The following is a 457,269-nucleotide window of genomic DNA, read 5'->3' as shown; positions in this document are numbered from 1 at the left end:
AGAGCAAGGCATAGGAACAGCAATGCGCCGAATTTGTCGCGATTGATGGACATGGCGTGGTTTCCTTCGGAGGTCTTTTTACTTGTGTTCTAAAGGCTTACTTCAGGAAGCCGAGATCGCGCATCAGGTCGCCAACGACCTTTTCCTGATCTTCCATGAAGGCAGAGAACTCGGCGCGCGGCTTGTAGATTTTTTCCCAGCCGTTACGTTTGCGAACGGTTTCCCATTCTTCAGTGGCCTGAACGTCTTTGAGAACGGCAGCGTAAGCGTCTGCTTTTTCAGCCGACAGGGCCGGGGAACCGAAATACCCGCGCCAGTTAACGAATTCAGCATCAATGCCAATTTCGCCCAGTGCCGGAACGTCAGGAGCAGCTTCAACGCGTTCTTTCGACGTTACAGCAAGAATGCGGATCTGACCTGCTTTGGCCAGTTCAAGCAATTCGCCCAAGCCGGTTGACAGAACTTCGGTCTCACCCGACAGAAGGCCTGCAATTGCCTTGCCGCCAGCATCGTACGGAATGTATTTAACCTGTTTGGCGTCGCCGCCGCCTTTCTGGACAGCATAGGCCGCTACGATATGGTCCATGCCACCACGTACCGAGCCGCCACCGAATTTAACCGAGCTCGGATCGGCTTTGACGGCTTCGACAACATCGGTGAAAGACTGGAATTTGCTGTCTGCCGGAACGGCAAACGCTGCGTATTCAGCAACGACTGCTGCAATTGGGGTCAGATCACGGAACGACTGCGGAAACACACCGGTCAGCGAACGTACGATGATCGGGGTGGAGTTGACCATCAAGGTGTTATCAAGGCGATCAGCGGCCTCGATCATGTATGCAATGGCTTTACCGCCGCCGCCGCCAGACATGTTTTCGTAGGATGCGGTACCAACCAGACCGGATTTGGTCAGTGCTTCGCCGGTGCCACGTGCCGTGCCATCCCAGCCGCCGCCAGCGCCGCCCGGAATGACGAAGTGAATTTCTTTCATTTCTGCGGCTTTGGCATCCATTGCGCCAAATGCAGCAGTGGAAACAGCAACTGCGGTTGCTGCGGCAATAAATCCGCGACGTGAGAACATCGTCAGCTTATTCATCAGGGTCTCCTCCAGACACTAAAGCATTTTCCCAGACCACCCGTTTGGCGGTCGACCGATCATCAGGAACAAAACTTCAGCAAGGAAGAACGTTGAAACCCGCTTAGCGGATGCAACAATGCCATCTGCATGCAGGTATTAGGTTGTCCTCCCTTGCCGATATTCTTTTTGTTTGTTCCGGGTGCTTCGTTGAAACCCCCGGATCGGCAGTGGAAGGACGTTAACAGTCGAACCTGTCATCAACCTGTCATTGCGGATAATTCGGTGAAAAAATTTCACATGATTTATGCGATATTGGCAAAAATGAAGGAAAACCGGGATCAGGCAGACAACTTCTTGCCGCAATCATCTGCATGGGACTGCAATGAATTCAGCATCTTGAGGCGTTTTTCAGATGTAAAACGACTACCGGGACCAGAAAGGGTCAAAACACCCAAAAGGTGATACTGACGATCAAGGACCGGGACTGCGATCGCGGAAATATCCGGATCACGTTCCCCGTCGCTTTGCGCAAACCTGTCTCCAAGAACCTCGATAGCGCGATCATCAACACCGTTTCCCCAGGCACGAATGACATGCCCCGCGGCACCTCGATCACAGGGCAGGATTGCACCCTCTTCAAGATGGTGGCGCAAGCTGCTCGGTGAATTTTCCCGAAACAGACAAAGGCGGTTGGAGCCCTCAGGCACATAGAATGAGGCAGTTTCGCCACTTTGGGCGACCAGCGCCGACAGGTGCGGGCGCACGACATCATCCATTCGATAGGATCTTCGATAGATTGATCCCAGTCGCCACAATGCCGGGCCTAATCGATAACGTCCGCGACCGGAGGACATCAGAAACCCGTGTGACTCCAGCGTTCCTGCCAGTCGTGACAGGGTGCTTTTATACATTCCGGTACGCTCAGCGAGTTCCTTGAGCGAAAGATCCGGATCCTGATCCGTAAAGACATCAAGAATTTTCAGGGCCCGTTCCACGGCACTAACGTTTTGTTCTGACATGAAAAGTGATCTCTCTGTTGGGTTGCTGCGGTGTTCGGCGACCGGTTTGCATTTCGCACGGGTCATAAATTCTATATAATAGAACATAATTCTACCAGACAGAATTTAAGGAGGACCCATGAACGGAACAAAATCTTTGTCCGGCATCACAGTGCTTGATCTGACAAACGTGCTGGCCGGGCCGTTTTGCTGTCATCAGCTTGCTCATCTTGGTGCAGAAGTAATCAAGGTCGAGGCCCCAGGGCGTGGTGACCTTGCCCGACAGCTGGGTGCCGATATGGGGTTGAATGAAAAGCTGATGGGCGTCTCCTTCTTGGCGCAAAATGCCGGAAAGAAGTCGATTACCCTGAATCTTAAAGATCCACGTGGCAAAGATATCCTCAAGAAACTGGTCAAGAAGGCCGACGTTCTTGTCGAGAATTTCAGGCCCGGCGTTATGGACAGGCTCGATCTTGGCTATGACGTTCTGTCAAAGGTAAATCCCGCACTGGTTTACTGTGCGATTTCCGGATTTGGTCAGACTGGCCCGATGAAGAAACTTCCGGCCTATGATCAAATCGTGCAGGGCCTGTCCGGTATCATGACGATCACCGGGACAGAGGAGACGGGAACCTATCGCGTCGGCTATCCGATGGCCGATACGATTGGGGGCATGACAGCTGCATTTGCCATCAGTTCGGCCTTGGCTGGAAGAGCTCTTGGCAACAAGGATGGTAAAGGCTGTTTTATTGACATTTCGATGCTGGAATCTGTTATCGCGACCATGGGGTGGGTGGTTTCAAATTATCTCATTGCTGGCAAAGAACCGACCGCGAACGGCAATGATAACTTCACCTCATCCCCGTCAGGTGCGTTCAAAACAGCAGATGGTCAGATCAATATCGCCGCCAACAAACAGGAGCAGTTCGAAGCGCTGTGTGGTGTCCTTGGTCTTGAGGACCTGATCGGCGATGAGCGGTTTACATCACGTAAGGAACGACTGGAGAACCGTGACACACTGACCGGACTGCTTGAAGCCGTCCTGACGACACAGGAAACGGACCACTGGGTTGAGAAATTCAACGCAGTGGGTGTTCCTGCCGGTGCCGTTCTTACTGTGCCACAGGTTCTTGCACTTCCGCAGATTGCTGATCGCGGGATGCTGGCAGCCTTTGAAAATGTTCCCGGTGCGGATCGTGATATCCGAATTTTGAAGACCGGGATCAAGATGGACGGGGTTGCACCGTCGGTCGATATGCCGCCCCCCGAACTTGGTCAGGACAATACAGATATTCTCTCGTCGCTTGGCCTGTCTGCTGACGAGATCACAACCTTGTCCAAGGAGGGCGTACTATGAATGACAAGACCGCAAAGGACATTGAAAACGAAGTCAGTGACTGGTGGCAGACCGATATCATCGATATGGAACCTGGGAAAATCCACTATGCCGGTTACCCGATTGAGGATCTGATCGGCAATGTCAGTTTCCCGACCATGATCTGGTTGATGACACGCGGTGAATTGCCAACCGCGGATCAGGCAAAGCTTCTTGAGGCAGCGCTGGTTGCGGCCGTTGATCACGGGCCGCAAGCGCCCAGTATTGCAATTGCACGCATGGCGGCGACTTGCGGTGTTGGCCTTAACAACGCGATGGCAAGTGCTGTTAATGTGTTAGGCGATGTTCACGGTGGCGCGGGTGAGCAGGCGGTGACGCTTTATCACGATATCTCAAAGCGCATGGGCGCAGGTGCCACGTTGCGTGATGCCGTGGCATCGGGGCTTGATCATCAGATTGCAGAGCACGGCAAACATATTCCGGGCTTTGGACACCGTTTTCATCCGGTGGATCCGCGTGCGCCAAGACTGCTGGAACTGGTCAGACAGGCATCGAGCCACGGTTACGTAAGCGGACAGTTTGGACAAATTGCCAGTGCAATCGAGGATGAATTGCTTGCGCGTAAAGGAAAGCGCATTCCAATGAATATCGATGGTGCGACCGCCGTGATCTATGCCGAGCTTGGTTTTGCTCCGGAACTTGCACGCGGTTTGTTCTGCCTGTCGCGGTCGGTGGGCATTCTTGCCCATGCCTGGGAGCAAACACAACAGGGCGGACGCAATAAGGGGCCGATCCCGCGCCGACTGATCTGGAACTACAATGGTCCGGAACGTCGGGATGTCCCTGATACTGCCAAATCCGGTTTTGATAACCACTAAGGATGAATGGTGGGCAGGGTGCTTTAGCGGCGGTTTAGCAAGGCATCCTGCCAGCGACGGATAAATCGTTCGCGCTTGGCCTGATCAAGATAGACAAGTAATCCGGGTCCAACCGGGAATGAGCGCACCCGTTCGCCATAGCGATCAAAGATCAGTGACGAGAACGGGCTTTGCGGAACATCTGACCGTACCGGGTTGAAGTTGCCTTCATTTTGCAAAATGCTCTGACCCTTGACGGATAACATGAAGTCAAGGAAGCGCGCGCCAAGATCCGGGTTCCGGGCATCACGCGGGATGATGGCAATACGCGAATAAACAACAATGAAATCATCGGGCAGAATAACGCCGAGATTCGGGTTGCGATGGCTGAATGTCTCGGCATAGGAGCCAAGCAAGTTATATCCCAGAACAACCTGACCGTCGGCTATCTTTTCAAGCATCGGAGATGTGTTTGAGTAAAGCTTCACCTTCGATTGCCCCAGTGTGCGAACGAAATCCCAGATGCCAGGGAAAAATCGTTCGTCACGGGCCAGAAACAGGAAGCCGACACCACTGCGCTCAATATCATAGGTCGTGACCTTTTCGCTCAACAGGTCGTCATGTTTGGTCAGGAGTGCAATGAAATCATCGCGCGTGCGTGGCGGTTCAAGATCGTGTTCACGGAAAAATGCCCGGTTGTAGGCAATGACAGCAGGTTCCTGTGTGACGGCAAAGGCCTCGTTTCGCCATCGCGCCCAGTGCGGAAGTGCCTGGGTCTCGCTGCTTTGATGGGAAATTGCGTAACCGTCATTGGCAAGCTTCATTTGCAAGTCCATGGACGAACTTATGATCAGGTCGGCGTTCGGTTCACTATTGGCACGCTGGGACAGCGTCATGTCATACATTTCAAGTGTCTGAAGCTGATGATATTCAACGCCAATGAACGGATTATCTTGCTGGAAGGCCTCGATCACGGGACTGAACGCGCCAATGTCGGCTGACCCATAAATGACCGCCGATGGTGTGACATGCGCCAGTAGCGATTGTTCCGGGTCGGAAATCTGAGATGTCCGCATCGGAGGAAATGTAAACACCTCGGCCAATGCAGAAGATGCTTGCATCGTCGCGACGATGGCACATAAACGAATAATGGTTCGGCCCAGGGTCATTTTGGATACTCTATGTCACGTTCGGCCATTCACAGGTGGCTGTGGTATGAACAAAGTAATCTGCCATATCATGGTCCATTCAGGGAGCCGCAAGGCAGAACAAAGCCGTAGAACGGTTTAACAGGGAAGAGAATTACAAACAATGAGAGTCCTTGTCGTTGAAGATCATGCAGCACTTGCCGACGGGATTGCACGGTCTTTGCGTCATTCGGGCTATGCTGTTGATGTGATTGTAGATGGTGAGGAAGCCGATGATATCCTGCGCACACAGGAATACGGTCTTGTTGTTCTTGATCTGAACCTTCCGAAACTTGACGGGCTTGAAATTCTCAGGCGGTTGCGCCATCGCGGAGCTGAAAGTGCCGTTCTGATCCTGACCGCACGTGGCGATATCGAAGACCGGGTCAAGGGACTTGATCTTGGTGCAGATGATTATCTGGCGAAACCATTTGAACTGGTCGAGCTTGAAGCACGGGTCAGGGCACTGATGCGGCGTCATGCCGGTACGCACAATACCCAGATCAAATGTGGACAGCTGGCATTTGACACTGTTGCCCGGCGGGTAACGATTAAAGGCGAGGATGTCGACATTCCACGTCGTGAACTGAATATCCTTGAAATTCTGTTACTACGTGTCGGACATGTGCTGAGCAAGGAGCAGATTTCTGATCAGCTCGCCGGGTTCGAGGATGACATCAGCGCCAATGCGGTAGAGCTTTATATCAGTCGTTTGCGCAAGCGTGTGGAAATGGCCGATGTTAAAATTCAGACAGTGCGCGGCCTTGGGTATTTGTTGAAGAAAACATGAAATGGCGTAACGGGTCACTCAGACGCAGGCTTGTTATATGGTTGCTGATACCTCTTTTGGTGATCAGTTCCCTGATGTTGCTCGAAGTTAGGAGTAACGCAGTAAAGTCGACAAATCAGGCTTTTGACCGTGCTCTTTTGAGTTCAGCATTGGCAATTGCTGACCGTGTTGTCCTGATCGGCGGCAAGATCGAAGTCGATGTTCCCTATGTAGCACTTGAGATGCTGACCAGTGCCGCAGAAGATCGCGTCTTTTATCAGGTCAGTACAGGGCAGGGTGAATTCATCACCGGCTACGAAGACCTGCCACCGGTTCCGGAACGCCTTTTACCACTTCGTGAAGAACCGGTATTTTATGACGCTGTTTATAATGGTGAGCAGGTTCGCATCGGGGCCTTGTCCCGATATGTTGCAAGCGTTCGAAAAGCCACGCGTTTTCAGGTTCTTGTTGCGGAAACCATGGGGACACGCACAAGTCTTAGCGAGGATATTCTCGCCAGTGCCGCTGCGCGCCAGATCGTACTGATTATGCTTGCGGCCATCATTGTGTGGTTTGGTATTGGGCAGGGCCTTAAACCGCTGACCCGGCTTGAAGAAGCACTTAATCGGCGCTCGCCGACCGATTTGCGACCGATTTTGCATGACGTTCCGACCGAGGTACGTCATCTGGTTGGGGCAATCAACCAGCTGTTCGGGCGTCTGGAGAACAGTCTGAAAACGATGCAGCGATTTACTGCGGATGCTGCACATCAGTTGCGTACACCTTTGGCAGCACTTCGCACCCAAGCCGAGCTCGGACAGCGCGAGAGCGAACCCGAAAAACTGCATCAGATCATGGCAACGATTGCGTCTTCCACGCGGCAAACATCCCATCTTGCCAATCAGTTGCTCGCATCTGCGCGCGCAGCACCCGAAGGATTGGCTGGTCGACCGTTTGAAAAAATTGATCTTTGTGAAATTACGCGCGCTGTGACCAGCACCAAGGTCCCGGCTGCACTCGAAAGCGGTATTGATCTTGGATATGAAGGTCTGACAGAGCCGACATACATTATGGGTGATGCGACGCTTATCGAAGAGCTTCTCAAAAACCTTGTCCATAACGCACTGATATATTGCCCGGAAGGCAGTGCAGTGACTGTGCGGCTTGAAAATGATTTCAAGGATGATGTCGTGCGGCTTACGGTCGAGGATAACGGCCCGGGAATTCCTGTTGAACACCACAAGGACGTTTTCAAGAGGTTTTACCGGATGAATGATGCCGGGCAGGAAGAAGGGTGCGGACTTGGTCTGTCGATCGTCAAAGAGATTGCTGCACGTCACGAAACCAAAGTGAAGCTGTCACAGCCCCAAGGTCACGGCGGTTGCGTGTTCAGTGTCAAGTTCAAGCGATGTCAATGATGCGCAATGCGCAACGCAGGGATGTGGCGATGAAAGTCAAAGTTTCCGATTAATACATCTTTTCATCTATTTGATATTAAAGGATATATCCTGATCTAAATATGTCGGCGGGTTTTTGGAACGGCTTGCGTTAGTTTGAACTGCGTTTCGAATATGCGGGAACTGGTTGATGTTGCGTGATTGTCAATGACTTGAAGAGGCTATGGGTTTCCACCTATCTCAATCTTGAGAAACAGATGTGCGTGCAAGCCATGCACTAAGTTCCTTGTTCGCGGTGATAAGCCCCTCGCGATTGATCACCTTGCGCGCGATGGCACTGGAGACGGCGCGCGTCCGTTTGTTGAGTACGATACCCATGTCATTTTGGTCTTGGGATTCGACATCCAGTTTATCGTACAGCGACAGTAACCGGTTCTGGACAGTCCGAAGCGAGAGTTTCCGGCGTATTGCGATTGCCTTGTCAGGTAACCCCAGTGCGAGATCAAGCAAGATCAAATATTCGAATTCCGTTAATGCGCTGCGTGAACGCATGTGTTGGGCCTGTATCTGATGAATTTCGCGATCGACAACAATCTGTGCTTCAATAAGGACTGCGCGCAAAGCCAGGCGCATCTTGTCTTGTGAAGCAGTTTTAAGAACATATCCGTAAGCCGCCTGATCTGGAACGATCCGCGTAATGCCGCGTAAATACGCTTCATCAGAATAGTTTGACCAGAAAAGAATTCGGGTATCCGGGCGTTCAGCCCAAATGGTTCGGGCGGCTTCGATACCGTTGTGTTCCTTCATTCGCAGGTCCATCACAATTGCAGAAATCTGATGGCGACGTGCAAGTGTTTCGCCATCTTTGCCATTTGGAGCAAGCAGGATTTCATCAAATTCCGGCAACGTACTTTCCACGATCTCCATCAGAAAGTCGGTGTGCATTTTGTCATCTTCAACCAGCAATATTTTCATGGATCACGTCTCCTGCTTTTCCGGTCGTTTGATGCAACTGAATGGTAATTTGCGTACCTTGTGAAGTGGAAAGATCGTATTTCGCACCGATGAGGCGCGCGCGGGTTTTCATATGTTCCAATCCACTGGAAGGTTTTCTTGGATGTGGTTTGAACCGACCGTCGTCTGAAATCCGAATATTCAAACAACCTGCCGGGTTTTCGGTTACCGAAACTGAAACGAGATTGGCGTTGGAGTGCCGGACAGCGTTATTGATTGCTTCCTGACAAATCCGGAAAACGGCGATCCGTGTTGTCTCTGGCAAAGAATCAATTGCCCCGTCTGTATGATCGTCGACCCTGAATTGCATCGTGCTGTCATAGCTAACCGCACGTTCCAGATGTGTTTGAACCGCGTGGTGAAATCCAAACAAGTCAAGGATTGAGGGGATTGAGGTATCAATGATGTCGCGCAGTCCCTGAATCATGTTTTGGACCTGCTGCTGCAATCGAAGATACTGTGCTTCGCTCAGGCCGGGGCGGATATCTCTGGCGATGCGTGTCAAGTCGGCCAAAGTCTGATCGTGCAAGTCCATGCCAATACGCTGGCGTTCGGCTTCGAGAGCATCAGTGAGGCTAAGCGCCCCCAACCGCAGACCTTCTTCACGCGCAAGAATTTCGGCACGAATTATTGCTTCTTTATTGGCCTTTTCATTAGCCCGCAGGGCATAAAAATAGGGAGCCAGCATGTCTGCGAGAATGCGTATCTGCTCGACATGGCTTTGAGTATAAAAGTCCTCTTTATTTGAAGAACAATTCAAAGACCCGACGACTTCACCCAGGACCTTCATGCCGACACTCACACGACTGCGCAATTCGTGGTCGACTATGGGTGCACTTACTGCGCCGGGGAAAATGAAACGCGGATCCTGAAGTGCATTTCCTGTAAGGAGATGGTCTGTCTTGCCCAGAAGGATGTCGCGGATCGGAGCCTTGTGCACCCGGGACCGCATTTTGCTCCAGGCAGTTTCCACGCCAACTTCATATGCCGTCGCCCACCTTTTGTCTGTGTCGATAAGACACACATCAAGATGGTCAAACTCGATAATCTTATCGATCTCGGTTTTCACCGAGCTTAGCGCCGAGTGAATATCGAGATTGCCCGCAAGCAAATTGGATATGCGAAGGTAGTGAGCAAGATCCGACATGGTTGTTTCCTCCAGCTCTTAAATCATATTCACAGGTTTTTGCCTTGTCTTGCGGAAACCCGCAACTTGGATGCGTGACACCGTATGCGTTGTGCGGAGAGTGCTCTTTACGATTTATCAGCAGAGAATGAAACTTGCGCAATGGTTTCATGGCTGGAGTTGCAGTCGCGAACTCATCCTCACCCCTCCACGGTGATGGAATAAATAAAAACAATAAGTCACTTGCCGATGCTCAAGCGAATGCTGTGTGCACAACCAGATTTCGCAATGAAAATTGGCCTGACGACAAAAATGTTCATTTGCGATCGGTGATCAGGAGCGTCGATTCAGACATTTGACACCTAACTGACCAAGAAAATTACACAAAGCGGGCAGGGGCGCTGACCTGCTGAGGAAGACATAAAGAACAGCGCATCCAACGGGAGGAATACCATGAAAAAACTACTTTCGATGACGACAGCAACTGTCGCCCTGATGTTGAGTGCACAGGTTGCGATTGCTGGCCCGAATACCGTTGCTGGTCCTGGCGCTGATCCGTCATGCTTCACACCGGTATCGGACAACACGACATACTTCCAGTGGCCAGGACGTGAAGGCCCTTACAAGATTGCTCTGGTCAACGGCTTTATTGCCAATGACTGGCGCGTTCAAATGATTGCGGTGGCAAAGGCGTATGCTGCGCAGCCTGACGTGGCAGCTGATATCGAAGAGTTCAAGGTCGTTTCGGTCGGTGAGGATATCGCCGCTCAGATCGCGGCTGCGAACAACTTCATCGATCAGGGATTTGATGCAATCATCATCAATGCCAACAATACCGCAGCATTTGGTTCAGTGGTTCGTAAAGCCAACGAAGCCAATGTGGTAGTTCTGTCATTTGACAACGTTATTGATGATCCGAACCAGATTGCGATCAATGTTGATCAAAAAGGCCTTGGCAAGTCAGCCGGGGAATTTTTGCTTGAACAAAGCGGTGATGGTCCTGCCAAGTTCCTGCATGTACGTGGTCCTGCGGGGCAACCTGTGGATATCGCGCGAAACGAGGGTTTTCTTGAAGTTATCAAGGAATCCGGTCGTGACGTCGAAGTTGTTGATGTCGTTGGGAACTGGGCGCCCGGCGATGGCCAGAAAGTTACGGCAGATGCTATTGCCGCAGGCGGTGTATTTGACGGGATTTATGTGCAGGGCGGATCGCAAGGTGTTGCAACGGCTATGCTGGATGCGGGCGTTTTCAAAGCTCCGATTTCCGGAGAAACCGAAAATGCGTTTCGGCAGCTTTGCAATAAAGCTGGGCTGAGCTGTCAGTCTGGTGGCACTGGTCCTGCGCAGTCCTCAGTAACGATCAAAACAGCAATTGCGGCGTTGAAGGGTGAAGTCGTTCCCTCAGAAATTGCGCTGCCGACATCGATCTCCTATGCGCCTTTCAAGGAAGGTGTCGAAATGTTCCCGAAACTTCCGGGGAGCTTCTTTGCGGGCAACAATTTCGAAGCTTGCAATATTGGCTTCACGGCAGAGGAAATCGCGTCTCAGACAGGCGAGAATAACTAACAACAAACGTCCGGTTACCGTCGGCCCGGTTCGGGTCGACGGTATTCTATACTGGTTAGGAACACTGCCGTGTCAGAGCGCAAATCTCCTTATTTATTGTCAATGTCGGGCATTACCAAAAGTTATGGTGGTGTCCGTGCTCTAGAAGATGTCAGTTTTGAAACGCACCGTGGATCAATCCATGCATTGCTTGGTGAAAACGGGGCGGGAAAATCGACGTTGATCAAAGTTCTTTCGGGTGTTGTGCAGCCCGATAGCGGAAAGATCGAAATTGAAGGCAACATCGTAAATTTTGCAAATCCACAGGAAGCCAATGACCTGGGTGTGTCATGCATATTCCAGGAATTGTCGCTGTTGCCCGATCTTACCGTTGCCGACAATATCGGCATCACCCGTCCCCCACGTAATAAGTTTGGCCTGATTGACTATCGCGCCCAGCGACAGATAGCCGAAGAGGCGCTTGCGCGCGTTGGTGGCGAGAACATCGATCCGATGGAAACCGTCAGCAATCTGTCCTTGTCTCGACGCCAGATGGTGGAAATTGCCAAAGCATTGGCCCGAAACCCCAAAATTCTGATCATGGACGAGGCAACATCTGCGTTAACAGCCGCTGATGTGGAGAAGGTCTACGCGATGCTTCACCGGCTTCGCGATGAGGGAATGTCAATCATCTACATTTCTCACCGTATGCCAGAGATCGCCGAACTGGCTGACACCTGTACGGTTTATCGTAACGGCAGAAAGGTCGAGACATTCAAGAACGGTACGAAATCAGATAGCGCCGTTGTCGAGATGATGATCGGTCGCGAATATAGCAGTGTGTATCCTGCGAAAAGTAGCAGACCTGATGTTTCCGAGCCGATCCTGAAGGTGGAGAACTTTTCTTGGAACGATGAACTCAATGACATCAACCTTGAAATGCGTCCGGGTGAGATTGTCGGACTTGGAGGTTTGGACGGGCAGGGGCAGAAGCAGTTGCAACTGGGCCTGTTTGGAACGCTGATCGGGTCGACCGGGGGCGTTGAAGTCAACGGCGCGCCTGTAAAGTTGAACAGTCCAAAGATGGCGAAGTCCGATGACATAGGCATTGCGCTTGTACCAGAGGATCGCAAATACGAAGGCTTGATGTTGTCGATGACCGTTCGGGAGAACCTGTCATTTGCAGCTGTTGAAAAAATGAGCCGGTTAGGTGTCGTCGATACAGCTGCAGAAGAAATGGCCATCGATGAAATGGTGGAACTTCTCAAGATCAAGGCCGATGGCATCGATGGTCCGGTCGGGGCGCTGTCCGGGGGGAACCAGCAAAAGGTCGTGATCGGCAAGTGGCTTATGACCAAGCCACGCATCATTCTGTTGAACGATCCTACGCGTGGAATTGATGTCGGCACCAAGCAGGAAATCTATCATCTCCTGCAGAAACTGGCAGCTGAGGGATGTGCGATCCTTTTGTATTCAACGGACTATGACGAACTGATTGGTTGCTGTGACCGCGTTCTTGTTATGTATGACGGCCGGATTGTTAGAACCCTTGCTGGGGATGATCTTAACGAAACCAATCTGGTTTCGGCTGCACTTAACCTGCCGGAACAAGCTGTGACCGAGCCAGAATTGAAAAAGAAACAAGGGATGTCGTTATGAATGTGGGGTCTGAACCAGCAGATCTGGTTTCTCGACAAAAACATTTCGCCTGGGTTCGCCGGTTATCCGCTGCCCAGAGAGGTATTCTCATCGCAATGCTGATCTTTACAGCGATGTTCATTGTCTATGGTTGGAAGCAGGCAGCAGGTCTGACGCCAAACATGATAAATACAGCTGCGAACAAGGGCGCATTGCTGGCACTTGTGGCCATGGCGCAAACCTTGCCGGTGATTACGCGGGGACTGGATCTTTCGGTGGGGGCGACATTTGTATTATCGAACTGCCTTGCATCAACAATCGTTGTAGGCGGTCCGGTCGCTACCACGTTCGGGATTTTCGGGGTGCTGCTGGTTGGTTTGGCATGCGGTGCCATAAATGGTGTCATTATTGTTTATGGTCGTCTTCAGCCGCTGATTGCCACGCTGGCGACCAGCGCTGTCTATTTCGGTGTCGCTCTTGCCATTCGTCCCCAGCCGGGCGGGTCGGTAAATTTTGAACTCGCCGATTTTATGACCCGTTCTTCCTTCGCCATTCCACATAGCGTTTTGCTGTTACTGGCTGTGGTTGTGTTTATCTGGATACCGTATCGCAGATCGGTATTGGGAAGAGCAACATTCGCCATCGGCTCATCAGAGCAAGCGGCATATATGTCCGGAATCCCGATTAATCGCGCCAAACTGTTGGCATATGCATTGAGCGGACTGCTGTCGGCGATTGGCGGCATTCTTCTTACGGCACTTACCTATTCCGGTGCGGCCAAGATGTCCATTGCCAATGAGTACACCCTTAATTCAATCGGGGCTGTCGTTATCGGAGGCACGTCCCTGTTTGGTGGTGTCGGGAGCGCAGTCGGTTCGATTTTCGGTGCCTTTGTCATGCGGACGGTCGGTGATCTGTTGATCGTGTTTGACATCAATCCGGTCTTGCAGCCGCTTTTCGTCGGCGTCGTGTTGCTTGTTGCGGTCAGTCTCGGGTCGTTACGCGTTCTTAGAATCAAGAACAGACTAGATATTTATCGGTAAGGCAGAAAAATGAGTGTTTCAGTCGTAATCGCAAGGCAATTTGATCGGGCAACTGTGATTGCATTTGCATGTGTAATTGTTTTGCTTCTGATCGGGGCGATGGTTGAGCCTGCCTTTCTGTCACCGAAATATTTAATTCAGCAGTTGCATACCGCGTCCTTCCTCGGGGTGGTTGCAAGTGGCGTGATGTTGGTCATTCTGTTGGGACATATTGATCTGTCCATTCCCTGGACCATATGTGTCGGCGGCATGATGGCTACTGGTGCTACCGGTTTTCTGGGGCCTGAATGGGGGATTACACTTGCTGTCCCGTTTGGCGTTTTGTGTGGAGCTTTGATCGGGCTCGTCAACGGACTGGGTGTTGCATATCTGCGTGCACCGGCCATGATCTTCACGCTTGGCATGAATGCGGTCGCACAAGGCCTTATGGTTTACCACACGGGCGGATTTGCTCCGCAAGATCGTGCAACCGAGTTCATGCGTGAACTGGCTGTCGGGCATCTCATCCCCGGTATTCCGAACCCGCTTCTTATCTGGATCATTCTTGGGGCGGCGATTATCTTCATGCTAAATCGTTCAGTCCTTGGTCGACGGATTTATGCGGTAGGGAATCAGGAGCGTTCGGTGTTCCTGAGCGGCGTGGATACGCGCAAGGTTATCCTGGCCTGCTTTGTCTTCTCGGGTGCATGTGCCGCCATGACGGGCGTTTTGCTGGCCGGATGGGCAAACCGTTCCTATCAGGCAATGGGGGATCCCTACCTGTTGCCAACAATTGCGGCAATCGTTCTGGGCGGGACTAATGTTCTGGGCGGTCGAGGCAAGTATGTTGGAACGATCGCAGGCGTCATCTTGATCACAATCTTGCAGTCAATGCTGTCTGTGGTTCAGCCGCAGAGATATTTTGCCCAGCTTGGCGTCGATATTCCTGCTGACACCTTCCGACAGGTGGTGTTCGGAGTTGTAATCATTGGAATGTTGTTGATTTATGGGCGGCAACAGCTGGTGCGCTGAAGGTATCGGTGGTGCTTGTCGCCACCGAATCTTTTTGTCACAACCTGAATTTGGTAAAGGATTATCACTTGGCTTACTGTGCCGCAGATAAACTTGAAGATGCATCCGGTATGTTCGAACCATATCAGATTCTGGACTGTCGGTTTCGTGATCTGATACTGGCGAATGTTCGGCTGAGGAAAATTTCCGGCGGGCATTTGTGGACGGAGGGGCCGGTATGGTTTCCAGCTCATCAATGCCTTTTGTTTTCGGATATTCCGAACCAGAAGATTTTTCGCTGGATGTGTGACGGTTCAGTGAACGTCTTTCGCACCCAATCTGAGTTTGCCAACGGTAATACTGTCGATATGAACGGTCGGTTGATCACATGTCAGCACGGCACAAGATCGGTTACCCGTACGGAACATAACGGCACAATCACGACGCTTGTGGATGAATTTCAAGGCAGTCGTCTTAACTCGCCAAATGATGTCATAGTCAAGACTGACGGATCGATCTGGTTTACTGATCCCACCTACGGAATTTTATCGAATTACGAGGGTTACAAAGCGGTACCGGATCAAGAATATAACAATGTGTTCCGTCTTGACCCTGAAACCGGAATTGTCACGAGCGTGACGTGGAGCTTCACCCAGCCGAACGGACTTGCATTTTCCAATGATGAAAAGCTGCTTTATATCGCAGAATCAGGAAGCAGCCATGATGACAAGGTTCTTCCCGTCATCCGTGTTTATGACGTGGTCGACGGAGAAAGGCTTGAGAACGGCCGTGATTTTGCCCAGATCGATAAAGGTTTGCCTGACGGACTGAGAGTCGATTGCTATGGCAATGTCTGGTGCTCGGCCAAGGATGGGGTGCACTGTTTTGATCCTGCTGGAACCTTGCTTGGCAAGATACTGGTTCCTGAAACTGTCTCGAATTTGACTTTTGGTGGCGCGCGCGGGAACGAGTTGCTGATAACAGCAACGACGAGCGTCTACGCAATTCATGTCAACTGCCATTCTGCTCAACAGCCGGTCTGCACTCCGTTAGCCTGATCAGACGGCCGACTGACTGTTGAGCGGGTGAAGACTATGCGTCCTTTGACGGTTTCTCTACGGAATCACGTTCGACCAGCAGGCATTCGACCTTGATCTGGTTGGGAGTGGCCAGCAGACCTCCCACGCTATCTATAAGCAATTCAGCACTAATTTCGCCCATTTCGTAGTGGGGGAGAATAAGCGTGGTAAGGGGGGGGTGTGTGTGTTGCGCAATTTCGCGGTCGTCAAAACCAATCACGGCAACATCATCAGGTATGCTTAATCCAAGATCACGCAGGGCGTCAAAACATCCCAGTGCCATCAAATCATTGGCGCAGAAGATCGCATCCGGTGGATTGTCGAGGGCCATGAGTTCGTGAGTCATGGAATAACCGGTCGATGGCTCCCAATTCCCCGGTCGCACCAGAGCCGGATCAAACGGAATATCGTTACTGGTGAGTGCCTGCCTGTACCCTTTGAGGCGGTCTCGTGATGCGTCAACACCTTTCTGGCCGTTAATGATGGCTATGCGTTTGCGCCCGGCACTTATCAATCGTTCAGTCGCAGCCCGTCCCCCCAGGAGATCCCCGGGCAAAACCGATGGAAGTGTGCGGGTGCTATCGTAGCAATTAACCAGAACGGTGGTTTTTTTTGACAATACGGGTGGTAACTCAACCAGTCTTGTAAGAATGGTCCCGTAAATAATGCCGATAACGTTCGAGTCCGCCATCTGGTTGACGATGTTTGCCTCGATATTGGCGTTCCCGTGGCTTACGGCAAGGATAACATTTATGCCGTATTCGAGTGCCTTGTTATGGGCTCCTTCGAAAGCAAGTGCCATCCAGGGATCGGTACTGATCTCGTCAGCAATAAATATAATGGTCGAACGTGTTTTGCTGTTTGGTGGTACCTGGCTTTCACGCCGCACCAGTTGGTAGCCGAGTTTGTTGGCGGAATCTATGACGCGTTGCCGTGTCGCTTCGGTCAGTTTGGCAGGGCTGCCATTTAGCACCAGCGATACCGTCGCTTGCGAGACGCCCGCCATCGTTGCGACATCCATCATCGTGGGACGGCTTTTGCCACCATAAAGTTTTTTTTGCGACATAAACTCGTTCTGCCTCTGGTCTTTTAGCCAAGCAATGTTTTGCAGTGATTGCGTAAGATATTCCGGAATTACGCACAAGCGATGGGTTTAGTTCTGCGAATTGAATGGCTTGGCGAATTCATAACTCTCCAGACCGACATTGGTAATACCTTTTCAGCTTCTTCAAAACAACCCGTCAGACTGGTCGGGAAGCAGAATTATTAATTATCCGCCACTCAATTTATCTCAACCATCTTCCAGAACGTTGCTTGACTAAATATTATTAATTAATATTATTAATTCAATAGGGAGGAAAATTAATGAAGATTTTGGTCACCGGTGCGGCGGGAAAAGTCGGCAAGGCTTTTCTGGCAACTTTTCTTGGTGAGGAACTCTACTCGTCAGCGAAGGTAGTGGCGCTTTGCCACAACAGGAAGATTGATGCAGGCGAGAGGGTGGAGATCGTCGCGGGATCGCTCGCTGACCCGGAAGCTGTTGCGCAGGCAATGGATGGCGTAACTCACGTCCTTCATATGGCCGCGGTGAAAGAAAGCCCGGATCTCGTCATCGATGTCGCGATCAAAGGGATGTTCCTGCTTTTGGAAGTGGCACGTCAGTCGCCAACTTTGAAGCAATTTATCTTGATCAGCGGTGACTGCGCTGTCGGGCACATTTTCAAAGAGTATCCGGAGCCAATCACTGAGGTGTCTCCAAGGAAGGCATATAGCGGGTGCTATGCTCTGACCAAGGTGCTCGAAGAGGTCATGATCGAGCAATATCAGATCCAGTACGGCCTGAATGGCACTGTTCTGCGTGCACCCTGGATCATGGAAAAAGACGATTTCAAGTATGTGCTCTCGTTTGGGGCGGATCAGTTCGGTGGTCCGGTCTGGGGTGACTTGATGAGTTTTGACAAGGCCATGCGTCTTGGGCAGGGGGATTTTGTGCCCCTTATGCGCGACAAAACCGGGGCACCACTTAAGCGCAATTTCGTTCATGTCGATGATTTGGTCGCAGCACTGATGGCGGCTTTGGACCATCCTGATGCAATGGGGGAACTTTTCAATATCGCCATGGATGAACCGGTCGATTACGCGCAGGTGGCGGCTTACCTTACGCGCACGCGTGGTCTTGAGGCGGTCGAGGTAGCCACACCGTTTCATAGCAATTGGCTGGATAACACAAAGGCGCGCCACCTGCTTGGGTGGCGGCCACAAGTAGATTTCGAGGGGTTGATCGAGCGGGCCTGGTCATATGTGAGAAGCCCGAACGATCCTCGGAAAATCTGGTATCCGGGGTAGTCAGCTCCGGGCCAGACCAACTAGGGAGAGCGAAACGTGAAACATAAAATGTTACTAACTCTCACATCTGCGTTCATTCTTGCGACAGGTGTTGGTGCCGCAAATGCCGATGGCAAAAAGACACTGGCCATTGTGGTTAAGGGTTTGGATAACCCGTTTTTCGAACAGATCAATCTGGGTTGTCAGAAATGGATGTCGGAGAACGTGAACTCTGAATATGAGTGCATTTATACCGGACCGGCTTCCAGTGCTGATGAGGCAGGTGAAGTGCAGATCGTGGACGATCTTCTGACTCGCGGGGTCGCGGCAATTGCGATTTCGCCCTCAAATGCTCCGGCCATGGCGAACCGTATTCGCCAGATCAGCCCAAATGTCCCGGTGATGACGATTGATGCCGATTTCCTTGAAAAAGATCGAGATTTGCGGGCGACCTATTTGGGAACAGATAACTATCTCATGGGCGTCAAGATGGCGGAAGAGGCAATGGCGCTAAAGCCGAAGGGTGGGTCGGTTTGTCTGCAGTTGGGGAATGTCGCGGCGGACAATATTAACGCACGTGCTGCCGGCTTCCGCGATACGATTTCAGGGACAAAAGGGACGGAGCGCCTTGATGGCAATAACGGCTGGACTGAAGTTGACGGGTGCCCGGTCTTTACCAATGACCAGGTCGATCTTGCCAACCAGCAGATGGCCGATACCTTTACGGCAAATCCAGATCTTGATGCCTTTATCCTGATTGGTGGCTGGGCGCAGTTTGCGCCGCAGGCATATGCGCAGGTTACCGATCAGGTCATGGATCGGCTGAAGTCCAAAGAACTGATCCTGATTGCGGGCGATACATTGCCCCCGCAGACTCAGGCGTTCCGCGACGGGCGCAGTCATGCCCAGGTCGGTCAGCGTCCATTTGAAATGGGGTATCGCGCACCGGATGTCATGATTGAATTGATCAGCGGCAAAAAGGTCGAGGATCCGCTCTATACGGGGCTTGATGTTTGCAATCAGTCCAGCCCCGGTTTCTGTGCGGATAACTGATTTCCAAGCGCCATGAATTGGGCCGGATCCCGAGGTCGGATCTGGCCCAATTTTTATCAAACTCAAGGCGGGCTAAGGGTGTGACAAAAAGACAAATTAACTGGGGTATTCTTTCGACAGCTCAAATCGGGCTGGAGAAAGTTATTCCTGCGATTCAGAAATCAAAATCCTCAAACGTTCTGGGCATTGCCTCGCGCAGTGCTGCGCGCTCTGCAAGGGCGGCAAATGACCTCGGAATTCAAAAATCATATGCCTCCTATGAAGCGTTGATCGCGGATCCGGACATTGATGCGATTTATAATCCGCTGCCCAATCATATGCATGTGGACTGGACACTTGCAGCGACGCGGGCGGGTAAGCACGTGCTGTGCGAGAAGCCAGTTGGATTGAACGCGCGAGATGCTGAGCGGCTTCGGGAATGTCCGAAGAATGTATTGGTCGCAGAGGCGTTCATGGTGCGCTATCACCCGCAATGGCTTCGGGTGCGGGAAATGGTCAGAAGCGGGGAGCTTGGTGAGGTGAGGGCGATCCAGGCCGCCTTTAGCTATTTCAATAATGATGGGAAGAACATCCGAAACAGCCCGGAAGCCGGAGGTGGCGCGATCATGGATATTGGATGTTATCCAATCACTGCCGGTCGGTTCCTGTTCGAAGACGAGCCTCTGCGGGTGGTAGCGCTGATTGATCGCGATCCGCAATTCAAGACCGACCGAATGGCGAGTGTGGTTGCTGATTTCGGGCGCGGGCGGCAATTGTCATTTATTGTGTCGACGCAGCTATGCCCATACCAGACCCTGAACGTTTTCGGCACAAAGGCACGTGCGGAAATCATGATCCCGTATAACGCACCTGCAGATGAAGAAACCGCTTTGATTGTTGATAGGGGCGAGAGCCTTGATGGCAGTCTGGCCGGCTGTGAGATGCTGCCCGCGTGCGACCAGTATACAGAGCAGGCCGAAAAATTTGCACAAGCAGTCCTGGGGCGAACAGCTTTGCCCTACGGCATAGAGGATTCCATCGCTTCCATGCGGGTTCTGGACGCAGTCTTCGCCAGCGAGGAGCAGAATAAATGGGTCAATGTCTAATCAAAATCATTCACTTAACAGTAGCTGGGTGAAAAATGCTTGATCCAGAATTATTAATTATATTATTAATTATAAAGCACGCAGATAATTTATAAATACAGTTGTGCTTGTGATTAATCGGGAGGACTAAAAACATGAAAATTGCATCAACAATTGCAACGCTTGGTCTGTCTATGGTTTTGGCTGGCGGGGCGCTGGCTCAGGAAAAACAGCAGCTTGCATTCGTGGTTAACGCAGCGTCGGATTTCTGGAAACTTGCAGAAGCAGGCGTTCAAGCCGCGCAGGCGGAGCTGCCGCAGTACGAGCTTCAATTCCGCTATCCGGCGCAGGGCACAGCGGCGCTTCAGAATGCACTGATGGACGATCTGGTCGCGGGGGGAACCGACGCGATCATGATTTCTTCAGCCGATCCTAAAAACTCTATTGATGCGTTCAATCGCATTGCCGCCCAGGTGCCGCTCTTCACGACCGACAGCGATGCGCCACAAAGTGACCGGATTGCCTATCTTGGTTCGTCGAATGTTGCTGCCGGCGTTCAGGCAGGTGAAATTGCCGTAAAGGCAATGCCAAAAGGTGGCAAGTGCATGGGGTTTGTCGGTTTCCTGGGGGCTGACAACGCAATTGAACGTATTGCGGGTTTCCGTCAGGCTGTTGAAGGAAGTGGCATCGAGCTGGTCGATGTGCGTGGTGATGATGTCGACTTTGCCCGTGCGCGTTCAAATGTCGATGATGTCCTTGCCGCAAGCCCGGATATCAATTGCATGGTCGGGTTCTATTCCTACAATCCGCCCAAAATTTATGAAGCACTGCAGGCAGCAGGAAAACTGGGTCAGATAACCGTTATTGCCTTTGATGAGGACCCTGTGACACTTGGGGCGGTCCGCGAGGGCAGTTTTGCCGGAACGGTTGTACAGGATCCGTATCAGTGGGGCTATCAGGGCATGCATCTGATGGCGGATTACCTTGAAGGTGATGCTTCGAAGGTTCCGAACGATGGTCTTATCATCGTGTCTACCAAGGTGATCGACAAATCCAATGTCGACGAGTTTGAGGCGGTCGTTAAGGAAAGAATAGGCGGGTAATTTCTTCCCCCTGCCTAGCGAGCGGGTACGCGTGTGGTTTTTTGTGCACCCGCTCGCACCTTTCCGATGATGTCAATGGACATTGGGAGCCGTTTGGAATGAGTGCAGTGCATGGGCTTGATCTGAAGCTTGAGAATGTCACCAAGGTATATCCGGGTGTGGTTGCCCTTAATGATGTTTCACTACAGATCAAAGCAGGAGAAGTGGTCGGACTTCTTGGTGAGAACGGTGCCGGAAAGTCGACCTTGATGAAGATACTGGGTGGGCTGATTGCCCCGACATCAGGACATATTACCCTGGATGGTCAGCAATTTGACCGGTTCGATGTTAAGGAATCTCAGCAGGCGGGCATCGCCTTTGTGCATCAGGAACTGAATGTTTTTGATAACATGGATGTTGCCGCAAACATATTTCTTGGTCGCGAGAAAGTTCGCGGGTTGTTTCGGCTGGCCGATCACAAGGCGATGAAAGAATTGGCTCAGCCTCTTCTTGATCGTATCGGTGCGCGCTTCAGGCCAGATACTCCTGTTTCGACATTGTCACTGGCAGAACGTCAGTTGCTTGAAATTGCAAAGGCGTTATCGATGAATGCGCGGCTTGTCATCATGGATGAGCCAACATCGAGCCTGACCCTGTCAGAAACAAACATGCTGTTGAAGGTGATTGCCGACCTGAAGGCACAAGGAATTGCCGTTGTCTATATATCGCATCGGCTAAGCGAAGTTGAGGAATGTGCAGATCGCGCAGTGGTGCTTCGGGATGGCGTCAAGGTTGGTGTGCTTGAACGTGATGAGCTCACGCATGACGCCATGATCCACATGATGATCGGGCGGGATCTTAAGGCTCTTTACACACCACCTGCGCGTCCGGCGACCAAACCCGTGCTCGCGGTCAGAAACCTGTCCATCAAAAGCAAGCCGGATCGACCAGCCAGTTTCGAGCTGATGGGGGGCGAAATTCTTGGCGTTGCCGGACTGATCGGTGCAGGGCGAACAGCCTTGGCAGAAGCTATATTCGGTGTTGGTGAAAAGCTTGATGGCGAGATCCTGGTTGATGGTGTGGAGGTAAAGGTTAACACCCCCGCAGATGCAATTGCTGCGGGGCTTTATTTGGTTCCGGAAGATCGCAAGCGGTCCGGCCTTATATTGGATTTCCCGACGCTGGAAAACGTCACAATGGCTAATCTTTCGGCCTTCACATCTCGCGGTCTTGTTTCACAGAAGCGACAGATCGAAGTTGCTGAAATTCAACGTGATGCTTTGGCAATCAAGACCCGCGATGTGCGCCGCGCTGCAAATGAAATGTCGGGTGGAAACCAGCAGAAAGTTGTTCTGGCCAAGTGGCTGTCCATGGATCCGAAAGTTATTATTTTCGATGAGCCGACGCGTGGCATCGATGTTGGAGCAAAAGCCGAGATCTATGGGTTGATGCGCTCATTGGCCGATCATGGAGTAGGGGTGATGATGATATCGAGTGACATGGAAGAAGTGATCGGGGTGTCGGATCGAATTTTTGTCATGAAAGATGGCGCTATCACGGGGGAATTGCCCCGCCTTAAGTTTTCGGAGAGCAACGTGCTTAATCTGGCTGTCGGCAAAATTCTGGAAGAGGCCTGAGCAATGCAAAAAAAAGATATTGGGCTTGGCATTCTGATTATTGTGGTTGGTGCGATTGTTTACATGCGCAACCCGTTGTTCCTGTCTCCAATCAACCTTGGAAATACAGCCAATCTGATCGGTTTGTTCGGATTGTTCGCCATCGGGCAGGGCTTTGTTATTATGACCGGTGGTATTGATCTTTCTGTCGGGTCGGTAATTGCCCTGTTGGGGGTTCTGTTTGTCGATATGGTGGGGAAATTTGGTGTCCCCTGGCCAATTGCAGTGGCTATTACGGTCGGGCTGGGTGTTCTGATCGGGCTCGCCCATGGAATACTGATTACACGATTTAAGCTCCAACCATTTGTTGTCACCCTGTGCGGTCTGTTGATTTATCGCGGGATAGCACGTGGATATACTGCTGAATCCACTGCCGGTTTCCCATTTGGATCAAGTTACCCGCAACTGGAATGGTTGACCATCGGGCGCAGCTTTGGTGTTCCGCACTCGTTTCTTGCCATGCTGATTGTTGCAGCCATCATGTGGGTTGTATTGCATCATACTGTCTTCGGGCGGCATCTGTGTGCCGTCGGCAAGAATGAGGAAGCCGCGCGATTTTCAGGGATTAATACGCGGTTTGTCACCATTACGGCATATGTCATTTGCGCGGTCCTTGCTTCCATCGCAGCGATCTATTTCGCAATGTTTACAAAGTCTGTGCAGCCGTCGTCGCACGGGAACTTCTACGAGTTATATGCGATTGCCGCGGCAGTGTTGGGAGGATGCTCTCTTCGCGGAGGAGAAGGTTCTGTCATCGGCATCGTTCTTGGGGCGGTATTGCTGCAGGAACTGCAGAACCTTGTAAATCTGCTAGGTATTCCATCTTCACTGAACTTCGCCGTGATGGGGACAGTAATCCTGCTTGGTGTGTTGGCTGATCAGCAGTTTGCGACTTATCGCAATCGCAAGAATACCGAAAGAGCTTTGGGCTTGCTGCAAAAACAATAATCAGGAGCAGCACAACTGTTTGCTGGCCGTACTTTTGATCTGCTGGGCAGAGTAGGGGGAAATCGTGAGCGTGCTTGAGCTGAAGAATATATCAAAGCGTTATGGCGCCATTCAGGCACTTGATAATGTATCACTTGCCATTCAGCCGGGCGAAGTGGTCGGGCTTATGGGGGATAACGGGGCTGGAAAATCTACGCTGGTTAAGGTCATTGCGGGAAATTTTGCTCCAACGTCGGGCGATATATTTATCTCTGATCAGAAAATGGTGTTTCACAAGCCACGGGATGCGCAAAAAGCAGGTATAGAGGTCGTTTATCAGGATCTTGCGATTTGCAACAACATGAGTGCGGCTTCAAACGTTTTTCTTGGCCGGGAGCCCACCCGTAAAATCGGGCCGCTCAGGATTGTCGATTACGCCTTTATGCGCAGCAGATCAGCGGAACTGTTCGCGCGCCTGAAATCGGAAACCCGGCCCCGTGATCTGGTCCATAAAATGTCCGGCGGGCAACGTCAGGCCGTGGCAATTGCAAGAACACTTCTTAGCGATGCAAAGATCGTGCTTATGGACGAACCAACGGCAGCAATTTCCGTTCGTCAGGTGGCAGAAGTGCTCAGTCTAATTCGTCAGCTGAGTGATCACGGGATTGCAGTGGTTCTGATCAGTCATCGTATGCCTGACGTCTTTGAGGTTGCAGACAAAGTTGTTGTTTTGCGACGCGGAGAACTTGTTGCCGACAAGATGGCATCAGACTCATCGCCAGAAGAAGTCACAGGCCTGATTACCGGGGCGATTGAAAAAGCATGAGTGGAATTGAAAAAGGACCAATGAACATGGCAAATCCAACTCTTGCTGATGTTATCAACCGTTCACAACATCACGGGTTGATCGCACGGATTACCAATCAGCAGATTTTCTGGGTATTTCTGGCAGCTGTGTTTGCCTGTTTGGCATTGACCATACTTACCGACAGTTTTGCGACAGAGCGCAACCTTTTTAATGTTACGCGCAACTTTGCCTTTGTCGGGATTGTTGCACTTGGGATGACGGCAGTTATCGCGTCAGGCGGGATTGATCTGTCTGTGGGTTCCACATTGGTAATTTCCGCGATGACCGTCAGTGTTCTTATGTCGGCCGGAATGCCTTTCTGGGTGGGATGTCTCGCTGCTCTATCAGTTTCATTGCTGGTGGGCGCGGTGAATGGTGTGTTGATTGCTTATGCCAAGATGCCATCATTTGTCGTCACGCTCGGCATGCTCTCTATTGCACGCAGCTTGGCGATGGTGCTGTCTGACAATAAAATGATCTATGAGTTCGGCCCTGATCACGACTTTTTACTTTGGCTTGGAGGTGGCGCGACTTTCGGGCTTCCGCATCCGCTCATTATCATGATTATCCTGGCGTGCCTGACGGCATTTGCGTTCCGCCATTTGCGCTGGGGGCAGCATTTGTTTGCGATTGGCGGTAACGAGAATGCGGCAGTTCTGACCGGCATTCCGGTGGCACGTGTCAAGGTCAGCGTCTATATGTTTTCGGCTTTGATGGCTGGTATTGCAGGCGTTCTTGAAGTTGGCTGGCTTGGTGGTGTGACAACCAATCTGGGTCAGGCAATGGAGTTGACGGTTATTGCAGCTGCTGTGATTGGCGGCGCGAACCTTGCCGGGGGTGGTGGAACTGCATTTGGCGCCGTTGTTGGTGCGCTTCTGATTGAAGTGATCCGGAACAGCCTCATTTTGTTGGGGATCAGCACATTCTGGCAGGGAACATTTGTCGGGTCTTTCATTGTGGTGGCCGTGGCATTTGATCGGTTCAGACAGCGGAAAACATAACAATATCAGTTTGTAACTCTTGATAGTTAACCAAAAAACTCAAGAGAAGAAGATAGCTTGGATACACATATGCAATTATTTGTCATAATACATACTGGCTGGCTCCCCATGCAACAATATCGGCGGTTTCATAGCCGGGGAGCGCGGCAACTGAAAGTGCAATAAAAGTCATTGCAATACAGAGCATTGCGGCCACTTTCAATTTATCCAGTATTCGGGAATACAGAGGGGCGGCGGCTCCATCCATGTTGCGCCAAATGTTAAGGCTTAACAGTGCTTCGGAAGCATCTTCGCCAGCCAATTCAGCAATTTTGATCATGGTGGTGTCAGAAGGCCAAGCCTTCTTCATACGGAAGTGATTAACGGACCCCGGCGATAGCCCAAGCTTAACGCTTAAGGCGCGGTCTGATCGCAACTGTAAATTGTCTACGGCGGCGTCAAGGTATTCGTCGATAGTGCGCATAGCGTCCTCCATTTCCCTAAAAAGCAATATGTCATGCGATATTAGACATTGACAATCTTTTCCGGGTTCGTTTGTCTAATGTCATGCGACGTTGATGCGTTGCGTAATGCAGTCCGTACCTCAGGGGCCACCCCGTTTCCCGACATGGTGGCCCCGTCTGGTACAGGATCGCCAGACAAAGAGGAAATCAGATGACGCAATCAAGCCAAATTCAGGGCATTGCAGCCCATCACAATCAGCTTTTAGCCAAAATTGACGAAGCCAAGGCGCTCGCCCGTGAATGCGGGGTTGATGCCATGGAAGCCGGAAACACCGGCCTATACGGTATGTATGCGGACCTTGGCACGGCGCTGGATGTTTCATCGCGCCGGGCCGCACAAATCCGCCACTGAGTTTCGCCCGGTTGAGGCTGGGGAGCCAAAATTACCGGGGGTTTGGAAGGGGCTTGAGCCTCTCCACAAGTGGGGAAGGTGGTTTTGTCAAAATTCTGCCTTCCCCTTCTAAACCTCAAGAAAACCCTCTGCGCGAAGCGCCAATTTCCACCCCTACAAGGATGATGAACGATGAACCAACTCAAGTTTTCCGATGATCGCCAGTTTGCTACTGGCACATTTGTTTCGCTGACCGTTCGGTTGGATGTCGAGTTGCATGCCATCAAAGAAAATTGGGACAAGGGCAAGCCTCCTGTTGCCGGTCCAGATGGCGCGGGGCGTCCAGCTTATAGCGTCTATGCAAAGGGCATTGCGGGCGTGGTCGATATCGGCGCGGTCTGGGTCAAAACGGTCAAGAAACAGGGGCCGAACTTTGGCAAGCAGTTCTTCACCATGACGCTTGATGACATGAGCTTCCCGGAAAAGATCAACCTTGCGGCGTATGAAGCGGGTGAGCCGGGCGTCTATGATCTGAAATGGGAACGCCCACGCGGCGCAATGCAAAATGCCGCATAAGGGCAACGAGCAAGCCGGGGTGAAAGCCCCGGCCTTTCGTATTCCAGACGGTTTTTCGCATGAGACAATGCCGATTTTTGGCGGCGCGTTGTCTCATGCGAAACATTGTTTTGTGGAGTGGTCGGAAGATGGCGAGGAATACGCGGCTTTTCTGCCGACTGACCGGGCTTTCGACTGTCTGGCGGCATGCGAGGTCATGATTGCCGAAGGCATCCTAGAGAGCGCGGAAATCTGGCCTATGTGCCGGTCTGTCACCAAAGGCAACCTTGACCGCCTATGGAAGCAGGTGCGGCGACTGCGTGAGCCGGGAAATCAGAAAACATGGTCAATCGAATTTGCCCGGTTCGGGTATGGCGGAGGGTTTGAGCGATGAGCGGCGTGACGATAGTGGCCTTTGTGGTCGGTGTGGTGATCGGTATTGCGGTGTCGGTATCGGTGTTCCTTGGGATCATTGATGGCTGGTTTAACAACTGAGGGCGGGGCGATGGCATTGAAGGCGCTTGATCTGTTTTGTCGTGCTGGTGGCGCTTCCATGGGGCTTAAACAGGCCGGTTTCGATGTTATTGGCGTGGATAAGATTTACTCGAAGAATTATCCGTTTCAGAAAATCGTTGGCGATGCTTTCGAGGTTCTCACCTGGCTTGATCTTGGCATGTTCGATTTCATTTGGGCGTCACCGCCCTGCCAGCAATTTTCAAAGGCAACCCCGTCTGCACGGCGGGCAATGCATGACGATCTGATAGAGCCGACGCGGGCGGCGCTGGAAGCATCCGGCAAGCCGTATTGCATGGAAAATGTGGAATGTGCGCCATTGCGCCCCGACGTGGTTCTGACCGGCGATATGTTCGGCCTGAACACTTATCGCAAGCGAATTTTCGAGGTGAATTTTCCGGTTCTGGCACCCGCGCCCGGGCCAAGATTTGGTCCGGAGACGCGCCCCGGATCGGTAACGGTGGCCGGTGGGGGTGGCGGTTCGGCCGGCACGTTTTCGGCATGGTGTGACGCGATGGAAATTCACTGGATGAACCGGCGCGAGATTGTGCAGGCCGTTCCGCCTGCATATGCGCGGTTCATTGCTGGCTGGGCCAAAAAGGCGATCGATGACAGGGCCAAAATGCTCCTGGCTCACGGCCATGCCGAAAAGGTGGCCGGCCAGGCCGAAAACGTGCCCGATCCGGCCAATAGCTGGCCTGGTCAAACGGTATTAGCTGAATGAAGACCGAAGGGGGCATTTTTGTATCACGCCCCCTTCTGATTACAGACGACTACAGGGGTAGGGAAAATGGACTTGATTTATGCAGGGTTTGACGGTCTGGACGTAACGTTTCAGGGCTTCATTTCGTCGCAAGCGGTTGAACGGTTCGAAGCAGCGAAGCAGACCGCACAGGAAACCAAACAGGAAACCTTTGCACAGGTCGGCAAATTCAAGGGCCATGTTGCGGAAACCGGGGCGCGGGGTGGTTATACCTATCGCGTGGATACTGGCAATCTGGGCTTTACGTGGTTCTTTTCCAAATCGCGCAAGCGCGAGGGCTGGAATATCCGGGTTTCGTGCAAGTCTGCAACCCTTGCGGCCTATGGCTTTGATGAAACCATTAACCGTATGTATGCCGATCTTGACGCGGTTGGCGCGACCGTCTTGCAGGAAGCGATTGCGAGGGTCGATTTTGCAATGGATTGGCGTATGCCGGAATCATTCCGGCTTGATCCGCACCGCTTCGCGCTCCATGGGACAACAAAGGCCGATATGCACGGCGAGGAAATCGGGCAGCACTGGCAGAAGCGCCAATGCACCGGCATGACCATCGGCAAAATGCCGGGGCGGCAAATCTGCATTTATGACAAGCGCCGCGATATCGTGGCGAAGCGCAAAGATGAATGGTGGAAAATCTGGGGCATTGATCGCGATGAATTTGAGGCGTCTGGCGATCAGATGTGGCGCATCGAATTGCGCGCCGGGAAAAAGCATCTCAAGGAACAATGGGGCGTTACGTCATGGGCCGATTTACGGGCCAAGTTGGGCGATATCTATGCCCATGCGCTCCTACGTATACGTTACAAGGCCGAACTGTGGGAAGAGGACGATAACGTAACGCGGATTGAGGATGACCAGATATGGCACCGGTGCCGCGATGTGATTGCCGAAAACCTGTTTGAATATACCTCCGGTGCGCTGCCCGGTGTGGTCAAGCAGGTCATGCAGGATCAGCAACGCCAGACCATTAGCGCGATGATGGTTGGCCTATCAGCAAATCTAGCCGTTCTGTGCGGGGTGGACAAAGATCAGTTATGGGAACTGCCCCGCGTGATTTCCGAAATGATTGCCGCCAATGTCAAAGGGGAGAATGCCAAGGACTTCAAATTGAAAATGAAGAAAATCTACCGTCGTTACGAAATCATTGATGAAGATGGAGTGATCCTAGATGAAGCAACAATTACAGCGGCTGGAAAGCCGTTTGGATGGGGTGAAGCAAGCCCCGCTGCTTGCTAAGGCCCAAGCCGCCGAACTGGCCTTGCAGGATGCCTTGGCGCTGATGCGCGTCATGGTTGACCGGATCGAAGCGTTGGAACATGGCAACGGTTGATCCGGGAACGGTGATTGCTGTTCGTTCTTGTTCCGGGTGTGGGAACCCGGTCCACGTCAAGGCGAACAAAAATCAGATAGCATATTACTTTTGCACACCTAATGACGACAATTGCGGTCAAGGGTGTTCGCATCACGAAAAATGGGGACGGGTTGCATCAAATCAAATGTTAAGGGCGTATTGGGAAGCCAAACGCGCCCATGAGCGTAAGGAATTTGGTGATGACCGAAACAGACAATTGGTTGCCGGGGGCAAACCAGACGAAGCCGAAACAGTCGAGCAACGGCCCGACGAAATCCAGCCTGAGCGAGACGACAAGCCTAAACCAATCCTCGCAGGGCTTCGAGAATACATCACATCATGAAGCCGATACCGGGGCCGAACATCTGGCCTCGTTCACGGTCGATCCGCTGGAAGGTGAGGGCGATGATCTGGGCGGCATTGACGGGCTGTCAAATCTTGCCGACGAAAGCGGCGAGTTCATAAGCCAGGACGCTTTCTTTTTGGCATTCTGTCAGGCCTTCAATATCGCGGCCTGCATTCCGCCATACTTCACAAGCCTGAAAATCGAAGATGAAGAAACCGCACAGGCGCGGGGCGCGTCCGATGCACTGTATGACATTTGCCTTGAAACACCGGCAATGCAGTTCCTGATCAAGCCGGGCGGCGTGTGGTTCCAGCGCGTGGCGGCGATTTCGGCATTTGCCTTGCCAAAGGCGATGGGTATCAAGGCCGAGATGAAAGCCAAACGGGCAAAGCCTGTGCGGTCGCCAGCGCGGCAAATGACCGATGACGAAGAGCTTGCCGAACAAAAAAAACATGATCGTGATGTTGATGAAGCCTTGAAGCCGGAAAAGGCACATCATGGCGGTCAATACGACTGGGCACCGGCATAATGGCGGCGTTTTCTGATGCGGGCCGTGTCGGTATCTGGGGCCGATCCGGTTCGGGCAAATCAACGCTGGCAAAGCGGCTGGTTGCAAAGCGCAAAAGGGTGGTGGCGTTCGATCCGCAAGACGAATACCAGCATGAGCGCGGATTCTTCCGGGTCGATACGATTGATCAGGTTCGGGCCTATATGGCGCGAAACTGGCGGCGCAATTTCAAGGTTGCCTATGTACCGCCTGCCGGTCAGGAAATGGCGGCATTGGATCGGCTGTCAAAGCTGCTCAAGATCGCTCAGAAGCCGTTTTTTGATGGCGAAGACGAACGGCAAATCACGTTGCTGGCGGAAGAACTGAACGAGCCTTTCCCGGTAACAAGCATCCCGAAAGCCTATGGCGGTTTCGGGGATTTGTGTTCTCGCGGTCGGCATTACGGGATTGAACTGATCGGCGTTTCCCAGCGCGTCGCGGAAGTCAATACCCGGTTTCGCGGCAATTGCACGGAAACATATGTTTTTCGGCAAAAGGGGCCGCGTGATCTGACAGCGGCGGCAAACGAACTTGGCGACGTGAAACCCGCAGATATCCAAGCCTTGAAGCCACACCATTACATTCACGAAAAGGACGGAACGATAACGTACGGAAAAAATTGAAAATCGTGAATTTTCCTACGTAACGTAAGGTAACGTTACCTAGATTTGCCGCCCCCGAAATTGCGGCGTAACCCGGTTGTCAGACAGGCGACCGGGTTTTGTTTTGCCGGTCCTGCAAGGTGGAAAAGGGGTTTTCCGTGAGCATGAAAAGTTTCGCTGTCGGGGTCGCAACGGCAATCGCTGCCATGGCGATCTATGACAAGTTCATCAAGCCGAACATGGCTTAGGGGGTAAAATGAAGGGTGATATCAAAACGGTCGTATTGACCGCGCTGGGGGTCATGGTCGCCGGTTACGTCATGAACATGATGTACGACGTCGCGATTGTAAAACAGGCCTCTGACGGCTTCGACAAGTAAGGGGGCAGCGCGTTGACCAATCGCATTTCCAAAAAGATGCCGAACGGTTCGGGTATTGGTGCGGGACAGACCGCAACTTTCAACCTGCCGCTTGGCGTAACCTATCATCAGCTTTTGTTCCGTATCCGGGCCGATCTCGGCGCGGGCGTCGTTGATGTACCCAAGGCCAGTCTTGGCACGGTTCTGGGCGAAATCCGCCTGTATATCGACGGGCAGGAAACCATCCGCGTTGATGCTGCCGATCTGGCTGCAATCCTGACCTACAAAGGGCAGGTTGTGAAAGATGGTGCATTGCCGCTGATGTTCTCCGATCCGGCACAGCGCACCCCGCTGGGCGAAGATGCCCCGGCAATCGGGACTGCTGATATTCAGTCGCTTTCCCTTGAAGTCGATATCAAGGCCGGTGTCACTTCACCGTCGCTGACGGTTTATGGTGTTCTTGCGCAGAATGCGCCGCTTGGTCAGTTCTACGCGATCAAGAAATATCCGTTCAACGTTGGCAATACCGGCATTCGTGAATTGCAGGACTTGCCGCGCCACGAATATCACATCACCAAAATGCACATCAGTACTGATGCGATTTCCAGCGTCCAGGTCGAAGCAAATCAGCGCATTTTGCGTGACTTTGATCGGGTGGTTGGCGAGGCGTCGGCAATCCAGACCGGCAAGGCTTGGCAAGCCGGATGGACACACATTGATTTCACGATCAGTGATCGTCTGTCTGATTTCCTTCCGATGCTGCTTGAAGATTTCCGCGTTCGTCTGGATATGACCAGCACGGGCAACTTCAATCTGTATACCGAAGAAATTCGCGGCAAAGTCGCCGCCTGACGGGCGGGTAAACACCGGGGCGCTAACGCGTCCCGGCTGGCCTTGAAGGGGGAATAAATGGCTGATCAAACGCAAAGTGCTGGCGGTCTGGAAATTCTGGACAGCATTTTCGGGTACTTGAGCAAAACCAAGGATGCAGTCTTTGAGACATACTCTCAGTGGCAGGCAACCTTTGGCAGTGAAAACGCCATGTCAGGGGGTGGTGATTATGCGGCTGAGGAAAACGCCAGTTCCGGCTGGAGCAATCCAACGGCGGGCACGTTGTCCTCTGGTTCGGCAAACACCGGGCTCTATATCGGTGTCGGTGTGGCCTTGCTGGCTGGCATGATCCTGATCACGCGCCGGAAATAGGGGGCGCTTATGTTGCCTGCAATGACCGGTCTTTCAAGTCTGACAGGAATGGGCGGCGGCGGTAGCTGGTTGGAAACATCCAGTGAAGCGAGTGCCATGTCCGGCGCTCGCGCTACGTCCGGTCAGATTTATGCGTACAACACCGCGCCTTTCATCGTCGGGGGTGAAGATGAAAGTGCAATGTCTGTCGTGCAATACGCAATTCCGTTTGCGCTTCTGGGGGCTGTAGCATGGCTGATGTTCAAAAAGTAACGCTTGGTGTTGTGGGGTGGGATGGCGTGGCGGCAGGGCACTTTGCCCCTGTCGTCATGCCAGACAGCCCAACGGGCCTTGATGGCCTGCAAAACGACGTGGAAACCGGCAAGGCGTCGGTGCTGGCTGTCATGGCAGATGAAAAGCGGATCGGGTCGGTTCTGGTTCGTATTCTGTCGGGCGGTGATGGTTTGCATTTTGTCATTGAATGCGCCAATGCCGATCTGCCGGGCTTCGATCTGGTGGAAACCTGCATGCCGGCCCTTGAAGGATGGGCAAAAAAGCTTGGTTGCGTTGCCGTGGATGTGCCGACGCACCGCGCCGGGCTGGTTTTCAAGATGAAGCGCCGAAACTATCAGGTGGTGCAAACCGTGTTGCGAAAGGCGATTTCATGAGTTCAGCACTAAGCAATTCAAGTAGCAAATCAAGCAGCACAACGACCAGTAACAACTATGACCAGCGGGCAGGGGCCGAAGATGGTTCTATCGCGGTGTCAGGTGGTGGTCAGGTCAACATTGATGCAACCACGCCCGAAGCATGGGATTTTGCCGCTGATGTAAGCGCCGATGCAATCGACCTTGCTGTTGTGACGGTCGGATCAGCTTTCAGCGCACTGGAAAAATCAAACCAGACGGTGGGCACTGCTTTGACGGAAATTCGCAAAGCAAACACGTCTGAAACTGCAAACACGCTGGAAATGTTGATCAAGATCGGGGTGCCGGTTCTTGGTGCCGCCTTCATCCTTCCAGCCATTTTCAAGAAATAGGGGCAATATGGCCGATAGTTCATTTTTCCAGACTTGGGCCGGAACGGTAGCGGCGGGCGATACGCTTACAATTCATCGTCGGGGCCGGTCGATTGCCTGCATTGCGGCAACGCAAGGCTTGGAGCTTGTTATCAATGATGGGTCGCGTTCGAAATTCTTCGCGGGTGCGTCTCTCACCTTTGATCGCGAGTTTGAGAAAATCCAGATTTACAACCCGAACGGAACGGCTGTTGATTTCGAAATCTGGACCGCCATGGGCCGCGTTGACGATAACCGCCTGACTGCTTCCGGGAACCTGAATGTTCTTGATCCGGTAACGGGTGACAGCTTCGCGGAGGTCATCGCCTGTCAAGCTGATATTTTGGCGATGATGCAGAACAAGAATGACCAGCGGGAACCCGTTTCAGTCGTTGGTGAAAGCTTTCTGGTTGCAACGGGATTTACTACGGCTTTGGAAGTGATTTCGCCAGCTTCGAACGTAGCGGGTGTGATTGTCCGAACCTGTTATCTCTATCCGGCAACTGGCGAAGCGGCGCTGTTTGCCGATACGGCGGCTCCATCAACCTATAATGACGCGACCAAGCGCAAATTCCATGCAGGTGGGGGAGCTGTGGGGAGTGGCGATATCAAATTGCCGATATTCATAAAGCCGGGCGACGGTCTGTATTTGATTGGCACGGACGCAAGCGGACGTGCTGCCCTCACTTGGGACGTATTATCATGAGTGATTTTAATGTTTTAAGTCTTGCCTATCAGCGTCAAGCCGCCGGTGATGTTCGTGATCTTGCTGAGATCGTTTCTGAAGTTCGGGCTGATCTGGCAGCGATGCAGCCGCCCGCGCCCGCACCAACGGATGAAATCGGCTTAAAGTCCGAAGTCATCGGCGGTGTTCGTAAGAATTTCAAAATCATGGGCGATGGCTCCATGGTGGAGGTTGCGCAATGATGAAAGACGCACTTCTTTTGGTCAGTGCCGGTGGGCTGGCGTTCGCGGCCTATCAGGTCGCCAAGGGCAAGCCGGTCACGTCCATTGATTTCACCAATGCCGGGCAGATCAGTCAGGAAGTTGACGTTATTGCCAGGACGATTTGGGGCGAAGCTCGGGGCGAAGGCGAACGTGGTATGCAGGCCGTTGCAAACGTCATCATGAACCGTGCGAAAAAGGGCGGTTGGTGGGGCAACAGCCCGGTCGAGGTCTGTCTGAAACCTGCCCAGTTCTCGGCATGGAACCGCAATGATCCGAATTTTGATCTTGCCCGCAAGGTGACTACGCAGGATCCGCAATTCCGTATTGCGCTGACAATCGCTGGCAAGGCGGTTGCCGGAACGCTGCCCGATATCACGGGCGGGGCAACGCACTATTTCAACCCGAATGTGGTTCTCCCTTCGTGGGCAAGTGCGCTGACCTCGCTCGGTGATATCGGCAATCATCGCTTTTACGTTTAGGTGAAGCATGGCGACCTATGACGCTGATTTGCATGCTGTTGAATATCTGCCGGGGCGCTGGATGGCGTGTGGCACGATGGATCAGCACATGTGCATGAACATGGCGCTTGAGGCCGCAGAAACCGAAGGTGAAGGCGATCCGGTGGGCGATCCGTTCGAAGATGATACCGGGTTGGAAATCAACATCCCCCTGACCTATGAAACGGTCAATTGGGGGCTGATTGCCGCAATGTGCGGCGCGGTGCTGTTCATGGCAGCTTTGAGTAGGGGGTAATCGTGCGTTTGGGTTTGCGATTGCAGATGATCAACAAACAGGAAGGAACTGACGATATGGCAAAAGGTGTCAAGGCCAATGGTCGGCTGAAAAAGGGCTATCGCTACGCCAAGGGCGGGCGCGTGGTCAAAGCGAAAGGCCGTAAATAATGCCTGCTTTTGTGCTGCCGTTCGTGCTGGGGGGCATTGTGGGTGTCGGTGGTGGCTTTGTCGCTGCTGATGGCCTCACGGCGGCGCAGAAGCTGTTGCGGCTTGGGGTGATCGGCGCGGGCGTTTACGTCGCTGGCAAATATGCAAAGGCGTGGTGAATGGTTGCAACCGATCTTTTCACGCTTTTGCAAGGGGGCGGCGATCTCGCGACCATCGCCCTTTTGATTGTTTTCTGGAAACTGGATCGCCGCTTGTTGGCGGTCGAACTGAAACTTAAGGGGGATGCATCCCATGTGGGGTAAAATCAAAGACCGTTTTCGCGAGCCGTCAACTTATGCAGGCCTTGCGGTCGCAACGGTCGGTATTGGTCAGATTGCCAAGATTGACGAAGCGCCTCAGGTCGCAGAGCTGATCGGACAGGCCGGACAGGCGGCTGTCACAGGTGATTACGTGACAGCGGGCGTTGTCGGCCTTATGGGCCTGCTTTCTATCATCATGAAGGAAAAAGGCAGCAAGTGAGCCAGGTACATTTTGGCCTGGTCGGTTCATCGATCATGATTTTGGACTGGCCGGCCTGATTATTGGCATGGGCTCAGCTGGCCAAATTCGGGCCAGGTCAAACGCTTTCAATCTTTCTGATTATTCGGCCTATCTGACTTTTGGATAGGCCGATTTTTTGTGCGATTTCCGCATTTGTGTGCCCGCGTCGTTTCAGTCGCATGATCTTTTCGTTGCGGAATTTGTCATAACTTCTGAGGTTTCGCTTCTTGTGCAACCGCCATCGGGCAGAAATTGTTGCCTCTGGAAGGCGGGTTTCTGATGCAACTTTTGCGATAGCTTCTTGTTCTGAAAGGCCATTGTCTATTTTTAACCGGATGGTGTTTACGGTGGCCTCAATCGCCTTGCGATAGTCGCGGGTGTATTCTCTGTGATGCTGTCTTTTGGCTGCATCACGCGCAAATGCTTCGCAAGCATCGGCTAAGTATTGGAAATGTCGGGAAAGTCTGCGAAGTTCGGCGGGAGGTAGCGTTTTGAGTGAGGATAACGGGAAATCAATCATGTCAACCAGTGAAGCAAAGGTTAAACATAAACCCTTGAATTCCAAGACAGATTAGTAAACCCGCCTACAAGGATAGCACACACCAAAATTTTACATAATATATATTATAGAACGTCAGTCTAATTTCAGGTGTGTTGCGTTGAGTCTTGTCTGCAGACGTTTTTTTTGTGGTCTCTCAACAAAAATTATCTTACTCGCAGACTGTTATAGCAGTTCAGCACAGCCGTTCTCCAAGCTTACCTCAGATTTCACTTCTATCGTGTCGTCACAGATAAGCGCTGTCTCCCGCGTTGCAGGCCGATCGTATGGAAGGCATTGCATGGAAACGCATTGACTATCAGAGGCATATTTATGACTAGCCGGATGAGCTTTAGATTTGATTGGATATTGCTTTAAAAGTTTCACGGTAGATCCCTACCCTAAACAATTAAAGTGTTTCAATGGTTGCAGTCATTTGTTGGTGGCACGCAACAAATGACACCGTGAGAACGTGGAAAAGACCAAGCAAAACATGCTATCTGCAATTCAAGAAATCTCAGGCAGGCCCGAAAGTGTTGGAGACCAAATAGCGGGTCTGCATGCAGGAGCCTGATAAATTGGTGCGATGCGAAGCGCGTGAATTACATCGTCGGTTTGGCCTACAACACCGGTCTGTTGCATAAGGCCCACAAGATCAAGAGCTGCGGCCGTGGCGATGGCAGGTCAATACCTTTTTACACTGCGTCCCGACGTGCAGGATTTTGTGGCAAAGCGATACGTGCCTCAAAGCCGTTCTCGGCGCCCGGTCTTGGCGACGTAAGTGTCAAAAAACTTCCGGTTCGCTTGGCAATTGCTGCCACGATAAACAGACCCAAGCCGCTACCATCGCGCCAAGGCTCGCCGCGCTGAAACCGCTCTGTCAACCGAGCAAGATGATCCTGCGGGACGACCGGCCCGTCATTGGCCACGATCAATTGGCCGTCGGGCGTCAGTATTACGTCGACAGGGCAATTGTCGCTCCCATGACGGATGGCATTCTCGATCAGATTGCGGCAAAGGATGCCAAGGGCGTCAGGGTCGAGAGACGACAGGACCGGCGCGCCGGGCAGATCAAGCACTATGTCTGGAGCATGTTCTCCCCGCTGCATGTCTTCGATTACGATGCGCACCGCGAGGCGCAGGTCCGACTCATGATCCGAGTGCAACCGACCTCCCTCGGCACGGGCGAGTTGCATCAGCCGTTCGGTCCGACGTGTCAGCCGTTTTAGCGTCTCTTCGATTTCGGTCGCCCGCGTGGCTGCTGCCGCATCTGTGGTTTCAGTTCTGAGGCGTTGCGCTTGGGCGATGGCACCTGCGAGCGGTGTTCGTAATTCGTGCGCGGCATTCGCGGCAAAACTTCGTTCCGCCTCAAATGCCTCCCGCAGCCGCTCCAAAAGGGTATTTAGAGTGACCGCAAGCGGACCAATTTCCGAAGGCAAGTCATCGGCTGATACTTGCGAGAGATCCTGTGCATTGCGGGTATCCAGACTATTGCGGAAACGACGCAAGGATTTGAAACCTGCCCGAACCGCAAACATGATCGCCAGAAGTGCCACTGGAATGACAATCAGAAGAGGCAGCCCAAGACCGAGCAAAATCTCGCGAGTAACATTCGCACGCTGGTCCAGAGGTTCTGCCACCGTGATCCGGATCGTTCCCTGCAGGGCGTCATCGTTGAATAGCCGGTGCGTCGGGGTTTGACGGAAGCCAGGCCCGTCATAGTCGGGGAACACTGCAAGGTCTGCGGCGTGCGACTGCAGCAATATACGCCCATTTATGTCTCGAACGATATAGGTGAAGAACTCGTCATGGGCGCGGATAACGCCAAGCTGTTGGGTAACCCCAGTGTCCTCACGCCCAACAATCTCGACAACAGCCAGCGGCAGCAGGCGTTGTGCAGTTTCCTCCAGAGCCGAGTCAAAGACCCTGTCCATATTGTGGCGCAAGGTCACGGTTGTCACCGAGGCAGCGGCTATCCAGAGCAAGGTCAGGAGAATGCCAAGGGACAATCCCAACCGCGCTTGCAGGCTACGTGGTAGTCTCATGGCTTGCCAAGCCGATAGCCAAGGCCGCGTTCGGTCTCGATAATCTTGCTGCCGAGCTTCTTGCGCAGACGGCTGACATGGACCTCGATGGTGTTGCTCTCCACTTCTGCACCAAAGGCGTATAGTTTTTCTTCCAGCTGCGCCTTGGACAGAAGCTGTCCGGGACGGGATAGGAATGCCTCAAATAGCGCCCATTCGCGTGCAGTCAATGAAACCGGTTTTCCGGCAAGACGGATGCTGCGCAGGGTAAGGTCGACCTCAACCTGCCCGTGGGTGATGATCGGATTTGGGTTGCCGGTATAGCGCCTTGCGACCGAGCCAATACGCGCTATCAGTTCAGAAAGATCGAATGGCTTGACAAGATAGTCGTCCGCGCCGGCGTTCAACCCTTCGATCCGGTCGGTCACCTGGTCGAGTGCGGTAAGGATGATCACCGGCGTCACGTCACCCCTCGCCCGCAAGCTATTCAGGAAGTTGATACCGCGACCATCAGGCAACATCAGGTCAAGCAACAACAGATCGTAGGTCGCACCTGCAAGGGCATCGTCGGCCGCGTCGAGACGCATGACCCAATCCACCGACTGGCCTGCCCCGGCGATTTCATCTCGCACGGCAGCCCCCAGAACAGTGTCGTCCTCGACAAGCAGGATGCGCATTTCAGTTCCCCTCACTTTCCCGATCACCTTTCATGACAGGCTAAGCTGACGTAAAACTGAAGCCATCAAAGCCAAGGCTTCAGGCTCCCGTAAGGTTGGTCGCGTATCAGTTAGTTCAAAATGGCCGTAGCGAGGAGTTTGGCGCATGAAGAAGGTATTGACAATTCTCAGTTTTCTCGCGGCCTTTCCGGTCGGTGTCGGATCGGCTGACGATGACTGCTTTGTCCCGATGACGGACTGGCAACCCCGCGAAGCTGTTGCCCGGCTGGCTGAAGAAAACGGCTGGACGGTTCGTCGCATCAAAATCGATGACGGCTGCTACGAGATTGACGGCAGGAATGCCGCAGGTCGCCAGATTGAGGTCAAGGTTCACCCGGCCACACTGCAAGTGATCGAGATCGAATACGAAGACGATGATCATGCGCACCGCAACCGAAAAGCCAGTGATCATGAATGACGTGGCAAGAGAATCTGACGTTGCTGGCGTGACGTCAGATCATCGTTTTTTCTGGGGGTTTCCAACGTTTGCCTGGATCGTCAGTTTAATTGGACCCTTACTGGTCGCACTGGCTTGCTGTATCGTGGGCGGTCTTGGCATTGTCATCTATGCACCATTTGGTCCCTCGGCGGCCATTGGCGTAGCGCTTGGTGCCATGGCTGTTGTCGCGATGAGCCAAACCCTGATTCTTGCGACGCGCTCCAGCCTGCTGGAGCCTCTGTTCGGGGGACTGGATCGGATGTATCAAGTTCATAAATGGCTGGGTATCTCGGCGCTTGTGCTGATGATCCTGCATGACCAGTTCGAGCCCGATTTCGACCGTACAGTGCGGGAGACGAACCTCGGCGACTTTGCCAGCGACTTGGGCGAGTTTGCCTTCAACGCCTTTCTGGCGCTGATCGTGATCAGCTGGTTTCGACGTTTACCGTTCATCGGGCTTGAAATTCCCTATCAGCTCTGGCGTTTCAGCCATCGCTTCATGGGCGTTTTTTTCGCCATTGTGGTGTTTCACCAGTTCTTTGTCGACATGCCGACCGTTGCGGATCAATCCCTGTCGTGGCTTCTCAATATCTTTGGCATCTCCGGACTGGTCGCCTGGCTCCATATCGAATTCATTGCCCCGCGCCTGCGACGTCGGACATTTAAGGTCAGTGCAATCAGCCGGCACGCAGATACCACTTCGCTAACACTGGCGCCAGATGGGCGGGCCATGCGCTGGCGACCGGGGCAGTTTGCCTTTATCAGCGCCCCAGACGCCGGATTATCCGAGCCACATCCCTTTACGATTTCCAGCGCCCCGCGCTCCGACGGTACGCTGCACCTTTCTATCCGCGCACTCGGCGGCTGGACGCGGCGCCTGCCCAACGCCCTGCACGAGGGCATGCTTGTAGACGTCGAAGGTCCTTACGGGCGGTTCGACTTTCGTACGGGTGGCAGGCAGCAGATCTGGCTGGCTGGCGGCGTCGGGATTACGCCATTTATCGCCTGGGCTGAAAGCCTGACCGAGGCGGAGCACCGCAAAATCCACCTAGTCTATTGTGTTCGAACACTGGAAGACGCGATTGAGCTTGAGACTCTTCGCGCAGCAGCGCTGCGCACTGCGACGTTCAGCTTCGAGGTTATCGCAACTGCGCAGGATGGTCGTTTGACTGCAGAGCGGTTGAGCGGATCGGCACCGTTCCCCGTTCGAGAAGCTGACCTCTGGTTCTGTGGACCATCAGGACTGAAAAACGCAATCCTCAAAGACCTGAAAGCGTCAGGCCAGACGCCACGCCGGGTGCGCTACGAACATTTCACTTTTGCGTGACCGACATCTGACAAGATTGCCATGCAGCAAGGGCGTGTTTACGACACTCAACCTTCGCGATGAGTCCTCTTTCTTCCTGACGGCAAGCTGAAGCAGAAATCGCTTCGCTGTCAGGAAGCCATCAGGTCGGGTCTGCATAGTGACCTTAGCAGACAAAAAAAAAGGAGACCCTGCCATGCGAAAGACCCTCATACTTCTTGCCACTTCCACCGCGCTGACGGCCGCCATCGGGGTGCCGGCCTGGAGTGCTCTGCGAGCTCCCACCGACGCGAATTCTCAATCCTTTGGCGTTTTCGACGAAGACGCGGCACAGATACTGCCGCTCATTCTGGCCAGTAACGATGACAGTCACAGCTTTTTCAAAGGTTCCCGGAGTCGTCATGATCACGATGATGACGACGATCACGATCATGATGATGATGATGATGATGATGATGATGATGATTGTGACGACGGCTGTCGAGGTGGCGTTTCCAATCCTGCCCCCGCGGGCACTGTTGCGCCGCCGCAGAACGGGCTCTTTGGCAGTGGGGCGTCACCAAAGGTTCAGGTGAACTGAACCTTTAAGACATATTTCAATCCAGAAGGACTGCCACGATGAAATCACTTCTCGCAACCCTTGTTGTCACCACGGCACTGACGTTTCCCGGCGCCGCAATGGCGCGCCAGGTCACTCTCTCGACAACACTCAACAATTATGGGGGCGACGGCGCCTATCTTGCGCTTTACGTCACGGATACGTCCGGTGCTTATGTCGGCAGCCTGTGGATGGCTGGTAGCAAGTCGAAATATTATGAACATCTGACAGACTGGTATCGCGCCACCGGTGGTGACACCGCCCAGATAAATGGTATCACCGGTGCCAGTCTGGGCGCTGGCCGCACGCTTGAAATCACACTAGACCTTGCCGATACGCTGTTTGATGCGGGGTACACGCTTCACATCGACGCTGCCGTTGAGGATATGCGCGACAGCCCGAACGAAGTCTCTGTGCCGCTAACGACAAGCGGTGCAGGTACGCCGGTCAAAGGCCGTCGCTATATCGCCAGCTTCATCTACGACATTTAAAGGAGAGAAGCAGCATGATCCGCGGTCTTCATCGCTGGCCGGGCCTTCTGGCGCTGGGCATCATCATGGTTCTTGCGCTCAGTGGTGCCGCGCTATCCGTGTTTCCTGCGATCGAACACCTGTCTGCCCCTCAGGCCGAGATGGATATGAGCGTCGGCGTGTTGGCTGAGCGCATCCAGAGCGCCTATCCGGGCGTCGATCAGATCCGCCGCGCCCCGTCAGGACGGATCACCGCCTACTGGTTCGACCAAGGGGTCCCCGATGCAGCCGTGATCGACCCCGCGACAGGTAAGGGCGTGGCGTCGGCCGACCCAAATCAGGTGGAACGCTGGCTTACGAACCTGCACCGGTCGCTGTTCCTTGGTGACGCAGGGCGCATCGGGATGGCAACGGGTGCGGCGGCCATGCTGGTGCTGGCACTGTCGGGCGCGATATTGGTTGCGAGGCGCGCTGGCGGCTGGCGGCAATGGTTTGCACCCCTGCGCGGACCGTTTTCAAGCCGCTTGCACGTCGAGGTCGCAAGGGTCGCGGTGTTCGGCCTTGCAATTTCCTCAGTAACAGCCTTGTGGATGACGTCCTCGACCTTTGATCTTCTGCCTGACGGTGGTACCCCACCCCGCTTCCCCACAAGTGTCAGCGGAGATAGCGGCATCGAACTTGCCAAACTTGCAATGATCGGCGACGTCCCGGTAGCCAAGATGCGCTCTTTGAACTTCCCCTATCCCGGGGATGCAACCGATGTATTCACGTTAAAGACAGACGAGGGCATCGGCTATCTCGATCAGGGCACCGGAGAGCTATTAAGTTGGACTAACCTGTCTTGGTGGGAGCGCGTCTCGGACACTGTTTACATGCTCCATACCGGCCAAGGCGCGGCCACTTTTGGGCTGGTACTGGGGCTGATGGTGCTTGGTATACCTGTGATGGGTGTGACGGGGATTTTGATCTGGCTTTCGGGGCGGCGCAGACGTCCGGGAATTCGCGGCAACCAACCGGCTGGGCGGGCGCATACGATCCTTCTTGTCGGTAGCGAAAGCGGCAGCACCTGGGGTTTCGCCGCCACGCTGCACGCAGCACTTACAGAAGCGGGGCAGCGTGTCCATGTCGCATCAATGTCCACTTTTACACCTGACCGCTATGCCCGCGCCGAACGCATCATTTTCCTTGCCGCGACCTATGGCAACGGAGATGCACCGGCATCTGCCAAGGGTTTCCTTGATCGCCTCAAAACGCTTGACCACGCGCCAGAGATTCCAATGGCAGTGCTTGGCTTTGGTGACCGCAGCTTTCCGGCATATTGCGCCTTCGCCAAAGCCGTCGCCGAACTGGCGGAGACAAAGAAGTGGCCGGAACTGATGCCCTATGACACCGTTAACCGCCAGTCACCGCAGGATTTCGCACGCTGGGGCCAAGCACTTGGGGACGTGCTGGGGATCAAGTTGGAACTCACCCATCAGCCGGTCCTGCCGCAGACGGATATGCTTACCCTTGTTTCGCGCCGCGACTACGGGGCCGAGGTACAAGCACCGGCAGCGATCCTTCGCTTCGCGCTGCCGCGGTCGACGCTTTGGCAACGGCTGACCGGAGCAGGATTTTCACGCTTTCAGGCCGGTGACCTGATTGGTATTCTTCCCGAAGGATCCACCATGCCACGCCTCTATTCACTTGCCTCTTCGCACCGCGACGGCTTTATCGAGATCGTGGTGAAAAAGCACCCGGGCGGCCTTTGTTCAGGTCAGTTGACCGCGCTGAAGACCGGCGAGACAATTTCCGCTTTCCTGCATCGCAATCCCGGATTCCAGCCCGGCAAAGGCCACGGGCCCCTCCTCTTGATCGGTGCGGGAACAGGCATCGGTCCTCTGGCAGGTTTTATCCGCGGCAACGTGGGGCACCGGCCCATTTATCTCTTTTTCGGGATGCGTAACCCCGACAGCGATTTCTTTTACAGCGACGAAATGCAGAACTGGCAGGCTGACGGTCGTCTTTCCCGGCTCGTTCTTGCCGTCTCGCGCGGAACATCACCATGTTATGTACAAGACGCGCTGCGTAAAGACGCCGCAAACGTCACCCGGCTCATTCACGATGGCGCACGCGTCATGGTGTGTGGCGGGCGTGAAATGTCTGCGGGTGTCGCCGATGCCCTGACAGATATCCTGGCAGCTAGTGTGGAAACTCCTGCCACACTAAAAGCGGAGGGACGGTATGTCGAAGATATCTACTAAAGCGATACGTAATGCGCTTAATGGCCCCACCATGGGCACGCGCTGGTCGGCGTTGTTCTTCACCCCACAAGAATACGATGTTGCCCCCGTGCAATCCGCCTTACAGACAGCTGTAGATGAGGTGGACTCGCAAATGTCGACCTGGAAGCCAGACAGCGATCTGATGCGCTTGAATGCGGTGCCAGTCAATCAATGGGTGGATGTTCCGGCACAGCTTCTCTATGTCCTGCGTCTTGGGCTTGAAATAGGACATACTTCGGACGGTGCGTTTGACATTGGCATGGGAGATGCTGTGACAGCTTGGGGGTTCGGACCTGAGAACGCAGAACCCGAGCAGATCCGTGCCGCAATAACCGCGTCGCGCATACCGGCCCATATCGCTCTTGAAACAGGCGATGGTTGCATCCGCAAGACCGCCCCGCTCACGTTGGACCTCAACGGCATCGCCAAAGGCCACGGTGTTGACCGACTTGCCCAAATACTCACCGATTTTGGCATCACAGCGGGCCTTGTCGGTATCGACGGCGAAATGCGCGCAATCGGGCTTAGATCGGACGGGGCACCGTGGAGCATTGCCGTAGAGGCACCCGATCCAGCGCGTCGCGCCCCCCGTTCGATCCTCGCCTTAACAGATGCCGCCGTTGCGACCTCCGGGGACTACCGTCACTGGGTCGAGATCCAAGGACGCCGCTTTTCGCACACTATGGATCCAAGCAGCGGCGCGCCGATCCTCCGTTCCCCGGCATCAGTCACCGTTGTTGCACAAAGCTGTGCTGAGGCTGACGCTTGGGCGACCGCACTGATGGTGCTTGGACCAGATCGGGGTGCTGAACTTGCACGAAAACGCGGGCTCAACGCGCTTTTCCTCATGCGTGATGATGACCAGGCTATAAGAAGTCTTAAAGTCGGCGCGCTTTTTTCCACCGAAACCTCAACCATAGAGACCGCGACTATGACGAAGTGATTATGTTCGCAAGGGACACCAATTCTCCTGAGCCGCGTCAATGCCGAGGGTCGGCAACGATTCTGACGAAATCCTCCAAAAAGCGCATTAACCATCTGTTTTACAAGCCTTAAATTAACTATTTCATCACGTGCAGACGATGCGTTACCTGCTGTATTCCCACACCCAGTAGCCAAAAGCCGTGGCACATAAAAGCCATGTGCCAATAACGACTGCGGCCGCAACGTGGCTGATCGGCTTGATTGCCACTTTAGCTGCTTTCGAGCGACTTGCTTCTATCACATTCGATGGCGTCAGCTTGATGACAAGGACGATGCCCAGCGGGACCAAGATAATGTCGTCAAGATAGCCCAGGATCGGCATGAAGTCCGGAATGAGATCAATTGGACTCATGGCGTACGCTGCGATTGCGAGCAGCCGAACGACTATGGGGGGTATTCGGGTCTCGCGCCACAAAATAACCGTCAGCGCATCATGCTGAATGCGTTTTGCCGCAGCTCGCAGCCTGCCAAAGATCACGGTAGACATCTAACTACTCCTTGCGCGATTGGCATCACTCGCAACTCTCAGGGATGATCAGGCCGAGACAATAGCGGGCTATTTAGCCAGGCTTGTTTGTAGTTGTTTCAACTGACCCTGGAGGACAGCTTTTTCCTGCAGTAATTCGCGATTCTGATCGTTGAGGAACTGGTTTCGGTCGTCAGCCGCTGCCACGCGCTCTCTGAGGTCGGAGATCCGCTGCTGGCAGGCCGCGAGATGTTTTTCAGAATCCGTTAGGGCCGCACCAAGCTTCTCCCTGTGTTCGGCGTCGCTATCTCGCTCCAGCTGGAGGCGGTCGACTGTCGCTTCCAGCGTTTCTGTTCGCGTTGCCCATTGTGTTATGACGGCCTGGCTCGCGTGCAATTTTTCTTTCAAGTTTTCAGCGTGATCCTGACTGGCCTCATAGCGCTGGTTTATTTGGTCGCGATGTTGTCTCAGCGTGTCGCGGTCCTGTTCGCTGGAACGGAGCTGCTGCGTCAGCTGATCCACCTGACCCTCCAGCCCTGACTGGGTCCTGTGGAACTGGTCCCGTTCATGACGGCGATCCTCGGCAATCTCCTGCTGGTAGTGCTCGAAATGGCTGCGGATATCGCGGTTTTCCTGCTTCATCTCTTGGACGGTTGCAGTGGTCTCACTGAGTTTCTCCTGACTTGCCTCCAGTTTGGACGTGAGTGAGGCCGCCCGGAGCTGTTCCTGTTGAAGAGCGTGGGCCTGGGCATCGCTTTCGTTGCGAAGCGCTTCATTGGCCTTCTCCAGCCCGCAGCGTTGCTCTTCCAGTGACTCGCACCGCTGCCGCACCTCTTCCAGCTCGGTGCGCCATTGCTGTTCCAGCGTCTGGTGCGCTTCGCGCTCCTGCGTAATACGTTCATCGGCCGCGTATTGAGCTCGCTCATGCAGGGCTTTCACGGCGGCCACCAAGTCAGCCGGGAGTCCGTTCAGATCCGCTGCGGCTTCGCTGCCTGATTTCCAACGTTTCAGCATTGGCCCGAGAGTGCTGCGACTGCCGGTACCGAGTTCCGATCGCACCCGGTCGACAGTGGGCTCGTCACCGCGTTGGCGGACGCGTTGCGCAGCGTTGGCGACATCCTGGTAAGTAATTCCGGCGCGGGCCATGACATGCCTCATTTTATCATATAACGTGATATGTAATATTACATTATTTATTCGATAATTAACAAAATTTATTTAAGATGCCTAACGCACGTTAAAGCGCGTTAACGTGCGTTAGTGTGTGGTCTGTTCTATCCTGCTCCTGTAACGCCGGTACATCAGCGGCTCTTGAAAGCACGCCTCGAATTGGAGCGGTCATGGATCCAAAACCCACCGTCAAGTCCACATTACGTAACGCGGAAAAGACCGTATTAGCCGATACGGCTAATCGGTACATCCACATGGCCACCACCGACAACACGCGGCGGACCTACCGTGCGGCCATTCGCAGCTTTGAGCGCTGGGGTGGACGTCTCCCGACACAGCCGGCGACCCTTGCGGCCTATCTGTCCGATCAGGCAGACGCGCTTAATCCTCGCACGCTGGATGTTTACCTGACGGCCCTGGGGCGCTGGCACCAGACTCAGGGATTGCGTGATCCCGCTCGAGACCCCGGCGTGCGCAAAACGTTGGAAGGGATTCGTCGCGCCCATGGTCGGCCGAAACGGCAAGCCCGGGCGCTGCGCCTCGAACACATTGCGGCCTTCCTGGAAACACTCCAGCAACAGCCTGACTCGCTCAAGAAGCATCGTGACTGGGCCCTGCTGCAGGTCGGTTTTTTTGGGGCGTTTCGCCGCAGTGAATTGGTAGCGATTGAGGTGAAGCACTTGTCGTGGGAGCCGGAAGGGCTGGTGGTGACCCTGCCGCGCTCTAAAACAGACCCTCACGGTGAAGGCCTGAAGCGGGCCCTGCCTCGGGGCAACGAGCTGGTCTGCCCGGTCAGCGCCCTCGAAACCTGGCTAGAGCATGCCGGCATTCACGAAGGCCCCGTCTTCCGCGCCGTCAACCGCTGGGATCGGTTGCAATCCCAGGCCCTTTCAGGCGGGTCGGTGAACCGAATCCTGAAAGCGCTTGGGGAAACCTGCGGCCTGGACTTCGTGCCGACCCTGAGCAGTCACAGCTTCCGGCGCGGTCTATCCACCGCCGCCGCGCGGGAAAAGGTCGACTTTGCGCAGATCAAGCGCCAGGGTGGCTGGAAGCATGACGGGACGGTGCGGGGCTACATCGAGGAAGGACAGCAATTTACGGACAACGCCGCAAACACCTTACTGACCAAAGTCGCCAGGTTGATCCGGGACACCGACTAATGGTGAGTGTGGTCGCGGCTGGCTACGCTGCCCGGAAGCACTCAGAATACGATGAACAGGTATCTGTAGTGGCTCACAAAGCTAATCTGTTGGGCCCGCAATTATCCTGAGCAGTGGGACCACATTGGGTGAGAAAGGGCGCCCGGTTGGGCCCAGATTAGCTACGAACCGACCAACCCCTGACCGTCATACTCGACGGTTCCGCAAGGCAGCTGTTCCCGCACCTGCACCACCTGGTCCGTCGTCCAGTTGAGCGACGCTGCAAGCCGCTTAAGAGTGACAGGACGACCCTGGACCAGCTCACGCAATAGCGCCACATGAAGCGTGGCCTCCGCTTCTCCGGTCAGGCCCAGCCGATTCACGATTTCTCGCATATCATTCACGGGGCCTTGCCTTATCCCGCGCAGCAGGATAGTTGTTTGACATCCTTTATAGTCGCCGGTCAGGTTGATGTGCTCCCAGCCCAAGGGAGAAAGATGCCGCAGAAGCGTCTCGTCGATATCCCGGCCGTCTTCGCGCAGTGCTTGAACCGCCCGCTCCATATAAACCGTATTCCAAAGGATAATAGCGCTGACGACGAGATTGAGTCCGCTTGCACGGTAGCGTTGATTCTCGTAACTGCGATCGCGGAGTTCACCGAGCCGGTTCAGGAAGACGGCACGAGCCAGCGCGTTCTTAGCCTCGCCCTTATTCAAACCAACCTGCACGCGGCGACGCAGTTCGACGTTTTGCATCCAGTCGAGTGCGAATAATGTTCGCTCAATGCGGCCCAGCTCGCGCAATGCGATCGCGAGGCCATTCTGACGCGGATAGCTCCCGAGCTTGCGCAGCATCAGTGATGCGGTGACAGTGCCCTGCTTACTTTATTTCGAATTAGTAAGTGCAAGGCTGTCCTTGCCCACCCTTAAGGCCACACCTTGAATTGCTGCCCGTTTCCAGATCCACCCCACCATAGTCAGCACCTGGAAGCGCGACCTATTGGAGAGCGCGTCCGACCTCCTCGAAGGCAAGAGTATAGTCGGTAAGCAATTCGATGAACTCAGCACGGACGAACTGTACCGTGAGATTCGCCGACTGACGGTGGAACGCAATTTTTGTTGCTTAAGCTCCTGGGTGGCTCGTTCCACTTTGGCTGAGCTCCATGTATTTCACAGAGCCCTTCGGAAAATCCTTGCGAACCAAAAGCAATTCATCAACCTGTCACGTCAGTGACACGACAGTGTCATCTCTCAGCTTTACCGTTCAATTGTAACTCGCAATACGGCGAGCTTATTTATTGCAAAAGGTGATCCTATGGCGCCAACTCAATCAACCAATGTGATGCTTCGAGTCGAGAGTATGGGCGTAACCTACCCGGGAAACGTCCTCGCGCTCAAACCCACCAACGTTCACTTTCACAAGGGCGAATTCACCGTGCTACTGGGACTTTCAGGCGCGGGTAAATCCACTCTGCTTCGTTCACTGAATCACCTGGTTAAGCCCACAACCGGGAAGGTTGTGTCTGGCGAGTTTGGTGAACTGACCAACCGTAGAATCCTGCGACAGCACCGCAGCCGCACCGCCATGGTGTTCCAGCATCACCAGCTGATCGAACGATACACCGCGTTACAGAATGTGCTGACAGGCAGACTTGCGTATCACGGTACTTGGCGAAGCCTGCTTCCCCTGCCCCGGCAGGACCTGGAGTTGGCTCTGCAATGCCTCGACCGCGTAGGTCTGGCTGACAAAGCGCTTTCCCGAGTAGATCAGTTGTCCGGCGGCCAGCAGCAGCGGGTTGGAATCGCCAGAGCATTGGTGCAGCAACCATCCATGATTCTTGCCGATGAGCCCGTTGCCAGCCTGGATCCGGCCACTTCTGAAAAGGTACTCGGCCTACTGCGCGATATTTGTCAGGAAGATGGAATCACCGCGGTTATTTCCTTGCACCAATTGGAATACGCCCAGCGTTTTGCAGACCGGATCATCGGCCTTTCGAACGCTCATATCGTTTTTGACGATGCTCCTGAAAACCTGAAATCGAAACACCTGGACGAGATTTACCACCGTTCACCCAGCGTGGTAGCTGCGGAAGGCAAACCAGCCATCCATAAACCTAAGACCACCCCGATAACGACAGACGTACTGGAGATAGCACAATGAAGACAATGATTCACTCTTTGCTGGCTCTGATAATGATGCTCGGCATCCATTGGTCAGCCCATGCCGCAGATACAGACCCTGATCTTTTGAAAGTTGCCTTGCTGCCGGATGAGAACGCGTCAGAACTGATCAAGCGAAACCAACCTTTGAAGGATTACCTGGAAACCACTCTTGGTAAGGAAGTAGAACTGATTGTTACCACCGATTACTCCTCCATGATCGAAGCCATGCGTTTTGGCCGAATTGACCTGGCTTACTTTGGTCCGTTGTCCTATGTGATGGCCAAGAGTAAGAGTGACATTGAACCCTTTGCCGCCATGGTGGTAGACGGGAAGCCGACTTATCGCTCCATCATTATTGCCAATGCGGACTCTGGCGTTGGCTCCTTCGCGGATATCAAAGGCAAGAAAATGGCCTACGGTGACCGCGCATCCACTTCCAGCCACCTGATCCCCAAGACCGTACTCCTTGAGAAGGCAGGGCTCGAAGCCGGAAAGGACTATGAGGCTCATTTCGTCGGTAGCCATGACGCTGTTGCGGTTAACGTCGCCAATGGCAATGCCGACGCCGGAGGGTTGTCCGAAGTTATCTTCGAGCATGTGATGGACCGCGGTTTGATTGATCGGAGCAAGGTCAAAGTGCTGGGCTACAGCGGTGACTTTCCTCAATACCCCTGGGCCATGCGTTCGAACCTGGCCCCTGAGCTGAAGAGCAACATTCAGAAAGCCTTTCTGCAGATCGATGACCCGGAGATTCTCGACAACCTGAAGGCTGAGGGATTCGCGGCAATTACCGACGAAGATTACGATGTCATCCGCGCTATGGGTGGCCTGCTCAATCTTGATTTCGCAAAAATGTGAGGAGTGCCCCATGAACTATACAACGACGGAACCGGCGACTCTGTCGCCGGCCCCGTCGGCCTCCGTGCTGGATGAGCACGCGAAAGGCTGGCGGAAAAAACTCGGACAGTCGCTGTTAGTGCTGCTCATCATTTTTGTCGCAAGTTGGTACGTAGGGCTGCTCAATTTCAATACACTTGCCAATGGCGTGCCAGCCATAGGCACACTCATTGGCGAATCTCTTCCACCTGACTTCACCAATGTGGCCAGCTGGGTGTCGCCGTTAATCGACACGCTTGCGATGAGCATTGCCGGTACTGCCATTGCAGTAACCTTGTCTGTGCCACTGGCATTCCTGGCTGCGCGCAACACCTCTCCACATCCGGTGGTGTTCCAAGTAACTCGAACCCTTTTAAACGGTTTGCGTTCAGTCCCGGAACTGATCATGGGCATCATCTTCGTGGCTGCTGTTGGTTTTGGGGCGTTGCCTGGCGTACTGGCGCTCGGTCTTCACTCCATTGGCATGGTTGGAAAGTTTTTTGCCGAAGCGATTGAGCATGTAGATGAGGCGCCAGTGGAAGCGGCCGATGCTGCCGGCGCTACTCGCTTGCAGGTGCTCTATCACGCCGTGCTGCCACAAGCACTTCCTCAATTCGCGGACGTGTCCATTTATCGCTGGGAATACAATTTCCGTGCCTCGACCGTAATGGGCATGGTGGGTGCCGGTGGTATTGGCTTCGAATTGATGGGCTCGCTGAGAATCATGCAGTATCAGGAAGTCAGCGCCATTCTCATTGTCATCTTGTTGATGGTCACCGTCGTGGACAGTCTCAGTGGCCGCCTTCGTAAGAAATTCAAATAAGGAACGTCGATGAAACCCAAGGTTGTGATAACCCATAAGATCCATGACAGTGTTCTGGATGAACTTGCCCAAGATTGCGAGCTGGTCACCAACCAATCCGGCGCCACGTTGCCCCAGGAGGAAGTGGCTGCGCGCGTTGCAGACGCTGATGCGATGATGGCGTTCATGCCAGACCGAGTTGGAGTGGAGTTCCTACAGGGGTGTCCGCGCTTGAAGGTGATTGGTGCAGCCCTGAAAGGCTATGACAACTTTGATGTGGATGCCTGCACGCGTCATGGGGTTTGGCTGACATTTGTACCGGATTTGCTAACCGTGCCTACTGCAGAGCTAACGGTCGGGCTGACGATCAGTCTCACCCGACAAGTCAAGGCGGCGGACCACTTCGTTCGATCCGGTGAATTTACTGGCTGGACACCACGCTTCTATGGGCAGGGGATCGAAGGCTCACGGATTGGTATTGTGGGTATGGGGGCCATCGGCCAAGCGGTGGCGCAGCGCCTGAACGGATGGGGAGCGGATTTAATCTATTCCCAGCCGGAACGTTTACCCGTGCAGCATGAGCAGGCACTGGGTTTGTCCCATACTCCCCTCAAGATGCTGCTGGCCCAGTCAGATATTGTGATCCTGGCACTGGCGCTCAATGAGCAAACCCTCCACACCATTAATCGCGAAACGCTAACAGGAATGAAACCGGGCGCATTCCTTATCAATCCCTGCCGTGGATCTGTGGTGGATGAGGGTAGTGTTCTGCAAGCGCTTCAATCCGGTCAGTTGGGGGGGTACGCCGCTGATGTGTTTGAGATGGAAGATTGGGCGAGAGAAGATCGTCCGAGGGAGATCGCCCAGGGGCTCAGGGCCCACCCCAACACGCTGTTTACTGCTCACATCGGATCGGCAGTCAGCCAGGTGCGTCTGGCTATCGAGCAACGCGCTGCTCGGAACATTCTGCAAGTGCTTCGGGGTGAGCGGCCGGGTGATGCGATCAATGATCCCAGTGGCCGCGAGAGCGGCCCATGCTGAATCTTGTCTGGCTGAAGAGTTTCGTGGCGGTGCTGGACCACAACGGGTTTCAGGCCGCAGCCCGCCAGTTGGACATCGCACAACCCACACTGTCCCAGCACCTTCAAAAACTCGAAAACCAACTTGGCGTTTTATTGGTCCACAGGGGGCGCTCTGGCTGTGAGCCAACCCGGGCTGCCTTAACCTTGTTGCCTTTTGCCCGAAGTCTGCTCCGGCTGGAGGAGCAGGCGAGATCTTCCATTATGGAGGCTCGACTTCGCGTTGGGGCGAGCTCCAATATTGGGATTTATATGCTCCAGCCCTACATCCGTCGTTACAAGGAGCTGGGCGTAGGGCCCGAGGTGGATGTGGTAATAGATTCCAATCCGACTATTGCACGGCATTTATCGGACGGTGAGCTGGACGTGGCGATTATGGAGTGGTGGCATGATCTACCCGGATTCCATGCTCAGGCGTGGCGTAACGAGCCCGTTGTTCTAATCGTTCCGCCTGGTCACCCGTTAGCCCGTCGAACCGATATCGACCGCGATACGCTGTCTAACATGGCTCTGATCGGCGGCGAACCCGGCACCGGCACTGGCCGGCTTTTGGCGACCTACTTCGGTGAGCATGGGCCATTTCCGACGGTATCTATGCAGCTGGGTAGCACCGAAGCCGTCAAGCAAGCGGTTAAGGTCGGACTTGGCGCATCGTTGGTGCTTGAAAGTTCTGTACGGGAGGAGGTCCAAAATGGAAGTCTGGTGGCTATTCCCGTGAGTGAGCCTGGCCTTAGCAAGGAGCTGATGGTGATTTATCCGAGCAGCCTGGACAAACACAGGCCAGTATACTCGTTTGTTGGGCATCTCTGTGAATAGCTATTGGGTCCACCTCACGCATATCTAGCTGGGAATGCAGATACTGAGCCTCACGCTCACTTCGACAACGCAGTATTCCGTCATCTGCATATCGGCAGAATGGGATATCCGGATGACGAACGGTCAGCCAACGATCCAATGCATAATGCAGAAACAGGTTTGCCAGAACTGGCGATAACGGATATTCATTCGCGTACCCGCTATTGGAATTAACGGCGGATTTCTCGCTCTGTTCGCCCAATGAGTGTAGTTGCAGAATTGAATTTTTAAAGCACAACTCATGCTGAAATGAAAATTATTTAGCAAGGGCCAGTCGTCGACTAATTACTGCGCAACTTTATGAATTGTGGAAAAAATGGTGTCGATATCATTGATGCCAAAGGCTTAGCGTACAATTTTTTCCGTTTCGTGAACTGACCCCTGCTTGGTGGTGTAGAGCATCCGGGCCCGCATCACCTCGAATGAGTAGCCCCGGCCATCGCGGTTCTTGTCCTTGGCCAGCCGGTTGATCGACTCCGTGAAGGCATTGGTGACTGGGATGTCGTCAATCCAGGCAGCCAGCGCCTGCTCAGCATCTCGCCGGCTGGCACAGTCCCAGATGTGGTAGAACCGCTCCTTGTGCTCGTAGGCTGCCAGGAGCTGGGGGAAGGCCCCCATTCAGGTTTCCATGATGAGACGTTCGCGGTCGGAGACGTCGTGAGCCCGCTTCAGCAAGGTCTTCCGGTCACCCTTGAGGGTTCGGCGTTGGTTGGCCTTCAGCTCCTTCCTGAGCCCCTTGCGGACCTTCTCCAGGGCTTCGTTGGCCATACGCACAACATGGAACTTATCGACCACGATGCGGGCCTGTGGCAGCGCCGCCTGGACGGCACGGCGATATGGCTTCCACATGTCCATGCTGACGATCTCGATCTTGTCGCGCTCGGTCATGCTCATGAGCCGCTTCGTCACTGCCTCCTGCTGACGACCGGGCAGCAGGTCTAACAAGGTACGCTCCTCCAGGTTGGTCAGGATGCAGAGGTAGCGGCGGTTCAGGTACAGCTCGTCGATACCTAGGTAGCGGGGTGTCTCGAAGCGGTGCGCACTTGCGGTACCTCGCAGACTTCGCCAGGTTGCCGATCCAGGCACCGGAACCCCCCAGGGCGATCAGGGCCAAGGTGCCCAGACAGCAGGCCGACGCGAGCAGGCTGCAACCCCGCCTGCGATTAACGACTCGCGACCGGATTGTGACTCGGAATTCAACTCTGATATTGCAATTACACCTTCTACGGCCTTGTTCGATAGGTTAAGCTTGAGGCCGTAGTCAACTACGGAGTCAAGGCAAATGCCGGATGAAATGAACTCATTGACCATCGGGGGGCTGGCTAAGGCGGCGAACGTCTCAGTTGAGACCATCCGCTACTACCAGCGACGTGGGTTAATACCTGAGCCCCAGCGTCCTCTCGGGGGTATTCGACGCTACGGTCCCAGCGATATCGGCAGGTTGAGCTTTGTGAAAACATCGCAGCAGTTAGGCTTCAGTCTCGATGAGGTCAGCGACCTGCTCCGACTCGAAGACGGCACCCACTGCCAGGAAGCCAGCACTCTCGCGGAGCGCAAGTTGCACGACGTACGTGGGAAGATCGAAAAGCTACAGCAAATTGAGGTTTTACTGAGCGCCATGGTTGATCGGTGCTGCGCCCAAGAGGGCAATATCTCGTGCCCCTTAATTGCGTCATTACATGAAGGGGTTGGGCGAAAATTTTGTACCTACCCTAGCCAGAGTGGGCCCCCTGCCAAACCTCAGTGACAAAGGGCAACCCCGCAGGCCCTCAGAATGTCCAGTGTGACCAGCAGAGTACGGCGGGGAAGTTTTTGGGCAACAGCCCCAAACAGAGGTGCTATTAGGGCGTAGGCAATCATCTTCAGGGCCAGCGCAATGCCGAGCACCTGGCCCGCACTGCCGCCCGTCAGTCATGGGCCAGCGGCGCCAGCGCCACCGTCGTTAGCCCGGTCCCTGCCAGAGCGATTAGCTGGGCACTAGAAAGGCGTTGGTAGGTGTGAATGATCAGTGGGGGGGGAAAGATGCTCAATGGCCATAGCTCGAATCAGTCTGCGGTGTGGTGTAACGATTCAATAAATCGGGGAACCGGCGATCGATGACCGAATAATCCCGTAACGTAAAGCGAGCGTGGCGTTCACAAAATAACGGGCGGTTCCTTTGGTCTTGACGAATTGCTGCCTACTATAAGCAATGCCCCCCTCAAGAGCGAAAGTACTGTGGGCTAATGCCTTTCACTGGAACCCCATAGCGAAGAACTGCGTATGAGTAGCCTCCATGAAACCGCCTATCCGCGATTGAAGGCGGTGGTCTCGGATCAAGAACTGGCAGAAATTTATACACCCTCTACCCAGGAACGATCCTTTGCCCGAAAGCACGGTCGAACTCCGGCTGCTCGTGGCGCCCTACTCATTCTCCTGAAAACAGTGCAGCGTCTGGGCTACTTTGTCCATCTCAAAGCCGTTCCCCAATCCATTACAACGCACATTCTGGCGTGCGACGACCTTTCACATCTCGCATTGAGCCAGCTCAGGGTCTACGACCGCAATGGCGGCGCCCGTCAGCGGATGCTGGAGACGGTTCGTCAACAGGTGGGCATCAAGGCGTTCACCGTTGAAGGCAAGGCAATTGTACGGGAACTAGCGCGTGAAGCGGCCACCACCAAGCAGGACCTGGCGGACATCATCAATGTGGTGATTGAAGAGCTGGTGCGCCAGCGTTTTGAGTTACCGGGTTTTTCAACGTTGCAACGGACCGCGCGTCAGGCTCGCAGCACGGTCAATACCGGTTACTTTCGGACGCTCAATGTGGGTTTGACAGCGCATCAAAAAAACGAATTTGACCAGTTGCTGCAAGTGCCGGATGATTCCCCTCATACCAGTTGGCATAAGTTGAAACAGGAACCCAAAAAGCCGACCAATACGGAAGTGAAGAAGTATCTTCAGCACCTGGAATGGCTTCAGGGTTGGTGTCAACAATTGCCCGCTGTTGATCACATTCCCGCCGCCAAATATCACCACTTCATACTGGAAGCACGAGCGCTGGGCGCGGCCAACATCAAGGCCATGCAAAGCACCAAACGCTACGCTTTGATGGTTCTGCTGGTCCATGCCCAATTGCGTCGCGCGATGGACGATGCGGTCGACATCTTTGTTCGCAAGATGCGCAACATCAAAACCAAGGCAGAAGCCAACCTGAACCAGTATCACCTGGATCACATGAAACGCATGGACAGGCTGGTGGCTCAACTGCGTGACGTACTGACCGCCGTCCAGGAAGCGCCAACGGACTCCGAGCGAGGTGCCCGAGTGGCGGCTGCCATCCAGAGCGATCCTGATGAATTACTGGCAGAGTGTGAGGAACACATGGCCTATGCTGGCAATAACTTCATCCCGTTCATGCTGCAACCCTACCGCCCGTTACGCCCCCTGTTATTCAATTGCCTTGAACTACTGGATCTGGCGGCAACCAGCCACGATCAATCTTTGATTGAGGCGATTGCGACTCTGAAAAAGCACCGGCACAGCCGTAAGGAATGCCTTGTCCTCAGTAGTCAACCCGTCGACGTGTCCTGGCTACCGGAGCGTTGGCGCCGTTTGGTATTGGGGACCGGGCCAAGCCAGCTGCCCCCCGGGATGGTCTACCGGAAGTATTTCGAGCTGGGCGTACTGACACAGGTGAAGCGTGAACTGATTTCCGGCGATCTCGCGGTCGCGAATAGCGACCAGTACAGTGACTACCGCGATCAGCTGGTGGATTGGAGTGTCTATGATGCCCAGATAGCGGACTACAGTGCGATGATTGATATCGAATCCGACCCAGCCGCTTTTGTGGTACAAGCCCACTCCCGGTTGAGCGAAACGGCCGACCGCATTGACCGTGGCTTCCCGGAGAATGAATACGCCGTCTTCCATGGTGAAGATCTGGTGATCCGGAAGCACCGCCGTAGAGCGCCTCCGGATGGGTTAGCTGAGATTGATAAGCAGTTATCCCAAAATATGCCCGAAAAGAACATTCTCGACATCCTGGTGGAAGCCGAAAAATGGCTGGGCCTCCACAAACGCTTTGGGCCACTTTCCGGATTTGAGGGCAAGCTGGACGACCCCCGTACCCGCTTTGTTTCGACCTTATTTTGCTATGGCTGCAATCTCGGGCCAACTCAGACCGCGCGATCCATCACGACGCTTAATCGCCGGCAGGTGTCCTGGCTCAACCTGCGGCACGTCACCGAAGAGCGCCTGGAGCAGGCGATTGTACAGGTTATCAATGCCTACAACCGCTACCGGCTGCCGCGACACTGGGGAACTGGCCAGCGGGCCGCCGCCGATGGCACAAAATGGAACCTGTACGAACAGAATCTGCTATCGGAATACCACATACGGTACGGTGGCTATGGCGGGGTGGGCTACTACCACGTCTCGGACAAATACATCGCGCTGTTCAGCCACTTCATTCCTTGCGGCGTTTATGAGGCCATTTACATCCTTGATGGACTGATCAAAAACGACTCCGATATCCAGCCTGACACCTTGCATGGCGATACTCAGGCGCAAAGTGCGCCCGTCTTCGGGTTGGCTTACCTGCTGGGTATCAACCTGATGCCCCGCATCCGGAATCTGAAGCAGCTGGTGTTCTACAAGTCTGACAAACGCCAACGGTATGAGCACATCAATGCTTTGTTCAGCGAGACTATCAACTGGAAACTGATTGAAACCCATGTGCCGGACATGCTCCGGGTGGCGCTATCGATTAAGGCTGGAAAAATCGCACCGTCTACGGTACTGCGACGTTTAGGTACCGCAAGCCTCAAGAACAAACTCTACTTTGCTTTCCGGGAACTGGGGAGGGTCGTTCGGACAACCTTTCTTCTGGACTACATTGGCAGCGTGGAGTTGCGGCGAACCATTCATGCGGAGACGAACAAAACGGAAGAGTTCAACCAGTTCGTGAAATGGCTGTTCTTCGGCGGCGAGGGGGTGATCGCCGAGAATATCCGTCACGAGCAACGGAAGGTGATCAAATATAACCACTTGGTGGCCAACCTGGTCATTCTTCACAATGTGGAGTCGATGACGTTAACCCTTAAAGATCTCAAAGAGCGCGGTCATCATATTGATCACGATATTCTCAAAGGGCTGGCCCCATACCGCACGGACCATATCAACCGATTTGGCGATTATACGCTTGATTTTGATCGGCAGGTTTCACCCATGAGCTACAACGCCAAAATAATTTAAATACAATAGGTTAAGGCAAATTTTGGAGGATTGCGTCAGAATCGTTGCCGACCCTCAAACTGCGATGCATACGGATTTAAGTTGCAGTCGCTTGTCTTCCGACCGGTTCAGTGTTTGCATTGGTGCTCCGGCGGATTTTACCCAAGCTGACGTGAACTGGGCATTCTCGTAAACATCAAACTCAATCGCTGTGGATTGCTCAAACAAACAGAATCCGAATGAATTGGCCACGCACAACGTTTGGGGCAATCGTGTATATAATTCATGGTCGCTCGGCATCGTCCAGGGAACAGAACCTGTGCACCCTGCCCGTGATCGCAGTTACGAGGACCCAGACTGACTACTCGGCCAGAAGAACGCGGGCGAACTTTCTTACGTCTGGTCCGGTTTTTCCTGAGAAGACCAATGTGCGCCCGCTCCGAGACGACGGGAAATGTCGGTGGTCACTTCGATCAGGCGTTCCCTGCATTCCTCTACCGTGGCAACTGACGTTCCCGAAAGACGTTGAATGAATGGGACTGTTAGTGCAGCGACGACCTTACCTGAAAAATCGAAAATCGGTGCGGAAAGGTTAAGAACACCCGCAATGGTCAGGGATTGTGATTCACAATAGCCAGCAGCCCTGACGTTCGGAAGATCATCCAAGAAGGCCTGATATTTGTCTGAGGGTTCCTTGCCGACCTCATTCATCAGGTTATCAAGTGCCTCCTGCTCCATCCAGGCCGCGAGAACACGACCGGATGCCGTATCAAAAATATTGATCTGCGCGCCCAACCGGACTGCCGTGATGTTGTTGTCCTGACAGTCGACCTGTGCAATGACCAGAACATGGCCCGAATGAATGATCGCCAGATGCATTGACTGGTTCACTTCATTGGCAAGCCGCTGCATTGCATCGCCAGCGATAGATGTCAGGCGGCGAATGGGTGGATGGCGATGAGCCACCTCGAACATCTTGGTTGTCAGTTGGTAACGATCATCCTCCTCGCGTTGTTCGATATAGCCGCGCTGACACAGAACCATCAGCATCCGGAAGATTTCCGAGGTGTTTCGATCGAGCTGTTTCGCGATGGCGATCTGCGAAAGACCATCCACTTCGGAGGCAAGCAGTTCGAGAATATCAAGCCCTTTTGACAAGGCCGGAGCACGGTATTTTTCCTGATCAATCTGTTCTTCGGTCTTGCCGTTCATGTGTCCTCGCAGGGAGATGAAAACCGCTTGGTTTCGGTCGACTGAGTATATGCGGGTCAGCCATATCGTGGCAACTGACCCTGTGATATAGAAAACATCGTATCAAATATAAAACATACTTTCATTTATAAACTTCCAGCATTAAACTGATGATGGGAGGAAGAAAAACAATGACCAAACAAAAGAAAATCAGGGGCATGACCTGGTCGGATCCGCGCGGCTATGACCCGCTGGTGGCAGCCAGTGCAACCTTTCGTGAACGTCATCCTGATGTCGATATCGTCTGGGACAAACGGTCCCTTCAAGGTTTTGAAAGCACCCCGGTCGAGGAACTGGCACGGACCTATGATCTGATTATTATCGATCATCCTCATGTTGGCGCTGTTGTGGAAAAGAACTGTTTGTTGCCGGTTGATCGTGTGGCAGATGCAGGCACCCTCGCCCGGCTTTCGGCCGAAACCGTTGGTAAAAGCTATCAGAGCTATTTCTTCAATGGGCATCAGTGGGCTTTGCCTGTCGATGCCGCTTGTCAGGTGCAGGCAATTCGACCCGATCTCATCAATGCTCCGGTCAAGACTTTCTCCGACGTGATTGCCGAGGCCAAAGACGGTCGTGTTGTCTGGCCGCTTCTGTCCCCTCATGTTCTGATGTCATTCTTTAGCTTGCTGGCAAACTCCGGCGCACCCTTCCCGGTCACCAAGGGGACCGAAATCGATCAAAAAGCAGCCCTTGATGTAATTAAAGCAATGGCAACCCTTGCCGATCTGGTTGATCCCGCCTGCCTCAGGATGGATCCGATTTCGGCCCTTGATGCCCTTTGTGACGGCAACAAATTTACCCTGTGTCCTTATGTCTACTTGTATGCGCCTTACGCACGGATCAATTACCGCGCTCATCGCATCGCCTTCCACGATATGCCCTCCCTTGGTGTGTCCGGCCCACTTGGCTCGGCCCTTGGTGGAACCGGGATTGCGGTTTCATCGCAAACGAAACATCCCGACCTTTGCGTTGAATTCGCTCTGTGGGTTGCTTCGGCCGATATTCAGCGTGGCCTTTATGCCAGCCATAACGGTCAACCGGGCAATGCGGTTGCCTGGGGTGATGCCGCAGTCAATGCGCCGGTCGGGTCTTGTTACAGTAATACCCGCATGACCCACGAAGCCGCGTGGCTGCGCCCGCGCCATGACGGATATATGGCGTTTCAGGAAGATGCATCACACATCCTTCTTGATGCGCTGACCGGAAAAATTACTCCGCAAACAGCCCTTTCTGCCCTTCAGACACGTTTTGACGAAAGCTTCGACCATGACTGATATACTGCCCCTTAAAGGACTGAAGGTTCTGGATTTCTCGCAGTTTCTTGCAGGCCCCTATTGCGCCCTGAAACTTGCAGACCTTGGCGCAGATGTGGTCAAGGTCGAACGATCCGGGCTTGGCGATCTGTCGCGTTATCTTTATCTGACCGATACCAAGATTGCCGGTGAAAGCACCATCTTTCACGCGATCAACCGCAACAAACGTTCTGTTGCGGTTGATCTTAAATCCGATGAAGAAAAGGCCCGTCTGACCCAGCTTGTGAAAGAAGCCGACGTCATCTTGCAGAACTTCCGCCCCGGTGTGATGGAACGTCTTGGCTTTGGCTACGAGGCTGTCAAAAAGATCAACCCTGCTGTCGTTTATGGCACCGTGACCGGATATGGATCGGACGGCCCGTGGGTGGATTTGCCCGGTCAGGACTTGCTGGCACAGGCCCGGTCAGGCGTGATGTGGCTTTCGGGCGGCCGAGACCATGGTCCGGTTGCGATGGGGCTTCCGATTGCCGATGTGCTGGCAGGATCAGCCCTGACGCACGGGGTATTGGCCCTTTTGTATCGCAAGGCTACGCAAAATATCGGTGGCTATGTTGAAACCTCGTTGATCGAGGTTCTGGCAGACCTGCAATTTGAATTGCTGACCACCTGGTTTAACGACGGCAACCGTACCCCGGAACGCTCTAAAAACAATCCGGCACATGCCTATCTGGCAGCACCGTACGGGGTTTATGAAACAGCCGATGGTCACGTTGCCATTGCGATGGGCAAACTTGATCTTCTGGCGAATATCACCGGACTTTCACCGGAAATTGCCGCACTGGATGCCTTTAAACAGCGCGATGAAATCAAGGCTGGCCTTGCCGCACAACTAAAAACCCGAACCAGTGCAAGCTGGATGGATGAATTCGTCGCCAACGATATCTGGGCCGCACCAGTCATGAATTGGGATGGCGTCGTCGCAAGCGGTGTCTTGCAGACACTTGATATGGTTCAGAATATTGAACGCGGCGATTTAGCGATGCAAACGACCAAACTGCCGCTGCGTATTGATGGTGCCCGTCCGTCATCGTCACGCGCCGCACCGGAACTTGGTGATGCAAACGATTTGCTTGAAACCGGCTGGTAAGCCCAAACAACCTGAACGAAAAAAGCGCGGCATCCTTGCGGGCCGCGCTTTTTTTATTTGTCATACAATTAGGATCAGTCGTCGTTCACACAGACCTGACGCTGTGTCCCCAGACCATCAATGCCCAGTTCAACCACGTCACCGGCCTTCAGATAGCGCGGCGGGGTGAAGCCAAGACCAACACCCGGGGGCGTACCGGTCGAAATGATATCGCCCGGATGCAGGGTGAAGAACTGTGACAGATAGGAAATCAGGTGTGGCACACGATAGACCATGGTCGCGGTCGAGCCATCCTGAACGCGTTCGCCATTCACTTCCAGCCACATGCCAAGATTGTCGAAATCGCCCACTTCATCCGGCGTCACGAGCCACGGACCGGTCGGACCGAAATTGTCTGATGATTTGCCCTTGGACCACTGACCGGCACGCTCGATCTGATAGGCGCGTTCGGAAACATCGTTGATTAGGCAGAAACCGGCAACGTGATCAAGTGCGTCTGCTTCGGAAACATACTTGGCCTTTTTGCCGATCACGAAGCCAAGTTCGACTTCCCAGTCGGTTTTTTCCGAGCCACGCGGAATGATGATCGGATCGTTCGGGCCGCAAATTGCCGAGGTATATTTGGCAAAGATGACCGGCTCTGGCGGCACTTCCATACCCGATTCTGCGGCGTGGTCGGCATAATTCAGACCGATGCAGATGAATTTGCCGGTCTGGCCAACACAGGCACCAAGGCGCTGTTCGCCTTCGACCAGCGGCAGACTTTCCGGATCGATTGATTTCAGGTCATCAAGGCGGGTCAGAACGTCGCCTGCGATATCATCGACATGGGCCGAAAGGTCGCGCAGATTGCCGTTGGCATCAACCAAAGCGGGCTTCTCTGCACCGCGTTCTCCGTAACGTGCGAATTTCATACTAAATCCTATCCTTTATTCAAAATCTGATCAGGCGGTCCAGCCACCATCAACAACATGCACAACCCCGGTGGTAAAGCCGCTCTCGTCTGAGGCGAGATACGCAACCAGTGCCGCTATTTCTTCAGGCTTGCCAATACGTCCCATCGGCTGGCGGGCGATAAATGCCTTGAGCGCGCCGTCATAGTCCCCTGTCGCCCGCAAACGTTCATGCAAACTTGGACTGTCAACCGTTCCGGGGGCAATTGCGTTGCAGCGAATGCCTTGGGTCACATGATCATTGGCGATCGCCTTGGTCATGCCAGCAACCGCCGCCTTTGACGCGGAATAAATCAAACGGTTAACCGGGCCGGTCACCGGACCTGCAACTGAAGACATATTGATGATCGAGCCAGCACCTCTTTCCAGCATCCCCGGAAGGACGGCACGGATCATCCGAAATTGCGATTTGACGTTCAAATCAAAGGCAAAATCCCATTCTTCCTCGGTTGCTTCAAGAATGGTCCCGTTGTGAACAATACCGGCACAGTTAAACAGAACATCAACCGGACCGATTTTGTTGACCAATGTGGTGATCGCATCCCTGTCTGTGACGTCCAGTTTGCGGGCGTCGATACCATCAATGGCATCGAGTTCGGCGAGGGCTGCGTCATTGACGTCGGTTGCGATGACACGACCACCTTCTGCAGCAAGACGTTCGGCGGATGCCCGACCAATGCCCTGCCCGGCAGCTGTTACCAAACAGAGTTTTCCTTCAAGTCTTTTCATGTTTCCTCCTCAAACCGCAGGCAGGCACGACGGCCCGATTGGATCGAATGATTTGTAAGTCAGAATGAATTCCCGATGACCAAGGGCCTCGGATTTGGTTTGCGCACCCTTGGCGACATTGACGACCAGATCACGGATTTCCTGACCAACCTCGGCAATGGATCGTTTGCCTTCGATGATGTCACCGGCATTCACATCCATGTCGCCTTCAAGAGCACGATAGGTATCTGGGTTCGCACAAATCTTGATGACCGGTGAAATAGCTGATCCGACAACCGATCCGCGCCCGGTAACAAACAGGGTCATATGTGCCCCGCTTGCGATCATTTCGACGATTTCGGCATTGTCGGAAATATTGGGGAAGCCAAACCGGACTTCGCCATCGGGAACCACATCCATCAGATAGAGCCCGCCCCTTGGCGGCACATCACCCGGCTTGATCAGGCCCGAAATCTGGCTGTCGCCGGATTTGACATAGGCACCCAGACTTTTTTCCTCGATTGTGGAAAGACCGCCTGCGGCATTGCCCGCCGCAAACGAGCCATAGCCAAGCGTTGCATAATAGCGTTCGGCCTTTTGAACAGCTGCGCGCAGCTCTTCGCCCAGTTCCGGCGTCTTGGCGCGTTCTGCCATGATGTCCTCGCAGCTGATCAGCTCGCCGGTTTCTTCAAAGATGCAGGCAGCCCCCTCGCCGATCAGAAGATCAAACGCCTTGCCAGCAGCAGGGTTTCCGGAAATGCCCGATGTCCCATCCGAGCCCCCGCAAATCGTACCAATGATCAACTCGTCGACCCCCATTGGGGCACGCTCGACCTTGGCCACTTCATCAAGGGCAGACCGCACCCAGGCACGACCGGTTTCAACCGTTTTGGCTGTTCCGCCGGATCGCTGAATCACAAGGGTTTCGACCGGGCGTCCGGTGCTTGCAACCGTTCCCTTTGCGCGCACCTTGTCAAAGCTTTCGCAACCAAGTGACACAAACAGGACAGCACCAACATTGGGATGGGTACAAAGCTGTCCCATCACACGCGCCGCATATTCATTGGGGAAGCATCCGGGAAATCCGATCAGTTGCACGTCTTCATCGTCAAAACCGGCAACGATCTTTGACGCGACAAAATGCGCACACTCGACCAGATAAGCGACCACAACTGTATTGCGGATGCCTTTACGTCCGTCCGAACGCAGATAACCTTGGAATTTTTCTGTCATTTTGACGTCTCCGGGCTCTGACCATTCGCATCCTGAAGGGCATGGGTCGGCGTATAGGCAGAACGGATATTGTGAATGTGAACATGTGCGCCGGCTGCGATAGCCTCGGTCGCAATACCAATCGGCATCCCGTATTTCAGAATGCGTTCACCTGCTACGATATCGCGATAGGCGATCTTGTGGGCAAGCGGGATGGTCTGGGTGAGCGTTGCCGTGCTGCTTGCCAATTTGACCTCTGTCCCGACCGGGGCCGATGCCCGGGCCACAAGCACATTATCATCGGGATGCAGATGCAGGAACGGCCCCGTCATGGCTTCATCTCCACCATATAGATGTGATCAGCCACAAGGGCGGTTTCGCCATTCTGCTTGGTCACGGTCAGACGTTCGGTCACACGCCCGTATCCGGGACGTTTTTCCATCACTTCCTTGGCGATAATTTCAACCCGTGATTTGATCGTATCACCGATAAAGACCGGCTTAACGAACCGCATACGATCATAACCATATGAAAACGCCACCGGATTGATGATGGTCGCGGTCAAGCCCACACCGATGGTAAAGACCATCGTGCCATGGGCAATTCGCTGACCGAACGGCAAGGTTTTGCAGAATTCTTCATCAAGGTGATGGGGGAAGAAATCCCCGGAATGACCGGCATGAACCACGAAATCCGTTTCCGTGATCGTGCGGCCAACCGTGTCACGCCCTTCACCAATTTCGTAATCTTCGTAGTATTTGGTTTGCTCAAGCATCAGGTGCCCCCTTGATCGGATGCATCGGCAGGGCAGAGCTTTCATAGGCTGCCTCGACCAGTGCCATCGTGTGCCATGCGTCTTCGGCCGAACCTTCAAGCCCGTCGTCGACCCCGGCTGCAAAGCGCTGCACCTGGGCAAAGCGCCCGTGGAAGGCTTCGATGAACCAGTTGCCGGCAAGATCAATCTGACGCCATTCGCCGTCAGTGTTCAGCCACAACTCGTCAGGTTCGCCTTTGGGGTAATCAAGGTTGACGCCCATTTTCATATAGGCTGCCCCCTTGGTGCCGCAGATCCGGAATTCGCAGGCCTGGAATTTGCGACCAAAGGCATGATTGTGATTGATCGACAGGTTGCAGCGAACGTCGCTTCCGTAATCAAGCATGATCGCACTGCGGGTATTGGAAACCGTTGATGACGGATGCCCAATGGTGCGCGCATGAACGCCTGCCGGGTTGCCCAGCAAGTCACGGACGAAATCCAGATAATGGATCGAGTGCAGCAGTATCTCGACACGCGGCAAATCGGCAAGAAACGCCCAAAGATGCCACGGCGTATCAAGTGCCAGCCAGGCATCAAAATCAACGATATCGCCAAGCAGGCCCTTGGCTATTGCATCCTTGATCGCAAGCGAGTTCGGCGCAAAGCGAAGCTGGAAATTAACCGCGGCCTTGATGTTCTTGCGGCGCAAGACCGAGATAATCCTATCCGCCTCGCCCAGATCGGAACCAAGCGGCTTCTGGATCACTGCAATCGCGCCATCGGGCAATGCTTCGAGCAATTCCGGAATGGCCGCGGGCGGTACGGCAAGGTCAAAGACAACACCGTCCTGACTGGCTGCCTGATCAAGCGTTTCAAAGGCAATAGTCCCCCACTCGCTTGCAACTTTCTGGGCCTTGGCCAGATCGGGATCAAAAATCCCGGCAACCGGAACCTTTAAATCACGATAGGCCGGAAGATGGGCATCAGTCACGATGGACCCTGATCCAAAGATCACAACCGGTGTAACCTTCTCAGGCATCTCAACGGTTTGGCGTAAATCAGTCATGATGGAATACCTCCGGCATTTCTGCCCACCATTCGCCTTCAGCCCGACTATCAAGCGGGCGCTGAAGCGGCATGCACTTGGACCACCAGCGCTGGGTTTCCGGGTCGGCGGCCATCTTCACCATGTCGGCTTCGAAATCGGTGCCGACATATTCGAAATAGGCAAACAGCAGGTTTTCCGGTTCCTTTAGGAAAATCGAATAATTGCGGATATTGCAGTCGGTTATCTTGGCAAGCACACCGGGCCATGCATCCGCATGCAGCCGTTTATATTCGGCGATGGCGTCAGCCCCGATACCGATCAATTGTCCATGACGGGTCATTGATGTGCCTCCTTGATGTCAAATGCGCTTCCCGCAACGGTCAGTGCGGCAAGTTTGTCGTGATCCCATTCAATCCCCAAGCCCGGCGACATCGGCGCAAGGGCATTGCCACCATCGCGTGCCATCGGGGCTGCTATGTCTTCAAGCTGGGGAATGTATTCAAGCCAGGGGGCATTGGGCACTGCGCAAACCAGGCTTACATGCAGTTCCATCAGGAAATGCGGGCAGATCGCTATGTTATGGGCCTCGGCCATGTGCGCAACCTTAAGCCATGGGGTGATCCCGCCAATCCGGGCGACATCGGCCTGCACGATTTCACAGGCATCCTGTGCGATGTAATCGGCAAACTGCCCGGGGCTATACATGCTTTCACCGACGGCAACCGGTACACGTGACTGGGATTGGAGCCGGGCGTGACCGGCAATGTCATCGGCTGGAAGCGGTTCTTCGAACCATGCAATATTAAGGCGTTCAAGCATCGGCAAGCGACGCTTGGCCTCACCCGATGTCATTGACTGGTTGGCATCGGTCATGATTTCATAATCGTCACCAAGCACTTTGCGCACGGCTTCCAGACGCTCACAATCCTGAGCGACTGTCGGCTTGCCGATTTTCACCTTGGAACCAAGGAAACCGGCCTCTTTTGACGCAACCGCATCTTCGACCAGCGCATCGGGTGACAGATGAAGCCACCCGCCTTCCGTCGTATACATCGGTACCGATGATTTTGCCCCACCTGCAAGGATATGAAGTGGCAAACCGGTCTTGTGCCCGCGCATATCCCAAAGGGCCGTATCAATTGCCGCAAGGGCAAGCGACATGATTGGCCCAACCGCTGTTGCGTGCGAACAGAACAACAGATCCCGCCAGACGGCTTCGATCCGGTCGGCATCCTGTTCCATTAGACGCGGCAGAAGTGTCTCTTTCAAAAGCGACAGGATCGCAGGTCCGCCATCACCGATGGTGTAGCTATATCCCATGCCCTTGGCACCATCCACATCACGCAAAACGACAAAAATCGTTTCCTGTGAATTGAATGACTGGATCGCATCCGTGCGCACGACCTTGGGTTCAAGATCGACCATAAAGGCATTAGCAGATGTAATGCGTGCCATCACTTACCTCACTTCCGAAGCGTGGCGCCGGTCTCGGCGTCAAACAGGTGGCACTTGTCGAGCATGATCTGGAATGTCATGCGCTCACCGCTTTGAACCGGACGCGGGTTCAGCATTTTTGCCTGTACCTCGGTCCCGGCAAGGGTCGCAAACAGCAGGGTTTCGGTCCCGAGCGGTTCGGTCAGATCAACAGCCATTTCAACTTCGGCCATATGTTCGCCGCGTGGCAAGGCGTGACCGACCGGCATGATATTGTCTGCGCGGACCCCGAACGTAACGGCCTGGCCATCCGCGATCTCATAACCGGGCGGCACCGGCAGCAGAGTTCCATCCTCAAACTCGATGGAACTGCCTTTTACCGTACCGCTCAAAAGGTTCATCGGCGGCGAGCCAATGAAAGTCCCGACAAAGGTATTTACAGGATTTTCAAAGACATCAAGCGGGGTGCCGACCTGTTCGATATGGCCATCGCGCATGATCACAATCCGGTCTGCAAGCGTCATGGCTTCGATCTGATCATGGGTGACATAGATGATTGTTGATTTCAGTTTCTGATGAAGCTTTTTGATCTCGACGCGCATCTGGGTACGCAGTTTGGCATCAAGGTTTGAAAGCGGTTCATCAAACAGGAAGACTTCCGGGTGACGCACAATTGCACGTCCCATGGCAACACGTTGGCGTTGACCACCGGACAAGGCACCCGGCTTGCGATCCATCAGCGGCGTCAATGACAGAATTTCGGCCGCTTCATCAACGGCCTTGTCAATGTCGGCCTGCGACTGTTTGGCGATCTTAAGCGAGAAACCAAGGTTTTCACGCACGGTCATATGCGGATAAAGCGCGTAGTTCTGGAACACCATCGAGATGTTCCGTTCACGCGGCGGCAGATCGTTTACGACACGTCCGCCGATTTTCACTTCACCGCCAGAAATGCCTTCAAGACCGGCGACCATGCGAAGTGTTGTCGATTTGCCGCAGCCCGAAGGACCGACCAGAACAACAAACTCGCCATCTGCGATATCGAGATTGATGGAATGAACAACTTCAAGCGGGCCGTATTTCTTGACGACATCGCGAAGGTGGACCTGAGCCATTTTATTATCCTTTCACGCCGCCAAAGGTAAGGCCGGCAATGAGATGTTTCTGCACGAGGAATGTCAGGATCAGTGCGGGGATAATCATCAACACCGCAAGCGCACACATCCCCCCCCAGTTCAGGGTAAATTCAGAGGTAAAATCGAGAAGACCGACAGGCATCGTCTTTGACGTCGTCGAACGGGTCAGCTGGGACGCCAGCGCGTATTCGTTCCATGATGTCAGGAAGGCAAAGATACCCGCCGACGCAATGCCTGCACGTGCAACCGGGAATTCGACACGCCAGAATGCCTGCCAGCGGGTGCAACCATCTATCTCGGCAGCCTCGGCAAGTTCTGGCGGCACCTGACGGAAGAACCCGTCAATAAGCCAGATCGTAAACGGCACATTCAGCGCGACATAGGCCAGGATCAAACCGAAATGGGTGTCGATGATGCCAATCCGTGCAAACAGGATAAACAGCGGCAAGGACAGGGCAACGCCAGGCACTGCACGCGTCACCATCAAGCCGACAAACATGCCGCCCTTGAAGTTGAACTTATAACGTGCAAAAGCGTAACCACCTGCCATCCCGATCAGAAGCGCAATGACCGTCGAAGTCACTGAAATAACCAGCGAGTTGGCGAAATAGGTCAGAACCGGAACACCGCCCTCACCGATACCGCTGAACATGGCGCGGTAATGATCAAGATTAAGGTCGTTGGGGATCCAGACCGGCGGTTTGGCCATGATTTCCACCGTCGGGCGGAAAGAGTTCAGAACAATCCACAAGCCCGGCACACACAGCACCATCATGGCCGTGAAAAGCCCGAAGAAATGCAGTCCTTTAAGGGTATAGCGGCGGACGCGATGATTAAGATTACTCGCCATGACTTACGCCCCCATCCCGAGTTCTTTGCGCGATTGCGTCAGTTTCTTGAAGAAATAGATGGTGAAGAAAATCGCCAGGAAGATCGAGATATAGCCCATGGCATTGGCATACCCCATTCGGGCATCGACATAGCCGGTTCGACCAATCAGGGTCCAAAGCAATTCGGTACGACGCGCCGGGCCACCATTGGTCATGATCTGCACGATGTCATAGGCACGTGCGACATCAAGTGAACGGATCGCCATCGCGATATAGATAAAGGGCATCAGGAACGGCAGGGTCACATACCGGAACGACTGCCATGCGGTGCAACCATCTACCTTTGCCGCTTCGAGCGGATCACGCGGGATTGCATAAAGACCGGCAAGAATAAGAATTCCAAAGACCGAAGTCGCCGTCCAGATTTCGGCAAAGATGATCGAGAACATCGCAAGATGCCCGTCCACCAGCCAGGGGATCGCCTGATCTGTGATACCAAGCGACTGAAGCGCGTTATTCACCAGACCAACATTGTCATTAAAGATGAACTTGAACTGGAAGCCGACAAGGATTGGCGAAAACATCATCGGAAACATCATCATGGTGCGCAAAAGACGTTGTCCCTGTGTCACCTTGGACACCATCAAGGCCAGTCCCAGACCAAACAGCATCTCAAGATTAAGCGCCACCGTCAGCAACAGAACTGTCCGACCGAAAGCCGCCCAGAACTTCACATCCGTCAGTGCCTTTTCATAGTTGAAAAAGCCCACCCAGTTAAAAATGCTGTCAGGCCGTGTCAGCCGATACGAGGTGAAACTCGAATATAGTGACAGTACGAGCGGAAACAGCACGACGGCCGATAGAATAATGATGGCTGGCAACAAAAGAACCAACCACGGGGGAAGTTTCAAGCGATTCATCGGGATGTCCCATTAATCGGCACAGGCCTTTGCCCATGCATTTGGGTCAGGGAATGGTCAGGCGGCGCAGTTACCAATTGCGAACTGCGCCGCCATATATCTGGCTTAGTAGACGCCTTCTTCCTGCATCAGGCTGTCAACCGCGTCTGATGCATCCTCAAGGGCTTCATCAACGGTTTTGTCACCAAGAATGGCGGCCTGCAGTTCAGGATAGATCAGGTTGGTTGCCTCGATCCAAAGCGGGGTCGGCGGAACAGCAAAGGCAGTTGCAGCCGTTTCCTTGAACGCAGCCAGAACTTCACTGCGATACGGATCGTCTTTTGCCTGCTCAGAGACATATTCCCAAACCGCGGTGCGGCTCGGAAGCGGACCGGCAGAGCTTTCAAGCTTCTGACTGTCTTCGTTGGTCAGGAATTCAACCAGCGACGCAGCCGCTTCCTTGTTGTCGCAATCTTTGGTCACGGAGAAGCCATGGAAGCCCGACCAGCCGGTACGCACGCCTGCCGATCCTTTCGGTGCCGGTGCAACACCGACATTACCGGCAACTTTCGACGATGACGGATCATTAAAGAAACCAGCCCAGCCCGGCCAATCAAGGTTCAGCCCAATGGTGCCCGACGCGAAGCCGTTACCAAGGTCATCCCAAAGATAGTTGGTCGTACCGGCCGGAACGGCTTTGGCATTGTAAAGATCGACAAACCACTGCAGGGCACGTTTGCCTTCTTCGGAATTGAAGGCTGGCGAGAAATCATCGTTAAACAGCTTTCCGCCTTCGGCAACGACCATTTCATAGTAACGACCGACAATCGCTTCGTCCTTGCCCGCATACTGGGTGCCATAGAAATTCGGCGGATCGGCAAAGAAGGTTGCCTGATCTTTTACCTGCGCCCAGGTTTCCGGCACCGCAAGCGGATAGCCGAACTTGGCTTCAAATGCCTTGGCCTTGTCGGCATCGTCATAAAGGTCTTTCTGGTAATACAGTGCCGACACATCGAACTGCGCACGCGGCAGCATCACAAGGTTGCCATCAAAGGTAGCAGCCTTGATGTTGGCCTGCACGAACTCGGCAACCACGTCCTTGCTTATCAGACCGGTCAGGTCGGTATAAAGGGTCGGATACTGGGATGCGAAAGATGAATGGTTTGAACCCACGCACCAGCTGGTTGTGCCAGCCGCGATGTCGGATTTGAATTCTTTATCCAGTTCGAAGTGGTTCTTCTTCGAAATGATGTTCACTTTGGCGCCGGTGGCGGCTTCCCATTCCGGGATGCGGGCATAAAGCGCTTCATATTGCTGACCGCCGATAAGCTTTGCCTCAATGGTCACACCATCAAACTCGCCCGCCTGTGCGGTGCCAAATGAAGAGATTGCAGCAGTCAAAGCAGCAGTCGCTAGCACGGCACGGGATGCACCGCTCAATAACGTTTTCATTCTATCCTCCCTGAAGGAACGGTCTTTCCTGACCGAATATCACTTCCGAGGCCATTCTTGTTGTGACTTTCATATTCGGAAGCATCTTTTATATTTAAACTTGACTTGATTGATGAGTCAAGTTGAACTCCACAAGAAATCACCTTAATCCTGAAAAAAACATAAGACTGCCGGGACATAACCCGACATATGCATCCGGGAAACGCACAGATAATAAGGAGACGCCATGTTCATCGACACTCATCTGCACCTCGTCGCCCGCGACCGGATCACCTACCCCTGGCTTAAAGATGTGCCTGCCCTGAACCGTGACTGGACATTTAAGGACTATGAAGCCACGGCAAAACGCATCGGCATAGAAGGCGTGCTTCACATGGAGGTGGACTGTGCACCAGATGACATTCCAAACGAAAACGCATTCATTGGCGAACTGATGACCAAGCCGCAAAGCATGCTGCGCGGAGCCATATCCTCGGCCAGACCGGAATCAAAAGACTGCGAGGTATTTCTAGAAAGCCTTGATCCTAAGGTTGTTAAAGGCATTCGCCGCGTATTGCATGTTGTGCCAGATGATGTTTCGCAAAGTGATCTGTTCCGGGAAAATGTGCGCAAGATTGGCAAAATGGGCCTGCCATTCGACATCTGCGTTCTCCAACGTCAGCTTTCCTTGGCGTGTGACTTGGTTGATGCCTGCCCGGATACTGTTTTTGTCCTGGATCATTGTGGCGTTCCAGACTTTACTGACGACGGTTTTGGTGACTGGGCGCATTCAATTGCAACCCTGTCGGAACGTCTGAACGTGAATGCAAAGATTTCAGGCATTTCTGCCTATGCAAAGCCGGACTGGACGATTGAGACCCTGCGCCCTTATGTCGAGCATGTTATAGGGTGCTTTGGCTGGAACCGGGTTGTCTGGGGCTCTGACAGTCCGGTATGCACCCTGAATTCATCTCTTGATCAATGGATGGCAACAACACACACCCTAATCGCGGACGCATCAGAATCCGAGAAAGCGGCGTTCGCCTCAAAAAACGCCAAACGGATTTGGTCCTTATAGTTCCCGGGTATCGAGATGTGAGCTTTCAAGGGGACCTCTGTTGATAGTCTCCTTCTCGAAATCCACATGCTTTGTCAACTTTGGACAGTCAGTTCACGTTGATGATCAATCCGTCATATGCCGGTTCAACATTGTCCGGCGTATCGGACATTGCCTGCGCATAGTCAAACTGAATTCCCATATGGGTCATATAGACCTGTCTGGGTTTGAATTCTTCGACCCAGCCAAGCACCTTTTCAAGATGGGCATGCGTGTTGTGCGGTCGATGACGCAGGCAATCGACCACCCAGACGTCTAGATCATAGAGATGTTGTCTGGACTCTTCCGGGAAATCGACGACATCGGTTGAATAGGCAAACTTGCCAATCTTGAAGCCCAGAGTTTCCCCGTAACCATGATCCTGGGAGAAAACCGTAATTGGGACCCCTGCTGCGTTTAGCGGTCCTGTGATGACATGCGGTATCAAAACGGGCTTGAAATAAAACTCGACGCCGTCTGGCAGCGGTGTGAACACGTAGTTAAAGCGCTGATCGATGTCTGAAATCGTTTGCGCGTTGGCATAGATATCAATCGGACTGTTCATCGCAACATTCATCCAGCGCAGATCATCAATTCCGTGGACGTGATCAGCATGGGAATGTGTAAACAGGATCGCATCAAGATGATCGATATTATGGCCAAGTGCCTGCTCGCGAAAATCCGGCGTAACATCAACAAGGATCTTTTTGCCAGATTCTTCAATCAGGATCGAGCTGCGTAAACGCCGGTTTTTCGGGTTGGTCGGGTCACACTTGCCCCATCCAAGGCCAACAGATGGCACACCATTTGATGATCCGCAGCCAAGGATGGTTATTTTTGTCACTGTGCGGCCTCGCCCGGAAGCAACAAATGTTTGCGATCAGCCTTGGTGAACAGTCTGAAGAAATTGTCCGTTGTGATACGGGTAATTTCCTCGAGGCTGACCCCCTTGATTTCGGCAAGCTTGGAGGCCGTATGCGCGACGTAACTTGGTTCGTTCGGCTTCCCGCGCTTTGGCACCGGCGCCAGATACGGCGCATCGGTTTCAACGAGCAAACGATCCAGCGGCACATCTTCAAGGGCCGCCCGGATTTCCTTTGCCGAGTTGAAGGTTATGATACCCGAACAGGATATGTAGAACCCGATCTTCAGCGCACGCTGTGCAAGTTCTGCAGAACTTGAAAAGCAGTGAATTACACCGGTAAATGGCCCCTTTTGATATTCTTCTTCAAGAATATCCATCGTGTCGTCATCGGCATCACGGGTATGAACGATCAACGGCAGTCCGGTTTCGCGACATGCCGAAATATGCGCGCGAAAGCTTTGTTGCTGTGCTTCTCGCGGGGCATTGTCATAGAAATAATCCAGCCCGCTTTCCCCGATCCCGATAATTTTGGGATCGGAAGTCCTGGCAAGCAGCGGTTCGGGGCTTGAAAGCCCCTCCTCGCCCGCTTCATGCGGATGAACGCCAATCGTGCAGTAAATATGGTCGGATTTCTCGGCAATGGCGCGCACCTGATCGAAAGTCGTCAGTTTCACACCAATGCTGACCATCATACCAACACCGGCATTTTGGGCGCGCGCAATGGTTCCCGCGAAGTCTTCGGAAAACTGCGGATAGTCCAGATGGCAGTGGCTGTCGACAAGGGCGACATTCATGCCTTCGCTCCTTCGTCTTCTTCTACATATCGCGGGAACACACCTGCCGGTTTCGGAATTGCCGAGCCCGGGGTGAGCGCATGATCCGGCCCAAGCATCTCGAAACCGCGCTTGTCATTGGAAAGTACCAACAGATCAAGGATTTTGGATGCGGCCTCCGGCATGATTGGCTGAACCAGAATGCCAACGTGACGAATGACTTCGGCCAGAACGTAAAGAACCGTTTCCATGCGTGCCGGATCGGTCTTTTTCAGCCCCCATGGCGCCATTTCGTCAACATAGCGGTTCGCATCGCCGACAAGGCTCCAGATTGCTTCAAGCCCCTTGTGGAAGGCCTGTTCTTCAAAGAGCGGACGGACGGTATCAAGCATTCCGTGTGCCTTGGTCAGAATAACCTGATCGGCATCGGTAAATGCGCCCGGCGTCGGGATCACTTCGTTGCAGTTTTTATGGATCATCGACAGAACGCGCTGACACATATTGCCAAGATCGTTGGCAAGTTCGCTGTTCATCCGGTTGACCATGGAACGATGGGAAAAATCACCATCATTGCCGAACGGAACTTCACGCATCAGGAAGTATCGGGTCTGATCGAGACCGTATTTTTCTGTCAGGTCATAGGGGTCAATGACATTGCCGATTGATTTTGAAATCTTTTGGCCCTCATTGGTCCACCAGCCATGGGCAAAGACGCGCTTGGGCGGCTGAATACCCGCTGCCAGCAGGAAAGCAGGCCAGTAAACAGCATGGAAGCGCAGAATATCTTTCCCGACCATGTGAAGGTCTGCAGGCCAGTATTTTTCAAGCTTGGCCGGATCTGAATCCGGATAGCCGATGGCTGTCAGATAGTTGGTCAGCGCATCAAGCCAGACATACATGACATGGTCTTCATCACCCGGAACCGGAACGCCCCATTTGAAGCTGGTGCGCGAAACCGAAAGATCGTGCATGCCGCCTTTGACAAAGCTGATGACTTCGTTACGGCGGGATTGCGGTGCGATGAAATCAGGGTTCTGCTCATAGAACTCCAGCAGGCGGTCGCCCCAGGCGGAAAGCTTGAAGAAATAGCTGGGCTCGGACACCCATTCGACCGGCGCACCGGTTGGGGCAAGCTTTTCACCATCTTTGGTGATCAGTTCTTTTTCAGCATAGAACGCCTCGTCGCGAACCGAATACCAGCCATCATAGGAACCAAGATAAATCTCGCCCTTTTCCAGCAGTGTATTCCAAAGCGCCTGACAGGCCTTCTTGTGGCGTTCTTCGGTCGTGCGAATGAAATCATCATTCGAATAGTTCATATGCACGGCCAGATCGCGGAAGTTCTGCGAAACCTGATCGGTAAAGGTTTGCGGATCAATTCCTTTGGCCGCAGCCGACTTATCGACCTTTTGACCATGTTCGTCGGTACCCGTCAGGAACATCACGTCATACCCGTCCAGGCGCTTGAAGCGGGCCAGAACATCACAGGCAAGCGTCGTATAGGCATGGCCAATATGGGGCTTGTCGTTGACGTAATAGATCGGGGTTGTGATGTAATAGGGCTGTTTGTGCCCGGTCATGGTCGCAAATCCTTCGCGCAAGTCGTGAAACAAAACGGCCCGAAATGGGCCGTGATGGTCAATATTTCGGTTACTGGGCAGTGATGTCAGGTTCGCATGCATTCTTCAAGCATGAAGAATGCATTCAGCAAGGCCTGCTTGCGATCAAGATGCAAACCGCGGGTCGCGCCCATCAATTCGTTGATCTTTTCCCATACCTCCAGCCATTGATCAAGCGGTTGCGCAGCAGCCATGCGTTGCATGGCAGGCAACTCGCCTTCGACCACTTCACGTGGCGGCTGTCCGGTGGCGGCAAAACGGATCATGCGGGCCAGCCACCAATGCAAAAGTTCGGTCACGGTTGCAAAGGCCGCATCCTTGTCCGCCGCAGAAAAACGTTCGGCGAACTTGTGCTGGGCTGCGACATCGGCATTGGGCAAGCTGGCAATCAGATTGACCAGTTCGGTGTAAAGCTCAAGCCCGCCGACTTCATGGAGTTGAAGGGCACGGCCAATGCTTCCTTCGGCAAGCCCCGAAAGCGCATCACGATCACCAAGATCCATATCCGGGCAATAACGTCCCAACAGATCAACAACCTGATGATCTTCAAGTGCACTCAGGTTCAGACGACGACAGCGTGATCGAATGGTTGGCAACAAGCGCCCCGGATGATGTGCAACCAGGATCATCATTGCATTCGCAGGCGGTTCTTCAAGAACCTTCAGGATTGCGTTGGCGGCGTTGCGGTTTAACTCATCGGCGGCATCAACAATGACGATCCGCCAGCCACCTTCGGCAGCAGTTTTGGACATGAAGTTGCCAACCGTGCGAACGCTGGCAACGGTGATTTCGCCCTGCAGGCGCTTTTTCTTGTCATCATACTGGCGCTCGATGACCTTGAGGTCACCGTGACCGCCGCCGGCAATACGCCGTGCAACCGGGTCTTCCGGATCGACATAAAGACCATCAGACTGATCGCCAAACAGACCTGCCCCGCCATTCTCGCCGCCGCCAGACAAAATGAACCGCGCCATTCGATAGGCAAGCGTTGCCTTCCCGATGCCGCGCGGGCCGCACAAAAGCCATGCGTGATGCATGCGTTTGCTGTTCCAGGCATCAAGAACCGTTTTTTCGGCTTCTTCATGACCAAGAAGTGCGTCGTTACGACGGGGTGCAAACGGATTTTCGTCTTCGGAAAGATCGCTATTTCCTGCCATCGGGGATTACACCCCCTGCCCGGCAAGGCATTCCTGAACTGTCGCAATGACGCGTTCGGTCACAGCTTTGACGTCGCCTTGCGCATCAATTATGCGGCAACGTTCAGGTTCCGATGCGGCAATTTCACGGAAACCGTCACGCAAACGTTGGTGAAATTCAATCCCCATCCGTTCAAACCGGTCTTCAGCAGCGCTGACATTGGCAAAACGTGCCCCGGCACGTTCAAGTCCCACTTCAAGGGGAAGATCAAACATCAAGGTCAGGTCCGGTTTGAAGCCATCAATCGCCAGTGCCCAGAGATTACGGATATAATCCGCACCAAGACCATGACCATAGCCCTGATAGGCAACCGATGAGTCGGCAAAGCGATCACACAAAACGACCTTTCCGTCTGCAAGTGCCGGACGAATGGTGCGTTCAACGTGATCACGGCGAGATGCAAACATCAAAAGAGCTTCGGTAACGGCATCCCAGCGACCGGGATCCCCGGTCAGCAGCAAGGTACGAATTTCCTCGGCCCCCGGTGAACCACCGGGTTCACGGGTTACAACGACATCGCGACCATTCTCGCGGAACCAGTTTTCTAGGCAGCGGATCTGGGTCGATTTTCCGCTGCCCTCACCGCCTTCAAAGCTGATGAACAAGCCGGGCTTGTCGATCACCCGTTTGCCCCCCACAGAAGGTATTTGATCGCAGCACCGATACGTCCGACGAAGCCGAGACGACCGACATCATGCGCGGCATAAAGCGGAAATTCCCTGGTTTCCTGATCGGGCACGTCAACCTTAAGGGTTGCGATCTGGTCACCTTTGCTGATCGGTGCCGGAATCGGACCGTCATAGACAACAGATACCTTCATATCGCGGCTTGCACTGCGCGGGAGGGTCAAAAGGATTTTCTGATCGGCAACAAGATCGACCTTTGTTTCCGCACCCAGCCAAACGTTGGCAGAACTGATGGTTTCGCCTTCGGCAAACAGGTCATAATTGTCAAATTCACGGAAGCCCCAGTCAAGAAGCTTCTGGGATTCCGTCCGGCGTTCACGAACAGAGTTCAGACCATTTACGACAATAATCAGACGTCGACCATCACGCTCGGCAGATGCGGTCAGACCGTAACCGGCCGACTCAGTATGGCCGGTCTTAAGGCCATCGACACCGGCACTGGTCCCCAGCAACGGATTGCGGTTTGGTTGGCGAATGCCGTTATATGTGAATTCCTTGACCGAATAGAGTGAATAAAGGTCCGGGAAATTGCGAATGGTATCGCGGGCCAGCGTTGCAAGGTCATGAACGGTAACAAGATGTCCTTCTGCGGGCCAACCGGTTGAATTCTTGAAAACCGATTTGGTCATGCCAATATTGCGGGCTTCTTCGGTCATTTCCTCTGCAAAGGCTTCTTCGGTACCCGCCAGGCCCTCGGCAACCACGATAGCTGCATCGTTACCGGACTGGACAATAATTCCGTGCAAAAGGTCAGAAACAGAAACGTCTGAGTTTACCTCGACGAACATCTTCGACCCACCTTTACGCCAAGCTTTTTCACTGACGTGGAAGGTGTCATCCATTGATACACTGCCATCCTTGATATGCTTGAACAACATATGGACAGTCATCATTTTGGTCATGGAAGCAGGTTCGGTGAGTGTATCGCCGTTCTTGTTCAAAAGAACCGTGCCGGTGTCGAAATCCATGATATAGGCTTCGCGCGCATTGGTTTCGATTGCCTGCGCGCTGGTCATAGACATCGCCATGACAGAGCCTAATATCGTGGCTCCGGCCACTACCCGGTTCAGACAGTTTTTGAACGGAATTGGCGCCATCAAAGTCATTACGTCCTAACCTTGTGTAATAAAATCTGTTCCACCAGTCCCCCGGCGGCTTTGTTCTGTTGCTTATGTCGCAAATCCGGCAAAATTGTGCAACACGCTCATGCGACATTTATCAGTATGCGAAATCCACTCAAATAGCTGACAGCAAAGCGGTAGCACAGCATAAGGTGGCAATCAACATCCCGACTTGGCAGCACCGCCATCGGCACATTCGACCACGACTTTTGCACCGTTCTGCCCGGTGGCAATCACGCGCTCAAGAAGGATATCTGCTTCCGGAACCGTATTTAACGGCCCAAGACGAACCCGGTAAAAGGTCGTCCCTTTTACCTCGATGGGTTCGATCTTGCTTGGTGCCAGATCATAAAGCCGATTACGCAAGTTCAGGGCGTTATCATAGATTGAGAAGGCCCCTGCCTGAACGTAAATGGCTGAATTCGTTACGGGCTCGATATTGATAATAGCAGCTTCTTCTACGGTACCCTCAAGTGGGGCACTGGTGAGGATCGGCTCTGATGCCGGAGGCGTCAATTTTATCTGCGAAGTCGTTGGTTGGCCGGTTTCGGTGATCGGGCCATCGTCAAGGCGAACGGTTTCGACCACATCACGCGGTGCGGCAGTAACTGTATTCTGTTCGGCGACAGTAACTTGCGGTGCCGCCTTTCCCTGCGCGATAGCTGCAATCTGACGGCTTTCTGCCTCGATCACTTCGACCATGACCTTGGCCGTGCCCTTCTTCTCGAACCCCAGCAACTGGGCTGCACGGCGTGACATGTCAATGATACGCCCATGCGCAAACGGTCCCCGGTCATTGACGCGGACCTTGAGTGATTTGCCGTTTTCAAGATTGGTGACACGCACAATACTCGGTAGCGGCAATGTGCGGTGTGCGGCAGAGATCTCGTACTGGTCAAACACTTCGCCATTGGCGGTTTTTTTGCCATGGAATTTGGGCCCGTACCAGGACGCGATACCGGTTTCGCTATATTCATAATCGACAGCCGGATAGTACCACTGACCAGCAATTTCATAGGGATTGCCGATCTTGTAGTTACCAATCTGTGTCGGTTGGGACTGAACGCCGCCAAGTCGTTTGACACCGTGAACGGCAAGCTGGGTTTCTGCGCAGCCAGCCAAAAGCATACCAAGTGCAACCACGGACAGTCCGAGGCGGCTATTTGTCCGCAGTCGCCCAAAAGCACTTTTTCTTGGTTTTGGCATCAAGGTGTCCCCGCTTAAAGATGCTCTGTATTTGATGGCAACGAATGATCTTCGTTACCTGGACATTAAAACTTTATTGCCCGGCTATCGCGTCAGCCAGTGTTCCCACGGCGATTGCGAAATAGGTCGATCGGTTCCAATGCATTATGGTGTGGAAATTGTTATAAACCATATATGCCGGTCCTTCACCGTCATTTACGGTAACAATTGATGCATCCATATCTGCCGTTGGCAGATTGGCCCCACCGGGCATGCGAACGCCAAGTTCCTGCCATTCCGAGATTGGTTTGCGAATATCGCGACCGATCAGGGATTTATCCAGATCCTTGGGAATGCTGACCTTGCGCCCCCAGCGTTCATCCCCTTTCCAGCCGACGGTCGAAAGATAGTTGGCAGCCGACGCAAAAACGTCTTCCTTGGCGCCCCAAAGATCAATCTTGCCGTCGCCATTCCCGTCGCGTGCGTAATTCAGGAAGGTTGAAGGCATGAACTGCGCCTGCCCCATGGCGCCCGCCCAGGAGCCGGACATGTTTTCAGGCGCAATGTGGCCAGCATCAATGATGGTTAGGGCATTCATCAGTTCCTTGCGGAAATATTCCGCCCGACGACCTTCAAAGGCAAGAGTTGCCAGTGAGTCGACGACGGAATAGCCGCCAGTATGCCGTCCAAAACCGGTCTCGATCCCCCAAAAGGCCGTCAGATAGTGACCCGGCACGCCATATTTTTTTGCCGCGGCATCAATGATCGCGCGATTTTCGGCATATTTCCTGCGGCCCTCGTTGATCCGTGATTGCGGGACAACGCGTTGAATATACTGCTCAAAGGTCAGTTTGAATTCAGGCTGGCTGCGATCATACTCGATCACCTTGGGGATCGGTTTGGTATTGGCGAAGGCAACATCGAGGGTTGGCTGGGAAATGCCTTTGGCGGCGGCTTCTTTTTTGAAGTCAACCAACCATTCTTCAAATCCTTCGGTGGTGAATTCTGGAAGTTTTTCATCGGTCTGTGCAAAGGCCGGCGCATTGGCGGTCAAAACAGTAAGCACAGAGGCGGCGGTCAGCAATTTCCAGAATTTCATCAAAGGCCTCATCCAGGATGTTCAGTTGCCGGTTTCCAACGGCTTGGGCCCCGGAAACCACTCATTTGTTCGCCCGGTCCAGTAATAAGCGGTCAAACCAACCCATTCCCGCAAACCACGGCTTAGGGATTTGATAGCGCCTGAGACGTTAAGACTTGCTAAATGGATCTCATCTGATGTGAATCTGCCGACCGAATACGGAATAATGTTCCAACCCGCCTGCCGAAAAACGCCTGCTGCGCGCGGCATATGATCTGCGGAAGTGACTAATACCCAAGGCTTTTGTGCCAGTTCCGGCCAACTTCCATAAATGAGATCATATGAATTTAGGGCATTCTCATATGTGTTCCGTGCGTTGATTTCGAAATACATATTGGGTCTTAACAGGTTCGAATCGTCTAGCCAGTCACGCAGTACAACCGCCTCAGTGAAACCGCGATCATTTAGCACTCCGTCTTTGCCCGTGAAGATCACAGGTTTATCAGGATATTTGTTCGCCATTCGGAGCATTGTAAATATTCGATCCGGGGCACTTAGGAACTGAACATCCCCGCGCTGAAGATAGCTGTTTGGGTCAATCGAGCCCGATAGGGTAATCACCCCTGCAAATTCTGATCCATTGAGGTCCGCTTTTTCAAAGCGCGCTTCGAGGGTTATGGGCAACAGTGCTCCTACGGGAATGATGGTGATCAGCAATGATGCAATAGTGGCGAATAACAATCCGGCAAAAGCAAAACGACGTGTCCTGCGCAAACAGATCAGGCCAACAAGGATCAACAACAATATCCCGTGCATGAGCCCGATATTGATCAGGTAGCTAAGGGTTCTGAGAGAAAATAAAAAAAATGATACTGGCCCGAAAGATGGTTCGCCTTATGGTTGCCGGTACCTTGCTGAAATCACATTATTTCGCCAGCATTTGATGCAATGTTTGATTGGCCTATTGACAGGGCAGCGCGCCCAATTTATTGAAAGCGCCCAGAGCAATAAGCTCCGACCATTTTTGCGGAGAGGTGGCAGAGTGGTTGAATGCAACGGTCTTGAAAACCGTCGTGCCTTTACGGGTACCGTGGGTTCGAATCCCACCCTCTCCGCCATTTACTCAAGATCGCACAAAATCTCTGATTTTTTAGCGCAGAACACGACGTTACTGCGAAACGCTGTGTTGTATCTGTGGTCGCACCAAACACGATTATTGTTAAAAGGTCCGAGCAATGAGCGAACTACCGTCCTGCCCGAAATGTGAGTCACCTTACACCTATGAAGATGGCGAACTGTTGATCTGCCCGGAATGTGCGCATGAATGGTCTGCTTCAGGTGACGCAGCTGGCGCGACGGTTGTACGTGACTCAAACGGTACCCCGCTTGTTGATGGGGATACGGTAACTGTCATCAAGGATTTGAAGGTCAAGGGATCATCGGCGGTCGTCAAGGTCGGGACCAAGGTCAAAGGCATTCGTCTTGTCGATGGCGACCACGATATTGATTGTAAAATCCCGGGTATCGGTCAGATGGGCTTGAAATCCGAATTCGTGAAAAAAGTATCAGATTGATTTTCTGACAACCTTGATTTTCAGAAAAAGAAAAAGCGCACCGGTCTGGTGCGCTTTTGTTGTTTTATGGCCGAGGCGTGTTGTTAATCTGCCCCACCAGTACGGAATGTGCTGCCTGGTTTCGGGTTTATCACACGCTGGATCAGCAGGATTGCGATAGCCAGTCCAATGCCGATCAGATCGGTAACCAGTCCGCCAGCAATCATGAACAATGCTGAAATGACCAGTGCAATGCGCAGGAACCACACTGCACTGCGCCCGAGGAACCATCCCTGAACACCGGCAGACAGCAGGAACACCCCGGCCACGGCCGTAATGAACGCCTGGCCGATCTGAAGGTAAGTCCCATCCATCAAAATAGCCGCGTTATAGAAGAACATGAACGGCACAATGAAGGCCGCAATGCCAATCTTGAACGAAGCCACTGACGTTTCCATCGGGTTTGCACCCGATATCCCGGCAGCAGCATAGGAAGCCAGTGCGACGGGTGGCGTGATGGCTGAAACGACTGCAAAGTAGAACACGAAGAAATGTGCAGTAAGTGGTTCAATTCCAAGCTCAATCAATCCCGGAGCAACCACCGATGCAGCAACCGCATAGGCCGCCGTTGTTGGCATGCCCATTCCCAGAAGGATGGCGATCAGCATGGCAAAGATCAGGGCCAGTAACTGTGACGCTTCTGCAAGACCCAGTAACAGGTTCGAGAACCGTGCGCCGACACCTGTCAGCGCGATCACGCCAACGATGATCCCGGCACAGGCACAAACTGCAATGATCTGGATCGACATCCCGCCTGCCAGTTCAAATGCCTTGGCAACGGATTTGATCCCTACGCGGTTTGGTGTAAGCCAACTGACAACCACAGCTGCAACAGTTGCCAATGTTCCAGCCCGGATAACCGAATAGCCAAGGAACAGGGCTACGATCAGGATGATGATGGGCAGGAACAGATAGACCTGCTTTACCATGGTATGGAAGCGCGGCAGTTCTTCTTCGCGCATGCCACGCATACCAAGTTTGGCTGCTTCGAAGTCGACCATGAAATAGATCGACACAAAGTAAAGGATCGCCGGGATCACAGCCGCGATGGCAATGTCGGTATATGGGATACCGGTGATTTCGGCCATGATGAAGGCCCCTGCCCCCATAATTGGCGGCATGATCTGGCCACCGGTCGAAGCTGCAGCTTCAATCGCACCGGCCGTTTTCTTGTGGTAACCGACCTTTTTCATCAAAGGGATGGTCAGCGAGCCGGTTGCCACAACGTTACCCGCAGACGTGCCGTTGATCATTCCCATCAGGCCAGAAGCAAAGATTGCAACCTTTGCAGGACCACCACGGGCACGTCCGGCCACCGAGAAGGCAAAGTTCACAAAATAGTCGCCAACCTTTGATGCCTGCAGGAACGCGGCAAAGATGATGAACAAAATGATATAGGTCGATGAAACGGCAGTCGTCGGGCCAAGAATACCGGCATCAGTATAGACCTGGCTAAAGAAGCGCTGCCAGGTGATGGCTGGCGATTGCAGGAAGCCCGGCAGGAATTCGCCGACAAAAACATAGACCAGAAAAATGGTCGCAATGATCACAAGCGCCAGACCGGCAACGCGGCGTGTCAGCTCCATGATAAGCAACGTGCCCGAGATTGCAGCAATCGAAATACCGATCGGCGCAAAAGGCGTTCCGGTGGAGTTGCGCATAAGCGTGCCGTAAATTGTGATCAGATAGATCGCAACGGCAAGGCCACAAATAGTCAGCACAAAATCAGGTGGTGAATAACGATTACGGGGTGTCTTGTTAAACCAGGATAAAACAATACCACCGACTGTTGCTGCCATCAGTGGTGCACCAAAGACCCATGTCTCGTTGAACTTGATGGTAGCATCAATGCCGTTCCACATTGCGCCATTTTTGATTTCGAAAGCAAAGCTGATTGCGGTTCCGACCGCGACAAAGGCTGGTACCAGGAGAACATATGACAAGTAGCCCAGAAGCGGTGTCTGCCCTGTAGGCTCATCAGCGAACTTGTTGGCAGAGTACCAAAGAAAACCAAGTGCAAGGGCACCCGAAACGTGAACAATACGGAAGTTCCATGTTTCCAACGGAAAATCAGGCAAGAATTCAAGATTAACCAAACCGCCCGTCATTCCAGAAAGCGATACACCATTTAGCGCGAGCATATGAAACGCAGCATAAATGGCGGCAGAAATTGTTATGAAACTGAGGTTCCGTCCCTCGAAAAGGCGACGATTATGTTCAATCGGCTCTTCATCCACGCCATCGGCAATGAGGTGTTCGTCATCCGGTTTATTTGGTTCGGTCATCAGGTTTCCCCACACTCTCTGGTCATTTGTTATTCGCAGGCTTCTTTGCGGCGATTGAGCAAAGGCGGGTCACCTTCCGGATGACCCGCCTTGTGTGATCAGATTTTGCTGACTTAGTGGATCATGTCAGCCGGGATGGATGCGCCATGTTCGTTGAACCACTTGGCAGCACCCGGATGCCATTTCATGACCTTGTTCTTGTTCCAGTTTTCCGGAACTGTGGAACGTGCTGCACGGTGAATGGATACCATGCGGGCATTATCCGACATCACAACGTCAGTTGCGGCATAAACAAAGCTTTCCGGAAGATCGCAATTGGCAATCGCAAAGTTCCACATTGACACTGAACGCGCCGGAGCGGTCAGCGTGGTGTATGTGTCTGCAGCAATGTCAAATTCGGACACCGGGAAGGCATCCATAATCTGTTTCTGTTCTGTTTCAGTGAACTCGATGATGTTTACTTTGGTTTGAACTTCAAGCTGGCTAACAGCCGGGACCGGAACACCGGCAGCGAATGCGATCACGTCAAGCAAGCCGTCCTGAAGCTGGCCACCCAGATCGGCCCAGCCACCATTGCGGCGTTCAAACTTTACACCAAGTTCTTCGAGCATCTTCGGAAAATAGGTGTCCGAGGTCGAGCCCGCAGGACCGAAACCGATTTTTGCGCCCTCTGGGATGTCCGAAACAGATGCAATGCCCGATGATGCCAGTGCAGTGATCGAGAACGGTGTCTGATACATCGGGAACATCGCACAAGCACTCGTCATCTGGACGCCCGGTGCAATCGGGTTTGTTCCAGCAAGAGATTCTGCTGCCGGACCCATCGTGGTCATGCCAAATGCTGCTTCGCCGGTGTGAACGAGCGCCATGTTCTGCATTGGTCCGCCGGTAACTTCACCACCACCGGAAATGCCAAGTTCTTCTGCTACAAGGTTCGCCCAACCGGAACCATAGGCAAAATAAGTGCCGCCCTGTGATGCGGTGCCGACCGTAAAGCTGTCTGGCCAACCGGCACGATCCTGCGCCGAGGCTGCTGTGCTCCCAAACGCAAACGCGACCGCCATCCCTGCAATTAATGCGCGTTTCATCTATTTCCTCCGTTTATCGGTGCTTATGTGACGTTGCCTCCCTAGGCAGTTCCACATATGGGGAAACCAAGGGTTGAAGACAACGCGTTCCATAATCAATAACTAAAACAAGGATTTTGGAAAGTGATGTTGGTCTCAGAGGTCATGCGACTTTGGTTGAATGAAATCATTCCAGATATCAAATGACCATAAAACAAAATTATTGCATGTAACTTGATTTACCTTGCTTCAACCGCTTGTAATCGCGAAGGAACGTCCCAACCTCACAAAGGGGATTATTCTTTTGGAGGATGTGCGGAATGTCGTTAAATATCGGCAGTAGAATCCTGCTGGCAGCGGCCATGATTGTTGTTGCGACATTTGTCGCCTTTATTCTGTATTTTGATTATCAGCAGCGCACATCCATACAGACAGCTCTGCAGTCGAAGCTGACCGAAAGCGGATCGCTTGCGACCGCTGGTATTTCGAACTGGCTGGATGGCAGAAGGCTTTTGGTCGAAAGCCTTGCCAATAATATTGCACGAGACAGCTCCCCTGCTACGGTCAGTGAAATCGCCAGCGGTCAGGCGCTGGCTGAGTCATTTATCTTTTCCTATTTCGGCAGCGCGGACGGTGTGATGACGATGTATCCACCAGATGAATTGCCTGCTGATTACGATCCACGCAAACGCCCTTGGTACAGTGACGCAGTCGCCATCGGTGACAGCACCCTTACCGAACCCTACACTGACGCATCCACCGGGCAGTTGATCGTTACCGCAACGACACCGGTATTTGATGGTTCCAAACTGCTTGGTGTGGTCGGTGGCGATATTAACATCACCATTCTGGGTGATCTGGTTCGCGGCATTGATCTGGGCGGCATTGGTTACGGATTTCTGGTCAATGACCAGGGCACGGTGATCATTCACCCGAATGCAGATTTCACACTGAAGTCGATTAGCGAGGTATTTCCTGAAAACACTCCGGCCGTTACCGAAGGCATGCAGAATGTAATCGAGGGAAATGGCGATCTGCTATTCACATTCTTCAAAGTGAAAGGTTTGCCATCTGTAAACTGGTACCTTGGCTTTGCGCTTGATCGGGATGCTGCATACGCATCCCTGACAGAGTTCCGTTACACGGCAATCATTACTGCCGTCATTGCCGTGCTTGCGATTATGGGGCTTATGGGAGTTCTTGTGCGCGGATGGGTTTCTCGACCGGTTCTCAGCATGACCTCGGCAATGACCCGTCTGGCCAGGGGCGAAAAAGACGTTGATGTCCCCGGCACGGAGCTTAAGGATGAAATCGGGGCCATGGCGGCCGCGGTGTTGGTTTTCAAGAACAATGCTGCCGAAGTAGACCGGCTGGCACATGAGAATGAACAGGCCACCCAGCGAGCAGCCCTTGAGCGCAAACGTGCGCTTGATCAGATGGCAGACAATTTTGAAAAAAGCGTCCTTTCCATCGTTGAAACCGTGGCCGACGCCGCTGAACGAACCCAATCGGTCGCAACCCAGCTTTCTGCCAATGCCGAGGAATCCACAAACCGCGCGGCGGCCGTTTCCAATGCGGCCAATATCACGACGGAAAACGTGCAGGCTGTCGCATCGGCCACCGAGGAACTTTCTGCCGCCATTCGTGAAATCGGTGCCCAGGTTACCCAGTCAATTGACGTAGCAACAGAAGCAGTGGATGGCATTAACAACACCACTGCAACAGTGACCGAACTTGCCGAGGCGGCTGAGCGGATCGGTCAGGTAGTGGGATTAATTCAGGATATCGCGGGACAAACGAACCTGCTGGCCCTGAATGCAACCATCGAAGCTGCCCGAGCTGGTGACGCAGGCAAAGGATTTGCCGTCGTCGCCGGAGAGGTCAAATCCCTTGCCAACCAGACGGACAAGGCGACCGGTGATATCCAGACACAGATTGATGGTATTCAAGGGTCGTCAAATCGTTCTGTCTCCGAGATCGGATCAATCTCGTCCACCATTGAACGTATCAACGAATTCTGCAATGCGATTGCCGCAGCCGTCGAGCAGCAAGGTGCTGCAACCCGCGAAATTGCAGATAGTGTTCAACGCGCAGCATCGGGAACACAGGAAGTCTCGCAAAACGTATCTGCTGTATCGCAGGCATCAAGCATGGTGAGCGAAGAGGCCAACTCTCTGCTGACCTCATCCCGGGAGATGCGGCAATTGGCTCAAAGGCTGCGAGAGGAAGTTCTTGGTTTCCTGAAATCGGTGCGCGAAAACGACTAGGGCTGAAACTGACACCCTGTCCGCACCCGAATACAAACACCATCGATCCGCTACGAGGTCGATGGTGTTGTGTATTTCAGGAAAATTTACGGGCAACAATAAGCAAGAGTCTGTGGCTAAGGGCATTTATCCAAAAATATGCGTGGTTTTTTATTGCGTAAAACCACGTAGTGCTGCACGATTTTTGCGGTGCGATCACGTCCGCTGTTAATTAAGCGATTGAAACAACAGCTTTATTCATAAAACTGCAAAAAATCAGTGGAAATACGCATCATCCATGGGCAATTATTGATGCCATGAGAGGCGCATAAAAAGCGTGTCTTGTGGGGGAGCATCTTTGTCAGATGCTAAGACGAATAAATTTTAGACTCTCAACAGGGAAACTTTTCACTCGCTATGAGCAAAAACATACCCGCCCTGCAGGTCGAAGGGATGATCAAAAGCTTTGGGGATCATGAAGTCCTTAAAGGCATTGACCTTACGGCGCATACCGGGGACGTGATTTCGATTATTGGTTCCTCTGGCTCGGGCAAAAGTACGTTCCTGCGGTGCATCAATCTGCTTGAAACCCCGAATGCGGGTAAAGTCCACGTCCACGGCGAACTTATTCGCATGAAGACGCTTAAGGACGGTTCGCAGGAAGCTGCAGACAAAAAACAACTCCAGCGTATTCGCACCAAGCTTGCGATGGTGTTCCAGAGCTTCAACCTTTGGAGCCATCTGACCATTCTGGAAAATGTCATCGAAGCGCCTGTGCATGTTCTTGGTGTTCCCAAAAAGGAAGCCATCGAACGCGCCGATGCGCTTCTGCACAAGGTCGGCATGTATGAACGTCGCGATTACTATCCGGGTCATGTTTCCGGTGGTCAGCAACAGCGCGCCGCAATTGCCCGTGCGCTAGCGATAGAGCCAGAAGTTCTTCTGTTCGATGAGCCGACTTCGGCACTTGACCCGGAGCTTGTTGGTGAAGTGTTGAAGGTTATGACGGATTTGGCCGAAGAAGGCCGCACGATGCTGGTTGTGACCCATGAAATGGGCTTCGCAAAGGGGGTGTCCAGCCACGTGATGTATTTGCATCAGGGTCGGGTTGAAGAATACGGCAATCCGACGGATGTATTCGAGAACCCCAAATCGGAACGTATGAAGCAATTTCTTCAGCGCGATTTCTGATCTGGGCAGGCCGTTTCCGATACAGGTTGCGGTCGCGTGAATGGGTGCAAGAGGTTGTGCGCCATTCCAATTTACAAGGGAGAATTTGAATGAAAAACTGGATCAAGGTTGCTTCGGCTGCCGCTATTGGTATCGCACTGAGCGCATCAGCAGCAAATGCGGCGTGGGAAAAGGTTGTTGTCGCAACCGAGGGTGCCTATCCTCCGTTCAACATGGTTGACGAGAATGGCAAACTTATCGGTTTTGATGTAGACTTCGCCAACAAGCTTTGCGAAACCGCTAAAATTGAATGCGAAATCGTTGCTCAGGATTGGGACGGTATGATCCCGGGACTTCTGGCAAAGAAATATGATGCGATCATCGCACAGATGTCGATCACCGAAGAGCGTAAGCGTTCTATTGACTTCACCAACTATTACAGCAACACCCCTGCTGTTTTCGTTGGTAAAGACACCATGAAAATTGAAGCTTACAAAGACGGCGAAGTCATGGAAGACGCGCTTGATGGTATGGTCATCGGCGTACAGCGTTCGACCACCCATGCAAACTTCCTTGAAGACAACTTCCCAAACATTGAAATTCGTATGTACGGCACCCAGGACGAGGCACTTCTTGACCTGACCGCTGGCCGTGTTGACGCGACCCTCGCAGATTCAGGTACGCTTGATGATTGGCTGAAATCTGATGCAGCCAAAGGCTATGGCTTTGTTTCCAACCAGTTCGCTCCGAGCAAGTGGTTCGGTGATGGTGCTGGCATCGGCATCCGTCAGGAAGACCAGGACCTCAAAGAGATCCTTAACAAGGCGCTGGCTGAAATGCTTGCAAACGGCTCCTATGACGAGCTGAACAAAAAGTACTTCCCGGCGATCAACCTGCACCCGAATTGATCTGCTGAAATTTCCGGGGCGGCATTGATCTGCCGCCCCGCCCTTATTGTTGTTTCGCGTTTCATATCAGGGGCTTGAAACGCATTCGGCATCAAGGAAAGCTGGAGAAACCATGCTCGATTTATACGGCCGCGGATGGCAAATGCTTGAAGGGGGACTGGTTACAGTTCAGCTTTGCCTTACCGTTCTGCCTTTCATGATTATTATCGGTTTGCTGGGCGCATCGGCGAAACTGTCGCCATATCGTTCGCTTCGTATTATCGGGGAAAGCTACACCGTCCTTATTCGCGGTATCCCTGAACTTCTTGTTATTTTATTGATCTATTTCGGCGGCACAATCGCCGTTCAGAATATCGCCGAGATGATTTCCGGCGAAGAGACACGTGTTGACATCCCTGCTTTCTGGTCTGGTGTGGCTGCACTGGCACTGGTTCAGGGCGCGTTTGCTTCAGAAGTCTTCCGCGCGGCCATGCAGTCCATTCCGATCGGCCAGATAGAGGCCGCAACAGCATGCGGCATGACGCCTTCGCAAATTTTCATTCGCATTAAATTGCCGCAGCTTTGGCGCTTTGCTTTGCCGGGGCTCAACAACCTGTTTCAGGTCCTGATCAAGGATACCGCACTTATTTCAGTCGTCGGTGTTGAAGAGATCATGCGCAAGGCTGCGATTGGCGCCGGGACAGACAAGGCACCCTTTACCTTCTACCTTGTGGCGATGCTGATGTTTCTTTCATTTACAACAGTTTCGCTTATTGCCTTCAACTATCTTGAAAAGCGGGCTGCCCGCGGTATTGCGAGGGCATAGAAGATGTTTGAAGATCTGATATATGTTCTTGGCAAATACGATACCTGGCTTTGGCGCGGTTTTCTGCTGACGATTGAGCTTCTGGTTATTTCCGTAACATTCGGAACGCTTTTGGCCATCCCGCTTGCCGTTGCACGTGTTTCCAAGAAACTCTGGATTCAGGCCGTACCATTTGCCTTTATTTATGTGTTTCGCGGCACCCCCCTGATCGGGCAGCTGTTCATGATGTATTACGGGGTCGGGCAGCTGATCTCGAACATCGACGGCATTCAGGATCACTGGAGCTGGGCCTATCTTCGCAACCCCTATTGGTATTGCCTACTGACATTTGTCCTCAATACGTCGGCCTATGTTGCAGAAATCATGCGCGGTGGTATCCAGAATGTCCCAAGTGGCGAACTTGAAGCCGCCCGTGCCTGCGGCATGACGCCATGGACCACCTATCGCCGGATCATTTTCCCGCGCATGTGGCAGATGATTTGGCCTGCCTATACCAACGATGTGATTTTCACGCTGAAGGCAACGTCGCTGGCTTCTACGGTGACGATGATGGAACTTACCGGTGCCGCGCGTAAAATCGTGGCCCGTACTGCCCTTCCCTATGAAGCGTTCATTTCAGCCGGTGTGATATATTTGATCATCGTCTATACGCTGACCTTCGGGTTCAAGGGGGTTGAGCGATATCTGCGCCGCAACGAACGTCGCAAGGATAAACAGCCAGGCACCGCAAAAGCTGCATCCGCCTGATAACCAGAAACACGAACAGCCCGGTGGTCAAAGAAAGGTTATTTCCATCTGTTTAATGGGAAACCTAGAGATCACCGGGCTGTTTTGCCCCACGCCACCACATTCAGGAAATCAGAATGCAAGAAGAACGCATTGAGCTCGTGCGCCCGCAGATGGGAACTTCCCGTGCCCTTACCGTGCGCCGCTATGGCAAAGCCGGACAAGGCCCCAAAGCCTATTTTCAGGCCGCCCTTCACGCAGATGAGCTGCCCGGTGTCATCACCCTGCATCATCTTGAAACCCTTCTGGAAGAGGCCGACGCCAAAGGCGAAATCACTGGCGAGATCGTTGTTGTTCCCTTTGCCAATCCAATCGGGTTTACCCAGTACGTAGATATGAAACCGCTTGGCCGGTTCGAGCTGCGCAGCGGTCAGAATTTTAATCGCCATTATCCCGACCTTAGCGCTGCACTGATTGATGCCGTTGATGGCAAGCTTGGTCAGGATGCCGATGAAAACGTCAAACTGATCCGTGCAGAGCTGCGCAAACTGATTGCCCAGCACCGCAAGGATGTCAGTCCTTTGACTGATTTGCAGGATCTTCGTCTTACGCTGGCCGAACTTGCCATTGATGCGGATTATGTGATGGATCTGCATTGTGACTGGGAAGCGCCGATGCATCTCTATATCAGCGATCATAACTGGCCAGATGCAGCTGATCTTTCAGCTCAGATCGGGTCTGAATGTTCACTGATTGCCGAGATCAGCGGTGACAACCCGTTTGACGAAGCATTTAGCCGTCCGTGGGTCGAACTACGCCGGGCCTATGGTAACAAGTTCCCGATCCCGATGGCGACTTTGGCGACAACGATCGAACTCCGCGGTGATCGCGATGTGTATGACGAATTTGCCATCCCGGATGCGGAAAATCTGTTCAAGTTCCTGCAGCGCCGTGGTCTGATTGCCGGCGATCCCGGTCCCCTGCCCGAGGCCAAATGTGATGCGACACCGCTTTCGGGTGTCGATCGCGTTTCAGCAGCACATGGCGGTATGGTCGTGTTTGGTGTCGAAGCCGGGGAAAAGGTCAAGGCTGGTCAGGAGCTTGGCTATATTCTGGACTGCGAAACGGGGAATAAAACACCGTTCTCAAGCAAAACCGACGGTGTTTTGTATTCCCGTCTGGGTATTCGTCTGGTCGTGCCGGGTGGTTATCTGTGTTCGGTAGCTGGTGACAAGCCGCTTCCGGGCCGAGAAGGCCAGCTTTTGCTGTCAAAATAAGAGGCGGCGGACCAGATCAGGGCCGTTTCCATCGTTCTGATTGAAACTGTGTTTCGGGACGGATTGATTGATTGTCAAGGCAAGGTTGAGTACTTTCTTGGCGATTGATTGATCCGTCTTTATCTTTATGCTGGACCAGTTTGCTGATCCGGTTATTGCCATCATTTGATGTCAGTTTAAATGCTGGTGACGCTTGACAGAATAACCGCGCCCGGCGCGTTGCAAGGATGTTTTGATGTTCGACCCGAAAACTGTTTCTGACGTAATTGCCGCTGCCCGCAAAAAGGCAGTCGCGGACGCTGATACTGCACGTCGTGCCATTTCCGTTCTCGACCTTACCAGTCTGAATGATGATGATACGACCGAGGTCATCGAGGCACTGTGCAAGCGCGCCCAGACACCTGAGGGCAACACCGCCGCCGTTTGTGTTTATGCGCCGTTTATCGAAACGTCCTGGCGGGCACTTGGAAAATCAGGTGTTAAAACGGCAACAGTCGTCAATTTCCCTGCCGGTGGCACCAATGCACAGCGCATCGGCGATGAAACAGCTGATTGTGTCTCCAAGGGGGCTGACGAAGTAGATCTGGTTTTCCCCTATAAGGCATTCCTTGATGGTGATAGCGCCATTGCCGCAGATGTGGTTGATGCAACCCGAATGGCATGTGGTCCGATGACCACCATGAAGGTTATTCTTGAGAGTGGCGAGTTCGAGGACCTGAACAAGGTTTATGAAGCAGCCCGTCTTGCCATCAGGCACGGCGCAAACTTTGTTAAAACCTCGACAGGGAAAGTGCCGGTCGGTGCTACGCCCGAGGCCGCAGTTGCCATGTTGACCGCAATTCGTGATGCCAGGGAAGAAGACAGTCTTGATGCCGGTTTCAAGGCGTCAGGCGGGGTTAAAACCACCGATGATGCCGCCCTTTATATCGCCATTGCCGATCACATCATGGGAGATGGCTGGGCAAAACCCGATACATTCCGGTTCGGCGCCAGCGGCGTATTGACCGCCCTGCTTGAGACATGTGGCTCAAAACCCTCTGATGCGCCTGCTGCAACGGGCAACTATTGAGAACTGGCAACTACAGAAACAAGTGACTATCTGCGAGACAATGGTCTTGTATGATTTGCGTTGAAGGAAGATATCAATGGCACGTGCCATCATTATCGTTGCAGACAGCTTTGGAATTGGTTCCGCGCCGGATGCGTCGAAATTCGGTGATCAGGGATCGGATACTCTTGGTCATATTGCCGAACATTGCGCCAAGGGGCTGGCTAATAATGATCAGCGTAGCGGGCCGCTCAATATTCCCAATATGGTTGCGCTTGGCCTTGGTGAAGCGGCCAAGGACGCTACCGGTCGTGTACCGCCCGGACTTGATCATGGCGGTGCGATGATTGGTGCCTTTGGCCATGCCAAGGAACTTTCGCGCGGGAAGGATACGCCAAGCGGGCATTGGGAAATCGCCGGTGTGCCGGTTGATTTCGATTGGGGTTATTTCCCGATGACGGTGCCGACCTTTCCACAAGAACTGACCGATGCTCTGATCCAGCAGGCCAATCTTCCGGGAATTCTTGGCAACTGTCATGCATCCGGTACAACAATCATTGCCGAACTTGGCGAAGAACATATCAAAACCGGCAAGCCGATTTGTTATACCTCCGCCGACAGCGTGTTTCAGATTGCCGCACATGAAGAACATTTCGGGCTCGACCGCCTGTATGAAATGTGTGAAATCGCCTTCAAACTTGTTGAGCCCTACAATATCGGCCGTGTGATTGCCCGTCCGTTCGTTGGCGAAAGTCCGGAAACTTTCAAACGGACGTCGAACCGTCGTGATCTTGCCGTCCCGCCGCCCAAGCCCACCTTGCTTGACCAGTTCAGTGCCGCCGGTGGTAATGTGGTTTCTGTTGGCAAGATTGCTGATATCTATGCCCATCGGGGCATTGCCAAAAAGGTCAAGGCGTCCGGAAATATGGCGCTTTTTGATGCGATGATGGGTGAAATCAGCGAAGCCCCCGATAACAGCATCGTGTTCACCAACCTGGTAGACTTCGACATGGAATTCGGTCACCGTCGGGATGTGCCGGGTTATGCCAACGCGCTTGAAGAGTTCGATAAACGTATTCCGGAATTGCGTGCTGTTTTGAAACCCGGTGATCTGGTGATTATTACCGCCGATCATGGCTGTGACCCGACATGGCGCGGCAATGACCATACGCGTGAATTTGTGCCGATCCTTGCTTTTGGACCGGCCATTGCCCCTGGACCGTTCGGAATGCGCGAAACCTTTGCCGATATCGGTCAAACCGTTGCCGATCACCTTGGCATCGCACCACTTCCGGTAGGCACTTCATTTTTGAATGGATGATCTTATGAACTGGCAGGCCGGACAAATTGAACCATCAATGTCGCCGATCAGGATCGAGGCGATCGTCGATACCATTTGTCCGTGGTGCTATATCGGCAAAAAACGTCTTGAAAAGGCATTGGCGCGGGAAAAGCTTGATAACCTGATCATCAATTGGCGTCCTTTCCTGCTCAACCCGGACATGCCAAGTGGTGGCATTGACCGGAAGCTTTATCTGTCAGCAAAGTTCGGTGGTTCGGAAAGTGCTGCACGGGTCTATAAGGCAATCGAAGATGCCGGTGCGGCGGTCGGAATTGATTTCAAATTTGATCAAATCAGGGTTACGCCGGATTCTACAGACTCACATCGTCTGATCTACAAGGTTTGCGCTGAACGGCCCGCTGTCGGCAATGCATTGGTCGAAGATCTGTTTGTTGCCTATTTCCTGAAAGGTCAGGATATCGGCGATATTGATCTGCTTGCCGAAATTGCGGTGAAGCACGGCGAAGATCGCACTGAAATCCTTGAGTATCTTGTTGGTGATATGGATCGCGAGTTTGTCGGTCAGGAAAACCGTGTGGCCCATCAGATGGGCGTAACCGGTGTGCCGTGCTTCCTTTTTAACGGTCGTCATGCGCTGTCTGGTGCACAGGAACCCGACATCTTGCAACGGATGATCCGGTTGGCCCGACAGGAAGAAATACCGGTCTAAGACAATCATGAACATTATTAAAAAAAGGCGGGATAACATCACGTTACCCGCCTTTTCTTTATGTTGATACTGCGATGTCGGACAATCGCTTCATCAGACGTTTCAAGCCTTCAAGGCGATCCGTTGGTCCATCCCAGCCCGCTGCATAAACAATCTTGTGATCCGGGCGCAGACGCGCCTGTCCGACCTGTTGCTGAATGAAGCCGATCAGGCCTGCCGGGTTCGGGAACTCGTTATTTCGCAACGTGATCAGCGCACCTTTTGGCCCTGCATCAAGCTTCTCGATATTGGCGACACGGCACCATTGTTTGATCGTCACAACATCCAGAAGGTTTTCAACTTCCTTGGGCAGTTTGCCAAACCGGTCAATCATCTCGGCGGCGAACTGATCCACCTCTTCGCGTGATCTCAGTTCCGAAATACGGCGATAAAGTCCCAGTCGGACACCCAGATCCGGAACATAACGGTCCGGTATCAGGACGGGCATGCCGATATTGATCTGGGGGACAAAGCTTGCTTCTTCGGATGCATCAATTTCGCCTTTGGCCTCGGCCACAGCTTCTTCGATCATCTGCTGATAAAGCTCGATCCCCACTTCCTTGATATGCCCTGATTGTTCTTCGCCAAGCAGGTTCCCTGCCCCGCGAATATCAAGATCGTGGCTGGCAAGGTTGAAGCCAGCGCCGAGGCTATCAAGCGTCTGCATCACTTCAAGGCGCTTCAACGCCGTTGCTGTAAGCTTTTTCCCATTCGGAAGTGTCAGATAGGCATATGCGCGCTGTTTTGAACGTCCAATGCGCCCGCGTAACTGATAAAGCTGCGCCAGACCAAACATGTCCGCCCGGTGAATGATCATGGTGTTGGCGTTCGGAACATCAATCCCGGATTCAATAATGTTCGTTGCAAGCAACAGATCAAACTTTCGATCGGTAAAGTCAGTCATGACCTGTTCGAGATCGCGCGCGCCCATCTGGCCATGTGCAACGTCAAACTTGATCTCCGGTACAAGGTTTTCAAGTTCCTTGGCGACCCGGCCAAGCTCATTTACACGCGGGCAGACATAGAAAATCTGCCCTCCGCGATGGCGTTCACGCAAAATGGCTTCGCGGACCACAACCGGATCGTATGGCGTGATATAGGTCCGCACCGCCAGACGATCGACAGGCGGGGTCGCAATAATCGACAGCTCCTTGACCCCGGTAAGCGCCAGTTGCAGCGTTCTGGGGATCGGGGTTGCGGTCAGGGTCAGAACGTGAACATCGGACTTCAGTTCTTTCAGGCGTTCCTTATGCTTGACGCCGAAATGCTGTTCTTCGTCGATGATAAGAAGTCCCAGATCCTTGAAATGCACACCATTGCCCAAAAGGGCATGCGTGCCACAGACAATATCGACATGGCCGCTTTCAAGGTTTTCCTTGACCAGTTTGGCATTCTTGCCGGTCACCAGACGTGAAAGTTGCTCTACCCGCACCGGAAGCCCGTCAAAGCGCTGCTTGAAGTTCAGATAATGCTGACGACACAGCAAGGTCGTCGGGGCAACAATTGCCACCTGTTTACCGGACATGACAGCGGCAAAGGCCGCCCGCATTGCGACCTCGGTCTTTCCAAAGCCGACATCCCCACAGACAAGTCGATCCATCGGTTTGCCCGCGGCAAGATCATCAAGGGTATCACGGATGGCGCGCGCCTGGTCTTCTGTCTCGGCAAACGGGAAACTTGCACAAAACTCGTCATAGCTGCCTTCGGGCGCTTGCAATTGTGCCCCTTTGCGCAGATGGCGTTCGGCGGCGACCTTGATCAGCTTGCCTGCCATGTCACGGATACGTTCACGTAGCTTGGCCTTGCGGGCCTGCCAGGCAACACCGCCGAGCTTATCAAGGATAGAAATCCCCTCGTCCGAGCCATATCGTGACAGGACCTCGATATTCTCGACCGGGACAAACAGCTTGTCGCCGCCATCATATTCAAGCTCAAGACAATCATGCGGCGCACCGCCAGCCGTCACTGTTTTCAGGCCAAGATACCGTCCGATACCGTGTTCAAGGTGAACGACAAGATCGCCTTCGGAAATTTCGGATGCTTCGCGCAGGAAGTTATCGGCCTTGCGGCGGCGTCCGCCCGGGCGGCTCATGCGGTCGCCAAGGATATCCTGTTCTGTAACAAACCAAAGACCCTGACGACGGAAACCGCGTTCGATATCAAGGATAACAACCGCGACATGCTCATGGGTCAGGTCATCAGTGATATCTTCCCAGCACTCACAATTAACGACCTTGCCTACGCCATGTTCGCGCAAAAGCGAAACCATACGATCGCGTGAACCGTCGGAATATGCTGCGATGACAACCTGATTTTCCTTGCCACGCTGGGCCGTGATAAAATCACGCAACTCGTCATAAAGGTTGGTATCTGCGCGCGCCCGGACATCCCCGAAATCGCGCCCTGCCCGCGCACCCAGATCGAAAATGCCACGTTCGGGATTTTCATCATCGTAATATGGCGAATATTCCAGAACCACGCGATCGGCGAGCATGCGGTCAAATTCCGCCTGATCCAGATACAGCCGTTCGGTTGGCACCGGTTTATAGACATTATCGCCCGAAAGGCCGCCGCCCTTGATGTTCAGTCGCGCCTGATAGTAATCGTCAATCATCTCCAGACGATTTTCGATCACTTCCGCATACTGATAATCAAGGGTTACGATCACATCAGGCAAATAGGCAAAGATCGTATCCAGACCGTCATGGAACAATGGCAACCAATGTTCCATACCACCGTATTTCAGGCCGTTTGAAATCGATTCATAAAGGGGATCTGTTTGCGACACAGCCCCGAACAGTTCGCGATATCCGCTTCGGAAACGTGAAATGCTGTCCGGATCCAGAAACACTTCGCCAACCGGCAGCAGTGCAATTTCCTTGACCTTGCCAATCGTTCGCTGGCTTTCAACATCAAAGCGCCGAATGCTTTCAATCTCGTCACCAAAGAAATCAAGGCGTACCGGATCTTTCATTCCAGGCGCAAAGATATCGACAATGTCGCCGCGTACGGCATAGTCGCCCGGTTCCATGACCTGTTCGGCGCGGTTATAGCCCATACGCTCAAAATATGCGGTAAGATCGGCCCGGTCATATTCAGTGCCTGCCTTGAAGGCGAGCTTGCCATTCCGCATCACATCAACGCGCGGAACCCGCTGCATGGCAGCGGCCGCAGTGGTCAGAACGATGCGTCCCTGCCCGGCCTGTGGTGCTGCCCCTTCGGCCAGAACCGTCAGCGTCTCGATACGCCGTGCTGTCACTTCGGCAATCGGCGAAACCCTGTCATACGGCAAACAGTCCCAAGCCGGAAGTGTAAGCACTTCGACTTCCCCGGCAAAGAAACGCAAGGCTTCTGCCAGTTGAGACATGCGTTTGTCATCGCGTGCGACATGCAGAACCGTTTTGTTGGTTCCGGCCGCGTCGAGCAATTCACGCAAAATCAGCGCGTCTGATCCCTCCGGGACGCCGCCGACACGTTTGCGACCTTTGGTCGATATGATTTCTTTTATTTTGTTCAATGCTTTATCAGGCGTTGCTCAGATCCCTAATCATGCGCAGTACATCAGTATCATACTGCGCCGGGGCTTGTTCCTTGCCAGTGGCCCACTTGAAGAAGTCCGCATCGGGCACTTCATTGATCAGGGCCTCGAACGTATCAAGCTGTTCCTCGGTCAGGGTGCTCAGGTGTTTGTCCATGAAGCGGCCCATCAGGATATCGTTTTCCTTGGTGCCGCGATGGCCCCCGCGGAACAACAGCTTTTTACGACGCATTTCGAGTTCCGAAATGTTGTCAGTCATGGTCGATCTCCTGATTTAACTCGTTGCAGCACCCGGTGGGCGGGCGTCTGCAGGCAATTCTGTGGCTTGGTTTGTACGGCAAAATACGGTCGGGGTCCATGCTGCGATCAGTTGATTTTGCATCAATTCGTGACTTGCCGGTTGTCCCGCGATAATTTTGTTGTATACCCGTGCCATAAACATAATTGTTCTATTAACGTTCTCATCGAAAGTTGCAACGAAAACCGACATGCGCCCGGAAATTCTGTTCCCTCTTTTTGCTGAAATAGACACGCTGGCAGGCATTGGTCCGCGGCTGAAACCGCTGGTCGAGCGGCTGATTGGCGGGGAACATGTGGCAGATTTGCTGTGGCATTTACCATCCGGGATCATTGACCGTCGTTTTTCGCCGCCCCTTGCTGAAACCATTGACGGGTCGATTGTGACTCTTGATGTCTGGGTCGAGCGGCACGATCCGTCGCCAAATCGTCGGCGTCCCTATCGGGTGATCTGTAAAACGCTGAGCGGCCCTGTTGTGCTGGCATTTTTCAATGCGCGGGCAAAATATCTGAACGATGTCCTGCCGGTTGGCGAAAAGCGCATCGTGTCAGGCAAGATCGATCATTATCGCGGCGAATATCAAATCACCCACCCTGACCGTATCGGTACCGAGGCCGAGCGAGACGACATCCAGACGGTTGAGCCGGTTTATCCGATGTCGGCCGGTGTAACAGGCAAGACTTTGACCAAGGCCGCGCGCGCAGCCCTTGCCATGGTTCCGGATTTGCCAGAATGGCATGATCCGGCACTGGTGGCGCGACACAAATGGCCAGATTTGAAGACCGCCCTTCATACTGCTCATAATCCGCAAGATGAAGCTGATCTGTCACCGGATCATCCTGCGCGCAAACGGCTTGCCTATGATGAATTGCTGGCCAATCAACTGGCACTGGCGCTGATACGGGCAAAGATGCGCAAATTGGGTGGGCGGGTCACACAAGGTGACGGCAAATTGCGTGATGCCTTGTCAGGCAACCTGCCCTTTGCCATGACGGGCGCACAGCAACGTGCGCTTAAGGATATCTATGCCGATATGGCGAGTGAAGGACGCATGTTGCGCCTTTTGCAAGGGGATGTCGGATCGGGGAAAACCGTTGTTGCACTGATGGCGATGCTCAATGCTGTTGAATGCGGACGTCAGGCCGCCCTGATGGCCCCGACTGAAATTCTTGCCCGACAGCATTTTGAAACCATTTCCCCCTTGCTTGAACAGATCGGTGTGACTTGTGCCATTCTGACCGGGCGCGATAAGGGAAAGTCCCGCAAGGCATCGCTAGAGGGATTTGCCAGCGGGGATATTCAGATCGCAGTCGGCACCCATGCCCTGTTCCAGGAAGACGTCATTTTCAGAGACCTTGCATTTGCAGTTGTCGACGAACAGCATCGCTTTGGTGTCCATCAGCGCCTGATGCTGGCGGGCAAAGGACAAGCCGTCGATGTACTGGTCATGACAGCAACGCCGATCCCGCGCACCCTTACCCTTACGGCATTCGGGGATATGGAAGTATCGCGTCTGGATGAAAAGCCGCCCGGAAGAAAGCCGGTTGATACCCGTGTTCTTCCCATCGACAAGGTTGATGATGTGATTTCGGGCATCGGACGCGCCATGCGCACAGGCACCAAAATCTATTGGGTCTGTCCGTTGGTGGAAGATTCCGAAATCCTTGACCTTCAGGCCGCAGAAGAACGTTATCGAGTTCTCGTAGAGCTGTTCGGTGAAAGCCGGGTTGGTCTTGTTCACGGCAAGATGAAGGGCAAGGAAAAAGACGAGGTGATGGAACGTTTTGCCCATGGGGATACGTCCATTCTTGTTGCAACGACCGTGATTGAGGTCGGCGTTAATGTGCCTGAAGCCACCATTATGGTCATCGAGCATTCTGAACGGTTTGGTCTGGCCCAACTCCATCAGTTGCGGGGACGCATTGGTCGTGGTGATGCGGCATCGACCTGTTTGCTTTTGTATGGCAGCCCGCTGGGCCAAGTTTCCAAGGCGCGCCTGAAGATCATGCGCGAGACAGAGGACGGGTTCATCATTGCCGAGGAAGACCTGAAATTACGTGGCGCGGGCGAAGTTCTTGGTACCCGCCAAAGCGGGCTTCAGGAATACCGGTTGGCCAATCTGGAGCTGCATGGTGATTTGCTGGCGATTGCGCGCGACGATGCGCGCCTGATTGTGGACCGGGATCCTGATCTTCATAAAGCCCGCGGTGAAGCCCTACGATTGTTGCTTTATCTGTTTGAACGTGATGAGGCTGTACGATATTTCAGATCGGGCTAGATCGAAACTGGTCAGCTACAGCAAGGGCGCTTGTGAAAAGCGCCCTTGTTTTTTTATTCTGTCATTTGTGGCAGTTAATCAGGCATCTTCGCGTGTTTTTCCGTCTTTCGATGATGCACTTTCATCGGTGTCGATCCGGGCCGAAATATCGCGCGAAACCAGAATGGGGACATTCTCCTTTTCGCGGAGAACATCGACATCCTCATATGTCTTGGCAGCAACTTTTGGCTGCTTCTGTTCTTCAATCGGACGGCGATCCGGCGGGGTCACAATACCGCCCGACATCACCATCTTGATGGCTTCTTCGACGGTCATATCAAGGATCACAATATCTCCACGCGGGACGAACAACAAGAATCCCGACGTTGGGTTTGGCGTTGTTGGCAAGAAGATATTGATCACCGTATCTTCGGTAAGGTGCTGGACCTCGCCCTTGGTTTCACCGGTAATAAAGCCGATTGCCCACATGCCACGACGCGGATATTCAAGTAACACCGCCTGACGAAACGCATTGGACTGGTTGGCCAGAACAGTTTCAAGGATCTGTTTGACAGCACTATAGATGCTGCGTACTGCCGGAATGCGGCCAAGAATGCGCTCGTAAAGCTTGATCAGCGCCCGTCCGGCAAAGTTCGTGGTGAACCAGCCAACAACGGTAATGAAGACCAGAATAACCAGCAATCCAAGTCCCGGAATACCATAATCCTGATAACCATCCGGCAAATAGGTTTCCGGATTGTAATGTGCCGGGATCAGCGGGATAACCTTGCTGTCGACGAATTCGATAAACCACCAGGCCAAGCCGAAGGTAATTGCAAGCGGCGCGCTTACGAGAATGCCGGTCAGGAAATATGCCCGCATACGGGCAAAAAGGCCCGGGCTTGGAAGTGTATGACCGGAACCCTGATTTTCCGTATCATTGGTATCATCGCGCTTGGCGTTCATTGATCACCTGTGCTGAAGTGCCGCAACCAAATGTTCTTTTACAAGAATAGCCTTTGGCATTTGGTATTTGTAAGTAAGAATATGGCAATGCTGCGACATTGGATCGGTTTACCCGTTTCCTGAAGTGATAGCAGTAATCAAGTTTGCGGCGCAACCAAACAAACCGCAAATGGTTAAACAGAACCGGTATGGAGACGTTTTGCAGGTCTGGATTATCGAATATATTTACGATGAAGATGGTTCGGTCGGGGTGAAAACTGCCAAGGTGCGCGCCCCTGATTACGAAACGGCGCGTCAGTTTGCGATTGGCGATGCGCCGGCCAAGGATTTCGTGATGTCCCTGCATCCGGAATCGGAAGATCAGTTTCTTGGTACACCGGGTATCCGCGCCCGCGAGATGACCGGAAAAGTAGTTCACGAAGTCCCTGATCCGGACGATGATTTGGAAGATGATGATGATGACGATTTCCGAGCTTGATGAGCGAACCTTTTTACCACGCCCGATCATCGGCGTTGGGGCTGTTGTCTGGCATCAGGATCATGTTCTGCTGATCCAGCGCGGGAAGGACCCCAATATCGGCAGTTGGAGCATCCCTGGCGGCGCGCAGGAACTGGGCGAAACGGTGCGCGAGGCTGTTTGTCGTGAAGTCATGGAAGAAACCGGCGTCAAGATTTCCAGTCCGATCCTGGTCGATACAGTCGATCTGATTGCGCATACCGAAGAAGACAAGGTTGAATATCACTATACCCTGATTGATTTTGTGGCCGTTGCGCTTAATCCCGATATCAGCCTTGGCGGTGATGCCGCAGATGCCAAATGGGTGAAGGTGAACGAGGTCACAAATTACAATCTCTGGAACAAGACCATCGACATCATTGCCAAATCACGCACCATTCTTGAAGGCCGCTAAGCGCCCTTCCCGGTCGTTACGTTACTTGGGCTGATATTCATACAAAAAAGGCGACATCTCCATGATGCCGCCTTTTGTTGTTTCCGAGGAACGTCAGGATCATGCTGCGGCATGTTGCAGCAGAACGCTTTCCTGAAGTTTCTTGAATGCACGTGCTTCAAGCTGGCGGACACGTTCGCGGCTGACACCGAAGCGTTCACCCAGTTTCTCAAGGGTGATCGGGTCGTCGCTCAGGAAACGGGCCTTGATGATTTCCTGTTCACGTTCAGGCAACTCGCCAAGTGCGTTTTTCAGCATGCCGTTATGAAGAACACGTTCTTCGGCATCGGCAACGATGGCTTCCGGGCTCGGCGCATCCGAAGACAGGGTATCAAGATATTCCATCCCCTCGTCTTTTGGCATCGGCGTGTTGAGCGAGAAATCACGTGCCGCAAGACGGCGGTTCATTTCAAGCGCTTCACGACCGGTTACACCAAGCTTTTCGGCAACCTGATCAGCTTCTTCGGGCGACAATTCACCATTGTCATAGATGTTAAGCTGACGTTTTGCCTTGCGCAGACTGAAGAACAGCTTCTTCTGGGCTGCCATGGTGCCAAGTTTGACCATCGACCAGCTTTGCAGGATGTATTCCGTAACCGCAGCACGGATCCACCACATCGCATAGGTCGACAGACGGAAGCCGCGTTCCGGATCGAATTTCTGAACCGCACGCATCAGGCCGGTATTGCCTTCGGCAACAAGGTCTGCCATCGGCAGGCCATAGCCGCGGTAACCGAATGCGATCTTGGCGACCAGACGCAAGTGACTGGTGACAAGTTTATGTGCAGCCGCGGTGTCATCATGGTCCTGATAACGGTGGGCCAGCATGTATTCTTCATCCGCAGTAAGCATTGGAAACTTCCAGACTTCACGGAGATAGCCCGAGAAACCGTCTTCCAGAGATACTGCAGGTAATTTAATGGCGCTCATTATATGTCCTCCTGAGAGGTTCACGCGTCGACATCTGTATTGAATACGGAGTCCGTCATAGGTTAGATGACGCGCGAACACTGTCGGTTGTGAATTTATTCACTTGGACGACCGGATTTTTTGGGAAAGCTGATTGGTCCGGTCGCATATTCATTCCATAGAGACCTATGGAAGAGGACAGCAGACGCTAATAAGAAGTTCATTCATGGTGTCTCATCCTTACATGAAGCAAATCGACAATTTACATGTCCGCCAATAGGCCGGACGTTGATCCGGCGGTGCCTTTGGGCCCCCACCCGCATTGCTTAATATATCTAATCCCGACCAAATCAGTCAAGAACTTCTGACCAGAGTTTCAGTTATATTAATCAACCGTTATCAGCATTTTAGAAAAGATAACTGACAAGCGCTGTCAGGTACTCAAAACGCCAACAATTCACGGTAAAATCGATATAAGGCGAAACAAAGGCAAGCTGTCCAAATTCGATGGAACTGGTGACCTATGGTCAAATACACCGGTATCGGGTGACCGAAAGGTAAACACCAGACTTCCTGATCTGGCATCAAAGGGACACTTATTGTAGTGTCGCGAACATTCCTGTTTTGCTGGTAACCGGGACACATCATGCCAGACCATTTACCCACGTCGTCCTGCCCGTGCGGAAGCTCCAGACCTTATGATCACTGCTGTGGTCTGTATCATTCGGGGCGCAGTTTTGCCGAAACTGCCGAGAAGCTGATGCGATCGCGTTACACAGCGTTTGTTCTTCGCAATGGGGATTACCTGACTTCGACACTGGCTAAAGAAAATCGCAGGGGTTTTGATGGGGGTAGCATTGGCCGGGATCAAACACACTGGACCGGACTGGAGATTATCGACCGGGTTGCCGGTGGAATGCTTGATCAAACCGGCATTGTCGAATTCATCGCAAGCTTTGTTGAAAATGGTCAGACATACCAGCTTCATGAACGTTCGAACTTCGAACGCCGTGATGGAAAATGGTTTTATGTCGATGGTATTTTTCCCGGAGACACAAAACAACATAGCGAAGGTGCGTCTTTACAGGACGGTAAAACCACTTTGGAAAAGGTGGGCCGAAACGACCCCTGCCCGTGTGGTTCCGGCAAGAAATTCAAGAAGTGTTGCGGCTGACTAGCGCATGAATTCGATGGCCCATTTATGAAATGGGCGGATCAAACTTGCGTGGGCATCTTCGTAGGAAAGCCAGATTAGTTCATGATCGTCATCAACAGGCGGACCAAGCTTTTCGCGGAGTTCACATTCAAAAAAGGTCCCGCGTTTTAGCCGATAGCGTCCTTTGGCCGGATTATTGACATATTGGGATGCAAAACCAAGGCGCGAAACAATGTTGATCCGATATCCGGATTCCTCATAGGCCTCGCGATAAAGTGCATCCTGTTCGCTTTCGCCAGGCTCAACGCCCCCACCCAGAAGAACAATACCCTTTGGTGTGCGCGCCACGGCAAACTTTCCCTCGCCATTTCGGATCACGGCATAGGAACAATCCTGAACGTTATAGCTTTGCCCCATGCGCGGGGTTCCAAAAACAGGTCCAACCAACTTGGATATACCAGCCTTCCACAACTGAATGCCGTTTCCCGAGAACAAGAGTTTTTCTAATTATTTTGTAACGCGATAGCACGATCAGGCATAACTTTGCAACGTGTCGTGTCTCGATACAGTTCTCCTTGTCTTTCTGATGCAAACCGCCGTCTTCCAGTGGACGCAATCTGGCGGTTCTTGCTGTGCACGATTTTCTTCGATCAGCTTCGATAGATATGGTTATGCCGACAAGTCTCGCAAAGTAAAACACCCCAAAACAGTCACTGTTTTGGGGTGTTTTGAAACCGTAGTTCCAGAGAAAATCCTAGAACGGAATTTCGTCATCAAGGTCAGGTGCACCGGCCGGGGCAGAACCACCACCGGAAGATCCGCCATTACCCCAACCTGCGTCAGAGCCACCACCGTAACCGCTGTCAGAACCGCCATAGTTGCCACCGGATGATGCGCCACCACCCATGCCGCCGCCTTCGCCGCGGTTATCAAGCATGGTCAGGTTCGAGTTGAAACCTTCGAGAACAACTTCAGTGGTATAGTTGTCTTTGCCATCCTGCCCCTGCCACTTGCGAGTGCGGAGCTGGCCTTCGATATAAAGCTTGCTGCCTTTTTTCACGAAACGCTCGACAACATCTGCAAGGCCTTCGTTGAAGACAACAATGCGGTGCCATTCAGTACGCTCGCGACGTTCACCAGACTGACGGTCGCGCCACTGTTCGGAGGTCGCAATGCTGAAATTGGCGATTTTCTTACCGGCCTGAGTGAACCGGATTTCAGGATCGCGCCCGAGGTTCCCGACGAGAATGACTTTATTGACACTACCAGCCATGGGTTATCTTCCAAGTTTGTGTTGTCCGCTGTCCCGAATAATCGGGACTTGTGAATTATCATTACGCAAAAATGCGCTGCATTAAAGATTCAAGTGAAACGCGATCCGTTTCATCAAAGGAGCCATATTCGACACTATCGACGTCAAGCACAGCAATCAACTGCCCATCACGATTGATGACCGGAACCACGATTTCAGAGTTTGACCGGCTGTCACAGGCGATATGCCCGGGAAATGCATGAACATCAGCAACCAGCTGTGTTTCGCGCGAAGCCGCCGCTGTGCCGCAAACGCCGCGCCCGAACGGGATGCGCAGGCAACCAAGTGTACCTTGATACGGCCCAACGACCAGCTCGTTTTCCTTCTGTGGATCAGCCACATAAAAACCGGTCCAGAAGTAATAATCGAACTTTTCCGACAGGACGCAGGACACTGTGGCCATCAAAGCGGTGATGTTGGTTTCCCCTTCGGTGATGCTGAGAAGCTCTTTTTCGGCTTCTGCATACAGGGATTTTTTCAGGTCTGGCTGCACAGTGTTCTCCATAAACTTTGACGATACGAACTACCCCGTTCGGACCATTCGAGACAAGGGTAAAGTGCCCCATTTCTGAAACAAAAAACACCCCCGACAGGTCATCCCCGCCGGAGGTGCCATATTCAACTGATTGGTAGCGTTCAGATACGCTTGCCAGTCTCGATATCAAACAGATGAATTTTGTCTGCCTGAACAGTCAAGCTCAAGGCATCGTTTTTGGCAAACTGGTGCGTTCCCTGCAGGCGCAGCGTCACATTGTCCGCCCCGGAACCGAAATCTAGGTATACCAGCGTTTCAGCGCCAAGAGATTCCACCATACGAACAACCGCATTGATGTGCCCATCGCCATTGTTGGCAAGGCTAAGATGTTCGGGACGAATACCGGCGGTCACCGCCTGCCCGCCGGCAACATCATGATCAATATCAAGCATCACGCCATCTCCGACGATCACATGTTTACAATCATCAGATACTTTAGCCGTCAGGAAATTCATCGCCGGAGACCCGATAAAACCAGCAACAAATTTGGTGGCAGGCTTTTCGTAGATATCAATCGGAGTACCGATCTGCTCAGCGACGCCGCCATTCATGACGATCAGTCGATCTGCCAAAGTCATGGCTTCCACCTGATCATGGGTGACATAAACAGATGTAATGCCAAGACGTTGCTGCAAGTTCTTGATTTCAAGACGCATGTCCACACGAAGCTTCGCGTCCAAGTTCGACAGCGGTTCGTCAAACAGGAAGACTTTTGGTTGACGGACAATTGCCCGGCCCATGGCAACACGCTGACGCTGGCCACCAGAAAGCTGACGGGGTTTGCGTTCCAGATGATCTTCAAGTTGCAGAATGCGGGCGGCTTCGCGCACCTTGCTTTCGATGTCAGTCTTGCTATAGCCACGGTTACGCAAGCCATAAGCCATATTGTCGAAATTGTTCATATGCGGATAAAGCGCGTAGTTCTGGAACACCATTGCGATATCACGATCAGCCGGCGCAACCTTGTTGACGACCTTGTCATCAATGCTGATCTCACCAGCTGAAATGCTTTCTAGACCTGCTATCATGCGCAGCAAGGTGGATTTTCCGCAGCCCGATGGGCCGACCAGAACTGTAAATTCGCCATCCTTAATGGCAAGATCAATGCCATGGATCGCCTTATACCCGTTCGGGTAGGTTTTTTCAGCCTGATTAAGGGTAACTGTTGCCATCTTTGTATCCTGTATCCGGATCAGTTGGTTTCCATTCAGCAGAAATCGGGAGACAGAGATTATTTCTCTGTCTCGACCAGTCCCTTGATGAACATGCGTTGGAAGATCACCACCACCAGCACCGGTGGAATGGTCGCCATGATTGTCAGAGCGAATGCCTTGGGAAATTGCGGTATCTGTCCGCCTTCATAAAGCGAGTTATAGACCTGTTTGATGCCGATCACGATCGTGTAAAGCTGATCATCGGTGGTCATCAGAAGCGGCCAAAGATACTGGTTCCAGCCAACAACAAACATGATGATAAAGATTGCCGCGATCATCGTGACCGAAAGCGGAACCAGAATATCGATAAAGAACCGGACAGGACCGGCACCGTCAAGACGGGCTGCCTCAAGCAGCTCATCGGGTACCGACCGATAAAACTGCCGGAAGAAGAAAGTCCCGGTTGCCGAGGCAATCAGCGGCAGGATCAGACCGGTATAGCTGTTTAGCAGCCCAAGATTTGCAACGACCTCATAAGACGGAACAATACGCACTTCGAGCGGCAGCAAAAGGGTCGAAAAAATCACCCAGAACAGCGGCACGGCAAGTTTGAACCGAAAATAGACAATCGCATAGGCCGCCATCATGGAAATGATCACCTTGCCGATTGCAAAGCCAAGGCCCAGTACCATGCTGTTAAACAGCATTTCAAGAGCGGTCACCCTGCCCTTTGTTGCCGCCGGATCAAACAGGATCGCGCCGTAGTTTTCAATCATATGTCCACCCGGCCAGAATTGCAGACCGTTCTGGAAAATGAATTCACGCGTATGGGTGGATGATGCAAATGCAATCCAGACCGGCATGATCATGAAAAGCGCGCCAAGGATCAGGATTGTGTGATTGGTGAATATTCGCCATTTCGACTGATACATCGCGGCCCCCTAGTAATGCACTTTGCGTTCAATGAAGCGGAACTGGAACACGGTCAAAATACTGACCATGATCATCAGCAAAACCGATTGCGCGGAACTGCCGCCCAAATCCGCCCCGATGAAACCATCCACATAAACCTTGTAGACAAGCGTTGCTGTTGCCCCGCCCGGAGACCCCTTGGTCGACACATCAATGATGCCAAAGGTTTCAAAGAAGGCGTACGTCAGGTTGATCACCAGCAGGAAGAAGGTCGTCGGAGCAAGCAACGGGAAGGTAATCGTCCAGAAACGACGTTCTGCACTTTTACAATCAAGTGTCGCTGCTTCCTGAACGGACTTCGGAATGCCCTGAAGGCCGGACAGGAAGAAGATGAAATTCACACTGACCTGTTTCCAGACCGCAATCAGAATGACAACAAAGGCCGCATCATTGGCGTTTTGAATATGATTGAATTCAAACCCGAAGCTGTTGAACGCTTTGTAAAGGTCACCCATCAGCGGGTTGAACATCATATTACCAAGCAGACCAGCCACGGGCGGCGCAACCGCGTACCCCCACATCAGAAGCGTCCGATAGGATTTGGCGCCACGGATAACTTCGTCGGCACGTACCGCTAGAAAAAGCGATATGGTGATCGAAATAACGGCAACTGCCACCGAGAAGATCACTGTAAAGATCGCCGAACGGCTCCAGGATGCGCTCGATAGAACATCCTCGAAATTGCGGAACCAGACAAATTGCGAAGACATGCCAAAGGCATCTTCAAGAAGGAATGACTGGTAAACCGCCTGTGCCGCTGGCCACAGGAAGAATATGGAAATAATCAAAATCTGGGGTGCAACAAAAAGATAGGGCACCGCGCTATGTTCAAATTGTACGCGCTTCATCGCCTATGCCACCATTACTCAAGTCCAAAAAATGCAAAACAGGGCGACCAGCTTGGGCCGCCCCGTATTTGCGAAAAGCAGATTAGTTCGAATAGGTATCGTTGAAGCGATCCAGAAGGCCGTTTGCTTCTTCTTCAATCGTGTTGAAGGCTGCATCAATGGTTTCTTCGCCATTCATCATCTTGTCGACTTCGCGATAGATGACTTCACGGATCTGGACGTAGAAACCAAGGCGGTAACCTTTGGTCCACTCACCACCTTCCTCGGAAAGCTGCTGAATGCCAACTTCGGCATCCGGGCTTTCTTTGTAGTAGCCGTCTTTTTTCGCCAGCTCGTATGCTGCCGTGGTGATCGGCACATAACCGGTTTCTTTGTGCCAGTAATACTGGGTTTCCGGCTTGGTCAGGAATTTGAAGAATGCGGCAACGCCAGCATCCTGTTCTGCGCTATGACCAGAGAAGGCAAACAGCGAAGCACCGCCGATAAAGGTCGATTTCGGTGCGTCACCAACGCCTTTCCAGTAAGGAAGGGTCGAAGTGCCAAAATCAAACTGGGCGGATTTGCGAAGGCCACCGAACGAACCGGAGGAACCGATCCACATGGCGACCTGTTGCTGAACGAAAGCATCTTGGTTTGCGCCCCATGCACGACCGTAATAGCCGTAGTAACCCTCGTCTTTCCAGGCTTTGACGCGCTTCCAGTGATCTTTCAAGGCATCGTTGTTATAAAGGATCTTAACATCGGTGCTGTCATAGCCGTTGTTGCCGGTCGCCATCTGCAGATTGTGGCGCGACATGAAGTTTTCAAAGAAGATCCACGGGCTGTGCGACTGGGCAAGAGCGGTGTAACCGGCAGCTTTGAGCTTCGGAGCGGCTTCTTCGAATTCCTGCCAGGTTTTCGGAACGTCTACACCGGCTTTGGCAAGGGCTTCTTTGTTGTAATACAGAAGCGGGGTCGAGCTGTTGAACGGCATGCCGATCATCTTGCCATCAGAGTCCGCATAGAAGTAGCGAACACCCGGAATGTATTCATTGATGTCGAATTTGACGTTGTTTTCTTCGAGCAGGTCCTGAACCGGCTTAACAGCACCTTTGGCATTGATGATGGTTGCAGCGCCAGCATCGAAGATCTGAATGATGTTCGGCTGGTTTTTCGCGCGGAACGCAGCGATACCTGCCGTCATGGTGTCTTCGTAGCCACCCTTGTTAACTGCAACAAGGTGATAATCGGACTGGCTTGCGTTAAAATCTGCGGTGATCTGATCAACCACACCACCAAGCGCGCCGTCCATAGCGTGCCACCAGGTGATCTCGGTTGCGGCTTCTGCAGTGTTGCCGATGGCAAACACGGCAGCGGCTGCCATTAGTGTCTTGCGAAACATGATCTGTTAGCTCCCAAATAAAAAACATCTGTTTCAAACCGCCTGTTGTCCGGTTCGTCACAACGCATTCGTTTTCTGTCGGGAGCCCTGTTTCCTCAAGTGACAGTTTTCGGAAATTTACTTTTCGAACGTATAAATGATCAATATTGCACTGTTATTTGGGTTTAAAACTCACAATTTGATTGATCTAAACGTTCACATGAACAGCAATGAATTTGCAAAACCCCGCAAAATTATTGCTTCTGATAGTATGGAGTCATCTCAATGTTGCTATCAATACATTGTATAATATGAATTTTTTGTTTCCATATTATGAATCTGTCACGTTTTTTTTTGCGCATTTATGCGGCTTGCCGGTTTATCAAAGATAAAAAGAAAGGGTGGCATTGATGCCACCCTTTAACATTCAGAAATGAACATTTTGATCGGATATCAGTTCTTGGTGTCACGCTGCACGAAGACCGAGAGCAAAGCCAAACCGCCTGACACCACCATCAACAGCAACGACAACGCATTGAGAACTGGTGTTGATCCCTGCTTGAGGCGATCAAACATCGCAATGGTCAGCGGCGCATCAGACCCGACCAGCATCAATGTCGTATTGAAGTTCTCAAATGACATCAGGAATGCCACAATCCCTGCCCCGATCAATGCCGGTTTGAGGAATGGGATCGTTATGGTCCAGAGTGCTGCACGCCGTGTCGCGCCAAGATTAAGCGCAGCTTCTTCAAGACTGACATCAAATTTACGCAAACGAGCCGAGATCACCAGTGTCGTGATCGTCGTGATAAAGGCGAACTGGCCAATGATCACAAGAAACAGGCCCGGCCGCAGGAACTCAAGATCCCAGCCAATACTATCTTCGATACCGTTTGCAATGGCATTCGAGAAGACAAGAATTGAAATACCAAGGATCACACCGGGAATAACCAGTGGCGAAAGCGAGATAATATAAAGCAGGTTCTTGCCGGGAAACTTGCTGCGTTCAAACAGAAATGCATTACAGGTTCCGACCGTCACTGACAGGATGGTGACCCAAAACGCTACAAATGCCGAAACGCCGACACTTTCAAGAAGCTTGGTGTCATTGAATATCCCGATATAGGGATCCTCATTTCCAAAGAACCAGGCAAGAGTCCCTCCCTCCCAGGGCATGGACGGGAACAGGCTATCGTTGAAGGCAAAGACACCCACGACAATCAGCGGCGCGCTCAGATAGACAAAGAACAGCGCGATATAGCTTGAATAGAGGCCCTTGTAGAATTTGGGCTGCGGAATACTTGGAATCATGTTCTTTCCCCTAGCCCACAGTTTCTGAAAGCGTCTGTTTGCTGAGTTTCAACCCGATCCAGACAATCGCAGATGACAAAATCAGCAGCAGGAAGCCAAACGCAGACCCTGACTCCCAGTTAAATCTGGTAATGAACTGGGTGTAAATCTGTTCGGTAAACCAGAGGCTGTCCTTACCCCCCAACAGATTGGGTGTCAGGTAATTGCCAAGTGTCAGCATGAAGACAACGATGCATCCTGAGGCAATACCGGGCATAGCATGGGGAATAACGATGTCACGTGTTACGGTGAATGCGTTGCCACCAAGGTCATATCCCGCCTCGATCAGACTGTCATCAAGGCTGTCGAGAACCGAAACCAGAGGCACAACCATGAACAACATCGATGTGTAAACCAGACCGACCATAATGGCCGCGTCGTTATAAAGCATTTCCACAGGACCATCCGCGATCCCGGCCCATTGCAAGAAATTGCTTATAACGCCACTTTCGCGCAGCAGGATCATCCAGCCAAAGGTCCGAACCAGTTCCGAAACCCAGAACGGGATCAGGCACATCAGAAACAGCGCATTCTTGCCCTTTCCGCGCATCACCTTGGCGATGTAGTACGACACCGGAAAGCCGATCACGAGCGTCAGAACCGTGGCAAAGATCGACATCACCGCCGTCCGGACATAGGTGTTCCAGTAAAGGGGTTCTGCAAAAAATTCGATATAGTTGATCAGGCTGAATTCATATTTTCCATATGAGATGCGTTCGCGCATCGAGACCAGGAAAAGGTCCATGTGCGGCAAAATAACCAACAGAAACAGCCACAATAGCAACGGCATTGCCAGCAACAGCAAGCCAAAGCGAAATGCACTGCCTCCGGTTATGGAAGCTGTCTTGCTCATGCTCCTGCTCCGCCTTCGGTCGATGCGAAGCAACGGGTTTGCTCGACGCTCCATGAAAGCCTGATTTCGTCCCCTGCCTTGACGGAGGCAAATGCACCGGTCTGGGGCAAGGCAACGGTCATTTCATGACCGGTCACAAGTTCACGCACCTGAAGGCTGCTTGCGGCACCATTAAACAGGACATTATCAACCTTGGCGGAAAGACTGTTGTCGCCACCTTCCGTGCCATCAATGGCAATGGCTTCGGGACGGACAAAAACGTCGACCCCCTGACCAATGACCAGATTGTTCTGGCCGTCGCGTTTAGCGATGACTTTACCGCCGCTGGCAAGATTGATTTCGATCTTGTGATCATCGCCACCTTCTACAGTGCCGTGCCAGCGATTGCTCTCACCGACAAAGCCTGCAACAAAGGCCGTTTTGGGATTGTAATAGAGGTCCTGTGGCGCACCGACCTGCTCAAATCGTCCGGCATTCATTACCGCAACCTGATCGGACATCACAAGTGCCTCGGACTGGTCATGGGTGATGTAAACAAACGTGGTGCCGATCTCATGTTGCAGCTGTTTGAGTTCAACCTTCATATGTTCGCGCAATTTAAGGTCTAGCGCCCCTAAGGGTTCGTCCAAAAGCAGAACAGCGGGGTCAAGAACAAGACAGCGCGCAATCGCGATGCGCTGCTTCTGGCCACCTGAGAGCTGACTAATCTGTTTGGGTCCTGCATCTGGAAGTCCGACCCGTGCAAGGGTTTCATTGACCTTTTGCGTGATCGTTGCCTTGTCAACACCACGGCGTTTAAGGCCGTAGGCAACGTTTTCGGCAACATTCATCATCGGGAACAAGGCAAGATGCTGAAATACCATATTGACCGGCCGACGGTTGGGTGGAACACCCAGCACCGATGCGCCCTTGATCAGGATATCGCCCGATGTGGGGGCCTGAAACCCGGCCAGCATCCGAAGCAGCGTCGTCTTGCCGCATCCACTTGGACCAAGGATGGAGAAAAACGACCCTTTGGGGATTGCCAGTGAGATGTCATTGACGGCGGTAAAGTCGTCAAAAGTTTTGACCACATTGCGGCATTCAAGGTCAAATTGGTCAGCCATAGGAGCCCTGTTCACGTTATTTTTGTTGGTGGAGCCAATCGAATGGTGATTGCCATTCCAGAAAGCACGATATCCCCGGCACAAAAATATGCCGGGGACGAAAGTTCTCAGGAAATAAGTTTCCTTAGTTCGACTGAGCAGCCTTCACGCGATCCAGGGTTTTACCCTCAAGCACTTCAAGACCGGCCGGAACGGTCGGATACCATTTGATGTTGTCGAGGTCAGCCGGCGGGAAACTGCCCTGGAACTGAGCTTTGAGTTTTGCATCTGCAAACTCATCCGCACCCTTGGAGGCGGTAAAGTTGCCTGCACTTGCAGTGATTTTAGCAGCGATTTCCGGCTGCATGACAAAGTTGATCCACTTATAGGCAGCATCTTCGTTCTTTGTCTTGCGCGGCAGTGCAAAGGTATCAATCCAGCCAAGTGCGCCGGATTTCGGTGCGACAAAGGTGATGTCGGCATTGTCGTTATTGAGCTTCCAGCCGCCAGTATCCCAAGCCATTGCTGCAACGACTTCACCCGAACGTACGAGGTTCAGCAGCGCATCGCCACCTTCCCAATAGGTTTTAACGTTGGATTTGCAGTCAATCAGCTTGGCTTCGACCGCATCAAGGATTTCCTGATACTTGGCTTCATCACCATATGCCGCAAACGGATCAAGTCCCATCGCGTAAGCGAAACCGATCAGGGTAGGACGCTTCAGGCGATAGGAAACCTTGCCTGCAACTTCCGGTGCACAAAGGTCGGTATAGTCTGCGACGTTTGCGGCTTTGGATTTGTCAACGATCAGGCCGCTGGTGCCCCAGACATGCGGCACGCCGTAAACGTCGCCTTCAACGGTGGTGTTGGTTTTGGTCGCATCAAGCATCGACGGAATGAATTTGGCCGCGTCGACTTTCGAAAGGTCGATCGGTTTGTAGATACCGTATTCAAGCTGAGCACCGGCGATGCGGTCCTGGGACGGCTGGGCAAGGTCAAAACCACCGCCGCCCGTCGCACGCAGTTTTGAAATCATGTCTTCGTTGTTGGACAACGTCACTTCGACATCGATGCCGGTTTCTTTTTCGAACAGCTCGACAACTTCGTCCGGGGCATAGCCCCCCCAGGTCAGCAGACGAAGCTCTTCAGACTGAGCCGCTGAAGTGAAGGCAACCATTCCAGCAATCGCTGTGAGGCCAAGCAAAGAACCGCGCAATGCGCCGTGTTTTTTAGACATTTTGAACCCTCGTTATAAACGTGATGGCATTTCCCTGTGGCCGGATCGTTCATAGAATTTGGTTATCTCGCTCCGGCACGGAGCAATATCGCAAACATTCGTGTTGATACGAAAGAAAAAACGAAACTTTTTCTTTCTTTTGAACACGCAGGGTTCATTTTTGCGCCTGTCTAGAGCAAGGGCAAGTTAAAGTTCTGCAACAGTTTTTCAGCTGTGAAGCAGACCGGCTGACTGAAAAGCAAAAAGGCGCCATGAACGGGCGCCTTTTCTCAAGATGTTCCGTTTTCAGTGCGACGGATATGGTCAGTCTTCTGCACTGAACTCGGCCGGGCAATCTACTTTCGTAAAGGCTTTGCCTTGCCCGTTAAACAGATGCGCGGCTCCGGCGGGCGCCGATGCCGTAACGGCTTCACCGATTTTTACCCGGCTATGTCCGGGGGCGCGAACCGTGACGCGATCACCATTGGCAAGTTTCAGATACAAATAGGTAGAATCGCCAAGCTTCTCGACGACATCGACCTCACCATTGACCGTCAATTCGCCCTGATCGCCAAGGGACAGATGTTCCGGGCGAATTCCCAGTTCGACCTGCGATCCGATTTCGGAAGCCGGAACGTCAAATGGCAGAACCGATTTGACACCGCCTGGAACCGATACGGTCACTTTGCCCTGCTCAACCCCGTCGATCGTGACGCTGGTGAAATTCATGGCTGGTGATCCGATAAAGCCCGCAACAAAACGGGTTTCCGGATGATGGTAAAGCTGCATCGGTGATCCGACCTGTTCGACATTGCCACCATTCATCACCACGATCTTGTCTGCCAACGTCATGGCTTCAACCTGATCGTGGGTAACATAAATGATCGTCGATTTCAGATCCTGATGCAGTTTTGCAATTTCGATGCGGGTTTGAACGCGCAACGCGGCATCAAGGTTTGAAAGCGGTTCATCAAACAGGAACACCTTTGGCTGGCGCACGATCGCACGACCAATGGCAACACGTTGGCGCTGACCGCCTGAAAGCTCCGAAGGTCTGCGATCAAGGAGTTGATCAAGCTGCAGGATGCGCGCGGCTTCACGCACACGAGCGTCAATTGCAGCCTTGTCCTGTTTATCGAGCTTAAGCCCGAACGCCATGTTCTTGTAGACTGTCATATGCGGATAAAGCGCATAGGACTGGAAAACCATGGCAATTCCGCGATCACGCGGACTTTTGGTATTCACCAGTTCGCCATCAATCATCAGATCGCCACCAGTGATGTCTTCCAGACCGGCAATGATGCGCAACAAGGTGGATTTTCCGCAACCTGACGGCCCGACAAACACCACGAATTCACCGTCTTTTACATCCAGATCAATGCCATGCAGGACATCAACCGCGCCATAGCTTTTACGGATCTGGTCAAGTTTCAAGTCAGCCATTTATTCAAAGCTCCTATCAGCCAACAATTACTTCACCGCGCCGGATGTCAGGCCGCGAATGAGTTGTCGGGAGAAAATCAGGTAAAGGATCAGGATCGGGATAATCGCAAGGCTCAGTGATGCCAGAACTGCGTTCCAGTCAGTCACATACTGGCCAATGAATTGCTGCACACCCAGGGTAATGGTCTGCTTGCCATCGCCCGGTGCAAGAATCAGCGGGAACCAAAGATCATTCCAGATCGGGATCATCGTAAAAACTGCGACAGTTGCCACGGCCGGGCGGATTAGCGGAAGAATGATCGCAAAGAAGATTTTGAACTCCCCGACCCCGTCACACCGTGCGGCTTCTTTTAAATCCTTGGGAATTTGATGCATGAATTCCGTCAGGATAAAGATCGCCAGTGGCAATCCCTGCGCCACATAAACCAGAACCAGTGCAGCCAACGTGTTCACCAGCCCCATATCGACCACAAGGTTCAGGATCGACACAGAACCAAGCCGGATCGGCACCATGATACCGATGGCAAGATACAGGGCGAGCACCGTATTGCCCGGGAATTTGTATTCCGACAATGCCCATGCAGCCATCGCCGCCAGCAACAGAACAATCACGATGGTAACGATGGTCACTGTAAAACTGTTATAGAAAAACAGCTCAAAATTCGATTTTGCCAGAACCTTGGTGAACCCTTCCAGACTGAAGGTATCGGCATTTGGCAGACCCATCGGATCCTTGAAGATACCCTTACGGGTCTTGAAGGCGTTAATCACCACAAGGAAAATCGGATACAGCGCCACCAGCGTGTAGGTCAGAAGGATCGCATGAACGATCACAGCGCGACTGGCGTCTTCCCGACGTATATTTGCAAAATTCATTGTCGCCCCCGATTACAGCTGATAACGCGCCAGACGGCGCTGAATGGCGAACAGATAGAACAGAACGCCTGCCAGAATGATCAGGAACATCAGGGATGCAACCGTCGCCCCGAGATGCGGGTTTCCAAGCTGCAACTGATAACCAAAGAATGTGCGATAGAACAATGTGCCCATGATATCGGTCGAGAAGTTCGGGCCTGCCAACGCACCCTTTACTGCATAAATCAGGTCGAAGGCATTGAAATTACCAACAAATGTCAGAATGGAGACCATGGCAACAGTCGGCAGGACCAACGGCAACTTGATATGGATGAATACTTCGAAATGGGTCGCGCCATCGACAATTGCGGCATCAACCAGATCGTCCGGGATCGCAAGCAAGGCGGCATAAATCAGCATCAAGGGAATGCCAACCCACTGCCAGACCGAAATGAATGACAAAGTGATCAAGGCACTACCTTCCTTGCCCAGCCAAGGACCGAACAAAGATTTAAGACCGACAATATCAAGAAGGTCTGCGCCAACACCCCAGACAGGGCTCAGGATCAACTGCCAGATAAAGCCGACAATCACCACTGAAAGCATGGTCGGCATGATCATCATGGTGCGATAGGTATTCCGGAAGCGGAGCTGCGGCAGGCTGAGAATACCAGCCAGCGCAATGCCGATCGGGTTCTGGATCAACATGTGAACAGCAAAGAACTTCATATTGTTCCAGAAGCTGTTCCAAAAGGTCGCCGACCAATCCGGATCAGCCAAAATGGTGCGATAGTTGTCCAAACCAACGAAAGCAGTATCACCACCACTCGGGGTCGCATAGAAGCTGAGCCGGATTGAATCAAGCAGCGGATAGATCATAAACAGCGTGTAAATGATCGTTGCTGGGGCCAAAAAGGCGATCACAGGCAATTTTGCCTTGCGCCAATCGGTCATGGGGCCGGAATGCGCCATACCCTGTCCTGTTATCCAAGATTAAAAGATTGAAGGTTTCTGAATAACCTTCTCATGTATGGACCGCAGTTTTTCCGCCCGGCGGCCTCAAGATACAGAACGCATGCTGTTACCTGATCGGGCGATAAAGCAAGGATGGCAGAAACCCGCAGTCTCCGCCATCCTTTCGATATGTTACTGGTGCGGAGCATACCACTTCGCAAGACCAGCTTCGGCAGCACCTGCTGCATCTGCCGGGGTCAGCGTACCGTTGATTACCTGTGCAGAAAGGTTCCACAGGTCGTTTTCAAGGTTCGGCGTGCCACGCGACAGAATCTGGTAGGAGTTGCGAATGGTGGATTCACACTTCTGGCGCCAGCTGACGAACTCGTTTGCAACCGGATCGGTCACGGCGACTTTGTGGTTTGAAAGCGAGAAGAAGCCCGGTAGCGCGTTGGAATAGAGTTCGGCAAACTCGGAACCCGTCATCCATTCAAGGAACAGCTTGGCTTCTGCTGCGTTTTTCGAACCTGCATTCAGGCCAAGAGCAATGTCGGTATGGTCACTGATATAGCAGGTATCGGCACCAGCTGCAGGGGGTGGCGGAAATGCGCCGAACTCGAAATCAGCCTGGTTGTTGAACAGCGAAATGTCCCAGGAGCCAGCCGGATAAACAGCTGCACGCCCCAGCGAGAACAGGTTCTGCGCATCCGGATAGGAAATGGCTTCATAGCCGTCTGGCAAATAGTTCTTCCAGCTTGCAAGTTCTTTGAAGGTGTCGACATAAGGCGCATCGGTGAATTTCGCGCTACCATCGATCAGAGCTTTACGACCAGCTTCACCATTCCAGTAGTTCGGACCGATATTCTGGAAGCCCATGGTTGCCGCTTCCCACTGGTCTGCGGTGCCCATTGCCATCGGAATGTAGCTGCCTTCTTCCTTGATCTTGTCAAGGGCGGCATAGAATTCTTCGCGGGTTTTCGGGACTTCTACGCCGACTTCCTCGAAGGCTTCCTTGTTATAGATGAAACCGTGAATGACAGACGCCATCGGCAGGCAGAAGGTGACAGAACCGTCATCTGTTTGCCATGCAGATTTGGCAACATCAGAGAAGTTATCCATCCCCTTGAGGTCATCGAGCGGCGCAAGGTTGCCCTGCTTGTAAAGTTCAAGCGATGCGTCAAACGGACGGCAGGTGATCAGGTCGCCTGCGGTGCCGCCTGCCAGCTTGGCATTGACCGATGCGTTATATTCGGTCGGCGGGGTCGGTTTGAACGAAACCTTGATGTCCGGGTGTTCTTTGTTGAATGCCGGAATGATTTTATCATTCCAGATATCGATATCGTCGTTACGCCAGCTTTCGATTACAAGTTCGCCAGCAGATGCCATCAACGGAACCAGGGCGACACTTGCCGCCAGGGCCCCGGCCAGACCTTTTGCTAAGACTTTATTCGACATTTATGCCTCCTCTGATCAATGTCGGCGGACTGGCACCGTGTTGATGTCAGTTCCTGTACTCAAGCGCTGTCCGGAGATTTCCATTAGACAGTACAAGAATTTCTTTTGCCCGGTCCGGTGTGTGACCCTTGGCCACCAGCACCGCCGAACGAATATCAAAGTCTGTTTTTTCAAGCGCGTGTTTGGCCTGATCTGGCGCGCAAGACGCAATGTGCGAGACAATGCGTACTGCCCGTTCATGCAGCTTGATATTTTCTGCGCGCATACCAACCATCAGGTTATCAAACAGGCGCCCCAACTTGTTCATCACAAGCGTCGACAGGATGTTCAGCGCAGCCTTTTGTGCTGTTCCCGCCCCCATGCGGGTCGAACCAGCGACAACTTCCGGGGCGCTTTCGAGGTAAATTCCTGTGTCCGCAATACCAAGAATATGACCATCAGGATTGTTGCAAATGCCGACAGTAAAAGCGCCACGTTCGCGCGCCAGCTCCAGTGCGCGCACCGTATAGGGCGTTGCGCCGCTGGCAGCGATGGCAATTACGGCATCATTTTCCGAAATATTATGTTGGGATATTTCGCGCGCAGCGAGGTCGACATCATCCTCGGCACCATTGAATTCATTTGGCGAGCTTTGAACACCGCCAGCCAGCATGACAATGGTATGCTCTTCGGGCCAACCAAAGGTCCCGCCAAGTTCCTTGGCGTCTTGCCATGCAACCGTTCCGGAAGTTCCTGCGCCGACATAAACGAGACGCCCGCCGCCCCCCAGGCGGCGTGCAATCCCGTTAGCTGCTGTGGCCAGATCCCCCAGGACCGGACCAACCGAGGCCACAGCACGCATCTGGCCTTCCCACAAGGCCATAAGGAAATCGGCGTCAGACCATTGGTCCAACCCGGCAAATCGCGAATCAAATTCTTCAGTGCGTGATGCCATTTTTCCGTCTCCCTCTCCAAATTAAATACCATTGTGATACCAGCGGTGCAAGCCACTTCGTAAATATTTTCGATAAAGACCGCCAATACACTCGGAAAACCTATATAAAACAATACAATAGTTAACTATTTCAATTCACCCCTACAATCTGTGCGTATATCTACTGACTCCAAAATCAGACCACTATCAAATATAGTGGCACTATATTGGTATTGCTTTTTAAGATACCACTCTGCTATGCTCTGATCAGAAACGGGAAGGCAGCTAAGCAATCATGGCAAACGAACGGCTTTATCTTGGTGTTGATGGCGGCGGAACGCGCTGCCGCGTGCGGATTGCAAATGAATCCGGCTGCGTACTGGGTGAATCCGTGAGTGGCGGGGCCAATACCCGCCTTGGTATCGACCATGTTTTTGGTGAAATCATCGCAGCTGCGTCTCTTGCGCTTTCAAATGCCGGTATGGATGATTCCCGACTTGGTGATCTGCATGCTGGAATGGGGCTTGCCGGCCTCCCACTTGAGCGTGATCGCAAACTTGCGCAATCTTATGCGCATCCCTTCGCCAGCACCTGTTTTGCAACCGATGCCTATACAGCGTGCCTTGGCGCTCATGACGGCGCAAATGGTGCAATTCTGATCGTTGGCACCGGAACATGCGGACAGGCAATCATCGACAACACAGAATTGGCGGTCGCTGGTTGGGGGTTTGAAGTTTCCGATCTTGGTAGTGGTGCGCGGATTGGTCGCAATGCCATTGAAACAGCCCTGCTCGCCCATGAAGGTTTGGCTGAGAAAACAGACCTTACTACTGCTGTGATGGCCAAATTCGACAACAATCCCGAGAATATTGTCGTATTTGCCGAAACCGCGCGGCCATCAGATTATGGCGCGTTTTGCCCGATGGTATTTGATGCCGAGGCTGCCGGTGATAAGGCGGCGATATCACTTGTGAATTTCGCCGTAGATGCAAACCTGAAGATTCTCCGGAAGCTGGTCGCCTTTGGCGCACCACGTCTGACCCTGATGGGCGGGCTTGCCGAACAGATGGCCAAACGCATGCCAGAAGATATCAAGAAACTGATGGCGCCTGCAAAATTTGACGCCATGCATGGTGCTATTTTGTTGGCCAAACAGCATGAAAGAGCCGCCGCATGATCGCAACGTCGGACATCATCGCAAATCTCAGGACCCGGGATATTGAAAATACCGGCAATGGCCCGCTTTATCGTCGGTTGCAGTCTGCTCTTAAGGCTGTCATCGAAGATGGCATCCTGCAAGTTGACGATGCATTGCCAAGTGAACGCGATCTGGCAACCGAATTGGGTATTTCACGGGTAACAGTTCGCAACGCGATGCGTGCCCTTGTTGAGGAAGGCGTTCTGGTGCAACGACACGGAGCTGGAACCTTTGTAGCGCCTCGTGTCGAACAGGCTCTGTCGCGACTGACTTCCTTTACTGAAGACATGATTACACGCGGAATGGATCCGGGTGCGGTCTGGCTGGAAAAAACACTTGGTCATGCCTCGCCCGAAGAAGCCATGGCCCTTAATTTGTCACCGGGGACCGAGGTCACCCGTTTGCGTCGTCTGCGTACAGCGAATGACAAACCTATGGCGCTTGAATATGCGGTCATTCCGCGCGCCTTTTTGCCCAGCCCGGATGAAGTCGACAAATCGCTTTATGACGCGCTGGCAAAGTACAACAAAAAGCCCGAGCGCGCGTTGCAGCGCCTTCGGGCCGAACTTTTTGATGGCGAAACCGCCAAAATCCTTGGGGTGCCGGATGGCAGTGCCGCGCTTTACATCGAGCGACGCTCTTTCCTTGCCAATGGCACGCCAGTGGAATTCACCCGGTCCTATTACCGCGGTGACAGTTATGACTTTATCGCTGAAATGCAGGTGGATGCGCGTTGATCGAGTCAATTCGCCATTCATACAGAACCAAGGGAATATAGCACATGACGACAAGTTGGCGTCCGAAAACGCAGATGGGCCGCGAATTGGCAGAAGCCCCGGAAGTTGTCGCAACTCAGCTTGCACACAACAGGGATGCAATTGCCAAGCTGGCGGAAGACCTGCGGAACAATCCGCCGAAATTTGTTGTCACCTGCGGGCGCGGAAGCTCCGACCACGCCACCCTGTATGCCAAATACCTGATCGAAAGCCAGCTTGGCATTCCGGTCGTTTCGGCAGCACCATCAATTGTATCAATCTATAATCGTTCAATTGCATCGAAAGACGCTTTGTTCATAGCGGTTTCGCAGTCCGGCAAGAGCCCTGATCTGGTGAAGAATGCCGAGGCAGCCCGTGACGCGGGTGCGCGTACTGTGGCACTTGTGAATGTGGTCGATTCTCCACTGGCCGATACCGTTGACCATGTGATCCCGCTGATGGCCGGACCAGAGACAAGCGTTGCAGCAACCAAATCCTATATCGCAACCCTGTCAGCGATTGCGCAGATTGTAGGTGCCTGGACACAGGATGATGCATTTAACAAAGGGCTCGTTAAGTTACCTCAGTCGTTGAATTCTGCTCTGGATCAGGATTGGCTGGGCGCATCGGAAACAATTGCCAACTCTAACGGCCTTTATGTTATCGGGCGTGGACCAGCATTTGCAATCGCACAGGAAGCTGCCCTTAAATTCAAGGAAACCAGCAGCTTGCACGCCGAAGCTTTCAGCGCAGCTGAAGTCAAACACGGACCGATGGCACTGGTCACGCCGACTTTCCCGATGCTGGTATTCTCGCAGCAAGATGCGTCACGTGACAGCGTCGAGGATTTCCTCTCCGAGATGCGGGCAAAAACAGACAATCTGTTTGCCGCAGAGACGGGCTATGCCGATATCAAGGGTCACCTCCCGGTGGTCGAGGATATCCACCCGTTACTGGCGCCGATTGCCATGATCCAGACATTCTACACTCTGGCGGAAAATGTAGCTTTGGCCCGTGGCTGCAACCCCGATGCGCCGCCGCACCTTTCGAAAGTGACGGAGACCCACTAATGACCAGCTTTGCCATTACCAATGCCCGCATTTTCGACGGGACAGAATTTCTCGACGGAAGAGCGGTCATCGTGCGTAACGGCAAGATCGAAGCAATTTCCGATGCAAAAGCCCTGCCCAACGACATTGAAATCGTTGATGGTCAGGGCCAAACTTTGGCCCCCGGCCTGATTGACGTTCAGGTTAATGGCGGCGGCGGCGTTCTTTTGAACGATCAACCCGATATCAACGGGGTGCGCGCCGTCATGGAAGCCCATCGTAAGTTCGGTACCACTGCGATGCTGCCGACTCTCATCACCGACTATCGTGACAAGATGGAAGATGCCATTGCGGCCGTCAGCGCTGCAATTGATGCAAATGTTCCGGGTATCGTCGGTATTCATCTTGAAGGCCCGTACCTGAATGTCGAGCGTAAAGGCGTTCATTCCGCCGACATCATCCGCCCGATGGAAGATGATGCGATTGAACTTCTGACCCGCCTGCCCAACGGCAGAATTCTGGTCACCATGGCGCCGGAAAAAGCCGCCAAGGGAACCATAAAGAAGCTTGCAGACAAAGGTGTTCTGGTTTGCGCCGGGCACACTGCAGGTACCTATGATGATATTCAGGAGGCAATTGGCGAAGGAATGCGTGGCTTTACCCATCTGTTTAACGCCATGAGTCCCCTTACCCATCGCGAACCTGGTGTTGCCGGTGCGGCAATGGCAGATGATACCACCTGGTGTGGACTGATTGTTGATGGTTACCACGTGCATCCTGCCGCTGTGAAAATCGCCGTTAAAGCCAAGGCAAAAGGCAAGATCATGCTTGTGACGGATGCGATGCCGACAGTTGGCGCAACTGAAAAACGCTTTGTCCTTGGTGGTGAGGAAATTATCGCCACTGATGGGCGTTGCGCCTTGGCCAACGGGACGCTAGCAGGCTCCGATCTTGATATGATCAGTGCGGTTAAAAACTGTGTCGAGATGATCGGTATTGAGCTTGGCGAAGCGCTTAGAATGGCATCCCTTTATCCGGCAGAGTTCCTGAAACTAGATGACAAGATGGGGCGCATTGCACCGGGCTATCAGGCCGATATCATTCTGTTTGATGACAGCTACACTGTAACCCGCAGCTGGATCAACGGCGCATAACAATCAAAACAATCAATATTTTATCAGGTTTTCAGGAGGCATAAAATGAAGCCGGTTCGTATTCTTGTCATTGGTCTTGGTAATATGGGTATGTCCCACGCAAAGGCTTATCACGCGCTGGATGGATACGAAATCGTCGGCATTTGCGCACGTTCCGAAATCCCGGCAAACAAGCTTCCTGATGGTTTTGCCGACTATCCGCAATTTACCGATTTCTATACTGCGTTGGCAGAAACCAAACCGGATGCGGTTTCAATTAATACCTATACCGAAACACATGCAGATTTCGCCATCGCAGCATTTGAAGCCGGTGCACATGTTTTTATTGAAAAGCCGCTGGCTGCGACCGTCGCAGATGCTGAACGCGTGGTCGCATCTGCACGCAAACATGATCGGAAACTGGTAATCGGATATATCCTGCGCCATCATCCATCCTGGGAAAAGTTCGTCGAAATTGCCAGGACACTCGGCAAACCGCTTGTCATGCGGATGAACCTTAACCAACAAAGCAGTGGCGCCTTTTGGGAAACCCACAAGCGGTTGCTTAACAGCGTATCGCCGATTGTTGATTGCGGGGTTCATTATCTTGACATCATGTGCCTGATGACCGGCGCAAAGCCGGTATCGGTCAATGCAATTGGTGTGCGTCTCTCTGAGGATGTCGCACCAGAGATGTATAACTATGGGCAGCTTCAGGTACGTTTTGATGACGGCTCAGTTGGCTGGTATGAAGCTGGCTGGGGTCCGATGATCAGCGAAACCGCATTTTTTGTTAAGGATGTCATTGGACCGAAAGGTTGCGTCTCGATTACCGATGTCGAAGAAAAAGGAGCCGGATCGGCCGACATCGATACCCACACCAAGACAAATGCATTGCGCCTGCATCATGCAGATACCGACAGTTCCGGCGAATTCACCCGCGTTGATGAAATCATCCGCACAGATGACGAACCCGATCACGATGGTCTTTGCCTGCGTGAACAGGAATTTTTCCTAAAGTCTATAACAGAAAATCTTGACCTGACGCAGCATATGGAAGATGCATTGGGCTCCTTACGGATTGCCCTTGCTGCGGACCAGTCGGTTCGCACGGGGGCACCTGTTTTACTCTGACCCCCAGGAGGAGTACCCACATGCCTTCCGTTAAACCCGGTGTTGTTACCGGTGCTGCCTATCGTGACCTTGTCGCTGCTTGCAAGCAGGACGGTTACGCCCTTCCCGCTGTTAATATCACATCATCAAGCACGATGAACGCAGCCCTTGAAGCTGCCGCGAATGCCGGTTCTGACATTATCATTCAGCTTTCGAATGGTGGCGCACAGTTCTTTGCCGGCAAGGGCATCAAGGACGCTGATGCTGCCCGTGTCGTGGGCGCAGTTTCGGCTGCCCGTCATGCACAGCTTCTTGCTGAATATTACGGTGTCGCTGTTGTCATGCATACCGATCACGCGAACCGCAAGTTCGTCCCGTGGGTCGATGAAATGTTGAAATGGAGCGAAAAGGCCTATGCCGAAACCGGTCAGGCGCTTTATAGCTCTCACATGCTCGATCTTTCGGAAGAAACGCTTGAAGACAACCTGTCGACTTGCGAGACCTTCCTTAAGCGCATGTCCGCCATCGAGATGAGCCTTGAGATCGAACTGGGCGTTACCGGTGGCGAAGAAGACGGCATTGGTCACGAGCTTGACACGTCAAGTGACGAGATCGATCCGCGTCTTTATACCCGTCCGGAAGAAGTTGAAGAGGCCTATCGCCGTCTGTCGCCGCTCGGCCATTTCTCGGTTGCTGCTGCATTCGGTAATGTGCACGGCGTCTATAAACCGGGCAACGTCAAACTGCGTCCAGAAATCCTTCTGGAAAGCCAGAAATTTGTATCCGAGAAGCATGGTCTTGGCGACCGTCCTCTGGACTTCGTATTCCATGGTGGTTCCGGTTCGGAAAAAGAAAAAATCGAAGAAGCCGTCAGCTATGGCGTTTTCAAGATGAATATCGATACCGATACCCAGTTCGCCTATTCCCGCCCGGTCGGTGAATATGTCGAAGCCCATGCGCGCGCCTTCAAGTATCAGGTCGATCCGGAAACGGACAAACCATACAAAAAAGACTATGACCCGCGCGTCTGGGTTCGCGAAGCTGAACTTTCGATGGCAGCCCGTCTCGAAGAAGCTTTCAAAGACCTTGGCGCGACCGGTCGTTCGGTCACCAAGGGCTAAGCCTGATCAGCCTTGTTCGACCAAAATGGTCACAGGATTTGTGAAACCCGCCGGACTTGTTCGGCGGGTTTTTTCGTGTCTCTATCGCCATGGTCATTGTGAAATGACAGTCTCCTGACAAATACTGACAGGAGCTGTCAGGGGTGCGCTTGCGTATAGCGTTGACGTCCTCTATACACTTTCCGAACAATTCAGGAACAAAAGGCCCGATATGCTGACGAAAATTTCGGTTCGCGGTGCGAAAGAACACAATCTTCAGAACATCGACGTTGAACTGCCACGCGATTCTCTGGTGGTGATTACCGGCCTGTCGGGATCCGGAAAAAGTTCGCTTGCGTTCGACACGATCTATGCTGAAGGTCAGCGTCGCTATGTCGAAAGCCTGTCTGCCTATGCACGCCAGTTCCTTGAATTGATGCAAAAGCCGGATGTCGAATATATCGACGGCTTGTCCCCGGCCATTTCGATCGAACAAAAAACGACATCGCGCAATCCGCGTTCGACCGTCGGTACCGTCACCGAGATTTATGACTATATGCGTCTTCTGTGGGCGCGCATCGGGATCCCCTATTCGCCTGCAACGGGTCTTCCAATTGTCAGCCAGACGGTGTCGCAGATGGTCGACCGGGTGATGGAGATGGAAGAAGGCACGCGTCTTTACCTTCTTGCTCCGATCGTACGCGGACGTAAGGGCGAATACAAAAAGGAATTGCGTGATCTGCGCTCACGCGGGTTCCAGCGCGTCAAAATCGATGGCGAGATGTATGACATCGACGAGGCCCCCGAACTCAATAAAAAACTGAAACATGATATTTCAGTCGTGGTGGATCGTTTGATCGTCAAGGAAGGCATCGCCACCCGTCTTGCCGACAGTTTTGAAACTGCCCTTGAATTGACCGATGGCATCGTTCTGACCGAAGACGCCAAGACTGGGGAAACCACTGTCTTCTCTGCAAAGTTCGCCTGCCCCGTCTCCGGTTTTACGATTGAGGAAATCGAACCCCGCCTGTTTTCATTCAACAATCCCTTTGGCGCCTGCCCGGCTTGTGATGGTCTTGGCACCCAGATGGAATTTGATCCGATGCTGGTTGTCCCTGATGAAAGCAAGACGCTTGAAGATGGCGCTGTTGCTCCTTGGGCAAGCAGCACATCGAAATATTATCTGCAGACGCTGAAATCGGTCGCAAAGCATTTCGGCTTCAAGACGAATGTTGCCTGGGACAAATTACCGAAAACAGCTCAGGACATTATTCTGAACGGCTCCGGCGAAGAAGAAGTCACCGTTACCTATGATGACGGGTCGCGCAGCTATAAGGTTTCTCGCCCGTTCGAAGGTGTTATTCCAAACATGGCCCGTCGCTGGCGCGAAACTGACAGTCAGTGGGCCCGTGACGAACTGTCCAAATATCAGATGGTTTCACATTGCCCGACCTGTTCGGGAAAGCGCCTGAAACCCGAAGCACTGGCCGTAAAGGTTGATGGATTTGATATCTCGCAGATCACTGATCTTTCGATTGCCAAGGCCGGTGACTGGTTTATCGGCCTTGAAGGCAAGCTGAACGAGAAAGAAACAGAGATCGCCCGGCGTATTCTTCGCGAGATCAATGACCGTCTGCGGTTCCTGCGTGACGTCGGACTTGATTATCTCTCCATGTCGCGCACGTCCGGCACCCTTTCGGGCGGTGAGAGCCAGCGTATTCGCCTGGCATCGCAAATCGGCTCGGGCCTCACAGGTGTGCTTTACGTGCTTGATGAACCTTCAATTGGCCTGCATCAGCGCGACAATGACCGTCTTCTGGAAACCCTCAAGCGCCTGCGTGATCTTGGAAACACTGTTCTTGTCGTTGAACATGACGAAGATGCTATTCGCGCGGCTGACTATGTCGTTGATATGGGCCCGGGTGCAGGTATCCATGGTGGACGTATTGTTGCGCAGGGAACCCCCGAAGAAATCCAGCAGAACCCCGACAGCCTGACGGGGAAATACCTTGTCGGGATCGAACAGATCGCTGTTCCCAAGGAACGTCGCAAAGGAAATGGCAAGGCGATTACCATCAAGGGGGCCACGGCCAACAACCTTCAGGGCATTGATGTTGATTTCCCGCTTGGAAAATTCATCTGTGTTACCGGAGTTTCCGGTGGTGGCAAGTCCAGTCTGGTGATCGAAACGCTTTATAAGGCGTTGGCAAAACGGATGCATAACGCCCGTCATCATCCCGGTGCACATGACAGCATTACCGGTGTCGAACTTATCGACAAGATCATCGATATTGATCAAAGCCCGATTGGCAGAACCCCGCGATCCAACCCGGTGACCTATACCGGGGCTTTCACCCCGATCCGGGACTGGTTCGCACAGTTGCCCGAAGCCAAAACACGCGGCTACAAGCCCGGTCGTTTCTCGTTTAACGTCAAAGGCGGTCGTTGCGAAGCTTGTCAGGGTGACGGCGTCATCAAAATCGAAATGCACTTCTTGCCCGACGTCTATGTGACATGCGATCAGTGCAAAGGTAAACGATACAACCGCGAGACACTGGAAATATCGTTTAAAGGCAAATCGATATCTGATGTCCTTGATATGACGGTCGAAGAAGGCGCCGAATTCTTCAAGGCTGTTCCTTCGATCCGTGACAAGATGGAAACCCTGAAACAGGTCGGTCTTTCCTATATCCACCTTGGACAGCAGGCAACAACTCTTTCGGGTGGTGAAGCACAGCGCGTCAAACTTGCCAAGGAACTGTCAAAACGCGCGACAGGACGGACGATCTATATTCTCGATGAACCGACCACAGGTCTTCATTTCCACGATATCCGCAAATTGCTTGAGGTGCTGCATACCATTGTGGATCAGGGCAACACGGTGGTCGTGATCGAACATAACCTTGACGTTATCAAAACGGCTGACTGGATCATTGATATAGGACCCGAGGGCGGCGACGGCGGCGGTCAGTTGGTCGGCACTGGCACCCCGGAGGCCATCATGGCCAATGAGCGTAGCTATACGGGTCGTTATCTGAAACGGCATCTGGGACTGGAATAATATTTAAAGGGCAGCATGTTTTTGCTGCCCTTTTTCATCACCTACCCGCCACTGGTTACCCGGTTTTCAACTCTTTTGACCAAGGCTGTACTCAGCCGTTCACTAAATCCTGACAAGAATGCGAAGACCAGAACGATCGACATTTGTTGTCCGGCCACGGCGGAATTGCTGATCTGGTCGAGGTCATCAAGATTATGCAGCTCATCAAGCGGTATGGGCAGTATCCCGGCGCGTAGCGCAAGCAGCACGACCAGTGCGAAACAAAACCCCATGCATGGCCGGAACAGGAAATTAAAGAACACTGACGACGGTTCCATATCCGCCCACGGGGTGTCCTTCCCTAAACGCATCATCATGCTTGTCAGGGCACCAATGGCACCGAAGCTGCCAACAAAGAACAACAGGTCGTAACTGAACCCGAACAATTTGCCATTGCCTGTGCTGATGATGGTGTCGATCTGGACAAACATCAGAACAGCAAAAATCAGAACGATTGGCGACAGCGCCAAAGCAAGTGCTGCAATCCGAAGGCTTTTGTTGAAGGCCTTTTCAATCGGGTTTTCGGGGGTTGGTAACTTGGGATGATCTTTCATCTCTGCGCTCAGATCGTGCAAATACCCTTGGACAAAGCCGTCGCGTCCCTGATTAAGCGCCAAAAGCATCAAAACAGCATCGGATTGCTTACGATCAGTTGCACTGCTTTCCGGGGCCACTTCATTGCGCCACCATCGCAAGAACGCCCGCATGACAAGCGAGGCTCGCCATCCCTGGCGGGTTGCCACCACGTATTCAATCATGCTTTCGATATCGGCAGGACTAAAGACCCCGTCGGGGAAACCACCAAACGGAAATCCCGGCCGCCGTTCCTTGCTCTCCGTCGGAGCGTCTGGTTGACACGCGGCATCGTCTTGCGAAGTCGTCTTGCACTCGACATCGCGTATGATCCGACGTCGGGGAACAAGCCCGATTACCGGACAATGTGTGGGTTCATAGCCATATGGGTGATGCGGGTAGCTCATATTGGCCCCAGTTTCACATATGTTCGACAGAACGGGTCTGGCATATAAGACGTACTTGCTGTGGCAATGTGAAAAAATTCATGGGTCCATGCGTACTGATGGATGATGACTGCGCAATTGACTTGAAATATGCCCCCATGCACCGCTATGTGTGTGCCAAGCTTTCAAACATATTCTTCGCGAGGAGTTCGCACACGTGAATACGGTTAAACCTGTTCATATTATCGGTGCCGGTCTGGCCGGCAGTGAAGCCGCCTGGCAGCTGGCAGAAGCCGGTGCGCCCGTTATCCTGCATGAGATGCGCCCGGTACGTCCGACAGACGCGCACCATACGGATAAATGTGCCGAATTGGTCTGTTCGAATTCGTTCCGCTCGGATGACAAGGAATATAACGCTGTTGGCCTGATCCACGACGAAATGCGCCGTGCCGGGTCCATCATCATGCGTTGCGCCGATCAACACAAGGTCCCCGCTGGCGGCGCGTTGGCCGTTGACCGCGAAGGCTTCTCGCAGGCTGTTACCGACGCGCTGGAGAATCATCCGCTTATCACCATGGAACGTGGCGAGATTGATGATCTGCCGCCGCAGGAATGGGAGCATACCATCATTGCGACCGGGCCTCTGACCTCTGGAGCGCTTGCCGAGGCAATCCGCAAAGTCACCAGTGAAGCAAGTCTTGCCTTCTTTGATGCGATTGCGCCGATTGTCTACAAGGAAAGCATTGATTTCGACAAGGCATGGTTCCAGTCGCGTTATGACAAGGGCGATGGCAAGGACTATATTAACTGCCCGATGGATGCAGACGAGTATAACCGTTTCATTGATGCCCTGCTTGACGGCGAAAAAACCGAATTCAAGGAATGGGAAAAAGACACCCCCTATTTCGATGGCTGCCTTCCGATTGAAGTGATGGCTGAGCGCGGGCGCGAAACCCTGCGCCATGGTCCAATGAAACCGGTCGGTCTGACCAATCCGCATAACCCGACTGTAAAGCCGCGCGCGATTGTTCAGCTTCGTCAGGACAACGCGCTTGGCACGCTTTACAATATGGTCGGCTTCCAGACCAAACTGAAATACGGTGCCCAGGTTGACGTATTCCGAACCATTCCGGGCCTTGAAAACGCCGAGTTTGCCCGCCTTGGCGGCATACACCGGAACACCTTCCTGAATTCACCACGCCTTCTCGATCCGACCTTGCGCCTCAAAGCGCGTCCTGATTTGCGGTTCGCCGGTCAGATTACCGGCTGCGAGGGCTATGTTGAAAGTGCAGCGGTCGGACTGATGGTTGGTCGCTTTACTGCGGCTGAAAAAGTAGGGAAAACAATTCCTACCCCGCCCCTTGCAACGGCAATGGGGGCGCTTTTGAACCATATCACAGGCGGCGCAGACGAAAGCACGTTCCAACCGATGAATGTCAATTTCGGACTGTTCCCGGATCTGGAGCTGACCAAACGGGTCAAGGGCCGGGATCGGAAAAAGCTCTATTCGGACCGTGCCATTCCGTTGTTTGATGAATGGCTAAGTGCGGTAAACGCTGCGTAACAAGACAAAAGCCGCATCCTGTGATGCGGCTTTCTTATCTCAGCTTGATGCTATCTGATCACAATCAATAAGTTTTCTTTTGGCGGGTCAACTTGCCGGTAATGTCACGGATCTGCTTGCCATCCCGAAACCGGCTAAAAACAAGGTCCATATTGCCCTCATCATCAAGCTTGCGTTCATAGACCTGCATCTCGTAACCACCTTCATCGGTGATATAAAGGGCATGAATGGTAAGGGTTTTACCGACAATACGTGCCCAGAAAAACGGTTCACCTTTTAACGGATCGTTTGGGATACGTTTCCCGAACAGGCCTGAGCGCATTGCACTGCCATAGATGTCCGGGCGTTCGGTTGAATAGAACTCGATACTCAGCGAAACGTTCTTTTCGCGCCCGTCCTTTTTGTGAATGACAGTAGCCCAGTCAACGTTAAAACCCCTTTCCGTCTTTTCAATGCTGACGTCAAGATCGCGGGCCTGCAGCTCGCCATCGGCATGTTCAATTGTCACACCGTGATAATCACCAACGAACGGATCTATACTGGCTGCCTGGGCGACGAATGGCGCAAAACCAAAACCACCAAACAGCATGACAATAACCAGCTTCGATAGCCAGTTAGTTCCAAGTCTGGAATGCGGATATGCCATACGAACCCTCATGCTGGGTAGCCCACAATTGACGTTGCACCGTGTAAACAAGGCGTTATTAACGCTAACACGGACAGAACGAAGCTGTCTTATCCTTTATCGTTAATGTAGATGATATTTTCGCAATATCCAGCCATCACGTGAATTGGCATCAATAGCTTTTAAGCAAGCCATTAAGGGTCAGACGCACACTTGCCGGTCGCGCAAGCCCGAATTCGGCCGAGAACGGATCAAATTCCGCTTTGGCCAGTTTGCGCAGATACCCGTCGGCAAGAACCAGTGGCAATGCAGCAGCGCGGGCAGATTTCGGAACAGCCCCTCGATGCTTGCGTGCCTCGGCAATCCTCTTTCTTGCCAGTTCTGCCAGTTCTTTGGTCAGGTTGCGGACCTCTTCCTTTTTTCGGAACTCAAAGATATCGCTCTGCCCGACATTGTGATTTTCCATCCGGTCCTTGGGGAGATAAAGGCGCTTGGCACGTCCATGAAATACCATTGCACGCATGATACCGACCAGACCATAGGCATTGCCCGCAAGACGGATTGCGTGTTCAGCATCGTCTCCCGTCGCACCAAGAACACGCCCGGAAAGAACCGCCATCTGACCTGAGGTTTGATCGATATATCGATCAAGTTCTTCCTGATCAGCAGGTTGGCGGTCTTCAAGATCAAATTCACGCGCGGCAACGACGGTTTCAAGGTCACGAACCGAAACGGCTTGAGACTGAACAAGTTCCGCAAGCGGTTCGACAACTTCATGCTTGCGTACTTTGCCCTCCCCGATTTCGCTCAGGGTATCGCGCCACCATTGCAGCCGAATATGGCCAAGCATGATTTCCGTAACCATTTCGCGCGTTTTCGAGACTTCCTGATTGAAAGCATAGAGCGTGAACAGGTCTTCACGCTTTTCAGGTGCGGCAAATAACGCACACAGGAAACGATCCCGATCATGACGGCGCGTGTAGTCCGCGCAATGCGAGAGCTTTGGCGTCTCAGTCATTCTATGCTTCCAACCCGCTTTTCATTGCACCAACAACTTCAATTGGCTGGTTGATCTGCGCAGTGATAATTTCATCCATGGCTTGTAAGGTGTTCTGCTGTTAAGGTTATTTTGTCAGACCGAATGACACGATAACGTGCAAACCAGTATTTCCGGCCTTGTATAACAATTAAAGTGGCGCAGGCATATGGCATCCTTCACCTCTGGAAAATTACACGTTATAGGCGGCGGCCTGGCTGGTGCGGCACTGGCGACCCAGCTGGCCGAAGACGGCGTGGAAGTACACCTGTATGACGAAGGCGAGCCATTCGAAAGCCGCTGGACCCGTGGCATGCAAACCGCGCCCGAAAGTCACAAAACGTCGGAGCCGGAAATCTTTTATGATCCGGACGGCCTGGTTGCAGACTACTTTGCCCGATGGCCCGAAATCCCGGCCAAACTCGTCCGCCCGGCCCACTGTGTCATGGGATTAAAACGCGGCCGACGCAAACCTGCGATCATCACGCTTGATCAGGGTGTTTCAAGGGCTCTGATCGCCCGGCGACTTGGCGTTTTGGCCCGCATATACACCATGATCGACTTTTGGCGACAGCGTTATGGCAATGAGGAAAACCGGGTCGAGGCGGCCGCTTCGTTCGGTGACTTTGATAGCGACGAGCACGCCCATAAACCCGGCACATACCATCGCGATGCTCTGGCAGTGTTGGCAGAAGTCCTGTTTTCAATTCCGGCTCACAAATGTTCAAGCACTCTGCTCGCGCGGGTTCTCCTGCCCAAAGCAGGCGCCGTGGTCGCCCGATCACATGAGCCGGTCTTTTCGGCGATTGATCCTATCATCCTCAACGATATCGCCCTGCCGACACTGCGTGAACGCTTTTTAGCAGCGGGTGGAAAGATCATGGCCCGAACCAGGCTTGGTGATATTGACAGCACATCTGAATATGCCACCGATCTTTTGTTTAACGATGATATTCAGGTTATGATCAATCCCAGTGATGCGGTCGTACTTGCACTTCATCCCAAACCACTGTGCAACGCTGTCCCCGACATTGGTATCCCGCCCGCCCCGGCACGCCGACAAACAGTGGCATATGAGCTACGACGTCCATTTGCGGAACCTCTTTGCCTGTTCGTTAGCGATGACCTTGTCCGGGCAATATATTGCCATCGCCGACATATCCAGGTCAGCCTGAACAGCAGCTTTCACCTTCCTGCTGACGGAACAATAGAACAGCTTGTGGACCGTATCTGGCAGCGCTGCGTGTGGCTATGCAACCAGTATCTCAATCTTGATTTGCAGGCACGGGCTCAAAATGTTCAAGGGGCCGAACATCCCAATTTCAGCTTCATTGATGCGGAAGCTCCATTTCCCGAATTTACACCTGGCCATGCCGCCTTGCGGAATCGCCTGAAAACACCTTGGAAGAACCTGTTTCTGTGCGGTGATTCATTCCCGGTGGATTCTGCACCGGGCCCTGCTGCCTTGTTTGCCAGCGTCAAACAGGTTCGCCAGCAGGTATTGGCCTATTTGAAGGAATAGGCGTCAAACCGCAATCAGGGCGGCTGCTACGCGACGGGCCTCTGCAACCAGGACATTGTATGTGCGGCAAGCCGCACCGGTATCCATCGGCTCGATCACGATACCATGCTCTTTAAGCGCATGACGCCATGCCAGCGGCACAGGTGTCAAACGCGTTCCCATACCCAGCAGCAAGATTTCGATTTCATCAGCTTTCTCGATGATGCGGGCAAATGAGTCCACCGAAATGTCATCGATGGATTTGACATTCCATGAGTAGATGGATTCCGGAAACAGCAACACTGAACCGTTTACCGTTTCTTCGCCAAAGCGAAACAGACCGTCACCATAGCTTGAGACCAGATTGCGACCTTCGGCAACAAGTGGGCTGACTTCAAGTGACATGGAAATCCTCGTATCATCTGGAGCGCATCATGTTCTGTTCGGGCGAACAAAACGGCAAAACAAAAAAGGCCGGGGCGTTTTCGCACATCCCCGGCCTTCTTGCAAATTCTAGATCAATGTTGGTCGGATCAGGCTTTTACTTCCTGACCTTCTTCTGCTTCGGGAATTTTGCGTTTCAGACGCAAAACAATCAAAAGCGGAGAAGCCACACAAATTGACGAATATGTACCGATCACGATGCCGAAAATAAGCGCCAGCGTGAATCCGCGGATTGCCTCGCCACCGAAGGTAAACAGAGCAATCAGCGCCAGCAAGGTCGTGAATGACGTCATGGTTGTACGCGACAGCGTCGAGTTGATCGAGAGATCAAGAAGATCCGGAATTTCCATTTTGCGGAACTTGCGCAGATATTCTCGAATACGGTCAAACACAACGACGGTATCGTTGATCGAATAACCGGCAACAGTGAGAACGGCGGCAAGCGTTGCAAGATCGAACTGAACACCGGTGATCACAAAGAACCCGACCGTAATCACAACGTCATGCAACAGGGCAACAACCGAAGCCACTGCAAACTGCCATTCAAAGCGGAACCAGATATAGACCATGATCAGCAACAGCGAAATCACGACCGAATAAAAACCCGCTTCCTTGAGCTCGCTACCAACTTTCGGGCCAACAAGTTCACTACGACGGATGGTGACATTTTCGCCAAGGGCATCGGTGACTGTCGCCAACGCAGCCATCTGGGCCTTTTCGTCGCCATCCTGACGCTGCAACTGAATCAGAACGTCATCCGGTGCCCCGAATTCCTGGATCGAAACGTCACCAAGACCAAGACTTCCAAGATTGTCGCGTAATCCGCTGATATCTGCCGGACCATCGGTCTTGATTTCAACAAGGATACCCCCGCGAAAATCGATCCCGAAGTTAAGTCCCTTGGTGAAGAACAAGGCAGCAGATGCCAGAACCATCACCAAGGATACGATATAAAAGAGTTTCCGGAATTTGAGGAACGGGACGTTCACGTCATCCGGGATAAGATGCAAAGGTTTCATATCTTCCCTGTTCCCTTCCTCAAAGTACCAGCTCGGTCGGACGACGCCGCTTGACCCAGCCTGCAATCATCAGGCGGGTCAACCAGATCGCCGAGAACATCGACGTGATGATGCCGATTGCCAGCGTGACGGCAAAGCCCTTGATCGGACCAGAACCAAAGCTGAACAGCACCAGTGCCGCGATCAACGTGGTGATATTGGCATCGAGAATTGTCGACATGGCACTGCGGTAACCGGCATCAATCGAGTTGATGACGGTTCGACCATTGCGCTGTTCTTCGCGGATACGTTCAAAGATCAGAACGTTGGCATCAACGGCCATACCAACGGTAAGAACGATACCGGCAATACCGGGAAGTGTTAGCGTTGCCTGAAGAACGGACATCACAGCCACGACAAGAATAAGGTTCATCATCAGGGCGATGTCGGCATAGAGACCAAAACGGCCATAACTGATGACCATGAAGGCCACAACGAAGACCAGTCCGAGCACAGCAGCAATTTCACCGGCTTCAACCGAATCCTGACCAAGCCCCGGACCAACAGAACGTTCTTCAAGAATCTGCATCGGTGCAGGCAATGCACCCGCACGTAACAGCAATGAAAGATCATTTGCTTCCTGAACGCTGAACTGGCCGGTGATGATACCGTTACCACCCAGAATTGGTTCGTTGATGCGTGGCGCAGAAATCACCTCGCCATCCAGAACAATCGCCAGCCCGCGCCCCGCATTCTTGCTTGTAATGTCGCCAAATCGTGCACCGCCTGCCGCATCGAAGCGGAACGAAACAACCGGGCGACCATCACTGAAGGTCGGCTGCGAATCAACAAGGTTGTCGCCAGAAACGACCACTCGGCGGTCAATCAGGAATTCCTTGATGCCAGCCGCCTTGTCTGATGCATCTGCAGCAGGAAGGATCATGGTTCCTGGCGGCAAGCCAGTAGCACGTGCGTCAGCAGCTGTTTTTTCGTTATTCACAAGATGGAAATTCATCTTTGCAGTACGACCGAGGATCGCGCGCAAACGTGACGGATCATCAAGCCCCGGCACCTGAACAACAATACGGTTCTCACCCTGACGCTGGATTGATGGCTCAGTCGTCCCAAGCTCGTCAACACGACGGCGGACAACTTCCAAAGACTGCGCGATGGCGCGGTCAATCAGTTCCTTCCGGGCAACTGCGTTATAGGTAACGTGGATGGTGTTGCCTTCGCCGCTCAAGTCTGTGTTCGGCTCCGCAGAACGTGCAATCTCGCGTGCTTTTTCAAAGTCCTCTGGACTAAGAATGGTGATATCCGCACCGTTTGCCGTAGCTTCACGCGGACGGTTCCGAATCTGCTCTTTGCGCAGGTCGGTACGGATCGTGTCTGCCAATGCCTCGTAACGTTCACGCAGAACGCTGTCAGTATCAACTTCGAGCAGCATGTGAGAGCCACCACGAAGATCAAGACCGAGGTTAATCTGTTTTCCGGGCAAATAGCTTGCCTCGGTCGGGAAAGCTCCCGACGGCAGGAAGTTTGGCGCGGCGTAGATTACGCCCAAAGCACACACCAGAAGGACCAGTGCTGCTTTCCATTTTGTAAAATAAAGCATGTGTTCTTTGACCGGATATGTCTGGGTCAACCTTGGTCTGGTTCCAAGGTGCTTGGAACAACGGCTATTTGTGCCGCTTCAGGCCACCGGTAAAATGCAAGAAGGCGGAGCCACTATGCCCCGCCTTGCTTAGCGCGAAGAGATCAATCTTTTTTGGTCTCTTCTTCGTCTTTTTCGTCATCTTTGGCGTCGTTTTTGGCAGGTTCGGTTTTCGACAGAACAGTCGAAACCATGCCGCGTGCCACTTTAACTTTTACGCCTTCGGCAATCTCGACAGACAGCTCGTCATCGCCAACAACCTTGGCAACCGTGCCAATCAGGCCACCAGCAGTGACGATTTTGTCGCCACGGCGGATCGCGCCAAGCATTGCTTTATGTTCTTTCTGTTTTTTCTGCTGAGGACGGATAAGCAGGAAATAGAAAACAACGAAAATCAGGATAAGCGGCGCGAACTGCATAAGTGCGCCTGCACCGTCTGCACCACCAGCGGCCTGAGCGTAAGCCGTCGAAATAAACATTAGGAACTCCTAATTCCTCAGAACAAAAAATATCAACTGCCGGAATATAACGGCGTACAACGCCAAAGCAAGGAAGAACCGGACTTAAAGGATGAAAATTGGCAAACATGTGGTTTCGTTCACGTTGTGCCGACGGATAGGACCGTCAACATTTTGTTCTTTTTCATGCTTGATATGCTAGTTTGCCGACCATCAGTGTCACCAAGAACATTAAACATCCAAGAGGCTTCGATGAGTACGGACTTCGATAAGTTGCTGCCCACACTTGAAAGAATTGCAACCGCACTTGAGCGCATGGCCCCACCAGCGCGCACCGAAAATGATCTGGGCGCGGCAGACGCCTTTGTGTGGCAGGCGGAAACCGGCTATCTCCAGCCGGTTCGCAACGTTAACCGTATTGATATCGAATTGCTGCAGGGCATCGGTCAACAAAAAGAAATTCTCTATAACAATACCAAACGCTTCGCCGATGGCCTTCCTGCCAATAATGCCCTTTTGTGGGGCGCGCGTGGTACAGGGAAAAGCTCCATCGTCAAGGCAATGCATGCCAAAATCAACGCTGAACGACCTGCAGCCCTTGCGCTGGTTGAAATTCATCGCGAAGACATTCCCAGCCTGCCTGAACTGCTTCACATTCTTGAAAAAAGTGGTCGCCGAACCGTTCTGTTCTGTGACGACCTGTCCTTTGATATGCAGGATGAAAGCTATAAATCGCTCAAGGCGGTTCTTGAAGGTGGCATTGAAGGACGCCCCAAGAACGTTATTTTCTATGCGACCTCGAACCGCCGGCATCTGATGGCGCGCGATATGATCGAAAATGAACGTTCAACCGCAATCAATCCATCCGAGGCCGTAGAAGAAAAAGTCTCTTTGTCGGATCGTTTTGGCTTGTGGCTTGGCTTCCACAACATTTCCCAGGATGTCTATTTCGAAATCATCGAAGGCTATGCCAAAGAGTTCAAACTGGACATGCCGATCGAAGAACTCCATGCCCGTGCCAAGGAATGGACCGTCACACGCGGTAGCCGCTCAGGTCGTGTCGCATGGCAGTTCATTCAGGAAATCGCCGGTGAGATGGGTAAATCCCTCGACTAGCCGGATCAAGCCTCCGAGCAAAAACAGAAAAACACCCGGACATGGTTCCGGGTGTTTGCTTATCTGGAGACCATCACACTTGGCAGATATTTCAGAGGATCGGATGACTTGCGTCCGTTTCTGACTTCAAAATGAAGTTGCGGAAAGGTCACGGCACCGGTTGTACCGACACTCGAAATCCGCTGTCCGCGGGTCACCACATCCCCGCGTGCGACCAGCGGGTTTTCGGTATGAGCATAGGCCGTGACAAAATTATCAGCATGCTTGATCAGGATAAGGTTGCCGAAACCGCGCAACTCGTTACCGACATAGGTCACGACACCGTTCTCTGCAGCAAGAATTGGCGTTCCGCGATTGGCCTGAATATTGATACCATCATTGAACAGACCGCCGGTCCCTGCCCCGTATTTCAGAACAACTTTCCCCTGAACGGGCCAGATAAATCCTTTGCGATCTGCTGGCTCGGCAATCGGAACATTCTTGCGAACATCGCTTCCTTGTCCTGCAACCGGTGTCGGTTTGCTGTCCGTCTTCCAGCTGCGTGCTGAAGCAATTTCACGTTGCGCATCAGCAGCATAGTCGCGCGGCTTAATGCCCGGTGTCGGGATATTTCCACCTTCAAGAGGTGCAACGCCTGCTGTCCGTGTTTGGGATGAGGTTCGAGATCTCGGCGTACTTTGTTCCAACGGCACACTCACAACCTGCCTTTGGCCACCGATGGTAACAGTCTTTGTTCTCGGGCTGGATTGGCTCGCCGTCACGACAGTCGAGCTGGAACTGTTAGAATCCTCAGACCAGGCAGGAAGCACCAGACGTTGTCCCGGATAAATGACATACGGCTTACGAAGATCATTGCGCGACGCAAACCGATTGAAATCGGTCCGATAACGTGTCGCCAGTTGGGATACGGTATCACCCGGCTCAACGGTAATGACGCGCTCGCCGTTTTTCAGCTTTGGCATACTATAGGGGCTGTAACTTGCCCCGTCGCCATAGACCACCGGAACCGGGACAGAATTTAGCAAACAGCCGCCTAACGCCGCGCTTGTCGCACAGACAAGCAGCAGTCGTTTTCCGCGATAAACAGCAAGTTTGACACAATTTTCCATCATGTTTTCGATTGTCAGTGATCAGCCGTTAACAATCGGTAAGCGATTGATGGAATTGTCGTGATTTTCTTTGGCTGTGAGTGGGGTTAGAACTCTTCGGTGCCGGGCAGCATCGGAACAAACCGCACAGGCATCAGCTCGGTAACCTCGACCCCGCTTGGAGTGCGCAAGACACGCAGCAAGAGTTGGGTATGAGAGACCTCTCCGACCGGCACGACCATAATCCCCCCAACAGCCAACTGATCAACCAGCACGGGCGGAACATCCTGAGCAGCAGCCGTTACGATGATACGGTCAAACGGTGCCTGCGCTTTCCAGCCGAGCCCGCCATCCCCGTGCAGGGTAGATATTGTATGAAGACCAAGAGCCCGGAACAGCTCTTCGGCCTGCCGCAAAAGCGGCTTGTGGCGTTCTAGCGTGTAAACACGGCGGGCTAATTTTGCCAAAATTGCGGCCTGGTAACCTGATCCGGTGCCGACTTCAAGAACCTTCATCCGGTCATTAAGCTCAAGAGCCTGTGTCATCAGGGCGACAATATAAGGCTGCGAAATCGTCTGGCCCTTGCTGATTGGCAAGGCGACATTTTCCCAGGCGCGGTTCACGAACGGATCGGCGACAAAAGATTCACGCGGGACCTCGGCCAGCGCACGCAAAACCGCTTCATCATGAATGCCATCATGGCGAAGCGTTTGAAGCAAATCGGCTATTCTGGATTCACGCGTAATGACCGGCTCGTTCACGGAAATGCTTTCGTCAGTTTATCAACAGTCTCGTAATGGGTGAAATCAAGGCTGATCGGGGTCACAGAAATATGCCCCTGCTCGATCACCCGCAGATCGGCATTCGGATCTTCCGGCAGTTCCGAAAGAATGGCACCAATCCAGTAATAAGGTTCCCCGCGCGGGTCATGACGTTCGGCGATATGGTCGCCAATTTTACGCTGCCCCTGCTTGGAAATGCGGACTTTTGCCCCGCCATTTGCTTCATGTTCCGGGAAGTTGACGTTGATCAGAACCCCCTTGGGCCATGAAGCTTTGACCAAGGTAGTTGCAACGTCCTTGAGATATTTCTCGGCAATGGTCCAATCGATCATGTCGCCCGAAAAATACTGGGAAAATGCGATTGCGGGCACATTGAGCAAGGTTGCTTCCATTGCGGCTGCAACTGTCCCGGAATAGGTCACATCTTCGCCAAGATTGCCGCCACGATTAATTCCGGAAAGGATGATGTCAGGCGGTGTATCACGCATGACCTGCTGCAGTCCCAAAAGAATGCAGTCGGTCGGCGTTCCATCAACAGCGAAGTGACGTTCATCGCGCTTGTGAATGCGCAAAGGGCGGCGCAGGGTCAAGGAATGCCCTGCACCGCTTTGTTCCATGGAAGGCGCGATCACCCATACATCATCGGAAAATTCCCGTGCAAGCCTTTCAAGCAGCTTGATCCCCGGTGCATCAATGCCGTCATCATTACTGATCAGGATACGTGCGTTGGTCAGATCAATCATGCTGGTCATGCCTTAGCGCGGGTTAATAACCTCGAGGCCACCCATATAGGGCTTAAGCGCATCGGGTACCCGAATGGAACCATCTGCCTGCTGGTAATTTTCCATCACCGCAATCAGGCAGCGACCAACCGCAAGGCCAGATCCATTCAATGTGTGAACGAACTGGGTTTTCTTGTCGCCCGCCGCACGGTAGCGCGCATTCATGCGACGCGCCTGGAAATCACGGGTGTTCGAGCAAGATGAGATCTCGCGGTAGCGCCCCTGTCCCGGCAGCCAGACTTCGATGTCATATGTCTTGCAGGCCGAAAACCCGATATCGCCGGTGCACAGGATAACCGTACGGTACGGAAGCCCGAGGCGCTCCAGAACGGTTTCGGCACAGCGGGTTTTGCGCGACAGTTCTTCATCAGACTTTTCGGCCTCGACAACCGACACCATCTCAACTTTCGAGAACTGGTGCTGACGGATCATGCCACGAGTATCACGCCCGGCAGAACCGGCCTCAGAGCGGAAACACTGGGTCAGTGCAGTGTAGCGCAGCGGCAATTTGGCCTGATCAATGATCTCGCCTGCGACCTGATTGGTCAGGGTAACTTCCGAGGTCGGAATCAGCCAGTAATCATTCGTTGTCTTGAACGAATCTTCGGCGAATTTCGGCAACTGCCCGGTCCCGAACATAGCCTCGTCACGCACCAGCATTGGCGTGATGGTTTCTTCGTAACCATGTTCATTGGTGTGCAGGTCCAGCATGAACTGCGCAAGAGCACGTTCAAGTTTGGCAAGACCACCACGCAGGATAACAAACCGCGAGCCCGAAAGTTTGGCAGCGGCCTCAAAGTCCATCATGCCAAGCTTTTCACCGATCTCGAAATGTTCCAGCGGCTGGAAATCAAACGCGCCGGGTGTTCCCCAGCGATTGACCTCAACGTTATCTTCCTCGTCCGCACCGACCGGCACTTCTGGATCGAGAATATTGGGCAGTGAGGCCAGCAGCAGATCAAGTTGCTCATTCAGAGCAGCCTGCCCGTCTTCAGCATCCTTGATATTGTCCTTGAGCGAGCCCATTTCGGCCATCAGTTCGTCGGCATTTTCGCCCTTCTTGCGAAGCATGCCGATTTCACCGGAAATGGTTTTACGGCGCGCCAGCATTTCCTGATGCTCAGTCATGAGCTTGCGGCGCTCGACGTCGATATCCATCAGACGTTCCGCAGTAATTTCCTGCTTGCGCGCAGCCATCGCTGCGTCAAAAGCCTCGGGGTTGTCCCGAATCCATTTAATATCGTGCATAAAACAGCACCCTGTCAGTCAAATATTTGTGGCTTTATACGATGGGGTGAACGCCAGGTCCACCCCATCAAATCAGACGTTTCCGGTTAACAATTCCAACTAGCGCGCGTTATTGAAATCGTCTTCACCATCGCCATTGTCAGAAGGTCCGGACAGTCGAGGAGATTTCTTGTTCTCGTCCCCTGTCAGAGAAGACTGACCATCATCATAGGCAGCTGCTGCGGCCCCCTGATCATCGACATTTTCACCAGAACCCTCTTCGGTTTCGGCAACATCATCGTCTTCCCCTTCATCTTCGTCATCTTCGGCGGCCTGACGCTTTTTGCGTTCGGAAATACGCGCCATGATGATCGAGATTTCATAAAGAATGATGATCGGGATACCCAAACCAACCTGAGAGATAAGGTCAGGCGGAGTAAGGATAGCGGCAAAGACAAACGCAATAACAACCGCATATTTGCGACGCCGCGCCAATCCATCAGCCGTCACGATGCCAGCCCGTGCCATCAAGGTCAGCAGAACCGGTAACTGGAAACACAAACCAAAGGCAAAGATCAGCTTCATCACCAAAGACAGGTATTCACCCACCTTGGCTTCAAGCTGAATGGCAAGCCCGCTATCACCACCAGCATGCTCGAAGCTCAGGAAGAACTTCCAGGCAAGCGGCATAATAAAGTAATAAACAAGAGCCCCGCCCAAAAGAAACAGGATCGGGGTCGCAACCAGGAACGGCAAGAATGCCGACCGCTCGTTTTTATAGAGCCCCGGCGCGACAAATGCCCAAAGCTGCCCCAAGAACACAGGTGCAGAAACAAACAGGGCCGCGAAGAACGACACTTTGACATAGGTGAAGAAAACCTCGGTCAACGCAGTGTAAATCATGCGCCGGTCCGGGCCCATCTCGTTGGCCAGAGGCCGCACGAGAAAACCATAGATATCTTCGACGAAATAATAGCAAACCGCAAAGGTGATAAACAAAGCAAGAACCGCCCAGGTCAGACGGTTTCTCAGCTCGATCAGATGTTCCATAATCGGCATCTGTTTGTCATGCGACTGCATGTTCACGCCTGGCTCTCCGGGTGGTCGTTCTTTTTGCTCTCGTTGGCTTTTGACTTGGCGGCAGGCTTGGTTTCGGCTTTGTCAGCGTCACCTTTCGGATCGGATTTTGATTCCGGTTCTTTTACCTTGCTGTCCTTAGCCTTGTCGGTGCTTTTTGGAGCGCCAATGCTTTTATCAAGGAAGTCGGCACCACTGGTCGGCGCACTTGTGACCTGTTTGCGCAGATCATCAAGTTCAGCTTCGCGGATGATATCATCAATGCCACTTTGGAATTCTCGTGCCATTCCGCGCACTTTTTTCCAGTAGCCTGCCAACTTGTATAGAAGATGAGGTAACTCTTTGGGGCCGACGACGAACAAAGCGACGACGGCCACAAGAGCCATTTCGGTCCAGCCGATATCAAACATTTGACACGCCTATCTGAAGGAAATCCGACAGACGATCAGGATTTCACGGAATCCTTGTCTTTGCTCTCGGAAGAAACCGATGCAGAGGTCGTGTTTTCGATGGTCTTGGCCGAAGCGGCCGCATCTTCTTCTTTTTCGTTGATGCCCGCTTTGAAGCTCTTGATGCCTTTGCCCATGTCACCCATCACTTTTGGCAGTTTACCCGCGCCAAAGATGATCAGGACAATCGCAAGGATCAGAACGATTTGCCAAACGCCAATACCCATAACTTCAATCTCCAAAGATCCATTCTGCCTTCCGGCGATGTGCTCGGATAATGGCAGAAAGCCCCCCACTGTGCAATGCGACGGATGGATTAAAAACCGGCACTACTTACATCTGTTGATCATAGTCAATCTGACAGTCCGCCCTGTTTTTCGTCCAAGGAGCAGTTCGTCACATCAGGACATAGGAAACACGAAGGTCATCTCGGGATCAAGCGTTATAGCAACCGATTTCTGATTTAATGTCGAAAACCGCCGCGGGACACGTGCATGGATGTGGAAACCCGACTCAAGCGTTAAATGCATCAGGTTCACCTCACCCAATGCGCGCACCGCATCAACATTTGCAAGAATGTCATGACCATTGACAGCTTTGCCAATATGAAGCCCCTCGGGACGCACCAGAACATCGACACTCGTACCGTCAGCATAAGCAACATCTTCAAGTATGCCTACCGGGGTCGAAATGGCACCATTGGCAACAACTGACGGGAAATGGTTCACTTCACCAAAGAACGACGCCACGAAACGGTTTTGCGGCTCGAAATACAGTTCCTCCGGTGTGCCGTCCTGCATGATTTCACCTTCGTTCATGATGATGATCCGGTCGGCCATATACATGGCTTCTTGCGGGTCATGGGTTACCATAACCGTCGCAATCCCGGCATTTTTCAGCACATGCAAGGTTGTGTCACGCAAATCGGCACGCCGGGCAACATCCAGCCCTGAAAACGGTTCATCAAGCAGCATGATACGTGGTGTAGGTGCCAACGCACGCGCCAGCGCAATGCGCTGTTGCTGTCCCCCGGAAAGTTCGTGCGGAAAAGCATTCTCGTAATCGGCCATGCCAACCTGCACCAATGCCCTTTTTACAGCAGCGCTACGATCGGTTTCTGTAAAATGGCGCAGTCCGAATGCAATATTCTTTGCGACATTGAGATGCGGGAACAGTGCATAGTCCTGAAACACCATGCCAACGCCGCGCTTTTCCGGCTCCACATAATCACCTGGACGGGCAACAACCTGGTCGCTCACCGAAATTTCCCCGACCTGAAGTTTTTCGAGCCCGGCAGCAAGACGAAGGGCCGTGGTCTTCCCGCAGCCAGACGGTCCCAACAAACAAACAAGTTCCCCGGGGGCGACATCGAAACTGATATCACGCAAAACCCGGTTTTTCCCGAACATATGCGAGACATTCGACATCTTAAGGCCGTCGGTCATTCAAATTCTCTTTTAGCTGCAATGGTCGCGCACCTGCAGGTGCAAATGATTTGCGAAATCTTTCTGAAACTTAAGGTCACCGTGCCTATGATGCAAGAAGATGGATCAATTCAGGTCATCTTCTTCATCAAAAAGCTCATTAGCGGACACTGACTGGCTGTCAAAGTCCCGGTCATCCATCAGGTTCGGATTGTCCGAATAGATTGTTTCATCAAGCTCTTCGAGATTGCGCGTGGTAAGAGCCTCTTCCACGACAGCATCCGCAACCTCGCCATCATCGACCAGATCAGGCAAAACATCGTCATCAGAATTTGCGCCATAGCGGCCCATACCGGGTCTGCTATCAAGAAGTCCCGCAGCCTTGAGATCGGCAAGTCCAGGAAGATCATCGCGATTTTCAAGACCAAAATGATCGAGAAAGTCGTCTGTAGTTGCCCAGAGCACAGGCCGTCCCGGAACACGTTTACGTCCGCGCGGACGGATCCACCGTGCTTCAAGAAGGATATCGAGCGTCCCCTTTGATAGAGCCACACCACGGATTTCCTCGATTTCGGATCGGGTGACCGGTTCGTGATAGGCAATGATCGCAAGCGTTTCGAGGGTTGCGCGCGTCATCTTCTTGGCTTTCTCGACTTCGATATGAAGATCGCCTGCAAGGTCGACCGCCGTCCGGAACGCCCATTTTTCGCCAACACGATTAAGATTGATGCCCCGCGCGGCATATGTTTCCGACAGCGCATTCAAAATGGCTGCGACATCTGTACCCTCGGGCAGACGTGCCGCAATGACGCGTTCACTGACCGGATCGGCCGAGGCAAAAAGCACGGCCTCGACAATACGAATATGCTGAAAATCAATATCAGGCGTGCTTTCAACACCTTCGATTTCAAGCTGTGCGTTATCGCTCATTTATATGCCCCTGCCCCTTAATCCCTGATCAACTCGTCGTCAGACGCAGTCGGCCGCGGTAAATCCCCCTCACGCGGCTTTTGCGGTGAACGCAACAGAATTGGTCCAAATACCTGTTCTTGCAGAATTTCCAGTTCGCCGTCCCGGCACATTTCAAGACTTGCGACGAAATGTGCCGCAAGTGCTGATCGCGCCTTCAGCGGTGATCCCAAGCCGCGCGGCATGAATTCCAGAAGCTTTGTCCAGGTCGGGACCACACGTCGACCAAAAAGATCACGCAGACGCTGAATGGCATCATCCATGGCATACAGGTCGAATGCCTCGATTTCGAGTGTCTTGCTTTCGGATGTCAACATGATGCGCGCATATGACTTCAGAAGATCATATAACGACGCATCATAGACCGACGCCGTCGTCACGCGGACTTCTTCGGGGGCGCCCCGCGCAAAGAAATCACGACCAAGGTTTGGGCGTTCAAGAAGCTTTTCACCGGCTGCCTTCATTGCTTCAAGACGTTTAAGCTGGAAGGCAAGAAGTTCAGCCATTTCCTCGGCGCTGAGCTCTTCCTCGTCAGTTTCCTGCTTGGGAAGCAACAGTCGCGATTTGAGGTAAGCCAGCCAGGCCGCCATCACCAGATAGTCGGCCGCCAGTTCCAGGCGCAACCCTTGGGCCGTATTGATGAATTCAAGATACTGTTCTGCCAGATCAAGGATCGAAATCTTGATGATATCGACCTTCTGGTCTCGTGCCAGTTCAAGCAGAACATCAAGCGGACCTTCGAAACCGTCTAGATCAAGGATCAGACGTTCGGCAAGGCTCGGTCCGTCTTCATCGACCGGCTTCTTGTCGAACACCTCGTCCGGAATTTCCAATTCGAACTGGTCTGCCATATGTCCCCGACTGCCCCCGTCTCGTACTGGAAATCAGGCGAAGATATTCGCCAAGAGTCTTACCAGCCCACTGGCCGGCTCAATCACCAGCCATTGAAAGATCGGCAGGTCAATTCCAAGTTTGGCTGTTACGTAAGGCAGCAAAAAGACCAGACCGATCAAAATGATCATGCCGGTTTTTTCCATGCGCGCCAAGACCCGCGCAACTGGCATCGGAGAAATCGCGGTCAGCACACGTCCGCCATCAAGCGGCGGGATCGGCAGCATGTTGAAAACGGCAAGAATACAGTTAAGCCAGATCGACTGATTCAACGTTGTTGCCAACCAGTCATTCACTGCTGGCGAAAAATTCGGCAGCCACACCATAAGCAGGATTGATACGATAGCCAGCAACACATTGGTCGCGGGTCCCGCGACAGCCACACCGATAATGCCCAAACGCTGGGGATGAAGGCGATGAAAAGCGACCGGAACCGGTTTGGCATAGCCGAAAAGGAACGGCGCATTTGTTACAAGCAGCAATCCGGGTATCAGAATGGTTCCGACCGGATCAATGTGACGGATCGGATTAAGGCTGAGACGTCCCATGCGCTGGGCCGTGTCGTCACCAAACAGCTTTGCCGCAAATCCGTGCGCTGCTTCGTGCAAGGTAACAGCAAACAGAACCGGAATGACCCAGGTCGATGCAGATACGATCAGTTCGATAATATCATTCACGTGTTCGCGCCTTCGGATTGCCAGACCGGTGCAAGTAATTCCGCCAGACGCAAGCGCCAATCTGCTAACTGCGTAGCAGACGGTACGTCGGTTTTAAAGGCAGCGATCTGGTTGGAAAATGTTTGTGCCCGCACCAAGGCAGCCCCGTTCAATAGTGGCGCCATTGACACGACTTCTTCCATTTCGGTTCGCTTGCCATTGCAGTGAAGTGCAACATCGCACCCTGCCCGCAGACATTCGTGCGTACGGCTGGCGATGGAGCCACCAAGTGCCTCCATGGATAGGTCATCGCTGATCAAAAGGTTCTCGAACCCGATTTCGCTGCGAATGACATCATTGATCACGGTTGGCGATACCGTGCCGGGACGCTGATCATCAATTGCTGTAAACAGCAAATGCGCAGACATCGCAGCAAGAACATCTTTCATCTGGACAAAAGGCGCAAAATCAAGTCGTGACAATTCCGCACGCGAGGCAGAAACGACCGGAAGATCCTTGTGACTGTCGACCGAAGCACGACCATGCCCGGGAATATGCTTGATAACAGGGGCAATACCACCGTCAAGCAGACCGGCGGCAACCGCACTTGCCAGCATAACAACCTTCTGAACATCGGCACCATATGACCGGTCACCGACAACGTCACTCATCCCCGGAAATCTCAAATCCAGAACCGGCGCACAGGTTGTATTGAAACCGGCCTCACGCAAATCCATCGCCATCAGACGTGCATTGATATAGGCGGCTTCGCGGGCATCTTCCGGGTTTGAGTCAAACAACTCGCCAAAAACGCCAGCTGCCGGGATTTTGCGCCAATGCGGCGGCTTGAGCCGCATCACACGTCCGCCTTCCTGGTCAACAAAGATCGGAACGTTGCTGTTGCCCACCGTTTCGCGAAGTGACGCGGTCAGTGCGCGAACCTGAGTACGGTCTTCGACATTTCGTGCAAAGAGAATGAAGCCATAAGGGTCGGCTTCGCGAAAGAAGCCCTTTTCCCAATTACTCAATTCTGTCCCAGCAACACCCAAAATACAGGCGCGCGGCTTTTTGACTTCAAGGCCGGACAATGAGGCACCCCACATTGCGTTGTTTCAGATCACTACACAGCTTTTCGGCCGCAGCTGAATCGGCCAAAGGCCCCGCCTGCAAACGATAGAACACGCCCTTGTCCCCAAGGTCGGTGCGCTGTACGAACATCTGAAGAGTACCAAGCAAGTCATTGTTTTTCGACGATAATCTTTTCCATTCTGCCGAAGCACCACTTTCATCCCGAACGGACGCCAGCTGGATACGGAAATCATTCATCGAAACCGCCGATGACGACACCTTTTCCGGCACCGCCGCAGGCTTTGCACTTTTTGCTTCGGCTTCACGTTCAGCAATAGCTGCCAAAGCCTTTTCGGCATCTGTCAGTTCCGGTTCATTGATTGCCGGCGCACTTACAGCTGATGACGGTTCTACCGCGGCAGCTTCACCTGCATCCGGTGAAGCCGATGCGGCTGCTTGGGCAGAGTTCTCTGCAACTGCCGCCGCATCTGGCGATTTGGGAGTTCTGGCTACTTCCGGGGCACGTGGCATATCAGGAAGTTCCTGCAACACCACATTGGCATCCGGATCAACATCATTGAGCTGATCATAAACAGTGGTATTGCGATGCGGGACTTCCATTCCGCCGGGATCAGCGGGCCGCAACTTGATCGGAGCCGGGTCTGGCAACAGGATTGGCAGTTTGCCGTCATCCTGAATCGGTTGTCCCTGATTATAAAACCAGTAACCTGCGCCACCCAGACCGCCAATGACGACAGCCAGACCGAAGAATACGGTTATCGCACCTTTTAGCATGCTTTTGCGCGCAGGCTTTTCAGCCGGAAACTGTTCTGCGCGTTCGGCATGAAGGCCACGGCCGTATTCTTCGTTCATATCTTACATCTCCTCGACAGGCTTGACGCCAAGCACCTCAAGACCCGATGCGATTACGGTCGCAACTGCACGGATCATCGCAAGACGTGCCAGCGTAGCATCAAGATCATCGGCAACGATGAACCGCAATGCGGTGTTGTCACGTCCCTTGTTCCACAATGCATGGAATTCTGCTGCAATTTCTGTCAGGAAAAAGGCAATACGATGTGGTTCGTGAGCAATGGCAGCCTGTTCAACGATACGCGGCCATTCAGCCATACGACGAACCAGAAGTTTTTCTTCTTCGGTTGAAAGCTGGCTCAGGTCGGCACCCGACAGAGTGGCATCCGAGAAATCCTGCCCGGGGAAGGCTTCAGCAGCCTGACGGAAGACAGAATTGACGCGTGCATGCGCATATTGAACATAAAAGACAGGGTTGTCTTTGGACTGCTCGGTAACCTTGGCAAAATCGAATTCAAGTGCGGCGTCGTTCTTGCGGGTCAGCATGATGAAACGCACAACATCCTTGCCGACACGTTCAACCACGTCACGCAGCGTCACGAAGGTTCCAGCGCGTTTTGACATTTTGACCGGTTCGCCATTGTCAAACAGGCTGACCAGCTGACACAGTTTGACATCAAGGTCGCCCTCGCCACCCGTGATCGCCTTGGTAGCCGCTTTCATGCGTTTGACATAGCCACCATGATCGGCACCAAAAATGTCGATCATCAGATTAAAGCCGCGCTCGTATTTATCGAAGTGATACGCGATGTCCGACGCAAAATAGGTCCAGCTGCCATCCGATTTTTTCAACGGACGGTCAACATCGTCACCAAACTCGGTGGCACGGAACAGGGTTTGCGGGCGCGGTTCCCAGTCATCTGGCTTTTTACCCTTTGGCGGTTCGAGAACACCGACATAGATATCGCCTTTTTTCTCAAGATGCTCGAAAGCCGACTGAACCTTGCCAGCCTTGACCAGACCATCTTCAGACGTGAAGACGTCGTGAGACACACCAAGAAGGCGAAGGTCTTCCTTGATCAGTGCCATCATTTCGACGATGGCAAAGCTACGGAATTCTTCAAGCCATTCTTCTTCGGCGGCGTTCACCCATTTATTGCCATCGCGCTCGGCCATTTTCTTGCCCGGCTCGACAAGATAGTCGCCCGGATAAAGGCCCTGCGGAATATCGCCAATATCTTCGCCAAGTGCCTCGCGGTAACGCATATGAAGCGACCGTGCAAGAACATCGACCTGCGCGCCAGCATCATTGGTGTAATATTCTTTGGTGACAGCATAGCCGGCCTTAGCAAGCAGGTTGGCAAGAACATCGCCAACAACCGCCCCACGGCAATGGCCGACATGCATCGGACCGGTCGGGTTGGCCGAAACATATTCAACGTTGATCTTTTCGCCCTTGCCAAGATCGCTTTCGCCATATGCTGTGCCGACTTCAAGAACCTTGGAAACCTGTGACAGCCAGAACCGGTCAGCCATGCGCAGATTGATAAAGCCGGGCCCTGCGATCTCGACATTGTCGATGTGATCAAGCAGACGCAGTTTTTCAGCAAGCTTTTCGGCGAGATCGCGTGGTTTCATGCCAGCGGCCTTGGACAACAACATGGCGGCATTGGTTGCGGCATCGCCATGAGACGCATCGCGCGGCGGCTCTACCGTCACGCGTGAGGTGTCTATACCGGCAGGAAGAACACCATCTTTCTCAAGGCCGAGAATCTGGCTCTCGATGTCGCTTTTCAACAGGCTGAAAACATTCATGACTTTGAACTTTGCATTTTTTTGGTTCTGGTCCGCTGGACCATTTGACTGGGGCTTGTTTTGAGCCATTTCGTTCCAAAACGCAAGTCACCCTTGTCTGGAGTGATTACAGGTTTTGACATTTCAGCCATGCGCGCTAAATAGTGACTTAAATACTGCGATCTGACCGTGCTATCATAACGCCAAGGATCGGAACTACTCCCGTCAGCATTCTGGCGGGTTTGAGACCAAGGAGTGTTGAATGACCGAAGCTTCACGGCAAGTTCAAATGACCGAAAGTGCTGCGAAACGCATCCAGGAACTGATCGCAAGCGAAGGCGCTGCGAACACAATGCTGCGTTTGCAGGTTTCAGGTGGTGGATGCAGTGGTTTTCAGTACGAGTTTTCACTGGACTCTGACACCACTGATGAAGACTGCATTTTCGAAAATCACGGTGCGAAAATGGTAATTGACGAGGTATCGCTTGATCTTCTGGGCGGTGCCGAGATCGATTTCGTACGTGAAATGGTTGGATCTGCTTTCCGCGTGAATAACCCGAATGCCACATCGTCATGTGGCTGCGGATCAAGTTTCTCGATTTGATCCAGATCGGAAAAACGATTTATAAAACGGGGTCCGTTACTTTCGGACCCCGTTTTGTTTGATCAGAATGACCTTAAACACAAAAAATCCGAGGCCCGAATGAAAATCGCCACCTGGAACGTCAACTCGATCAAGGCCCGCCTGCCCAACATTCTTGAATGGTTGCGTGAAGCGAAACCAGATGTTGTCCTGTTGCAGGAAACCAAGACCGTTGATGAAGCATTTCCGGCGATGGAAATCGAGGATCTCGGTTACAACATCGCGATACATGGCCAGAAAACCTATAACGGTGTTGCCATCCTCTCGAAATTCCCGATTGAGGATGTCGAACGCGGTCTGCCTGGAAATAACGACGATGAACAGGCGCGCTATATCGAAGCAACAATCTGCTCAACCACCCCGGTACGGGTCGCATCGATCTATGTTCCGATGGGTACAGCCGTTGGCGATGAAAAGTTTGATTACAAACTGAACTTTCTTGATCGCCTGATCACCCGTTTTGAGAAAATTCATGCCAGCGGTGAAGCCGCTGTTATGGGCGGCGATTATAACATCGCACCGGATGATTCCGACGTTTACGATCCGATCAAACTGCATGAAACCGTTCTTTGCACAACGGTCGAACGCAAACGCCTGCGCACGATGCTCAATATGGGCTTTACCGATGCCTTCCGCACCTTCAATCCAAAAGGCCATCAATATAGCTGGTGGGATTACCGTGCTGGCGCCTGGAACAAGGATAATGGTCTTCGCATTGATCATCTTTTGCTGACCCCGGCGGCGGCAGATCGTTTGAGTGCTTCGGACATTGATCGCGACCCGCGCGGCAAGGAAAAAGCATCCGATCACACCCCGGTCTGGTGCATGATCGACGATTGATCCAGGAAACATGACCGGATCAAAAAAACAAAGGGCAGCGCTCAAAACGCTGCCCTTTTTCATATCTGGTCTATGGACCGGAACTCTTATTCTGCGGCCTGCTGCATCACTGTGCGATAGGCAACAATGTCCTCGATACTGATAACAACCATGTCATGGTTCTGGGCATAGGTAATCAGTTCGGGCAAACGCGCCATTGTGCCATCCGGGTTGGTTACCTCGCACAACACGCCAGCCGGCTTGAAGCCTGCAAGGCGCATCAGATCAACAGTACCTTCGGTATGGCCGCGACGCTCCAGAACACCGCCCGCACGGGCACGCAGCGGGAAGACATGCCCAGGACGGGCAAGATCAGACGGCTTTGCGTCATCTGCAATCGCCGTTTTGACCGTTGTGACCCGGTCAGCAGCCGAAACACCGGTCGTGACGCCAACCTTGGCTTCGATGGTGACGGTAAAGCCGGTCCCCATGCTTGACGTGTTGGTTGCGACCATGGGGGGCAGATCAAGCGCAGTTGCTTTTTCATCGGTCAGGCAGAGGCATACAATGCCACTGCAATCACGAATAAGCATCGCCATCTGTTCATTGGTAAGTTTTTCTGCGGAGAAAATCAGATCGCCTTCATTTTCGCGATCTTCATCATCAACAACTAGAACCCCCTTACCTTGGCGCAGATCAGCAAGTGCACGTTCCATACGCGCATGCGGATCGCCAAAGATCGAAAGACCTGATTGTGGTTCAACACTCTGATTCATAACCGTCCTCTACGGATGGGGCTTACGAACCAGGGCAAACAAAGAAAGGCCCGCTTTGCAGCAGAATTGCCACATTGCGGTCGCAGGCAGACGTCAAAACAGTCACGCCAATGCGTTCTTGTCCTGAACGTCACGCTTTATCCTCTCCCATCCGGACTATTACCGTCGGCCCCGGAATTACACCGGATCTGCTGACCCCAAAGATCGTGAAATCTTCGGGCGCTCGCGGGCTTCCCAGATATCTGGGTTACCGCCGGTCGGGATTTGCACCCTGCCCTGAGAATAAGCGCCGTGTTTTAACGACATAGCCGATCATAATTGATCAACTGTGCGTACTTTAAGAAAGCACCACACACTTGTCAAACATCTAAAAAACGAAGGAAACCTTTGGTTTAAATCTCGGAAAGACGTTTGCCGTTTCGAAAGTGGAACTCGCATCCGTTCTTGCGTGCTTCACGTGGCGCCCACTGACAAACGGCACATCTTTTATCAGTCGAACGGCGCTTGGATTTGCATTCCCGATGAAGATAAGCCCCCATCATCGCATCGATGTAACTGCCCTGAAAGACTTCAACGCCCAGACTGCGCCCCATGCGAAGGGCCGTGCGACTGTCGCAACGTGTCAGGATGAGGCTGTTTTCAACAAACAGGTTGGCAAATTCACGAAGCCGTTCGGCAACTTCGGTCCGGCGCGATCCTATGATGTTCTGATCCCAGATCACCTTGATAAAATCGACATTCATCTTGCGTGGAGACAGGAACTCCAGCGCGGGCAATGTTATCCGATCCAAACCAACCTGAATTCCGGAAGAATGCAGAAATTCGCATGCATCTTCGAACTCCCACCAGTTTGCAATCGCATTTTCCATTGAGAACTCGATCGCAAGGTTCTGAACAAGTTTTCCGTCATCGTGATTGATAAATTCAGCGAACGTGTCGCTTAAAACGGTTTGTACCTGCATGTTCAGATGAAGCCGATCCGGCAGAATGGACGGTGCAATTGATCGGGTAACTTCCATGACCTTTTCATCGAGCACCCTTGACAGAATCTCAAGTTCGCCGGGCCCTTCAAGAAGGAAGCTCGCAAGATGATGCTGACGCAGGTAATCAAGGGAACAATAGATCTCATGTCCCAGAACCTGACGACGGGTGTCGTCGAAACTCAGAATTGCCTGACGGCGACAGGAATCAAAAACTGCGTCGGTCGTAATGGCACCGCGCAGCATCTCGGCCATATCGAACCGTTCCCAGTTCTCACCCATCATGCGTGCCGAAACCGGAAGACCAAACAGCTTGCCCAATCGTTCGTCGTCATCGGGCCATTTGAAACGGTTCCAGAGATTGGTCGGGATGCTTCCCAACCCCTGACGGTCAATTACTTCTTCGAGCGTTTCACGAACATGATCAACAAAGTTGGAATCGTCCTCGGCCCACTTCCCGCCACGCACGCACGCCAGCATTCCGTTTTCAAGACGATATATCTGGGTGTTTTCAGGAAGGTAGTGGAAAGCATCGCGGGTGATTGCCTGATAATCCTCGGCACCAAGACGCAGTTCAGGCGGGATATTAAGGATACCCATATGCGGCGTTTTACCATTGGCAGCATGCTTCCGCAGGCTTTCGATAAAACGGTTAAGGGTCAATGCGGGTTTCGTCATAAGGGCAGTCATAGGCAGTCCTGCAACAGGTCACTGCCTATGAATATGTATTCGACAGTGTTAATTTACCCTAAACAACTATACCTTCGCATAGCGAAGTTTCCACCATTTGAGCAAGTTCGGCAAAGAAAGTCATCGCCGGAACACCGATCACAAGACCATCTACCTTATCAACAATGCGAAGCCCCTGAAGAGCGTTTGCTGTGAAAACCGCATCAAGTTCCTTAAGCATCTCGGGTGTTTTGGGTTCAAAGTCCACTTCCCGGCCGGTTTCCTCGGCCCACCCAAGGACAAAGCCGCGGGCGAGGCCACAGAGAATTCCGGTATCTTCATCGGGTGTCCACAAAGTATCCCCTTTAATGCCAAAGATATTGGCCGCCGTTGTTTCCGCGACATTACCATCAGCAGAAAGAATGATCGCGTCATCTCCACGGTAGGAATGAGCTTCCTGTTTGGCTGCTATGTTATCAAGGTAATTGATGCTCTTGATACCGCCAGCAACAGAATTGGCATTACGTCGCACTTTCTGGGACGTGAAAAGCTTAAGTCCGACACCAGGATCAACAGGCTCAAACGGAGAAACCGTTATCAGAATGGTCGGATCCGGATCAGCAGGCGGCAGCAAACCACGCTCGCCCGAACCACGCGATACGGTCAGACGGACAACGGCATCCTTGCGACGAACCTGTTCAAACAGGGTCGCAACGATCTCGGCAACGTCTTTGGTTGCTGGCAGAAGATCAAGCGGGAACTCTATCTGCTCGGCATGGAAGTCAAGACGTTCCATATGCGCATCAAGCCAGGCAATTTTGCCTTCGTGGGCGCGCATGGTTTCAAAGAACCCGTCGCCAAGCAAGAAGCCTCTATCCGTTACCGGAATAGACGCTGCGTCCAGATCACGAAAGCTGCCATTCATCCATACCTGCATCATGCCGTCCCTTCTGTCTTTATGTGCTTTTCAGGAAGAAGCCCGTTTCAGGAAGTTTGCCAACAAGTCGTGCCCCTGCTCCGTCAAAACCGCTTCCGGGTGAAACTGTACACCAAAGATTGGAAGCTCCTTATGCGCAAACGCCATAATTTCCCCTTCGGGTCCGCGCGCAAGTTCGATCAAACTTCCATCCTCGGGCAACTCAACAATTAAGGAGTGATAACGCGTTACTTGCAAAGGATTTTTTAATCCCGCGAACAAATCTGTGCCACTATGGTCAATCTCGGAGGTCATACCATGCACCGGACGCTTGGCGCGCTTAACCACACCGCCAAAAACCTGCGCGATTACCTGATGCCCAAGGCAAACGCCAAGCATCGGATATTCCGTTCTGAGCTCTTCAACCAGAGCAAGACTGTTTCCCGCGTCATCGGGGCCACATGGGCCGGGGGAAAAGATGATTGCATCGGGATCAAGCTTGCGGACCTGTTCCGAGCCGATTTCATCATTGCGGACCACGATGACACTATGACCGAGCTCTTCGATATACCGGGCAAGATTGAAGACAAAGGAGTCATAATTATCAATAAGCAAGATCACGGTACGACCTCTTCCGCGTCAATACCGAACAGCTCGAACATCTTGGTCGCCTTGACCAGCGTTTCTTCATATTCAAGGGCCGGGTTACTGTCTGCGACAATTCCGCCGCCAACGTTAAAGGCCATACGACCACCGTTCACACAAAGAGACCGAATGGCAATGTTGGTATCCATGGAACCGTCAAAGCCGATAAAGCCAATTGCTCCGCAATAGGCGCCGCGTGTTGTCTTCTCAAGTTCTGTTATGATTTCCATGGCCCGAATTTTGGGCGCACCCGTAATGGATCCCCCCGGAAAACTGGCCTTCAAAAGATCAACTGCCGTTTTTCCGTCGCGCAGTTCACCTGTTACTGTCGACACGAGATGATGAACATTGGCATAGCTTTCCAGCGCACAGATTGCCGGTGTATTGACCGAATGCGGTTTGCAGACCTTGGAGAGGTCATTTCGCAAAAGATCAACAATCATAATATTTTCTGCGCGATCTTTCGGTGAAAGCATTAATTCTTGCGCAAGTTCGGCATCGCTTAGCGGCGTCTCTCCACGGGGCCTTGTACCTTTGATCGGTCTGGTTTCAACCTGTCCGTCCGAAACTTTCAAAAACCGTTCTGGCGAGTTTGACAGAACCGCAAATTCACCGAAATTCAGAAACGCACCAAACGGCGCGGAACTGATATCTCGCAGACGCCGATACAGCCCAAAACGATCCGGCACAGCATCTCGCGGATATTCAGCCCGAATGCTTTGTGATAAATTTGCCTGAAAAATGTCACCGGCAAAGATGTAATCGATGACTTTTTGAACTTCGATTTCGAACTCAGAACGACCAAAATTTGACCGCCATGGCTGAATGCTTGGCGAGTGTGGCGCGGACGGCACCTCAAAAAGCGGTCTGGCAAGACGCAGATATTTTCGCAGCAAGTTCATCCGGTCTGCGGCACGCTGTTCGCGCGCCTTTCCGAGACGTTCGGGCATCCCCGTCGAGATCAGCCACATCTTGCGATCATTCTGATCAAAGGCGATCACCAGATCATAAATACCGACCGCCATATCAGGCATGGCAAGCCAGTCTTCGGCCGCGCGCGGCAGCGTTTCGGTCTGATGTGCCAATTCATAGCCGAAATAGCCGACAGCTCCGCCCTGAAATGGTGGCAGATCAGTCCGGCGCCGTTGCGGGTAGCGCGACAACAGATCGCCAAGAACTTCAAACGGATTTCCCGGGAACGGGAAACCATCCAGTGTCACCTGACCATTTTTTGACGTCAGTTTGTGTAATGGAGAAACAACAATGTAGGAAAATCGATCCCGGTCGCCGGAATCAAGAAAATGACTGTCGGCAAAGGGGGCAAAGGCACCATAAGCATCGACCGGCTCAATATAGGGACATTCTTCTATCAGCATTTAGCGGCGCATTCTTGCGGGAGATACAATTCTCCCCGGTAAGATACAGGGAAGCATTTTTGGCACAAGGCAGGAGACGAAAAATCTACGTGATTCTTCGGGGCTACGGTAAAAAATATTCTTACAGTTGCAACCTTGCCCGGCTTGCCAAAGAAAAAGGCCAACCTTAACAGGTTGGCCTTTTATTCAGAGGACAAAGATCCGATTACATCGCAGCAATACGGTCGTAAGCCTCGGTAAGTTTCGCCAGAGTGTCGCGGGCTTCCTCAAGCTTGGCTTTTTCAGTCGCCACAATATGCTCAGGCGCGCGACTGACAAATTTCTCGTTCGAAAGCTTGCCTTCCTGTGCCTTGATATATTTGGTCTTGTCCTGCATTTCCTTTTCAAGACGCGACTTCTCAGCAGCGACGTCAATGAAGTTGGCAACAGAAACAAAGACGGCCACACCGTCAACAACGGCCTGAATGGCCCCCTTGGCGATCGCTTCGACATCGCCCTGCCCCTTGAAGCCGATTTCAGCAACACGTGCCAGACGCTTGACCTGCGCTTCCTGCGCCGAAACAGCAGCTTTCATCGCGTCAGTCGCATCAACCAGATAGATCGGGACTTCGGCGGCTGGCGGCACATTCATCTCGGAACGAACGCCACGGATATCACCAATCAGGCGGATTGCCAGATCAATCTCGGCCTCGGCAGTACGATCAATCAGGGCATCGTCAAACTTCGGATAACTTTCCGAGATCAGCATCTTGCTGCGATTATCGGAAATCTGTTCCCAGAGTTCTTCGGTGATGTAAGGCATGACCGGGTGCAAGATCAGAAGAATCTGGTCAAGAACCCAGGCGGTTACGGCGCGAATCTCTGCCTTGGCTTCTTCGTCCTGGCCCATCAGAACCGGTTTTGCCAGTTCCAGATACCAGTCACAGAATGAGCCCCAAACGAACTGATAGGCACCACTTGCGGCATCATTGAAACGATAGGTTTCAATCCCCGTTCCGACGGCCTTGGCTGCCTCGACAGTTTTGCCCACGATCCAGCGTGCGAGTGTGGATTTGACGTTTGCAGGATCAAAACCATCAACCGGCTTGCATTCGTTCATTTCCGCGAAACGTGCAGCGTTCCAGAGCTTGGTCGCAAAATTGCGATACCCCTCAACCCGCGAAGCAGCAAGCTTGATATCGCGTCCCTGCGCTGCAAGTGCAGTCAGGGTAAAGCGCAATGCATCACAGCCATATTCGTCAATGATTTCCAAGGGATCGATTACGTTCCCCTTGGATTTCGACATCTTCTGTCCGTTCTCGTCACGAACCAGAGCATGGATATAGATATCCTTGAACGGAATTTTCCCGTCCATGAAATGCATACCCATCATGATCATACGGGCAACCCAGAAGAAGATGATGTCAAAGCCGGTAACCAGAACATCGCCCGGATAGTATTTATCAAGCTCGGGCGTCTTATCCGGCCAGCCAAGGGTCGAATACGGCCACAGAGCAGAAGAGAACCAGGTATCCAGAACATCGGTTTCCTGGGTCAGTTCAACGTCCTTACCGTAATGCGCTTTTGCCGCGGCAATCGCTTCTTGCTCGGTTTCCTCAACGAAGATTTCGCCATCCGGCCCAAACCATGCAGGGATACGATGACCCCACCAAAGTTGACGGGAAATACACCAAGGCTGGATGTTGCGCATCCATTCGAAATAAGTGTTTTCCCAGTTTTTCGGCACAAAGCGAATGCGACCGTCTTCGACGGCTTCGGTTGCCGGCTTTGCCAGCACTTCGGCATTAACGAACCACTGATCGGTCAGGTAAGGCTCGATAACAACGTTCGAACGGTCGCCATATGGCACCATATGAACAGTGTCTTCGATTTTCTCGAGCAAGCCAAGCTCGTCCATCTTGGCGATGATCTGTTTGCGTGCTTCGAAACGATCAAGCCCCCGGTATTCTTCCGGTGCATTCTCGTTAATGCAGGCGTGATCGTCCATGATGTTGATCTTTTCGAGATCAGCACGTTTGCCGACTTCGAAGTCGTTGAAATCATGGGCCGGAGTGATTTTGACCGCGCCAGACCCTTTTTCCGGATCGGCATATTCATCGGCAACGATCTGGATGCGGCGACCAACGATCGGCAGAATGCAATACTTGCCAATCAGGTCCTTGTAGCGTTCATCATCGGGATGAACCGCAACACCGGTATCGCCAAGCATGGTTTCCGGACGAGTGGTTGCAACGGTGATGAATTCTCCTTCACGACCTTCGATCGGGTATTTGAAATGCCAGTAATGGCCTTTGACTTCTTTCTGGACAACTTCAAGATCTGAAATCGCAGTCAGAAGCTTCGGATCCCAGTTCACCAGACGCTTGTCGCGATAAATGAGGCCCTGTTTATGAAGGGTAACGAAAACCTTGCGAACAGCGGCAGAAAGGCCTTCGTCCATGGTAAAACGTTCACGCGCCCAGTCAGGCGAAGCCCCAAGGCGACGCAACTGGTTGGTGATTGTACCACCGGATTTTTCTTTCCATTCCCAAACCTTTTCAACGAACTTCTCGCGGCCAAGATCATGGCGCGTCACATTTTGTTCGCCAAGCTGGCGTTCAACCACCATCTGGGTGGCGATACCGGCATGGTCGGTTCCGGGTTGCCACAGGGTGTCCTTCCCGTTCATGCGGTTATAACGGATAAGGATATCCTGAAGCGTAAAAGTCAGCGCATGCCCCATATGGAGGCTGCCGGTCACGTTGGGCGGCGGCATCATGATGACATAGGGATCGGCACCTGATGCCGTATCGCAGGCAAACGCCCCCGACTTTTCCCATTTATCGTAAAGTCTGCCTTCAACGTCGGCCGGGCTGTAAGTCTTCTCCAACATGGTCTTTTGATCCGCTGCGGGTTTAATCATTCATACAAAGAAAAAAGCGGCGCACCGAAGGCGCGCCGCTTTAAATCAACTATCGGCTCGCCTACAGGTCTTCGGCGCGGTTCACAATCCGCTCGATTTCCTTCTTCACAAGGCGTTCGATCATATAGGGTAGGTTTTCGTCAAGCCATTCCTTAAGCAGCGGACGCAGCATATCGCGCACCAGATCCTCAAGGGTGGCATGACCGGCATTAACGCCAAGGGCAACAGCACGTTTCTTTGCAACGGCTTGTGCCAATTCCGAGATGGTGCCGGTCGCCGACGATTCCGTCATATTCGAAATCAGCGGTTCGTCATCATCGTCATCATAAAGAGCCGGCATTGCCGGTTCCGGCTCGGGCTCAGGCTCTTCGAATTCGTCTTCGAATGGCTCGGGCTCGTCTTCAAGCGGAGTCTCGTCGAAATCGAGCATATCGTCGAGATCAAGCTCTTCCTCCGGCTCGTCGAGTTCGAGTTCTTCGGGTTCATCGTCAAACTCAAGTTCTTCGGGTTCTTCATCAAGAACGAGTTCGTCGATTTCTTCTTCCGGTTCGGGTTCCGGTTCCGGCTCAGGCTCTGGTTCCGGCATCGGTTCGGGTTCAGGAGCGGCTTCCTGTTTTTCTTCATCCCCCTCATCAGCAAGAATTTTGCGGATGGACTGGAGGATATCCTCCATTGAAGGTTCTTGTTGCCCGTCACTCATAATTAAATTTCCGCACTAGTGTCATTTAACCAGACCGATCCGAAAGTTTGTTCAGGACAGGATGCCAGACACCCTGTCCTGAAAACACATCAGGTCAGTCTGTTCCCCACCACTGGTCCTTGACTTTATTGTAGTTGGACTCAGTGTCGTAAATTTCGACTGGCAAGCCAAGGACTTGGGCATTAAGAGCTCCCATTGCAGCCTTGACCTGGAATTCTGCAACCGCCGCATCACGACGCGAACCGACAAGGTCCACACGGGCCTGCAAAAGTTCCTGCTCCTGATCAAGAACATCAAGAACAGTACGCGAACCGACAGATGCTTCTCGTTGAACACCATCCAACGCGACTTCTGCCGACGATACCTGTGCCTGCTGCGATTCGATACTCGCCCGCGCAGTTACAAGGGTTTCCCATGCACTGGTGGCATTCTCAATCACAGCACGGCGTGCTTCATCAACCTGAATGCGCGCCTGACCTGCGGTCTGCTTGGCAGCTCGAACACCGGAATAAACTGCGCCCTGCTGGTACAGTGGCACAGAAACGGATGCGATGATATCAGCGCTGTCTGCCGTAAAATCCTCGGTCGACCCTTCATGCGCCCGTTCAACACCAGCTGAAAGACTGACTTCCGGGTAAAGCGACCCTTCATTCAGACGAATATCAGACTGGGCTGCCTGTTCGGTGTATTGCGCCTGCAGAACATCAGGATGTTGACCCTGTGCAATCGACAAAACATCCGTAACACTGGTTGGAAGACCGGCAAGCGGGTTGGGAATTTCAAGGTTGCTTGGTGGATTTCCAACCAGACGCTCATATTGTGCGCGTGTATTTGCCAGCGCCCCCTGTGCCGAAATCAAGTCTGCTTTCGCACCAGCAAGGCGGGCTTCTGCCTGCGAGACGTCGGTACGGGTCACTTCACCAACCGCAAAACGATCCCGGGTTGCTTCAAGCTGACGCTCAAGCACGCGAACGTTGTTCTGGTTCAGTTCAACAACGGCAGTATCACGCAATACATTGAAATACGACGTCGCAACCTGCAACATCACATCCTGTTCTGTGGAACGCAGGGATGCGCGCGCTGCCTGAATGCGTGCTTCGGCACGTTCTGTCTGCGCGGTTGTACGGCCACCACGATAGAGCGGCTGGGTCACGTTCAAGCCGACAGTATAAGGCGTAAGGCTGTTGTCGGTATTTGTCCCGTTGACTTCCGTGTTGTTTTCACGGAGACCGGCATCACCAGTTAATGTAACACTCGGGCGCCAGTTTGACAGTGCAGCCGAAATCTCTTCGTCTGTCGAGCGCAACGATGCGCGCCCGGCTTCGAGTGTCGGGTTGCTCTGATATGCCTTAATAAGAGCGTCCTCAAGACTTTCCGCAGATGCGCCACCGGCAACCATTCCTCCGGTTGCAAGGATACTGCAGGTCAGCAAGAACCGTTTTAACATTTATCTACCCTTGTAAAATCCTACACCAAGTCCCGACCCCGGCGCAGTTTCACTCATGGTAACGACGGAAACAAAATTTTCCAAGAAAAGAGGCATTTGGAAGCCAAAAAAGTATTTTGCCCGCTTTCTGATCGTTACATCGTTTAATCGTAGCGCATCATATCTGGCGCAATTTGACACGCCCAGATATCTATACCGCCTGTAACATTAAAAACATCTTTAAATCCATATTCTTCAAGGAAAATCCCTGCATGACGACTGCGAACGCCATGATGGCAGATAACGGCAAGCGGCATGTCTTGCGGCAGCTCATCCAGCCTGCCGTGCAATTCCGATAATGGAATATGCACAGATTCCCTGATCATACAGATTTCAACTTCCCAGTCTTCGCGCACATCCAAAAGAACGATTGGCAATTTTTGTTCAAGGATTTTAGCCAACTCCTGGCATGCAAGTTCCCTAACCATGAAATCCTGACAATCGCGATGAGCACAAAAAGAATTGCCCGGATGGTTCCGGGCAATTCGTCAGATTAAAATACAAAGCTTTCCGCCGGCTCAAAGCCCGGCAGGTATGGAATGTTTGCATCAAACAGATCGCGATGACCAATGACGCCATTTTCACGTTCATAAAGCTTGGCAACACCGACCTTGCCAGCCTCTCTTACAACGGCGAGCAAACGACCACCTTCTGCGATCTGATCCAGAATGGCGGCGGGCACTTCGCAAACTGCACCATCGAAGATGATTACATTATAAGGTGCTTGCTTGGCGTAGCCGGCAGCCAGTTCACCTTCGACAACGATAACATTGTCATAGTTGACTTTCTGGAAGGCTGCTTCGGCAGCACTCGCCATTTCCTTGTTGCTTTCTACAGCAACAACGGTTTCTGCGACGCGCGAAATCAGCGCACTGCCATAACCAAAGCCCGCACCAATCACCAAAGCAACATCTGCCTCAGCGATCTCGGCACTTTGCATCAAGCGTGCAATCACCATCGGCTCCATCGCGAAGCGACCATCACCAACCGGAATATCTTCATCAATATAGGCAATGCCGCGTTTGCCTTCGGGCAGGAACAGTTCGCGCGGAACTTCCTCCATCGCAGCGATGACCAGCGGATCGGTAACCTTGTTGGTCCGAACCTGATTTTCCACCATGTTATGGCGCGCGATTTGGTAATCCATGATTATCTGACCTGAAAATTCTCGCGAGAAACTCTCCGCTTCCTGTTTGATCGTTGTCAAACGCGGTCACGGCAATTGCCCTGTTTATAGTTGCCACATAAGCAACTGACAACAACGGATCAACTCCAACCTGCTCTTTGAGCGCGTTTTTCCGCCAATTTTTACAGAAACAGAAGGCGCGCCCCTACGGTTCAAAGATTTTTTGAAACCGGCACATGATTTTTTGATCTGTCACAATTTTTATCCTCAAATGAGGATGTTATACGTCAGTATTAAAAACATATACCATCGAACTCGATAAATGCACAAATGGAATTCTACAGAACGTGACAGTCTGACAGACCGTGTCATGTGTTTCATCCGGGGGAAAGCAAATCATGCGTGACAATGGACCAGTCACCAACCGCGAAGTCGTCATGAAAGACGGAGATATTCTGGTTTCGAAAACGGACACAGGTGGGCGTATCACCTTTACCAACCAGACGTTTGTTGAGATCAGCGGTTACACCAACGACGAACTTGTGGGTGCTCCACATAACATGATCAGACACCCTGACATGCCCAAGGAAGCATTTGCAAACCTCTGGGAAACCATCAAGGCCGGGACGCCCTGGCAGGGCTTGGTCAAGAACCGCGCAAAAAATGGTGACCATTACTGGGTTCGGGCAAACGTGACACCCATTATAGAAGACGGTCAGGTAAACGGTTTCATTTCCATCCGGACAAAACCATCCGAGGTAGAAAAAAATACGGCCAACCGGATCTATGCCGATATTCGCACAGGGTCGGCAAAGGATATTCGCCTTGAGCAGGGTGAAGTTGTTAATACAGGCCCCAAAGCGAAGATGAGAGAGTTTCTCGCCAGCATCAAAGGCAGTCTCAGCCTTGCTTTCGGAACCATGTTTATCCTGATGCTGTTGATTGGCGGATATGCATTGTATGGCGAATTCAAAACAGAGCAAGCTCTTGAGAACGTCTATAATGACCGTGTCAAACCGTTGAACCTGCTAAAACAGGTATCTGATGACTATGCCGTGTTTGTTGTTGATGCGTCTCACAAAGTCCGCAACGGTAACTTCACGTGGCAGGAAGGTCTGGATAGCATCAATATCGCGGAACAGCGCATCAAGGAAAACCTTGATATCTACTTTTCACGGAACCTTGATTCTGGAGAAGTCGCAGTCGTCGAGCGTGTTAAACAGCTGCTCCCGCCCGCCGACAAGCTTATCCTGCGCCTCCGCGCCATCTTTAAAGATGGCGACAGAGTTGCACTTGACGCTTTGATCAAGGATGAACTTTATCAGACCATAGATCCGCTCACCGAACAGATTGGCAATCTGTCAGTCGCGCAAAACGAGATTGTCGGTGTACAGGTTGAAGATGCCCGTCAGGCATTCTTCATGGCCGCGACAGTTGACGGTGTCCTGATCCTGATCGCAGCAGGCCTGACTCTGATCTATGGCGCATGGCTTATCCGCAAATTCCGTCGCCCCCTGAACGAGATGGCAAAACATTTCGATGCAATCGCACGAAATGACCTAGCTCATCTCATCCCTTTACCTGAAATGCCTGATTTCAAACCGTTGACCCAGCAACTTCGTGCATTGCATGCAAAGCTTGCATATAATCGTCTTGAACGTGATGAAAATGAGTCCAAAGCCAACAGCCAGAGGATCGGAGCCCTTCGCGGCCTTGCCGAAACGGTTGAAAAAGAACTGCAGAAAGTTGTTCAGTCGATCATTGATCAAACCCGGCGTTTGAACGAATCTGCTGGCGAGATGGCAGGATCATCCGAACGTGTCTCAGAAAACTCCGAGAGTGTTGCTGCAGCAGCACATCAAGCATTGGCAAATGCGGAAACAGTTTCCGGCGCCTCAGAGGAATTGGCTGCCTCCATTCGCGAAATCACCCGCCAAATCGAACAAGCCACCAATCTGACCGCCGAAGCCAACCGGGCGGGCGAAAGCGCAGAGCAAACGGTTACCTCGCTTCAGAACAGCGTGGGCAAGATTGGCGAAGTTGCCGAGCTTATCAGTGATATTGCCGCACAAACCAACTTGCTTGCCCTGAACGCAACGATTGAGGCTGCAAGAGCTGGCGATGCCGGCAAAGGATTTGCCGTGGTTGCACAAGAGGTCAAAAACCTTGCAAATCAGACAGCAAAATCAACGGAGGAAATCACCCGTCAGCTTGGCGAGATCCAGAACGTCACAGATTCCGTTGTATCCACGGTGCAGCTGATGACGGCAAGCATTCGACGCGTTGATGAAGTTGCATCGAACGTTGCGGTAAGCGTGCGCCAGCAAGACGATGCAACTCAGGAAATTGCCCGAAACGTTATCCAGACGGCTGAGGCATCAAACGAAGTTACCGAAAAAATCGGTCATGTCGCGTCCGAAGCGCAGGAAAACCTCAACCGTGCAGCGCAAATGAACAAAATCGCCGAGGAAGTGGATGGGAGCATTGCCCAGCTTCGCAACAGTCTCGTTCGAATCGTTCGCACAGCAACACCTGAAGTGAACCGCCGTAAGGATCCGCGTTACGAAACCCAGATATTGGTAACATTAACAATTGGTGGCAAATCCATTCGCGGAAAAACCGTCGACATCTCCACCGGCGGCGCCAAGGTTTCTTTGGCTGAACCGGTAAAGAAAGGCGCCAAAGGTGAGATCACCCTTGAAGGACCGAATACGACGATCCCGTTCGAGGTTGAACATTCGCACGACACGATTGCCAATATTGACTTCGCACCAAGTAAAAACCGCGAGGAAAAACTCGCCCCGTGGCTTGAACGTAAATATGGCAAGAAGTCTGCCTGACACAGTCAGTACCCCACCCTGTTGAACCGCTCGGGATTGTATCCCGGGCGGTTTTTCTCGTTTCAGTGTAAATATCAAGCCGTTGTTCAAAAAATGTAAAATTGGGTGCTTGACGGCTCGTATTCTATGAGGCTATACACCGCTCCAGCCAACGCGAAGGCGCGATGGCGGAGTGGTTACGCAGAGGACTGCAAATCCTTGCACGCCGGTTCGATTCCGGCTCGCGCCTCCACTGATCCGGCATAGCTCAGTTGGTAGAGCAAATGACTGTTAATCATTGGGTCGCAGGTTCGAGTCCTGCTGCCGGAGCCAAAAAACCCTGGAACTCAGTTCCGGGGTTTTTTGCTTTTTGGCTTACATGCCATTATCTGCACTGCTTACTCCGGACTCAAACTTTGAAGCCGCGCGACTTACGACGCCACCCGGATGCGAATTACAACACGAAAACAATGTTTTCGATGTAACCACACCACCCTTTTCGCGATTAAGCCCGCACTCCGGTTAACCCAAAGCTGCATCCATTCCAAGCGGGTCAAAAAAGACAACAGTTTGGTCATTTTTTCGCAAAAAAGGTCTTGCGACGTTCCGACGGTTTGATTATACACCTGCCACGCGCTTCGGACGGAGCGCGCAGCCTGATCCGGCATAGCTCAGTTGGTAGAGCAAATGACTGTTAATCATTGGGTCGCAGGTTCGAGTCCTGCTGCCGGAGCCAATTAAAAAGGGGCCGAACGTAATGTTCGGTCCCTTTTGCTTTTAGCACGTCACAAGATGAGGCAAAGCACCATGAAAACCGTCAAGATCGAATTGCGCGAAGTTCAGCTCGCCACCCTTTCGGGATCGACCCGCGGCTGGTTAATTGCGGGCGAAAATGACGTCATTCACGGCATGGTGCATCCGATTGATGGTGATTTGTTCACGATTTCATCAACGACAGACCCACGCATTCAGGCCTTTGGCTGGTGCCCGATGTTTGACAGTCTGGCCCATGTACAAAATGATCTTGAAATTGCGCTGGCGATGACATCTGCAGCCGAAGTCGAAGAATGGATTGAAGAATCCGAACGCTTTGACGATGAAGGTCATCACGGTCATCTCCATTGACCCCCTCACCGCTGCATCTGCGGTCACAAGCATGAAACTGCGGCATATCTGAAAAACGCCATAAAAACTTCGTCGCCTCAGTGCTTTATTGATGCACAGCAAATCAATATACTAGCCACTGACTTAACATCGCATTTGCTTCGAGCATGGTGTGCGGGGATATTCACTAAGAGTAACGCAACGCCATTGCCTAAAACCAGCCCACAGCACAACGCGGGAATTCGGCGATGAGTACAATTAATCTGGACCATCTGTTCAAACCCAAATCGGTCGCCGTGATTGGCGCGTCCAACCGCCCTCATTCTGTTGGCCATGTGCTGATGAAAAACCTGCTGGCCGGTGGATTTGATGGACCGATCATGCCTGTCAATCCCCGCAGCCAGTCGATTGGCGGTGTCCTGGCTTATCCCGATGTCAACAGCCTGCCTGTCGTACCAGAGCTTGCCGTTATCTGCGTGCCGCCGCAGGCGGTTATTCCGGTAATGAAATGCCTTGCGGAAAAAGGGTGTCTGGCAGCGATTGTTCTGACTGCGGGACTTGGTTCCGAACCGTTTGATGAGAAACGAAGTATCAAACAGGCCATGCTTGATATTGCGTCTGAAAAGAAGATGCGTCTTCTTGGCCCGAACTGCCTTGGCCTTATGGTTCCCGGTATCGGTTTGAATGCCAGCTTTAGCCACCAGAATATCGGTAGTGGCAAAATCGCATTCGTTTCGCAATCAGGTGCGCTTTGTACTGCCGTTCTTGACTGGGCATCTGCGCGCGACATCGGGTTTTCACACTTCATATCTCTTGGCGAGTGCGACGATGTCGATTTTGGTGATGTGATCGACTATCTGGGTTCGGATCCTGATACCCGTGCGATCATGCTTTACATCGAATCCATTCATGAACGCCGGAGCTTCATCTCGGCTGCCCGTGCCGCATCACGCAACAAGCCCATTCTCTGCATCAAGTCGGGGCGCTTTGCCGAAGGTGCGGCCGCGGCCGCATCACATACAGGCGCACTTGCTGGCGCAGATGACGTCTTTGACGCTGCTATCAAACGCGCCGGGGTACTGCGCGTTTACACGGTTAGCGAAATGTTCTCGGCTGCCGAAACGCTTTCACGCATGCGCCCGTTCCGTGGCGACAAGCTTGGCATCGTGACCAATGGCGGCGGGATCGGGGTGCTTGCGGTTGACGCTTTGATCGAACGTCAGGGTCATCTTGCCCACCTTGATCCTGAGACCATCACGGCCCTGGACAAGGTTTTGCCTGCTACATGGTCGCATGCCAACCCGGTCGACATTATCGGAGATGCCCCCGGAGAACGTTATGCCAAGGCAATTGAAACGGTTCTGACTGACAGCAATATCGACAGTCTTCTGGTCATGCATGCCCCGACCGCTATCACCGACCCTGTCGAAGTCGCGCGTTGTGTCATTGACCAGATCAAACACAGTAAGAAAAATATCCTGACCAACTGGGTTGGCGAAGCTACCGTGGCCGAAGCCCGAAACATGTTTTATGCCGCAGGAATTCCGACATATCGCACACCGGAAAACGCCGTGGCAGCCTTCCAGCACATGGTCAATTATCGCAAATTGCAAGACCTGTTGATGGAAACACCGCCATCGGTCCCACGCGATTATACGCCGCAGACAGATAAGGCGCGCAGCATCATCCACACCGCCATTCATGCCGGTCGTGACATGCTAACCGAGCCTGAGGCAAAAGCCGTTCTGGAATGCTATGGCATCAATACAGTCAAAACCATTGCAGCCAGTGACATCGAAGAAGCGGTACGCACCGCAGACGATATCGGTTATCCGGTCGCGCTTAAGATTCTGTCCGACGATATCAGCCACAAGTCCGACGTTGGCGGCGTCGTCCTAAATCTTGATAGTGGCGAGGAAGTCAGGGCGGCGGCCCTGAAAATGCAGCGCACCATCGAACAAAAATTCCCCAATGCCCGTCTGCGCGGTTTTACCATTCAGGAAATGATCACCCGTGCGGGCGCACGTGAACTGATTGTCGGCATGACCACCGACCCGATCTTTGGTCCGGTGATCCTGTTTGGTCATGGGGGCGTCGAGGTCGAAGTCGTACGCGACCGTGCCATGGCCCTGCCCCCGCTGAACATGAAGCTAGCCCGTGAACTGGTTGAAGGTACACGCATTTACAAGCTCCTCAAAGGCTATCGGGACGTTCCCCCTGTAAATCTTGAAGACCTTTACATGACGCTGGTTCGCCTGTCGCAGCTGGTTGTGCATCTGGGCGAAGTGGTTGAGCTTGACATGAACCCGCTTCTTGCCGACCAGCATGGTGTGATTGCCCTTGATGCGCGTATCAAGGTAACCCCAAAGGTCGTCAGCGACGATAAGCGCCTTGCCATTCATCCCTATCCAAGACACCTGAAACAGGAACTGGTGATGGATGATGGAACGACTTATCTTCTGCGCCCGATCAAGCCGGAAGACGAACCCGCGCACTATGAGTTCATGTCAAAACTGACACCCGAAGATATTCATTTCCGGTTCTTCGGTTCTGTGCGTGAACTGCCACATTCTGAAATGGCCCGTCAGACCCAGCTGGATTATGATCGCGATATGGCGTTCCTGGCTGTGGTACCCGATGGTCCGGAACAGGGCCAGATCCACGGCATTGTTCAGGTCGTCATCGATCCCAATAACGAACATGCAGAATATGCCATCATGGTCCGGTCGGACATCAAGGGGCGCGGTCTTGGTCGTGTTCTGATGGAACAGATGATTGCCTATTGCCGTCGCAAGGGTACCGAAACCTTTATCGGTCAGGTCTTGCCTAGTAACCGCCGCATGCTAACCCTTTGCGAGAAACTTGGTTTCAGCCGCAAATACATCCCCGACGAGGATGTTTTTGAGGTCACGTTACCGCTCCAACGCGACGCTCACTAATCAGGCAATTTCCAACAAAAAAGCCCGGCAACTGCCGGGCTTTGTCTTTGGTACTTTCGGAACGGAGCTAGGCACCATCGGCCACAAGTTTGGCACGGATATCGGCAACTGCCTTTTCGGGATCGATACCCTTTTCACGCAGGCTGTCGACGGCTTCGTTTTCGATTTTACGCAGTTCTTCAAGCGTGGTCTGCACATCTTCAAGCTGCTGCTCAAGTTCGGCGATCCGGCGGCGACCGACAAGCATCAGATGAGCGAGTTGCTCAGTCCGCGTGCGGTCGGCATCGTAGAGATCGATATATTCCTTGATGTCTTCAAGCGAAAAACCAAGACGTTTGCCACGCAGAACAAGCATCAGGCGTGCCCGGTCACGATAGTTATAAACGCGCGTTGCCCCGGCCCGCTGCGGCGCCAGAAGATTTTTGGTTTCATAGAACCGGATTGCACGCGGCGTGATATCGAACTCTTCGGCCAACTCGGTGATACTGTATAGCTTGTCGTTCATGGTTTTTCTTGTTTGATGACTGCGATGGGTCAACATCGCAACTTTCCGACATTCCAGTCAACATATTTACGCAAACGTAAACATAAAACACCTGATCACCGGGGTTACGATGACGTCGCCTGCACTTCCGGAACGGGTAAGGATCGGACATAATCGAGATCAACCGGAACATAGTCCGGTCCCTGTATCAGACATCCATCGGTAATCGCGCCCGGCCAATGTTCGGGATTGCTGCACCAGACACTGCCGTCAGGCAGAGGTACCTCCAATGGGTTGACATAGGGAATTTGGTGGCTTTCTCGAAGCTCGAACTGGCCAGCAAGACTGTTTTCAAACAGTGGACCTGTTGCGGGTCTAGGGCAACTCAGCACACCGTCGTAGGGATCAAAAACATCGGGATATGTAGGATGATTTGCCAGATCCCCTGAGAACACGACCGGCAAAGGCGGCATGGCTGAAAGGTAAAGGTCAGCATATTCGCCAAAGAACGACTGATCGAGTGGCATCATTTCATCAGGCAAGGTAACCGGTTCTGCATGTTCAATTGCGTTGCGTGCATTCACCAGACCGCGTGTTGTTCCCTTTTTGATATATTTCTGCCGCAGATAGAAACTGTTGTGAAAACAGACAGAAACATAGTCTGGCTGAGGAACGTTTCCACCCTTTCCAAGTTTGAAAACAGCACCGCCATTATACTCGTCGCCCTCTGGCCCCGGACGGCTATCAAACCAGCAAATATTGGCAAAGTAGTACCAAAATCCACCGCGCACGCCATCTTGTGAAAACAGTTTGTGACAGTTGTAAAATCGGTTGCGACCAATCCACCAGCCAAGGGCCACGAACTCTGGCTCAATCGGATTGTCACGGATATAGCTAAACCGGTTATCCATAATACGGATGTCGCGGTTAAATGTGCCAATCGGAGCGCCAACATTGAAGCTCGATACATCCATGCGGATACCGTTATAGCAATCACGAATATCGTTTCGAGAAATCTCTACATCACCGGCGATATCATCCGCCCCAAAGAACGCACCGTTCAGATAACGGAATGGAACCTTGATGACGTTTCCCTCGTCGTCCTTGCCATCGTGAATTTCATCCCAACGGATGGCGCGCCAGATTGATGAATCCTGAACCCATCGGCATTCGGTGATTTTGATGCCATGGCAACGTTCGCCACTGGCATAAAACGCATAGGTTCCGTCTGATATATCAAGCCCCCTGAAGCTCAGGTTTCGGCTGTTTTCAATGTAAACTGCACTTGGCCAAGCGCGCGTAATATTGAGGTTCTCGATGCGGATATGCTCAACATCAATCAATTGAAAAACGGCGAAACGCGCCTGCCCCGGATTGCTTGCCGAGACGCTTGGATCGGGTTTTTGCGCAGCATCAAGAACGACACCGGTTTCGCCACGAACAACGATTGGGTTCCCTTGTTCGCCGCTGTGCGGAAACGGCATGGGCCGTTTGACACGATAGGTTCCGTCGATCAGACGGATAAGCTGTCCGGGTTTGCTGTTGACGATTGCCATTTCCAGCGTTGTTGTCGGACGCATTTTTGAATCAATCCAATGGTCCTTCCCGTCGTCTGAAACGTAAACAACTTCCACTGAACCGTCCCCTTCTATCTTTGCGTCAAGGAACGATACAGCAAAACATCACGACGCCAAGCATCTGTTTTAGCGTCCTTATTCAGAAATAATCGTGATCAGATGTCCGATATCACGGGTGACATCAGGGTGATCATCGGAATTGTCGGGATTGGTGTCCGGGTCTTGGCAAGACGCGCACGCCGATCAAAGCGCCTAGACCATTTCGCTACCATCAACCGGCCATCTTGTGTGATGACTATCAATGACGAAGCGATGCTTGTGCTTCACCGGTGGATGATAGTGTCGATGACGATGTTTTTGTTTATCGCAACCATGGTCGCGGGAATGAACACCATGAAGGTTCGGATTATTTTCCTGCATCACTTGCGCGTCACTACCATGAATATGGCCATGATGCGGGTCGTCATGATCATGGGGATGCTCATGCCAGAATCCCGGATGGCTATGATCAATTTCCAGCGGGTCCTGTTTGGGCCACAACATGATCGCCGCCATCGCACCAATCAGTGCCAGTCCACCTGATGCCATAAACGCAACCGAAAGATCAGCAAGGCTGCCAAGCCACCCCACAACCCCGTAGGCAATCAACCAGCCACCATGTGACAGCGCAAAATTTGCAGCGAAAAAAGCAGACCTGTCACCCGCTCCTGCTGATCGTTGAACCAATCGTCCGCCGGGTGTCTGTGCGAATGTGGTCCCTGCCCCTGCCAGCACCCACAATGCGGCAAATGCGATGGCAGTTTGTACCCCGTTCACAATCAACATCGCCCCGATCAGCATGACCAATGCTGCGGCAAATATCCCGAACATCATCAAGCGGCGTTCACCACATGCATCAATCATTTTCGGAATGATAAAAGCCGCAATCATTGACCCACCGCCGGCACAGGCCAGAAAGACCGTGGTCAAAATGTCGGTCCCGCCAAGCACAGAACGGGTCAGGACGACTGTGTTGACGATGATCATCGCACCAACACAGGAAACAGCAAAATGCACGGCCAGAAGACCACGTAGTCGCGGTGTTTTCAAATAAGCCATCACACCAAAACGGGTATTGGCATAAACACCGCCTTCACGATCAGTCGCAGCAGCACGAGGAATTGACGTTGAGACAATCAGAATGGCTGAAAGCGCAAATGTAAGACTGTTTGCCATGAACAGGCTGTCAAACGACCAGACAAACAACAAAGCAGCTGCCAGTGCCGGGCTTATCAGGTTCTCCAGATCATAAGCCAGCCGGGCATATGAAAGACCCTTGGTGTAGGTTCTCTCGTCTTCCAGGATTTCTGGAATGATCGCCTGAAACACCGGAGTGAAAGCTGCTGACGCTGCATTCACGACAAAGACCAGAACAAAAACCTGCCATATCTGATCAACAAATGGCAGGCACAGAACAATCGTAGCACGCAGAATATCAAGCCCGACAAGCCAAGCCCGACGGGGCAGCAAATGCGCCATACCACCGGCAACGGGTGCAATCACCAGATACGCCACCATCTTCAGAACCAGAATTGAGCCAAGCACCCGGCCGGCATCCGCGCCGGCAAGGTCATAGGCCAACAGCGACAAGGCAACCGTCGTCAGACCGGTCCCGATCAGGGATGTAACCTGAGCAGAGAAGAGATGCCGAAAGGCAGCAATGGAGAACGGTGACATGGTGGGCGTTGTCCTTGGCTACATTTCAGATGGCGGGTCAAATCCGATTACAGGGCTTTGAAAACATAGCTTATACTGACTCTGCCTGTTGCCGGGCACGTTCGGAAGCCGTGCATTTCTTGGCTGGAAGCTGTTTGGCTTCGGACATTTTTCCTGCCCGCAGCTCCAGGGTGCGGGTTGCCAGTTTCCTGCGAAAATGCGGATCATGAGACACAAGGATCATCGCTTGGGGCAGCTCAAGCAGGATTTCTTCAAGCCGTTGCAGGTTTTCTTCATCAAGCGCATTTGTCGGCTCATCAAGAAGAAGAACATCAGGTTTCATTGCAAGCACCGCAGCAACAGAAACCAGCCGTTTTTCACCACCTGAGAGTTCGTGCGTGATGCGTTCACGCAAATGTTTGAGATGAAGCTGATCCAGAACATCGTCGACGATCGCCAATGCTTCTTCCCTGCTTGCACCGAGATTAAGCGGGCCGAAGGCAATATCTTCGACAACCGTTGGGCAAAACAGTTGATCATCCGGGTCCTGAACGATGAAGCCAACCCGACAACGAAGATCATGAAAATCTGCATCAGAAACGCGTTTTTGTCCGAATGCACTGATTTCTCCACCAAGCGGCTTGATCAACCCGACAAGGATACGAAGCAAGGTACTTTTCCCGGCCCCATTGGGCCCGGTGATAAACAGACGTTCATTTGCTGAAAGTGACAGGCTGACACGATCAAGAACACTATGTCCTGCCCGGTATCCATAGGAAATATCGTTTAGTTCAATAAGCAAGGACATAAATACGATCCATCAGGATAAGGGCCGCGATCATAACGAAAAAGGTTGCACCAAGGATGGCATCACGCCTGCGAAACACCAGCTGATCAATCATCGGGAAATGTCCACTAAACCCCCGGCATTTCATGGCCTCAAGCACACGTTCTGCCCGCTCAAGCGACCGAACAAGTAACATACCGAACAGGTAACCGAATGATCGATAGGTATGGAACGTGTTTCGTGCCTTGAACCCGCGCAGCTTCATCGCCATCCGCAGACGGTGATACTCATCATGCAGTACCGAAATGTAACGCACCGTGAACATCATCAGATGCACCAGTGCCGCCGGGCACCTTAACCGGTACAAGGTATGCCCCAAGGTTACAGGCGTCAGCCCCGAAAGCAGGCTAAGCATCATCAGAACAACCGCGTTTGCCCGGATCCCGATCAGGACAGCATGTAAAAGGCCTTCCTTACTGGCGTCCGCGCCCAGCATCGAAAACATCGGTGTTCCAGGCGTGGTAAACGGCAACATGACCAACATGACAATAATGAAGCCGTCCATTGCCGCCATACGCTTCAAGGTCAGTCGAAGTGGCAGATCGGTCAGCAACATTGTGGCAATGGCGATGACAAAGGCACCAAGGGCAAATTCGATCTGTTGCAAGGACACCACCATCACAGCAAACAGACAAGCAGCCACAACACGCACGCGTGGATCAAACGATCCAACAAAGGATGGTGGTTTAACCCCGCCTCCTCGCGCGCTTAACGGCTGGTCATGCCCGAATAAATGACTCATGGCTTTGACGCTTCGGCTTTCAACCGTCTGGCAGCAATGTAATATGCGATCCCGAAGAACCCGAATATATAGCCAATACCCCCAAGAACCGATTGGAGATCATTCTTCTCCTTATAGGCGGTAATTTCGCGCCGAAGGGGCCGAAGTTCATCACGAACAATGGCGGCTATGGCTTCTTCCTGTTCTCGGCTTATCGCGACATTCCCGGAACGGCTTGAACCATCCGGGCCAGCTTGTTTTATGCTGGTTTTTTCATTTGCTCGCGATTGCGCTTCGCCCGTCAGCCCGGCCTGGTCGGACAAATCAGAAATGGCAAAGCCTGCCTCGGCGATGTGCCCGGCGCCCAGATCCGCCCGAAAGACCAGATCGACCTTCTCGCTTGGCGTATAGATAAAAAATCCGTCCCCATCGGTCATGACCTGATCGATCTTATTCCCCAGATTGTCAAAGACCTCAACCACCGTATCGGCAGCCATATCTCCGTTGGAGAACCCGATTTCCCCTTCGACATTCGAACCACTTGGAAAGACAGACGCGATCACCTTATGCGCCTGAGCCCCATGCGCGCCGAACATAACCCCGGCAATAATGATCCCTGTGGCCAGCTTAGCCATTGTTGGCCTCATTTGCCTGTTCAGCAAGGATGATCGAGCTTTGCACCGCATATTCATTGGCCTGATCACCGGTCATCAGCAAGGCCGGTTTGACTTTCATGATCAGATACACGGCAGCGGCAGAAACAAAGCCTTCAACAGCCATGATCGGAATATGGGCAAAGAACACGAGTTTGGCGGCCGGAATGAACGCATCCCCGCTCAGCGTCAGGGAAATCGCCACAAACAACGTGGTCAACGAGATAGAAAGTGCCCCGGCAATGCCGCCCCAAACAGCAGCAGCCGTCGGGTTGCTGCGCGCAACGACACCACGGAACATGAATCCGGCAATCACAGCCGGGAAGGCAATATTGACCGTATTGACCCCAAGAACCGTAAGACCGCCAAATCCGAAGAAAATCGCCTGTAACAACAGCCCGACAAAAAGTGCGGGAAATGCCGTCCAACCAAGAACAAGACCGGCAAGGCCGCTCATGATCAGATGAACACTTGAGGGCCCCACCGGGACGTGAATAAGCGAGGCCACAAAAAACGTTGCCGACAGCACACCGGTTGCCGGAATTTTATCGATCGGGAGCTTGCGCAACCCAAGACCAAGTCCGGCAACCGCAAGAACCCCGCCCCCAATCAGAACTTCAGGAGCCAGTGCCCCGTCCACAATATGCATCTGTTTTTGTCCCCACGCCTATTTCACATCATAGGCACGAACCCACAGGACTGCATCCTGAGAAAGCTCTTTACCGTTGAATTCTTTATCAGGGCCACTGCCAAGTGCCGCAAATCCCCAAAACCCGGCTTTGGGAATACCGAAGGTGAAATAGCCGTTTTCATCGGTAAGCGCCACAATAGCCCCACCGGGCATTGGTTTTGCAGTTGGCTCCTTCGGTCGGCCATTTGCCATATCCGGTTCGGCAGCCATGTATTCAACTTCCACCTCGACACCGGAAACCGGCTGCCCGTCACTCAGAACACGACCACTAAAAGTCGACCCGGCGACGATGTTGGTCGGTCTGTTTAGCGGCAAAATTTCCGTTTTCAGCCCTTGTGCTTCCATCCAGTCCGTCGGAATTTCATTCCGGTTCACATAGGATTTTGTAATCTGCTGGATATAGATATCTTCGCTTTGTTCGTAATATGGCGCAGGCACAACCACCATGACGTAATCGCCACTGCGTTTGAGTGTCAGCGTGCCATCAAATGCCGCCGCCGAGTTCTCAGACCCGGTAAACGTCGTCGGAGAAAGCGTTGATTCCAAATCGATCTTTTCACCACGATGAATAACGTAGAACTCAATCGGATTGGCCATATCCATGACATGTCCGTTTTCAAACGGATGCCAGAAGATCAGCTTGACCGGAACATCACCAGCAGCGGCCTGATTGACTTCCGGAGTATATACCAACTGGAAATGGGCCTGTGCGGCCAATGGCATCAATAATATAAAACAGACGCTTGCAACAGCGCACCTGCCAACGGTCTTAAACATATAATCGTCTCTTCCACGAACGATGCATACCGGGCAACTGCCCGACACGCAGTGTTAGGATAAAGAACGATAGGATGGCTGGAAGCAAGATACCGGTTAAACAAGACCGCATTTTCCCTGCAACCTGACGCTCACCCCGGCGTCCAACAGTTCAGCACCAGACAAGCCGTGTCTGGCAGTCAAAGGCAGGTCTCCTGGCTCACGGTTTTAAAAGCATTACGCCTTCCCGGTTCTCACCAGTGGCATGTGTAATGCTCGGACCGCTTACAGTTGCGGGGGCAGCCGTGGCATTGTCGTAACGCACCACGTTCCCTTTTAAGCCAATCCCGAAGGATCAGCACCCAAGACACAGGCATAATCCATGTCGGGATCATAACTGTCAACTCTTTGCCAAACCATTGGCCCACTATCTTTCGGATAGCATAACTTGACCGGTTGTTTGCCGCTGGCAAAAATTGCTTAACACACCGTATAACCATACGAAATGCATTCTGTTTAAGGGCTAAACGACATGAAACCTGAAACTGTTCTGGACTTCTGGTTCAAGGAACTTGATCAAAAACAGTGGTTTATCAAGGATACCTCACTTGACGCCCACATTTCCGAGCGGTTTTCGGACTTCCACACTGCGGCGCATGCAGGTGAACTCTATTCCTGGCGCGCGACTGCAAATGGCCGTCTGGCCGAGATCATTGTTCTTGACCAGTTTTCGCGAAACATGTTCCGCGACCAGCCGCAATCTTTTGCATCGGATACCGTGGCCCTGATACTGGCACAGGAAGCCGTGGCAAATGGAACGGACAAGAAACTGTCCAACGCGCAAGAGCGTGCATTTCTTTACATGCCCTATATGCATTCGGAATCTGAACTGATCCACGAAATCGCACTGGAACTGTTTGCCCAACCGGGGCTTGAGCATAACTACGAGTTCGAGATCAAACACAAAAGGATCATTGACCGTTTCGGCCGTTACCCGCATCGCAACGAGATTCTCGGGCGTGTATCCACCTCCGAAGAGCTGGCATTCCTCAAAGAACCTAATTCTTCGTTCTAAAATGCAAAAAAGGGACGGCAACCCGTCCCTTTTCTTTTGATCAGATGTGATGAGCTAGCAGTCAGCTATTAGCCGACATTGCGATCGCGTTTGTCCCACCATTCCTGAACCAACCTTTCGGCTTCGTCGATATAATCTGCCTTGCCTGCCAGGAATGCCGCCATTGCAGCACTCCCCTTGATCCGTGCTTCGGCACCAGAATCTTCGACATCTCCGCGCCAGACTGAAAGGAAGTGTTTCAGGGTTACCGGACTTTGCTCGTCGAGCTCTTTTTCCGTTTTGGACAGCATCGCAGGCCATCTGACGTCGCAAAGCTCACCGTTATCTAGCATGCGCAGGTCGACATGCTTGAAAGGCGTACGTTCTGCCTCACCGCCACCGCCCTTGATCACGCCGATCCGTGGAAGTTCAAGCAACTTTCCGGTTTCACGATGCACATCAAGAAAGGCCGGATGAAATACACCTAGGAAAGCCGCACGCGCCTGTAACGGATTAAGCAACCGCAGTAATGTATTGACCGGGCTTCGCAAACCCAGCAACGACCGCAAGCCGATCAGTTCCTGCAATTTCGGATGCATGTGCCGCAATGGCAGATATGCGAACCCTTGGGCAGCGATATCTGATCTTGCTTCTTCTGCGGACATCGCGATTGGCAGTTTCAAGGCCTTGATCGCAGCTTCGGTGCCAACACCATTGACCAGATGGGAATTATATCCATGCATCAGGACCGGCACACCATTCTGCGACAACAAATGTGCCGAAAGTACAAACCAGGGCAAGCCGCGTGTACGCCCCGCCGCATAAGACGGCCAATCGAGCATCGGTCGCCCTTCTGCACCAGCGTCCTGACCATCATCAGGGTCAAGTCGGGCGGCCTTGCGGACAGCTTCGATCATGCCCGCAAGTTCATCGGGCGTTTCTGCCCGATAGCGCAGCATCAATAAGAAAGCCCCCAGTTGAATGGGTTCAACCTCGTCGCGCAGGATCATGGAAAAAGCGTCAAAAGCTTCCTCACGGGTCAGACTGCGTGAACGGCCCGGCCCCCGAAAGAATGTTCTCAAATACCCGGAAAACGGATGTGCCTCGGGCAGATGATTGTCATCCTCGAGCTGTTCAAGATGCTCGTCGGTCATTAGTTATCACCGAAATAGTTTGTGTTATTGGTCATGAACGCGGGTAAAGACCCACTCCGTCTCACTCGACAGGTCATCCTGATAGTAATAGCCATCAAGCTTGAACTTCTTCAAACCCTGCGGATTTTCCAGTCGATTGTCGATCATGTATCGTGCCATCATGCCACGGGCGCGCTTTGCTGAGAAGCCAACAACCTTGGCTGCCCCGCCTTTGACTTCTTTGAATACCGGCGTAATTACCGGGCCTTCAAGCAGTTTGGTCTTTACTGACTTGAAATATTCGCTTGAGGCCAGATTGATCAGGCTGCGATCCTTATGGCCCTGTGTAAGCTTGTTGATTTCAGTGGCGATCTTGTCACCCCAAAAAGCATAAAGGTCTTTGCCACGCGGGTTCGACAGTCGTGTGCCCATCTCAAGACGATATGGCTGCATCAGATCGCGTGGTTTGAGCAACCCGTATAATCCCGACAACATGCGAAAATGACTTTCCGCCCAGTCTATGTCGTCTGCTTTCATGGTGTCGGCATCAAGTCCGACATAGGTATCGCCACGAAAAGCATAGATTGCCGGTTTGGCATTGGTGCGATCAAAAGGCCGTGAAAAATGCTGGAAGCGCTGGTAATTCAGATCAGCAAGGTTTTCACTGATCCCCATCAGCTTCATCAAATCGCTGCGGCTTTTTTTCCGCGCAACTTCAATCAGTTCTTCAGTGTCGTCCAGAAATGCGGGTTGTGAAACAGCCATTTCAGGCACGTCTGTTTCAAAATCCAGCTTCTTGGCCGGGGACACAACAGCAAGCATCAATCTGCCTCTTCTCTTTCATCTCGGATCAATTTGTCGTAACAAGCCATAAGGCATGGACAATGTCTAGGGCCCAAGCCCATGTACAGGAGTATACGACTGTACATGGATTTGGACCCTTGGCGTTTTCCATAAACTTCTAATCTTGCAGAAAATCCGCCAGGTGCAAGCCTTGGCGGAAGAAAGGACCAGTTATGAGTGAACAAGTTCGCGCGTCGCACATTCTCCTGATGTATGCCGGTTCGGCACGTTCGAGTGCAACCCGCACCAAAGAAGAAGCATTGAACGAAATCAATGCTCTTAAGGATCAGATCGCAAACGGTTCCGATTTTGCAGAACTGGCAAAAGCCAACTCTGATTGCCCGTCCGGCCAGCAGGGCGGCGATCTCGGCTTCTTCGGCCGCGGCATGATGGTTCCGGAATTCGATGCTGCTGCATTCAGCATGGAAGTCGGCGCGACCTCTGATGTGGTTGAGACCGATTTCGGTTACCACCTTCTGCAGCGCACCGCCTGATTGCAAAGTTCGTTGCTGCGATGATCAAAGGCTGGCACCTATGTGTCAGCCTTTTTGTTTGGCACTAGAATTCGACAACAGGCGCATCAAGCTCGTACTGTCCCTTGTGGTCTTCGATCTCCAGCACCCAGACATCCCGGTCGAATTCAACCTGTTTGCGACAATATGTATCACAGTTGAATTCTGTTTCGCGTCCGCCCTCTGCCCCCCCGGCCACCATCATCCAGCCAAGCTCACCGTCAAGGGTTGTGACGCGTGAATAGACAAAACAGCCCGCATCAAACCGGTTTAACTTCAACAAGACCGCCCCTGCTTCTTCATTGCCTTTATGAGCAACCATGGCTGTGATCAGATTTGCCTGACAAATTGCAATCTGTCCGCGCACCCAAAGGCCTGCCTTTAAGCGAGGCTGCATCAAACACCTTCCCGTGTGGCGACAACATTTTCCGACATTTGCAATATCAGATTCGGATCCGGGCAAATGCTTGCCCAGATATCCCACTCGGACGGCTTTGCTGCCCCGAAATAATCCCCTTCACGTCCGAGCATGTCAAAAATCACCTGAAAATGCAGATGAGGAATCCAGTCCCCATTGATGGGAAAATCTCCGAACCGGCACAAAATCTCACCCGCAGAAAACTCCTTGCCCTTGTAAAGACCATCAAGTGAGTCCCGGCTCAGATGCCCATAAAGCGTATAGAACATCACACCTTCTTCAGGTTGATGCTGCAAGATGATCGTCGGGCCATAATCAAGATGAAGATTATTATCAGCAAAGCTGTGTACGACACCATCAAGCGGCGCAAAAACCGGCGTGCTGGCAGGCGCAAACAGATCAATGCCCAGATGCTGGCTACGGGCCTCGCCATCATTTTTGAACTGATCGGATTGATAGCATATGCGATCTTCGCGGTAGCGACCGACACCGACAGGCGCGTTTGCCTTGGCAAGCTGCTGCCACATGATTTCAGTTTGTCGTGCAGGATCGCTGGTTCCGCCAATCACCACATCCCCAGTGGCCGAGAAATCATAAACGATCTTCGCGCACGTCTTAAGGTCCCATTCCAGTACCGGGCTAAACGTATCAGCGTTTTCAACCAACCATTGCCGCAACATTTCCGCATTGGGAACAGGTTCCTGTCCTGCAGCAAGGCGATCCTGATAGTTCTGAAAACGTTTGGCGGCACGAATTGGCATACAGGCGGTCACGGTGGCAGCTCCGAAACGAAAAAAGGCAGGGAACAAAGCCCTGCCTTTTGCCTACATGATAAATTGCCTGATCGGCAAGTCTTACCAGTTGGTGACTTCGTACTCGCAAGATACGTCATCATCGTCCGTATCCGTCAACGCGACCGTAAGACGGCGCATCTGCGGGTTGAAACGCTTGATAAAGTTCAGGAGAAGCAGCGTTTCTTCGGAAAGTTCGCCCGCGTCTTCGTCATCATCGTCAAGTTCGCACAGCTCGACCAGTTCAAGGAACAGCGCACCCAGTGCACGTTTGACGTCTTCACCACCTTTTAGGCCTCCGGTAAGTTCGCCCAACGGCTCAAGGTCAATTTCCAGCTTGCGCAGGTTCTTGCTCATCTGGTCGATAGCGTCTTCATCAAGAACCATCTCGGCCGCGATCATATGCGTGCCGACTTCGTTGATGTTCATGAAGCCTACAAATTCGAACAGATCGTCTTTGGTACGACCGTCTTCCAGCAGCTTTTCGGTGTGCGCTTCGAATTCCTCGAAGTCGATATCTTCGCCAAGATCGTTCTCAAGATCGCTCATGTCGGTCTCCAATGAAAATTTGCGCTGCTGATACTCTGGATTGCGGTAAAACTCAACCCGCACTGGCAACATGATGATCAGCTATGCAGGTTCCACATTTCGACGATATAGGCGCTTGCAAAGAAGATTGCGAAGAATAACGCAATGTCAGTAGGATATAAAACAGTTCCAAACTGCTTTGTTATGTCGTCAGTTTACGTATGGACCAAATGATGCCGGCTTTTACCGTTATTGATATCGTTGCAATTTGTTGGGCAATGTCCTGGTGGGTCGGCTATACAATTTTTGCTGATGCAGGACCGCGACGTCGCAACTCTATCTCGGCTCATATGGCGCGCAATCGCCATCGCTGGATGGAACAGATGCTTAAACGCAATCTGAGAATGGTCGACACCTCTATTGCGGGCAACCTGATTACCGGCATCAGTTTCTTTTCCTCGACCACCATTCTGGTATTGATCGGCCTTGTTGCGCTTCTTGGCTATACCGATAAGGCCATTGAAACCGTCTCCGCCCTGCCCTTTGCGGTCGAAACGACGGCCGGGGTCTGGGAATGCAAGGTGGTTTTGCTGGTCATCATCTTCATCTATGCATTCTTTAAATTCACCTGGGCATTTCGCCTGTCGAACTATTGCTCGATCCTGATTGGTGCCGCACCTGACCCTGGTGAACCTGATGCGGCACGTGCTGCGGCGCGTGCCTCGCGGATGAGCATGATGTCAGCACATAACTTCAATCGCGGTATCAGGGCCTATTTCTTTGCGCTGTCAGCCCTTGCATGGTTTTACCATCCAGTCGCGTTTATCGTTTGTGCCACCTGGGTGACGCTGGTTCTCTACAATCGGGAATTCAGATCGCACGCCCTTGACATCCTGAGCGGTCATCACTGATTTCCCAGCGACACATACAAAAAGGGCCGCATTATGCGGCCCTTGGTTTTATATTCTGCAGCCCCAATCCCCTAAGCCGTCTGGGCTTTCCGACGAATTGCGTACCCAGCCACAATCAACAGAACCAGACCAACGGGCAAAGCTGCACTGTAAAGCAGCGTCACCCAACCAGAGTCGGCGTAAATCGACCCGGCCGACAGGGAAGCAATCGCCACGGTGCCAAATACGGCAAACTCGTTGATCGCCTGAACGCGCGCCTGTTCGGAAGAACGATAGTTTTCCGTCAGGAATGTTGTTGCACCAACAAACATAAAGTTCCAGGCAATCCCAAGAAGCACAAGCGATACCCAGAAATTCCCGATCAGGTCCTGTCCGGACAATCCGACTGCCAGACAGACAAAGTTCAACAACGCGCCAACCTGAATGATCTTCAGCGCCCCGAAACGCTTGATCAGATTGCCGGTGAAGAAGCCCGGCGCATACATCCCGACAACGTGCCACTGAATGATAAAGGCCGCATCGCCGAATGCATAATCGCAATCAAGGATCGCAAGTGGTGTGGCTGTCATCACAAAACTCATGACAGCATAGCCAAGCGCCCCGGCAATGATGGCAACGATCACAGCAGGCTGGCCCAGAACGACCTTAAGCGGACGCGCCGGTTCTGCATGCTTGTGACCACGCATATCGGGTAGACGCAACTGTCCGATCGCAATCACCAACAGCACCTGTAACCCGATCAGGGCAACGAATGTGCCAAGAAACGGAACCGTCTCAAACCAGTTACGTGCGAAACTTGCAAGATTTGGCCCGATAAAGGCCGAAGCCAATCCGCCCAGCATCGTGTAGGAAATAGCGCGCGCACGAAATTCCGGCGGGGCTGCTTCAGCTGCCGCAAAGCGGTACTGCATGGCAATGGCATTTCCCGCACCGATGCAGGCACAGGCTACACATAGCAGCCAGAAGTTACTGTAATAAACAGCCCCCATCCCTGAAAGCGCGCCCATCATGGCGATCCCCGAGCCCATCCAGAATCCGAACTTTCTCCCGAACTTTGCCATGACCATGGCCGAGGGTGCAGTCATCGCCATCATGGCAATCATCATGAAGGCAACCGGGAGGGTGGAAAGCGATTTATCGGTTGCCAATGAATAACCAATGACTGCGGCAACCGTGAAAATCAGCGACATCGCACTGGCAGACAGCGCGACACACAAACTCAGAAACATAATGTTCCGGCGAACTTCCGGACTGGACATTTTGGGGCTCCCTTACGAGGCGTTGGTGGCGCCTTTGTTTTGATCTTCCAAGATAGAACAGGTTCACCTTCACGACTGCAAGCCAGATATTGGCTTTTGTCATGTGCTTGTGTCTTGCTCTGAATGTTTCACCTGTTATATTGGCTCATCACTTGACGGGATAGTATCAATGCACGGCTTTGCCGACAAAAACTTGATCACCAATGCAATCACTGCGCGCCTTGATGGCTGCACAGTGCTTTGTGCTGTCCCGAATATCGCTTTTTTCAAAGAGCGAACTTGACCTCATCCTGAAATTCCTTTTCTTGTGCATTTACCCCGCGTAAACATGCGGGTTCTATATGTGCATTATTGAATTATGCCCGCAGATAAAGCAGAGTTGAGCCAACCATGATTGCCCTGACCCTTCCCGATGGCGCCGTACGCGAATTTGACGGCCCGGTATCGGGTTTTGATGTCGCAAAAAGCATCAGTTCTTCGCTGGCAAAGAAATCCTTTGCCATCATCGTCAACGGTGAAGTACGCGACCTTTCGCGCGAGATTGACACTGACGCGACTATCGAAATCGTGACCAAGGGCCATGCAGAGGTTCTGCCGCTGATCCGCCACGATTGCGCCCATGTGATGGCCGAAGCCGTTCAGGAACTTTATCCTGACACGCAGGTCACCATTGGCCCGTCCATTGAAAACGGTTTTTATTACGACTTTGCACGTAGCACGCCGTTCACGCCCGACGATCTGGTCAAGATCGAAAAGCAGATGCACAAGATCATCGAACGGAACGAGCCGATTGTTCGTGAAGTCTGGGATCGCAACGAAGCGATCAAATTCTTCCTTGATAAGGGCGAGAAATACAAAGCCGAGATCATCCGTGACCTGCCGGAAACCGAAACCATTACCTGCTATCGTCAGGGAGATTTCATTGATCTTTGCCGTGGCCCGCATGCACCGTCCACGGGCAAGATTGGCAAGGCCTTCAAACTGATGAAGGTTGCCGGTGCCTATTGGCGTGGCAATTCGGACAACGAGATGCTGCAGCGTATCTATGGCACCTGCTGGGAAAGCAAGGAAGACCTTGATGCGTACCTGCACATGCTTGAAGAGGCAGAGAAACGCGACCATCGTCGTCTTGGCCGCGAAATGGACCTCTTCCACATGCAGGAAGAAGCACAAGGGTCTGTCTTCTGGCATGACAAGGGACTGAAGCTGTATCGCAAGGTCGAAAACTATATCCGTGATCGTCTTGATAACGCCGGATATCAGGAAGTTCGTACCCCGCAGCTTGTTGATCGTGTGCTTTGGGAAAAATCCGGTCACTGGGAAAAGTTCCGCGAGAACATGTTCACCACGACCCCGGATGAAGATGATCCCGAAAAGGTTCTGGCGCTTAAGCCGATGAACTGCCCGTGTCATGTGCAGATTTTCCGTCTGGGCAGCAAATCCTATCGTGATCTGCCGCTCCGCATGGCGGAATTTGGTTGCTGTCACCGGAATGAACCGTCCGGCGGTCTGCACGGCATCATGCGTGTCCGTCAGTTCATTCAGGATGATGCGCATATCTTCTGCACCGAAGACCAGATTGTCTCGGAAACCAAGATTTTCTGTGACCTTCTGAAATCGGTTTACAAGGATTTCGGTTTTACCGACATTCTCGTCAAATTCTCCGACCGCCCGGAAGTACGCGCCGGTTCGGACGAGATTTGGGACAAGGCAGAAGCGGCCCTTCGAGAAGCCGCCGAAGAAGCAGGTCTTGCACTGGAAATCAATCCGGGTGAAGGCGCGTTCTACGGGCCGAAACTTGAGTTCGTTCTGCGCGATGCAATTGGTCGTGACTGGCAGTGCGGCACGCTGCAGGCCGATTTTGTTCTGCCGGAACGTCTTGATGCGTCCTATATGGGCGAAGATGGCGAGAAACACCGTCCGGTCATGTTGCACCGTGCAATTCTCGGTTCGCTCGAACGCTTCATTGGTATTCTGATCGAAAACTATGCCGGTCGCCTGCCCTTGTGGCTGTCTCCGGTTCATGCGGTCATCTGCTCGATCACCAATGAGGCCGACGATTACGCCCATGAGGTCAAGGCAGCTCTTGAAGCCAAAGGTCTCAGCGTCGAGCTTGACCTTCGTAACGAGAAGATCAACTACAAGGTCCGGGAACACAGCCATGCCAAGGTTCCGATGATCCTTGCCCTTGGCAAACGCGAAGCGGAAGAAAAAACCGCATCGGTTCGTCGTATCGGTTTCCAGCATCAGAAAACCTTTGCCATCAATGAACTTGCCGAGGCAATGGCTGCTGAAATCCGTGATCGCGTGATCGAAGCTGAGTTCTGATCAACTGCTTAAAACGATAAAAAGCCCGCAGGCAATTGCTTGCGGGCTTTTTTGTTTGGTCATACTGAGATCAGCGCGGCGGTAACTTAGGATCCCCTTTGGGAAGTTGTACCTTATCCGTCGTACCGGAAAGCGTTATCTTTCCAAACTGACCGCGATCAGGCCCCGCATGTTGCGCCCTTGCTTGCCCGTATGCCGCTGCGGGATGGCGGGCATTTCCAAAAACTTCGGCAATGAAACGCCAGATTTTTGGTACCAGCCAGATCAGCAGCAATATGAACAACGCAAACAAGACGAAGAAGATCACGGGGTGGAAAACGACCGTGTAAAGGGCGCCAAAGACGGCAACATCTTCGGTGACAGAGGCGATGCTGTTGGTAACCGGTTCAGGCGATGTGTTAATCGCGACCCTGCTACCGGCCTTGGTGAAGTGACTGCCAGCGGCAATGGTCCCGCCAACAAGCAAACTGATCGCGGTTTGCGCTTCGTCCCCCAGTCCGGCATCAATACCGCTCATGGCTCCTGCCGCCAGCAAAGCACCGGCTGGAATCCGGATGAAGGTATGGACCGCGTCCCAAACACTATCAACGACCGGAATTTTGTCCGCGACGAACTCGATCAGATACAGGAACATTGCAAGGGCAAGTACCCACCAGCTTGCAAGAATTTGCAAATCTGGCGGCAGATCGATGAACCCGAAATTGTTCATCATGCCCAGAACAACCACCGTTCCGTAAAGATTGACCCCGCTGGCCCATGCACCGCCCATGCTCAGCGCAAGTGTTTCAATGATTCCCAACGGCACGCCCTTTCTTTGACATATTCTTCACCAACAAGTGATTACTAGAAGCTTACAGTTGTGATAAATCAAAAATTCGAAGCGTCCCAACGCACATGTAGATGCCACAAGATGATCAATGAAAGGTATGACGATGAACCGCAAGGGTAAAACCCCTAAAATGATCTCGGCTTGTGCGATGTTTGTATTGCTGGCCGGTTCGATGACCTCCACCAGTGCACTTGCAATGGGCAACTCCAACACCTGGAGCTCGGACGGGACGGATTTGTCTGCTGTTACGGAGCTTGTCGACACCGGTATGTATGACATGGCCATCGACAAGATCGAAGCGATGCTCAAAGACGATCAGGACAATGCGGACCTGTTCAATTACCTTGCTTACAGCCAGCGTAAAACCGGCGATTTTGAAAGCGCTTCGCAGAATTACGAACGTGCCTTGATGATTGATCCTGAACATGTCGGGGCACTCGAATATCAGGGTGAATTGTTCCTGCAGACCGGAAAACCTGAAATGGCGCGCGAAAATCTTGCGCGTCTGGAACAGGTTTGCGGCACAGATTGCAAAGAGTACAAAGAACTTTCCGGGAAAATCGGAAGTTAGATAACGACTGCCAGGCCCATAATCTTCCACACAATAAAAAATATCGGCCCTATTCGTTAGAATATCTTTTTATTTTGGCTCCAAAACGTCATATGTCGCAGGAAGACGGGCGTTTTGGAGAGTGGAAGAGATATGTCAGACGCGATAATGCGCAAAAGCTACACTGTTGTATGTATCCGGTCGACGGGTCAACAAATGGACCTTGAAACGGTCGCCGATTACAACGCAGCAATGAATTCAGCCAAAGAAGCACTGGCGAATAGAAACAATACCGAAGTTCGTATTGTCGAAAGCAAATATGATCAGGCTACCCGCAAAGACAAAAAACAGGTCATCAAAATCCTGACCGCTGAAACAGGTGGCGGAAGTGCCGGTGCAAGTCGAAATGGCCGAAAAGGTAAAGCGAACGCCGGTATGAACAGGGAAACAGCAAACAAGGCTAGCAAAAGCGTAATCAATATCGTCATTGCAATTACCGTTTTGGTTTTGTTGGCCGGCATCATGATCCCGCTGATCACACGTTGATCAAAACGGGATTTTTACCACACTGCTTTTGCCTTGATAGCTTCACCAAACCTCATATCCATCTGATTTTTCAGCCTGCTTGACTGCAACGATGGCGCTTGTAACAGTTGCGGCAAGCCCTGCTGCTGGCTATAACTGACGCTGATAATATAATCATCAGGTGAAGCGTGAAAATCAGAGCTGCGACAACCAACAAGAATGCCCGTCTGAGACGGGGCTGGTTTACAGCCGCAGCACTTTTGCCACTACTAACTGCCTGCAGCACAGATGATCTTTCAGGCTTGTGGTTCGGTGCTGGCAGCAACGAACAATCACTTGGCGCACAGCAACCTGCGAACATGGATCAAAAAGCCAGCGTCGAGTTCAACCGCGCAGCATGCGGTCTTTTCTTTGCTCCGGCAACCAAAACGGATCAGCTGCAATCAACGGCAGCTGAAATTCCGCTTGACCGAACGCCGCAAGAAAACCTGATACAGGCCATCTCATTTGACATGGATGGTGACTATGCAAACGCCAGAAAGCTTTACGTATGGCTGACGGCGTCCCCCCCGGAAAACAAAGTCAATCTGGATTGCGGTCAGGGTATCAAGCTTTCGGGGAATATCAGCTCCCTCGCCCAACGCCGATTGAAGACCCTTGATGGGAGCGCGCCGCAATTTGCGCGATCTCATGAAATCGACGCCGTTGTTGCTGCCGCAACGGTTGCACCGGGCCCGGAACTTCCTGATCCGCCAAAGGTCGAGCGCGACCGTCGATTTTATGAAACCGGTGGAGTGACTGTTGCGGCCCCGGAAGATAGCACCAAGCCTATTGAACGTATGAACATGGAAGTCAGCGCAAACACGGCCCAGCTGACAAAGGTCGAACCACGCATTTCGTCTGCATCTGCGCCAGCACCGCAAACCGTCGCTGTAGCTACGCCATCAAGCACCATGTTAGCTACCTCAACAGCAGCACCGCCGCAAATGGTGCCTGTCCCTGTTTCCAAACCGGCTGAAACCGCTGCCACATCAGAGATGGTATCTGTGCCGGTACCAATGGTCGATGCACCAACCATTGCAGGAACAGCAGAAAGTGTTGAACATGACGGCACGGTCGTTGCAACCAACTCTCGACCGATTGAGCAAGGTCAGCTTGAAGTGGTTGACCGCGAGCCATCCAGCACCATGATCGAATTGCCGATGGCGTCACAGTCGGAAGCCAAACAGGTTGCCAATCAGAATACAGCATCTTCCGCGCCAAGAATTGTACCAACAGCCAAAGCAGCGCCCGTTATAACAAACGGCCCCTACTATGCAGTGCAATTGGCAGCATATCGATCACGTGGGCGGGCTGAGGACGCCTGGTCGAAATTCCAGTCATCCTCTAGAGGTGTTCTGAGTAATGCCGAACATGAAGTCGTCACCATTGCAATTGAGGGTCAGGGACTTTTCTTCAGGCTCCTGACCGGAAAATATTCCACGCAGGCGGAGGCAATATCGGCCTGCGGGCAATTAAAGTCAGTTGGTCTTGATTGCTTGATACGTCGCGTAACGCCTTGATTTAAAATTATAGTTTATCAGGACTTAACGCTCTTTTGCCCGATATCTCTTGCGGTCGCTTTACGGTTCAGGCGGGCCAGAACATCCGGGCGGGTTTTGTACCCGTGACGACGTAAAAATCCGGGCATCCGGCCCAGAAGATATTCCACTTTTTCATTGTGCCGATAGTAACGCCAGCGCACATGCTGGATCAGACGTCGCGTCCGTTTTGACCCGGCGGCCAACATCGGCAGCCCCACAGCAATAAAAACCATACCGAAAAATGGCGGCGGCAACGGCAAAAACACCAAGCCGATGATCAAACAGATGGCCCCTGCCAGCATCAGCCCCATTGATTTCAAATGCCGTATTCTGCGCACAACAATCCCTTGTCATCACGAGACCAATCAACTGCCGTCTCATTATCCGGTGGCACCGGTGTGGCACCAAAAGAATGTTCAAAGACATTTTATCGTCAGGGGAATTGCTATTGTGGTGTGCTGGGTTACATTGCACAGAGAATATGAAATTTTATCAGGTAAAAGACATGCTTTCCGCTCTTAAAACCGACAAGGCACAGATGCCGACAGCCGACACCGCATTACCCGGACGTGACGATGCGATTGCCGTTGCGGATCGAAATGTTGTGACCGGTAATCCGATGGTTGGCCCCTTCCCCGATAATATGGAAGTTGCCGTGTTTGGCATGGGATGCTTCTGGGGAGCTGAACGCCTGTTCTGGAAAGCAAATGGCGTCTGGAGCACTGCGGTCGGCTATGCTGGTGGTTACACTCACAACCCGACATATCGCGAAGTTTGCAGTGGAATGACCGGCCACGCCGAAGTCGTTCTGGTTGTTTTTGATCCGGCTGTCATTTCCTATCAACAGCTGTTGAAACTATTTTGGGAAAACCATGATCCAACCCAGGGCATGCGACAGGGTAACGATATCGGAACTCAATACCGTTCGGTTATCTATGTAGGCAACGCAGATCAGAAAGCCGCGGCAACAGAATCACGCGAAAACTATCATGCCGCGCTTACCACGGCTGGCCAAGGTGACATCACCACGGATATCGCAGATGTCCCGACCTTCTACTATGCAGAAGACTTCCATCAGCAATACCTTCATAAGAACCCGGACGGATATTGCGGGCTTGGTGGCACGGGTATTTCCTGTCCCGGCATGTAATGATGATATTTAGCGGTTGTTCGACAACGCTCGGTTTGAGATCTAACTGATACAAATCAGTTACTTGTCATATCTCGTTATAGGTATATTCTTTGTCCGGAATGACAAGCGCAGGTTATACCAACAGATATGCCGGGCCCGTTTTTGAATGACCGCTATTTCATAGCACTGCACATATCCTGGTGGCTGCTCGGGATATGGTTTTGCGGTGGCCTTGAGGTTGCCGTTTCTTTGATGGATGAAAGTATCCCGCTTCCTCAGCTTTCGACGTCAATAATCTTCTTCTTATCAATTGCTGCGGTCCTGGCAGTTTTACACCTGATGGTGCGCCGAAATGCCAGCGCACGTGAACGCTTCTTTGCCCGACTGCCCGGAGTGGTTTTTCGCATCGACGAAACCGGCAAGGTCGAGTTCGCATCTGAACATGGTCTTGACTGGGCGGGCGTGTCGACATCTGACAGTTTGCCAAAACAGGTCTTTGATCCGGAAACCTTGCAGAATCTTCGCCGCGAAGCCATTGAAGCCAAGGGCACGATTCAGACATTTGAAGACACTGTCAAAACCAACCTGGGCGAACAACGATGGGTTCGCATCCAGATGCGGGCTCTGCCTCCGTTCACCGATGACTGCCAGATTGACTGCATACTGTGGGATATTACGGAGCTTGTGCAGGAGCGCAATCGACGTCGCGAAAGCGAGGAACGCTTGCAAATCCTTGAAACGCTAAGCAATGAAGCCCTGTTCTTGCACGATGGTGGCAAGTGTGTTGATACAAACAACGCTGCCGAACGCATGTTTGGCTATACACGCAATGAACTTCTTGATCTCAGCGCATCCGATATTATTTCCAGCGAAACCCTGCCACTTGTCATGGCCAATATCAGATCAGGTTATGACAAACCTTACGAAGCCGTCGCAAAATGCAAGGACGGCACGATGTTTCCATGTGAAATCAATGGACGGAATGTGATGGTTCAGGACAAGACACTGCGCCTCACCAGCTTCACCAATATTTCGGATCGCAAGTTTGCTGAAGAACAAATTCGTTTTCAAGCCAGTCACGACGCATTGACCTCATTGCCGAACCGCTATCTGTTCATGGACCGTCTGGGCTTCGCGATAAAACTTTCCCAACGTCGGCGCGAATGTTTTGCATTGATGTTCATTGATATCGACGCGTTCAAGGAACTCAATGATACCGGTGGCCATTCAACAGGCGACAAGGTTCTTGGCGAAATTGCATCTCGCCTGACCGGCACGCTTCGAAATGTTGATACTGTGGCACGCATTGGCGGCGATGAATTCACTATTATTCTGCCCGGAAGCGAAACTCCGCAAGACGCAGAAAAGGTCGCCCGAAAACTGCAAAACGCACTTTCAGGCACCCCGATTGATCTTGGCAATGATCGCCCACCTTACCACGTTTCCGCATCTATCGGGATTGCTCTTTATCCCGATCATGGTGAAACCGTTGACGAGCTTCTGGTTTCTGCTGATGACGCCATGTATGCCGCAAAAAGAAGCGGAAGGAACAACTTCCGCTTTGCGACAAACAACAGATCAAGAACTCGCTGAGCAACCGTCAGTACGACCGCGATGACGATTATACAGGCATACCGCCATATTCACGGCTGAGATCGGCACAAACACGGCGGACTTTCAGGCCCAGCAATTCGATATGATCGTTCGGAATGCGTGCCGCTGGCCCAGAAAGTGAAAGTGCGGCAATCGGGCTTCCTGTTTCGTCACGTACCACACCTGCAACGCAACGCAGGCCAACAGCATGCTCTTCGTCGTCAAGGGCATAGCCACGTTGACGTGACCGTTCCAGATCCTTTTCAAGGGCACTGACTGATACGAGAGTCCGCTCTGTGATCTTAGGCAAGCCATGCTTGGTAACCACGGATTTCAGCTCTGCTTCTGGCAAAAACGCCAAAAGAGCCTTGCCAACGCCGGAACAATGCATAAGCGCACGGCGACCGGGGGTTACGAGCGCACGCATCATTTTACGGCATTCGACCTGAGACAGGAAAATCACCTCGCCGCCATCTGCAACGGCAAGGTTCACCGTTTCACCGCTATCTTCCATCAACGCACGCATATAGGGGCGTGCAATCTGGCTAAGATTGCGGTTTTTGGTAAAGGCATTGCCAACACTGAAGGCCTGCACACCGACAAACCAAAGGGTTCGTTCACCATCGAACGAAACATATCGTTCGTGCTGCATCGTGGTCAGCAATCTGTGGGCCGTCGATGGGGGTAACTTAACCTGTTGGGCAATTTCGGTCAGAGTCATGCCATCATCGCTTTCTGCAAGCGCATTGAGGATGCTTAATGCTCTGACCAGTGATTGAACCTGCTGCATGCAGATACGTCTCCCTGAACTGGCCCATTCAAACGGACCGCTAATTCACTATTGTTGGTGAATATTATGGGATCATTCTACTGTGCGCACGGACTTTTGCCTCATCCAAACGAAAGTGGAATAAGCGACAAGATAGACCGTCGCGACAGCAAATGACACCAGCGTTCCAAAATTCAGTCCAAGCACAGGGTAACTGAGCGATACAGCAAGCGTATATATCCACAATGCCCCCATCCCGCGCGGGAAGTTCCGAACCAGCGTATGGACTGGTGCCGCACCATAACTGAAATGCAAGATAATCATTGTCGGATACAGGGCAACCGGAAAGCCTGACAGCAATCCTGACCAGCGCGGACCGATCAAGGCAGCAAGACCACTGATAACCAGGACAATCAGCGATGCCAGACCGGCCCGAAAGACGATCACCCGTTTGGTAATGCGCACCCGGTTCAGAATTTTGACATTCTCGATCTTACGAAACAGAACGAGGGCTGCAAATATTGCAAATAACAAAATGATCGCGGCCTGTGTCAGGCTCATTGAGGTCAGCTGAAACAGCCATGACACAATAAAGTAAACCACGAATGCCGCCAGTGAACTCAGCAAAATCTGCAAGATAACCGGCAAAGACACCAATCGGCGCGACGCATGAAAATATCCGTAAAGGAATGCCAGGGTCGCGATCAGGCCGGGCATGGCATAGACAGCACTTTCACTGGCAAATGCGATGCCCTGTTCTACTGCAATGAAATACAGCAAAATTGCTGTTCCAAGTGGATAGCCCGACAGAATACCCGCCGCACGGGGACCGGCGCGTTCAGCCAAAAAAGACAGTCCAAGAACCATCCCAACTGAAACACCCAGCTTTGCCAAAATCAGTTCCACGTTCGGGCACCTCACGCACAAGTCATTTAATGACATTTTATCAACAAATTGACTTTATCGCTATATGGTTTGACGCCAAGGGGCAAGTCCGAACCACTTTACAATGGTCCGGAATAAAAGAAGGCGACCATCTGAATGATGACCGCCTTGTCATGAATTCTATTGTCCGGCCTTAACTAGTCACCAGACATCCTGTCCAGGAGATCAGCCCGCCATCTTATGTTGTTGGACCAGATCTTCTGCGCGCCGGACACTTGCATATGCAGCAGAAGCTGATTTGGATGCCGGTTTCTGGACGATCACCCCTCGCCACCCCAAACCGGCATAGGTTTCGTAACCCGGCGTCAGGGCATGAGCCACAATCGTCTGGTCCTCGATCAGGTAAGCCCCCTTTTCTTCCTTACCGTGCCGAAGCGCCATATATTCTCCGAGACGCATTGTCGGGTCAGAGGACGCGATGATCTTGCAGTCGCGGTCGACAATCATGATTGTTGTCCTCTCGCGTTCCTCGTCGGGAAGATTGATCGAGTTAACAACAGATTCAGCCTGCTCTTCCCAATCAAAGAAGATCCCCATCGCGCCGACGATCTGCCCGTCTGCTTCACCGCCTGCACGTACGGCAGTTGCATAGGTGGCGACAGACTTTCCACCAAGCGCATCAATGTTTTCGATATCTGCAACGGCATACTCACCACCATTCTGTGTTGCCATTGCCTGACGGAACCAGGCCTTGTCACTGACATCGGTGCCAATAGCGTTGTATCGATCAGGGCGTCCGTTGGCGATAACGCGTCCGTTTTTATCGGCCACCCAAAGATCAAGATAAACCGTGTAGGAATCCAGAATGACACCAAGCCGCTTGCAGGCAAACTTGCGGGCTGCCTCATCGGCCGTATACTCGCAGCCCTGAACAACCGCACTATCGGTTGCCCACCAGCGCACATCGCAACTGCGCTCATATAGGTTACGGTCAATCAATTCGATGACATATAGTGCAAGATCAGACAGCCGTGATCCCCGAACAATCTGTGCTGTCCTGCGAAGCTCTGCTGCTTCTTGGACAAACAGTTCCTGGAGTTCATTGGCGATGGAGGTAATTTTCTGGGATATAACATTGACTTCATTGGCAACGACGGCGAACCCGCGCCCGGCGTCACCTGCGCGAGAAGCTTCGATCAAGGCATTCATCGCGAGCATCTTGGCAGTCTTGGTCACATTCTGAATTTCGTTAACTTTGGCAGTCGTTAATTCCGACATGTTTGTTGCGGCGTTCAGAATTCTCTCTGGCATATGGCTTCCCCTTGTTTTTTTGGTTCGCCATAAGCCTGTCGCCGGGATCATGATCAATCATCAGTTTTATCTAAACTACATAAGATTTCACGTTATATAAAAACACTTTATTTTCATGATATTAGCCGAAAGTTCCGAAACTTTAAAAGTTTTGTGACAATCCGGAACAAATCGCCTACGTAAAACCCCTGAATACAAAAATATAGGTTCTATTAAACCAAAACCGTTCATTTTCAGATAAATGCATAAATGCCGGTACCTTGTTTCAAGGCAGCATGGACATATATGCCCCCGACAAGACGCCGCATAAAATTCGATTCGTGCTGCCTGCCAGAGTATGTTTCAGGATTGAATTCTCAAAAGAGGTGCTTCGCTTCGCAGGAAATTTCAAACCATGGTCTTACCCGCGCTGTCGTCATCCTGCGGTAAACAGTGAAACAGCGTCCCAAAGCAGCTTTACCCCTGTCATAAACAGCAGAGTATAGCAGACGCGATAGAACAAGATGACATTGACCTTGTCATGCGCCCAGAGGCCCAGCCAAGTTCCAAAAATCGCAATCGGGACAAGAACGGCAGACGTCCCGAGATTGGCTCCGCTGAATTGACCGAGAAACCAGTAAGGGATCAGTTTGACGTAATTAACGACGATGAAAAACATCACAGTCGTCCCAACAAAAACTGATTTATCCATACGCTGCGGCAACAAGAATACCGAGACCGGCGGCCCCCCGGCATGGGCTACAAAGCTGGTAAAACCTGCCAGACTTCCAAGTATCGTTCCCTTTCCCCAGGTTGGCGATTTTGGTGTAGCTCCGGCTTTTTTGCCGCGCAGCCAGTGATCAAGGGTAAAAATGATAGCAATCATCGCGATGATAAGCTTCACCGCTGCGACACTCAGGTAGCTGAATGTCAGTACCCCGACAAGAATCCCTACTAGTGCGGCAGGAACGAGAATGAGCATGTTTCGTCGGTCCCATCGGGTCCGATAGGCCCAAACATTTGCAACATCCATCAGGCACAGGATGGGAAGCATGATGGCCGCGGCCGCCTGAGGCGATACCGCAAGCGCCATCAAGGGAACAGCAATCACGCCAAGTCCGCCACCAAATCCGCTTTTGGAAACGCCGGCAATCAAGACTGCCGGGATTGCGACAGCGTAAAAGAACGGATCTGTGATGAAATCCATGATGCTTTCCTGCAATGAACCGGGAATCAGCTGATGCTGGTCAAAAACGGAACCAACCAGGTTCCGCCACTTCATGCTTCAGCGTTCAAGCAAGCGTGGCATAAGTTCCACGAAGTTACAGGGGCGATGGCGAATATCAAGCTGATAGGTCAGAATTTCATCCCAGGCATCTTTACATGCGCCCGTCGATCCGGGCAGCGCAAACAGATAAGTCCCCTTACAGACCCCAGCCGTTGCACGCGACTGAACAGTTGACGTCCCGATTTTGGGAAACGAAATCCACCGAAACAGCTCGCCAAATCCGGGGATTTCCTTTTCGTAAAGAGCCCGATGGGCTTCTACAGTAACATCACGTCCTGTCACCCCTGTTCCGCCCGTTGAGATAATCACATCAATCTCGGGATTTTCGCACCAAGCCAGCAACTGGCGCTGCAGAATCGTCTGATCATCTCGCAGGATCAATCGTTCGTGGACGCGGTGGCCATTGGCTTCTATTCGGCTAACAAGTAAATCACCCGAGGTATCATTTGCTGCTGTGCGCGTATCACTTACTGTCAAAACAGCGATATTGATTGATACAAACGCCTTGCTTTCATCAATCCCGGCCAAGATGAGTCTCCAGCTTTTTTTGCGATCAAAGCAAACTAGTACGCTGCCTTGAACGTGCAAGCATTTTCATCTGAAGATACTCCGAAGGCACAGAGAGCGAATCACGATAAAATAAAAATGCACCCATTTTTGTCATTTTATTAGCAAAACCAGTCCATATCGATCCGGGTTGAAAAGATTTTTACAAGCATCTTAAATCTTATATTTTTACGATATAACAATATATTGACAGAGATTATTGATGCGATTTCAGAAGTTTTCTCGCATAATTGGTATTACCAATTTTAGACATCTGCGTTACTCCGCTTGCCGACCGACTTTTTTCCCCGTAGAAAACGGTATCAAGATACCAAATTAGATAACGCGCTAATTTGAAGACACAACATCGCAGGAAACAGAGGCCCATCATGAGCGACGTGCTTTGGCAACCGACGAAAGAACGTGTTGAAAACGCAAATGTCACCAGCTTTCGCCGCTGGGTGAATGACAAATACAGCCTTGATCTCCAGAGCTTCACCGCTCTGTATGACTGGTCTGTCGCCAAGATCGAGGATTTCTGGCCTGCCCTTGTCGAATACACCGAACTCAAGGCCGAGACATGGGGTGAACGCGTTCTGATTGATGGCAACAAGATGCCCGGCGCACAGTTCTTCCCCGATGCTCGACTGAATTTCGCAGAAAACCTGCTGGCTCGTGATGACAATACAGACGCCATCGTTTTCTGGGGCGAAGACAAGGTCAAATCGCGCCTGTCTTGGGCTGAACTCAACATTGCTGTTTCCCGCTTTTCGCAAGCATTGCGTGCTGAAGGTGTCAAAAAGGGTGATCGTGTTTGTGGCTATATGCCCAACATGTCAGAAACGGTCATTGCAATGATTGCTACGGCCGCGATTGGCGCAACATGGTCATCCGCGTCGCCCGATTTCGGTGTGCAGGGCGTCGTTGACCGGTTCGGTCAGATCGAACCGACCGTGATGATAACTGTCGATGGCTATCATTATAATGGCAAGCAACATGACATCCGTGAAAAGGTCCGCGATGTTGTTGATCGCATCGACAGCCTGAAAAGGGTCGTCATTGTCAAATATGCCTTTGATGGTGCTGACAGCACGGGAATCCGCAATGCTGTGACTTATGAGGCATTCATCGCCCCGTTCGAAGGTGACAAGATCGTATTCGAACAGGTCGAGTTCAATCACCCTCTTTATGTCATGTTCTCGTCAGGCACCACCGGCAAGCCGAAATGCATCGTCCACGGGACCGGTGGTACGCTGCTAAAACAGGTTTCAGAACATGTTTTGCATTGTGATGTCGCCCCCGGAGACAGGGTGTTTTATTTCACCACATGCGGCTGGATGATGTGGAACTGGTTGATGGCCGGACTGGCAGCAGGTGCGACGTTGCTGCTTTATGATGGCTCACCATTCTATCCGAGCGGCAACATCCTGTTTGATTACGCAGATGCCGAAGGCATGACCCTGTTTGGCACCTCTGCAAAATATATCGATGCCCTGGCAAAGGCGGAACTCAAGCCGCGCGAAACGCATAACCTTTCGACTGTGCGTGCCATGACATCGACCGGCTCGCCGCTCGCACCTGAAAGCTTTGATTACGTTTATCGTGACATCAAGGAAGACATTCATCTCGCATCGATCTCGGGCGGGACAGATATTCTGGGCTGTTTTGTTCTGGCCTCACCTGTACTGCCGGTAAAACGCGGCGTGATCCAGACGCGCGCCCTTGGTGTTGCCGTCGACGTATTTGATGACGAAGGCAAATCTGTTCGCAACGAGAAAGGCGAACTGGTTTGTACTAAACCCTTCCCCTCCATGCCTGTCGGGTTCTGGAATGATCCGGACGGATCGCGTTACCACGCGGCCTATTTCGACCGGTTTGAGAATATCTGGTGCCACGGGGACTATGTCGAACTTGATGACGAAGGCGGCATGGTTATTTACGGCCGTTCTGATGCAACCCTGAATCCGGGTGGTGTTCGCATCGGCACAGCAGAAATCTATCGCCAAGTCGAAAAGCTTCCGGAAATTCAGGAATCGATTGTCATAGGACAGGATTGGGATAACGACGTCAGGGTCATCCTGTTTGTTGTGCTCCGCGATAATTATGAACTGGATACGGCACTGATTGACAAGATCAAGAAGCAGATTCGTACCAACTGCACACCGCGCCACGTCCCGGCCAAGGTCATTGCCGTCGCCGACATTCCACGCACCAAGTCCGGAAAAATAACCGAGCTGGCAGTCCGCGATGTTGTCCATGGCAGACCCGTCAAAAATCAGGAAGCTCTAGCAAATCCGACCGCTCTTGAGCTGTTCTCGAACCTGAATGATCTCAAGAAATAAAACCAGCCCCCTCGGATGACAGCGTCGGAGGGGGCTTTTTCATCTCGTCTGCACGCAGAATGGAATAATTCAAACCGGAGTCACGACATCTCCGATTCCGCACTGCAATGTGCACGCATTTTGGACAGCATAAAAAAATGATCTTTTTTTAGACACTGGCATATTTCCGTCGAAAAAAGTTCGTGCATTCTCGTCCTTTTGCGAAACACCCAAAACCAGAACCGATTAAGACACTGATATAAAAACCAATTACGCTATCCATCACCTTGATGCGTTTCCATTTACAACGTTCACCTGATGGAAAAAATCGGCGATTTTCCTCAAAAAACAGTACCGGCCCGACCAGTCGAAAATTTTTCAGACTTGACACATAGCGGCCTAAAATTTCTTAATTTGGCAATCCAATCAATTTGGATTGATGGATATGCTTAATTGCGTATCCAGGGTGGCACAAAAGCTAAAAACAATGCTTTGCTAATAAGGGAGCTTTTCTATGAAAATCAAAACGATCCTCGCCGCGGGTGCAATGACTGTTGCAGCCGTCGCCGCACAGAATGCACAGGCTGGTGCCGTGCTTGACGGCGTCAAGGCGAAAGGTTTCGTTCAGTGTGGTGTGAACACCGGTCTTCCGGGTTTCTCCGCAGCAAATGCTGAAGGCAAGTGGGAAGGTATCGACGTTGATGTTTGCCGTGCGATTGCTGCCGCAGTCCTTGGCGATGCAAACAGCGTTCAGTACACCCCGCTGACCGCAGCACAGCGTTTCACGGCGCTGCAGTCCGGTGAAATCGACATCCTGTCGCGTAACACCACTGCAACCACCACGCGTGACGCGAAGCTCGGCCTGACCTTCGTCGGCATCAACTACTATGACGGTCAGGGCTTCCTGATCCCCAAAGCTCTCGGCGTGAACAGCGCTACCGAGCTTGACGGAGCAACCGTCTGCGTAGAGCCGGGCACCACCACCGAGCTGAACCTCGCTGATTACTTCCGCGCCAAAGGCATGAGCTTCGAGCCGGTCGTTATCGAAAACATCAACGAAGCAACCGCTGCCTTCTTCTCGGGCCGTTGCGACGTTTACACCACGGATGCTTCGGGTCTTGCTTCGATCCGTACCACCATGGCAGAAAACCCGGATGACTACGTCATTCTTCCGGAAATCATTTCCAAAGAGCCGCTTGGTCCGGTTGTTGCTCAGGGTGACGAGCAGTGGGCCGACATTTCTCGCTGGGCTCTGACTGCAATGGTCGAAGCTGAAGAATTCGGCGTCACCATGGCGAATGTTGATGATATGAAAGCAAACAGCACCAACCCGGGCATCCAGCGTCTGCTGGGCGTATCACCGGGCATGGGTGAGGCTCTTGGTCTCGACGAAGAGTGGGCATACCGTATCGTCAAGAATGTTGGTAACTATGGCGAAAGCTATGAAAAGAACGTTACCGCCAAGCTTGGCCTCGAGCGTGGTCTGAACGCTCTGTGGACCGATGGTGGCCTGCAGTACGCATGGCCGGTTCGCTAATTCGTTAGCAACCGTTCCACTAAACCTACGAAGCTCCGCCCCACTGCCTGAACGCATGGGCGGAGCTTTTCGTTAGGTGCCTACTGATTTTGGATACAATCTACACCTGAGGGTCCTATGAGTAAGCCTCAACATACCCCGGGAGATGTTCGTTCCAAGAGCCTTGTCGACTATCTGAATGACGAGAACGTTCGCGCGGTGCTTTATCAAATCATCGCCATCGGTCTTATCATTCTGGCTGGCTGGTACCTGGTGTCCAACACCCTGTACAACCTTGAGCAACAAAACATCTCGACCGGTTACGGGTTCCTCGATCTTGAAGCTTCCTTCGAGATCAGTGAAAGCATGATCGAATACAGTGCCCAGAGCGACTACGCGACGGCACTGATGGTCGGTCTCCTGAACACCGTGAAAGTATCGGTTCTTGGTATCGTCCTTTGCACGATTATCGGAACCATTTTTGGCGTTGCACGCCTTTCGTCCAACTGGATCGTTCGCAAGCTGGCGACGGTATATGTTGAAACATTCCGTAACATCCCGGTTCTGCTTCAGCTGTTCTTCTGGTACGCGCTGATCCCCGGGGCATTCCCCCACCCGCGCGATGCGCTAGAGCCGCTCCCGGGTGTCCTGCTGACTTCGCGCGGCATGTATATGCCTGTGCCGGTTGCGGACAACGCATATACCCTGATGGGTATTGCGGCGATTATCGCTCTGGTCGCTATCTATTTCATCAGGAAATGGGCTGTCAAACGCCAGGACGCGACAGGACAGACCTTCCCGATGCTCCTTGTGGGTCTTGGTATCTTTGTCGGTCTTGTGTTTCTTGCCTACCTTGCAGGCGGAGCTCCGACCGAGATGAGCATGCCGGAACTCAAGGGCTTCAACATTCGTGGTGGTTATAATATTTCGCCAGAATTTATGGCCGTTCTGATCGGCTTGACGGTTTACACGTCAACCTATGTGGCCGAAGTCGTACGCTCTGGCATTCAGGCCGTTCCAAACGGCCAGTGGGAAGCAGCGGACAGTCTTGGAATCAAGCGCTCTGTTGCCCTTCGCAAGGTTATTCTGCCGCAATCCATGCGTGTCGCCATTCCGCCACTGACAAACCAGTATCTGAACCTGACCAAAAACAGCTCGCTTGCCGTAGCTGTCGGTTACCCGGATCTGGTCTCAGTTTCCAACACAACCATGAACCAGACTGGTCAGGCAATTGAAGCGATTTCGATCTTCATGTCGATCTATCTTGGTTTGTCTTTGTTGACCTCACTCTTTATGAACTGGTTCAACAAGAAAATGGCACTGGTGGAGAGGTAATATGTCAGAAAACGCAAAATTGCCTCCTCTTCCAACCGGGACTTTCAGCGAGCGAGCTGTTGCCTGGTCAAAGAAGAACCTTTTTGACGGATGGTTTAACACCCTTCTGACGCTGGGTGCCCTCGCCTTCATTCTTTGGCTTGTTCCACCGCTGTTTAACTGGGCGGTTGTCAATGCAACACTGACACCAACGATCGAGGGATGTGCAGAGGTTACCGGCGCTTGCTGGGGCTTTGTAAATGCCAACCTGCGTCTGATCCTGTTTGGCACCTATCCGTACGAAGAACAATGGCGGCCGGTACTTGCCATGATTGTTCTGATTGCAATCATTTGCGGTAGCCTGGGGGCCGTAAAATATCCCGGCCTTCGCAAATGGATTATCCCGATGTGGGTTGTCGGTGTTCCTGTTATCGGCGTACTGATGTGGGGTGGTGTTCTTGGTCTTACCTATGTCCAGAACAGTTACTGGGGTGGCTTGCCGCTAACCCTGATCCTGTCGTCTATCGGCGTGATCTTTGCATTTCCATTGGGTTTGCTACTTGCGCTTGGCCGTCAGTCCAACATGCCCGCCATCAAGACTGTATCCGTTGTCTACATCGAAGTTATTCGCGGCGTACCGCTGATTACGGTCCTGTTTATGGCATCCGTCATGTTTCCGCTGTTTCTGCCGACGGGGGTAACCATCGACAAGCTGCTGCGTGCGCAGATCGGTATTATCCTGTTTACGGCGGCCTACCTTGCCGAGGTATTTCGTGGTGGTCTTCAGGCTGTCCCGCGCGGACAGTTCGAAGCAGGCGACAGCCTTGCACTGTCCTACTGGCAGTCCATGCGTCTGATCATCCTTCCGCAGGCATTGCGTCTGGTCATTCCGCCAACGGTGAATAGCTTCATCTCAATGTTCAAGGACACCACGCTGGTCGTGATTATCGGCCTGTTTGATTTCCTTGGAACGGTAAAGCTTGCACTTCGCAGTGATCCTGCATGGACCAAATACTACGTGGAAGGCTATGCCTTCGCCGCGGCAATATTCTTCCTGATCTGTTTCTCGATGGCGAAATACTCCGCCTATCTTGAAAAAGAGCTTCGCAAAGGCGAGCGCAGGTAAGGAACGAGGAGAAAACAATGACTGTAGCAACTGAAACCACTACCGGCGCTGTGCCTCCTCCGTCCAAGGAGGATGTCATCACCGTCAGCAAGATGAACAAATGGTATGGTAACTTCCATGTTCTGAAGGACATTGACCTGACTGTTCGCAAAGGTGAACGTATTGTCATCTGCGGCCCTTCAGGCTCTGGAAAGTCCACCCTCATTCGCACGATGAACCGCCTCGAGACCTATCAAAGCGGTGAAGTCTATGTTGACGGAATTTTGCTTGGCGATGATGTCAAAAACATTGAAGCCGTACGCCGAGAAGTTTGCATGGTGTTCCAGCACTTCAACCTTTTCCCGCACATGACTGTGCTTGAAAACCTGACTTTGGCACCGATCTGGGTTCGCAAGATGCCCAAGAAAGAAGCCAATGATCTGGCCATGCACTATCTTGAGCGTGTCAGGATTGCCGAACAGGCCCACAAATATCCGGGTCAGCTTTCCGGCGGCCAGCAGCAGCGTGTGGCAATCGCCCGCTCGCTCTGCATGCAGCCGAAAATCATGCTGTTTGATGAACCGACCTCGGCCCTTGATCCGGAAATGGTCAAGGAAGTTCTCGACGTAATGGTCGAGCTTGCCAAAGAAGGTATGACCATGCTTTGCGTAACCCATGAAATGGGCTTCGCCAAAGAGGTTGCTGATCGGGTTATCTTCATGGATGCAGGTCAGATCGTCGAAATGGCTGGTCCGCAGGAATTCTTCGACAATCCCAAAAGCGATCGTACCAAGCTGTTTCTCAGCCAGATCCTTTCGCACTAAGCGGATTTCACGAATTCAGCATATCTTGCAAAACGGCCCCGCTTGGGGCCGTTTTCATTTTTGTGAATTTGGTACTTGCCCCCTGCTCGGCAATTGCCGAAACTCAGCGCGAACTCGACCAAAACCGGAATGTAAATGACCCAAACTGCATCTTCTCAAACGGACAAGACTGCCTTTGTCAGGGTAAACAAACTCACCAAACGCTTCGGGAGAATGACTGCAGTCGACAGCGTTGACCTGAGTGTTGCCAAGGGTGAAACCATGGCAATCATCGGCCCGTCCGCTGCTGGCAAAAGCGTTCTCATGAAATGTCTGGTCGGGATTTACAGCGCAGATGAGGGTTCCATCTTTCTTGATAGTGACGATGTGAGCCGTGCAGATTCCCCTGCGCGTCCGGAATGGGCTGCAAAAATCGGCATGCTGTTTCAACACAATGCCCTTTTTGACAGCCTTACTGTTTGGGAAAACATCTGTTTCCGGCAAATCGAACTTGGCACCCTGAGTCGCAAGGCCGCAAAGGAACGTGCGACCGAGCTTTTGGGGCTTGTCGGTCTGGCCGAGGAAAGTGCAGACCTCACCCCTAATGATCTGTCTGGTGGCATGCAAAAGCGTGTTGGTATCGCCCGGGCAATTTCAAGCGATCCGGAACTGCTTTTGCTCGACAATCCGACAGCGGGTCTTGATCCGGTTCTGTCGAACCATATCGAACTGATGATCTCAAAAATTGCGCAGCAACGCGGCACTACTGTCATTTCCATCACCAATGACATGCAGATCGCACGCACGCGCTATCAGAACCTGACAATGATGCATGATGGCAAGGTTTACTGGTCTGGCAAGACCAGTGACATTGATGATGCCCATAATGAACATCTGACCCAGATGCTTGATGGATCGTCACAAGGACCGATCACAATGCGTACCGGCAAGCGCGAAGATGGTGTTTACGCCTGAACGTAAACACGCTTGGCTTTCTGACTGCGCTTTAATTCGCGGTATAAACCGAAACGTCGGCTTCCCGGATCACGTCTGCCCAATTCGGCCCCGGATGACGGTCCGTGAACAATGCATCGATTTCCGACAAATGGCCCAACCGCACCATTGCCCGTCGACCAAACTTTGATGCATCGGTACACAGGAATGTCTGGCGGGCGTTGGAAATAATGGCCCGTGCCACACGGACTTCGCGGTAATCGAAATCCATCAGACTGCCATCTTCATCAACCCCGGAAATCCCGATGATTGCGTAATCAACCTTGAACTGGTTGATGAAATCAATTGTCGCTTCCCCTATGACCCCGAAGTCACGCTGGCGAACAACACCACCTGCAATAATGACCTCAAACCCCTGATTTGCGGCACAAATTTCTGCAACATGCAGGTTATTGGTAATGATCTTCAGACTTTTATGCCCGGACAAGGCATGGGCGACTTCTTCATTCGTTGTACCGATATTGATAAAGAGCGAAGCGCCTTCCGGAATATGCTCGGCAACCAGCTTGGCGATCTCGCGCTTGCTCCCGAGATTAAGTACCTGGCGATCCTGATAGGCGGTGTTTTCGGTCGTGGAAACACTGGCCGCCCCACCGTGATAGCGCGCAATCAGCCCCTCTTCTGCCATTTCGTTGATGTCACGACGGATGGTCTGCGGGGTAACGGAAAAATGGTCAGCAAGGGAATCAATTGTCATAAAGCTGTTGGACGCAACGAGTTCAAGTATCTCGCGACGGCGCCGATCCAGTTTTCCCATGCCGTTTTCTCCTGATTTTTCTGATTTTCATATTGGCGGGTAAATTTTCATTACTGATCAAAATGCGTTCTATTGAACTGTTTGGCAAGAGTTGTCAGACATTTCTGGCAATTAGAAAGCAATCGGGACCAAAATCACGGCGAACAAAATAATAGCAATAAGCGCAATCACATTCATCAATGCACCGGCACGTACCATGTCTCCGATTGTCAAATATCCGCTGGCAAACACAATCGCGTTTGGAGGTGTGGCAACAGGAGACATAAATGCACAGCTTGCTGAAAGCGCTACCGGAACAGATAGAAGAACCGGATCTATCCCCTCGGCCAATGCATAGGTAGCGACAAGGGGCAGGAACGTCGCAACCGTAGCTGTGTTTGACGTCAGGTGACTGATCAAAATGACAATCAGGGAAATCATTCCTATCTGGATAATAACGGGCAAATGAGGCAGAGCACCCGCCCTATTGGCCACCCAACTTGCAAGGCCCGTATCGTTGATTAACGCGCCAAGTGCCAACCCGCCTCCGACCAGTATCAGAACGCCCCAAGGCAATGCAAGGGCAGCTTTCCAGCTTAAAATATACTGATTCTCGCGCGCATTTACCGGAATCGCAAATAATGCGATGGCAGCTGTTACCGCAATAGACGCATCACTTAGCAACAATGTCGGGAAAATATTTGTGATGAGCGGTCGGACCAGCCATAGAAGCGCTGTAACACAAAAAACTGTCGCAACATATTTCTCGCCGCGAGACATAGGACCAAGCGCGTCCATATCGCGTTGCAGTTCCTCGCAAACAGGTTCAGGCAAGGAATCGTCCAGTCGATAGACATAGCGGGTAAGAACCAGCCAGCACACGACTAACAGAATGCCAGCAAATGGTACGCCGATTAACATCCATTGCCCAAACCCGATCGAAACACCAAAGTTGCTATCAAGATATGCTGCCAACAATGCATTGGGTGGTGTCCCGATCAGCGTTCCAATGCCACCAATGCTGGCGCCGAATGCAATCCCGAAAAGCATTGAAAGTGCGAAGTTTCGAACTGATCGCGGTAATTTGACAGGTTCATCGCCTGCTTCAACAGCTTGAGAAGACGAGGAATCCTGAGTTTTATCGTGTTCTCGAAGCAAATTCACAAGTGAAAGCGCGATTGGCAGCATCATGGTCGCTGTTGCGGTATTGCTGACCCACATTGAAAGCACCGCCGTCGCAGCGATGACACCTCCGACCAGCGAAGATGGCTTAAAACCAACCTGCTTTAAAATCACCAGTGCGACACGTCGGTGCAAATTCCATCGCTCCATCGCAATGGCAATGACAAATCCGCCTAAAAACAAAAACAACAATGGGTTCGAGTAATGCAAAGTCACATCGTCAATTGTTGCCACCGAAAAACTCGGGGCAACAGCAACCGGAACCAATGCGGTTGCTGCTATCGGGATCGCTTCGCTCAACCACCAGATTGCCATCAATGCAGCAATTGCAGCTGTATGCCACGCAGCTGGCGCCATATCGTCCGGTGGTCCACTCAACACCATTGAAACAGCTGTCAAGATTCCGGCCCAGAACCCAAGCTGGCGGCGAAGTGCACCAGGCCGTCGGGGAGATTCCGGATGTGCCCCGGTCGCAGAAATAGGCAAACGATCAAGCCATCGAAAACGGATCATCAATCAAGCTCGTGGTTGAGTTTGTGGACAGACGAGACTAATCAAGTTTTTCGATCTTAAACAACTGCTATTATATTGATTTTATTTGAATTATTCCAACAATCAACAAAGGTGTCTTTTTCCGCATGCCGGAATGGATACAACGCTTGATTATATTTTCAGACAGTCAAATCAATGGTAGCGTCACACCAAGAAACAAGACTCACAAGAAAAACCTTGGCTGCCACTCAGAGAGGAACCTTCCGTGAAACACAACCGCTACCGGGGAAACCGGTTCCATATTGTCCTCATTCAGGAAATGACACATGGACCGGTTTGATTACATCATCATTGGCGCAGGATCGGCCGGCTGTACGCTGGCGAACCGCCTGTCCGATATGGAAGACGCAAATATTCTTTTGCTTGAAGCTGGCGGAAAAGATCGCAATCCCTGGATTCATATTCCGGTTGGTTACCTTTATTGCATTGGCAATCCCAAGGTTGACTGGTGTTTTAATACCGTCCGCGAACCGGGTTTGAACGGCCGGTCCCTTGGGTATCCGCGCGGCAAGGTTCTTGGCGGATGTTCGTCCATCAACGGCATGATCTATATGCGCGGTCAGGCCAATGACTATGATCAATGGCGCCAGTCCGGATGTACCAATTGGGGCTGGGACGATGTGCTGCCCTTCTTCAAGAAATCGGAAGACTACTATCGCGGTGCCGATGACCTGCATGGTGAAGGCGGCGAATGGCGGGTTGAACAGGCACGCGTACGCTGGGAAATCCTTGAGGCCTTTCAGGATGCTGCCGAACAGGCAGGCATTCCGAAAGTGCCGGATTTCAATCGTGGAACCAATGAAGGGTCATCCTATTTCGATGTAAACCAGAAGCGCGGCATTCGCTGGAACACATCCAAAGCATTTCTCCGCCCTGCCCTTGATCGTAAAAACCTTGAAGTTCGTACCAATGCCCATGTCCGGCGTCTGATCATTTCCGAAGGCCGGATAACCGGCGTTGAATATGAGCGCGAAGGCAATATCGAAACTGTTTATGCCAATCGTGAAACAGTACTTTCAGCCGGTTCTGTCGGCTCCCCGCAAATTCTGGAGCTTTCCGGAATCGGACGCGGCGATGTCTTGCAGCAATATGGCATCGAACAGGTGCTTGATAACCCCCAAGTCGGCGAAAACCTTCAAGATCATTTGCAGTTGCGCTGTGCGTTCAAGGTAAGCAACATTCGCACCCTGAATGAAAAGGCAACCAGTCTGTTGGGCAAAGCCAGCATTGCGCTGGAATACCTGTTTAATCAGTCAGGCCCGATGTCCATGGCACCAAGTCAGCTGGGGATTTTCACCCGGTCTGATGCATCGTTTGAAACGCCGAACCTTCAATATCACGTCCAGCCACTGTCACTTGAGAAATTTGGCGAGCCCGTCCACCCCTTCCCGGCTTTCACGGCAAGTGTCTGTAACCTGCGCCCGCAAAGCCGCGGTAGCATTCACATTACCAGCCCGGATCACACGCAACAGCCTGCGATTTCCCCGAACTATCTGTCAGCAGATGCAGATAAAAAGGTGGCAGCAGACTCAATTCGTCTGACGCGCAAGATCGCAGGCCAACCGGCCCTTGCTGCCTATGCGCCGGAAGAATTCAAACCTGGCCCATCCTATGACAGCGAAGAAGATTTGATCCGTGCGGCTGGCGATATCGGAACCACGATCTTCCACCCGGTCGGCACCTGCAGAATGGGGGCAGATGCGGCATCTGTGGTTGATCCTGAATTGCGACTGCGCGGTCTGGATGGTTTGCGCATTGCCGACGCGTCCATCATGCCGACCATTGTGTCAGGCAACACAAACTCGCCAACGATCATGATTGCGGAAAAAGCGGCTTCCATGATCAAGGCTGCTGCCCGCTAGAATAAAGAAAGGCCGGGAAATTTCCCGGCCTTTCTTTCAACCCGATATCAAAAGGATCACCCCTTTACACCGGCAACGATGCGTTCGCGCACAGCGGGTTCGGAGCCTGTTGGCGCGACCTCGCCCTCACCGATAACGATTGCTTCGCGCAGAAGGGCCGTCGCTTCTTCCAGCTGGGCCTGATCACGGGTATGGGCAATGCAAAGCGGCGTTTCAGCCGAAACCGGTTGCCCGACCTTGACAAAATCGGTGAAGCCGACTGCAAAATCGATCTTCTGATCAGCGCGCGTACGCCCACCCTTAAGGGCAACCAGTGCCAAGCCGACCTTGCGCGCATCCATCGAAACAACCCGACCAGTTTTGGCAGCCGTCACCGCATTGATCATTGGTGCTGCTTCAAGATAATTCGTGTTGTTTTCGACAAAGTCCGCCGGGCCGCCAAGGCTTGCGACCATTTTTGCAAAGACTTCTGCAGCCTTGCCGCTTTCAAGCGCAAGCGTTGCCTGACGAAGCCCGTCAGCCACATCGATAGCAACACCACTAACTGCAAGCATTTCTGCGGCAAGTGCCATTGTCACATCATAAACACGCTGTTCCTGATGTTTTCCGGTCAGGAAATCGATCGCTTCACGCATCTCAAGGGCATTGCCGACTGTATCGCCCAACACCTGCTCCATATCTGTCAGCAAGGCTACTGTCGGAACACCATTGCGCGTTGCCACTTCCGTAATACTTTGCGCCAGTTCGCGCGCACGGTCATATTCGTTCATGAAGGCGCCCGAACCGAACTTGACGTCCATGACAAGTGAATCAAGGCCAGCCGCCAGCTTCTTGGAAAGGATCGATGCGGTAATTAGCGGTATGCTTTCGACCGTCGCTGTTACGTCGCGAATGCCATAGAACCGCTTGTCTGCCGGCGCAAGATCAGAGGTTTGCCCGATAATCGCGCAGCCAACTTCGCGGGTAACCTTGGCAAATTCTTCAAGTGTCGGCGTCGTGCGATAGCCCGGGATCGAATCAAATTTATCAAGCGTTCCACCTGTGTGGCCTAGGCCCCGTCCGGAAATCATTGGAACGAATGCGCCACACGCACCGACAATCGGACCAAGCATCAGACTGACCTTGTCACCGACGCCACCCGTGGAATGTTTGTCAACAACCGGCCCGTCAAGGCCAAGTGCCTTCCAATCGAGAACTGTACCACTGTCGCGCATATTACGAGTCAGCGCAGCCCGTTCGTCCATGGTCATTCCGTTAAAGAAAACGGCCATCGCAAGGGCTGCAACCTGCCCCTCGCTGATACTGTCATCAGTGATGCCTTTGACGAAAAACGCTATTTCAGCGTCTGTCAGAACTTCGCCTTCACGTTTGCGGCGAATGATTTCCTGCGGCAGCATTTGCTGTCTCCTGCACGCTTGTCGTTATGGGGTACCAAAACCGAAATTGAAAATCGGCTTTATGCAGAACCCGAGAAATACTGCAACAAGATCTTGATAAGATTGGAAGCACCTTCCTTGGACATATCAAGGGTCTGTTCATGGCTAAGCGGTGTTGGGCTCATGCCAGCAGCAAGGTTCGTGACATTTGAAATTGCCGCCACCTTGAAACCAAGACGACAGGCAAGGATATTTTCGGGTACGGTCGACATACCAACAGCGTCCGCCCCCAGAACCTTGAGCGCGCGAATTTCCGCAGGCGTCTCGAAGCTTGGCCCCGTGCACCAGCAATAGGTACCCTCGAACAGTTTGATACCAAGCTTTGCTGCGGTATCGTGCAAACCTGAACCGATTTCCGGATCATAGGGCACATCCATGCCAACGAACCTGTCATTGCCATGATAGCCAATCAGCGGATTTGGCCCGAACAGGCTGATATGATCGGTAATCAGCATCAGGCTTCCCGGAACGGCTTCGGGGATCAATGATCCTGCCGCATTGGTCAGGATAAGTTTCTCGGCCCCAAGTTCACGCAGCGTTTCAAGCGGCTCCGCCATCAGGTCGGAGCGGCCATGCTCATAGAAATGCGCCCGCCCCTGCATCACAGCAACCGAAACACCACCGATCCGTCCCAGCACAAGTGTCCCGCCATGTCCAACAACAGTCGGACGTGGAAAGCCCGGCAGCTCCGCGTAGGAAATGCTAATGGCGTCACTTACAGCATCAACAACCCCGCCCAGACCACTGCCAAGAACCAGGGCAACCTCGGCCTTGAAACCCGGTGCCTTCGACGCAATAACGTCCAACGCGGCTTTTACATTGCTCATTTCAAATTCTCCGGCCCAAAGGAATGGGGAATAAGCTCTTCGCGTGTAAGGGTCAGTAGTGTCTTGCCTGAATCATTGATAATGAAGATGGTCGCATCACTGCCGGTAAACTCCCGGATCTTTTGTCGGCAACCACCACACGGCGTGCACGCCACATCGCCAAGACCGACAACGACTATCTCGTCGAACTTGGTTTCCCCCGAAAGAACCATGGCCGAAATCGCCCCCGCTTCGGCACAGACGCCTTCGGGATAGGCTGCGTTTTCAACGTTACAGCCTGCAATCACCTTGCCCTCTGCCGTGCGCAAGGCAGCACCGACATGAAACCTGGAATATGGCGCATAAGCCTTGTCGCGTGCAGCCAGTGCTGCATCAATCAAGTCGCGCGGTGCCTGTTTCAGATCACCCATCTTCGTAATCCTGTCTTATAGTTTATGCGTGCCCCGATCCGGACACGCTATTCATCTGACATGTGGTAATGAAACGGCCTTTTGCCGTCATTAATCGCAAGAAGAAATGTCCGGTCGCACATTTTACCCTGCAACCGGACGTCACTAAACTTAGCGTTCTTTCACATATGGACGACCAAGAGCCTTGGGCGGAATTGCACGCCCGATAAAGCCCGCCAGCAAAATAACCGTCAGAACATATGGCAATGCCTGTACCAGCTGGACCGGCACTTCACCGATACCTGGCAAGACAACCCCCTGCAAACGGGTGGCTGCAGCATCAAGGAAGCCAAACAGCAGACACGCCGCCAATGCCGGGAACGGACGCCACTTACCAAACACCATCGCGGCAAGCGCAATATAACCCTTTCCGGCCGTCATATCCTGCAAGAAGGACGCCCCTTGCGCCGTCGAAAGATAGGCACCGGACATACCAACAAGAACACCACTGCAAATGACGGCACGATAGCGCATGGCGACAACGCCGATACCAGCAGTATCGACTGCGCCCGGGTTCTCACCCACAGCACGCAGGCGCAAGCCAAACCGCGTGCGATACATCACCCACCATGCGGCGGGAACCGCAAGAAACGCTATATAGACAAGAATATTGTGGCCACTCAGAAGTTCGAAATAGATCGGGCCGATGATTGGCACGTCCTTCACTGCTTCGGCACCGGGCAAGGTAATTGGCTGAAAACGAGCAGCCTTGTCGAGTGCCGGAGTTTTGCCCCCCTGTGCAAACAGGGCAATACCGACAAGTGCTGTCAGGCCCGACATCAGAATATTGATCGCCATACCCGAGACAACCTGATTGCCTTTATGCGTGATGCAGGCAAAACCGTGAAGCAAAGACAAGGCAATCGTTGTTGCGATCGCCGCCAAAAGGCCAATCCACGGGTCATTCATATAAAAGGCAACTGCCGCCGCAGAAAACGCACCGCCCAGCATCATGCCTTCAAGGGCAAGGTTGATCGTACCCGACCGTTCTGAAAACATGCCCGCAAGGGCTGCAAGAATAAGAGGCGTCGAGGTTCGCAAGGTTGCATCAAGCAACAGAATGACGAGTTCAAAATTTTCCATCACGCTGCCTCCTGCGCGTCACGACGCAAACGCCACGCGGTGTACATCTTGGTTACGCGCGGACGGAACATATGCTCCATGGCGCCGGTAAACAGGATCACAAGACCTTGAATAACCACAACCATGTCATTGGAGATGGTCGGAATTTCAAAGGAAAGTTCCGCCCCTCCCTGATAAAGCATCCCGAACAGCAAGGCCGCAAGGAAGATACCAAACGGATGGTTCCGCCCCATCAGGGCCACGGCGATCCCCACAAACCCGTAACCGGCTGTAAAATCAATCAGCAACCGGTGTTGAACGCCCATAACCTCGTTAAGTGCCATGAAGGAAGACAAAGCACCGGAAATCATCATTGCAATAATGATGAATTTGCCCGGCTCGATCCCGGCATAGGTCGCAGCAACTGCATTTGCACCAACAGTTCTGATCGCATATCCCCAACGCGTATGCCAGATGAACAGCCACACCATGACACTGGCAACCAGCGCATAGACAAATGACAGGTTAAGCGGGCTCGAAGCCATTTCGATGCCGAATGCCGCCGCCATATCATGAATGAACGGCAAACGCAGATTTTCGGCGATCTGTTCGCTTTCCGGGGTCATAGACCCTTCCGGTCGCAGAACATTGACCAAAAGATAAACCATCAGTGACGATGCGATGAAGTTGAACATGATCGTCGTGATCACGATGTGTGATCCGCGGCGTGCCTGCAGATAGGCGGGAATATAGGCCCATGCAGCCCCAAAGATCATGGCTCCCAGCATCCCGACAACCAGCATCACCGGAAATGGCAGGAAATCAAGGTAAAGGGCGGCAAGTGTTACACCAAGCCCACCGACATAGGCCTGCCCTTCGGCACCGATATTGAAAAGCCCGCAATGGAAAGCAACGGCAAACGCCAAACCGGTAAAGATGAAGTTTGTGGTGTAATAAAGCGTATAACCCCAAGCTTCCTCATAGCCGAACGCACCATAAAGCAGAATTTCCACCACCTGGACGGGGTTTTCGCCAATCGCCAGAACCACGAGCCCCGAAATCAAAAGAGCCAGCAACAGGTTCATTAATGGCAAGGCGCCAACGTCAATCCAACGCGGCAACTGGACGGTCGTGCTCATGACTGGCCCTCCACTGCCTTGGCTTCGTTCGGATCAACACCGGCCATCATCAGGCCAAGGACACGTTCATTCGCCTCAGAGGCAGCGACTTCGCCGATGATGGCACCATCGCACATCACCAGAATTCGGTCGGCAAGCGACATGATTTCGTCAAGCTCCACGGACACCAAGAGAACGGCTTTGCCCGCGTCCCGCATGGCGACAATACGTTTGTGAATGAATTCAATAGCACCGATATCAACACCACGGGTCGGCTGCCCGACCAGAAGCAGTTCCGGATTACGCATGATTTCACGCGCCAGAACCAGTTTCTGCTGGTTGCCACCCGAGAAATTGGCAGCCTTCAGGTCCGGATTGGCCGGACGGACATCAAATTCGGACATCATATTGGCTGTGGCATTCGAAATCGCTTGCCAGTCCAGGAAGACACCCTTTTGATAGGCCGGGTCGTCCTCGTACCCCAGAATGGCTGCTTCCTTTGCAGAAAAGGCCGTTACCATCGCCATACGATGACGGTCTTCAGGGACATGGGCCACACCGCGACGACGCAATTCGGCTGCGTCAACACCTTTACCGGGCGTCACGTCCTGACCATTCAACTCGACAACGCCTTCAGACACAGAACGGATACCGCCAAGCGCCTCTAGCAATTCGCTTTGACCGTTACCGGACACACCGGCAATCCCGACAATCTCGCCTGCGCGGACGTTGAAGCTTGCATTTTTGACCTTGCGAACACCCTGCGCATTATCAACGCACAGGTTTTCGACCTTAAGAACGGTATCAGCCGGGTTCGCATCACCTTTTTCAAGGCGTAACAACACCTTGCGACCAACCATTAATTCGGAAAGTTCTTCCGGACTGGTTTCCGCTGTTTTGCGATGCGCCACCATTGCGCCCTGACGCATGACGGAAACATTGTCCGTTGCAGCCATGATTTCGCGCAATTTATGGGTGATCAGAACCACCGTCTTGCCCTGCTCTTTGAGGGTTTCAAGAATACGGAAAAGATGGTCTGCCTCTTGCGGGGTCAGAACACCGGTCGGTTCATCCAGAATAAGAATTTCAGCACCACGGAACAGTGCCTTGAGAATTTCAACGCGCTGCTGAAGACCGACCGACAGATCGCCAACAATGGCATCCGGATCAATGTCGAGCGAATATTCGCGCTCAAGTCGCTGAAGTTCTTCGCGTGCCCGGTCAACACCGTCGCGCAGAACTGCCCCTCCCTCAACACCGAGAATTACGTTCTCAAGAACCGAAAATGTCTCGACCAGCATGAAGTGCTGATGAACCATGCCGATCCCGACGGCAATGGCATCTTCGGAACCCTTGATATCACAAAGCTTGCCATCGACATGAATTGTTCCTGCATCGGCCTGATAAAAGCCATACAGAATACTCATCAGGGTCGACTTGCCTGCCCCATTCTCCCCCACGATACCGTGGATTGTTCCTTTATCGACCTTAAGGTCGATTTCCTTGTTTGCGTGTACCGCTCCGAACCGCTTGTCAATGCCACGCAGTTCAATAGCGGGTTGCACGGCACCGGTTTCCCCGGTGCCGTGCATTTGATGCATCGTATCCGACACTACAAATCCCCGGTTTGCTTCAAGGCTGCCTTACATCGGGCAAGCGCTGTCGCTCATGTAATCATGGACTTCAAGGCTACCTGACGTGATTGCTTCCTTCGCCTTGGCGACGGCTTCTTTCATTTCAGGGGTGATGAGTTTCTCGTTGTTCTCATCAAGAGCCCAGTCAACACCGCCTTCGGCAAGACCAAGAATGGTCAGGCCCGGCTTCCAGTTGTCACCTGCTGCCGAAGCAAATGCTTCGTAAACAGCAACATCAACACGCTTGAGCATCGAGGTCAGAACCGAACCCGGGTGCAATGCGTTCTGGTTGGAGTCAACGCCAATACCAAGCTTGCCTGCGTCTGCAGCGGCCTGAAGAACACCAACGCCGGTACCACCGGCTGCGTGGTAAACAACGTCTGCGCCACGGTCAAACTGCGACTTTGCAAGTTCGCCACCCTTCACCGGGTCGTTCCATGCAGCACCGGTGGTGCCGGTCATGTTCTGGAAGACTTCTGCATTCGGGTCAGCGTGTTTGACACCCTGAACATAACCGCAAGCAAATTTGCGGATCAGCGGAATGTCCATACCGCCAACAAAGCCAACTTTTTCGGTTTTCGAAGCCATGGCAGCAAGGACACCAACCAGGAACGAACCTTCGTGCTCTTTGAACACGACCGACTGAACATTCGGAAGGTCGACAACCATGTCCACGATGGTGAATTTGGTTTCGGGGAATTCTTTTGCGACTTTTTCAAGTGCAGATGCCTGCGAGAAACCAATTGCGACGATCGGGTTCATACCGCGACGCGCGAAGTTCCGCATTGCCTGTTCGCGCTGGGAATCGTTCTGGATTTCAAAGTCGCGATACTCGGTACCGGTGTCTGCCTTGTATTTTTCGGCGCCGTTGTATGCGCCCTGGTTAAACGAACGGTCAAAGCGGCCACCAAGGTCATAGACCACTGCCGGTTTGATTTCTGCAGCCGAAGCAACACCTGCATAGCAGGCAACAGCCGCGACCACCGAGGTCAGAAGCTTTTTCATTCCGATGCCCTTCATTGCTTGAATTCTGATTATTCTTCCCGCCGGTGCCCTTAACCGGGGGAACTCCCTCATCGAAAAAACGTATTTCCACCATATCGGTGTTGCTACGGTCCCTCAACCTTAGCATTCCGCTTGTTCATGGTGTGAATGCTTATGGTAACTACAAAATATAGTGCCCTGTAAATAGCCGACCACGCAAGGGAAAGACAAAACCTGTCCATCCGGTCAAAATCGTCCTGATCCGAATCAACTATCGGGTCCTTTTTCTGCGGGGTTTCCCTTAGATTCCCGAAGCGGGCCCAAAACTCACAGACAGATTTCCAGAAGATATATTTTCTCGGCAGACTTAATAATTCGCCCAATAAAATTTTCAAGAAAATGCATCGATCAGCCACTTTGGAGATTAAATCGATTCTTCCCGACATTCTGTTTACCGCGATGCCGATCACATATTGATCAAGTTTCATCCCGCCGTAATCAACCGGGCATACCCCTTGAATAATTTTGATGCTAGCATTCCGCGCAGGGGAAAACTTCACTCCCGGAAATTCTGATCTGTGATGGTATCTTTTCCCGTGAGGGACGGGAAAAGAGCCTCTTTGTTGGAGAGTAGTAATGAAACAAAAAATTGCAGGATTGCTGTCGGCTTGCACCATGTTGACCTTTGGTGCAGGAAGCGCATTGGCTGATTACGACTTGCGCATCCTCCACACCAATGACGTCCATGATCGCGTTGAATCGGTTACGAAATATAACAACACCTGCAAGGCCGAAGACGACGCAGAGGGCAAATGCTTTGGCGGATATGCCCGTCTTGCAACAGCCATCCGTGATGCAAAGGCGGAAGGCGGGAATGTTCTCGCTCTTGATGGTGGTGACCAGTTTCAGGGATCGCTTTACTATTCAACATACAAGGGCAAACTGACCGCCGAGTTGATGGCTATGGCGGGCTATGACGCCATGACAATCGGGAACCACGAGTTTGATGATGGTCCCGAAGTCCTTGAAGCCTTTATCAAGGCAAGCACGGTTCCCGTCCTGTCCGCCAACGTGCATCCGAGCGCAGCATCGAACCTCAAGGGCAAGATTATCCCCGATACCATTGTCGAACTTGGCGGCGAAAAGATTGGCCTGATCGGTATCACCACCGAAGAAACTCCCGATATTTCAAGCCCCGGTGACAAGGTTTCAATTACCGACTCAGAAATGGCACTACGCTATTCGGTCGCACGACTGCGCCTTAAGGGGGTAAACAAAATCATCGTCATGAGCCATTCCGGCTCCTACAAGGATTTCGAACTCGCGCGCACCGTCAGTGGCATTGACGTCATTGTCGGCGGTCACGACAACCAGCTGTTTTCAAATACCAATGAAAAGGCCAACTATCCCTACCCGGTTGTTGAAACCGCACCGGATGGCAAGCCGGTTCTGGTCGTTCAGGCTTATGCCTATAGCCGTTACCTTGGTGAACTCAACGTCACCTTTGACGATGATGGTGTTGCCACCGCATGGTCGGGCGAACCGATCCCGCTTGATGCAAGTGTCAAACCTGCCGAGGACGTCCTTGCTGTAATTGCCGAAGCCAGCAAGAAAGTTGACGCCGTTCGCAATATCGAAGTCGGTACGTTTACTACGGCCGCTGACGGATCGCGCGAAAGCTGCCGTCATATGGAATGTTCGATGGGATCCCTGATCGCCGACGCCATGCTTTGGAAGGCTGGTGATGGTTATCAGATCGCCATCCAGAATGGTGGTGGCGTGCGCGCAAGCATCGACGAAGGTACTGTAACAATGGGTGAAGTCCTGACTGTACTGCCGTTCCAGAATGCATTGGCGACTTTCAAGCTCTCGGGCAAGGACGTTGTAGCATCGCTTGAACATGGTGTTTCCAAAGTCGACGAGGACAAGGGCCAGTTCCCGCAGATCGCAGGTCTTAAGTTCGACCTCGATCTGTCACAGCCGGTTGGATCCCGCGTATCCAATGTCATGGTTGCCGAGGGTGACGACTTTGTTCCTATCGATATGAACAAACTCTATGGTGTTGTTTCCAACGACTTCATGCGCAATGGCGGCGATGGCTATGCCCTGTTCCGTGACAATGCGAGTGATGTTTATGACTTCGGTCCGAACCTTGAACAGGCAGTCGCGGACTATATCGCCAACAACTCCCCGATGACGCCAATGGCAAAAGACCGGATCATGATGAAATAAGGGTTTCATCCTGCACCAAATCCAGGGGGGCGGCTCATAGGAGCCGCTCCTTTTTGTTTTTCTTGCCTTTGCGCAGGCTCACAGCTTATGACATTCGCTGGCTGATAATTGCCCGTCACTGACGAGCCCATCCACCAAGAAGAGCGACATAACGTGATCACCCACTCTGCCAATATCCTGTGCTTTGGCGCCGCGCATTTTGATCGTACATTGCAATGCACGGGACATTATATTCCGGCTGCATCCAATCCAGTTCGGACCCTTCATCGCAAACCGGGCGGGGTCGCACGGAACATTGCCGTACATTTGCGTCTGCTGGGAAACAATGTGGCAATGCTGGGCGCAGTCGGAGATGACGGCGACGGTGAACACGTGATTGCAGCCCTTGCGGAAATCGGGATCGATACCCGCCGGATGATGAAGTTCGAAGGCAAGCATACAGCGGGCTATACCGCAATTCTTGATGAAACAGGTGAACTTGCAATGGGCATGATGGATGCCGAGGTCTATGACCTTCTGACCATCGAACGGCTCTTACCGCAACTTGCCAACCTGCAAGCATGGCCTTGGTGGCTGATTGATGCCAACCTGCCGGCCAGCACCATCGCCTGGCTTGCTGACAACAAGGGCAGCACAAAGATGTGTGCCGCAACAGTGTCACCAAGCAAGGCCGTACGTTTCAAGGATGTGCTTGGCAAACTTGATCTTCTCATTGCCAACCGCGCCGAAGCACAGGTTCTGACCGGCATCGAGATCAATGACAAGAGTCAGGCCAAAACTGCAATCGAGTTGCTGCGTGGCAAAGGCATACCTGATGTCATCATCACGCTTGGGGCGACCGGGATCGTGACTTCCTCTGAACACGCAGGAACCGCGTTCTGGGACCCGCTTCCGACCAGAGTGCGTGATGTAAATGGCGCAGGTGACGCGTTTTATTCCGGGTTCCTGTCCGCCTATACCAAACCAGATTGCACCTTTGACGGAGCCGTTGCATCCGGCCTTGCCATGGCAAGCCTCACGGCTGAAACGGATGGCACAACGGTCTGGAACCTGACGCAGGATGCTGTTGAAAGCCGCGCCAAGCTGGCGGAAAAGTCGTCCCTTTGATTATATTCACATCACCCTGACCGGGTGAAATCATCTTGCTAGAAGATTGCAAGCAGCGTCCAAGCCGGGTAGCTTGTCTGCAACTCAAATTCAAATTGGAGCCGTTCCGATGCATCCGTTCTTCATTTTTGTAAAATGTGAACTTGGCAAAGCCTATGACGTGGCCGCCGATCTTATCGAAGAGGTCGAAGGTGTATCGGAAGTTTATTCAATTTCGGGTCCGTTCGAACTTCTGGTCAAGGTCTATGTTGAAGACGAACAGGATATCGGGCGCTATGTGAACGAACAGATTCACAAACGGCCCAATATCAAGGACACCCAGACCATCATTACCTTTAATGCCTTTACCTGATTAGCATTTTCCCAATCCGAAATGAAAAACGCGGCGATGTCATTCGCCGCGTTTTTTTTATGATCAATCCCGTCATTTACGTTACTGGTTGCGGGCAACGCCGCGGATCACATCAAGAATGACGTCAGTTCCCTTCTCGATCAGGACAATGTCATCGCCAACGATCTGACGGATGGCGCCATCGGTGCGTCGCGGCAGTTTTGAACGCAAATCGGACGGCAGATCGCGCTTGGCAAGCCCCGGAGGCAAGGTACCCCCACGCTCAAGCTTCATGGCAATGCCGGGTGGAAGGTCTTTGTTGCCCTTCCCTTTGTCGCCCTTACCGCCTTTAGAACCTTTTTCGCGCCCCTTGTCGTCATCGACATTGCCCGTCGCGATATCAAGGACGTCACTGATGATACGGCGCTCCTCGTCGGAAAAAATACCGCCACCCTGTGCAACTTCGACAAGATCATGGCTATGAGGTGTCTTGATGGTATGCGCCTGCACCACAGAAACAGACGCCACTGTTGCGCACAGGGCAACCGACATCGTCATGGCAAATCTGGAAAAATTGGTTTTTTCAGACATCTCGTCCTCAATCGTTGTGACAATGCATTCGTTCATAGATATGAACTTCGAACCGAAATGCGAGCTCCGGTTAACGATACAACGATTTCAATGCGGATTTTCTGCCATCAGGGCAAAGAAAAAAGCACCCTTTTGGGGTGCTTTAATCATTGGCGGGCAAAGAGGGATTCATGCCTTATGTTGACTTCACCACAATGCGTTGAATAATAAGACATTATTTGTAATTCAGATTTGGATGTGACCCAAAATGTGACCCAAAATGTGACCCGTTTTGAAACGATTTGGCATTCAAACCTGCGAACACCATCATCACTGACCAGCTTGACCCTTGACACTTTCGCACCAAATGACAAATAGGAACAAATCAGGAACTTTCCGGGCAAAAAATATATGGCTCATAACTGGGATCAATATATCAGCATCGGCGATGCAGCACGCATGAACGATCATTGCCGGATATCTTGCGCAAACCACCTGTGCGATCATTCGGGTACACTTGCATTCGAACCCCTTCTGACAAAGCATCATCCGGCCACCGGGCTTGGGAAAATTCTGCGCAAGCTTCGATGTACGGAGTGCGGGTTGCGCGGCGCGGTTCCAATTATCGAAGCCGGGAACAAGAAGACCCCGGCCAGAAACCTGTTTTGCGCAATCCGCACTGATGGATATCATCCCTGTGATCCGTATGGCGCATGCAAGGATGTGTGTCAGATCGGTCGCAAACCCTGATGATCACTCCGAGCCATGACAGGCCCGAAGCTCTGCCCGTTCACGACCATAATCGATCATCGCCCGTTCAAGCGCCGCACCGGGCGGCAATGCCGCAACCTCGTCGGCAAGCCGGTTCTGGAAATCGGCACTGTATTCGACCGGAACCGGGCAAACATTCTGATCAGAACTGGCCGTTGCGCAACCGGTCAACAATGCCCCTGCGATCAGCAGGGGCGCGAGACGCCGCTTTGCGTTGTGCATGGATCACCCCAAGATTACGTTTCAATGTTTCAACCCGCTCGGCCTGTCGCCCGGCCTGTCGTGCGGAAAACAGCACCAGCAGAACGGCAAGCGCCGCACCGCCGATGATCAACAGGCGGGCCCAGCCCCCGGACAACAGCCCCCCGATTGCGGCGATCATACCAGCCCCCGCGCGCGATCATGAAGCCGCGCCCAGATGGCCCAGCCCGCGCCAAGCGCCCCAAGAATCACACAGCCCCATTTGATCACATCCGACAGATGGGAATATTGTTCAAGCGATGAAGATACCTCGCCCGCCAGCGGCCCGATGATTGTCATCACCCCGGCAACGGATGCCCCCTTGATGGTGCGTGATTGCGACAGCGGGCGTTGCTGATCAAGCGCATCCTTGGCCGTGACAGGGGCCGGGGTATCGATATCGTTGTAATAAAGATGCCCGGCGGTCTCGAAACACGGCACCTTGCCCTTTGCCCAGAATGTTTTGGACTGCACCGCACGGGTCAGATAGTGGGTCGCGGTCCCGGTTTCGTCGGCAAGCTGCCCATTGACCGCCATTTGTGCGATGGCACAGCATTCCTCGAACCACGGGCCGGACGCATTGACAATCCGCGAAAGGTTCGGGTCATTCTGATTCCAGCATGAAAACTGCCACGGCTGTTTACAGACCGCCGCCGGGTTCGATGGCCAGTTGCGATAGCCAACCCGGTTCATCACCACACAGGCAATTGCCCGCGCATCATCGGCATCATTCGCACGCGCCTCGCCATAGATCGTGCGGGCAAGTGTATCAACCTGATAATCCATGTTATTTTCCTTTGCAGATCGCAACAACAAACACGATCCAGAACAGCAGCCAGCCAAGAACGCCGCCAACCGGCGCCAGAACCGCACAAAGCCACAGCGGCGCTGACAACCACCAGGCAGCCCCGGCAACGATCACCGCCCCAGCAAGACTGGCAGCGGCCTGTGAAACAAATCCTGTAAGGGTCATCGTGTTGTTGCCTTGATTGTGTCGGTGATGCGTTTTTCCATGTCCTTCCCATCATCCTTGGTGAACATGTTCTCGAGCATGCGACGTTCCAGACCATGATGGTCCTCGCGCAGCTTGTTGTGGGCGTCCCATTGCTTGGCCCTGCTTTCCTTGGCATCCACCCGGTCAGCCGCCTGCCGCGACAGGACCCAACCGATAATGGCAAGAAATGCAGCCCCCATACCGCCAACAACCCAGTAAAACGTCGCTGCGTCCATCTGATCACCCCTGTCGGTTGGACGTTGCACGAAAGAATGATCAGGCCCCCGGCCCCTTGATTCTTGCCTCAAGGTCCTGCCACGCCTCCCCGCTTGCCACCAGACAAGTCGGACCCGATGGATAGGTAAACAGGATGGTCCAGCTTTCCCCGTGCGGGGATTTAAGAACCTCGATCACACCACCGTTTGCGGTGACACCAATCGCAACCGGTTCCTCGGCATATTTGTCAGCAAGGCTTGCGATCACCTTTTGACGATCACCACAGACCGGGCCTGCGGATGTGCCGGGCGATGGCAATAAAAAAAGGACCGCAGCAAGTGCGATCCCGGCATAGCGCTTCATGGCTGCGACCTCCTATTCCTCGGGTTCGGGCGGGGGCGACCAGTATTGATCGTCCTGATAATCAGACGGGATCGGATCCATCGCGATCAGGGCAAAGTAATATTGCCAGATCGCCTGTCGCCCTGCCCCGCCGGTATTCACAATATCCATCCATTCGGTTGGCGTCACAGATACCGGGCCGGTATTGGTGACGATGTCTATTGGCATGGCATCACCAAGGGCAAGCCGCGCCTGCGCAATCGGGATGACTTCATCCATCCATGCCTTCATGTCCTTTTCATCGGTGCCGATGGTATGGACACCACGCGCATCACCGAAATCATAGGTGAAGGAGGCCAGGGCAAGACGACGGTCGCGTTCGGCCTCGGCATCCGCCACAACCGGCGCAGGCTTTACCCACGCGGAACCATCCCAGCTATCCAGAGGCGATGCCGGAACAAGCGATGTGTATTCATCGCCAACCGGCCCCAGCCAGTCGACCGTAACGCTGCTTGCATCTTCCTTGCGATAAACAACATCGCCACGATGGTCTTCGATCTGCGCCCATCCTGCCCCGTCAAATTTCCAGACATGCCCGGCTGCAAGTGCCACCGACGGCACCGCAATGGCGGTCGCATTCGCCGGAATCAGATAGGCGCCAGCTTCAAGCGGGTTTTCGCGCGCCATGGTTTGACGGGTAAATTCACCCGACACACTGTCATAGTTATAAATTTTCATTGCGAACCTCAGAACCGGGCACAAGGTAGAAGCGCGATGTTTCGCGGACGGGTTTCCGAACCGCCGAAAGCATTGGTGGAAACAGCACTACCAGCCCCGTTAAAGTTGAGCTGCGCGGCCCCGCCCGCTGCAAATGCTCCGACATTGGTGTGATATCCGTGACTGTGCGATTTCAATTCGTCAGACTGGGCAGAACCAAAGACACGAGAACCGTCGACCCCGCGCCCATTATCCCAACCACGGATAAATTCCCCCCGCAAATCCGGAAGGTTGAACGTCGTAGACCCATCGCCGGCCCCAAACGTCGTGCCCATGATTGCAAACAGACTTGAAAAGGTCGCCCGTGACACAGCGGAACCATCCAGTTCCAGCGCCCAGGCGGGCGGCGTAGCCGCTGGCCACCAAAAAGTAACACCAACCGGCAAACCGTTAACGCCGGTAAGCTGCGATCCATCGCCATCGACGCGCAAAAGCGCGGCACCCAAATCACCGTGGTCAATCCACGCGGTGTTGGCAGCGTTACGCTGCTTGAGCTTGCCAGCCGTCGTATCGCCCCACCACATCAACGGCCATGTCGGGCTGGGTGCACTTGGGCCCAGATTGTTGGTTACAATCGCTTCAAACGCACCGTTCATGTCCGAACGCACGGCCGACCCGGAACCGTCGGCGACATTATAATCATGCTGTGCCATTATGCGTCACCCCCGGCCATGCGTTTCTTGCGGAAATCGCGCCAGTCAATTGCGACCGGGGCGATGGCGATTCCCGCCGCCTCGATCGCATCGATCACGGCAATCATCGCATCCTCGGCGGCGGGGACCTTTTCGCGGAGCGGCTGAAACTGTCCGGTTTTTTCGATAAACCGGAACAGCCCCTTTTGCGTCAAAAGATCGCAATCCGGCCCGACGTCAATGCCGGGTTCATCAATTGAGACCTCCCTGATATCGCGCAGGATATTCTGGTCATCCAGGACCGCGACAAACTTCGTCGCGGCACCCGGATTGCGCCGTTTTTTCGCCATCATATGAACCCTTATGAAAGACTTTCCGCGCGAACGCGCAGATCGGTTATCAGAACGTTATAGGACCCGTCCGATACCGTGACTTCCGTCCGGTATTGCACGGCCCTGCAATAGACTTCTGCGCGGTCAAGGCGCTGCCATGATGACCATGACGGCGACCCCGCCGGGTCATCGTCGGTGGTGCGATACCAGGTGATGGCATCGCCCTCGCCGCTGGTTTCGCCATCAAAACTTGCCCAGCTATCGACCGTCCCTTCACGCTGATCAAACAGATCAATGACATTGATGGTCTGAAGCGTAACCGACGCGCTGATCACCCGACGGCTTTTGGTGGTGAAATCATGGCCTGATGCATGGGTGTAAAGTCCGCTTGCAACGATGCCGCCAAATGCGTCAAGCGATGCGACATCGTCAAACACCGGAATGTCATCAAACATCCCCGAACCGACAAGTTTAAGCGACCCGTCATCAACCGTTAGATTGTCCAGATCACCCGACCATGCCGGGCTTTCGACAAGTTCATCAACCGCCCCGTATTCAAGGACAGTTGCCCCGTCGGTCGAAACCCATGTGGCATCGGAAACCGATCCCGACCCGTCAACAAACTGCAACAGGTAGCAACCGGGCTTGAGCGGCAAAACCGCCATCGTGTCACCACCTGGCACAGGGGCCCCGATGGTTGCACTTTCCGATACCAGCGGATTGCTGTTTGCCGGGGACCAGCGAAACCGAACCTGCCCGCCCATACGCACATCAAGATCAGGCGACCGGTCCCAACGCAGAACCGCCAACCCGCCAAGCGCGGAAATGGTAAGGCCGGTAGCAGCCGACGGTTTCCCGCCAAGCCCGTAAATCTCGCGCCGCAGCGACACATAGCCCGAACTGGCGCCAAGCCGGTTTACCGCCTTGACCCGGAAATCATAGACCCCCGCCGGAATATCAAATATTTCAAGTTCGGGATCCGTGACACGCGGATAAACGGTCCAGTCCAGAACGCCAATCTGGCGATGTTCAAATTGATAGGACACGACAAAGGCATCATCAGCGACACCCGCCGACAACACCGCCTTTGACTTCACCCCGCCACCTTCGCGGGTTTGATATTGAACCTCTGTGACATCAAGACCATCGGGCGTGGCAACATCCCCCGGGCCGGGTAATGTGCTGATCGATGATGCCGCGACAATGGTTTCATCATCGGTTGACCAGTCATAGGTTTCCGCACTGGTTTCACGAATGGTGATATCAACGCCGAAATGAACGTTGTCCTCTTCCTCGCGGATCGCCCAATCCCACGCGATGACTTCAAACGGCTTTTCATCCCAGCCATAAACAGACCGCGAATAAAGCACCACGTCACCAACCCGCAACGCCATGGCCTTGAGGTTGCATTGCAAATCCACCTCGCCCTGTTGACGGTTCTTGAACAGGCCGATCTTTTGCAAACGCTGCCCTGCCGGGGCGGACGGGGTGTAAAGATATTCCCGGTCAACCGGGATTTCCTGCCCGCCATCCTGGGCAATAAACACATCGGACTTCAAAACCGGAAGGTCGGTCGGCTGCCAAAGCGTATCGCGCGACGAATAGACACCGTGCATGGTATTGAACAGATCGCGCTTGGATTGCAGCAACCGCACACGGATCGGCCCGGCCAGCCAGCTTTCATCAATCGTGTATTCCGGCGTGCGATAGGCCCCCGCCAGAACCGACCAATACCCGCCGGTATTAACGACAAGCCCCGCACCGGGATTGATCAGTTCGCGCAGGTTATCGCCAAGCGATACCTCCGTATCGACCACGCCCGATGTGATGTAACGCTTTTCCGTTCCACCGGCGGCAAGGGTGATTTCTTCATCGGCAACATTGGCCGCAACGATCAGATCATCCTCAAGAACCGATGCGATGCTTGCCGATATGCCAATATCACTGGCAACATAATCCGCCGTCACCAGTGCCCAGTTATCGGTGTAGCCGGTGGTTTCCGTGCGCGGGTCATAGATATCATTCTTGCCCTTGACCAGACATTTGACCTGCGGGATACCGCCGGCATAAACATCCTGGTCATAGGTAAATTCGATATAAAGCTTCGCGCAGCCTTCCTGCTTGTGATTAACCGTCCATTCCGAATTGGTTGCCCGCATCTGCGCAAGCAGGGCCGCATCCCCCGCCGGGGTGCCGTCGCCCTTCCAGATGGTGGCATAACCGGCATATTTGCCAATCGCATTGCCGGTGCCCTCACCTTTAAAGGCGACGGTATCACCAAACCAGACATCGCCAATCGCCTCGACCGGATGGCCCGAAAGCGTGATCAGCCAGCTGAGTTTACGGTTGCCGTTGGTAACGTTCAGATAGGTGACCGGCCCGGACGCCGCGACCTCACCATAGACGATCTTGCGCGACACGATGGGCTGACGGACCATCTGGCTGCGATTTGAAAGACCGGAACCAAGCGAAGACAGGTCTGCTGTTTTCGGTTTCTTGGCAAAGGCCAGCGCACCGACATAGGAAATAACCGCCCCGACAACAGCACCCGCGACCGCTGCGCCAATCGACCCAAGGGCGGCAATGACAACCGCCGATGTAGCAATAGCATTAGCCGCCGCAGCAGCAGCAACCGCAACAACGACTGGTGGCATGGCCTAGATCCTCCAGGCACGCAGGCCCGCTTTGATAGGAAGGGTGATTAACCCGCTTTCGCCCTGTGTCGCCCAATGCGGGCCAAGGCATATGGCGGCGGCATCGGCCTGCGCGCCCGGCAATCCGGATGGCACAAGCCCGACATCACCGCGCCGCGCCATCAGAACCGGCTCTTCCGGCCAGTCATTTTCTGACATCAGGGCGGCAATTGTTTCGGCAACACCGCCCCCGGAAAATTCCCGCATGGCGCGATAGCCGCCCGCCATATCGGAATAGACCCCGCGAAACCGCGCGCCCGGATCAATCCCGGTGATCGCCAGAACCCCGTCAGATGCGGTCAGACAGCAATCGCTTTGCCCCCAAACAAAAGGCCGCCGAAAGGCGACCTTGTGAAATTCGGCAAGCTTGCGCTCCCAATGAACAAGTCTTTTCATGGCATACCTGTCTGGCTTACTTGATCTGACCCCAGGCGATTTCGGTTTCCTGCAGACGGGTAACGAAATCAAATCCCAAATCACCGGGATAAACCGACTTCTGGTCCTCGGGCGTGTAACGCCGCACCCGTGATCGTTCCAGATCAATCAGGTCGCTTTCAGCGGTCAGATTGATGACGATGCTTGCCCCGTCGTCATCGATCACCGGCACATCGGTTTTGCCCTTGAACACCCGCACCACCTGATTGCCGATCAGTTCCCCGGTATCGGTCAGCGCCCCAAGGAACAGTTCGGCATCTTCACCCTGTCGCATGGACTGGATGGCGATTGCCAAAAGTTCCTCGGTGATGCCCGACATGGAAAAGGTGATGCCATTGGCCTGAATATCGGCGGTTTCCGAAACATTCGAAACGCCGATAAACTCGCCGCCGCCAAGCCATGTTTCCCCGCCATAGGACAGGTCGCCATAACCGGTCCACATCCGGACCGGCCCGTCCGCCGTCCCAACCCGCATCAACAGTATCGGCGACAGCTCCGAGCCCTGCAATTGCGCCAGAAGATCGGGATCAATGTCACGGCTCATACCAGATGCTCCATCACACGCAGGGTCAGTTCCATATCGCCAAGCCGGTCGATATCGCGTTCCGGAATCCCGTCGGGAAACCAGAACATCGATTTCGGGTCATCCAGATCAATCGGCGATCCGTTCACCGGCGAAACAATGACGCGCGGCCACAGCAACAGGGTGGCATTGCCGCTGCCGTCGCTGTCGACATCGGCAAGGACCTTATGCAACCGCGCGCTTGACCCGGAACCAAGGCCGATCCTGTCGCCTTCCTTAAGGATCCCGGTGACCGATGGCGTCCAGCCAGATGTAAGCAACGCCTGCCCGATTTGACCGGCACCGCTCACCACAGGCGATCCGGTGGCAACACCAAGCGGCCCGAAATTATCGGGATCACCCATGGCGAAATAGCCCTGCTTGCCATTCATCGCCAAAAGGAACGCCTGCCACTGATTGACAATTGCGCGGCCCCGAATGACGGGAAGCGTGATATCCGCCGCCCATGCCTGCCCCTGACCGACCTGCACTTGCCTCTGAAAGGTAAAGGGCGACACGGAAACACCCACTTGTGACATTTCCCGCCACCGGATGGCCTTTACCCCCGGCTTGGCAGGCAGGGACAGCGGATAGGTAATTGTCATATCCGCGCACTCCCCTTACGCTTTTGCATCTCGCGCACCTGCGCAACCGCACCATCCTGCGCGGTTTTGACAATCGCCTGAATCTCGCTGCGCGAAAGCTTCGATCCCGTCGCATCAACCGTGGAATACAGGTTGTAGGTATCCCCGCCGCCGCCTTGCAGCTTGACCGGAATATTCCGGCCATCAGGCAACGGCACATAAGCCTCGGGCATCGAACCTTCACCAAACAGCGCAAGCTGCGGCGAAGTCGCCACACCACCGGATGCATATTTGCGAAGCGGGACTTCGCCCCTTGACGTCATGATGCCGCCATTGGCAAAGGTGCTGCCCGCCGGATAACTCACCCCCGGGCCGGTCGTCGCACCACCACCCCCGAAAAATGAACCGGCAATACTGCCAAACAACCCGCCCCAGTCAAACCCGCCGACGGCATTTTCAAGCGGCTTGGTTACAGATGCCCGCAATATGACCCGTGCAATATCCCCTTCAAGACCTTTCAGGACATCGCTGAATTTTGCACCCGAAAGTGCCGCTTCCTCGAACGCTGACGAAAAGGCCTGACCAAATCCGCGACCGACCTCATTAAGCTTTTCCTGCTGCTTGCGCAGGCGCTCTTGTGATCGGGACAAATCGTCTGCGGCCCGCACTGCGGCACGCCCGTATGTCTCTTCATCAATCGCCCCGGCCCGACGAAGTTCGGACAAGCGTTCAAGCTCTTCGTTGTACTTTTCCTGATCGGTACGGGTGGCGTCACGGACCTGCTGCCCCTCCACCATAAGTTTTTGCTCACGATCAAGGGCTTCATTCAGGTCCTTGATGCGTAGCTGGTAGTCATACAGCGAACCAGCCGCATCACGGATTTGCGCAGCCTGATCACGGGTAATGTCATTGCCCGCACGCATAAGGGCATTACTGATTGCCTGTTCACGCTCGGTCTGGAACAAGGCATCCCGCTGGGCGTTCAAAGCCGCAACAAGATCTCGAACCTTTTCGGCTTGGCGGGCGGTTTCGTCGGCGGCCTTTTTGACCGACTTGTTGTTTTCTTCACTTGCTTTGAATGCCTCATTGGCCTCAATAGCACCGGTCATGCTGGCGCGAAGATCGTCAAAGTTGGCCTGCAGCTCGGCTATTTCGTTGATTTGCTGCTGGTACACACCCGCATCAATCGGTTCATCACCAATGCCGAACATCGGGTCATTCGACATTCGGTTGATCTGCTCGATTTCGGCTTTTCGAATTTCAAGCGCAGCCTTGGCGGCATCAAGCCGGGCTTTCGCCGTTTTGAGAATCTCGTCCCGCTCTTGGCGAAGCAACTCAGCACTGGTTTTCTGCTGATCATTGAGGCGTTTGATAAAGTCCTCGGCTTTTTTTATCGACTTTTCATATGCCTCAAGACTGGTAACCGCGTCATCAGCAGCATCTCCGGTATCCCACAGCGAAATCGCCAGCGCACCTGCGACTGCGGCCACTGCGCCAAGGACCGCCCCCCATGGACCAAAGAACCCAAGCAACTGGGCCCCCTGTTGTGTCAGCGCGACAAGCGCATTCTGGCCACTAGCCACCTGCACTGCAAAGTCGCCAATCTGGTAACCAGCTTGCTGGGCCACCGACCCGAACCGACGAAAGTTCGGCACATTGTCGTTAGCAGCCTTGCCCACGGCAATGATCGGTTTCGTCGCCCGATCTGTAGCGTTGCCCGCCCGAACCGCACCCGCCTCGATCCGCCCCCATGCCGCCTCACCGTCGCGCCCGATATTCTTGAGCGCCGTTCGAACAATCTCGCCATCCTTGACCGACAGGCGAATAGCTACATCAGCTGTCATCGTCTCTATCCCTGTCAGAAATTGCCGTCAAAATCCCACGCTCTATGCTGGGCAACAGACGCGACATGATCGCTGGGTCATACCCTTGATATCGGGCCAACTCCATCAGAGCAGACATCTCTAGCCCGATAACAGAACCCATCCCGACAACACGCACCTGCCCTGGTGAACTGATCACCAGCTCCCATGCCGCACTGCCTTCGATGGTTTCAGGCGCATGCTCGACATAGGGACATCGGCACAGACTGCCGTCCGGTCCCATGACCTCGCGCCCCTGGGCGCAGGGCGCACCTTCCGCACGGCATCCTTCGCAATATTTCGGCCCGACGCCGTAATGCCATTCCGCACGGGCCGCTAGGCGTTTCCCTCCGCTTCAACCGCGCGGACAGGCTCGGTATATTTCGCGACAAAGGTGCGCGCGATCGATGGATGCAGCATCACATCGCGCATGTGATCCTCGGTGACTGGCGCAACATCACCGGCATCGGTCATGACACCGGCCCCGTCCCACTCAATCACGGCGGCAAGCGCAAGCTTCTGGGCATAGACAAACTGCATGATCCCGGCGCGATAGTCCGGGTCCTGAATTTCCTTGCGCAGACTTTCCGCGTCATGACCAACCATCCGAAGATCGGAAATACCCTTTTCGATATCGGCAATGACCCGGATTGCCTTGGAGGTTGCAAACTCGATGATCGGTGTGGTGCAAGGGCGCACCCTGAGCCGGACATCAAGCGGCAAATCCATCCAATACGGTTCTGTCGGCATGGAAAGTTTCAGCATGTTAACCCCAAAAGAAAAGGCCACCCGAAGGTGGCCCGACACTACTTTATCAACCTGCCTTCACTTCTGGCGAAGGGCAAAATCAGGTCAATAACTCGCCACATCGTTAATCAGTGTCACCTGCATCATGTGGCCAGACGACGCGTCATAGGCTGCCCGCCAGTTATATTCCGCCTGCACCCCGCCGGGGCCATCAATCGACTGCTTGACCTTTGGCAGAAACACGCGCGGGAAATCGAAAGTCAGGGCATAACCTTCGGATCCCGGGATCGACCAGCCATATTGCAGGGCGACCGGCGTTTCCGCATCAACAGCATCGCGGATCGTACTATCGGTCGAATAACGTACCGTAATCGACCCTTCCGCCGTTGCCTCTGTTTCATCGACGCCATCAATCTTGCCGTCATCACGAATGGTTTCAACCGGCTCAAGATTGTTCGAGAAGGTCAGTGAACCGCCCGTTACGGCAGCAAGCTGCGAACTGTCCAGTTCGATTGAACCGGACCCTTGCGAGAAGCGAGAAAGCGCATAGGTTCCAGGCGTGGAATCTTCCGAAGACGAAGCAGACGCTTCACCCTGGGCCACCACCCCGTTGATGGTCATATTGACCGGACCGGTGCGCTGCATGTCGATCTGCAACCCGCCAAGCTTTGCACCGATGCGCATATCAAAAACGGGGGTGGTCAGGGCCGTGTGGCCTGTCTCGATCGCGAGACTGGGCAGATCACCACCAGACGTAAAGACATGGGTATATGTCCCATCGAGATTGTCGGTCGTATCCGCAGCACCCAGAAGACCTTTAAGCCAGAACCCGATGGCGCGCAGGTCTACCGGAACGACGATATCGCCGTTCACTGACAAGGCATCATAATACGGGTCCTGCGCGTCACGCCCCTGCCCCAGGATGGGGTCATAGCCCAACGGCTTTTCCCCGCCAAGTGTGCTGGACTTGAACGACAGTTTTTTGTAAACGCCGCCGCCCGATCCATCCGGCGCAGTGCCATAGGTTGATTCAAACGTTGCCAAAAGCTGCGCATCCGCGCCATAGGCCCGTGCCTTTGCCATTTCATCAATCTCCGGTTTGCTTTACATCAACCAACGGCTGTTGGCGCGGTATATTCAAGAATGACCGGAAGCAAGGCCGCCTTGACCGTTTCGGCCCCGGCAATTGCTTCGTCATCAGTTTCCGGCGGGGCCTCATAGGCATAATCGACAACGCCGGAAAGCGTCGGGTTGGCCCGCACAGCAGCGACAATATCTTGCAAGATATTGTCCATGGCCGCATCGCGCACCGCCTGGTCACTTTCCTGCACCATGACGATCAGTTCGACCCGATGCTGAAAGCTGTATCGGTGCGGCGAAAGCAATTCTTCCGGTTCGCCACGGTTGCCATCAAGCTGATTGACGCGACCACCTGGCGGAATATCACCCGCTTCAACCGCATTCCGGACGATTTCCGGCCCTGTTACTGCGCTGATAGCTGCAAACAGGGCTTGCAGCGCCATTTCTGTCTTACCGGTTGCCATTTGACATCCTTTGCAATCGCAAGCGTATTTCGCGCTGCAACTCGACCGCCGCGCGCCGCCTTTCCTGATCGAGTTTAAAGACTTTCGGCAAACGAACTTGCGGATAGAGCAGGAACATGATTACGGACGCCGTACCCTTGCGGTAGGTGCCCGACTTCGTCCGGCCGCCATTCTTGCGCTGTCTGGATGCACGGCCTGACTTGGTGATGCCGCTATTATGGACGACCAGAAAGCTGGGGCCATTCCGCCGATAGACAAACTCCAACCGCCCATATCGCCATTCGGGGAAGGTGCTTGGTGATATTTTGCGGTTATTCGTTCCGCGCTTGGGGGCAGCATCGGTTGGCACCGCAAGATAAAAGCCCTTGGAACTTTTGATTGGCGTCCCCCGGCTAAAACCCTCGGCAATTTGCGGGGCCTTGCTATAGACGAGCGAAGCCGGGTTTGCCGCGGCGATATTCTGTTCAGGGTAGTTTTTGTCTCGCCATGTATTTGCCAGCTTCCGACCCAGACCGGCCCCGATGGTTTGCCCGCGCAACCGTTGCTTAAGGGTGTTTGCTGACGACCGGACACCGGACACAACTGCACGTTCGATCGCAATGCGCTTTACATCAAGTGCCTGGCGAAGGTTACCCTTGCGCTCAACCTTGATCCGCATCACACCACCTCAAAACAGGTACACCGCCAGACATTGCGGGTGATGTCGCGCATCGGCTGGGCGTTGATCTCAAATAGCGTACCGGCAATATCAAATTTCCCACCCTTCACGGGCTGGGCAACGTCATCGCCGCGCACTTCGATCACGATATCGGTCGTAACGGCTGGCTGTCCGAAAATTTCACTTTGCTGGTCACCGATCGACTTGATCACCCGAATATCCGGGGCGGTGTCACCCACCTTCGGAATGTAGTCCGCGGAAGAACTGCAAAACGGGTCGAAAAAGAGCGTCTCGAAAAACGCCGCTTCCATCGCCACCCCCAAACAAAAAGGCGGGCACAAGCCCGCCTTTCGAAACACTCAGTGATGATGCACCGATTTATGCGACAGAACCGACCCCGGTGTTGATCTTGACCGCTACACTGGTGTCGCCACTGGCCGCAGCGACCCAGCACGTCACAGCGCCGGACACGTCACCGGTCGCCGGGGTTGCACTGGACGGAACAAACGCCCCTGCAGACACGTCATAGATCGCCGCATCACCCTGGGTAATAGCCGCGCCAGCCGTTTTCGGAACAGTGTACACACCTTCACTCGACAGATCGCCAGACGACCCGTCGGCAATATCCGTGATCGCAATAAACACCTGATTACCAACGACCACAACATCGCCAGACGAAACATCAGAACCCGTGCCGTTGGTCCAATGCATGGTTGCGCCATGCTGCACAAAATTTTTCATCGTTCAAACTCCGATTTTACCAAAAGAAAACGGCGGGAAAACCCGCCGCCATTCAGATCGTCAGAACGACGATTTATGCGCCTGCGTTCTTGTAAAGACCGCGATAGCCCAGAACAGAAGGCGATGCATCAATGCGAACCTTCATCTCGACGCCGTCGACATCCCATCCTTCACGGTTTTCCAGGTATGGCGTGTCCATGCCGTCAAGATAGTTGACCTCGATCGTGTCAGCAGCATTCGGGTTCGCGGCAAGATACCAGGCCGTGGCCGAATCAGTGTCCAAGCGGGCTTCTGAAATCACCTCGGCCATATTGCGGATGCTGTTTGGCAGCTTTTTGTCACCCTTGGCCGTGTCATATTCCGACGAAATCGCCGTTTCCATTGTCCCACGCAATGCCGCCGGAACCAGCGCATAGGCAGGCTGGATATTCAGACCACCAGCCGCCTTGTCATCCGGGTCTTTTTGCGTTGCCATCGCCGTCCGGCCAGCATCAAGGGTCGCGGTTGACGGCGCGGCACCCGAACCAGCAAGGTTGCCGTGACTTGCATGGAACAGAGCAACACCATCGGAAAGCGTCGGGTTACCGGTCAGGATCGTATAAACAAGGTTCCCGACAGTCCGGATTGCCGCACGGCCCATCTTGCGCGGGACACGCGTGAATGCGCCGATATCATCATTGATGATAGCCTGGCGTGTAATGCTGAATTTGCGGCCATAGGTCGCAAGCATCACGGTTTCACCACGATCCCCGATCGTGCCGTACTGGTATTCGGCACCTTCGCCGACTTCCACAAGATTATCAAACAGGTTCAAATCAACCCGTTTTGTCGGTTTGAAGTCCGTAAGCACACCTTTGGCCGTCCAACGCTTGAATGTCTCTTCGGCTTCTTCGTAACCGATCAGCATCGACTTGTTGGCGACATCGGCAAGGATATTGCCAAAGTCGGACGTGGAATGATGTCCAAAGTTGCGCGGTGAAAACGCCATGCCAGCCATTTCCATCACCGGCATGCCACGCGAAGAAATATTGCGAACATTCAGAGATTCGCGCGCCAGCTCACGCAGGTTCAAGCCCGTGAACTCGTTGCGCTCACCACCGGACAGCCCGGCACGTTCCATCAGCGCCATGGTAGCGCCCTGGCGGAACCGGTCCACACCGTCACTGACTACCGATGCACGCACATGGTTGGTCGGTTCAGGGGTATTGTCGGCGTCAGCCCATTTGTCAATGATCGCTGCGCGAGCCTGGTCAATCGACACGCCTTTCGCAATCAGGTCGTTGGCAAACTCATTGTCCAGCTTTGCAGCGCGTACGGCGGCCTGAATTTCGGAAACGCGGGTGCGTTCCTTTGCGATTGCTTCATTCGCAATGGTCGCAGGGTCAATGGTGTTCTGCGGATTGTCATTCGCATCAACAACCGGGGTCGGGCTGGCTGCACCTGCAGGCGCGGTGCCGTTCGCGACGTTTGGTTTAGGCATTTGGTCACTCCTCGTTTCATGCCCGGCGGAAATATCCGCCATCGCGGCGGCGCTATCGCGACCCGCCATAACAGCCCCGGAAACCGCTTCCGGAACATTATTAAACAGCGACAAGTCAAATCGCTGCATCGCTGCTGCTGTATCAGCATCGGCAATTTCATCGGCGAAACCATCGGCAACTGCTTCTTGCGCAGTCATCCAGGTTTCGACATCCATCAATTCGGAAAGTCGCGTGGCATCCTGACCAGTGCGGGCTGCATAAATGCCAACAATCTGATCTTTGAGCCGGTCAAGGTTATCCGCCTTCTTGCGGAAATCATCGGCCTCGCCAAAGGCAACATCCCAAGGATTATGGATCATCATGCTGGCGTTCTGCGGCATGATGATCTGGTCACCTGCCATTGCAATGACCGACGCCATCGACGCGGCAAGGCTGTCAATATGAACAATCACCTTGGCACTGTGCGCGACCAGGTAATTGTAGATAGCCAAACCTTCGTAAACAAACCCGCCCGGACTGTTGATGCGGATATGAAGTTCCGGAATCTCACCCAGCGCATCAATGTCACGAATAACTGTCGCGCTATCCAGCCCGTCCCAATCATCGCCGATTACGCCATAAAGAAGCACCTCCCCATTCGACAGAACGGAAAGCGCGCGCGGGCCGGGACGGCCCGTGGCTTTATTTTTCATGATAACCCCTAGGTTTCCTGCATATCCGACGCAGCCTGCTCACGCTGCATCGTTCCCGTGCGCGACACCCGGCGGGGATCGCAATCAAGCGTCAAGCCAAGTTCATCAAGCAGCGCGAAATCCGATTGAAGCTCCGCAAAATGCTCTTTCGGGTCTTTGCCGCGTTCTCGCACAGCATCCGAAAGCGTTTTGGTGCCAGACCGGACATCATCACGCTGGGCGGCGATTTCCTTGGTCGGATCGACCATGGACGGTGGTGGTGGCGTCCAGATCGTCTTGATTACCCCACCCGTGCCATTCGATACGGCTGCGGCTTCAAGGAACCACCGTTCAACAACCCGGCAGAACTGCGGGATGATGATCTGCTTTTGCCAAACATTGACCTTTTTATGGAAGTTCTGCCAAGCCATCCGCGCGGAACTGTAATTCACGTTCGAATAGTCGCCTGTCAAAAGCTCGTATGGAACCTTCAACCCTGCTGCCACGGCATGCAATTGACGGCTTGAATATTCCCCGTATCCATCAACGCCCGGCGGATCACCAAACCTGATATCCCGACCAGGCGGCAGGGTTTCGATCAATCCCGGTTCCAGATTTTCGCGATAGTTTGATGTGTCGCCGCCAACCGTGGTCAGATGGCCACCATCGCCCGCCCCAACACCTTCGATGTCAGTAACGAAAGCCGCGAAGCATGCGGCAATCTTCTGTCGCATCAACTGGGCGTCTTCATAGTCGCCAAAATCATTCAGGCGAACCATCGTTGATGCAAGCCAGGTCACACCGCGCACCTGACCCGGACGCGATTGACGGTAGATGTGGGCAATATCACGCGCCGGGATGCGGCGAGAAGTCGGCAAGCGATACGAAGACCGCGAACCCGGATGTTCATCAAAAAGCCAATAGGCCACACGACGACCCACGGCATCAAACTCGACACCTTGCACAACCACATTGCCGTTACCGGCATCACCGTCCTTGGTTGCGTCAAGAAAGTCCGGTTCAAGGACCTGAATGGCAAACGGCAATGCCAAGCCATCACTCAGACGACGGCGACGACGCCGCACAAGGCACTCGCCACTTTCCGCGACTGTGCGCATCACCAGCGCTTGAAGGCCGTAAAGGTCATGCAACTGTTGCGCGTCAATATCCGTGCTATCGAAATGCGCTATTGCCAGACGTTCCAGCGTTTCTGTGATCTGGTCAGTCGGCCCCTTGAAATGGGGCACAATGCCGGCACCAACGGTATATGTAGCAATCCCGTCAACGCCGCTCTCGGCAAACTCGTTGTTGCGCACCAGATCACGGGCGCTGTCGCGCAGTCGTGCCAACGTCCCGAATGCTGTTTCTGAATTGGCATCCGTCGAAACACGACGCCAGCCCGCTGTACGCCGCCCGATGCTCGCACCATCATACATGTTGCGCGCCTCGGACATCGCCTTCAAACGCATACGCGCTTTTTCCCGGCGCAGCGCCGCTTCCGGGGCAACAGCCTTGATGACATTCTCAAGGAAATTCATGTCAAAATCCCCGTGAAAACGTTGCGTAGCGGCGTTTGGTAACCGATGTTGTGCCCAATGAAGTCTTGATCAGGTTTCGGACCTTGATCATTTCTTCAAGCGACCGATATTCGACCTCTTTGCCCTCGATCACCACCTTGCGGGTGCCCTGGGCCATGGCGCGTTCGATATTATCAAGATCCGTCTGGGTCCACGCCATGCGTCACCTATTTGTTAAGCCAGCCACCCTTTCGGGGCCCAAGCCAGCCCGCTTTATCGGTTGAGGGCCGCTTGGCAGACTGTTTTTCCGTCGATTTCGCGGCTTTCGCCTTCGCCTCCGCCTGTGGCTTTGGCCCCATGCGGTCAATCAGATCACCTTGCGGCGCTTTTGGCGGTTCGGCGCGGCTATGCTGCACCTGATCCCATTCGGCAACGTTCATGCGGTCCACGCCAATGTGCGCCGCCATAGCCATATTGTAGATCCGGCAATCATGAAGGTGGTTTGGCGCGGATGCGTGCCACACCTTGACCGTGCGCCCCTTGATCACCTTTTCCTTGAGAAATTCCGCCGTAAGCTGCTTGAAATAGGGTTCATCATGGAACATCGCGAAATGGCAGTAACCCGGCGGGTCATATTCCTGACCATCGCGGGCACCTTCTTTGCGCAAGTTTGCATAAAGCTCTGATTTCAGACCCCAGGTCCCGACATGCCAAAGCTGCGCACCGTATTTGCGCCGCTTGCCCTGCCAATTGATATCGACCTTCGATGGTGATGCCGAAATGGCGGCCTTTTGCCAGCCGTCATCACCCTTGATGGCCCGTGCGTTCGGATGTTTCGCCGCCCACATATAGACCTGGTTGGTATTAAAACCGGAATCGATGGCCAACGCGTCAACAGGCCAAAAGTTCCCATAAGCATCCGGATATCGTCGCTGATACAGGTCATCAAGATCACGCCAGACCTGATCATGCGGGTCCGCCGTATTGCCAACCAGAAAACCCTGATCAATCGACCAGCTTTGCTTGTCCCGCCCCCAGGCCACGACCTCGTAATAGATGCCGTCACCCTGAACATCGCACCCGCAGGTAAACACCAACCCGCCTGGCGGGATCGTGCGCGGTGCATATTCTTCACGACGGGAAAACAGGCGGCCCCATTCCGGCGCATCGCCCCGTTCTTCCCATGCCTGACCAAGCCAAAGGTTCACAAACGCCTTTAGCTTGCCGGGATCGTCTTTGGCTTTAAGGAATGCTTCGACAAGCTTGTCCCACGTCGTAAGCAGAGAACACAGCGCATCAATATGGAAGCTGGGATGCCTGCCAGGTTCTTGGCACGAGGCCACCCATTTGCCCGCAGAAACCATTTCCCGTTTTTGGTGATGTTCGATAGGCACGCCGCAATTGCAGCAGATATAATGCGCTTCATACGGCCATTCCTTATTGAATTTCAGGCCATAATCGATATCCGGGCTACCGAAAATCAAGCGTTGATATACCTCGCAATGCGGGCACGGGCATTCCCAATAACGCTGATCGCCCGCTTCAAAGGCTGCATCAATGCGCGACTGCCCTTTGATCGTCGGGGTCGACGCCTCGAATTTCTTGTAATCGCCTGTTGCATGGAACGAAATCTGGCGGGCATCGACCATTTCCATGGGATCGCCCTGACCATCAAGATCAAGCGGCCATTCATCGATTTCATCGCATGCGGCACGCTGTACTGTCTTTGACCGCAGGTCTGCTGCACTATTTGCCCCGGTCAATGTCAGCGACCCACCCGGAAAGCGTTTCGAAAGGGCTGTTGACGACTGACCGGAACGGCGCATTGCTTGCCGGACCTTACGGTTTAGCACTTTGGTCTGTTCAATTGTTGGCGACAGCTTTTCACGGTTGAAATCCTGCGCCGTCGAGATCGTCGGCATGATAAGCATCATCTTGCACGGTTCGATATCGATCGTTTCACCGACCCAGGCGATCATCAATTCAGTTAAACCAACCTGCGCCGACTTGCGCACGCTCACCCTGTTGTATGGCGTTGTCGATGCAAGGCAATCCAGTATGCCCGGTGCATATGGCGTCATAGCACGGTCCCAACGGAAACCGGCCTTGGGCCCGTCTGCCAGGACAAGATGTTCTTCGGCCCAATCTGATGGCATCACCACCGGATCAGGACGCAGACCCATCGCAAGCGCGTTGGCAACAATAGAATATGCCTCAGTCGCCCGCGTCCCCATTGCCGTCATCTTCGATCAACACCACAAGACTGGTTGCAATCACATCCTGCAAGATGCGAACTTTCTCTTTCAAAAGGGAACGCACCGCGTTCACGCCGCCATTTCTGGCCGCGGCATCGATTTCATCGGACCATCCCGGAATGGCATCAAGGCCCTGGCGAATCTGTCGACCCGCCGTGACCATGCTTTCTTCAACATCCTGCTTATCAACAAGGCGGCCCAACCTTTCCTCAAGGTCAAGCCGGGCAATTTCCGCGTTGTAACCTTCACGCGCTGCGCGATGTTGCTGGTAGTCCGACCCTTGTTCACCGGATTGCCCGGTATCAATCTGCGTCACAACCGGCTGGTCAAACAGATCACCGCCAGAGTGCGGTTTGCCGACCGGCTGGCTTCCACTTTCCGCCGCAAGGGTCCGCGACGGGTCAATTGTTTGCCCCAGCGCCTTGTCGGCCTGCGCAAAATTGATCTCGATTACACTTCCTGCCTTGGTGAACGGAATTTTCCCGCTCTTGACCAACTTGGATATTGCCTGCCGGGAAACGCCACGATGCTTGGCATAGGCCGCCTGGTTGCCGACAGGTCCGGTTGATGCACCGTTCATACTGCCTCACACCCTGCCTTATTGCCGAATATTCACCATGCTTGGCACCGCCATATCGAAATCGGTCAACTGTCAACCGGGTATGTCAACCCGTCAACCTGTCAACCCTTTTGAAAATACACAAAACTACCGAACAAACGCGCTTCGCTCACCCGTATAGTAAGGTGTTCGGGAAGGACCCGCGACACCATCATCATGGTGATTGCGTCGATGACACCCCAGCAATCGCCCGACAAAAGACTGCGGCGGAACCCGTGAGGGTAACCGCCGCAAGTGCAATCATTGCTGATTGAGGGAGGAAACGTCCAAGTCACAAGAAAACCAGCAAGCATCATCAACCGCTGGGCCCTCTGGGTCTTCAATACGCAAACAAAAACGCCCGCCGGATTTCTCCAGCAGGCGCTTGTATCGCTTCGACAGATTTGTCAATAGCCCGGATCAGGATGCCTTGTCAAACATCTTTTTTCGGGACTGCCATGGAAGGCGCGGAATACTGGGCATTTCAATCACAATGCCCATGCCGTCGCAAAGCTGCAAGCTCGTGTACAAATGCATCAGAACATCCCACACCAGCACATATCCCAGCCGCGATTCTTCGACCATGCGCCGCGGCATCCCGCTATTACCCGAAAGCCATTCCGGCATGTCACCCGACCGTGCCGCATCCACAGCCGCAAACACAGGATTGCTGCCCGGCTCGTTCGCCAGTCGCGCCATGGCCCGCTGCATATGCGCCGAAAGCCCGCCCCCGATCTGATCACGAAGCCCGCCACGCTTCCACTGATCAAGCATCATCAACACACCCATCCAGATGCGTTCGGCATCCGGGTCAAGATCCGAGCCCGCAATACAGCCGCCACCATCAATGCGCGCATTAAGCTCACCCATCCGCATCACGGCCCCGGTCACAGAACCACCGGGCACCATCACCCGAAGATCATCATTGGCCGCAAACGCCCGGTCCGCCTTCTGATCCCGCACCGCCCATTGCAGGGCCGACCAGATATCCATCACATCCTGCTTAGGCATAAGCTTCATCCTCAACCAGAATACCGCCATCAACATCAACGACCACAACCATCTTGCGATCCACCACGTCGTATCGCTTTATTTCGCCTGTTAGCAGATCACGATACCGACCGATATGGGACTGGCCCCTGTCATCCACAACAAGACCGAACTCGCATGAACTAGGATCCCTGAACCGCCGCTTGCATTCACTTCTGGACAGCTTTTGAACGTCCATCACATTGCGCTTAGCCATCATTCGCTGCCCTCTTGCTGAAAACGTAATCCTCGATCCGGGGCATTTCCCCCTGCCTGCCATCGGCTTGCCACTTCGAAACCGCAGCGCCGTATGCCGCCATACCGGGATCGGGCGGCTGGGTTGCCATGAACTTTTCCCGGCTCGAAGTAAACAGCTTGGCGATCCATGCCGGCGGTGCACCAACCGTTGCCGCACGTTCCGGCGGCACCGATCCCGCCGCAGCCCGGAGCGCATGAACCGGCACCCCTTGGCGCAAAAGGTTGAGCATCGGCTCATAGCTGCCCGCTGAAACCTCGAACCGCCCACGATCATAACCACATTCGTCAAGGATCGTTTCACAATCCTTGAATGCCTGATTGACATCGAACCGATCGGGCGCACGCGCCCCCTGATCGGTGTTATCTTTATTATCTTTATTATTCTTTGTCCCGCTCCTGTCCCGCTCCTGTCCCGCTCCTGTCCCGGTTGCTGTCCCGGTTGCTGTCCCGGCGTCATCTTGTTCGGCCTGATATTTGTCGTAATTACATATCGTTATAACAAGCTGGCCCGTCCCGGTTGCTGTCCTGATCATTGTCTCGGTTTCAAGACGCTTGATGAACCGTTCTGTTGCGGTCCTGCTCCAGCACCATTTTTCAGCCATAAACCGGATCGAGTATGAAAGCTGCCCGCGCTCAAGATGAACCACCTTGCCATTGACATCATCATCGTACCCGTCATGCGACCATATGGCGTGCGCAACCATCCAGTCCCAAGCATAGCCACGACAGAACGGGCGGCCCTTGCTTGCACGGAAAAGCGGGTGCTCGAACCGGCTACGTTGCCCGGCAACAAATCCCTTCATCACGCCACCCGTTCCAAATTGCTGAACCGCTGCCGATGGCCAAGGAACGCACACCGGACCGTACCGATCCGCGCCCCGCGGGCCTTGCCGACAATGATGTCTGCCGTGCCTTGCACCTGGTTAAGCCGGTCCTGCCACTGCGCATAGCGTTCGCCGAATTTATCCGTGCTTTCCTGTGCCTTTTGCACCGGCTCGGCACGTTCAAGGTAATACTGTTCGCGATAGACAAACATCACAACATCCGCATCCTGTTCGATCGATCCGCTTTCACGCAGATCAGCAAGCTGCGGCCTTTTATCGTCGCGCTTTTCGACCTCGCGCGACAATTGCGACAAGACCAGAACCGGCACGCTCAGTTCCTTGGCAAGCTGCTTAAGCTGCATGGTAAGCTCGGTAATCAGCGCATAGCGATCCCCGGGCCTGAAATGCCCGCCACCCGACATAAGCTGCAAATAATCGATCACCACAAGCTTGAGCCCGCCCGCCTTGCGGGCGATCTTCCGGCACTCTGTGCGCACCCGTGCGATGGTGGCCGCTGCCCGGTCATCGACATAAAGCGGCACCTTGCGCAGGATATCCTCGGCCCCCACCAATCGCTTGTAATCCGGGTCATTCAGCGCCCTTTTATTGATCGCGGTGTAGTCAAGATCCGACGTACTGGAAAACAGCCGTTCGATCAGTTCGCCCTTGGACATCTCAAGACTGAAAAACGCAACCCCGCCGGTTTTCCGGCCCCGCTGATCCCGCGCCGCATTATATGCCAGAGAAAGAGCAAGGGCGGTTTTCCCCATGGATGGACGCCCCGCCAGAATGATCAACTGGGACGCCTTGAACCCCGAAAGAAGCTCGTCAAGCTTGGCAAGACCACTGGGAACCCCTGTCACCTCACCCTTGCGATAGGCATCAATCCCTTCGCTGATATCGGCCAGACTCTCGCGCGAGAAATCCGAAAGCGCAACCGCACCGCTGTCATTCTGCTGCCCGCTGGCAAGGGCAAAAAGTGCGGCCTCCGCATCCTCGCGTACCCGCTGCGGGTCATCAAGAACATCGCCCGCACCGGCATCCTCGACCAGAATACGCCCGATCCGGATCATTTCGCGCCGCTGCCACATATTGACGATGATGCGGGCATATTCCCGGTTATTCATAAACGAAATCACGTCACAGCCCGCGACCTGCACCGCAACGTCGTTACAATCGGGTATGACGCGCTTTAACGTCACCGGGTTGGCCTTGTCGCCCCGCACCAGCAAATCGCGCATGGCGCCAAAAATCCGGCCCAGCGCCCCGTCATAAAAATGATCGGGCTCAAGGATATCGGCGATCTGGTCAAAGCCCTCATTGCGATGCATCAGACTGCAAAGCAACTGAACCTCGGCCTCGACATTGTTCGGCTCTTCCTCGACCGCAAAAATCCGGTCAAGCCGCCGGGCTTCCCGGTCATCGTCATTGACCGGTTCAAACAGTCGATCAAGTTCTGATGATGACATTGTTTTCATCCTCCCCGCGCGCAATTGCCAGCGCGATATCCTTTTTGTTCAATTCCTGCCAGGCACGGCGCTTGATCCGCTGCCAACGCGCCCCATACCGAATATTGTCAGATGAATCTGCGATATAGGCGGCTATTTCTTCATTTGTTTGCATCATCGCCTCCGCCGCCAGTTATGCCATGTGGGTCGCAACACCGATGCCGACCCGATCAGGTAAGGAAACAGGTCATCCATTACGCCGCCCTCCGCGCCAGGCACCGGCAACGTACCGATGAAACCGGACAACCTCGACCAACTCGTTGCGCATGACCCCGGCCACAGCATCACGGACAGCAAAGATACTGCCCCAAGCCACAAACAGGGCCACCAGCAACAACAGCAGCGGCAGGATCACCAGATAGGACGCAACCACGCAGACACGCCGCAGAAGGGTATTTTCGATCCGGGCAAGGGTCATCACGCACCCCCTTCCACATCATCAAACATCGGGTCCTTTGTCTTCGCTGGCAGCGGCAGCCAGCTTATCGGGCTGGCACCGCAATAGAGACGCTTGTCGTTAATGTCGTCGGGTGCGCCAACAACCCAGTCAGAACACCAGTCTCCCTGCGCATTGTCCGGGTCATAGCTGAGAAATGATTTGTTCGACGCATAGAAGTTGGGCACAGACGCGTCCCAATATCCCTCAACCCACCCGAAATCGCTGGTTTCAATCAAGAGGCCCTTGCCGTCCCTCGGAGCTAACCGCATGGGATAACCGCCCTCGCGTGGCTCGGAAGATTTGAGAGCAAGCCGCACCTGCTCTAATGCCTCGCAAGAGGTAACAACGACGTCACCGCCTCCGACACAGACTTCACGCGCACTTTCATCAACGGCACCCAGCGCAGCCCGATAAAGTGCGATCTCGGCCTGTGCCTCGACCAGCTTCGCATCGGCCTCAGAGCAAAGATGACGCAGCGCCAATTCGCTTTCGATATGCTCGACGATTTCACGATCCCTTGACTGAATCTCGTCAAGAACCGCGCTGATATCGCTGACATGCAAGGCTGGCTTGCCGCGCTTGGCGACATAATCCCGCAACCGCTGAATAACTGCATCCATCACCAATTTCCTCTTAATCCGTACACATGCAGGGCAAACCTTCATCGGCCTCAAAGCCGAAATCACCCTGATCTTGGGCAAGCTGTTTCATCTGTGCATAGGAAGGGCGGTCATTACGAAACCGCGCACCGGATGGCTTATCGGCCAATTCAGTCGCTTCGGCTTCAGTATCGATCCACCAATCGGCGCTATTCGGGTCTAGCTGGATGATTCCCATGATGGTTGTTTCTCCCTTCATGAAGCAAAGCCTACAGTTTCCATCCGGTGTCGATCCGTTGATATTCGGCAAGCCAAGATCAAAGGGCTGGCGCTGCCAAAAACTCGAAACAGTACGTTTTGTTACTTCGGCTTCGGCCATCGGCATGACGGTTTCCCACGCATCTTTGCCGGTTTCGTTCCGGGCTTTCATACGCGCGACGCGGTGTCGTTCATCTGCGCGGAGGCCCACAACAGAAGTCCATTCCTTCAACCCTAGAACCTGCTTGCAATATCGCTCTGTGGTCTTGACCTTCAATTCTGCGGTACACATTCGCGTAACCGGGTTCGGGAGATATTTACGTTTGCGAACCAGTGCCCGGAACGGCTCACCATCCCGGCTTGCGCTGTTGTGGCTCACAACCTCGAACGCAGCCCCGAAAACAGCTTTATCGCGCCACTCAAGCCAAGTGATGTGGACGCCCCACCGGCTGGCGCACTCCTGAACGAAATCAAGCGTTGCAGGATGCTCTAGACCGGTATTGCAAAAGATCACTTTCACATCGTCCGGAAGGTTATCGTTGTGGGCCTGCAATATGCTCGAAAGCATATATGCCGACGATCGCCCACCAGAAAAGCTGATGACGGTAGGGCCGCTCATTCGGTAACAACTATCCACGATACTCACCCTCCCAAACAACACGGCCAAGAACGGCCCCGACGGGGATCAGCCAGTTCACCCCGCAATCAAAGATCATGCAGCGGTCAAACCATCCCTTGACGGGCGGTTTGCCTTGCACAGTGACAACTTTTGGAAACTCGCCATCCTCGACCTGCAGCACCACGGCGCGATCACCGGGCATAAGGTCGTAATCCTGCGTATCGACAATCACCATCTTGCTGCCGATGCGAAACACCGCGTGCCCGTCCATCAGGCGCGGCATCGGATCATCGGGCCGGGTCAGTGGCGGCATGGTGCGCGGCGGGCGCGCAGCAATCTGCGGCCCGATCTTGTTCATGATGATGGTGACAACATCATTGACCACCTGCATATGCGCGATCGATGGCGCGGCCGTGCGGGTTTCAGCGTCGGCCGACGTGACGGCCGTCTGTGCTTCCAGCACATCAAGAACCCAGCGCCGGAACGCCTTCGCCCGGTCTGTGGTTGCCAGCATGGCAATAAGATGCATCCCGCGAGGGCTAAACACACGGATACGGGTTGGGGCAACCTGCCCCCTCAACCTCTCAGAGAGGTCAAGGGCCATTTCGTCGGTAAATTCGTCAATATTATCCCGGTACAGCTTCGCAACCTTATCCGGTCGCTTATAGCCAAGCGCACGCGCAATGTCAGATCCCGGCACCCACGGGACGCCATTGCGGTCGATGATCGTCAATTCTGTATCCTGGAAAGTCAGTGTCGCGGGCAGAGTCCGCCCTTGGCCATGATCAGGCATGGTAACCTCCTCTTGAACTGGATTAACCAGCCACCGGAGGTTCCAATCTCTGGTGGCCGGACGTACAGGGTTGGAACTACCACCAAGAGGAGTGGCCCGCTTACGCGGCCCCATACGCCCGACCATAGAGAAACCGCGCAAATTGAATTTGGCGCGGCTCGGACGCCTCTTGACAGACAGGGTTCCAATCCCGGCCACGGATTTTGCCGTGACTGCCCGCACCTGTGGTGCGGATGCAGGGACTATACGCCCGTCTGTCAAAAACCGCAACTCAATCATCACGTCGCCCCTGATGCGCCACCAACGTCTGATCAAAAAAGGCGCGCAGATTCGTCTCGCTCTGCTGCTGAGAGCGATCAAATGCGGCCTGCTCTTCATCGGTGCGACGAACCGCAAGCCGGGCGGCATTGATCGCGTCAACAACCTTGGAAATCGCGACACGGAAATATTCGCCGTCTGTCTGAAATTGTGAGAATTGCTCCAAAAGAGAGGCTTCGACCTCTTTGTAGTTCAGACATCCAACAGACAAATAAATCCGGCTCGGCATGATGCCAGGCGCCGCTGCGACCGAGCGGCGAATTGATCGCATCCGCTCAACCGGATCGGCAGTACGGCCTATCTTGATCAAACGCGGGGTCATCTTCACTACATAGACATAGCCAAAATGAAACTTGTCCACCTTAGGGGCCAATTCGCGAGTGAATGCGAAGGCATCGCCTTGATATAAAATGTTGCTCTCTGCAAAGATCGGCATTGTGCTTTATCCCTTGTTGCGGTCGGTTCGCGCCACACGAACGGTTGATGATGCCATAGAATAGCCGGTTTAACGCGCGCCACGCTCAACCGACATCACCGTATCCTCCGCATCATCATCTTGGCCCGCCTTGCATTGCGGGCTTCGCGGGCGCGGTTGGCCTGTGATGCCAGCGCGCCCGCCCGTTCGATGGCGGCCTTTTCTGCGTCCGACTTCTGGGCATATTCATGATCGACCACTTCGCCGACCGTAACCCGGGTGATCTTGGTCGGCAGCGGCAATTGCCCGATCATCAGGCGCTTGCCATTAACCACCAGAATCCCCCGCGCAATCAGGGCAGCAATCAGTTCATCGTAAAATTCCGGCTCGTTATGAAGATACAGATGCCGCGCAAACCACACCCGCGCGATGCTGGCTTTTCCGTCATACTTCTGCGACCGAATGCTTTCGGTTGCCCGGTTGATGTAATGATCAAGAACGCTGCCTTCGCTTGGGATGTGCATTACTCTGCCCCTTCCACGATGACCTGATAAACAAGACGCTCATATTGCCCGCCTTTTGGCTTAATGGTGGCGACATGACGGAACCCCACACCAATCGGCCAATTTGACCGGCCATCGCGCAATACCTTGTATCCGGGGAAACACAAAACCCGCAGGCGAACGTCCATGAACACATAGAACGGTTCACGCTTCGCACGTTCCATGTCGAAGTGGCGCAGCTTGCGTAAAAGCCAGTCCGGGCTTCGGTAGGACATCACCGCCCCACCACCAGACCGGTTTTGACACCATCAAGGGTGCGCGAAACGGCTTTATCCGCGCCCTGATCCACCGGCACAATCGGCACCGGGCCGGAGCCATGAATATTGATGATGCTGTGATCGTCATCATGGGCTAGGTCCTCTTCCGATACCTCCCCTACGACAGTTCGCTGGCCGGTACGCTTGCAGGTGATCGTTGCGATATGGCGCACCGTAGCCTTGCCAAAACAGACCTCACCACCATTTTCGTGACACCCTGAAAATGGTCTTACCCCCGACGAGCCAGTCAAAACCCGCCCGCGAAACGGCACACGCTCGAAGATATCACCACTCATGCCACACCCCGCACGGTCGCAATTCAGATAATGTCCGGTACCCATCACGCCACCCTTTCACGAATGATTGCGCATTGTGCGGCGATGGCACCCGCGCACGGGGTTTTGGGGTTGATCACCCGGTAATCGGGCTGTTTGAGCGACCGGCCTTCATCATCGAACCATGCGGATTTTGCCCGCCCCTGTTCGGTCCATGTGACCAGCCAGCCCTTTTGGCCTTGCAGGTCATCGACACTTGGCGCCATGGACTGGACCTGTGCGCCAAATGTGCCCGGCGTCCCGTGCTGAGGATCGCACAGCACCAGAATCGGCAGGCCATAATTCACCGCATCAAAGGTGCGCCGGATGGCAAAGCCCGCAAGCCCCAGATCCGCGACGATCATGTTGACGGCATCGGACGTGCCAAGATTGTCGTTGGCGGCTTCCCTGATGGTGGTTTCAAGAACCTGTTTGAATGTCACCTGCCCCATCACACACCCCCGCGCAGATCATAAAACCTGGCTGCAAGCGGGTGATTGTCATTGGCGCCGGTGACAAGGGCGGACTGGAATTTCGCGCCCGGATAGTCGATCCGGTAGGCATCAAGATCGACAGCCGCCAACAGGTCATTGGCGATATCGACCGCCTGGCACACCATGACCGGCGTGTTATGGATCACGATCACATGACGGGTTTCGACATATTTGGCGTGGCGGTCGTAATATGTGCGGATCACCGCCAAAGCCCGACCGCGCGGGCCATCGATCGTATTGGTCATCGCAGCCGCCATAAGCGCCTGTCGCATTTCAACAGTGATTTCAATCTTGGCCATGTCACTCACCCTTGTAACGGCATGATGGAAACGAAGGAGCAATTTGCAGATTTTGCAATTTGCCAGATCAGACGGAAGAACCGGGCGGCCTTTGGTGCGGACAACACGGTTAAGGAGCAAACCCGCCCGGCCTTCATGCTGCCTTAAGCCCGCCCCGGTCTTCAAACCGGGGTCGGGCAAAGGTTGGTTGGGTTGCAGTCTGATCGCTGGTCAGATGGATGACGGGGTTTCCGTTATCAGCAGCGCGCGCCGGGTCGTTTCATGAGGGTGGCCGCTTTCTGCTACGCTCTTGCCTCTGCACTGGTGCCACACATTCACCGCCCAATACGGTGCGCCATGGCGTCTTGAATGTCCCGCTGGCGGGTCGGATCCGGTGGCCTGTTCACCATCCGGGGCGAAGACCATCACCGACCGCTGAATCAGGCGGGTGATGATCATGGCAATCAGGGCAAACAACATCACATGGCAACCTCCCGGGTTTACGCGCTGCATCCCACCTGTGCGACGGCGCAGCGTTCCGTCTATCCACCCGAAAGCCCCGACCCAGCCTTCAAGCCGGGTACGGGGTTCTGGTTGCTCGTTATCCCGCCCATCCTCGGCGGTTCGGTGTGTGCCGGTCGCTACTCCGGCTCCCTGCGCATTGCCAGCCTTTCGGCGCGTCGGTTTCCCTCTTAAGGGTCTGACAGGGCATTCACCGTCTGCGTGTCTCTGAGACGCCCTTTGCGTCTCTGGCTTCCACGCCGCCACACCGCCAAACACGTCACGCAGACGCGCTTGCCGCTGGGGCTTCGTGATGGTTGTCGTTATTGGCATAAGGGCCACGGGCCGCGCTGTATCCGCGCCCCCAATGGGTGACAATGGTGATTTCTGAATCGATGGATTTCAGGGCGGCGCGCAGGCGGCAAACCTGAACATCAATCACTTCGCGCCAGCTGTCTGGCATGTCATCCGGGTGCGGCCACAGGCTTTCTGCGATGTCCATCCATGCCGAAACATGCCGCTCCGGCTTGCCGCACAGCATCATCAGAAGCATTGACACCTGGCTACCGCACCGAACTGATCCGCCAGGACCAGCCAATGTGGCACCCGTGCCCCGGTCAAAGAAAATACGCGTAGTCGGAAAGGCGCGCGGCTCTGGCTCCGGACATTGCGCAGGCGCAGGTACGGGCTCGGGCTCCGGTTGCATCTCAACAGGACAGCCCGGCACACCGGGATTGACCACGGAAAAATCACCTTCGATGCGTCTTGTGACGATCTCGCCTGCAAAGCGAAGGAACCGGCCATCACGGCCCAGGGCTTGCTGGCGGACCCAGCCAGCCTTGGTATCTGCCTCGACCACAAACCGCACATCCTTGCCTGTTGCATTGTCGATCACTGACAGATCAAACCAGTTGGCGGGGGTCTCCCCGGCCTTGATATAGGTGACAGGTACGAGGTTCATCAGTTCACCTCCGGACGTTGGCGCTGGCTTGGCACCTGCGACAAGCTGACAAGGTAGTCGATGCCATCGATATCAAAGACGATGGCCCACAACCCGGCATCACGATCAAGGCACATGATTTCATGCGGCATTTTCTGGTCAGAAGCCGCATACAGGACTTCTGAAATCTTGACGGCCTCTGCTTGGGAAATGCCGCCTGCACTATTCGTCATTCCTCAATCCTTCGATAATCCGGCAGCCACAGAAACAGGCCACACGCCTTGAGCTTGGCAATCACCTTGGGCAGTTGCTTGTGCGCCGATGGTTCGATGGCGGCAAAGGCATCGCCATGCAGGGTGCGGATATGGGCAAAGACTTCATCGGCGGCCTTGGCGAAATCATCGGTAAACATCGCCTGTGCGGCGTGACGATCCACCCAAAGCATCAGCAGGAACAGAACGGCACAGACCTTGAGGCTTTGCCATCCACCCGCCTGCCCGACCTGCCAGTCAATCAGAACGCCAAAGGCACTATCGGCCCCGTGATCCATTTCGCGGCGGAAATCGGCCCATTGTGACGGGTTCATAAGATCGGCATAGCGCTGCATGTCATCGTGAAATACCCGCGCGAGACGATCATTGTCGGCATCCCCGGCATGTTCAGGAGCAATCAGGACAGCCCAGAACATACGCGGGAAAAGCGCGGCCTCGGCCACATCGATATGGTGAACCTTGCGCGGGCGGATCACTTCGACCGCGACCGGCTTCGACCGGCCACGCGGCAACCGTTGCCGGATATCGGCCATGGTAAGCGTGCCCACCGGCAACGGATCATTGGCCGGGGTCGGGACAGGCTCGGGCATGATCGCCAAAGGAAGAACGGGTTTGACTGCGGCACTCATTGCGCACCGCCTTTCAGGGCTTGCACCTTCGCCTTCAAAATCTGCCACCCTCGAAAGGCTTGCCTATTGTGATCCTCTCGCAGGTATTCATGGAACTCTTTCACTTCCGCCCGAAGCCGAGCGATCTCGGCGTTTGCCTCTTTCAGATCATGGGCAAACTTCGTCACGTCACCATTCATTGAACTGGCTGCGGACCAGCTATCGGTCGCGTCTTTGATAATGGCGGACAAGTCATCAAGGCGTAGCTGCTTTATCCGCCCGCCACCACGTATCTCGGCAATCACATTTTCATCATTGAAAACCGATCCATAGCCGGCAACGAAATCCTTGACGCGCTGCAGTCTGTCACGGTCATACTCATGCTTCTTCGTGTCAGTCATTGCGCATCCCCCGCGGTTTGACCCGACGCATCGCGCACGGCCTTAAGCGCCCGGCACAGATTGGTCATGGCAAGATTGATCCCGCGCAGCGACCGCCGGATGGCGCGCGGCTGGGACGCCACCATGTCGATATATTCATCAACATCCGTGTCACGCGGCAGGGCCGGGTCATTGCTTTGCGCAATCGATGCCCGCAAGAAGTCCCGGCACACCGAAACAAGATCGGTCGCCTGATCCGCCTTGCCGCCCCCGGCGCGCTTGATCAGTTTGATCTGCTTTGCCATCACGCACCGCCATTCATGCGCAGGATCTTGGCCGCGTCACCCATCGGTGCCTGTTCAGGCGTTGCCGTCCCTTGGGCAGCAAAATAAAGGTCAATCTGATCACGCATCAGACGGAGCTTCTGTTCTTGCACCACCCGTTCACGATGATCGATCCGGCCATCGGCCATATGATTTGTATGCACAGCCAGATAGCTCGCCGTATCAGCAGCAAGCGCATGAAGATCAATACCCGGCCCGACCAGCGATTGCGCACCGCCAAGACCGGCAAGCTCAAGCAACCGGTTGGAAAAACCGGCGGGCAACACAGCCATGACCGCAAACAAATCCGCCCCGCGCGGGCAACTGTCACCATCGCGCCAGGACTGCACCGTGCGCTGCGACTTTTCCTTGCCAATCGCCGCTGCCAGCTCCGCCAAGGTCATCGCCTTGCCTTCACTGTTATAGGTGCCGACATAATCGCGCAGGGCCGTTGTAAACACCGCCTGAAACAGGTCCGGGCTGGGCGGGTCGAAACGATGGGCATTTTGGGTTGCATTCGACATTAATTATTCCCTCAATCCATGCGATGGTTGGAAAGTCAGGGATGCGGAAACACCCGCCGCACCCGATACATGGTCAAAGCCCGATCCTGTCAGGCCGCGTTGCTCTGGTCTTCACCCCGATCAGCACAACCGGCCTGCGGGGTCGAACATGACAGTTCGTTGTCATTGGATTCAGTCATGAATTCCGGCGGGATAACGGCCTCGCATTTGCGAATGGTCGATGCTGTCGGGTTCCAGCGATCCGTCATCATGTCGCGGAACGTTGTGTCACCCACACCGACCCGCTCGGCCCACTGCGAAGTGTTCAGACCGGAAGACAAACGAAATGATTTGATGCGGTTTAAAACGGTATCGATCTTCATGATGCACGTACTGTAATCGCATCGTAATGCGATTGTCAATGCGATTTCGCATTAAAATGCGGGCGACGTGAAAGATAAGGCGGTGCAGAATGCGCAAACCAAATGAAAATAACGAAGAAAACAGGCACTCTCTTATGCAAGATCCGGTCGAGCATCAGCGGTCCACCTTTGACGCATTCATGCGCAAAACCGGCACCGCCAACACCACGCTGGCGAAGCTGACCGGACTTCGCGAAAGCACCTTTCGCAACTATCGCAACGCCACCACCCGCGATATGACTTTGGAAACAAAGATCAAGGTCGCCAATGCCTTGCGCGTGCCGATCACCGATATTTTCGGTCAGACAATGGACCTTGGCGACCGCAAGGAAATCCCGGAAGCACCCGCCGCACCGGCACGCATACCATCCCCGCAGACCGAACCGACCATGGTGCCGATCTTTGGCCGGGCCGAGGGTGGCAAGCTGGTCAACACGCCCTATCCGGTTGCCTATGTCGAAGCCCCGTCCACACTCGGGCTTGCCAAGGAGTCGTTCGCTGTTCGTATTATCAATCAGGACATGATGCCGCGCTTTCGCCTGCGCGAGGTTCTGATCGCCAACCCGGACGAAGGCGCACCCGCCCAGGATGATTGCATTATCATCACCAGGACCGGGGATATCCATATCCTGCATTGTCTGGAATACACCGACGCGCGCGGCTTTGTCGGCACGACCTATGCCGACCCCCAGATTAAAATAACTCTAAAAAGCAGTGACATAGAGCGCATTGGACGGGTCGCCTATATACGGACATAGGTATATGCCTATCCCTTTGGCGACTTATTTCTGTCCATACCTATCCCTCAAAACAGTATCGCGCGCAAAGCTTATCGGGAACACTTTAATCAACCCCCGGATGCCTCGGCGGAATGGGAGGCCGACGGTGCGTCAACACCGCCAAGCAACGCTGCGTTCACAGCGCCCGACATATAAACGCCGCTCCCATACCCACGCGTAGGCAGGTATAGGGTTCCACACAGGCGTATAAGTATCCATCCCCATTTGCGGGGACAGGGGGCCTTGTGACACATAACAACACCGAACTGACGCAGATCACGGTGGATACAACCGTGATGTTCCCGCGCTACAAACCCAATGACCTGTTGTTCGTAAAACGGTTTTTCTCACCGGAATATCCATTCTTCCATAATGCCGATATTGTGGTCGCAACCAGCGATGGCAGGATCACAATCGGGCGATTGTGCAAACACGACGCGAACGGCGTCATACTTTCCCAACTATCGCACGCAAAGCCGGTTTTCATCGCACAGCAACGCGACCCGATTCTCTATCGCATAACCGGCTTTGCGCCTTGCATTCCCAGCCAGAGGCAACAAACACGACACAGCGCCGCGTGATTTGATCGCACCACAATTCGCATTTAAATGCGGATTGTGCATTGACAAATGCGAATCACGGGCGCACCCTTTGCGGCATCATCAACCGCAAAAGGGTGTTTTTGCGATGTCTATCAAGCAAGCAATCAAGGAAACCAACCCGGCAGAACGCCGGATCAGCGTATGCGCCAAACGGTTCTATGCCGCATGGCAGTTCATCAGCACCGAGGAAACCCGCTATTACCTGAACGGTGTATTCATCGAACCGCATCCCGATGGCGGGGTTTTGATGGTCGCTACCGACGGACACGTTCTTGCCGCCATCCGCGACCGGAACGCCCGGATCGAAGGCGATGGCGGGTGGATTTGCCCAATCCCAAAACAGCAGTTCATCACCGCCCTGAAACGCAAGGACGCAGGCACACTGCACTTTGTCGGCAACACCGCCTATCTGATCGACGCGATCATTGGCATCGAAGCATGTGAGGACGGATTTGACCCGACCAAAATAACCGAGTTCCACCGGGCAATCGCCTACGCCCCGCCAATTGACGGAACATTCCCCGACTGGCGCAAGGTCATCCCGCACGACGCCATCGACAAGACATCCCGGTTTGCGGTGAACGGCAAACACTTCGACCGTTTCACAAAAGCAATAGCCACGCTGGCCGAAAGTGGCGTTGCGGCCCTCAACATTTCCACACCACCTGATGATCAATCACCGGTCATGATCACATCCGGTGCGACACGGGACTTTTTCGGGCTTGTAATGCCGATGCGCGATTATTCCGAAGGCGGCGCGACGGCCTATGAATGGCTGAACCTTCCAGCGCCCGAAGCCAAACCCGAACCGGCCAATGATGCCAATCCGGGCACCAAGGAAAAGACCCGCCCGGTGCTGGCGCTCAAGACCGCCCCCACCACAAAGGATCCGGCCAACGACGCAGAAGCCGAACTGGTCAAATCCGGGAAGTCGGTGGCCTGATGCCCCGCCCGTCCTCAATCCTTCTTTTTGCGTGCGCTGCCCTGATCGCGGTTGTGATCGGGCAGCAGGCCGCAATCACCGCACAAGGAATTGACCCATGGAAAAACCAAACGTCATACACATTCCAATTCACAAACGCGCCCCGGCCAATGACGACCGGACAGGCCCCCTCAACTTTGGTATCCCGCAAGACATCCTTGACGATGCCAGCGCACGAACCCGCGCGGGATTAAGCACCGCCTGCCGGGATCACACCCGCCCGCACCGCTTTGAAACGGCATCGGTCACCCTGCCCGGCGATCCATTCCCGCGCGCCGCCACCGTGATCTGCGCCCCGCCTGATCGCAACACGGCCCTGATCCGCTACCACCATGCGGACAGCCCGGCACATGCCTGCCCCATGGCCGCATGGGTCCACATCACCCAGATCACCTATCCGAACCGCGACCAGCATTGCGGGGGTGTGTGATGCGCTATTTCAAAATCAATTCCGGCCCACTGAAAGCCAAGGCCGAAGAATACCGCCACCGTCACCAAGCCGCCTATGATGCCGCACAGGATTTCACCCGCAAATATGGCGGAACCCGTTTCTGGTCCGGCATCCATGGCCCCCTGATCGGCATCACCGCCAGTCAGAAACCCGGCCCGGAATGGGTCAAGGACAAACGGCAGGGATATTGGCACCCGTCCCATGACAAGCGCAAAAAGGACGCGGTTGCGATCTGGGATGAAATCAACGCACTGCCGGTTATCCCAGGGCATGACCGCCGCCGCAGCGAAATTGCCCAATGGCTTAATATTCACCAAAGCTGCCGATGCCAGCTCGGCTATGACACGGACCTGCTTTATCTGTTCCTGACTGACAAGGACATGTTCGGCTTTTCGATCAAAGGCCAACTGGAAATCATCGCTAATATGGACGTGCCGGAAGGCTGCGAGGAAATCAGCGAGGCAAAGCTGCAAATGCTGATTGATGAACGAAAGGAAGCAGCATGACAAGCAAACCCCACCATCTCGCAGTATTTGCGCACTTTGACAGCATTTCGGAGCGGTCCACATGGCTGATGAAACTAACCGGACAAAATCAGTCACCCGTGTTTTCGTATTCCTACGACAAGGAATCAACGTATCGCGACATGCTGATTGAAGCAGGGGAATTAATCCGCCGCTACCGTCGCGAAACGCCGCTGGGGTCACAGCCAGCAATGATCACCCATAAGGCCGATCACCTGATCAGGGAACTGGAGGACGCAGGACTATGAGCAGCCCAACATTTGACAGCCCCGTTGCCGCAAATCTCGACATCGGTGCCTACGCGAAACCACCGCAATGGATCAAGGGTGGCAGCTACTGCCATAGCGACGATTCAATAATGGCGGGCCGCACATCCATAACGATTGAGATTGGCGGCGCAGTCTACCAATGCGCCGATCCCGACTGGTTCCGCCACCTGATCGATCAGGCCAACGCGGCACTGACCAGCGCCGGATACCAACCCCACACCACCCCGGCCAACGACCAGCAACCGGCCAAAAACGGAAAGGACGCGGCATGACCAGCGAACTGCGCGTCCTGATTGGCTGTGAATATTCCGGCATCGTGCGCCGGGCCTTTGCGGCGCGCGGTCACGATGCATGGTCTTGTGACCTGCTGCCCGCCGAAGACGGATCAAACCGCCATATCACTGGCGATATCCGTGATGTGCTGGGCGATGGTTGGGACTTGCTGATTGTCTGTCACCCGCCCTGCACGCGCCTGTGCCGTGCCGGGCGGCGCTGGCTGTCTGGTCCGGGCTTCATGACCCCGCCGAAATCCCTACCACGCGGGCGGACATGGGAAAGCATGAAACAGGAATTCATGGATGGCGTTGACCTGTTCACCACCTGCTGGCGCGCCCCGGTCAAGCGCATCGCCATTGAAAACCCTGTCATGCACGACATCGCAAAGGCACACATGCCAGACGATCTGCCCGACCCGCAAATCGTCCAGCCCAACCAGTTCGGGCACCCGGAATACAAGGCAACCGGCTGGTATCTCAAGAATTTGCCGGAACTGGAACCAACCGAGCAAGTGCCGGAACCCGAACGCGGATCGGACGAATGGAAAGCATGGAACCGCGTCTGGCGCATGCCGCCCGGCGCCGACCGTGGCAAGGAACGATCCCGCTTTTTCCCCAATATGGCCGACGCCTGCGCCGACCAGTGGGGCGGATACGCATTACAGGAGTTAGCAGCATGAAGCAGATCATGGCAGCGGTGCCTATTCCGACCGACGACACGATGATTGAACTATATCCGTTCGGGCGGGCGGCCCGCTATATCCATTCGTCAAAATGTACGCTCACCCGTGATCAGATCGCGGCAATGGCGGAGGCACGATTCAACAGCAAGCAGGCACACATCAAAGAATTTTCCGGGCTCGAAGGGCCGAAATGGTCCGAGATCGATCCCGACACGATGGAGCTGGAAAAGCGCGACATGATCGCTGCTGTTACAGCCGCGGGGTTTGAGATCTCAGCATGACATTCTTGACCGCGCAGAAAGATGGGCGTAGCATCCCCGATGTCATGGACGCATCCATGACCGGGTTTGGCGACCCGGAAACAAAGGCGCTCGAACCGCGCCTTGCTTTTCTGCAACGCGGTTTTTCTTATGGTCGGGCGCAATGGGAGACCTTCGGGTCTGCCGGTCCCTTTGTACCGGTTCGCCAACCTGTTGTTGCCCGGCCACCCTTTTGGCGAGGGGTGCTCGGGTCCAATTTACAAAGGACCATATCAATGAACACCCAATTGATACCCCATACCATCAATGACCGGACCATCTGCCAGCGCAAGGACGATGGATATATCCATGCCACGGCCATGTGCAACGCCGCTGGAAAGCGTCTTAACAATTATCTTCGCAACACTGTAACGCGCGACTTTATCGACGCACTGGCGACCGAAACGCGAATTCGCGCAACGGAGCTTGTCGTTGTGAAACGCGGCGGAACGCCAAGCGAACAGGGAACGTGGGTTCATCCAAAAGTTGCCTTGCACCTGGCACAATGGCTGTCACCGGGATTTGCCGTTCAGGTGGTGAACTGGGTCTTTGACTGGATGAACGACCGCACCGGGCAAAACCCGATCACGGCACATCGCCCGCGCCGCCGGCCCCGCTGGAACCCGACCCGCGATGATATCCGTGCGATCAATTCCCGCGCCAGCCAGATATTGCAAACACGGTTCAGTGCGGTGCGCGATGCGCTGCTTGCCCAGATCCGGCAGGACCGGGCCGACGGCCACCACAGGCCGCTTTCGGATTACAACATCGAACCGACAACCCTGATTGCCGCCAACGATCCCGGCTTGCCACGGTTGCAGGACGGTCAGGCGCTTTTCATGATTGATGGCAACCCGGTCCTGATTGATTTCACCGATGCCAGCCCGGCCCGCGACCACGATGTGATTGCCATTGCGGTTGCCGATGATACCGGCCCGACCCGCTTTACCATCGAAGGCGCACCACCTGCACCAAGCTGGTTCGACCGCTGTTTTCTTGCCAAACCCGACAATCCGCGCAACCCTGTACGACCGGTCGTTGTAGTGATCGGCACAGTTATAAACGGGGATTGCAATGAGAACACGGCAATGGATAGCCGCAGCGGCAGGCATGGCCGCCCTGATGATTGCGGGGTGTGAGGCCCAGACACGATACGACCACACGACTTTCACGCCCGTCAGCGACACCGAATTTGTCTATATCGTTCTGGTTATCAACGGCATGACCGAACAGGACCGCGAACGATGGATGGGCGAGGAAGTTCTTAAATACGGCATGTGCCCCAACGGGCACGAAGTCACCGACAAACGGATCGTCACCGAAGGCGAAGGCATCCTGTCCTTTGACCGCGAAGTTATCAGGGGGCGATGTTTAATGGAGGGATAGCTTGCACATCGCCATTACGATGCAGGGCGCACGCAAAATCGATACGGATAGCCGCTTGACGGTTGCCCGTATCGACAATGCGCTCATAATCCTTGCGCGGATCATGCGCGATCAAGGGGAATTGTTCGAGGAAGGGCAGCTGATGCGTCTGGCGCAAAAGCTTTATGATGAACGCAACCGGATCAGCCAACCCGATCAATTGCAAAACCTGATGAACGATCTGATGAAGGTGGCATAAGCGCCATTTTCAGAAGCCATTCATGCTTTTGCTTCAAGGACGGACCCGACCCGTATTTTTCCCGGTGAAACTTGTGTCCCATCAGGGACGCAGCCACCTTGTCGGGCACCTCAAGCACCGTCATCCGGTCTTCAAAACAATGTCGCAATGAATAAAGGCTTTGCTGCCGGTTCTCGAATGCGTGATTGCCATTCAGGAACTTGTTCACCGCTGTAGAAAAAACATCATTCTTGCCAAGATAGCGGTCGATGCCCCCGGCCTTGAGCAACGCATGGGCCGCAGGAAGTGCTGCCCCGACCAGCGGTATCTTGCGATCAGACCAGGCATTCTTGATTTCACGAATGGCGTTATGCTGGATACGAACGTGCGGGATCGCATGGTTCAATATGAATTCATCAGGGAGCAACCCGCAAATCTCGCCGGGGCGCGCGCCGGTTTCGGCCAGTATCGCGACGATCAGACGGGCCTCGTCATTCATGCCATCCATGGGACATCCGGGCTTGAGCACCGTGTCGTAAACCCACTGCGCGGGCACCGTTGCGCCGCGCTTTTTGCCCTTCACCCCGCCTTTCATCGCAAAGCTGACATCCCGGAACGGGTTATCACGGCTATATTGATGGGCATCGTTCACGGCCCGATACATCGCACGCAGGCAGTTCATTTCCTTGTTGGCCGACTTCGCTGTCAAGCCCTCCCCCGTGATCCGCTCGGACCACCAGGCACGGAACGCCAGAACATCGTTGCGATCAATGTCGGCAACCCGCTTGTCCTTGACCTTGGCAATGAAATTGCGCAGCGACCTTGCATATGGTTGCAAACTCTTTCGGGCCTGATTCTCCGACTTATCGACGCGCTGATCACGGGTCAGGTTCTCATATTCTTCCAGCCATGACGAAAGCATAAGATCAGGCTTGGCAGCAGCCCCGAGAACAGCAGTCGTGACGCGACGGTCACTGACACCCGAAAGGGCTTCAAGACGCTCCACCACTTCATGCGCGGGTGCATCATCGATCAGTTCTTCTACCGGCCTGTACGACCACCCGAGACGCGCCGCCAGATCGCGCGCCTTGGCATATCGATCCTTGATGGCTTCAGCCTTGCCGGTCGCGCGCAGACTGTCCCAATAGGCAACCACTTCGGCATTGACCCGCACAGCCGCTTGTCGTGCGGCTTCCATGCTGTCGGTTTTAAGCGAGATTTTAACATACCCGCCAAGCACATCAGCCAGATCGACCGGCACCCGGCGACGGAACGTAAAACGCCGACCGCGCCGGATAATATAAGCCCCGATATCGTTCGTCATAAATGCCAATGTGACCCAAAATGTGACCCAAAATGTGACCCAAAATCACGGTCGAAGGGTAATTCAAACCACACAGCACTGACAAGAAGATAAAACGGACACCAATCAACACCTTGTATTTATTTGATTATTTGGAGCTGAAACGAAAAAAGCACCCTTTTGGGGTGCTTTAATCAATGGCGGGCAAAGAGGGATTCGAACCCTCGATAGGGCTTGTCACCCTATACTCCCTTAGCAGGGGAGCGCCTTCAGCCACTCGGCCATTTGCCCTTTATGTCTTTGGTGTTCCCTGCGGAACGACGCCTTTCTTAAACACCGTCTCGGCCCATGTCAATGCCCGAAACCAGCGTCAATGACGTTTTCTTTTTAACAGGCCCATCAAATAAAACCAGCAGCTTTTTGACCGCCCTTGTCATGAGGTTTTGCGGTTGAACGGCAAAACTGTCTTCAAACCATCATAAAGCTGTCATCGGTTAGAAAAAAACAGCTGTCATAAAGCCTTGGTCGATTGGTTTAACATTGTCACCCGACACAAAAGCTGGTTGGAGAAAGATGCGCACCATCTATCAAAGCACCGATGATCTCGGTCATACCCTCCGCGCCCTGAAAATGATCAAGGAAGGTCATAATGACCCGGTCTATATGGGACTGGTCATTCAGGATCGTGAAGTGTTGTTCCGCACCCGTGAAAACAGCTCACGCGAGTTTGTCTTGCAGAAGATCAAGGAATTTGTTGCGGGCAACGCCGCATCGTTTGAATCCCAACCGGCCTGATGGCCGGTTTTTTATTGCGTGAATGGCGTCGGCCTTGGCGTTCATTCCCGGTTTTACGATTGAATTTCTCAGTCGCGCCGGGGCGAAACTCCCCGTTTGCCCCGCAACTTCACCGCCGGTCGTCCTGACCGGCGGTTCCTTTTATCTTCAGGCCTGTGTTTGAAGGACTGCACGCCTTGCAACGGCCCCGCGCCACATCAGAATCATGGCAAATCCCAGAACCGGGATCACGCCATAATTGACCGGATTCCATCCGGCACCTGCGATCAGGGCGCCACTTGCGAGCGATGCGACTGTCGCGGTGACACTATTGCCAAGCTCCATCAGGCTTTGCGCATGGCCACGCTCCGTTGCATCATGTCCCTCGCCCAGCATGGTTGTCCCGGCAAGCAACATCATGTTCCAACCGATGCCCAACAGGAACGAACTGATCAAAAACGCCGAGACAGATATCCCCGTAACCGCGAAGCCGACACTCACCCCCAGCATCAGCGCGCCAAGTGAGGCCACACGGCGCGGACCAAACCGGTCAATCATCGGGCCTGCCACAAAGGCTGGCAGAAACATCCCGATCAGGTGCCAGCGAATCACATTTGACGAAACATCAATATCAAACCCGCAATATTTCATGGCAAGCGGCGTTGCTGTCATCACCAGGATCATGATCCCGTGTCCAGCGGCACTGACTGCGATGGCACCACGGATAATCGGGCGGCGCAGAAGTGCTGCCATAACCGCCCGGCTCGAACCGGTACGAGCGGGAACGCCTCCATCTGGCAATATCGCCATCAGGACTGCGCCGATCGCGGCCAATCCGGCCAGGGCAATATAGGCACCAGCAAACGGAACCGGAAGGAAGTCACGACTAGTCGATGCAATCTCCGGGGCGATAATGGCAGCCAGCACCCCGCCCCCGACCACAAGAGCCGCGGCGCGGCCTTTCAGACCTTCCTCAACCGTTTCCAGTGCCGCATAGCGGTAATACATCGCCGATGCCTGATAGGTCCCGATTAAAACCGGCGCAATTGCAACCACCCAGAATTCATCAAGATAAATACCTGCGGCCAGAAGCAACCCGCCTGCAACACCACAGACCGCCCCCAGGCACAATCCGGCCCGCCGCCCGTAACGCTGCATCAGCATTGAAAGAGGATGCACTGAAAGCAGATTACCCAGCATCAAAAGCCCGAGCGGCAGTGTTGCAAGCTCGACAACCGGGGCCATGGAGGCCCCGACAAGGGATGTCAGGGTAATTCCGATCAGTGAACAGGACCAGTAAAGAGCCTGGGCGATAAACAGAAGACGCAATGATCCATTGGTCAGTAACAACATGTTGCCAACTCCGAAAAATCAGATTGTGATGATGTGTTTCGTCAGGTCGCGGTAAAAGCCGTCAAACTGCTGCGACAGCAGATTTTCTGGCAAACCGTTCGGCATATTCCTGTGGACTTACCGAAAGATGACGCTGGAAAGCCCGCCTTAGCGTTTCGGGATGACGGAACCCGCATAGATCCGCCACGCGCGAAATACTGATCGTTTCGTCCTGAAGCAATGCGCGGGCGGCCTCGACCCTGATGCGTTCAACATAGCGCGCCGGGCTCATTCCCAGATCCCGCGAAAAAACCCGCGAAAATGTCCGTGGCGTCATGCCCGCACGATCAGCAAGTACTTCAAGTGACAGATCCGCAGCAAGGTTAGCCGGCAACCATTCCAGCAACCCTGCCAAGCGCGTTGTTACCCCGCCTTCAGGGGTCAGGTAGGCGCTAAATTGCGCCTGCCCCCCCGGACGTTTAAGAAACATCACAAGACGTCGCGCAACAGACAATGCCAGTGACCGGCCATGATCCGCTTCGACAATTGCCAGGGCAAGATCTATGCCCGCCGTCACCCCTGCAGAGGTAAAAACATGCGGGTCACCATCAAGTCCGGTCGGATCATAGCTATGGAGGCGATCCCCCATCATATGGATAGAGGGATAATCCCGCATCATTTGGTCACAGCGCGACCAGTGGGTCGTGGCCATACGCCCGTCAAGAACGCCTGCCTCAGCAAGGATCAAAGCACCGGAGCAAACCGATCCAAGCCGCGGTATGGTTTGCTCTGCGTGCCTTAGCCAGTCAAGGAACTCCTGATCCTTGAAAAACCTCGCAACACCGTCTCCACCTGGCACAAACAACGTATCGACCTGTGTCAGATCAAGCGTTCGCCAAGCACAGTCAGCATATAGCTGCACACCGCATGAAGTCCTGACTGGTCCCGGCTGGTCAGCCGCCACCTGCACCGCGTAGGATGCGCTGCGTCCGGTTCTGACCAATTCGTCATTTGCTGAACCAAACACCTGAAGCGGTCCGACGACATCAAGGCTCATGACACGCTCATAAGCGTGACAAACGACCAGTCGCTGGTGGGTATCAGTTTCGGACATCGGGCATCTCCTTGGTACATCGCCAAGAATGCCGCAAAAGAAATTTGGCAACAATGACAAACACCCCACGAATTTTGCCAAATGGCTTTCGTGGGGTGTTTTTGAACTCAGAACGAAAATATCATCGAATGGTTGCTAGAAACCGCTTCGTTGCAACAAGGCATAAAAATCGCGGATCGTGCCTTCCTTGGCTGTCATATCACTGATGTCATCCACCAGCTTGTCGGTAAAGTTCGGCTGCTTGAGATATCCCACCACCCTTTTTCGGGCCATGGCTGCCGACTTGCCTTCGATCAGAACGCCGCTTGAACAGAACTGGACAAGCATGTAGGCGCGCTTGCGCAGATGCAGCGACGGATTATCAATACGCTCGATAACCTTTTCACGCACAAGATATTCGGCCAGCCCGTCATCAAGCTTTTCACCAATCTGCGATTTCTGGTCGTCCGGCAAATTGCTTGTGCTAAGCATGTCATTCATATGCTTGACCGTGGCCATCTTGTCGCGCGGTTTGGATTCCGGATCACAGAATGCACGCAACGCCCGCATATCCTTGACGGCGTCGAGCATCATGACCAACAGCTCATCTCCGAAATCTTCCACAATGCCGCTATTGGCGACGGCAATAAGCCATGTCAGTTTACGATAGTTCGGAATGAGGCGTCCGTTGATTTCTTCAACACCCTCGATCAGAGCGCGCGGGCCGCCAACATTGCGCAACCGTGCGCCACGCTCGGCGATGGCTTCGACCATTGGCGTGCCATAAATCACGCCCTGTTCGGTAATCAGGCGATCAAGAATGCCAACCAGCGGATCCGGGTCACCTTCATGACGTGTCAGACTATTTGCACTGCGCAGTTCGCGAACGATGTAGTCAAACATCGTTTCCTGACTGGTCGTGAGAAGTCCTGAACCAAAGAGAGGATTCAACAGTTCGAGAATATCGTCCGCTGCCCCGCGGTTACCCTTTGCCCGACCAAGAGCAAGATCAATGTGCAAGGTCACAGCCTCGCCAAAACTTCGCGAACTGCCCAAAAGGTCTTTGAGCGCCACCGGTGATCCCAGAATATCTGCGATCACATCATCAAGCATCTTGCGAGCAGCTTCGTCCTTTTCATCGCCCTTGACCTTGAGCGCGAGATCAAGCTTGCCCACCCAGTTTCGTGTTGAGGACAACACACGCGTCAGGGCAACCATGGTCAGGAAATCGGTATCTTCGGCAAGATTAAGGCGGCGGATTTCGTCACGAACTTCCGATATCGTCGCGTCTTCGAATGCAGGAAGATCAACCTTTTCAACTTCACGGGCGCGCGCAGACAATTGCTCGATCGCACCATGAAGATTATTCATCGCCTCGATATGGTCGCCATCCGTCGCCTTGGCGTGCAGACCCGCGACCTTGTCGACGGCTGTTGGCATCAAGGTGTCATGGAACATCAACTTGCGGAGGTTCTGGTAATTATACATTACCTCGCAAGGAGTCAGAATTTCCTGTTCGAAATACTTGCGCAGCAACCGGTTGATGGTCGCGCGGCTTTCCTTCTGCAAAAGGTCGTTATCGGTCTCGCACAGGGGCGCCTCATCGATAGAAGAAACGCGAACGTCTTCTTCTTCGCTATCGCCAGCCCCTTCTTTTTCCAGAAGAACCTTTTCAATATGACGACCGTCGCCGCGTTCCCAGTTACGGACAACGCGTACGGCAGATACCTTGGTTTTCAGAACCTTTTCAGCTTCAGAAACCGCTTCTTTTTCGACATCGAATGTCGAATGGATGATCCAGCGATCCCCTCGCTGAACCAATACTTCAAATGTCGTATCCGACATGACGCGCTCTGGCTCCCTAACTTCCTGTTTGGGCGGCATATGCTTGCCGGTATGCAGTCAGGCGCGTGTCCCACTTTTTTATATTTATATCTTCTTTATAAGGCTATTGCGGATGTGAAAACAATAGGTTGATCAAGAACTTTTACAATATTCCCAGATTTCATTGCACATCAGGACCTTAACGCAACAGTATTACAGAGCGGCAAAAGGAAGTATCGCACTTCCAAAATAGATCCGCGACGTACAATACAACGTCACAGGGGAACTAAGGGATATGGGATGCAATTTCCGTCGTCATGTCAGACAAAAGCGTACTCATTGCAACCACTGTATTCTCAATTGTTGAATCCACAGGTTTGCTGATCTTGCTGTATTTTGCCGACTGAATAATTTCCCCGTTCTTGAAATCCACCAGTTTCCAGCGCGCAACCAGTATAACGTTTCCATCCGCCTGACGTTCGAAACGGTCGATATCAAGAACGATTTGCCGTTCCACACCATCCCGCGACGTCCATGGGAAAACTTCAAGACGGGCCACCTTCCCTGTTCGGTCAAGATTATCCATCAGAACACGGGTAATGTTTTCATCAAGCGGTTCGGCCCAGCGATGACCTGCATTGACTTCAAGCCGATTGGCACTGCTACGGGTCACGATGACCGACCGGTCAAGATGGCTGGGGATTGAAACCGGCCCCACCCCTACAACGGGCGCCTGCGCAGATGGCGACGCCATCTGCTGCCCCATCGGTGACAACAGATAATAGCGATCCGTACCGGACTGGGATGCACAGGCAACAAGGATCGGCGCAAGCAAAAGCAAGGCGCATATACGAAACTGCATTCGGATTACCTGTCGCATCATTCATCCTCCTTCGGGCCACTTTTCCCAAGGATCAGGGCACTCGGGTTCTGTTCCAGGAATTCAGTCAGATCACGCAAGGACCGTGCAGTTGCACTCAGCTCCTTAAGCGCCTGTTCAAGATTATAGCGCAGCGGCGACGTCGGTGCGGTGATATCACGCACCCCACCCAAGGCTTCGCGGGCCGTATCAAGTGCGGTCTGGGTCGCGGGCAGAACAGTGGTATCAAGATTATTGACCAGACTGCTAACACCCGCAGCGGCTTGTTTAAGGTTCGTCATTGCATCACTCAGCGCGGGCGATGTAACGATATTTTCCATACCCTCTACCGTACCCAGCAACCTGATCCCGATTTCCTCAATCGGGAAAGTCTCAACCTTCTCGAGCAGGCTGCTCAGCGAATTGGCAATTTCATCAAGCTTCTGTGGCAAGGTCGGCAATTCACGATATTGCCCATTCCCGTCGCCCAGATACCTTGCAGGCGTGACCGGGTTCATTGAAAGATCCACAAACAGCTGTCCGGTGATGAAGCTTCCGGTCTTCAGGCGCGCCCGAAGGCCATTATCAACCAGTGTATCAATTGTCGCTTGGGGATCGTTCTCATCAAGATTACCGCCCACAAGACGGACCCGCTCAGGCTCGATTGTGACGACAACCGGAACACGGAAGATGTTCTGATTGATCACATATTCAAGATCAACACTTTCGACCGTGCCCACACGAATGCCGTTGAATTCCACAGGTGCCCCACGCGACAGCCCGCGCACCGATGTGTCGAAATACAGGATATATTTCAGACTGTGTCCCTGTGCCAGCAACTCGGCTTTTTCCAGGCTGCCATGCAGAAGGAATATCGTGTCGGCCTCGGCCCTTTCGTCATTTACGCTGTCATTTGGCGTATAAAAATTGATTCCGCCCGCAAGAACCGACCGTACCGACTGGGCACGGACCGACAGTCCGTCTGCATTCAGATCAAGGGCGATACCACTGGAATCCCAAAACCGTGTATTACGCTTGACCAGCGCATCAAACGGTTCTCGAATAAAGACCGGGACCGATACCCCCGTCGCATCTTCATCAAGCTTGGTCTCAAGCACTTCACCGACTTCAACACCACGCAGCAGAACGGGCGTTCCGGTCGTCAGCGACCCAAGCTCATCCGCCTTCAGAACAAACCGGGTTCCGTCTTTGTTATTGGGAATGTATTGCGGTTCTTCTTCCCCTTCGAAGGCGCGGGCGCGTTCACCAGACGCGTCTGGAACCACTTCGATATAGGCCCCCGATACAATTGTTTCCAACCCGGTAATACCGCGCGCACTAACACGCGGACGCACAACCCAGAACCGGGTCTTGTCGGTCAGATAATCGGCAAAATCCGCGTTCATACGAATGGTCAGGCGCACGTGTTCAAGTTCGTCGTCAAGATTGATTGATGTCACCTGCCCCACATCGACATCGCGATAACGTACCGCGGTCTTGCCGGCTGCGATCCCCTCTGCGGTTTCAAAGGTCACCGTGATTTCCGGACCTTTTGAGACGACATCACGCCACAATAACCATCCGCCAACGATCAAAGCCGCCAATGGCACCAACCAGACGATGGAAAAGCGTCCCCATCCTTTTTTGACCTCGGGCGACGCCGCTCGCGGGTCTGATGAAGATGAATTTTCGTCAATCATGACGGTGTCCCCTGTTTTTCAGCGCGGTCGGAGCCGAACGATATCACGGATGTTCGCATGCCTGCGCGATCCCAGATCAGGCGCGGATCAAAGGCCATAGCCGATACCATGGTCAGGATCACCACCCCGCAAAAGGCAACGGCACCAAATCCGGGGTGAACGGATGCGATGTTTCCAAGTTTGACCAATGCAGCCAAAATCGAAACCATGAAGACGTCAACCATCGACCATCGTCCGACAAGTTCGGTGATCCGGTAAATCATCGTGCGTTCCCTAAGCGGCCCTGAAAGCCCAAGATATGTTGCAAGATACACCCATCCCAGCAGAACGATCTTTACAATCGGCACCAGAATGCTGGCGGTAAAGACGACAATTGCGATGGGCCATTCCCCGGCTGCTGTCAGTGCTGCGACGCCTGATAGAATTGTGTCGGCCTCTGACTTGCCAAGGTAAGTCACTTTCATGATCGGAAACACATTGGCTGGCACATAAAGGATAATGGCCGTTAATAACAACGCCCAGGCCCGAGACAAACTACGTGCCTTGCGCTGATGAACCGCATCGCCGCAACGCGGGCATTTTGTATGGCCCGACGGGTCTTCAATAACCACCATCGCACAGGTATGGCAGCTGAGAAGTCCGTGATGCCGTGCTTCGACACCGCCTGCTTCATGGACGGGTTTAAGATCATCCTGATCAGGATAACGCAACGATTTGGGGGCAATCCGCCGCCATACTGCCCGACCATCAAGTGAAACATTCATCAATAGAACAGTCGGGATCAAACAGCAGATTGCGACAAAGGCAGGTCCGGCAATCACCTGTGCAAAATCGGTAAGTTTGGTCAATGCCACCAACAAACCGATCAGGAACACATCAAGCATCGACCAGGGCCGCACAACCGCAAGAACCCGCCAGACCTTTTGCATTCCCGGCCAGCTGGTATCAAGCCAGATCGGCACCAGGACATAGATATGAGCAACGATCAGAAGCAACGGCGCAAGAATTGAGGTCACAGCCACCATGAACGCCAGAAACGGAAAACCTTCATCCCAGAAGGTCAAAACACCGCTTGCCAGCGTATTGGTTTCAACCCGCCCTTCCATCCCGAAGGTCAGCACAGGATAGATATTGGCGATGACAAAAAGCAGCAGTGCTGTCAGCGCAAAGGCAAGCGGTTTGTCGAACCGGGTCTGTTCTGCGGAGTAAAGCGGCGATCCGCATCGTGCACAACAGGCAACGCTTCCTGCCGGGATATCTTCCTCGACATGGAGATAGTCGCAATGCTCACACGCAATCAATCGACGCGACATGGTTTTCCTGTTGAAACAAACCGTTATCAAAATTGGCTCGTCCATCAAAGTAAGCGACACTTTCGACTTCAAGTCAAATCGCATCGTGAAACCTATGGCCGCAGCCGATGTGCCTCCGACGCCCAAAAGACATCAGACAGGCCGTTGTTACAGCGTAATTTTGGGCAAAAAACGGCGCGCTTGCGACAGCACGATCTCATTTACCTGATCAAGCAGTTTGCTTTGGATGGTTTTGTGATGCCAATAAAGCGGCCGATCAATTTCATGCGGACACGGCCGGATCAGTCGTCCGGCCCGAAGCGCATCTTCGGCCTGATGCTGTTCAACGACGGCATAGGCAATGCCCTGCTCGGCCACCGTGACGAAACCCTGTGAACTCGGCACCATGTGGGCCGGGAACTCCCCCGGATTAAGACCGAAATACTGTTTTAGAAACTGGTTTTGCAGCTCGTCATGTTCGGAAAAATTCACCGCAGGGCATGCCCGCAGGGCTTCGGCAGTGACCCCGTTTGGAAAATAACGCTGATTAAAGTCAGGCGAGACAACCATAACATATCGCATCAAGCCAAGCGGTCGGACGCGACACCCCTGAATGGGCGTTGAACGCATGCTGACCGCGCCTAACACCGTTCCGTCCTGCAGGGCTGTGTGATTAAGCGATTCATCCCCGACCGCCAGATGAACAAGCAGGCCAAGTTGTTCAAACAGATGTTTTGGCACATCGACAAACCAGGTCGCCAGGCTGTCTGCATTGACGGCCAGCGCAATTTGCCCATAACCGCCGTCACTTTGAATGTCAGGCAATTCATCACGCAGTTCCTGCTCGAGCAGGCGAACACTTTGATAATGTTGCAGTAACCTTTGCCCCGCAGCCGTCGCCGCAATCGGTTTGGCGCGAATAATGACCGGTTGCCCCAAACGTTCTTCAAGCAGTTTCACACGCTGGGATATCGCAGATTGCGTCAATCCAAGCTCACGCGCCGCCTTTTCAAAGCTGCCGTGACGAATGACCTCTGCGCTTGCTTCAAGAAGTTTATAATCAAGCATATCTCTACCATTATTTTTTCTAATGATACTTTATCATAATTCGATTTTCTTATTTCAATAAATTGCTATCACTGGCGCATCACTTATCAACGGATTGCCAGAATGCTTTTGACCTTTGTGACCGGATTTGGCCTTGGCGGTGGATTGATCATCGCGATTGGCGCACAAAATGCCTTTGTCCTTGGACAGGGGTTGCGCCGCCACCATCCTGTTCTGGTGGCACTGGTCTGTGCGCTTTGCGACGCGATACTGATTGCGGCGGGCGTCGCAGGGCTTGGCTCCCTGATTGCCGCCTACCCCATCCTGACCAAAATCGCTGCCTGGGGTGGTGGTGGATTCCTGATCTGGTACGGGTTTGGTGCGCTAAAGCGCCTGTTTGAAACAGAAACCCTGTCTGAGGATGCGCAGGCGAAAAAAGGCTGGAAAGCGGTTCTGTCTGCGACCCTCGCAGTGACGCTTTTAAACCCGCATGTCTACCTTGATACGGTTGTGATGCTTGGAGGCATTGGCGGCCAGTTTCCGGCAGATGAGCGCATTGGATTTGCCCTGGGTGCCATGAGTGCGAGCTTTGTCTGGTTTTTTGCCATTGCCCTGGGTGCCGCCTGGCTTGCCCCTTATGTCGCACGCCCGATCACCTGGAAGATCGTCGACGGGCTCACATGCACCGTGATGTGGCTTGTTGCCTATAGCCTGCTTGCACCGGAAATAGCGCCGCTATTGGCCAACTGAGTAATCCGTCAAACCAGTCGGAATTCAGCTTTCCATTGCATCCTTGAAATGGCGACGGCAGACCGGCACATAGCGGTCATTGCCACCGATTTCGACCTGCGCCCCTTCACGAACGGGATCACCGTTTTCATCAACACGCAGCACCATGCCGGCTTTGCGGCCACAATGACAAATGGTCTTGAGTTCATTGAGCTTGTCCGCCCAGGCCAGAAGCCATTTTGAACCTTCGAAAAGCTCGCCCTGGAAATCAGTTCGAATGCCATAACACAGCACCGGAACATTGTGCTTGTCGGCAATATCGGAAAGTTGCCAGACCTGTTTTTTGCTCAGGAATTGGGCTTCATCGATCAGAACACAGTCAACCTTGCCCTTTTCCATCTGAGCAAAGATCAATTCGCACATATCCGTGTCAGCATCAAACAGCAATGCCGGGGCTTCAAGGCCGATACGCGATGCAATTTTGCCTTCACCGAAACGGTTGTCAAATGCCACAGTCAGCAAAAGGGTTTCCATGCCGCGTTCACGGTAGTTGAAGCTTGCCTGAAGCAGTGTGGTCGACTTGCCCGCATTCATCGACGAATAGTAAAAAAACAGATTGGCCATGGATCCCCCCGAAAGTCGTCAATGGGACATAGCCGATCATGTGCGATTGATCAATATGGTGATAAGGATGTCATCAGGCATTCCGCGAAATATCAATATCTCGCAATTCCCGACGCATGAATTCCAACAATGACTGGACTTTGGCACTGCGGGTCACGCCTGTCGGATAAACCGCATAAACCTGTAAATCCGGAAGAGTGCAATCAGGCAAGACCCAGACCAGATCGCCCTTGGTTACTTCATCTTGAACATCGCAGAACGGCACAACAGCAAGCCCGTGCCCCCCGCGCAGGAACTGCAATCGTGCCGTCGCATTGTCGACCCGGACATTCCCGTTCACCCGCACTTTCTGTTCTGATCCGTCACACATCATCGCAAGCGTTTCGGGCATCCGGCTATACATGACCCATTCATGAGCGGCCAGTTCTTCGATACTGCCCGGACACCCTGCCCGCGCAAGATATTCCGGGCTTGCGGCAACGATGCGGCGCGTTTGATAAAGCTTGAAGCTTTTAAGTTCGGAACTTTTCAACGGCCCTGACCGAATACCGATATCAATGCCCATTCCAATCAGATCAACGACATCGTCACTCAGATGCACATCGATTGCCACGCCGGGATATTGCTGCCGGAAACGGTTCAGGATTGGAACGATACGTAACGTCCCGAGATGAACTGACGAGGTTATCGAGATTTTGCCAACCGGCTCGTCACGCAATTCTTCGACCCTTTTGCGTGCGGCTTCGGCTTCAAGCATGATGGTTCGGCAACTGTCATAATAACGTGCCCCCGCGTCGGTGATGCTGAAAGTTCGTGTACTTCGACGCAACAATGGCACCCCCAGCTTGGCTTCGAGCTGACGGATCTGATGCGATATTGCGGCCCGGCTAAGCCCCATCTTGCGCGCAGCTGCTGAAAACCCGCCCTCTTCGACCACTCGGGCAAAAATCATCATTGCTCTGACTTCATCAAGTGCCGACATATTATATGCTCAATAAATTTGACAATCTGTTCAATTATTCATTCTAACGCAAATTTTGTCAGCCAGTTACTATCAGGGCAAATGAATTCAACGCATGGAGGATTTGATGCGTATTCTGATGATCACGACATCCCACGACCAGATGGGCGACACCGGTCACAAGACCGGCATATGGCTTGAAGAACTGGCTGCCCCCTATTTTCGCTTCATCGACGCCGGAGCGACAATTACCCTGGCTTCCCCAAAGGGCGGGAAACCGCCACTTGATCCCAACAGTCTGGTTCCCGATGCCCTGACAGAGGCAACCGAACGCTTCGAAAAAGACGACGCGGCCAAACAGGCGTTTGAAAGCACCGTAACCCTTGATGGGCTGCGCGCAGATGACTTTGACGCACTGTTTTATCCGGGCGGGCACGGACCGCTTTGGGACCTTGCCACTGATGCGAAATCGATTGCCCTGATCGAGGCATTCTCTGCACAGAACAAGCCGGTTGCAGCCGTGTGCCATGGGCCTGCGGCACTGGTCAACGCCAAAACAGCGGACGGAAAGCCACTGGTTGCTGGCAAACGTGTCACCGGCTTTACCAATGACGAGGAAAAAGCTATCGGCCTTGAAAAGGTCGTACCCCTGTCAATTGAAGATGAATTCAAAAAGCAGGGCGGCAGTTACGAACGCGGTGAAATGTGGGCACCCTTTGCCGTGGTCGATGGCAAACTTGTCACCGGCCAAAATCCCGCATCCAGCGACGCAACAGCAGATGAGATTATCAAATTGCTGTCTGCATAAAACCGCTTGACCTTCCATCTACTGGAACCTCCATACTGGCGCCATAGGCACCAAACTTCTGGAGAAATCTGATGGTGAAACTGAAGGTCGAAAAAATGAGCTGCGGGCACTGTGCAAGTGCCGTGACCGCAGCAGCAACCAAAGTCAGCGGCGTTGACGGCGCGACCGTTGATCTGGAGGCAGGCGAAGTCGCCGTTTCCGGAAACCCAGACGTCAATGCACTGATTGCGGCAATCACCGATGCTGGCTATCCGGCATCGGAAACGCACTAAACGACATAGCAACGTTCGTGTCCCCCACCCGAACGTCGAAGCCGCCTGTATCGTATTGATGCAGGCGGCTTTTCTTTGCCATACCCATATTACTGCAATACTCTGGTCAGTAGTTTCTGGATAAAACTATTCGTTGTTCAGCAAGCTTCACTGCCTCGGACACCCCATCCACAAAAGGCACACCGAACCGGAAAGATAATTCGTCCCCATACCCGGCCAGCGCCCCGGATCCCAGAAGTATTGCCTGCGCGTGATCATCGTCAATCGCACTCTGTATGGCCTTATCGAGACATTCCGATGTCTGCCCGAAAGCTGCGGCATCTTCGATACTGATATCTGCAGCTCGGACGAGCGAAACTTTATCAACTTCGTATTTCTTAGTGAGCTCGACGATCCCTTGCACCGCGCTTTTAACCGTCGTAACGATAGAGAAAGCTGGCGCAATCCTGCTTGCCGCAAGCATACCTGCCTCACACATACCAATCGTCACACGACCTGTCGCAAAAGCTACTTCATCAACAGCAAAGTCGTCGAAGCACGCTAGGATATAAGCGTCAAACGGATCGCTCATGGTCTTGGCTGCGATATCGAGCACTTGCTCCTTTGCTGTCTCTCGGTCCTGCGCCGTCACAATCGAAAACGGCCCTTCAAGGGGATTTACGACCTCAATATGACTGTCAAACCGTGCACTGCCGTCTACTGCCAACCGAACGCGCGCTGTGACCTCAGGATTGGTATTTGGATTGATGACAAGAATGCGGCGGCGTGGCGAGATGGAACTAGTCTGCATGATCAGTTCGCCACCATATTCGGTAGCCACATGACAAACTCGGGGAAGACAACAAACATGATCGCCACGCCGATCATGATCGCGACAAACGGAAGCGTCCCAGAAATTACGTCGCTAAAACTACCATTGTCTACACGTACGCCCTCGACAACAAAAAGGTTCATGCCAACAGGCGGCGTAATAAGGGCAATCTCGCACATGACTACAATGAATATACCAAACCAAATCGGATCGACGCCGACCGCCGTCACCATTGGCAGTGCAATTGGTACAGTCAAGACCAGCATGGACATTGCGTCAAGAAATGCCCCGAGGACGATGTAAAAGCAGATAAGAATAAACAGTAAGGTAAGGCGCTCAAGTTCAAATGATACGATCCAATTGGTTACGGCCTGCGTCACACCAAGCATTGAAATGGTCACATTTAACAACAGAGCACAAGCCAGCACCAAGACAACCATCCCGGTCGTTTTTGCCGCGTGAAGCGAGCAATTAACAAACAACTCCCAGTCAAGCTTTCCGCTAAAATAAACAAATCCCAAGGCTATTACGACCCCAAGAGCAGCAGATTCAGTCGGAGTTGCAAGTCCCCCATAAATGCTACCCATCACAACCACAAAAATAACAACAGCCGGAATCAAATGGATCAGCGATTTGAGCTTTTCGCGCAATGGGACACGTTCATTCTGGGTAACGGGATTGGCGTTGCGATGAACAACAATCACATACAAGGAGAAAAGACTAGCCAAAAGAAGTCCCGGCAGCACACCAGCAGCGAACAACTGCCCGACTGAAGTATTGGCAAGAGATCCATAAACCAAAAGATTGATACTAGGCGGTATCAGAATGCCGAGTGTGCCACCTGCCGCCAATGTGCCAAGCGACGGTTTCACCGGGTATTTCCGTTCATGCAAAGCCGGAAGCGCGATCGACCCCACTGTCGCCGCAGTCGCAACGGATGATCCGGAAGTCGCCGAAAACAACGTACAGGTCGCAATATTTGTATGGAGAAGTCCGCCTGGCAACCTATCAAACCAAACCGCAAGCGTTTCAAACATCCTGTCAGCAATACCACTTCGCAGAAGCAGCTCTCCCAGCAGCATGAATAAAGGTATTGCCAGCATTGACGGCGAATTGAGGCTTGCCCACACGACGCCCCCCATGATTTCCACCATTGGCATACCAAACATCAGATATCCGCCCAATGCTCCAACGATAACAATGGCGATCGCTACCGGAATACTGAGAAACATCAAGGCCAACATTGCCGCAAACCCGACACCGACAAGCACAATACTCATACTTTTTCTCTCTGCATCCGTTGTTGAAGGTCATTGAGCTCTGAAACAAGTTCAGACTGAACTGTCTCTGGACCGAAATGACAAACCAACCCCTGCCAATCCCGTTTTAGCAGCAATCTTGCCGCCCTGATCGATAGAGCGATCGTAGCCAAGGCAAACATCGCCATCGAGAACACCCAGATAGATTGCGGATAGATCAGGGGCGTCGCCCATGGCGTTTGCGCGATTGAGTTATAGGTCGCGGTATCGATGACCGTGCGAATAGAAAAATAGACAAGATAAATCGCAAGAACGCTCATCATCACGGACGCTACCAAATTCACGATTGCCTGCCCGGCGACCGGCAATCTATTTTGCAGGATATTGATTCTGATATGGGCGTTGTGGATCAGGGCCACTGTAAAAGCCAAAGGTGCGCAAATCGCAACTGCATAACCGCTTAGCTCATCCACCCCACCAAGGGAGAAGGCTAAAAATTTCCGTAAAAGGGTTTCGGCAGTAATTGTGATCGACAGAAATATCATCACGATACCAAATACCGTTCCGGCAACCTTTCCATAAAAATTCATCGCACTTCCCCTTTGTGAGATATCGCGTTACAGGCCGAGATTCTTACCAATTGTTGCACGCCACTCCGCTTCGCAGTTCGGTGACATGGCATTACATTGTTCGGCCCAAACCGGTAGCGACTTTTCACCAACGGCCTTTGCGACCAAGGCAATATCACTGTCTAGAACCGGGACTTCCTTAAGGCTGTATGGTTTGCCCTGCTCGCACGGCTCTACACCGGTATTGCAGCGCATTGAGTCGTCGTACAGTTCTTCCGAGTAAGCCCATATTTCATCGACAAGCGCCGCTACAGCGCCTTCAAGTTTCGACTGATCGTCCGCGGTCATTTTTTTCCAGGTATCGAGATTTATGGCATAGCCGTTGATGGCAAGCTGAAGGGCCAACGGCAATACGGTTGTCGTTGCTTCTGGCCAGCCAGCTGCGTTGGCAGACGCTGGTCCGGTAATGGCGCAATCAACAACACCACGAGACAACGACTGCTGAACTTCACCAAACGGCATTGGCACACCAGTTGCCCCAAGCCCGGCGATAAAGTTGGCTGCACTCTGATCCCCGACGCGCACCTTCAGACCCTTCAGGTCATCAAGCCCGGTAATTTCAGGTTTACAGAAAATAACCTGCGGTCCAGCTGGCCAAACACCAAGCAGTTTGGCGTTGAATTGTTCCTGAATTCTGCCATCGACATAGTTTTTGAATGCGTCCGTATTCTTGCGGCCAGCCGCAAATGTCGTATTCAAACCGACCAGATCAAGACCAAGAACACTTGGTTCGTCGCGGCTGACCTGAGGACCACGAATTGAGACGATATCAAACAGGCCTGACTTCAGAACGCGCAATCCATCTGAGTCCGGAATGCCGGTTACGTCCACTGGGCTATAGGCAACCGCCACATCAATTCCTGTGTTAGCGGCAAGGTTTTCAAAGAACGGTTTTTCTTTGTTGTTGGCAATAAGACCTGAACCAGCAGGTTGCCCCATGACTTTAAGTGAAAGCGTCTCAGCGGAAGCAGGCACGACTGACGCGGCTACCAAACCAATAACCATCAAGATGTGTTTCGACATACGCATATCCATTTCCTTCGCAATGTGCGGTCAGAACACCGTCTGCCCGCATGACAGAGCCAACAACTATGGGTGAACGAAGGAAATTCCCCCCTCCCGTTCACGACCTGCGCAAAAGCACAGGCACCACCAAGCTCGAACATGACGATACAAATTTCATGCCATTTTTACATGAAACCATAGTTTCTTGTGTTTTCATGCAATATCCGCACTCTCCGGAAGGGTGCTGCATAAAAAAAACACCAATCGTATGATTATTTTTTGTGCGACGCCAAATTTACTGTCTATTTATTGGGCGGATTAAAGTTCGCCAAGCTTTTCGTTCAACGTCTCTATCGAACGCAACCGGCTTCTGCCATCGGCCTTTGCCAGTTCTATAGTACGCATGCAGAGATAGTGACAAACCGCCATGACCGAAACATGACTGAACAAGGGCCCGGTAGCCTGTGTCTGACAACGAAAATGCCAGGTTGCGCTTTTGTTGAAGTCTTCCCCCTCATCAGTAAGGTAAAGAACCTTCGCCCCCGTCTGAACAGAATGATCAATAATCTGGCTCAACTGGGGTATCCGGCGCCTTAATCCGAAGACGATCACACAGTCCTCTGGCTTGACACTAACAAGGTGCTCTCCTAGCGTCTCACCACCCCGTGGGAGAGCAACGATGTTTTCGATGACCTGTATTAATTGCCACTGCAAATAACTGGCGAATGGATGACTGGCCCGGAAACCAAAAACCCAAGTTTTGCGTGCTGACAGCAACGATGAAGCGACATCATCTACTTCCACCTGAGAAATAGTAACGAACGTTCGATCAAGGTTTTCCTTGTTCTGAGCAATGCTTGACGCAAGAGATGCTTCTTCCGAATTCTCGCCGTGACCGCCAAGAAACAGTCTTGAGCCTGTTCGCCGCTCAATCCTTGCATGCAACCTGGCCGCTTCGTAATTCTCATAGCCAACACGCCGCACGAACCTAGAAACCGTCGCCTTCGAGACGTTTGCGAGCTGTGCCAGTTCCTGAGCTGAGTAGCTTGCAAGCTCCCCTGGAAAGTCACAAACAAACTCACCCAGACGGCGCTCCGCCGGATGCAAGTCGGGCAAAGCCGCCCTTACCCGTGCAAGGAAAGAACGCTTTTCAGAAGAAGTCATTAACTCACCGTGAAATTGTGATTTCAGGTACTATGCACAAGAAACGAACGGTCAGCAATATTTCCCCTTTCTGTCTCGCATTCCAAACAAAAGAAGCCCCGCAAATTGCGGGGCTTCTTCATCTATTTGCTTTCGACCCTCAATCAGCCGAGGATTATTTTATCGCGAAGCATCTTGTTGACCATGCCCGGGTTGGCTTTACCACCCGTGGATTTCATGACCTGACCAACAAACCAGCCCAACATCTTGTCTTTGCCCGCACGGATTTCTTCTACCTTGTCCGGGTTCGCAGCAATGACTTCGTCAATTGCCGTTTCAATCGCACCGGTATCTGTGATCTGTTTCAGACCTTTTTCCTCGACGATCTTTTCAGGATCACCGCCGGTTTCGATCATGATTTCAAAGACATCCTTGGCGATACGGCCAGAAATGGTGTCATCGGAAATAAGATCGATCAGCTTGCCAAGGTTTTCAGCCGAAACCGGGCTGTCTGCAATGCCGACTTCTGCCTTGTTCAGTGCGCCAAACAGGTTGGTGATCACCCAGTTCGCCGCCAGTTTGCCATCACGGCCCTTGGCAACGACTTCGTAGTAATCAGCCTTTTCCTTTTCAGCAACGAGCACACCGGCATCATAAGCCGACAGGCCGTTTTCACGCATGAAGCGGGCTTTTTTCTCGTCCGGGAGTTCCGGCAGCTCTTTTTCGATTTCCGAGATGAATGCATCATCGAAAACAAGCGGCAGCAAATCCGGATCCGGGAAATAGCGGTAATCATGTGCCATTTCCTTGGAACGCATCGAACGGGTTTCACCCAGACGCTGATCATACAGGCGGGTTTCCTGAACGATTTCGCCGCCACCTTCGATCACTTCGACCTGGCGTTTTGCTTCAATCTCGATCGCTTGCATCACAAAGCGGATGGAGTTGACGTTCTTGATCTCGCAACGGGTACCAAACGGCTCGCCCGGACGACGGACCGAAACGTTGGCATCGCAACGCATCGAACCTTCGTTCATGTTACCGTCACAGGTACCAAGGTAACGTACAATCGCACGCAGTTTGGTGAGGTACGCGCCCGCCTCTTCCGGGGTGCGGATATCCGGCATGGAAACGATTTCCATCAGCGCGACCCCCGACCGGTTCAGGTCGATATGCGAATATTTCGGGTCCTGATCGTGCATCGACTTGCCGGCGTCCTGTTCAAGATGCAGACGTTCGATGCCCACTGCCTTGGTCGAACCATCGGGCATATCAAGAATGATCGTGCCTTCGCCGACAATCGGCTTGTCAAACTGCGAAATCTGATAGCCCTGCGGCAGATCGGCATAGAAATAGTTTTTGCGGGCAAAAACGCTTTCCTTGTTGATCTTGGCCTTAAGACCCAGACCGGTTTTAACCGCCTGGCGGACACATGCTGCGTTCACAACCGGAAGCATGCCCGGCATTGCAGCGTCAACGAGGCTGACATTGGTGTTCGGATCATTACCGAACTTGGTCGAGGCACCAGAAAACAGTTTGGATTCGGAAATCACCTGACAGTGAACTTCCAGACCGACAACGATTTCCCACGGGCCGGTCGAACCTTCAATCACATAGGTCATGGATTAACCCTCCAGCCCGGACGGTTTTGCGGTGAAGTTGGCGGCACTTTCGAGCACACCACCAACACGCAGAACGGTTTCTTCATCAAACGGCTTGCCAATCAGCTGCAGGCCAAGCGGGAGCCCCTCGGACGACAGGCCGGTCGGAAGCGACAGGCCAGGAAGACCCGCAAGGCTTGCCGGAACCGTAAAGACGTCATTCAGATACATCTTGACCGGATCGCCCTCGTTCTCGCCGATTGCAAAGGCAGCCGACGGGGCCGTCGGGGCCAGAATGGTATCAACGGAGCCAAAGGCATTGGCAAAGTCTTCATAGATACGACGACGGACTTTAAGCGCCTTGTTGTAATAGGCATCATAGTAGCCAGCCGACAGCACATAGGTACCAATCATGATACGGCGCTGGACTTCCTTGCCGAAGCCTGCTGCGCGCGACTTCATATACATGTCGTCAAGGCTGTCGCCCTCATCCATGACACGCTGGCCGTAACGCAGGCCGTCATACCGTGCAAGGTTCGACGATGCTTCTGCCGGGGCAACGATATAATAGGTGCCAAGCGCGTATTTGGTGTGCGGAAGCGATACATCGACCACTTCGGCACCTGCATCACGCAGCATGGCAACGCCGTCATCCCAAAGCTTGCTGATTTCTTCGGGCATGCCATCGACACGGTATTCTTTCGGGATACCGATCTTCATGCCGCGAATGTCGCCGGTAAGGGCTGCTTCGAAATCAGGAACCGCCATCGGAGCCGACGTGCTGTCCTTGGCATCATGGCCCGCCATCGAACCCAGCATGATTGCCGCGTCACGAACGGTCTTGGTCATCGGACCAGCCTGATCAAGCGAGCTCGCAAAGGCAACAATGCCCCAGCGCGAGCAACGACCATAGGTCGGCTTCAGGCCAACAATACCGCAATAGGATGCCGGCTGACGGATCGAACCACCGGTATCGGTACCGGTGGCTGCAAGCGCCATGTTGGCAGCCACAGCTGCCGCCGAACCACCAGATGATCCGCCCGGCACCAGATCCTTGCCGTCTTTGCCCTTCCAGGGGTTGATCACATTGCCGTAATAGGACGACGTGTTCGAAGACCCCATGGCAAACTCGTCAAGGTTGGCCTTGCCGAGCATGACCGCACCGTTGTCAAAAAGATTGCGGGTGACGGTAGATTCATATTCCGGTTTAAAACCTTCGAGGATGTGCGAAGCCGCCGTGGTCTGAACACCTTCGGTGCAGAACAGGTCCTTGATCGCAATCGGCAGGCCTTCCATTTTGCCAGCTTCGCCCTTGGCGCGCTTGGCATCGGATGCCTTGGCCATCTCGATGGCTTTTTCCGGGGTTTCCGTGATGTAAGCGTTCAGATTGCGATGCGCTTCCATCGATTTCAGGTGTGCTTCGGTCAGCTCGACCGAGGTATAATCACCTTTTGCAAGCCCGTCGCGGGCTTCTGCAAGCGTCAGATTTGTCAGATCAGTCATTATTCAACCACCTTGGGCACAACAAAACAGCCAGCATCGGTCATCGGTGCGTTCGACAGCACTTTTTGCTGGATGTTGCCATCGGTGACTTCGTCCTTGCGCAGCGGCAGGGTGAGATCGGCAACCGACGTCAGCGGGTCGCAACCCTCGACATCAACTTCTTGCAGTTCCTCGACGAAATCGAGGATACGGGTCAAATCTCCCGCCAGTTCGGAAAGACCTTCTTCGGACACGTTGATACGTGACAGATAGGCAATGCGGCGAACTGTTTCCTTATCCAAAGACGACATGGATGAAAGTCTCTCTTAAGGAATGACAAAAAACCCGGCAGACATTTCATCTGCCAGAACTTGAATTACAGCGCGGAAACTAGCACCCTGCCGCCCCTATCGCAAGGCCCGCAAACGCCCTAAAGGTGCGACATCTGCAATCACCGCTATCCAATGTCGCCATCAAGGTCAAAAATGCCCGCAACGATCCGCAAATGACGTTACAATCGGGCATGCCTGAATTGCGTCCTTCAACCGGCAATTCGGCTGGTGTTTTACAATCAACCCGCCTATAAGGTCGCCATGATTTGCAATGATACTCAGGAATTGCTGCGGTTTTTAGCACCAGCAGCGCGCGTTTTGGGCCTGGACCTTGGCACCAAAACCATTGGCGTGGCCCTTTCAGATGTCGGGCTGCAGATCGCTTCACCTTATGAGCTGATCTCGCGGAAGAAATTTACCCGCGATATCGCACAGCTATCGTCGATCATTACCAAGCAGAATGTTGGTGGCATCGTCATTGGCTTCCCGCGCGAACTGGATGGTTCGATCGGCAAGGCCTGCCATCGCGTTTACGCCTTTATCGACGAGATGGAAAAATACATCGACCTGCCGGTACTGATGTGGGACGAACGTCTTTCGACCAACGCGGTCGAGCGTATCCTGATCGAGGAAGTCGACATGACCCGCAAACGTCGTGCGGAAGTCGTCGATAAAACGGCAGCTGCCTATATCCTGCAGGGCGCACTTGATCACCTTAACCGTCATACCGATCCGGGTGAAAACGCGGAACCCGATGAAGACGAATTTGACGGCGACGAAGACTGATATCCTCGTCCTGATCATCTAATGATTTTAAAAAGCTGCCTGTTCATTCAGGCAGCTTTTTTATCTGGATTTGATGACGACCATCAGTCCAAAGAACTTCGATGGCGGCAGGATCAGTTGCCCCTTCTTCTGAACCGCCCCAAGGGACAATGCAGCGTCTGCAATCTTGCTGATATCTTCGACAATCAGCTCAAATCCGGCAAATCCGTCTGTTGAGAATTCAGGATCATCAAAACCGTATTTTGCAATCAATTCATCGCTGTGAAGGGCTTCAACCAGATGATCGATCCTGATTGCTTCATAGAAATCACGTACTGCATCCGCCGCCCAATGGCTTAACATCACCTTGCCAATCGCCTTTGCACCATTGGCATGCGACTGATATTGCGGAAAATAGAAATTCTGTGGCGGGTGGCGATGCTGGCAAACAAATGTAACCGCATTGCGCAGCAACGGATGATTTGCAAAGGCCAAGGAGAATGCCACGCCCACCGTGTCACCATCTGGAGTCCGGGCGTCACGTTCAAAGTGAAATACCGGCGGAACCGCAGCACCGGCAGCAATGAAATCCTCGCGGTCCTTTTCTGCATCGCGTGATTGCAGTGCCAGCATCGACATGCCCTGACGATGGCGCAGATAATCACGGTTATAGACCGCAAAGGAAAACGGCGCCGACAAATCGGTTTCGGCAATCTTACCGGGATCCACCACGGCAAGCAGCTCAATATACATACCATCAAGCTGGATCAGCGCATTGCCGGTCCCGAACGGATGAATGGCACGGGGCGTCACGGTAAAACCGAGCAGGGAATAGGCAGCAATCGCCGCATCAAGATCATTCACACATAGAACCAAATGGTCGATTGCGCGCGACATAGCGTCCCCTTTTGTTTTAGCAGCCCTGGCACTTTACAACGAGGGCACCCTTATAGATGTGCTGACTATCACATTCTGATTGCTCAACAAAGAACAACCGGGTCGCAGGTGAATTAAAGTCACCTAGCCCAATCGCTTGCAGCGATTGCATTTTTATCGGAAAACATAAGCTAGCGCCGGACCTTTCAAACCGAAATGCACCCGGCACACATCAAGCCAGCAGGTCTTTTAATGATCGCCATTCTGTCCGCCCTTTTGCCAACATTTGCCCTGATCGTTCTGGGCTATGTGCTTCGCCAACGACGATTCCTGCCTGATACATTCTGGCCGGGCGCAGAGAAACTGACCTATTTTGTTACCTTTCCAGCGTTGCTGTTTTCCAATACCGCCAAGGCCGACCTTGGCAGCCTGCCACTTGTCGGGATCACCAGTGCAATGCTTGGAACCATTGCGATTTGCACCGTCCTGATCATGGTACTGAAGCCGGTTCTAAAGGTCAGCCCGGCGGCATTTTCATCGCTGGTTCAGGGGGCTATACGCCCCAACACCTATATTGGTCTTGCGGTTGCAGCCGCCCTTCTTGGAACATCCGGACTGACGGTTACAGCGCTTTGTGTGGCACTGGTTGTTCCGACCGTGAATGTCATATCGGTTCTGGCCTGCGCCCATTGGGGGAACAATGACCGAACACCCGGCTTGCTATCGCTGTTGCGCGATGTTTGCAAAAACCCGTTACTGGTGGCATGCGTTTTGGGCAGCCTTTTCAATGTTTCAGGTCTCGGTTTACCCCCTGTGATCGGCCCGTTCCTTGAAGTTCTTGGACGTGCTGCACTGCCAATCGGCCTGCTTGCGGTCGGCGCCGGGCTTGATCTTAAGGCCGCACGCAATGCCGGGGTTCCGGTTGGCATATCGACCTTCGGCAAGCTTGCGATCAGCCCGGCAATTGCCGCCGGACTTTGTTTTGCCCTGGGATTGCCCACAATCGAGAGCGCGGCAGTAGTGCTTTATGCCGCCCTTCCCTGTTCGGCCAGCGCCTATGTTCTTGCCCGCCTGATGGGCGGCGATGCCCAAATGATGGCCAGCATCATCACCGTTCACACACTTGTTGCCATCATCACCATGCCGATCATCGCCGTCCTGATGCATGTGGTTTAACCGGCCTCACAATTCTTGACCACGCCGAAAACCTGACCGATCAGTCAGGAAAACCTTCGCATCTTCGGGGCCAGGTTTGGAATATTTAACTTTTCGTGACAGGGGCAATTCGCTATGCTCCGCGCGAAAATTTTTCCAGACCATCCAAGGGAAATGTGCAACGCCATGAGCGTCATGGGACCAGCGGCGGATCACTATCCGCACCCACACCTCCTCGGCATCGAGGGTCTCACCCCCGGGGAAATCACCCTTATTCTTGATCGGGCACAGCATTACGCGGAAAAGAACCGTTCTGCTGACAAGACCAGCAATATTCTGGCAGGTGCCACGGTTGTTAATCTGTTTTACGAAAACTCCACCCGCACGCTGACATCGTTTGAGCTTGCCGCCAAACGTCTGGGCGCGGATGTCATCAACATGACGGTCGGGACCAGCTCGGTCAAAAAGGGTGAAACCCTGATTGATACCGCCATGACGCTGAACGCCATGAACCCCGATGCACTTGTCGTTCGTCACGGCGATAGTGGCGCTGTCAAACTGCTGAGCGAAAAGGTCAATTGCGCGGTTTTGAATGCCGGTGACGGTCGCCACGAGCACCCGACACAGGCCCTGCTTGATGCACTGACCATTCGTCGCCACAAGGGACGTCTGCACCGTCTGAACGTTGCGATCTGCGGTGATATTGCGCATTCGCGCGTTGCACGTTCGAACATTCTGTTGCTCAACACCATGGGATCGCGTGTGCGTCTGGTCGCTCCGCCAACCCTTATCCCGTCAAAGATTGACCGCATGGGTGTCGAGATTTTCCATGACATGGAAGAAGGACTGAAGGATTGCGATATCGTCATGATGTTGCGTCTTCAGCTTGAACGCATGGAAGGAAGCTTTATCCCGTCTGTGCGCGAGTATTTCCATTTCCATGGTCTTGACCGGGCAAAGCTTTCCAATGCCAAACCCGATGCACTTATCATGCATCCCGGCCCGATGAACCGCGGCGTTGAAATCGACAGTGAAGTCGCCGACGACGTCGAACGTTCCGTGATCCGCGAACAGGTCGAAATGGGAGTTGCCGTACGTATGGCCGCGCTGGAATTGCTTGTGCAGAACCACAGAAAGCTGGGAGGTCAGGCATGAACCCCGCTATTCGCGCCAAGGGCGCAGGCAAAAAGGCCCTTATCAATGCTCGCCTTCTTGATCCGGCCGCCCAGACCGATGGCCCGGGTGGCCTTCTGATCGAAGATGACACCATCATCAAATCCGGCTCCGGCATTACAAAGGATACTGTGCCCGAAGGGTTCGAGATCATCGATCTTGGTGGTGCCTGCCTGGCCCCCGGTCTGGTTGACATGCGTGCCCAGCTCCGTGAACCGGGTTTCGAGCACCAGGAAACCATTGAGACAGCTGGTAAATCAGCCGCCATTGGTGGCGTTACCACCATCATCGCCCTGCCCAATACCGATCCGGTGATTGACGATGTTGCCGGTGTCGAGTTCATCGCACGCCGTGCGCGCAAGGTCGGGCTGGCAAAGGTCTTTGTCTATGGTGCCGTTTCCAAAGGTATCGAAGGCAAGGAAATTACCGAAATGGGCCTTCTGCATCAGGCAGGTGCAGTAGCATTCTGTGACGGCGTCAAAACCATCGCCAGTGCGCGTTTGCTGCGTCAGGCTCTGTCCTACTCCGCCTTTTTCGATGGCATGATTGTGCAGCACCCCGAAGAACCCGAACTTTCCACGGGGGCTTCGATGAATAGTGGCGAGCTTGCCACCCGTCTTGGTCTGTCAGGTGTTTCGCCGCTTGCAGAAGTCATGCAAATCGAACGCGACTTGCGCCTGGCCGAAATGACAGGCGGTAGACTTCATTTTGCACATATTTCGACAGGTGAATCGGTCGAAGTCATCCGCAAGGCCAAGAAACGCGGCCTTAAGGTGACTTGTGACACCGCGCCATTCTATTTCGCGCTGAATGAAAACTCGGTATCGGATTATCGCACCTTTGCCAAACTGTCCCCGCCACTTCGTTCAGAAGATGATCGTCAGGCGATTGTGGCCGGACTGGCCGATGGCACCATTGATGCCATCGCATCGGACCATAATCCGCAAGATGCCGATTCCAAACGCTTGCCCTTTGCACAGGCAGCTGCCGGTGCGGTGGGCTTTGAGACACTTCTGCCGATTTCACTGGAACTTTACCACAACGGCCACATGTCGCTTCTTGAGGTCATCACCAAGCTGACACGTATTCCGGCAGAACTGGTACGCATCAAGGGTGCCGGAACGTTGGCCGAAGGCACGCCGGCCGATCTGGTGGTATTTGATCCGGATCGTCCGTGGAAAATCGATCCTTATCAGTTCCATTCGAAATCGAAAAACTCACCATTTGATGGTCGCCTTACACAGGGTCGTGTTCTGCGCACCCTGATTGATGGCCGCGAAATCTTCAAGGAAGGCGCCTGATATGGAACTCGACGAAGGCTACAAGGCCATGCTGATGTCGCTGCAGATCGCCACGGTTTGTGGTTATTTGCTGGGCTCCATCCCGTTCGGGCTGGTTCTGACACGTATGGCGGGTCTTGGGGACATTCGCAAAATCGGATCGGGCAATATTGGTGCAACCAACGTTCTGCGTACCGGTCGCAAGGGTCTGGCATTCATGACCCTGATTGGCGATGCAGGCAAAGGTGCCTTTGCAGCCCTTCTGTTCACTCATATGGCAGGTGTTGAACAGGGAATATTTGCCGGTGGCGCCGCCGTCATCGGACATATGTTCCCGATCTGGTTGCGTTTCAAAGGCGGCAAAGGTGTCGCCACCACGCTTGGCACCCTTGCAGCCGTCAACTGGATCATGGGGCTTTGTGCAGCACTGACCTGGCTTGTTATGGCGCTGATTTTCCGCATCTCGTCGCTGTCGGCATTGATTGCGATGATTGCCGCACCGCTTGCTGCATTTTTCATTGCAAACGATCCCGGTGCCGGATGGCTTGGCGTGTTTCTGGCAGTCATTGTCTGGGCAGCACACCATGCCAATATCGGGCGTCTTTTGCGCGGTGAAGAACCCAAGATCGGTCAGAAGAAGAAACAGTCAGAAGAAGATAGCGCGCCCCCGGAAAACTGAGCCGTCCTTTCGAATAGCTTGACGAAGCAACGCCCGGATGACCACAATCCGGGCGTTATGCATTTAAGTGATCAACAACCGGCACGATTGGCACAATCAGAACGCCTTGCCCGCATGCGGCTTGCGCGCAGTGGCAATATTGGCCCGGTTACCTTTCGCAAACTGCTTGAACGCTTTGGCTCTGCGCGTGAGGCCATCGAAGTTTTGCCTGAAATCATCCGGCAATCCGCCAATAGCCGAAAAATCACACTCGCCAGCCGTGAGGACACCATTGCCGAAATTGATCAGGCAAAGGCCTGTGGCGCAAAACCAGTCATTTTCGGTGACCCGGAATATCCTGCTTTGTTGGCGCGTATTGAAGATGCCCCACCCTATTTCTATGCAATCGGGCGGTTGGAATTTTTAGGGAAAACATCCATCGGGATCGTTGGTGCGCGCAATGCATCTGCAAATGGTTGTGGTTTTGCGCGTAAAATCAGCTTTGATCTTGTATCGGCGGGATATGTCGTCACATCCGGGATGGCGCGCGGCATTGATGGCGCAGCCCATAGTGCGGCACTTGGCATCACCGGTGATCACGCCGGAGGAACAATCGCAGTGCTTGGGGGTGGTGTCGATGTCATCTATCCCCGTGAACATCAGGAACTTTATGAACAGCTTTGCCAAAGCGGACTGGTCATTTCCGAAATGCCGCCAGGCTTAAAACCACAGGCGCGCCATTTCCCAAGACGTAACCGGATCATATCGGGTCTATCTGCCGGAACTGTCGTTATCGAGGCCGGACGCAATTCAGGGTCGCTGATTACCGCCCGTTTTGCCGCGGATCAGGGGCGTGACGTCTTTGCCGTGCCCGGTTCACCAACCGACCCGCGTGCGGCCGGGCCAAACAGCCTGATCCGCGATGGCGCAATTTTATGCGACTCTGTTGACGTAATTCTTGATGCGTTGCGTCAGGCAGAAAAAAACATCCATCTTTTCGAAGGATTTCATCATTTCAACACAGAGGGTCGCATTCCCGATACAGATGCGTCCCCGACTGACTATGGGGACATCATCGCGTCACTTGAACGTGACGCCAAAACCTTACCGGCCCCAAAATCCGGGCAAGATATTGAAAATGAACATAAAACATCAAAAACACATTCATCCGATCTGGCCTCTGATGATCAGGAGAAAATCTTTGATTTACTGTCCACATCCCCCCTGCTGGTTGATGAGCTAATTCGTACATCAAATATGTCTGCAAACCATGTTTCTACGATTTTGATTGAGCTTGAACTTGCAGGAAGGGTTGAACGTCACCCCGGAAATAGGGTATCGCGTATCGCCAAATGAGAGTCGCGTCGAAATGTGGCGCGATAAATATTGTTGTGATTTGCTGCAATTTGCGCAATCTGATCTGAAATACACAGACACTATATATATGTGTCTCACGCATTCGGGTCATTTTAAGCACAACATAAATATCGCCTTCGGGCGCAAGAACCGGACACGAAAAACGTAATGAATCTTGTCATCGTCGAATCCCCGGCCAAAGCCAAGACGATCAACAAATATCTCGGCGACGATTATAAGGTGCTGGCCTCTTTCGGTCACATCCGCGATCTGCCGTCAAAAGACGGTTCGGTCGATACCGACAACGATTTTTCGATGGTCTGGGAAACAGACGGGCGTTCTGAAAAGCAGATCCGCGAGATCGCAGCTGCTGCACGTGACTCCGACACCATCTATCTCGCGACTGACCCGGATCGCGAAGGGGAAGCCATTTCCTGGCACATTCTTGAAGTTCTCGAGCAGAAGAAGCTGCTCCGCGGTCGTGATGTTCATCGCGTCGTATTCCACGAGATCACCAAGAAAGCCGTGACCGACGCAATCGCCAATCCACGTGAACTTAATCAGGAACTGGTCGACGCCTATCTGGCGCGCCGTGCACTTGATTATCTGGTAGGCTTTAACCTTTCGCCGGTTTTGTGGCGCAAGTTGCCCGGCTCCCGGTCGGCAGGACGTGTGCAGTCTGTTGCGCTGCGCCTGATCTGCGAACGCGAAATCGAAATCGAAGCCTTCAAACCCGACGAATACTGGTCACTGGAAGCAGGCTTTGCCGTTCCGGAAGGTAATTTTACGGCCCGCCTGACCCATCTGAATGGCGAGAAGCTTGATAAGCTGGCACTTGGCAATGAAGATGCGGCCAAAATCGCCAAGGAAAAAGTCGAAAGCCGCAACTACACGGTTTCAAAGGTCGAGCGCAAGGACGTCAAACGTCGTCCACAGCCACCTTTCACCACATCCACCTTGCAACAGGAAGCATCGCGCAAGCTTGGCTTTGGAGCGAAACGCACCATGCAGCTGGCCCAGCGCCTGTATGAAGGTGTTGATATCGGCGGCGAGACCGTTGGTCTTATTACTTATATGCGTACCGACGCCGTGGTTCTTTCACAGGAAGCACTGGCAGCGGCCCGTCGCCTGATTGCCAAGGATTATGGCGAAGCTTACCTGCCGCCAAGCGCACGCAGCTTTGCCAACAAGGCCAAAAACGCGCAGGAAGCCCACGAAGCTGTCCGCCCGACCGACCTGTTCCGTCGCCCTGATCAGGTTTCTCGTCATCTCGACAAGGACCAGCTGGCTCTTTACACCCTGATCTGGAAACGTACGGTTGCCTGTCAGATGGAAGATGCCCGTTTTGATCAGGTTGCGGTTGATCTGTCATCAAATGACAACCATGTCGTTCTTCGCGCAAACGGTTCTGTCGTCAAATTTGACGGCTTCCTGAAACTGTATCAGGAAGGCAAGGATGACGAGGCCGAGGACGAAAATGATCGTCGCCTGCCGCCGCTTAAGGAAGGTCAGAAACCCGACCTTGGCAAAGTCAGCATCGATCAGCATTTCACCCAGCCCCCGCCCCGCTATACCGAGGCGAGCCTGGTCAAAAAGATGGAAGAACTGGGCATCGGTCGCCCGTCGACCTATGCCTCGATCATCTCGGTCCTTCAGGATCGCAACTATGTGTTGCTTGAACGTCGCCGCTTTGTCGCGCAGGACCGGGGCCGTCTTGTAACGGCCTTCCTGTCGAAGTTCTTTGAACGTTACGTGCAGTATAATTTCACGGCTGATCTGGAAAACCAGCTTGATGAAATCTCGATGGGGAATCTGGCCTGGAAAGATGTTCTCAGGGATTTCTGGAAATCGTTCAAAGGCAACGTGGACGAGGCAAAGGAACTCAAGATCACTGACGTGCTTGATGCGCTTCAGGTGATGCTTGAAAACTATCTGTTCCCGACCCGTGAAGACGGTTCAGATCCGCATAAATGCCCGAAATGCAACGACGGTACGCTAAGCCTTAAGCTTGGCAAGTTCGGGGCGTTCCTTGGCTGTTCGAACTATCCGGAATGCAACTTTACGCGTCCGCTGGTTGCCAATGAAAATGGTAGCGATTCCGAACTTGATTCCGGCCCCAAGGTACTTGGGATCGACAAGGAAACCGGCAAGGAAATCACCCTGCGCAAAGGTCCGTATGGCGTTTACGTTCAGCTTGGCGAGGAAGAAGAAGTCGAAGGCAAGAACGGTAAACCCAAAAAGGTCAAACCGAAACGGACGTCCCTTCCCAAAGGGTTGGAACCGTCAGTTGTTGACCTGACCAAGGCCGAAGAACTTCTGACCCTGCCACGTGTTGTCGGGATTTACCCCGATACCGGCGAGGAAATGAAAGCCAACGTTGGCCGTTTTGGCCCTTACGTGCAGGCAGGCAGCATCTTTGCGTCCCTTAAGGCTGACGATGACGTTCTGACTATTGGTGAAAACCGTGCCATTGCCCTGATCGCGGATAAACGTGAAAAGTCGGGCACTGAAATCGGCAAACATCCCGACGATAACGAACCGATCTTTGTCGCTGTCGGACGTTGGGGACCGTTTGTGAAACACAAAAAGACCATCGCCAATATTCGCGATGTCGAACGTGACGATATCACCCTTGAAATGGCGATAAAGGCCATCAAGGAAAAGGAAACCAAGTCGGGCAAGACAACCAAAGCCGCGACCAAGAAAACGGCAACCAAAACAACGGCGGCAAAGAAACCCGCAGCAAAGAAGACAACCACGAAAAAGGCGGCGGCGAATTAATCGCCGCCTTCCTTTTCAGGGGTTAATGATTGAAAGGACGCCGCACCGTTGGCGAACGATACAGAAGACAAGAAGCACTTCCCGACCCGGGAAGAAATTATCGAATTCATCGATATGAGCCCGACCCCGGTCGGCAAGCGCGAAATTGCGCGCGCCTTTAACATCAAGGGCGCAGCCAAGATTGAGCTTAAAAAGATCCTCAAAGACCTGAAAATTGAAGGCGATGTGGTCAAGGGCCGCAGACGGTTTGATAAACCTGACCGTCTGCCCCCGGTCGAGGTTTTGGAAATTACCGGCATTGACGATGATGGCGAGGTTCTTGCCAGGCCGAATGTCTGGAAGCACGATTACGACCCGCCCCAGATCGTCGTGAAATCGATCCGTCGTGGTGGCCCGAGTGCCCCGGGTATCGGTGACAAGATTCTGGCCAAGCTGCGCTATACCGGTAAGCAGACCTATGAGGCCAGCATCATGCGGGTCCTTGGAAGCGGCCCACAGCGCGTCCTGGGTCTTTATCGCCCCAATGAGCGCGAAGGTCGCGTTGTACCCACAGACCGCAAGGATAGCGGCGAGATCGCAGTCCCGCTTGACGATCATCCCGATCTTGAAACCGGCGCACTGGTTTTGACGGAAATTCTGCCGGGCAAACATTTCGGATTGCGCAAAGGCCGTATCACCGAGGTTCTTGGCAATATCAATGAACCAAAGTCCATCAGCCTTGTATCCATCCATGCGCGTGGTATTCCCTTTGAATTCCCGCCCGAAGTCGAACTTCAGGCGCGCGAATCAAAGGCCACACCGCTTGGCAAACGTACCGACCTTCGCGATATCCCGCTAGTCACCATTGATGGTGCCGATGCGCGCGATTTCGATGACGCTGTGTGGGCAGAACCCGACAGTGACCCGGAAAACGAGGGTGGCTGGCACATCATGGTCGCGATTGCCGATGTGTCCTGGTATGTCCGACCTGGCGATGCGCTTGACCGCGAGGCCGTCAAACGCGGCAACAGCTGTTACTTCCCGGATCGTGTCGTCCCGATGTTGCCGTTTGAGCTTTCAAATGGTTGGTGTTCGCTTGTCCCGCATGAAGATCGCGGCTGTATGGCCGTCGAAATGTGGCTGGACAAACATGGTCACAAGCTACGTCATAAATTCTGCCGCGGCATGATGAAATCCGCCGCCCGCCTGACCTATGATCAGGTCCAGCGCGCGATGGATGGGCAGCCAGATGACACCACAGGTCCGCTCGTCGAGACCATCATCAAACCGCTTTACGGTGCTTTCCATGCATTTCTTGAGGCCCGCAAACATCGCGGGGTTCTGGAACTTGACGTGCCGGAACGCAAGATCGAGCTGAATGACAAAGGCCAGATCGTGGCCATCGCACCACGTGCGCGCTTTGACAGCCACAAGCTGATCGAAGAATTCATGATTGCGGCCAACGTTTGTGCTGCCGAGGAACTTGAGCGCATCAAGCAACCCTGCATGTATCGTATCCACGATGCACCCAGCGAGGAAAAGCTTGAAGCCCTGCGCGAGTTCCTTGAAGGTGCTGGTTATCAGTTAAACAAGGCATCGGTTTTGCGTCCGCGTGACTTCAACCGCATTCTTGAAATGGCCAAGGACACCCCCGAAGCCGAACTGATCAACACGGTCGTCCTGCGTAGCCAGTCACAGGCCATGTATAGCCCGGATAATATCGGGCACTTTGGCCTTGCTCTAAAAAAATATGCGCATTTCACATCCCCAATCCGCCGTTATGCCGACCTTCTGGTCCATCGTGCCCTGATTGCAGGTTTGAAACTTGGCGAAGGCGGTTTGCCGCCCGAAGATGGTGAACGGTTCGAACAGATTGGCGAAGACATTTCGGGCACCGAACGTCGGGCCGCCATGGCCGAACGCGATGCGGTTGATCGTTATGTTGCCGCTTATATGTCCGACAAGGTCGGAGCCGAGTTCCCCGGCAAGATTTCCGGTGTCACGCATTTTGGTCTGTTCATTTCACTGAACGAAACCGGTGCGGATGGTCTGGTACCGATTTCCACCCTGCCCGATGACTACTATGTCCATGATGCGGCAAGTCATGCACTTGTCGGACAGAACCGCGGCAAGAGGTTCCAGCTTGGTGACACGGTCGTTGTGCGCATTGCTGATGCGGACGCGGCAACCGGGTCACTGGCCCTGCGTTTGGCAGAACATGCTGATATCACTGCACGCGATCTGGTCGAACGCCCGCGTGGACGACGCGGTCAGAACAAGCATCGTGGCGGAAGCCCCGGCGAGCGTAGTCATCGCCATGGAAGCAAGCCCGGATTCCGTTCGGGACCGCGCGGGGCGACCGGCCCCGACGGGACATCAGCGACGAAGTCCAAGGGCAAAGCAGGTGGCAAGAAAAAAACGACACCTAAAAAGCAACGCAAACTGGTGGCGTCCAGCCGGGTAGCCCGAAGTGCTGCAAAACGCGGTGACAAACCGCAATAACAGCACAGTCAGATACACCAGAGATATAACAAGGGCGGCCAACTGGCCGCTCTTTTGCATTTCACGCCCGGATCCTGTGCTGTGTGACTACATCATTGTTTCAATGAATTTCGCCAGATGTTCCGCCGTCTGTTTGCCCCGGTTATTAATGATTGCGACATTTCCCGGCAATCCTTCGAGATCAGGGTGCGAAGCATCAAAACTGGTCAGCAGGCCAAGCTTCTTGTCCGCAAGGGTTTTCATTGCAGCCAACGCACGGATCAGTTCGATGCCACTTAGCCCATCAAGCACGGCTGCTGTAATCACAGCGTCCGGATGCGATTGCACCACCGTCTGAAAGGCCTCGACTGCGGTGCGGGCGGTGATCGTCCTGAATCCCTTCTCGCGCAATTCACGTTGAAGAAAATGCGCCTGAACTGTGGTCGCTGTCACAAGCAAGACTTCCTTGTCCTGGGCAACTGCGACGGCCGATTTTACGTCGACATCGTCTGCTTTCGCACTCCGCGTCGGCAAGGATCGCAAAATACGTGTTTCTTCATCTGCGGGCGGATTGGTCCCGCTTTCAATAATTTCTCGAATCCAGCTGGTAAAATCGACCAGCGATGCAGCTTCGAGGTCATCAATTTCGGTGAGTTCGGCGATGTAGTCTTCCAGTCGATGGGCGATTGCGCCGACCAGTGGGAAACCGAATGATCCGGCAAGCCCCTTGACCGTGTGAGCTTCTCGACGCAGCTCGGCAATGCCTGCGGCGGCCTCATCCATGCCGCCGGCAACCCGGTCAATCGTGGTTTCAATGCGATCAATACGCTCGATAGTGTCCTCAATGAAGTCCTGTTTCAGACCGGCAACGATGGCGTCTGCATTTCCCATTGGGCACTCCTTTGGCAGGTATTCATTTATGGTCAAAAGCCACAAAGTCGCCCATAGGGTGAATTGAAAGGGACGATTTCACTTGCTTGCGCTCTTGAACATCATGATGATGGTATATCGTTTCAATGCCCTTTTTTGCCCTTCGGATCAAGTGCAGGCAGGAACGAAAAAGGAGTTTCACGCCCAATGACCGAGCCCCACAATACCCCGAACCCCCTTGATCATCACGACACTGACGCCAACATGTCAGGACCTACCGACAGCGGAAAGCGTCTTTTGCTTGGTCTGCGTCGCGGATTTCGCCGTAAATGCCCCAATTGCGGACATGGATTGGCTTTTGGCGGATATCTGAAGCTGCGTACGGAATGCGATGTCTGCAGCCACCCGATAGGCGAATATCGCTGTGATGATGCCCCACCCTATTTCACTATTTTTCTGGTCGGCCATATCGTTGTGCCTGGCGTCTTGATGATGGAGCAATCCATCAAGCCGTCAGTTCTGATGCAATTGTCCATCTGGCTTCCTGCCACAGTATTGCTGTGCCTAGGCTTCCTGCCATTTATCAAGGGTGCTGTTCTCGGCACGCAATGGGCAATGCGCATCAAAGGATAGCCATTGGCTATTCCGTACCTTTTCGCTTAGAATTAGGCGTATTGGCTTTTATGAACTGATCGGATGTTTCGCTTGGTCATCTTTGGCCTGCCCCGGATCGATTATCTCCCCTTGAATAACGGCTTAAGCCAGTGGCGGCGTATCGGGGCTACGCTTGGCCTTTGTCTGTTACAAGCAGCTTGCGGCACCTCTCAGGTGGCAGGGATAACTGCCCCTGACGATCCGCAAACACGCGAACTCGTCACACAGACCATCGAACTGGTCGCCACGCGCTACATTGATCCCATCAGCCGCGATCAAATTCTGGTCAATACGCTTGATGGTCTTTCGGAAATTGATGACAACATCCGTGTCGGCATCACCCCTGATGACCTCGTTTTGCAATATGATGGCAAAACGGTTCAGACCATTGCCCTGCCGCAGACCAACTATGACCAGACAAGTGCCGAAGGCACCCAGATCTGGTCCGAAATCACCCTGCGCGGGCTTGGTACCTATCGGGCCTATTCCCCAGTATTGCGCAACAGCCAGACATCTGACGTACAGGCTGCCCTTGTCAGCGGTGCCATCCGCAACCTGGACCGCTACAGCCGCTACGAAGGCCCCAAACAGGCCGAAACAGCCCGCAATCGCCGCGATGGCTATATCGGTATCGGAATTCGCCTGATCGGTGGTGACGGCTATCCGGTAGTGAAACTTGTTCATCCCGAAAGCCCGGCTGCAAAGGCAGGCCTTCATCCCGGGGACCAGATCGTTACGGTTAACGGCGAAGACATGTATGGCAAGACCAGCCAATATGCTGCCGAGCTGCTTCATGGCGAGGAAGGCAGCAGAGTGATCATTGACGTGAATACTGCCGGTGACCGGACTATTACTCCGATGGAAATCGTCCGCGAACGTGTGATTGACCGGACGGTTTTTGCAGAAATCCGGGACAACATCCTGATTGCCCGTCTGACCAGCTTTAACAGTGCAACGGCAAGCACTTTGGGGGACAATATCCTCAAGGCGCAGCTTTATGACGGCGGGCTCAAGGGGGTCATCCTTGATCTGCGCGGAAATCGTGGCGGGTTGCTTCAACAGGGTGTTGCTGTTGCCGATCTGTTTCTGGAGAACGGACCGATTGGCAATACATTTTCACGCGTCACCGCAGCACGTCATACCTTTCGGGCGGAAACAGATGATTTGACCAAGGGGGCACCACTGATCGTTTTGATTGACGGGCGAACCGCATCATCGGCCGAGCTGGTTGCCGCAGCCCTTCAGGACAGAAACCGTGCTGTTCTGGTTGGCTCAACAAGCTTTGGCAAGGGATCGGTTCAGGCCATCAATGATTTGCCCAATCACGGCACCCTTACCTTTACCTGGTCACGCATGACAGCCCCGTCTGGTTATACATTTGACAGAATCGGTCTTTTCCCGGCCATCTGCACGCAGTCGGGTGAAGATGACACACCAGGGCATCAGGTCTCGACCGCCCTTTCGCAGCGTGATCAGACGGCCAGTACGATGGTGAAATGGCGGAGCCTTGATTACCGCGACGAAAAAAACCGCCGTGAACTTCGCAATGTTTGTCCGGCAAGCAATCGCAGTGAAGAATTTGACGTCAAAGTAGCATTGGAATTGTTGAAAAACAGCCCTGATTACAAGAATCTCGCCTTTGTCGGACAACAGGAAATCGCCGATACTTTTGATGCGAATTAAAAATGCATTCTTTTTTGCCAAAATGGCTTGACACTCTGGCGATAACCTTTATGTTCCGCCGCCTGAGATACACCTGAACACAGGATGCAGAGACATGGCGAAGCCCGCTTCGATCCTCGTAAAGTTGGTAAGCACCGCAGATACCGGTTACTTCTATGTTGTTAAGAAGAACCCGCGGAATACCACCGAGAAATTCCAGTTTCGCAAGTACGACCCGGTCGTGCGTAAGCACGTCGTGTTCAAAGAAGCGAAAATGAAGTAATTTGGTTCTTCGGAATCTGATTACCGGAAGATTTAAAAAAAGACGTGTCCTTCGGGACACGTCTTTTTTATCTGTGCGCCATGGAAACGAGCTTTGAGCCCCCTCTTGCCTGTCTATCGACCGAAACGACGATAGCCCGCAGCGGCAAGCATCAGCCAGCCCGCAATGAATGACAGACCACCAATCGGTGCAACAGCTCCAAATAGCGTCACTCCGCTAAAGGCGATGGCATAGAGCGACCCGCAGAAGAACAGGATGCCGACGAGCATGGCATAGGCAGCGAACCGCAAAAACTTCTCGTCCGGGACATGGTGAACCAATCCGGCAATAGCGGCCAGCGCAACAGCGTGAACAAGCTGATAGTGCGCACCCTTTTCAACAAGGCTTCTGGCATAGTCCATTTCGCTTCCTGCCATCCCATGGGCCGCAAATGCCCCGATGGCCACCCCCACGGCGCCGTTCAATCCAGCCATGATTATCGATAATCGCATTGCCCGGTCCTCTTTCTGCGATATGCATTTGAAATATCGGCACAGACTAATCCGCGATGCTTGCTATCGCCATGCGAAAACGCAAAAAAAATGGCCGTACTAAAAAGTACGGCCAGTAAACTCTCTTGGGGGAGATGTGCCGAGCCATCGAAATGCTCGTCACAAGATTATTAGTACCTTTGGATATTTCCCAATTCTGTGACAGCCGTCACAATTCCCCAAAAATATCATTCATTTGGCAACATTTCAGGTTCGGAAGAGTTTTATTGGCCGGTGTTTTGCCAATTCTAGTGAATGGATTCACTTAGAAACTCTTCAAGGCGACGAACATCAGGAACATGCAGCCCGTTATCTTCTTTGGTCACCAACCCCTTGCGCGCAAGACTTCCCATGACGCGCGCAACGGTCTCGCGCGAGGTGCTGACGCGGCCGGCGACTTCGGAATGAACCGGCACCGGGGCCAAGATTGCTGCTCCGTCACTATCGCAAACCTTTTGGGCGCGACGCAGAATTTCGGCAATGACGCGCTCGTTCGCACCAAGCGTGCTAACATCGACAATGCGTCGGGTCGAGGTGCGCACAATACGCGCCAGCTCGGTAATCACATTCCATGCTACAGACGGATGGCTTTTAACGACCTTCTCGAAATTGGACGGACTAAGAATACCGACATCGGTATTGCTGACTGCAAACACACAAGCTGATCGTGGTTCACCATCAATTGCTGACAATTGACCAACACATCCCCCGGCACCGATTTCCTCAAGCGTTATTTCACGACCGGAAAGCGAATAGTTCACAATACGCACCCTGCCCGACAGGATCAGATAAACGTCGGAACTGTCCGCCTCGGGTTCAATAATCTGGGTACCCGCAGCATATGTCTTGCGATTGATATGACGTTCAACGTCCCCAAGAGCGTCTTCGTCAAGGTCGGCAAAAATGCCAACGACAGATAATTTAATCATGAACCCGTGCTTTTTGTTGCGCTGTTGTTTTTATGCAAACCGGCAACTTTTACGCTGCCCTGTTATGACTCTGCTGTCCCGCGCGCAATCATAAGCAAACAACCCCCGACTGACAATCTCTTGCAGCAAGCTCACCCAATGACACATCATGATAGACACAACCATGCTGCATGTGCGAACATGATCTCAGAATTTTCCACCACGACTTTTCGAACGCTGGTCCTGTTTCCTTTAGGAGACCTATCATGAGTCCAGAACTGGAAATTTTCCGTCGCAGTCCGACGGGCAAACCAAAAAGCAAACATCCGCTTGTTTTTGTCCATGGAGCCTTTACCGGTGCCTGGTGCTGGAACGAGCATTTCCTGACCTGGTTTGCCGAAAAGGGATTTGAAACTGTCTCGTTTTCCCTGCGCGGACATGGCGGCAGTGGTGGCAGACAATTGCGCAGTCTGGCCTCGATCGATGATTATGTCGAAGATCTTGAAGAAGTGGTCGATACGCTTGGACAGACGCCGGTTCTGATCGGTCATTCCATGGGTGGTTATATCATCCAGAAATATCTTGAAAATCATAGTGCCGAGGCCGCCATTCTGATGGCGTCCGTTCCACCGGAAGGCCTTATTGCGAGCAATGCAATGATGGCAATGGCACAACCGGACCTTTATTTCCATATGGCATGGCTTCAAGCCATCGGGCCCCATACTTTCCTGCGTGAACGTCTCGGACGCGCGATGTTGTCGCCTGATATTGCCGAAGACGAAGGCATGATCTATTTCGGCCGCCTTGAAACTGAAAGTCAAAGAGCACTGCTCGATATGATGGGGGCCAATCCGATCTTTTTGTCACCGGAACAGGCACCGGCTATGCTCGTGATCGGCGCCCGCGATGACGAAATCATCCAAAGTGAACTGATCCATCACACAGCCAAACGATACCATGCGGACTACGCGCTTGTTGACGATATCCATCACGCAATGATGCTTGATAAGAACTGGGAGCAGGTTGCCGACACCATGCTTGAATGGCTTCAGGTCAAACTGGTCAGCCAGCAGCGCAGTAAAGGCAACAAGACTGCCGCCTGACGGGTAATTTCCCGTTTTCTGATTTACGCATTGCATCAAACGATGGCTTTCAATTGCGTGTTTTTTCTGGGAGCATGATCAACCTTAACAAGAACAAAGGTTGATGACATGCCCCACATGATCAGGAATTCCACTGCATTTTGGGCCATCGCATTTGTCGGTCTGGTTTCGCTTGGTGCAGTATCGGCAAGTGCCCAGCAGGCAACAGATGCAATTGCACCAGAAAATAGCACAACAAAAACGGCCCTTCGCAGCTCCGTTCAATCAATAAACTGGATGATTTCCGCAGCCAATCCCCTTGCGGTCCGGGCCGGTGCAGACATTTTGCGTCAGGGCGGAAACGCAATTGACGCCATGGTTGCCGTCCAAACAATGCTTGGACTTGTCGAACCGCAATCCTCCGGCCTTGGTGGGGGAGCTTTTCTTGTATATTACGATGCGACAAACGGCACGCTGACCACCCTTGATGGCCGCGAAACGGCACCAATGGATGCAACCCCCATCCTGTTTCAGGATGAGAACGGGGAACCTCTTAAATTCTATGACGCCGTCGTCGGCGGACGATCTGTCGGCACGCCGGGAACCCCGGCCCTTCTCAAGACCGCACATGAAAAATGGGGGCAACTGGAATGGCCCGCTTTGCTTTCCCCTGCGATCACCCGTGCAGATAACGGATTTGAAGTTTCGGAGCGTCTGGCATCCCTGATCGCTGCCGATCAGGAAAAGCTGTCTCGCGATCCTACGGCAAAAAGCTACTTCTTTGATGATGCTGGTGCGCCACTTGCGGCCGGGACTTTGCTCAGAAACCCGCACTATGCATCAACCTTGCGTGACCTTGCGCAGAACGGTACGAAAAATTTCTATTTCGGAACAATTGCCCGTGACATCGTTGACAAGGTCAAGGGTGCAACCTGGAACCCCGGTGTTCTGTCGCTGCGTGATTTTGCCACTTATCAGATCAGGGAACGCAAGCCGGTCTGTGCAGATTACCGTGGTTATGACGTCTGCGGAATGGGGCCACCATCGTCGGGTGCACTGACCGTCGGGCAAATCCTTGGCCTTATCGAGCCGTTTGATATTGCATCACTTGGCCCCGACTCTGCTGAAAGCTGGCGCCTGATTGGTGATGCGTCGCGCCTCGCCTTTGCTGATCGCGGGCGGTACATGGCCGATATCGACTTTGTACCGATGCCGCTGACCGGTTTGCTTGATAAAACCTATCTGGCTGAGCGTGCAAAGCTGCTTGAAAGCACCACAGCACTTGAGAGTGTGGATGCGGGCATGCCATCCTTTAGTCATGCAATGAACCTTGCTGATGACGAGGCTATCGAGTTCCCGAGTACCAGCCATTTTTCCATCGTCGATACATACGGCAACGTGGTTTCGATGACGACAACAATCGAGAATGGCTTCGGCTCTCGGCTGATGGTTAATGGCTTTATGCTCAATAACGAGCTCACCGACTTCTCGTTTCGCAGTCACAAGGAAGGCGTTCCCATTGCCAACCGGCTTGAACCAGGCAAACGTCCGCGTTCTTCGATGGCACCAACCATTGTCATGAAAGACAACAAACCGGTCATCGTCACGGGATCACCTGGTGGATCGCGGATTATCGGCTATGTCGCACAGTCAATCATCGCGATGATCGACTGGAAAATGCATCCGCAAGCAGCGATCAGCATGCCGCACCTTGTCAATCGCTTTGGCACTTTTGACATCGAGGCCGGGACATCTGCCGAGACCCTGAAACCCGAGCTGGAAGCACTTGGTTACAAAACCAGTGTGCAGGACCTCAATTCCGGCATTCACGCCATTATGATCACCGGCGGCGGATTGATCGGCGGTGCCGATCCCCGACGCGAAGGGATCGTCATCGGCGAATAACGTGGTCTTTTGAACAAAAAAGCGGGTCACCTTACCAAGACAAGATGACCCGCTTTGGTTTTGAAAACCTGTCAGAACCTAGTGCCCGGCAATCCAGCTTTTAAGCAAATCATGAAGTTCCCGGTGATCATTGGCGATGAAATGTGCACCGGCATCACTCAGGTAACTGGCTGGTGTAATGTCGACAAGCCCGATTGTTGTCGCCCCGGATGCCACCCCCGCCCGAACACCATTCTGGCTATCATCGACAACGATGCATTCGGTGATCGGCAGACGCATCCTTTCCGCAGCAAGCAAATAGACATCCGGATGCGGTTTGGCATTTGCGACATCATGTGCCGAACAGATCCGGTCACCGAAACGATCCTTGATCCCGACCTTGCCCAGTGAAACATCCATCTTGTCATGCGGTCCGTTGCTGCCAACCGCCATCGGGATGTTGTGATGATCCAGAAAATCAAGGATTGGTGCCAGATCGGCAAACGGTTCAAGATCATTGCGAAAGGCAACAAATGTGCGCTGATAACATTCCGAAAGCCAGTCATCCGGCAAGGTAATATCAAAAAGTTCTTTCATCTTTGGCGGTACCATTGCAAGGGTTCCGCCAATGAACAGATCATGGGTCTTGGTCATGTCCATGTCGCAGCCATATTCGCACAGCTGTTCGGTCAGAACACGACAAGCAAGGGTTTCGGTATCGACCAGGACACCATCGCAATCAAAAATGACACCCCGAACAACCGGCTTTGTCATGTCAGACATCCTCAAAGACCAGCCAGTTCAGCCCAGCGTTTTTCATCATAAGCCACCGTGCGGGTCGCACCGAAATCCACCACCGGACGTTTGATCACGGTCGGATTGGAAGCAAGAATGGCTGAGGCGGCTGCTCCACCCTGTTCAAGCGTTGCCTTGTCAGCATCCGTGAGATTGCGATAGCTCGGACCGCGCTTGTTAATAAGGACGGCGCCACCGACTTCGTCCAGCCAGCCTTCGATGGTTTTTGCATCAATGCCATCTGTGCGAAAATCATGGAGCTTGTTCTCAACACCCTTCGCATCGAACCATTTGAGAGCCTTGCGAACCGTGTCGCAGTTCTTGATGCCGTAAATCGTGACCATATCTATTCCTGTAAATTATTATCGCCGGGATGCAGCCATGCATCTCGCAATCGGTTTTGACCCTAAATCCCGGAACATATATAAAGACCGCGATTTGAATACGGCAACCTCATTCACCCAGTTTGATGACAAACGGCAAACACATGACTGTTAATCGACGTATTTCCGTCGCCCCGATGATGGACTGGACGGACCGGCATGATCGCTATTTCCTGCGGCAGATCAGTCGTCATACGTTGCTCTATACCGAAATGGTCACAACCGGCGCCATCATTCATGGCGGGGTCGAGCGGCATTTGCGGTATAACGACGCCGAACATCCGATTGCCCTTCAGCTTGGCGGCAGCGATCCCGATGATCTGGCACGCGCATGTGAAATCGCCAATGGCTATGCCTATGACGAAATCAACCTGAATTGCGGCTGCCCGTCTGATCGCGTCCAGAACGGTGCTTTTGGTGCCTGTCTTATGGGGACGCCCGACATTGTCGCAGATTGCGTCAAAGCGATGATCGGAGCCAGTGACGCGCCGGTAACGGTAAAGAACCGTATCGGCATTGATGATCAGGAGGATTATCCGTCGCTGAAGCGTTTTACCGAAACTGTCGCCAATGCGGGCTGCAAAACCTTTATCGTTCATGCCCGCAAGGCATGGCTCAACGGTCTTTCGCCCAAGGAAAACCGCGAAGTCCCGCCGCTGAAATACGAGCTGGTCTATCGACTGAAGCAGGATTTTCCCGAACTTGAAATCCTGATCAATGGTGGCATCAAGACGCTTGATGAAACAGAGCAACATCTTGAGCATGTCGATGGCGTGATGATCGGGCGAGAAGCCTATCAGAACCCTTATATTCTGGCTGATGTGGATCGACGTTTCTATGGTGATGACGTCAAACCGCTGACCCGCCATCAGGTGGTTGAAGCAATGATCCCCTATATCGAACAGCACCTGACCGAAGAAAACGCCACGATCGGTCATGTCACCCGCCACATGCTTGGCCTGTTCCAGCAAATGCGCGGTGCCAAACAATGGCGTCGGTACCTTAGCGAGAACGCCCATCGCAAAGGTGCGGGTACAGAGGTAGTGCGCGAAGCACTTGCACTGGTGCCCGAACTTGATGACGAGGCGCTGTCTGCATGACGGCCGATGATGATGCCATCGCACCTGATGACACCATTCCCGAAGCGGGCGAGATAACCTGGCGGGACGGAGATGTTCCGTTTTCACCGCATTTTGGCGATGTCTATTACAATCCCAAAGACGGTCTTTCTGAAACGCGATATGTCTTTGTTGAGGGCAACAATCTTCCGTCGGCCTGGCAAGGCAAAGAAAACTTCAGCATTGGTGAAACGGGTTTCGGAACCGGCCTGAACTTTCTTGCTGCTTGGCAATGCTGGACACAGGACTCTGATCGATCCGGTCGGCTTCACTTTGTCTCGGTTGAAAAGTACCCGTTGTCACGTGAAGACATGATCCGGGCCCATAACAATTGGCCGGAACTCCGCCAATTGTCAGCAGAGCTTTGTGAGATATGGCCACGCGAAACGATGCTTCCGGGGGTGCACCGTTTTATTCTTGGTCATGGAGCGGTCAGCCTGACCCTTTTGATTGGCGATGCGATTGAATGCTGGTCGGGGTATGAGGGCAATATTGATTGCTGGTTCCTTGACGGTTTTGCACCATCTCGCAACCCCGATATGTGGCACCCTTCCCTGTTTACTGCCCTTGCCTGCGCGTCCAACCCGAATGGCGCGACACTTGCGACCTTTACTGCGGCGCGCATTGCCCGTGACGGGCTGGAAAGTGCGGGCTTTATCATCAGCAAGCGCAAGGGATATGCCTATAAGCGCGACATGATCACTGCTTGTCTGACGTCGAACGATGACGCCGTAAATGAGGATACCGGCAAATACGAGATTGCCGACGATCCATGGTTCAATCTTCCCCGGAAAAGTACCACAAAGTCGGTTGCGATCATTGGTGGTGGCATGGCGGGTGCAGCTTGTGCCGAGGCACTACACCATCGCGGATGCGACGTGACACTGTTTGAAAAGCATGACCAGCTGGCCAATGCCGCGTCAGGCAACCCGATTGGTATGCTTGAACCATATTTGACCGTTGATCACGCGATCATGGGGCGGTTTTACGAGGCTGGTTATCGATACAGTCATCGAAAAATCAAACCTATGGCCGAGCGCGGCGAGGTAGAAGCGGATTTCTGCGGCGTTCTTGATCTGGCGACCAGTCCGCGCAAGCGCGAACGACTGGATGGTTTGGTCGCACGCCTGAAAGATAAACCTGATCTGGTTCGCCCGATGACCCGTGACGAAGCGCGCGATATTCTAGGCCTGCCGGTTCCGGTGGATGGTGTTTTTTACCCGTCTGCCGGTTGGGTCCATCCACCTTCCCTGGTTCGGGCCCTGACCAGCAATATCACCTGTCAGCTTGGAACGGCGATTAGCGCAATTGTCGACGACCCGGACGGAAAAATGCTGCTGACAGCAGACGGGCGCGCGTTTGGCACGTTTGATGCCGTCGTTATCGCAGGTGCCCTTGAGACCAGCCAGCTGGAGCAAACCAGATGGCTTGGCGATCACTTAAATCCGGTACGCGGCCAGATCAGTTTTTGCCCGGAAGAGCTGGTATCAAAGAGCTATGAGAACGCCAATATCGGTTGTGTTGTCAGCTATAAGGGCTATCTCACGCCAGCACGAAACGGCCTGCATGTGATCGGGGCAACCTTTGGTCGCGACGATGATCAGACCGACCTGCGCGAAGCAGATCATGCACATAATATCAATCAGTTAGGAAAAATATTTCCTGTACTGGCTGAGAAACTTTCATCTGAAGTGCTTGATGGTCGCGCATCATTGCGGACAACAACGGCTGATCACTTGCCGCTGATCGGACCAGCACCGGATTTTGATCGTTATCTTGCGGCCTATCACGATATCGACAAAGGCAAAAAAGGTGCGCGATATATCGGTGCGCCCTACCACAAAGACGTGTATATCTGTACGGGATTTGGGGCACGCGGACTGATAGGTGCCCCGCTTGCCGCCGAAATTCTTGCCAGCGAGATTTGCGCTATGCCCCTGCCACTGGAAAAATCCCTGATGCACGCGGTGCATCCTGCGCGCTTTATTATCCGTGGCCTCAAACGTCGACAAATCTCTGTATGAACAGTTCGGTAGCTTATCCGCACAAAGATCCGGAACGCTTTAGAACCGCGACCACTCTTGCCCTGTTTTTCTCGGGCCTGTTTCTGGTACAGGGGGTTTTCCTGCCCTATTGGCCGGTTTGGCTCAAGGCGCAGGGATTGTCAGCCGGTGAGATTGGGATACTTTTGTCACTGCCCAACTGGATACGTGTTTTTGCAGATCCCTTGATCGCGCAGCGTGCGGATCGTACTGGCAACCGCAAAACCCCCATGATGTGGCTTGCGGGTATTTATGTCGTTTCCATTCTGGCCTTTCCGGTTTCAAGCAACTTCTGGTGGCTCGCAGCCCTTTCTGTGGTCATTGGTTTTACGTTCTCGCCACTTTTGCCGCTTGGAACCACGATTACAGTTCACGAATGCAAGGCCCGGCAACTCGACTATGGCCGGGTGCGGCTTTGGGGGTCATTGGCCTTTATTCTGGCATCCTACGGCGCGGGCTGGGTGCTTGACGGAACATCCGTTGAATGGATCGTCTGGATGTTGTTCATTGCCGGGATCATCAATTTCGCGATCACCACCCGCATGCCGGACCCGCAAACAGACCGTCCGCTTCGGTCCGGGTCTTCGCTGATCTATCTTTTGCGCAAGCCGGTATTCCTGATTTACCTTGGCTGCATCGGATTTGCCCAAGGTTCGCATGGCACCTATTACAGCTTTGCCTCTGTCCATTGGGAATCGGTTGGTTATTCCCATGAAATGATCGGTACATTCTGGTCCATTGGTGTTGCAGCCGAGATCGTTTTGTTTGCCATTGCCGGACGGTTTGTACGCGGACGTCATCCGGGCATTCTGTTTGCACTTGGCGCAATGGCCGGTGTCCTTCGCTGGATCGTTCTGGGTTCCAGCGACAATGTCTGGCTGATCTTCCTTGTTCAGCCACTCCATGCCATGACATTTGGCATCACCCATCTGGCCGCAGTAAGCTTCATCGCCCGCGCCATCCCCCAACAGCTTGCGACATCAGCCCAAAGCCTGATGGCGACACTATCAATGGGCGTGTTCCTTGGCAGCAGTATCTGGGCATCCGGTCCGCTATATGAAAGCTTTGGTGCGCACACCTATTACTTCATGGCCGCACTGTCGGGAATTGCACTGGCATTTTCATTCTGGCTCATGCGAAGCTGGCGCGGTGAAGATCAGACTTTTTGTGATTGATGCCTTAAAGCTCAAGAGTTTCATCTACATTCAAACCGACGAACCAAAGGGACTGAAAATATGACTGCCATGCCGTTCTCACGCAGAATGCGCCGTTGGAAACTTGGTTTGAAAACGCTTTTTGGCAAAGAACCGGCGGGCTATTTCATCCCCTATCGCTATGCCAGTGAAACACAAAAGGCAGTGGGTCACCCGACATATCCCGCCATCGAAACCATGATGGAACAGGCCGCGCCAACCATGAAGGCATGGTTGACCAAGGCCGCACAGTACCAGGATGCCTTCGCAAGTTTCGGCAACGCAACACCACCTGAACCGCGCTGGCAACAAAGCTGGTTTCCGCGCCTTGACGGTATGATGGCCTATGTCTTTACCCGTGAATTCCGCCCGAACCGTATCGTTGAAATCGGTTCAGGACATTCAACACGGTTTTATCATCGTGCCATCCGCGACGGCGAACTTGCCACCGACTTCCACGCCATTGATCCCGCCCCGCGTGCCGATATTGCAAAACTTCCAATCACGATTGAACGAACCATCGTACAAAAGGCCAATCCGGCCGTATTCGCAAGGCTTGCAGGATCGGACATTCTGTCGATTGATTCGAGCCATATCCTGATGCCTGGTACAGATGTTGACTTGTTGTTTTCAACTGTCATCCCGGTTCTACCAAGCGGTACCATCATCCATATCCATGACATCACGCTTCCCGATGACTATCCGGAAATCTGGCAGTGGCGCGGATATAACGAGCAACAAGGCGTTGCATCGCTTCTTGCCGGTAACGGGTTTGAAGTCTTGTGGTCCAGCGCCTATGCGACGACACGACTTGGCGGACTGATTGAAAAATCAATTGCCAACGGCATCCACCTGCCTGACAGCGCGCATGAAACCAGTTTGTGGCTACGTAAAAAGTAAGGATGCGTTAAGGAGCCTGATGCCGAAAGACGAGGTCTTCGGGATCGGGACGTTGTGCATCATGATCGAGGACTGCGCCAAGCCGTATGGCAAGCCCGATGGATCGATGATTATCGGGCGCAATATAGCTGACGAGTGTCGTCAATTTGCGGACACCAAAGGCCCATGCATGCATGGCAATAGCGGCTTCGGTCGCTATTCCGCGTCCTTCGGCATCTTGATAAAGCAGCCAACCCAGTTCGTGTTCAGGGAAAAGTGGTCCATGATTGATGCCGACCTGACCCACACAAAGCCCCGTTGATTTTTCATCAATCATCAATGCTCCGACACCAAACAGCGACCATTGCGCGGTATCCGCGCAGAACATTCCCCAAGCACCGGCCAATGAGTACGGGCCGCCCATATGAATGGCGCGTTCGGACATCAACATAGACCGATATTCTGGCCAATCTGCAATCGAGATCTCACGCAATATCAGACGATCTGTTTCAAGTCTCGGGATGGCCGAAGTCATCGCAGAATCAGTTCTTATAGGGATCGGCCGCATCACGCAGCCCGTCACCGAGGAAATTGAACGCCAGCACCACGATCACAACCGGTACCACCGGCAACATCAGCCACGGATAAACCGCCACGGCGTTGATATTCTGGGCATCGTTCAAAAGAACTCCCCAACTGGTTACCGGCGCGCGCAATCCCAGTCCCAGGAAGCTTAGCGCCGTTTCACCAAGGATCATGTTTGGAATGGAAAGTGTTACAGACGCAATCAGATGGCTTGCAAAGTTCGGCAAAAGATGGCGGGCAATAATACGCTTTGGCTTTGCCCCCATAAGGCGTGCCGCCAATGCATAATCTTCTTCCCTAAGGGCAAGGAGCTTTGAACGCACAGCGCGGGCAAGCCCTGTCCAGTCAATAAGGCCGAGAATGATGGTGATCCCGAAATAGATCAGAACCGGGCTCCAGGTTACCGGCAAGGCTGCGGAAAGCGCCATCCAGAGCGGGATTTCCGGTAGTGACCGGATGACCTCGATGGTGCGCTGAGCTGTTGCGTCAACCCAGCCACCGTAATACCCAGCCGCCCCGCCGATCAGGACACCAAGAAGGAAGCTGACCGATATACCGACAAGTCCGATGGTCAGTGAAACGCGCGCGCCATAGATAATGCGCGAAAACATGTCTCGCCCCAGTCGGTCCGTACCAAAGATAAACAGCGTTCCATCATCTGCCGGACAGACGAAATGGAAATCCATATCGACCATCCCCCAGAACGCATATTCATCGCCTGAGCAGAAAAACCTGATGGGGTTTACGCGGTCCTTATTGACAACATAAGTCGGCTTGAGCGTCTCCATATCAACCGAGAAATCGGTGCCATAGGTAAACGGACCAACAAATTTCCCATCATGGAACAGATGAATACCTTGCGGCGGATGATGAATGAATTCTGAATTTCTGCTTTCTTGCGCATAGGGTGCGATGAACTCAACAATCAGCACAGACGCATACATGATGGCCAGAATGATCAGCGAAAAATACGCCAACCGATGGCGTTTAAGTCGCCACCACATCAATTGCCACTGTGATGCCAGATAGTATTTTTCCTGTTCCGGTGTCAGGGCTTCGCGATCCCATGGATCGAACGGTGTCGCATCGACGTAATGTTCGTTGCGCTTGTTGCTGTCCGTGCTCATTTCATCACACCTCCCTGCAAACGAATGCGGGGGTCAAGCCAGGCCAGCAAGACATCGGATATGAACATCCCGACCACAGTCAGAAGTGCCAGAAACATCAGGAACGAGCCCGCCAGATACATGTCCTGGCTCTGCAGAGCAGCGAGCAGCATCGGACCTGTTGTCGGCAAGGACATCACAACAGACACCAGAACCGATCCTGATACCACCTGCGGCAGGATATTACCGATGTCCGCAATAAACGGGTTCAGCGCCATCCGCAGCGGATACTTGAATAGAACCTTGGTTGGCGACAGTCCCTTGGCATGTGCGGTAACAACATATTGCTTGCTCAGTTCATCAAGAAGGTTTGCACGCAACCGACGGATCATCGAAGCCGTACCCGATGTCCCGATCACGACGACAGGTGCCCAAAGATGCTCCGCAACTGACATGATCTTGGCAAAGGACCAACCCTGATTGATGAATTCCGGGTCCATCAAGCCGCCGATCGATGTACCGAAAATGACATTCGCATAATAAAGCAGGATCAGCGCAAACAGAAAGTTTGGCATCGCAAGGCCAAGGAACCCTAACAGGGTAAAACCGTAATCGCCCCAGCTATACTGGCGGGTCGCCGAATAAATCCCGATCGGAAAACTGACGATATAGATAAAAATCACGGTGCTGAAATTCAGCACCATCGACAGCCAAAGGCGGTCACCAACCACATCGGTTACCGGCAGGTTATATTCAAACGAAAAGCCAAGATCACCATGCAGTAGCCCCCATGCCCATTCCACATACTGGACATAGATCGGCTGATCGAGGCCGTATTGCCGCTTCAGAAATTCGATCTTTGCGGGGTCGACTGCTTCGCCCTGGGCCTGAAGTTCGTTCAGATAGGTACTTAGGAAATCGCCCGGCGGGAGCTGAATGATCACGAATACCAGCACACTGATCATGATCAGTGTTGGCACCATTACAAAAAGCCGTCTTGCCAAGTAAGTCAGCATCGGCGAAATCGCTCCCCCTGTCGTTTTGTGCCCTTCCCTCGTTGGCAGCAAAACGCCCTGTTATTGGTTCAAAAGGCTTATCTGTCCCACCAGAATGTGTCCGGACGATAAATCCCGAAGAATGCACCTGGTTCCCAGCTATGAATGCCTTTTTCCGGGACATTGCGCAGGTCTTTGTCAACGACGACAGGCTGCGGCACATTGCCGATCAGTCCGATCGAGAACATGTTTTCAGAGTTGATATCAAGAATGCCCTGCCAGGCTTCCCTCCGGCCCTTTTCATTGCTGGTCTGCCATTTGCGATACAGATCCATCAGTTCCTTGGCAGCGGGCATGTCTGGCGTTTCGCCTGCCTCGCCGTCGGTCTGATAATACTGCCCCCATTTCGGCCATTGCAGACTGTCTTGCTGTACGGGAACGAATTCAGATGGAACAGAGTTGGCCGTCGCCAGACCGTTATCGACCCCGTTAAAGATCGACATGATGGTTTCGCCACTATAGGCGCGATTACGAAGAACCTCGCGCTGCAAGCCTTTGACAAACATCTTGATGCCGATCTGACGCCAGCTGTCACCAATCAGCTCGAGCATGTCGTCATGTTCAGGATTCTCGCCAGTAGTCTCGACGATGATTTCCATCGGGCGGCCGTCAGGCAGCAAACGGATGCCATCATCGTTGCGCTGATCAAGGCCCATGTCATCGAGCAATGCGTTGGCCGCCTTTACATCAAACTTGACGTAATTCTCGCGATATTCGGGTTTGAAAAGCGGGCTTTTTGGCAGAACCGTATTGTTGGTGGGTTGCGCTAGCCCAAAGAACAGAACCCGGTTGATTTCAGTACGGTTGATCCCAAGCGACAGGGCGCGGCGAAAACGTACATCGCGCATGACATCGCGCCAAACCGGATCCGAACATGTCAGATTGGGATAAAGGGCCGCATAGGAACCTGCACCGACATCCCAAAGGCGAACCTGATAATTCTGTTTGCCCTCGGACTGCTTGAGGAAAGTGTAATCCTTAAGAGACAGGATACGGCTTTGGAGATCGACCTCTCCTGCCCCAACTTTGGCCGGCACCAGTTTCGAGTTCGAGATATTGAAGATCATCTTGTCGATATAAGGCAGCTGATTTCCCTCGGGATCGACACGGTGATAATACGGGTTGCGCACAAACACGAACCGATCAGACGGTTCCTCCGTTGTGATCAGCCAGGGTTCAAGCGACGGGCGGTTGATGTTCGAAAGCTTATAGGGGCGGTCCAGATCCGTGTGAAGGACAGCCCAACTACGCAATCCACGTTCGTGAACCAGTTGCTCAAGCTCATCATGGTCACGATATTTTTCATGGAACTGTTTAAGGTAATGCGCCGGGCGATAAATAAACGGCGGACGGGTTGCTGCCAGCTCGGTCAGGAAAAACGGATTGGGCTGCGACCAGCTGTAGCGAACGGTGTATTCGTCCAGAACTTCGAAGGTTGCCGGTTCATCACCAACAAACAGGAAGCGCGGCGGACCAACCGGGAACAATTCGTCGTTATTGACGATGTCTTCCCAATAATATCTGAAATCCTCGGCAGTGAAGGGCTTACCATCGGACCATTTGTGTCCCTTGCGCAGATGAAGCGTGAACACGTTACCTTCTTCGTTCACGTCCAGTGCTTCGAGAATATCGGGCTGTAAATTCAGGTCCTGGTCATAACCGACCAGACGCGCATAGCCATATACGACAGCCATACGGATATCCTTGGAACGCCCCATGATGGTGACGAATTCACCACCATATTTTCCGATGGTTTTATCCTCGGCACCAAAATCAATAACGTTTGGATGTTCCGGAAGCCGCTCAAGCATTGCCGGCAAGGTACCCTTGGCGACAGCGTCCTCAAAATACGGAACTTCTGCCTGTGCCTTCACCGGCATCAAAGAAGCACCAACAAGCCCCATCCCGATGATCAGGCCACCGAACATGCGGCGCGCTGATACAGTCGAACTGGCACAATGCTTGATCATATTGCGACCTCCGTAAAATCGGCACGTTCAGCGCGTACAAAATGGTCTTCTGCAAATTGCATCATCTTGGGTGCACTGGTGTCATTGATCGTAAAGGGTGCTGGCCAGCGTGCCGGATCAGATGCCTTGCCATCAACAATTTTGTCGAAGTCGAGCAAATGATCCAGATCGGCAAACGGCACGGCATTCAGCAACGCCTGCGTATATGGATGCACCGGGTTCTTAAACAGCTGTTCGCGAGGGGCTGACTCAACAATGCGGCCTGCACACATCACAGCAATCCGGTCCGCGATGTAATCGACGACTGCCAGATTGTGAGAAATAAACAGATATGTCAGATTAAGATTACGCTGCAAGTCTTTCAACAAATTAAGTATTTGCGCCTGAACAGACACATCAAGCGCAGAGGTCGGTTCATCAAATATCAGCAAATCCGGCTTCAGGCTAAGTGCGCGTGCAATGCCGATGCGCTGACGCTGCCCCCCTGAAAAACTGTGCGGATAGCGACTTAGAAAACGTGGATCAAGCCCGACAAGATCCATCAGCTCAAGCACCATCTGTTTGCGATATGCACTATCCCCGACCCCGTGAATGATCATTGGTTCTGCAATGATATCCTGAACTGTCATTCGTGGGTTAAGCGATCCAAACGGGTCCTGAAACACGAATTGTATCCGTTTCCGGTATGGATTGAGCTGATCTTCATCAAGACCGGTCAACTCGGTCATCTGACCACTTTCACCGCGAAACAGGATCGAACCGGTATCAGGCTCCATCGCCCGCATGATCAGTTTGGAAAGTGTTGTCTTGCCACATCCGCTTTCCCCGACCAGACCGACGCATTCGCCACGATTAACCGTGATGGACACATCATCAACAGCGGGAACCAGCCGTTCTTCTGATTTGATCCAGTTGCCCTTGCGCGTGCTAAAGCTTTTGCTGAGATGGCGCACCGCAAGAACAGGCTCGCTTGCCATGGCCGGGTGCAACGCAAGTGACGGCGGAATTTCCGGCGCATCTCGCGTACCATCTGTCTGGTTGCTTTCAGAAAACAGACTTCCGGTTTTGGGTTTGATTTCCCGTAAAGGACGCAACCGCTCGTCCGGGCCCATATTGAAATGCGGTACGGCAGCCAAAAGTGACCGGGTATATGCATGACCGGGATTGATGAAAACATCATCGGTCTTCCCTGCCTCGACAACCCGGCCATCATATACGACGACCATCCGGTCTGCCATGTTGGCGACCACGCCCAGATCGTGTGTGATCAGCAAAACCGACATCTGCAGTTCGCTTTGCACTTCCTTGATAAGGCGAAGAATTTGCGCCTGAATTGTTACATCAAGGGCGGTTGTCGGTTCATCCGCCACCAGCAAAGCCGGACGACAGACCATCGCCATTGCGATCATCGCGCGCTGTCGCAGACCACCGGACAATTCAAACGGATATGTTTTAAGCGCCCTCTTTGGCTGCGGGAACCCGATCAGGGTCAACATTTCGATTGCAAGTTCGTTGGCCTCTGCCCGGCCTACCTTGCGATGAAGGCGCACGGCCTCACAAATCTGATCACCAATGGTATGAAGCGGTGACAAGGAACTCATCGGTTCCTGGAAGATCATTGAAATGCGACCACCGCGGATCGCACGCATTTCGGCACCCGAACGATCAAGCATGGCAAGATCAACACGCGTTCCCGGTTTCTTCGGGTCCGCGAAGATTATTGATCCTTTGGTAATCTGTGCTGATTTCGGCAACAGTCCCATAATTGCTTGCGAGATTGTGCTTTTGCCTGATCCGGACTCCCCGACCAGAGCGACCGTTTCCTGCGCACCGATGCGAAAGCTTACGTTTTCGACAGCCTTGACCCGCATATGCGGCAAGACGAACTCAACTTTCAGATCCTTGATACGCAGAATGTCAGTCATGTTCGTTTGGCACCACCATTTGAGCGCTCTGCCGCAGCAGCCAGAACAAGTGTTTCAGCTTCATCCAGACGCATCAGGTTTGTTCTTGTAACGTCGTCCACAAGAATTTGGTTATCTTTCGCCCAATCCCGTGAAATTTCAAGCAGATCGTCAAATCCGTCCAGTGTTGATTCTGCGACAATTTTGGTTTCTCCAGCATGAAGCGTCAGTTCGAACCAGCCTTTATTTCCATCGCGTTTGGTACTGAAATAACGCAAACGGAACTTTGAAAGTTCCGGCCATGCAAAAGCCGTCCCCCCGCGCAGGCTTGAAAGTCGAATACCGTATTCAGAGACAAACAGCTTGGACTGCAGCCTGATCAGGGTTCGAGCAAAATAAAAGATGAACAGCAATGCCAGACCGGCCGCCGTCCATTGAATGATTTCAAGCATGTCAGGGATAAGCGCGATCACACCGCAGATCAACAGGCCGACAGTTGATTTTGCCAGATCAGGCGCCATCAGTTTGGCCGGGTAAGCCATCACCTGAACATCACTGTCCCCCACCCCGACAGGTTTAACAGGATCCGCATGGGTCGTTGGCCCTTCAGCGGATTCAGCTTGCAAATGATCTTTGGGACTTATTGCCATGGAAATACCCCGGGTATTCTAAGCCAGCTTAATGCAGCATGCTCCATAGAGAACAAATTATCGAGAAACTTGGTCGTTGGTTCGTCATGAACAAGATGATGGGTCAGGATGCCGGTTGGCTCATCCCTGTCAACCTGCCCTGTTCTTCTGGCTTTCAGGTGATTGACCATCATAGCAAGAGCAACATCTTCACCAACAAATCCGCGTGTTCCGCGCCAATCGATGACATCGACATGTGTGTTGACCTGAAGAAGTCCTTCGAAAGGTTCGGCTGTCTTGCGCGCATTAAAGGTACTTAGCCCCCGGAACCCAAGTGAGTGCAGGCTCGCCACAACATCGCTGGCAATGCGGTTCCAGGGCGGAACCACGACAGGCAGGAACCGGCTTCCAAAGCGCGTTTCAAGAACATGAAACCCCTGTCGCAAGTCAGCAACCACCGCCCCGATATCACGAACGTCGTCAAGTTCCTGTTTTTTGCAACCTTCCGGCATATGGTTTTGATGAGACCATCCATGCTGCAATACACGGGTGTCCACGGTTTCCACCAGACGCTCGACAAGGGCGTCCTCCAACAGAGCCGGGATCACTGCAAGCGCTAGCGGAACTTTGTAATCCTGCTCAAATGCAAGAATGGTTTCAAGTTCCGCGGTCACCGTCACAGCATCGTCGTCGCGCCACCAAGCCGTGGCAACGCCGCCTTCGGCTTGCCACAGATCAAGCTCCGTGCGCAACTGATCCCAACCGCTCATACCTGCCCCTTAATCATTCCTGCGACAATTGACGCAGTCTTTTGCGCGCCATCCAATGCAATTTTTACGTTTGTCGGTTGGCTGGCGCGATCAATCTGTTTTGCTAATGATTGCGCAGACAGGCCATCAAGATCAAGCAGGGAAATAACCCCTTCTTTTGAAAGAATTTCTGCACGCTCTGTTTGCTCGCTTTCGCCCCCCTCGGCAAAAGGAACCATAACAGCAGGTGTTCTGGTCGCAAGCACGTCCATCAGCGTGTTATAACCAGCCTGTGACACAGAAACTGCGGCCCCGGCCATACGTTCCCGAAAGTCAGGGAGAAAACGATGAAGAGTGATGCCTTCTGGTAAATTCCGCGCAACAGCATCAAAACGTGCGGCGGGAAAATGCGGTCCGGTGACAATATTCCAGCGCGATTGTCCAAATTTTGAGGAATGGCTGCGGGCATTAATAGCAAGTTCGATCAGCTCTGCGCCAACAGCACCACCACCCGCCGAAACAAGAACACCTTCGCGCGATACCGTCGCACCAGCTTTCATGGCTGGTGCGACATATCCCGTATGAACAATTAAATCAGGAATCTGGTCGGCTTGGGCAAAGCTGCGATCAAAGCCAAACAACTGTGGATCGCCATGAACCAGAACCGCATCAAGATATTTTCGCGCAATATCTCCCATCCATTGCGTCTTGGCCGGGTCCTTTTTGCGCACCAGGAGATCACGCACCGAACAGATGATTGGAATTCCAGCTTTTTTGGCGGCTTCCAATAACGGGATCAGCTCAAAACGAAAGGCCCGACGTCCAAAGGGGAACATCTCGATCAGGACCAGTTTCGGAGCTGAAGCCTTGAATGCAGCAAGAAGTTCTGTCTTGCGGCACTCTTTCCACTCATCCCCAAGCAGATTGCCATTCGGGTCCACAAGACCGGAGAAATTGCTGTCTGCTGTTTTACACGGTGAAAGCTGAACAACCCGGTCTGCGGCAAAATCAATCCCGTCATCCGGCACACCACCACTCGCCACGGTGATCGAAAGCCCGTTATCGCGCATTGCCTGATTGATCAACGCCATGCGTCTGACATGGCCGATCCCCAGCAAATGCTGAACATAAACAAAGACATCAGACATCATTTAGCCCCGATACAGCGATCAGTGGCACATTAAGTTCGGACACTGAAAACCCGTCCTTCTCGTTCCATTCAAAAACATGCAAACGTTGCCAATCGAGCGTGTCGGGTATTTTCCCCATCATATTCCAGGGTTTTGCTGTGGCATAAACTGCACGTATGACGCCCTTGTGGGTAATGGCACCAAATTCCGGCACAGGTGAGCGACTCAAGAATCCCTCGACCCGTTGCAACACATCGCGGGGACTTTCACCACCATCGGGACGAAAATCCCAACCTCGATCCTCATTCTCGCGCATGGTATCCCCAAGTTCTGCACGCAATTCAGGAAGTCTTCTGCCTTCCCATTGCCCCCAGTTCATTTCAATCAGCTCAGGTTCAGGCGAAACCGGCGTAATGGACAAGGCATCCGCTGTCTCGCGGGTACGCGACAAGGGGGTACAATACCATGGAACAGAACGCCAAACGTCAGGCAGGCGAAGCTTCCGGTAGGAAGCAACGGTATCAGTACTCAGCGATATGTCGGAATGTCCCTGAATGCGTTTTTGAGCATTCCACTCAGTTACACCGTGGCGGAGCAATGCAAATCGGACGGCTTTCATTATCCGCCCCTTTGATGATCACAGGCAATCTTGCGAAGCGACGTGCCAAGGATGTTTGCCGCCGCAGCAACAGTGTGATGCTGCGATGCCTTCGATGCACCAGCTTGTCCAAATGGTCGAAGTACATCCAGATCCGTGGTCAGACAACTGGCAAGACGATCAGCAAATGCCTCCTCATCCCCCACCGGGACCAGCCAGCCGGTTGTGCCGTTTGATATGATACCGGACACGCCCCCGGAATCTCCCGCCAGAACAGGCAAGCCGGACGCCTGTGCTTCAAGCATCGCCATCCCGAATGCCTCGTTTACTGCTGGCCATACAAACAGGTCAGACTGCCCAAGGATATCCCGGGTTTCTTCGGGTACACACAATCCGGAAAAACTCACCTGATCTGATGCGATACCCTGCTCGTCAAAGAGATACTCGACACGATGTCGGGCCGGGCCATCGCCAATAACGGTCAGATGCCAGTTGGTCACACCAATGCGCAGAAGTCGCCCCAACGCGCGCGCCAAGACAGCAAATGACTTCAGCTTGTCTCCGTCTCGCATCATCGCTGTTGTCACCAGTCTGAGGCAATCCGGATCAATGCCCGCACGATCTTGAACGATCCAGCGGTCGACATGGGTAAAGGGTGCGATGAAATGCAGAACGTCGTCCCTGCAAACATCCTGCAAACAGGTCATATCCGATCGGTTTAATGAAAACACCGCTTCAGATTGACGCAAAGCGGTTTCAACCGCGGCATGGCTTTGGCGCCAGGGACCATCCGATCTTTTAGGTGCAAAAGATGCCTCGGCGACCACATAGGGAATATCAAGTGCACGAGCAACGATCGGTCCGATCCAGTCAGGTGCCTTGTAATAAAGATGATAGGTAAACCAGACATCGGGACGTGGACGAAAACCGGACTGATATTGCCGCAATAACCGTCCGGCGAGCTTGCCCCCGAGTTCTGAAAGCCGCGCCTGTTTAAGGCCATTGCCATCTGCAACCCGGCTTCTGAGGCGTGATGCAATGTCGACCTTCATGTCAGCAACCTCAAGCGCATCGCACAAAAGCTGCGCAATCAGCCGATCCCCCGATGGCACCGGATGGTCAACAGGTTTCAGCGGCGCATAAAAGGCGACCTGCAATCGCGTGTCTCCTAAACTGCTTCGGGTTGTCGGGTGATCGTTTTGTTATCTTTGGAGTCTGTGACACCAAACCGGTGCGCAAGCTCCTTCATACCACGATAGAACGAAAAATCCCGACGCACGATTTCGTTGCCTTTGCTGCCCATTTCATGGCGCAAGGCGGGGTCGGAAATCACCGTTTCCAATGCCTTGGCCAATGCATCAGGATCGCGTTCCGTTACCAGTTTACCATTCACGCCATCGACAATCAGTTCGGGGATCGCGGAAATAGAGGTCGACACAGCAGCCAGGCCACAAAGCTGTGCTTCCATCAAGACATTGGGCAGACCATCGCGGTCACCGTCCTGTTCGATCCGGCTGGCAAGTACAAAGAGATCGGATGACTGACAGGCTGTAATGACTTCCTTCTGATCACGTGCGCCACGCCAGTCACATTTCGCGGCGATCCCGAGATCGGACGCCAATTGTTTGTATTTGCCATCGCTGCCACCGCCAATATGAATAAATCGCCAATGCAAATCCGCAGGAAGCTTGGCAAACGCACGGAGCAAGTCATCATAGCCCTTCTTCCCCACCAGACGTCCGACCGAAAGGATCGTTACCGGATCATTGGCATCACGACCGTCCCGGCTTGGGCGTTGTGGAAGTTCTTCCGGAAAGCGTGAAAAATCCAGACCGTGATAAAGCAGATTCACCTTTTCAGGATCTTCTGCAAGCTGGCGCAGATAATCCACATTGGCCTTCGTACATGTCACAAGCCAGTCCATATCGCGCAGCTTCTCGCGCATGTCCCAGTCTTCACTGGTGTAAATATCCTTGGCATGGGCCGAACATGACCATGGCAGTCCCCGTATGATCGCGCAGTAACGTGCAACAGATGCCGGGGTATGCAGGAAATGGGCATAGATGCGTGTGATATCGTCGGGAAGTTCGGCTGCCATCACCAGCGCCTGCGCAAAGCGGCGCGCACGGTTTGATGTACGATCCCGGCGATAGTCCTGCCACCAGATATTCAAAGCACGACGATAGCCCGGCAGCTTGCGTGCCTTTAGCCATCCACGCAGAACCCGCATTGGTTCCTGATAGACATATTCAGGCAGGTAGTCGACCGCACCGGTGATGCGATCATTGATCGGGTGGCGTTTTTTATCTGTCGGGTGACGCAAAGACACGATGCGATACGGGATACCCGCCTGCTGAATGCCCAGAATTTCCTGCGCAATAAAGGTTTCCGACAATCGCGGATACCCCTTCACCACGATTGCGAGATTGTCGCGTGTCATTAATTCTGTTCCCGGTGATACTTATTCAGCAGCCATTTGCGGCGGAAGCCAGCGGTCAACCAGATCGCCAACGCGATCAAGCCCGCCCATCAGGTTCGGCACCGTCACATGCGACGGCTTTGGCTGGTTGATCAGTCCGTGAAGGGCATCTGCCATTTTGCGCGGATCACGACCACCCTTCTCGGTCAGCATCTTAACCAAACCAAGCTTTTCAGCTGCTGACGCACGAACATACTGTTCAAGTCGCGGCACCGTGCGCGGCACGATTACGGCCGGCTTGTCAAAGGACAGGATTTCGCAGAACGTATTGTATCCACCCATTGCAATGACACCAGCCGATCTGTCCATCAGCATCTCAACATTGGCATCAAAGGTAATGACCGAGAGTTTATCGATCTTCTCGGCACGTTCCATGAAGGCTTTTTGTTCGGCAGGAGGCATGAACGGACCCAAAACCACCAGTGACGGAACAGCAATGGTCGGATCGGTCTCATAGGCACTGATCACCCAATCGACCAGATTGATGCCATCCCCGCCACCGCCGGTGGTAACAAGGTAATAGGGCTCTTCTAGACCAAGGGCACCGTGCTCGGGCGTTGGACGACGGGTCGCGGTACGCGGCAGATAACCGGTATAGGCCATCTTGTCTTCCACACCTTCAGGCAAATCGATACCTTCAAGCGGATTACAGATTTCCTGCAGACCATAAACCCAGATCTCGTCATAGAGATCGGCAAGAGCCGGAACACATTGCTTGCGATCCCATTCTTCACGCAGATTGACCGGATCATCCATCACATCGCGCAAGCCCATCACCAAACGGGTGCGCCGATGACGCAACATCTTGAGCGTGGATTCCACCTCGCCGCGCAGGCCAAGCGGTTCTTTATCCACGATAAAGATGTCGGGGTTAAACACATCGGCAGTATGCTGAATGATTGACTCGCGCATCGCCAAAATCTGATCGACATCGATATTCAGATTAAGCGACGTATATTCACCGTTAGAGAGTTTTATAACCCCCGGAATACGGACAAAATCGACTCGCGAACGGAACTCGAAACTGCCAATAATCGGCGACCCCGAAAGAATCAGAACTGAAACATCATCACGACGTGAAACAAGTGCGTGTGCAATTGTCCGGCAACGGCGCAAATGGCCGAGCCCGAACGTATCATGACTGTAAATTAGAACCCGATAGCCGGTGTTCCCCACGATAGACATATACCCGCCCGTATGCGTAGTGATCCTAAATATTCTGCCAACCTGACCTCAGGGTGACAGCATATCTCTTATTGGCAAGCCGATCCGTAATCGACCAATCCGGCTTGCAATTGGTTTCCCATGATAATTGCTCTCACACTGACCGGATATCGCGCAAGAGTTTTTCGAGCAGTTCACACCTTTCGCTTCCTGTTTTAAGTCCCTGTAGCTTCTCGGAAAGCGCCGTAATCGTGCCTGCATACATATTATGCCAATCATCACATGAAAGTTCTTTGCCCGAGAGCCTGGGCTTGTTCTGAACGATATGCAGCGTACCTTTTTGCAAGGTCACCGTTTCATCAAGCATTGGCATGGAAATCTTTTCAGCCGGGATCTCATTGGCAATCAGAACATGCTGGAACGCCGTACGCGCGCCCTCCTCACCATGCGTAAGGAAAATCCGCTTGGACACAGGTAGTCTGTCACGTGTCCAGCGCAAGAGCATATTCTGATCGGCATGTCCGGAATAGACATCAAGCGTTCGAATACGCGCATGTACTTCTATTTCTTCACCGTGAATTCGGACATGCTTGGCCCCCTGTTGCAAGACACGCCCGAACGATCCGGCCGCTTGGAAACCGACCAGCAACACCGTGCAATTCGACCGCCACAGATTGTTCTTGAGGTGATAACGGATACGTCCGGCATCACACATGCCACTGGCCGACAAAATGATGGCGCCGCTTGTGATGCGGGCAAGCTGCTTGCTGGCCTCGACATCCGGAATCATGTGGAACTTGGGATGTTCCAATGCACGCGCATCATCTGCATTCAGATGCCGGGCAAAGACTTCGGTCGCGTGCTGGGCAAGCGGACTATCAATGAAGACATTTGCTTCGGGCAATTGACCACGATTAAACAGATGTGCGAGATCAACCAGAAGCTCCTGGGTACGTGCGACCGCAAAGCTCGGGATGACAAGGTTTCCACCGGCTGATAATGCTTCGCGAACTTCTTTGCCCAGCATGGCACGACGTTCTTCGTCATTAAGATTGGGACGATTGCGATCGCCATAGGTTGTCTCGACAAACAGATAGTCAATATCCGACGGTGCCTCGGGGGCCTCGTTAAACACGGCCTCGCCCGTACCGATATCACCTGAAAACAGCAATCGTGTCGGCTTGGCATCCTTGTCCTTCGCTGCGCACTCAATCTCGATTGAGGCAGATCCAAGCAAATGGCCAGCATCCCAGAAACGGGCACGCACGCCTTCGACAACAACCTGCCATTCGTGATATTCGACAGGTTTTAACTTCGAAAGCGTGTGCTCTGCATCCTTGCGAGTATAGATGGGGGTTACTTCCGGTCGTCCCCGCCGGGCATTGCGCCGGTTCAGGCGTTCGACCTCGCTTTCCTGAATATATCCGGAATCCGGAAGCATATAAGTCAGCAGATCACAGGTCGGTTCCGTCGCAAGAATGGAATTGTCAAATCCCGCCTTTACCAGTTTGGGCAGCAATCCCGAGTGATCGATATGTGCGTGGGTTAGAAGAACTGCCGATATTTCTTCGGCCTTGAACGGGAACGGACCATAGTTCAGTTCACGGACAGTTTTACTGCCCTGGAACATCCCGCAATCAACCAGGAACTTTCCATGATCGGTTTGCAGCAAATAGCATGACCCGGTGACACCACCAGCAGCACCACAAAACGTAACTGATACGGTCATTCCTGTTCTTCCTTCTGCACGTCAACAAGTCTGCAAGGTTTCAGGAATCACCCTGTCATTGCAATGATATGGATCACTTTTGGAATGGTTTATTGCAAACCGCGCAGCGGCAAATACAACACCACATCCCCTTTCGACACCTTGCCGCAATCTTCGGGAATTTCAACAAGCCCTTCGGCCCACACCATGGATGACAGCATCCCCGAACTGGTCGAAGCAAATGCCTCGGCTTCTAATTCACCATCATCATTCTGAATCAGCCGGGCACGCAACCATTCCCGACGGCCTGTACCCCGACTGAATTCAAAACCCGCACGAACCGGCATGCGCACCGGTACTGTTTGCGACTTGTCTGCCCCCATCACATGACGCAGCAACGGCATCACATAAAGAAGCCCCGAAACCAGAACCGAAACCGGGTTCCCCGGAAGCCCGATCACCAGACAATCACCGATTTTACCACGCATCAGCGGCTTGCCCGGCTTGATGGCAAGCTTCCAGGCCGTAATTTCACCAAGTTGATCGACAACCGGCTTGAGCAAATCGGCCTTGCCTACAGAAACGCCTCCTGATGTCATCACGACAGCATGACTATTCGCCGCATCCTGAAGCGCATTGCGCAAAACGTCAAAATCGTCTGCCAACAGTCCCAGATCGGTTACCACACATCCGATCTCGCGCAGCATTCCAATCATCGCAAAGCGGTTGGAGTCATATATGCCACCAGGCGGCAAAGGATCACCGGGCTTTGCAAGTTCATCACCGGTCGAAAAAACAGCAACACGCAAGGGTCTGGATACCTTAAGGCTGCCATAGCCCTGACCGGCGGCGATCGCAACGTCCTGCGGGCGCAATATGGCGCCTGCTTTCAGAACGATGTCACCTTGCCTTATATCTTCACCAGCCCATCGAATATTTTGATGCAACACCGTTCGTGCGATGACATCGGAACTGATCTCGATACATGTTTCAGCCTCGTTCGCGCTCACATTCTCCTGAATGATGACGCAATCAGCCCCGTCGGGAATGGCCGCTCCGGTGGCAATCCGAATAGCGCAACGATCCGGAAGGATTCCTTCATAGGGATGCCCCGCCAGCGAAGTTCCAACAACGTCAACCGGCCCGTTTATCGCCGCAAGATCGGCAAAACGCAGCGCATAGCCATCCATCGCCGAATTATCGACCGAGGGTACTGAAACCCGGGCCGTCACATCTTGGCGAAGGACCGCACCGTAACAGTCGGTCAAAAACCGGTCTTCAACGTCACGGTGCACCGGCACTTCGGAAAATGCGATGTCGAGCGCCTCTGAAAGCAATGTCAGTCCGGGTTTGTTATTCTGCATCTTTGTCTTCACCCGATTGGAACACGCTAAGTGTTCAGGATTTACCGCCATGGCCCGGACGGGATTTGGAAATCGCCCGGCTGAGCATAATGACTGGCACCACGCCGACAAGAACAATTGTCAAGGCACCAAGAGCCGCCTGTTCGATCATTTCATCCTTGGCATACTGGTAAACGTGGGTCGCCAGGGTATCAAAATTGAATGGTCGCAGAATAAGGGTTGCTGGCAGCTCTTTCATCCCGTCGACAAACACCAGAACAGATGCCGCCAGAATGCCGCCGCGCACCATTGGGAAGTGAATACGCTTGAGCGTTCCCCAAGGACTTTCGCCAAGGGTTCGTGCCGCATCATCCATGCTGGGCCGCACTTTGCCAAGTGCAGCCTCGATCGAGCCGTAAGACACTGCCATGAAACGTACGGCATAGGCGAACACAAGCGCAAAGACTGTCCCGCTAAGCAAAAGCCCCGTCGATATCCCGAACGTATCACGCATGATCGCGTCCAGGGCATTGTCAAACCGTGCAAACGGAATAAGCACCCCGATTGCCAGAACCGCGCCGGGAACGGCATAGCCGACCGATGACAGGCGAACAAAGAACTTCAAAACCGGCTGCGGGAACAGACGCAATGCATAGGCCATAAACAACGCACACCCAACGGCAAGCGCTGTTGCAAGGCCCGAAACAAGAAGGCTGTTGCCTGCAAACTCGAAGAAATCCGCCGTCCAGCTCTGATCGAAATAGCCGACTGAATAGTAGATCAGTACCGTTGACGGGATCACAAAACCAAGAACGATCGGCAAAATACAGATTGCAAGCGCACCAGCCTTGGCCACCGGGCCGAGGTCATAACCCGGCAGTTCCTGATACCGGTTTGTCGTGTCATGAAAGCGCTGACGACGACGGGAATAGCGTTCAATCACCAGAAGTGCAATCACCACTGCCAACATGGTCAGTGCGATCTGGGCAGCACCGCCCGCATTCCCCATGCCAAGCCAGACGTTAAAAACGCCAGCGGTAAGAGTGTGAACAGCAAAGAAATCGATGGTGCCGAAATCATTCAGCGTTTCCATCAGCGCAATCACGACACCAACAACGATTGCGGGACGTGCCAGCGGCAAGGCCACGGTCACAAACGAGCTCCAGGCGCTACGCCCCAAAACACGGGCCGCTTCGATAACGCAAATTGACTGTGCTAGAAAAGCCGCGCGGGCCAGCATATAGACATAGGGATAAAGTGTCAGGCTCAACACCATGATCGCCCCACCCTTGGTCCGGATATCAGGGAACCAGTAATCGGCAGCCGACTGCCACCCATAAATGTCACGCAGAATACCCTGCACCGGCCCGGCATATTCCAGAAGGTCGGTATAGACATAGGCAACAATATAGGCCGGTACGGCCATCGGAAGCAGCATCGCCCATTCAAAAAACCGTTTTCCCGGCAGTTTGCACATGGTGACAACCCAAGCTGCCGATACACCGATCAGCGTCACCCCGATGCCAACGCCAAGCATCAAAACAGCGGTATTCTTGACATACCGTGGCAACATGGTCGATGCCAGATGCGGCCAGATATTCTCTGTCGGAAAGAATGCCAGATAAGCGACGGCAATGATCGGCGCTGCCACCATCATTGCAATGACAAAGGCACCAATCAGCCATAGAGCCGACTGCCCGCGCGGCAACCAGCGCATGGCAACATTGCCACTTGGCATGCGCATCGGATCAAGTGTTTCTGTGACTGCGGCTGGACGAATATCATCGTCCTTTGGCGTATGACATGCGTTGTTCAAGGCAGTTTCCGTCTCAGTCGTCGAAGGCAACTTCTTCAAGAAGCTGTTAGGCCAGGTTCTGATAGCCTGCAATGATCGTCAAAGGCAAACGTTCAGACGAAATTCACCCAAAGAACTCGATATTCCCGGTCAACCAGTCATGATCAAGGGCTTTGCCCCTATTCGTTGAATCCCACTTCATCAATCAGACGGATGGCAGCACCGCGATTGTCCGCAATCGTGTTCAAAGACAGTTCATCATGCGTGAAGGTTCCCCAAGAACGAACCATTTCGGACCAGGCTACCCCCGGTTTGACCGGATATTCGAAGTTAACATCAGCATACATGTGCTGCGCTTCATCCCCGGACAGGAATTCGACCAGCTTGATCGCATTTTCCTTGTTTGGTGCGTTTTTCATCAAGGCAACACCGGAAATATTGACATGCGTGCCACGGTCGCCCTGATTGGGGAAGACGATCCTTACCTGCTTTGCGGCGGGCGCCTTGTTCGGGTCATCAAGCATCTTGCCGTAATAGTAGGAGTTACCGATAGCAACATCACAAACCCCCTGTGAAACGGCCTCGATCTGATCAATGTCAGCCCCCTGCGGCTTGCGCGCGAGATTGTCCTTAAGCGCCATCAGCCAGGTTTTGGTGTCTTCCAGACCATGGTGGGCGATCATTGAGGCTATCAGGGCGATATTGTAAACATGCATGCCCGAACGCACACAAATGCGTCCCTTCCATTTCGGATCGGCAAGATCTTCATAAGTCGAAATCGCAGCCGGTGCCACGCGGTCGATAGAGGTGTAAAGCACGCGCGCACGGGTCGTCAGACCAATCCAGAGATCATTCTCGTCACGGAATTGCGCAGGGATGTTTGCTTCGAGAACATCACTTGAAACAGGCTGAGCAATATCGGCATCAACCGCATCCTGAATACGACCGATATCAACTGTCAGGAGCAGGTCCGCCGGACTGTTGCGACCTTCATGCTTGATGCGCTCCACCAGACCGCTTTGCGAAAACAGAGTATTGACGCGAATACCGGTTTCCTCGGTAAAGCGTTTGAACATCGGCTCAATCAGGAACGGCTGTCGCAAGGAATAGACATTCACTTCTTCTGCTGCATGTGCGGCCTGAACCATCGAAAGCCCCATTGCAGCCGCGACCAGACCATAGACCGTTTTGCGCAGAAAGATCATGAATGCCTCTTGATAGATACGCCGCAAGAATGCGCAGCAATTAGGAATGATTTGTATTCGCCTCTGGCGAAACTAAAGGTCAGATGGCATTCCTTGCAAGTCCCAAAACCACATATGAGCCATGTTAAAGGGCCGCCTCATCTGCAAATCCGGCGCTTCCCGGCACAGCGCATGAATGCAAAAAGGGATGGCAAGATGCCATCCCCTGAAGAAGCTCGACTGCAAGGTCTCAAAGGACCTACTCGTTATAGCCGATGGTATCGACCATTTTGATCGCATCGGGATTCAAGCGAGCAATATCGGCAAGCGGCAGTTTATCTGCTTTGAACGTGCCCCATGATTTGACATTCTCCGCCCACTCGACACCCGGCTTGACCGGATATTCGTAGTTGACCTCGGCATAGATTTTCTGTGCAACGTCGCCCGTCAGAAATTCCATCAGCTTGACTGCATTGTCGCGGTTCGGAGCATCCTTGATCAGGCTCATGCCGGAAATATTCATCGACATGCCACGATCATTCTGGTTGGGGAATACGATATTTACCGACTCTGCCCACGGGCGCTGCTCTTCATTCTCAAGCATCTTGCCGTAATAATAGGTATTGCCGATGGCAATATCGCAGACGCCTTCCTTGATCGCCTTGACCTGACCACGGTCATTACCCTGTGGTTTGCGGGCAAGGTTGTTTTTCAGGCCTTCAAGCCATTCCTGCGCCTTTTCTTCGCCATGGACAGCAATCATCGACGCAAACAACGCGACGTTATAAACGTGCGTACCCGAGCGCGTGCAGACGCGCCCCTTCCATTTCGGATCAGCAAGATCTTCATAGGAGGTGATTTCACCTTCGCCCACACGATCCTTGGAGGCATAGATAGCACGTCCACGCTGGGTCAGGGCGAACCAGTGACCTTCCGGATCACGCAGATGCGCAGGAATATTCGCATTGATCACGTCATTGGATACACTGTCGGTCACACCGGCGTCCACGGCCTGCTGAATACGACTGATATCAACCGTCATCAGGATATCTGCCGGGCTGTTGGCACCTTCCTGCTTGATGCGTTCAACCAGACCTTTTTCAGCAAAGATCACATTGACCTTAACGCCGGTCTCTTCGGTGAACTTTTCAAACAATGGTGCAACCAGAAATTCCTGACGCAAGGAGTAGACATTTACTTCCTGCGCACTGGCAAGGCTTGCGGCAACAACCGTCGCACCAAATGCAGCAGCACCGATAATCTTCCTGAATTCCATCTGAACGATCCCTGTTGAACGTGATTACGTCTCTATTCCACCTAATTGCAAATCACTTGCAACCGCACTTGCAATTAAGAGCAATCCGCACGCAGTTCAACAGCCATTGTCAAATGCACCGCTACAAGTGTGAACAATGTCACACATTAGAAACTGTTAATTCACGGTAGTTTTCCGGATCAAAGAACGTTGAAGGATCCGCCACTTGATACACGCCAGGCATCGAGGAACTCCTGATAGGCCGGAACGTCCCCTGCCCGTTCTTCAAGCCAGCCAACAGTCAAATTGATGGCGTGATTATAGCCATCACGATCAGTCAGCCCGGTATGAAGCGCATGTCGCAGATACAACAGATAGGTATTGAGGACATCGGTCTCGCAATAGCGTCGAATAGCGTCAATCTCGCCATTGTCATACATGTCCGAGACCTTACTGCCATCAACCCCGGTCTTGCCCGGCAGATCAAGGGCCGCGCAGACTTCGTTCATTTTGGTACGCGCTGATGCCCCGTAATCAGACAGGACTTCCGCCAGATCACAATGCCAGTTTGGCGCATAGCGTGAGGTGTAATTTTCCCACTTGTTTGTTGCCTGATGCAACCAGCGCGCCGTGACACCATGTTTCATCGCCCGGTATTTCAGGACCGGCAAGTCGAAACCACGGCCATTGAAGCTCACAAGCCTCGGGTAAAGCTTGCCGCAATAGGCGAAGAACCCGTTCACCAGGTCCTTTTCCTCGGATGACAATTCTCCGCCTGATCGCAACTCTTCGAGCTCGTACATCTCAAGATCACCGTCACGCTGGATGGTTGCCCGAAGGAAACTGATCGCAACAACCTTGTGAAACGGTTGGCGCGGGAACCCATTGCGCCCACTGGTGATTTCCAGGTGGTACTCTTCAAGCATCTTGCGACCGGTTTCGGGGTCTGGTGCGGTTTCCCCGGTCAGTTGCGGCAGCACATCGATATCGGGCACGGTTTCAATATCAAAAACGAAAAGACTGGAATGCATCATGGCTGGCCCCAAAGGTTTGTTTTGCCCAACATAACGACAAGCGTTTCGAAATTCACAGGAATATTGGCGCGAACTGACAGCAGTTTACCTGACATCTCCTGACATAACTGTCAGGAGCGATATGCAATGATCCCGACAACCGAACGTCATCACGTAACGGTTATCTCACATGCCGGGGGTTGCAAGATTTTTGAACCCACGGTTAAACTTGCACCACCTGTATCAGGGGCACGGTCTGGCTCATTATAAAACCAAAACCAAATTGAGCACGCGCATATACCGCAAAGACGGTGCATTTGATGCGATTCCGGACCGCAACCACGAAGGGACAGAAGGATGAAAACCCTGCCTACCGGAGCCGCAATGCTTATGGCCGCAGGCCTTGCATTTTCCACATTCAGTTCAAGCGCGCAGGCACAGGAAACGTCCTGCGAAATAGATCGTCCGGTGATGTTTGCCGGATTGAACTATGACAGCGCACTGTTTCACAATGCCGTTGCACGTTTCATTATTGAAAAGGGATATGGCTGTAAAACCGACGCACTGCCCGGCGACGTCATTCCACTTTTGACCGGGGCTGGCAAAGGCGATGTTGATGTCGTCATGGAAATCTGGCGCGACAATGTTGCTGATGCATGGAAAAAGGCAGAAGCCGCAGGAACCGTAAGCCAGATCGGCGTAAATTTTGACGATGCAATCGAAGGCTGGTTCGTGCCACGCTATGTGGTCGAAGGCAACGCCGAACGCGGGATCGAACCGATGGCACCGGGTCTTAAGTCGGTTTCCGACTTGCCCAAATATATCGATCTTTTTGATGACCCCGAAGAACCCGGCAAAGGACGTTTCTATAACTGCCCGTCGGGCTGGGTTTGTGAAAAGGTCAATTCGGCAAAATTACACGCCTATAATCTTGATGAAAGTTACACAAACTTCCGTCCTGGCACAGGTGCGGCACTTTCTGCGGCCATTGCATCAGCCCACAAACGCGGGAAACCGGCCCTTTATTATTATTGGGGACCAACGTGGGTCATGGGGCTTTATGACAGTTACCGGCTTGAAGAACCCGCCTATGATGCGGCGATTTTTGACAAGCTCAAAACCGATCCCGCCCCGACCAAGGCAACAGCCTATCCGCAAAGCACGGTGACAGTTGGCGTCAATACCGACTTCATGAAATCCGCACCCAAACTGGTCACATTCCTGACCCATTACGAAACAAGTAATTCACTGGTTTCAGAAATGCTGGCCTATATGCAGGAAAACAACGAAAAACCCGAAGGGGCCGCTCTTTATTTCCTGCAACAGAAACCTGAAATCTGGAAGCCATGGGTGCCAGATGCCGTCGCGGAACGGGTCGAAAGCGCGCTTTAAGATTTGACTGCCCGAGAAACGATCTGAACAAATCAAGCAAGGCGCAGCGAGATATCTGCGCCTTGTTTTGTGCAGACATGTCTATGCGTCTTCATTGAATAGATTTCCATATTGCTGATCGGTCGGTTCGTCATCTGCAGAAATAATGTTACGACCCGTTGGCGGACGCGGATCCACATCATCAGGCGCCATCAGATGGGCGACCTGTTGCAGTGACGCCAGAATTTTCTCGCGTTCCTTCTGTCCCAGCATTTCATATGATTGCATGAAATGCCCGTCCATCAGTGGCGGTGTATTGATCAGAACATCGCGCCCCTTCTCCGTCAGGCTGCTATTTACCACGCGCTTGTCACAAGCATTGCGCGCGCGCGTAATGAAACCGCGCGCCTCAAGACGGTTCAGGATCGTCGTTACGGTTGCCTGACTAAGCGAGACATGGCGTGAAATCTCGCGGACAGTCACAGCCCCCAATTCCTCAATCGCCAGCAAAACAACCAGCTGCGGAACAGTAAGACCACAAACCTTCATCACATGTTTTGAATGAAGGTCTGTTGCCCGGATGATTTGTCTCAAAGCGACAAGAACATCTAGAAATTCCTTACGCTTTGGCTGTTCCGATCTCATATTGACGTCGCTCCCACACTTGCTGATTTGGCCTAACTTAACGTCACTATCATTTGACATCAAATGTTTTGAACTGTAACTATCTGTTTGGCGAATATAACGAGACTTGGGGGAACCTGCGCCCGAATGACGGCAATACCGCCAGCGTTTTGCGGGTCTCACAATGAAAAACCGATGAGCAATCCGGCTACGTCAAAGCTTTTCCTTTGGCGATGTCAGGCATGTTCATTGCCAAAAATCGACAAGGACTCATGACCGAAAAAATCGTTGTAAAAGACCTTTATAAAGTCTTTGGCGAACGTCCTGATCAGGCCATGCAAATGATCAATGACGGTATCGACAAAGACGAAATTTTTGACAGAACCGGACAGACCGTGGGTGTATGCGGCGCCAATTTCACCGTCCATGAGGGTGAAATTTTTGTTGTGATGGGTCTTTCAGGTTCTGGCAAATCCACGCTGGTTCGTTTGCTCAACCGCTTGATCGAACCGACATCCGGTCAGGTTCTGTATGATGGCGTCGATATTGCAGCAATGTCGGACGAAGAACTCCGCGCCTTGCGTCGTCGCGACATGGCGATGGTGTTTCAGTCTTTTGCCCTGATGCCTCACCTTTCGGTTATCGACAATGCGTCCTTCGGCCTTGAACTCGCTGGAATCGATGAGGCAGAGCGGCACAAGCGCGCCCTTACAGCCCTTGATCAGGTCGGGCTTAAGGCACATGCAAATTCTTATCCGGATGAATTGTCGGGCGGCATGCAGCAGCGCGTAGGCCTTGCGCGTGCACTGGCCAATGACCCCGCCGTCATGCTTATGGATGAAGCTTTCTCTGCCCTTGATCCACTAATCCGGACCGAGATGCAGGACGAGCTGCTTACACTTCAGCGCGAACATAAACGCACAATCATCTTCATTTCGCATGACCTTGATGAAGCCATGCGGATCGGTGATCGCATCGCGATCATGGAAGGCGGGGTCGTTGTTCAGGTTGGAAGCCCCGAAGAAATCCTCAACAATCCGGCCAATGACTACGTCAAGTCATTCTTCCGCGGCGTTGATGTATCAACCATCCTGAGCGCCAAGGACATCGCATCCAAGCGCCAGGTAACAGTGATCGAACGCGAAGGTGTCGGCCTTAAAACCGCACTTAACCGTCTGCGCAACGAAGACCGCGAGTATGGCTATATTGTTGGCGACAAGCTTGATTTCCACGGCATCATTTCCGTCGACACCCTTGATGAAGCCATCAAGTCCGGTGCAGACAAGCTCTCGGCCGCCTTCCTTCCGAATGTCGAACCTGTGTCGCACGACACCCAGCTTTCCGAACTGATCGGCACTGTAGCCCACGCGCCATGCGGCGTTCCGGTTGTCGGAGAAGACGGGAAATATATGGGCGTAATCAAGAAAGCCAACCTTTTGGCGACCCTTGACCGGGAAGGAGACGGCACCAATGGCTGATAGTAGCAATCCCTGGGGCCAGACCACTGACACCGGCTCCGCAGAAACATCTGGAACCACAGCAGGCAGCAATCCTTGGGGAAGCGCGGCCCCGGCAACCCCGGATTCAGCCGCAAGCGGTCCGGGCGGCAGTGCGGGTAGTGATGCGGCGGGGTCAACAGACTGGCTGTCCAATGCAGCCCCCGCCCCGGAAAAACATTTCGATATCCTTCATCCATTTCAGGATGCCGTGATCCCGCTTGATGGATGGGTCAATGACGGTCTTGAATGGATCGTTACGCATTTCCGCGGTGTATTCCAGGCCATTCGCTGGCCGATTGATGCAGTTCTGACCGGCGTTGAGTCCGGCCTCCAAGCAACACCGGCGATCATTGTCATTCTCATCATGGCCCTGATTGCGTGGCAGCTTGCCGGCCGTCGACTGGCTATCGGAACCCTGATTTCAATGATTGTGGTTGGTTTGATCGGGGCCTGGTCCGAAGCCATGGTCACCCTTTCACTTGTCATCACATCTGTATTTTTCTGCGTTGTCATCGGACTTCCGACCGGCATCTGGCTTGCGCGTAACGAACGGGCATCCAATGCGGTGCGTCCGATCCTTGATGCAATGCAGACGACCCCGGCCTTTGTCTATCTGGTGCCGATTGTCATGCTGTTTGGCATTGGCAATGTGCCGGGCGTGGTCGTGACCATTATCTTTGCCCTGCCCCCGCTGATCAGACTGACCATTCTTGGCATCCGTCAGGTCCCCGGCGATCTGGTCGAGGCTGCCCGTTCGTTTGGTGCCAGCCCCAAACAGCTTCTGTTTCGTGTTCAGCTTCCGCTGGCCATGCCAACCATCATGGCTGGTGTGAACCAGACACTGATGCTGGCTCTTTCGATGGTGGTGATTGCCTCCATGATCGCGGTTGGCGGTCTGGGCCAGATGGTTCTGCGTGGCATTGGCCGACTGGACATGGGGCTGGCGACCATTGGCGGCATTGGCATCGTCCTGCTTGCCATCGTCCTTGACCGGATGACCCAGGCACTGGGTCGCGATCAGCGGTCCAAGGGTACGCGCCACTGGTACGAAAGCGGCCCTGCGGCCGTCGTCCGGTCCGTACTTGGCAAAAAGTAACATCCATTCCCGAGATAGCTGATGGAACCATTCCCGGTTCCATCGGTTTGGAGAACAGGGACAGACAAACTGTCCCAGGCTCATAAAACCAGGAGAAGCTCATGACGATCCTCAAGAAACTGACAACTGGCGCTGTGATCGCTGTTACCGGCTCGATGCTGATGACCGGCACGGCCTTTGCCGACCATCACATGCCGGGCAAAGGTGTTGAAGTACAGCCGCTTAAAAGCTCGATCGCCGAAGAAACCTTCCAGACCCTGCTGGTCATGAAGGCACTTGAAGAACTTGGCTACGACGTCAAACCAATCCAGGAAATCGAGTATGCCGCCGGTCACGTTGCAATTGGTAATGGTGACGCGACCTTCCTTGCAGACCACTGGAACCCGCTACATGCCGATTTCTTCACGGCTGCTGGTGGAGATGACAAAATCTATCGCAAAGGTGTGTATTCACCGGGCGCGCTTCAGGGTTACCTGATCGACAAGAAAACGGCTGATGAACACAACATCACCAATGTCAGCCAGCTTGCTGATCCGGAAATAGCCAAACTGTTTGACAATAACGGCGACGGCAAAGCCGACCTTTCGGGTTGCAACCCGGGCTGGGGCTGCGAAGCTGTGATCGAGCATCACCTTGATGCCTATGATCTGCGCGACACCGTCACCCATAATCAGGGTTCCTATTCGGCCATTATCGCCGATACCATCACCCGTTATAAAGCCGGTGAGTCGGTCCTCTATTACACCTGGACCCCGTATTGGGTTTCCGGCGTTCTCGTACCGGGCAAAGACGTAACCTGGTTGCAGGTTCCGTTCTCGTCGCTTCCGGGCGAGCGTAAAGACGCTGATACTTCCCTGCCGGATGGTTCGGACTTCGGCTTCCAGGTGAATAATCAGCAGATCATCGCCAACAAGGCATGGGCAGAAGCCAACCCGGCGGCTGCAAAACTGTTTGAAGTCATGGAAGTTTCCGCAAATGACATCTCGGCCCAGAACCTGCGCATGCGCGATGGTGAAAAATCCGCCGAGGATATCGGCCGTCATGCGGATGCATGGATCAAGGGCCATCGCGAAATCTTCGACAAATGGCTCGAAGAAGCACGTGCTGCTGCGAAGTAATTCCGGTATGCACATCTGACCAGTTTCAGATTGGCAAATACCGCACCCCGCAGAAGAAATTCTGCGGGGTGTTTTCGTGCCAAGACCAACCAAAATCTGTCAGGAGATGTCAGGCACCCTTCGATTTACGGTCGCATGAGAAGAACGATCTTGTTAGGCTTTGAGGCTCATTGATTTTTTGAGCAAAACGGGCACCTCACCGCCATGTTTCCAGAACAGTTGAATGTGCCTTTGGGCAAGTGGGTCAATCAGTTCGTTGATTGGCTGGTCATCAATTATGGTGCCGCGTTCGAGGCCTTTGCAGACAGCCTGTTAACTGTTCTGGTCGCACTGGAACAGGTATTGCGCGGTGCGCCCTGGTGGCTGGTGCTGATTGCCATTGCTGCCATCACCTGGCATGCAAGCCGGAACTGGAAGCTTGTCCTTGGCTTGGTGGTTGCAATGTTTGTCATTGGGACACTGGGCCTTTGGGACAAGGCAATGCAAACACTCGCGCTGATGATTGTGGCCACATCCCTTTCTGTCATTATCGGGGTTCCGGTCGGGATTGCAATGGCGATGTCAAATCGTCTGCGCGCGATCATGTTACCGATCCTTGATACCATGCAAACGATGCCAAGTTTTGTGTATCTGATCCCTGCCTTGATGCTGTTTGGACTGGGCAAGGTTCCGGCCATTCTGGCAACCGTTATTTATGCAGCCCCCCCCGTTATTCGCCTGACCGATCTGGGCATTCGCCTTGTCGATCCGGAAGTTCTTGAAGCATCCCGGTCATTCGGTGCAAGCCGCAAACAGATCCTGTTTAACGTCCAGCTTCCCCTTGCGCTTCCCAATATCATGGCCGGAATTAACCAGACGACGATGATGTCGATCTCGATGGTTGTAATTGCCTCAATGATTGGTGCACGCGGTCTGGGTGAACAGGTCCTGATGGGCATTCAGCGCCTTGATGTTGGCGCCGGCATGGAAGCCGGTATTGCCATCGTCCTTCTGGCGGTTGTTTTTGACCGGATCGGACAGGCCTATGGCAAGCGATCCCAGCGCACCTCCAGTGCGGAGGATGCGTGATGAGCTACATTGAAATACGCAATATTTTCAAAATTTTCGGACCAAACCCGCAAGCTGCACTTGAACTGGCAAAATCGGGATCAGACAAGGAGGAAATCCTTGTCAGAACCGGACACACAGTTGGTCTGGATGACGTATCCCTGTCAATCGAACAGGGGGAAACCTTTGTCATCATGGGTCTTTCGGGATCGGGAAAATCGACCCTAATCCGGCACCTGAACCGCCTGATTGACCCGACTGCTGGCGAAATTTCCTTTGGCGGAGAAAATATTCTGGCAATGGATATCCCGACCCTGAATGCCTTTAGACGCAAGCGTCTTGGCATGGTATTCCAGCGGTTCGGCCTTCTGCCCCATCGTAACGTGATGGATAATGTGGCTTATGGTCTGGAAATTCAGGGCACAGATCGCAAGACCCGCGAAGACATTGCACGCAAATGGATCGAACGGGTCGGGCTTGCAGGCTACGAAAACAAGTTTCCCGATCAGCTTTCCGGCGGCATGCAGCAACGCGTCGGCCTTGCCCGTGCCCTTGCCACCGACCCGGAAGTTCTTCTGATGGACGAGGCATTTTCGGCCCTTGATCCGCTGATCCGCTCAGACATGCAGGAAGAGTTGATGAAGCTTCAGGCGGAGCTTCACAAAACCATCGTCTTTATCACCCATGATCTCGACGAGGCACTGAGGATCGGGGATCGGATCGCAATCCTCAAGGACGGCAAGCTTGTTCAGATTGGGCGCCCAGAAGAAATCATCCTTGACCCCGCTGATGACTACGTTCAGGCCTTCACGCGCGATGTAAACCGCGGAAAGGTTCTTCGTGCCAAAAGCATTATGGAACCCACAACCGGCACGATTTCAGGCGAACAGGCGGATACAAGCCAAGTGGTGCGTTCTGATACGGTCCTTGACGACATACTGCCAATGGCACTGGCGAGTGATCAGGCGATCAGGGTTCTGGATCGCAATGACAAGCTGATCGGCACGATCAAAAGACAACAGGTCATCACCGCCCTGTCTCATTCACCGGCCAATTAAGACGATCCGTTAAGCCGTTGCCGATTGGATGACCTGACAACGGCGAAAATAGCGGATGGTTTCACCACCATTAATCTGTGCAGGTGACTGGTGTTGCGCGCGGTACATTCCAGATTGCAAGACACCGCTTTGATCGGTAGCGATGATCAGCCAAAGAAAACCATGCACATCAGCGCGAGCGCGATCTGTGGTCGATGGCAGAACATTGCCGTTGGGATGGGAATGGAAACAGCCGACAACAGCCTCGTCACGGCCCCGCACGGCACGATAGGTATCAATCAGGGTCTGGGGATCAATTTCAAAGGTTTTGCGTGGCTCTGTCGCAATATTGCGCGCCGGAACAATACGACGGATGTGAGTGGGGCTTTGATTTGAAGCGATCAAAAGACCGCAACATTCCTCAGGCCAGCACCGGGCGGCAAGATCGCAGATTTCGTCATGCAGGGCGGATGAAATGAATACAGTTGCGATATCATCGGAATTTCCCTGATCTTCCATTACTCGCCCTGCCCTGTTTGGCGACCTTCACACCGCTTATTGAGCGTCCGGCTCCAGCAGGATACGCCCGATTACTTTTTTGTCTGTCAGCGAAACGACAACAAGACGAGCCCCCATTCCATTCGGGTCTTCGATCTGCAAAATCGCCTGCGTGCTCTGCACGCTATAGCCCACCAGAAGCTCACCCGGTTCAATCTTTATCTTGATATCACCAAATGCGGGGATCGACGTCACAGACAGCGTTTGAATGCCTTCTGCTGCATTCTCACCCGCGATCGGGACGACCGGGGCTGGCATGACATTCGACACGTTTTCGTCCTTGGCGTTTTTATCAAGCGACAAGCCATATGCAACAAGCCCGATGCCGATCACGATCAGCACGCCCATAAACAACACCAAGGCCTTAACTACACGCATCGTCTTTCAACCGCCCAACCTGTTGGAAAATAGTATGATCGGATAATGGACCCAATCACGCAAAACACTTTTCAAGGCCATAGCGACAAGTAAGGATAAATGCAAGGTAACAACATCACTTGCGCACGCCGGTCCTGTTTGGGCACAACAGGTATTTATTGTCGTTTGTCTGTCTGATCCGATTTCTTGCATTTCGTTGCAATCGCGCACAAAACGGCTACAAGCTGCGCTGAAGACGGCTTAACCAGTTTCAAAGCATATCCCCCATACAATAACATTCAGACACATGACCGATTGTGACCAGATGCCAGAAGAACTCAGCTATATCGCGACCGCCGATGACGAAGGAGCCCGCCTTGACAAGGTGCTGGCAACCGCATGGCCCGAACAGTCGCGTTCGCGCATCAAGTCATTGATCGAGAACGGCCATCTTAGTCTGAACGGCACTGTCGCACGCAAAATGTCAGCAAAGGTCAAACAGGGTGATGTTTTCAGCCTTGTTATTCCGCCCGCCGAGGCTGCAGAGCCGGTTGCCGAGGATATCAAACTCGACATTCTATATGAGGATGATGACCTTTTGGTGATCAACAAGCCGGCTGGCATGGTTGTACATCCGGCTGCGGGTAATGAAAGCGGAACACTTGTGAACGCGTTGCTGGCCCATTGTGGTGACAGTCTGTCAGGAATTGGGGGCGTGAAGCGGCCGGGTATCGTTCATCGCCTGGACAAGGACACCAGCGGCGCAATGGTCGTTGCCAAAAATGATATGGCCCACAGAGCCCTCTCGACCCTGTTTTCCGAAGACAAGGAGAATATTGATCGAGCATATCTTGCCGTAGTGTGGGGCGTTCCAAAACCACTGGAAGGCGATATAGAAGGCAATATCGGGCGCAGCCCGCGCAACCGTAAGAAGATGGCCGTTCTTAAAAATGCGGGAAAATACGCACTAACTCATTACAAAACCCTCGAGATTCGTGACGACTCGTTAGCATCTCTGGTTGAGTGCCGCCTCGCAACCGGTCGGACGCACCAAATCAGGGTTCATATGACCCATATCGGTCACTCACTTGTTTGTGATCCGGTCTATGGCAGGAATAAAAATTCACAGAAGTGCAACTTCAAGACGCAAGAATTACTGAACGCATTCAACAAACAGGCTCTACACGCCAGAACACTTGGCTTTGTCCACCCCCGTACCGGTAAATATATTTCTACAACCGCCCCCTTGCCAGACGACCTGAAAGACCTCATTGAAAGCCTAAACCTATCCCATGGGGTAGGTTGACCTAACCTTTATGGTCGAAAAGTCATTGACGACATCTAATACCCCCGTATAAGCTTCAGATGGTGCTAGGGGATAACAGCACCATTACGAAGCATAACGGGAGGCTTCAATGAAACAGGGAAATGCTCTTCCAGTAATCTCTCAGGATGGTCTGACAGTATATCTACAGCGTATCCGCCGTTACCCGATGCTTACCCCGGAACAGGAAACGACGTACGCCTGTAATTTCCGTGACAAGGAATGCGACAAGTCGGCGGAAAAACTGATCACCAGCCACCTTCGGCTGGTTGCCAAGATCGCCATGAGCTATCGCGGCTATGGCTTGCCTTTGAATGAACTGATTTCCGAAGGCAATGTCGGCCTGCTTCAATCCGTCAAACGTTTCGACCCTGATAAGGGTTTCCGTCTTGCAACCTACGCCATGTGGTGGATCCGCGCAGCAATTCAGGAATATATCCTTCATTCCTGGTCACTTGTGAAAATGGGCACCACAGCAGCACAGAAGAAGCTGTTCTTTAACCTTCGCAAACTCAAAAGCCAGATGCAGGCCATTGATGAAGGGGATCTGTTGCCTGAACAGGTCGAGCTCATCGCGACCAAGCTGAATGTTTCCGAAGACGACGTGATCATGATGAACCGCCGCCTTGCCGGTCCGGATCATTCGCTTAATGCGCCTGTCCGGATTGACGGTGATGGCGAATGGATGGACTGGATCGAAAGCGAAGATGAAGACCAGGAAACGCTTTTTGGCAAACGCGAAGAATTCCTTCAGCGCATGAATATGCTCAAGAGCGCGATGTCACATCTCAATGACCGCGAACGTGACATCCTGACACAGCGCCGCCTGCTTGAAAGCCCGGTAACACTGGAAAATCTTAGCGTTGCTTACGGTATTTCACGCGAACGCATCCGGCAAATCGAAGTTCGGGCCTTTGAAAAAGTCCGTAAATCGATCCATAGCGATCTGCCGCACTAATCAAATTGCAGGAATAGTCTGCTTATATTCCCCCCCCTTGCAACAAACTACGGCGGACATAAAGTCCGCCGTTCTTTTGTTCTGTTCAGGAATTTTTGAGACAGAAAGTAGTGGGATCAGTTGCCGGATCGATCCACTTCCTTAATCAAACTGTCCCCCCATGTCTTGATCAGAGTGCGCTGTTTTTTACGCAGCTCCCCTACCCGACGCTGGGCTGAGAGGTTCAGGACATTCGCAACAATTGGCGGCATTGCCAAATACAGCAGCCAGCCAAGCCCGGCGGCGCCATACATAATTGACAGGGCCAATGGCTGAAAGATTTGCTGGGTCGCACCACCAACGGTTTGGGCAGGGACAAGCCAAAGCTCAAGGATATAGGGTGCAACACCCGAAAAATTCAGACCAAAGACACAGCGTGCCATGGTCCGTCCCGGGCTGCGATCAAAAATGAAAGCAACCATCGACGGCAACAACCCGACAACCAGGGTGATAAAGGTCGGGAGTGCGACGATAAATAACAGCACCGCCGAAGCAACAACCGACAATCCGGAAAATGCGCTGCGCCCCTTTTTAGGGCCTCTACCTCTTGCCATGTCGGCCCCCTAAAAGATATGGATCAGAAACAGCGCTGATACCGTCAGCAACGCAATCATGGTCGACGCAAAGGCAGCTGCCTGTTGCCCGACTTTTTCGGCGAGCTCCAGACGTGCCGGGCCAGACGATTCGAGATCAAAGACCTCGCTTTCCGCCTCGGAATATTCGGCAACGGCCTCGACAAACTCGGACTGATCCTTGCGGCGCTCCTGCTCGTCATTGATCAGATTGTAAAGCTCAACCAGATTACCGCGCTTTGCCAGTTTCGGGATTTCGGTTTCAACCCGTTCACGGCGCGCCTTGCTATGGAAGACCTTGATGGCCGGTTCCATCAAACGTGCAACCCAGTGCGACAGGTTTTGCAGGTTGTCTGGTCCGTGACGCCACTGAACAATAGCCAGCATGCTGATAATTGCCCGGCTATACTCCACCTCGTCAGACGGGTTTTGCATTGCCATCAACTGGCCTTCAATATCATCTTCAAGGCGCGTTGCGATAAAAGCAGCAATGTGACGATCAACCGGCCAGGTATCCTCGGACGCATTTTCTGCGGCCTTTTCCAAAGCAGGTAGAAGTTGCGAAATCTCGACAACATAATCCTGTTCGATCAACGGGCTCAGACAATGCTGATTGCGTACCAGCGTGTAAAGGCAACGCTCATACCCGTAACCGGCACTTTGTTGCTGAATGTAGTAGCGCAGGTTCTTATAGAGCTGCTGGAGCTTCTGAACTTCCGAGCTATAGCCTTCCTGTCGACCGAACCAGTAGGACGGAATATCGCGAACAATCACATCAGCAAAACGTTGCGGTCCGCGACCATGCTGAACATCATAGGACAGCATGTAGCCGACCCCGTCAATCATGGCCGAAAATCCCTTGAACCGGACCGGCCCTTCATGATCCATGATCAAAATGGCACGTGCGACGAGAACATCCTCGGCAGAACGTTTGTCGGCACCGGCCCATTGCAACTGGCGCATTGCATCGGCCAGTGCCTTTGCACGGTCATTGTCGCCAAGACCACGCCTTAGCCAGATTTCAATTGTACCTTCACGCAATGGTGCCAGCGCACTGACCCAGTTTTTTGCCATGCCTTGTGCAAGGGCACGAACGGTATAGTAATCCCGGCCTGAAAGGTTTTGTGAACGCGCCGCACGCTTTTCGGTATTGGACTGAACCGGCTTGGTACGTCGCCCGTCAAGCCATGCATTAAGCTCATTGAAGCCCCAACGCTCTTCTGCATCATCGCACAGCAACCCGCGCACCGGCTCAATCAGGATAAGAGGCAACCTTTCCTGGGAGGCAATCGCTTGGAACGATCCCTTTGAAAGCTTGAGATCCATAATTTCCTGATCGCTCAGCTTGCTCAGCGGTCTGTGGCCAATGCCGAGCTCCGCGAGTGTCACACCAAGCGCATACAGATCATCAGCTGGGGTGCCAGCACCACGCCCTGCAATATCGGCACTCATGCGTGCCGTGGTTTCATATACCAAAGGCTGCGAATAACCTGGTGGAGCCGCACAACAGTCCCCCAGAACAACCTTTTGGCGTAACGGATCACCAAAAAACAGGTTACCCGCCCGGATATTACGATGGGCAAGTCCCTTATCTGCAAATGCCTGCAAGACACCGATGATCGGTTCGACGACAACTGTTGAAATATCGTGTTCGTCAATGATCGGCTTTTTGCCTTCGCCAAGAACAACACGACCACCAGATGGTTTTTCGTAGAACAAAACCATTGTGTTGCGCCCGAACGGCGGCCAGTAGGCGATTTCATGGTCAATCAGATCAATCTGACCTGCCATGTGCATACCGGTCAGAAACTGGATGTGATCATGACGCGTTGGCAAAACCGGATCGGTGACAACCGCAAAGGCACTGCCTTCATCCCGACGCAGGTTATCCGCGGAATAGGCCTTGCAATGTCCCATATCGAATTCAGGCATGCGAAGATCAAGGAATATCCTGAAGTTTCCGATCTCGACACTTTTGCCGCCAGTGGAGATCTCCAGAATGTCTTCCGTGACGTCATCCTGATCAGCGGGCGCAGATGTCCCCCCGCCCGGTGCATCCATCACCGGAGCTTGTGAAGTACCGTCCGAAACTTCCTGTTCCTGGTCTTCTGCTTGCTCTGCCATGATCCCGATATTTCTTTACGAGTTATCATTTATAGGGGCGCGTATATCCTGAATTACGGTCTTCCTGACGCGTCCTTCAGTACGCTACCTTTAAAAGGTTGATAAAACGATACTTCTGATATCGCATAGGGGCAAGTTGTTATGCACCTGCCACGCAAGCCTGTTCACAGCCAAGGCATTCAGACAAAACGAAAAAAGCCACCAGTCGGAACTGGTGGCTTTGCAGTGCAGAGCACAAATTGGCAATCAGGCACTGAACGGGTCGTGAACCAGAATGGTGTCGTCACGCTCAGGACTGGTTGAAAGCAGCGCAACCGGCGCTTCGATCAGTTCTTCGACACGGCGCACATATTTGATCGCAGCGGCCGGAAGATCGGCCCAGCTGCGCGCACCCATGGTCGTTTCAGACCAGCCTTCAATGGTTTCATAAACCGGCTTTGCTTTTGCCTGCAGACGCTGGTTTGCCGGAAGATGATCATAGATCTTGCCATCAATGTCATACCCGGTGCAGATCTTGATTTCATCAAAGCCATCAAGAACGTCAAGCTTGGTCAGTGCAATACCGGTGATACCGTTAACCTTGACCGACTGGCGGACAAGAGCAGCATCGAACCAGCCGCAACGACGCTTGCGACCGGTAACAACACCGAATTCATGACCACGCTCACCAAGGCGGTCGCCATCTGCGTCAAACAGTTCGGACGGGAACGGACCTTCGCCAACGCGGGTGGTATAGGCCTTGGTGATACCAAGAACATAACCGACCCCCGACGGGCCCATGCCAGAACCGGCAGCAGCCTGACCCGATACAGTGTTCGACGAGGTCACGAACGGATACGTGCCGTGGTCGATATCAAGCATCGTGCCCTGCGCACCTTCGAACAGGATGCGCTTGCCAGCTTCTTTGAACTGGTTCAGCGATTTCCAGACGGTGTCAGAGAACGGCAGGATTTTCGGTGCAATTTCCTTGAGCTGCGCGAGCAGTTCTGCGCCATCGACTTCCGGCTGACCAAGACCACGCAGAAGCGCATTATGGTGGGTCAGCAGGTTTTCAACCTTTGCTTCCAGCAGGTCAACATCAGCAAGATCACCAACACGGATTGCACGACGACCAACACGGTCTTCATATGCCGGACCGATACCACGGCCGGTGGTGCCGATCTTGTTGTCACCCGATGCAGCAGCTTCACGTGCGCGATCAAGGTTGCCATGCAGCGGCAGGATCAGGCAGGCATTTTCCGCCAGACGCAGGTTGTCCGGGGTAATGTCGACGCCCTGCTCTTTCAGGCGCGCAATTTCCGCAAGCAGTGCCCAGGGATCAACAACAACACCGTTGCCGATTACCGACAGCTTGTTCTGGCGAACAATACCCGACGGCAACAGGCTCAGCTTGTAGGTAACACCGTCGATCACCAAAGTATGACCGGCGTTATGACCACCCTGAAAACGCACAACGACGTCTGCCCGTTCGGACAGCCAGTCGACGATCTTGCCTTTACCTTCGTCCCCCCACTGGGAACCGATCACGGCAACATTGGTCATCGCAAAACTCCTTGCGCGATAAAAATTTCGTTCGATTAGGCGTTGAGCGGCACGACCTGGCCGCCAAGGTAAATAAAGTCACAGCCCATACGGCGCGCTTCGATCCGCGCGGCATCTTCTGTTTTTGCTTCGGCGGCCCCTTCAAGGGCGGCAACGGTGTAATGACCTTCTGCACGCAGCTGACGCGCTTCACGCTGTGGCGTACCAAGCGGCAGATAAACACGCGAAAGCGGTTCTGCATCAGGAAGACCGCGCAGAATACTGTCCATATAAAGCGACATCCCGGTTGCGGCCTCGCCAGATGCGCCGCCCGCGCGATAACGGCCTCCGCGACCGATCTCGCCGCGCACATTGCGGGCAAACAGCGTGAAGCTGACACCTGTCTGATATCGGAAACCGGCCATTTCGACGGGATCAATGGTAAGGGCAGCATCAAGGTCAGATGCCAGCACGCGCTCTGCCACATCTATCAGGCGATACAGCTCTTCGGATGCACCCAGTGGCAATTCAAGCTTTTTAAGCTTTGGCAGTGCTGTGATTGCCGGACCGGCTGCTTCGAGCAAGGCGACAAGAACGTCGGTCACCTTGCCATCAAGCGCACGAAGGGCGGCAACATCCCGGCGCTCAAGTGCTTCGGTCAGGGCTTCGCGATCATCACGCGACACACCGAATGCATCAAACAGACGAACAGGAAGTGTCGGAAGATTAAGATCGACCGAAACATCTGCAAGACCGATGCTTTCAAGCGCTTCAAGTGCAAGAAGAACAATCTCGGTATCTGCAGCCGCACTTGAAACACCGATCAGTTCCGCACCAACCTGGGCGAACTGACGTTCCGGGCGCAGATGAGATCCTTTGATCCGCAAGACATCGCCCGAATAGGACAGACGCAGCGGACGTGGTGCATCGCCAAGACGGGTTGCTGCAATTCGACCGACCTGCGGGGTCATGTCGGAACGCACACCCATCATGCGGCTAGATTCAGGATCCATAAGACGGAAAGTCTGGGTAGCAAGTTCAGGCGCCGCACCTTCAAGCAGGCTTTCCTCAAACTCGACCAGCGGGGTCTTTACCCGGTCATAGCCTGCATGTGCCAGACTGGCCATCAGCTTTTCGCGGATTTCGGCTTCCCGTGCGGCGGTTCCTGGCAGGACATCCTGCAGGCCGGCGGGCAAAAGTGCTTTCCTGGCGAGTTCGGTCATATTGTGTGCTTTCCCGGACGAGGCGCGCAAATTCAATTAGGCTCGATAACGTCCCGAGTTTTACTCAGGGCTCACTATCCGGTAGCGGTTACTACCGCGTTGTGCCGGACAGAGCAACGGGGAAAACCCCAAAAACGCAAATAATACGTACGAAATATCCGTTAGCCAGCGTTAAATTCGGCTTTTACCACCGAATACGCCCAGTCAAGCCAAGGCAAAAGTGCCTTGATATCACTTGGTTCGACCGTCGCGCCGCCCCAAATTCTCAGTCCAGCCGGCGCGTCGCGATAGCCATTGATATCAAGTGCAACATTTTCTGCTTCAAGAAGCTGCGATATCTTTTTGGGCAATGCAGCCTGCTGATCCGCCGAAAGCGAAAGCGCCCAAGGATCGACAATCTTGATGCACATCGACGTGTTCGACGCCGTTGCCGGATCTTCTGCAAGATCAGCGGCCCAGCCACTTGTCGCCAGCCAAGCATCAAGATGCGCACGATTTTCCCGGGTTCGAGCCAAAAGGCCTTCTAGGCCGCCGATGTCTTCGGCCCATTTCAGGGCGTCAATCGCATCTTCAACCACCAGCATCGAGGGTGTATTGATGGTTTCGCCACGGAAAATACCGTCAATCAACTTGCCGCCCTTGGTCATGCGGAAGATTTTGGGCATCGGCCATGCAGGCTCATGGCTTTCCAGACGCGCAACCGCACGCGGGCTCAGAATTATCACACCGTGACCGCCCTCGCCGCCCAGCACTTTCTGCCAGCTATAGGTTACAACGTCGAGCTTGTCCCATGGTAGTTCCATCGCAAAGATCGCGGAGGTCGCATCGCAGATCGTCAGACCTTTGCGTTCATCGGCAATCCAGTCGCCATTGGGCACACGCACGCCTGCCGTCGTACCGTTCCAGGTAAAGACAACGTCACGGTCAAAATCGACAGCACCAAGATCGGGCAACTTGCCGTAATCCGCTTCAAGGGTGCGAACATCTTCGAGTTTCAGCTGCTTGATAACGTCACTGACCCAGGTCGCACCAAAGCTTTCCCAAGCCAGCATATCAACACCACGCGCACCAAGCATCGACCAAAGCGTCATTTCAACAGCACCGGTATCAGACGCCGGAACCACACCCAAAAGATAATCATCAGGCAAATTCAGGATCGCGCGCGAACGGTCGATAACCTCTTCAAGGCGCTGTTTGCCCAGTTTGGAACGATGGGAACGACCAAGAATTTCCGTTTCGAGTGCAGATGCAGACCAGCCCGGGCGTTTCTTGCACGGACCCGACGAAAAATGCGGGCTTGCTGGACGAAGTGCGGGCTTTGCGAAAGCGGTATTCTCGGCATTCTGGGCCATCGGCATATTCCTGAGCAGCTGGAACAATCCGCGTGGATCATTCCGGATCAAATTAGGGGGCTGATCCTATTGAGACAAAGGCAAAAGTCAAACGCCTTCGACACAAACAAGCCAGCCAATTTTGCATGGCTGGCCCGTGTATGAGGGTCGCTAATGGTTTGGCGCAATGCGGCCCCTAGAACGGGATATCGTAATACCAGGGCGCAAACAGGCTAAAAACAATCCAAAGCACAATGATCAGCGGCGTTCCAGCCTTCAGGAAGTCAACGAACCGATAGTGCCCCGGCCCCATGACAAGCAGGTTGGTCTGGTAGCCAACTGGCGATGCAAACGAACAGTTTGCCGCCATCACCACCGCAATCGCAAAGATGTGCGGAGGCACGCCAAGCTGCTGCGCCATTCCGATTCCGATCGGCGTGAACAATACAGCGCAGGCATTGTTTGACAGAACGTTGGTAAAGGCCGCCACGATCAGGAAGAACATCGACAGGATCACAGGTGCTGGCGCCCCGCGCGTCGCAGTCAAAAGCTGATCGGCAACGAATTCCGCACCACCGGTCAGTTGCAGGGCATTGCCAAGTGCCAGTGCAGCAGCAACCAGAAGCACAATTTTTCGATCAATTGCACGCGATGCCTGGCGCAAGTTAAGCGCGCCCGATGCGATCATCAAACCCGCACCGATGAAGCTCGAAACCACAATCGGTACAACACCGGTTGCCGCCAGCGCAATGACGCCAAGGAAAATGGTCGCCGCACGACGGGCATGGAACGGACGGGGCAATGTACGCGTTGACCATTCCAGCAGCACCACATCGCGAATGGTTCGAAGTGCTTCAACATCTTCGGAACGCCCCTGCACCAAAAGCACGTCACCAGCCTCAAGCCGGATTTCGGTCATTTGTGTTCGGATCATGCGCGAACGACGTTGAATGCCCAGAACAAGGCATTTGTACTGATACCGGAAACCGATCTGTTCAAGGTTAAAACCGATCAGACGCGAGCCCGGCGGCAACATAACCTCGGCAAGAAGCTGTGTTGCCTTTTGCGGGGTTTCTTCGCCGTCACTGTTAACCGCCGCAGCATCGGCATGCAAGAGACCAGGGTCTTTTTGAAGTGCCTCGGTCAATGCCTTGCGCGTGGCCGCAACTACCAGAACGTCACCGGCCTGAATTTCCATGTCGCTTTCAAATGGCGGTAATTCAGCATGTTCACGACGAACGATCATCTGAATGGTGATGTTTGGAAGATTCTTGAAAAATCCGGCAACAGGACGGGTTCCGATCATCTGCGACGCCGGTCCCACCGTGATCTGGGCGATGAACTGTTTGCCACTGCTATCGGGATTGGTGAGCTTGCTGCGCATGGATGCAAGGGCAGGCAAAAGTCTTGGAGCGACAAACAGGACATAGATAAAGCCGCTGATCGCAAGCACACTACCAATCGCCGTGAATTCGAAGAACTCAAGCCCCGGCATCCCCAGTTCAATCAGCGAACTCGACACCAGAAGGTTGGTAGAAGAACCAATCAAGGTTGTCATCCCGCCAAGGATCGCCGCATAGGATAGCGGGATCATCAACGCGCTCGGCGAACGCTCAATACGCTCTGCAAGAGCTTGAATAATCGGGATAAAGATAACAACAACCGGGGTATTGTTGAGAAATGCCGACATCAGCATCACAACAAACAGGCCGATGAAAATTGCAACGGACGCGTTTTTCCCGCCATGTTCAGTAATCAGACCGGCGATATAGCTAACACCACCGGTCAGAACCATGCCCTGCCCGACAACAAGTAACGACAGAACAGTCAGCAAAGCCGGATTGGCAAAGCCCGACATGATGGTATCGGCCCCCATCATGTTGTGACCGTCTGCATCCAGAAGCGGGAAGAATTCAAAGAACAGCAACAGGGTTGCAATCAGCGCCATGCTGGTCAGTTCGAGCGAAATGCGCTCAAGCCCATACAGAACCAGCGACCCCGCAACAAGTGCAAGGACCACCCACATCTGCATCGACGTCGCAGAACTGGCGACAACACTTTCGATCACGATAAATCTACCCCTGTAAAACCAGCATCCTTGCGGTTTAAGGCATAGCTTCAACGCCATGTGCCCGGTCCGCATTCATCGTATTTTGCCTTTACTTAGACGAAAGCCCCATAGGCCGGTCAATAAAAAAACGGCATCGGACAGGCGCAATGCGGATTAATCGGTAGAAGCATTTCATTGAAAAACAGCAATTTCAGGGGCCTGTTGCACAAGAAAAAAACGGGCAACGATCAAGCTGCCCGTTTGTCACGATGAAGATAAAAAGTGCCCTGCCCTCAGGCCGGGATGACGATTTCACCCTTGAGATACAGAACCGCTTCGCCCTTAAGATGGACACGATCACCATCAATCTTGCAGACAACCACGCCACCGCGTGCCGATGCCTGATAACCAACCACTTCCGCCTGACCAAGCCTGCCTGCCCAATATGGTGCAACCACACAATGCATATAACCGGTGACCGGATCTTCGTTAATCCCTATCGCCGGAACGAAGAAGCGCGACACCATATCAAGTCCGGTTTTATCCCCGGGTGCTGTGACAATCACACCACGGCCTGTAAGCCTGCCCAACACCGACATGTCGGGTTTCATGCCACGCACAGCTGCGGCATCGTCATATACTGCAACAATATCTGTATCCCTGCTTGCAACCACATATGCCTCGACCGGCTTTACGCCGCCCAGTGCAGTCAGAACCTCGTCTGAAATTGCCTGTGCAGTGATTGGCTGCCTGGGGAAGTTCAGAACAATTGCGTCCCCGTCCCGTCCCGCGGTCAAAATACCGCTTTGGCTTTGCAACTTCACCAAATCTCTCTGGAAACCCAGATGATTGAAGATGACAAATGCACTGGCAAGGGTCGCATGCCCACATAGCGGCACTTCCACGGTTGGCGTGAACCAGCGAATGTGAAAATCGGCGTCACCATCATTGTCACAGGGAACAAAGAACGCCGTTTCAGACAAATTGTTTTCCATGGCAATTTTTTGCAGCACGTCATCAGGCAACCATTGGGTCAATGGCACAACTGCTGCCGGATTTCCTGCAAACAAAAGATCAGTAAAGGCATCAATCTGATATATCGGCAAAGTCTGGGTCGTCATGTCGGTATCCTGAATAGGAATTCTTTGATTCTTGAAGGCTGGATCGCACCCTGTTGAAAATCGTTTTACAGAGCCATCTCAATCGCGTCCTTGATAATCACCAGATCATGGTCCTGCGTACGCCAGTTGGAAAATGCCGCGCGGAATCCAAAATGCCCGCCATACACCGTTGGCGTGAGGAACACCTTCCCCGTCGCGTTAATGCGATCCAGCAAGGCACGATTATCGTCGTCAGTACCAAGGGCTCTGAACATCGTAACGTTAAGCTTTGGCTCGCGCAGCAGTTCCAGCTTTTCGTGGGTGCGCACCCACGCAGCCAAGCCTGCTGCCTGATCACAGTTAGCACGTACAATGCCCGCCATGCCATCGCGACCATAGGCTTTGATCGCCATCCACAGCGGCAAGGCCCGAAAACGACGTGAATTTTCCACCCCGCGATTGATATAGCTATTGCCATCCGCCTTGGTGTCAAGATATGGCGCGAACGCCCGACAACACGTTTCCAGAACAGAGACATGCCGGGTCAGGAAAATCCCGCAATCATATGGCACATTTAACCATTTGTGACCGTCCGAGGTGACTGAGTCCGCCCGTTCAATCCCAGCCAGAAAATGCGCCCTGCGATCATCAAGGGCAGCAAAAAGGCCAAATGCTGCATCAACATGCAACCAGGCGCCATAAGCGGCACACAAATCAGCAATGGCGTTGAGATTATCGAAATCGGTCGCATTCACCGTCCCTGACGATGCAATCACAATCTTGCCACGCGCATCGCTGGCATCAAGCTTTGCCTTCAGATCGACGATATCAGTTTCTTCCGAGCCCGGAAGTGTAGCGACCTTGACAAAGCTGTTGCGACCAATCCCGGTGATCGACATATCCTTGATCATGCTGGCATGGGGACTTGCTGCAAAGATCGCCAGGTCAGGCAAGACAGATGCGCCATCAGCATCAATATTGACGCCGATCCGTTCACCACACCATTGACGTGCAGCAACCAGCCCAAGCAGATTTGAAACAGTTGCGCCGGTCGTCAAAACACCATCAAAGCGGTCATGCGGCAATCCGCCCATGTCGCAAAGCCAGCTAATGACTTGCTCTTCGACAGCAGCATTAACCGATCCTTCGGGACCGGTTGCATTCTGATCAATCGCTGAAGCCAGCCAGTCACCGGCAAGGGCAGCCGGCGTCGTGCCTCCCGTCACAAAGCCAAGATACCGGGGTCCGATTGATGCGGCGAGCAGCGGCAGAATTTCTTCCTTGGCTGCCCGCAACGCATCAAGCGTGCCGCTTCCCTGCCCTGATAAGGGGCGCGAGGGGTCAAAAGCAGAGAAATCGCGGCAGGTAACATCCATGTCATCCGCCCCCTGAATGAAGCCATGGGCGACATCCCCTGTTTCCACAAGGATGCGGCCAAGCTTTTCAAGGTCATCAAACATGAGATGACGTGCATCCGCAGTGGGGCTGACAGCTGCACGATTTGAAATGCGGTTCATCTTTTCTCTCCTGAAAGGATGCGGGCGAAATCAGCCCGATCGATATTTGCCCCGGTCAATATAAGGGCAACCTTCTTGCCGATATTGCGGTCGCGGTCTGCAATTGCAGCAGCAAGCGGTAGCGCACCGGCACCTTCGGCAAGGGTATGGCAACAACTGAAATAGAGCCGCATGGCATCAGCGATCTGATCGTCATCGACTGCGACAATATCAGAAGCCCCATTTTTAATAATTTCGATCACTTTCGGATCCGGGCTGCGACAGGCAACACCATCGGCAAAGGTTTTTGCTTCTGACGTCTGAATAACCTTCCCGGCCATAAAGGACTGGCGCACTGCATCCGCGCCGGTCGCGACCACACCGACAATCTCGGTATCAATCCCGAGCGCATCGCGCGCGGCAATCAATGAACAGATGCCGGACCCCATACCGACCGGCACATAAACCCGATCAATGCCCTTTACATCTTCAAACAACTCAAGACCGTAGGATGCAACACCACGCACAAGTTCGGCATGGAATGGCGGCACCATCACGACGCCTTCTCGGGTGGCATAGGACTGCGCATATTCAGCCGCGGCCTGAAAATCATCTCCATGTTCTATGACTTCCGCACCCCATGCCCGCATGGCAGCATTCTTCTCAACCGAGTTTCCGTGCGGGACGACAATCGTTGCTGCCATACCAAACCGGCTGGCGGCATGCGCAAGACTTTGTCCGTGATTACCCCGGGTTGCCGACACGATACCGCGATTGCTATGGGCCTGACTGCCGAGATAACGGCAAAAGGTCAGACCACCCCGAATCTTGAATGCCCCAAGTCGGGTATGGTTTTCATGTTTGACATACAGGGACAATCCCGTACCACGATCCAGCAACGGCCAGTGAATTGTAGGTGTCGGTGCCACATATTGATGCACGAAATCGGCAGCCGCACGCAATTCGGTCAAGGAGAACATTCTGATTGTATCCCTGAAATTAACAAATCAAGACAATTAATCAAAACCGGTACAATGTACCGGACGGAGGCACGATGGGAGCACGCACCTCCGTCACACGCAGCAGTGGCTAACTGCGTGGTGGCAACCTGGTCCAGAACGGTTTTGACAGTTCTTCATCTATGTCGGCACGCGAAAGCCCGACATCCTTTAACATATGATCATCAAGCAACTGGATTGCATGACGGTCGCGGGACCGGGCCTGCAGACGTGCAAGATATTCCACCGCAGAGATGACAACATCCATCATCGCCGCGCGCCAGGTCGCAGGCTTTTCACCCTGCTTGCCGTTCATCAATGCGCGATCACTGACATGAATGTCGGGAAGCTGGATTGTATCGTTACAATTTACCATTTCCATCTCCTATCGGTTAATTGTCTCGATATTGTTTTGTCATTGACATTGTCATTGTGTCAATTTAAACATTGTCACCATGACAATATGGCTTCCAAACCTTTCTGACGCCGGCGGTCCTGTTTATCGACAGATCGCGCAGGCCATTCGCGCAGCGGTTAAGGACGGCTCTTTGAAGCCCGGGGACCGACTGCCAACCCACCGTGACCTCGCCTATCATCTGGGCGTGACAGTCGGTACGATTACACGATCGTATCGCGAAGCAGAACGATTGGGACTTGTCGCAGGTGAAGTCGGACGGGGGACCTATGTTCTTGATAACATCCAGTCCGAACTGGATATGGCTGCAACCGCGCCGATCCCGCTTGCCTTTACCAACAATCTGGCCCAGTTGGGTCGCAAGCCGCCTTTTGCGCATGGCGCTGAAGACGACAACGAAGATACCGGCCCGATCAATTTCCGCATGAATTGCCCCCTTCCCCCGCAGGAAGGTCATATTCGTCAGACATTGCTTGAAATTGCGGGGTCAATGCCGATTGACGACATGGTGTCATATAAATCCGAATATGGCGTCCCCCATCAACGCCAAGCGCTGGCACATGCTGCCGGTCTTGTCGGACTGGATGACAATCCGGAGCGCGTCCTTCCAACGGCCGGTGTTCAGCACGGGATGACTGTATCCCTTCTTGCAACAGTACGACCGGGTGATCTGGTCCTGTGTGAAGAACTGACCTATCCCAATTTGCGAAGCCTTGCCAACTTGCTGCAATTCCGCCTGCGCGGCGTTGCCATGGATGATCAGGGCATCATCCCCGAGGCATTGGAGAATGCCTGCCGCACCCAAAGCCCGCGCGCGATCTATCTGATGCCGACGCTGCACAATCCGCTATGCAGCACCATGGATCAGCAACGCCGCATCGAGATTGCCGAAATCCTGCGCAAATATGACCTGACACTGATTGAAGATGGCATCTATCACTTCCTTGATCCCGATGCCCCACCGCCACTTTCCTGCTTCGCCCCGGAACGCAGCATCTATCTTGATGGCGTTTCCAAAAGCATCGGCGGCGGATTGCGTGTCGGCTATATCCATGCCCCTGGCGAAATGATCGGCAAACTTGCCAGTGCGATCCGGTCGACCTGCTGGATGGTATCGACCATCAATCTGGAACTGGTCACACGGATGATCATGGATGGCAGCCTTGGCCAGTACGAAGCATGGCACCGTGATGAAGCTGCACAACGCCTTGCTGTCATTTTGGGAACACTCAAGGGATATGACGTCCGCTTCCATCCGACCAACTACCATATCTGGCTTGAACTGCCCGACCATATCGATCCGGGCGAGCTTGTTATGAATGCGGCAAATAGCGGCGTTCTTTTGACGGCAGCTCAACAGTTTTCTGTCGGTCACGTCCCGCGCGGATTGCGACTCTGTTTTGGTGCGGAACGTTCCACCGAACGTCTGCGGCGCGGGGTCCAGATCGTTGATCGATTGCTAAAAAGCAGTGATTTCGGCAATGCCGTTGTCATGTAAGGACTGCTGATTGGTCAGGGATCGCGGCGCAACACGCGCCAACATCCCTGCCAAACATTCTGGCCCAAAGCACCCCCGCCCTGATTTCCTGTCGGCATTTCAATTATTTCCGCAAGCAACGCTTGACCACGTGATTGCGTTGCTTCCAAGATATGTTGCGGGGCGCAAAAGCCCCCGATGATTTGTTATCTTGGGCAGCAGAAAGTCAGCAGATGCCAGTTTCCCGCCTTGACGCAGAAGATTGCGGTTTCCCGCATTTCCGTATTCGCAGCCCTCATAAAGACCAACAGCCGAAAATCTTTGATTTCTCATCGCATTATCGTGCCGCAGAAGCCCTTAAATTCGGCTTATCCATGTCCGAACCAGGCTTTAACATCTTTGTTCTGGGTCTGGATCGTGCCGGTCGCATGACCGCGACCCTTGATTATCTGAACAAGGCAATGGAAGAACGTTCAGCCCCGGATGACTGGGTCTATCTGAACAATTTTTCGCGCACCAACCGTCCGCGCCCCTATGCCCTTCCCGCAGGTGAAGGTCGCAAGCTTCTATCGGCGATGGAAACCCTGATTTCCCATTTACGCGAAGCGTTCGTTTCGGCCTTTAACGCTCCGGCCCATCTGACCGAAACCCAGACACAGACCGAAGAAGCCCGCACGCAGTTGCGCGAAAAGTTCGACGCCCTTCGCGAATATGCCCGCGAACGCGGTCTGGATGTTCAAGAAAACGAAAAAGGCGTGATGATTGTCGCGCTGAACGAAGAAGGCGAGCCGGTTTCACTTGACGAAATCCCCAAGGAACGTCGCAACGAGGCCGAAGATGCCTTTGAAGAAGTCGCCGAAGAAGCCCGCAAAACCCTGCTTTCGACCCGTGATCTTGAAGAACAGATTGCAGATACACTCGACAGTTTGCGCCGGGGTGCGGCAAAGGTCGTTCTGAAGCCGCGCATCAAGAAACTGCGCGACAAATTTACAAGCCCCGGCCTGAAGGCATGGTTCGAAGCGCTTGAAAAGGACATCCTTGATAATATCGATGCGTTCGAAGAAGCCAGTGACCAGCCCGCCATCGAAAGCGGTGATGGCAAGATTCCGGAAACCGTCGATGACCGTTATGCGGTTAATCTTCTGATCGACCATTCCCGTGACAAATGTCCTGATGTTGTTCTTGAACCAAGTCCGAGTTACGACAATCTTTTCGGGCAAATTCAGTACCGCCCAATGGGTGGCGGGATGCATCCGCATTTCAGCCTGATCAAGCCGGGCGCATTGCACCGTGCCAATGGCGGGGTTCTGGTTCTGCGTGCTGAATCACTGCTTGAACATGAAGAATGCTGGGGCTTCCTCAAAGCGGCCCTGCGCGACCGGGAAATCCGCATCGAAGAAACGCACAAGGGCGGTCCACCCACCGCTGGCGCCCCTGAACCGCGCCCGATTCCGCTTGATCTTAAGGTCGTAATCGTTGGTGCACCGAAATTCTACTATACCTTCTTTTCGCTCGATGTGGATTTCCGCAACCATTTCCGCGTGAAAGCCGACATTGATGCCGACATGCCCGCAGCCGGGCGCAATATTTCAATCTATACCGGGCTTCTGCGGGAGTCCGCACTCGCTCGGTCGGGTATTCCGGTCGACAACGGTGCCATCCGCCAGCTTTTGGGACAGGCCGCTCGTTGGGCCGGTGAACGCGACAAACTGACCGCCCAGATAGAGCGGGTTGAAGATGTCGGGATTGAGGCCGGTGCCCTTGCCAAATCCGATGGCCGTGAAAGCATCCGGGCTGCCGATGTCAGACGTGCCATCGAAGAACGACGTCACCGCAATTCCCGCCTGGAAGACAGATCACACGAACGCGTTCAACGCCGTGAAATCCTGATCGACAGCTATGGCGCTGTTGTTGGTCAGGTCAACGCCCTGACCGTGCTTGACTACGGCGACCACGCCTTTGGCCTTCCGGCCCGTGTTTCGGCGCGGTCATATGTCGGGAGTCTGGGTGTTTTGAATATCGAACGCATGGTCGATATGTCCGGCCCGCTGCAACAAAAATCTGTCATGACGATTGAAGGTTTCCTGAAATCGCGCTTTGCTCAGGAATTCCCGCTATCGTTTGCCTGTAACGTCACCTTCGAACAGAACTATGGCGGGATCGAAGGGGATTCTGCTTCGATGGCAGAGCTTTGTGCGATCATATCGGCAATCTCAAACGTTCCAATGCGCCAGAATATCGGCATCACCGGTTCGATGAACCAGTTTGGCGAAGCGCAACCGGTTGGCGGAATTTCGCACAAGATCGAAGGTTTCTATCGTATCTGCGCCGATCAGGGTTTCACCGGCGATCAGGGCGTGATCATTCCACAAGCCAATGCCGAAAACGTCGTCCTGCGTGAAGAAGTCGTTCAGGCGATCCGTCAGGGCAAGTTCAATATCTGGACCATTGAACATATCAATGACGCAATTGAACTTTTGGCAGGCATGCCGTCGGGTGACCGCACAGACGGCCAATATCCGACGGACAGTGTCTATGGCAAGGCCATGGAACGGCTGCGCAAAAATGATCTCATATTGCGCGACCGCTATGCCTATCCACCGCGCGCGGAGATGTAACAATGGCAAGACCACCCTGTGATCGCAATCAACATGCAGCACCTGCGTTGCATGGAGTTTGTGCATCCTGGAACCGGGGTGGTCTTTTGCTTTTGGTCGGCTTTCTGGCTTTCGGGGCGATTTCTACTGCGTCAACGCCTTTGGCAATCGCACAGACACCGGGAAACCCGACCATGCCGACCGGTGTCGACATGATCCCGACGGATTTGCCCGCACATGCTTCTGAACCGGTGAACCGAAACCGGCCCTTAAGTTTGCTGCCCGGCACCATTCCCGTTGATAACAGTATTGAAGACGACGCAGAAATACCGTCATTGGCAAACCAGTACTACCAGACCCTAACCGGAACCGCACAGGCGCGTCAAAATCGGACAACACCAGCTGCAACCGTCAACAGGACCAAGGTGATTTCGACCCAAACAACCCAAACCGGCACATCCGCACCGGCCCCGACCGGCGCAACGGAAAAGCAAGCCCCGATGGTTGCAATCAGGACCGAAACGGCGTCCCGTTCACCAAATATTGCTGGGAACGACACAAGCGGGATTTACCTGATCCAGCTTGGTGCATTTCACGATACCATTTCAGCCGAAAGCTATTGGGCGAGCTTCCTCGTAAGGTATCCCGACCTTTCCAGAGCACATACCAAACAGATTGTGACGGCCGATCTTGGCACCAAGGGCATTTATCATCGCCTTCAACTTACCGGCTTTGCCAGTTATGAAGGTGCGAAACAACAATGCCGCCAGCTTAAAGCTGACGGCACTGATTGTTTTGCTACACATCGCTAGGACGTGGTCGCGTGATCAGTTTCCCGGCGACAGCAACACGATCTTTTCGACGATCAGAGTCGTTGCTTCGGTACAGGTCGTCATAAGGGCATTATGCCCGGTCACACGAACCTTATCCCCCGGACGGAATCGGCTTGCCTTGTTGGCCAGCGCATAAAGCGTTCCATCTTCGGCACGGAAGGTTACGCATTCCCTGCCCTGATCGGTAATTTCACCAGCAACGGTGAAGTTTTCTTTCTCCAGAACGGAACAGGCAGACAGCGCAACAGCAACGCCAAACACTGCGACTTTCCTTGCAAACCCAACCATCAACCGGTTTTTCATCGGTCGTTCTCCTGTGCGTGAACGATTCTCTTTGAACACAAACTCTTTCGTGTCGCGTTAAGGTTCTTGTAACGCCATCAACGATACAACGATAGCTACCTTTTAAGGGTTCCACCTTTCATTGTCATTGATTACAAGACAGCCCATGGAAAAGTCGCAGATAGAATTGCTCATGGAACTTGCCGCTGATTTTCAGCAGCAAACGGCAATCAATAATCGCGCCTCGGAACAAACCGAGCAGAGCAACGCCCTGTCGACACTGGTCGATCTTGCCCGTGACATGCAAAACCGCCTTGATCAGCAACAAAATCGCATTCGTCAGCTAGAACTGATGGTCGAGAGTGACGAGCTTACAGGCCTTTATAACCGTCGCGGTTTCATGCGGCGCACGCGCGAGGCACTGGCACGCGCGGCACGCACAGGCGAACGCGGCCTGATGGTTATTGCCGATCTGGACGGTTTCAAGGAAATCAACGACGAACACGGTCATGCTGCGGGTGATGCGGTGCTGCGGCATTTCGGTCAGAACCTGCGCACCCACACCAGATCTGATGACTATGTTGCACGCTTTGGCGGTGACGAATTTGCCATTCTGATGACTGGCAGCAGCCCAGATGCCGCACAAAAACGCATCACCCAGCTTCAACAGGCAACCGCACGTTTTCCGCTGATATGGCAGGGCAAAGCATTACCGATCAAGGCAAGTTTTGGCCATACGGTCTATGACGCAAAAAGCGATATCTCGGAACTGATCCGCATTGCAGATGATGCAATGTATGAACAGAAACACGCTTCGCGCAAAAGCCACAACATCCGCAAAAAAGACACCGACGCGGCATAATCGATTGGATGTTTTTGCCCGCATCACGACAACCCAGCGGACAGACACATTGCCAGAAAGGTCGATTTATCAGGAATTTCTGAATTTGCGCAGAAACAGCTACGTTTTTTGGCTTATCAAGTGCAAATCATTCATATCCTTTGTAAGATTGTCATCTAACAACCGTAGTGAACACTACGATATATAAAGATCAGGCGGCTTTGGATGACGGTTCTCAAATGACAGAAAGCACTGGCTACTCTGCGGAAACAAATGACCAAGACCTTTTGGCCGCCATGGCATTCTGCTGGGCAGACATGTTGCTGGAGGTCGATGAAAACGGCTATATCCTGTTTGTGGCCGGTGCAACCGAAAGCCTTTTGGGCTGCACGCCGGATCGCTTGATCGGCGAAGCTCTTGAAAAGATTGTCGTTAAATCGGAACGCCCGTTGCTAAGGGCCTATCTGCATACCAGTAATGGTTTGAAACGGCTTGAAGAACTCGATCTCGATTTTCAGCTTTGCGAGTCAGATGACCAGCCTGTCAAGGAAGCGGTCCCCTTGTCGCTTAGCGGCTATGTGATTGCCGATCCATCACTGCGTTATTACATCGCAGCACGTCACCGGGCCATTCGCCCGCGCGCGCGATCCGGCATTGACAGGATCATCTTGCAAAACGCGGTCATTCGTCAGAACCAGAATGCCGAAACACGGCAAACCCAGTTGCTCAACACCAAGGAAGCTACCTGCTACCATAGCGAAGCACTGGTTGTACTTGAAAACCTTGCGGCATCCCGTTCGCAGGCAGAAACAGCTGCAACCAGCGAGCTGGCACGCCTGATCGGCATCGGCGCAAAGCGACTCTCGTCGTTAAGCGCGTCAGAAATCATGTCATCGGGACGATCAGCACAGATTCATCCGGTCGATGAACCAATGATCGAGCTCGAACGCCGCATCGTTGCCTATGCCAGCGCACTGCGCGCCGATCTCGAAACACCGATAGCAGATGAAATTCGATCCGAGTCCTTGTCCCCCGGCAATGACGGCCTCGCATCACTGACCAACAGTTCCGGAACGATTGACAAGAAATCAGCGCAAACGGATATCCGCGATCCATTTGGTCGTGATTATGACAGTGCCCGTAACATCCATCATTTTGATATCAACAAAGATAAAAATGACCGCGACACCAACCTGACGCGTGCCGTCGCCTATGCTCTGAACAGGATGCAGCGCAAAGCCCAGAATGAGGTTACAGCAGCACGCCTGTCGGCAAGCCTGCCACACCTGATCAACGAGACTCTGAAATCGGTCCGTGCATTCCGCGAAATTGTCGAAAATGGTTCCTTTGCCGTTGCCTTGCAGCCGATTGTCCATTTGCGCAGCCAGGAAATGCACCATTTCGAGGCGCTGGCGCGCTTTACAATTGGCAACAGCCCGCTTGCTGTGGATCAAATCATCCATTTTGCCGAAGGCACAGGCCTGATCACCGAGTTTGATCTGGCAATGTGTGGCAAGGTTCTTGATCACCTGCGCGACAATGCAAACAAGATTCCGCACCCGGTCGCCGTCAACCTTTCTGGACACTCTCTTGAACAGGCAGGTTTTCTTCCTGCAATTGCAGATTTGCTTGATCAGTATGACATTGCGCCGGATCGCATTTTGTTTGAAATCACCGAAACATCACGTATTCGCGCCTTGGCCGAAGTGAATAACGGATTGCAGGTTCTGCGCGAACGTGGTCATGAGATTTGCCTAGATGATTTCGGGGCCGGTGCTGCGAACTTCGAATATCTGAGCGCGCTTGATGTCGACATCATCAAGTTTGACGGCGGTGCGATGCGTACCGCCCTTGCCAATCCCAAAGGCCGAGCATTCCTTAAGGCGACAGCCCTTCTTTGCAATGATCTGGGTATTCATACCATTGCAGAAATGATCCACGATCAGGCCAGCTATGAAATGGTGCGCGATCTCGGAATTGATTACGGGCAAGGATATCATCTCGGCCCGCCTGTTACCCTTGGCAGTGATGATTCCTTCGAGAAATTGACCAATGATATTGTACATGTTGACGCGACAGAGGACAGCTTAACGGCCTCAAGCGCAACAGGAGGAAACCTATGACGCCCCACCATCCTGTTGGTTCCAGGGAAGATGATCTGGGTACGCCAGACGACCTGACCAGCTATGATGCAGACGTTTTTACTCTTGACCCCAAAGTCATGGCGCAGGCCGAAGCACCGGTTATCGTGATGGATTCCCATGGCGTGCCCCTGTTCGCCAACAAGAATGCTGTTGGCTTTGCCAAGGGTATTCGCGATGGCCTTTTCCCCGAGATTTATCAGCTGATCCGACGCACCCTGACCACACCGGGCGGGGTTGTCGAAATGATGACTTTCGAAGTCCAGCGCGGCACGGCCACGCTTGAGCTCACTGCCCTCCCGACCACCAACAATCAGGTCATGATCCTGCCGCGCGATGTCAGTATGGATCGCAACCTGCGTGAAGCGCTGATTGATTCCCGTCAGCGTTATCGCGACATCGTCGAGGTTTCTTCTGCCTTTGCCTGGGAAACCGATGAAAGCGGCAAGTTCATCTTTGTTTCGCCACGTGGTGCGCTTGGCTACCGGGCAGATGACATTGTCGGGCGGTTCCCGAAGAACTTCCTGCTCGATACCGCCGATCAGGATAGCGAACATGTGTTTCGCAGTCAGAAAGCCGTTCGTGATGTTCCGGTCTGGTTCCGGCGATCAAATGGCAAGGATGCCTGTCTTTCTGTCTCATCAACACCGGTATATTCCCGCGATGGGCGATGGACCGGCACACGCGGCCTTGCCCATGACATCACCGAACAAAGACGCCGCGAAAGTGAAGTTGCTACTGCGCGAAATCGTGACCGTCTGATGACCTATATTGTGCGAACAATGCGAGACGAGATTGATCCGCTTCTTGTTCTCAAAGGCGCATCCGAGGCAAGTACACGTGCGCTTGCCTGCTCAAACTGCATCATCTTCAAGCGCAACGACGAAACCGGTGAACTGGAAGTTGCCGCAGGCGACGATAGCAAGGACGTCAATGATATCGCCCAGCAGGCTCTGAACCAGTTGCTGGGTGCTGGCGAAACCTTTGATGCCCATGTTGGTGATTTTCGTATCTATGCGTTGCGCTGTCATTACCATCAGCGCAACAATGGTGCCGTCATCTTCATGTTCTCGGCCGATCATCCCGAGCCGACCGATGGTGAACGCGCCATCATGACCGAGGTTTCAGATCAGGTCGGCATTGCTATCGAACAGGCAATCCAGCATGAACGTATTCTGACCCTGTCACGAACCGATGGCATGACCGGATTGCTTAACCGCCGCGCCTTCTTTGAAGAACTCAAACGCCGTCACAGCCGTCTACAGCGTGAAAGTGCCCCGGCGGCCCTGATGTATGTCGATATGGACAACTTCAAACTGGTCAATGATATTCACGGCCATCAGGCCGGGGACGAAGCTATTCTTGCCCTTACCCGTGTTCTTCAGGAAAATGTCCGACCAGCTGACTTGATTGCCAGACTGGGCGGTGACGAGTTCGTTTTGTGGCTTGAAGGCGCAGATATTGCCGCCGCATCCGGACGTGCACGGCTTCTGATGAACGAAAGTGCGGTCTTGCGCCAGTATTCCGGTGACAAGGAACATCCGCTGGGCATATCAGTTGGCATCGCTGTCCATGAACCCGATTCAAAAGAAAGTCTTCAACAACTTGTGCAACGTGCAGATCAAACCATGTATCAGGTCAAGAAACGTGGAAAAGGTCGTTTTGGCATCGCTGCCGCACCCGGATCAGATGACCCGGCAAAGATCGAAGATTAGGAGGAATGCCCGATGAAGGGATTTTTGCAGCGGGTATTCACCAAACGCCGGGAAACCCCGATCACATATGACGAAGCCAAGGAAATGGCAGCAAGCCCGGACGCGAATATCCGTGGCAAACTGGCACAGCGTCATGATACCCGACCGGAAATCCTTTATTTCCTGGCGACCGATAATGATTCATCGGTTCGTCGTCATATTGCAGCCAACGAAGCCACACCTGTCCAGGCCGACGTTCTTCTGACCGATGACGTTGATGACGGTGTGCGCGGAAGCCTTGCCGAAAAGATCGCGCATCTGTCTGCCGGACTGACGCCGAACGAGACCGATAAACTGCGCCGGATGACATATGAGGCGCTCGACAAGCTGGCTCGCGATCAGGCGGTTCACGTTCGTCAGGTGATTTCGGAAACGCTTAAGGATATAGCCGAGGCCCCCCAACCGATTATTCAGCAACTGGCACGCGACACCGAAAGTGTCGTTTGTGGACCGGTTCTGCAATATTCGCCTGTCCTTACCGAAGAAGACCTTCTTGAAATCATCCAAGGAAGTTCAGGCCGTGGCGCGCTGAGCTTTGTGTCGCGTCGTCGGAATGTTGGCGAAAAGCTTGCCGATGCCATTGCCGCAAGCAGCGACAAGGATGCAATTTCCCATCTTCTTGGCAACAAGTCGGCGCAAATTCGCGAAGAAACTCTTGACCAGCTTATTGACCGGGCGCCGGATTATCCGGAATGGCACCAGCCACTGGTTGATCGTCCGAAATTGCCACCGACAGCCGCTGGAAAACTTGCGCGCTTTGTTGCCGAGAACCTGATCAGTGTTCTTGAACGTCGCAGGGATCTGAAAAAGGACCAGCTCGATGCGGTCCGTGAAGTTGTTCAGCGTCGCATTGCATCTGGAGAATTTGAAAAGCGGGACGAAGCTGCGGAAAACGCCCCTCAGGTCAAAAAGCAAAAAGCGGACAAGGCAACACCTGCTCAACCAAAGGCCGGCGCGGCAGAAGTCGGAAAGCAGGAAGAAGAGGAAGGTGAATCTGCCTTTGAGACCGCCCTTGCCCTGCATGCCAAGAAAAAGCTGACCGACAAGGAAGTGGCCAAGGCACTGGCGTCAAATGATGTGAAATTTGCCCGTGCGGCCCTTGCTGTTCTTGCCGGCATTCCCCCGGAGGCTGTCACCAAGGTTCTGAATACCCATTCGGCAAAGGGTGTTGTGTCACTTGCCTGGAAAGCAGGACTTCCAGCTGATCTGGCGGTGAAAATTCAGGTCAAACTTGGCCACGTCCCGCCCAGCCAGACCCTCAATCCGCGCGCAGGCAACCAGTACCCGCTTGGCGAGGATGATATGAACTGGCAGCTGGAATTCTTTACCGGGATGGCAACCACGGGCCTGCGTTAAACATACCGGTTTCACGTTGCTCATAATTGATCATGCAGTGACGCCCGGTTTTATGCCGGGCGTTCCATGCAGATATGAGGAATGCCATCTTCAATGTATTCATCACCAAACTGAATAAAACCAAAGCTTTGGTAAAACTCCCTGAGGTAAAGCTGCGCATTAAGATAGATCGGCTTTGACACAAATTGCTGATCACAAAGCGAAATGGCACGTTCCATCAATTCACGACCGACACCTTGCCCGCGCAAACGTTCACTGGTGACCACGCGTCCGATTGCAGGACGGTCTCCCTGCTCTGTGTGATCCGGGTCGATGCCCGGCGCGACAATCCGGGCCGCAGCCAGAACATCCTTGCCGTTGCTCTTGGCGTCCAAGGCCAAAAGATGGGTGCAAACCGGGTCAAGCCCGTCAATTTCAGGGAAGATACATTCCTGTTCGATGATGAATATTTGTTGGCGCAGCCGCAGAAGACTGTGGACCTGATGAGCCGTCATGGCGTCGAACTGGCAGACGACCCACGCCAGATCACTAGATGTATCAGACATTGAGATGCACTTTCCGAACAAATCCGTTGATCGCGCCAATAGTTGCGATCAGGAGGCGATCTTTTCTATGAAATAAATAAAGACGTCATCTTCCTGGTGCGAGGCAATCAGGCGGTTTCCGGTCATTTCACAAAATGACTTCATATCGGCGACCGATCCTGGATCCGTCGCCAGAACTTTCAGAATGCCGCCGTTCTGAACATCACGCAGGGATTTCTTCGCACGCAAGACCGGCATGGGACAGATCAACCCTCTGGCATCGAGGACGATATCAAATTTATCACTTGAAGATGACGTCATGAAAGACCTTATAAAAAAATCGGAATTCGGCCTGATATAGCGGTAATTGGCGATTGTTGCATTTACACAATATGTTAGACTGAATAATAACAATCAATCAAACGCTGTTAGCCTGCCCACGATGCAAATCTATCTCCCTATTGCCGAAATATCGGTAAATATTTTTCTGATTTTGGGACTGGGCGGCGGTGTAGGCTTTTTGTCTGGCCTGTTTGGTGTTGGCGGCGGCTTTCTGATTACGCCGCTTTTGATTTTTTATGGCATCCCCCCGGCAGTATCCGTAGCAACCGCTGCAAACCAGATTGTCGCATCATCGGTTTCCGGTGTGTTTGCGCACTGGCGTCGCGGCAATGTCGATCTGAAAATGGGGCTGGTCCTGCTGGCCGGGGGTATTGTCGGCTCGACTGTAGGCGTTTGGGTATTTGCCTGGTTGCGGTCCTTGGGGCAAATTGATCTCGTCATTTCACTTTGCTATGTCATTTTCCTTGGCATCATTGGCGGGATGATGTTGCTTGAAGCAACACGTGCCATCTTCCGAACCCGTCGCAAAGGTGCGATCCGCCGGTCAAAAAAGCATCAGCACAGTTTTATCCATGGTCTGCCGCTTAAAATGCGGTTCTACCGCTCTGGTCTTTATATCAGCGCCTTGTTGCCGCTGGCTGTCGGCTTTTTTGTTGGCATGCTGACCGCCCTGATGGGGGTTGGGGGCGGTTTTGTTATGGTGCCTGCCATGATTTATCTGCTGGGCATGCCGACCGGCGTTGTGATTGGAACGTCTCTTTTCCAGATCATCTTTGTCACGGCGAACGTGACTTTCCTTCAGTCGGTTCAAACCCAAACGGTCGATGTTGCCCTTGCCATCCTGCTTCTGATTGGTGGCGTTATCGGAGCGCAGTTTGGAGCCCAGTTCGGCGCGCGGCTTAAGGCAGAACATCTTCGTGCCCTTTTGGGACTATTGGTGCTCTCGGTGTGTCTCAAGCTTCTGTTTGATCTGGTGATCGAACCAAGCGAGCTTTATTCGATCATGCCGGGGGACCTGTGATGACGTCTCCGGTCCGGATTTTCATGTCGTTCTGCATGACCGTATTGACCTTTGTCGCAGTAGAAAGCCCGATCAAGCGTGCATCTGCCGACCCACTGGTTGTTGATTTATCCAACCATCTGGTGGCAATCACGACCGGCTTTACGGGAACCGACGTGTTACTGTTCGGCGCAGTTCAGCATGAAGGCGATGTCATTGTCACGGTGCGTGGTCCGGATCAGGACATGGTGGTTCGCCGCAAGGAACGTAAAGTCGGGATCTGGGTGAATGCCGAAAGCGCACGATACAAGAATGTCCCGGCCTACTATGCCAGTGCATCCAATCGTCCGATGGATATCATTGCCCCGCAAAGCATTCTGCAGGATTACCGTATCGGACTGGAAAATCAGCGTTTTATTGCCACAAGCGACAATCCGGATACCGACCAGGAGGTCTATCGTGCGGCATTGGTCCGCAACATGCAAAATGCCGGTCTGTTCAACCGACGCCCGGCCAAGATCAGCTTCCTGTCCAATCAGCTGTTCCGGACCGACATTCACTTCCCGGCCAACACACCGACCGGGACTTATACGATCAATGTCTATCTGATCCGTGATGGTCGTATCGCAAGTGTGAAAACCACGCCCCTTGTGGTGTCAAAAACCGGTATAAGTGCCGAAGTTTACGAATTTGCCCATCGCTATTCAGCCCTTTACGGGATCATTGCCGTTATCATCGCGGTGGTTGCAGGCTGGATCGCAAGTGTAGCCTTCCGCAAACGTTAAGCTGTTTGGGGTCAGTTTTGATCCTCGCCATCTAGCTGTAGAACTGTCCCCATGCAAGCAGTTGCTACGCAAGTGCAGCATATATTTACTCGCACCTGCGAAGCATGAAACTTTCGCTGTGACAGTAAAAACCGCTTGGAAACACAGCCTGATTTACGGCAAACTTCACTTATCCGAGCGATGCCTTGCCCCGTCAACAAAGGCATTCGGTCGGCAGAATGAACAATTCAGAGAGCCCATATGACGTCCTTTGATGCCGATCAGGAACTCCGCGCCTCGACCAACCGAACATTTCTTGTTGTTGTTGATAACAGTGATGAAATGACAAAGGCCCTGCGCTATGCGTGTCGCCGTGCGCAACATACCGGAGGTCGCGTTGCCCTGCTCAGTGTCATTGAGCCTGCAGAGTTTCAGCACTGGATGGCTGTTGGCGACCTGATGAAGGAAGAAGCCCGCGAAGAAGCAGAATCGCGGGTCAATGAACTGGCTGCCTATGTCCATGAACAGACTGGATCAATGCCGCTTCTGTTCATTCGCGAAGGTCGTCTTAAGGATGAATTGCTGAACCTTCTTGATGAAGAAGAACAGATTTCCATTCTGGTTCTTGCAGCGGGCACCACGTCAGAAGGCCCCGGCCCGCTGATTACAGCCCTGACCAAAAGCGACACCGTCGGCCAGCTTAGGCTGCCGCTAACGATTGTTCCTGCCGCTCTGTCTGAAGCCGACATTGACGCCTTGAGCTGATCTTATCCTGCAACCATTCCGTCAGCCACGCCAGTATAGAGACTGACAGACAACCTTCACGCTCACGCTTAGCGGCGTCTTACATCACATTTTCGACGGGAACCGCCATACATTCCTCAAGGAATTGCATATAGGCGTCAAAGGACGATTTCTGCCCGAACAGGATATGCGACCGGCTTTTTATGGCGTGCGATACCACCGAACGACGGCGTTTATCGGTTGCCAGGGTCAATGCCGTATCGACATAGTCTGCCGAGTGATATGCCACACAATCAAAGACCGAAATCTGGCGATAACAGGTATGGCTGCGTCGGGATCGCGCCGCACTTCCGGGCAAGGTCACCAGTGGAACACCAAGCCCCAGACAGTCAAAGGCCAACATTGCATCATTCCATGCCGGGCTTTCAAGCACGACATCAACCGCACAAAGAAGCGACAGCAAGTCTGCCCGGCTGCGCACATTGACAAAGCGCATCCGTCCCGCGACATCGGCATAATTTACGGCAAACCGGCGCCCCCATGCGGCGTCCCAGCTGTCACGTTCCGGCGCGATCAATAACAGTTCGGCGGTTTCGTCCAGACGTAAAATCTCGGCAATCAGCGGATCAAAATCGGCGGTCAGAACATCAAGCGGCTGCGGACACAAATAGGTATTTCGGTCCTGTGCCAGACGCCAGAGACGTTGCAATTCTGTTGTCGTCATATCCACGCTTTCAGGCGGGGTGGCATTGACGAACAATCCGGGCAAACGAACAAGCTTTTCACTGAAACGCTTTTCGCCTCCTGCGGTTTCCCAGTCCTCTGCAATCAAATGATAGTCGATGTTTGAAAGGCCGCTGGTCGCAGCAATACCGCCTCCGGAAATCTGAAGCGGAGCCAAACGCCAGCTTGCCAGCAACATCGTATAGGCATCTGCCTGCGGATCGGCATAATGCAGGACATCCAGATCAAGGCCGGAAATCACCCGTGCCGAGTGCAATGGATCAAGCGGCAAAGGCACAACCAGATCGGCATGTTCATCGATCCGCATCGTGATGTCATCTTCACCGGTCGGCGGGCGAATGACGGTTACATCGAACCGGTCCCGATCAATGGCATCGACAAGACCAAGCACCCAACGCCCGATACCGTTATCACACATATTGGCTGACACAACACCAAGGCGGATCTTGCCACCCTTTCGATCCCGCGAAAGATTGACTTCGGGCACATCATAGCCCGAAACAAGCCGTTCCCAGTAATGACCAACCGCGCGCAACTGCTTGTCACCTTCCGGACGCAAAGCCGCACGCCAGACCGGAGGAAAGCGCGTGAGGATCATCGGGTCAATGCGATCAGATCCCACGAACGAAAGGTCTGGTTCAAGCGCATCTTCATCAAGCGTGTCATCAAGAAGATCGCGAATAACTTCGTCATTCTGTGCGGCAAGATTGGTTGGAACCGGCGCAAACAGCAACCGGCGCGCAGTACGAAACAGCGCAGTGTTTTCACCAGCGGCAATTTTGCGATCAATACCGTTCTGCAACACCGATTGCGCCGAGCCGGTATCACCTTCCTCGGCAAGTTCCACAGCCAGACGAAACACGGCATCGTCACCGCCGCCCGCCCCGATTGCAGCGCCGAACCGTTCAACAGCTTCGCTATGACGGCCAACAAGGCTAAGGGCCTCGCCCATCATCAAAAGTAATTGCGGGTCGTGGGGATTAGCCGCAAGTAACGGCTCCAATGCGCCAATGGCCTCCATCCCCTGCCCGACACGCAGATTAAGCAATGCCAGTGTTCGACGTGCCTTTGCGTCATCGGGATCTAGCGCCAGAACCTGTCGCAGGCAATGCTGGGCGCCTGCAAATTGTCCAAGACGGAAAAGCGCATCGCCATAAGCGGTCAATGCACGTTGATGTCCCGGTTCCAGTGTAAGTGCCCGGCGCAAAGGTTCGCTTGCCGACACTGTACGCCCCTGATCAAGGCGGATTTGCCCGATCAGAACCAGCGCATTGACGATATCGTCACGCATCCTAAGTGCGGTCATGCACGATGTTTCGGCACCGTTGATATCGCCCATTGCATAAAGGCATGCCGCATAATTGGCATGAATTTCCGCAATATCGGGGGCGAGTTCAAGCGCGTGTTCATAGTTTTCGCGCGCGTCTTTCAACTCATCAAGCTGGCGATAGGTATTGGCGATATTGCAGTAAAGGGCTGGCGCATCCGGACAAAGCCGAATGGCACGCTTGAACGCACCAACCGCATCGCGCAACTTGCCGATCGCCTTGAGCGCCTGGGCGTGGTCGTGCTGGATTTCGGCACTATTGGCATCGGCAATCGCAGCGCGCCCCATTCGTTCCGCAGCCAGAACCTGATTTCCTTGTTTTGCCGCAACCAGGCCCGCCAGATGCATGGCGTCTGCGGCTTGCGGATATGCACGGATCAGCATGCGACAGGCTTCTTCGGCCTCCGCAAACCGGCCTGCTTCATACAGGCCCAGTGCAGATCGGTATGTGGCATCGAAATCAGACAAGGAATACCTGTTTTCATAATGAGTTTGATTAACGGCCACCATAAGGGCCAAGCGTTAACAAACAACGTCTTTGCCACAAATAATCGGCTCTGACCATGCCTTGCCTGCCAAAAGACTGACATGCTTTGGGATACTTCAAAATTTGCTGACATTCGAATGAAGCGAACGCTGATAACAGGCTGATAGCAAAAGAAATCCCCCTGAAGCACTTCAGGGGGATTTCGAGACTTGCCTACCGGCAATTATCAGATTTTAGACTGCAAGCTGACGATTGGCGTAATAGCGACCAAAACGATTGGCCAAAAGATCATCCAGTCCGACTTCTTCCTGACGCACATAACCGGTTCCCGGTAGCTTGCCGGTAAGCACCATATCCATCACCGCACACAATCCGGCCGATGTCGTGATCTGGATGGCGGACCAGTTCTTGCCGCCAATTTCCGTACCATGGACCTTGCGGATGAAGTTTTCTTCGCAAAGTTCGCCGTTACGGGTCCCGACGGCGTCAGCAAAGATCACAATCACATCCTGCTGCGTGACTGGCAGGGCATTTTCAAAGATTTCCTTCATCATATCCGGGCGTTCGCCCAGACGAAGGTCTTCAATCAGGATTTTCAGAATTTCCTGATGGCCCGGATAACGGACAGTTTTGTAATCAAGATTGTCGACCTTGCCTTCAAGCATGTCACAAAGCGCACCAACCCCGCCCGACGTATTGAAGGCTTCGTATTCGGTACCATCAATTGTGAAACGCTCATATCCTTCAAGCGGAAGAACCTCGACACGCTTGCCGTTCAGGATCGCCTCACAGGGATTGAGATATTCGTTGATCAAACCGTCCGTCGACCAGGTCAGGTTATATTTCAAACGGTTGGTCGGGTTTTGTGGCAGGGCACCAACCCGTAGACGAAGCTTTTTGACCGTATCAAACCGCTTGAACAGATCGTGCGCAGCAATCGAAATAAAACCCGGCGCGAGACCACATTGCGGTACAAATGCCCCTGCTGCGCCCTTGGAAATTTCGCGAATGGCACGGGTGGTTTCGACATCTTCCGTCACATCGAAATAGGATGCGCCAACCGCACGGGCAACACGCGCAATCGCAACATTAAGGTAAAACGGACAGGTCGACAGAATGGCATCATGACCGGTGGCGACCTCGGTCAGAGCCGCCTCATCGGTGACATCAACCTTGATCAGGGTTGCGGCATCATCCCGGGCACAGAATTCCAGCATATCGCCATTGGCATCTGCCAGGGTCACCGCATAGTCGCCACTTTCCTTAAGCATTACAGCGGCCATACGTCCGATTTTACCGGCACCAAGGATCAAAATCTTTTTCATTGTCTCTAACTCCCGACGGAACAGACACCATCGCGATGGATGCCGTAACTGCCCTGATAACGTTTTGTTGTTTACCCCTTTATGCTCCGCCGCTGGACTAACGCTTGCAACCCGGCAATACTGTCAAAACAATTGAATAACCCGTCATTTTAATGGGTATGACCGATGAAACGCCGACTTGATGAAACCGACCGTCGCCTGATCGCAAGACTGCAGGAAAATGCCCGCATACCGACTGCGGCACTGGCGCGCGATGTCGGACTATCACGCAGTGCTGTACAGGAACGGCTCGAACGCCTTGAAAAATCACAAACCATTACCGGATACACGGTGCAGCTCGGAGACAGCGCGCGACCGGTTCTTCTGGCCGAAGTCATGATCCAGCTAGAACAAAAGCAATCCGCAGGAGTGGTCGGCGCATTGCAGAAAATCCCGCATTGCATTCGCTGTCTGGCAATTTCGGGGGAATATGACCTGATTGCCGAAGTTGCCGCCGATACGCCCGAAGAGCTTGACGGGGTACTGGACCGGATTGGAGAGCTTGCCGGAATAAAACGAACATCAAGTTCAATCATCCTTTCAACCAAGTTCGATCGCCGCTAAGATGCCGCCTGAGGTTGGGGAACCTCCGTTTCAGGAAAAAACCGAGTGATATCCAAACGCAGATATTCTGTCCTTTCTGTCCTTCTTGCCAGTTTCGTTACCACCAGCGTTTTTGGTGTTGGCCTTGCCCTGTATGTCGGTCTTGGTACCGCATATGAAAACACCCGCAATCTCTGGGTCATGCTGGCTGATGTGGACCTGACAGCTGTCCAGCGCACCATGCATGAACGTATGAGCGAAGTTGATGAACGTTCCGACTGGGTCGCAAAGCAGGTCGCCGACGGCACACTTGATCCCAGCTTCCAGTATGGCTGGACCAATGCGATGCGTGCCCTTGCTGCCGCAGACATGGATGTCATGGCCTATGGTCTGATAACAGGGGACCGGCAATTCATCGGTTTCAATCCCGAAGATATGACAGAAATCCGACGCACCCTGCCCCAGGACGATATGCTGTTTTCCGAATTGGCACACATTCGTGGCCCGGTTTCCAACCGCACCGGATTTCCGCGTTGGGATCCGTTTTTCAATCGCACGGTCCTGACCAGTTGGGTTCCGCTTTTTTATGACGGGCATTATCTGGGGACCTTTATTCAGTACCTGTCGCTGTCAAACTTGTCGGACAGCCTGATTCGCGGACGCGAAGACCTTCCCGGCACTCCGTTCATCCTGATTGGCGGCAATCGGGTGATGGCCCATCCTGATTTGCGCGACTGGGGGGAAGACACCGCCAACAAACTGATCAACGGGGCTGATATCGCGCGAAGCCCGCTTCCATTGCCAACCATTCACGATATCGGTGACCGGGTTCTTGCCAATATCGGCAAATCGGAACGGATCAAAACGGATGAAAAAGATGAGCGGCAAAATACCGGCTTGCGCCTTGCCGGACTTGAAGTCGATGGTAAATATCATCTCATTGTCACCCGTCAGGTGATGAATGCCCCCATTTCACCTGTTATCATCGGCATACATTTTACCGAAGAGCTGTTTAATGATGAATGGAATCGCCTTGTTCTGGCGTCCGTTCTGGGTGGTGCCGTGCTGGTCATCGCGGTGATTGTCGCGATTATACTGTCCAAACAGTTCACCAAACCGATCCGGCGCTTTGCCGCCGCTGCCCGCGCCTTTGAGGATGAGGACATTGCCTCTGCCGATGTCCCGCAGCTTTCCGGAAGCCGTATCCGTGAATATGATGACGCAGCGCGCTCCTTTAACCACATGATGATGGCAGTGCATGACCGCGAACGGATCACCAATCTGTTTGGTAAGTTTGTCCCGCAATCCATTGCCAAAAAGCTTCTGGCATCTGGCAATGATTCAGGTGTGTTGCCGCCACAACAATCAGAAGCAACCGTCCTGTTTATCGATATCGCACATTTCACATCAATGTGTGAAAGCCTGCATCCAAATCAGATCATCGCGATGCTCAATGACTATTTCGATTGTGCAACCCAGATCATCGAATCCCATGGTGGCATCGTGACCCAGTTCCAGGGGGATGCGATTCTTGCTGTCTATAACGTGTTTGACGATCTGGAAAACCACGCGGATGCGGCACTTGATAGCGCCATTGCCCTGCAAAACGAGGTTTCCAGCCGTACATTCGAAGGCCTGACATTACAGATCCGCTGCGGGGTCAACACGGGACCGATGGTTGCCGGGAATGTTGGTGCAAAGGCGCGCTTGTCCTTTACCGTTCATGGCGATGCGGTTAATACCGCCTCGCGACTGGAACAGGAAAACAAGGTGCTTGGCACCAATGTTCTGATTTCCGAAACCACCCGGGTATTGCTTTCGGACCCCAAACGCGTTGTCAAAGCCGGTGACGTTCTGTTGCGTGGCCGCCACAGCACGACCGAGCTTTACACGGTGCCGGGCTTCAAGGCCAGTTAACGCGATCGGAACGGGCGGCAGCGGCGAGATGTCGCTCCGCCCTTTCCATGGTCTTCAAAAGCCCATAAGCTATTCAATTCATGAGCTCAGTTCAACTCAGACGACAGGCTGCGCTTCACCGAATCGCTTTAAGTCATTGGAGAGCATATTGGCAAAACGTCACGGGCGACTTTCCATTTTCGCGGTCCTGCTCAGCGGCTTGCTGCTCAGCAGTGTGACCGGCGTCGGGTTGTCGCTTTATTTTGGTCTCCAGACAGCTCTTCAGAATACCCGCGACCTCTGGATCACGATGACCAGTGCGGACATTGCCGATGCAGAACGGATCATCCACGACAGGCTGGCACAGACAGCGCGCCGCAATGTCTGGATCGCCACCAAGGTTGCAGAAGGCGCAATTGATCCTCTTTCACCAGCCTTCTGGTCAAGCCAGGCAGCATCATTGATCGCAACCGAAAAAGCCATTGCCGCCATCGGGATTACAACGCCCGACGGTTCCTTTATCGGTTACGATCAACACAATCAGAAGGTTGTGAAAGAAAAAGCTGATCTCTATGACATGATGATCACCTCACAGCTTCTGAAAATGGGACCGGCCCAAAGTCAGACTCTTTTCCCCTACTGGCAAAGCCTGATTGGTGAAGCCGTCCTTGGTGAAGCGATCCCGCTGTTTCAGGATGGTCAGTATCTTGGTGCACTGATCCAGTATCTCACCCTGCCCGGTTTGTCGCGTGACCTTCCGATGCAGCAAAAAGATGATGGACGCACAGCCTTTATCACAGTTGCAGACCACATTATCGCCCATCCAGGTCTGTCAAACTGGCAAAAGGTCAATATGCGCACCGAGAAATCGGGGTTCATTCCAAAATCGATTGAAGAAGCGACAAGTGTCCTGCCCCGTATGGATCAGATTGGCGATCCGATCTTGTCCCAACGTGCCAGATGGGAGCCGGTTGAGCTCGGCGATAGCCTGAGTTATGCACTTGATCAGCGAATTGACGCATCCCAGGTCGTGATTAACGGTGAATATCAGATCATCGTGACCCGAAACGATTCTGATGGCTCAACGAATCCGATCACATTCGGAATACATTTTGCGCCCTCTGTTTTCGAGGCAGAGGGACAAAGAATAAACAGACTGTTTCTTATCGGAGCCGTTGTTCTGTTGGGTTCCGTGATTATAGCGTGGGTGATCGCACACCTCTTTTCCCGACCACTCAAACGGTTCTCGATGGCAACGCGCCAGTTTGAAGACGGTGACCTCAAGGCATTGCCGCAGCTACCAGACAGCATCATCAGCGAATTCAACGATGCAGCGACATCCTTCAACCACATGGTCCATACGCTACATGATCGCGCACGTATTGAACGGATCTTTGGCAAATTTGTGCCCCCAGCTATTGCCCAGACACTTTTGACATCTCAAAGCGATACCGGCACCGTTCCGTCACGCAAATGCGTGGCCACAACGCTATTTGTAGATCTTCAGGGCTTTACGACAATGAGTGAAAAGGCCGATCCGCAGGATGTGGTTGATATCCTCAATGCCTATTTCGCTGATGCCACCGCCATTATCGAGGCGCGCCACGGGATTATCACCCAGTTTCAGGGGGACGCGATTCTGGCGGTCTATAATGCGGTTGGAGAACAGCCAGATCACGCCGATGCAGCGCTGGAAACAGCGATAGAGCTCCAAAAGCTGGTTCACAGCAAACAGTTCAAAGGTACGACATTGCGGTGCCGTTGCGGCGTCAATACCGGTGAGCTTGTGGCAGGCAGCATTGGCGCACCGGATCGGCTTTCCTTCACGGTCAATGGCGATTCTGTGAATAGTGCGGCGCGACTGGAAGCCATGAACAAGGAACTGGGCACCAGGATTTTGCTTGGGGAAACCACGCGCAATCAGCTTTCTGATCCGTCACGCGTTACCCTTGCCAAGGAGGTTCTGCTCCGCGGCAGAAGCGAAACCACCGCAGTTTACACCATTGCCATTGACGGTATCGACGCCTAGGCACCAGACGCCACCACACATCAGGCAGATAAAACAAAACGCCGCACTGGATAAACCGGTGCGGCGTTTTGTAAAACCTTTGAGAACAAGGTACCGGGAATTAACCCTGGCGCGCCTTGAAACGCGGGTTCTTTTTATTGATCACGTATACGCGGCCACGGCGGCGCACGATACGGCAGCCTTTTTCCCGCAGCTTCGCGGATTTCAATGAGTTCCGGATCTTCATAATCTTAAACCTTAGAAACTTGGCCCCTTCGAGGAAGCCGGAAAATAGAAGTACGACATGCCCCTGTCAATACCTAAAACAGGTTGCGGCGACAGAAATCAGATCAAATCCCGTCAAAGTCGCCAGCAGCAGTCTGAAACCTGAGCGATCAATTGATCGTTGCGTAGAACCGATAAAAGGCCAGCGAGCCATTTTCAAGCATTTTTACGCGATTCATCCACATTTCCATCTCTGGAACGATATAATCCATCACATCCGGGTCCAATCCGGACTTTTGAATATCTGAAAGCATGGTCATCCATGCTTTTTTGATGTGAACGAGATGGGTTTCCGACTCATCCTTGGCGATGCGGATATCAAATTTCAGTTGCCCGAGCCGGGATTTATATTCCTGTGCGGTCCAGGGATACAGCTCGTCACCTTCAAGCTTGGCCCATTGTGCCAGTGCATTATCGTCAAGATCGCGAGTCAGGACATAGTCGGTAAACAGAATCTGCCCCTGTTCACGCAGGGTTTCTGCAACTTCGCCCAGAAATGCCTCCTTGCCCGGCACCTTGAACAGCTCGCCAAACGAATACACAACGTTGAAATAGCCTTTGCGCAATTCCGGTTCAGCCGGATCAAAAGTCTGAACCGGGACTCTTTTTTGCACACCGGCATGAACAGAACGATCCATCCCCAACAGGGCCAACTCGCCATCCTGCTCGAAGGCTGTTACCCAGACCCCGAGGCGATCGGCAAGCAAGCGCGCAACACCACCAAGTCTGGCTCCGATTTCAAGACAGCTGAGCGTTTCGTCAAGGGCCAGTGGCTTTGCGAGTTCCAGCGCATATTCGTGCCCACCCGGAATCATGATCCCGTGATCGAACAATTTGTCATACAGCTTGATTCGCTCTGGCGGCCAGCGCCCGATTTCCTCATCAAGATCAAGCTCGGCGAGCTCCGGCTCGACCGGGCGTGACAGCCAGACACGCATTTTGCGCAGCCATTCGGCATAGACATCTATTTCAAGCTGAAGCAGGTAATATTCGACCGGGTCGTCATACCCTTCCCATTTGGCGCGCAAACGGGTGCCAAAACCCAGATGATGGCCCGGCGGCATTTCGAACTCGGATACGGCAGCGTCATCCGACAGTTCGTCATCTTCGTCGACTTTGCGTTGCCAAAATTTGAGTTTCAAGCCGACTACCTGTTTATTCGAAATCTATGCACAAGTGATTCTTGCAAAATATGACAAATAGGCAAAAGTGACAACGTGTTAAGATTTCCATCATATGATTACGCCACCAGAGGCAAGCAGCCAAAGCTGCCTCGGTCAATCGCATGCGCCGGAAAGTGTGTCAGGACAGGAATCCGCTTTAGATATGAACAATGATCGTCTTGGCATCTATTACAGTATGCTGAACATTGCGCCCGGCGCGAGCGCAAAGGAAATCAAACTCGCCTATCGCAAACTGGCGTTTGAGTATCATCCTGATCGTAACACCGATCCGGACTCTGAAGAAAAATTCAAAGACATCACCGAAGCCTATGAAATCCTGACGGGTGAACGCAAAGCCCCTGCACAGGCATCCAATGGCGGCGCGAACCGCACAAAGGATACCGCCAAAGGCAAATCTGGCCCGTCCGATAAATCAACGGCGTCGGGTTATGGTCCGAACGCCACAGGTGCGCAGAACGCCAACCGCACCAAACAGGGTTTTGCCGGTGCAGGACGCAAACAGGAAAAGGCCAAACCGGGCCCTGATGAAAAAGTCGCGCGCGCCAACCAAGCCTATCGCGAACAACAGGCCAAGGCTGGCACACGCAAAAGCAACATTCACCCCGGCGCCCGCAGGCATAATCGCAAGAAAACTGACAGCAATGCCCAGGGTTTCATTTCATGTGCGGTAACCGGGGTTGTTTCAGCCCAGCCCAGACAGGTCGAATTCAAGATCGTTCGCGGTTTTCTGCATTCCTGCAAGGTCGAAACCCTTACCGCCAATCTTGCCCCCAAAGGGGCGAAGCGTATGGCTCTTAAGGCAAGTTTGATTACCTGGCTGCGCGGTTTTTGGGGATGGCGAAGCTTCATCCCTGCATGGAAGGCCATCCTGGGTAATATGCGTGGCGGCAGTTTCCCGCCCGAGGGTAACGCCAAAATGCTGTTTACCCATGCAACCGCCTTTGAGCGCGCCGGAAACAAACAACTGGCGCGGGCGGTTCTGATGCAGGCACTTGATTTCATTGGCACCAACAGGTCGGTTCTTGCCGAACAGGTACGTGCAAGCCTGCGCCGCCTCGAAGATGGCCAGCCGACACGACGCGTGCGTGACGAATGGAAACGTGCTGGCATGGGCGATGCACTTTTGCATCTTAGTCCGCTATTTGTGCTGATTTTTGTGGCTTTGATCGCGTTTGGTCCGGGTCAGGGATTTGTCACGCGCGAGATTCCCGAACTTGTCGCCGAAAAAGGCAGCCAGATCACCAGACAGGTCAAACAACTGATCGGCGAAGACCGCGATCCCTATTACGTTGACCGCGAACTTTTGAACATGCGTGACGGTCCCAGCGTCAATAACAAGATCATTCGCCGTCTGACCCGTTTTGAAACCGTCTATATTTCAGGTGACAGTCAGGGTTTCTGGATCGAGGTCGAAACCACTATCGGCGAAAACGGTTTTGTCAATCTTGACGCACTTGTGCCGGGCAATGGATCGACCGCCCGCGACAAATGGTGCACCACAAACAAATGCGACTGACCGAAACAATCCGGTCAGTCGCACCAACAGACTTCTAATCTGTGGGTTAAAGCCCCTTTTCAGGAAGCCCCTTACCCTTTGGTCGGGATCGCTTTAAGCGCCGCCAGAAGATAATCCCAGAAACGGGCAACACTTGGTACATGGACGCATTCGTCCGGGCTGTGGGCACGCTTGATGGTCGGGCCAAAGGAAACCATATCCCAGTGCGGATATTTCGCTCCCAGAACACCACATTCAAGACCGGCATGAATCACACGGATTTCCGGGTCCTTGCCAAACATGTCGCGGTGAACCGACTTCATCATGTCGACGACTTCACTGTTTGCGTTCGGCTTCCAGCCCGGATAGGCATCCCCCCACACAACAGTCGCACCGATCAGCTCAAAAACGGCGGTTGCCGCTTCGCGAATGGCATCACGCGCCGAATTGATCGAGCTGCGCGCTGACAGGGTCGCTTTGGCTGTACCATCTGCAAGCTTGATGATCGCAAGGTTGATCGAGGTTTCAACAACACCTTCGACCGAGGTGCTCATGGCCTGAACGCCGTTTGGTGCACTTACACATGCGTTATTGAAGTTTTTGGAATCGGTTGCGCTCATTGCTGTTGCCGGAAGTGCGGCTTCTTTGGCTGCAATGGCGAAGTTCGGTTCAAGCGCGCCGATTTCGTCGCGCACCTCAGCCGCAAAGACAGAAAGTGCTGCATCAAACGCACCAACCTTGCCTTCTGGCAGAACGATGGTCGCAAAGGATTCACGCGGGATGGCATTGCGCGCCGTACCGGCATTGATCGAAACGATCCGGGTGTCGAAATCACGAATGGCGGTGCGCAGGAAACGCGCCATCAGCTTGTTCGCATTACCAAGACCCAGAATGATATCAATCCCCGAATGACCGCCCTTAAGACCGGTCAGGGCAATATCGCGAGCAACATAACCGGCAGCAACTGCTTCGGGCGTGTAATCAAAGGTCGCGACCAGATCGCCACCACCGGCACAGCCGACGCAAAGCTCGTACTCGTCTTCAGTATCAAGGTTCAGAAGGATCTCGCCCTTGAGACGACCCGGCTCAAGATTCATCGCACCGGTCAGCCCGCGCTCTTCGTCAACCGTGAACAGAAGTTCAAGTGCCCCATGCTCCAGCCCCTCTTCAGTCATGAAGCCCATCATGGCAGCAGCACCAATACCGTTATCCGCGCCAAGCGTGGTGTTGTCTGCGGTGATCCATTCGCCATCAATCAGCATTCGGATCGGATCGGTATCAAAATTGTGGGTCGAACCGGAATTCGCCTGGGTCACCATATCAACATGGGCCTGAAGGATCGTCATTTTACGATCTTCATATCCCGGTGTTGCCGGTATGGAGATCACAAGATTCTGACCACTGTCACGGAAATGCGTCAGACCTTTGTCATCTGCCATTTTTTCAAGAAGCTGAAGAACGGCTTCTTCCTTGGTCGACGGGCGCGGGGTATCGCAAAGTTTCTGAAAGTTTTCCCAAATTGCGACTGGCGCAATTTTGCTGATCTCGTTCACGGTGGCGCTCTCCTGTGTGGTCTGACCAGCCGTTTTCGGCTGAATATCTGGACTATGCGTTTTCGCGGGTTATCCTTGTTGATTACCCTATCGCAGGCCGAATTTAAAGCGCATCTACGTATTTTTGCGCAACCTGCAAATAAAGCGACAAAAAGCCCGCTACACTCGCAGAAAACAGCCTGAATTTAAGGAAACACGCAAATAAATATCAGCCTAGTCGACCCCGACGGTTGTACTGCGCCGCTGCAAAAGCATCACATCGCGCCATTGCCCCGCCATTGGACCATAGCCCATCCGTCCAAGACCACGTCGAAGACCGATCTCTTCAAAGCCAAGCCGCTTATGAAGGGCGATACTTGCAGTGTTTTCGGGAAAGATCCCGGCCTCCAGAGACCAGATACCCAGTGCCTCGCTTTCTGTGATCAGGCTGGAAAGAAGAGCCTTTCCAATCCCCTGCCCCTGTACATCCGGGTCAACATAAACCGATATCTCGGCAACACCGCGATAGACGCATCGGCTTGAAACACCCGACAGTCCTGCCCAGCCGGTCACACGGCCGGTATCATCGCAGGCAACCAATCGGCATTCCTTGAGATGTCCGTCATCCCAGTTTTCCCAGGTTCCGGCATTTTCCTGAAATGTTGCATTCCCGGTTGTAATACCGCGCGCATAAATATCAACCACAGAAGCCCCGTCCTCAGGACGCATTGCACGAATGATCATGCTTCATACTCCGGCACAAACACGGTTTTGTCACAGGCAAGATTAAATCGGGAAGAGTGGGAAAAACTCAACCATCAAACGCGAGACTGATCAAGCACTAGCTATCCTGCTCGCGCTCGAACGTCCGGAAGATCAGCTGGTCGCGACCGGCTTCCTTGGCGGCATACATAGCCTCGTCGGCAAGTGCCATTGCTTCGGCCAGCTCAATGAACCTTTGCCGACCTTCACCGCCAACTGTTGCACCAAAACTTGCGGTAACTTTGGCAACAGCATCACCATCCTTTTCAACCGGCACTTCGATCGCGCGGATCATATTTGCAAGTCGTTCGCCAATGCGCCTGGTTACGGCTGCGGTTGCAGATGGCAACAGGACTGCGAATTCCTCACCGCCCAGACGTACAACGAGGTCATCATCACGCAATGCCTGACGCAGGGTCTCGGCCACTTTTTCCAGCACCCTGTCGCCAATAGCATGACCATAGGTATCGTTGATATCCTTGAAGTAATCCAGATCAAGGATGATCAGACCAAAGACCCAGCTTTTGTCTTTCAGATGACGGATTTCACGCAATCGACTGACGGCGATTTCAAAACCACGCCGGTTCAAGGCACGGGTCAGCGGATCGGTCGATGCAAGAGTATCAAGCATCTGTTCCTTGCGCTTGTGATCGGTGATGTCGGTGGCAGATACCATCACCCCGCCACCTTCCATCATATTCATGCGAATATCGGCTAGCCGCCCGGACGGCGTTTGCATTTCATCAAGCGTCGCATGCCCGTGACCATTTTGCTTCATCTTCGCATAGCATTCACGAAGGGCTGAAATATCAAATGACGGGCTATCATCCTCGGATTTCGGAACGCCAAACAGACGGGAAAATTCGTAATTATGATGAATGACCTTAAGGTCGCTATCAAGCATCGCCACCGCTGATGGCACAAGCCGGATCACTTCGGTTACTGCCTCTTCAAGGCTTGCCTTGGCGCGCAGCAATTCTTCGTTCATTTCAACTTCGTCGCGCACATCATGCGCGGTCGTAAGAATGGCGGGTTTTCCGTCATGCCAAAGAATGCGTTCGTCAGTCAGGTCACGCCAGACCGAACTTCCATCATCAAGGATGTCCCGGACGCGGTGTCGTTCACCGCGCAACGCGCCACTGAGAATACCTGCGACATGCTTCAGCGCGCGTGGGCGGTTCTGTTCCGGTATAAAGCGTAGAACATTGGGGTTTTCCATGAATTTGCTGGCATTTTCCGACCCCATAAGATGGGCAAAGGCATCATTGACATACAGCGCGGTCATATTGCGATGGACCATAACCCCGATAAAGGAGCGCCCCAACATGTGATCGACCTGCATGGCGGTCGTACCATTGTCAATCATCTGAGCAGTGGTCAGAACAGCGTTACCCTGTCCCCATTCAACAGTTTCGTCGCTGATTTCCATCCAGACCGGCGTACCATCCGTACGGATGTTGTAGACTTTCTTCCAGCCGTGAAATCCGTGACCTTCCTGAAAGCCTTCGGACAGTTTGGCAGCCTCGTGGTGGAAACTTGGCGGGATGTATTGCCGCATGTCAGGTTCGCTCATGAAGTCCTTGACATCCCGGCGACCGAGCATCTTCGCATAGGCGTCATTGACATACACGGCTTTCAAATCCTGATGTACGACAACTCCCACGCGTGACCGCCCATACAGACGTGCGATTTCTGTTGGCTCAAACCGCATCAACGTCTTGTTTCCCCCGAAACTCTGAAATGCGAAGCCACATGTTTTCCCGTCACGTGGCTTTAATGATGCCTTAAATAGTACAACAGTTCAGGTATAATTAAAACATAGGGATGCCCTACCTATCCCAACGACGACCTGTTAAACCGGCATGGCCAGCACCACTACAGCCATGCGTTTCATCAAACACATACATAAGAATAAAAGAATATCACTTCCAGTTTAAAATTATTCCATCTTTTCGCGCATTCAAAACATGCCCGTCAACGAACAATCATGGAAAAGAAGCAATGCCTCACAAAACTTTTGACATCATCCAACGCAAACGTGGTTGGGACGGGTATTTCAAACTTGATGTCTATCGCTTACAACATGACAAGTTTGATGGCGGGAAAAGTGCAATTCTTCAGCGCGAAATCCTGGAACGCGGGCATGCTGTCGCCGTCCTGCCCTATGACCCTGTACGTGATGAAGTTATTCTGATCGAGCAATTCCGTCCGGGCACATTGTCGGTTCAGGAACGCTATCCTGATATGCCCGTGTGGCTGATCGAAATTGTCGCGGGCATCATCGAGGATGGCGAGACCGCCGAAAACGTCGCACTCCGTGAAACCATCGAAGAAGCCGGTTGCGAGATCATCGCACCGCTTGAAAAGATATCGCAATATTACGTGACACCGGGCTGTTCGAGCGAAACAGTCACCATGTTCTATGGGCGGGTTGATGCATCAAAGGTTGGCGGCATTCACGGTCTTGATGAAGAAGGCGAAGACATTCGCGTCTTTACCGTCTCCGCAGAAGAATGCTTTGCCATGTTGCAGAATGGACAACTCTGCAATGCAACGACAACCATTGCCATTCAATGGCTGATGCTGAACCGCGACCGCATCCGCAAGGAAGCTGGCATTTAGCATCTATTTCACTGCATTTCGACGACTGTGAAATTCAACACAAACTTTTCGTTGTAATTTCCAAACTATCTTGACTTTTGTGTAATAAAGTCCCAATCAACAACTAATCAAATTTTGAACCCAACCACGTTTGGAGTCTGTCATGGACATTCGCAATGGCACCATCGAAGCCATTGGCCGCACCCCGCTTGTGAAGCTGAAAAAGGTTTCCGAGCTGACGGGTTGCACCATTCTTGGCAAGGCCGAATATGCAAATCCGGGCGGATCGGTCAAAGACCGTGCTGCCCTTGCCATCATTCGTGATGCCGAGGCCCGCGGCCTTCTGAAACCCGGCGGCGTGATTGTCGAAGGTACGGCTGGCAATACCGGTATTGGCCTTGCTGTTGTTGGCAACGCGCTTGGCTATCGCACCGTGATTGTCATTCCGGAAACCCAGAGTCAGGAAAAGAAAGATCTTCTGCGTCTGCTTGGTGCTGATCTGCGCGAAGTTCCGGCTGTACCCTACCGCGATCAGAACAACTATGTGCATGTTTCCCGCCGTCTGGCCGAAGAACTGGCACAAACCGAACCCAATGGCGCCATCTGGGCCAACCAGTTCGATAACGTCGCCAACCGTCAGGGCCATATCGACACCACGGCACCCGAAATCTGGGAACAGACCGACGGGAAGATTGATGGCTTTATCTGTGCAGTCGGCACTGGCGGCACGCTTGCCGGTGTTTCACTCGCACTGAAAGAGCGCAACAAAAACATCCAGATCGGCCTTGCCGATCCGATGGGTGCAGCCCTTTACAGCCACTACAAGTTCGGTGAACTGAAATCCGAAGGCAGCTCGATCTCCGAGGGCATTGGTCAAGGCCGTATCACCGCCAACCTTGAAGGCGTTGACATCGATCACCCGTTCCAGATTTCGGATGAAGAAATGCTGCCGATCGTCTTTGACCTGCTTAAGGAAGAAGGTCTGTGCATGGGCGGATCGACCGGCATTAACATTGCCGGTGCAGTGCGCCTTGCCCGCGAACTGGGCCCGGGTAAAACCATTGTCACGATCCTGTGCGACCTTGGCACCCGCTATCAGAGCAAGCTTTGGAATCCCGAATTCCTTAAGGAAAAAGGTCTTCCAAGCCCCGATTGGCTGTAAGTCCCAACGCCTTGTCCAACACAAAACCCCGCCAGTTCGACTGGCGGGGTTTTGTTTTTGTCATCTGCCTTGAACGCAGTTTCATGTCGCGTCGGCCAGTTCCACTGACAGGGACGAACGCCCTTTCTCCTTGGGAACGGCCTGAGCCGCTTGCGATGCCAACCGCCACAGATAAATGCCGCACAGAAGCGCACCAACCAGCAAGGCACCGGCAAATCCCGCCACCGCATTCCAGCCACCATGTGACCAGAACCAGCCACCGACCGAGCCCATGATGCTTGACCCAAGATAATAGGCCAGCAGATAGAGCGACGATGCATGGCCTTTGGAGGTCTCGGCAAGTCGCCCGACCCAGCCGCTTGCAATCGAATGGGCAACGAAAAAGCCACTGGTCAGAACCACAATGCCACCAATGATCCCGCCAAGGCTTTCAAGCATGGTGAGCGCAACACCAAGACCGGCCAACAAAATCCCGACCACAAGAACCGGCCCCCGGCCCAGCTTGTCTGACAAAGCCCCGGCAAGGGATGACATCACCGATCCACACAGATAGACCACAAAGATCAGACCGATCTGACTTTGACTAAGGCCATAGGGCGCATCAGATAGCCGGAACCCGACATAGTTAAACACCGTGACAAAACAGCCCATGGCAAAGGCACCGACCAGAAACACAAACGGCAATCCGGCATGTTTAAGGTGCCCGCCCCAGGCCCGCATATGGTAGCGTACCTGAAAGCCCGGACGGCGAACAAAGTTGCGCGATGTCGGCAACAAAACGGCAAAGCCAAGGGCTGCAAGCAATCCAAGCGCCCCCATGGCCCCAAGGGCCGCGTGCCAGCCAAACAGGTCAGTCAGAAAACCGATCACGACACGACCACTCAGGCCACCGATTGCCGTGCCACTGATATAGATGCCCATCGCCATGCCCAACCCTTTGGGGTCGATTTCCTCGGCCAGATAGGCCATGGCAACAGCGGGAACACCACCAAGTACAAGTCCCTCAACCGCGCGCAGCGCCAGAAAGGCATGCCAGTCCGACAGAAACGGCGCGATCACATTCAGGATCGATGCCACACACATCGACACCAGCATCAATTGTTTGCGCCCGGTGGCTTCGGACACGGCACCGGCCAACAAAATGGCAAAAGCCAGAAGCCCGGTGGTCAGTGACAGCGCAAGCGAGCTTTCAGCAGGCCCGACGCCAAAATGATCGGCCAGTTCGGGCAACAGTGGCTGCACACAATAGATCAGGGAAAAGGTCGCATATCCGGCAAGGAAAAGCGCAACACTGATCCGGCGAAATGCGGCAGAACCCGGACTGATCCAGACCGGTTCTGCAGGCATATGCGCATTGGTGGACGCGAGTGGGTTATCAGTACGCTGGGGAAGCGCACTTATCGACGATGCCGGCATGGCTGTTACTTCTTGCACATGGGACTCAGGTTCCTGTTCCGGAGAAACAGACATTTGCGACCTCGTTTAGAAGGGTTCGTGGGGTATGGTTATGATTGCATTCCTTTCGTCATCCGTCCAATATATGGAACAGTCATTCTTGATATGTTTTGGATATATTGTAAATGGAACTTCGTCATATTCGCTACTTTCTGGCCGTCGCCCGCGAAGGCAATTTCACCCGCGCCGCCGCCCGGATCGGCATCGGTCAACCGCCACTTAGTCAGCAAATCCGCGACCTTGAAACCGAAATTGGTACGACCCTTTTCCATCGCGTACCCCATGGCGCCGAACTGACAGAAGCCGGATCAGCGTTTTACGATGTGGTTGTCCAATTCCCTGATCTTGCCGAACGTGCCATTCGCGCAGCCCAGCGGGCCGGTCGTGGCGAAGTCGGGTCCATTCGCGTCGGGTTCACCGCCTCTGCCGCATTCAGCCCGTCCGTACCTCGGGTCTTTCGCGACTTTCGCCGTGCCTATCCCGGTGTCGAAATGACGCTTGAAGAAGCCAACTCGGCACAGCTTGTCGCAAGCCTACGCGAAGAACGCCTTGATGCGGTGTTTCTTCGTCAGGATGCGATTGCAGGAGATGGCATTCGCCTGCATGTGATTTCATCCGAACCGATGGTGGCCGTGCTTCCGGCCGGTCACCCGGCCGCACGGCACGACAAGATATCGCTGGCTGACTTGCGCGATGATGCATTGATCCTGACGCCGCGGGCCGTTGGCCCCACCCATTTCGACAAGGTAGTCACCGCCTGCCGTGACGCCGGGTTTGAACCGCAACTGGGTCAGATCGCCCCGCAGCTGGGATCGGTCATTAACTTTGTTGCTGCCGAACTTGGCTTTTCACTGGTACCCAAACCAATGACACAGCTTCAGGCCAATGGCGTTGCCTATCGCGAGATCGAGGGTAACGTTCCAATTGCCCAGTTGTCACTGGCCTATCGCAGCAACGATATTTCGATCGCGCTTCGAAATTTCGTCAGCCGCACGCTTGCTGCACATCGAAAACCTGACATCGATAGATAGGCAAACAAACATATTCTATTCAGATGGTTGCAATCCGTTCCCGAACAAACCTGACAAGCATATCGGCAGATGCATCAAGGGTCTGCAAAGCCGTATCAATCACAAGATCCGCTTCGGCCCAGGAATGATATTCTCGGTCACAGACCTTTTGCCAGTCGGGCAGTTTCAGGTTGTCGATATCGCTCTTGCGGGTTTCAACCCGATGGCGGTGCTGATCACGATCAGAACAAATCAGTTCAATCTGAACAAAGGGTTTATCTGCCATCCTTGCAGCTTCTCGCCATTCGGCACGGGAAACTTCAATCGGATTGACCGCATCCCCGATCACCAAGTGCCCAAGACGCAAATTATCCGTGGCAATCCGGTTTGCCACAACATATCCGACCGGCCCCATTTCATCGGATGGAACAACACCACAATCAATAATCGCCTGCTCTATCGTGTCAATTCGCAGATGGATCGCACCGAGTTCCCGGGCAGCCAATCTGGCAATCGACGTTTTACCCACACCGGGCAATCCACCAAGAATGATTAACATTTTCATTGCTCCAAGATAGGGCATCCATATGACCATTCCCGTTTGGGACTGGCAAGACGATGATTTCGGGCTAGATTAAGCCCAACTGTGAAATCTCGCACCCCGCATTGCGGCCTTGTGCGCCAAACCGAAAGTCTGGCTGATGCTACGATATTCCCTTCTTGATCTTTGCCCGGTAAATGCGGGCGAACATCCTTCAGATGCCCTGCGCAATACCCTTGAACTTGCCCGGCATGCCGAAAAACTCGGTTATCACCGCTATTGGCTGGCCGAACATCACAATATGCCCGGCATTGCCAGTGCGGCGACGTCCGTTGTCATGGCACATGTCGCGGCTGGCACCAAAACCATCCGGGTTGGATCGGGTGGCGTGATGCTGCCAAACCACGCGCCGCTTGTGATTGCTGAACAGTTCGGTACCCTTGATGCACTTCATCCCGGCCGTATTGATCTTGGCATTGGACGCGCGCCGGGCACGGATCAACGCACCGCTGCCGCCCTGCGTCGTGACATGCATGGATCCGAAGAACGCTTTATTCAGGATGTCTTGCAAGTACAGGCCTTCCTTGCCCCCCTTGAAGGCAACCCGCCGATCCGTGCGGTTCCCGGTTACGGATCACAAGTGCCAATGTGGCTTTTGGGAAGCAGCCTGTTTTCTGCCGACCTTGCCGCACGCCTTGGCCTGCCCTTTGCCTTTGCATCGCATTTTGCCCCTGACATGCTGATGGATGCCCTGACCCTTTATCGCCATCGCTTTGAGCCAAGCGAACAGCTTGATAAACCCTATGCGATTGCCGCGATGGGATTCTTTGCCGCCGACACGGACGAGGAAGGCGAATATCTTGCGACATCGATGCAGCAACAGTTCCTGAATCTGCGCCGTGGTACGCCAGGTCAGCTGCCCCAACCGGTCAGGGATATGAGCGAAATCTGGAACCGTGTTGAAAAGGCCGGTGTGGATCACGCCATGCGCTATGCCGCGATTGGCGGACGCGACACTGTACGCAAAAAGCTTCGCGAATTTGCCTATATGACCAATGCCGATGAAATCATGGTGACGGCAAATATCTTTGATCAGGCTGCACGTCAGAAATCCTTCGCGATTGCCGCAGAATTGTTTGCCGAAATGAATGCGCAAAGCAGTGACAAGGATTGCGCATAAGCCATCAAAAGCTCCAAGGCAGGAAGTGGCGGCAGATTTCTATTTGCCGCCATTTTTGTATTTGGATGGCTTTACCCCACAAGCGAAGCCACCTATCGTGTTGGCATAAATCACACCACCACTGAATACGGGATTTCAGGTGTTTATCCTTTTGAACGGCACATCGAGTGCAGGCAAAACAAGCATTGCACATGCGTTGCGCAAACAACTTGCCGACCCGACCCTGATATTCTCGCGCGATCAGTTTCATCAATCCCTGCCCGCGCAGTTTTGGGAAGATGCAGCGCTTCGTCGTCTAATCGGCCCGACTCTCTTTCGCCAGTTCCATCAATCACTGCTGCCGTTTTGTACCGAGGAGCAGAATGTGATCATTGATCACGTTCTTAATCAGGCGGAATGGGCGCCTGAAATTGCCGGAATATTTGAAGGTGTCGATCTGTATTTCATCGGCGTGAAATGCCCGATTGAAATCACAGAAGAACGCGAAAGATCACGAGATGATCGCCCGAACGGTTTGGCAAGGTCGCAAATCGATGTCGTGCATGCTCATGGCGCTTATGATTTCACAGTTGATACATCCCGCTTGTCTGCACAGCGGTGTGCCGCAGACATCATCAATCATGTCAGAAACAATCCGCCGACAGCATTTCATCGCCTTCTTGCGTGATAGAACCGACACACCTAATCGCGTTGGAACGCATAACAGCCAAAGAAACCTACGCCATTCGTCATCAGGTTCTGAGGCCCAATGAGCCAGTTGAATATTGCACGCTTGCTGACGATGGTGGGGCCTTTCATTTCGGCAGATATGTGGATCATCAAGTGGTGTGTCTTGTGTCGCTTTCATAAAGGCTGACGACAAGGTCCCTTAACAATTGTTCAGCGTTAAAATCATAACAAACGTATCGCCATAGCGGGCACCAACCGTCGGATCACACTAGATACAGCACATGATTGTTCATTGACTTGGCTTGATGTGCTCCAGTTCGTATAGGTCGTTTCATCATACGAAATACCAACTTACGCTACTTGCGCTTGCATCACAGCTCGGACAATATGCGCATCCCGTCGCATCGATCGACGACAGCCCCATTGTTTCAAAAGGTTATGGTGCGCCACCCATGAGTGACTTTTTGCTGGCAGCATTGCCAATCGCAACCATCCTGTTTCTGATGATCAAGGCAAACTGGGGGGCTGCACGTGCAGGTGCTGCCGCGTGGTTTGTCACCGCAATCATCGCCGTCTTTTTCTTTGGCGCACCAACCGAAATGCTGATCATCGCCCAGGCCAAGGGCGTGATGCTTGGCCTTTATATTCTCTACATCGTCTGGGCGGCGCTCATCCTGTATTTCGCTGCCGACGAAGCCGGTGCAATCAAAACCATCGGGCGCGCCATCCGGTCGCTGACCGATGATCGCCCCTTGCAACTTCTGATCCTTGGCTATGTGTTTGCAAGCTTCCTTCAGGGTGTTGCCGGCTTTGGTGTGCCGATTGCAGTTGTCGCCCCGCTGCTTCTGGGCATGGGGTTCTCGCCGGTACTGGCCGTTGCAGCCCCGATGATCGGGCACAGCTGGTCGGTGCTGTTTGGCAATATGGCAACCTCGTTTGAAGCATTGATCGGTGTGACCGGCATTCCGGGCACGGAACTGACCCATTATTCCGCCATCCTTCTGGGACTTTCCGGCTTTAGCTGTGGCGCTGCTGTTTTGTGGCTTGATGGTGGTTTCCGCACCATTCGTCGCCGTATTGTGCCACTTGTCCTGATTTCCGGCGTCATGGGTGTGGTGCAATATTGCATGGCCAATTACGGCGTTTGGACGCTGGGCGGCCTGACTGCGGGCATCGCCGGTCTTGTGACGTCAATCATCGTCACCCGTTTCTGGAAACCGCATCCCGATGACGTCGCCGAACAGGTCGCCGATGATCATCATCACATGCCATTGCTTGAAGCGCTGACACCCTATCTGGTCTTTATTGGTCTGGTAACACTGGCAACCTTTGTTCCCGGCCTGGAAAGCATTCTGGGCAAAGTGCGCTTCACACTTGATTTCCCGGAAACGGCCACCTCTTTGGGCTGGGTCATCAATGCCGAAAGCGCCAAGTCGATTGCCATTTTCGGCCATCCCGGCGCGCTATTGCTTTATACCGCTGCGATCAGCTTTACCTTCTTCAAGCTGCGCGGCCATTATGATGCAGGGATTGGCAAGCGTATCTGGCAACGCACGCTCAAAAGCGGCCTGCCAACCAGCATCGGAATGGTGCCGGTGATCGGTCTTGCCATCATCATGGATCATGCCGGCATGACCTATGCCCTTGCCGAGGGCGGTGCGGCGATTTTCTCGGGTGCTTTTGCTGTTGCCTATCCGGTGATATCGCCTGCCATCGGAGCGCTCGGGGCCTTCATGACCGGCAGCACAAACAATTCCAACGTCGTGTTCGGCATGTTCCAGCGCCATACAGCTGAATTGTCGGGACTTTCAACCTCACTTATTCTTGCCGCACAGGCTACCGGTGCCTCGCTTGGCAGTATGCTGGCACCTTCAAAGATTCTGGTTGGATGTTCGACTGTTGGTCTTTCGGGCAAGGAAGGCCCGGTATTATCCGTGGTTCTGAAAACCGGTGTGATCCTGACAGCCCTTTGCGGCTTCATGGCACTTGGTATCATGTTGATCGCAACGATGAATGGGGGCTCCTGAAATGAAACAGAAACTGTTCAACCCGGTCTTTCTGGTTCTGGCATCAATCATCCTTCCGATTGCCAGTTTTGAGGCCCTTGTGATGGGCAGCATTGCGGCAAGTGACATCCTGCTTGCGCTATTTTGTGCAGTCATGGCGTTGATCATCGTCCGCAAATAAAAACCCGCCGGGGCATGGCCACCGGCGGATTTGCAGATCGGCTGGAATGCAACACCTAGGGGCGGAAGGTTGCAAGCTTCAACCCAAAGGCAACAAAGACCGCACCGGTGGTTGCCTTGAGCACGCGCTGGAACCGGCCACTCCCGGCAAAGCGCGTCAAGCGCGCCAGCAGCAGGATGATCGCCCCGAACCAGATGGCGTTGATTGCGGCATGCACGCAGACCAGCATGAAGGCCGATGATACCGCCCCTTCACCCGCCGGAATGAATTGCGGAAACGCTGCCAGATAAAAGATCGAGACTTTCGGGTTCAGAACATTGGTCAGGAACCCTTCGCCATAGGCCATGACAAGGGTCCGCTTGCGCTTGGCCGGGGTAATTTCCCGAACGGTCTGAACACCGCGCCATGCATCGCGCAATGCCTTGAAACCGATCCAGCATAAATAGGCCGCCCCCAACAACTTGACGACCATAAATGCCTGTGCCGATTGCACAAGGATCACCGATATCCCGAGGATCGATAATGTCCCGTGGATGTAAAAGGCTGTGACAAATCCGGCGACATTGGCAAAACCGGCTGCACGACCGGATGTCGGTACCGTTTTGGCCACCAAAACACCATTCGGCCCGGGCGACATCACCAGAAGCGACGTCACGAGCGCAAAGCTCAAAAACTGGGTCCAATCCATGGGGCAGCTCCCTGATACGTGGTTATGCATGTTGACAGCGCATGACGACTATAGCTCCACACGGTATTCCAACAAGAAAATGATTGTGACCATGACATTTGCCCAGAGGTCACGCCCCTCGCGCTCTTCGCGTTCCTCGCGTCCCCGAGGAAAATGATAACTTTTCGAAAAATGATAAAGAATAGAAGTGGTTCCGGCACCCGCATCCCATTAGATTTTTAGTGAAAATACAGATGCGGCGCACAGCCGCACATTTACGGGGCACCAATTTCCCCATGAGCCAACAGAACCCTGCTCCTCGCAAGTGCATCGGCATATCGCTGTTGCGCAATGAACTTTTCTGACCAGATTGATCATGTACATGACCAAAGCCACCCTGCCCGTCTTCCTGTTTGCCATCACTTTTTTTGCAACATCCACGACTCAAGCCGATACCTTGCCAAATACGGATAAATGGGGTGGCCATATTGATCTTGAAGGCAAGGCAGGTACAGATCGCAACCTTGGTGAAACAGATCTGTTCATTCCGCTTTGGCAGGATGAGGACACACTGACATTCACCAGCCTTCGCGCCCGGATGGATGACAATAACAGCCACGAAGGGAACTTCGGTCTTGGCATCCGTCAGATGCTTGATTCGGGATGGAACATTGGCGGCTATGGTTACTTTGACCGCCGCCACAGCCCCTATGGCAACAAATTCAACCAATTGACCTTCGGCGCAGAGGCCCTGTCGCTTGATTGGGATTTTCGCGCCAATGCCTATGTCCCGATTGGCACGACACAATACTTCGAGGACAGCCTCAGTACTGTTGATGTGAGCGGCACCTCCTTGATGTACAATCAAGGTGAAGAACGCGCATTACGTGGCTTTGACGGGGAAATTGGCTGGCGCATTCCGTTATTTGCGGCTGATGCCGGACAGCAACTCCGTGCCTATGCCGGTGGTTATCGCTTTACGGAAGACGGTGTTGATACAGTGCAGGGTCCGCGTGGGCGACTGGACCTGACCTTTGATGAAGTCCCCTTTTTGTGGGAAGGGTCGCGCTTCTCGCTCGGGGCGGAAATTCAGCATGACAGCCCACGGGGCACGCAGGGCTTTGCCAGCTTCCGCCTTCGTATCCCGTTGCAAGGCTTCGGCGATACTCCGAAACCCCGCCTGAGCGCGATGGAACGGCGCATGACCGATCCCATCATTCGCGATATTGATGTGGTCAGTCAGGCCGGACAGTTTTCTGAAGCAAGTGAAATCACCCAGACTGCGGACGGGAAAACGATCACAGTTCTGAACAGCAACTCGACATCGGCGGCGAACTTTGCCACTGACATTGCCAATGCAGGTGCCAATTCAACCGTAATCCTGAGCGGTAATTACACCGCAATCAATTCCGTCACAACGGTTCAAAGTGGACAAACAATTGTCGGGGGTGGCGCACTCGACATCAAAACCCCGACAGGACGGTCGGTTACGGTCACCATTCCGGATGCATCAATCTCGGGCACCGGCAGTAATGGCGGCGCCGGCGGTGGTGCACGTTTCTTTAACATGGCCGATAACAGCAGCCTGATTGGTGTGACCGCGAACGTTAACACGACCGGGTCAGCATACATCGTCCACATCGAAGGAAAGCAAAATGTTACCATTCGGAACAACAACCTGACAACGCAGAACGACAACTCAACCGCAGGCGCTATCATAATCAGAGACAGCCAGGATGTGACCATCAAGAATAATGTTTCATCCATTACCTCCAATGCAAATGGTGCCCGATTCCTGGCGATTATCGGCAACAATTCCAACATCAGCATCGATGACAACAAGCTTTCCGTGAGCGGAGCAGGCTTCGACAAGCGATTTGTGTTCTTCGCCAATTCATCAACCATAAATAACCTGTCAGGGACAGGTAATACCACCAACAACGTCAACCCATGCGGTGACGGCGGCGGAACCCTTCCCACCGTTACTGGCTCAGTCACGGTAGACGGCACCGCGGTAGACAGCACCGCAGTAAACAACCTCGAATGTCGATAGCTTGATACTGTACAAATCTGGACATATCGGCTTTGGCTTGAATGTTCTTTTTTTGTTCTTTATTGTGAGCATATGAAGAACAATATCAGCCAACCCCATGCCCACACCTGCGCCGTCATTTTTGATGATGGATGGTCAAACGCGAAATGTGATCTGAACATCTTGCCCGCCCGCGGACAAAAGGGACGCGGGGCTGTTTCGAATATTGACGGGCGATTTGAACGTCACATCCATCAGGCGGTTGATGACGGATGGCTGGGCACATTGATGGAAGATCAGGACGCCCCGCGCACCAAAACCACCCTTGGCATCGATGGGGCGCGTTCTGTGATCACCCGCAATCAAAGCCCGGATGTCCCGTTTGATCGGTCAATCAATCCCTATCGCGGGTGTGAACATGGCTGTGTCTATTGTTTTGCCCGCCCGACACATGCCTATCTGGGCTTGTCCCCCGGCCTTGATTTTGAAACCAGACTGTTCTGGAAACCGGAAGCCGCCCAGCTTTTGCGCAAACAACTTTCAAGCAAGGCCTACAACCCTGCCCCGATCGTGATCGGCACCAGCACCGATCCCTATCAACCGGTCGACCGTGACAAGAAACTGACCCGCGACATCATCAAGGTTCTGACAGATTGCCAGCATCCATTTTCGATCATCACCAAAAGTGCGCTGGTGACCCGCGACATTGATCTTATTGCCCCGATGGCGGCGCGCAATCGCGCATCGGTTGCCGTTTCAGTCACGAGCCTTGATCACAGACTTTCCAATCTTTTGGAACCGCGTGCCTCTGCGCCACATCGCAGGCTTGATGCCATCCGCAAGCTTTCAGACGCAGGGATTCCGGTCACTGTGCTTGCCGCCCCGATCATCCCGGGCCTGAATGATATGGAGATTGAAAACATCGTGGCAGCCTGTGCCGATGCCGGGGCCTGCGCGATCAGCCACATTGTCCTGCGCCTGCCGCTCGAAATTGCCGATCTGTTCGAAGAATGGCTGGAGGCAAACTATCCCGAGCGCAAGGACAAGGTCATGTCTCTTATCCGCCAGATGCGCGGTGGCGAACGCTATCAGTCGGAATTTGGTAACCGTATGCGCGGCACCGGTCCGATTGCCGAACTGATCGCCCATCGTTTCAAACTGGCACGCAAGAAATATAACCTGACCGGCCGGTCGATGGATCTTGATTGCAGCGGCTTCAAGCGGCCCAGCGCGGACGGGCAGATGTCGCTGTTCTGACATCTGCCCGTCAGATATCAAGCTGCCATGCCCTTAGCCGACACGCTTGATCGCGGCATGACGCTTTTTGCCAACTGAAAGCTGCAGCAACTCCCAATCATCAAATGCGTAATGCAGTACATGATGTTCCGGGTCGGTGATTTGCTTGTCATCAATGCGCACTGCGCCCGCTTCGACCAGACGGCGGGCTTCGCTATTGGTTTTGGCAAATCCGGCCATGACAATCAGGGCAAGGATCCCGATCCCGTCTTGTAGCGCATGGGCAGTGAATTCGAGTGTCGGCAAACCACTGAGATCACCGTTGGCACCAAAAATGCCATCGGCGGCTGATTTGGCAGCTTCAAGTTCAAACTCGCCATGGGCAAGCCTTGTGGCTTCATCGGCCAGAACAACCTTGGCGTCATTGATGTCGGCACCGGACAATTGTTCAAGCTGTTCGATATCAAGCAACGGAAGATCGGTGAACAAACGCAGGAAACGCCCAACATCACCATCCTCGCAATTGCGCCAGAACTGCCAGTAATCAAAGGTACTCAGCCGGTCGGCATTCAGCCACACCGCCCCTGCCGCCGTTTTGCCCATCTTCACACCCGATGACGTTGTCAGAAGCGGTGCTGTCATCCCGAACACTTCATTGCCATCGACCCGGCGCACAAGATCGACACCATTGATGATGTTGGCCCATTGATCGCCCCCGCCCATCTGCGCGCGGCATCCAAAGCGCCGCGACAGCTCCAGAAAATCAAAGGCCTGCAAGATCATGTAGTTGAATTCAAGGAAGCTGAGGCTTTCCTGACGTTCCAGACGTGATTTCACGGAATCAAATGACAGCATCCGGTTGACCGAAAAGTGTCGCCCGATATCACACAAAAGATCGACATAGCCCAACTGGTCAAGCCAGTCGGCGTTATTGACCAGAACCGCATCGGTTGGGCCATCGCCAAAACGCAGGAAACGACCAAACACCTTGCGAATGCCATTGATATTGGCGGTGATCTGTTCATCAGTCAGGATCGGACGCGCTTCCGAGCGAAAACTGGGATCCCCGATGCGCGTCGTCCCGCCACCGACCAGAACAATCGGCTTGTGCCCTTGGCGCTGCAACCAGCGCAGCGTCATGATCGGCAACAGATGGCCCACATGCAGGCTATCAGCCGTGGCATCAAATCCGATGTAAACCGGCACGGCTTCTTCACTGGCAAGAATACGATCCAGCCCGGCAAAGGACGTACATTGATGGATAAAACCGCGCGCATGCAGGGCCAGCAACGCATCGGATTCAAATCCGTTTGCCGTCACTTCACTGGCATTTTGCGGCGTCGTCGGGTGATCAACAGGTTGGGATATTGTCATTTCGGTTTTCCTTGATGGTGGGACCACCTCGGGCAAACCGGTTTATGGAAAAAAACAAAGGCTGCCCTGGGGCAGCCGGTCTTGGTTTAATTTACAAACACATCAACAGGCGCCGCACTATGTGTGCAGCGGATAATACGAGTTGAACTGTGCAAATACGTTTTCCATGCCCAAATGCATATGGCGCATTTCATGATCAGTCAAGACTGTTTGCATCACCATCCCTTTACGCGCCCCCTGATCCCAAAAACGAAAACACCCGCCAGACGATGGCAGGTGTTTGTCACAAGACCGGTTTCTAATGATCAGCTGACAACGCGATAACGTGCATGCAGGGCCGGATTATTGATCATGGTTGCACTGATCATGGGCTTGCCCGCCGCCTCTTCGGCACTTTCCAGCGCCATAACCGCAGCCTGATCATCCTGACTGACATTCCCCTGCTCGGTCAGGGCAAGATCACGTGCCGTTTCAAAGAAACGCAGGCCTCTCTTTTCCATGACATAAAGGGTTTCGCCGCCCCATTCCCCTGTCCAGACCAGACCGGAAAGCCCGGCCATTTCCTTTTCGATGCGGCTCGGCGAGATCGGCATGCCAAGACAGGTGGTCAGAAGAAATGAAAGTTCGGCTGCTGTAACCCCGTCTTCGCAACATTCTTCGGCCAGAACCGACATAACGGCCATGGTAACCACGCGAAGCGATACCTTGCTGGTTTCCAGACCCGGAAACCGGTTTTGTTGAAGTTGGACAATGTCATTGGCAATGCGATCCACATCCCCACGGATCACATACCGCCCGCGCCATACACGACAGCTTGTTCTGACTTCCCATTCACGCATTGTTGGTCCCACCCGTTTTTTATTTGTCCCAATGTAAAAACGATACATTACACATACATATAGTCAACATTTTTTTCGACATTATGTATCAATTTCGACATTCGGATTGGAACCACTGATAGCCAAGCTGTGACACGACGTAACCATCTTCATTTTCGACGGCGTCAAGATAGCCGCGTGAGACGGCAACATGAAAATCACGGCTAAAATTGCGCGGCATCCGCAGATGTTCCTGGCGACGCAGAACACGGCGGACGTCATCACGCGTCACGAAGCCCCGTCCATCCCGGTAATGCAGCCAGATCGCCGCAATCAGGATGGTTTCGGCAAAACCGCGCGGCTGTATTCGCGCGACCAGATCACCAAGCGACCCCATGAAACTGGTAATGAAGGCGCCCGGTTCGATGGCAGAAAATGCCGCCTGCGGATAGTCTGTTTGCGGTGAAGTTCCAGCAAGTTCAGCCCCATATACACCCTCGTCTGCATGAACGGGCACGCCCCCCGGTATATCGTCTGTATGTCGATCTATACTCTGTTGTCTGTTCGGGGTGTGAGGCCGCGCTATCGCGCTGTCGCCTGCTTGTGCGGCGCGGAGTGTCGTCGACCGTGCGGCATTTCCAGTCAAGCCGGATGGTGTTACTTGTGCAACAGGCGCCTGCACTGGCTGTCCGAACAAGGCAGCCATAACCACAGGCAAGCGTGCTGGCGGGATCGCGCATTCGAGATCCACCGGGCCAAAATCCCCCTCGCCGGTCAGTTTGACGTGAATTATTGCTGCCAAGGTTGCTGCTTCTCCTGATTTGCACAACCCAATACCATACATATTGTACGATATTCAACATCATTTTCCGATTCACGTACACAAACATACATTCATAGTATTGTCGCCCGACAATTTTACCCTCGACAATCAGGACGCGACCACCACACCATGAACAAAACACCCGTGAAGATGACAGATGTTCATTTCCGGTGAAGAACATGCGCAGCCGCCCCGCCTATCACAGGTCGCGCAAATCTGAAGCCACCATCAGGGAAGGATAAACAATCATGACACGCCTTTTGTTTCGCGAAGACGCCTATGCCCAAAGCTGCGATGCGACCGTGAAAAGCGTTTCAGAACGCGGTATCGAGCTTGATCAGACTGTCTTCTACGCCACCGCTGGCGGTCAGACCGGGGATATTGGCATCCTCAAAACCGCGTCCGGCACTGTTCTTCCTGTTGCCACCACCGTCAAGGATCGCGAAACCGGCCGAATTCTTCATATTATCGCCGATGACCACCCTCTTCCGGCGGTTGGCGATGCAATCACAGCCGAACTTGACTGGGACAACCGGCACAAACTGATGCGCTTTCACACCTGCCTGCATCTTCTTTGCGCGGTCATCAAGGGCGACGTGACCGGCGGCAACATTGCCGCACACAAGGCGCGCCTTGATTTCAACCTGCCTGATATCGCTTTGGACAAGGACGAGATCACCGAAAAACTCAATGAGCTGATTGCACGTGACGCCGATGTTTATGATGGTGAAATCAGCATCGCCGAACTTAAAGCCAATCCGGAACTTGTGCGCACCATGTCAGTACAGCCCCCCATGGATGGCAATTCGATCCGGACCGTGACGATCGAGGGGATCGATTTCCAACCCTGCGGCGGTACCCATGTACGCAAAACAGGTGAAATCGGCCCGGTGAGCGTCGCCAAGATCGAAAAGAAAGGCCGCCAGAACCGCCGGATCAACATTGTATTTGCCGAGTAACGGAGAGGTATATATGCAAAAGCCAACCTGCCGAATCACCCGCCTTGTCGGTACAGCCCCGGACGAAGGCCTAAAAATCGAATTCGAGATCATTGATCCCAGCATCGGACTTCATGAACCTCCCCTTATAGACGAGCAAACATTTAGCGACCTCTTGGCGGTCATCGAACCCGATGCCTTGGCTGCCCTCAACAACCACATGCCCCCTCTTAATCACAACGAATACAAACGCCTTTTCCAGCAACACAAAGCGCAATTCGCAGAAATCATTCTTGAAAAAACCCTAAATAAAATTAGTAGTAAACACGCCTTCCAAAGCTGGAAAGGAGTTAGGATTAAGGTCGAAGACATTCGCCCACTGCTGTAAGCTCATCACTAGGTTGCTGACCACCCCCTTAACCGTTACAAATTTGAACAACAAGAAGTCATATAAGACCATCAGGACCACACAATATAATGATCCCGGGATCAACCGGGGTCGTGCAATACCCACATTGCTAATCGGAGCTTGTCCATGACTGACCCACTTTCCGATGCCCTGGTCACAACCCAGTGGCTGGCGGATCACCTCGACGCACCGGATGTCCGCGTCGTGGATGCAAGCTGGTACATGCCAGCTGACAATAAAAATGCCCGCGAGATTTACGATGCGCAGCACATTCCCGGCGCGGTGTTTTTTGACATTGATGAAATTGCCGCTGACGACAGCGCCCCGCTGCCGCACATGATGCCCGACGCGATCAAGTTTTCGGCCAAGGTACGCAAACTTGGCCTTGGGGATGGCGTACGCATTGTTGTTTATGGTCAGACGGGATCGGCTCTTGCCGCCTGCCGCGCATGGTGGATGCTGCGTCACTTCGGTCATAATGACGTGGTTGTGCTTGATGGCGGCTTGCCCAAATGGCTTGCCGAAAACCGACCGGTTACCGACACACCGACCCCGCCACGCGAACGCCATTTCACTGCGCGCGCCAACAGCTTCCTGCTGCGCGAGATTGATCAGGTGATGTCAAACGTCAAGACCAAGCGCGAACAACTTGTCGATGCCCGTGCTGGCGAACGTTTCCGTGGCGAAGTTGCCGATCCATGGGGTAAATCGGGCCACGTTCCGGGTTCCTACAACCTGCCTTTCAATGTGCTGTTGAATGCCGATGGCACCTTCAAGGGGGCAGAGGAAATCAAGGGCGCGTTTGAACAGGCTGGCGTCAATCTGGACAAGCCGGTTGTTGCAACCTGCGGGTCGGGTGTTACGGCCTGCGTGCTCGCCATGGGCGCCTATATCGCCGGCCACAAACAGGTTGCCGTCTTTGACGGGTCCTGGGCGCAGTGGGCCACAACCGAAGACAGCCCGGTTGATACTGGTCCTGCCTGATCAGGACCACCCGGCATCTCGAAAAGTTCAAGAGTTTCATATGCCTGCACCGTCGCAATCTGGCCTGAATATTCATGAAACAGCCCGCGACGGAGCAGGCATTATTCTTGAACAGCTTAAATCCCCGACCAGTGACGATATTGCGGCCATCACCACCCTTTGGATTGCAACCGGATTGATCCCGGCAATTCGCGATACCAGGCAGGATATCGAAAACTGTGTTAATTCCGCCCATGGCAGCCTGATTATTGCCCGCCATCCCCAAAACCATCAGATCATCGCCACCATGATGACCGGCCATGACAATTTTTATGGCTGGATTCATTATCTGGCGATTGCCCCGGACATACAGAATTCGGGACTGGGTCGTGAACTGGTCACGCTGGCCGAAGATATCCTGCGCGCCATCGGCCTATCCGAAATCCGGGTCACGATTGAAAATGCCACAGCGGGTGATTTTTACGCCAAACTCGGCTATGACGTGATTGACGACGCCCCCACACAGCCAACACCTGTCTGCCGTCAAAATACAATCATGCGCAAGAGTTTAGACCAATGAGCCCATCCAATCCGCGCAAGCTGGAAGTTGTTGTCAGCTTTCTGGAAATGCAAAGCCCGCCCGACCGTGCACCGGCAATCATTCCGCCAGGTAAGGTCGCGATCATCCGTGCCGAAGACCCCACCCTGTCTTTTTATCGCTACTTATATAATACCGTCGGCGAACCGTGGCTTTGGTGGCAACGCCGCCTGATGAGCGACGAAGAACTTGCTCCGCTGATTTCCAACCCCGAAACACATGTCTATGTGCTTTATGTCGCGGGTGTTCCTGCGGGCTATTGCGAACTTGATCTGACCGGACTTGAAAAAGACCGCACCATTGACCTGCATTATATGGGGCTGATCCCGGAATTCATTGGCAAGGGATACGGCAAATATCTGCTGAACTGGGCGATTGATACCGCCTGGAGCCTAAAGCCCGCGCGGGTTACGGTAAATACCTGCACTTTGGACCATCCAAGTGCATTGGGGGCTTACCAAAAGGCAGGCTTTGTTGTATACGACCAGCGAACGGACATTATCGACGATCCGCGCGATGTTGGGCTGATCCCGCATATTGATCATCATGTTGATCGTGGTGGACAATCTGGTGGTGACGCGCCTGATGCCGAAAGTAGGCCGGAAAATGCAAATAATGCAGATTCTGGCACTTTGGTCGTTGACTTTCCCGACCGCGCAAGGTAACAAGCGCGCCTGAGTTTACCCAAGCCAGAGGATGATGACCCATGGCAGTGCCAAAGAAAAAAGTGACCAAGTCCCGTCAGGGCATGCGTCGCTCGCATGACAAGCTCGCCAAGGGCTCGTACCGCGAAGACAAAGAGACCGGCGAATTGCATCGCCCGCACCACATTGACCCGAACACCGGTATGTACCGTGGTCGTCAGGTGGTCGAGCCGAAGATGTAATTCCGTCCCGGAGAGCTTTGGCTCTTTGGCGGTTTGCGACGCTACAAAATTCCACGCTATCTGATTTCAGATGGCGTCTGGTTTAAAAAGGGATGGAGCCCAAAGGTTCCATCCCTTTTTATTTGCCCAAAGCCCGAACAAAACGGGCTACAAACAGAAACGGACAAGGAAACTCCCTGCCCGTCTGTCTTTTGGGCTTTACTTGATCCCGTCGGTCCCGGTGCCGCAAATGATCACACCAACCCGGCCCGGATCATTCACCCCCAGACGATCTGTCATGATTGCTGCAATCCCGGCTGCAGCAGAAAGTTCGACAGCAATGCCAAGATCCTTCCAAAGCCAGTTTGCGGCTTTTTGCATTTCCTCGTCACTGACCAATGCGATGCGATCAACATTCTTGCCGATCAGATCGACATTAAGGGCCGATGACTGACGCGGGGCCAGACTGGTCGCGGCCGTATTCACACTTGGCAGGGTCACGACTTCATTTGCCTTGAGGCTTTCAAACAGGGTCGCAGCCCCGGTCGGTTCAACCCCGATCACCCGAATGGACGGGCGCAACAACCGGGCCGCAGTCGCGACACCGGAAATCAGACCGCCACCACCAATCGCCACCACAAGCGTATCAAGATCGGGCTGCTGTTCCAGAAGCTCCAGCGCAATGGTACCCTGGCCTGCAATTACCCTGGGATCGGCAAACGGATGGATATAGGCCATGCCGCTTTCGCGTGCATGGTCCATGGCCGCACGGTTGGCGTCGTCCCACACAGCCCCGATCAGGGCTACATCAACACCTTGCGCGCGCAGCTTTTCGATTTTGGGCTTGGGCGTATTGGTCGGCAAAAAGATTTTGACCGGCACACCAAGGGTGCGCGCGGCATGGATAACCCCCATGCCATGATTGCCACCCGATGCGGTGCACAGCCCCATGGATCGCTTTGCGTCATCAAGGGCAAGGGCCGCATTCATCGCCCCGCGTGCCTTGAACGATCCGGTGACCTGCATGTTTTCAAGTTTCAGGAAAAGTTCCGGCATGCGCTTTGTACTGCCAAAGGCCATGTTATCGGCAAAGTTGCTTGCGGCATAAACTGGCGTCAGACGCATATGGTCGGAAATGGCACGACGCGCAGCGCGGAAATCCTGAAGTTCGATCACGGGGCCTCCTTGGGAACTGGATGTTCTTTTTATCGGATTTGTGGTGGCGACCAATTGGTCAGACATCCAGAAATAACCCGGATCACTGATTTCACAATGACTTTTGCGCAAAAATCCTTGATGGCAGCCGCCCAAGATGGTTTGACTTAGTCACAACAAAAATGACGCCACGCCCCGAATTCGCCCATCAAGGAGAAGCACCACCAATGTCTGCCAACAGCCCCAAAAAGACGGCAACCCAACTGGTTCATGCCGGTCGCCGGTCGAGCCAGTATCATGGCGTGGTCAATCCACCGGTTTTGCACGCATCGACCATCCTGTTTGACAGTCTTGTCGAACTTGAAAAGGCTGGTGCATCTGCACCGGGCAAGGTCACCTATGGGCGTCATGGCACCCCGACCCGCTTCCTGCTGGAAGAAGCCGTGGCTGAACTTGAAGGCGGCTATGGCACGCTTTGCGTATCATCGGGCGTTGCGGCAATCACCAACACGATCCTGGCTTTTGTAAAGCCGGGCGACCATATTCTGGTCACCGACAGCACTTATTATCCGACTCGCAATCTGTGCAACAGCTTCCTTAGGAAGTTTGGTGTTGAAACCGAATATTACGATCCGGCCATCGGTGGTGATATTGCCGGTCTTATCCGCGACAATACCGTTCTTGTCTGGTGTGAAAGCCCCGGCTCCCTGACGTTTGAGATGCAGGATATCCCCGCAATTGCCGCAGCAGCTCATGCACGTGACGTCAAGGTGCTGCTTGATAACACCTGGGCATCCCCGATCCTGTGCCGTCCGTTTGAACTTGGTGTTGATGTCTCGGTTCAGGCTGGGACCAAATATATCGTCGGTCATTCCGACGTCATGATGGGCACGATCACGACCGCGACCGAAGAAGACCTTCTGACTATCAAGAAACAGATCATCATTTCGGGCGATGCGATTGGTCCGGATGATTGCTATCTCGCACAACGTGGTCTTCGCACTCTTGGTGTGCGCCTGAAACAGCATCATGAAAGCGGCCTTAAGGTCGCCAACTGGCTGCAAACGCGCAGCGAAGTCAAACGTGTGCTGCACCCGGCACTGCCCGATGATCCGGGCCATGCGATCTGGAAACGTGATTTCACCGGTGCCTGCGGCCTGTTTTCCTTTGTGATGGAGCCGGTCGAAAAGGCTCAGCTCGCCAATATGGTCGACAACATGGAACTGTTTGGCATGGGCTTTAGCTGGGGCGGGTTCGAAAGCCTGATCCTGCCATCAGATCCGAAAGGCATCCGCACGGCGACGAAATGGGACGAGGAAGGCCAACTTATCCGTCTTCATATCGGTCTTGAAGACCCGGATGATTTGATTGCCGATCTTGACGCCGGTTTCCAAAGACTGAAGTCGGCCTGAATCGCGGCATCAAAGATCGTTGAAAAGCAAACGGGCGGCACATGATGCCGCCCGTTCCTCATTGTGTCAGGCTGCTTCGGCTGACACATAATCCGTATATCCCCTGGCATCACCGCCAAACAATGTCGCACCATCAAGCTCGTCAAGGGGCAGATCGCCCTTGAACCGGGCCACCAGATCAGGATTGGCGATAAATGGACGTCCATAAGCCACCAGATCGGCATATCCCGTAGCAAGGATCGCCTCGCCGCGTTCCTTGGTATACTTGCCTGCGACAATGATGGATCCGGAATAGGCCGCACGCAAATCCTTACGGAACTGTTCGGGGATTTGCGGCGCATCGTCCCAATCGGCCTCGGACAGATGGATATAGGCAAGACCGATCCGGTCAATTTCCTTGGCGGCCAGCAATATCGTATCAATGATCGTCGGATCATTCATATTGCGCTGGGTAATGAATGGAGCCAGACGGATACCAACACGATCCGCACCGATCTCTCCAACCACGGCCTCGCACACCTCGGTCAGGAAGCGAATGCGATTTTCCGCCGTTCCCCCATATGCATCATCGCGCTGGTTTGACGTGGTTCGCAGGAACTGGTCAATCAGATAGCCGTTTGCCCCATGGATTTCGACACCATCAAAGCCCGCCTTGACGGCATTGGCCGCGCCGATACGAAACTGTTCGATGACATCATTGATATCATCAATGGTCATTGCGCGTGGCGGTGTGCAATCGACCATACCGCCCTGCCCGGTTTCGGGATCGACCACCCAGACCTGGGCGTCGGGCGACAATGCGGATGGCGCAATCGGCATACCATCATCATGGAAGCTGGCATGGCTCATACGTCCGACATGCCAAAGTTGAAGGAAAATGCGACCACCCGCGTCATGAACCGCCCTGGTAACCTTTTGCCAGCCTGCCACCTGTTCATCCGTGTAGATGCCCGGCGTAAAGGAATAGCCGCGCCCCTGTTTGGAGACCTGGGTGGCCTCGGTCACGATCAGGCCAGTACTGGCACGTTGCGCATAATAGGTCGCCATCAGATCATTGGGGATGTCACCGGGTTGATCGGTGCGGCAACGGGTCATCGGAGCCATCACCATCCGGTTTGGCAATTCAAGTCCACGCAAATCATATCGGGCAAACAGATTGTTCGTCATTTCATTGATCCTGTCACTGGTATGTGGACGCCCTGAAAGCGTGTCGACCAAAAAGTATCGACTATGCGGATGGGGGACCGGCGAACGGTAAATCATGCGAAATATGCCGTTCTTTCAGCCTGATAAGTCTTTGATTCTCACATTTTCAGGGCGCTCGTCGTCATTGCCCTGACTTTATCGATTGCGGATTTTCAAAATAATTGCCAAAATTATGCAGTATATTTTTGGAAATTCCGAACAATGGATTTATTGACCAACCTTTCGCTTTTCATCCGGATTGTTGAAAAAGGCGGCCTTGCAGCGGCCGGGCGTGATTTCGGATTTTCCCCGGCAACGGTTTCGGAACGGGTCGCTGCCCTTGAAGACCATTACGGCACCCGTCTTTTGACCCGCACCACGCGTGCGATCAGTCTGACGGAAGAAGGACGAACCCTTCTTGACGGTGCAAGACAACTGGTTGGCGAGGCCAATGACCTGCAATCACAGATCCGCCATGGTGCGGATCGCCTGTCGGGCCCGATCCGGATCAGCGTGACCTTTGATCTTGGCCGTCACCGGATTGCGTCGATCCTAAATGACTTCATCGAAAAACATCCCGATATCGAAATCGATCTGTTCTTGTCCGACGGCTATATTGATCTGGTCGGGCAAGGCATCGATCTGGCCGTGCGTTATGGCAAGCTTGCCGACAGCAGCCTGAAACGTCGCAAGCTTGGAGATGTTCATCGATTTGCCTCTGCATCCCCCGATTATCTTGCCCGTTACGGCACGCCACAAACGCCTGCGGACCTAGAACAGCATAACTGCCTTGTCATGCGTTTTGGCAACGAACCCGAACAGGAATGGCCCTTTACGATTGATGGTCGTGAAAGAATGGTTCAGATCAAGGGCAACCGGACAGCCAATGAAGGATCATTGATCCGCCAGTGGGCTGTCGAAGGATTTGGTATCTGCATGAAATCGCACTGGGACATCGAAGACGACGTAAAAAACGGGCGCCTTGTCCCGATCCTGGCTGATTTTGCACCGCCGCCTACGGATTTACAACTTGTCTATCCGTCCGGGCACAGTGTCCCAAAACGCGTGCGATGCCTGATTGATGCGATATCGGCTTATTTTTCCCGTGACGACGTAACGCAATATCCTTCGGGCTTTAGCGCCGACGCAATCCCATCATCACGATTGAACTGATCACAAACAATCCCGCTGCCGAGATCACGATGCTTGGCCCGGCTGGCGTATCAACATGCCATGACAGCGCGATCCCCGCCAGAACCGATGCCGCCCCGAACAATGCCGCCCCGATGGCCATCTGTTCCGGCGTTCTGGCAAAGAACCGGGCGCTGGCGGCCGGTACAATCAGAAGTGCGGTGATCAAAAGAACCCCGACAATCTTGATCGCAAGACCGATCACAAGCGCCATCAGCAACATGAAAATCAAACGCAGACGTTCGACCGGGATACTTTCGGCAGCGGCAATTTCCGGACTGACCGTCAGGGCAAGCAGAGGTCGCCACATCCAGATCAGGCCACCAATTGCAACGACACCCCCACCCAGCATCAGCCAGATATCGCCCATGGTGATGGCAAGAATATCACCAAACAGATAGGCCATGATATCAACCGCGACACCCTGTACGAAGGCAAGAGCAACCATGCCAAGTGCCAGGGTCGAATGGGCCAGCATGCCCAGAACCGTGTCACTGCCGATCTTTGATTGCCGCTGCCCAAAGGCCAGGATCAAGGCACTGGCAAGACAGGTCGCAATCATGCCAAGCCGCACATCCAACCCGATCAGAAGACCAAGAGCAACGCCAAGCAAGGCGGAATGGGCCAGCATATCGCCAAAAAACGCCATCCGCCGCCAGACGATAAAAGCCCCGAACGGACCACAGATACAGGCCAGCAACACGCCACCAACAATGGCGCGCACAAGAAAATCATCGATCATTTTGCTGTGTCTGCCTCTTGTCGGATGGGTGCATCTGCATGGTTATGAGGGGCATGAGAATGCCCGTGCCCATGGTTATGACCGTGATTATGGTTGTGATGATCATGGGAATGGTCATGACCACATCCGCCAACCACATGGCCCGAAAGATCATGTTCATGATCATGTTCGTGGGTATAGATGCCAATCGCATCTGCCTCGCGCACGCCAAACAGCGAACGGTATTCCGGATGCTGACGCACGGTTTCGGGGATACCCGAACAACAGACATGGCGATTGAAACATACCACCTGATCGGTCTTGGCCATCACCAGATGCAAATCATGCGAGATCATCAGAACCGCGCAATCAAGCTCATGGCGGATTTCATCAATCAACCGGTAAAGTTCGGCCTGCCCGCTGACATCCACACCCTGTGTCGGTTCATCAAGCACAAGCAATTCCGGGCGCAGCAACAATGTCCGCGCAAGCATCACGCGCTGTGCCTCGCCACCCGAAAGGCTGCTCATCTGGGCATCAATAACGTGCGACGCCCCGACCTGTGTCAGGACCTTTTCGCAATGGTTGCGTGTTGCTGATCGCGTCAGGGTCAGAAACCGCTTCACGGTCAGCGGCAACACCTGATCAATCGCAAGCTTTTGCGGAACATAGCCAACTCGAAGACCCGGCTTGCGGATTACTTCGCCGCTATCGGGCTTTTGCAAACCCAACAGGGTTTTGACCAGCGTTGACTTACCCGCACCGTTCGGCCCGATCAGGGTAATGATTTCACCAGCCCGGATCGAAAGCGATACCTGATCCAGAACCCGTTCACTGCCAAATGACAGGGTAAGTCCCCGCCCCTCAATGAGTGGCGCAGTCATGGCACAGCCCCTTGATCTCGACCGTGGTCGCCTGAATGGTAAAGCCGACGCCGATTGCCGCCTTGCGCACGGCGTTGCTCATTTCCTCGTTCACGGCTTCGGCAACCCGGCCGCAATCGGTACAGATAAAATATTGTCCCAGATGTTCGCAGTCAGGCCGGTCACAGCCGAAATAGGCATTCAGCGATTCAATACGATGCACCAGACCAAGCTCGGTCAGAAATTCCAGTGCGCGATAAACCGTTGGCGGTTGCACGCGCTGCCCTTCGGCGGTCAGCGCGTCAAGCAGTTCATAGGCCGTCACCGCCTTGTGCGATTGCCAGATCAGGGTAAAGACCTTGCGGCGCATATCGGTGAAGCGCGCATTTTCCGCGTCACAGACTTTCTCTGCCTGCGCAAGTGCGCTATGCACACATCTATCGTGATCGTGGCCCTTTTTCGGGAAAAGATCGCTCATATCTGGATAACTCGTCTCGATGGCTTTTCGGCTATGATCCCAATCATTCCCAAAAAGCCATGGCATCTGATGAAATGTTATAATATATCATTTTCTGACGTGCCGAACGTAAAAAGTCAACCATCATCGACCGGAGCACCCCATGACGGCTGCCAATCAACAGATTGCCGACAAGCTTAAATTCAACGAAAACGGCCTGATCCCGGCAATCGCCCAGCAGCATGACAGTGGCGAGGTTCTGATGATGGCCTGGATGAACCGTGACGCGGTGCTTGAAACGCTTGAAACCGGTCGGGTCTGCTATTTCTCGCGCTCGCGCGGGAAACTCTGGCGCAAGGGTGAAAGCTCCGGCCAGGTACAGAAACTTGTCGATTTCCGCTATGACTGCGATCAGGACACCATTCTGGTGCAGGTTGATCAGCTTGGCGTTGCCTGCCACACCGGACGGCGCAACTGTTTCTATTTCGCCGCCCGCGATGGACAGGAAGTCGTGATTTCCGAACCGGAAGTCTCCGTCGATGAACTCTACGGCAAGAAGTAAGATACAAACGACATGGCCATTTCCGACGAACAGTTTGAACGCATCGCAACCACGGTCATTACCGGCTTTCTGGGCAGCGGCAAGACCACGCTTCTTAACGGCCTTCTGACTCAGGACGGCATGGAAAGCACGGCTGTCCTGATCAATGAATTTGGCGAAATCGGGCTGGATCATCTTTTGGTGCGCGAAGTGTCCGAAGATGTGGTGTTGCTGAATTCAGGCTGCATTTGCTGTTCGGTGCGCGGTGATCTGATTTCGGGTCTGCGCGATCTGTTTGTCAAACGCACGCGCGGCGAAATCCCCGCTTTTGACCGGGTGATCATTGAAACCACCGGCCTTGCCGACCCGGCACCGATCCTTCATACCCTGATGACCGACCCGTTGCTCACCACCAAGTTTCGCCTTGATAGCGTGGTCACCACGGTTGATGCCATCCATGGATCAGGGCAGCTTGACCAGCATCCTGAAAGTGTCAAACAGGCTGCTGTTGCTGACCGCATCCTGATGACCAAGTCCGATCTGGCCGATGAGGCTACCCGAGACGCTCTTTCTGACCGCCTGCGCGCCCTTAATCCCGCCGCCCCGATCTATCCGGTGGTGAATGGCGATATCGCGGTATCAAAGCTGTTCAATGCCGGGCTGTATGATCCGGCGACCAAAAGCATGGATGTCCGGAAATGGCTGCGTGACGAGGCCTATGACCATCATGGCGATGATCCGCATGAGCATGCACACAGTCATGATCATGACCACGATCATCACAATGAACACCACCATCACGACCACGCCCATGACGTAAACCGCCATGACGATCATATCCGGTCATTCTGCATCACCTTTGACGAACCGCTGCATTGGGATGCCTTTGTCACCTGGGCCGAGATTTTTACCCAGATGCGCGGTGAAAGCCTTTTGCGCGTCAAAGGCATTCTCAACCTTGTTGGCGAAGACGCCCCGGTCGCCATTCACGCGGTTCAGCACATTTTCCATCCGCCGGCATCGCTTCCGGCATGGCCAAGTGACGATCATCGCTCAAAGATCGTCTTCATCACCAAGGATCTTGGCCCGCAGGTCATCCGGGATTCCCTCTATCACCTTAATGCTGCGGTCAGTGAAACCGGAGAAGATGGAAAACCGGCCTAATTTTCGACGGCTTGAGGCAAATCAAGGATATCCTCTGCGATCTGGTGCAAGTTTGTTCTTGGCTTGATACAGCCTCACTCTAAGTCCTGAACTTCGGGCGACCCGACATACCCGGTCGCCCTTTTTCTTTGGCAAAAGCTCTTTTGACACAAAGACATTGCCCGGGCGTCCTTCCCCATTGAACAGCACATCTCATCCAACCGTACAGGTTGCGAATTTGTGGCACTGCACTAAATCTGGCGCATATCAGCCACATTGACACCTGATCGTCATTTGCACATGACAGTGACAGCAGCCAAAATCACAATAAGCAGCACAAAGGGGGTAACACAGCATGATCTACCGGAACTGGCAGGGTATTGAAATTCCGGCCCTCGGATTTGGGACCTACGAGCTTAATAATGATGATGCGGCCAAAATGGTAACCGAGGCCGCCAAGATCGGCTATCGCCACTTCGATACAGCCCAGATGTATCACAACGAAGAAGGCGTTGGTCACGGCCTTAAGGCTTCGGGGCTGGCGCGTGACGACTATTTCCTGACCACCAAGGTCTGGTACGACAAGTTCCAGAGCGGTGATTTGCAAACCTCGGTCGTCGAAAGCCTGCGCAAGCTTGATCTTGACCATGTTGACCTTCTGCTTTTGCACTGGCCGACCGATGAAGTGCCGCTTGCCGAAACACTGGCCGCTCTGAACGAGGTCAAGAACCTTGGCATGACTCGCCTGATCGGGATTTCAAACTTCCCGACTGCCCTTATTGAAAAGGCCGTCGCGCAAAGCGCCATACCGCTCACCGTCAATCAGGTCGAATATCACCCCTATCTTGACCAGTCGAAGGTGCTTGAAAGCCTGCGTGGCCATGACATGCTTCTGACCGCCTATTGCCCGATTGCGCGCGGCACTGTTCTGCATGATCCGGTCCTTAAGGAAATCGGCGCCAAATACGGCAAGTCCGGCATTCAGGTCACGCTGCGCTGGTTGATGCAGCAAGACAGCGTGATGGCGATCCCGAAATCGGGTTCGCCGAAAAATGCGGCGGCCAATTTCAACATCTTTGATTTTGAATTGTCAGATGCCGATATGGCAGCAATCAATGAACTATCCAAACCCGATGGCCGCCTGATTGACCCGTCCTTTGCCCCGAAATGGGACGAAGCCGCCTGATTTCTGCCCCGTCGCGACCACCGGAACTTATATTTTCACGCATGATTTTACCAAGACCGGCCTTTATCAGGCCGGTCTTTTGCGTGCAGGAACCCGGCCCTGTCAAAAACGGGCGAATTAGGCCTGCCCTTTTCCACCAACTTGTTTCGCATGTGCGAAAAGCGTAATCTGGTCCTATTCATCAGACAAAAGACTGTTGCCCGAAATGGCCGAAACCAACGCATCCACAACTGTATCCACCAACGCCTCCGCACCTGACAGCGGCACGACTGATGCCGCACAGGCACCGTCAAAAAAAGACGATATTTCCCATCGCCTTTACGAAGACGTGCTGGCTTTGCTGCTGGGGACAATGGTGGTGTCGCTTGGGGTGACGCTTTATAGTGAAAGCGTTCTGGTCACCGGCAGCACGGCCGGTGCGGCACTTTTGATTGAACATGCCACTGGGCTTTCATTTGGTCTGATCTTCTTTGTGATCAACCTGCCCTTCTACTGGCTGGCCTTCAAGCGCATGGGCGTGGCATTTACAGTCAAAACCTTTATCGCGGTTGGTCTGGTATCAGGCTTTTCAAAGCTCACCCCGATGATGGTTGATTTTCAGATGCTCAACCCGGTCTATGCCGCGATTGCTGGCGGCGCGCTGATGGGCATCGGCTTGCTCATGCTGTTTCGCCACCGTGCAGGCCTTGGCGGCATCAATATCCTGGCGCTTTATCTTCAGGAACATTTCGGCATCCGTGCCGGTTACTTCCAGCTTGCCGTCGATATGGTGATCCTCGTCATCGCCTTCCTGACCCTGCCCTTTGACAAGGTCTTGTTGTCGATCCTCGGTGCGGTCGTACTCAACCTGATCATCGCGCTGAATCACCGTCCTGGGCGGTATTTGGCGGCGCGGTAACCCGAATTTCGGCTCGACAGCGATTTATACTTATGGTTTATTTTATATTAGAATAAGGCACGTATAACTAGAGGATACAGTCATGATCATCTCAAAGTCTAGAGTTTTGTCAGCGGATTCTATTTTAAAGAATATCGGAGACAATAGAGACTTTCGGCTTTTGCATGACATAACCAATGATGCAGACGAATTACTCACGAAAATAGGATTTCCAGTTAATCCACCTTCAGGTTCAAGCATTCTTCCAACTCCAAGAGGAGCCTCGACCCGCCTAAATGCATATGGAAAGTTTGTTCCAAGGAAAGATCTTCCGAAAGAACTTCGATACATAACGACGCTAGAGTGGACGAGAGAACAGTGGGCAGGACCTGGCCGAACAGAAACAGTAACGACAGAGGTCGATGTCACTCGGAACTGCTATCAGCGAGAACTTTTACCGCCTACCAGCTTAGAACTGAGTTATATCTTCCACGACAATCGTCACCTAATCTGTAGTGACATATTGAACGCAGAGCATAGTGATCCCAATCAAATCAAAACGTATGCGAACATATTCTTTGAGCTATTTCGAATGTGTGAGATTGCCGAAGCTGATCTGCAAGCACTGGTCCCTCGTGTCGTCGAGAAAAAAAATTGGTCATTCTTACCTCCCGGGGAGCGCCCATGGGAGCAGGTTCAACAACACTTAGATCTTCGATATCCGAACTGGACTATTCGCAAGCGGAACCCCATTCGGCGGAGACAAGCTCATATTGCAAACAAGGACCCAAATCGTATTGTTGTAGGTAATGGCGGCTTTCGAGACTATGTCGCGTATGTATTTGACTACAAAGGATTATGCGTACTGGAGAGCTGTAACTTTGATAATGCTACATACGTGTTTAATAGCAATTGGGAACGGTTATCCCAACTAACTAAAGCTGAAATTTTACAAAACAATCTGCACGTACAACGGATCATCCATGACGCGGGTTGGTACGATAGTATTGATGCAACTCTTGCTTAAAAAAATGGCGATCCCTGCAGGACTCGAACCTGCAACCTACAGATTAGAAGTCTGTTGCTCTATCCAGTTGAGCTAAGGGACCGCTGGGTGGGGTGGTTTGCTGACCCCGAGGCATGGCATTGGTCGCCTGCCCGATATGTGTTCAGGATTTAACGTCCCCTGTCAGACGAAACGGGGCAGATGCCCGCCCCGATGGTATGGTCAAAAGCGGCTGACAGCCAGCCTGTGTCAGACAACGCGCTTGAAAGCGAAGTTATCGGCATAGGACTTGATCTGGACCTTGCGCGGCTTGGGCTGCTCGATATCTGCGATCAGCTTGTGCTTCACAGCAAAGGCCTGGGCTTCCTCAAGGGTTTCGAAATACATGCGAACCTGGCCACGGGTATCGGTCGAACCGATCCAGCCCATCAGCTGATCAGCAACCTTTTTCGCACCCGGTTCAAATTCCATGACCCAGTGCTTGGTCGCAGCCTGACCGGACTGCATGGCGTTTTTGGCAGGTTTGTAAACACGGACCTTCATCGGGACCCTCGTCTTGACCGTCGGGATAAGATGGTTATGGCAGTTTGACGGGTCTCTCTAACCCCTGCCAATACTTCATCTTTTACACCTTTTATCGCGAATTGGAAATCCTGATGGATCACCGTCGAACAACAAAAGGGGAAATGGTCGGGAAGGCGAGATTCGAACTCGCGACCCCCTGCTCCCAAAGCAGGTACGCTACCAGACTGCGCTACTCCCCGACGCGGATGTGGATTTAGCACCATCCTGCCGGGTGGGCAAGACCGCATTGTGCTTTTTTGCCGAAAAAGTTGCACAAAAACCAAAGGCCGCAGATATCGTCTGCGGCCTTGCTATTGCTGATTGTTCTTTAATATCGGAAAGCACCGGAAAACCGGGCCTAGCGCGGCAGGCCCTCGACCTTTTCACCGACCTCAAAGCCCATCTTGTCGGCTGTACCACCATTGAGCTCAAGTACGAAGCGCACCGGCTTGGGCGACGGGATGATGGTTTCCGATTGCGGCACTGTGCGTTTTTCAATGCCAACAATCGTGCCGCTGCCATCGATGAACAGCATATCAAGCGAGATAAAGGTGTTTTTCATCCACATTGAAATGTCGCGTGCGCCACCGAAATCAAACAGCATGCCTGCATCATTTGCCATTTCGGTGCGGAACATCAAACCGCGTGATCGTTCTTCGGGTGTGACGGCCATTTCAACATTATAAACTTCGCCATCGACCAGAATGCGCGATCGTTCAAACCCTGTCGCCTTGGCATTAAGCCCGGCAACCACCGCTGCGCTGATAAAGCACACCACCAAAGTCATCTGAATGAACGACTTCATACCCCATACCCTCTTAGTCTTTTGACGCGTTCCCGGACCTCGCCCCGGATTGCGCCACCCCGCCATGGATCAGCCAAGGTTGTAAACAACTCATCGGCCGGCTGTCTGCCACGGCTATGCGACCATTTTATGACACGCAGGATATTTTCCGCTGTGATGGGTAGCACAGGTGGTATTTCGATCTCGTTAACGGTCGCCCAGACCCCGGACCAACAGCGTGCAACCCCGTATGGACTATATCCTCCGCCTCCAAGAACAAGACTTCTTGGGGCCAGTCTGGTCATCGCCGCCACGACTTCCCAGATCGACTGATTGCCCAAAAGCTGTCTTGAGAGTGGATCTTCGGCAAGCGTATCACATCCGCATTGTAAAACAACAGCTTGTGGCGCAAAACTTAATGCAAGAGGAATCAAATATTCGTGCAGCACAAAGCGCATCTCGTCATCATGCATGCCACCGGGCATCGGAAGATTGCGCGCCATGCCCCCGGCGATATCATCAATCGGCCCGGTCTTTGGCCATAAATCTTCCTGATGCATCGAGACGGTCAGGACCCGGTCATCATCAGCAAAGGCATATTGCACTCCGTCGCCGTGATGGGCGTCAATATCGACATAAAGGACCCGATCAAGCCCCGAATCGAGAAGCGCATAAATCCCCAGAACCGGGTCGTTGAAGTAACAAAATCCCGATGCCCGGTCGCGCAATCCGTGATGGGTTCCGCCTGCCGGATGATGGATGATGCCACCATCAGCAATCAGCTGGGCAGCCATGATCGATGATCCGGCGGCTGTTGCCGGACGCCGGAAAATTTCCGGATAGATCGGATTGCCATTCTTGCCCAGGCCAAAGCGTACCATCATCTCTTCGGGAAGGAATTGATCGCGTTCAGCCTGCATCACGGCATCAACATATTCGCGGTCATGAAAGCGCGATAACTGATCGGCGGTTGCGACCGGACCGGTCAGATAGGTGTCTTCATCCACCCAGCCCAGCGCATGTACCATATCCACCACCAGCGAAACACGCGGGATCGCCAGTGGATGTTTGGGACCATAACTTGAACCACGGTAGATCTCGGCCGCGATCATGCGCGGTGTTTTGTCGGGATGTCGTAAATCAGGCGAGGTCACAATATGCATTCATCTGGTGTTTGAAGTATCGGCATAGCGCAAAGAATTGACGCGTCCCCCCTGTTCACGCAAGCTCTGTTTCACAAGCCTTGCATCCTGACGCTCAACCAAAAGGTTCCGACGTGCCATCGCCCCGCCAAAGCCGCCCTGCCAACAAGTTCAATACGACAGCCCTTCTGATTGCAGCACTGATCATTTTACCCGCCGTCTATTTCATGAACGGGATGATGGATTTTGATCTTTCGGAACGATCCGTTACCGAGATCGGCTTTGATCACGGCCCAGACCACCTGTCCGGGTCGCTTATCCTTCCAAACCAAAATCATGACGGACCAATTGCCCTGATCATTCATGGCGACGGCCCACAGGATCGCTTTTCGGGTGATGGATATTTGCCGCTGTTCAGTGCCCTGCTGGATCAGAATATCGGTATCTATAGCTGGGACAAGGCCGGTATCGGCGAAAGCACAGGCAACTGGCTGGATCAATCCATGAATGATCGTGCGACTGAAGCAGTGGCCGCATTCAAGATGATCACATTACAGCGCCCCGGGAATGCCGGAAAGATCGGTTTTCTTGGTTTCTCGCAGGCCGGTTGGGTCATCCCCAAGGCCGCACAGATTACCCCTGACAACGCATTTGGCGTTATTATCGGCGGGGCTGTTAACTGGCAGGATCAGGGGCGGTATTACACCCGTCAACGCCTTTTGGCCGAAGGCAAAACCGACCGCGAAATCACCGATGCAATCACCCGACGCAAGACACGTGATGCCGTGGTTTTTGCCCCTGATGCTGATTACAATTCATATCTTGAAACCGTTGGACAAGATACCCCTGCCCCGATGTCAGAAGACCGGTTCAACTTCGTCAAACGCAACATCTCTGCAGATGCAAAAGACGATCTTGCGCGTACCACGTCGCCAATACTGGCACTGTTCGGGACAGATGATCTGAATGTCGATGCCAAAACCGATTTCGCAACCTATCAGTCGATTCTGACCGGTCGCAACAAGCATAACGAAACCATCCTGTTTGCCGATGCGACCCACGGGCTTTTGCGCAGCGGTCTGTTTAACTATCAGCTGGCCTCCGACATGCCGGCCACCACACAACTGCTGTTTACCGTCATGGGCCGGGATGCTTATGCCCCGGGCGTGTTGAACAGGCTTTCCACATGGATCGGGAACGTTACGGACCGATCAGATTAAATCATCCTGTCTCTGGTCCGGTGACGGTTTCCCGTTTTGCTTCTGCCAAACCGGCGAACTGCGTGGCCCCTCTTTACCTGTGTCGATTTCTGAGCACGCACTCAATCCCGATGTCATTCGCGGGATGACACCGGGCAACGCATCCCCATATGGGGATATCAGAACCTATACAAACAACTAGTATGATTCTCATACAAAGTGCCCCGCGCCGGGCCCCGCCACCGATATGAAGAGAAGCGCCTTTGATCACCTCAAAAGCACGTCCGTTAAATGTCCTGATCATCGATGACGAAGCCGATATGGGTGAATTCGTTGCCGATGCCATAAGCGCGCTTGGCAACAATGCCGTGGCCGTTTCCGACACGGACGATTTTGTTCGAACCTATTCCACGGCCTTTGACGTCATTATTCTTGATCTGTTCATGCCCAAGCTCGACGGGATCGAAATCATCCGTTTCCTGCATGAAAACAGATCAGACGCATCCCTGATCCTGATGAGCGGCAAGGACAAATCGATCCTTCATGCCGCCTCCGAACTGGCAACCGAACGCAATATCGAAGTTCTCGGCGTTCTGGAAAAACCCTTTACGATTGATCAGCTGGAAGAACTGCTGGGCAAATTCAACATGCCACAGCCCAAGACCGACGAACCGCCAAGCATTGCACCAACCGAAAGCAGCCTTCGGCGCGGTATTGCCAGTCAGGAATTCTTTCTGGTCTATCAGCCGCAATTCAGCATTGCGACTGGCAAGATCGTTGGTGTCGAGGCTCTTCTACGCTGGCAGCACCCGACCCTTGGTCTGCTTCATCCCGGACTTTTTATCCCGCTTGCTGAACAATCGGGGTTGATTAACCAGCTGACCGAGCAGGTTCTCGAACAGGCCCTTGCACAGATGGCGAAATGGGATCACGCCGACATCACAATGTCGATCAATGTCTCGCCGACCACGGTTGTTGATCTTAATATGCCCGAAAAACTTGATGCGATGACAACTGCGCTTGAAATCGATCCGGAAAAGATCGTGATCGAACTGACAGAAACAGCGCTGATGGAAAATGCCAGTCTTTACATGGACATCCTGACACGGCTGCGGATGAAACGGTTCAACCTGTCGATTGACGATTTTGGTACCGGTTACTCGTCCATGCAACATCTCGTACGGATTCCCTTTAACGAACTCAAGATCGACCAATCCTTTGTCCGCCAGATGCTTAAGGATACGGAATGCCGCACGGTCGCACAAATGTCCATTTCCCTTGCGCATGGCCTGAATATGCATGTTGTCGCCGAAGGCATTGAAGATCAGGAAACATTCGATTTGCTCCGGGAACTCGGTTGCGAAATCGGTCAGGGATTTCACATGTCCCACCCGGTCTCGGCCTGGGAAATCGAACATCTTTATCTGTCCTGAGCAGCCCGGCTTCAGACGTTACACCCAACGCCTTGTCACAATATTGGTGATCCCGACATGAAACGCCCCGTCCTTCTTGCCAAGATACTCGCGCCCTTGATTGTGGTGGCCTTTGTCATTGGCGGGGGCGCGCTTTTTGTGTTGTACAAGGAAATCCTTGAAGATCAGCGTCATGCTTTCCTGCGTCTTGCGGTTATCAATGCAGAACTGATCAATGCGGTTGCCGCCGACAACAGACCTGATGAACCGGGAAATGACAAGGACCCGGCATTCAACGCCATCCTTTCGCAAATACATTCTGCCTTTAACAACCTTTCATCACTGGATGCATCCGGGGAACTGTTCATTGTCCAGCGTGAAGGCGATCAAATTCGAATTCTGGTGCATCAGGAACGCAAGGCCGAAAAAGATGACCACCCTGCCCTGATCAGCATCACCGATCCATATGCCGAGCCGATGCTTGCGGCACTGTCGGGATATGCCGGTACAAGCTGGGTCACCGACAGCCATGATCATGACGTTCTGACTGCCTATGCCCCGGCACAAAATCTGGGTGTTGCTGTGGTGGTTGGCATCCCCAAAGACAAGCTGCTTGAACCCTTTGTTTCAACCAGTATTGCGCTGATTATCATTGGCATCGCCGCCATTGGTCTCGCCACTGCCTTTACCCATTCCCAGGTGACCTATGTCATCAACCGGTTCCTTTATACGCAAAAACATTTGCAAAAGGCTCTGGAGGAAACGCACAGAGCGCAAGACATGCTTGAACAGGCGCTGAACTCAATCAGCGAGGGTTTTGCCCTGTTTGATGCCCAAGATCGGCTGGTGATTTGCAATGATGTCTATCGCCAGATTTATCGAAACCACGCAGATGCGCTCAAACCCGGTGCCACATTTGAAGAAATTCTGCGTATCGGACTGGCACGCGGGACATTTCCAGATGCATTTGATGTCGAGGAAATCTGGCTTGCCGATCGTATGGCAGAGCATCACAAAGACAACAGCAAGCTGGAAGAACAGGTTGGAGATCGCTGGATCCTGATCTCGGAACGTCGCACTCAGGATGGTGGCATCGTTGGCGTCCGCACCGATATCACCGAGCTGAAACGCAAAGAGCGTGAACTGCGCGATAGCGAGAAAAAATTCCGCGACTTTACCGTTACTGCGTCTGACTGGGTCTGGGAAACCGATCCCCAACATCGCATAAGTCAAACCAGTATGCAGCACATTGGAAACGTCAATATTGACCTTGACGCACTGATCGGCAAGCGGCGTGACGAATTCACAGCGGAACCGGCAAATACGCCCAAATGGCACGACCACTATCAAGCACTTGATGAACGCCGTCCTTTCAAGGACTTTCAATATCGCATCACCATGGCCGATGATGCGATCAGAACCATCTCGATTTCCGGCATCCCGGTGTTTGACGATTACGGAATTTTTCGGGGCTATCGCGGCACGGGCCGCGACATCACTGATCTGATCGAAAGCCGCGAACGGTTTCGCGTGGCATTTGAAAGTGTCACGGTTGGCATCATCTTTGCCGATGAAAAAGGCACGATCGAAGGGTTCAATCCCGAAGCCGAGAAGATCTTTGGCTATGCCGCCGAAGAAGTACTGGGACAGAATGTCTCAATCCTGATGCCCAACCCGGACCATGCAAGTCATGACGACTATATCAAAAATTACCTTGGTACGGGTGATGCCCAGATCATCGGCATCGGCCGCGAGGTCAAGGGCAAGCGCAAAAATGAGACGATCTTCCCGATGAATCTCGGTATTGCCGAGATGAATGTTCAGGGCCGCCGCCACTTCATCGCATCCATCACGGACCTGACAGTTGAACACGCACTTGAACGACAATTGCGCCGATCACAAAAGATGGAGGCCATCGGCCAGCTTACCGGTGGTGTCGCCCATGACTTCAACAATTTGCTCGGTATCATCATCGGCAATCTTGATCTTGCCCGCCGTCAGATTGACGAGACATCACCCGTCACCAAGTTTATCGGAAAGGCACTGACCGCGGCTGATCGCGGCGCGACCCTGACGCGCAGATTGCTGAATTTTTCCCGTCAGGCCCCCGAGGAAAACGCCGCAGTCATCCTCAATGACGTTCTGGGCGACCTTAAAGAACTTGTTGGAAAATCAATAACATCAAGCATCGCCTTTACGCTCAGCCTGACGGAAAACATCCCCCCGGTTCGCATTAACCAGGGGGATTTCGAAGATGCCATTATCAATCTTGCCGTCAATGCACGCGATGCCATGCCAGATGGGGGGCGACTGACCATCAAGACCAAACTGACCCGGATTGATGCACTGAGCAGCAACATCGTTCAGCGCATTCCCCCCGGCACATATGTAGAACTTGACGTCAGTGACAATGGCGCTGGCATGCCCCCCGAGATCGGCGCTCAGATTTTTCAACCCTTCTTTACCACCAAGGAACGCGGCAAAGGTACCGGGCTTGGTCTTGCAATGGTGTATGGCTTTGTTAAACGTTCGGGCGGATATATTTCGGTCTATTCCGAACTTGGTATCGGAACCACATTCCGCATCTATCTGCCCGTCGCCGACGAGGCAAGCCAAACCGAGACAGGCAATCAGCGCAGGGACGACACCGAACCTGTGCATGGTACGGAAACGATTCTGATCGTTGATGACGAACAGGAACTGGCCGAAATCGCATCCATAGTCCTGAACAAATATGGTTACAGGACCATTTTGGCTCATAGCGGCAAAGAGGCCCTTGAACAGATCGAGAAACATCCCGAAATCGACATCCTGTTTACCGATGTGATCATGCCTGGCGGGATGAACGGCATTGAACTTAGTGACAGGGCCTGTGAAATGCGCCCGGGCCTTGCGGTATTGACCTGCTCGGGCTTTACCGCCGATGTATTACAGGAACGCCCCGACGACAAACCGATCTATCCCCTGATCAGCAAACCCTATACGAATATCGAGCTTGCCCACGCGGTCCGCAAAACGCTTGATATTACAGAACCGGCGTAATGAATGGGCAAGAGCTGATTGTGTGTTCAGGAAGTACTCGCGCGCGGACGGATGATCTTGCCGCTTTTGCGTTGTTCAAACAGATGTGCAATCCAGCCTGCCATGCGCCCGACAGCAAAGATGCCAAGTCCAGCCCCCTTCGGCAGATCAAGTTCACGCTCAATCAGGGCCAGACCGAAATCCAGACTGGGATACTGGCCTGTTCTGTCAGCAACTTCGCGTGCAATCCGTGCCCAGAATGCGTCGCCTGTTTGCCCGCAAGCTTCCATGATCGCACGTGTGCGCGGATCACCATCGGGATATAGGGGATGCCCAAATCCCGGTGGCACCTGCCTGATTTCATAATGCCCCTTGATCCCCGTTTCCTTTTCGACCTGATCCATCCATGCCCTGCATCTGGGTGTCAGGCCGCCATGTCGCGCCCCTGAAAGGGTTGAAAGACCTGCCATCAATGACGCGGGCAACGTCGCCCCTGCCGACGCAGCCACCCGCACGGCATAGGCTGACGCATTAAGTTCATGATCGGCACACAAAACCAGAGACAGTCGCAACAGTTCTGCGGCGTCATCACGTTTCGACCATGCCTTTGCCAGCACCAAATGGATCGGGCTTTGACCATCGTCGGGCTGTCCGGCGGCAGCCAATGCAGCGAGACGCATGATCTTTGCAGCGGCCGGTCGCCCGTCACCTTGCCCTGCACCTGTCATCCGACCCGCCATCATTGCCACCATGCGCTGGAACGGCAATGCGTGGTCAGCGGGAATGAAATCCGCCGCCGCATTCAGGGCCGGGTCGCATCGTAGACCGGCAAGAAGGTTGGCGGCCTCTTCAAGTGTCATGGCTTGCGCAAGCGTCACTGCATTTCGGCCGCGATAATAAAACTGCCCGTCGGCAATGCGGGTGATCTCCGACACAAGGATCGGCTCCCCCCAATCGATGGTCGATGCCGCGACGGATTGCCGTGAACGGCCACGTCTTTTACGGTCGTGAAGCTTGGCAACGTCACGCCGGTCATACAGGCTTTTGCGGGCATCGCCGGGATGGGCAATGGCACGAACGATCCCGCGACTGACATAGGCATAAAGCGTATCGCGCGATATCCCGACCTGCGCACAGACTTCATGTGCCGCAAGGGTACAAAATGATCCGTCATCAGAATTTTTCATATTGATTATCTTGATCAAGATTGACGATTTGTCCAGTCCCGCATGATGCTTTCCTGACGCGCCGTTTTGTTTGCAAAAAGGAACTGCCCCATGCTTGACTGCTTCAATGACCAGATTGCCGATGCGCTTGGACTGGCAACCACGCCGAATTTCGAAGTCACCGGGACTGAAAGCCTGCCATCCTTCTTTGCTGTGACCGATCTTGCCTGTGCGTCCATCGGGATGGCAACCGCAATGATTGCACACTGGCGCGGGCTTCATCACGGATCGGATGCACCGGTTCAGATTGATCGCAGATTGGCATCCAGGTGGTTTGACATGACCATCCGCCCGCAAGGCTGGACCTTGCCCGGCAAATGGGATCCGCTGGCGGGCGACTATGAAACCAGCGATGGCTGGATCCGGCTGCACACCAATGCCCCGCATCACCGCAAGGCGGCTTTGTCTGTTTTGGGGCATCATGAAACGCACGACAGCCTTTCGCCAGCCGTTCGCGGGTGGTCGGCAGATGATCTTGAAACTGAAATTGTTGCGGCAAATGGCTGTGCGGCAACCATGCGCGGTATTGCGGATTGGGAGAACCACCCGCAAGGTCACGCCGTTCGCGCCGAACCACTGATCGACTGGCTCGACCATGGCAATGTTTCGATACCTGCCAAGTCAGTTGATCCGGCACGTCCGCTTGCTGGTGTTCGTGTCCTTGACCTCACTCGTGTCCTCGCCGGGCCGGTTGCCGGCCGTTTTCTTGCGGCGTTCGGTGCAGATGTTCTGCGCATTGATCCGCCGGGCTGGAACGAAGGTGCCGTCATTCCCGAAGTTACCCTTGGCAAACGCTGCGCAGGACTTGATCTGCATGCACCTGAAGACCGCAAACGGTTTGAAGACCTTATCTCGGATGCCGATATCCTGTTGCATGGCTATCGCCCCGATGCCCTGTCCGGACTTGGCTATGACGGCAAGACCCTTCGTTCGATCAACCCGGCATTGATTGACGTTACGCTCTGCGCTTATGGCTGGACCGGACCCTGGGCGCAGCGTCGCGGTTTTGACAGCCTTGTCCAGATGAGCTGCGGTATTGCCGACTGGGGCATGAAGCACGCAAAGGCATCCAAACCTTTACCGCTTCCGGTTCAGGCCCTTGATCACGCCACAGGGTATCTGATGGCTGCCAGTGCGGTGCGCGCCCTGTTCAAACGCCAGAGTAGTGGTTCAATCACGACTGCCCGCCATTCACTGGCGCAAACAGCGCATCTGCTGTGCCAATCTGCGCGCACCACCCTTGACGGTATCATCCGGGATGAACAACCGGATGATCTTGACAAAACCATTGAAAACACCAGCTGGGGACCGGCTCATCGCATTGCCTTTCCTGCAAATATCAAGGGCGTTAGGCATCATTGGGCGCACCCGGCCGGATCACTGCGTCGCGATGCCCCGAACTGGTGAATTATGATCGGGATTAAAGACACAAATTGTCACAAACCTTGACGGGAGCAATTTGTCTGCGCATAGTCCCGTCATCTCCGGGGGGGCCGATCGTGAATTGGCTGAGAGGTTCGGTGTTGCCGAACGACCCTTTGAACCTGAACCGGTTAAGACCGGCGTAGGAAGGATCGAATGCGCAACACAGAACAAACGTCCGTCGGGACGCAAAATCCAACCAGATTTGATGTTCACCTGTCCGGTGCCCGTGTGGCCTTTGGCAGCGCGGATATTTTCCATGACCTTGACCTGACCCTTAAGGCCGGAAGCTTTACCTGTTTGCTTGGCCCAAGCGGTGTTGGCAAAAGCACGCTTTTGCGCTACCTCGCCGGTCTGGTCGAAGGCGATGTTAGCGGCAATATCACCTGTTCGGACGGCCAAATCCTTAAGAACCGCGTTGCCTATATGGCGCAGCAGGACCTGCTCTTGCCCTGGCGCACCGTGCGCGAGAATGTCGAACTGGGCGCGGTCCTTCGTGGCGAGCGGCCAGATCATAAGCGCGCCGAACAACTCATTGGACAAGTTGGCCTGACGGATGCCGCACATCTGCGTCCGGCAAAACTTTCGGGCGGGATGAAACAGCGCGCAGCCCTTGCCCGTACCCTGATGGAAGATCGTCCGGTTGTCCTGATGGATGAACCGTTTTCCGCCCTTGATCCGGTCAACCGCCTGCGTTTGCAGGAACTGGCCGCACGGGTACTGCGCGGCAAGACGGTTCTGCTTGTGACCCATGATCCGCTCGAAGCGTTGCGGCTTGGCGATAATGTTCACGTCCTTTCAGGGACCCCGGCCACCCTTCAGGACGCCATCATGCCAAGCGGTCAAAGCCCGCGCGAGATTGCTGATCCCGACATTCTGGCAAAGCAGGCCGAATTGCTGCGTCAACTGGGTGCGGAGATCGCATTATGAGCAGTCAAAACAATCCTCATACCAATGCAAAATCAATCCCGCTGTCAGAACGTCGCTGGCTCAAACTTGCGCGACCGGTGATTATTGTTGTTGCCCTGATTGCCACATGGCAGGTGCTGGTCATTATGACCGGTGCGCCGAAATACATGCTGCCGCCCCCGGCAGATGTCTGGAACACCCTGATTTCCCGGCATGATGTTCTGTTTGATCACGCCCGCTATACGATTGCGGAAACCGTGATCGGCCTGTTTGCCGGGGCAGCTCTTGGCACGCTGGCGGCCATTCCGATGGCATTGTTTTCACCGGTACGGTTCTGGTTGATGCCAATCCTTCTGGTGTCCCAGGCCATTCCATTCTTTGCGCTTGCCCCGCTTCTCGTCCTTTGGCTTGGCTTTGGCCTGGCATCCAAAATCGCCATGGCCGCGTTGATCATTTTCTTCCCGGTCACCGTGGCCTTCTTTGACGGGCTGGCACGCACCGAAACCGGATGGCTTGATCTGGCACGCACCATGGGGGCAAGTCGCTGGCGGCTTTTGACCCATATCCGTTTGCCTGCAGCCCTTCCGGCCTTTGCTTCGGGGTTCCGGGTGGCCACCGCCGTCGCCCCGATTGGCGCTGTGATTGGCGAATGGGTGGGTTCAAGCCACGGGCTTGGCTATCTGATGCTGCATGCCAATGCCCGGGTGCAGATTGATATGGTTTTTGCCTGTCTTCTGATCCTGTGCGCTTTTTCGATCACGCAATATTTCATTGTTGATTGCATCCTGCGCGCCGCCCTGCCCTGGCAGCCCGACAGCCTGAAACCGGCCCGGTAATACAATTCCCCGCCGCCAGATTGGCTGCGGTTTAAATCCTCATACTTATAATCTGGCGCATCTTACGGAGGTTCATCCATGTCACGCCTTAAATCCATGATCACCGCGACCGCACTGGGCGCAATTGTTCTTGGAACGTCTTCAACCGCCTTTGCCGCAGACAAGCTGGTCATTCTTCTTGACTGGTTCGTGAACCCCGATCACGCACCGCTGATCGTCGCCAAGGAAAAGGGCTTCTTTGACAAGCATGACCTTGATGTTGAGCTGATCGAACCAAGCGACCCCTCAGCCCCGCCGCGCCTTGTCGCTGCCGGTCAGGGCGATGTTGCCGTTAACTATCAGCCCCAGCTTCATGTTCAGGCCGCCGAAGGATTGCCGTTAACGCGTATCGGCACGCTGGTCGCCACCCCGCTTAACAGCCTGATCGTCCTGAAAGACGGTCCGATCAAGGAGATTGCCGATCTTAAGGGCAAGAAAATCGGCTATTCTCTGGCCGGGTTTGAAGATGCGTTGCTTGGCACCATGCTGGGCAATCATGGAGTATCGATGGATGATGTCGAGCTGATCAATGTGAACTTCTCGCTGTCGCCTTCGCTTTATTCCGGTCAGGTCGATGCCATTATTGGCGGCTATCGCAATTTCGAACTCAACCAGATGGAAATCGAAGGTAAACCGGGCAAGGCATTTTATGTCGAGGAAGAAGGCGTTCCGCCCTATGACGAGCTGATCCTGACCGTGCGAAACGACAAGATCGATGATCCGCGCTTTGCCCGGATGCTGGCCGCCCTCGAAGAAGGCGTGCAATATCTGATCAACCATCCCGATGACAGCTGGAAGGCCTTTATCGCGGCCTATCCGAACCTTGATGATGAACTCAATATCAAGGCATGGGCAGATACCCTGCCGCGTTTTGCCCTGCGTCCGGCGGCATTGGACAAGGCACGCTATGCCCGTTTTGCCGATTACATGGTCAAACAGGGCCTGATCAAGGAAAGCCCGGCGCTTGAAACCTACGCCACCGTGATCGAATAACCAACAAGCCCCCTGCTTCCGCAGCGCTTTCCCGGTGGATGCGGAAGCATTGGTCTGTATATCCGCATGTGCAGACCAAACCGGAAGGCCGGAACGTGCGCCCCTCGTTCCGGCCTTTCACTTGCAATGGTCTGTTTGACGTTTACCTTATGGTCACCTGCACATGCCGCAAAGATCATGTGTCTTCCGTTTTTCGTCAGGCCATTTTGCGTCAGGACAGCCACGTGCAAATCAGAACCAAGCCCGATCACCATACCGAAACCGGTTTTGAAAACCGTCATCCCCTGCCTGATCCGGTCAAACGGTCTTTCTGGCGGTTCTTGCGGCGGCGGTTTCTTGGCAATGACAATTGGCCCAAGGCAAAGCACCAGATCGGCAAAATTCCGACCGAAGTCCCCGACCACGACGCCATTCAAAATCCCGACCCGGCGCGTCTGCAGGTCACATGGGTCGGTCATGCCACTGTTCTTGTCCAGTATGGCGGGCTTAACATTCTGACCGATCCGGTCTTTTCGGATCGGGCATCGCCTTTTAAACGGGTTGGTCCAAAACGATACAGCCAACCGGGTTTAAGCATTGATCAGCTGCCTGAACTTGATCTGGTGTTGCTGTCACACAATCACTATGACCATTTCGATGTCGCCAGCCTGACCGCACTTGGCAATGCGCCACGCTATATCCTGCCGCTTAAAAATGGTGCCTTGCTTGAAAAGGCGGGCGTTACGCCTGATCGTTATAGCGAGATGGATTGGGATGACACGATCCTGCATGGGAATGTCAAAATCACCCATGTCCCGTCCAACCACTGGTCAAGCCGCACAACCAAGGACCGCAAGGAAATGCTGTGGGGTGGTTACATCCTTGAATTCGGGGATGGCTACCGGTTCTATTTTGTTGGCGATACCGGGTGGAACGAAGCCCTTTATACCGAGATGGGCGAAATCCATGGCGGTATTGACTTTGGCCTGATCCCGATCGGGGCCTATGACCCGCGCGATTTCATGCGCAATTCCCACTGCAATCCCGAAGAAGCGGTTCAGATCATGCAAGTCATGGGCGTCAAGAAGGCCCTTGCCATTCACTGGGGCACATTTGTTCTGACCGCTGAACCGGTTGATGAGCCGCCCGTCCGACTGGCATCCGCGCTTAAACGTGCCGGACTTGGGGATGATGATTTCATCGCTCCGCCGATTGGCGCGACCCGGTTTTTTGAGGGCAGAATGGCAAAGGACCAGACAACCACGCCACAAGCCGCCAAAACAGTGGCCCCGGCACAACCATCTGGTCCTGAAAATCAAACGCGTGTGCGCGGACGACGGACCGAACCATCTTCAAAGCGCGACAGTTCCATACCGGCAAGGGTGATGGATGGCTGACCGGTGGTGATCCAGTCGGCCAAGACCTTGCCAACGACCGGCCCCATGGCAAATCCGTGGCCAGAGAAACCGGTGGCGACAAAGAAGTGTTTCGGGTTGTCGAACTGATCAATCACCGGTACCGCATCCGGCGTGACATCAATGTCACCGGCCCATTTATCGACAATGCCGACCTGCTTGATCTGCGGAAAGACCTTTTGCAGATTGGCCATCGCGTTGCTGACGCGGACCTTATAGGGCTCCGCCTGATTGGTGCGGCGTCCGATCATCGGTTGTTTCGATGCCTCTGATCCCGGCATCCGGTCGACAAGATCGTCAAAGAACCGCTTGTTAAAGTGGAACTTGAAGGTCGCCCAGTTATCAAAAAGCCCCGGTGCAAACGCCTTGGCATATTTGAAGCGCCCCAGTGTCAGATCAATATCAGTCATGAATTCGTCGGCAATATTCATAGAACCGTCGGTGCGCTGACGAAATGCCAGACCGGCGGCAAGCGTTCCAGCCGCCGAGATATCGGGAACCGGCGTTGTTCTGATGACTGTGCCACGTGTGGTTTGCTGCGGAAGCCTGCGGCCAAATTTGGCAACGAATTTATGGGTGGCGGCACCTGCGGCACAGATCACATATTTGCATTTGATCTCGCCCTTTTCCGACACGACCGAACTGATCGCACCAGCCGTTGTTTCAATCGAAAGCGCACCGCATCCTTCGGCAATCACGGCCCCCATTTCACTGGCGCGCTTGGCAATTGCCGGTGCGGCCTTTTTGGGTTCGGCCTGCCCGTCGGATGGGGTGTAGATGCCCCCAACTCCCGGAGTGGTGATGCCGGGCGTGATTTTCTCGACCCCTTTGGGGGACAGCACCTGGGTTTCGATTTCAAATCCCTTGGCATCTTCGATCCACTGTTCGTAGTCCGCCATTTCCGCGTCATCGCGCGCGACAAACAGAACCCCGCCCTGACGCCATTCAAGATCGGTATCCAGTTCCTTTTCCAGTCCCTGCCAGATGCGATTGCATTCGATCATCAATGGCAGTTCAACCGGATCGCGTCCCTGTTGACGCACAAAGCCCCATGCCCGGCCCGACTGATGGGATGCAATCGTATCCTTTTCCAGAAGGACGACTTTCATGCCCGCCTTGGTCAGGTAATAGGCACTGGATGCGCCATGAATTCCGCCGCCAATAACAACGACGTCACATTCCTTGGGCAGTTCGATTTCGGGGTATTTCGTCATGTGGGGACCCTAAACAGGATTACAGTTTGGTGTGTGGCGCGAACCAAGTTATGTTGCGCGCCAATAAATCTCAACCAAATCAGGTAGCCACCATGTCTGATCATGCAAAAAAACAGAAACCAGCCACCATCACCGCCCAGGCACTGGGCTGGGTCGATGCCGCAACCAAATCTGTAACCCCGCCGCTTTATCCATCGACCACGTTCGAGCGCAATACCGATCTGAGCTATCATGACGGGCGTTGCTATACGCGCGCGGATAACCCGACCTATGATCAGGCCTGCGAGGTACTGGATACCCTTGAAGGTGGCGTTGAAACCCGTCTGTTTGCATCTGGGATGGCTGCCGCAGTTGCGGTCATTCATGCGTTGAGCCCCGGCGATCATGTTGTCGCCCCCAAGGTCATGTATTGGGCGCTGCGCAGCTTCATGCTTGAAAGTGGTGTGCGTGCGGGTCTGTCGTTTGACTTTGTCGATAATGCCGACATTGCCGAGTGGGACAAACATATCGTTGCCGGCAAAACCAAGATTGTCTGGCTTGAAACCCCGGCAAACCCGGATTGGCAGATTACCGATATCGCCGCCGTTGCCGAACTGGCCCATAAGGCCGGTGCACAGGTTGTCGTCGACAATACGGTTGCCACGCCGCTTCTGACCCGCCCGATTGATTTTGGTGCTGATATCGTCATGCATTCAGCCACCAAATACCTTAACGGTCATAGTGACGTTCTGGCCGGGTCATTGACCACCGCATCGAACAATGAATTCTGGCAGCGCGTCTGCAAACAGCATGCATCGGGTGGTGCGGTTCTGGGCGTATTTGAAACGTGGCTTCTGTTGCGCGGGATGCGTACCCTTGCGATCCGTGTCGAACGGGCATCGGCCAATGCCATGACGATTGCCAAGCATTTCGAAAACCACCCGGAAATCGAGCAGGTCCAGTATCCCGGCCTTGAAAGCCATGCCGGTCACGAAGTTGCGAAAAGACAGATGACCGGCGGATTTGGCGGGATGCTTTCGCTGCGTGTTAAGGGCGGTGAAAAGCGTGCGGTCGATTTCCATAACCAGTGCAAACTGTTCAAGCGTGCAACATCGCTTGGCGGTGTTGAAAGCCTGATCGAGCATCGTTCATCTGTCGAAGGTCCGACCAGCCCGGTTCCGGTTGATTTGCTGCGTTTGTCGGTCGGGATTGAAGATGCAGAAGATCTTGTTAACGACCTGGAAACGGCCTTGCGGTTAAGCAAGTAAGCCATAACGTTTTCAAACTGGAATACCTGCCCGATGTCACAACAACCTGTTCAAAGGTTTTACACAGCAACAATGCGACGCAATGTGTGCGTGTTGGCGGTGGCATCGGGTTTGTTTGCGGTTATCGCACCCGGCCAGCTTGCCGCCCACGATACAAATGGCAAACCACATCAGCACGAAACAGATATCAATGCCCTGCCCCCGGCACCCGGTCTGATATTTGATCTTCTGGCTGGTGAATACATCATGTTTGACGAACTGGTGCGTCGGCTGTCAGATCGGAAATATGTTCTGATCGGCGAGAAACATGACAATCCGGTTCATCACCATCATCAGTCCCACCTGATTGATGCACTGAGCAAATCCGATCAGCGCCACCGAGCTGTGGTCTGGGAAATGTTTACCCGCGACCAACAGGCTTCTCTTGATCAGAAGTGGCAGGACGTGCCGGTTCTTGATCTGGGGCAGGAACTCGATTGGGAAGAGCGCGGCTGGCCGTCATGGCATGACTATGCCCCGATTGCCCAGGTCGCCCGCGATAATGATCTGAAAATGATCGCAGGCAATCTGCCGGACGATCTTTTGCGGCCACTCATTTCGAATGGCGTCTCAGCCCTGCCCGATCAGTTGGCGACAAAGCTTGATCTGCCTGAAATGCCCGAGGATATCCTGACCCGGTTTCGCGTCGAGATGGCAGAAAGTCATTGCAATGCGCTGCCCGAAAGCATGCTCGACGGGTTCGCAACAGCACAGTTTGCGCGTGATGCGTCACTTGCCCGCGCAATGGTCGATGCAGCTGCCTTACAGGGATCTGACGGTGCGTTTTTGATTGCCGGTGCCATGCATGTGCGTAACACGATTGCCGTTCCCTGGCACCTTGCCCGGTTTGAACCTGACCTGCCCCCGAATGAAATTGCCGTCGTCAGCCTGATAGAAGCGGATGATCCAAGTGACAATCCGCCAAAACCGCAAGGCTATGCTGAGCGTTTCGGGAATCCCAACGATATTGATTTCCTGTGGTTTACTAACGACATCCTGCGCAAGGATCCCTGTGCTGATATGACAGCCGGGCAATAAACCAGACAGAATTTCAGGTTATTTGATGCGGCGTGGAAGCCAGTCGGTGGTCGCAACCGGTTTGCCCTTGTGCGAGCGCATGACACGCGGGCGCACGACTTCCTTTGCCTCCGGGGTCGTCGCCGTTTTGCGAACAGACGCATAGAACTCAACCAGTTCGTCAAAGGGAATGATCGTTCCGATCCCTTCCTTATAGGCCTTGGTAAAGGGCGGATGGTTGCGCACGGTCATGCTAAGATGTTCGACCGTGTGATGGCCAAATTGCGACCAGATGCTTTCAAGGAAATGGGACGTTTTGGGATCAATGGCCTTTAGACGCACGTCAGGACGGCTTTCTTCCATCACCGCATAAAGGTTAGGTTCGACCGGTCCGAATTCCTCGGCAACGAAGATGGCGGGCATCAGCATATTGCCGTGATAATTCGCCCCGTAATAGGCCTGCGCCAGATACAGAAGGCGATGCAATTTCTGTGGCTGCAAATATTCATTATCGTTCAGCGCGAGATCGATAAATCTGAAAGCAGCTTCGAAAACTGTACTGAGAACCGGCTTGTTCTTCATGCTTGGCCCGATGGTCTGACGGAAATATCAGCCATCATAAGGCCATTGGCATATGCCAACAAGCATCCGCACAGAGATTTGGGAAATTTCGAAAAGATCGGCACAAAGTCAAACGATCTGCCTAGACTGATGCATCAAGCCGGGTTCCACGCATGCCATAACCATGGGCCACCGCATTGACCAATGCATAGAACGATGTGCCGCTATTGGCGGAAAGATCAAAGGGAATTGACGGGTCCAGCATGGACGCAAAGTCCTGATCGGTGGCGGCATCAACGGCCCCTTCGCGGTCACTGGAACGCCTTGCTGCTGAAAGATGACGCTGTTCGGCGCGCTGGTCCTTTTGTTCACCCGGATTGCCCTGCCCCGGCTGACGCTTGTTCTTGCCGTCCACATAGGCGTTGAACAAAATCCCGTCATCATCAGGGTTATAGGTATAATGCTGCGAGGATTCTTCGACCTGCGTACTGCGGTCAACTGTCGATACACCGCGCGCACCGGCCGCCGCAAGTCGGCCATACTGGCTGACCTGTGAGACTGTCTGTGCTGTCTGAACCGGTGTAAGCATTTCCTTTTCCTGCCATATCACGGCAATGAGTGAAACCTAATTCAACCCATGCATTATACATCAAGATAATGGGAAAAGGCAGGAATTTCGAAAATCCGTCACAAAGGCGTATGTTTAGTCGCCTTCAAATTCGACAAGATGGAATTCCTCGACGCCGCGATCACGGATTTTCTTTGCGCCGCCAAGGTCAGGCAGATCAATGATAAAGGCACAGGCAGCAACTTCTGCCCCGACCTTTTCAATCAGTTCAATCGCTGCCAGTGCAGTGCCGCCCGTCGCAATCAGATCATCCATGACCAGAACACGGCTGCCCGGCTTGATTGCATCCTTGTGGATTTCAATCACGTCAGAGCCATATTCAAGTTCGTATTCAACACCAATGGTTTCCGCAGGCAATTTGCCCTTTTTGCGGATGGTGACAAATCCGACACCCAGTGCAAGTGCGACAGCCGGACCAATGACAAAACCGCGTGCCTCGATCCCGGCGATCATGTCGATCTTTTTGTCCTGAAATTCGGCGGCAAAGCTGTCAATGACGTCTCGCAGGCCGTCAGCATCCTCGAACAGTGTCGTGATGTCGCGGAACATGATCCCCTTTTTCGGGTAATCAGGAATGGTACGGATCAACGACTTAATCGACATGGAATACTCCGGCCAGCTTTCAGGTGGTTTTCGCAACAATCAACGAGGTCCCTGAATATCAGAATCCCGTTGTACATACGGCGACACTTGATGCCTGAAAGCTGCCGGATTGGCAAGTCTCATCGGGTCATATGCCCGGAAACCCTGAACGCGCGAATGCGTTCAGGCAGCGTGCGGTGCTGACGCCCGAAGATGGGTGCGGTGATTTGAATTACCCAGTGCGATAAAATCATTTGCAAGTTTCTTGCTGATTTCAGCACGCGTGCCACGCGGCAAACCGGTCTGGGCGGCCTGACGATTGCCCCAGACAGCACGGTAAAGGCGGAAATCATGGTCATTGATCTGACCGAATACTTTTTCGACTTCCATCAGAGTTTGGACATAACTCTTTTTCATGTCAGCCATCCTGTTGCTCGTTGGACTTTCGCGGGTTGTGTCTTGCGAAAGAAACACACCTTTTTCGGTGCATCTTTTACAGCAGCCATATAGTCCGAACTTCATGGCTACTCAACTGCACGACGGTGACAAGATCAGGAAGATTTTGTGACAGGGTGCCCGAATTGAAAAACGGCTCGTCTTCATGTTTGAAAACGAACCGTTATTTCATTTCACGCAGGCGACAAGTGGCAAACCTAGTTCAGCGGTTTGGCCTGTTGTGCCTTGGCTTCTTCGTCGATCTGCTTTTGCAAGGCATCACCATATTCACCATAAATCCGCCCTTCAAGCGACAGCTCAAGGAAACGGATATAGTCGTTCTGATCAGAGATCTTGGTGCGCGCGACCTCAATCACATCAAACGGACTGGCAGCATCAAGATCATATTTGCGGATCAGCCCCAACATTTCGGCTGTGATCTGATCAAGCTTTTTGCGGGTTTCACTATATGAAAGCGCCATAAGGCAATCCTGTTTCATTCAAATGTCATTATTGGCGTGGTTATGCCCGTTCCACCGGCCAGAAACAAGCCCGCTACTGTCTGTTTTGTTGCAAGATAATCCCCGATACAATGTAAACTAGATCAGACACACGACCCGATATGAAGATCGACTTGAGTCATATCAAGGCGCAACTTTCACGATCATGCATTGTTTTACCGATTCAGGACAACGCGAAACCGGCTGATGCAAAAAGCTGCTTTCCGTCACCGCACCGGGGAAGAAACATGAAAATTCTGTCTGCCTTCAACGCCATGGGTATTCGCAAGCGCTTTATGTGGGCATCCGCATTCGGTGTTACGTCGACTGTCATTATTTCTCTGTTGATGATGACCATCGTTGAAGAAAAAGCGATGGATAGCAAATTGCGACAGCTGAGCGAGAATGAATTGACCTCGCTTCATGCTCTGATTGTCAATGTTATGGCCGCCCGTCCCGATGATGCCGACGACATCGGTATTCAGGTTTTCAACAACTGGTTTGACAGCCGTAATGGTGATTATCCTGGAGAACTATGGTCCGCCTGGGGCCCCACTACGCAAGCCTATATGAAGGAATATGGCGACAAACCGATCAAGGCCCCGCGTGACGAGATCGACATCGAAGCAATTGAAACCGGCCAACTTATCGGGCGCTATACGGAAAATGGCACCTATCGTATGTCGATGCCGATTATCCTTGGTGAAACCAAGGGCGCGGAACGTGAAGTCTGCTTTAGTTGCCATGGCGCAATGGATGCGCAAAAAGGTGACGTCATTGCCGTTCTGTCATCGAGCCTGTCGGTTGCCCCGGAACGTGAGAAAACCAACAATATCCTGATCGGCATCGTGATTGGCGGTCTGGCCATTGCCCTTGCGACCATCATCGGCATGCGCGTCTTGCTTACGCGCATTGTGACAGCCCCCCTGTCTGACCTTGGACGGGACATGACCGCCCTTGCCGAAGGCAATACCGATTTCGAAATCAATGCCCTGACCCGTCACGACGAAATCGGGCGCATGGCACAATCGGTGGACATTTTCCGCACCAACGCCATCGCCAAAAAGCAGATGGAAGCAGAACAACAGGCAGAATCGCATCGCCGGGACGAACGGATGAAAAGCCTGGAACGTCACATCGGCAAGTTCGAGGGCGTGATCGCCAAGATCGTCAGTGCCGTTTCAAGTTCAGCCCAAAAGATGCAGTCAACCGCAAGCGGGCTGGTTGAATCCGCTGACCGGGCAAGCAAAAGCGCAACCACGGTTGCCGCAGCATCCGAACAGGCGACGGTCAATGTTCGCACCGTTGCCGATGCCGCCGATCATTTGTCTGAATCGATTTCGCGCATTGGCGAACAGGCTCAGCAATCCACACAGGTTGCCGCCGAAGCATCACGTGAAGCCGAGCAATCGTCGGAAACTGTTCAGGGTCTGTCCGAAGTTGCAAACCGGATTGGCGAAATTGTCGCCCTGATCAGCGATATCGCCGGACAAACCAACCTTTTGGCTCTGAACGCGACAATTGAAGCCGCCCGTGCCGGTGAAGCCGGCAAAGGGTTTGCCGTGGTCGCAGCCGAGGTCAAAAACCTTGCCAACCAGACCGCACGCGCCACCAACGAGATCGCCGAACAGATCACCGCCATTCAGGAAGAAACAGGTAAAACCGTCACATCTATTGGCGATATCTCTGCGGTGATTTCACGCATCACCGAGATGGCCAATACCATTTCCACCGCTGTTGGCGAACAGGCCGAAGCCACTGATGAAATTGCCCAGAATGTCGAACAGGCGGCAATTGGCACCCAGGAAGTCAGCAGCAACATCGAACGTGTCAGCAACACGGTTGCCGATACGGATGAGGCGGCCCATCTGGTTCTTGATGTAGCCCGCGAACTTGGGACCTTGTCGGATAACCTGCGTTCTGAAGTTGACCGGTTCCTTGTCGATATCCGAACGACGTGATTTGCAGTTTCCATTTGAAACAGCTGCCCAAAAAAGCCTGCTACTGCTTGTAGCAGGCTTTTTTCATTTGGATGCCCGCCTTGCTGCCCCGGCAGGTACAGGACGGCGGTGCCACTTGCTTATTTCGGGGCAGACAAATTGCCAACTTCATTTTATGGTTATGCCACTCAGGGACACTATTTGCCGGAACGAGTCAGGTAGTAGACAAGCGCTATCGACAAGATCAGCGTTCCCTGCATTCAGACAAAATCCGGACATCAGCCCGCATCAACCACCGGCATAACCCCTGCTTTTTTGCTTTACCGGGCGTAGCATTAACCAGACTTCAAGCTTTTGGGGTCCTATTCTTACGTAAAAACTAATAGATTAATTATAAAGCTGGGTGATTTCATGTAAAAAGCCCGACCATGACGACACCGGGGGATTGTGGGAACAATGTCGTTTACGACGATATTAGGCATTATGGTTGGTTTGGGATTGTTTGTCGGGTCGATCTTTATTTCGACCGATAACTATCTTGTATTCTTGAGCCTTTCGAGCGCACTGATGGTGGTTGGCGGCACGCTTGCCGCGACCTTTATTGCCTATGAGGCGCGCTATGTACTGCTTGCATTAAAACTGATTTTCAAGATTTTCCGTGCCCCGCAAATGGGCCGCGGACAATTGACCGGCGAAGTCGGCCGCGTCGTCAAATGGGGCTATTTGCTGCAGAAAAAGGGCATCAATGCCCTGGAACAGGAAGCAGAGCGTGTCGGCAAGGACGAGCCGTTTCTTGGCTGGGCGATGGAAGTGATCATTACCGGTTATAATGGTGATGAAGTGGCCGAAATGCTTCACAACGCCATCGATAATGCCTTTAACCGCAACCTTGTGCCGGTTTCGATCCTCAAAAGCATGGCGGCTGCGGCCCCGGCATTCGGGATGATCGGAACGCTGGTTGGTCTGGTGATCATGCTCGACAAGATGGCAGATGATCCGACATCGCTCGGGGCCGGTCTTGCGATTGCACTGATCACGACCCTTTACGGTATTGTTGCGGCCCGGTTCTTTTTCATGCCTGCTGCAAGCAAGATCCAGCAACGCGAAGAAATCATGCGGTTTCGCAATTACCTGATAGCCGAAGGCCTGATCATGCTGGCCGATCGCAAGGGCCCCCGCGCCATTCAGGACCGGATGAATTCATTCCTCGATCCTGCGATCCACTTCAATATCGACAAATCTGCGAAGTAGGGAACACCATCATGGCACGGCGCGGACGGGAAATCCCCAAGGTCGAAGAAGAAGAAGTCAACGAAGACTGGCTTGCCACATACGCCGATGCCATCACCCTTCTGATGGCCTTCTTTGTCATGCTGGTCAGCTTTTCCAAGGTTGAGTTGCCGGTCTTTGAAAAGGTGCAAGCCGGTATTGCTGAGCAAATCGGCAAACGCGATATTGTCCGCCCGACACAGGTTCTGGAAACCGATCTCAAAGACGTCGTCTTCAACATGGCGATGGACAGTGCGGTCAATGTTTCGACGGATGATGAAGGCATTCTGATGGAAATGGGCAGCGGCTCGTTCTTCCAGCCGGGTTCAGCCAACCTGACCAAGGATGCTGTCCTGTTTCTCAAGGATGTTGCCGACCTGCTTAAGGAACCGCGCTATCTGGGTTTCCAGATTGAAGTGACCGGGCATACCGATGATACCCCGATCAGTTCCCCGCGTTTTCCGTCAAACTGGGAATTGGCGGCGGGACGTTCAATTGCAGTGGTTCGGTTCTTTTCTGCCCTTGGCGTTGATCCCGATCAGAAACGGATGCGCGCCATTTCCTATGGCGACACCAAACCCAAACTTCCAAACCGCGATGATTCCGGCAACCCTATCGCAGAAAATCGTGAGGCAAACCGCCGCATCGAGATCCGTGTTTTCCCGAAATACTCACGCGTCTTCTGATACCAAACTTCGGGTTTATAATAATTAAACTTGCCCATCCGGTGGTCGAACAATACACTTTTGAGGTGTATCAGTTTCATCGCGGGATCCGTGCTCGGGCAAAATCACTCCCTACCTAATAAGCTCGTCACATCGCCACAGCATACGTTCTAGGCTGTAACCAGGCAGTTGTGAGGCCGCGAATGCGCAACCAACGAATGGACAGGTGATCTCATGAGCAAACGCCTAGTACTCTGGACAGCCCTAGCGCTGATCGCACCGTTATGCGCTCAGGCCCAGGATGCGCCAAAATCAGAAAAGCCGAACATTCTGGTCATCTGGGGCGATGATGTCGGCATGTGGAATATCAGCGCCTATCACCGTGGCATGATGGGTGGCAGCACCCCCAATATCGACCGGATAGCCAATGATGGCATGTTGTTCATGGATCACTATGCCCAGGCTTCCTGTACCGCGGGACGTGCAGCCTTTCTTACAGGTCAGTACCCGATGCGCGTTGGCCTAAGTACCGTTGGCATCCCCGGCTCTGACATCGGTTTGCAATCCGAAGACCCGACCCTTGCCGAAATGTTGCGTGCGCAGGGCTATCGAAACGGGCAGTTTGGGAAAAACCATCTTGGCGACCGTGACGAACATCTGCCAACCAACCACGGCTTCGACGAGTTCTATGGCATTCTTTATCATCTGAATGCTGGTGAATATGTCGAACAATATGATTACCCGACAGGCACCAAAGTTGCCGAACAGATTGCCCAGCGCGGTATCATCCATTCTCTTCATCAGGAAGACGGATCCCAGACCATTGAAGATTTGGGAAATTTCGGAAGCGAACGGCAACGTACGCTTGATCAGGAAGTTCTTGAAGAATCCAAGCGGTTCATTCGCGACGCAGTTGCCGAAGACAAGCCGTTTTTCGTTTGGCACAACACCACCCGGATGCATTACCGCACCAATCTAAGCAAGGATTATGATGGCGTCACCGGATATGGCCTTTATGCAGATGGCATGAAGGAATTGGATGACGATGTCGGAGAACTCCTTGATCTTCTTGATGAACTTGGCATTGCGGACAACACGATGGTGATGTTCTCGACCGATAATGGTGCGGCATCAAACAGCTGGCCGGATGGCGGCAACCAGCCGTTCCGCGGTGAAAAAGGTGTTGGCGGTTACGAAGGTGGCTTCCGCGTGCCGATGGCGGTCAAATGGCCAGGTACAATTCCGGCCGGTACCACCACTGGCGAATTCATGACAATGGAAGACTGGGTGCCGACGATCATGTCGCAACTTGGCGACAAGGATCTGAAGGAAAAGCTTCTCGACGGATACAAGATTGGCGATCAGAAATACCGGGTTCATCTTGACGGTTACGACCAGACTGACCTGATCACCCAAGCCGGCCCAACCAAGCGCAAGGAATTTTTCTATTTCACCGAAACCAAATTCCACGGTCTGCGCTATGGCGACTGGAAGTTCCTGTTTACAGATCAGGACAAATGGTTCAACGGCGTTGCCAACAATCTGACAAGCCCGCTGATCACCAACCTGAAACTTGATCCGTTCGAGAGATTCCACGAAGCACGCGGCTTTGATGAATGGCAGGAAAACCGGTCATGGACCCTTGCCCCGGCAATCGGAGTGGTCAACCAGTTCTTTGCATCATTCAAAGATTACCCGCCACGACAGGCAAGCTTCTCGGTCGATGTTGACCAGATTGTCAACGACATGCAGCAAGGCAGTAAACGTTAAGCCGTCGACACAAAAACACCGCGCTTTATGCGCGGTGTTTTTTTTCATCCTGTTCATTCCCGTCACAATGTCGCCTATTCGATCCGCAACACCATCTCGTCACGGGCGGCGAATGCGCCTGACCACATTGCTTTTGCCTGCTGCTCAATGACAGTCATATCGGCATCATTGTGGTCCGGGTCATGGTGGAATAGCGCCAGACGCTTGGCATTTGCCGCTCGACACAACCGTATTCCTTCCTGCCAGGTCGAATGCCCCCACCCGACCTTTTGCGGGAATTCCTCGTCGGTATAGGTACTGTCATAAATCACAAGATCGGCATCCCGAATGAAATCCAGAATGATCTCGTCGGGTTTTCCCGGTTCATGTTCGGTATCGGTTACGAAGCACACAGCCTGCCCGCCATATTCGACACGAAAGGCTGTCGCCCCGTTGGGATGACGCAGCGGGGCGGTTTTAATCACGATCCCCTCGCCCGGATGCAAGTCATCACCAACGGCGAAATCCTCGAATGTCAATTTAGACTGCATGGCAGAAAGCGGCACCGGGAAAGTCGGATTTGCCATCTGGGCCGAGAAAACGCGTTCAACGCCGCCCTGATCGGTCAGATGCCCGGCCATCACCCTGAAGGACGCCTTCGGGTTATAGGCCGGCACAAAAAACGGGAACCCGTTAATGTGGTCCCAATGGGTATGGGTCAGATAGATCGTGGCTTCGGTCACCTTGCGGCGGATCAGATCCTTGCCAAGGTTGCGAATGCCGGTTCCGGCATCGAAGATCAGAACCTTTCCCGCGATCCGCATTTCAAGGCAGCTCGTATTGCCGCCATACACCACATGATCGGGTGACGGACAGGCAATGCTTCCACGAACTCCCCAGAACTTAACCTCAATCGACATTCAATAGACCCCGTCCATCCGTTGACAGTTCGATACGGATCACTTCTGTAACATCCTTGAAAGATAGCATTTTATTCCCACAAACCAATCAAGGATTGTGGAAACATGACTATTGCACGCTGACCGGCATCCCGATCTGTGCTTCAAAAACCTGATCGGCCCGTCCGCAATTGACTGCGATTTCACAAAGACCGATCGAATTACAGTAATGAAATGGTTCCCCCAAGGGCACATCGGAAAATGTACGCGCGGCCGTAACCATGCGATCACCAATGCGCAGTTTAATCTCACTATTTTGCGCCGGAAGACCGGTCATCAGATTGCCGTATGTGTCGATATAAATGACCTCGGCCAGCGCATCGGGCCAGTCTTGTGCGTCGTCATATCGCTGATCTGATGGCAAGACATGGCTGGCAAAATCCTGCCCGGTTGCAACCATTGCCGCCACCGGGCCAAAAATATCCCTGCCATGAAAACTTGCTGAAAGTGTTTCCGGTTCCCAGTCGATGCATCGCACTGTGACGTCTTCCGCCCGGCGAATGATCATTTCAAACAAACCGTTATCCGGTCCGACATAGGTCACCCCGTCTGCCGTGACCACAAGCCCCTTGCGCGTACTGCCAACCCCAGGATCAACAACCGCCAGAACCACATCACCGGGTTTGAATTCTCGACCAAGTGCGGCAAGAAGATAACTTGATGCCCTGGGATTTCGATCCGGCGCATCAAGCATCAGATCACATATGGCAATATCAGGTGCGTTGCGCATTACAACCGAGCGCATGGTTCCGCTATAGGGACCGATCACACCAAAATCACTAAAGACAAAGATCATCTTTCTGGAAATTTCCCTGTCAGAATGACACCGAAAACGATAACGCCGGTGGTCATTCTTCATCCCCACCGGCGTTATTCTGATCTTTATATAGGGCTTAAAACCCTGACTGCTACTTGACCTCGCAGAACTGGCCGCGACGCTTCAAATCCGCACAAAGCGATTTTGCCGCACTGTCGCTTAGCCCCGTTGCCATCAGTCGATAATAGGTACCCTTGCCCGGAATGTTGGCCCTGGTCACACCATGCTGCAGGGGGGCGAGCTGTCCATAGCGGCTCGCAAGTATCTGCCAGCCGCGCTCTGCCTGCCCTTCATTCCGGTAGGATGCCAGATGAACCGATTTACTGCCGCTTGCCATCGCCGGTTGTGCAGCATCCGACACCATTTCTTCACCTGCCTGCACCGGACGGCTTTCGCCGGTTGCGACCTTGCGGACCGGTTCCCCGGCATTGAGCGTCATTGCCGTTCCCTTGGCCGGTTCGACAATCGCGGCTTCAATCGCATCGCGTTCACGCTTGAATTCATCTGGCGTCACCAGCTTCATGCCTTGCAAATCTTCAAGACGCGCAATCTGACGGGCAGCATCCATAAGGCCCTGTGGCGCCGGTGGTGGCACCGCGCGCTGGCGCGGCTGTGCGGGCAGCAATGCATCAAGAATTGCAGTCCGTTCGGCCACATGTTCCTGCACCGTGATCGCCCCGATCTGCAAGGCACGGTTCAACTGATTAAGGCGTTGCTCGACCTGTGAACCATCTGGCGGCGGGTTATTCAGGAACGCCGAGGGTGCAGGCTGGCTCATTGGCAGAAGCGCGCCAAGGTTGGCGGAGCGGCGTGCCGAATATTCTTCCGGCGTGATCAACCCGGTAGATTGCAGGTCTCGCAGGATTGAAAAGCGTTTCGCAACTGCCTCGTCCCCGCCAGACAAAGCCGCCCCTGCGGGAATATCCATGGCCTTGGTTGGTGCGCCGGTCATTGCAGACTGGGTATTGGTCATCATGGGGGTAGCGATTGCAGAACCACTTCCGGTTCCGAGCCCTGATGGACCGGTTGCAATCTGATCATTAATGCTAAGTGATCCCGGAAGACCGCGTTGCAAACGGTTCAGGTTGAATTCAGCAGCATCACGTAGCGGACGGGGCTGGGTTCCGGATGCCGTCGACATCAGAACCGTGCCCGGCGGGTTCATGGCAATCAGCGTATCATATCCATCGCGGGCACGATCAGGCCGATTGGTATTTTGATACAGAACCGAGCGCCAAAGCATCGCATGGCCATCTTGCGGATTTTTACGCAATGCTTCGTTAAAAAGCTTCTCGGCTGAGGCATAGTCCCCTGTTGCAAGCTGCTGCAAGCCAAGTGCTGTGTAATTGTCATCGGCAAATGACGTTGCCTCGTCCCAGAAGTCCTGATCCAGCAGCGGCGCACAGGCCGACACCCATGAAACCATACCGATCACAGCAATCCCCTTGCTGATTTTCAGCCAGTTTCCGGTCCGCTTTGCGGATACCTGCATGGCGCCAATCCCCTATTATCTAAAACCTGTTCCCGGAAATCATGCTGCATGGCTTTGCATTCAACCAGTAAAAAGCAGCACCCCTTTCCCTATATCGCATTGATTTTGCATCCTGCTTGCCAAGAATTCGTTAAAGCCGCAATCAGGCATAAATTACAGGAATTAAATCATGCAGGGCGGGCAAGGTCCCCTTGTCCCTTCCATATGTATAGTTCATATAAAGGGTATTGGTTTAGAACCATTAACCAGTGCTTCAGAACATTATGATTTGATCAGACTTCGGTCTTCGGTGTATGGAACGAGGCCGTAACGATAAAAACAGATTCTCTTTCAGGGGTCCCGCGTGATTGAACCGCAGCAATATGGCCAACAGGCCCTACAGGAATACCTGTTGCTGGATTATGTCCAACGGCTTGAAACCCGCAAATACGGGCACCGTGCTGTGCATATTCATCTATCGCGCATGAAACCGTTCCATCGCCGCGA

454 protein-coding genes, 7 tRNA genes, 2 pseudogenes and 3 riboswitches (2 of these 466 cut by a window edge) are annotated in these 457,269 nt (G+C 53.3%); of the genes and pseudogenes, 200 read left to right on the top strand and 263 right to left on the bottom strand.

The genetic code is table 11. From position 1 onward, the window contains the following. From ACTU44_RS13295 to ACTU44_RS13285, 3 genes are all read right to left on the bottom strand, one after another. Positions 1–53, bottom strand: partial view of a tripartite tricarboxylate transporter TctB family protein gene (locus ACTU44_RS13295; protein ID WP_114097483.1) — the beginning only. Its footprint begins 436 nt before the window's first position; 53 of the gene's 489 nt are visible here — the first part of the coding sequence; the start codon lies at positions 51–53; its stop codon lies off the left edge, out of view. Between the two features lie 44 nt (positions 54–97). Then, positions 98–1,096, bottom strand: coding sequence for a tripartite tricarboxylate transporter substrate binding protein (locus tag ACTU44_RS13290; protein ID WP_336080997.1), 999 nt, complete (start codon positions 1,094–1,096; stop codon positions 98–100). A 320-nt stretch (positions 1,097–1,416) separates the two neighbouring features. Continuing rightward, positions 1,417–2,097, bottom strand: coding sequence for an IclR family transcriptional regulator (locus ACTU44_RS13285; protein ID WP_462095652.1), 681 nt, complete (start codon positions 2,095–2,097; stop codon positions 1,417–1,419). 118 nt (positions 2,098–2,215) lie between these two features. Between ACTU44_RS13285 and ACTU44_RS13280 the strand changes: the two genes are divergently transcribed. Beyond that, positions 2,216–3,433 carry a CaiB/BaiF CoA transferase family protein gene (locus ACTU44_RS13280; RefSeq protein ID WP_462095651.1) on the top strand — a complete coding sequence of 406 codons (1,218 nt, stop codon included), beginning with the start codon at positions 2,216–2,218 and terminating at the stop codon, positions 3,431–3,433. Then, on the top strand, positions 3,430–4,290 hold the full coding sequence (locus ACTU44_RS13275; RefSeq protein WP_462095650.1) for a citryl-CoA lyase: 861 nt from the start codon (positions 3,430–3,432) through the stop codon (positions 4,288–4,290). Before ACTU44_RS13280 ends, ACTU44_RS13275 begins: the two co-directional genes overlap by 4 nt. Before the next feature lie 23 nt (positions 4,291–4,313). Here the strand turns inward: ACTU44_RS13275 and ACTU44_RS13270 are convergent, their stop codons facing one another. Beyond that, positions 4,314–5,438 (bottom strand): ABC transporter substrate-binding protein, encoded by a 1,125-nt coding sequence (locus ACTU44_RS13270; RefSeq protein WP_114097487.1) that lies wholly within the window; start codon positions 5,436–5,438, stop codon positions 4,314–4,316. Positions 5,439–5,580: 142 nt separating this feature from the next. On the opposite strand from ACTU44_RS13270, the gene ACTU44_RS13265 reads away from it, so the two are divergent. Together ACTU44_RS13265 and ACTU44_RS13260 are read left to right on the top strand one after the other, a co-directional pair. Further along, complete coding sequence (locus ACTU44_RS13265) at positions 5,581–6,246, top strand: response regulator (RefSeq protein WP_462095649.1); 666 nt, start codon at positions 5,581–5,583, stop codon at positions 6,244–6,246. A 59-nt stretch (positions 6,247–6,305) separates the two neighbouring features. Then, positions 6,306–7,643: a sensor histidine kinase gene (locus tag ACTU44_RS13260; protein WP_462095648.1), complete on the top strand. Its 1,338-nt coding sequence runs from the start codon at positions 6,306–6,308 to the stop codon at positions 7,641–7,643. Between the two features lie 219 nt (positions 7,644–7,862). Here ACTU44_RS13260 and ACTU44_RS13255 read toward each other — a convergent pair whose 3' ends face one another. Both ACTU44_RS13255 and ACTU44_RS13250 read right to left on the bottom strand, forming a co-directional pair. Continuing rightward, positions 7,863–8,597, bottom strand: coding sequence for a response regulator (locus ACTU44_RS13255; RefSeq protein WP_114097490.1), 735 nt, complete (start codon positions 8,595–8,597; stop codon positions 7,863–7,865). Continuing rightward, complete coding sequence (locus ACTU44_RS13250; protein WP_114097491.1) at positions 8,578–9,783, bottom strand: sensor histidine kinase; 1,206 nt, start codon at positions 9,781–9,783, stop codon at positions 8,578–8,580. Before ACTU44_RS13250 ends, ACTU44_RS13255 begins: the two co-directional genes overlap by 20 nt. 432 nt (positions 9,784–10,215) lie before the next feature. On the opposite strand from ACTU44_RS13250, the gene ACTU44_RS13245 reads away from it, so the two are divergent. The 5 genes from ACTU44_RS13245 (at position 10,216) to ACTU44_RS13225 (ending at position 16,036) form a co-directional block, all read left to right on the top strand. Then, positions 10,216–11,328, top strand: coding sequence for a substrate-binding domain-containing protein (locus ACTU44_RS13245; RefSeq protein WP_462095647.1), 1,113 nt, complete (start codon positions 10,216–10,218; stop codon positions 11,326–11,328). Between the two features lie 69 nt (positions 11,329–11,397). Beyond that, positions 11,398–12,966, top strand: a complete 1,569-nt coding sequence (locus ACTU44_RS13240; RefSeq protein WP_462095646.1) for a sugar ABC transporter ATP-binding protein — start codon at positions 11,398–11,400, stop codon at positions 12,964–12,966. 95 nt (positions 12,967–13,061) lie between these two features. After that, complete coding sequence (locus tag ACTU44_RS13235) at positions 13,062–13,988, top strand: ABC transporter permease (protein WP_220150285.1); 927 nt, start codon at positions 13,062–13,064, stop codon at positions 13,986–13,988. Between the two features lie 9 nt (positions 13,989–13,997). Further along, on the top strand, positions 13,998–14,999 hold the full coding sequence (locus tag ACTU44_RS13230) for an ABC transporter permease (RefSeq protein WP_114097495.1): 1,002 nt from the start codon (positions 13,998–14,000) through the stop codon (positions 14,997–14,999). 11 nt (positions 15,000–15,010) lie between these two features. Then, complete coding sequence (locus ACTU44_RS13225) at positions 15,011–16,036, top strand: SMP-30/gluconolactonase/LRE family protein (RefSeq protein WP_462095645.1); 1,026 nt, start codon at positions 15,011–15,013, stop codon at positions 16,034–16,036. Between the two features lie 34 nt (positions 16,037–16,070). Here the strand turns inward: ACTU44_RS13225 and ACTU44_RS13220 are convergent, their stop codons facing one another. Further along, positions 16,071–17,123 (bottom strand): LacI family DNA-binding transcriptional regulator, encoded by a 1,053-nt coding sequence (locus tag ACTU44_RS13220; protein WP_220150286.1) that lies wholly within the window; start codon positions 17,121–17,123, stop codon positions 16,071–16,073. A gap of 299 nt (positions 17,124–17,422) precedes the next feature. Here ACTU44_RS13220 and ACTU44_RS13215 point away from each other — a divergent pair, with 299 nt between their 5' ends. The 8 genes from ACTU44_RS13215 to ACTU44_RS13180 all read left to right on the top strand — a co-directional run bounded on the left by ACTU44_RS13215 (position 17,423) and on the right by ACTU44_RS13180 (position 26,032). Next, complete coding sequence (locus ACTU44_RS13215; protein WP_462095644.1) at positions 17,423–18,403, top strand: NAD-dependent epimerase/dehydratase family protein; 981 nt, start codon at positions 17,423–17,425, stop codon at positions 18,401–18,403. A gap of 48 nt (positions 18,404–18,451) precedes the next feature. Beyond that, entirely contained in the window at positions 18,452–19,435 is a 984-nt protein-coding gene (locus ACTU44_RS13210; RefSeq protein WP_462095643.1) for a substrate-binding domain-containing protein, read from the top strand. Between the two features lie 80 nt (positions 19,436–19,515). After that, complete coding sequence (locus ACTU44_RS13205) at positions 19,516–20,520, top strand: Gfo/Idh/MocA family protein (protein ID WP_462095642.1); 1,005 nt, start codon at positions 19,516–19,518, stop codon at positions 20,518–20,520. Positions 20,521–20,654: 134 nt separating this feature from the next. After that, positions 20,655–21,602, top strand: a complete 948-nt coding sequence (locus tag ACTU44_RS13200; RefSeq protein WP_114097499.1) for a sugar-binding protein — start codon at positions 20,655–20,657, stop codon at positions 21,600–21,602. A gap of 98 nt (positions 21,603–21,700) precedes the next feature. Then, positions 21,701–23,218 (top strand): sugar ABC transporter ATP-binding protein, encoded by a 1,518-nt coding sequence (locus ACTU44_RS13195; RefSeq protein ID WP_114097500.1) that lies wholly within the window; start codon positions 21,701–21,703, stop codon positions 23,216–23,218. Between the two features lie 3 nt (positions 23,219–23,221). Continuing rightward, a complete protein-coding gene (locus tag ACTU44_RS13190) occupies positions 23,222–24,205 on the top strand; it encodes an ABC transporter permease (protein ID WP_114097501.1) in 984 nt (327 codons plus the stop codon). A 64-nt stretch (positions 24,206–24,269) separates the two neighbouring features. After that, positions 24,270–25,010 carry an ATP-binding cassette domain-containing protein gene (locus ACTU44_RS13185; protein ID WP_114097502.1) on the top strand — a complete coding sequence of 247 codons (741 nt, stop codon included), beginning with the start codon at positions 24,270–24,272 and terminating at the stop codon, positions 25,008–25,010. Between the two features lie 26 nt (positions 25,011–25,036). Continuing rightward, positions 25,037–26,032 (top strand): ABC transporter permease, encoded by a 996-nt coding sequence (locus tag ACTU44_RS13180; protein WP_462095641.1) that lies wholly within the window; start codon positions 25,037–25,039, stop codon positions 26,030–26,032. Positions 26,033–26,114: 82 nt separating this feature from the next. Here ACTU44_RS13180 and ACTU44_RS13175 read toward each other — a convergent pair whose 3' ends face one another. Further along, complete coding sequence (locus ACTU44_RS13175) at positions 26,115–26,495, bottom strand: hypothetical protein (RefSeq protein WP_462095640.1); 381 nt, start codon at positions 26,493–26,495, stop codon at positions 26,115–26,117. Between the two features lie 191 nt (positions 26,496–26,686). On the opposite strand from ACTU44_RS13175, the gene ACTU44_RS13170 reads away from it, so the two are divergent. The 21 genes from ACTU44_RS13170 (at position 26,687) to ACTU44_RS13070 (ending at position 36,509) form a co-directional block, all read left to right on the top strand. Further along, positions 26,687–26,887 (top strand): hypothetical protein, encoded by a 201-nt coding sequence (locus ACTU44_RS13170; protein WP_462095639.1) that lies wholly within the window; start codon positions 26,687–26,689, stop codon positions 26,885–26,887. A gap of 171 nt (positions 26,888–27,058) precedes the next feature. Continuing rightward, entirely contained in the window at positions 27,059–27,442 is a 384-nt protein-coding gene (locus ACTU44_RS13165; protein WP_462095638.1) for a DUF736 family protein, read from the top strand. Beyond that, positions 27,432–27,815, top strand: coding sequence for a hypothetical protein (locus ACTU44_RS13160; RefSeq protein WP_462095637.1), 384 nt, complete (start codon positions 27,432–27,434; stop codon positions 27,813–27,815). The genes ACTU44_RS13165 and ACTU44_RS13160 overlap by 11 nt, the downstream gene beginning before the upstream one ends. Positions 27,816–27,896: 81 nt before the next feature. Next, positions 27,897–28,658: a DNA cytosine methyltransferase gene (locus tag ACTU44_RS13155; RefSeq protein WP_462095636.1), complete on the top strand. Its 762-nt coding sequence runs from the start codon at positions 27,897–27,899 to the stop codon at positions 28,656–28,658. A gap of 66 nt (positions 28,659–28,724) precedes the next feature. Next, complete coding sequence (locus ACTU44_RS13150; RefSeq protein WP_462095635.1) at positions 28,725–29,933, top strand: hypothetical protein; 1,209 nt, start codon at positions 28,725–28,727, stop codon at positions 29,931–29,933. A gap of 315 nt (positions 29,934–30,248) precedes the next feature. Continuing rightward, a complete protein-coding gene (locus ACTU44_RS13145; RefSeq protein ID WP_462095634.1) occupies positions 30,249–30,923 on the top strand; it encodes a hypothetical protein in 675 nt (224 codons plus the stop codon). Further along, the gene (locus ACTU44_RS13140; protein ID WP_462095633.1) at positions 30,923–31,564 is read left to right on the top strand and encodes a helicase HerA domain-containing protein; all 642 of its coding nucleotides are present in this window, start codon (positions 30,923–30,925) and stop codon (positions 31,562–31,564) included. Before ACTU44_RS13145 ends, ACTU44_RS13140 begins: the two co-directional genes overlap by 1 nt. Before the next feature lie 235 nt (positions 31,565–31,799). Continuing rightward, positions 31,800–31,922, top strand: coding sequence for a hypothetical protein (locus ACTU44_RS13135; protein WP_255356837.1), 123 nt, complete (start codon positions 31,800–31,802; stop codon positions 31,920–31,922). A gap of 12 nt (positions 31,923–31,934) precedes the next feature. Next, positions 31,935–32,753: a major capsid protein P2 gene (locus tag ACTU44_RS13130; RefSeq protein WP_462095632.1), complete on the top strand. Its 819-nt coding sequence runs from the start codon at positions 31,935–31,937 to the stop codon at positions 32,751–32,753. A 57-nt stretch (positions 32,754–32,810) separates the two neighbouring features. Further along, positions 32,811–33,104, top strand: coding sequence for a hypothetical protein (locus tag ACTU44_RS13125; protein ID WP_462095631.1), 294 nt, complete (start codon positions 32,811–32,813; stop codon positions 33,102–33,104). Between the two features lie 9 nt (positions 33,105–33,113). Further along, positions 33,114–33,356, top strand: coding sequence for a hypothetical protein (locus ACTU44_RS13120; protein WP_462095630.1), 243 nt, complete (start codon positions 33,114–33,116; stop codon positions 33,354–33,356). Continuing rightward, entirely contained in the window at positions 33,335–33,751 is a 417-nt protein-coding gene (locus ACTU44_RS13115) for a hypothetical protein (RefSeq protein WP_462095629.1), read from the top strand. The genes ACTU44_RS13120 and ACTU44_RS13115 overlap by 22 nt, the downstream gene beginning before the upstream one ends. After that, positions 33,748–34,122, top strand: a complete 375-nt coding sequence (locus ACTU44_RS13110) for a hypothetical protein (protein WP_462095628.1) — start codon at positions 33,748–33,750, stop codon at positions 34,120–34,122. Before ACTU44_RS13115 ends, ACTU44_RS13110 begins: the two co-directional genes overlap by 4 nt. Before the next feature lie 7 nt (positions 34,123–34,129). Next, positions 34,130–34,846 (top strand): hypothetical protein, encoded by a 717-nt coding sequence (locus tag ACTU44_RS13105; RefSeq protein ID WP_462095627.1) that lies wholly within the window; start codon positions 34,130–34,132, stop codon positions 34,844–34,846. Continuing rightward, complete coding sequence (locus tag ACTU44_RS13100; protein ID WP_462095626.1) at positions 34,843–35,067, top strand: hypothetical protein; 225 nt, start codon at positions 34,843–34,845, stop codon at positions 35,065–35,067. Before ACTU44_RS13105 ends, ACTU44_RS13100 begins: the two co-directional genes overlap by 4 nt. Then, complete coding sequence (locus tag ACTU44_RS13095; RefSeq protein WP_462095625.1) at positions 35,064–35,567, top strand: cell wall hydrolase; 504 nt, start codon at positions 35,064–35,066, stop codon at positions 35,565–35,567. The genes ACTU44_RS13100 and ACTU44_RS13095 overlap by 4 nt, the downstream gene beginning before the upstream one ends. 7 nt (positions 35,568–35,574) lie before the next feature. Continuing rightward, complete coding sequence (locus ACTU44_RS13090) at positions 35,575–35,841, top strand: hypothetical protein (protein ID WP_462095624.1); 267 nt, start codon at positions 35,575–35,577, stop codon at positions 35,839–35,841. A 2-nt stretch (positions 35,842–35,843) separates the two neighbouring features. Next, on the top strand, positions 35,844–35,990 hold the full coding sequence (locus ACTU44_RS13085) for a hypothetical protein (RefSeq protein WP_462095623.1): 147 nt from the start codon (positions 35,844–35,846) through the stop codon (positions 35,988–35,990). Further along, a complete protein-coding gene (locus tag ACTU44_RS13080; RefSeq protein WP_462095622.1) occupies positions 35,990–36,148 on the top strand; it encodes a hypothetical protein in 159 nt (52 codons plus the stop codon). Before ACTU44_RS13085 ends, ACTU44_RS13080 begins: the two co-directional genes overlap by 1 nt. Then, positions 36,149–36,292: a hypothetical protein gene (locus ACTU44_RS13075; protein WP_462095621.1), complete on the top strand. Its 144-nt coding sequence runs from the start codon at positions 36,149–36,151 to the stop codon at positions 36,290–36,292. It abuts the gene before it with no gap. Further along, complete coding sequence (locus tag ACTU44_RS13070) at positions 36,282–36,509, top strand: hypothetical protein (protein ID WP_462095620.1); 228 nt, start codon at positions 36,282–36,284, stop codon at positions 36,507–36,509. Before ACTU44_RS13075 ends, ACTU44_RS13070 begins: the two co-directional genes overlap by 11 nt. A gap of 97 nt (positions 36,510–36,606) precedes the next feature. On the opposite strand, the gene ACTU44_RS13065 is transcribed toward ACTU44_RS13070, so the two are convergent. The 3 genes from ACTU44_RS13065 to ACTU44_RS13055 form a co-directional block, all read right to left on the bottom strand. After that, positions 36,607–37,095, bottom strand: a complete 489-nt coding sequence (locus tag ACTU44_RS13065; RefSeq protein ID WP_462095619.1) for a helix-turn-helix domain-containing protein — start codon at positions 37,093–37,095, stop codon at positions 36,607–36,609. 668 nt (positions 37,096–37,763) lie between these two features. Then, positions 37,764–39,077, bottom strand: coding sequence for a sensor histidine kinase (locus tag ACTU44_RS13060; RefSeq protein ID WP_462095618.1), 1,314 nt, complete (start codon positions 39,075–39,077; stop codon positions 37,764–37,766). A 32-nt stretch (positions 39,078–39,109) separates the two neighbouring features. Further along, the gene (locus tag ACTU44_RS13055) at positions 39,110–39,769 is read right to left on the bottom strand and encodes a response regulator (RefSeq protein ID WP_085594555.1); all 660 of its coding nucleotides are present in this window, start codon (positions 39,767–39,769) and stop codon (positions 39,110–39,112) included. 145 nt (positions 39,770–39,914) lie between these two features. On the opposite strand from ACTU44_RS13055, the gene ACTU44_RS13050 reads away from it, so the two are divergent. The 6 genes from ACTU44_RS13050 to ACTU44_RS13025 all read left to right on the top strand — a co-directional run bounded on the left by ACTU44_RS13050 (position 39,915) and on the right by ACTU44_RS13025 (position 45,828). Next, positions 39,915–40,226: a PepSY domain-containing protein gene (locus ACTU44_RS13050; RefSeq protein ID WP_085594557.1), complete on the top strand. Its 312-nt coding sequence runs from the start codon at positions 39,915–39,917 to the stop codon at positions 40,224–40,226. After that, positions 40,189–41,574, top strand: coding sequence for a ferredoxin reductase family protein (locus ACTU44_RS13045; protein ID WP_210402982.1), 1,386 nt, complete (start codon positions 40,189–40,191; stop codon positions 41,572–41,574). The genes ACTU44_RS13050 and ACTU44_RS13045 overlap by 38 nt, the downstream gene beginning before the upstream one ends. A 175-nt stretch (positions 41,575–41,749) precedes the next feature. Further along, complete coding sequence (locus tag ACTU44_RS13040; protein WP_462095617.1) at positions 41,750–42,133, top strand: hypothetical protein; 384 nt, start codon at positions 41,750–41,752, stop codon at positions 42,131–42,133. Between the two features lie 38 nt (positions 42,134–42,171). Continuing rightward, positions 42,172–42,642: a DUF2271 domain-containing protein gene (locus ACTU44_RS13035; protein ID WP_085594563.1), complete on the top strand. Its 471-nt coding sequence runs from the start codon at positions 42,172–42,174 to the stop codon at positions 42,640–42,642. Between the two features lie 14 nt (positions 42,643–42,656). Beyond that, complete coding sequence (locus ACTU44_RS13030; protein ID WP_085594565.1) at positions 42,657–44,864, top strand: PepSY domain-containing protein; 2,208 nt, start codon at positions 42,657–42,659, stop codon at positions 44,862–44,864. Beyond that, positions 44,845–45,828: an FAD:protein FMN transferase gene (locus tag ACTU44_RS13025; protein WP_085594567.1), complete on the top strand. Its 984-nt coding sequence runs from the start codon at positions 44,845–44,847 to the stop codon at positions 45,826–45,828. Before ACTU44_RS13030 ends, ACTU44_RS13025 begins: the two co-directional genes overlap by 20 nt. A 144-nt stretch (positions 45,829–45,972) precedes the next feature. Here ACTU44_RS13025 and ACTU44_RS13020 read toward each other — a convergent pair whose 3' ends face one another. After that, complete coding sequence (locus tag ACTU44_RS13020) at positions 45,973–46,356, bottom strand: YkvA family protein (RefSeq protein ID WP_023007037.1); 384 nt, start codon at positions 46,354–46,356, stop codon at positions 45,973–45,975. Positions 46,357–46,425: 69 nt separating this feature from the next. Next, positions 46,426–47,481, bottom strand: a complete 1,056-nt coding sequence (locus ACTU44_RS13015) for a DNA-binding protein (protein WP_023007038.1) — start codon at positions 47,479–47,481, stop codon at positions 46,426–46,428. 194 nt (positions 47,482–47,675) lie between these two features. Between ACTU44_RS13015 and ACTU44_RS13010 the strand changes: the two genes are divergently transcribed. After that, a complete protein-coding gene (locus tag ACTU44_RS13010; protein ID WP_063091982.1) occupies positions 47,676–48,665 on the top strand; it encodes a site-specific integrase in 990 nt (329 codons plus the stop codon). Between the two features lie 161 nt (positions 48,666–48,826). On the opposite strand, the gene ACTU44_RS13005 is transcribed toward ACTU44_RS13010, so the two are convergent. Both ACTU44_RS13005 and ACTU44_RS13000 read right to left on the bottom strand, forming a co-directional pair. After that, on the bottom strand, positions 48,827–49,039 hold the full coding sequence (locus ACTU44_RS13005; RefSeq protein WP_223305241.1) for a hypothetical protein: 213 nt from the start codon (positions 49,037–49,039) through the stop codon (positions 48,827–48,829). Positions 49,040–49,096: 57 nt separating this feature from the next. Then, a pseudogene (locus tag ACTU44_RS13000) lies at positions 49,097–49,525 on the bottom strand (Tn3 family transposase); the annotation flags it as partial. Between the two features lie 433 nt (positions 49,526–49,958). Here ACTU44_RS13000 and phnC point away from each other — a divergent pair. Genes phnC through ACTU44_RS12975 form a run of 5 tightly spaced genes read left to right on the top strand, consistent with a single transcriptional unit; the run spans position 49,959 to position 54,379 of the window. Continuing rightward, the gene (gene phnC / locus ACTU44_RS12995) at positions 49,959–50,804 is read left to right on the top strand and encodes a phosphonate ABC transporter ATP-binding protein (protein ID WP_011784779.1); all 846 of its coding nucleotides are present in this window, start codon (positions 49,959–49,961) and stop codon (positions 50,802–50,804) included. Then, entirely contained in the window at positions 50,801–51,664 is an 864-nt protein-coding gene (phnD, locus tag ACTU44_RS12990) for a phosphate/phosphite/phosphonate ABC transporter substrate-binding protein (protein WP_063091984.1), read from the top strand. The genes phnC and phnD overlap by 4 nt, the downstream gene beginning before the upstream one ends. A 10-nt stretch (positions 51,665–51,674) precedes the next feature. Next, entirely contained in the window at positions 51,675–52,505 is an 831-nt protein-coding gene (phnE, locus tag ACTU44_RS12985; protein ID WP_011784781.1) for a phosphonate ABC transporter, permease protein PhnE, read from the top strand. Between the two features lie 9 nt (positions 52,506–52,514). After that, positions 52,515–53,525, top strand: coding sequence for a phosphonate dehydrogenase (locus tag ACTU44_RS12980; RefSeq protein WP_011783502.1), 1,011 nt, complete (start codon positions 52,515–52,517; stop codon positions 53,523–53,525). Beyond that, a complete protein-coding gene (locus tag ACTU44_RS12975; RefSeq protein ID WP_011783503.1) occupies positions 53,519–54,379 on the top strand; it encodes a LysR family transcriptional regulator in 861 nt (286 codons plus the stop codon). The genes ACTU44_RS12980 and ACTU44_RS12975 overlap by 7 nt, the downstream gene beginning before the upstream one ends. Before the next feature lie 393 nt (positions 54,380–54,772). Here ACTU44_RS12975 and ACTU44_RS12970 read toward each other — a convergent pair. Further along, positions 54,773–55,456, bottom strand: a pseudogene (locus tag ACTU44_RS12970) (ISL3 family transposase); the annotation flags it as partial. 244 nt (positions 55,457–55,700) lie between these two features. Here ACTU44_RS12970 and merR point away from each other — a divergent pair. Continuing rightward, complete coding sequence (merR, locus tag ACTU44_RS12965; RefSeq protein WP_063091985.1) at positions 55,701–56,165, top strand: Hg(II)-responsive transcriptional regulator; 465 nt, start codon at positions 55,701–55,703, stop codon at positions 56,163–56,165. Between the two features lie 515 nt (positions 56,166–56,680). Continuing rightward, positions 56,681–59,653 carry a Tn3 family transposase gene (locus ACTU44_RS12960; protein WP_063091986.1) on the top strand — a complete coding sequence of 991 codons (2,973 nt, stop codon included), beginning with the start codon at positions 56,681–56,683 and terminating at the stop codon, positions 59,651–59,653. Positions 59,654–60,025: 372 nt separating this feature from the next. Here ACTU44_RS12960 and ACTU44_RS12955 read toward each other — a convergent pair whose 3' ends face one another. Continuing rightward, positions 60,026–60,844 carry an IclR family transcriptional regulator gene (locus ACTU44_RS12955; RefSeq protein ID WP_336080954.1) on the bottom strand — a complete coding sequence of 273 codons (819 nt, stop codon included), beginning with the start codon at positions 60,842–60,844 and terminating at the stop codon, positions 60,026–60,028. 170 nt (positions 60,845–61,014) lie between these two features. Here ACTU44_RS12955 and ACTU44_RS12950 point away from each other — a divergent pair, with 170 nt between their 5' ends. Together ACTU44_RS12950 and ACTU44_RS12945 are read left to right on the top strand one after the other, a co-directional pair. Further along, positions 61,015–62,157 (top strand): extracellular solute-binding protein, encoded by a 1,143-nt coding sequence (locus tag ACTU44_RS12950; protein WP_462095616.1) that lies wholly within the window; start codon positions 61,015–61,017, stop codon positions 62,155–62,157. Further along, positions 62,150–63,283, top strand: coding sequence for a CaiB/BaiF CoA transferase family protein (locus ACTU44_RS12945; protein WP_462095615.1), 1,134 nt, complete (start codon positions 62,150–62,152; stop codon positions 63,281–63,283). Before ACTU44_RS12950 ends, ACTU44_RS12945 begins: the two co-directional genes overlap by 8 nt. A 74-nt stretch (positions 63,284–63,357) precedes the next feature. Here ACTU44_RS12945 and ACTU44_RS12940 read toward each other — a convergent pair whose 3' ends face one another. The 12 genes from ACTU44_RS12940 to ACTU44_RS12885 form a co-directional block, all read right to left on the bottom strand. Continuing rightward, positions 63,358–64,197, bottom strand: a complete 840-nt coding sequence (locus tag ACTU44_RS12940) for a fumarylacetoacetate hydrolase family protein (protein ID WP_462095614.1) — start codon at positions 64,195–64,197, stop codon at positions 63,358–63,360. Between the two features lie 30 nt (positions 64,198–64,227). Then, positions 64,228–64,965, bottom strand: a complete 738-nt coding sequence (locus tag ACTU44_RS12935) for an SDR family oxidoreductase (protein ID WP_462095613.1) — start codon at positions 64,963–64,965, stop codon at positions 64,228–64,230. Between the two features lie 9 nt (positions 64,966–64,974). Further along, positions 64,975–66,177 (bottom strand): UxaA family hydrolase, encoded by a 1,203-nt coding sequence (locus ACTU44_RS12930; protein WP_462095612.1) that lies wholly within the window; start codon positions 66,175–66,177, stop codon positions 64,975–64,977. Continuing rightward, complete coding sequence (locus ACTU44_RS12925; protein ID WP_114099738.1) at positions 66,174–66,488, bottom strand: UxaA family hydrolase; 315 nt, start codon at positions 66,486–66,488, stop codon at positions 66,174–66,176. The genes ACTU44_RS12930 and ACTU44_RS12925 overlap by 4 nt, the downstream gene beginning before the upstream one ends. Further along, the gene (locus ACTU44_RS12920; protein WP_068519445.1) at positions 66,485–66,931 is read right to left on the bottom strand and encodes a MaoC family dehydratase; all 447 of its coding nucleotides are present in this window, start codon (positions 66,929–66,931) and stop codon (positions 66,485–66,487) included. The genes ACTU44_RS12925 and ACTU44_RS12920 overlap by 4 nt, the downstream gene beginning before the upstream one ends. Continuing rightward, the gene (locus ACTU44_RS12915) at positions 66,924–67,979 is read right to left on the bottom strand and encodes a Gfo/Idh/MocA family protein (RefSeq protein ID WP_462095611.1); all 1,056 of its coding nucleotides are present in this window, start codon (positions 67,977–67,979) and stop codon (positions 66,924–66,926) included. The genes ACTU44_RS12920 and ACTU44_RS12915 overlap by 8 nt, the downstream gene beginning before the upstream one ends. Then, positions 67,972–68,301 carry an L-rhamnose mutarotase gene (locus tag ACTU44_RS12910; RefSeq protein WP_462095610.1) on the bottom strand — a complete coding sequence of 110 codons (330 nt, stop codon included), beginning with the start codon at positions 68,299–68,301 and terminating at the stop codon, positions 67,972–67,974. Before ACTU44_RS12910 ends, ACTU44_RS12915 begins: the two co-directional genes overlap by 8 nt. After that, on the bottom strand, positions 68,298–69,416 hold the full coding sequence (locus ACTU44_RS12905; protein ID WP_462095609.1) for a mandelate racemase/muconate lactonizing enzyme family protein: 1,119 nt from the start codon (positions 69,414–69,416) through the stop codon (positions 68,298–68,300). The genes ACTU44_RS12910 and ACTU44_RS12905 overlap by 4 nt, the downstream gene beginning before the upstream one ends. A gap of 8 nt (positions 69,417–69,424) precedes the next feature. Continuing rightward, positions 69,425–70,510, bottom strand: coding sequence for an ABC transporter ATP-binding protein (locus tag ACTU44_RS12900; protein WP_462095608.1), 1,086 nt, complete (start codon positions 70,508–70,510; stop codon positions 69,425–69,427). 4 nt (positions 70,511–70,514) lie between these two features. Beyond that, the gene (locus ACTU44_RS12895) at positions 70,515–71,381 is read right to left on the bottom strand and encodes a carbohydrate ABC transporter permease (protein ID WP_336080928.1); all 867 of its coding nucleotides are present in this window, start codon (positions 71,379–71,381) and stop codon (positions 70,515–70,517) included. 3 nt (positions 71,382–71,384) lie between these two features. Next, positions 71,385–72,281: a carbohydrate ABC transporter permease gene (locus ACTU44_RS12890; RefSeq protein ID WP_462095607.1), complete on the bottom strand. Its 897-nt coding sequence runs from the start codon at positions 72,279–72,281 to the stop codon at positions 71,385–71,387. A gap of 105 nt (positions 72,282–72,386) precedes the next feature. Continuing rightward, entirely contained in the window at positions 72,387–73,712 is a 1,326-nt protein-coding gene (locus ACTU44_RS12885) for an ABC transporter substrate-binding protein (RefSeq protein WP_462095606.1), read from the bottom strand. Positions 73,713–73,938: 226 nt separating this feature from the next. On the opposite strand from ACTU44_RS12885, the gene ACTU44_RS12880 reads away from it, so the two are divergent. Next, on the top strand, positions 73,939–74,769 hold the full coding sequence (locus ACTU44_RS12880) for an amidohydrolase family protein (protein ID WP_462095605.1): 831 nt from the start codon (positions 73,939–73,941) through the stop codon (positions 74,767–74,769). Between the two features lie 88 nt (positions 74,770–74,857). Here the strand turns inward: ACTU44_RS12880 and ACTU44_RS12875 are convergent, their stop codons facing one another. The 9 genes from ACTU44_RS12875 to ACTU44_RS12835 all read right to left on the bottom strand — a co-directional run bounded on the left by ACTU44_RS12875 (position 74,858) and on the right by ACTU44_RS12835 (position 84,109). Next, positions 74,858–75,631 (bottom strand): MBL fold metallo-hydrolase, encoded by a 774-nt coding sequence (locus ACTU44_RS12875; RefSeq protein ID WP_462095604.1) that lies wholly within the window; start codon positions 75,629–75,631, stop codon positions 74,858–74,860. Beyond that, complete coding sequence (locus tag ACTU44_RS12870) at positions 75,628–76,446, bottom strand: TatD family hydrolase (RefSeq protein ID WP_462095603.1); 819 nt, start codon at positions 76,444–76,446, stop codon at positions 75,628–75,630. Before ACTU44_RS12870 ends, ACTU44_RS12875 begins: the two co-directional genes overlap by 4 nt. Beyond that, entirely contained in the window at positions 76,443–78,005 is a 1,563-nt protein-coding gene (metG, locus tag ACTU44_RS12865; protein WP_462095602.1) for a methionine--tRNA ligase, read from the bottom strand. Before metG ends, ACTU44_RS12870 begins: the two co-directional genes overlap by 4 nt. An 86-nt stretch (positions 78,006–78,091) precedes the next feature. Continuing rightward, entirely contained in the window at positions 78,092–79,201 is a 1,110-nt protein-coding gene (locus ACTU44_RS12860) for a DNA polymerase III subunit delta' (RefSeq protein WP_114099749.1), read from the bottom strand. Between the two features lie 6 nt (positions 79,202–79,207). Then, positions 79,208–79,864: a dTMP kinase gene (gene tmk, locus ACTU44_RS12855; RefSeq protein ID WP_336080909.1), complete on the bottom strand. Its 657-nt coding sequence runs from the start codon at positions 79,862–79,864 to the stop codon at positions 79,208–79,210. Continuing rightward, positions 79,861–80,955 (bottom strand): D-alanyl-D-alanine carboxypeptidase family protein, encoded by a 1,095-nt coding sequence (locus ACTU44_RS12850; RefSeq protein ID WP_462095601.1) that lies wholly within the window; start codon positions 80,953–80,955, stop codon positions 79,861–79,863. The genes tmk and ACTU44_RS12850 overlap by 4 nt, the downstream gene beginning before the upstream one ends. 252 nt (positions 80,956–81,207) lie before the next feature. Further along, a complete protein-coding gene (locus ACTU44_RS12845; protein ID WP_462095600.1) occupies positions 81,208–82,191 on the bottom strand; it encodes a septal ring lytic transglycosylase RlpA family protein in 984 nt (327 codons plus the stop codon). Between the two features lie 136 nt (positions 82,192–82,327). Continuing rightward, positions 82,328–83,332, bottom strand: coding sequence for a lytic murein transglycosylase (locus tag ACTU44_RS12840; RefSeq protein ID WP_114099752.1), 1,005 nt, complete (start codon positions 83,330–83,332; stop codon positions 82,328–82,330). Positions 83,333–83,353: 21 nt separating this feature from the next. Continuing rightward, positions 83,354–84,109, bottom strand: a complete 756-nt coding sequence (locus ACTU44_RS12835) for a YdcF family protein (RefSeq protein ID WP_462095599.1) — start codon at positions 84,107–84,109, stop codon at positions 83,354–83,356. A 230-nt stretch (positions 84,110–84,339) separates the two neighbouring features. Between ACTU44_RS12835 and ACTU44_RS12830 the strand changes: the two genes are divergently transcribed. Together ACTU44_RS12830 and ACTU44_RS12825 are read left to right on the top strand one after the other, a co-directional pair. Next, a tRNA-Ser gene (locus ACTU44_RS12830) sits at positions 84,340–84,429 on the top strand. Positions 84,430–84,546: 117 nt separating this feature from the next. Beyond that, the gene (locus ACTU44_RS12825; protein ID WP_114099754.1) at positions 84,547–84,885 is read left to right on the top strand and encodes a zinc ribbon domain-containing protein YjdM; all 339 of its coding nucleotides are present in this window, start codon (positions 84,547–84,549) and stop codon (positions 84,883–84,885) included. 83 nt (positions 84,886–84,968) lie between these two features. On the opposite strand, the gene ACTU44_RS12820 is transcribed toward ACTU44_RS12825, so the two are convergent. Continuing rightward, positions 84,969–87,209: a TRAP transporter permease gene (locus tag ACTU44_RS12820; RefSeq protein WP_462095598.1), complete on the bottom strand. Its 2,241-nt coding sequence runs from the start codon at positions 87,207–87,209 to the stop codon at positions 84,969–84,971. Positions 87,210–87,322: 113 nt separating this feature from the next. Beyond that, positions 87,323–88,297: a TAXI family TRAP transporter solute-binding subunit gene (locus ACTU44_RS12815; RefSeq protein WP_114099756.1), complete on the bottom strand. Its 975-nt coding sequence runs from the start codon at positions 88,295–88,297 to the stop codon at positions 87,323–87,325. A gap of 299 nt (positions 88,298–88,596) precedes the next feature. Between ACTU44_RS12815 and ACTU44_RS12810 the strand changes: the two genes are divergently transcribed. The 9 genes from ACTU44_RS12810 to ACTU44_RS12770 all read left to right on the top strand — a co-directional run bounded on the left by ACTU44_RS12810 (position 88,597) and on the right by ACTU44_RS12770 (position 98,468). Further along, positions 88,597–90,543 carry a methyl-accepting chemotaxis protein gene (locus ACTU44_RS12810; protein ID WP_114099825.1) on the top strand — a complete coding sequence of 649 codons (1,947 nt, stop codon included), beginning with the start codon at positions 88,597–88,599 and terminating at the stop codon, positions 90,541–90,543. A 396-nt stretch (positions 90,544–90,939) separates the two neighbouring features. Next, positions 90,940–91,713, top strand: coding sequence for an ABC transporter ATP-binding protein (locus ACTU44_RS12805; protein WP_114099757.1), 774 nt, complete (start codon positions 90,940–90,942; stop codon positions 91,711–91,713). A gap of 89 nt (positions 91,714–91,802) precedes the next feature. Continuing rightward, entirely contained in the window at positions 91,803–92,600 is a 798-nt protein-coding gene (locus tag ACTU44_RS12800) for a transporter substrate-binding domain-containing protein (protein WP_462095597.1), read from the top strand. A gap of 112 nt (positions 92,601–92,712) precedes the next feature. Next, entirely contained in the window at positions 92,713–93,405 is a 693-nt protein-coding gene (locus tag ACTU44_RS12795; protein ID WP_114099759.1) for an ABC transporter permease, read from the top strand. Positions 93,406–93,408: 3 nt separating this feature from the next. Continuing rightward, positions 93,409–94,152 (top strand): ABC transporter permease, encoded by a 744-nt coding sequence (locus ACTU44_RS12790; RefSeq protein ID WP_462095596.1) that lies wholly within the window; start codon positions 93,409–93,411, stop codon positions 94,150–94,152. Positions 94,153–94,268: 116 nt separating this feature from the next. After that, a complete protein-coding gene (locus tag ACTU44_RS12785) occupies positions 94,269–95,408 on the top strand; it encodes a succinylglutamate desuccinylase/aspartoacylase family protein (RefSeq protein ID WP_462095595.1) in 1,140 nt (379 codons plus the stop codon). 235 nt (positions 95,409–95,643) lie between these two features. After that, positions 95,644–96,477 carry a deoxyribose-phosphate aldolase gene (gene deoC / locus ACTU44_RS12780; protein ID WP_462095594.1) on the top strand — a complete coding sequence of 278 codons (834 nt, stop codon included), beginning with the start codon at positions 95,644–95,646 and terminating at the stop codon, positions 96,475–96,477. Positions 96,478–96,553: 76 nt separating this feature from the next. Further along, entirely contained in the window at positions 96,554–97,777 is a 1,224-nt protein-coding gene (locus ACTU44_RS12775; protein WP_462095593.1) for a phosphopentomutase, read from the top strand. Then, complete coding sequence (locus ACTU44_RS12770) at positions 97,770–98,468, top strand: DsbA family oxidoreductase (RefSeq protein ID WP_258548799.1); 699 nt, start codon at positions 97,770–97,772, stop codon at positions 98,466–98,468. Before ACTU44_RS12775 ends, ACTU44_RS12770 begins: the two co-directional genes overlap by 8 nt. A 58-nt stretch (positions 98,469–98,526) precedes the next feature. Here ACTU44_RS12770 and mfd read toward each other — a convergent pair whose 3' ends face one another. Beyond that, complete coding sequence (gene mfd, locus ACTU44_RS12765; RefSeq protein ID WP_114099764.1) at positions 98,527–102,024, bottom strand: transcription-repair coupling factor; 3,498 nt, start codon at positions 102,022–102,024, stop codon at positions 98,527–98,529. 7 nt (positions 102,025–102,031) lie between these two features. Further along, the gene (locus ACTU44_RS12760) at positions 102,032–102,304 is read right to left on the bottom strand and encodes an FAD assembly factor SdhE (RefSeq protein ID WP_114099765.1); all 273 of its coding nucleotides are present in this window, start codon (positions 102,302–102,304) and stop codon (positions 102,032–102,034) included. 229 nt (positions 102,305–102,533) lie between these two features. Between ACTU44_RS12760 and recG the strand changes: the two genes are divergently transcribed. After that, entirely contained in the window at positions 102,534–104,621 is a 2,088-nt protein-coding gene (gene recG, locus ACTU44_RS12755; RefSeq protein ID WP_462095592.1) for an ATP-dependent DNA helicase RecG, read from the top strand. Between the two features lie 78 nt (positions 104,622–104,699). On the opposite strand, the gene ACTU44_RS12750 is transcribed toward recG, so the two are convergent. Then, positions 104,700–105,566 (bottom strand): DUF502 domain-containing protein, encoded by an 867-nt coding sequence (locus ACTU44_RS12750; RefSeq protein WP_462095591.1) that lies wholly within the window; start codon positions 105,564–105,566, stop codon positions 104,700–104,702. A 169-nt stretch (positions 105,567–105,735) separates the two neighbouring features. On the opposite strand from ACTU44_RS12750, the gene ACTU44_RS12745 reads away from it, so the two are divergent. Both ACTU44_RS12745 and ACTU44_RS12740 read left to right on the top strand, forming a co-directional pair. Then, entirely contained in the window at positions 105,736–106,044 is a 309-nt protein-coding gene (locus tag ACTU44_RS12745) for a hypothetical protein (RefSeq protein WP_462095590.1), read from the top strand. Beyond that, the gene (locus ACTU44_RS12740) at positions 106,016–106,477 is read left to right on the top strand and encodes an NUDIX hydrolase (protein WP_462095589.1); all 462 of its coding nucleotides are present in this window, start codon (positions 106,016–106,018) and stop codon (positions 106,475–106,477) included. Before ACTU44_RS12745 ends, ACTU44_RS12740 begins: the two co-directional genes overlap by 29 nt. Before the next feature lie 99 nt (positions 106,478–106,576). Here the strand turns inward: ACTU44_RS12740 and rpoH (ACTU44_RS12735) are convergent, their stop codons facing one another. After that, positions 106,577–107,446: an RNA polymerase sigma factor RpoH gene (rpoH, locus tag ACTU44_RS12735; protein ID WP_114099769.1), complete on the bottom strand. Its 870-nt coding sequence runs from the start codon at positions 107,444–107,446 to the stop codon at positions 106,577–106,579. A gap of 625 nt (positions 107,447–108,071) precedes the next feature. On the opposite strand from rpoH (ACTU44_RS12735), the gene ACTU44_RS12730 reads away from it, so the two are divergent. Next, the gene (locus ACTU44_RS12730; protein WP_462095588.1) at positions 108,072–108,599 is read left to right on the top strand and encodes a YchJ family protein; all 528 of its coding nucleotides are present in this window, start codon (positions 108,072–108,074) and stop codon (positions 108,597–108,599) included. Here ACTU44_RS12730 and ACTU44_RS12725 read toward each other — a convergent pair whose 3' ends face one another. The 16 genes from ACTU44_RS12725 to ACTU44_RS12650 form a co-directional block, all read right to left on the bottom strand. Next, complete coding sequence (locus ACTU44_RS12725) at positions 108,600–108,998, bottom strand: NUDIX domain-containing protein (RefSeq protein WP_336080879.1); 399 nt, start codon at positions 108,996–108,998, stop codon at positions 108,600–108,602. A gap of 337 nt (positions 108,999–109,335) precedes the next feature. Continuing rightward, positions 109,336–109,854: a single-stranded DNA-binding protein gene (gene ssb, locus ACTU44_RS12720; protein WP_336080877.1), complete on the bottom strand. Its 519-nt coding sequence runs from the start codon at positions 109,852–109,854 to the stop codon at positions 109,336–109,338. Between the two features lie 61 nt (positions 109,855–109,915). Beyond that, positions 109,916–110,386: a GAF domain-containing protein gene (locus ACTU44_RS12715; RefSeq protein ID WP_462095587.1), complete on the bottom strand. Its 471-nt coding sequence runs from the start codon at positions 110,384–110,386 to the stop codon at positions 109,916–109,918. Positions 110,387–110,529: 143 nt separating this feature from the next. Continuing rightward, positions 110,530–111,600: a sn-glycerol-3-phosphate import ATP-binding protein UgpC gene (locus tag ACTU44_RS12710; RefSeq protein ID WP_114099773.1), complete on the bottom strand. Its 1,071-nt coding sequence runs from the start codon at positions 111,598–111,600 to the stop codon at positions 110,530–110,532. A gap of 59 nt (positions 111,601–111,659) precedes the next feature. Continuing rightward, entirely contained in the window at positions 111,660–112,514 is an 855-nt protein-coding gene (ugpE, locus tag ACTU44_RS12705) for a sn-glycerol-3-phosphate ABC transporter permease UgpE (RefSeq protein WP_114099774.1), read from the bottom strand. 9 nt (positions 112,515–112,523) lie between these two features. Continuing rightward, positions 112,524–113,402 carry an ABC transporter permease subunit gene (locus ACTU44_RS12700; protein ID WP_114099775.1) on the bottom strand — a complete coding sequence of 293 codons (879 nt, stop codon included), beginning with the start codon at positions 113,400–113,402 and terminating at the stop codon, positions 112,524–112,526. A gap of 82 nt (positions 113,403–113,484) precedes the next feature. Beyond that, the gene (locus ACTU44_RS12695; RefSeq protein ID WP_114099776.1) at positions 113,485–114,783 is read right to left on the bottom strand and encodes an extracellular solute-binding protein; all 1,299 of its coding nucleotides are present in this window, start codon (positions 114,781–114,783) and stop codon (positions 113,485–113,487) included. 432 nt (positions 114,784–115,215) lie between these two features. Continuing rightward, positions 115,216–116,073 (bottom strand): ABC transporter permease, encoded by an 858-nt coding sequence (locus ACTU44_RS12690; RefSeq protein WP_336080868.1) that lies wholly within the window; start codon positions 116,071–116,073, stop codon positions 115,216–115,218. Positions 116,074–116,083: 10 nt separating this feature from the next. Next, positions 116,084–116,965 (bottom strand): ABC transporter permease, encoded by an 882-nt coding sequence (locus ACTU44_RS12685; RefSeq protein WP_462095586.1) that lies wholly within the window; start codon positions 116,963–116,965, stop codon positions 116,084–116,086. Further along, entirely contained in the window at positions 116,962–118,071 is a 1,110-nt protein-coding gene (locus tag ACTU44_RS12680) for an ABC transporter ATP-binding protein (protein WP_462095585.1), read from the bottom strand. Before ACTU44_RS12680 ends, ACTU44_RS12685 begins: the two co-directional genes overlap by 4 nt. A gap of 124 nt (positions 118,072–118,195) precedes the next feature. Continuing rightward, positions 118,196–119,287 (bottom strand): extracellular solute-binding protein, encoded by a 1,092-nt coding sequence (locus tag ACTU44_RS12675; protein ID WP_114099780.1) that lies wholly within the window; start codon positions 119,285–119,287, stop codon positions 118,196–118,198. 303 nt (positions 119,288–119,590) lie between these two features. Beyond that, positions 119,591–120,709 (bottom strand): ABC transporter ATP-binding protein, encoded by a 1,119-nt coding sequence (locus ACTU44_RS12670; RefSeq protein WP_462095584.1) that lies wholly within the window; start codon positions 120,707–120,709, stop codon positions 119,591–119,593. Positions 120,710–120,736: 27 nt separating this feature from the next. Then, positions 120,737–121,585 (bottom strand): carbohydrate ABC transporter permease, encoded by an 849-nt coding sequence (locus ACTU44_RS12665; protein WP_462095583.1) that lies wholly within the window; start codon positions 121,583–121,585, stop codon positions 120,737–120,739. 12 nt (positions 121,586–121,597) lie between these two features. Then, entirely contained in the window at positions 121,598–122,536 is a 939-nt protein-coding gene (locus tag ACTU44_RS12660; protein ID WP_336080858.1) for a carbohydrate ABC transporter permease, read from the bottom strand. A 174-nt stretch (positions 122,537–122,710) separates the two neighbouring features. Beyond that, positions 122,711–123,973 (bottom strand): ABC transporter substrate-binding protein, encoded by a 1,263-nt coding sequence (locus ACTU44_RS12655; RefSeq protein ID WP_462095582.1) that lies wholly within the window; start codon positions 123,971–123,973, stop codon positions 122,711–122,713. 46 nt (positions 123,974–124,019) lie between these two features. Continuing rightward, entirely contained in the window at positions 124,020–124,907 is an 888-nt protein-coding gene (locus ACTU44_RS12650; RefSeq protein ID WP_114099786.1) for an N-acetylmuramic acid 6-phosphate etherase, read from the bottom strand. Between the two features lie 274 nt (positions 124,908–125,181). Between ACTU44_RS12650 and ACTU44_RS12645 the strand changes: the two genes are divergently transcribed. From ACTU44_RS12645 to uvrA, 7 genes are all read left to right on the top strand, one after another. Further along, a complete protein-coding gene (locus ACTU44_RS12645; RefSeq protein WP_114099787.1) occupies positions 125,182–126,063 on the top strand; it encodes a glucosamine kinase nucleotide-binding domain-containing protein in 882 nt (293 codons plus the stop codon). Further along, complete coding sequence (locus ACTU44_RS12640) at positions 126,060–126,821, top strand: GntR family transcriptional regulator (RefSeq protein WP_114099788.1); 762 nt, start codon at positions 126,060–126,062, stop codon at positions 126,819–126,821. Before ACTU44_RS12645 ends, ACTU44_RS12640 begins: the two co-directional genes overlap by 4 nt. Before the next feature lie 44 nt (positions 126,822–126,865). Further along, a complete protein-coding gene (locus ACTU44_RS12635; RefSeq protein ID WP_114099789.1) occupies positions 126,866–127,909 on the top strand; it encodes an SIS domain-containing protein in 1,044 nt (347 codons plus the stop codon). Further along, positions 127,909–129,042 (top strand): N-acetylglucosamine-6-phosphate deacetylase, encoded by a 1,134-nt coding sequence (nagA, locus tag ACTU44_RS12630; protein WP_462095581.1) that lies wholly within the window; start codon positions 127,909–127,911, stop codon positions 129,040–129,042. The genes ACTU44_RS12635 and nagA overlap by 1 nt, the downstream gene beginning before the upstream one ends. A gap of 45 nt (positions 129,043–129,087) precedes the next feature. Further along, the gene (locus ACTU44_RS12625) at positions 129,088–130,155 is read left to right on the top strand and encodes a Gfo/Idh/MocA family protein (protein WP_462095580.1); all 1,068 of its coding nucleotides are present in this window, start codon (positions 129,088–129,090) and stop codon (positions 130,153–130,155) included. A 20-nt stretch (positions 130,156–130,175) separates the two neighbouring features. Next, positions 130,176–131,255 carry a class II fructose-bisphosphate aldolase gene (gene fbaA / locus ACTU44_RS12620; protein ID WP_114099792.1) on the top strand — a complete coding sequence of 360 codons (1,080 nt, stop codon included), beginning with the start codon at positions 130,176–130,178 and terminating at the stop codon, positions 131,253–131,255. Between the two features lie 211 nt (positions 131,256–131,466). Continuing rightward, positions 131,467–134,295 carry an excinuclease ABC subunit UvrA gene (uvrA, locus tag ACTU44_RS12615; RefSeq protein WP_114099793.1) on the top strand — a complete coding sequence of 943 codons (2,829 nt, stop codon included), beginning with the start codon at positions 131,467–131,469 and terminating at the stop codon, positions 134,293–134,295. Between the two features lie 41 nt (positions 134,296–134,336). On the opposite strand, the gene ACTU44_RS12610 is transcribed toward uvrA, so the two are convergent. After that, entirely contained in the window at positions 134,337–135,314 is a 978-nt protein-coding gene (locus ACTU44_RS12610; RefSeq protein ID WP_462095579.1) for a hypothetical protein, read from the bottom strand. A 196-nt stretch (positions 135,315–135,510) separates the two neighbouring features. On the opposite strand from ACTU44_RS12610, the gene trmFO reads away from it, so the two are divergent. After that, complete coding sequence (trmFO, locus tag ACTU44_RS12605) at positions 135,511–136,857, top strand: methylenetetrahydrofolate--tRNA-(uracil(54)-C(5))-methyltransferase (FADH(2)-oxidizing) TrmFO (RefSeq protein ID WP_462095578.1); 1,347 nt, start codon at positions 135,511–135,513, stop codon at positions 136,855–136,857. Between the two features lie 64 nt (positions 136,858–136,921). Here the strand turns inward: trmFO and ACTU44_RS12600 are convergent, their stop codons facing one another. Next, on the bottom strand, positions 136,922–137,503 hold the full coding sequence (locus ACTU44_RS12600; RefSeq protein WP_462095577.1) for a hypothetical protein: 582 nt from the start codon (positions 137,501–137,503) through the stop codon (positions 136,922–136,924). Positions 137,504–137,654: 151 nt separating this feature from the next. Then, positions 137,655–138,500 carry a phytoene/squalene synthase family protein gene (locus ACTU44_RS12595; protein ID WP_462095576.1) on the bottom strand — a complete coding sequence of 282 codons (846 nt, stop codon included), beginning with the start codon at positions 138,498–138,500 and terminating at the stop codon, positions 137,655–137,657. A gap of 187 nt (positions 138,501–138,687) precedes the next feature. Between ACTU44_RS12595 and ACTU44_RS12590 the strand changes: the two genes are divergently transcribed. Continuing rightward, positions 138,688–140,040: an NAD(P)-binding protein gene (locus ACTU44_RS12590; RefSeq protein WP_114099798.1), complete on the top strand. Its 1,353-nt coding sequence runs from the start codon at positions 138,688–138,690 to the stop codon at positions 140,038–140,040. A 3-nt stretch (positions 140,041–140,043) separates the two neighbouring features. Here the strand turns inward: ACTU44_RS12590 and ACTU44_RS12585 are convergent, their stop codons facing one another. The 4 genes from ACTU44_RS12585 to yajC form a co-directional block, all read right to left on the bottom strand. Further along, on the bottom strand, positions 140,044–140,424 hold the full coding sequence (locus tag ACTU44_RS12585; RefSeq protein WP_114099799.1) for an Mth938-like domain-containing protein: 381 nt from the start codon (positions 140,422–140,424) through the stop codon (positions 140,044–140,046). A 128-nt stretch (positions 140,425–140,552) separates the two neighbouring features. Further along, complete coding sequence (gene secF, locus ACTU44_RS12580) at positions 140,553–141,482, bottom strand: protein translocase subunit SecF (protein ID WP_114099800.1); 930 nt, start codon at positions 141,480–141,482, stop codon at positions 140,553–140,555. A 19-nt stretch (positions 141,483–141,501) separates the two neighbouring features. Further along, positions 141,502–143,076 carry a protein translocase subunit SecD gene (secD, locus tag ACTU44_RS12575; protein WP_114099830.1) on the bottom strand — a complete coding sequence of 525 codons (1,575 nt, stop codon included), beginning with the start codon at positions 143,074–143,076 and terminating at the stop codon, positions 141,502–141,504. Between the two features lie 143 nt (positions 143,077–143,219). Further along, entirely contained in the window at positions 143,220–143,594 is a 375-nt protein-coding gene (gene yajC / locus ACTU44_RS12570; RefSeq protein WP_114099801.1) for a preprotein translocase subunit YajC, read from the bottom strand. A 231-nt stretch (positions 143,595–143,825) separates the two neighbouring features. Between yajC and ACTU44_RS12565 the strand changes: the two genes are divergently transcribed. Further along, positions 143,826–144,689: an ATP-binding protein gene (locus ACTU44_RS12565; protein ID WP_114099802.1), complete on the top strand. Its 864-nt coding sequence runs from the start codon at positions 143,826–143,828 to the stop codon at positions 144,687–144,689. A gap of 59 nt (positions 144,690–144,748) precedes the next feature. Here the strand turns inward: ACTU44_RS12565 and ACTU44_RS12560 are convergent, their stop codons facing one another. From ACTU44_RS12560 to argS, 14 genes are all read right to left on the bottom strand, one after another. Next, the gene (locus ACTU44_RS12560; protein ID WP_462095575.1) at positions 144,749–145,714 is read right to left on the bottom strand and encodes a peptidoglycan DD-metalloendopeptidase family protein; all 966 of its coding nucleotides are present in this window, start codon (positions 145,712–145,714) and stop codon (positions 144,749–144,751) included. Positions 145,715–145,884: 170 nt separating this feature from the next. Beyond that, on the bottom strand, positions 145,885–146,523 hold the full coding sequence (locus ACTU44_RS12555; protein ID WP_404969470.1) for a protein-L-isoaspartate(D-aspartate) O-methyltransferase: 639 nt from the start codon (positions 146,521–146,523) through the stop codon (positions 145,885–145,887). 11 nt (positions 146,524–146,534) lie between these two features. Beyond that, a complete protein-coding gene (surE, locus tag ACTU44_RS12550) occupies positions 146,535–147,302 on the bottom strand; it encodes a 5'/3'-nucleotidase SurE (protein ID WP_114099832.1) in 768 nt (255 codons plus the stop codon). Between the two features lie 12 nt (positions 147,303–147,314). Continuing rightward, positions 147,315–148,589 (bottom strand): serine--tRNA ligase, encoded by a 1,275-nt coding sequence (gene serS / locus ACTU44_RS12545; protein ID WP_462095574.1) that lies wholly within the window; start codon positions 148,587–148,589, stop codon positions 147,315–147,317. A gap of 99 nt (positions 148,590–148,688) precedes the next feature. Further along, on the bottom strand, positions 148,689–149,648 hold the full coding sequence (tatC, locus tag ACTU44_RS12540; protein WP_462097440.1) for a twin-arginine translocase subunit TatC: 960 nt from the start codon (positions 149,646–149,648) through the stop codon (positions 148,689–148,691). Between the two features lie 2 nt (positions 149,649–149,650). Further along, complete coding sequence (tatB, locus tag ACTU44_RS12535; RefSeq protein WP_114099806.1) at positions 149,651–150,055, bottom strand: Sec-independent protein translocase protein TatB; 405 nt, start codon at positions 150,053–150,055, stop codon at positions 149,651–149,653. A 35-nt stretch (positions 150,056–150,090) separates the two neighbouring features. Beyond that, positions 150,091–150,321 (bottom strand): twin-arginine translocase TatA/TatE family subunit, encoded by a 231-nt coding sequence (gene tatA / locus ACTU44_RS12530; protein WP_068519123.1) that lies wholly within the window; start codon positions 150,319–150,321, stop codon positions 150,091–150,093. Positions 150,322–150,495: 174 nt separating this feature from the next. Continuing rightward, the gene (locus ACTU44_RS12525) at positions 150,496–151,539 is read right to left on the bottom strand and encodes an ABC transporter ATP-binding protein (protein WP_462095573.1); all 1,044 of its coding nucleotides are present in this window, start codon (positions 151,537–151,539) and stop codon (positions 150,496–150,498) included. Positions 151,540–151,644: 105 nt separating this feature from the next. Continuing rightward, a complete protein-coding gene (gene scpB, locus ACTU44_RS12520) occupies positions 151,645–152,448 on the bottom strand; it encodes an SMC-Scp complex subunit ScpB (protein ID WP_462095572.1) in 804 nt (267 codons plus the stop codon). A 17-nt stretch (positions 152,449–152,465) separates the two neighbouring features. Beyond that, positions 152,466–153,338: a segregation and condensation protein A gene (locus tag ACTU44_RS12515; protein WP_462095571.1), complete on the bottom strand. Its 873-nt coding sequence runs from the start codon at positions 153,336–153,338 to the stop codon at positions 152,466–152,468. A gap of 33 nt (positions 153,339–153,371) precedes the next feature. Next, positions 153,372–154,055: a site-2 protease family protein gene (locus ACTU44_RS12510; protein WP_336080819.1), complete on the bottom strand. Its 684-nt coding sequence runs from the start codon at positions 154,053–154,055 to the stop codon at positions 153,372–153,374. Then, on the bottom strand, positions 154,052–155,137 hold the full coding sequence (nagZ, locus tag ACTU44_RS12505; RefSeq protein ID WP_114099811.1) for a beta-N-acetylhexosaminidase: 1,086 nt from the start codon (positions 155,135–155,137) through the stop codon (positions 154,052–154,054). Before nagZ ends, ACTU44_RS12510 begins: the two co-directional genes overlap by 4 nt. After that, the gene (locus ACTU44_RS12500; RefSeq protein ID WP_462095570.1) at positions 155,109–155,975 is read right to left on the bottom strand and encodes an SPOR domain-containing protein; all 867 of its coding nucleotides are present in this window, start codon (positions 155,973–155,975) and stop codon (positions 155,109–155,111) included. The genes nagZ and ACTU44_RS12500 overlap by 29 nt, the downstream gene beginning before the upstream one ends. 3 nt (positions 155,976–155,978) lie before the next feature. Continuing rightward, positions 155,979–157,730, bottom strand: a complete 1,752-nt coding sequence (argS, locus tag ACTU44_RS12495; protein WP_336080816.1) for an arginine--tRNA ligase — start codon at positions 157,728–157,730, stop codon at positions 155,979–155,981. Positions 157,731–157,971: 241 nt separating this feature from the next. Here argS and erpA point away from each other — a divergent pair, with 241 nt between their 5' ends. Beyond that, a complete protein-coding gene (erpA, locus tag ACTU44_RS12490) occupies positions 157,972–158,313 on the top strand; it encodes an iron-sulfur cluster insertion protein ErpA (RefSeq protein ID WP_114099813.1) in 342 nt (113 codons plus the stop codon). Positions 158,314–158,412: 99 nt separating this feature from the next. Further along, positions 158,413–159,192 carry an exodeoxyribonuclease III gene (gene xth, locus ACTU44_RS12485; RefSeq protein WP_114099834.1) on the top strand — a complete coding sequence of 260 codons (780 nt, stop codon included), beginning with the start codon at positions 158,413–158,415 and terminating at the stop codon, positions 159,190–159,192. Between the two features lie 86 nt (positions 159,193–159,278). Here the strand turns inward: xth and ribB are convergent, their stop codons facing one another. From ribB to ACTU44_RS12435, 10 genes are all read right to left on the bottom strand, one after another. Next, complete coding sequence (ribB, locus tag ACTU44_RS12480; RefSeq protein WP_114099814.1) at positions 159,279–159,947, bottom strand: 3,4-dihydroxy-2-butanone-4-phosphate synthase; 669 nt, start codon at positions 159,945–159,947, stop codon at positions 159,279–159,281. 135 nt (positions 159,948–160,082) lie between these two features. Then, positions 160,083–160,235: riboswitch (FMN riboswitch) on the bottom strand. Between the two features lie 104 nt (positions 160,236–160,339). Next, positions 160,340–161,617 (bottom strand): EAL domain-containing protein, encoded by a 1,278-nt coding sequence (locus ACTU44_RS12475; RefSeq protein ID WP_462095569.1) that lies wholly within the window; start codon positions 161,615–161,617, stop codon positions 160,340–160,342. Positions 161,618–161,675: 58 nt separating this feature from the next. Then, positions 161,676–162,536: an aminotransferase class IV gene (locus tag ACTU44_RS12470; RefSeq protein WP_258548804.1), complete on the bottom strand. Its 861-nt coding sequence runs from the start codon at positions 162,534–162,536 to the stop codon at positions 161,676–161,678. Between the two features lie 27 nt (positions 162,537–162,563). Continuing rightward, positions 162,564–163,133 (bottom strand): anthranilate synthase component II, encoded by a 570-nt coding sequence (locus ACTU44_RS12465; RefSeq protein WP_336080813.1) that lies wholly within the window; start codon positions 163,131–163,133, stop codon positions 162,564–162,566. Next, positions 163,130–164,533, bottom strand: a complete 1,404-nt coding sequence (pabB, locus tag ACTU44_RS12460; RefSeq protein WP_462095568.1) for an aminodeoxychorismate synthase component I — start codon at positions 164,531–164,533, stop codon at positions 163,130–163,132. The genes ACTU44_RS12465 and pabB overlap by 4 nt, the downstream gene beginning before the upstream one ends. A gap of 205 nt (positions 164,534–164,738) precedes the next feature. Beyond that, the gene (locus ACTU44_RS12455) at positions 164,739–167,405 is read right to left on the bottom strand and encodes a valine--tRNA ligase (protein ID WP_462095567.1); all 2,667 of its coding nucleotides are present in this window, start codon (positions 167,403–167,405) and stop codon (positions 164,739–164,741) included. A gap of 91 nt (positions 167,406–167,496) precedes the next feature. Then, positions 167,497–168,108: a DUF2497 domain-containing protein gene (locus tag ACTU44_RS12450; protein WP_114099818.1), complete on the bottom strand. Its 612-nt coding sequence runs from the start codon at positions 168,106–168,108 to the stop codon at positions 167,497–167,499. A gap of 121 nt (positions 168,109–168,229) precedes the next feature. Beyond that, positions 168,230–169,582 (bottom strand): TolC family outer membrane protein, encoded by a 1,353-nt coding sequence (locus ACTU44_RS12445; protein ID WP_114099819.1) that lies wholly within the window; start codon positions 169,580–169,582, stop codon positions 168,230–168,232. Between the two features lie 143 nt (positions 169,583–169,725). Continuing rightward, on the bottom strand, positions 169,726–170,049 hold the full coding sequence (locus ACTU44_RS12440; RefSeq protein WP_462095566.1) for a rhodanese-like domain-containing protein: 324 nt from the start codon (positions 170,047–170,049) through the stop codon (positions 169,726–169,728). A 65-nt stretch (positions 170,050–170,114) separates the two neighbouring features. Continuing rightward, on the bottom strand, positions 170,115–170,768 hold the full coding sequence (locus ACTU44_RS12435; RefSeq protein ID WP_114099821.1) for a protein-L-isoaspartate O-methyltransferase family protein: 654 nt from the start codon (positions 170,766–170,768) through the stop codon (positions 170,115–170,117). A 377-nt stretch (positions 170,769–171,145) separates the two neighbouring features. On the opposite strand from ACTU44_RS12435, the gene ACTU44_RS12430 reads away from it, so the two are divergent. The 6 genes from ACTU44_RS12430 to ACTU44_RS12405 all read left to right on the top strand — a co-directional run bounded on the left by ACTU44_RS12430 (position 171,146) and on the right by ACTU44_RS12405 (position 177,609). Beyond that, positions 171,146–173,587 (top strand): methyl-accepting chemotaxis protein, encoded by a 2,442-nt coding sequence (locus tag ACTU44_RS12430; protein ID WP_462095565.1) that lies wholly within the window; start codon positions 171,146–171,148, stop codon positions 173,585–173,587. A 158-nt stretch (positions 173,588–173,745) separates the two neighbouring features. Beyond that, positions 173,746–173,819: transfer RNA gene (locus tag ACTU44_RS12425), tRNA-Cys, on the top strand. 4 nt (positions 173,820–173,823) lie between these two features. After that, positions 173,824–173,899, top strand: a tRNA-Asn gene (locus ACTU44_RS12420). Between the two features lie 327 nt (positions 173,900–174,226). Next, positions 174,227–174,302, top strand: a tRNA-Asn gene (locus ACTU44_RS12415). Positions 174,303–174,373: 71 nt separating this feature from the next. Then, complete coding sequence (locus ACTU44_RS12410; protein WP_114097757.1) at positions 174,374–174,691, top strand: hypothetical protein; 318 nt, start codon at positions 174,374–174,376, stop codon at positions 174,689–174,691. Positions 174,692–174,918: 227 nt separating this feature from the next. Further along, positions 174,919–177,609: a bifunctional acetate--CoA ligase family protein/GNAT family N-acetyltransferase gene (locus tag ACTU44_RS12405; protein WP_336080808.1), complete on the top strand. Its 2,691-nt coding sequence runs from the start codon at positions 174,919–174,921 to the stop codon at positions 177,607–177,609. Between the two features lie 67 nt (positions 177,610–177,676). On the opposite strand, the gene ACTU44_RS12400 is transcribed toward ACTU44_RS12405, so the two are convergent. The 8 genes from ACTU44_RS12400 to ACTU44_RS12365 form a co-directional block, all read right to left on the bottom strand. Beyond that, positions 177,677–178,114: a MerR family transcriptional regulator gene (locus tag ACTU44_RS12400; RefSeq protein WP_336080807.1), complete on the bottom strand. Its 438-nt coding sequence runs from the start codon at positions 178,112–178,114 to the stop codon at positions 177,677–177,679. Positions 178,115–178,218: 104 nt separating this feature from the next. Next, positions 178,219–179,673, bottom strand: coding sequence for a right-handed parallel beta-helix repeat-containing protein (locus ACTU44_RS12395; protein WP_462095564.1), 1,455 nt, complete (start codon positions 179,671–179,673; stop codon positions 178,219–178,221). A gap of 249 nt (positions 179,674–179,922) precedes the next feature. Then, a complete protein-coding gene (locus tag ACTU44_RS12390) occupies positions 179,923–181,386 on the bottom strand; it encodes an MFS transporter (RefSeq protein WP_114097754.1) in 1,464 nt (487 codons plus the stop codon). Positions 181,387–181,456: 70 nt separating this feature from the next. Next, entirely contained in the window at positions 181,457–182,173 is a 717-nt protein-coding gene (locus ACTU44_RS12385; protein ID WP_114097753.1) for an energy-coupling factor ABC transporter ATP-binding protein, read from the bottom strand. Beyond that, positions 182,157–182,954 (bottom strand): cobalt ECF transporter T component CbiQ, encoded by a 798-nt coding sequence (cbiQ, locus tag ACTU44_RS12380; RefSeq protein ID WP_462095563.1) that lies wholly within the window; start codon positions 182,952–182,954, stop codon positions 182,157–182,159. Before cbiQ ends, ACTU44_RS12385 begins: the two co-directional genes overlap by 17 nt. Further along, entirely contained in the window at positions 182,951–183,568 is a 618-nt protein-coding gene (locus ACTU44_RS12375; RefSeq protein ID WP_462095562.1) for a cobalt ABC transporter permease, read from the bottom strand. The genes cbiQ and ACTU44_RS12375 overlap by 4 nt, the downstream gene beginning before the upstream one ends. Then, positions 183,561–184,235, bottom strand: a complete 675-nt coding sequence (gene cbiM / locus ACTU44_RS12370; protein WP_114097750.1) for a cobalt transporter CbiM — start codon at positions 184,233–184,235, stop codon at positions 183,561–183,563. Before cbiM ends, ACTU44_RS12375 begins: the two co-directional genes overlap by 8 nt. 18 nt (positions 184,236–184,253) lie before the next feature. Then, positions 184,254–185,054 carry a DUF4198 domain-containing protein gene (locus ACTU44_RS12365; protein WP_114097749.1) on the bottom strand — a complete coding sequence of 267 codons (801 nt, stop codon included), beginning with the start codon at positions 185,052–185,054 and terminating at the stop codon, positions 184,254–184,256. Positions 185,055–185,221: 167 nt separating this feature from the next. Continuing rightward, positions 185,222–185,414: riboswitch (cobalamin riboswitch) on the bottom strand. Between the two features lie 151 nt (positions 185,415–185,565). Here ACTU44_RS12365 and ACTU44_RS12360 point away from each other — a divergent pair. After that, positions 185,566–186,108, top strand: a complete 543-nt coding sequence (locus tag ACTU44_RS12360) for a DUF924 family protein (protein WP_114097748.1) — start codon at positions 185,566–185,568, stop codon at positions 186,106–186,108. A gap of 68 nt (positions 186,109–186,176) precedes the next feature. On the opposite strand, the gene ACTU44_RS12355 is transcribed toward ACTU44_RS12360, so the two are convergent. Both ACTU44_RS12355 and yaaA read right to left on the bottom strand, forming a co-directional pair. Continuing rightward, on the bottom strand, positions 186,177–187,241 hold the full coding sequence (locus ACTU44_RS12355; RefSeq protein ID WP_114097747.1) for a glycosyl transferase family protein: 1,065 nt from the start codon (positions 187,239–187,241) through the stop codon (positions 186,177–186,179). Positions 187,242–187,265: 24 nt separating this feature from the next. Beyond that, complete coding sequence (gene yaaA, locus ACTU44_RS12350; protein ID WP_462095561.1) at positions 187,266–188,042, bottom strand: peroxide stress protein YaaA; 777 nt, start codon at positions 188,040–188,042, stop codon at positions 187,266–187,268. Positions 188,043–188,236: 194 nt separating this feature from the next. Here yaaA and ACTU44_RS12345 point away from each other — a divergent pair, with 194 nt between their 5' ends. Further along, a complete protein-coding gene (locus ACTU44_RS12345; RefSeq protein ID WP_114097745.1) occupies positions 188,237–188,557 on the top strand; it encodes a peptidylprolyl isomerase in 321 nt (106 codons plus the stop codon). Positions 188,558–188,621: 64 nt separating this feature from the next. Here the strand turns inward: ACTU44_RS12345 and ACTU44_RS12340 are convergent, their stop codons facing one another. The 3 genes from ACTU44_RS12340 to ACTU44_RS12330 all read right to left on the bottom strand — a co-directional run bounded on the left by ACTU44_RS12340 (position 188,622) and on the right by ACTU44_RS12330 (position 190,333). Beyond that, positions 188,622–188,972: a DUF1491 family protein gene (locus tag ACTU44_RS12340; RefSeq protein WP_114097744.1), complete on the bottom strand. Its 351-nt coding sequence runs from the start codon at positions 188,970–188,972 to the stop codon at positions 188,622–188,624. Continuing rightward, positions 188,972–189,766 (bottom strand): peptidoglycan DD-metalloendopeptidase family protein, encoded by a 795-nt coding sequence (locus ACTU44_RS12335; RefSeq protein WP_258548668.1) that lies wholly within the window; start codon positions 189,764–189,766, stop codon positions 188,972–188,974. The genes ACTU44_RS12340 and ACTU44_RS12335 overlap by 1 nt, the downstream gene beginning before the upstream one ends. An 81-nt stretch (positions 189,767–189,847) precedes the next feature. Further along, positions 189,848–190,333: a hypothetical protein gene (locus ACTU44_RS12330; RefSeq protein WP_114097804.1), complete on the bottom strand. Its 486-nt coding sequence runs from the start codon at positions 190,331–190,333 to the stop codon at positions 189,848–189,850. 200 nt (positions 190,334–190,533) lie between these two features. On the opposite strand from ACTU44_RS12330, the gene ACTU44_RS12325 reads away from it, so the two are divergent. Next, positions 190,534–191,223, top strand: coding sequence for a DUF599 domain-containing protein (locus tag ACTU44_RS12325; protein WP_462095560.1), 690 nt, complete (start codon positions 190,534–190,536; stop codon positions 191,221–191,223). A gap of 71 nt (positions 191,224–191,294) precedes the next feature. Here ACTU44_RS12325 and ACTU44_RS12320 read toward each other — a convergent pair whose 3' ends face one another. Next, a complete protein-coding gene (locus tag ACTU44_RS12320; protein ID WP_462095559.1) occupies positions 191,295–192,482 on the bottom strand; it encodes an MFS transporter in 1,188 nt (395 codons plus the stop codon). 390 nt (positions 192,483–192,872) lie between these two features. Between ACTU44_RS12320 and thrS the strand changes: the two genes are divergently transcribed. After that, positions 192,873–194,810, top strand: coding sequence for a threonine--tRNA ligase (thrS, locus tag ACTU44_RS12315; RefSeq protein ID WP_462095558.1), 1,938 nt, complete (start codon positions 192,873–192,875; stop codon positions 194,808–194,810). Between the two features lie 70 nt (positions 194,811–194,880). On the opposite strand, the gene ACTU44_RS12310 is transcribed toward thrS, so the two are convergent. Further along, the gene (locus ACTU44_RS12310; protein ID WP_462095557.1) at positions 194,881–195,615 is read right to left on the bottom strand and encodes a DUF4126 domain-containing protein; all 735 of its coding nucleotides are present in this window, start codon (positions 195,613–195,615) and stop codon (positions 194,881–194,883) included. Between the two features lie 112 nt (positions 195,616–195,727). Here ACTU44_RS12310 and ACTU44_RS12305 point away from each other — a divergent pair, with 112 nt between their 5' ends. The 3 genes from ACTU44_RS12305 (at position 195,728) to ACTU44_RS12295 (ending at position 198,276) form a co-directional block, all read left to right on the top strand. Then, positions 195,728–196,210 carry a tetratricopeptide repeat protein gene (locus tag ACTU44_RS12305; RefSeq protein WP_258548665.1) on the top strand — a complete coding sequence of 161 codons (483 nt, stop codon included), beginning with the start codon at positions 195,728–195,730 and terminating at the stop codon, positions 196,208–196,210. A 195-nt stretch (positions 196,211–196,405) separates the two neighbouring features. Then, positions 196,406–196,735 (top strand): hypothetical protein, encoded by a 330-nt coding sequence (locus tag ACTU44_RS12300; RefSeq protein ID WP_336080793.1) that lies wholly within the window; start codon positions 196,406–196,408, stop codon positions 196,733–196,735. 167 nt (positions 196,736–196,902) lie between these two features. Further along, positions 196,903–198,276 (top strand): SPOR domain-containing protein, encoded by a 1,374-nt coding sequence (locus tag ACTU44_RS12295; RefSeq protein ID WP_462095556.1) that lies wholly within the window; start codon positions 196,903–196,905, stop codon positions 198,274–198,276. 17 nt (positions 198,277–198,293) lie between these two features. Here the strand turns inward: ACTU44_RS12295 and ACTU44_RS12290 are convergent, their stop codons facing one another. Further along, the gene (locus tag ACTU44_RS12290; RefSeq protein WP_462097439.1) at positions 198,294–198,608 is read right to left on the bottom strand and encodes a PGPGW domain-containing protein; all 315 of its coding nucleotides are present in this window, start codon (positions 198,606–198,608) and stop codon (positions 198,294–198,296) included. A 194-nt stretch (positions 198,609–198,802) separates the two neighbouring features. On the opposite strand from ACTU44_RS12290, the gene msrA reads away from it, so the two are divergent. Both msrA and ACTU44_RS12280 read left to right on the top strand, forming a co-directional pair. Then, positions 198,803–199,447 carry a peptide-methionine (S)-S-oxide reductase MsrA gene (gene msrA, locus ACTU44_RS12285; protein WP_462095555.1) on the top strand — a complete coding sequence of 215 codons (645 nt, stop codon included), beginning with the start codon at positions 198,803–198,805 and terminating at the stop codon, positions 199,445–199,447. A gap of 234 nt (positions 199,448–199,681) precedes the next feature. Further along, positions 199,682–201,022 (top strand): PAS domain-containing protein, encoded by a 1,341-nt coding sequence (locus ACTU44_RS12280; protein WP_462095554.1) that lies wholly within the window; start codon positions 199,682–199,684, stop codon positions 201,020–201,022. 28 nt (positions 201,023–201,050) lie between these two features. Here the strand turns inward: ACTU44_RS12280 and ACTU44_RS12275 are convergent, their stop codons facing one another. From ACTU44_RS12275 to moaB, 5 genes are all read right to left on the bottom strand, one after another. Beyond that, positions 201,051–201,812, bottom strand: coding sequence for an IclR family transcriptional regulator (locus tag ACTU44_RS12275; protein ID WP_114097736.1), 762 nt, complete (start codon positions 201,810–201,812; stop codon positions 201,051–201,053). Positions 201,813–201,884: 72 nt separating this feature from the next. Continuing rightward, positions 201,885–202,733 (bottom strand): hypothetical protein, encoded by an 849-nt coding sequence (locus ACTU44_RS12270; protein ID WP_462095553.1) that lies wholly within the window; start codon positions 202,731–202,733, stop codon positions 201,885–201,887. Between the two features lie 168 nt (positions 202,734–202,901). Beyond that, positions 202,902–203,987, bottom strand: a complete 1,086-nt coding sequence (locus ACTU44_RS12265; RefSeq protein ID WP_462095552.1) for a methyl-accepting chemotaxis protein — start codon at positions 203,985–203,987, stop codon at positions 202,902–202,904. Positions 203,988–204,402: 415 nt separating this feature from the next. Further along, positions 204,403–205,173 carry a sulfite exporter TauE/SafE family protein gene (locus ACTU44_RS12260; RefSeq protein ID WP_336080789.1) on the bottom strand — a complete coding sequence of 257 codons (771 nt, stop codon included), beginning with the start codon at positions 205,171–205,173 and terminating at the stop codon, positions 204,403–204,405. A 78-nt stretch (positions 205,174–205,251) separates the two neighbouring features. Next, positions 205,252–205,782 carry a molybdenum cofactor biosynthesis protein B gene (moaB, locus tag ACTU44_RS12255; protein ID WP_336080788.1) on the bottom strand — a complete coding sequence of 177 codons (531 nt, stop codon included), beginning with the start codon at positions 205,780–205,782 and terminating at the stop codon, positions 205,252–205,254. A gap of 407 nt (positions 205,783–206,189) precedes the next feature. Here moaB and ACTU44_RS12250 point away from each other — a divergent pair, with 407 nt between their 5' ends. The 6 genes from ACTU44_RS12250 (at position 206,190) to ACTU44_RS12225 (ending at position 213,834) form a co-directional block, all read left to right on the top strand. Then, complete coding sequence (locus tag ACTU44_RS12250; RefSeq protein ID WP_462095551.1) at positions 206,190–208,142, top strand: acetoacetate--CoA ligase; 1,953 nt, start codon at positions 206,190–206,192, stop codon at positions 208,140–208,142. Between the two features lie 493 nt (positions 208,143–208,635). After that, positions 208,636–209,658 carry an amino acid ABC transporter substrate-binding protein gene (locus tag ACTU44_RS12245; RefSeq protein WP_114097732.1) on the top strand — a complete coding sequence of 341 codons (1,023 nt, stop codon included), beginning with the start codon at positions 208,636–208,638 and terminating at the stop codon, positions 209,656–209,658. Between the two features lie 117 nt (positions 209,659–209,775). Continuing rightward, the gene (locus ACTU44_RS12240; protein WP_462095550.1) at positions 209,776–210,972 is read left to right on the top strand and encodes an amino acid ABC transporter permease; all 1,197 of its coding nucleotides are present in this window, start codon (positions 209,776–209,778) and stop codon (positions 210,970–210,972) included. A gap of 1 nt (position 210,973) precedes the next feature. Next, complete coding sequence (locus tag ACTU44_RS12235) at positions 210,974–212,077, top strand: amino acid ABC transporter permease (RefSeq protein WP_114097730.1); 1,104 nt, start codon at positions 210,974–210,976, stop codon at positions 212,075–212,077. A gap of 92 nt (positions 212,078–212,169) precedes the next feature. Beyond that, complete coding sequence (locus ACTU44_RS12230) at positions 212,170–212,880, top strand: amino acid ABC transporter ATP-binding protein (RefSeq protein ID WP_220150297.1); 711 nt, start codon at positions 212,170–212,172, stop codon at positions 212,878–212,880. Positions 212,881–213,093: 213 nt separating this feature from the next. Next, positions 213,094–213,834: an ABC transporter ATP-binding protein gene (locus ACTU44_RS12225; protein WP_462095549.1), complete on the top strand. Its 741-nt coding sequence runs from the start codon at positions 213,094–213,096 to the stop codon at positions 213,832–213,834. Positions 213,835–213,865: 31 nt separating this feature from the next. Here the strand turns inward: ACTU44_RS12225 and ACTU44_RS12220 are convergent, their stop codons facing one another. Continuing rightward, entirely contained in the window at positions 213,866–214,630 is a 765-nt protein-coding gene (locus ACTU44_RS12220; RefSeq protein WP_114097727.1) for a DeoR/GlpR family DNA-binding transcription regulator, read from the bottom strand. A 111-nt stretch (positions 214,631–214,741) separates the two neighbouring features. Next, positions 214,742–216,304, bottom strand: coding sequence for an SLC13 family permease (locus ACTU44_RS12215; protein WP_462095548.1), 1,563 nt, complete (start codon positions 216,302–216,304; stop codon positions 214,742–214,744). A 305-nt stretch (positions 216,305–216,609) separates the two neighbouring features. Between ACTU44_RS12215 and ACTU44_RS12210 the strand changes: the two genes are divergently transcribed. Continuing rightward, entirely contained in the window at positions 216,610–218,205 is a 1,596-nt protein-coding gene (locus ACTU44_RS12210; protein ID WP_462095547.1) for a GMC family oxidoreductase, read from the top strand. 56 nt (positions 218,206–218,261) lie between these two features. Here ACTU44_RS12210 and deoA read toward each other — a convergent pair whose 3' ends face one another. The 7 genes from deoA to ACTU44_RS12175 all read right to left on the bottom strand — a co-directional run bounded on the left by deoA (position 218,262) and on the right by ACTU44_RS12175 (position 225,736). After that, positions 218,262–219,602 (bottom strand): thymidine phosphorylase, encoded by a 1,341-nt coding sequence (gene deoA, locus ACTU44_RS12205; protein WP_462095546.1) that lies wholly within the window; start codon positions 219,600–219,602, stop codon positions 218,262–218,264. Positions 219,603–219,661: 59 nt separating this feature from the next. After that, positions 219,662–220,468, bottom strand: coding sequence for a purine-nucleoside phosphorylase (locus ACTU44_RS12200; RefSeq protein WP_462095545.1), 807 nt, complete (start codon positions 220,466–220,468; stop codon positions 219,662–219,664). Then, on the bottom strand, positions 220,465–220,878 hold the full coding sequence (locus tag ACTU44_RS12195) for a cytidine deaminase (RefSeq protein ID WP_336080782.1): 414 nt from the start codon (positions 220,876–220,878) through the stop codon (positions 220,465–220,467). The genes ACTU44_RS12200 and ACTU44_RS12195 overlap by 4 nt, the downstream gene beginning before the upstream one ends. A 150-nt stretch (positions 220,879–221,028) precedes the next feature. Beyond that, positions 221,029–222,000: an ABC transporter permease gene (locus ACTU44_RS12190; RefSeq protein WP_114097721.1), complete on the bottom strand. Its 972-nt coding sequence runs from the start codon at positions 221,998–222,000 to the stop codon at positions 221,029–221,031. Then, positions 222,000–223,118: an ABC transporter permease gene (locus tag ACTU44_RS12185; protein ID WP_336080781.1), complete on the bottom strand. Its 1,119-nt coding sequence runs from the start codon at positions 223,116–223,118 to the stop codon at positions 222,000–222,002. Before ACTU44_RS12185 ends, ACTU44_RS12190 begins: the two co-directional genes overlap by 1 nt. Continuing rightward, positions 223,115–224,698, bottom strand: coding sequence for an ABC transporter ATP-binding protein (locus ACTU44_RS12180; protein WP_462097438.1), 1,584 nt, complete (start codon positions 224,696–224,698; stop codon positions 223,115–223,117). Before ACTU44_RS12180 ends, ACTU44_RS12185 begins: the two co-directional genes overlap by 4 nt. A 42-nt stretch (positions 224,699–224,740) precedes the next feature. Next, the gene (locus ACTU44_RS12175) at positions 224,741–225,736 is read right to left on the bottom strand and encodes a BMP family lipoprotein (RefSeq protein ID WP_114097797.1); all 996 of its coding nucleotides are present in this window, start codon (positions 225,734–225,736) and stop codon (positions 224,741–224,743) included. 615 nt (positions 225,737–226,351) lie between these two features. On the opposite strand from ACTU44_RS12175, the gene ACTU44_RS12170 reads away from it, so the two are divergent. From ACTU44_RS12170 to ACTU44_RS12160, 3 genes are all read left to right on the top strand, one after another. After that, a complete protein-coding gene (locus ACTU44_RS12170) occupies positions 226,352–227,947 on the top strand; it encodes a bifunctional metallophosphatase/5'-nucleotidase (protein WP_336080780.1) in 1,596 nt (531 codons plus the stop codon). Between the two features lie 153 nt (positions 227,948–228,100). Then, on the top strand, positions 228,101–229,054 hold the full coding sequence (locus ACTU44_RS12165; RefSeq protein WP_336080779.1) for a carbohydrate kinase family protein: 954 nt from the start codon (positions 228,101–228,103) through the stop codon (positions 229,052–229,054). Between the two features lie 109 nt (positions 229,055–229,163). Beyond that, a complete protein-coding gene (locus ACTU44_RS12160; protein ID WP_114097716.1) occupies positions 229,164–229,406 on the top strand; it encodes an Lrp/AsnC family transcriptional regulator in 243 nt (80 codons plus the stop codon). 81 nt (positions 229,407–229,487) lie between these two features. Here ACTU44_RS12160 and ACTU44_RS12155 read toward each other — a convergent pair whose 3' ends face one another. Continuing rightward, positions 229,488–230,012 carry a hypothetical protein gene (locus ACTU44_RS12155; protein WP_258548659.1) on the bottom strand — a complete coding sequence of 175 codons (525 nt, stop codon included), beginning with the start codon at positions 230,010–230,012 and terminating at the stop codon, positions 229,488–229,490. A gap of 354 nt (positions 230,013–230,366) precedes the next feature. On the opposite strand from ACTU44_RS12155, the gene ACTU44_RS12150 reads away from it, so the two are divergent. Continuing rightward, positions 230,367–230,705 (top strand): hypothetical protein, encoded by a 339-nt coding sequence (locus tag ACTU44_RS12150; RefSeq protein WP_462095544.1) that lies wholly within the window; start codon positions 230,367–230,369, stop codon positions 230,703–230,705. 3 nt (positions 230,706–230,708) lie between these two features. On the opposite strand, the gene ACTU44_RS12145 is transcribed toward ACTU44_RS12150, so the two are convergent. The 49 genes from ACTU44_RS12145 to ACTU44_RS11905 form a co-directional block, all read right to left on the bottom strand. Continuing rightward, positions 230,709–230,897 (bottom strand): hypothetical protein, encoded by a 189-nt coding sequence (locus ACTU44_RS12145; RefSeq protein WP_462095543.1) that lies wholly within the window; start codon positions 230,895–230,897, stop codon positions 230,709–230,711. Then, positions 230,869–231,108, bottom strand: coding sequence for a hypothetical protein (locus ACTU44_RS12140; protein ID WP_462095542.1), 240 nt, complete (start codon positions 231,106–231,108; stop codon positions 230,869–230,871). The genes ACTU44_RS12145 and ACTU44_RS12140 overlap by 29 nt, the downstream gene beginning before the upstream one ends. Beyond that, on the bottom strand, positions 231,105–231,752 hold the full coding sequence (locus ACTU44_RS12135; RefSeq protein ID WP_462095541.1) for a cell wall hydrolase: 648 nt from the start codon (positions 231,750–231,752) through the stop codon (positions 231,105–231,107). Before ACTU44_RS12135 ends, ACTU44_RS12140 begins: the two co-directional genes overlap by 4 nt. 1 nt (position 231,753) lies before the next feature. Beyond that, positions 231,754–231,939 (bottom strand): hypothetical protein, encoded by a 186-nt coding sequence (locus tag ACTU44_RS12130; RefSeq protein WP_110252354.1) that lies wholly within the window; start codon positions 231,937–231,939, stop codon positions 231,754–231,756. After that, positions 231,936–232,196: a hypothetical protein gene (locus ACTU44_RS12125; RefSeq protein ID WP_110252353.1), complete on the bottom strand. Its 261-nt coding sequence runs from the start codon at positions 232,194–232,196 to the stop codon at positions 231,936–231,938. Before ACTU44_RS12125 ends, ACTU44_RS12130 begins: the two co-directional genes overlap by 4 nt. A gap of 40 nt (positions 232,197–232,236) precedes the next feature. Next, positions 232,237–232,539, bottom strand: a complete 303-nt coding sequence (locus tag ACTU44_RS12120) for a hypothetical protein (RefSeq protein WP_462095540.1) — start codon at positions 232,537–232,539, stop codon at positions 232,237–232,239. A gap of 12 nt (positions 232,540–232,551) precedes the next feature. Beyond that, positions 232,552–233,256, bottom strand: a complete 705-nt coding sequence (locus ACTU44_RS12115) for a hypothetical protein (protein ID WP_462095539.1) — start codon at positions 233,254–233,256, stop codon at positions 232,552–232,554. 8 nt (positions 233,257–233,264) lie between these two features. Then, positions 233,265–233,948: a phage tail protein gene (locus ACTU44_RS12110; RefSeq protein WP_462095538.1), complete on the bottom strand. Its 684-nt coding sequence runs from the start codon at positions 233,946–233,948 to the stop codon at positions 233,265–233,267. Continuing rightward, the gene (locus ACTU44_RS12105; protein ID WP_462095537.1) at positions 233,948–234,280 is read right to left on the bottom strand and encodes a hypothetical protein; all 333 of its coding nucleotides are present in this window, start codon (positions 234,278–234,280) and stop codon (positions 233,948–233,950) included. The genes ACTU44_RS12110 and ACTU44_RS12105 overlap by 1 nt, the downstream gene beginning before the upstream one ends. Before the next feature lie 8 nt (positions 234,281–234,288). After that, positions 234,289–236,913, bottom strand: a complete 2,625-nt coding sequence (locus ACTU44_RS12100) for a phage tail protein (RefSeq protein WP_462095536.1) — start codon at positions 236,911–236,913, stop codon at positions 234,289–234,291. A 3-nt stretch (positions 236,914–236,916) separates the two neighbouring features. Beyond that, the gene (locus tag ACTU44_RS12095) at positions 236,917–237,348 is read right to left on the bottom strand and encodes a DUF6950 family protein (protein WP_462095535.1); all 432 of its coding nucleotides are present in this window, start codon (positions 237,346–237,348) and stop codon (positions 236,917–236,919) included. Positions 237,349–237,364: 16 nt separating this feature from the next. Next, complete coding sequence (locus ACTU44_RS12090) at positions 237,365–237,931, bottom strand: hypothetical protein (RefSeq protein ID WP_462095534.1); 567 nt, start codon at positions 237,929–237,931, stop codon at positions 237,365–237,367. Continuing rightward, positions 237,928–238,554 carry a hypothetical protein gene (locus ACTU44_RS12085; protein ID WP_462095533.1) on the bottom strand — a complete coding sequence of 209 codons (627 nt, stop codon included), beginning with the start codon at positions 238,552–238,554 and terminating at the stop codon, positions 237,928–237,930. The genes ACTU44_RS12090 and ACTU44_RS12085 overlap by 4 nt, the downstream gene beginning before the upstream one ends. Further along, positions 238,551–240,377 (bottom strand): phage tail length tape measure family protein, encoded by a 1,827-nt coding sequence (locus ACTU44_RS12080; protein ID WP_462095532.1) that lies wholly within the window; start codon positions 240,375–240,377, stop codon positions 238,551–238,553. Before ACTU44_RS12080 ends, ACTU44_RS12085 begins: the two co-directional genes overlap by 4 nt. Further along, positions 240,367–240,639, bottom strand: coding sequence for a DUF7697 family protein (locus ACTU44_RS12075; protein ID WP_462095531.1), 273 nt, complete (start codon positions 240,637–240,639; stop codon positions 240,367–240,369). The genes ACTU44_RS12080 and ACTU44_RS12075 overlap by 11 nt, the downstream gene beginning before the upstream one ends. A 92-nt stretch (positions 240,640–240,731) precedes the next feature. After that, on the bottom strand, positions 240,732–241,160 hold the full coding sequence (locus ACTU44_RS12070; protein ID WP_462095530.1) for a hypothetical protein: 429 nt from the start codon (positions 241,158–241,160) through the stop codon (positions 240,732–240,734). A gap of 87 nt (positions 241,161–241,247) precedes the next feature. After that, positions 241,248–242,225 carry a phage tail tube protein gene (locus ACTU44_RS12065; RefSeq protein WP_462095529.1) on the bottom strand — a complete coding sequence of 326 codons (978 nt, stop codon included), beginning with the start codon at positions 242,223–242,225 and terminating at the stop codon, positions 241,248–241,250. Between the two features lie 26 nt (positions 242,226–242,251). After that, the gene (locus ACTU44_RS12060) at positions 242,252–242,686 is read right to left on the bottom strand and encodes a hypothetical protein (protein ID WP_462095528.1); all 435 of its coding nucleotides are present in this window, start codon (positions 242,684–242,686) and stop codon (positions 242,252–242,254) included. Further along, positions 242,673–243,344, bottom strand: a complete 672-nt coding sequence (locus ACTU44_RS12055) for a DUF6441 family protein (protein ID WP_114114165.1) — start codon at positions 243,342–243,344, stop codon at positions 242,673–242,675. Before ACTU44_RS12055 ends, ACTU44_RS12060 begins: the two co-directional genes overlap by 14 nt. Next, positions 243,344–243,655, bottom strand: coding sequence for a head-tail joining protein (locus tag ACTU44_RS12050; RefSeq protein ID WP_462095527.1), 312 nt, complete (start codon positions 243,653–243,655; stop codon positions 243,344–243,346). Before ACTU44_RS12050 ends, ACTU44_RS12055 begins: the two co-directional genes overlap by 1 nt. 67 nt (positions 243,656–243,722) lie before the next feature. After that, positions 243,723–244,085, bottom strand: a complete 363-nt coding sequence (locus ACTU44_RS12045) for a capsid cement protein (protein ID WP_462095526.1) — start codon at positions 244,083–244,085, stop codon at positions 243,723–243,725. Positions 244,086–244,158: 73 nt separating this feature from the next. Next, a complete protein-coding gene (locus tag ACTU44_RS12040; RefSeq protein ID WP_462095525.1) occupies positions 244,159–246,258 on the bottom strand; it encodes a ClpP-like prohead protease/major capsid protein fusion protein in 2,100 nt (699 codons plus the stop codon). A gap of 8 nt (positions 246,259–246,266) precedes the next feature. Next, positions 246,267–247,775 carry a phage portal protein gene (locus tag ACTU44_RS12035; RefSeq protein ID WP_462095524.1) on the bottom strand — a complete coding sequence of 503 codons (1,509 nt, stop codon included), beginning with the start codon at positions 247,773–247,775 and terminating at the stop codon, positions 246,267–246,269. A 1-nt stretch (position 247,776) separates the two neighbouring features. Further along, positions 247,777–247,974 carry a phage head-tail joining protein gene (locus ACTU44_RS12030; protein ID WP_114114170.1) on the bottom strand — a complete coding sequence of 66 codons (198 nt, stop codon included), beginning with the start codon at positions 247,972–247,974 and terminating at the stop codon, positions 247,777–247,779. Between the two features lie 7 nt (positions 247,975–247,981). Next, complete coding sequence (locus ACTU44_RS12025) at positions 247,982–249,988, bottom strand: phage terminase large subunit family protein (RefSeq protein ID WP_462095523.1); 2,007 nt, start codon at positions 249,986–249,988, stop codon at positions 247,982–247,984. Continuing rightward, on the bottom strand, positions 249,969–250,589 hold the full coding sequence (locus tag ACTU44_RS12020; RefSeq protein WP_462095522.1) for a hypothetical protein: 621 nt from the start codon (positions 250,587–250,589) through the stop codon (positions 249,969–249,971). Before ACTU44_RS12020 ends, ACTU44_RS12025 begins: the two co-directional genes overlap by 20 nt. 438 nt (positions 250,590–251,027) lie before the next feature. After that, positions 251,028–251,618 (bottom strand): hypothetical protein, encoded by a 591-nt coding sequence (locus ACTU44_RS12015; RefSeq protein WP_462095521.1) that lies wholly within the window; start codon positions 251,616–251,618, stop codon positions 251,028–251,030. Continuing rightward, positions 251,611–251,856: a hypothetical protein gene (locus ACTU44_RS12010; RefSeq protein WP_462095520.1), complete on the bottom strand. Its 246-nt coding sequence runs from the start codon at positions 251,854–251,856 to the stop codon at positions 251,611–251,613. The genes ACTU44_RS12015 and ACTU44_RS12010 overlap by 8 nt, the downstream gene beginning before the upstream one ends. Further along, positions 251,846–252,697, bottom strand: coding sequence for a hypothetical protein (locus ACTU44_RS12005; RefSeq protein ID WP_462095519.1), 852 nt, complete (start codon positions 252,695–252,697; stop codon positions 251,846–251,848). Before ACTU44_RS12005 ends, ACTU44_RS12010 begins: the two co-directional genes overlap by 11 nt. Beyond that, on the bottom strand, positions 252,697–254,187 hold the full coding sequence (gene dnaB / locus ACTU44_RS12000) for a replicative DNA helicase (protein ID WP_462095518.1): 1,491 nt from the start codon (positions 254,185–254,187) through the stop codon (positions 252,697–252,699). Before dnaB ends, ACTU44_RS12005 begins: the two co-directional genes overlap by 1 nt. Next, positions 254,168–254,344 carry a hypothetical protein gene (locus ACTU44_RS11995; protein WP_462095517.1) on the bottom strand — a complete coding sequence of 59 codons (177 nt, stop codon included), beginning with the start codon at positions 254,342–254,344 and terminating at the stop codon, positions 254,168–254,170. Before ACTU44_RS11995 ends, dnaB begins: the two co-directional genes overlap by 20 nt. Before the next feature lie 69 nt (positions 254,345–254,413). Beyond that, positions 254,414–254,644 (bottom strand): hypothetical protein, encoded by a 231-nt coding sequence (locus tag ACTU44_RS11990; RefSeq protein ID WP_462095516.1) that lies wholly within the window; start codon positions 254,642–254,644, stop codon positions 254,414–254,416. Beyond that, positions 254,644–255,285, bottom strand: a complete 642-nt coding sequence (locus tag ACTU44_RS11985) for a hypothetical protein (RefSeq protein WP_462095515.1) — start codon at positions 255,283–255,285, stop codon at positions 254,644–254,646. The genes ACTU44_RS11990 and ACTU44_RS11985 overlap by 1 nt, the downstream gene beginning before the upstream one ends. A gap of 13 nt (positions 255,286–255,298) precedes the next feature. Next, entirely contained in the window at positions 255,299–256,141 is an 843-nt protein-coding gene (locus ACTU44_RS11980; RefSeq protein ID WP_462095514.1) for a phosphoadenosine phosphosulfate reductase domain-containing protein, read from the bottom strand. Between the two features lie 10 nt (positions 256,142–256,151). Then, positions 256,152–256,934: a BRO-N domain-containing protein gene (locus ACTU44_RS11975; RefSeq protein WP_462095513.1), complete on the bottom strand. Its 783-nt coding sequence runs from the start codon at positions 256,932–256,934 to the stop codon at positions 256,152–256,154. A gap of 271 nt (positions 256,935–257,205) precedes the next feature. After that, on the bottom strand, positions 257,206–257,688 hold the full coding sequence (locus ACTU44_RS11970) for a GIY-YIG nuclease family protein (RefSeq protein WP_462095512.1): 483 nt from the start codon (positions 257,686–257,688) through the stop codon (positions 257,206–257,208). Positions 257,689–257,783: 95 nt separating this feature from the next. Further along, positions 257,784–258,191 (bottom strand): hypothetical protein, encoded by a 408-nt coding sequence (locus ACTU44_RS11965; RefSeq protein WP_462095511.1) that lies wholly within the window; start codon positions 258,189–258,191, stop codon positions 257,784–257,786. After that, the gene (locus ACTU44_RS11960; protein ID WP_462095510.1) at positions 258,191–258,445 is read right to left on the bottom strand and encodes a hypothetical protein; all 255 of its coding nucleotides are present in this window, start codon (positions 258,443–258,445) and stop codon (positions 258,191–258,193) included. Before ACTU44_RS11960 ends, ACTU44_RS11965 begins: the two co-directional genes overlap by 1 nt. Beyond that, on the bottom strand, positions 258,445–258,783 hold the full coding sequence (locus ACTU44_RS11955; protein ID WP_462095509.1) for a hypothetical protein: 339 nt from the start codon (positions 258,781–258,783) through the stop codon (positions 258,445–258,447). The genes ACTU44_RS11960 and ACTU44_RS11955 overlap by 1 nt, the downstream gene beginning before the upstream one ends. A 44-nt stretch (positions 258,784–258,827) precedes the next feature. Then, positions 258,828–259,253 carry a hypothetical protein gene (locus ACTU44_RS11950; protein WP_462095508.1) on the bottom strand — a complete coding sequence of 142 codons (426 nt, stop codon included), beginning with the start codon at positions 259,251–259,253 and terminating at the stop codon, positions 258,828–258,830. Next, positions 259,253–259,594, bottom strand: a complete 342-nt coding sequence (locus tag ACTU44_RS11945; protein WP_462095507.1) for a hypothetical protein — start codon at positions 259,592–259,594, stop codon at positions 259,253–259,255. The genes ACTU44_RS11950 and ACTU44_RS11945 overlap by 1 nt, the downstream gene beginning before the upstream one ends. A 210-nt stretch (positions 259,595–259,804) precedes the next feature. Further along, positions 259,805–260,056 (bottom strand): hypothetical protein, encoded by a 252-nt coding sequence (locus ACTU44_RS11940; RefSeq protein ID WP_462095506.1) that lies wholly within the window; start codon positions 260,054–260,056, stop codon positions 259,805–259,807. A gap of 298 nt (positions 260,057–260,354) precedes the next feature. Then, positions 260,355–261,035: a helix-turn-helix domain-containing protein gene (locus ACTU44_RS11935; protein ID WP_462095505.1), complete on the bottom strand. Its 681-nt coding sequence runs from the start codon at positions 261,033–261,035 to the stop codon at positions 260,355–260,357. Continuing rightward, on the bottom strand, positions 261,035–261,247 hold the full coding sequence (locus ACTU44_RS11930; protein ID WP_462095504.1) for a hypothetical protein: 213 nt from the start codon (positions 261,245–261,247) through the stop codon (positions 261,035–261,037). The genes ACTU44_RS11935 and ACTU44_RS11930 overlap by 1 nt, the downstream gene beginning before the upstream one ends. After that, positions 261,244–261,915: a hypothetical protein gene (locus ACTU44_RS11925; protein ID WP_462095503.1), complete on the bottom strand. Its 672-nt coding sequence runs from the start codon at positions 261,913–261,915 to the stop codon at positions 261,244–261,246. The genes ACTU44_RS11930 and ACTU44_RS11925 overlap by 4 nt, the downstream gene beginning before the upstream one ends. Continuing rightward, positions 261,912–262,295, bottom strand: a complete 384-nt coding sequence (locus ACTU44_RS11920) for a hypothetical protein (RefSeq protein WP_462095502.1) — start codon at positions 262,293–262,295, stop codon at positions 261,912–261,914. The genes ACTU44_RS11925 and ACTU44_RS11920 overlap by 4 nt, the downstream gene beginning before the upstream one ends. Next, positions 262,292–262,579 (bottom strand): hypothetical protein, encoded by a 288-nt coding sequence (locus tag ACTU44_RS11915; RefSeq protein WP_462095501.1) that lies wholly within the window; start codon positions 262,577–262,579, stop codon positions 262,292–262,294. The genes ACTU44_RS11920 and ACTU44_RS11915 overlap by 4 nt, the downstream gene beginning before the upstream one ends. Next, complete coding sequence (locus ACTU44_RS11910; protein ID WP_462095500.1) at positions 262,579–263,121, bottom strand: hypothetical protein; 543 nt, start codon at positions 263,119–263,121, stop codon at positions 262,579–262,581. The genes ACTU44_RS11915 and ACTU44_RS11910 overlap by 1 nt, the downstream gene beginning before the upstream one ends. A gap of 89 nt (positions 263,122–263,210) precedes the next feature. Then, complete coding sequence (locus tag ACTU44_RS11905; RefSeq protein ID WP_462095499.1) at positions 263,211–263,483, bottom strand: helix-turn-helix domain-containing protein; 273 nt, start codon at positions 263,481–263,483, stop codon at positions 263,211–263,213. Between the two features lie 134 nt (positions 263,484–263,617). Between ACTU44_RS11905 and ACTU44_RS11900 the strand changes: the two genes are divergently transcribed. The 12 genes from ACTU44_RS11900 (at position 263,618) to ACTU44_RS11845 (ending at position 270,010) form a co-directional block, all read left to right on the top strand. Beyond that, on the top strand, positions 263,618–264,280 hold the full coding sequence (locus tag ACTU44_RS11900; protein ID WP_462095498.1) for a helix-turn-helix domain-containing protein: 663 nt from the start codon (positions 263,618–263,620) through the stop codon (positions 264,278–264,280). A gap of 266 nt (positions 264,281–264,546) precedes the next feature. Next, positions 264,547–264,882 (top strand): S24 family peptidase, encoded by a 336-nt coding sequence (locus ACTU44_RS11895; protein ID WP_462095497.1) that lies wholly within the window; start codon positions 264,547–264,549, stop codon positions 264,880–264,882. 106 nt (positions 264,883–264,988) lie between these two features. Next, complete coding sequence (locus tag ACTU44_RS11890; protein ID WP_462095496.1) at positions 264,989–265,846, top strand: hypothetical protein; 858 nt, start codon at positions 264,989–264,991, stop codon at positions 265,844–265,846. A gap of 97 nt (positions 265,847–265,943) precedes the next feature. Next, a complete protein-coding gene (locus ACTU44_RS11885) occupies positions 265,944–266,315 on the top strand; it encodes a hypothetical protein (protein WP_462095495.1) in 372 nt (123 codons plus the stop codon). Beyond that, positions 266,315–266,842, top strand: a complete 528-nt coding sequence (locus tag ACTU44_RS11880; protein ID WP_462095494.1) for a hypothetical protein — start codon at positions 266,315–266,317, stop codon at positions 266,840–266,842. The genes ACTU44_RS11885 and ACTU44_RS11880 overlap by 1 nt, the downstream gene beginning before the upstream one ends. Continuing rightward, on the top strand, positions 266,839–267,108 hold the full coding sequence (locus ACTU44_RS11875) for a hypothetical protein (protein WP_462095493.1): 270 nt from the start codon (positions 266,839–266,841) through the stop codon (positions 267,106–267,108). The genes ACTU44_RS11880 and ACTU44_RS11875 overlap by 4 nt, the downstream gene beginning before the upstream one ends. Beyond that, complete coding sequence (locus tag ACTU44_RS11870; protein ID WP_462095492.1) at positions 267,105–267,401, top strand: hypothetical protein; 297 nt, start codon at positions 267,105–267,107, stop codon at positions 267,399–267,401. The genes ACTU44_RS11875 and ACTU44_RS11870 overlap by 4 nt, the downstream gene beginning before the upstream one ends. Beyond that, positions 267,398–268,084: a hypothetical protein gene (locus tag ACTU44_RS11865; protein WP_462095491.1), complete on the top strand. Its 687-nt coding sequence runs from the start codon at positions 267,398–267,400 to the stop codon at positions 268,082–268,084. The genes ACTU44_RS11870 and ACTU44_RS11865 overlap by 4 nt, the downstream gene beginning before the upstream one ends. Next, positions 268,081–268,368, top strand: a complete 288-nt coding sequence (locus ACTU44_RS11860) for a hypothetical protein (RefSeq protein ID WP_462095490.1) — start codon at positions 268,081–268,083, stop codon at positions 268,366–268,368. Before ACTU44_RS11865 ends, ACTU44_RS11860 begins: the two co-directional genes overlap by 4 nt. Before the next feature lie 254 nt (positions 268,369–268,622). Next, a complete protein-coding gene (locus tag ACTU44_RS11855; protein WP_462095489.1) occupies positions 268,623–269,525 on the top strand; it encodes a KilA-N domain-containing protein in 903 nt (300 codons plus the stop codon). Beyond that, entirely contained in the window at positions 269,497–269,772 is a 276-nt protein-coding gene (locus ACTU44_RS11850; RefSeq protein ID WP_462095488.1) for a hypothetical protein, read from the top strand. Before ACTU44_RS11855 ends, ACTU44_RS11850 begins: the two co-directional genes overlap by 29 nt. A gap of 1 nt (position 269,773) precedes the next feature. Then, complete coding sequence (locus tag ACTU44_RS11845; protein WP_462095487.1) at positions 269,774–270,010, top strand: hypothetical protein; 237 nt, start codon at positions 269,774–269,776, stop codon at positions 270,008–270,010. On the opposite strand, the gene ACTU44_RS11840 is transcribed toward ACTU44_RS11845, so the two are convergent. Next, positions 269,955–271,313: a phage integrase gene (locus tag ACTU44_RS11840; RefSeq protein WP_462095486.1), complete on the bottom strand. Its 1,359-nt coding sequence runs from the start codon at positions 271,311–271,313 to the stop codon at positions 269,955–269,957. The two genes, ACTU44_RS11845 and ACTU44_RS11840, sit on opposite strands and share 56 nt — an antisense overlap. Positions 271,314–271,490: 177 nt before the next feature. After that, positions 271,491–271,583, bottom strand: a tRNA-Ser gene (locus ACTU44_RS11835). Between the two features lie 282 nt (positions 271,584–271,865). Between ACTU44_RS11835 and ACTU44_RS11830 the strand changes: the two genes are divergently transcribed. Continuing rightward, entirely contained in the window at positions 271,866–272,087 is a 222-nt protein-coding gene (locus tag ACTU44_RS11830) for a hypothetical protein (RefSeq protein ID WP_114097715.1), read from the top strand. Positions 272,088–272,234: 147 nt separating this feature from the next. Here the strand turns inward: ACTU44_RS11830 and ACTU44_RS11825 are convergent, their stop codons facing one another. From ACTU44_RS11825 to ACTU44_RS11795, 7 genes are all read right to left on the bottom strand, one after another. Beyond that, positions 272,235–273,419, bottom strand: a complete 1,185-nt coding sequence (locus ACTU44_RS11825; RefSeq protein WP_462095485.1) for an MFS transporter — start codon at positions 273,417–273,419, stop codon at positions 272,235–272,237. A gap of 61 nt (positions 273,420–273,480) precedes the next feature. After that, the gene (locus ACTU44_RS11820; RefSeq protein WP_462095484.1) at positions 273,481–274,512 is read right to left on the bottom strand and encodes a GlxA family transcriptional regulator; all 1,032 of its coding nucleotides are present in this window, start codon (positions 274,510–274,512) and stop codon (positions 273,481–273,483) included. 135 nt (positions 274,513–274,647) lie between these two features. Further along, the gene (locus tag ACTU44_RS11815) at positions 274,648–276,336 is read right to left on the bottom strand and encodes a hypothetical protein (RefSeq protein WP_114097712.1); all 1,689 of its coding nucleotides are present in this window, start codon (positions 276,334–276,336) and stop codon (positions 274,648–274,650) included. Positions 276,337–276,601: 265 nt separating this feature from the next. Then, positions 276,602–277,177 (bottom strand): PqiC family protein, encoded by a 576-nt coding sequence (locus ACTU44_RS11810; RefSeq protein WP_462095483.1) that lies wholly within the window; start codon positions 277,175–277,177, stop codon positions 276,602–276,604. 17 nt (positions 277,178–277,194) lie between these two features. After that, positions 277,195–278,874, bottom strand: a complete 1,680-nt coding sequence (locus ACTU44_RS11805; RefSeq protein WP_462095482.1) for a PqiB family protein — start codon at positions 278,872–278,874, stop codon at positions 277,195–277,197. Continuing rightward, positions 278,871–280,187, bottom strand: a complete 1,317-nt coding sequence (locus ACTU44_RS11800; RefSeq protein ID WP_462095481.1) for a paraquat-inducible protein A — start codon at positions 280,185–280,187, stop codon at positions 278,871–278,873. Before ACTU44_RS11800 ends, ACTU44_RS11805 begins: the two co-directional genes overlap by 4 nt. A gap of 147 nt (positions 280,188–280,334) precedes the next feature. After that, complete coding sequence (locus ACTU44_RS11795; protein WP_462095480.1) at positions 280,335–281,234, bottom strand: LysR family transcriptional regulator ArgP; 900 nt, start codon at positions 281,232–281,234, stop codon at positions 280,335–280,337. Positions 281,235–281,336: 102 nt separating this feature from the next. On the opposite strand from ACTU44_RS11795, the gene ACTU44_RS11790 reads away from it, so the two are divergent. Then, positions 281,337–281,963, top strand: a complete 627-nt coding sequence (locus tag ACTU44_RS11790; RefSeq protein WP_462095479.1) for a LysE/ArgO family amino acid transporter — start codon at positions 281,337–281,339, stop codon at positions 281,961–281,963. A gap of 24 nt (positions 281,964–281,987) precedes the next feature. Here the strand turns inward: ACTU44_RS11790 and ACTU44_RS11785 are convergent, their stop codons facing one another. Together ACTU44_RS11785 and ACTU44_RS11780 are read right to left on the bottom strand one after the other, a co-directional pair. Beyond that, the gene (locus ACTU44_RS11785; RefSeq protein WP_114097706.1) at positions 281,988–282,566 is read right to left on the bottom strand and encodes a thymidine kinase; all 579 of its coding nucleotides are present in this window, start codon (positions 282,564–282,566) and stop codon (positions 281,988–281,990) included. 73 nt (positions 282,567–282,639) lie between these two features. Then, a complete protein-coding gene (locus ACTU44_RS11780; RefSeq protein ID WP_462095478.1) occupies positions 282,640–283,548 on the bottom strand; it encodes a LysR family transcriptional regulator in 909 nt (302 codons plus the stop codon). A gap of 106 nt (positions 283,549–283,654) precedes the next feature. On the opposite strand from ACTU44_RS11780, the gene ACTU44_RS11775 reads away from it, so the two are divergent. Together ACTU44_RS11775 and ACTU44_RS11770 are read left to right on the top strand one after the other, a co-directional pair. Next, on the top strand, positions 283,655–284,335 hold the full coding sequence (locus tag ACTU44_RS11775) for a type 1 glutamine amidotransferase domain-containing protein (RefSeq protein ID WP_462095477.1): 681 nt from the start codon (positions 283,655–283,657) through the stop codon (positions 284,333–284,335). 71 nt (positions 284,336–284,406) lie between these two features. Further along, the gene (locus ACTU44_RS11770; RefSeq protein ID WP_114097704.1) at positions 284,407–284,607 is read left to right on the top strand and encodes a heavy-metal-associated domain-containing protein; all 201 of its coding nucleotides are present in this window, start codon (positions 284,407–284,409) and stop codon (positions 284,605–284,607) included. 106 nt (positions 284,608–284,713) lie between these two features. Here the strand turns inward: ACTU44_RS11770 and ACTU44_RS11765 are convergent, their stop codons facing one another. The 8 genes from ACTU44_RS11765 to gatC all read right to left on the bottom strand — a co-directional run bounded on the left by ACTU44_RS11765 (position 284,714) and on the right by gatC (position 292,848). Beyond that, positions 284,714–285,427: an aspartate/glutamate racemase family protein gene (locus tag ACTU44_RS11765; protein WP_462095476.1), complete on the bottom strand. Its 714-nt coding sequence runs from the start codon at positions 285,425–285,427 to the stop codon at positions 284,714–284,716. Beyond that, the gene (locus tag ACTU44_RS11760; RefSeq protein ID WP_114097702.1) at positions 285,400–286,698 is read right to left on the bottom strand and encodes a TRAP transporter large permease; all 1,299 of its coding nucleotides are present in this window, start codon (positions 286,696–286,698) and stop codon (positions 285,400–285,402) included. The genes ACTU44_RS11765 and ACTU44_RS11760 overlap by 28 nt, the downstream gene beginning before the upstream one ends. Continuing rightward, a complete protein-coding gene (locus ACTU44_RS11755; protein ID WP_462095475.1) occupies positions 286,695–287,267 on the bottom strand; it encodes a TRAP transporter small permease subunit in 573 nt (190 codons plus the stop codon). Before ACTU44_RS11755 ends, ACTU44_RS11760 begins: the two co-directional genes overlap by 4 nt. 27 nt (positions 287,268–287,294) lie before the next feature. Then, positions 287,295–288,329, bottom strand: a complete 1,035-nt coding sequence (locus ACTU44_RS11750) for a TRAP transporter substrate-binding protein (RefSeq protein ID WP_462095474.1) — start codon at positions 288,327–288,329, stop codon at positions 287,295–287,297. Positions 288,330–288,629: 300 nt separating this feature from the next. After that, positions 288,630–289,475, bottom strand: coding sequence for a MurR/RpiR family transcriptional regulator (locus ACTU44_RS11745; RefSeq protein WP_114097700.1), 846 nt, complete (start codon positions 289,473–289,475; stop codon positions 288,630–288,632). A 143-nt stretch (positions 289,476–289,618) separates the two neighbouring features. Next, positions 289,619–291,076 carry an Asp-tRNA(Asn)/Glu-tRNA(Gln) amidotransferase subunit GatB gene (gene gatB, locus ACTU44_RS11740; protein ID WP_462095473.1) on the bottom strand — a complete coding sequence of 486 codons (1,458 nt, stop codon included), beginning with the start codon at positions 291,074–291,076 and terminating at the stop codon, positions 289,619–289,621. 3 nt (positions 291,077–291,079) lie between these two features. Next, on the bottom strand, positions 291,080–292,558 hold the full coding sequence (gatA, locus tag ACTU44_RS11735) for an Asp-tRNA(Asn)/Glu-tRNA(Gln) amidotransferase subunit GatA (protein ID WP_462095472.1): 1,479 nt from the start codon (positions 292,556–292,558) through the stop codon (positions 291,080–291,082). After that, on the bottom strand, positions 292,558–292,848 hold the full coding sequence (gene gatC / locus ACTU44_RS11730; RefSeq protein ID WP_114097697.1) for an Asp-tRNA(Asn)/Glu-tRNA(Gln) amidotransferase subunit GatC: 291 nt from the start codon (positions 292,846–292,848) through the stop codon (positions 292,558–292,560). The genes gatA and gatC overlap by 1 nt, the downstream gene beginning before the upstream one ends. Before the next feature lie 282 nt (positions 292,849–293,130). On the opposite strand from gatC, the gene ruvX reads away from it, so the two are divergent. Next, positions 293,131–293,655, top strand: a complete 525-nt coding sequence (gene ruvX / locus ACTU44_RS11725; protein WP_114097792.1) for a Holliday junction resolvase RuvX — start codon at positions 293,131–293,133, stop codon at positions 293,653–293,655. Positions 293,656–293,715: 60 nt separating this feature from the next. On the opposite strand, the gene ACTU44_RS11720 is transcribed toward ruvX, so the two are convergent. Further along, on the bottom strand, positions 293,716–294,531 hold the full coding sequence (locus tag ACTU44_RS11720) for a VOC family protein (protein ID WP_114097696.1): 816 nt from the start codon (positions 294,529–294,531) through the stop codon (positions 293,716–293,718). A 231-nt stretch (positions 294,532–294,762) separates the two neighbouring features. Between ACTU44_RS11720 and ACTU44_RS11715 the strand changes: the two genes are divergently transcribed. The 7 genes from ACTU44_RS11715 (at position 294,763) to rnr (ending at position 305,394) form a co-directional block, all read left to right on the top strand. After that, positions 294,763–295,686, top strand: coding sequence for an AEC family transporter (locus ACTU44_RS11715; protein WP_462095471.1), 924 nt, complete (start codon positions 294,763–294,765; stop codon positions 295,684–295,686). 174 nt (positions 295,687–295,860) lie between these two features. Then, positions 295,861–296,820: an aspartate carbamoyltransferase catalytic subunit gene (locus ACTU44_RS11710; RefSeq protein WP_114097790.1), complete on the top strand. Its 960-nt coding sequence runs from the start codon at positions 295,861–295,863 to the stop codon at positions 296,818–296,820. Beyond that, a complete protein-coding gene (locus tag ACTU44_RS11705; protein WP_462095470.1) occupies positions 296,817–298,139 on the top strand; it encodes a dihydroorotase in 1,323 nt (440 codons plus the stop codon). Before ACTU44_RS11710 ends, ACTU44_RS11705 begins: the two co-directional genes overlap by 4 nt. A gap of 1 nt (position 298,140) precedes the next feature. Further along, positions 298,141–298,797 (top strand): glycerol-3-phosphate 1-O-acyltransferase PlsY, encoded by a 657-nt coding sequence (gene plsY, locus ACTU44_RS11700; RefSeq protein WP_462095469.1) that lies wholly within the window; start codon positions 298,141–298,143, stop codon positions 298,795–298,797. 114 nt (positions 298,798–298,911) lie between these two features. Further along, the gene (gene dprA, locus ACTU44_RS11695) at positions 298,912–300,132 is read left to right on the top strand and encodes a DNA-processing protein DprA (protein ID WP_462097437.1); all 1,221 of its coding nucleotides are present in this window, start codon (positions 298,912–298,914) and stop codon (positions 300,130–300,132) included. A gap of 168 nt (positions 300,133–300,300) precedes the next feature. Further along, positions 300,301–302,913, top strand: a complete 2,613-nt coding sequence (gene topA / locus ACTU44_RS11690) for a type I DNA topoisomerase (protein WP_462095468.1) — start codon at positions 300,301–300,303, stop codon at positions 302,911–302,913. A 48-nt stretch (positions 302,914–302,961) separates the two neighbouring features. Continuing rightward, entirely contained in the window at positions 302,962–305,394 is a 2,433-nt protein-coding gene (gene rnr / locus ACTU44_RS11685) for a ribonuclease R (protein WP_462095467.1), read from the top strand. A gap of 87 nt (positions 305,395–305,481) precedes the next feature. On the opposite strand, the gene ACTU44_RS11680 is transcribed toward rnr, so the two are convergent. Continuing rightward, positions 305,482–306,264: an Hpt domain-containing protein gene (locus ACTU44_RS11680; RefSeq protein WP_114097690.1), complete on the bottom strand. Its 783-nt coding sequence runs from the start codon at positions 306,262–306,264 to the stop codon at positions 305,482–305,484. A 186-nt stretch (positions 306,265–306,450) separates the two neighbouring features. Between ACTU44_RS11680 and ACTU44_RS11675 the strand changes: the two genes are divergently transcribed. The 3 genes from ACTU44_RS11675 to rpmG all read left to right on the top strand — a co-directional run bounded on the left by ACTU44_RS11675 (position 306,451) and on the right by rpmG (position 308,842). Beyond that, the gene (locus ACTU44_RS11675; RefSeq protein ID WP_336080760.1) at positions 306,451–306,876 is read left to right on the top strand and encodes a DUF983 domain-containing protein; all 426 of its coding nucleotides are present in this window, start codon (positions 306,451–306,453) and stop codon (positions 306,874–306,876) included. A 63-nt stretch (positions 306,877–306,939) separates the two neighbouring features. Continuing rightward, positions 306,940–308,580: a S41 family peptidase gene (locus tag ACTU44_RS11670; RefSeq protein WP_462095466.1), complete on the top strand. Its 1,641-nt coding sequence runs from the start codon at positions 306,940–306,942 to the stop codon at positions 308,578–308,580. Between the two features lie 94 nt (positions 308,581–308,674). Then, positions 308,675–308,842, top strand: coding sequence for a 50S ribosomal protein L33 (gene rpmG / locus ACTU44_RS11665; RefSeq protein ID WP_008890790.1), 168 nt, complete (start codon positions 308,675–308,677; stop codon positions 308,840–308,842). Positions 308,843–308,955: 113 nt separating this feature from the next. On the opposite strand, the gene ACTU44_RS11660 is transcribed toward rpmG, so the two are convergent. Both ACTU44_RS11660 and ACTU44_RS11655 read right to left on the bottom strand, forming a co-directional pair. Then, positions 308,956–309,315 (bottom strand): DUF423 domain-containing protein, encoded by a 360-nt coding sequence (locus tag ACTU44_RS11660; RefSeq protein WP_462095465.1) that lies wholly within the window; start codon positions 309,313–309,315, stop codon positions 308,956–308,958. A 305-nt stretch (positions 309,316–309,620) separates the two neighbouring features. Next, positions 309,621–310,301: a Crp/Fnr family transcriptional regulator gene (locus ACTU44_RS11655; RefSeq protein WP_114097687.1), complete on the bottom strand. Its 681-nt coding sequence runs from the start codon at positions 310,299–310,301 to the stop codon at positions 309,621–309,623. Positions 310,302–310,546: 245 nt separating this feature from the next. Between ACTU44_RS11655 and ACTU44_RS11650 the strand changes: the two genes are divergently transcribed. Continuing rightward, positions 310,547–311,383, top strand: coding sequence for an alpha/beta hydrolase (locus ACTU44_RS11650; RefSeq protein WP_336080756.1), 837 nt, complete (start codon positions 310,547–310,549; stop codon positions 311,381–311,383). Between the two features lie 117 nt (positions 311,384–311,500). Beyond that, a complete protein-coding gene (gene ggt, locus ACTU44_RS11645; RefSeq protein WP_462095464.1) occupies positions 311,501–313,267 on the top strand; it encodes a gamma-glutamyltransferase in 1,767 nt (588 codons plus the stop codon). A gap of 78 nt (positions 313,268–313,345) precedes the next feature. Here ggt and ACTU44_RS11640 read toward each other — a convergent pair whose 3' ends face one another. Together ACTU44_RS11640 and ACTU44_RS11635 are read right to left on the bottom strand one after the other, a co-directional pair. After that, positions 313,346–314,020 carry an HAD family hydrolase gene (locus ACTU44_RS11640; RefSeq protein ID WP_462095463.1) on the bottom strand — a complete coding sequence of 225 codons (675 nt, stop codon included), beginning with the start codon at positions 314,018–314,020 and terminating at the stop codon, positions 313,346–313,348. A gap of 11 nt (positions 314,021–314,031) precedes the next feature. Continuing rightward, positions 314,032–314,385, bottom strand: a complete 354-nt coding sequence (locus tag ACTU44_RS11635; RefSeq protein ID WP_462095462.1) for an ArsC/Spx/MgsR family protein — start codon at positions 314,383–314,385, stop codon at positions 314,032–314,034. Between the two features lie 143 nt (positions 314,386–314,528). On the opposite strand from ACTU44_RS11635, the gene dusA reads away from it, so the two are divergent. The 4 genes from dusA to ACTU44_RS11615 are packed head-to-tail and all read left to right on the top strand — an operon-like array spanning position 314,529 to position 319,677. Next, a complete protein-coding gene (gene dusA / locus ACTU44_RS11630; protein WP_114097787.1) occupies positions 314,529–315,524 on the top strand; it encodes a tRNA dihydrouridine(20/20a) synthase DusA in 996 nt (331 codons plus the stop codon). Beyond that, positions 315,521–317,566, top strand: a complete 2,046-nt coding sequence (gene mnmC, locus ACTU44_RS11625; protein ID WP_462095461.1) for a bifunctional tRNA (5-methylaminomethyl-2-thiouridine)(34)-methyltransferase MnmC2/FAD-dependent 5-carboxymethylaminomethyl-2-thiouridine(34) oxidoreductase MnmC1 — start codon at positions 315,521–315,523, stop codon at positions 317,564–317,566. The genes dusA and mnmC overlap by 4 nt, the downstream gene beginning before the upstream one ends. Beyond that, the gene (locus ACTU44_RS11620; protein ID WP_462095460.1) at positions 317,563–318,759 is read left to right on the top strand and encodes an MFS transporter; all 1,197 of its coding nucleotides are present in this window, start codon (positions 317,563–317,565) and stop codon (positions 318,757–318,759) included. The genes mnmC and ACTU44_RS11620 overlap by 4 nt, the downstream gene beginning before the upstream one ends. A 60-nt stretch (positions 318,760–318,819) precedes the next feature. Continuing rightward, complete coding sequence (locus ACTU44_RS11615) at positions 318,820–319,677, top strand: class I SAM-dependent methyltransferase (protein WP_462095459.1); 858 nt, start codon at positions 318,820–318,822, stop codon at positions 319,675–319,677. A gap of 7 nt (positions 319,678–319,684) precedes the next feature. On the opposite strand, the gene ACTU44_RS11610 is transcribed toward ACTU44_RS11615, so the two are convergent. The 18 genes from ACTU44_RS11610 to ACTU44_RS11525 form a co-directional block, all read right to left on the bottom strand. After that, entirely contained in the window at positions 319,685–320,191 is a 507-nt protein-coding gene (locus ACTU44_RS11610) for a GNAT family N-acetyltransferase (protein WP_462095458.1), read from the bottom strand. A 7-nt stretch (positions 320,192–320,198) separates the two neighbouring features. Beyond that, entirely contained in the window at positions 320,199–321,368 is a 1,170-nt protein-coding gene (locus ACTU44_RS11605; RefSeq protein ID WP_114097679.1) for an ABC transporter permease, read from the bottom strand. Further along, positions 321,365–322,363: an ABC transporter permease gene (locus ACTU44_RS11600; protein ID WP_114097678.1), complete on the bottom strand. Its 999-nt coding sequence runs from the start codon at positions 322,361–322,363 to the stop codon at positions 321,365–321,367. Before ACTU44_RS11600 ends, ACTU44_RS11605 begins: the two co-directional genes overlap by 4 nt. Positions 322,364–322,440: 77 nt before the next feature. After that, a complete protein-coding gene (locus tag ACTU44_RS11595; protein ID WP_462095457.1) occupies positions 322,441–324,372 on the bottom strand; it encodes an ABC transporter substrate-binding protein in 1,932 nt (643 codons plus the stop codon). Then, on the bottom strand, positions 324,369–326,297 hold the full coding sequence (locus ACTU44_RS11590; protein ID WP_114097676.1) for an ABC transporter ATP-binding protein: 1,929 nt from the start codon (positions 326,295–326,297) through the stop codon (positions 324,369–324,371). The genes ACTU44_RS11595 and ACTU44_RS11590 overlap by 4 nt, the downstream gene beginning before the upstream one ends. Next, entirely contained in the window at positions 326,294–326,926 is a 633-nt protein-coding gene (locus ACTU44_RS11585; protein WP_462095456.1) for a hypothetical protein, read from the bottom strand. The genes ACTU44_RS11590 and ACTU44_RS11585 overlap by 4 nt, the downstream gene beginning before the upstream one ends. Beyond that, positions 326,917–327,675, bottom strand: coding sequence for a polysaccharide deacetylase family protein (locus ACTU44_RS11580; RefSeq protein ID WP_336080746.1), 759 nt, complete (start codon positions 327,673–327,675; stop codon positions 326,917–326,919). The genes ACTU44_RS11585 and ACTU44_RS11580 overlap by 10 nt, the downstream gene beginning before the upstream one ends. Beyond that, positions 327,672–328,805: a glycosyltransferase family protein gene (locus tag ACTU44_RS11575; protein ID WP_462095455.1), complete on the bottom strand. Its 1,134-nt coding sequence runs from the start codon at positions 328,803–328,805 to the stop codon at positions 327,672–327,674. Before ACTU44_RS11575 ends, ACTU44_RS11580 begins: the two co-directional genes overlap by 4 nt. After that, entirely contained in the window at positions 328,795–329,403 is a 609-nt protein-coding gene (locus ACTU44_RS11570) for a histidine phosphatase family protein (RefSeq protein ID WP_462095454.1), read from the bottom strand. The genes ACTU44_RS11575 and ACTU44_RS11570 overlap by 11 nt, the downstream gene beginning before the upstream one ends. Then, the gene (locus ACTU44_RS11565; protein WP_462095453.1) at positions 329,403–330,539 is read right to left on the bottom strand and encodes a glycosyltransferase family 4 protein; all 1,137 of its coding nucleotides are present in this window, start codon (positions 330,537–330,539) and stop codon (positions 329,403–329,405) included. The genes ACTU44_RS11570 and ACTU44_RS11565 overlap by 1 nt, the downstream gene beginning before the upstream one ends. An 11-nt stretch (positions 330,540–330,550) precedes the next feature. Beyond that, positions 330,551–331,822: a glycosyltransferase family 4 protein gene (locus tag ACTU44_RS11560; protein WP_462095452.1), complete on the bottom strand. Its 1,272-nt coding sequence runs from the start codon at positions 331,820–331,822 to the stop codon at positions 330,551–330,553. Between the two features lie 21 nt (positions 331,823–331,843). Next, complete coding sequence (locus tag ACTU44_RS11555) at positions 331,844–333,046, bottom strand: glycosyltransferase family protein (RefSeq protein WP_462095451.1); 1,203 nt, start codon at positions 333,044–333,046, stop codon at positions 331,844–331,846. Positions 333,047–333,179: 133 nt separating this feature from the next. Beyond that, positions 333,180–334,754, bottom strand: a complete 1,575-nt coding sequence (locus tag ACTU44_RS11550) for an MBL fold metallo-hydrolase (protein ID WP_336080741.1) — start codon at positions 334,752–334,754, stop codon at positions 333,180–333,182. 89 nt (positions 334,755–334,843) lie between these two features. Continuing rightward, positions 334,844–336,097, bottom strand: coding sequence for a molybdopterin molybdotransferase MoeA (locus ACTU44_RS11545; RefSeq protein ID WP_462095450.1), 1,254 nt, complete (start codon positions 336,095–336,097; stop codon positions 334,844–334,846). Positions 336,098–336,131: 34 nt separating this feature from the next. After that, positions 336,132–337,892, bottom strand: a complete 1,761-nt coding sequence (locus tag ACTU44_RS11540; protein ID WP_114097785.1) for an ABC transporter permease — start codon at positions 337,890–337,892, stop codon at positions 336,132–336,134. A 158-nt stretch (positions 337,893–338,050) separates the two neighbouring features. Beyond that, complete coding sequence (locus tag ACTU44_RS11535; protein WP_462095449.1) at positions 338,051–339,076, bottom strand: Fe(3+) ABC transporter substrate-binding protein; 1,026 nt, start codon at positions 339,074–339,076, stop codon at positions 338,051–338,053. Positions 339,077–339,314: 238 nt separating this feature from the next. Then, positions 339,315–340,331 (bottom strand): Fe(3+) ABC transporter substrate-binding protein, encoded by a 1,017-nt coding sequence (locus ACTU44_RS11530; protein WP_462095448.1) that lies wholly within the window; start codon positions 340,329–340,331, stop codon positions 339,315–339,317. A gap of 179 nt (positions 340,332–340,510) precedes the next feature. Beyond that, a complete protein-coding gene (locus ACTU44_RS11525; RefSeq protein ID WP_462095447.1) occupies positions 340,511–341,344 on the bottom strand; it encodes a 3'-5' exonuclease in 834 nt (277 codons plus the stop codon). Between the two features lie 336 nt (positions 341,345–341,680). Here ACTU44_RS11525 and ACTU44_RS11520 point away from each other — a divergent pair, with 336 nt between their 5' ends. Further along, complete coding sequence (locus ACTU44_RS11520; protein ID WP_462095446.1) at positions 341,681–342,715, top strand: ABC transporter substrate-binding protein; 1,035 nt, start codon at positions 341,681–341,683, stop codon at positions 342,713–342,715. Between the two features lie 81 nt (positions 342,716–342,796). Here the strand turns inward: ACTU44_RS11520 and ACTU44_RS11515 are convergent, their stop codons facing one another. Beyond that, positions 342,797–343,339 (bottom strand): MarR family winged helix-turn-helix transcriptional regulator, encoded by a 543-nt coding sequence (locus ACTU44_RS11515; RefSeq protein ID WP_114097664.1) that lies wholly within the window; start codon positions 343,337–343,339, stop codon positions 342,797–342,799. A 251-nt stretch (positions 343,340–343,590) separates the two neighbouring features. Between ACTU44_RS11515 and proV the strand changes: the two genes are divergently transcribed. From proV to ACTU44_RS11490, 5 genes are all read left to right on the top strand, one after another. Then, the gene (gene proV, locus ACTU44_RS11510; RefSeq protein WP_462095445.1) at positions 343,591–344,796 is read left to right on the top strand and encodes a glycine betaine/L-proline ABC transporter ATP-binding protein ProV; all 1,206 of its coding nucleotides are present in this window, start codon (positions 343,591–343,593) and stop codon (positions 344,794–344,796) included. Continuing rightward, positions 344,789–345,913 carry a glycine betaine/L-proline ABC transporter permease ProW gene (proW, locus tag ACTU44_RS11505; RefSeq protein WP_462095444.1) on the top strand — a complete coding sequence of 375 codons (1,125 nt, stop codon included), beginning with the start codon at positions 344,789–344,791 and terminating at the stop codon, positions 345,911–345,913. The genes proV and proW overlap by 8 nt, the downstream gene beginning before the upstream one ends. Before the next feature lie 101 nt (positions 345,914–346,014). Beyond that, positions 346,015–347,031 (top strand): glycine betaine/L-proline ABC transporter substrate-binding protein ProX, encoded by a 1,017-nt coding sequence (gene proX / locus ACTU44_RS11500; protein ID WP_462095443.1) that lies wholly within the window; start codon positions 346,015–346,017, stop codon positions 347,029–347,031. 204 nt (positions 347,032–347,235) lie between these two features. Then, positions 347,236–348,099, top strand: a complete 864-nt coding sequence (locus ACTU44_RS11495) for an ABC transporter permease (protein WP_462095442.1) — start codon at positions 347,236–347,238, stop codon at positions 348,097–348,099. After that, positions 348,099–349,136, top strand: coding sequence for a quaternary amine ABC transporter ATP-binding protein (locus tag ACTU44_RS11490; RefSeq protein WP_462095441.1), 1,038 nt, complete (start codon positions 348,099–348,101; stop codon positions 349,134–349,136). Before ACTU44_RS11495 ends, ACTU44_RS11490 begins: the two co-directional genes overlap by 1 nt. A 9-nt stretch (positions 349,137–349,145) precedes the next feature. Here ACTU44_RS11490 and ACTU44_RS11485 read toward each other — a convergent pair whose 3' ends face one another. Both ACTU44_RS11485 and ACTU44_RS11480 read right to left on the bottom strand, forming a co-directional pair. Next, positions 349,146–349,634, bottom strand: coding sequence for a M67 family metallopeptidase (locus ACTU44_RS11485; RefSeq protein ID WP_462095440.1), 489 nt, complete (start codon positions 349,632–349,634; stop codon positions 349,146–349,148). Positions 349,635–349,670: 36 nt separating this feature from the next. Further along, positions 349,671–350,051: a hypothetical protein gene (locus tag ACTU44_RS11480; RefSeq protein ID WP_462095439.1), complete on the bottom strand. Its 381-nt coding sequence runs from the start codon at positions 350,049–350,051 to the stop codon at positions 349,671–349,673. 304 nt (positions 350,052–350,355) lie between these two features. Here ACTU44_RS11480 and ACTU44_RS11475 point away from each other — a divergent pair, with 304 nt between their 5' ends. Both ACTU44_RS11475 and rpoH (ACTU44_RS11470) read left to right on the top strand, forming a co-directional pair. After that, the gene (locus ACTU44_RS11475; protein WP_462095438.1) at positions 350,356–351,336 is read left to right on the top strand and encodes an RluA family pseudouridine synthase; all 981 of its coding nucleotides are present in this window, start codon (positions 350,356–350,358) and stop codon (positions 351,334–351,336) included. Positions 351,337–351,445: 109 nt separating this feature from the next. Beyond that, the gene (gene rpoH, locus ACTU44_RS11470; RefSeq protein WP_114097657.1) at positions 351,446–352,312 is read left to right on the top strand and encodes an RNA polymerase sigma factor RpoH; all 867 of its coding nucleotides are present in this window, start codon (positions 351,446–351,448) and stop codon (positions 352,310–352,312) included. A 116-nt stretch (positions 352,313–352,428) separates the two neighbouring features. Here the strand turns inward: rpoH (ACTU44_RS11470) and ACTU44_RS11465 are convergent, their stop codons facing one another. From ACTU44_RS11465 to ACTU44_RS11420, 10 genes are all read right to left on the bottom strand, one after another. Beyond that, positions 352,429–352,905 carry a hypothetical protein gene (locus tag ACTU44_RS11465; RefSeq protein ID WP_336080727.1) on the bottom strand — a complete coding sequence of 159 codons (477 nt, stop codon included), beginning with the start codon at positions 352,903–352,905 and terminating at the stop codon, positions 352,429–352,431. 9 nt (positions 352,906–352,914) lie between these two features. After that, complete coding sequence (locus ACTU44_RS11460) at positions 352,915–355,047, bottom strand: serine/threonine-protein kinase (protein WP_336080726.1); 2,133 nt, start codon at positions 355,045–355,047, stop codon at positions 352,915–352,917. Between the two features lie 246 nt (positions 355,048–355,293). Further along, the gene (locus tag ACTU44_RS11455; protein WP_336080725.1) at positions 355,294–356,589 is read right to left on the bottom strand and encodes an adenylosuccinate synthase; all 1,296 of its coding nucleotides are present in this window, start codon (positions 356,587–356,589) and stop codon (positions 355,294–355,296) included. Positions 356,590–356,624: 35 nt separating this feature from the next. Next, positions 356,625–357,791, bottom strand: coding sequence for an ATP phosphoribosyltransferase regulatory subunit (locus tag ACTU44_RS11450; protein ID WP_462095437.1), 1,167 nt, complete (start codon positions 357,789–357,791; stop codon positions 356,625–356,627). 161 nt (positions 357,792–357,952) lie between these two features. Continuing rightward, positions 357,953–359,143, bottom strand: a complete 1,191-nt coding sequence (locus ACTU44_RS11445) for a phosphoserine transaminase (protein WP_462095436.1) — start codon at positions 359,141–359,143, stop codon at positions 357,953–357,955. A 175-nt stretch (positions 359,144–359,318) separates the two neighbouring features. Continuing rightward, positions 359,319–361,190: an SLC13 family permease gene (locus ACTU44_RS11440; protein WP_114097652.1), complete on the bottom strand. Its 1,872-nt coding sequence runs from the start codon at positions 361,188–361,190 to the stop codon at positions 359,319–359,321. Positions 361,191–361,465: 275 nt separating this feature from the next. Continuing rightward, on the bottom strand, positions 361,466–362,293 hold the full coding sequence (locus tag ACTU44_RS11435) for a PhzF family phenazine biosynthesis protein (RefSeq protein WP_462095435.1): 828 nt from the start codon (positions 362,291–362,293) through the stop codon (positions 361,466–361,468). A gap of 65 nt (positions 362,294–362,358) precedes the next feature. Next, positions 362,359–363,789, bottom strand: a complete 1,431-nt coding sequence (locus ACTU44_RS11430) for a pyridoxal phosphate-dependent decarboxylase family protein (RefSeq protein WP_462095434.1) — start codon at positions 363,787–363,789, stop codon at positions 362,359–362,361. Continuing rightward, the gene (locus ACTU44_RS11425) at positions 363,786–364,748 is read right to left on the bottom strand and encodes a threonine dehydratase (protein WP_462095433.1); all 963 of its coding nucleotides are present in this window, start codon (positions 364,746–364,748) and stop codon (positions 363,786–363,788) included. The genes ACTU44_RS11430 and ACTU44_RS11425 overlap by 4 nt, the downstream gene beginning before the upstream one ends. Positions 364,749–364,857: 109 nt before the next feature. Continuing rightward, a complete protein-coding gene (locus tag ACTU44_RS11420) occupies positions 364,858–365,142 on the bottom strand; it encodes a DUF1127 domain-containing protein (protein ID WP_114097780.1) in 285 nt (94 codons plus the stop codon). 79 nt (positions 365,143–365,221) lie between these two features. On the opposite strand from ACTU44_RS11420, the gene ACTU44_RS11415 reads away from it, so the two are divergent. The 3 genes from ACTU44_RS11415 (at position 365,222) to ACTU44_RS11405 (ending at position 370,067) form a co-directional block, all read left to right on the top strand. Next, positions 365,222–366,679 (top strand): aminotransferase-like domain-containing protein, encoded by a 1,458-nt coding sequence (locus tag ACTU44_RS11415; protein WP_114097648.1) that lies wholly within the window; start codon positions 365,222–365,224, stop codon positions 366,677–366,679. 212 nt (positions 366,680–366,891) lie between these two features. After that, complete coding sequence (locus ACTU44_RS11410) at positions 366,892–369,276, top strand: Lon protease family protein (protein ID WP_114097779.1); 2,385 nt, start codon at positions 366,892–366,894, stop codon at positions 369,274–369,276. A gap of 2 nt (positions 369,277–369,278) precedes the next feature. Further along, a complete protein-coding gene (locus ACTU44_RS11405) occupies positions 369,279–370,067 on the top strand; it encodes an SPOR domain-containing protein (RefSeq protein ID WP_462095432.1) in 789 nt (262 codons plus the stop codon). Between the two features lie 15 nt (positions 370,068–370,082). Here ACTU44_RS11405 and ACTU44_RS11400 read toward each other — a convergent pair whose 3' ends face one another. Continuing rightward, positions 370,083–370,391, bottom strand: a complete 309-nt coding sequence (locus tag ACTU44_RS11400) for a DUF5818 domain-containing protein (protein WP_114097646.1) — start codon at positions 370,389–370,391, stop codon at positions 370,083–370,085. A gap of 145 nt (positions 370,392–370,536) precedes the next feature. On the opposite strand from ACTU44_RS11400, the gene ACTU44_RS11395 reads away from it, so the two are divergent. From ACTU44_RS11395 to ACTU44_RS11380, 4 genes are all read left to right on the top strand, one after another. After that, entirely contained in the window at positions 370,537–371,232 is a 696-nt protein-coding gene (locus ACTU44_RS11395) for a GGDEF domain-containing protein (protein ID WP_114097645.1), read from the top strand. Positions 371,233–371,450: 218 nt separating this feature from the next. Next, positions 371,451–373,334, top strand: coding sequence for an EAL domain-containing protein (locus ACTU44_RS11390; RefSeq protein ID WP_336080719.1), 1,884 nt, complete (start codon positions 371,451–371,453; stop codon positions 373,332–373,334). Further along, positions 373,331–375,067, top strand: coding sequence for a sensor domain-containing diguanylate cyclase (locus tag ACTU44_RS11385; RefSeq protein ID WP_462095431.1), 1,737 nt, complete (start codon positions 373,331–373,333; stop codon positions 375,065–375,067). Before ACTU44_RS11390 ends, ACTU44_RS11385 begins: the two co-directional genes overlap by 4 nt. Positions 375,068–375,079: 12 nt before the next feature. After that, a complete protein-coding gene (locus ACTU44_RS11380) occupies positions 375,080–376,462 on the top strand; it encodes a DUF2336 domain-containing protein (protein ID WP_336080717.1) in 1,383 nt (460 codons plus the stop codon). A 50-nt stretch (positions 376,463–376,512) separates the two neighbouring features. On the opposite strand, the gene ACTU44_RS11375 is transcribed toward ACTU44_RS11380, so the two are convergent. Together ACTU44_RS11375 and ACTU44_RS11370 are read right to left on the bottom strand one after the other, a co-directional pair. Further along, on the bottom strand, positions 376,513–377,007 hold the full coding sequence (locus ACTU44_RS11375) for a GNAT family N-acetyltransferase (RefSeq protein WP_462095430.1): 495 nt from the start codon (positions 377,005–377,007) through the stop codon (positions 376,513–376,515). A 48-nt stretch (positions 377,008–377,055) separates the two neighbouring features. Next, on the bottom strand, positions 377,056–377,307 hold the full coding sequence (locus ACTU44_RS11370) for a sulfurtransferase TusA family protein (protein WP_114097640.1): 252 nt from the start codon (positions 377,305–377,307) through the stop codon (positions 377,056–377,058). A 121-nt stretch (positions 377,308–377,428) separates the two neighbouring features. Between ACTU44_RS11370 and ACTU44_RS11365 the strand changes: the two genes are divergently transcribed. From ACTU44_RS11365 to ACTU44_RS11355, 3 genes are all read left to right on the top strand, one after another. After that, positions 377,429–378,349 carry a sulfite exporter TauE/SafE family protein gene (locus ACTU44_RS11365; protein WP_114097639.1) on the top strand — a complete coding sequence of 307 codons (921 nt, stop codon included), beginning with the start codon at positions 377,429–377,431 and terminating at the stop codon, positions 378,347–378,349. Then, on the top strand, positions 378,349–379,113 hold the full coding sequence (locus ACTU44_RS11360) for a TIGR02186 family protein (RefSeq protein WP_336080715.1): 765 nt from the start codon (positions 378,349–378,351) through the stop codon (positions 379,111–379,113). The genes ACTU44_RS11365 and ACTU44_RS11360 overlap by 1 nt, the downstream gene beginning before the upstream one ends. Before the next feature lie 240 nt (positions 379,114–379,353). Beyond that, a complete protein-coding gene (locus tag ACTU44_RS11355) occupies positions 379,354–379,857 on the top strand; it encodes a universal stress protein (protein ID WP_114097638.1) in 504 nt (167 codons plus the stop codon). Between the two features lie 79 nt (positions 379,858–379,936). On the opposite strand, the gene ACTU44_RS11350 is transcribed toward ACTU44_RS11355, so the two are convergent. Both ACTU44_RS11350 and ACTU44_RS11345 read right to left on the bottom strand, forming a co-directional pair. Next, positions 379,937–382,375, bottom strand: a complete 2,439-nt coding sequence (locus tag ACTU44_RS11350; protein WP_336080714.1) for a tetratricopeptide repeat protein — start codon at positions 382,373–382,375, stop codon at positions 379,937–379,939. A 252-nt stretch (positions 382,376–382,627) separates the two neighbouring features. Continuing rightward, entirely contained in the window at positions 382,628–383,719 is a 1,092-nt protein-coding gene (locus ACTU44_RS11345) for a saccharopine dehydrogenase family protein (protein WP_114097636.1), read from the bottom strand. Between the two features lie 165 nt (positions 383,720–383,884). On the opposite strand from ACTU44_RS11345, the gene ACTU44_RS11340 reads away from it, so the two are divergent. The 3 genes from ACTU44_RS11340 (at position 383,885) to ACTU44_RS11330 (ending at position 388,226) form a co-directional block, all read left to right on the top strand. After that, positions 383,885–384,322, top strand: coding sequence for an Lrp/AsnC family transcriptional regulator (locus tag ACTU44_RS11340; protein WP_114097635.1), 438 nt, complete (start codon positions 383,885–383,887; stop codon positions 384,320–384,322). A 45-nt stretch (positions 384,323–384,367) separates the two neighbouring features. Next, a complete protein-coding gene (locus ACTU44_RS11335) occupies positions 384,368–386,218 on the top strand; it encodes an adenylate/guanylate cyclase domain-containing protein (RefSeq protein WP_336080711.1) in 1,851 nt (616 codons plus the stop codon). Between the two features lie 148 nt (positions 386,219–386,366). Beyond that, positions 386,367–388,226, top strand: coding sequence for an adenylate/guanylate cyclase domain-containing protein (locus ACTU44_RS11330; protein ID WP_114097633.1), 1,860 nt, complete (start codon positions 386,367–386,369; stop codon positions 388,224–388,226). Between the two features lie 100 nt (positions 388,227–388,326). On the opposite strand, the gene ykgO is transcribed toward ACTU44_RS11330, so the two are convergent. Beyond that, positions 388,327–388,452: a type B 50S ribosomal protein L36 gene (gene ykgO, locus ACTU44_RS11325; RefSeq protein WP_007090004.1), complete on the bottom strand. Its 126-nt coding sequence runs from the start codon at positions 388,450–388,452 to the stop codon at positions 388,327–388,329. 148 nt (positions 388,453–388,600) lie between these two features. Next, entirely contained in the window at positions 388,601–389,632 is a 1,032-nt protein-coding gene (locus ACTU44_RS11320) for a class I SAM-dependent methyltransferase (RefSeq protein ID WP_114097632.1), read from the bottom strand. A 184-nt stretch (positions 389,633–389,816) separates the two neighbouring features. Between ACTU44_RS11320 and ACTU44_RS11315 the strand changes: the two genes are divergently transcribed. Next, a complete protein-coding gene (locus ACTU44_RS11315; protein WP_462095429.1) occupies positions 389,817–391,190 on the top strand; it encodes a DnaJ domain-containing protein in 1,374 nt (457 codons plus the stop codon). A 71-nt stretch (positions 391,191–391,261) separates the two neighbouring features. Here the strand turns inward: ACTU44_RS11315 and ACTU44_RS11310 are convergent, their stop codons facing one another. The 3 genes from ACTU44_RS11310 to ACTU44_RS11300 all read right to left on the bottom strand — a co-directional run bounded on the left by ACTU44_RS11310 (position 391,262) and on the right by ACTU44_RS11300 (position 395,174). Further along, on the bottom strand, positions 391,262–392,722 hold the full coding sequence (locus ACTU44_RS11310) for an aminoacyl-histidine dipeptidase (protein ID WP_462095428.1): 1,461 nt from the start codon (positions 392,720–392,722) through the stop codon (positions 391,262–391,264). Positions 392,723–392,935: 213 nt separating this feature from the next. Next, positions 392,936–393,445: a GNAT family N-acetyltransferase gene (locus ACTU44_RS11305; protein ID WP_462095427.1), complete on the bottom strand. Its 510-nt coding sequence runs from the start codon at positions 393,443–393,445 to the stop codon at positions 392,936–392,938. A 97-nt stretch (positions 393,446–393,542) separates the two neighbouring features. Continuing rightward, complete coding sequence (locus tag ACTU44_RS11300) at positions 393,543–395,174, bottom strand: sensor domain-containing diguanylate cyclase (RefSeq protein ID WP_462095426.1); 1,632 nt, start codon at positions 395,172–395,174, stop codon at positions 393,543–393,545. A 290-nt stretch (positions 395,175–395,464) separates the two neighbouring features. On the opposite strand from ACTU44_RS11300, the gene ACTU44_RS11295 reads away from it, so the two are divergent. Together ACTU44_RS11295 and ACTU44_RS11290 are read left to right on the top strand one after the other, a co-directional pair. Next, the gene (locus tag ACTU44_RS11295) at positions 395,465–396,085 is read left to right on the top strand and encodes an NUDIX domain-containing protein (protein WP_114097627.1); all 621 of its coding nucleotides are present in this window, start codon (positions 395,465–395,467) and stop codon (positions 396,083–396,085) included. A gap of 142 nt (positions 396,086–396,227) precedes the next feature. Beyond that, the gene (locus ACTU44_RS11290; RefSeq protein ID WP_114097626.1) at positions 396,228–397,226 is read left to right on the top strand and encodes a cysteine synthase A; all 999 of its coding nucleotides are present in this window, start codon (positions 396,228–396,230) and stop codon (positions 397,224–397,226) included. Positions 397,227–397,307: 81 nt separating this feature from the next. On the opposite strand, the gene ACTU44_RS11285 is transcribed toward ACTU44_RS11290, so the two are convergent. Next, positions 397,308–398,696, bottom strand: a complete 1,389-nt coding sequence (locus tag ACTU44_RS11285; protein WP_462095425.1) for an MFS transporter — start codon at positions 398,694–398,696, stop codon at positions 397,308–397,310. 110 nt (positions 398,697–398,806) lie between these two features. On the opposite strand from ACTU44_RS11285, the gene ACTU44_RS11280 reads away from it, so the two are divergent. Beyond that, positions 398,807–399,712 (top strand): LysR family transcriptional regulator, encoded by a 906-nt coding sequence (locus tag ACTU44_RS11280; protein WP_462095424.1) that lies wholly within the window; start codon positions 398,807–398,809, stop codon positions 399,710–399,712. A gap of 19 nt (positions 399,713–399,731) precedes the next feature. Here the strand turns inward: ACTU44_RS11280 and ACTU44_RS11275 are convergent, their stop codons facing one another. Next, on the bottom strand, positions 399,732–400,250 hold the full coding sequence (locus ACTU44_RS11275) for a P-loop nucleotide/nucleoside kinase family protein (RefSeq protein WP_462095423.1): 519 nt from the start codon (positions 400,248–400,250) through the stop codon (positions 399,732–399,734). A gap of 142 nt (positions 400,251–400,392) precedes the next feature. On the opposite strand from ACTU44_RS11275, the gene ACTU44_RS11270 reads away from it, so the two are divergent. The 4 genes from ACTU44_RS11270 to ACTU44_RS11255 all read left to right on the top strand — a co-directional run bounded on the left by ACTU44_RS11270 (position 400,393) and on the right by ACTU44_RS11255 (position 404,268). Beyond that, a complete protein-coding gene (locus ACTU44_RS11270; RefSeq protein WP_462095422.1) occupies positions 400,393–401,412 on the top strand; it encodes an LLM class flavin-dependent oxidoreductase in 1,020 nt (339 codons plus the stop codon). A gap of 139 nt (positions 401,413–401,551) precedes the next feature. Continuing rightward, positions 401,552–402,079 (top strand): chloramphenicol phosphotransferase CPT family protein, encoded by a 528-nt coding sequence (locus tag ACTU44_RS11265; RefSeq protein ID WP_181850186.1) that lies wholly within the window; start codon positions 401,552–401,554, stop codon positions 402,077–402,079. 454 nt (positions 402,080–402,533) lie between these two features. Continuing rightward, positions 402,534–404,108: an L-lactate permease gene (locus ACTU44_RS11260; RefSeq protein WP_114097622.1), complete on the top strand. Its 1,575-nt coding sequence runs from the start codon at positions 402,534–402,536 to the stop codon at positions 404,106–404,108. A gap of 1 nt (position 404,109) precedes the next feature. Beyond that, positions 404,110–404,268 (top strand): hypothetical protein, encoded by a 159-nt coding sequence (locus tag ACTU44_RS11255; protein ID WP_336080700.1) that lies wholly within the window; start codon positions 404,110–404,112, stop codon positions 404,266–404,268. 55 nt (positions 404,269–404,323) lie between these two features. Here the strand turns inward: ACTU44_RS11255 and ACTU44_RS11250 are convergent, their stop codons facing one another. Further along, the gene (locus ACTU44_RS11250) at positions 404,324–404,956 is read right to left on the bottom strand and encodes a LysE family translocator (protein WP_462095421.1); all 633 of its coding nucleotides are present in this window, start codon (positions 404,954–404,956) and stop codon (positions 404,324–404,326) included. Positions 404,957–405,317: 361 nt separating this feature from the next. On the opposite strand from ACTU44_RS11250, the gene ACTU44_RS11245 reads away from it, so the two are divergent. Both ACTU44_RS11245 and ACTU44_RS11240 read left to right on the top strand, forming a co-directional pair. Continuing rightward, positions 405,318–406,988, top strand: coding sequence for an inverse autotransporter beta domain-containing protein (locus tag ACTU44_RS11245; RefSeq protein WP_462095420.1), 1,671 nt, complete (start codon positions 405,318–405,320; stop codon positions 406,986–406,988). Positions 406,989–407,060: 72 nt separating this feature from the next. Then, positions 407,061–408,224 (top strand): PA0069 family radical SAM protein, encoded by a 1,164-nt coding sequence (locus ACTU44_RS11240; RefSeq protein WP_462095419.1) that lies wholly within the window; start codon positions 407,061–407,063, stop codon positions 408,222–408,224. Between the two features lie 33 nt (positions 408,225–408,257). On the opposite strand, the gene tyrS is transcribed toward ACTU44_RS11240, so the two are convergent. From tyrS to ACTU44_RS11225, 3 genes are all read right to left on the bottom strand, one after another. Continuing rightward, a complete protein-coding gene (gene tyrS, locus ACTU44_RS11235; RefSeq protein ID WP_462095418.1) occupies positions 408,258–409,577 on the bottom strand; it encodes a tyrosine--tRNA ligase in 1,320 nt (439 codons plus the stop codon). Positions 409,578–409,882: 305 nt separating this feature from the next. Continuing rightward, positions 409,883–410,416 carry a hypothetical protein gene (locus tag ACTU44_RS11230; RefSeq protein ID WP_462095417.1) on the bottom strand — a complete coding sequence of 178 codons (534 nt, stop codon included), beginning with the start codon at positions 410,414–410,416 and terminating at the stop codon, positions 409,883–409,885. Positions 410,417–410,504: 88 nt separating this feature from the next. Continuing rightward, positions 410,505–411,197 (bottom strand): hypothetical protein, encoded by a 693-nt coding sequence (locus ACTU44_RS11225; RefSeq protein ID WP_462095416.1) that lies wholly within the window; start codon positions 411,195–411,197, stop codon positions 410,505–410,507. A gap of 269 nt (positions 411,198–411,466) precedes the next feature. Between ACTU44_RS11225 and ACTU44_RS11220 the strand changes: the two genes are divergently transcribed. The 6 genes from ACTU44_RS11220 (at position 411,467) to rpmF (ending at position 415,012) form a co-directional block, all read left to right on the top strand. Continuing rightward, the gene (locus ACTU44_RS11220) at positions 411,467–412,177 is read left to right on the top strand and encodes an alanyl-tRNA editing protein (protein ID WP_462095415.1); all 711 of its coding nucleotides are present in this window, start codon (positions 411,467–411,469) and stop codon (positions 412,175–412,177) included. Positions 412,178–412,190: 13 nt separating this feature from the next. Next, the gene (locus ACTU44_RS11215) at positions 412,191–412,544 is read left to right on the top strand and encodes a hypothetical protein (RefSeq protein ID WP_462095414.1); all 354 of its coding nucleotides are present in this window, start codon (positions 412,191–412,193) and stop codon (positions 412,542–412,544) included. A 147-nt stretch (positions 412,545–412,691) separates the two neighbouring features. Continuing rightward, positions 412,692–413,549, top strand: coding sequence for a sulfurtransferase (locus ACTU44_RS11210; protein WP_462095413.1), 858 nt, complete (start codon positions 412,692–412,694; stop codon positions 413,547–413,549). 40 nt (positions 413,550–413,589) lie between these two features. Further along, on the top strand, positions 413,590–414,108 hold the full coding sequence (locus ACTU44_RS11205; protein WP_462095412.1) for a GNAT family N-acetyltransferase: 519 nt from the start codon (positions 413,590–413,592) through the stop codon (positions 414,106–414,108). After that, positions 414,105–414,791 carry a GNAT family N-acetyltransferase gene (locus tag ACTU44_RS11200; RefSeq protein WP_114097612.1) on the top strand — a complete coding sequence of 229 codons (687 nt, stop codon included), beginning with the start codon at positions 414,105–414,107 and terminating at the stop codon, positions 414,789–414,791. Before ACTU44_RS11205 ends, ACTU44_RS11200 begins: the two co-directional genes overlap by 4 nt. 41 nt (positions 414,792–414,832) lie before the next feature. Beyond that, positions 414,833–415,012 (top strand): 50S ribosomal protein L32, encoded by a 180-nt coding sequence (gene rpmF, locus ACTU44_RS11195; protein ID WP_007090029.1) that lies wholly within the window; start codon positions 414,833–414,835, stop codon positions 415,010–415,012. Between the two features lie 198 nt (positions 415,013–415,210). On the opposite strand, the gene ACTU44_RS11190 is transcribed toward rpmF, so the two are convergent. After that, the gene (locus ACTU44_RS11190) at positions 415,211–416,167 is read right to left on the bottom strand and encodes a threonine ammonia-lyase (protein WP_462095411.1); all 957 of its coding nucleotides are present in this window, start codon (positions 416,165–416,167) and stop codon (positions 415,211–415,213) included. Between the two features lie 206 nt (positions 416,168–416,373). Between ACTU44_RS11190 and metC the strand changes: the two genes are divergently transcribed. Continuing rightward, a complete protein-coding gene (gene metC / locus ACTU44_RS11185) occupies positions 416,374–417,558 on the top strand; it encodes a cystathionine beta-lyase (RefSeq protein ID WP_462095410.1) in 1,185 nt (394 codons plus the stop codon). A 66-nt stretch (positions 417,559–417,624) separates the two neighbouring features. Here the strand turns inward: metC and ACTU44_RS11180 are convergent, their stop codons facing one another. After that, entirely contained in the window at positions 417,625–418,725 is a 1,101-nt protein-coding gene (locus tag ACTU44_RS11180; RefSeq protein WP_114097774.1) for an alkene reductase, read from the bottom strand. 240 nt (positions 418,726–418,965) lie between these two features. Here ACTU44_RS11180 and ACTU44_RS11175 point away from each other — a divergent pair, with 240 nt between their 5' ends. After that, positions 418,966–419,916: a LysR family transcriptional regulator gene (locus tag ACTU44_RS11175; RefSeq protein WP_114097610.1), complete on the top strand. Its 951-nt coding sequence runs from the start codon at positions 418,966–418,968 to the stop codon at positions 419,914–419,916. Here ACTU44_RS11175 and ACTU44_RS11170 read toward each other — a convergent pair. The 3 genes from ACTU44_RS11170 to ACTU44_RS11160 are packed head-to-tail and all read right to left on the bottom strand — an operon-like array spanning position 419,879 to position 421,996. Continuing rightward, positions 419,879–420,676: an iron chelate uptake ABC transporter family permease subunit gene (locus ACTU44_RS11170; protein WP_462095409.1), complete on the bottom strand. Its 798-nt coding sequence runs from the start codon at positions 420,674–420,676 to the stop codon at positions 419,879–419,881. The two genes, ACTU44_RS11175 and ACTU44_RS11170, sit on opposite strands and share 38 nt — an antisense overlap. Continuing rightward, complete coding sequence (znuC, locus tag ACTU44_RS11165; protein ID WP_114097609.1) at positions 420,673–421,539, bottom strand: zinc ABC transporter ATP-binding protein ZnuC; 867 nt, start codon at positions 421,537–421,539, stop codon at positions 420,673–420,675. Before znuC ends, ACTU44_RS11170 begins: the two co-directional genes overlap by 4 nt. Further along, positions 421,520–421,996: a Fur family transcriptional regulator gene (locus ACTU44_RS11160; RefSeq protein WP_114097608.1), complete on the bottom strand. Its 477-nt coding sequence runs from the start codon at positions 421,994–421,996 to the stop codon at positions 421,520–421,522. The genes znuC and ACTU44_RS11160 overlap by 20 nt, the downstream gene beginning before the upstream one ends. A 142-nt stretch (positions 421,997–422,138) precedes the next feature. Between ACTU44_RS11160 and hisI the strand changes: the two genes are divergently transcribed. From hisI to ACTU44_RS11135, 5 genes are all read left to right on the top strand, one after another. Beyond that, positions 422,139–422,537 (top strand): phosphoribosyl-AMP cyclohydrolase, encoded by a 399-nt coding sequence (hisI, locus tag ACTU44_RS11155; protein WP_114097607.1) that lies wholly within the window; start codon positions 422,139–422,141, stop codon positions 422,535–422,537. A gap of 12 nt (positions 422,538–422,549) precedes the next feature. Next, on the top strand, positions 422,550–423,680 hold the full coding sequence (locus tag ACTU44_RS11150) for a CobW family GTP-binding protein (RefSeq protein WP_462095408.1): 1,131 nt from the start codon (positions 422,550–422,552) through the stop codon (positions 423,678–423,680). 334 nt (positions 423,681–424,014) lie between these two features. Beyond that, positions 424,015–424,845: an aldo/keto reductase gene (locus ACTU44_RS11145; RefSeq protein WP_336080688.1), complete on the top strand. Its 831-nt coding sequence runs from the start codon at positions 424,015–424,017 to the stop codon at positions 424,843–424,845. 205 nt (positions 424,846–425,050) lie between these two features. Beyond that, the gene (locus ACTU44_RS11140) at positions 425,051–425,743 is read left to right on the top strand and encodes a YitT family protein (RefSeq protein ID WP_462095407.1); all 693 of its coding nucleotides are present in this window, start codon (positions 425,051–425,053) and stop codon (positions 425,741–425,743) included. An 82-nt stretch (positions 425,744–425,825) separates the two neighbouring features. Next, on the top strand, positions 425,826–426,749 hold the full coding sequence (locus tag ACTU44_RS11135; RefSeq protein ID WP_462095406.1) for a hypothetical protein: 924 nt from the start codon (positions 425,826–425,828) through the stop codon (positions 426,747–426,749). Positions 426,750–426,754: 5 nt separating this feature from the next. Here the strand turns inward: ACTU44_RS11135 and ACTU44_RS11130 are convergent. From ACTU44_RS11130 to ACTU44_RS11110, 5 genes are all read right to left on the bottom strand, one after another. Continuing rightward, a tRNA-Arg gene (locus ACTU44_RS11130) sits at positions 426,755–426,831 on the bottom strand. 146 nt (positions 426,832–426,977) lie between these two features. Next, positions 426,978–427,271 (bottom strand): ETC complex I subunit, encoded by a 294-nt coding sequence (locus ACTU44_RS11125; RefSeq protein ID WP_114097603.1) that lies wholly within the window; start codon positions 427,269–427,271, stop codon positions 426,978–426,980. Between the two features lie 144 nt (positions 427,272–427,415). Next, positions 427,416–427,492, bottom strand: a tRNA-Pro gene (locus ACTU44_RS11120). Positions 427,493–427,650: 158 nt separating this feature from the next. Next, positions 427,651–428,097, bottom strand: a complete 447-nt coding sequence (locus ACTU44_RS11115; protein ID WP_114097602.1) for a DUF192 domain-containing protein — start codon at positions 428,095–428,097, stop codon at positions 427,651–427,653. Continuing rightward, positions 428,094–429,239 carry an acetoin utilization protein AcuC gene (locus tag ACTU44_RS11110; protein ID WP_462095405.1) on the bottom strand — a complete coding sequence of 382 codons (1,146 nt, stop codon included), beginning with the start codon at positions 429,237–429,239 and terminating at the stop codon, positions 428,094–428,096. The genes ACTU44_RS11115 and ACTU44_RS11110 overlap by 4 nt, the downstream gene beginning before the upstream one ends. A 113-nt stretch (positions 429,240–429,352) precedes the next feature. Here ACTU44_RS11110 and ACTU44_RS11105 point away from each other — a divergent pair, with 113 nt between their 5' ends. The 3 genes from ACTU44_RS11105 to ACTU44_RS11095 all read left to right on the top strand — a co-directional run bounded on the left by ACTU44_RS11105 (position 429,353) and on the right by ACTU44_RS11095 (position 434,871). After that, positions 429,353–430,438 carry an alpha/beta hydrolase family protein gene (locus tag ACTU44_RS11105; RefSeq protein WP_462095404.1) on the top strand — a complete coding sequence of 362 codons (1,086 nt, stop codon included), beginning with the start codon at positions 429,353–429,355 and terminating at the stop codon, positions 430,436–430,438. 242 nt (positions 430,439–430,680) lie between these two features. Then, positions 430,681–431,850 carry a GGDEF/EAL domain-containing response regulator gene (locus tag ACTU44_RS11100; RefSeq protein WP_114097600.1) on the top strand — a complete coding sequence of 390 codons (1,170 nt, stop codon included), beginning with the start codon at positions 430,681–430,683 and terminating at the stop codon, positions 431,848–431,850. A gap of 57 nt (positions 431,851–431,907) precedes the next feature. Then, positions 431,908–434,871 (top strand): PAS domain S-box protein, encoded by a 2,964-nt coding sequence (locus tag ACTU44_RS11095; RefSeq protein WP_462095403.1) that lies wholly within the window; start codon positions 431,908–431,910, stop codon positions 434,869–434,871. A 26-nt stretch (positions 434,872–434,897) separates the two neighbouring features. Here the strand turns inward: ACTU44_RS11095 and ACTU44_RS11090 are convergent, their stop codons facing one another. Beyond that, entirely contained in the window at positions 434,898–436,037 is a 1,140-nt protein-coding gene (locus tag ACTU44_RS11090; protein ID WP_462095402.1) for a citrate synthase, read from the bottom strand. Between the two features lie 90 nt (positions 436,038–436,127). Between ACTU44_RS11090 and ACTU44_RS11085 the strand changes: the two genes are divergently transcribed. The 5 genes from ACTU44_RS11085 to ACTU44_RS11065 all read left to right on the top strand — a co-directional run bounded on the left by ACTU44_RS11085 (position 436,128) and on the right by ACTU44_RS11065 (position 441,651). After that, positions 436,128–437,483, top strand: a complete 1,356-nt coding sequence (locus ACTU44_RS11085; protein ID WP_462095401.1) for a CoA transferase — start codon at positions 436,128–436,130, stop codon at positions 437,481–437,483. A 69-nt stretch (positions 437,484–437,552) separates the two neighbouring features. Then, positions 437,553–437,664: riboswitch (TPP riboswitch) on the top strand. Beyond that, complete coding sequence (locus tag ACTU44_RS11080) at positions 437,655–438,428, top strand: ABC transporter ATP-binding protein (RefSeq protein ID WP_462095400.1); 774 nt, start codon at positions 437,655–437,657, stop codon at positions 438,426–438,428. It overlaps the preceding riboswitch by 10 nt. Beyond that, complete coding sequence (locus ACTU44_RS11075) at positions 438,425–439,243, top strand: ABC transporter permease (protein ID WP_462095399.1); 819 nt, start codon at positions 438,425–438,427, stop codon at positions 439,241–439,243. Before ACTU44_RS11080 ends, ACTU44_RS11075 begins: the two co-directional genes overlap by 4 nt. 78 nt (positions 439,244–439,321) lie before the next feature. Continuing rightward, positions 439,322–440,275, top strand: coding sequence for an ABC transporter substrate-binding protein (locus ACTU44_RS11070; protein ID WP_462095398.1), 954 nt, complete (start codon positions 439,322–439,324; stop codon positions 440,273–440,275). A gap of 224 nt (positions 440,276–440,499) precedes the next feature. Next, positions 440,500–441,651 carry an MBL fold metallo-hydrolase gene (locus tag ACTU44_RS11065; protein WP_462095397.1) on the top strand — a complete coding sequence of 384 codons (1,152 nt, stop codon included), beginning with the start codon at positions 440,500–440,502 and terminating at the stop codon, positions 441,649–441,651. On the opposite strand, the gene ACTU44_RS11060 is transcribed toward ACTU44_RS11065, so the two are convergent. After that, positions 441,570–442,883 (bottom strand): NAD(P)/FAD-dependent oxidoreductase, encoded by a 1,314-nt coding sequence (locus tag ACTU44_RS11060; RefSeq protein ID WP_114097593.1) that lies wholly within the window; start codon positions 442,881–442,883, stop codon positions 441,570–441,572. The two genes, ACTU44_RS11065 and ACTU44_RS11060, sit on opposite strands and share 82 nt — an antisense overlap. A gap of 92 nt (positions 442,884–442,975) precedes the next feature. Here ACTU44_RS11060 and ACTU44_RS11055 point away from each other — a divergent pair, with 92 nt between their 5' ends. Both ACTU44_RS11055 and ACTU44_RS11050 read left to right on the top strand, forming a co-directional pair. After that, positions 442,976–444,130 carry a trans-sulfuration enzyme family protein gene (locus ACTU44_RS11055; protein WP_336080674.1) on the top strand — a complete coding sequence of 385 codons (1,155 nt, stop codon included), beginning with the start codon at positions 442,976–442,978 and terminating at the stop codon, positions 444,128–444,130. Positions 444,131–444,163: 33 nt separating this feature from the next. Continuing rightward, complete coding sequence (locus ACTU44_RS11050; RefSeq protein WP_462095396.1) at positions 444,164–445,207, top strand: ChaN family lipoprotein; 1,044 nt, start codon at positions 444,164–444,166, stop codon at positions 445,205–445,207. A gap of 18 nt (positions 445,208–445,225) precedes the next feature. On the opposite strand, the gene ACTU44_RS11045 is transcribed toward ACTU44_RS11050, so the two are convergent. From ACTU44_RS11045 to ACTU44_RS11025, 5 genes are all read right to left on the bottom strand, one after another. Continuing rightward, a complete protein-coding gene (locus ACTU44_RS11045) occupies positions 445,226–445,768 on the bottom strand; it encodes a Panacea domain-containing protein (RefSeq protein ID WP_114097768.1) in 543 nt (180 codons plus the stop codon). A gap of 121 nt (positions 445,769–445,889) precedes the next feature. Then, a complete protein-coding gene (locus ACTU44_RS11040; protein WP_462095395.1) occupies positions 445,890–446,336 on the bottom strand; it encodes a hypothetical protein in 447 nt (148 codons plus the stop codon). Positions 446,337–446,450: 114 nt separating this feature from the next. After that, positions 446,451–446,978, bottom strand: coding sequence for an adenine phosphoribosyltransferase (locus ACTU44_RS11035; RefSeq protein WP_114097590.1), 528 nt, complete (start codon positions 446,976–446,978; stop codon positions 446,451–446,453). A 162-nt stretch (positions 446,979–447,140) separates the two neighbouring features. Further along, positions 447,141–447,374 carry a hypothetical protein gene (locus ACTU44_RS11030; RefSeq protein WP_336080671.1) on the bottom strand — a complete coding sequence of 78 codons (234 nt, stop codon included), beginning with the start codon at positions 447,372–447,374 and terminating at the stop codon, positions 447,141–447,143. 236 nt (positions 447,375–447,610) lie between these two features. After that, complete coding sequence (locus ACTU44_RS11025; protein ID WP_114097589.1) at positions 447,611–447,874, bottom strand: hypothetical protein; 264 nt, start codon at positions 447,872–447,874, stop codon at positions 447,611–447,613. Positions 447,875–448,140: 266 nt separating this feature from the next. Here ACTU44_RS11025 and ACTU44_RS11020 point away from each other — a divergent pair, with 266 nt between their 5' ends. The 4 genes from ACTU44_RS11020 (at position 448,141) to ACTU44_RS11005 (ending at position 453,536) form a co-directional block, all read left to right on the top strand. Next, positions 448,141–449,853: a methyl-accepting chemotaxis protein gene (locus ACTU44_RS11020; protein WP_462095394.1), complete on the top strand. Its 1,713-nt coding sequence runs from the start codon at positions 448,141–448,143 to the stop codon at positions 449,851–449,853. 435 nt (positions 449,854–450,288) lie between these two features. Further along, positions 450,289–451,083 (top strand): motility protein A, encoded by a 795-nt coding sequence (locus ACTU44_RS11015; protein WP_114097588.1) that lies wholly within the window; start codon positions 450,289–450,291, stop codon positions 451,081–451,083. 11 nt (positions 451,084–451,094) lie between these two features. Beyond that, a complete protein-coding gene (locus ACTU44_RS11010) occupies positions 451,095–451,787 on the top strand; it encodes an OmpA/MotB family protein (RefSeq protein WP_114097587.1) in 693 nt (230 codons plus the stop codon). 213 nt (positions 451,788–452,000) lie between these two features. Beyond that, positions 452,001–453,536: an arylsulfatase gene (locus tag ACTU44_RS11005; protein ID WP_114097586.1), complete on the top strand. Its 1,536-nt coding sequence runs from the start codon at positions 452,001–452,003 to the stop codon at positions 453,534–453,536. A gap of 74 nt (positions 453,537–453,610) precedes the next feature. Here the strand turns inward: ACTU44_RS11005 and ACTU44_RS11000 are convergent, their stop codons facing one another. From ACTU44_RS11000 to ACTU44_RS10990, 3 genes are all read right to left on the bottom strand, one after another. Then, the gene (locus ACTU44_RS11000) at positions 453,611–454,435 is read right to left on the bottom strand and encodes an MBL fold metallo-hydrolase (RefSeq protein WP_114097585.1); all 825 of its coding nucleotides are present in this window, start codon (positions 454,433–454,435) and stop codon (positions 453,611–453,613) included. A gap of 109 nt (positions 454,436–454,544) precedes the next feature. Next, a complete protein-coding gene (locus ACTU44_RS10995) occupies positions 454,545–455,270 on the bottom strand; it encodes an SAM hydrolase/SAM-dependent halogenase family protein (protein ID WP_114097584.1) in 726 nt (241 codons plus the stop codon). Between the two features lie 112 nt (positions 455,271–455,382). Then, entirely contained in the window at positions 455,383–456,783 is a 1,401-nt protein-coding gene (locus ACTU44_RS10990; protein WP_114097583.1) for an SPOR domain-containing protein, read from the bottom strand. 343 nt (positions 456,784–457,126) lie between these two features. Between ACTU44_RS10990 and ACTU44_RS10985 the strand changes: the two genes are divergently transcribed. Beyond that, positions 457,127–457,269, top strand: partial view of an EAL domain-containing protein gene (locus tag ACTU44_RS10985; RefSeq protein WP_114097582.1) — the beginning only. 1,120 nt of this gene lie beyond the right edge of the window; 143 of the gene's 1,263 nt are visible here — the first part of the coding sequence; the start codon lies at positions 457,127–457,129; its stop codon lies off the right edge, out of view.

The sequence above is a fragment of the Thalassospira sp. SM2505 genome, assembly GCF_054901115.1.
The sequence above is the reverse complement of the archived record's forward strand: the minus strand, read 5'-3'. Positions and strand labels throughout refer to the sequence as shown.

Excerpts from the sequence above, each read along its gene's own strand:
- ACTU44_RS11880 (WP_462095494.1), top strand. The coding sequence starts at position 266,315 with ATGCGCTATTTCAAAATCAATTCCGGCCCACTGAAAGCCAAGGCCGAA.
- ACTU44_RS11095 (WP_462095403.1), top strand. The coding sequence starts at position 431,908 with ATGAAACGCCCCGTCCTTCTTGCCAAGATACTCGCGCCCTTGATTGTG.
- ACTU44_RS12025 (WP_462095523.1), bottom strand. The coding sequence starts at position 249,988 with ATGGGGACGCGGGCGACTGAGGCATATTCTATTGTTGCCAACGCGCTT.
- ACTU44_RS12195 (WP_336080782.1), bottom strand. The coding sequence starts at position 220,878 with ATGGGTGATCTGAAACAGGCACCGCGCGACTTGATTGATGCAGCACTG.
- ACTU44_RS12075 (WP_462095531.1), bottom strand. The coding sequence starts at position 240,639 with ATGGGACCGGACGGCAGTCTGTGCCGATGTCCCTATGTCGAGCATGCG.
- ACTU44_RS12695 (WP_114099776.1), bottom strand. The coding sequence starts at position 114,783 with ATGTTTCGCAAGACACTAATGGCAGCCGCTGCCGTGTTTGCCATCGGC.
- ACTU44_RS11710 (WP_114097790.1), top strand. The coding sequence starts at position 295,861 with ATGGGACCAGCGGCGGATCACTATCCGCACCCACACCTCCTCGGCATC.
- ACTU44_RS13055 (WP_085594555.1), bottom strand. The coding sequence starts at position 39,769 with ATGCGCATCCTGCTTGTCGAGGACGACACTGTTCTGGGGGCTGCCGTG.
- merR (WP_063091985.1), top strand. The coding sequence starts at position 55,701 with ATGCCGGATGAAATGAACTCATTGACCATCGGGGGGCTGGCTAAGGCG.
- ACTU44_RS11755 (WP_462095475.1), bottom strand. The coding sequence starts at position 287,267 with ATGAATTTTTATGGAAAGGTTGCCGGAACGGTATTTGGTATCGTGATG.
- nagA (WP_462095581.1), top strand. The coding sequence starts at position 127,909 with ATGACCAGCTTTGCCATTACCAATGCCCGCATTTTCGACGGGACAGAA.
- ACTU44_RS13150 (WP_462095635.1), top strand. The coding sequence starts at position 28,725 with ATGGACTTGATTTATGCAGGGTTTGACGGTCTGGACGTAACGTTTCAG.
- ACTU44_RS11975 (WP_462095513.1), bottom strand. The coding sequence starts at position 256,934 with ATGCCTGATCATGGCCAAGGGCGGACTCTGCCCGCGACACTGACTTTC.
- mnmC (WP_462095461.1), top strand. The coding sequence starts at position 315,521 with ATGACGGCCGATGATGATGCCATCGCACCTGATGACACCATTCCCGAA.
- ACTU44_RS11460 (WP_336080726.1), bottom strand. The coding sequence starts at position 355,047 with ATGGCAGAGCAAGCAGAAGACCAGGAACAGGAAGTTTCGGACGGTACT.
- ACTU44_RS11170 (WP_462095409.1), bottom strand. The coding sequence starts at position 420,676 with ATGATCGATGATTTTCTTGTGCGCGCCATTGTTGGTGGCGTGTTGCTG.
- metC (WP_462095410.1), top strand. The coding sequence starts at position 416,374 with ATGTCTGCCAACAGCCCCAAAAAGACGGCAACCCAACTGGTTCATGCC.
- ACTU44_RS11145 (WP_336080688.1), top strand. The coding sequence starts at position 424,015 with ATGATCTACCGGAACTGGCAGGGTATTGAAATTCCGGCCCTCGGATTT.
- ACTU44_RS12085 (WP_462095533.1), bottom strand. The coding sequence starts at position 238,554 with ATGACAATTACCTATCCGCTGTCCCTGCCTGCCAAGCCGGGGGTAAAG.
- ACTU44_RS11530 (WP_462095448.1), bottom strand. The coding sequence starts at position 340,331 with ATGGAATTCAGGAAGATTATCGGTGCTGCTGCATTTGGTGCGACGGTT.
- ACTU44_RS12245 (WP_114097732.1), top strand. The coding sequence starts at position 208,636 with ATGAAAATCAAAACGATCCTCGCCGCGGGTGCAATGACTGTTGCAGCC.
- scpB (WP_462095572.1), bottom strand. The coding sequence starts at position 152,448 with ATGAGCGATAACGCACAGCTTGAAATCGAAGGTGTTGAAAGCACGCCT.
- ACTU44_RS12110 (WP_462095538.1), bottom strand. The coding sequence starts at position 233,948 with ATGGCACAGCATGATTATAATGTCGCCGACGGTTCCGGGTCGGCCGTG.
- ACTU44_RS12450 (WP_114099818.1), bottom strand. The coding sequence starts at position 168,108 with ATGGAGGATATCCTCCAGTCCATCCGCAAAATTCTTGCTGATGAGGGG.
- ACTU44_RS12775 (WP_462095593.1), top strand. The coding sequence starts at position 96,554 with ATGGCACGTGCCATCATTATCGTTGCAGACAGCTTTGGAATTGGTTCC.
- ACTU44_RS12395 (WP_462095564.1), bottom strand. The coding sequence starts at position 179,673 with ATGCGTCCGACAACAACGCTGGAAATGGCAATCGTCAACAGCAAACCC.
- ACTU44_RS12885 (WP_462095606.1), bottom strand. The coding sequence starts at position 73,712 with ATGAAAACGTTATTGAGCGGTGCATCCCGTGCCGTGCTAGCGACTGCT.
- ACTU44_RS13070 (WP_462095620.1), top strand. The coding sequence starts at position 36,282 with ATGTGGGGTAAAATCAAAGACCGTTTTCGCGAGCCGTCAACTTATGCA.
- ACTU44_RS10990 (WP_114097583.1), bottom strand. The coding sequence starts at position 456,783 with ATGCAGGTATCCGCAAAGCGGACCGGAAACTGGCTGAAAATCAGCAAG.
- ACTU44_RS12680 (WP_462095585.1), bottom strand. The coding sequence starts at position 118,071 with ATGGCTGACCAATTTGACCTTGAATGCCGCAATGTGGTCAAAACTTTT.
- ACTU44_RS12230 (WP_220150297.1), top strand. The coding sequence starts at position 212,170 with ATGAACAAATGGTATGGTAACTTCCATGTTCTGAAGGACATTGACCTG.
- ACTU44_RS11885 (WP_462095495.1), top strand. The coding sequence starts at position 265,944 with ATGGAAAAACCAAACGTCATACACATTCCAATTCACAAACGCGCCCCG.
- ACTU44_RS13105 (WP_462095627.1), top strand. The coding sequence starts at position 34,130 with ATGGCCGATAGTTCATTTTTCCAGACTTGGGCCGGAACGGTAGCGGCG.
- ACTU44_RS12015 (WP_462095521.1), bottom strand. The coding sequence starts at position 251,618 with ATGCCTAAGCAGGATGTGATGGATATCTGGTCGGCCCTGCAATGGGCG.
- ACTU44_RS12750 (WP_462095591.1), bottom strand. The coding sequence starts at position 105,566 with ATGAACGCCAAGCGCGATGATACCAATGATACGGAAAATCAGGGTTCC.
- ACTU44_RS11210 (WP_462095413.1), top strand. The coding sequence starts at position 412,692 with ATGACTGACCCACTTTCCGATGCCCTGGTCACAACCCAGTGGCTGGCG.
- secF (WP_114099800.1), bottom strand. The coding sequence starts at position 141,482 with ATGAAACCTTTGCATCTTATCCCGGATGACGTGAACGTCCCGTTCCTC.
- ACTU44_RS11950 (WP_462095508.1), bottom strand. The coding sequence starts at position 259,253 with ATGGGGCAGGTGACATTCAAACAGGTTCTTGAAACCACCATCAGGGAA.
- rpmF (WP_007090029.1), top strand. The coding sequence starts at position 414,833 with ATGGCAGTGCCAAAGAAAAAAGTGACCAAGTCCCGTCAGGGCATGCGT.
- proV (WP_462095445.1), top strand. The coding sequence starts at position 343,591 with ATGACCGAAAAAATCGTTGTAAAAGACCTTTATAAAGTCTTTGGCGAA.
- ACTU44_RS11405 (WP_462095432.1), top strand. The coding sequence starts at position 369,279 with ATGGCAAGACCACCCTGTGATCGCAATCAACATGCAGCACCTGCGTTG.
- ACTU44_RS12225 (WP_462095549.1), top strand. The coding sequence starts at position 213,094 with ATGACTGCAGTCGACAGCGTTGACCTGAGTGTTGCCAAGGGTGAAACC.
- ACTU44_RS12020 (WP_462095522.1), bottom strand. The coding sequence starts at position 250,589 with ATGAACGGTGCATCAACCGGACCTGTCGGCAACCAGGCGGCCTATGCC.
- ACTU44_RS12945 (WP_462095615.1), top strand. The coding sequence starts at position 62,150 with ATGACTGATATACTGCCCCTTAAAGGACTGAAGGTTCTGGATTTCTCG.
- uvrA (WP_114099793.1), top strand. The coding sequence starts at position 131,467 with ATGCTGACGAAAATTTCGGTTCGCGGTGCGAAAGAACACAATCTTCAG.
- ykgO (WP_007090004.1), bottom strand. The coding sequence starts at position 388,452 with ATGAAGATCCGGAACTCATTGAAATCCGCGAAGCTGCGGGAAAAAGGC.
- ACTU44_RS12345 (WP_114097745.1), top strand. The coding sequence starts at position 188,237 with ATGAGTGAACAAGTTCGCGCGTCGCACATTCTCCTGATGTATGCCGGT.
- ACTU44_RS13045 (WP_210402982.1), top strand. The coding sequence starts at position 40,189 with ATGCGCACCGCAACCGAAAAGCCAGTGATCATGAATGACGTGGCAAGA.
- ACTU44_RS12625 (WP_462095580.1), top strand. The coding sequence starts at position 129,088 with ATGAAGCCGGTTCGTATTCTTGTCATTGGTCTTGGTAATATGGGTATG.
- ribB (WP_114099814.1), bottom strand. The coding sequence starts at position 159,947 with ATGAATCAGAGTGTTGAACCACAATCAGGTCTTTCGATCTTTGGCGAT.
- ACTU44_RS11230 (WP_462095417.1), bottom strand. The coding sequence starts at position 410,416 with ATGCGTGAATGGGAAGTCAGAACAAGCTGTCGTGTATGGCGCGGGCGG.
- ACTU44_RS12790 (WP_462095596.1), top strand. The coding sequence starts at position 93,409 with ATGTTTGAAGATCTGATATATGTTCTTGGCAAATACGATACCTGGCTT.
- surE (WP_114099832.1), bottom strand. The coding sequence starts at position 147,302 with ATGATTGATCTGACCAACGCACGTATCCTGATCAGTAATGATGACGGC.
- ACTU44_RS12130 (WP_110252354.1), bottom strand. The coding sequence starts at position 231,939 with ATGACCCTTACAGGATTTGTTTCACAGGCCGCTGCCAGTCTTGCTGGG.
- ACTU44_RS13155 (WP_462095636.1), top strand. The coding sequence starts at position 27,897 with ATGGCTGGTTTAACAACTGAGGGCGGGGCGATGGCATTGAAGGCGCTT.
- ACTU44_RS13250 (WP_114097491.1), bottom strand. The coding sequence starts at position 9,783 with ATGTCGGATCTTGCTCACTACCTTCGCATATCCAATTTGCTTGCGGGC.
- ACTU44_RS11445 (WP_462095436.1), bottom strand. The coding sequence starts at position 359,143 with ATGGCCCAGAATGCCGAGAATACCGCTTTCGCAAAGCCCGCACTTCGT.
- ACTU44_RS11970 (WP_462095512.1), bottom strand. The coding sequence starts at position 257,688 with ATGCCGATCTTTGCAGAGAGCAACATTTTATATCAAGGCGATGCCTTC.
- ACTU44_RS12045 (WP_462095526.1), bottom strand. The coding sequence starts at position 244,085 with ATGAAAAATTTTGTGCAGCATGGCGCAACCATGCATTGGACCAACGGC.
- ACTU44_RS11515 (WP_114097664.1), bottom strand. The coding sequence starts at position 343,339 with ATGAGATCGGAACAGCCAAAGCGTAAGGAATTTCTAGATGTTCTTGTC.
- ACTU44_RS12760 (WP_114099765.1), bottom strand. The coding sequence starts at position 102,304 with ATGACTGACAACATTTCGGAACTCGAAATGCGTCGTAAAAAGCTGTTG.
- proX (WP_462095443.1), top strand. The coding sequence starts at position 346,015 with ATGACGATCCTCAAGAAACTGACAACTGGCGCTGTGATCGCTGTTACC.
- phnD (WP_063091984.1), top strand. The coding sequence starts at position 50,801 with ATGAAGACAATGATTCACTCTTTGCTGGCTCTGATAATGATGCTCGGC.
- ACTU44_RS13090 (WP_462095624.1), top strand. The coding sequence starts at position 35,575 with ATGGCGACCTATGACGCTGATTTGCATGCTGTTGAATATCTGCCGGGG.
- ACTU44_RS12050 (WP_462095527.1), bottom strand. The coding sequence starts at position 243,655 with ATGGAAGCGGCGTTTTTCGAGACGCTCTTTTTCGACCCGTTTTGCAGT.
- dusA (WP_114097787.1), top strand. The coding sequence starts at position 314,529 with ATGACTGTTAATCGACGTATTTCCGTCGCCCCGATGATGGACTGGACG.
- ACTU44_RS12525 (WP_462095573.1), bottom strand. The coding sequence starts at position 151,539 with ATGACCGACGGCCTTAAGATGTCGAATGTCTCGCATATGTTCGGGAAA.
- ACTU44_RS12475 (WP_462095569.1), bottom strand. The coding sequence starts at position 161,617 with ATGACTGCCCTTATGACGAAACCCGCATTGACCCTTAACCGTTTTATC.
- ACTU44_RS11245 (WP_462095420.1), top strand. The coding sequence starts at position 405,318 with ATGACCAAAGCCACCCTGCCCGTCTTCCTGTTTGCCATCACTTTTTTT.
- ACTU44_RS11055 (WP_336080674.1), top strand. The coding sequence starts at position 442,976 with ATGTCTGATCATGCAAAAAAACAGAAACCAGCCACCATCACCGCCCAG.
- ACTU44_RS11820 (WP_462095484.1), bottom strand. The coding sequence starts at position 274,512 with ATGTCCGAAACTGATACCCACCAGCGACTGGTCGTTTGTCACGCTTAT.
- ACTU44_RS11410 (WP_114097779.1), top strand. The coding sequence starts at position 366,892 with ATGCCAGTTTCCCGCCTTGACGCAGAAGATTGCGGTTTCCCGCATTTC.
- ACTU44_RS12595 (WP_462095576.1), bottom strand. The coding sequence starts at position 138,500 with ATGACTGAGACGCCAAAGCTCTCGCATTGCGCGGACTACACGCGCCGT.
- ACTU44_RS12600 (WP_462095577.1), bottom strand. The coding sequence starts at position 137,503 with ATGGCATATCCGCATTCCAGACTTGGAACTAACTGGCTATCGAAGCTG.
- ACTU44_RS11750 (WP_462095474.1), bottom strand. The coding sequence starts at position 288,329 with ATGTCGAAACACATCTTGATGGTTATTGGTTTGGTAGCCGCGTCAGTC.
- ACTU44_RS12355 (WP_114097747.1), bottom strand. The coding sequence starts at position 187,241 with ATGACCGACGAGCATCTTGAACAGCTCGAGGATGACAATCATCTGCCC.
- ACTU44_RS11475 (WP_462095438.1), top strand. The coding sequence starts at position 350,356 with ATGCCAGAAGAACTCAGCTATATCGCGACCGCCGATGACGAAGGAGCC.
- pabB (WP_462095568.1), bottom strand. The coding sequence starts at position 164,533 with ATGCTGATAGAAGAATGTCCCTATATTGAGCCGGTCGATGCTTATGGT.
- msrA (WP_462095555.1), top strand. The coding sequence starts at position 198,803 with ATGCTTTCCGCTCTTAAAACCGACAAGGCACAGATGCCGACAGCCGAC.
- ACTU44_RS11025 (WP_114097589.1), bottom strand. The coding sequence starts at position 447,874 with ATGGCGCTTTCATATAGTGAAACCCGCAAAAAGCTTGATCAGATCACA.
- ACTU44_RS11220 (WP_462095415.1), top strand. The coding sequence starts at position 411,467 with ATGACACGCCTTTTGTTTCGCGAAGACGCCTATGCCCAAAGCTGCGAT.
- ACTU44_RS12405 (WP_336080808.1), top strand. The coding sequence starts at position 174,919 with ATGAGTACAATTAATCTGGACCATCTGTTCAAACCCAAATCGGTCGCC.
- ACTU44_RS11770 (WP_114097704.1), top strand. The coding sequence starts at position 284,407 with ATGGTGAAACTGAAGGTCGAAAAAATGAGCTGCGGGCACTGTGCAAGT.
- ACTU44_RS11255 (WP_336080700.1), top strand. The coding sequence starts at position 404,110 with ATGAAACAGAAACTGTTCAACCCGGTCTTTCTGGTTCTGGCATCAATC.
- rpoH (WP_114099769.1), bottom strand. The coding sequence starts at position 107,446 with ATGAGCGCCATTAAATTACCTGCAGTATCTCTGGAAGACGGTTTCTCG.
- ACTU44_RS13075 (WP_462095621.1), top strand. The coding sequence starts at position 36,149 with ATGGTTGCAACCGATCTTTTCACGCTTTTGCAAGGGGGCGGCGATCTC.
- ACTU44_RS11615 (WP_462095459.1), top strand. The coding sequence starts at position 318,820 with ATGACTGCCATGCCGTTCTCACGCAGAATGCGCCGTTGGAAACTTGGT.
- ACTU44_RS12120 (WP_462095540.1), bottom strand. The coding sequence starts at position 232,539 with ATGAAGCGCTATGCCGGGATCGCACTTGCTGCGGTCCTTTTTTTATTG.
- ACTU44_RS11435 (WP_462095435.1), bottom strand. The coding sequence starts at position 362,293 with ATGACGACCCAGACTTTGCCGATATATCAGATTGATGCCTTTACTGAT.
- ACTU44_RS11800 (WP_462095481.1), bottom strand. The coding sequence starts at position 280,187 with ATGTCGCGTCGATTGATTGCGTGTGAGCATTGCGACTATCTCCATGTC.
- ACTU44_RS11085 (WP_462095401.1), top strand. The coding sequence starts at position 436,128 with ATGCTTGACTGCTTCAATGACCAGATTGCCGATGCGCTTGGACTGGCA.
- ACTU44_RS11070 (WP_462095398.1), top strand. The coding sequence starts at position 439,322 with ATGTCACGCCTTAAATCCATGATCACCGCGACCGCACTGGGCGCAATT.
- znuC (WP_114097609.1), bottom strand. The coding sequence starts at position 421,539 with ATGACTGCGCCACTCATTGAGGGGCGGGGACTTACCCTGTCATTTGGC.
- ACTU44_RS12650 (WP_114099786.1), bottom strand. The coding sequence starts at position 124,907 with ATGGCATCACGCACTGAAGAATTTGATTCGCGATTTGCCGGGTTGGAC.
- gatB (WP_462095473.1), bottom strand. The coding sequence starts at position 291,076 with ATGACCTATGTGATTGAAGGTTCGACCGGCCCGTGGGAAATCGTTGTC.
- ACTU44_RS11125 (WP_114097603.1), bottom strand. The coding sequence starts at position 427,271 with ATGAAGGTCCGTGTTTACAAACCTGCCAAAAACGCCATGCAGTCCGGT.
- ggt (WP_462095464.1), top strand. The coding sequence starts at position 311,501 with ATGATCAGGAATTCCACTGCATTTTGGGCCATCGCATTTGTCGGTCTG.
- ACTU44_RS12055 (WP_114114165.1), bottom strand. The coding sequence starts at position 243,344 with ATGCGGATCAAGGTTGAGCGCAAGGGTAACCTTCGCCAGGCACTTGAT.
- ACTU44_RS11650 (WP_336080756.1), top strand. The coding sequence starts at position 310,547 with ATGAGTCCAGAACTGGAAATTTTCCGTCGCAGTCCGACGGGCAAACCA.
- ACTU44_RS11275 (WP_462095423.1), bottom strand. The coding sequence starts at position 400,250 with ATGTTAATCATTCTTGGTGGATTGCCCGGTGTGGGTAAAACGTCGATT.
- ACTU44_RS12515 (WP_462095571.1), bottom strand. The coding sequence starts at position 153,338 with ATGGCAGACCAGTTCGAATTGGAAATTCCGGACGAGGTGTTCGACAAG.
- ACTU44_RS12090 (WP_462095534.1), bottom strand. The coding sequence starts at position 237,931 with ATGAGCCGTGACATTGATCCCGATCTTCTGGCGCAATTGCAGGGCTCG.
- ACTU44_RS11035 (WP_114097590.1), bottom strand. The coding sequence starts at position 446,978 with ATGTCGATTAAGTCGTTGATCCGTACCATTCCTGATTACCCGAAAAAG.
- ACTU44_RS11600 (WP_114097678.1), bottom strand. The coding sequence starts at position 322,363 with ATGCTGACTTACTTGGCAAGACGGCTTTTTGTAATGGTGCCAACACTG.
- ACTU44_RS12140 (WP_462095542.1), bottom strand. The coding sequence starts at position 231,108 with ATGATCGCCGCAATCGGGGGGCTGTTGTCCGGGGGCTGGGCCCGCCTG.
- ACTU44_RS12710 (WP_114099773.1), bottom strand. The coding sequence starts at position 111,600 with ATGGCAACAGTTACCCTTAATCAGGCTGAAAAAACCTACCCGAACGGG.
- ACTU44_RS12440 (WP_462095566.1), bottom strand. The coding sequence starts at position 170,049 with ATGGTTAGGGAACTTGCATGCCAGGAGTTGGCTAAAATCCTTGAACAA.
- ACTU44_RS13030 (WP_085594565.1), top strand. The coding sequence starts at position 42,657 with ATGATCCGCGGTCTTCATCGCTGGCCGGGCCTTCTGGCGCTGGGCATC.
- ACTU44_RS11955 (WP_462095509.1), bottom strand. The coding sequence starts at position 258,783 with ATGAGTGGTGATATCTTCGAGCGTGTGCCGTTTCGCGGGCGGGTTTTG.
- hisI (WP_114097607.1), top strand. The coding sequence starts at position 422,139 with ATGACGGCTGCCAATCAACAGATTGCCGACAAGCTTAAATTCAACGAA.
- ACTU44_RS11270 (WP_462095422.1), top strand. The coding sequence starts at position 400,393 with ATGCTACGATATTCCCTTCTTGATCTTTGCCCGGTAAATGCGGGCGAA.
- ACTU44_RS11590 (WP_114097676.1), bottom strand. The coding sequence starts at position 326,297 with ATGACTGACATTCTGCGTATCAAGGATCTGAAAGTTGAGTTCGTCTTG.
- ACTU44_RS12905 (WP_462095609.1), bottom strand. The coding sequence starts at position 69,416 with ATGGCACGCATTACATCTGCTAATGCCTTTATGGTCGATCTTGAACCC.
- ACTU44_RS11680 (WP_114097690.1), bottom strand. The coding sequence starts at position 306,264 with ATGGGAAATGCAGACGCCATCGTTGCCGGTCTGAAACAGGACTTCATT.
- ACTU44_RS11400 (WP_114097646.1), bottom strand. The coding sequence starts at position 370,391 with ATGAAAAACCGGTTGATGGTTGGGTTTGCAAGGAAAGTCGCAGTGTTT.
- ACTU44_RS13220 (WP_220150286.1), bottom strand. The coding sequence starts at position 17,123 with ATGTCGCAAAAAAAACTTTATGGTGGCAAAAGCCGTCCCACGATGATG.
- ACTU44_RS13230 (WP_114097495.1), top strand. The coding sequence starts at position 13,998 with ATGAGTGTTTCAGTCGTAATCGCAAGGCAATTTGATCGGGCAACTGTG.
- tyrS (WP_462095418.1), bottom strand. The coding sequence starts at position 409,577 with ATGACAATATCCCAACCTGTTGATCACCCGACGACGCCGCAAAATGCC.
- ACTU44_RS12975 (WP_011783503.1), top strand. The coding sequence starts at position 53,519 with ATGCTGAATCTTGTCTGGCTGAAGAGTTTCGTGGCGGTGCTGGACCAC.
- ACTU44_RS11555 (WP_462095451.1), bottom strand. The coding sequence starts at position 333,046 with ATGTCTATCGTGGGGAACACCGGCTATCGGGTTCTAATTTACAGTCAT.
- ACTU44_RS12860 (WP_114099749.1), bottom strand. The coding sequence starts at position 79,201 with ATGGCAGGAAATAGCGATCTTTCCGAAGACGAAAATCCGTTTGCACCC.
- ACTU44_RS12800 (WP_462095597.1), top strand. The coding sequence starts at position 91,803 with ATGAAAAACTGGATCAAGGTTGCTTCGGCTGCCGCTATTGGTATCGCA.
- ACTU44_RS11670 (WP_462095466.1), top strand. The coding sequence starts at position 306,940 with ATGTTTCGCTTGGTCATCTTTGGCCTGCCCCGGATCGATTATCTCCCC.
- ACTU44_RS11795 (WP_462095480.1), bottom strand. The coding sequence starts at position 281,234 with ATGCTTGATTATAAACTTCTTGAAGCAAGCGCAGAGGTCATTCGTCAC.
- ACTU44_RS12895 (WP_336080928.1), bottom strand. The coding sequence starts at position 71,381 with ATGGCGAGTAATCTTAATCATCGCGTCCGCCGCTATACCCTTAAAGGA.
- ACTU44_RS11920 (WP_462095502.1), bottom strand. The coding sequence starts at position 262,295 with ATGACTGACACGAAGAAGCATGAGTATGACCGTGACAGACTGCAGCGC.
- ACTU44_RS12180 (WP_462097438.1), bottom strand. The coding sequence starts at position 224,698 with ATGCATCAAATGCACGGCACCGGGGAAACCGGTGCCGTGCAACCCGCT.
- ACTU44_RS11605 (WP_114097679.1), bottom strand. The coding sequence starts at position 321,368 with ATGAGCACGGACAGCAACAAGCGCAACGAACATTACGTCGATGCGACA.
- ACTU44_RS12900 (WP_462095608.1), bottom strand. The coding sequence starts at position 70,510 with ATGGCTCAGGTCCACCTTCGCGATGTCGTCAAGAAATACGGCCCGCTT.
- ACTU44_RS12270 (WP_462095553.1), bottom strand. The coding sequence starts at position 202,733 with ATGTCATTAAATGACTTGTGCGTGAGGTGCCCGAACGTGGAACTGATT.
- tatB (WP_114099806.1), bottom strand. The coding sequence starts at position 150,055 with ATGTTTGATATCGGCTGGACCGAAATGGCTCTTGTGGCCGTCGTCGCT.
- fbaA (WP_114099792.1), top strand. The coding sequence starts at position 130,176 with ATGCCTTCCGTTAAACCCGGTGTTGTTACCGGTGCTGCCTATCGTGAC.
- ACTU44_RS11250 (WP_462095421.1), bottom strand. The coding sequence starts at position 404,956 with ATGGATTGGACCCAGTTTTTGAGCTTTGCGCTCGTGACGTCGCTTCTG.
- ACTU44_RS12365 (WP_114097749.1), bottom strand. The coding sequence starts at position 185,054 with ATGTTTAAGACCGTTGGCAGGTGCGCTGTTGCAAGCGTCTGTTTTATA.
- ACTU44_RS11375 (WP_462095430.1), bottom strand. The coding sequence starts at position 377,007 with ATGTCTGATACATCTAGTGATCTGGCGTGGGTCGTCTGCCAGTTCGAC.
- ACTU44_RS11715 (WP_462095471.1), top strand. The coding sequence starts at position 294,763 with ATGATCGCCATTCTGTCCGCCCTTTTGCCAACATTTGCCCTGATCGTT.
- ACTU44_RS12640 (WP_114099788.1), top strand. The coding sequence starts at position 126,060 with ATGATCGCAACGTCGGACATCATCGCAAATCTCAGGACCCGGGATATT.
- ACTU44_RS12125 (WP_110252353.1), bottom strand. The coding sequence starts at position 232,196 with ATGGACGCAGCGACGTTTTACTGGGTTGTTGGCGGTATGGGGGCTGCA.
- ACTU44_RS12565 (WP_114099802.1), top strand. The coding sequence starts at position 143,826 with ATGAGTACGGACTTCGATAAGTTGCTGCCCACACTTGAAAGAATTGCA.
- ACTU44_RS11010 (WP_114097587.1), top strand. The coding sequence starts at position 451,095 with ATGGCACGGCGCGGACGGGAAATCCCCAAGGTCGAAGAAGAAGAAGTC.
- ACTU44_RS11300 (WP_462095426.1), bottom strand. The coding sequence starts at position 395,174 with ATGCGGTTTGAGCCAACAGAAATCGCACGTCTGTATGGGCGGTCACGC.
- ACTU44_RS11790 (WP_462095479.1), top strand. The coding sequence starts at position 281,337 with ATGCTTTTGACCTTTGTGACCGGATTTGGCCTTGGCGGTGGATTGATC.
- ACTU44_RS12815 (WP_114099756.1), bottom strand. The coding sequence starts at position 88,297 with ATGAAACGCGCATTAATTGCAGGGATGGCGGTCGCGTTTGCGTTTGGG.
- ACTU44_RS11545 (WP_462095450.1), bottom strand. The coding sequence starts at position 336,097 with ATGCAGAATAACAAACCCGGACTGACATTGCTTTCAGAGGCGCTCGAC.
- ACTU44_RS12675 (WP_114099780.1), bottom strand. The coding sequence starts at position 119,287 with ATGTCTAAAAAACACGGCGCATTGCGCGGTTCTTTGCTTGGCCTCACA.
- ACTU44_RS12470 (WP_258548804.1), bottom strand. The coding sequence starts at position 162,536 with ATGATGCAGGTATGGATGAATGGCAGCTTTCGTGATCTGGACGCAGCG.
- cbiM (WP_114097750.1), bottom strand. The coding sequence starts at position 184,235 with ATGCATATTGTGGACGGGGCACTGGCTCCTGAAGTTCTGATTGGGGGC.
- ACTU44_RS12240 (WP_462095550.1), top strand. The coding sequence starts at position 209,776 with ATGAGTAAGCCTCAACATACCCCGGGAGATGTTCGTTCCAAGAGCCTT.
- ACTU44_RS11620 (WP_462095460.1), top strand. The coding sequence starts at position 317,563 with ATGAACAGTTCGGTAGCTTATCCGCACAAAGATCCGGAACGCTTTAGA.
- ACTU44_RS11780 (WP_462095478.1), bottom strand. The coding sequence starts at position 283,548 with ATGTCGGCACTTGATGAAGTCAGAGCAATGATGATTTTTGCCCGAGTG.
- ugpE (WP_114099774.1), bottom strand. The coding sequence starts at position 112,514 with ATGTATCAGTCGAAATGGCGAATATTCACCAATCACACAATCCTGATC.
- ACTU44_RS11175 (WP_114097610.1), top strand. The coding sequence starts at position 418,966 with ATGGATTTATTGACCAACCTTTCGCTTTTCATCCGGATTGTTGAAAAA.
- ACTU44_RS11870 (WP_462095492.1), top strand. The coding sequence starts at position 267,105 with ATGAGCAGCCCAACATTTGACAGCCCCGTTGCCGCAAATCTCGACATC.
- xth (WP_114099834.1), top strand. The coding sequence starts at position 158,413 with ATGAAAATCGCCACCTGGAACGTCAACTCGATCAAGGCCCGCCTGCCC.
- ACTU44_RS12190 (WP_114097721.1), bottom strand. The coding sequence starts at position 222,000 with ATGGAAAATTTTGAACTCGTCATTCTGTTGCTTGATGCAACCTTGCGA.
- ACTU44_RS11355 (WP_114097638.1), top strand. The coding sequence starts at position 379,354 with ATGACGTCCTTTGATGCCGATCAGGAACTCCGCGCCTCGACCAACCGA.
- ACTU44_RS13005 (WP_223305241.1), bottom strand. The coding sequence starts at position 49,039 with ATGCGAGAAATCGTGAATCGGCTGGGCCTGACCGGAGAAGCGGAGGCC.
- ACTU44_RS13245 (WP_462095647.1), top strand. The coding sequence starts at position 10,216 with ATGAAAAAACTACTTTCGATGACGACAGCAACTGTCGCCCTGATGTTG.
- ACTU44_RS12660 (WP_336080858.1), bottom strand. The coding sequence starts at position 122,536 with ATGGCGCATTCCGGCCCCATGACCGATTGGCGCAAGGCAAAATTGCCT.
- ACTU44_RS11080 (WP_462095400.1), top strand. The coding sequence starts at position 437,655 with ATGCGCAACACAGAACAAACGTCCGTCGGGACGCAAAATCCAACCAGA.
- ACTU44_RS11180 (WP_114097774.1), bottom strand. The coding sequence starts at position 418,725 with ATGACGAACAATCTGTTTGCCCGATATGATTTGCGTGGACTTGAATTG.
- ACTU44_RS11450 (WP_462095437.1), bottom strand. The coding sequence starts at position 357,791 with ATGACCGAACTCGCCAGGAAAGCACTTTTGCCCGCCGGCCTGCAGGAT.
- ACTU44_RS12065 (WP_462095529.1), bottom strand. The coding sequence starts at position 242,225 with ATGGCAAAGGCACGGGCCTATGGCGCGGATGCGCAGCTTTTGGCAACG.
- ACTU44_RS11965 (WP_462095511.1), bottom strand. The coding sequence starts at position 258,191 with ATGCACATCCCAAGCGAAGGCAGCGTTCTTGATCATTACATCAACCGG.
- ACTU44_RS11985 (WP_462095515.1), bottom strand. The coding sequence starts at position 255,285 with ATGGATGCAGTTATTCAGCGGTTGCGGGATTATGTCGCCAAGCGCGGC.
- ACTU44_RS12850 (WP_462095601.1), bottom strand. The coding sequence starts at position 80,955 with ATGGCGATGTCTATGACCAGCGCGCAGGCAATCGAAACCAATGCGCGC.
- ACTU44_RS12920 (WP_068519445.1), bottom strand. The coding sequence starts at position 66,931 with ATGCTTGAGCAAACCAAATACTACGAAGATTACGAAATTGGTGAAGGG.
- ACTU44_RS11850 (WP_462095488.1), top strand. The coding sequence starts at position 269,497 with ATGGCCGCCCTGATGATTGCGGGGTGTGAGGCCCAGACACGATACGAC.
- ACTU44_RS11610 (WP_462095458.1), bottom strand. The coding sequence starts at position 320,191 with ATGACTTCGGCCATCCCGAGACTTGAAACAGATCGTCTGATATTGCGT.
- ACTU44_RS13080 (WP_462095622.1), top strand. The coding sequence starts at position 35,990 with ATGCCTGCTTTTGTGCTGCCGTTCGTGCTGGGGGGCATTGTGGGTGTC.
- ACTU44_RS13010 (WP_063091982.1), top strand. The coding sequence starts at position 47,676 with ATGGATCCAAAACCCACCGTCAAGTCCACATTACGTAACGCGGAAAAG.
- ACTU44_RS12160 (WP_114097716.1), top strand. The coding sequence starts at position 229,164 with ATGCATCCGTTCTTCATTTTTGTAAAATGTGAACTTGGCAAAGCCTAT.
- ssb (WP_336080877.1), bottom strand. The coding sequence starts at position 109,854 with ATGGCTGGTAGTGTCAATAAAGTCATTCTCGTCGGGAACCTCGGGCGC.
- ACTU44_RS11875 (WP_462095493.1), top strand. The coding sequence starts at position 266,839 with ATGACAAGCAAACCCCACCATCTCGCAGTATTTGCGCACTTTGACAGC.
- ACTU44_RS11110 (WP_462095405.1), bottom strand. The coding sequence starts at position 429,239 with ATGCATATTGTGACCTCGCCTGATTTACGACATCCCGACAAAACACCG.
- ACTU44_RS12340 (WP_114097744.1), bottom strand. The coding sequence starts at position 188,972 with ATGCAGCCTCGCTTAAAGGCAGGCCTTTGGGTGCGCGGACAGATTGCA.
- ACTU44_RS11090 (WP_462095402.1), bottom strand. The coding sequence starts at position 436,037 with ATGAAAAATTCTGATGACGGATCATTTTGTACCCTTGCGGCACATGAA.
- ACTU44_RS12840 (WP_114099752.1), bottom strand. The coding sequence starts at position 83,332 with ATGAAATTCTGGAAATTGCTGACCGCCGCCTCTGTGCTTACTGTTTTG.
- ACTU44_RS12500 (WP_462095570.1), bottom strand. The coding sequence starts at position 155,975 with ATGAACGAAGAATACGGCCGTGGCCTTCATGCCGAACGCGCAGAACAG.
- ACTU44_RS12980 (WP_011783502.1), top strand. The coding sequence starts at position 52,515 with ATGAAACCCAAGGTTGTGATAACCCATAAGATCCATGACAGTGTTCTG.
- ACTU44_RS13020 (WP_023007037.1), bottom strand. The coding sequence starts at position 46,356 with ATGTCTACCGTGATCTTTGGCAGGCTGCGAGCTGCGGCAAAACGCATT.
- ACTU44_RS13210 (WP_462095643.1), top strand. The coding sequence starts at position 18,452 with ATGTTACTAACTCTCACATCTGCGTTCATTCTTGCGACAGGTGTTGGT.
- ACTU44_RS13255 (WP_114097490.1), bottom strand. The coding sequence starts at position 8,597 with ATGAAAATATTGCTGGTTGAAGATGACAAAATGCACACCGACTTTCTG.
- ACTU44_RS11260 (WP_114097622.1), top strand. The coding sequence starts at position 402,534 with ATGAGTGACTTTTTGCTGGCAGCATTGCCAATCGCAACCATCCTGTTT.
- ACTU44_RS12610 (WP_462095579.1), bottom strand. The coding sequence starts at position 135,314 with ATGAGCTACCCGCATCACCCATATGGCTATGAACCCACACATTGTCCG.
- ACTU44_RS11810 (WP_462095483.1), bottom strand. The coding sequence starts at position 277,177 with ATGCAGTTTCGTATATGCGCCTTGCTTTTGCTTGCGCCGATCCTTGTT.
- ACTU44_RS11905 (WP_462095499.1), bottom strand. The coding sequence starts at position 263,483 with ATGAAGATCGATACCGTTTTAAACCGCATCAAATCATTTCGTTTGTCT.
- ACTU44_RS12260 (WP_336080789.1), bottom strand. The coding sequence starts at position 205,173 with ATGGATTTCATCACAGATCCGTTCTTTTACGCTGTCGCAATCCCGGCA.
- ACTU44_RS12265 (WP_462095552.1), bottom strand. The coding sequence starts at position 203,987 with ATGCCAGAGAGAATTCTGAACGCCGCAACAAACATGTCGGAATTAACG.
- ACTU44_RS12770 (WP_258548799.1), top strand. The coding sequence starts at position 97,770 with ATGGATGATCTTATGAACTGGCAGGCCGGACAAATTGAACCATCAATG.
- ACTU44_RS10995 (WP_114097584.1), bottom strand. The coding sequence starts at position 455,270 with ATGATCTTTGTCTTTAGTGATTTTGGTGTGATCGGTCCCTATAGCGGA.
- ACTU44_RS13110 (WP_462095628.1), top strand. The coding sequence starts at position 33,748 with ATGAGTTCAGCACTAAGCAATTCAAGTAGCAAATCAAGCAGCACAACG.
- ACTU44_RS11020 (WP_462095394.1), top strand. The coding sequence starts at position 448,141 with ATGAAAATTCTGTCTGCCTTCAACGCCATGGGTATTCGCAAGCGCTTT.
- ACTU44_RS11930 (WP_462095504.1), bottom strand. The coding sequence starts at position 261,247 with ATGACGAATAGTGCAGGCGGCATTTCCCAAGCAGAGGCCGTCAAGATT.
- thrS (WP_462095558.1), top strand. The coding sequence starts at position 192,873 with ATGATTGCCCTGACCCTTCCCGATGGCGCCGTACGCGAATTTGACGGC.
- ACTU44_RS11705 (WP_462095470.1), top strand. The coding sequence starts at position 296,817 with ATGAACCCCGCTATTCGCGCCAAGGGCGCAGGCAAAAAGGCCCTTATC.
- ACTU44_RS12105 (WP_462095537.1), bottom strand. The coding sequence starts at position 234,280 with ATGATGGCGAAAAAACGGCGCAATCCGGGTGCCGCGACGAAGTTTGTC.
- ACTU44_RS11525 (WP_462095447.1), bottom strand. The coding sequence starts at position 341,344 with ATGATGCATTCCAGTCTTTTCGTTTTTGATATTGAAACCGTGCCCGAT.
- ACTU44_RS11135 (WP_462095406.1), top strand. The coding sequence starts at position 425,826 with ATGATCATCTCAAAGTCTAGAGTTTTGTCAGCGGATTCTATTTTAAAG.
- serS (WP_462095574.1), bottom strand. The coding sequence starts at position 148,589 with ATGCACGATATTAAATGGATTCGGGACAACCCCGAGGCTTTTGACGCA.
- erpA (WP_114099813.1), top strand. The coding sequence starts at position 157,972 with ATGACCGAAGCTTCACGGCAAGTTCAAATGACCGAAAGTGCTGCGAAA.
- ACTU44_RS11205 (WP_462095412.1), top strand. The coding sequence starts at position 413,590 with ATGCCTGCACCGTCGCAATCTGGCCTGAATATTCATGAAACAGCCCGC.
- ACTU44_RS11485 (WP_462095440.1), bottom strand. The coding sequence starts at position 349,634 with ATGGAAGATCAGGGAAATTCCGATGATATCGCAACTGTATTCATTTCA.
- cbiQ (WP_462095563.1), bottom strand. The coding sequence starts at position 182,954 with ATGAGTCATTTATTCGGGCATGACCAGCCGTTAAGCGCGCGAGGAGGC.
- ACTU44_RS11760 (WP_114097702.1), bottom strand. The coding sequence starts at position 286,698 with ATGAGTATTGTGCTTGTCGGTGTCGGGTTTGCGGCAATGTTGGCCTTG.
- ACTU44_RS11990 (WP_462095516.1), bottom strand. The coding sequence starts at position 254,644 with ATGACCCTTGCCCGGATCGAAAATACCCTTCTGCGGCGTGTCTGCGTG.
- ACTU44_RS11150 (WP_462095408.1), top strand. The coding sequence starts at position 422,550 with ATGGCCATTTCCGACGAACAGTTTGAACGCATCGCAACCACGGTCATT.
- phnE (WP_011784781.1), top strand. The coding sequence starts at position 51,675 with ATGAACTATACAACGACGGAACCGGCGACTCTGTCGCCGGCCCCGTCG.
- ruvX (WP_114097792.1), top strand. The coding sequence starts at position 293,131 with ATGATTTGCAATGATACTCAGGAATTGCTGCGGTTTTTAGCACCAGCA.
- ACTU44_RS13215 (WP_462095644.1), top strand. The coding sequence starts at position 17,423 with ATGAAGATTTTGGTCACCGGTGCGGCGGGAAAAGTCGGCAAGGCTTTT.
- ACTU44_RS12725 (WP_336080879.1), bottom strand. The coding sequence starts at position 108,998 with ATGGGGCAAAGCTATAACGTTCAGGATTGTTCCTATGCCGTGATCCGA.
- ACTU44_RS12220 (WP_114097727.1), bottom strand. The coding sequence starts at position 214,630 with ATGGGAAAACTGGATCGGCGCCGTCGCGAGATACTTGAACTCGTTGCG.
- ACTU44_RS11385 (WP_462095431.1), top strand. The coding sequence starts at position 373,331 with ATGACGCCCCACCATCCTGTTGGTTCCAGGGAAGATGATCTGGGTACG.
- ACTU44_RS13095 (WP_462095625.1), top strand. The coding sequence starts at position 35,064 with ATGATGAAAGACGCACTTCTTTTGGTCAGTGCCGGTGGGCTGGCGTTC.
- ACTU44_RS12035 (WP_462095524.1), bottom strand. The coding sequence starts at position 247,775 with ATGAATTTCCTTGAGAATGTCATCAAGGCTGTTGCCCCGGAAGCGGCG.
- dprA (WP_462097437.1), top strand. The coding sequence starts at position 298,912 with ATGCGGCTTGCGCGCAGTGGCAATATTGGCCCGGTTACCTTTCGCAAA.
- ACTU44_RS11295 (WP_114097627.1), top strand. The coding sequence starts at position 395,465 with ATGCCTCACAAAACTTTTGACATCATCCAACGCAAACGTGGTTGGGAC.
- ACTU44_RS11390 (WP_336080719.1), top strand. The coding sequence starts at position 371,451 with ATGACAGAAAGCACTGGCTACTCTGCGGAAACAAATGACCAAGACCTT.
- ACTU44_RS11290 (WP_114097626.1), top strand. The coding sequence starts at position 396,228 with ATGGACATTCGCAATGGCACCATCGAAGCCATTGGCCGCACCCCGCTT.
- ACTU44_RS11595 (WP_462095457.1), bottom strand. The coding sequence starts at position 324,372 with ATGATCAAGCATTGTGCCAGTTCGACTGTATCAGCGCGCCGCATGTTC.
- ACTU44_RS12665 (WP_462095583.1), bottom strand. The coding sequence starts at position 121,585 with ATGAATTTTGCAAATATACGTCGGGAAGACGCCAGTCGCGCTGTGATC.
- ACTU44_RS11775 (WP_462095477.1), top strand. The coding sequence starts at position 283,655 with ATGCGTATTCTGATGATCACGACATCCCACGACCAGATGGGCGACACC.
- ACTU44_RS11520 (WP_462095446.1), top strand. The coding sequence starts at position 341,681 with ATGAAAACCCTGCCTACCGGAGCCGCAATGCTTATGGCCGCAGGCCTT.
- ACTU44_RS11720 (WP_114097696.1), bottom strand. The coding sequence starts at position 294,531 with ATGTCGCGCGCAATCGACCATTTGGTTCTATGTGTGAATGATCTTGAT.
- ACTU44_RS12330 (WP_114097804.1), bottom strand. The coding sequence starts at position 190,333 with ATGAGCGATCTTGAGAACGATCTTGGCGAAGATATCGACTTCGAGGAA.
- ACTU44_RS12030 (WP_114114170.1), bottom strand. The coding sequence starts at position 247,974 with ATGGCGTGGACCCAGACGGATCTTGATAATATCGAACGCGCCATGGCC.
- ACTU44_RS13285 (WP_462095652.1), bottom strand. The coding sequence starts at position 2,097 with ATGTCAGAACAAAACGTTAGTGCCGTGGAACGGGCCCTGAAAATTCTT.
- ACTU44_RS12175 (WP_114097797.1), bottom strand. The coding sequence starts at position 225,736 with ATGAAAAAGCTTCTGACCTCGGTGGTCGCGGCTGTTGCCTGCTATGCA.
- ACTU44_RS12080 (WP_462095532.1), bottom strand. The coding sequence starts at position 240,377 with ATGACAGCTGATGTAGCTATTCGCCTGTCGGTCAAGGATGGCGAGATT.
- ACTU44_RS11370 (WP_114097640.1), bottom strand. The coding sequence starts at position 377,307 with ATGACGTCATCTTCAAGTGATAAATTTGATATCGTCCTCGATGCCAGA.
- ACTU44_RS12375 (WP_462095562.1), bottom strand. The coding sequence starts at position 183,568 with ATGGCTAAGCTGGCCACAGGGATCATTATTGCCGGGGTTATGTTCGGC.
- ACTU44_RS11900 (WP_462095498.1), top strand. The coding sequence starts at position 263,618 with ATGCAAGATCCGGTCGAGCATCAGCGGTCCACCTTTGACGCATTCATG.
- ACTU44_RS13160 (WP_462095637.1), top strand. The coding sequence starts at position 27,432 with ATGCCGCATAAGGGCAACGAGCAAGCCGGGGTGAAAGCCCCGGCCTTT.
- ACTU44_RS12320 (WP_462095559.1), bottom strand. The coding sequence starts at position 192,482 with ATGTCCAGTCCGGAAGTTCGCCGGAACATTATGTTTCTGAGTTTGTGT.
- ACTU44_RS11480 (WP_462095439.1), bottom strand. The coding sequence starts at position 350,051 with ATGCGTGTAGTTAAGGCCTTGGTGTTGTTTATGGGCGTGCTGATCGTG.
- ACTU44_RS11570 (WP_462095454.1), bottom strand. The coding sequence starts at position 329,403 with ATGAAAGCCGTCCGATTTGCATTGCTCCGCCACGGTGTAACTGAGTGG.
- ACTU44_RS13120 (WP_462095630.1), top strand. The coding sequence starts at position 33,114 with ATGTTGCCTGCAATGACCGGTCTTTCAAGTCTGACAGGAATGGGCGGC.
- ACTU44_RS11040 (WP_462095395.1), bottom strand. The coding sequence starts at position 446,336 with ATGCTTACACCGGTTCAGACAGCACAGACAGTCTCACAGGTCAGCCAG.
- ACTU44_RS12280 (WP_462095554.1), top strand. The coding sequence starts at position 199,682 with ATGGATGAAAGTATCCCGCTTCCTCAGCTTTCGACGTCAATAATCTTC.
- ACTU44_RS12700 (WP_114099775.1), bottom strand. The coding sequence starts at position 113,402 with ATGAAGCGCGTACAATTTGAACATAGCGCGGTGCCCTATCTTTTTGTT.
- ACTU44_RS11785 (WP_114097706.1), bottom strand. The coding sequence starts at position 282,566 with ATGGCCAATCTGTTTTTTTACTATTCGTCGATGAATGCGGGCAAGTCG.
- ACTU44_RS11915 (WP_462095501.1), bottom strand. The coding sequence starts at position 262,579 with ATGGCAAAGCAGATCAAACTGATCAAGCGCGCCGGGGGCGGCAAGGCG.
- ACTU44_RS13235 (WP_220150285.1), top strand. The coding sequence starts at position 13,062 with ATGCTGATCTTTACAGCGATGTTCATTGTCTATGGTTGGAAGCAGGCA.
- ACTU44_RS12010 (WP_462095520.1), bottom strand. The coding sequence starts at position 251,856 with ATGATGGCTAAGCGCAATGTGATGGACGTTCAAAAGCTGTCCAGAAGT.
- tatC (WP_462097440.1), bottom strand. The coding sequence starts at position 149,648 with ATGCAGTCGCATGACAAACAGATGCCGATTATGGAACATCTGATCGAG.
- ACTU44_RS12135 (WP_462095541.1), bottom strand. The coding sequence starts at position 231,752 with ATGGATTATCAGGTTGATACACTTGCCCGCACGATCTATGGCGAGGCG.
- proW (WP_462095444.1), top strand. The coding sequence starts at position 344,789 with ATGGCTGATAGTAGCAATCCCTGGGGCCAGACCACTGACACCGGCTCC.
- ACTU44_RS11745 (WP_114097700.1), bottom strand. The coding sequence starts at position 289,475 with ATGACTTCTTCTGAAAAGCGTTCTTTCCTTGCACGGGTAAGGGCGGCT.
- ACTU44_RS12910 (WP_462095610.1), bottom strand. The coding sequence starts at position 68,301 with ATGACCCGTCATGGACAATTGATCGGTATCGGGGCTGACGCCATCGCC.
- ACTU44_RS12095 (WP_462095535.1), bottom strand. The coding sequence starts at position 237,348 with ATGAAAAGACTTGTTCATTGGGAGCGCAAGCTTGCCGAATTTCACAAG.
- ACTU44_RS13145 (WP_462095634.1), top strand. The coding sequence starts at position 30,249 with ATGACCGAAACAGACAATTGGTTGCCGGGGGCAAACCAGACGAAGCCG.
- ACTU44_RS11535 (WP_462095449.1), bottom strand. The coding sequence starts at position 339,076 with ATGATCTTTCTGCGCAAAACGGTCTATGGTCTGGTCGCGGCTGCAATG.
- ACTU44_RS12455 (WP_462095567.1), bottom strand. The coding sequence starts at position 167,405 with ATGTTGGAGAAGACTTACAGCCCGGCCGACGTTGAAGGCAGACTTTAC.
- ACTU44_RS11655 (WP_114097687.1), bottom strand. The coding sequence starts at position 310,301 with ATGATTAAATTATCTGTCGTTGGCATTTTTGCCGACCTTGACGAAGAC.
- ACTU44_RS11360 (WP_336080715.1), top strand. The coding sequence starts at position 378,349 with ATGACGTCTCCGGTCCGGATTTTCATGTCGTTCTGCATGACCGTATTG.
- ACTU44_RS13180 (WP_462095641.1), top strand. The coding sequence starts at position 25,037 with ATGGCAAATCCAACTCTTGCTGATGTTATCAACCGTTCACAACATCAC.
- ACTU44_RS11160 (WP_114097608.1), bottom strand. The coding sequence starts at position 421,996 with ATGAGCGATCTTTTCCCGAAAAAGGGCCACGATCACGATAGATGTGTG.
- ACTU44_RS12305 (WP_258548665.1), top strand. The coding sequence starts at position 195,728 with ATGAAAGGTATGACGATGAACCGCAAGGGTAAAACCCCTAAAATGATC.
- ACTU44_RS11340 (WP_114097635.1), top strand. The coding sequence starts at position 383,885 with ATGAAACGCCGACTTGATGAAACCGACCGTCGCCTGATCGCAAGACTG.
- ACTU44_RS11675 (WP_336080760.1), top strand. The coding sequence starts at position 306,451 with ATGACCGAGCCCCACAATACCCCGAACCCCCTTGATCATCACGACACT.
- ACTU44_RS12730 (WP_462095588.1), top strand. The coding sequence starts at position 108,072 with ATGCCAGACCATTTACCCACGTCGTCCTGCCCGTGCGGAAGCTCCAGA.
- ACTU44_RS11380 (WP_336080717.1), top strand. The coding sequence starts at position 375,080 with ATGAAGGGATTTTTGCAGCGGGTATTCACCAAACGCCGGGAAACCCCG.
- ACTU44_RS13015 (WP_023007038.1), bottom strand. The coding sequence starts at position 47,481 with ATGGCCCGCGCCGGAATTACTTACCAGGATGTCGCCAACGCTGCGCAA.
- ACTU44_RS13195 (WP_114097500.1), top strand. The coding sequence starts at position 21,701 with ATGAGTGCAGTGCATGGGCTTGATCTGAAGCTTGAGAATGTCACCAAG.
- gatC (WP_114097697.1), bottom strand. The coding sequence starts at position 292,848 with ATGTCGTCTTTGGATAAGGAAACAGTTCGCCGCATTGCCTATCTGTCA.
- ACTU44_RS11495 (WP_462095442.1), top strand. The coding sequence starts at position 347,236 with ATGTTTCCAGAACAGTTGAATGTGCCTTTGGGCAAGTGGGTCAATCAG.
- ACTU44_RS11865 (WP_462095491.1), top strand. The coding sequence starts at position 267,398 with ATGACCAGCGAACTGCGCGTCCTGATTGGCTGTGAATATTCCGGCATC.
- ACTU44_RS12410 (WP_114097757.1), top strand. The coding sequence starts at position 174,374 with ATGAAAACCGTCAAGATCGAATTGCGCGAAGTTCAGCTCGCCACCCTT.
- ACTU44_RS12820 (WP_462095598.1), bottom strand. The coding sequence starts at position 87,209 with ATGACCGAACCAAATAAACCGGATGACGAACACCTCATTGCCGATGGC.
- ACTU44_RS11560 (WP_462095452.1), bottom strand. The coding sequence starts at position 331,822 with ATGACACGCGACAATCTCGCAATCGTGGTGAAGGGGTATCCGCGATTG.
- metG (WP_462095602.1), bottom strand. The coding sequence starts at position 78,005 with ATGACCGGGCACAAACAGCCCTATTACATCACAACCCCGATCTATTAC.
- phnC (WP_011784779.1), top strand. The coding sequence starts at position 49,959 with ATGGCGCCAACTCAATCAACCAATGTGATGCTTCGAGTCGAGAGTATG.
- ACTU44_RS11305 (WP_462095427.1), bottom strand. The coding sequence starts at position 393,445 with ATGATCATTCGTGCAATGCGTCCTGAGGACGGGGCTTCTGTGGTTGAT.
- ACTU44_RS12185 (WP_336080781.1), bottom strand. The coding sequence starts at position 223,118 with ATGAGCACGACCGTCCAGTTGCCGCGTTGGATTGACGTTGGCGCCTTG.
- ACTU44_RS12390 (WP_114097754.1), bottom strand. The coding sequence starts at position 181,386 with ATGTCACCGTTCTCCATTGCTGCCTTTCGGCATCTCTTCTCTGCTCAG.
- ACTU44_RS13100 (WP_462095626.1), top strand. The coding sequence starts at position 34,843 with ATGAGTGATTTTAATGTTTTAAGTCTTGCCTATCAGCGTCAAGCCGCC.
- ACTU44_RS13165 (WP_462095638.1), top strand. The coding sequence starts at position 27,059 with ATGAACCAACTCAAGTTTTCCGATGATCGCCAGTTTGCTACTGGCACA.
- ACTU44_RS11200 (WP_114097612.1), top strand. The coding sequence starts at position 414,105 with ATGAGCCCATCCAATCCGCGCAAGCTGGAAGTTGTTGTCAGCTTTCTG.
- ACTU44_RS12210 (WP_462095547.1), top strand. The coding sequence starts at position 216,610 with ATGGACCGGTTTGATTACATCATCATTGGCGCAGGATCGGCCGGCTGT.
- ACTU44_RS11075 (WP_462095399.1), top strand. The coding sequence starts at position 438,425 with ATGAGCAGTCAAAACAATCCTCATACCAATGCAAAATCAATCCCGCTG.
- ACTU44_RS12960 (WP_063091986.1), top strand. The coding sequence starts at position 56,681 with ATGAGTAGCCTCCATGAAACCGCCTATCCGCGATTGAAGGCGGTGGTC.
- ACTU44_RS12690 (WP_336080868.1), bottom strand. The coding sequence starts at position 116,073 with ATGATTCCAAGTATTCCGCAGCCCAAATTCTACAAGGGCCTCTATTCA.
- ACTU44_RS11575 (WP_462095455.1), bottom strand. The coding sequence starts at position 328,805 with ATGATGTCTGATGTCTTTGTTTATGTTCAGCATTTGCTGGGGATCGGC.
- ACTU44_RS11465 (WP_336080727.1), bottom strand. The coding sequence starts at position 352,905 with ATGGCAAGAGGTAGAGGCCCTAAAAAGGGGCGCAGCGCATTTTCCGGA.
- ACTU44_RS11030 (WP_336080671.1), bottom strand. The coding sequence starts at position 447,374 with ATGAAAAAGAGTTATGTCCAAACTCTGATGGAAGTCGAAAAAGTATTC.
- ACTU44_RS13200 (WP_114097499.1), top strand. The coding sequence starts at position 20,655 with ATGAAAATTGCATCAACAATTGCAACGCTTGGTCTGTCTATGGTTTTG.
- ACTU44_RS11045 (WP_114097768.1), bottom strand. The coding sequence starts at position 445,768 with ATGAAGAACAAGCCGGTTCTCAGTACAGTTTTCGAAGCTGCTTTCAGA.
- ACTU44_RS11585 (WP_462095456.1), bottom strand. The coding sequence starts at position 326,926 with ATGGCAATAAGTCCCAAAGATCATTTGCAAGCTGAATCCGCTGAAGGG.
- secD (WP_114099830.1), bottom strand. The coding sequence starts at position 143,076 with ATGCTTTATTTTACAAAATGGAAAGCAGCACTGGTCCTTCTGGTGTGT.
- ACTU44_RS12890 (WP_462095607.1), bottom strand. The coding sequence starts at position 72,281 with ATGAATCGCTTGAAACTTCCCCCGTGGTTGGTTCTTTTGTTGCCAGCC.
- ACTU44_RS12155 (WP_258548659.1), bottom strand. The coding sequence starts at position 230,012 with ATGAACGAATGCATTGTCACAACGATTGAGGACGAGATGTCTGAAAAA.
- ACTU44_RS11280 (WP_462095424.1), top strand. The coding sequence starts at position 398,807 with ATGGAACTTCGTCATATTCGCTACTTTCTGGCCGTCGCCCGCGAAGGC.
- ACTU44_RS13140 (WP_462095633.1), top strand. The coding sequence starts at position 30,923 with ATGGCGGCGTTTTCTGATGCGGGCCGTGTCGGTATCTGGGGCCGATCC.
- ACTU44_RS11550 (WP_336080741.1), bottom strand. The coding sequence starts at position 334,754 with ATGACCGTATCAGTTACGTTTTGTGGTGCTGCTGGTGGTGTCACCGGG.
- ACTU44_RS13035 (WP_085594563.1), top strand. The coding sequence starts at position 42,172 with ATGAAATCACTTCTCGCAACCCTTGTTGTCACCACGGCACTGACGTTT.
- ACTU44_RS11285 (WP_462095425.1), bottom strand. The coding sequence starts at position 398,696 with ATGTCTGTTTCTCCGGAACAGGAACCTGAGTCCCATGTGCAAGAAGTA.
- ACTU44_RS13270 (WP_114097487.1), bottom strand. The coding sequence starts at position 5,438 with ATGACCCTGGGCCGAACCATTATTCGTTTATGTGCCATCGTCGCGACG.
- ACTU44_RS12925 (WP_114099738.1), bottom strand. The coding sequence starts at position 66,488 with ATGACGGGGCCGTTCCTGCATCTGCATCCCGATGATAATGTGCTTGTG.
- ACTU44_RS12325 (WP_462095560.1), top strand. The coding sequence starts at position 190,534 with ATGGACCAAATGATGCCGGCTTTTACCGTTATTGATATCGTTGCAATT.
- ACTU44_RS12930 (WP_462095612.1), bottom strand. The coding sequence starts at position 66,177 with ATGACAGAAAAATTCCAAGGTTATCTGCGTTCGGACGGACGTAAAGGC.
- ACTU44_RS11140 (WP_462095407.1), top strand. The coding sequence starts at position 425,051 with ATGGCCGAAACCAACGCATCCACAACTGTATCCACCAACGCCTCCGCA.
- ACTU44_RS12635 (WP_114099789.1), top strand. The coding sequence starts at position 126,866 with ATGACGACAAGTTGGCGTCCGAAAACGCAGATGGGCCGCGAATTGGCA.
- ACTU44_RS12585 (WP_114099799.1), bottom strand. The coding sequence starts at position 140,424 with ATGTCACTTGAAGTCAGCCCACTTGTTGCCGAAGGTCGCAATCTGGTC.
- ACTU44_RS13115 (WP_462095629.1), top strand. The coding sequence starts at position 33,335 with ATGGCTGATGTTCAAAAAGTAACGCTTGGTGTTGTGGGGTGGGATGGC.
- ACTU44_RS13125 (WP_462095631.1), top strand. The coding sequence starts at position 32,811 with ATGGCTGATCAAACGCAAAGTGCTGGCGGTCTGGAAATTCTGGACAGC.
- tatA (WP_068519123.1), bottom strand. The coding sequence starts at position 150,321 with ATGGGTATTGGCGTTTGGCAAATCGTTCTGATCCTTGCGATTGTCCTG.
- recG (WP_462095592.1), top strand. The coding sequence starts at position 102,534 with ATGCGCCCGGAAATTCTGTTCCCTCTTTTTGCTGAAATAGACACGCTG.
- ACTU44_RS11860 (WP_462095490.1), top strand. The coding sequence starts at position 268,081 with ATGAAGCAGATCATGGCAGCGGTGCCTATTCCGACCGACGACACGATG.
- ACTU44_RS13280 (WP_462095651.1), top strand. The coding sequence starts at position 2,216 with ATGAACGGAACAAAATCTTTGTCCGGCATCACAGTGCTTGATCTGACA.
- ACTU44_RS11115 (WP_114097602.1), bottom strand. The coding sequence starts at position 428,097 with ATGAAGTCGTTCATTCAGATGACTTTGGTGGTGTGCTTTATCAGCGCA.
- ACTU44_RS12870 (WP_462095603.1), bottom strand. The coding sequence starts at position 76,446 with ATGAATGTCGCCCTTGTCGACAGCCACTGCCATCTGGACTATCCGCAG.
- ACTU44_RS13275 (WP_462095650.1), top strand. The coding sequence starts at position 3,430 with ATGAATGACAAGACCGCAAAGGACATTGAAAACGAAGTCAGTGACTGG.
- ACTU44_RS11015 (WP_114097588.1), top strand. The coding sequence starts at position 450,289 with ATGTCGTTTACGACGATATTAGGCATTATGGTTGGTTTGGGATTGTTT.
- ACTU44_RS11980 (WP_462095514.1), bottom strand. The coding sequence starts at position 256,141 with ATGAGCGGCCCTACCGTCATCAGCTTTTCTGGTGGGCGATCGTCGGCA.
- ACTU44_RS11960 (WP_462095510.1), bottom strand. The coding sequence starts at position 258,445 with ATGTCCTACCGAAGCCCGGACTGGCTTTTACGCAAGCTGCGCCACTTC.
- deoC (WP_462095594.1), top strand. The coding sequence starts at position 95,644 with ATGTTCGACCCGAAAACTGTTTCTGACGTAATTGCCGCTGCCCGCAAA.
- ACTU44_RS11215 (WP_462095414.1), top strand. The coding sequence starts at position 412,191 with ATGCAAAAGCCAACCTGCCGAATCACCCGCCTTGTCGGTACAGCCCCG.
- ACTU44_RS12740 (WP_462095589.1), top strand. The coding sequence starts at position 106,016 with ATGATGATGATGACGATTTCCGAGCTTGATGAGCGAACCTTTTTACCA.
- topA (WP_462095468.1), top strand. The coding sequence starts at position 300,301 with ATGAATCTTGTCATCGTCGAATCCCCGGCCAAAGCCAAGACGATCAAC.
- ACTU44_RS11490 (WP_462095441.1), top strand. The coding sequence starts at position 348,099 with ATGAGCTACATTGAAATACGCAATATTTTCAAAATTTTCGGACCAAAC.
- ACTU44_RS12745 (WP_462095590.1), top strand. The coding sequence starts at position 105,736 with ATGGTTAAACAGAACCGGTATGGAGACGTTTTGCAGGTCTGGATTATC.
- ACTU44_RS12300 (WP_336080793.1), top strand. The coding sequence starts at position 196,406 with ATGGACCTTGAAACGGTCGCCGATTACAACGCAGCAATGAATTCAGCC.
- ACTU44_RS12275 (WP_114097736.1), bottom strand. The coding sequence starts at position 201,812 with ATGCAGCAGGTTCAATCACTGGTCAGAGCATTAAGCATCCTCAATGCG.
- ACTU44_RS12645 (WP_114099787.1), top strand. The coding sequence starts at position 125,182 with ATGGCAAACGAACGGCTTTATCTTGGTGTTGATGGCGGCGGAACGCGC.
- rpoH (WP_114097657.1), top strand. The coding sequence starts at position 351,446 with ATGAAACAGGGAAATGCTCTTCCAGTAATCTCTCAGGATGGTCTGACA.
- ACTU44_RS12935 (WP_462095613.1), bottom strand. The coding sequence starts at position 64,965 with ATGAAAAGACTTGAAGGAAAACTCTGTTTGGTAACAGCTGCCGGGCAG.
- ACTU44_RS12100 (WP_462095536.1), bottom strand. The coding sequence starts at position 236,913 with ATGCCACCAGTCGTTGTTGCGGTTGCTGCTGCTGCGGCGGCTAATGCT.
- ACTU44_RS12810 (WP_114099825.1), top strand. The coding sequence starts at position 88,597 with ATGTCGTTAAATATCGGCAGTAGAATCCTGCTGGCAGCGGCCATGATT.
- ACTU44_RS12005 (WP_462095519.1), bottom strand. The coding sequence starts at position 252,697 with ATGAAGGGATTTGTTGCCGGGCAACGTAGCCGGTTCGAGCACCCGCTT.
- ACTU44_RS11815 (WP_114097712.1), bottom strand. The coding sequence starts at position 276,336 with ATGTCGGATACGACATTTGAAGTATTGGTTCAGCGAGGGGATCGCTGG.
- ACTU44_RS11840 (WP_462095486.1), bottom strand. The coding sequence starts at position 271,313 with ATGACGAACGATATCGGGGCTTATATTATCCGGCGCGGTCGGCGTTTT.
- ACTU44_RS11395 (WP_114097645.1), top strand. The coding sequence starts at position 370,537 with ATGGAAAAGTCGCAGATAGAATTGCTCATGGAACTTGCCGCTGATTTT.
- ACTU44_RS12250 (WP_462095551.1), top strand. The coding sequence starts at position 206,190 with ATGAGCGACGTGCTTTGGCAACCGACGAAAGAACGTGTTGAAAACGCA.
- ACTU44_RS12150 (WP_462095544.1), top strand. The coding sequence starts at position 230,367 with ATGGCTCATAACTGGGATCAATATATCAGCATCGGCGATGCAGCACGC.
- ACTU44_RS12435 (WP_114099821.1), bottom strand. The coding sequence starts at position 170,768 with ATGGATTACCAAATCGCGCGCCATAACATGGTGGAAAATCAGGTTCGG.
- ACTU44_RS11910 (WP_462095500.1), bottom strand. The coding sequence starts at position 263,121 with ATGTCGAATGCAACCCAAAATGCCCATCGTTTCGACCCGCCCAGCCCG.
- ACTU44_RS12360 (WP_114097748.1), top strand. The coding sequence starts at position 185,566 with ATGAAACCTGAAACTGTTCTGGACTTCTGGTTCAAGGAACTTGATCAA.
- ACTU44_RS12655 (WP_462095582.1), bottom strand. The coding sequence starts at position 123,973 with ATGTCGAATAAAGTCTTAGCAAAAGGTCTGGCCGGGGCCCTGGCGGCA.
- ACTU44_RS11415 (WP_114097648.1), top strand. The coding sequence starts at position 365,222 with ATGACAATATGGCTTCCAAACCTTTCTGACGCCGGCGGTCCTGTTTAT.
- ACTU44_RS12235 (WP_114097730.1), top strand. The coding sequence starts at position 210,974 with ATGTCAGAAAACGCAAAATTGCCTCCTCTTCCAACCGGGACTTTCAGC.
- ACTU44_RS12670 (WP_462095584.1), bottom strand. The coding sequence starts at position 120,709 with ATGGCTGACTTGAAACTTGACCAGATCCGTAAAAGCTATGGCGCGGTT.
- ACTU44_RS12685 (WP_462095586.1), bottom strand. The coding sequence starts at position 116,965 with ATGAGCAAGACAGCTTCCATAACCGGAGGCAGTGCATTTCGCTTTGGC.
- yajC (WP_114099801.1), bottom strand. The coding sequence starts at position 143,594 with ATGTTTATTTCGACGGCTTACGCTCAGGCCGCTGGTGGTGCAGACGGT.
- ACTU44_RS12805 (WP_114099757.1), top strand. The coding sequence starts at position 90,940 with ATGAGCAAAAACATACCCGCCCTGCAGGTCGAAGGGATGATCAAAAGC.
- ACTU44_RS12385 (WP_114097753.1), bottom strand. The coding sequence starts at position 182,173 with ATGTCCTTGCTTATTGAACTAAACGATATTTCCTATGGATACCGGGCA.
- ACTU44_RS12880 (WP_462095605.1), top strand. The coding sequence starts at position 73,939 with ATGTTCATCGACACTCATCTGCACCTCGTCGCCCGCGACCGGATCACC.
- ACTU44_RS12060 (WP_462095528.1), bottom strand. The coding sequence starts at position 242,686 with ATGGCAACCGGTAAGACAGAAATGGCGCTGCAAGCCCTGTTTGCAGCT.
- ACTU44_RS12040 (WP_462095525.1), bottom strand. The coding sequence starts at position 246,258 with ATGAAAAATAAAGCCACGGGCCGTCCCGGCCCGCGCGCGCTTTCCGTT.
- ACTU44_RS11660 (WP_462095465.1), bottom strand. The coding sequence starts at position 309,315 with ATGGCTGGATTGAACGGCGCCGTGGGGGTGGCCATCGGGGCATTTGCG.
- ACTU44_RS13025 (WP_085594567.1), top strand. The coding sequence starts at position 44,845 with ATGTCGAAGATATCTACTAAAGCGATACGTAATGCGCTTAATGGCCCC.
- ACTU44_RS12955 (WP_336080954.1), bottom strand. The coding sequence starts at position 60,844 with ATGAACGGCAAGACCGAAGAACAGATTGATCAGGAAAAATACCGTGCT.
- ACTU44_RS11855 (WP_462095489.1), top strand. The coding sequence starts at position 268,623 with ATGAACACCCAATTGATACCCCATACCATCAATGACCGGACCATCTGC.
- dnaB (WP_462095518.1), bottom strand. The coding sequence starts at position 254,187 with ATGTCATCATCAGAACTTGATCGACTGTTTGAACCGGTCAATGACGAT.
- ACTU44_RS11935 (WP_462095505.1), bottom strand. The coding sequence starts at position 261,035 with ATGAACCTCGTACCTGTCACCTATATCAAGGCCGGGGAGACCCCCGCC.
- ACTU44_RS11825 (WP_462095485.1), bottom strand. The coding sequence starts at position 273,419 with ATGTTGTTACTGACCAATGGATCATTGCGTCTTCTGTTTATCGCCCAG.
- ACTU44_RS13175 (WP_462095640.1), bottom strand. The coding sequence starts at position 26,495 with ATGCGCACTATCGACGAATACCTTGACGCCGCCGTAGACAATTTACAG.
- argS (WP_336080816.1), bottom strand. The coding sequence starts at position 157,730 with ATGAATGTTTTCAGCCTGTTGAAAAGCGACATCGAGAGCCAGATTCTC.
- ACTU44_RS12590 (WP_114099798.1), top strand. The coding sequence starts at position 138,688 with ATGGCATCCTTCACCTCTGGAAAATTACACGTTATAGGCGGCGGCCTG.
- ACTU44_RS13050 (WP_085594557.1), top strand. The coding sequence starts at position 39,915 with ATGAAGAAGGTATTGACAATTCTCAGTTTTCTCGCGGCCTTTCCGGTC.
- ACTU44_RS12445 (WP_114099819.1), bottom strand. The coding sequence starts at position 169,582 with ATGTTAAAACGGTTCTTGCTGACCTGCAGTATCCTTGCAACCGGAGGA.
- plsY (WP_462095469.1), top strand. The coding sequence starts at position 298,141 with ATGGAACTCGACGAAGGCTACAAGGCCATGCTGATGTCGCTGCAGATC.
- ACTU44_RS12115 (WP_462095539.1), bottom strand. The coding sequence starts at position 233,256 with ATGAAAATTTATAACTATGACAGTGTGTCGGGTGAATTTACCCGTCAA.
- ACTU44_RS13190 (WP_114097501.1), top strand. The coding sequence starts at position 23,222 with ATGCAAAAAAAAGATATTGGGCTTGGCATTCTGATTATTGTGGTTGGT.
- rpmG (WP_008890790.1), top strand. The coding sequence starts at position 308,675 with ATGGCGAAGCCCGCTTCGATCCTCGTAAAGTTGGTAAGCACCGCAGAT.
- ACTU44_RS12430 (WP_462095565.1), top strand. The coding sequence starts at position 171,146 with ATGCGTGACAATGGACCAGTCACCAACCGCGAAGTCGTCATGAAAGAC.
- ACTU44_RS12290 (WP_462097439.1), bottom strand. The coding sequence starts at position 198,608 with ATGGGGCTGATGCTGGCAGGGGCCATCTGTTTGATCATCGGCTTGGTG.
- ACTU44_RS12940 (WP_462095614.1), bottom strand. The coding sequence starts at position 64,197 with ATGAAATTCGCACGTTACGGAGAACGCGGTGCAGAGAAGCCCGCTTTG.
- ACTU44_RS12950 (WP_462095616.1), top strand. The coding sequence starts at position 61,015 with ATGACCAAACAAAAGAAAATCAGGGGCATGACCTGGTCGGATCCGCGC.
- ACTU44_RS11805 (WP_462095482.1), bottom strand. The coding sequence starts at position 278,874 with ATGATTGACGAAAATTCATCTTCATCAGACCCGCGAGCGGCGTCGCCC.
- ACTU44_RS11060 (WP_114097593.1), bottom strand. The coding sequence starts at position 442,883 with ATGACGAAATACCCCGAAATCGAACTGCCCAAGGAATGTGACGTCGTT.
- ACTU44_RS12070 (WP_462095530.1), bottom strand. The coding sequence starts at position 241,160 with ATGCTGAAACTTTCCATGCCGACAGAACCGTATTGGATGGATTTGCCG.
- deoA (WP_462095546.1), bottom strand. The coding sequence starts at position 219,602 with ATGCTGCCGCAGGAAATCATTCGCCGCAAACGTGAAGGCGAAGTTCTG.
- ACTU44_RS11945 (WP_462095507.1), bottom strand. The coding sequence starts at position 259,594 with ATGGCCAAGATTGAAATCACTGTTGAAATGCGACAGGCGCTTATGGCG.
- ACTU44_RS11315 (WP_462095429.1), top strand. The coding sequence starts at position 389,817 with ATGAACAATGATCGTCTTGGCATCTATTACAGTATGCTGAACATTGCG.
- ACTU44_RS11000 (WP_114097585.1), bottom strand. The coding sequence starts at position 454,435 with ATGTCGATTGAGGTTAAGTTCTGGGGAGTTCGTGGAAGCATTGCCTGT.
- ACTU44_RS11365 (WP_114097639.1), top strand. The coding sequence starts at position 377,429 with ATGCAAATCTATCTCCCTATTGCCGAAATATCGGTAAATATTTTTCTG.
- ACTU44_RS12400 (WP_336080807.1), bottom strand. The coding sequence starts at position 178,114 with ATGAACGACAAGCTATACAGTATCACCGAGTTGGCCGAAGAGTTCGAT.
- nagZ (WP_114099811.1), bottom strand. The coding sequence starts at position 155,137 with ATGTGGGGTGCCTCATTGTCCGGCCTTGAAGTCAAAAAGCCGCGCGCC.
- ACTU44_RS11050 (WP_462095396.1), top strand. The coding sequence starts at position 444,164 with ATGTCACAACAACCTGTTCAAAGGTTTTACACAGCAACAATGCGACGC.
- ACTU44_RS11890 (WP_462095496.1), top strand. The coding sequence starts at position 264,989 with ATGTCTATCAAGCAAGCAATCAAGGAAACCAACCCGGCAGAACGCCGG.
- ACTU44_RS11455 (WP_336080725.1), bottom strand. The coding sequence starts at position 356,589 with ATGACCAATGTTGCCGTGATCGGTTCCCAGTGGGGGGACGAAGGTAAA.
- ACTU44_RS11830 (WP_114097715.1), top strand. The coding sequence starts at position 271,866 with ATGCGCACCATCTATCAAAGCACCGATGATCTCGGTCATACCCTCCGC.
- gatA (WP_462095472.1), bottom strand. The coding sequence starts at position 292,558 with ATGACTGATCTGACAAATCTGACGCTTGCAGAAGCCCGCGACGGGCTT.
- ACTU44_RS13040 (WP_462095617.1), top strand. The coding sequence starts at position 41,750 with ATGCGAAAGACCCTCATACTTCTTGCCACTTCCACCGCGCTGACGGCC.
- ACTU44_RS13135 (WP_255356837.1), top strand. The coding sequence starts at position 31,800 with ATGAAGGGTGATATCAAAACGGTCGTATTGACCGCGCTGGGGGTCATG.
- ACTU44_RS11995 (WP_462095517.1), bottom strand. The coding sequence starts at position 254,344 with ATGATGCAAACAAATGAAGAAATAGCCGCCTATATCGCAGATTCATCT.
- ACTU44_RS12215 (WP_462095548.1), bottom strand. The coding sequence starts at position 216,304 with ATGATCCGTTTTCGATGGCTTGATCGTTTGCCTATTTCTGCGACCGGG.
- ACTU44_RS11925 (WP_462095503.1), bottom strand. The coding sequence starts at position 261,915 with ATGAGTGCCGCAGTCAAACCCGTTCTTCCTTTGGCGATCATGCCCGAG.
- ACTU44_RS11430 (WP_462095434.1), bottom strand. The coding sequence starts at position 363,789 with ATGAACCGCATTTCAAATCGTGCAGCTGTCAGCCCCACTGCGGATGCA.
- ACTU44_RS12825 (WP_114099754.1), top strand. The coding sequence starts at position 84,547 with ATGAGCGAACTACCGTCCTGCCCGAAATGTGAGTCACCTTACACCTAT.
- ACTU44_RS13290 (WP_336080997.1), bottom strand. The coding sequence starts at position 1,096 with ATGAATAAGCTGACGATGTTCTCACGTCGCGGATTTATTGCCGCAGCA.
- ACTU44_RS11635 (WP_462095462.1), bottom strand. The coding sequence starts at position 314,385 with ATGGTCACGATTTACGGCATCAAGAACTGCGACACGGTTCGCAAGGCT.
- ACTU44_RS11580 (WP_336080746.1), bottom strand. The coding sequence starts at position 327,675 with ATGAGCGGTTGGGATCAGTTGCGCACGGAGCTTGATCTGTGGCAAGCC.
- ACTU44_RS12785 (WP_462095595.1), top strand. The coding sequence starts at position 94,269 with ATGCAAGAAGAACGCATTGAGCTCGTGCGCCCGCAGATGGGAACTTCC.
- ACTU44_RS12915 (WP_462095611.1), bottom strand. The coding sequence starts at position 67,979 with ATGACTGATTTACGCCAAACCGTTGAGATGCCTGAGAAGGTTACACCG.
- yaaA (WP_462095561.1), bottom strand. The coding sequence starts at position 188,042 with ATGCTTGCTGTTGTGTCCCCGGCCAAGAAGCTGGATTTTGAAACAGAC.
- ACTU44_RS13265 (WP_462095649.1), top strand. The coding sequence starts at position 5,581 with ATGAGAGTCCTTGTCGTTGAAGATCATGCAGCACTTGCCGACGGGATT.
- ACTU44_RS11005 (WP_114097586.1), top strand. The coding sequence starts at position 452,001 with ATGAGCAAACGCCTAGTACTCTGGACAGCCCTAGCGCTGATCGCACCG.
- ACTU44_RS12795 (WP_114099759.1), top strand. The coding sequence starts at position 92,713 with ATGCTCGATTTATACGGCCGCGGATGGCAAATGCTTGAAGGGGGACTG.
- ACTU44_RS11420 (WP_114097780.1), bottom strand. The coding sequence starts at position 365,142 with ATGGTAAATTGTAACGATACAATCCAGCTTCCCGACATTCATGTCAGT.
- ACTU44_RS11425 (WP_462095433.1), bottom strand. The coding sequence starts at position 364,748 with ATGTTCTCCTTGACCGAATTGCGTGCGGCTGCCGATTTCGTGCATCAA.
- ACTU44_RS12170 (WP_336080780.1), top strand. The coding sequence starts at position 226,352 with ATGAAACAAAAAATTGCAGGATTGCTGTCGGCTTGCACCATGTTGACC.
- ACTU44_RS13170 (WP_462095639.1), top strand. The coding sequence starts at position 26,687 with ATGACGCAATCAAGCCAAATTCAGGGCATTGCAGCCCATCACAATCAG.
- ACTU44_RS11640 (WP_462095463.1), bottom strand. The coding sequence starts at position 314,020 with ATGACAAAGCCGGTTGTTCGGGGTGTCATTTTTGATTGCGATGGTGTC.
- ACTU44_RS11240 (WP_462095419.1), top strand. The coding sequence starts at position 407,061 with ATGAAGAACAATATCAGCCAACCCCATGCCCACACCTGCGCCGTCATT.
- ACTU44_RS11345 (WP_114097636.1), bottom strand. The coding sequence starts at position 383,719 with ATGAAAAAGATTTTGATCCTTGGTGCCGGTAAAATCGGACGTATGGCC.
- ACTU44_RS12200 (WP_462095545.1), bottom strand. The coding sequence starts at position 220,468 with ATGAGCAATGTAAAAGCCGCGTTGGACGTTATTGCGTCGAAGGCACCG.